Annotated in this window: 414 protein-coding genes, 4 tRNA genes, 3 pseudogenes and 2 riboswitches (2 of these 423 only partly in view); of the genes and pseudogenes, 207 read left to right on the plus strand and 214 right to left on the minus strand. The window is 66.1% G+C overall.

Annotation, left to right across the window (positions count from 1 at the left end; translation table 11 throughout):
- The 3 genes in view from leuC to leuB are tightly spaced (at most 4 nt apart) and all read left to right on the plus strand, a layout consistent with a single transcriptional unit that may run on beyond the window.
- A protein-coding gene (leuC, locus tag AKI39_RS02040; RefSeq protein ID WP_066631960.1) for a 3-isopropylmalate dehydratase large subunit crosses the window boundary here: on the plus strand, positions 1–704 show its final stretch. Its footprint begins 727 nt before the window's first position; 704 of the gene's 1,431 nt are visible here — the last part of the coding sequence; the start codon falls outside the window, past its left edge; it ends in the stop codon at positions 702–704.
- Complete coding sequence (gene leuD / locus AKI39_RS02045; RefSeq protein ID WP_066631961.1) at positions 691–1,293, plus strand: 3-isopropylmalate dehydratase small subunit; 603 nt, start codon at positions 691–693, stop codon at positions 1,291–1,293. The genes leuC and leuD overlap by 14 nt, the downstream gene beginning before the upstream one ends.
- A 4-nt stretch (positions 1,294–1,297) precedes the next feature.
- Entirely contained in the window at positions 1,298–2,374 is a 1,077-nt protein-coding gene (leuB, locus tag AKI39_RS02050) for a 3-isopropylmalate dehydrogenase (RefSeq protein WP_066631962.1), read from the plus strand.
- A 4-nt stretch (positions 2,375–2,378) separates the two neighbouring features.
- On the opposite strand, the gene AKI39_RS02055 is transcribed toward leuB, so the two are convergent.
- Positions 2,379–3,308, minus strand: a complete 930-nt coding sequence (locus AKI39_RS02055; protein WP_066631964.1) for a LysR substrate-binding domain-containing protein — start codon at positions 3,306–3,308, stop codon at positions 2,379–2,381.
- 261 nt (positions 3,309–3,569) lie between these two features.
- Here AKI39_RS02055 and AKI39_RS02060 point away from each other — a divergent pair, with 261 nt between their 5' ends.
- The gene (locus tag AKI39_RS02060) at positions 3,570–4,823 is read left to right on the plus strand and encodes an MFS transporter (protein WP_066631966.1); all 1,254 of its coding nucleotides are present in this window, start codon (positions 3,570–3,572) and stop codon (positions 4,821–4,823) included.
- 63 nt (positions 4,824–4,886) lie between these two features.
- On the opposite strand, the gene AKI39_RS02065 is transcribed toward AKI39_RS02060, so the two are convergent.
- Entirely contained in the window at positions 4,887–5,660 is a 774-nt protein-coding gene (locus AKI39_RS02065) for an IclR family transcriptional regulator (RefSeq protein ID WP_066631968.1), read from the minus strand.
- 197 nt (positions 5,661–5,857) lie between these two features.
- On the opposite strand from AKI39_RS02065, the pseudogene AKI39_RS02070 reads away from it, so the two are divergent.
- Positions 5,858–6,328, plus strand: a pseudogene (locus tag AKI39_RS02070) (methylated-DNA--[protein]-cysteine S-methyltransferase); the annotation flags it as partial.
- A 160-nt stretch (positions 6,329–6,488) separates the two neighbouring features.
- Here AKI39_RS02070 and AKI39_RS02075 read toward each other — a convergent pair.
- The 6 genes from AKI39_RS02075 to AKI39_RS02100 all read right to left on the minus strand — a co-directional run bounded on the left by AKI39_RS02075 (position 6,489) and on the right by AKI39_RS02100 (position 13,432).
- A complete protein-coding gene (locus AKI39_RS02075; protein ID WP_066631972.1) occupies positions 6,489–7,841 on the minus strand; it encodes a class-II fumarase/aspartase family protein in 1,353 nt (450 codons plus the stop codon).
- Positions 7,842–7,856: 15 nt separating this feature from the next.
- Entirely contained in the window at positions 7,857–8,966 is a 1,110-nt protein-coding gene (locus AKI39_RS02080; RefSeq protein ID WP_066631974.1) for a mandelate racemase/muconate lactonizing enzyme family protein, read from the minus strand.
- Between the two features lie 53 nt (positions 8,967–9,019).
- Positions 9,020–9,910, minus strand: a complete 891-nt coding sequence (locus AKI39_RS02085; RefSeq protein WP_158515141.1) for a carbohydrate ABC transporter permease — start codon at positions 9,908–9,910, stop codon at positions 9,020–9,022.
- 82 nt (positions 9,911–9,992) lie between these two features.
- Positions 9,993–10,910 (minus strand): carbohydrate ABC transporter permease, encoded by a 918-nt coding sequence (locus AKI39_RS02090; protein WP_158515142.1) that lies wholly within the window; start codon positions 10,908–10,910, stop codon positions 9,993–9,995.
- A 77-nt stretch (positions 10,911–10,987) separates the two neighbouring features.
- Positions 10,988–12,052, minus strand: a complete 1,065-nt coding sequence (locus tag AKI39_RS02095; protein WP_066631976.1) for an ABC transporter ATP-binding protein — start codon at positions 12,050–12,052, stop codon at positions 10,988–10,990.
- 36 nt (positions 12,053–12,088) lie between these two features.
- The gene (locus AKI39_RS02100) at positions 12,089–13,432 is read right to left on the minus strand and encodes an ABC transporter substrate-binding protein (RefSeq protein ID WP_066631978.1); all 1,344 of its coding nucleotides are present in this window, start codon (positions 13,430–13,432) and stop codon (positions 12,089–12,091) included.
- A gap of 120 nt (positions 13,433–13,552) precedes the next feature.
- Here AKI39_RS02100 and AKI39_RS02105 point away from each other — a divergent pair, with 120 nt between their 5' ends.
- Positions 13,553–14,479 carry a LysR family transcriptional regulator gene (locus AKI39_RS02105; RefSeq protein WP_066631980.1) on the plus strand — a complete coding sequence of 309 codons (927 nt, stop codon included), beginning with the start codon at positions 13,553–13,555 and terminating at the stop codon, positions 14,477–14,479.
- Positions 14,480–14,640: 161 nt separating this feature from the next.
- On the opposite strand, the gene AKI39_RS02110 is transcribed toward AKI39_RS02105, so the two are convergent.
- Positions 14,641–15,543, minus strand: coding sequence for a LysR family transcriptional regulator (locus AKI39_RS02110; RefSeq protein WP_066631982.1), 903 nt, complete (start codon positions 15,541–15,543; stop codon positions 14,641–14,643).
- Positions 15,544–15,697: 154 nt separating this feature from the next.
- Between AKI39_RS02110 and AKI39_RS02115 the strand changes: the two genes are divergently transcribed.
- Both AKI39_RS02115 and AKI39_RS02120 read left to right on the plus strand, forming a co-directional pair.
- Positions 15,698–16,642, plus strand: a complete 945-nt coding sequence (locus tag AKI39_RS02115) for a hydroxymethylglutaryl-CoA lyase (RefSeq protein ID WP_066631984.1) — start codon at positions 15,698–15,700, stop codon at positions 16,640–16,642.
- A gap of 124 nt (positions 16,643–16,766) precedes the next feature.
- A complete protein-coding gene (locus tag AKI39_RS02120) occupies positions 16,767–17,387 on the plus strand; it encodes a glutathione S-transferase family protein (protein ID WP_066631988.1) in 621 nt (206 codons plus the stop codon).
- 66 nt (positions 17,388–17,453) lie between these two features.
- On the opposite strand, the gene AKI39_RS02125 is transcribed toward AKI39_RS02120, so the two are convergent.
- A complete protein-coding gene (locus AKI39_RS02125; RefSeq protein ID WP_076879648.1) occupies positions 17,454–18,248 on the minus strand; it encodes a hypothetical protein in 795 nt (264 codons plus the stop codon).
- Positions 18,249–18,439: 191 nt separating this feature from the next.
- Here AKI39_RS02125 and AKI39_RS02130 point away from each other — a divergent pair, with 191 nt between their 5' ends.
- The gene (locus AKI39_RS02130) at positions 18,440–18,883 is read left to right on the plus strand and encodes a GNAT family N-acetyltransferase (RefSeq protein ID WP_066631991.1); all 444 of its coding nucleotides are present in this window, start codon (positions 18,440–18,442) and stop codon (positions 18,881–18,883) included.
- 96 nt (positions 18,884–18,979) lie between these two features.
- Here the strand turns inward: AKI39_RS02130 and AKI39_RS02135 are convergent, their stop codons facing one another.
- The 6 genes from AKI39_RS02135 to AKI39_RS02160 all read right to left on the minus strand — a co-directional run bounded on the left by AKI39_RS02135 (position 18,980) and on the right by AKI39_RS02160 (position 24,508).
- Entirely contained in the window at positions 18,980–19,543 is a 564-nt protein-coding gene (locus tag AKI39_RS02135) for an SAM-dependent methyltransferase (protein WP_066631993.1), read from the minus strand.
- 149 nt (positions 19,544–19,692) lie between these two features.
- Entirely contained in the window at positions 19,693–21,072 is a 1,380-nt protein-coding gene (locus AKI39_RS02140; RefSeq protein ID WP_066631996.1) for an APC family permease, read from the minus strand.
- A gap of 288 nt (positions 21,073–21,360) precedes the next feature.
- The gene (locus AKI39_RS02145; RefSeq protein ID WP_066631998.1) at positions 21,361–21,657 is read right to left on the minus strand and encodes an antibiotic biosynthesis monooxygenase family protein; all 297 of its coding nucleotides are present in this window, start codon (positions 21,655–21,657) and stop codon (positions 21,361–21,363) included.
- A 28-nt stretch (positions 21,658–21,685) separates the two neighbouring features.
- The gene (locus AKI39_RS02150) at positions 21,686–22,120 is read right to left on the minus strand and encodes a cupin domain-containing protein (RefSeq protein ID WP_066631999.1); all 435 of its coding nucleotides are present in this window, start codon (positions 22,118–22,120) and stop codon (positions 21,686–21,688) included.
- A gap of 39 nt (positions 22,121–22,159) precedes the next feature.
- Positions 22,160–23,530, minus strand: coding sequence for an NAD-dependent succinate-semialdehyde dehydrogenase (locus AKI39_RS02155; protein WP_066632000.1), 1,371 nt, complete (start codon positions 23,528–23,530; stop codon positions 22,160–22,162).
- 27 nt (positions 23,531–23,557) lie between these two features.
- Positions 23,558–24,508: a Bug family tripartite tricarboxylate transporter substrate binding protein gene (locus AKI39_RS02160; protein ID WP_145925172.1), complete on the minus strand. Its 951-nt coding sequence runs from the start codon at positions 24,506–24,508 to the stop codon at positions 23,558–23,560.
- Positions 24,509–24,690: 182 nt separating this feature from the next.
- Between AKI39_RS02160 and AKI39_RS02165 the strand changes: the two genes are divergently transcribed.
- The 5 genes from AKI39_RS02165 (at position 24,691) to AKI39_RS02185 (ending at position 28,395) form a co-directional block, all read left to right on the plus strand.
- Positions 24,691–25,647 carry a LysR substrate-binding domain-containing protein gene (locus AKI39_RS02165; protein WP_083228579.1) on the plus strand — a complete coding sequence of 319 codons (957 nt, stop codon included), beginning with the start codon at positions 24,691–24,693 and terminating at the stop codon, positions 25,645–25,647.
- A gap of 82 nt (positions 25,648–25,729) precedes the next feature.
- Positions 25,730–26,254: an META domain-containing protein gene (locus AKI39_RS02170; RefSeq protein ID WP_066632008.1), complete on the plus strand. Its 525-nt coding sequence runs from the start codon at positions 25,730–25,732 to the stop codon at positions 26,252–26,254.
- Between the two features lie 15 nt (positions 26,255–26,269).
- Positions 26,270–26,788 carry an META domain-containing protein gene (locus AKI39_RS02175; RefSeq protein ID WP_066632010.1) on the plus strand — a complete coding sequence of 173 codons (519 nt, stop codon included), beginning with the start codon at positions 26,270–26,272 and terminating at the stop codon, positions 26,786–26,788.
- Between the two features lie 8 nt (positions 26,789–26,796).
- Positions 26,797–27,612: a sulfurtransferase gene (locus AKI39_RS02180; RefSeq protein WP_076879649.1), complete on the plus strand. Its 816-nt coding sequence runs from the start codon at positions 26,797–26,799 to the stop codon at positions 27,610–27,612.
- A 9-nt stretch (positions 27,613–27,621) separates the two neighbouring features.
- Positions 27,622–28,395 carry a 5'-methylthioadenosine/adenosylhomocysteine nucleosidase gene (locus AKI39_RS02185; protein ID WP_066632012.1) on the plus strand — a complete coding sequence of 258 codons (774 nt, stop codon included), beginning with the start codon at positions 27,622–27,624 and terminating at the stop codon, positions 28,393–28,395.
- Positions 28,396–28,532: 137 nt separating this feature from the next.
- Here the strand turns inward: AKI39_RS02185 and metG are convergent, their stop codons facing one another.
- Entirely contained in the window at positions 28,533–30,719 is a 2,187-nt protein-coding gene (gene metG, locus AKI39_RS02190; protein ID WP_066632014.1) for a methionine--tRNA ligase, read from the minus strand.
- 165 nt (positions 30,720–30,884) lie between these two features.
- Complete coding sequence (locus AKI39_RS02195; RefSeq protein ID WP_066632016.1) at positions 30,885–31,133, minus strand: hypothetical protein; 249 nt, start codon at positions 31,131–31,133, stop codon at positions 30,885–30,887.
- A gap of 158 nt (positions 31,134–31,291) precedes the next feature.
- On the opposite strand from AKI39_RS02195, the gene apbC reads away from it, so the two are divergent.
- The 4 genes from apbC (at position 31,292) to dcd (ending at position 38,403) form a co-directional block, all read left to right on the plus strand.
- Entirely contained in the window at positions 31,292–32,377 is a 1,086-nt protein-coding gene (apbC, locus tag AKI39_RS02200) for an iron-sulfur cluster carrier protein ApbC (protein ID WP_066632018.1), read from the plus strand.
- 3 nt (positions 32,378–32,380) lie between these two features.
- The gene (locus AKI39_RS02205; RefSeq protein ID WP_066632022.1) at positions 32,381–34,228 is read left to right on the plus strand and encodes an autotransporter assembly complex protein TamA; all 1,848 of its coding nucleotides are present in this window, start codon (positions 32,381–32,383) and stop codon (positions 34,226–34,228) included.
- Positions 34,225–37,776 carry a translocation/assembly module TamB domain-containing protein gene (locus tag AKI39_RS02210; protein WP_066632025.1) on the plus strand — a complete coding sequence of 1,184 codons (3,552 nt, stop codon included), beginning with the start codon at positions 34,225–34,227 and terminating at the stop codon, positions 37,774–37,776. The genes AKI39_RS02205 and AKI39_RS02210 overlap by 4 nt, the downstream gene beginning before the upstream one ends.
- Before the next feature lie 63 nt (positions 37,777–37,839).
- Positions 37,840–38,403: a dCTP deaminase gene (gene dcd, locus AKI39_RS02215; protein WP_066632028.1), complete on the plus strand. Its 564-nt coding sequence runs from the start codon at positions 37,840–37,842 to the stop codon at positions 38,401–38,403.
- Between the two features lie 72 nt (positions 38,404–38,475).
- Here the strand turns inward: dcd and AKI39_RS02220 are convergent, their stop codons facing one another.
- The 3 genes from AKI39_RS02220 to AKI39_RS02230 all read right to left on the minus strand — a co-directional run bounded on the left by AKI39_RS02220 (position 38,476) and on the right by AKI39_RS02230 (position 41,349).
- Positions 38,476–39,417, minus strand: coding sequence for a TRAP transporter substrate-binding protein (locus AKI39_RS02220; RefSeq protein WP_443103570.1), 942 nt, complete (start codon positions 39,415–39,417; stop codon positions 38,476–38,478).
- A 169-nt stretch (positions 39,418–39,586) separates the two neighbouring features.
- A complete protein-coding gene (locus AKI39_RS02225; protein ID WP_066632029.1) occupies positions 39,587–40,804 on the minus strand; it encodes an MFS transporter in 1,218 nt (405 codons plus the stop codon).
- Positions 40,801–41,349 (minus strand): NAD(P)H-dependent oxidoreductase, encoded by a 549-nt coding sequence (locus AKI39_RS02230; protein ID WP_066632031.1) that lies wholly within the window; start codon positions 41,347–41,349, stop codon positions 40,801–40,803. The genes AKI39_RS02225 and AKI39_RS02230 overlap by 4 nt, the downstream gene beginning before the upstream one ends.
- A gap of 116 nt (positions 41,350–41,465) precedes the next feature.
- Between AKI39_RS02230 and AKI39_RS02235 the strand changes: the two genes are divergently transcribed.
- Positions 41,466–42,335, plus strand: coding sequence for a LysR family transcriptional regulator (locus AKI39_RS02235; RefSeq protein WP_066632033.1), 870 nt, complete (start codon positions 41,466–41,468; stop codon positions 42,333–42,335).
- A gap of 6 nt (positions 42,336–42,341) precedes the next feature.
- On the opposite strand, the gene AKI39_RS25945 is transcribed toward AKI39_RS02235, so the two are convergent.
- Complete coding sequence (locus AKI39_RS25945; RefSeq protein WP_083228580.1) at positions 42,342–43,346, minus strand: GNAT family N-acetyltransferase; 1,005 nt, start codon at positions 43,344–43,346, stop codon at positions 42,342–42,344.
- Positions 43,347–43,486: 140 nt separating this feature from the next.
- Between AKI39_RS25945 and AKI39_RS02245 the strand changes: the two genes are divergently transcribed.
- The 6 genes from AKI39_RS02245 (at position 43,487) to gcvP (ending at position 52,721) form a co-directional block, all read left to right on the plus strand.
- Positions 43,487–45,757, plus strand: a complete 2,271-nt coding sequence (locus AKI39_RS02245; RefSeq protein ID WP_066632034.1) for an arginine/lysine/ornithine decarboxylase — start codon at positions 43,487–43,489, stop codon at positions 45,755–45,757.
- A gap of 13 nt (positions 45,758–45,770) precedes the next feature.
- Entirely contained in the window at positions 45,771–46,967 is a 1,197-nt protein-coding gene (locus AKI39_RS02250) for an NAD(P)/FAD-dependent oxidoreductase (RefSeq protein ID WP_066632035.1), read from the plus strand.
- A gap of 48 nt (positions 46,968–47,015) precedes the next feature.
- Complete coding sequence (locus AKI39_RS02255) at positions 47,016–47,906, plus strand: ZIP family metal transporter (protein ID WP_066632037.1); 891 nt, start codon at positions 47,016–47,018, stop codon at positions 47,904–47,906.
- Positions 47,907–47,929: 23 nt separating this feature from the next.
- Positions 47,930–48,026: riboswitch (glycine riboswitch) on the plus strand.
- Positions 48,027–48,060: 34 nt separating this feature from the next.
- Positions 48,061–48,175: riboswitch (glycine riboswitch) on the plus strand.
- 76 nt (positions 48,176–48,251) lie between these two features.
- On the plus strand, positions 48,252–49,355 hold the full coding sequence (gene gcvT / locus AKI39_RS02260) for a glycine cleavage system aminomethyltransferase GcvT (RefSeq protein ID WP_066632039.1): 1,104 nt from the start codon (positions 48,252–48,254) through the stop codon (positions 49,353–49,355).
- A 102-nt stretch (positions 49,356–49,457) separates the two neighbouring features.
- Entirely contained in the window at positions 49,458–49,826 is a 369-nt protein-coding gene (gene gcvH / locus AKI39_RS02265) for a glycine cleavage system protein GcvH (RefSeq protein ID WP_066632041.1), read from the plus strand.
- A 21-nt stretch (positions 49,827–49,847) separates the two neighbouring features.
- Entirely contained in the window at positions 49,848–52,721 is a 2,874-nt protein-coding gene (gcvP, locus tag AKI39_RS02270; protein ID WP_066632051.1) for an aminomethyl-transferring glycine dehydrogenase, read from the plus strand.
- Between the two features lie 604 nt (positions 52,722–53,325).
- Here the strand turns inward: gcvP and AKI39_RS02275 are convergent.
- From AKI39_RS02275 to AKI39_RS02285, 3 genes are all read right to left on the minus strand, one after another.
- A complete protein-coding gene (locus AKI39_RS02275; protein WP_066631610.1) occupies positions 53,326–54,576 on the minus strand; it encodes an IS256 family transposase in 1,251 nt (416 codons plus the stop codon).
- A gap of 477 nt (positions 54,577–55,053) precedes the next feature.
- Complete coding sequence (locus tag AKI39_RS02280) at positions 55,054–56,547, minus strand: CoA-acylating methylmalonate-semialdehyde dehydrogenase (protein ID WP_066632056.1); 1,494 nt, start codon at positions 56,545–56,547, stop codon at positions 55,054–55,056.
- Between the two features lie 2 nt (positions 56,548–56,549).
- Entirely contained in the window at positions 56,550–57,875 is a 1,326-nt protein-coding gene (locus AKI39_RS02285) for an aspartate aminotransferase family protein (RefSeq protein WP_066632058.1), read from the minus strand.
- Positions 57,876–58,075: 200 nt separating this feature from the next.
- On the opposite strand from AKI39_RS02285, the gene AKI39_RS02290 reads away from it, so the two are divergent.
- Positions 58,076–59,536 (plus strand): aminotransferase-like domain-containing protein, encoded by a 1,461-nt coding sequence (locus tag AKI39_RS02290; protein WP_066632060.1) that lies wholly within the window; start codon positions 58,076–58,078, stop codon positions 59,534–59,536.
- Positions 59,537–59,614: 78 nt separating this feature from the next.
- On the opposite strand, the gene AKI39_RS02295 is transcribed toward AKI39_RS02290, so the two are convergent.
- From AKI39_RS02295 to AKI39_RS02305, 3 genes are read right to left on the minus strand one after another with little or no spacing between them, the layout of a single operon-like run.
- Positions 59,615–60,124 (minus strand): dihydrofolate reductase, encoded by a 510-nt coding sequence (locus AKI39_RS02295; protein ID WP_066632062.1) that lies wholly within the window; start codon positions 60,122–60,124, stop codon positions 59,615–59,617.
- Positions 60,121–60,915, minus strand: coding sequence for a thymidylate synthase (locus AKI39_RS02300; protein WP_066632064.1), 795 nt, complete (start codon positions 60,913–60,915; stop codon positions 60,121–60,123). The genes AKI39_RS02295 and AKI39_RS02300 overlap by 4 nt, the downstream gene beginning before the upstream one ends.
- A 15-nt stretch (positions 60,916–60,930) precedes the next feature.
- Positions 60,931–61,380, minus strand: a complete 450-nt coding sequence (locus AKI39_RS02305; RefSeq protein WP_066641964.1) for an OsmC family protein — start codon at positions 61,378–61,380, stop codon at positions 60,931–60,933.
- 182 nt (positions 61,381–61,562) lie between these two features.
- Here AKI39_RS02305 and coq7 point away from each other — a divergent pair, with 182 nt between their 5' ends.
- From coq7 to AKI39_RS02320, 3 genes are all read left to right on the plus strand, one after another.
- Positions 61,563–62,273: a 2-polyprenyl-3-methyl-6-methoxy-1,4-benzoquinone monooxygenase gene (gene coq7, locus AKI39_RS02310; RefSeq protein ID WP_083228581.1), complete on the plus strand. Its 711-nt coding sequence runs from the start codon at positions 61,563–61,565 to the stop codon at positions 62,271–62,273.
- A gap of 689 nt (positions 62,274–62,962) precedes the next feature.
- Positions 62,963–64,240 (plus strand): Vi polysaccharide biosynthesis UDP-N-acetylglucosamine C-6 dehydrogenase TviB, encoded by a 1,278-nt coding sequence (gene tviB / locus AKI39_RS02315; RefSeq protein ID WP_145925173.1) that lies wholly within the window; start codon positions 62,963–62,965, stop codon positions 64,238–64,240.
- Positions 64,241–64,266: 26 nt separating this feature from the next.
- Complete coding sequence (locus AKI39_RS02320; protein WP_066632066.1) at positions 64,267–65,292, plus strand: SDR family oxidoreductase; 1,026 nt, start codon at positions 64,267–64,269, stop codon at positions 65,290–65,292.
- Positions 65,293–65,357: 65 nt separating this feature from the next.
- Here AKI39_RS02320 and AKI39_RS02325 read toward each other — a convergent pair whose 3' ends face one another.
- A complete protein-coding gene (locus AKI39_RS02325) occupies positions 65,358–66,755 on the minus strand; it encodes a phosphomannomutase/phosphoglucomutase (RefSeq protein WP_066632072.1) in 1,398 nt (465 codons plus the stop codon).
- Positions 66,756–67,166: 411 nt separating this feature from the next.
- Here AKI39_RS02325 and AKI39_RS02330 point away from each other — a divergent pair, with 411 nt between their 5' ends.
- From AKI39_RS02330 to AKI39_RS02345, 4 genes are read left to right on the plus strand one after another with little or no spacing between them, the layout of a single operon-like run.
- Positions 67,167–68,582, plus strand: coding sequence for an FAD-binding oxidoreductase (locus AKI39_RS02330; RefSeq protein ID WP_066632074.1), 1,416 nt, complete (start codon positions 67,167–67,169; stop codon positions 68,580–68,582).
- Between the two features lie 22 nt (positions 68,583–68,604).
- Positions 68,605–69,321, plus strand: coding sequence for a response regulator transcription factor (locus AKI39_RS02335; RefSeq protein ID WP_066632076.1), 717 nt, complete (start codon positions 68,605–68,607; stop codon positions 69,319–69,321).
- Complete coding sequence (locus tag AKI39_RS02340; RefSeq protein WP_066632077.1) at positions 69,318–70,688, plus strand: sensor histidine kinase; 1,371 nt, start codon at positions 69,318–69,320, stop codon at positions 70,686–70,688. Before AKI39_RS02335 ends, AKI39_RS02340 begins: the two co-directional genes overlap by 4 nt.
- A gap of 56 nt (positions 70,689–70,744) precedes the next feature.
- A complete protein-coding gene (locus AKI39_RS02345; protein ID WP_066632078.1) occupies positions 70,745–71,482 on the plus strand; it encodes a phosphatase PAP2 family protein in 738 nt (245 codons plus the stop codon).
- Here AKI39_RS02345 and AKI39_RS02350 read toward each other — a convergent pair.
- The 4 genes from AKI39_RS02350 to AKI39_RS02365 form a co-directional block, all read right to left on the minus strand.
- Entirely contained in the window at positions 71,465–72,754 is a 1,290-nt protein-coding gene (locus AKI39_RS02350; RefSeq protein WP_066632079.1) for a TRAP transporter large permease, read from the minus strand. The two genes, AKI39_RS02345 and AKI39_RS02350, sit on opposite strands and share 18 nt — an antisense overlap.
- Positions 72,745–73,302, minus strand: coding sequence for a TRAP transporter small permease (locus AKI39_RS02355; protein WP_083228582.1), 558 nt, complete (start codon positions 73,300–73,302; stop codon positions 72,745–72,747). Before AKI39_RS02355 ends, AKI39_RS02350 begins: the two co-directional genes overlap by 10 nt.
- Positions 73,303–73,309: 7 nt before the next feature.
- Positions 73,310–74,296 (minus strand): TRAP transporter substrate-binding protein, encoded by a 987-nt coding sequence (locus AKI39_RS02360; protein ID WP_066641969.1) that lies wholly within the window; start codon positions 74,294–74,296, stop codon positions 73,310–73,312.
- Positions 74,297–74,514: 218 nt separating this feature from the next.
- Positions 74,515–75,348 (minus strand): NAD-dependent epimerase/dehydratase family protein, encoded by an 834-nt coding sequence (locus AKI39_RS02365; RefSeq protein WP_066632082.1) that lies wholly within the window; start codon positions 75,346–75,348, stop codon positions 74,515–74,517.
- 152 nt (positions 75,349–75,500) lie between these two features.
- Here AKI39_RS02365 and AKI39_RS02370 point away from each other — a divergent pair, with 152 nt between their 5' ends.
- On the plus strand, positions 75,501–76,235 hold the full coding sequence (locus AKI39_RS02370; protein ID WP_066632084.1) for a FadR/GntR family transcriptional regulator: 735 nt from the start codon (positions 75,501–75,503) through the stop codon (positions 76,233–76,235).
- A gap of 160 nt (positions 76,236–76,395) precedes the next feature.
- Here the strand turns inward: AKI39_RS02370 and fahA are convergent, their stop codons facing one another.
- The gene (gene fahA, locus AKI39_RS02375; protein WP_145925174.1) at positions 76,396–77,709 is read right to left on the minus strand and encodes a fumarylacetoacetase; all 1,314 of its coding nucleotides are present in this window, start codon (positions 77,707–77,709) and stop codon (positions 76,396–76,398) included.
- A 136-nt stretch (positions 77,710–77,845) separates the two neighbouring features.
- Positions 77,846–79,174 (minus strand): homogentisate 1,2-dioxygenase, encoded by a 1,329-nt coding sequence (hmgA, locus tag AKI39_RS02380; protein WP_066632087.1) that lies wholly within the window; start codon positions 79,172–79,174, stop codon positions 77,846–77,848.
- A gap of 211 nt (positions 79,175–79,385) precedes the next feature.
- Here hmgA and AKI39_RS02385 point away from each other — a divergent pair, with 211 nt between their 5' ends.
- Positions 79,386–80,291, plus strand: coding sequence for a LysR family transcriptional regulator (locus AKI39_RS02385; RefSeq protein WP_066632088.1), 906 nt, complete (start codon positions 79,386–79,388; stop codon positions 80,289–80,291).
- Here AKI39_RS02385 and AKI39_RS25690 read toward each other — a convergent pair.
- Together AKI39_RS25690 and mutM are read right to left on the minus strand one after the other, a co-directional pair.
- Positions 80,276–80,437 (minus strand): hypothetical protein, encoded by a 162-nt coding sequence (locus tag AKI39_RS25690; RefSeq protein ID WP_158515143.1) that lies wholly within the window; start codon positions 80,435–80,437, stop codon positions 80,276–80,278. The two genes, AKI39_RS02385 and AKI39_RS25690, sit on opposite strands and share 16 nt — an antisense overlap.
- Positions 80,438–80,465: 28 nt before the next feature.
- A complete protein-coding gene (mutM, locus tag AKI39_RS02390; protein ID WP_066641970.1) occupies positions 80,466–81,293 on the minus strand; it encodes a bifunctional DNA-formamidopyrimidine glycosylase/DNA-(apurinic or apyrimidinic site) lyase in 828 nt (275 codons plus the stop codon).
- Between mutM and AKI39_RS02395 the strand changes: the two are divergent.
- From AKI39_RS02395 to AKI39_RS02430, 8 genes and pseudogenes are all read left to right on the plus strand, one after another.
- Positions 81,292–83,173: pseudogene (locus AKI39_RS02395) on the plus strand (tetratricopeptide repeat protein). The gene mutM and the pseudogene AKI39_RS02395 overlap by 2 nt on opposite strands.
- A gap of 2 nt (positions 83,174–83,175) precedes the next feature.
- The gene (gene lolB / locus AKI39_RS02400) at positions 83,176–83,745 is read left to right on the plus strand and encodes a lipoprotein insertase outer membrane protein LolB (protein ID WP_145925390.1); all 570 of its coding nucleotides are present in this window, start codon (positions 83,176–83,178) and stop codon (positions 83,743–83,745) included.
- Between the two features lie 3 nt (positions 83,746–83,748).
- Positions 83,749–84,705: a 4-(cytidine 5'-diphospho)-2-C-methyl-D-erythritol kinase gene (gene ispE / locus AKI39_RS02405; protein WP_066632089.1), complete on the plus strand. Its 957-nt coding sequence runs from the start codon at positions 83,749–83,751 to the stop codon at positions 84,703–84,705.
- Positions 84,706–84,779, plus strand: a tRNA-Gln gene (locus AKI39_RS02410). It abuts the gene before it with no gap.
- Between the two features lie 104 nt (positions 84,780–84,883).
- Positions 84,884–85,834, plus strand: coding sequence for a ribose-phosphate pyrophosphokinase (locus AKI39_RS02415; RefSeq protein ID WP_066632090.1), 951 nt, complete (start codon positions 84,884–84,886; stop codon positions 85,832–85,834).
- 117 nt (positions 85,835–85,951) lie between these two features.
- A complete protein-coding gene (locus AKI39_RS02420; RefSeq protein ID WP_066632092.1) occupies positions 85,952–86,575 on the plus strand; it encodes a 50S ribosomal protein L25/general stress protein Ctc in 624 nt (207 codons plus the stop codon).
- Between the two features lie 105 nt (positions 86,576–86,680).
- Entirely contained in the window at positions 86,681–87,277 is a 597-nt protein-coding gene (gene pth / locus AKI39_RS02425) for an aminoacyl-tRNA hydrolase (RefSeq protein ID WP_066632098.1), read from the plus strand.
- Positions 87,278–87,279: 2 nt separating this feature from the next.
- The gene (locus AKI39_RS02430; protein ID WP_066632100.1) at positions 87,280–88,047 is read left to right on the plus strand and encodes a CPBP family glutamic-type intramembrane protease; all 768 of its coding nucleotides are present in this window, start codon (positions 87,280–87,282) and stop codon (positions 88,045–88,047) included.
- Between the two features lie 19 nt (positions 88,048–88,066).
- Here the strand turns inward: AKI39_RS02430 and AKI39_RS02435 are convergent, their stop codons facing one another.
- Positions 88,067–89,326, minus strand: coding sequence for a TIGR03862 family flavoprotein (locus tag AKI39_RS02435; RefSeq protein WP_066632102.1), 1,260 nt, complete (start codon positions 89,324–89,326; stop codon positions 88,067–88,069).
- Positions 89,327–89,602: 276 nt separating this feature from the next.
- On the opposite strand from AKI39_RS02435, the gene AKI39_RS02440 reads away from it, so the two are divergent.
- The 12 genes from AKI39_RS02440 to AKI39_RS02485 all read left to right on the plus strand — a co-directional run bounded on the left by AKI39_RS02440 (position 89,603) and on the right by AKI39_RS02485 (position 104,974).
- Positions 89,603–90,802 carry an ammonium transporter gene (locus AKI39_RS02440; RefSeq protein ID WP_066632104.1) on the plus strand — a complete coding sequence of 400 codons (1,200 nt, stop codon included), beginning with the start codon at positions 89,603–89,605 and terminating at the stop codon, positions 90,800–90,802.
- A gap of 344 nt (positions 90,803–91,146) precedes the next feature.
- Positions 91,147–92,241 carry a peptidyl-alpha-hydroxyglycine alpha-amidating lyase family protein gene (locus AKI39_RS02445; protein ID WP_066632106.1) on the plus strand — a complete coding sequence of 365 codons (1,095 nt, stop codon included), beginning with the start codon at positions 91,147–91,149 and terminating at the stop codon, positions 92,239–92,241.
- 268 nt (positions 92,242–92,509) lie between these two features.
- Positions 92,510–93,601, plus strand: coding sequence for a redox-regulated ATPase YchF (ychF, locus tag AKI39_RS02450; protein WP_066632107.1), 1,092 nt, complete (start codon positions 92,510–92,512; stop codon positions 93,599–93,601).
- A 196-nt stretch (positions 93,602–93,797) separates the two neighbouring features.
- On the plus strand, positions 93,798–94,625 hold the full coding sequence (locus AKI39_RS25950) for a tyrosine-type recombinase/integrase (protein ID WP_235610726.1): 828 nt from the start codon (positions 93,798–93,800) through the stop codon (positions 94,623–94,625).
- Positions 94,514–95,008, plus strand: coding sequence for a tyrosine-type recombinase/integrase (locus AKI39_RS25955; RefSeq protein WP_235610727.1), 495 nt, complete (start codon positions 94,514–94,516; stop codon positions 95,006–95,008). Before AKI39_RS25950 ends, AKI39_RS25955 begins: the two co-directional genes overlap by 112 nt.
- Positions 95,009–95,359: 351 nt before the next feature.
- On the plus strand, positions 95,360–95,605 hold the full coding sequence (locus tag AKI39_RS25855) for an HVO_A0114 family putative DNA-binding protein (RefSeq protein WP_235610728.1): 246 nt from the start codon (positions 95,360–95,362) through the stop codon (positions 95,603–95,605).
- Between the two features lie 26 nt (positions 95,606–95,631).
- A complete protein-coding gene (locus AKI39_RS02465) occupies positions 95,632–96,624 on the plus strand; it encodes a restriction endonuclease (RefSeq protein ID WP_066632112.1) in 993 nt (330 codons plus the stop codon).
- Positions 96,625–96,703: 79 nt separating this feature from the next.
- A complete protein-coding gene (locus AKI39_RS02470) occupies positions 96,704–98,890 on the plus strand; it encodes a type I restriction-modification system subunit M (protein ID WP_066632113.1) in 2,187 nt (728 codons plus the stop codon).
- Entirely contained in the window at positions 98,887–99,966 is a 1,080-nt protein-coding gene (locus tag AKI39_RS02475) for a virulence RhuM family protein (protein WP_066632114.1), read from the plus strand. Before AKI39_RS02470 ends, AKI39_RS02475 begins: the two co-directional genes overlap by 4 nt.
- Positions 99,963–101,282, plus strand: coding sequence for a restriction endonuclease subunit S (locus AKI39_RS02480; protein ID WP_145925176.1), 1,320 nt, complete (start codon positions 99,963–99,965; stop codon positions 101,280–101,282). Before AKI39_RS02475 ends, AKI39_RS02480 begins: the two co-directional genes overlap by 4 nt.
- Positions 101,279–101,890, plus strand: coding sequence for a hypothetical protein (locus tag AKI39_RS24795; RefSeq protein ID WP_076879651.1), 612 nt, complete (start codon positions 101,279–101,281; stop codon positions 101,888–101,890). Before AKI39_RS02480 ends, AKI39_RS24795 begins: the two co-directional genes overlap by 4 nt.
- 3 nt (positions 101,891–101,893) lie before the next feature.
- A complete protein-coding gene (locus AKI39_RS02485; RefSeq protein ID WP_066632116.1) occupies positions 101,894–104,974 on the plus strand; it encodes a type I restriction endonuclease subunit R in 3,081 nt (1,026 codons plus the stop codon).
- An 83-nt stretch (positions 104,975–105,057) separates the two neighbouring features.
- On the opposite strand, the gene AKI39_RS02490 is transcribed toward AKI39_RS02485, so the two are convergent.
- On the minus strand, positions 105,058–105,921 hold the full coding sequence (locus tag AKI39_RS02490; protein ID WP_066632118.1) for a phage integrase N-terminal domain-containing protein: 864 nt from the start codon (positions 105,919–105,921) through the stop codon (positions 105,058–105,060).
- Positions 105,922–106,523: 602 nt separating this feature from the next.
- Positions 106,524–106,901, minus strand: a complete 378-nt coding sequence (locus tag AKI39_RS02495) for a hypothetical protein (protein ID WP_235610730.1) — start codon at positions 106,899–106,901, stop codon at positions 106,524–106,526.
- A gap of 269 nt (positions 106,902–107,170) precedes the next feature.
- On the opposite strand from AKI39_RS02495, the gene AKI39_RS02500 reads away from it, so the two are divergent.
- On the plus strand, positions 107,171–108,292 hold the full coding sequence (locus tag AKI39_RS02500; protein WP_066632119.1) for a Fic family protein: 1,122 nt from the start codon (positions 107,171–107,173) through the stop codon (positions 108,290–108,292).
- Between the two features lie 204 nt (positions 108,293–108,496).
- On the opposite strand, the gene AKI39_RS02505 is transcribed toward AKI39_RS02500, so the two are convergent.
- The 6 genes and pseudogenes from AKI39_RS02505 to AKI39_RS02525 form a co-directional block, all read right to left on the minus strand.
- Positions 108,497–109,699 carry an MFS transporter gene (locus AKI39_RS02505; protein WP_066632120.1) on the minus strand — a complete coding sequence of 401 codons (1,203 nt, stop codon included), beginning with the start codon at positions 109,697–109,699 and terminating at the stop codon, positions 108,497–108,499.
- A gap of 104 nt (positions 109,700–109,803) precedes the next feature.
- Positions 109,804–111,420, minus strand: a complete 1,617-nt coding sequence (locus AKI39_RS02510; RefSeq protein WP_235610731.1) for an efflux transporter outer membrane subunit — start codon at positions 111,418–111,420, stop codon at positions 109,804–109,806.
- A 10-nt stretch (positions 111,421–111,430) separates the two neighbouring features.
- Positions 111,431–112,549, minus strand: coding sequence for an ABC transporter permease (locus AKI39_RS02515; protein ID WP_066632122.1), 1,119 nt, complete (start codon positions 112,547–112,549; stop codon positions 111,431–111,433).
- A gap of 14 nt (positions 112,550–112,563) precedes the next feature.
- Entirely contained in the window at positions 112,564–113,724 is a 1,161-nt protein-coding gene (locus tag AKI39_RS25860) for an ABC transporter permease (RefSeq protein ID WP_235610802.1), read from the minus strand.
- A 276-nt stretch (positions 113,725–114,000) separates the two neighbouring features.
- A pseudogene (locus tag AKI39_RS25865) lies at positions 114,001–115,803 on the minus strand (ATP-binding cassette domain-containing protein); the annotation flags it as partial.
- Positions 115,800–116,816, minus strand: a complete 1,017-nt coding sequence (locus AKI39_RS02525; RefSeq protein WP_066632133.1) for an HlyD family efflux transporter periplasmic adaptor subunit — start codon at positions 116,814–116,816, stop codon at positions 115,800–115,802. The gene AKI39_RS02525 and the pseudogene AKI39_RS25865, both read right to left, overlap by 4 nt.
- Positions 116,817–116,994: 178 nt before the next feature.
- On the opposite strand from AKI39_RS02525, the gene AKI39_RS02530 reads away from it, so the two are divergent.
- From AKI39_RS02530 to AKI39_RS02540, 3 genes are all read left to right on the plus strand, one after another.
- Positions 116,995–117,660 (plus strand): TetR/AcrR family transcriptional regulator, encoded by a 666-nt coding sequence (locus AKI39_RS02530; RefSeq protein ID WP_066632135.1) that lies wholly within the window; start codon positions 116,995–116,997, stop codon positions 117,658–117,660.
- A 174-nt stretch (positions 117,661–117,834) separates the two neighbouring features.
- Positions 117,835–120,495 (plus strand): AsmA family protein, encoded by a 2,661-nt coding sequence (locus AKI39_RS02535; protein WP_066632137.1) that lies wholly within the window; start codon positions 117,835–117,837, stop codon positions 120,493–120,495.
- The gene (locus AKI39_RS02540) at positions 120,492–120,875 is read left to right on the plus strand and encodes an MOSC N-terminal beta barrel domain-containing protein (RefSeq protein WP_066632139.1); all 384 of its coding nucleotides are present in this window, start codon (positions 120,492–120,494) and stop codon (positions 120,873–120,875) included. The genes AKI39_RS02535 and AKI39_RS02540 overlap by 4 nt, the downstream gene beginning before the upstream one ends.
- A gap of 10 nt (positions 120,876–120,885) precedes the next feature.
- Here the strand turns inward: AKI39_RS02540 and AKI39_RS02545 are convergent, their stop codons facing one another.
- The 4 genes from AKI39_RS02545 to AKI39_RS26250 all read right to left on the minus strand — a co-directional run bounded on the left by AKI39_RS02545 (position 120,886) and on the right by AKI39_RS26250 (position 123,857).
- Entirely contained in the window at positions 120,886–122,124 is a 1,239-nt protein-coding gene (locus AKI39_RS02545; protein WP_076879653.1) for a benzoate/H(+) symporter BenE family transporter, read from the minus strand.
- A 20-nt stretch (positions 122,125–122,144) separates the two neighbouring features.
- Complete coding sequence (locus AKI39_RS02550) at positions 122,145–122,396, minus strand: YfhL family 4Fe-4S dicluster ferredoxin (RefSeq protein ID WP_066632141.1); 252 nt, start codon at positions 122,394–122,396, stop codon at positions 122,145–122,147.
- A gap of 147 nt (positions 122,397–122,543) precedes the next feature.
- Positions 122,544–123,047 carry a pantetheine-phosphate adenylyltransferase gene (coaD, locus tag AKI39_RS02555; RefSeq protein WP_066344086.1) on the minus strand — a complete coding sequence of 168 codons (504 nt, stop codon included), beginning with the start codon at positions 123,045–123,047 and terminating at the stop codon, positions 122,544–122,546.
- A 54-nt stretch (positions 123,048–123,101) separates the two neighbouring features.
- Entirely contained in the window at positions 123,102–123,857 is a 756-nt protein-coding gene (locus AKI39_RS26250; protein WP_083228584.1) for an RsmD family RNA methyltransferase, read from the minus strand.
- On the opposite strand from AKI39_RS26250, the gene ftsY reads away from it, so the two are divergent.
- Complete coding sequence (gene ftsY, locus AKI39_RS02565; RefSeq protein ID WP_066641984.1) at positions 123,856–125,112, plus strand: signal recognition particle-docking protein FtsY; 1,257 nt, start codon at positions 123,856–123,858, stop codon at positions 125,110–125,112. The two genes, AKI39_RS26250 and ftsY, sit on opposite strands and share 2 nt — an antisense overlap.
- 52 nt (positions 125,113–125,164) lie before the next feature.
- Here the strand turns inward: ftsY and AKI39_RS02570 are convergent, their stop codons facing one another.
- The gene (locus tag AKI39_RS02570; RefSeq protein ID WP_066632142.1) at positions 125,165–127,090 is read right to left on the minus strand and encodes a CYTH and CHAD domain-containing protein; all 1,926 of its coding nucleotides are present in this window, start codon (positions 127,088–127,090) and stop codon (positions 125,165–125,167) included.
- A gap of 238 nt (positions 127,091–127,328) precedes the next feature.
- Here AKI39_RS02570 and ribBA point away from each other — a divergent pair, with 238 nt between their 5' ends.
- From ribBA to AKI39_RS02600, 6 genes are all read left to right on the plus strand, one after another.
- On the plus strand, positions 127,329–128,507 hold the full coding sequence (gene ribBA, locus AKI39_RS02575; RefSeq protein WP_066641986.1) for a bifunctional 3,4-dihydroxy-2-butanone-4-phosphate synthase/GTP cyclohydrolase II: 1,179 nt from the start codon (positions 127,329–127,331) through the stop codon (positions 128,505–128,507).
- Between the two features lie 90 nt (positions 128,508–128,597).
- Positions 128,598–129,134 (plus strand): 6,7-dimethyl-8-ribityllumazine synthase, encoded by a 537-nt coding sequence (ribH, locus tag AKI39_RS02580; RefSeq protein WP_066632143.1) that lies wholly within the window; start codon positions 128,598–128,600, stop codon positions 129,132–129,134.
- The gene (nusB, locus tag AKI39_RS02585) at positions 129,118–129,606 is read left to right on the plus strand and encodes a transcription antitermination factor NusB (protein WP_066632144.1); all 489 of its coding nucleotides are present in this window, start codon (positions 129,118–129,120) and stop codon (positions 129,604–129,606) included. Before ribH ends, nusB begins: the two co-directional genes overlap by 17 nt.
- 42 nt (positions 129,607–129,648) lie before the next feature.
- Complete coding sequence (thiL, locus tag AKI39_RS02590; RefSeq protein ID WP_066632145.1) at positions 129,649–130,614, plus strand: thiamine-phosphate kinase; 966 nt, start codon at positions 129,649–129,651, stop codon at positions 130,612–130,614.
- Between the two features lie 32 nt (positions 130,615–130,646).
- A complete protein-coding gene (locus tag AKI39_RS02595) occupies positions 130,647–131,153 on the plus strand; it encodes a phosphatidylglycerophosphatase A family protein (protein ID WP_066641987.1) in 507 nt (168 codons plus the stop codon).
- Entirely contained in the window at positions 131,150–131,689 is a 540-nt protein-coding gene (locus tag AKI39_RS02600; RefSeq protein WP_066632147.1) for a CinA family protein, read from the plus strand. The genes AKI39_RS02595 and AKI39_RS02600 overlap by 4 nt, the downstream gene beginning before the upstream one ends.
- A 55-nt stretch (positions 131,690–131,744) precedes the next feature.
- Here AKI39_RS02600 and pyrF read toward each other — a convergent pair whose 3' ends face one another.
- The 3 genes from pyrF to AKI39_RS02615 all read right to left on the minus strand — a co-directional run bounded on the left by pyrF (position 131,745) and on the right by AKI39_RS02615 (position 134,383).
- Positions 131,745–132,563, minus strand: a complete 819-nt coding sequence (gene pyrF / locus AKI39_RS02605) for an orotidine-5'-phosphate decarboxylase (protein WP_066632148.1) — start codon at positions 132,561–132,563, stop codon at positions 131,745–131,747.
- Positions 132,564–132,565: 2 nt separating this feature from the next.
- Positions 132,566–133,885, minus strand: coding sequence for an NAD(P)/FAD-dependent oxidoreductase (locus tag AKI39_RS02610; RefSeq protein ID WP_066632149.1), 1,320 nt, complete (start codon positions 133,883–133,885; stop codon positions 132,566–132,568).
- A 102-nt stretch (positions 133,886–133,987) separates the two neighbouring features.
- Positions 133,988–134,383 (minus strand): diacylglycerol kinase, encoded by a 396-nt coding sequence (locus tag AKI39_RS02615; protein WP_066632150.1) that lies wholly within the window; start codon positions 134,381–134,383, stop codon positions 133,988–133,990.
- A gap of 210 nt (positions 134,384–134,593) precedes the next feature.
- Between AKI39_RS02615 and AKI39_RS02620 the strand changes: the two genes are divergently transcribed.
- The 10 genes from AKI39_RS02620 to AKI39_RS02665 all read left to right on the plus strand — a co-directional run bounded on the left by AKI39_RS02620 (position 134,594) and on the right by AKI39_RS02665 (position 145,604).
- The gene (locus tag AKI39_RS02620; protein WP_066632152.1) at positions 134,594–135,346 is read left to right on the plus strand and encodes a FadR/GntR family transcriptional regulator; all 753 of its coding nucleotides are present in this window, start codon (positions 134,594–134,596) and stop codon (positions 135,344–135,346) included.
- A 141-nt stretch (positions 135,347–135,487) separates the two neighbouring features.
- Positions 135,488–136,516 (plus strand): L-idonate 5-dehydrogenase, encoded by a 1,029-nt coding sequence (locus AKI39_RS02625; protein WP_066632154.1) that lies wholly within the window; start codon positions 135,488–135,490, stop codon positions 136,514–136,516.
- A 70-nt stretch (positions 136,517–136,586) separates the two neighbouring features.
- Complete coding sequence (locus AKI39_RS02630; RefSeq protein ID WP_066632156.1) at positions 136,587–137,561, plus strand: sialic acid TRAP transporter substrate-binding protein SiaP; 975 nt, start codon at positions 136,587–136,589, stop codon at positions 137,559–137,561.
- A 13-nt stretch (positions 137,562–137,574) separates the two neighbouring features.
- Positions 137,575–138,186: a TRAP transporter small permease gene (locus tag AKI39_RS02635; protein WP_066632158.1), complete on the plus strand. Its 612-nt coding sequence runs from the start codon at positions 137,575–137,577 to the stop codon at positions 138,184–138,186.
- A 27-nt stretch (positions 138,187–138,213) separates the two neighbouring features.
- Complete coding sequence (locus tag AKI39_RS02640) at positions 138,214–139,620, plus strand: TRAP transporter large permease (RefSeq protein ID WP_066632160.1); 1,407 nt, start codon at positions 138,214–138,216, stop codon at positions 139,618–139,620.
- A gap of 23 nt (positions 139,621–139,643) precedes the next feature.
- Positions 139,644–140,399, plus strand: a complete 756-nt coding sequence (locus AKI39_RS02645) for an SDR family oxidoreductase (RefSeq protein WP_066641989.1) — start codon at positions 139,644–139,646, stop codon at positions 140,397–140,399.
- A 289-nt stretch (positions 140,400–140,688) separates the two neighbouring features.
- Positions 140,689–141,552, plus strand: coding sequence for a fumarylacetoacetate hydrolase family protein (locus tag AKI39_RS02650; protein WP_066632161.1), 864 nt, complete (start codon positions 140,689–140,691; stop codon positions 141,550–141,552).
- 147 nt (positions 141,553–141,699) lie between these two features.
- On the plus strand, positions 141,700–143,235 hold the full coding sequence (locus AKI39_RS02655; protein ID WP_066632162.1) for a UxaA family hydrolase: 1,536 nt from the start codon (positions 141,700–141,702) through the stop codon (positions 143,233–143,235).
- 81 nt (positions 143,236–143,316) lie between these two features.
- Positions 143,317–144,528, plus strand: coding sequence for a D-mannonate dehydratase ManD (gene manD / locus AKI39_RS02660; RefSeq protein ID WP_066632164.1), 1,212 nt, complete (start codon positions 143,317–143,319; stop codon positions 144,526–144,528).
- An 8-nt stretch (positions 144,529–144,536) separates the two neighbouring features.
- Positions 144,537–145,604 carry an Ldh family oxidoreductase gene (locus AKI39_RS02665; protein ID WP_066641992.1) on the plus strand — a complete coding sequence of 356 codons (1,068 nt, stop codon included), beginning with the start codon at positions 144,537–144,539 and terminating at the stop codon, positions 145,602–145,604.
- 33 nt (positions 145,605–145,637) lie between these two features.
- Here AKI39_RS02665 and AKI39_RS02670 read toward each other — a convergent pair whose 3' ends face one another.
- Both AKI39_RS02670 and AKI39_RS02675 read right to left on the minus strand, forming a co-directional pair.
- Positions 145,638–146,843 (minus strand): FUSC family protein, encoded by a 1,206-nt coding sequence (locus tag AKI39_RS02670; RefSeq protein WP_083228585.1) that lies wholly within the window; start codon positions 146,841–146,843, stop codon positions 145,638–145,640.
- Between the two features lie 36 nt (positions 146,844–146,879).
- The gene (locus AKI39_RS02675; protein ID WP_066632167.1) at positions 146,880–147,776 is read right to left on the minus strand and encodes a YihY/virulence factor BrkB family protein; all 897 of its coding nucleotides are present in this window, start codon (positions 147,774–147,776) and stop codon (positions 146,880–146,882) included.
- Between the two features lie 296 nt (positions 147,777–148,072).
- Here AKI39_RS02675 and AKI39_RS02680 point away from each other — a divergent pair, with 296 nt between their 5' ends.
- The 13 genes from AKI39_RS02680 to AKI39_RS02740 all read left to right on the plus strand — a co-directional run bounded on the left by AKI39_RS02680 (position 148,073) and on the right by AKI39_RS02740 (position 165,285).
- On the plus strand, positions 148,073–148,933 hold the full coding sequence (locus AKI39_RS02680; protein ID WP_066632169.1) for a hydrolase: 861 nt from the start codon (positions 148,073–148,075) through the stop codon (positions 148,931–148,933).
- A gap of 92 nt (positions 148,934–149,025) precedes the next feature.
- The gene (locus AKI39_RS02685) at positions 149,026–149,970 is read left to right on the plus strand and encodes an ABC transporter permease (protein ID WP_066632171.1); all 945 of its coding nucleotides are present in this window, start codon (positions 149,026–149,028) and stop codon (positions 149,968–149,970) included.
- The gene (locus tag AKI39_RS02690; protein WP_066632175.1) at positions 149,967–150,788 is read left to right on the plus strand and encodes an ABC transporter permease; all 822 of its coding nucleotides are present in this window, start codon (positions 149,967–149,969) and stop codon (positions 150,786–150,788) included. The genes AKI39_RS02685 and AKI39_RS02690 overlap by 4 nt, the downstream gene beginning before the upstream one ends.
- Positions 150,785–152,461 carry an ABC transporter ATP-binding protein gene (locus AKI39_RS02695; protein ID WP_066632179.1) on the plus strand — a complete coding sequence of 559 codons (1,677 nt, stop codon included), beginning with the start codon at positions 150,785–150,787 and terminating at the stop codon, positions 152,459–152,461. The genes AKI39_RS02690 and AKI39_RS02695 overlap by 4 nt, the downstream gene beginning before the upstream one ends.
- Positions 152,462–152,668: 207 nt before the next feature.
- Positions 152,669–153,295 carry a GntR family transcriptional regulator gene (locus AKI39_RS02700; protein ID WP_066632181.1) on the plus strand — a complete coding sequence of 209 codons (627 nt, stop codon included), beginning with the start codon at positions 152,669–152,671 and terminating at the stop codon, positions 153,293–153,295.
- Positions 153,296–153,394: 99 nt separating this feature from the next.
- Positions 153,395–154,951: an ABC transporter substrate-binding protein gene (locus tag AKI39_RS02705; protein ID WP_235610732.1), complete on the plus strand. Its 1,557-nt coding sequence runs from the start codon at positions 153,395–153,397 to the stop codon at positions 154,949–154,951.
- Between the two features lie 452 nt (positions 154,952–155,403).
- Complete coding sequence (locus tag AKI39_RS02710) at positions 155,404–156,654, plus strand: IS256 family transposase (protein ID WP_066632183.1); 1,251 nt, start codon at positions 155,404–155,406, stop codon at positions 156,652–156,654.
- Between the two features lie 1,011 nt (positions 156,655–157,665).
- A complete protein-coding gene (locus tag AKI39_RS02715; RefSeq protein ID WP_066632185.1) occupies positions 157,666–160,122 on the plus strand; it encodes a bifunctional salicylyl-CoA 5-hydroxylase/oxidoreductase in 2,457 nt (818 codons plus the stop codon).
- Positions 160,119–160,910: an SDR family NAD(P)-dependent oxidoreductase gene (locus AKI39_RS02720; protein WP_066632187.1), complete on the plus strand. Its 792-nt coding sequence runs from the start codon at positions 160,119–160,121 to the stop codon at positions 160,908–160,910. The genes AKI39_RS02715 and AKI39_RS02720 overlap by 4 nt, the downstream gene beginning before the upstream one ends.
- A gap of 207 nt (positions 160,911–161,117) precedes the next feature.
- Positions 161,118–161,948 carry an enoyl-CoA hydratase family protein gene (locus AKI39_RS02725; RefSeq protein ID WP_066642004.1) on the plus strand — a complete coding sequence of 277 codons (831 nt, stop codon included), beginning with the start codon at positions 161,118–161,120 and terminating at the stop codon, positions 161,946–161,948.
- The gene (locus AKI39_RS02730; protein ID WP_066632190.1) at positions 161,948–163,120 is read left to right on the plus strand and encodes an acyl-CoA dehydrogenase family protein; all 1,173 of its coding nucleotides are present in this window, start codon (positions 161,948–161,950) and stop codon (positions 163,118–163,120) included. The genes AKI39_RS02725 and AKI39_RS02730 overlap by 1 nt, the downstream gene beginning before the upstream one ends.
- A 34-nt stretch (positions 163,121–163,154) precedes the next feature.
- Positions 163,155–164,870 (plus strand): AMP-binding protein, encoded by a 1,716-nt coding sequence (locus AKI39_RS02735; protein WP_066632192.1) that lies wholly within the window; start codon positions 163,155–163,157, stop codon positions 164,868–164,870.
- A gap of 10 nt (positions 164,871–164,880) precedes the next feature.
- Entirely contained in the window at positions 164,881–165,285 is a 405-nt protein-coding gene (locus AKI39_RS02740; protein WP_066642006.1) for a RidA family protein, read from the plus strand.
- 113 nt (positions 165,286–165,398) lie between these two features.
- Here AKI39_RS02740 and hemL read toward each other — a convergent pair whose 3' ends face one another.
- The 3 genes from hemL to thiD form a co-directional block, all read right to left on the minus strand.
- The gene (hemL, locus tag AKI39_RS02745; RefSeq protein WP_066632196.1) at positions 165,399–166,682 is read right to left on the minus strand and encodes a glutamate-1-semialdehyde 2,1-aminomutase; all 1,284 of its coding nucleotides are present in this window, start codon (positions 166,680–166,682) and stop codon (positions 165,399–165,401) included.
- A gap of 84 nt (positions 166,683–166,766) precedes the next feature.
- Positions 166,767–167,432, minus strand: a complete 666-nt coding sequence (thiE, locus tag AKI39_RS02750; RefSeq protein WP_066632198.1) for a thiamine phosphate synthase — start codon at positions 167,430–167,432, stop codon at positions 166,767–166,769.
- Positions 167,429–168,238 carry a bifunctional hydroxymethylpyrimidine kinase/phosphomethylpyrimidine kinase gene (gene thiD / locus AKI39_RS02755; RefSeq protein WP_235610733.1) on the minus strand — a complete coding sequence of 270 codons (810 nt, stop codon included), beginning with the start codon at positions 168,236–168,238 and terminating at the stop codon, positions 167,429–167,431. The genes thiE and thiD overlap by 4 nt, the downstream gene beginning before the upstream one ends.
- A gap of 147 nt (positions 168,239–168,385) precedes the next feature.
- Between thiD and AKI39_RS02760 the strand changes: the two genes are divergently transcribed.
- From AKI39_RS02760 to AKI39_RS02775, 4 genes are all read left to right on the plus strand, one after another.
- Positions 168,386–168,550, plus strand: coding sequence for a rubredoxin (locus AKI39_RS02760; RefSeq protein ID WP_066632200.1), 165 nt, complete (start codon positions 168,386–168,388; stop codon positions 168,548–168,550).
- A 76-nt stretch (positions 168,551–168,626) separates the two neighbouring features.
- Positions 168,627–169,220, plus strand: coding sequence for a YqgE/AlgH family protein (locus AKI39_RS02765; RefSeq protein WP_066642010.1), 594 nt, complete (start codon positions 168,627–168,629; stop codon positions 169,218–169,220).
- On the plus strand, positions 169,213–169,611 hold the full coding sequence (gene ruvX / locus AKI39_RS02770; RefSeq protein ID WP_066632202.1) for a Holliday junction resolvase RuvX: 399 nt from the start codon (positions 169,213–169,215) through the stop codon (positions 169,609–169,611). Before AKI39_RS02765 ends, ruvX begins: the two co-directional genes overlap by 8 nt.
- A 270-nt stretch (positions 169,612–169,881) precedes the next feature.
- Complete coding sequence (locus AKI39_RS02775) at positions 169,882–170,637, plus strand: lysophospholipid acyltransferase family protein (RefSeq protein ID WP_066632204.1); 756 nt, start codon at positions 169,882–169,884, stop codon at positions 170,635–170,637.
- A gap of 50 nt (positions 170,638–170,687) precedes the next feature.
- On the opposite strand, the gene AKI39_RS02780 is transcribed toward AKI39_RS02775, so the two are convergent.
- The 13 genes from AKI39_RS02780 to mpl form a co-directional block, all read right to left on the minus strand.
- Entirely contained in the window at positions 170,688–171,521 is an 834-nt protein-coding gene (locus AKI39_RS02780; protein ID WP_066632206.1) for a symmetrical bis(5'-nucleosyl)-tetraphosphatase, read from the minus strand.
- Entirely contained in the window at positions 171,518–172,696 is a 1,179-nt protein-coding gene (lptG, locus tag AKI39_RS02785) for an LPS export ABC transporter permease LptG (protein ID WP_066632208.1), read from the minus strand. Before lptG ends, AKI39_RS02780 begins: the two co-directional genes overlap by 4 nt.
- Positions 172,697–172,820: 124 nt before the next feature.
- Complete coding sequence (gene mtgA / locus AKI39_RS02790; protein ID WP_066632209.1) at positions 172,821–173,555, minus strand: monofunctional biosynthetic peptidoglycan transglycosylase; 735 nt, start codon at positions 173,553–173,555, stop codon at positions 172,821–172,823.
- 8 nt (positions 173,556–173,563) lie between these two features.
- Complete coding sequence (gene aroE / locus AKI39_RS02795; RefSeq protein WP_235610734.1) at positions 173,564–174,466, minus strand: shikimate dehydrogenase; 903 nt, start codon at positions 174,464–174,466, stop codon at positions 173,564–173,566.
- Positions 174,463–175,311: an energy transducer TonB gene (locus tag AKI39_RS02800; protein ID WP_066632217.1), complete on the minus strand. Its 849-nt coding sequence runs from the start codon at positions 175,309–175,311 to the stop codon at positions 174,463–174,465. The genes aroE and AKI39_RS02800 overlap by 4 nt, the downstream gene beginning before the upstream one ends.
- 149 nt (positions 175,312–175,460) lie before the next feature.
- Positions 175,461–176,546: an ABC transporter ATP-binding protein gene (locus AKI39_RS02805; RefSeq protein ID WP_066632218.1), complete on the minus strand. Its 1,086-nt coding sequence runs from the start codon at positions 176,544–176,546 to the stop codon at positions 175,461–175,463.
- Positions 176,539–178,311, minus strand: coding sequence for an ABC transporter permease (locus AKI39_RS02810; RefSeq protein ID WP_066632219.1), 1,773 nt, complete (start codon positions 178,309–178,311; stop codon positions 176,539–176,541). Before AKI39_RS02810 ends, AKI39_RS02805 begins: the two co-directional genes overlap by 8 nt.
- 234 nt (positions 178,312–178,545) lie before the next feature.
- Positions 178,546–179,640, minus strand: coding sequence for an ABC transporter substrate-binding protein (locus tag AKI39_RS02815; protein WP_066632220.1), 1,095 nt, complete (start codon positions 179,638–179,640; stop codon positions 178,546–178,548).
- A gap of 107 nt (positions 179,641–179,747) precedes the next feature.
- On the minus strand, positions 179,748–182,258 hold the full coding sequence (locus AKI39_RS02820; protein WP_066632221.1) for a sensor histidine kinase: 2,511 nt from the start codon (positions 182,256–182,258) through the stop codon (positions 179,748–179,750).
- A gap of 51 nt (positions 182,259–182,309) precedes the next feature.
- Positions 182,310–182,981, minus strand: a complete 672-nt coding sequence (locus tag AKI39_RS02825; RefSeq protein ID WP_066632225.1) for a response regulator transcription factor — start codon at positions 182,979–182,981, stop codon at positions 182,310–182,312.
- Positions 182,982–183,029: 48 nt separating this feature from the next.
- Positions 183,030–184,946, minus strand: coding sequence for a ribonuclease catalytic domain-containing protein (locus tag AKI39_RS02830; protein ID WP_066642019.1), 1,917 nt, complete (start codon positions 184,944–184,946; stop codon positions 183,030–183,032).
- A 67-nt stretch (positions 184,947–185,013) separates the two neighbouring features.
- Entirely contained in the window at positions 185,014–185,634 is a 621-nt protein-coding gene (locus tag AKI39_RS02835) for a YqiA/YcfP family alpha/beta fold hydrolase (protein ID WP_066632227.1), read from the minus strand.
- Positions 185,631–187,019, minus strand: coding sequence for a UDP-N-acetylmuramate:L-alanyl-gamma-D-glutamyl-meso-diaminopimelate ligase (gene mpl / locus AKI39_RS02840; protein WP_066632228.1), 1,389 nt, complete (start codon positions 187,017–187,019; stop codon positions 185,631–185,633). The genes AKI39_RS02835 and mpl overlap by 4 nt, the downstream gene beginning before the upstream one ends.
- Before the next feature lie 77 nt (positions 187,020–187,096).
- On the opposite strand from mpl, the gene AKI39_RS02845 reads away from it, so the two are divergent.
- The 8 genes from AKI39_RS02845 to AKI39_RS02880 all read left to right on the plus strand — a co-directional run bounded on the left by AKI39_RS02845 (position 187,097) and on the right by AKI39_RS02880 (position 194,625).
- Positions 187,097–187,606: a TlpA family protein disulfide reductase gene (locus AKI39_RS02845; RefSeq protein WP_066632229.1), complete on the plus strand. Its 510-nt coding sequence runs from the start codon at positions 187,097–187,099 to the stop codon at positions 187,604–187,606.
- Positions 187,607–187,800: 194 nt separating this feature from the next.
- Positions 187,801–188,235, plus strand: coding sequence for a type II 3-dehydroquinate dehydratase (gene aroQ / locus AKI39_RS02850; RefSeq protein WP_066632230.1), 435 nt, complete (start codon positions 187,801–187,803; stop codon positions 188,233–188,235).
- A 96-nt stretch (positions 188,236–188,331) separates the two neighbouring features.
- Entirely contained in the window at positions 188,332–188,787 is a 456-nt protein-coding gene (gene accB, locus AKI39_RS02855; protein ID WP_066632231.1) for an acetyl-CoA carboxylase biotin carboxyl carrier protein, read from the plus strand.
- Between the two features lie 8 nt (positions 188,788–188,795).
- Positions 188,796–190,142, plus strand: coding sequence for an acetyl-CoA carboxylase biotin carboxylase subunit (gene accC / locus AKI39_RS02860; RefSeq protein WP_066632233.1), 1,347 nt, complete (start codon positions 188,796–188,798; stop codon positions 190,140–190,142).
- Positions 190,143–190,431: 289 nt separating this feature from the next.
- Positions 190,432–191,361, plus strand: coding sequence for a 50S ribosomal protein L11 methyltransferase (gene prmA / locus AKI39_RS02865; protein WP_066632235.1), 930 nt, complete (start codon positions 190,432–190,434; stop codon positions 191,359–191,361).
- 31 nt (positions 191,362–191,392) lie between these two features.
- Positions 191,393–192,904, plus strand: coding sequence for a DUF3426 domain-containing protein (locus AKI39_RS02870; RefSeq protein ID WP_235610736.1), 1,512 nt, complete (start codon positions 191,393–191,395; stop codon positions 192,902–192,904).
- 27 nt (positions 192,905–192,931) lie between these two features.
- A complete protein-coding gene (locus tag AKI39_RS02875) occupies positions 192,932–193,879 on the plus strand; it encodes a carbohydrate kinase family protein (protein WP_066632239.1) in 948 nt (315 codons plus the stop codon).
- Positions 193,880–194,103: 224 nt separating this feature from the next.
- On the plus strand, positions 194,104–194,625 hold the full coding sequence (locus AKI39_RS02880; RefSeq protein WP_066632241.1) for a glycine zipper 2TM domain-containing protein: 522 nt from the start codon (positions 194,104–194,106) through the stop codon (positions 194,623–194,625).
- A gap of 61 nt (positions 194,626–194,686) precedes the next feature.
- On the opposite strand, the gene AKI39_RS02885 is transcribed toward AKI39_RS02880, so the two are convergent.
- From AKI39_RS02885 to AKI39_RS02910, 6 genes are all read right to left on the minus strand, one after another.
- Positions 194,687–195,247: a YggT family protein gene (locus tag AKI39_RS02885; RefSeq protein ID WP_066632243.1), complete on the minus strand. Its 561-nt coding sequence runs from the start codon at positions 195,245–195,247 to the stop codon at positions 194,687–194,689.
- A gap of 178 nt (positions 195,248–195,425) precedes the next feature.
- On the minus strand, positions 195,426–195,944 hold the full coding sequence (locus AKI39_RS02890) for a histone H1-like DNA-binding protein (protein ID WP_066632245.1): 519 nt from the start codon (positions 195,942–195,944) through the stop codon (positions 195,426–195,428).
- 265 nt (positions 195,945–196,209) lie between these two features.
- Positions 196,210–197,388, minus strand: a complete 1,179-nt coding sequence (locus tag AKI39_RS02895) for a ribonucleotide-diphosphate reductase subunit beta (protein ID WP_066632247.1) — start codon at positions 197,386–197,388, stop codon at positions 196,210–196,212.
- A 24-nt stretch (positions 197,389–197,412) separates the two neighbouring features.
- Positions 197,413–200,343, minus strand: a complete 2,931-nt coding sequence (locus tag AKI39_RS02900) for a ribonucleoside-diphosphate reductase subunit alpha (protein ID WP_066632249.1) — start codon at positions 200,341–200,343, stop codon at positions 197,413–197,415.
- Between the two features lie 321 nt (positions 200,344–200,664).
- Positions 200,665–201,630, minus strand: coding sequence for a Bug family tripartite tricarboxylate transporter substrate binding protein (locus AKI39_RS02905; protein ID WP_066632251.1), 966 nt, complete (start codon positions 201,628–201,630; stop codon positions 200,665–200,667).
- A 226-nt stretch (positions 201,631–201,856) separates the two neighbouring features.
- Positions 201,857–202,687, minus strand: coding sequence for an alpha/beta hydrolase (locus AKI39_RS02910; RefSeq protein WP_066632257.1), 831 nt, complete (start codon positions 202,685–202,687; stop codon positions 201,857–201,859).
- A 181-nt stretch (positions 202,688–202,868) separates the two neighbouring features.
- On the opposite strand from AKI39_RS02910, the gene AKI39_RS02915 reads away from it, so the two are divergent.
- The gene (locus tag AKI39_RS02915) at positions 202,869–203,372 is read left to right on the plus strand and encodes a hypothetical protein (RefSeq protein WP_066642021.1); all 504 of its coding nucleotides are present in this window, start codon (positions 202,869–202,871) and stop codon (positions 203,370–203,372) included.
- A gap of 10 nt (positions 203,373–203,382) precedes the next feature.
- On the opposite strand, the gene gltX is transcribed toward AKI39_RS02915, so the two are convergent.
- The gene (gltX, locus tag AKI39_RS02920) at positions 203,383–204,795 is read right to left on the minus strand and encodes a glutamate--tRNA ligase (protein WP_066632258.1); all 1,413 of its coding nucleotides are present in this window, start codon (positions 204,793–204,795) and stop codon (positions 203,383–203,385) included.
- A gap of 58 nt (positions 204,796–204,853) precedes the next feature.
- Here gltX and AKI39_RS02925 point away from each other — a divergent pair, with 58 nt between their 5' ends.
- Positions 204,854–207,310 (plus strand): bifunctional acetate--CoA ligase family protein/GNAT family N-acetyltransferase, encoded by a 2,457-nt coding sequence (locus tag AKI39_RS02925; RefSeq protein WP_066632259.1) that lies wholly within the window; start codon positions 204,854–204,856, stop codon positions 207,308–207,310.
- On the opposite strand, the gene AKI39_RS02930 is transcribed toward AKI39_RS02925, so the two are convergent.
- On the minus strand, positions 207,303–207,986 hold the full coding sequence (locus AKI39_RS02930) for an alpha/beta hydrolase (RefSeq protein WP_066632260.1): 684 nt from the start codon (positions 207,984–207,986) through the stop codon (positions 207,303–207,305). The two genes, AKI39_RS02925 and AKI39_RS02930, sit on opposite strands and share 8 nt — an antisense overlap.
- A gap of 11 nt (positions 207,987–207,997) precedes the next feature.
- Positions 207,998–208,537 (minus strand): ribosome biogenesis factor YjgA, encoded by a 540-nt coding sequence (gene yjgA / locus AKI39_RS02935; RefSeq protein ID WP_066632261.1) that lies wholly within the window; start codon positions 208,535–208,537, stop codon positions 207,998–208,000.
- Positions 208,538–208,597: 60 nt separating this feature from the next.
- Between yjgA and pmbA the strand changes: the two genes are divergently transcribed.
- The 11 genes from pmbA to erpA all read left to right on the plus strand — a co-directional run bounded on the left by pmbA (position 208,598) and on the right by erpA (position 218,628).
- The gene (pmbA, locus tag AKI39_RS02940; RefSeq protein ID WP_066632263.1) at positions 208,598–209,962 is read left to right on the plus strand and encodes a metalloprotease PmbA; all 1,365 of its coding nucleotides are present in this window, start codon (positions 208,598–208,600) and stop codon (positions 209,960–209,962) included.
- Between the two features lie 219 nt (positions 209,963–210,181).
- Positions 210,182–211,333, plus strand: a complete 1,152-nt coding sequence (locus AKI39_RS02945) for an ABC transporter substrate-binding protein (protein WP_066632265.1) — start codon at positions 210,182–210,184, stop codon at positions 211,331–211,333.
- A gap of 95 nt (positions 211,334–211,428) precedes the next feature.
- On the plus strand, positions 211,429–212,310 hold the full coding sequence (locus AKI39_RS02950; protein ID WP_066632267.1) for a branched-chain amino acid ABC transporter permease: 882 nt from the start codon (positions 211,429–211,431) through the stop codon (positions 212,308–212,310).
- A 6-nt stretch (positions 212,311–212,316) separates the two neighbouring features.
- Complete coding sequence (locus tag AKI39_RS02955) at positions 212,317–213,183, plus strand: branched-chain amino acid ABC transporter permease (RefSeq protein ID WP_066642022.1); 867 nt, start codon at positions 212,317–212,319, stop codon at positions 213,181–213,183.
- Positions 213,176–213,964 (plus strand): ABC transporter ATP-binding protein, encoded by a 789-nt coding sequence (locus tag AKI39_RS02960; protein WP_066632269.1) that lies wholly within the window; start codon positions 213,176–213,178, stop codon positions 213,962–213,964. Before AKI39_RS02955 ends, AKI39_RS02960 begins: the two co-directional genes overlap by 8 nt.
- Positions 213,961–214,671 (plus strand): ABC transporter ATP-binding protein, encoded by a 711-nt coding sequence (locus tag AKI39_RS02965; RefSeq protein WP_066632271.1) that lies wholly within the window; start codon positions 213,961–213,963, stop codon positions 214,669–214,671. The genes AKI39_RS02960 and AKI39_RS02965 overlap by 4 nt, the downstream gene beginning before the upstream one ends.
- Before the next feature lie 190 nt (positions 214,672–214,861).
- The gene (gene rplM / locus AKI39_RS02970; RefSeq protein WP_066632273.1) at positions 214,862–215,290 is read left to right on the plus strand and encodes a 50S ribosomal protein L13; all 429 of its coding nucleotides are present in this window, start codon (positions 214,862–214,864) and stop codon (positions 215,288–215,290) included.
- A 9-nt stretch (positions 215,291–215,299) separates the two neighbouring features.
- Entirely contained in the window at positions 215,300–215,692 is a 393-nt protein-coding gene (gene rpsI / locus AKI39_RS02975; protein WP_066355857.1) for a 30S ribosomal protein S9, read from the plus strand.
- 309 nt (positions 215,693–216,001) lie between these two features.
- A complete protein-coding gene (gene argC, locus AKI39_RS02985) occupies positions 216,002–217,066 on the plus strand; it encodes an N-acetyl-gamma-glutamyl-phosphate reductase (protein ID WP_066632277.1) in 1,065 nt (354 codons plus the stop codon).
- 49 nt (positions 217,067–217,115) lie between these two features.
- On the plus strand, positions 217,116–218,147 hold the full coding sequence (locus AKI39_RS02990) for a DUF6776 family protein (RefSeq protein ID WP_066632279.1): 1,032 nt from the start codon (positions 217,116–217,118) through the stop codon (positions 218,145–218,147).
- A 109-nt stretch (positions 218,148–218,256) separates the two neighbouring features.
- Positions 218,257–218,628, plus strand: coding sequence for an iron-sulfur cluster insertion protein ErpA (gene erpA / locus AKI39_RS02995; RefSeq protein WP_066632281.1), 372 nt, complete (start codon positions 218,257–218,259; stop codon positions 218,626–218,628).
- 120 nt (positions 218,629–218,748) lie between these two features.
- Here the strand turns inward: erpA and AKI39_RS03000 are convergent, their stop codons facing one another.
- Positions 218,749–219,867 carry an anhydro-N-acetylmuramic acid kinase gene (locus AKI39_RS03000; RefSeq protein WP_066632283.1) on the minus strand — a complete coding sequence of 373 codons (1,119 nt, stop codon included), beginning with the start codon at positions 219,865–219,867 and terminating at the stop codon, positions 218,749–218,751.
- 25 nt (positions 219,868–219,892) lie between these two features.
- Positions 219,893–221,311 (minus strand): peptidoglycan DD-metalloendopeptidase family protein, encoded by a 1,419-nt coding sequence (locus AKI39_RS03005; RefSeq protein WP_443102911.1) that lies wholly within the window; start codon positions 221,309–221,311, stop codon positions 219,893–219,895.
- A gap of 149 nt (positions 221,312–221,460) precedes the next feature.
- On the opposite strand from AKI39_RS03005, the gene tyrS reads away from it, so the two are divergent.
- The 14 genes from tyrS to AKI39_RS03075 all read left to right on the plus strand — a co-directional run bounded on the left by tyrS (position 221,461) and on the right by AKI39_RS03075 (position 239,554).
- Positions 221,461–222,690, plus strand: a complete 1,230-nt coding sequence (gene tyrS, locus AKI39_RS03010; RefSeq protein ID WP_066632286.1) for a tyrosine--tRNA ligase — start codon at positions 221,461–221,463, stop codon at positions 222,688–222,690.
- A 60-nt stretch (positions 222,691–222,750) separates the two neighbouring features.
- A complete protein-coding gene (locus AKI39_RS03015) occupies positions 222,751–223,404 on the plus strand; it encodes a YbhB/YbcL family Raf kinase inhibitor-like protein (protein ID WP_066632288.1) in 654 nt (217 codons plus the stop codon).
- Between the two features lie 262 nt (positions 223,405–223,666).
- Positions 223,667–224,911, plus strand: a complete 1,245-nt coding sequence (gene glyA, locus AKI39_RS03020) for a serine hydroxymethyltransferase (protein ID WP_066632290.1) — start codon at positions 223,667–223,669, stop codon at positions 224,909–224,911.
- 15 nt (positions 224,912–224,926) lie between these two features.
- Positions 224,927–225,409 carry a transcriptional regulator NrdR gene (gene nrdR, locus AKI39_RS03025; protein ID WP_066632292.1) on the plus strand — a complete coding sequence of 161 codons (483 nt, stop codon included), beginning with the start codon at positions 224,927–224,929 and terminating at the stop codon, positions 225,407–225,409.
- 34 nt (positions 225,410–225,443) lie between these two features.
- Positions 225,444–226,550: a bifunctional diaminohydroxyphosphoribosylaminopyrimidine deaminase/5-amino-6-(5-phosphoribosylamino)uracil reductase RibD gene (gene ribD, locus AKI39_RS03030; protein WP_066632295.1), complete on the plus strand. Its 1,107-nt coding sequence runs from the start codon at positions 225,444–225,446 to the stop codon at positions 226,548–226,550.
- Between the two features lie 153 nt (positions 226,551–226,703).
- Positions 226,704–227,354, plus strand: coding sequence for a riboflavin synthase (locus tag AKI39_RS03035; protein WP_066632296.1), 651 nt, complete (start codon positions 226,704–226,706; stop codon positions 227,352–227,354).
- 274 nt (positions 227,355–227,628) lie between these two features.
- A complete protein-coding gene (locus AKI39_RS03040) occupies positions 227,629–229,554 on the plus strand; it encodes a PrkA family serine protein kinase (RefSeq protein ID WP_145925177.1) in 1,926 nt (641 codons plus the stop codon).
- Between the two features lie 10 nt (positions 229,555–229,564).
- A complete protein-coding gene (locus AKI39_RS03045; RefSeq protein WP_066632297.1) occupies positions 229,565–230,830 on the plus strand; it encodes a YeaH/YhbH family protein in 1,266 nt (421 codons plus the stop codon).
- An 8-nt stretch (positions 230,831–230,838) separates the two neighbouring features.
- Positions 230,839–232,362 carry a SpoVR family protein gene (locus AKI39_RS03050; protein ID WP_145925178.1) on the plus strand — a complete coding sequence of 508 codons (1,524 nt, stop codon included), beginning with the start codon at positions 230,839–230,841 and terminating at the stop codon, positions 232,360–232,362.
- A 161-nt stretch (positions 232,363–232,523) separates the two neighbouring features.
- The gene (locus AKI39_RS03055) at positions 232,524–234,374 is read left to right on the plus strand and encodes an ABC transporter ATP-binding protein (protein WP_338012416.1); all 1,851 of its coding nucleotides are present in this window, start codon (positions 232,524–232,526) and stop codon (positions 234,372–234,374) included.
- 59 nt (positions 234,375–234,433) lie between these two features.
- A complete protein-coding gene (locus AKI39_RS03060; protein WP_066632299.1) occupies positions 234,434–235,963 on the plus strand; it encodes an ABC transporter substrate-binding protein in 1,530 nt (509 codons plus the stop codon).
- A gap of 49 nt (positions 235,964–236,012) precedes the next feature.
- On the plus strand, positions 236,013–236,936 hold the full coding sequence (locus tag AKI39_RS03065; protein ID WP_066632300.1) for an ABC transporter permease: 924 nt from the start codon (positions 236,013–236,015) through the stop codon (positions 236,934–236,936).
- A 5-nt stretch (positions 236,937–236,941) separates the two neighbouring features.
- Positions 236,942–237,805 carry an ABC transporter permease gene (locus AKI39_RS03070; protein ID WP_066642030.1) on the plus strand — a complete coding sequence of 288 codons (864 nt, stop codon included), beginning with the start codon at positions 236,942–236,944 and terminating at the stop codon, positions 237,803–237,805.
- A 3-nt stretch (positions 237,806–237,808) separates the two neighbouring features.
- Positions 237,809–239,554: a peptidase M14 gene (locus tag AKI39_RS03075; protein ID WP_066632305.1), complete on the plus strand. Its 1,746-nt coding sequence runs from the start codon at positions 237,809–237,811 to the stop codon at positions 239,552–239,554.
- An 80-nt stretch (positions 239,555–239,634) separates the two neighbouring features.
- Here AKI39_RS03075 and AKI39_RS03080 read toward each other — a convergent pair whose 3' ends face one another.
- The gene (locus AKI39_RS03080) at positions 239,635–240,099 is read right to left on the minus strand and encodes an outer membrane protein assembly factor BamE (RefSeq protein ID WP_066632307.1); all 465 of its coding nucleotides are present in this window, start codon (positions 240,097–240,099) and stop codon (positions 239,635–239,637) included.
- A gap of 224 nt (positions 240,100–240,323) precedes the next feature.
- A complete protein-coding gene (locus AKI39_RS03085; RefSeq protein ID WP_066632309.1) occupies positions 240,324–242,456 on the minus strand; it encodes a YadA family autotransporter adhesin in 2,133 nt (710 codons plus the stop codon).
- Positions 242,457–242,708: 252 nt separating this feature from the next.
- Here AKI39_RS03085 and AKI39_RS03090 point away from each other — a divergent pair, with 252 nt between their 5' ends.
- The 3 genes from AKI39_RS03090 (at position 242,709) to AKI39_RS03100 (ending at position 245,180) form a co-directional block, all read left to right on the plus strand.
- Positions 242,709–243,302: a cysteine hydrolase family protein gene (locus AKI39_RS03090; RefSeq protein ID WP_066632310.1), complete on the plus strand. Its 594-nt coding sequence runs from the start codon at positions 242,709–242,711 to the stop codon at positions 243,300–243,302.
- A 282-nt stretch (positions 243,303–243,584) separates the two neighbouring features.
- Positions 243,585–243,675, plus strand: a tRNA-Ser gene (locus tag AKI39_RS03095).
- A 182-nt stretch (positions 243,676–243,857) separates the two neighbouring features.
- Positions 243,858–245,180 (plus strand): tyrosine-type recombinase/integrase, encoded by a 1,323-nt coding sequence (locus AKI39_RS03100; RefSeq protein ID WP_066632311.1) that lies wholly within the window; start codon positions 243,858–243,860, stop codon positions 245,178–245,180.
- Between the two features lie 517 nt (positions 245,181–245,697).
- On the opposite strand, the gene AKI39_RS03105 is transcribed toward AKI39_RS03100, so the two are convergent.
- The 7 genes from AKI39_RS03105 to AKI39_RS03120 form a co-directional block, all read right to left on the minus strand.
- A complete protein-coding gene (locus AKI39_RS03105; RefSeq protein ID WP_066632312.1) occupies positions 245,698–248,490 on the minus strand; it encodes a toprim domain-containing protein in 2,793 nt (930 codons plus the stop codon).
- A gap of 28 nt (positions 248,491–248,518) precedes the next feature.
- Positions 248,519–248,752 (minus strand): helix-turn-helix transcriptional regulator, encoded by a 234-nt coding sequence (locus AKI39_RS24800; RefSeq protein ID WP_076879654.1) that lies wholly within the window; start codon positions 248,750–248,752, stop codon positions 248,519–248,521.
- Positions 248,753–248,849: 97 nt separating this feature from the next.
- Complete coding sequence (locus tag AKI39_RS25695; protein ID WP_158515144.1) at positions 248,850–249,023, minus strand: hypothetical protein; 174 nt, start codon at positions 249,021–249,023, stop codon at positions 248,850–248,852.
- Positions 249,024–249,274: 251 nt separating this feature from the next.
- Positions 249,275–249,565: a hypothetical protein gene (locus AKI39_RS03110; protein ID WP_066632314.1), complete on the minus strand. Its 291-nt coding sequence runs from the start codon at positions 249,563–249,565 to the stop codon at positions 249,275–249,277.
- A gap of 84 nt (positions 249,566–249,649) precedes the next feature.
- Positions 249,650–250,069 (minus strand): hypothetical protein, encoded by a 420-nt coding sequence (locus AKI39_RS03115; protein WP_066632315.1) that lies wholly within the window; start codon positions 250,067–250,069, stop codon positions 249,650–249,652.
- Positions 250,066–250,371 (minus strand): ogr/Delta-like zinc finger family protein, encoded by a 306-nt coding sequence (locus tag AKI39_RS24805; RefSeq protein ID WP_443102920.1) that lies wholly within the window; start codon positions 250,369–250,371, stop codon positions 250,066–250,068. Before AKI39_RS24805 ends, AKI39_RS03115 begins: the two co-directional genes overlap by 4 nt.
- The gene (locus AKI39_RS03120) at positions 250,368–250,571 is read right to left on the minus strand and encodes a helix-turn-helix domain-containing protein (RefSeq protein ID WP_066632316.1); all 204 of its coding nucleotides are present in this window, start codon (positions 250,569–250,571) and stop codon (positions 250,368–250,370) included. The genes AKI39_RS24805 and AKI39_RS03120 overlap by 4 nt, the downstream gene beginning before the upstream one ends.
- A gap of 82 nt (positions 250,572–250,653) precedes the next feature.
- Between AKI39_RS03120 and AKI39_RS03125 the strand changes: the two genes are divergently transcribed.
- Positions 250,654–251,109, plus strand: a complete 456-nt coding sequence (locus AKI39_RS03125; protein WP_066632317.1) for a helix-turn-helix domain-containing protein — start codon at positions 250,654–250,656, stop codon at positions 251,107–251,109.
- Between the two features lie 117 nt (positions 251,110–251,226).
- On the opposite strand, the gene AKI39_RS03130 is transcribed toward AKI39_RS03125, so the two are convergent.
- From AKI39_RS03130 to AKI39_RS03160, 8 genes are all read right to left on the minus strand, one after another.
- Positions 251,227–252,201, minus strand: coding sequence for a contractile injection system protein, VgrG/Pvc8 family (locus AKI39_RS03130; protein WP_201258544.1), 975 nt, complete (start codon positions 252,199–252,201; stop codon positions 251,227–251,229).
- 50 nt (positions 252,202–252,251) lie between these two features.
- A complete protein-coding gene (locus AKI39_RS03135; RefSeq protein ID WP_066632322.1) occupies positions 252,252–252,716 on the minus strand; it encodes a phage tail protein in 465 nt (154 codons plus the stop codon).
- A gap of 9 nt (positions 252,717–252,725) precedes the next feature.
- On the minus strand, positions 252,726–255,491 hold the full coding sequence (locus AKI39_RS03140) for a phage tail tape measure protein (protein WP_066632324.1): 2,766 nt from the start codon (positions 255,489–255,491) through the stop codon (positions 252,726–252,728).
- A gap of 2 nt (positions 255,492–255,493) precedes the next feature.
- Entirely contained in the window at positions 255,494–255,610 is a 117-nt protein-coding gene (locus AKI39_RS24810; protein WP_076879655.1) for a GpE family phage tail protein, read from the minus strand.
- Between the two features lie 8 nt (positions 255,611–255,618).
- Positions 255,619–255,975, minus strand: a complete 357-nt coding sequence (locus tag AKI39_RS03145) for a phage tail assembly protein (RefSeq protein WP_066632326.1) — start codon at positions 255,973–255,975, stop codon at positions 255,619–255,621.
- Positions 255,976–255,989: 14 nt separating this feature from the next.
- Positions 255,990–256,511, minus strand: coding sequence for a phage major tail tube protein (locus tag AKI39_RS03150; protein WP_066632329.1), 522 nt, complete (start codon positions 256,509–256,511; stop codon positions 255,990–255,992).
- A 58-nt stretch (positions 256,512–256,569) separates the two neighbouring features.
- Entirely contained in the window at positions 256,570–257,748 is a 1,179-nt protein-coding gene (locus AKI39_RS03155; RefSeq protein ID WP_066642032.1) for a phage tail sheath protein, read from the minus strand.
- A 126-nt stretch (positions 257,749–257,874) separates the two neighbouring features.
- Entirely contained in the window at positions 257,875–258,666 is a 792-nt protein-coding gene (locus AKI39_RS03160; protein WP_066632331.1) for a DNA adenine methylase, read from the minus strand.
- A 408-nt stretch (positions 258,667–259,074) separates the two neighbouring features.
- On the opposite strand from AKI39_RS03160, the gene AKI39_RS03165 reads away from it, so the two are divergent.
- A complete protein-coding gene (locus AKI39_RS03165; RefSeq protein WP_235610737.1) occupies positions 259,075–260,085 on the plus strand; it encodes a tyrosine-type recombinase/integrase in 1,011 nt (336 codons plus the stop codon).
- On the opposite strand, the gene AKI39_RS03170 is transcribed toward AKI39_RS03165, so the two are convergent.
- The 18 genes from AKI39_RS03170 to AKI39_RS03255 all read right to left on the minus strand — a co-directional run bounded on the left by AKI39_RS03170 (position 260,082) and on the right by AKI39_RS03255 (position 271,699).
- Positions 260,082–260,426 carry a phage tail protein gene (locus AKI39_RS03170; RefSeq protein ID WP_083228589.1) on the minus strand — a complete coding sequence of 115 codons (345 nt, stop codon included), beginning with the start codon at positions 260,424–260,426 and terminating at the stop codon, positions 260,082–260,084. The two genes, AKI39_RS03165 and AKI39_RS03170, sit on opposite strands and share 4 nt — an antisense overlap.
- Positions 260,423–260,986, minus strand: coding sequence for a hypothetical protein (locus AKI39_RS25390; RefSeq protein ID WP_145925179.1), 564 nt, complete (start codon positions 260,984–260,986; stop codon positions 260,423–260,425). Before AKI39_RS25390 ends, AKI39_RS03170 begins: the two co-directional genes overlap by 4 nt.
- 505 nt (positions 260,987–261,491) lie before the next feature.
- Positions 261,492–262,814 carry a phage tail protein gene (locus AKI39_RS03180; RefSeq protein ID WP_066632336.1) on the minus strand — a complete coding sequence of 441 codons (1,323 nt, stop codon included), beginning with the start codon at positions 262,812–262,814 and terminating at the stop codon, positions 261,492–261,494.
- Positions 262,811–263,428, minus strand: coding sequence for a phage tail protein I (locus AKI39_RS03185; RefSeq protein WP_066632338.1), 618 nt, complete (start codon positions 263,426–263,428; stop codon positions 262,811–262,813). The genes AKI39_RS03180 and AKI39_RS03185 overlap by 4 nt, the downstream gene beginning before the upstream one ends.
- A complete protein-coding gene (locus AKI39_RS03190) occupies positions 263,421–264,350 on the minus strand; it encodes a baseplate assembly protein (RefSeq protein ID WP_066632339.1) in 930 nt (309 codons plus the stop codon). Before AKI39_RS03190 ends, AKI39_RS03185 begins: the two co-directional genes overlap by 8 nt.
- A 1-nt stretch (position 264,351) precedes the next feature.
- On the minus strand, positions 264,352–264,708 hold the full coding sequence (locus AKI39_RS03195) for a GPW/gp25 family protein (protein ID WP_066632344.1): 357 nt from the start codon (positions 264,706–264,708) through the stop codon (positions 264,352–264,354).
- Entirely contained in the window at positions 264,705–265,325 is a 621-nt protein-coding gene (locus tag AKI39_RS03200; RefSeq protein WP_066632345.1) for a phage baseplate assembly protein V, read from the minus strand. Before AKI39_RS03200 ends, AKI39_RS03195 begins: the two co-directional genes overlap by 4 nt.
- Positions 265,326–265,388: 63 nt before the next feature.
- Complete coding sequence (locus AKI39_RS03205) at positions 265,389–265,847, minus strand: phage virion morphogenesis protein (RefSeq protein WP_235610738.1); 459 nt, start codon at positions 265,845–265,847, stop codon at positions 265,389–265,391.
- Positions 265,844–266,341, minus strand: a complete 498-nt coding sequence (locus AKI39_RS03210) for a phage tail protein (RefSeq protein WP_066632347.1) — start codon at positions 266,339–266,341, stop codon at positions 265,844–265,846. Before AKI39_RS03210 ends, AKI39_RS03205 begins: the two co-directional genes overlap by 4 nt.
- On the minus strand, positions 266,325–266,597 hold the full coding sequence (gene lysC / locus AKI39_RS26255) for an Rz1-like lysis system protein LysC (RefSeq protein ID WP_076879656.1): 273 nt from the start codon (positions 266,595–266,597) through the stop codon (positions 266,325–266,327). Before lysC ends, AKI39_RS03210 begins: the two co-directional genes overlap by 17 nt.
- A 273-nt stretch (positions 266,598–266,870) precedes the next feature.
- Positions 266,871–267,680 carry an N-acetylmuramidase domain-containing protein gene (locus AKI39_RS03220; RefSeq protein ID WP_066632349.1) on the minus strand — a complete coding sequence of 270 codons (810 nt, stop codon included), beginning with the start codon at positions 267,678–267,680 and terminating at the stop codon, positions 266,871–266,873.
- On the minus strand, positions 267,673–267,972 hold the full coding sequence (locus AKI39_RS03225) for a phage holin family protein (RefSeq protein WP_083228590.1): 300 nt from the start codon (positions 267,970–267,972) through the stop codon (positions 267,673–267,675). Before AKI39_RS03225 ends, AKI39_RS03220 begins: the two co-directional genes overlap by 8 nt.
- Positions 267,969–268,328 carry a putative holin gene (locus AKI39_RS03230; RefSeq protein WP_066632351.1) on the minus strand — a complete coding sequence of 120 codons (360 nt, stop codon included), beginning with the start codon at positions 268,326–268,328 and terminating at the stop codon, positions 267,969–267,971. The genes AKI39_RS03225 and AKI39_RS03230 overlap by 4 nt, the downstream gene beginning before the upstream one ends.
- An 8-nt stretch (positions 268,329–268,336) precedes the next feature.
- On the minus strand, positions 268,337–268,540 hold the full coding sequence (locus AKI39_RS03235) for a tail protein X (RefSeq protein WP_066632353.1): 204 nt from the start codon (positions 268,538–268,540) through the stop codon (positions 268,337–268,339).
- Positions 268,540–269,016: a head completion/stabilization protein gene (locus AKI39_RS03240; protein WP_066632355.1), complete on the minus strand. Its 477-nt coding sequence runs from the start codon at positions 269,014–269,016 to the stop codon at positions 268,540–268,542. Before AKI39_RS03240 ends, AKI39_RS03235 begins: the two co-directional genes overlap by 1 nt.
- Before the next feature lie 86 nt (positions 269,017–269,102).
- On the minus strand, positions 269,103–269,810 hold the full coding sequence (gene gpM / locus AKI39_RS03245; protein ID WP_066632357.1) for a phage terminase small subunit: 708 nt from the start codon (positions 269,808–269,810) through the stop codon (positions 269,103–269,105).
- Position 269,811: 1 nt separating this feature from the next.
- Positions 269,812–270,828 carry a phage major capsid protein, P2 family gene (locus tag AKI39_RS03250; RefSeq protein ID WP_066632361.1) on the minus strand — a complete coding sequence of 339 codons (1,017 nt, stop codon included), beginning with the start codon at positions 270,826–270,828 and terminating at the stop codon, positions 269,812–269,814.
- 49 nt (positions 270,829–270,877) lie between these two features.
- Positions 270,878–271,699, minus strand: coding sequence for a GPO family capsid scaffolding protein (locus tag AKI39_RS03255; RefSeq protein WP_066632362.1), 822 nt, complete (start codon positions 271,697–271,699; stop codon positions 270,878–270,880).
- Positions 271,700–271,851: 152 nt separating this feature from the next.
- On the opposite strand from AKI39_RS03255, the gene AKI39_RS03260 reads away from it, so the two are divergent.
- Both AKI39_RS03260 and AKI39_RS03265 read left to right on the plus strand, forming a co-directional pair.
- Positions 271,852–273,606 carry a terminase ATPase subunit family protein gene (locus AKI39_RS03260; protein ID WP_066632363.1) on the plus strand — a complete coding sequence of 585 codons (1,755 nt, stop codon included), beginning with the start codon at positions 271,852–271,854 and terminating at the stop codon, positions 273,604–273,606.
- Entirely contained in the window at positions 273,606–274,664 is a 1,059-nt protein-coding gene (locus AKI39_RS03265; protein ID WP_076879657.1) for a phage portal protein, read from the plus strand. The genes AKI39_RS03260 and AKI39_RS03265 overlap by 1 nt, the downstream gene beginning before the upstream one ends.
- Here AKI39_RS03265 and ligD read toward each other — a convergent pair.
- The 4 genes from ligD to AKI39_RS03285 form a co-directional block, all read right to left on the minus strand.
- A complete protein-coding gene (gene ligD, locus AKI39_RS03270; RefSeq protein ID WP_066632365.1) occupies positions 274,661–275,650 on the minus strand; it encodes a non-homologous end-joining DNA ligase in 990 nt (329 codons plus the stop codon). The two genes, AKI39_RS03265 and ligD, sit on opposite strands and share 4 nt — an antisense overlap.
- A gap of 2 nt (positions 275,651–275,652) precedes the next feature.
- Positions 275,653–275,832, minus strand: coding sequence for a DUF3606 domain-containing protein (locus AKI39_RS03275; protein ID WP_066642047.1), 180 nt, complete (start codon positions 275,830–275,832; stop codon positions 275,653–275,655).
- A 78-nt stretch (positions 275,833–275,910) separates the two neighbouring features.
- The gene (locus AKI39_RS03280; protein ID WP_145925180.1) at positions 275,911–276,186 is read right to left on the minus strand and encodes a hypothetical protein; all 276 of its coding nucleotides are present in this window, start codon (positions 276,184–276,186) and stop codon (positions 275,911–275,913) included.
- 152 nt (positions 276,187–276,338) lie between these two features.
- Complete coding sequence (locus AKI39_RS03285; RefSeq protein ID WP_066632369.1) at positions 276,339–277,061, minus strand: SOS response-associated peptidase family protein; 723 nt, start codon at positions 277,059–277,061, stop codon at positions 276,339–276,341.
- Positions 277,062–277,416: 355 nt separating this feature from the next.
- Between AKI39_RS03285 and AKI39_RS03290 the strand changes: the two genes are divergently transcribed.
- The gene (locus AKI39_RS03290; RefSeq protein WP_066632371.1) at positions 277,417–277,962 is read left to right on the plus strand and encodes a super-infection exclusion protein B; all 546 of its coding nucleotides are present in this window, start codon (positions 277,417–277,419) and stop codon (positions 277,960–277,962) included.
- Positions 277,963–278,039: 77 nt separating this feature from the next.
- Here AKI39_RS03290 and AKI39_RS03295 read toward each other — a convergent pair whose 3' ends face one another.
- Positions 278,040–278,678, minus strand: a complete 639-nt coding sequence (locus AKI39_RS03295) for a hypothetical protein (RefSeq protein ID WP_066632373.1) — start codon at positions 278,676–278,678, stop codon at positions 278,040–278,042.
- Positions 278,675–279,448 (minus strand): ComEC/Rec2 family competence protein, encoded by a 774-nt coding sequence (locus tag AKI39_RS03300; protein WP_235610739.1) that lies wholly within the window; start codon positions 279,446–279,448, stop codon positions 278,675–278,677. The genes AKI39_RS03295 and AKI39_RS03300 overlap by 4 nt, the downstream gene beginning before the upstream one ends.
- Positions 279,449–279,948: 500 nt before the next feature.
- Between AKI39_RS03300 and AKI39_RS25395 the strand changes: the two genes are divergently transcribed.
- Positions 279,949–280,095: an integrase arm-type DNA-binding domain-containing protein gene (locus AKI39_RS25395; RefSeq protein ID WP_145925181.1), complete on the plus strand. Its 147-nt coding sequence runs from the start codon at positions 279,949–279,951 to the stop codon at positions 280,093–280,095.
- 282 nt (positions 280,096–280,377) lie between these two features.
- Here the strand turns inward: AKI39_RS25395 and AKI39_RS03305 are convergent, their stop codons facing one another.
- The 4 genes from AKI39_RS03305 to AKI39_RS03320 form a co-directional block, all read right to left on the minus strand.
- Positions 280,378–280,707 carry a putative quinol monooxygenase gene (locus tag AKI39_RS03305; RefSeq protein ID WP_066632377.1) on the minus strand — a complete coding sequence of 110 codons (330 nt, stop codon included), beginning with the start codon at positions 280,705–280,707 and terminating at the stop codon, positions 280,378–280,380.
- A gap of 416 nt (positions 280,708–281,123) precedes the next feature.
- Positions 281,124–282,125: a Bug family tripartite tricarboxylate transporter substrate binding protein gene (locus AKI39_RS03310; protein ID WP_066632379.1), complete on the minus strand. Its 1,002-nt coding sequence runs from the start codon at positions 282,123–282,125 to the stop codon at positions 281,124–281,126.
- A 351-nt stretch (positions 282,126–282,476) separates the two neighbouring features.
- A complete protein-coding gene (locus AKI39_RS03315; RefSeq protein ID WP_066632381.1) occupies positions 282,477–282,959 on the minus strand; it encodes a hypothetical protein in 483 nt (160 codons plus the stop codon).
- A gap of 205 nt (positions 282,960–283,164) precedes the next feature.
- A complete protein-coding gene (locus AKI39_RS03320) occupies positions 283,165–284,166 on the minus strand; it encodes a Bug family tripartite tricarboxylate transporter substrate binding protein (RefSeq protein ID WP_066632385.1) in 1,002 nt (333 codons plus the stop codon).
- Between the two features lie 422 nt (positions 284,167–284,588).
- Here AKI39_RS03320 and AKI39_RS03325 point away from each other — a divergent pair, with 422 nt between their 5' ends.
- Positions 284,589–285,593 carry a GlxA family transcriptional regulator gene (locus AKI39_RS03325; protein ID WP_066632390.1) on the plus strand — a complete coding sequence of 335 codons (1,005 nt, stop codon included), beginning with the start codon at positions 284,589–284,591 and terminating at the stop codon, positions 285,591–285,593.
- On the opposite strand, the gene AKI39_RS03330 is transcribed toward AKI39_RS03325, so the two are convergent.
- Positions 285,557–287,020 (minus strand): catalase, encoded by a 1,464-nt coding sequence (locus AKI39_RS03330; RefSeq protein WP_145925182.1) that lies wholly within the window; start codon positions 287,018–287,020, stop codon positions 285,557–285,559. The genes AKI39_RS03325 and AKI39_RS03330 overlap by 37 nt on opposite strands.
- Positions 287,021–287,360: 340 nt before the next feature.
- Here AKI39_RS03330 and AKI39_RS03335 point away from each other — a divergent pair, with 340 nt between their 5' ends.
- The 4 genes from AKI39_RS03335 (at position 287,361) to AKI39_RS03350 (ending at position 292,402) form a co-directional block, all read left to right on the plus strand.
- Positions 287,361–289,736: an AI-2E family transporter gene (locus AKI39_RS03335; protein WP_201258545.1), complete on the plus strand. Its 2,376-nt coding sequence runs from the start codon at positions 287,361–287,363 to the stop codon at positions 289,734–289,736.
- A 112-nt stretch (positions 289,737–289,848) separates the two neighbouring features.
- The gene (locus tag AKI39_RS03340) at positions 289,849–290,502 is read left to right on the plus strand and encodes a hypothetical protein (protein ID WP_066632392.1); all 654 of its coding nucleotides are present in this window, start codon (positions 289,849–289,851) and stop codon (positions 290,500–290,502) included.
- A gap of 241 nt (positions 290,503–290,743) precedes the next feature.
- The gene (locus AKI39_RS03345) at positions 290,744–291,499 is read left to right on the plus strand and encodes a class I SAM-dependent methyltransferase (protein WP_066632394.1); all 756 of its coding nucleotides are present in this window, start codon (positions 290,744–290,746) and stop codon (positions 291,497–291,499) included.
- Positions 291,500–291,637: 138 nt separating this feature from the next.
- A complete protein-coding gene (locus AKI39_RS03350) occupies positions 291,638–292,402 on the plus strand; it encodes an SDR family NAD(P)-dependent oxidoreductase (RefSeq protein WP_066632395.1) in 765 nt (254 codons plus the stop codon).
- A gap of 106 nt (positions 292,403–292,508) precedes the next feature.
- Here AKI39_RS03350 and AKI39_RS03355 read toward each other — a convergent pair whose 3' ends face one another.
- The 3 genes from AKI39_RS03355 to AKI39_RS03365 form a co-directional block, all read right to left on the minus strand.
- Positions 292,509–293,039, minus strand: a complete 531-nt coding sequence (locus AKI39_RS03355; protein ID WP_066642054.1) for a hemerythrin domain-containing protein — start codon at positions 293,037–293,039, stop codon at positions 292,509–292,511.
- A gap of 420 nt (positions 293,040–293,459) precedes the next feature.
- Positions 293,460–294,812, minus strand: a complete 1,353-nt coding sequence (locus AKI39_RS03360; RefSeq protein WP_066632396.1) for a class-II fumarase/aspartase family protein — start codon at positions 294,810–294,812, stop codon at positions 293,460–293,462.
- A gap of 323 nt (positions 294,813–295,135) precedes the next feature.
- Entirely contained in the window at positions 295,136–295,573 is a 438-nt protein-coding gene (locus AKI39_RS03365) for a cupin domain-containing protein (protein WP_066632398.1), read from the minus strand.
- A 208-nt stretch (positions 295,574–295,781) separates the two neighbouring features.
- On the opposite strand from AKI39_RS03365, the gene AKI39_RS03370 reads away from it, so the two are divergent.
- Positions 295,782–296,342 carry a helix-turn-helix domain-containing protein gene (locus tag AKI39_RS03370; RefSeq protein WP_066632399.1) on the plus strand — a complete coding sequence of 187 codons (561 nt, stop codon included), beginning with the start codon at positions 295,782–295,784 and terminating at the stop codon, positions 296,340–296,342.
- A 21-nt stretch (positions 296,343–296,363) separates the two neighbouring features.
- Here the strand turns inward: AKI39_RS03370 and AKI39_RS03375 are convergent, their stop codons facing one another.
- From AKI39_RS03375 to AKI39_RS03385, 3 genes are all read right to left on the minus strand, one after another.
- Positions 296,364–296,600, minus strand: a complete 237-nt coding sequence (locus AKI39_RS03375; protein ID WP_066632400.1) for a hypothetical protein — start codon at positions 296,598–296,600, stop codon at positions 296,364–296,366.
- 43 nt (positions 296,601–296,643) lie between these two features.
- The gene (locus tag AKI39_RS03380; RefSeq protein ID WP_066632401.1) at positions 296,644–297,288 is read right to left on the minus strand and encodes a YbhB/YbcL family Raf kinase inhibitor-like protein; all 645 of its coding nucleotides are present in this window, start codon (positions 297,286–297,288) and stop codon (positions 296,644–296,646) included.
- 93 nt (positions 297,289–297,381) lie between these two features.
- Positions 297,382–297,648 carry a hypothetical protein gene (locus AKI39_RS03385; protein ID WP_066632403.1) on the minus strand — a complete coding sequence of 89 codons (267 nt, stop codon included), beginning with the start codon at positions 297,646–297,648 and terminating at the stop codon, positions 297,382–297,384.
- A 330-nt stretch (positions 297,649–297,978) separates the two neighbouring features.
- Between AKI39_RS03385 and AKI39_RS03390 the strand changes: the two genes are divergently transcribed.
- Together AKI39_RS03390 and AKI39_RS03395 are read left to right on the plus strand one after the other, a co-directional pair.
- Positions 297,979–298,245: a hypothetical protein gene (locus AKI39_RS03390; protein ID WP_066632405.1), complete on the plus strand. Its 267-nt coding sequence runs from the start codon at positions 297,979–297,981 to the stop codon at positions 298,243–298,245.
- A gap of 4 nt (positions 298,246–298,249) precedes the next feature.
- Positions 298,250–298,729 carry a YaiI/YqxD family protein gene (locus AKI39_RS03395; RefSeq protein ID WP_066632406.1) on the plus strand — a complete coding sequence of 160 codons (480 nt, stop codon included), beginning with the start codon at positions 298,250–298,252 and terminating at the stop codon, positions 298,727–298,729.
- A 28-nt stretch (positions 298,730–298,757) separates the two neighbouring features.
- Here the strand turns inward: AKI39_RS03395 and AKI39_RS03400 are convergent, their stop codons facing one another.
- From AKI39_RS03400 to AKI39_RS03445, 10 genes are all read right to left on the minus strand, one after another.
- Positions 298,758–299,333, minus strand: a complete 576-nt coding sequence (locus AKI39_RS03400; protein ID WP_066632408.1) for a TMEM175 family protein — start codon at positions 299,331–299,333, stop codon at positions 298,758–298,760.
- 78 nt (positions 299,334–299,411) lie between these two features.
- On the minus strand, positions 299,412–300,575 hold the full coding sequence (locus tag AKI39_RS03405) for a winged helix-turn-helix domain-containing protein (RefSeq protein ID WP_066632409.1): 1,164 nt from the start codon (positions 300,573–300,575) through the stop codon (positions 299,412–299,414).
- A 232-nt stretch (positions 300,576–300,807) separates the two neighbouring features.
- Positions 300,808–301,251 (minus strand): cupin domain-containing protein, encoded by a 444-nt coding sequence (locus AKI39_RS03410; RefSeq protein ID WP_066632410.1) that lies wholly within the window; start codon positions 301,249–301,251, stop codon positions 300,808–300,810.
- Between the two features lie 254 nt (positions 301,252–301,505).
- Entirely contained in the window at positions 301,506–303,212 is a 1,707-nt protein-coding gene (locus AKI39_RS03415; protein ID WP_083228594.1) for an argininosuccinate lyase, read from the minus strand.
- A 28-nt stretch (positions 303,213–303,240) separates the two neighbouring features.
- Positions 303,241–303,990 (minus strand): NAD-dependent epimerase/dehydratase family protein, encoded by a 750-nt coding sequence (locus tag AKI39_RS03420; protein WP_066632412.1) that lies wholly within the window; start codon positions 303,988–303,990, stop codon positions 303,241–303,243.
- A gap of 270 nt (positions 303,991–304,260) precedes the next feature.
- Positions 304,261–305,442: an NAD(P)/FAD-dependent oxidoreductase gene (locus tag AKI39_RS03425; protein ID WP_235610740.1), complete on the minus strand. Its 1,182-nt coding sequence runs from the start codon at positions 305,440–305,442 to the stop codon at positions 304,261–304,263.
- Between the two features lie 88 nt (positions 305,443–305,530).
- Positions 305,531–306,460 carry an isocitrate lyase/PEP mutase family protein gene (locus AKI39_RS03430; protein ID WP_066642075.1) on the minus strand — a complete coding sequence of 310 codons (930 nt, stop codon included), beginning with the start codon at positions 306,458–306,460 and terminating at the stop codon, positions 305,531–305,533.
- Positions 306,461–306,554: 94 nt separating this feature from the next.
- Positions 306,555–307,529, minus strand: a complete 975-nt coding sequence (locus tag AKI39_RS03435; RefSeq protein WP_145925183.1) for an amidohydrolase family protein — start codon at positions 307,527–307,529, stop codon at positions 306,555–306,557.
- A gap of 40 nt (positions 307,530–307,569) precedes the next feature.
- On the minus strand, positions 307,570–308,901 hold the full coding sequence (locus AKI39_RS03440) for an MFS transporter (protein WP_066632413.1): 1,332 nt from the start codon (positions 308,899–308,901) through the stop codon (positions 307,570–307,572).
- Positions 308,902–308,955: 54 nt separating this feature from the next.
- Complete coding sequence (locus tag AKI39_RS03445; RefSeq protein ID WP_158515145.1) at positions 308,956–309,816, minus strand: amidohydrolase family protein; 861 nt, start codon at positions 309,814–309,816, stop codon at positions 308,956–308,958.
- A gap of 72 nt (positions 309,817–309,888) precedes the next feature.
- Between AKI39_RS03445 and AKI39_RS03450 the strand changes: the two genes are divergently transcribed.
- Positions 309,889–310,797 carry a LysR family transcriptional regulator gene (locus AKI39_RS03450; protein ID WP_066632414.1) on the plus strand — a complete coding sequence of 303 codons (909 nt, stop codon included), beginning with the start codon at positions 309,889–309,891 and terminating at the stop codon, positions 310,795–310,797.
- An 82-nt stretch (positions 310,798–310,879) separates the two neighbouring features.
- Here the strand turns inward: AKI39_RS03450 and AKI39_RS03455 are convergent, their stop codons facing one another.
- From AKI39_RS03455 to AKI39_RS03470, 4 genes are read right to left on the minus strand one after another with little or no spacing between them, the layout of a single operon-like run.
- Positions 310,880–312,346: an amidase family protein gene (locus tag AKI39_RS03455; protein ID WP_083228598.1), complete on the minus strand. Its 1,467-nt coding sequence runs from the start codon at positions 312,344–312,346 to the stop codon at positions 310,880–310,882.
- A gap of 12 nt (positions 312,347–312,358) precedes the next feature.
- Positions 312,359–313,558: an MFS transporter gene (locus AKI39_RS03460; protein ID WP_083228599.1), complete on the minus strand. Its 1,200-nt coding sequence runs from the start codon at positions 313,556–313,558 to the stop codon at positions 312,359–312,361.
- Complete coding sequence (locus tag AKI39_RS03465; protein WP_158515146.1) at positions 313,545–316,145, minus strand: amino acid adenylation domain-containing protein; 2,601 nt, start codon at positions 316,143–316,145, stop codon at positions 313,545–313,547. Before AKI39_RS03465 ends, AKI39_RS03460 begins: the two co-directional genes overlap by 14 nt.
- Positions 316,146–316,165: 20 nt before the next feature.
- On the minus strand, positions 316,166–317,167 hold the full coding sequence (locus AKI39_RS03470; RefSeq protein WP_076879658.1) for a hypothetical protein: 1,002 nt from the start codon (positions 317,165–317,167) through the stop codon (positions 316,166–316,168).
- 405 nt (positions 317,168–317,572) lie between these two features.
- On the opposite strand from AKI39_RS03470, the gene AKI39_RS03475 reads away from it, so the two are divergent.
- A complete protein-coding gene (locus AKI39_RS03475) occupies positions 317,573–319,078 on the plus strand; it encodes a tripartite tricarboxylate transporter permease (RefSeq protein WP_066642086.1) in 1,506 nt (501 codons plus the stop codon).
- Positions 319,079–319,121: 43 nt separating this feature from the next.
- Here the strand turns inward: AKI39_RS03475 and AKI39_RS03480 are convergent, their stop codons facing one another.
- Positions 319,122–321,518: a 7TM-DISM domain-containing protein gene (locus AKI39_RS03480; protein ID WP_066632417.1), complete on the minus strand. Its 2,397-nt coding sequence runs from the start codon at positions 321,516–321,518 to the stop codon at positions 319,122–319,124.
- Positions 321,519–321,901: 383 nt separating this feature from the next.
- Here AKI39_RS03480 and AKI39_RS03485 point away from each other — a divergent pair, with 383 nt between their 5' ends.
- Genes AKI39_RS03485 through AKI39_RS03495 form a run of 3 tightly spaced genes read left to right on the plus strand, consistent with a single transcriptional unit; the run spans position 321,902 to position 325,850 of the window.
- Positions 321,902–322,588, plus strand: a complete 687-nt coding sequence (locus AKI39_RS03485) for a (2Fe-2S)-binding protein (protein ID WP_235610741.1) — start codon at positions 321,902–321,904, stop codon at positions 322,586–322,588.
- Positions 322,589–322,597: 9 nt separating this feature from the next.
- Entirely contained in the window at positions 322,598–323,602 is a 1,005-nt protein-coding gene (locus AKI39_RS03490) for an FAD binding domain-containing protein (protein ID WP_066632420.1), read from the plus strand.
- 16 nt (positions 323,603–323,618) lie between these two features.
- A complete protein-coding gene (locus AKI39_RS03495) occupies positions 323,619–325,850 on the plus strand; it encodes a xanthine dehydrogenase family protein molybdopterin-binding subunit (protein ID WP_066632421.1) in 2,232 nt (743 codons plus the stop codon).
- Between the two features lie 99 nt (positions 325,851–325,949).
- Here AKI39_RS03495 and AKI39_RS03500 read toward each other — a convergent pair whose 3' ends face one another.
- Entirely contained in the window at positions 325,950–326,975 is a 1,026-nt protein-coding gene (locus AKI39_RS03500) for an aldo/keto reductase (protein WP_066632422.1), read from the minus strand.
- Positions 326,976–327,222: 247 nt separating this feature from the next.
- Here AKI39_RS03500 and AKI39_RS03505 point away from each other — a divergent pair, with 247 nt between their 5' ends.
- The 3 genes from AKI39_RS03505 to AKI39_RS03515 all read left to right on the plus strand — a co-directional run bounded on the left by AKI39_RS03505 (position 327,223) and on the right by AKI39_RS03515 (position 330,331).
- Positions 327,223–328,155: an NUDIX hydrolase gene (locus tag AKI39_RS03505; RefSeq protein ID WP_066632423.1), complete on the plus strand. Its 933-nt coding sequence runs from the start codon at positions 327,223–327,225 to the stop codon at positions 328,153–328,155.
- Between the two features lie 164 nt (positions 328,156–328,319).
- Complete coding sequence (gene nadC / locus AKI39_RS03510; RefSeq protein WP_083228601.1) at positions 328,320–329,249, plus strand: carboxylating nicotinate-nucleotide diphosphorylase; 930 nt, start codon at positions 328,320–328,322, stop codon at positions 329,247–329,249.
- Positions 329,250–329,359: 110 nt separating this feature from the next.
- Positions 329,360–330,331 carry a tripartite tricarboxylate transporter substrate binding protein gene (locus AKI39_RS03515; protein WP_066642089.1) on the plus strand — a complete coding sequence of 324 codons (972 nt, stop codon included), beginning with the start codon at positions 329,360–329,362 and terminating at the stop codon, positions 330,329–330,331.
- 36 nt (positions 330,332–330,367) lie between these two features.
- Here the strand turns inward: AKI39_RS03515 and fabI are convergent, their stop codons facing one another.
- From fabI to gloB, 3 genes are all read right to left on the minus strand, one after another.
- Positions 330,368–331,150 carry an enoyl-ACP reductase FabI gene (gene fabI / locus AKI39_RS03520; RefSeq protein ID WP_066632424.1) on the minus strand — a complete coding sequence of 261 codons (783 nt, stop codon included), beginning with the start codon at positions 331,148–331,150 and terminating at the stop codon, positions 330,368–330,370.
- 191 nt (positions 331,151–331,341) lie between these two features.
- The gene (locus AKI39_RS03525) at positions 331,342–332,766 is read right to left on the minus strand and encodes a transglycosylase SLT domain-containing protein (protein WP_066632426.1); all 1,425 of its coding nucleotides are present in this window, start codon (positions 332,764–332,766) and stop codon (positions 331,342–331,344) included.
- A gap of 7 nt (positions 332,767–332,773) precedes the next feature.
- Entirely contained in the window at positions 332,774–333,607 is an 834-nt protein-coding gene (gene gloB / locus AKI39_RS03530) for a hydroxyacylglutathione hydrolase (RefSeq protein ID WP_066642090.1), read from the minus strand.
- 19 nt (positions 333,608–333,626) lie between these two features.
- Between gloB and AKI39_RS03535 the strand changes: the two genes are divergently transcribed.
- From AKI39_RS03535 to AKI39_RS03555, 5 genes are all read left to right on the plus strand, one after another.
- A complete protein-coding gene (locus AKI39_RS03535) occupies positions 333,627–334,400 on the plus strand; it encodes a class I SAM-dependent methyltransferase (protein ID WP_066632428.1) in 774 nt (257 codons plus the stop codon).
- Between the two features lie 179 nt (positions 334,401–334,579).
- Complete coding sequence (gene rnhA / locus AKI39_RS03540; RefSeq protein WP_235610743.1) at positions 334,580–335,065, plus strand: ribonuclease HI; 486 nt, start codon at positions 334,580–334,582, stop codon at positions 335,063–335,065.
- Between the two features lie 106 nt (positions 335,066–335,171).
- Positions 335,172–335,912, plus strand: a complete 741-nt coding sequence (dnaQ, locus tag AKI39_RS03545; RefSeq protein WP_066632433.1) for a DNA polymerase III subunit epsilon — start codon at positions 335,172–335,174, stop codon at positions 335,910–335,912.
- Between the two features lie 84 nt (positions 335,913–335,996).
- A tRNA-Val gene (locus tag AKI39_RS03550) sits at positions 335,997–336,071 on the plus strand.
- A gap of 416 nt (positions 336,072–336,487) precedes the next feature.
- Complete coding sequence (locus AKI39_RS03555) at positions 336,488–337,228, plus strand: hypothetical protein (RefSeq protein WP_145925184.1); 741 nt, start codon at positions 336,488–336,490, stop codon at positions 337,226–337,228.
- 227 nt (positions 337,229–337,455) lie between these two features.
- Here AKI39_RS03555 and AKI39_RS03560 read toward each other — a convergent pair whose 3' ends face one another.
- Positions 337,456–337,758 (minus strand): hypothetical protein, encoded by a 303-nt coding sequence (locus tag AKI39_RS03560; RefSeq protein ID WP_066632436.1) that lies wholly within the window; start codon positions 337,756–337,758, stop codon positions 337,456–337,458.
- Positions 337,759–337,957: 199 nt separating this feature from the next.
- On the opposite strand from AKI39_RS03560, the gene AKI39_RS03565 reads away from it, so the two are divergent.
- From AKI39_RS03565 to AKI39_RS03585, 5 genes are all read left to right on the plus strand, one after another.
- On the plus strand, positions 337,958–338,554 hold the full coding sequence (locus tag AKI39_RS03565; RefSeq protein ID WP_066632441.1) for a recombinase family protein: 597 nt from the start codon (positions 337,958–337,960) through the stop codon (positions 338,552–338,554).
- Positions 338,555–339,057: 503 nt separating this feature from the next.
- Positions 339,058–339,417: a hypothetical protein gene (locus AKI39_RS25405; RefSeq protein WP_145925185.1), complete on the plus strand. Its 360-nt coding sequence runs from the start codon at positions 339,058–339,060 to the stop codon at positions 339,415–339,417.
- Between the two features lie 762 nt (positions 339,418–340,179).
- The gene (locus AKI39_RS03570) at positions 340,180–341,052 is read left to right on the plus strand and encodes a hypothetical protein (protein ID WP_066632443.1); all 873 of its coding nucleotides are present in this window, start codon (positions 340,180–340,182) and stop codon (positions 341,050–341,052) included.
- A 1,724-nt stretch (positions 341,053–342,776) separates the two neighbouring features.
- Positions 342,777–343,154, plus strand: a complete 378-nt coding sequence (locus AKI39_RS03580; RefSeq protein ID WP_066632447.1) for a hypothetical protein — start codon at positions 342,777–342,779, stop codon at positions 343,152–343,154.
- Positions 343,147–343,602, plus strand: coding sequence for a hypothetical protein (locus tag AKI39_RS03585; RefSeq protein ID WP_083228602.1), 456 nt, complete (start codon positions 343,147–343,149; stop codon positions 343,600–343,602). Before AKI39_RS03580 ends, AKI39_RS03585 begins: the two co-directional genes overlap by 8 nt.
- 295 nt (positions 343,603–343,897) lie before the next feature.
- Here AKI39_RS03585 and AKI39_RS03590 read toward each other — a convergent pair whose 3' ends face one another.
- Both AKI39_RS03590 and AKI39_RS03595 read right to left on the minus strand, forming a co-directional pair.
- Positions 343,898–344,707 (minus strand): site-specific integrase, encoded by an 810-nt coding sequence (locus tag AKI39_RS03590; RefSeq protein ID WP_158515147.1) that lies wholly within the window; start codon positions 344,705–344,707, stop codon positions 343,898–343,900.
- Positions 344,708–345,197: 490 nt separating this feature from the next.
- Positions 345,198–346,193: an integrase gene (locus tag AKI39_RS03595; RefSeq protein ID WP_066632450.1), complete on the minus strand. Its 996-nt coding sequence runs from the start codon at positions 346,191–346,193 to the stop codon at positions 345,198–345,200.
- Positions 346,194–346,245: 52 nt separating this feature from the next.
- On the opposite strand from AKI39_RS03595, the gene AKI39_RS25675 reads away from it, so the two are divergent.
- A tRNA-Lys gene (locus tag AKI39_RS25675) sits at positions 346,246–346,363 on the plus strand.
- Between the two features lie 241 nt (positions 346,364–346,604).
- Positions 346,605–347,051: an SRPBCC family protein gene (locus AKI39_RS03600; protein WP_066632451.1), complete on the plus strand. Its 447-nt coding sequence runs from the start codon at positions 346,605–346,607 to the stop codon at positions 347,049–347,051.
- A gap of 97 nt (positions 347,052–347,148) precedes the next feature.
- On the opposite strand, the gene AKI39_RS03605 is transcribed toward AKI39_RS03600, so the two are convergent.
- Both AKI39_RS03605 and AKI39_RS03610 read right to left on the minus strand, forming a co-directional pair.
- On the minus strand, positions 347,149–348,069 hold the full coding sequence (locus AKI39_RS03605) for a YihY/virulence factor BrkB family protein (RefSeq protein WP_066632452.1): 921 nt from the start codon (positions 348,067–348,069) through the stop codon (positions 347,149–347,151).
- A 70-nt stretch (positions 348,070–348,139) separates the two neighbouring features.
- Positions 348,140–348,691: a winged helix-turn-helix transcriptional regulator gene (locus tag AKI39_RS03610; protein ID WP_338012418.1), complete on the minus strand. Its 552-nt coding sequence runs from the start codon at positions 348,689–348,691 to the stop codon at positions 348,140–348,142.
- Between the two features lie 112 nt (positions 348,692–348,803).
- Between AKI39_RS03610 and AKI39_RS03615 the strand changes: the two genes are divergently transcribed.
- Complete coding sequence (locus AKI39_RS03615; protein WP_066632456.1) at positions 348,804–349,988, plus strand: MFS transporter; 1,185 nt, start codon at positions 348,804–348,806, stop codon at positions 349,986–349,988.
- A 58-nt stretch (positions 349,989–350,046) separates the two neighbouring features.
- On the opposite strand, the gene AKI39_RS03620 is transcribed toward AKI39_RS03615, so the two are convergent.
- The gene (locus AKI39_RS03620; protein ID WP_066632458.1) at positions 350,047–350,781 is read right to left on the minus strand and encodes an IclR family transcriptional regulator; all 735 of its coding nucleotides are present in this window, start codon (positions 350,779–350,781) and stop codon (positions 350,047–350,049) included.
- Between the two features lie 199 nt (positions 350,782–350,980).
- On the opposite strand from AKI39_RS03620, the gene AKI39_RS03625 reads away from it, so the two are divergent.
- From AKI39_RS03625 to AKI39_RS03655, 7 genes are all read left to right on the plus strand, one after another.
- A complete protein-coding gene (locus AKI39_RS03625) occupies positions 350,981–351,748 on the plus strand; it encodes an enoyl-CoA hydratase/isomerase family protein (RefSeq protein ID WP_066632460.1) in 768 nt (255 codons plus the stop codon).
- Between the two features lie 132 nt (positions 351,749–351,880).
- Positions 351,881–352,864: a Bug family tripartite tricarboxylate transporter substrate binding protein gene (locus AKI39_RS03630; protein WP_201258546.1), complete on the plus strand. Its 984-nt coding sequence runs from the start codon at positions 351,881–351,883 to the stop codon at positions 352,862–352,864.
- Between the two features lie 110 nt (positions 352,865–352,974).
- Positions 352,975–353,949, plus strand: a complete 975-nt coding sequence (locus AKI39_RS03635; RefSeq protein ID WP_066632463.1) for a Bug family tripartite tricarboxylate transporter substrate binding protein — start codon at positions 352,975–352,977, stop codon at positions 353,947–353,949.
- A gap of 84 nt (positions 353,950–354,033) precedes the next feature.
- Positions 354,034–355,233, plus strand: coding sequence for a CaiB/BaiF CoA transferase family protein (locus AKI39_RS03640; RefSeq protein WP_066632465.1), 1,200 nt, complete (start codon positions 354,034–354,036; stop codon positions 355,231–355,233).
- 32 nt (positions 355,234–355,265) lie between these two features.
- The gene (locus AKI39_RS03645) at positions 355,266–356,123 is read left to right on the plus strand and encodes a citryl-CoA lyase (protein WP_066632467.1); all 858 of its coding nucleotides are present in this window, start codon (positions 355,266–355,268) and stop codon (positions 356,121–356,123) included.
- 89 nt (positions 356,124–356,212) lie between these two features.
- Positions 356,213–357,319: a mandelate racemase/muconate lactonizing enzyme family protein gene (locus tag AKI39_RS03650; RefSeq protein ID WP_066632468.1), complete on the plus strand. Its 1,107-nt coding sequence runs from the start codon at positions 356,213–356,215 to the stop codon at positions 357,317–357,319.
- A gap of 92 nt (positions 357,320–357,411) precedes the next feature.
- Positions 357,412–358,341, plus strand: coding sequence for an SMP-30/gluconolactonase/LRE family protein (locus AKI39_RS03655; RefSeq protein WP_145925394.1), 930 nt, complete (start codon positions 357,412–357,414; stop codon positions 358,339–358,341).
- Between the two features lie 65 nt (positions 358,342–358,406).
- Here AKI39_RS03655 and hydA read toward each other — a convergent pair whose 3' ends face one another.
- Positions 358,407–359,891 (minus strand): dihydropyrimidinase, encoded by a 1,485-nt coding sequence (gene hydA / locus AKI39_RS03660; RefSeq protein WP_066632469.1) that lies wholly within the window; start codon positions 359,889–359,891, stop codon positions 358,407–358,409.
- 237 nt (positions 359,892–360,128) lie between these two features.
- Entirely contained in the window at positions 360,129–361,076 is a 948-nt protein-coding gene (locus AKI39_RS03665; protein WP_066632470.1) for a LysR substrate-binding domain-containing protein, read from the minus strand.
- Positions 361,077–361,279: 203 nt separating this feature from the next.
- Between AKI39_RS03665 and AKI39_RS03670 the strand changes: the two genes are divergently transcribed.
- Positions 361,280–361,960 carry an aspartate/glutamate racemase family protein gene (locus AKI39_RS03670; RefSeq protein WP_066632471.1) on the plus strand — a complete coding sequence of 227 codons (681 nt, stop codon included), beginning with the start codon at positions 361,280–361,282 and terminating at the stop codon, positions 361,958–361,960.
- A 31-nt stretch (positions 361,961–361,991) separates the two neighbouring features.
- On the opposite strand, the gene AKI39_RS03675 is transcribed toward AKI39_RS03670, so the two are convergent.
- The gene (locus tag AKI39_RS03675) at positions 361,992–363,452 is read right to left on the minus strand and encodes an N-acyl-D-amino-acid deacylase family protein (protein WP_066632472.1); all 1,461 of its coding nucleotides are present in this window, start codon (positions 363,450–363,452) and stop codon (positions 361,992–361,994) included.
- Between the two features lie 333 nt (positions 363,453–363,785).
- On the opposite strand from AKI39_RS03675, the gene AKI39_RS03680 reads away from it, so the two are divergent.
- The 7 genes from AKI39_RS03680 to AKI39_RS03710 all read left to right on the plus strand — a co-directional run bounded on the left by AKI39_RS03680 (position 363,786) and on the right by AKI39_RS03710 (position 372,471).
- Positions 363,786–365,225 (plus strand): M81 family metallopeptidase, encoded by a 1,440-nt coding sequence (locus AKI39_RS03680; protein ID WP_066632474.1) that lies wholly within the window; start codon positions 363,786–363,788, stop codon positions 365,223–365,225.
- A gap of 60 nt (positions 365,226–365,285) precedes the next feature.
- On the plus strand, positions 365,286–366,863 hold the full coding sequence (locus tag AKI39_RS03685; RefSeq protein ID WP_066632475.1) for an ABC transporter substrate-binding protein: 1,578 nt from the start codon (positions 365,286–365,288) through the stop codon (positions 366,861–366,863).
- Positions 366,864–366,939: 76 nt separating this feature from the next.
- Positions 366,940–367,875, plus strand: coding sequence for an ABC transporter permease (locus AKI39_RS03690; protein WP_066632476.1), 936 nt, complete (start codon positions 366,940–366,942; stop codon positions 367,873–367,875).
- Between the two features lie 22 nt (positions 367,876–367,897).
- Complete coding sequence (locus tag AKI39_RS03695) at positions 367,898–368,833, plus strand: ABC transporter permease (protein ID WP_083228605.1); 936 nt, start codon at positions 367,898–367,900, stop codon at positions 368,831–368,833.
- Between the two features lie 14 nt (positions 368,834–368,847).
- Positions 368,848–369,867: an ABC transporter ATP-binding protein gene (locus tag AKI39_RS03700; RefSeq protein WP_066632477.1), complete on the plus strand. Its 1,020-nt coding sequence runs from the start codon at positions 368,848–368,850 to the stop codon at positions 369,865–369,867.
- A gap of 11 nt (positions 369,868–369,878) precedes the next feature.
- Positions 369,879–370,916: an ABC transporter ATP-binding protein gene (locus tag AKI39_RS03705; protein ID WP_066642104.1), complete on the plus strand. Its 1,038-nt coding sequence runs from the start codon at positions 369,879–369,881 to the stop codon at positions 370,914–370,916.
- A 16-nt stretch (positions 370,917–370,932) separates the two neighbouring features.
- Positions 370,933–372,471, plus strand: coding sequence for an amidase (locus AKI39_RS03710; protein ID WP_235610744.1), 1,539 nt, complete (start codon positions 370,933–370,935; stop codon positions 372,469–372,471).
- A gap of 94 nt (positions 372,472–372,565) precedes the next feature.
- Here AKI39_RS03710 and AKI39_RS03715 read toward each other — a convergent pair whose 3' ends face one another.
- The 5 genes from AKI39_RS03715 to AKI39_RS03735 are packed head-to-tail and all read right to left on the minus strand — an operon-like array spanning position 372,566 to position 378,509.
- Entirely contained in the window at positions 372,566–373,396 is an 831-nt protein-coding gene (locus tag AKI39_RS03715; protein WP_066632486.1) for an amidohydrolase family protein, read from the minus strand.
- Between the two features lie 24 nt (positions 373,397–373,420).
- Positions 373,421–374,413 (minus strand): NAD(P)-dependent oxidoreductase, encoded by a 993-nt coding sequence (locus AKI39_RS03720; RefSeq protein WP_066632488.1) that lies wholly within the window; start codon positions 374,411–374,413, stop codon positions 373,421–373,423.
- A complete protein-coding gene (locus tag AKI39_RS03725; protein WP_066632490.1) occupies positions 374,410–375,501 on the minus strand; it encodes a LacI family DNA-binding transcriptional regulator in 1,092 nt (363 codons plus the stop codon). Before AKI39_RS03725 ends, AKI39_RS03720 begins: the two co-directional genes overlap by 4 nt.
- Before the next feature lie 9 nt (positions 375,502–375,510).
- Positions 375,511–377,412, minus strand: a complete 1,902-nt coding sequence (locus AKI39_RS03730) for a TRAP transporter large permease (RefSeq protein ID WP_066632491.1) — start codon at positions 377,410–377,412, stop codon at positions 375,511–375,513.
- 47 nt (positions 377,413–377,459) lie between these two features.
- Positions 377,460–378,509 carry a TRAP transporter substrate-binding protein gene (locus tag AKI39_RS03735; RefSeq protein WP_066632493.1) on the minus strand — a complete coding sequence of 350 codons (1,050 nt, stop codon included), beginning with the start codon at positions 378,507–378,509 and terminating at the stop codon, positions 377,460–377,462.
- Positions 378,510–378,798: 289 nt separating this feature from the next.
- On the opposite strand from AKI39_RS03735, the gene AKI39_RS03740 reads away from it, so the two are divergent.
- Both AKI39_RS03740 and AKI39_RS03745 read left to right on the plus strand, forming a co-directional pair.
- Positions 378,799–379,827: a glycosyltransferase family 2 protein gene (locus AKI39_RS03740; protein ID WP_066632495.1), complete on the plus strand. Its 1,029-nt coding sequence runs from the start codon at positions 378,799–378,801 to the stop codon at positions 379,825–379,827.
- A gap of 2 nt (positions 379,828–379,829) precedes the next feature.
- Entirely contained in the window at positions 379,830–381,428 is a 1,599-nt protein-coding gene (locus AKI39_RS03745; RefSeq protein WP_066632496.1) for an ArnT family glycosyltransferase, read from the plus strand.
- On the opposite strand, the gene AKI39_RS03750 is transcribed toward AKI39_RS03745, so the two are convergent.
- A complete protein-coding gene (locus AKI39_RS03750; protein ID WP_066632497.1) occupies positions 381,388–381,783 on the minus strand; it encodes a GtrA family protein in 396 nt (131 codons plus the stop codon). The two genes, AKI39_RS03745 and AKI39_RS03750, sit on opposite strands and share 41 nt — an antisense overlap.
- A 90-nt stretch (positions 381,784–381,873) precedes the next feature.
- Here AKI39_RS03750 and AKI39_RS03755 point away from each other — a divergent pair, with 90 nt between their 5' ends.
- Complete coding sequence (locus tag AKI39_RS03755) at positions 381,874–382,641, plus strand: ChbG/HpnK family deacetylase (RefSeq protein ID WP_235610745.1); 768 nt, start codon at positions 381,874–381,876, stop codon at positions 382,639–382,641.
- A gap of 101 nt (positions 382,642–382,742) precedes the next feature.
- Here the strand turns inward: AKI39_RS03755 and AKI39_RS03760 are convergent, their stop codons facing one another.
- The gene (locus AKI39_RS03760; RefSeq protein WP_066632498.1) at positions 382,743–383,393 is read right to left on the minus strand and encodes a GntR family transcriptional regulator; all 651 of its coding nucleotides are present in this window, start codon (positions 383,391–383,393) and stop codon (positions 382,743–382,745) included.
- Between the two features lie 120 nt (positions 383,394–383,513).
- Positions 383,514–384,446 (minus strand): dihydrodipicolinate synthase family protein, encoded by a 933-nt coding sequence (locus AKI39_RS03765; RefSeq protein WP_066632502.1) that lies wholly within the window; start codon positions 384,444–384,446, stop codon positions 383,514–383,516.
- A 202-nt stretch (positions 384,447–384,648) separates the two neighbouring features.
- On the opposite strand from AKI39_RS03765, the gene AKI39_RS03770 reads away from it, so the two are divergent.
- Positions 384,649–385,110, plus strand: a complete 462-nt coding sequence (locus AKI39_RS03770) for a GNAT family N-acetyltransferase (protein ID WP_066632503.1) — start codon at positions 384,649–384,651, stop codon at positions 385,108–385,110.
- Here AKI39_RS03770 and AKI39_RS03775 read toward each other — a convergent pair.
- Positions 385,105–386,067, minus strand: a complete 963-nt coding sequence (locus AKI39_RS03775) for an alpha/beta hydrolase (protein WP_083228607.1) — start codon at positions 386,065–386,067, stop codon at positions 385,105–385,107. The two genes, AKI39_RS03770 and AKI39_RS03775, sit on opposite strands and share 6 nt — an antisense overlap.
- Before the next feature lie 245 nt (positions 386,068–386,312).
- Between AKI39_RS03775 and AKI39_RS03780 the strand changes: the two genes are divergently transcribed.
- Positions 386,313–387,281: an MBL fold metallo-hydrolase gene (locus tag AKI39_RS03780; protein ID WP_066632504.1), complete on the plus strand. Its 969-nt coding sequence runs from the start codon at positions 386,313–386,315 to the stop codon at positions 387,279–387,281.
- A gap of 110 nt (positions 387,282–387,391) precedes the next feature.
- Here AKI39_RS03780 and AKI39_RS03785 read toward each other — a convergent pair whose 3' ends face one another.
- Both AKI39_RS03785 and AKI39_RS03790 read right to left on the minus strand, forming a co-directional pair.
- On the minus strand, positions 387,392–388,027 hold the full coding sequence (locus AKI39_RS03785) for a LysE family translocator (RefSeq protein ID WP_066632506.1): 636 nt from the start codon (positions 388,025–388,027) through the stop codon (positions 387,392–387,394).
- The gene (locus AKI39_RS03790) at positions 388,024–388,977 is read right to left on the minus strand and encodes a DMT family transporter (protein WP_066642121.1); all 954 of its coding nucleotides are present in this window, start codon (positions 388,975–388,977) and stop codon (positions 388,024–388,026) included. Before AKI39_RS03790 ends, AKI39_RS03785 begins: the two co-directional genes overlap by 4 nt.
- Positions 388,978–389,202: 225 nt before the next feature.
- On the opposite strand from AKI39_RS03790, the gene AKI39_RS03795 reads away from it, so the two are divergent.
- From AKI39_RS03795 to AKI39_RS03805, 3 genes are all read left to right on the plus strand, one after another.
- On the plus strand, positions 389,203–390,609 hold the full coding sequence (locus tag AKI39_RS03795) for an aminotransferase-like domain-containing protein (protein ID WP_201258578.1): 1,407 nt from the start codon (positions 389,203–389,205) through the stop codon (positions 390,607–390,609).
- Between the two features lie 71 nt (positions 390,610–390,680).
- Complete coding sequence (locus tag AKI39_RS03800; protein ID WP_066632510.1) at positions 390,681–391,034, plus strand: TIGR01244 family sulfur transferase; 354 nt, start codon at positions 390,681–390,683, stop codon at positions 391,032–391,034.
- 176 nt (positions 391,035–391,210) lie between these two features.
- Positions 391,211–391,675 (plus strand): universal stress protein, encoded by a 465-nt coding sequence (locus AKI39_RS03805; RefSeq protein ID WP_066632512.1) that lies wholly within the window; start codon positions 391,211–391,213, stop codon positions 391,673–391,675.
- Between the two features lie 174 nt (positions 391,676–391,849).
- On the opposite strand, the gene AKI39_RS03810 is transcribed toward AKI39_RS03805, so the two are convergent.
- The 7 genes from AKI39_RS03810 to AKI39_RS03840 all read right to left on the minus strand — a co-directional run bounded on the left by AKI39_RS03810 (position 391,850) and on the right by AKI39_RS03840 (position 400,422).
- Positions 391,850–393,517 (minus strand): OFA family MFS transporter, encoded by a 1,668-nt coding sequence (locus AKI39_RS03810; protein WP_066632515.1) that lies wholly within the window; start codon positions 393,515–393,517, stop codon positions 391,850–391,852.
- A gap of 103 nt (positions 393,518–393,620) precedes the next feature.
- The gene (locus AKI39_RS03815; RefSeq protein ID WP_066632516.1) at positions 393,621–393,878 is read right to left on the minus strand and encodes a formate dehydrogenase subunit delta; all 258 of its coding nucleotides are present in this window, start codon (positions 393,876–393,878) and stop codon (positions 393,621–393,623) included.
- A gap of 17 nt (positions 393,879–393,895) precedes the next feature.
- Positions 393,896–394,711: a formate dehydrogenase accessory sulfurtransferase FdhD gene (gene fdhD, locus AKI39_RS03820; protein ID WP_066632518.1), complete on the minus strand. Its 816-nt coding sequence runs from the start codon at positions 394,709–394,711 to the stop codon at positions 393,896–393,898.
- 33 nt (positions 394,712–394,744) lie between these two features.
- Positions 394,745–397,609, minus strand: coding sequence for a formate dehydrogenase subunit alpha (fdhF, locus tag AKI39_RS03825; protein ID WP_066632525.1), 2,865 nt, complete (start codon positions 397,607–397,609; stop codon positions 394,745–394,747).
- Between the two features lie 73 nt (positions 397,610–397,682).
- Positions 397,683–399,365, minus strand: a complete 1,683-nt coding sequence (locus tag AKI39_RS03830; RefSeq protein WP_083228608.1) for a formate dehydrogenase beta subunit — start codon at positions 399,363–399,365, stop codon at positions 397,683–397,685.
- Complete coding sequence (locus AKI39_RS03835) at positions 399,362–399,916, minus strand: formate dehydrogenase subunit gamma (protein ID WP_066632528.1); 555 nt, start codon at positions 399,914–399,916, stop codon at positions 399,362–399,364. The genes AKI39_RS03830 and AKI39_RS03835 overlap by 4 nt, the downstream gene beginning before the upstream one ends.
- A 302-nt stretch (positions 399,917–400,218) precedes the next feature.
- Positions 400,219–400,422 carry a hypothetical protein gene (locus AKI39_RS03840; protein WP_066632530.1) on the minus strand — a complete coding sequence of 68 codons (204 nt, stop codon included), beginning with the start codon at positions 400,420–400,422 and terminating at the stop codon, positions 400,219–400,221.
- 15 nt (positions 400,423–400,437) lie between these two features.
- Between AKI39_RS03840 and AKI39_RS03845 the strand changes: the two genes are divergently transcribed.
- Genes AKI39_RS03845 through mobA form a run of 3 tightly spaced genes read left to right on the plus strand, consistent with a single transcriptional unit; the run spans position 400,438 to position 403,479 of the window.
- Positions 400,438–401,571 carry a substrate-binding domain-containing protein gene (locus AKI39_RS03845; RefSeq protein ID WP_066632532.1) on the plus strand — a complete coding sequence of 378 codons (1,134 nt, stop codon included), beginning with the start codon at positions 400,438–400,440 and terminating at the stop codon, positions 401,569–401,571.
- 42 nt (positions 401,572–401,613) lie between these two features.
- On the plus strand, positions 401,614–402,759 hold the full coding sequence (gene moaA / locus AKI39_RS03850; protein WP_066642130.1) for a GTP 3',8-cyclase MoaA: 1,146 nt from the start codon (positions 401,614–401,616) through the stop codon (positions 402,757–402,759).
- A 51-nt stretch (positions 402,760–402,810) separates the two neighbouring features.
- Entirely contained in the window at positions 402,811–403,479 is a 669-nt protein-coding gene (gene mobA, locus AKI39_RS03855; protein ID WP_083228609.1) for a molybdenum cofactor guanylyltransferase MobA, read from the plus strand.
- A 5-nt stretch (positions 403,480–403,484) separates the two neighbouring features.
- Here the strand turns inward: mobA and AKI39_RS03860 are convergent, their stop codons facing one another.
- The 5 genes from AKI39_RS03860 to moaC all read right to left on the minus strand — a co-directional run bounded on the left by AKI39_RS03860 (position 403,485) and on the right by moaC (position 406,638).
- Complete coding sequence (locus tag AKI39_RS03860) at positions 403,485–404,690, minus strand: molybdopterin molybdotransferase MoeA (RefSeq protein ID WP_066632534.1); 1,206 nt, start codon at positions 404,688–404,690, stop codon at positions 403,485–403,487.
- Position 404,691: 1 nt separating this feature from the next.
- A complete protein-coding gene (moaB, locus tag AKI39_RS03865; RefSeq protein ID WP_066632537.1) occupies positions 404,692–405,240 on the minus strand; it encodes a molybdenum cofactor biosynthesis protein B in 549 nt (182 codons plus the stop codon).
- A complete protein-coding gene (locus tag AKI39_RS03870; RefSeq protein WP_066632540.1) occupies positions 405,237–405,719 on the minus strand; it encodes a molybdenum cofactor biosynthesis protein MoaE in 483 nt (160 codons plus the stop codon). The genes moaB and AKI39_RS03870 overlap by 4 nt, the downstream gene beginning before the upstream one ends.
- A gap of 5 nt (positions 405,720–405,724) precedes the next feature.
- On the minus strand, positions 405,725–405,976 hold the full coding sequence (locus AKI39_RS03875) for a MoaD/ThiS family protein (protein ID WP_066632542.1): 252 nt from the start codon (positions 405,974–405,976) through the stop codon (positions 405,725–405,727).
- 170 nt (positions 405,977–406,146) lie between these two features.
- A complete protein-coding gene (moaC, locus tag AKI39_RS03880) occupies positions 406,147–406,638 on the minus strand; it encodes a cyclic pyranopterin monophosphate synthase MoaC (protein ID WP_066632543.1) in 492 nt (163 codons plus the stop codon).
- A 174-nt stretch (positions 406,639–406,812) separates the two neighbouring features.
- Here moaC and AKI39_RS03885 point away from each other — a divergent pair, with 174 nt between their 5' ends.
- The 5 genes from AKI39_RS03885 to AKI39_RS03905 all read left to right on the plus strand — a co-directional run bounded on the left by AKI39_RS03885 (position 406,813) and on the right by AKI39_RS03905 (position 414,200).
- Complete coding sequence (locus AKI39_RS03885) at positions 406,813–410,544, plus strand: DUF748 domain-containing protein (RefSeq protein WP_066632546.1); 3,732 nt, start codon at positions 406,813–406,815, stop codon at positions 410,542–410,544.
- 160 nt (positions 410,545–410,704) lie between these two features.
- Positions 410,705–411,598: a dienelactone hydrolase family protein gene (locus tag AKI39_RS03890; RefSeq protein ID WP_066632549.1), complete on the plus strand. Its 894-nt coding sequence runs from the start codon at positions 410,705–410,707 to the stop codon at positions 411,596–411,598.
- 108 nt (positions 411,599–411,706) lie between these two features.
- Complete coding sequence (locus AKI39_RS03895) at positions 411,707–412,210, plus strand: peroxiredoxin (RefSeq protein ID WP_066632552.1); 504 nt, start codon at positions 411,707–411,709, stop codon at positions 412,208–412,210.
- 71 nt (positions 412,211–412,281) lie between these two features.
- A complete protein-coding gene (locus AKI39_RS03900) occupies positions 412,282–413,646 on the plus strand; it encodes an MFS transporter (protein WP_066632555.1) in 1,365 nt (454 codons plus the stop codon).
- 221 nt (positions 413,647–413,867) lie between these two features.
- Complete coding sequence (locus tag AKI39_RS03905) at positions 413,868–414,200, plus strand: DUF4148 domain-containing protein (protein WP_066632558.1); 333 nt, start codon at positions 413,868–413,870, stop codon at positions 414,198–414,200.
- A gap of 165 nt (positions 414,201–414,365) precedes the next feature.
- Here AKI39_RS03905 and AKI39_RS25870 read toward each other — a convergent pair whose 3' ends face one another.
- The 19 genes from AKI39_RS25870 to tssA form a co-directional block, all read right to left on the minus strand.
- Complete coding sequence (locus AKI39_RS25870) at positions 414,366–416,426, minus strand: hypothetical protein (RefSeq protein WP_066632561.1); 2,061 nt, start codon at positions 416,424–416,426, stop codon at positions 414,366–414,368.
- Between the two features lie 23 nt (positions 416,427–416,449).
- A complete protein-coding gene (gene tagF, locus AKI39_RS03915) occupies positions 416,450–417,181 on the minus strand; it encodes a type VI secretion system-associated protein TagF (protein WP_066632563.1) in 732 nt (243 codons plus the stop codon).
- A gap of 53 nt (positions 417,182–417,234) precedes the next feature.
- Complete coding sequence (gene tssM, locus AKI39_RS03920; RefSeq protein ID WP_145925396.1) at positions 417,235–420,849, minus strand: type VI secretion system membrane subunit TssM; 3,615 nt, start codon at positions 420,847–420,849, stop codon at positions 417,235–417,237.
- A gap of 8 nt (positions 420,850–420,857) precedes the next feature.
- Complete coding sequence (locus AKI39_RS03925; RefSeq protein WP_066632575.1) at positions 420,858–422,144, minus strand: DotU family type VI secretion system protein; 1,287 nt, start codon at positions 422,142–422,144, stop codon at positions 420,858–420,860.
- A gap of 21 nt (positions 422,145–422,165) precedes the next feature.
- Complete coding sequence (tssK, locus tag AKI39_RS03930) at positions 422,166–423,500, minus strand: type VI secretion system baseplate subunit TssK (protein WP_066632577.1); 1,335 nt, start codon at positions 423,498–423,500, stop codon at positions 422,166–422,168.
- 22 nt (positions 423,501–423,522) lie between these two features.
- Complete coding sequence (gene tssJ / locus AKI39_RS03935) at positions 423,523–424,062, minus strand: type VI secretion system lipoprotein TssJ (protein WP_066632579.1); 540 nt, start codon at positions 424,060–424,062, stop codon at positions 423,523–423,525.
- Complete coding sequence (locus AKI39_RS03940) at positions 424,059–424,436, minus strand: TssQ family T6SS-associated lipoprotein (protein ID WP_066632585.1); 378 nt, start codon at positions 424,434–424,436, stop codon at positions 424,059–424,061. Before AKI39_RS03940 ends, tssJ begins: the two co-directional genes overlap by 4 nt.
- Entirely contained in the window at positions 424,433–427,072 is a 2,640-nt protein-coding gene (gene tssH, locus AKI39_RS03945) for a type VI secretion system ATPase TssH (RefSeq protein WP_066632589.1), read from the minus strand. Before tssH ends, AKI39_RS03940 begins: the two co-directional genes overlap by 4 nt.
- Positions 427,073–427,162: 90 nt before the next feature.
- Positions 427,163–427,558 carry a DUF2195 family protein gene (locus tag AKI39_RS03950; RefSeq protein ID WP_066632590.1) on the minus strand — a complete coding sequence of 132 codons (396 nt, stop codon included), beginning with the start codon at positions 427,556–427,558 and terminating at the stop codon, positions 427,163–427,165.
- Entirely contained in the window at positions 427,551–428,069 is a 519-nt protein-coding gene (locus AKI39_RS03955) for a tlde1 domain-containing protein (protein WP_083228610.1), read from the minus strand. The genes AKI39_RS03950 and AKI39_RS03955 overlap by 8 nt, the downstream gene beginning before the upstream one ends.
- Positions 428,066–429,199, minus strand: a complete 1,134-nt coding sequence (gene tssG, locus AKI39_RS03960; protein WP_145925187.1) for a type VI secretion system baseplate subunit TssG — start codon at positions 429,197–429,199, stop codon at positions 428,066–428,068. The genes AKI39_RS03955 and tssG overlap by 4 nt, the downstream gene beginning before the upstream one ends.
- A complete protein-coding gene (locus AKI39_RS03965; RefSeq protein ID WP_066632594.1) occupies positions 429,174–429,830 on the minus strand; it encodes a DUF3540 domain-containing protein in 657 nt (218 codons plus the stop codon). Before AKI39_RS03965 ends, tssG begins: the two co-directional genes overlap by 26 nt.
- A 31-nt stretch (positions 429,831–429,861) precedes the next feature.
- Positions 429,862–431,763: a type VI secretion system baseplate subunit TssF gene (gene tssF, locus AKI39_RS03970; RefSeq protein WP_066632596.1), complete on the minus strand. Its 1,902-nt coding sequence runs from the start codon at positions 431,761–431,763 to the stop codon at positions 429,862–429,864.
- Positions 431,763–432,287: a type VI secretion system baseplate subunit TssE gene (gene tssE / locus AKI39_RS03975; RefSeq protein ID WP_066632598.1), complete on the minus strand. Its 525-nt coding sequence runs from the start codon at positions 432,285–432,287 to the stop codon at positions 431,763–431,765. Before tssE ends, tssF begins: the two co-directional genes overlap by 1 nt.
- Positions 432,277–433,101, minus strand: coding sequence for a type VI secretion system accessory protein TagJ (locus AKI39_RS03980; RefSeq protein WP_066632613.1), 825 nt, complete (start codon positions 433,099–433,101; stop codon positions 432,277–432,279). The genes tssE and AKI39_RS03980 overlap by 11 nt, the downstream gene beginning before the upstream one ends.
- 5 nt (positions 433,102–433,106) lie before the next feature.
- Entirely contained in the window at positions 433,107–433,595 is a 489-nt protein-coding gene (locus AKI39_RS03985) for an Hcp family type VI secretion system effector (protein WP_066632616.1), read from the minus strand.
- Between the two features lie 237 nt (positions 433,596–433,832).
- On the minus strand, positions 433,833–435,335 hold the full coding sequence (tssC, locus tag AKI39_RS03990) for a type VI secretion system contractile sheath large subunit (RefSeq protein WP_066642134.1): 1,503 nt from the start codon (positions 435,333–435,335) through the stop codon (positions 433,833–433,835).
- A gap of 14 nt (positions 435,336–435,349) precedes the next feature.
- Positions 435,350–435,934 (minus strand): type VI secretion system contractile sheath small subunit, encoded by a 585-nt coding sequence (tssB, locus tag AKI39_RS03995; protein WP_066632630.1) that lies wholly within the window; start codon positions 435,932–435,934, stop codon positions 435,350–435,352.
- 32 nt (positions 435,935–435,966) lie between these two features.
- Complete coding sequence (tssA, locus tag AKI39_RS04000) at positions 435,967–437,016, minus strand: type VI secretion system protein TssA (protein ID WP_066642137.1); 1,050 nt, start codon at positions 437,014–437,016, stop codon at positions 435,967–435,969.
- Positions 437,017–437,537: 521 nt separating this feature from the next.
- On the opposite strand from tssA, the gene AKI39_RS04005 reads away from it, so the two are divergent.
- Genes AKI39_RS04005 through AKI39_RS04025 form a run of 5 tightly spaced genes read left to right on the plus strand, consistent with a single transcriptional unit; the run spans position 437,538 to position 444,375 of the window.
- A complete protein-coding gene (locus AKI39_RS04005; RefSeq protein ID WP_066632634.1) occupies positions 437,538–439,925 on the plus strand; it encodes a type VI secretion system Vgr family protein in 2,388 nt (795 codons plus the stop codon).
- A complete protein-coding gene (locus AKI39_RS25085) occupies positions 439,925–440,323 on the plus strand; it encodes a hypothetical protein (RefSeq protein WP_083228611.1) in 399 nt (132 codons plus the stop codon). Before AKI39_RS04005 ends, AKI39_RS25085 begins: the two co-directional genes overlap by 1 nt.
- A gap of 18 nt (positions 440,324–440,341) precedes the next feature.
- A complete protein-coding gene (locus tag AKI39_RS04015; protein ID WP_066632639.1) occupies positions 440,342–442,927 on the plus strand; it encodes a DUF2169 family type VI secretion system accessory protein in 2,586 nt (861 codons plus the stop codon).
- Positions 442,924–443,976: a pentapeptide repeat-containing protein gene (locus AKI39_RS04020; RefSeq protein ID WP_066632646.1), complete on the plus strand. Its 1,053-nt coding sequence runs from the start codon at positions 442,924–442,926 to the stop codon at positions 443,974–443,976. Before AKI39_RS04015 ends, AKI39_RS04020 begins: the two co-directional genes overlap by 4 nt.
- A 15-nt stretch (positions 443,977–443,991) precedes the next feature.
- Entirely contained in the window at positions 443,992–444,375 is a 384-nt protein-coding gene (locus tag AKI39_RS04025) for a DUF4150 domain-containing protein (protein ID WP_066632648.1), read from the plus strand.
- A gap of 86 nt (positions 444,376–444,461) precedes the next feature.
- Here the strand turns inward: AKI39_RS04025 and AKI39_RS04030 are convergent, their stop codons facing one another.
- The 5 genes from AKI39_RS04030 to AKI39_RS04045 form a co-directional block, all read right to left on the minus strand.
- A complete protein-coding gene (locus tag AKI39_RS04030; protein WP_201258547.1) occupies positions 444,462–444,986 on the minus strand; it encodes an alpha-ketoglutarate-dependent dioxygenase AlkB in 525 nt (174 codons plus the stop codon).
- 186 nt (positions 444,987–445,172) lie between these two features.
- Positions 445,173–446,501, minus strand: a complete 1,329-nt coding sequence (locus AKI39_RS04035) for a sensor histidine kinase (protein ID WP_066632650.1) — start codon at positions 446,499–446,501, stop codon at positions 445,173–445,175.
- A 12-nt stretch (positions 446,502–446,513) separates the two neighbouring features.
- On the minus strand, positions 446,514–447,254 hold the full coding sequence (locus AKI39_RS04040; RefSeq protein WP_066632653.1) for a response regulator: 741 nt from the start codon (positions 447,252–447,254) through the stop codon (positions 446,514–446,516).
- A gap of 61 nt (positions 447,255–447,315) precedes the next feature.
- A complete protein-coding gene (locus AKI39_RS25705) occupies positions 447,316–447,486 on the minus strand; it encodes a hypothetical protein (protein WP_158515148.1) in 171 nt (56 codons plus the stop codon).
- A complete protein-coding gene (locus AKI39_RS04045; RefSeq protein WP_066632655.1) occupies positions 447,483–447,851 on the minus strand; it encodes a GFA family protein in 369 nt (122 codons plus the stop codon). The genes AKI39_RS25705 and AKI39_RS04045 overlap by 4 nt, the downstream gene beginning before the upstream one ends.
- A 252-nt stretch (positions 447,852–448,103) precedes the next feature.
- Between AKI39_RS04045 and AKI39_RS04050 the strand changes: the two genes are divergently transcribed.
- Entirely contained in the window at positions 448,104–448,871 is a 768-nt protein-coding gene (locus AKI39_RS04050) for a cytochrome c biogenesis CcdA family protein (protein ID WP_066632664.1), read from the plus strand.
- A gap of 92 nt (positions 448,872–448,963) precedes the next feature.
- A complete protein-coding gene (locus AKI39_RS04055) occupies positions 448,964–449,494 on the plus strand; it encodes a thioredoxin family protein (protein WP_066632666.1) in 531 nt (176 codons plus the stop codon).
- An 81-nt stretch (positions 449,495–449,575) separates the two neighbouring features.
- Here AKI39_RS04055 and bioD read toward each other — a convergent pair whose 3' ends face one another.
- Genes bioD through bioB form a run of 4 tightly spaced genes read right to left on the minus strand, consistent with a single transcriptional unit; the run spans position 449,576 to position 453,987 of the window.
- Positions 449,576–450,295, minus strand: a complete 720-nt coding sequence (gene bioD, locus AKI39_RS04060) for a dethiobiotin synthase (protein ID WP_066632667.1) — start codon at positions 450,293–450,295, stop codon at positions 449,576–449,578.
- Positions 450,292–451,527, minus strand: coding sequence for an 8-amino-7-oxononanoate synthase (bioF, locus tag AKI39_RS04065; protein ID WP_066632668.1), 1,236 nt, complete (start codon positions 451,525–451,527; stop codon positions 450,292–450,294). Before bioF ends, bioD begins: the two co-directional genes overlap by 4 nt.
- A gap of 4 nt (positions 451,528–451,531) precedes the next feature.
- On the minus strand, positions 451,532–452,932 hold the full coding sequence (gene bioA, locus AKI39_RS04070) for an adenosylmethionine--8-amino-7-oxononanoate transaminase (RefSeq protein WP_066632672.1): 1,401 nt from the start codon (positions 452,930–452,932) through the stop codon (positions 451,532–451,534).
- Positions 452,933–452,970: 38 nt separating this feature from the next.
- Positions 452,971–453,987, minus strand: a complete 1,017-nt coding sequence (gene bioB, locus AKI39_RS04075; RefSeq protein ID WP_066632675.1) for a biotin synthase BioB — start codon at positions 453,985–453,987, stop codon at positions 452,971–452,973.
- Positions 453,988–454,376: 389 nt separating this feature from the next.
- Between bioB and AKI39_RS04080 the strand changes: the two genes are divergently transcribed.
- From AKI39_RS04080 to AKI39_RS04090, 3 genes are all read left to right on the plus strand, one after another.
- Positions 454,377–454,679, plus strand: a complete 303-nt coding sequence (locus AKI39_RS04080) for a YciI family protein (RefSeq protein ID WP_066632678.1) — start codon at positions 454,377–454,379, stop codon at positions 454,677–454,679.
- Positions 454,680–454,864: 185 nt separating this feature from the next.
- A complete protein-coding gene (locus tag AKI39_RS04085; protein WP_066632686.1) occupies positions 454,865–455,788 on the plus strand; it encodes a LysR family transcriptional regulator in 924 nt (307 codons plus the stop codon).
- A gap of 125 nt (positions 455,789–455,913) precedes the next feature.
- A protein-coding gene (locus tag AKI39_RS04090) for a tripartite tricarboxylate transporter substrate binding protein (RefSeq protein ID WP_158515149.1) crosses the window boundary here: on the plus strand, positions 455,914–456,154 show its 5' end (the start). The gene runs 782 nt beyond the window's last position; only the first 241 of its 1,023 coding nucleotides appear in the window; it begins with the start codon at positions 455,914–455,916; its stop codon lies off the right edge, out of view.

Here is a 456,154-nt window from a genome sequence, read left to right on the forward strand (position 1 = left end):
ATGACACGACGCTCGCCTATTTGCAAGGGCGTCCCTACGCGCCGGCGGGCCGTGAATGGGACGCCATGGTGGCGCGCAGCGGGCAGCTGCACAGCGACGCCGACGCCTGCTTCGACCGCGAAATCACCGTCGATGTATCGGACTTGGCGCCCATGGTGTCCTGGGGGACGTCGCCCGCGCAGGCGGTGACGGTGCACGAGCGCATCCCGCTGGCCGACGACGTGGAGCCCGGCGACGCGCGAGCGCGATTCGTGGAAGCCCTGCGTTATATGGACTTGCAGCCGGGCAGCGACGTCCTGGGCGTGGCCGTGGACCGCGTGTTCATCGGTTCGTGCACGAACGGCCGTATCGAGGACCTGCGCCTGGCCGCCAGCATCGTGCAGGGACGGCGCGCCCGGGTGCCGACGCTGGTGGTGCCGGGATCGGGCCAGGTCCGGCAGCAGGCCGAAATGGAAGGCCTGGACGGCATCTTCCTCCGGGCGGGCATGCAGTGGGGGCAGCCGGGCTGTTCGATGTGCCTGGCCATCAACGGCGATGCCGGCCGTCCGGGCGAACGCTGCGTTTCCACCACCAATCGCAACTTCGTCGGCCGCCAAGGCCGCGGCGTGCGCACCCATCTGGTCAATCCGGGCATGGCGGCCGCGGCCGCGCTGCACGGGCATATCGTGGATTATCGGGACGACCTGGAAAATGCAGCCCTTTAACGTCCTGCGCGCACGGGCCGTCCCCATGGCCGGGCGCGACATCAATACCGATCAGATCGTCCCCGCCAGGTTCATGCATCTTCCGCGCGAGGATTACGGAAGATACTGCTTTCACGATCTGCGCTTCGATGCGGACGGGCGGCAGGTTCCGCATTTCGTGTTGAACCGGGACGTCCATCGGGGCGCCTCCATCCTGCTGGCGGACCGTAACTTCGGCTGCGGCTCGTCGCGCGAGCATGCGGTCTATACCCTGTTCGATTTCGGCTTCCGTGCCATCCTGGCGCCCAGCTTCGGCGACATCTTCCGCATCAATTGCCACAAGAACGGGCTGCTCGCGGTGGAGATCCCCGACGATGCCGCACGTGTATGGCGCGAGGCCGCCGAGCGCGTGCCCGCATCGCTCTTCACCGTGGATCTCCCCGGGCAGGTCGTGACCGGGCCCGATGGCACGCAGGTCCCGTTCGATATCGATCCCTTCAGCAAGAACTGCCTGGTCCAGGGCATCGACGAGATCGACTTTACCCTGGGGCTGGCCCCGCATATCGACCGCTTCGAAGATCGCCGGCGCAAATCCTCACCTACTTCCTGAACCCATGAAAATCGCAATCCTCCCCGGAGACGGCATCGGCCCCGAAGTCACGCGCCAGGCCGTCAAGATCCTGGACGTGCTGGCCGCGGAAGGCCTGCGCTTCGAACGCGAAGAAGCGCTGATCGGCGGCTGCGCGTACGAGGCGACGGGCCACCCGCTGCCGGATGCCACGCTGGCGTTGGCCCGACGCGCCGACGCCATCCTGTTCGGCGCCGAGGGCGGCTTCCAGTACGAAACGCTGCCACGCGGCCTGCGTCCCGGCGATGCGCTGCTGGCCGTGCGCAAGCAGCTGGATCTGTACGCCAACTACCGGCCTATCGTCACGTTCGATGCCTTGCTGGATGCGTCGCCGTTCAAGCGCGAGTGGGTACAGGGCCTGGATATCCTTTTGATCCGGGAGCTGACCTCGGATCTTTATTTCGGCGAACCGCGCGGCATCGAAATGCGCGATGGCCTGCGGGTCGGCACGAATACGATGTACTACGATGAACGGGAGATCGCCCGCGTCGCGCATACCGCGTTCCAGACGGCGCGTCGCCGCCACCACAAGCTTTGCTCGGTGGATAAGGCCAACGTCCTGGAAGCCATGGAGCTGTGGCGCACGGTCGTCGACGAAGTGGCCGTCGGCTATCCGGATGTGCAGCTGACCCACCTTTATGTCGATGCGGCCGCGATGGCGCTGGTGCGGGATCCTCGTCAATTCGATGTCATTGTCACGGGCAATCTGTTCGGCGACATCCTTTCCGACGAAGCGTCCATGTTGACCGGATCACTGGGCATGCTGCCTTCCGCCTCGATCAATGCGCAAGGCAAGGGCTTGTTCGAGCCGGTACATGGCTGCGCGCCGGACATCGCCAACCAGGATATCGCCAATCCCCTGGCATCGATACTCTCCGCCGCGATGATGCTGCGCCAGGGCTTGAACCAGCCCGGCGCGGCCGACCGTGTCGAGGCAGCGGTGCGGAAGGTGCTGGCGGACGGATTGCGCACGCGCGATATCGCCCAGCCCGGGACGGAAATCGTCGGTACGGAGGCCATGGGCGACGCGGTTGCCGCGGCGCTGCGGGCCAACGCGCAATAGCGAATCAGCCTTGCGCCGGCGACGCCACATGGCTCGCCGCGCACGACAGGAAGTGCTCCATCAGCAGCCGCGTGGCCATCGGCAGATGTTCCGCCTGCCGGGTGCATATCTTGTATTGCCGCGTTGCCCAGGGCTCGTCCAGGGGCACCAGGGCCAGACGCATGGCAGACTGCATGCGTTGGGAGAAGCTGTCCGGAATGATCGCCAGACCGAAGCCCGCCAGCGTCATGCTGCATGCGGCGTCGTAGCCGCCCACGCGGATGCGGCTGCGCAGCACCATTTCCAGTTCGTTGGCTTCGCGCAGCAGCAGGGCCTGCATCGAGCTGTTGGCCTCCTGCTCGATGATCTCGAATTCCAGCACTTCGTGATAGCGCACCGAGGCGCGCGGGGCCAGTTCGTGGTCGCAGGGCATGGCGACCATCAGCCGGTCCGAATAGCAGGGCACCGCATGCAGGTCATGCGTGGGCAGGTTGCCCCAGAAGATGCCGATGTCGGTGGCGTTTTCCTGCACCAGCGGGATCACCGCGGTGCTGACTTCCGCTTTCAGGTCGATGCGTATCTGCGGATACTGCTGCGTGAAGGAACTGAGCGCCTCCGGGACGAAGCGGTAGAGCGCGGATTCGCTGGTGGCGATGCGGACATGGCCACGGGCACCCGCGGAGAAATCCCCGATGTGGGCTTCCAGCTGCGCCATGTCGCGCAGGATCGCGCGGGCATGTTGAAGAAAGGCCTCTCCCGCCGGGGTGGGGCTGATCCCCTTGCGGTGCCGGGACAGCAATTGCGCCTGGGTGGCATGCTCCAGATCGGCGATGCGCTTGCTGGCGGCTGACGGCGCGATGAATTCGCGCTGCGCCGCCTTGGCGATGCTTTGCTCCTCCACCGTCGCGACGAACAGCTTCAGGGTGACGAAATCCAGGCGGGAAGACAGGTTCATGGGCCACCGCGGCGGGGCCTTGCTCCTGTTCGCTGTGCCTTCCGTCGACATGATGTACTCCTGTATCCGGCCAGCGGTTTCCCGTGCTGGCATCCCGCAAGGATACAGAGCCGGGCAGGGCCGCTCAACGCGGGGCTTCCCGTACCCGGCTGGCATACAATTCGGCCCGCTACTCAAGTGTGGATGCGCGGTATGCGCCCCACACACGCCTTTCCGTTCGCAAATTGCGCGCGGGGGGTGGCTTACTGACAGGAGCCTGGATTGTCGACGAAGCCTGACGCCGCCGCTGCCGGCAATGCGGATGAAGCGCCCGCGGGTACCGTGCCCTGGCGCGAAAACTATGTCCCCTATGCGATCTCGCGCGTGTTGTCCGCGGTGGCCTTCCAGGGTATCGGGATCGCGTTGGGCTGGCTGGTGTACGACCAGACCCACAGTGCGTTCTACCTGGGCCTGATCGGGCTGTGCCAGTTCCTGCCGATGGTGGTGCTGACCTTGGTGGTGGGGCAGGTGGCGGACCGCTTCGATCGCCGGCGCATCGCCCTGATCGCGCAGAGCGTAAAGGCCGTGGTGGCCATCGCCTTGAGCTGGGCCATCTGGTCCGGCAGCCTGAGCGTACCGCTGATCTTCGTTTCCGTGGTCGTCCTGGGGGCGGCGCAGTCCTTCGAGCAGCCGACCATGCAGTCGCTGGTGCCCAGCATCGTGCCGCCGTCGGCGCTGCAGCAGGCGCTGTCGGTCACGACGGCGTTGTTCCAGACCGCGACCATCATCGGCCCCGCGCTGGGCGGCGTCGCCTACGGCATCAATCCCCTGGCGCCCTTCCTGTTGTCGTCGGTCATGTTCGTGGTGGCCAGCGTCTGCGTGATGTCGATCAAGACGGTGCGCGGCGGCTATAACCGCGGGCCCGTCACGCTGCGCTCGGCCTTCGCCGGCGTGTCCTTCATTTTCAACCGTCCGGTCATGCTGGGCGTCATCTCGCTGGACCTGTTCGCGGTCCTGCTGGGCGGCACGACGGCCCTGCTGCCGATATTCGCCCGCGACATCCTGCAGGCCGGGCCGTGGGCGCTGGGCCTGCTGCGCTCATCCTCGGCGGTGGGCGCGGTGCTGATGTCCCTCTTCATCGCGCGCGTGCCGCTGAAGACGGGGATAGGCATGAAGATGCTGGCCTCGGTGGCGGTGTTCGGGCTGGCCACCATCGTCTTCGCGCTATCCAGCAATATCACGCTGTCCATCGTGGCGCTCGCGGTATTGGGCGCGGCCGATACGATCAGCATGGTGGTGCGCATCACCCTTGTGCAGCTGTTGACGCCGGACGAGATGCGGGGGCGCGTCAACGCCGTCAATTCGCTGTTCGTCGGCACGTCCAACCAGCTTGGCGAATTCTATTCCGGCACCCTGGCGGGCTTCGTCGGCCCGGTGGCGGCGGGGGTCATCGGGGGAGTCAGCACGATCGTGGTGGTGGCCTTGTGGCTGCGCCTTTTTCCCGACCTGCGGAAAGTCAAGACGCTGGCGGGCTGAGCCGCCTCGCCGCGTATCCCATGCCGTATCCGGCGTGAACCGCGTGGCGGCGTCGTGCGCCGGCTATTTCCAGCCGAGCCGCCGCATCAATTCGTTCGAGGCTTCGCGCAGCAGTCCCAGGTGGCGCTCCTGGTCCTTCTCGTCGTAGCGGAAGTGGGGCACGGTCAGCATCAGATTGCCCCGCACCTGCCCGTCCTGGTCGAAGAACGGCACCGCGATGCCGTGCATGTCCGGCGCGCGTTCCGCATAGCTGGTGGCATAGCCCTGCAGCCGTATTTTTTCCAGCGTCTTGCGCAGTTCCGGGACATCCAGCGGACGGCTGTTCAGTGGCGACGGCGCGGCCTGGCCTATCGCCTCCTCGATTTCCTCCGGCCGCATGAAGGCCAGGATGGATCGCCCCGCCGCGCCCCAGGTGAGCGGCTGCAGTTGATTGAGCGGCGCGGTGTACCGCAGCGGATGCGAAGGCCACGCGATCTCCGACATGAAGATGCGCAGGTCCTGGCGGGATAGCAGCACCAGCATCGCGGTTTCATCCGTCGCGTCGCGCAAGCCTTGCAGCAGCGGACCCGCGAGTCGGTTGATGGGCATGTCGGCGCTGAGCTTGCCCGCCACCCGGTAAAGTTCGATACCCGGCGTGTACAGGCCCTCGGCATCCTGGTCGACGAAGCCCAGCGGGCGGCACAGCTTCAACAGGCGATGCACGCTGCCGCGCGGCAGGTCCAGCTCCCGGGCCAGCTCGTTCAGCGGCCAGCGGTCCCGCGCCGCGAAGGCGGACAGGATGCGCAGCACGCGGTTGACCGTTCCCGTGTCGGCCGGAGAGGCTACCTTGGAGACCATGTAGTGGTTTTTTCGCTGTAATGGCGCGTGCAAGGATAACATTGCGGGCTTGGACTCCAAGGATCGTTGCCGGCCCGCGGACAGCCGCCTGGTTCCTGCCGATGAAGCCGCAAGAAGCGGAGTTCGCACCGTCCCCGCGATTCCTAGACTCTTGTCCATGGGCCGCGCCACGGCCCGTCCTTGGATGGAGAACTGAAATGGCTTATGTGTTCAAGACCGTCGCGACGCCGGTGGGCAGGCTGAAGGTCGTCGCCAGGGGAAGCTGCCTGTCGGCCGTCCTGTGGGAGAACGACCGGCCGGGCCGTGTGCGGCTGGGCGACATGCGCGAAGACGACAACGATCCCACGCTGCGGGAAGTCGAACGGCAGCTGGGCGAGTATTTCGCCGGCCGGCGCGATCGCTTCGATATCCCCTTGGAATTCGCGGGCACGGATTTCCAGAAGAAGGTCTGGGGCGCGCTGCTGGAGATCCCCTACGGCGAAACGCGCAGCTATCGCAGCATCGCCGAGCGCATCGGCCATGCGAAAGCCGTGCGGGCGGTGGGCGCCGCCAACGGCAGGAATCCGATCTCGATCATCGCGCCCTGCCATCGCGTCATCGGCGCGTCGGGCAGCCTGACCGGATTCGCCGGCGGCCTGGAGGTCAAGGCGCGGCTGCTGGCGCTGGAGCGCCAGCCCGCCGTCCCGGCTTGAACGCCGCGGGCCCTGGCCGGGCGAGCAAATGCGCCCGCGGCACGAAAGCCAACGCCTTCCTGCCGCGAGCGATGCCTTCTTTATTCGAGGCGATGCGTTCCTTGAGATGCTGGGCGCGCTTGGCGGATTCTGAAAATTACCGCAAGGACGACAGCGCGCGCACGCGCGCCGCGGCCTCCCGCGCCATGTCGGCGCACAGGCCGGTGTAGGCGGTAGGGTCCAGCAGGCGGTCCACGGCCTCCGGCCCCAGATGCGCGCGCACGCGCTCGTCCTGGGCCAGCAATTGACGGAAGGGTTTGCCTTCGACGAAGGCGGCCTGCGCGGCGTCGTACACCACGTCGTGCGCGTGCTGGCGGCCCAATTGCAGACCCAGTTCCAGCATGATGGCCTCGGCCATGATCAGGCCGCCGCCCAGGTCCAGGTTGGCGCGCATGCGCCGCGGATCCAGGCGCAGCCCCCGCATCACCGCGACCAGGCGCGAGAGCATGTCGCCCGTGGCGATGCAGGCGTTGGCTTCGGCGGCATTGCGCATCAGCGTGGTGGTGCGGTCGGCCTCGTGTTCGGTCTGCATCGCCTCCAGCGCCAGCGGCACCGCCGCGCGCACTTCCGCGGCGGCGGCGACGATGTCCTGGCACAGCTTGGGATTGCGCTTCTGCGGCATCGTCGAACTGCCCACGGTGCCGGGCGGCACGGGTTCTTCCACCTCGCCGAATTCGGTTTTCATGAGCGTATAGATTTCCCGGCCGATCTTGCCGCCGGTCGCCGCCAGCATGCCCAGCAGGCAGACGTTTTCGGCGGTGTGGTCGCCGATGCTGCGCGCCGGCACGGCCATCGGGGTCATGCCCAGATGCTTGCCCACGCCCGCCTGCACCGCGGGGCCCTGGGCACCCAGCGATGCATAGGTTCCGGCCGCGCCGCCCAGCATCGCCACGAACATGCGCGGCCGGGCCTGGTCCAGGCGTTCCAGGTGGCGCAGCAGTTCGTCGATCCAGACCGCGACCTTGTAGCCGAAGGTGGCCGGCACCGCATGCTGCCCATGGGTACGCGCGGCGATCGGCATGTCGGCGCCGCGCTCGGCCAGGTCCGCCATGGCGTCGAGCAGCGCCAGCAACTGGCGGCGGAAAACATCGTGCGCCTGCCGCAGCACCAGCAGGTCGCCGGTTTGCGTGATGTTCTGCGTCGTGGCGCCCCAATGCACCCAGCCGCCGTGCGGTTCGCCCACCACGCGGCTCAGTTCCCACACCAGCGGCACGAGCGTGTGCGCCGTGCGCGAGAAGGCTTCGTCGATGCGCGCGCGGTCCAGCAGTTCCAGCTTGCAGGCGCGCGTGATCGCGTCGGCGGCCTCGGCCGGGATGATGCCCAGCTCGGCCTGCGCGCGGGCCAGCGCGCCTTCCACGTCCAGCCACGCCTGCCAGCGGTTTTCCAGCTTGTACAGGGCGCGGATGCCCGGCTCCTCGACCCTGCTCGCGGTGGAGATATCGTCGCTCATTGCTCTGCTTCCTCGTTACCCGATGCGGTGCTTGTTCACCAGTTTTTCGTCCAGCACCAGGCCGAATCCGGGGCCTTGGGGCACGTGGATGATACCGTTGCTGACGGTCGCCCGGTTCTGGATCATATGGGCCCAGATGGGGTCCCGACGCGGGTCCGCGAAGCACTCGACATAGCTGCCGTGCGCCACGCCGGACAGCATATGCACCGCCAGGTGCGGCTCTTCGTGGTGGGCCATGCGCACGTTGAAGACGGAACACATGGCCGCGGCGCGCCGCCATTCCGTGATGCCGCCGCTTTCGGAGGCATCGAAGTTGACATAGTCCACGGCGTCGGCTTGCAGCAGGCGGCGCACGCCGTAGCTGGTGTATTCGGATTGGCCGGCGTTCACGGGGATGGACGTGGCCTGGCGCACGCGCGCCATCATGGCGGCGTCGTCATACCAGTGGCAGGGCTCTTCGAACCACTGGATGTCCAGGTGCTCGATCAGGCGCGAGAACAGGATGGCGTCCGGCACGCTCCAGCCGCGATTGGCGTCGACCACCAGGATGAAGTCCTTGCCGGCGCCATCGCGCGCGGCCGCCACGCGCTCGGCATCCTCGCGCGGCGACAGCCCGCCCACCTTCACCTTGCAGCCTGCCATGCCGGCATTGCGCAGCCATTCCATTTCGCGCGACAGGTCGGCCAGCGTCTTGCCGGCTTCGTAGTAGCCGGCGATGGAGATGATGGGCATGCTGGTGCGGCTGCCGCCCAGCAGGGTGGATACGTTGACCCCGCAGGCCTTGCCGAACAGGTCCCACAGGGCGGTATCGGCGCAGGCGATGGCCTCCATGGCGAGTTTGCGGTCGCGATTCCAGCCGGTGATGCCGGCCATCTTGCGCCACAGGTACTCGATGCGGGATGCGTCCTCGCCGATCAGCAGCGGCGCCAGCTCGTCCTGCACGATGCGCGCGATGGCGACGGATTCGTCGCGGTTGTCGCCGTTGTAGACCTCGCTGACCAGGCCGTCCTCGGTCCGGATGCGGGTGATGACGGTGCAGCGCTTCAGCACGTGGTAGGTGCTGCCGCCGAAGTCCTTGTCCAGGGGGATCTCGATGGGAATGGCCTGTACGCTGTGGATGCGCATGGTATGGCTTGCTCCATGATGTGGGAATACGGAATGGCCCTTGCGGGCCGTGCTTACTCGCCCTTGTTCGCGCCCTCGGCCAGGCCCAGCGTCAGCTTGCGCTGCACAAGCACGTAGAAGGCCAGCACCGGCAGGGTCACCAGCACGGCCGCGGCCAGCAGCATGCCCCACGAGTAGATGTTGTCCTGGCCTATCCAGGTGGCCAGCCCCAGCGTCAGCACCTTGTTGCGCTCCGAAGATGTGAACACCAGCGCGAACAGGAATTCGTTCCACGCATGGTTGAAGCTGAAGACGCCGGTGGACACCATGCCGGGCAGGGCCAGCGGCAGCACCACGCGGCGCAGCGCCTGCAGCCGCGTGCAGCCGTCGACCATGGCGCTTTCCTCCAGGCTCACGGGAATGGCGTTGAAGTAGGCGCGCATGTACCACAGGGTCAGCGGCAGCGTGAACGCCAGGTTGGCGATGATCAGCGACGCCAGCGTATCGGCCATGCCCAGGTCCACCACGTACACGTATAGCGGCAGCACCACCAGTACTTCGGGCAGCATGTAGCTGAGCATCGTGACGCGCGAAAACACCCGTACGGCGCGATAGGAGAATCGGCTCAGGCTGTATGCGCCCAATGCGCCCAGTACCAGCGAGATGACGGTGGTCGTGCAGGCCACGATCAGGCTGTTCAGGAAATACATGCCGAAGCTGGTCTGGGCGAACAGGTCCCGATAGTTCTGCAGCGTCCAGGTGCGCGGCAGGAAGGTCGGGGGCACCTGATAGAACTCGCCCGAGGCCTTCAGCGACGAGATGATCATCCAGAAGAGCGGAAAGCCCGCAACCACCAGGGCGGTCAGCAGCAGCAGCCAGAAGACCAGGCGCCGGGAGGCCAGGTTCAGCGCGTTCAGGGCATCGGGATGCAGGCGCGGGCCCGGCGCCGCGGAAGTGGCCGTCATGCTCATGTCGTGCGCTCCTGTGGCCGCGTTGCGCGTGGCCCGGCGTTGCCGGCGCGGTGCGAGGACTGCCTTGCCGCCGCGTTCATCGTTTCGCCTCCGCGCGCCGGATCAGCATGAAGTAGGCGGCCAGCAGCACGCCCAGGATGACGGCCGTGACGATAGCCATGGCGGCGGCGCGGCCCATTTCGCCGTCGACGAAAGCCTTCTCGTAGACCAGCACGGGCAGCGTGGTGGTGGCATCCATGGGGCCGCCGCCCGTCATCAGGTAAATGATGTCGAACTTGTGGAAGGTCCAGATGGTGCGCAGCAGCGCGGTCAGCAGGAAGACCGGCATCACATAGGGCAGAGTGATGCGCCAGAACTGCTGCAGGTCGCCGGCGCCGTCGATGCGCGCCGCTTCGTATTGCTCCTGCGGGATGGATTGCAGCACGGCCAGGAGCGCCAGCACGGAGAACGGCAGGAATTTCCAGACACCCACCACGATGACGGAGAACATGGCCATCGAGGGGCTGTCCAGCCAGTTCAGCGGCTGGTCGATGGCCCCCACGGCGACCAGCAGGTAGTTCAGGATGCCGACCACGTCGTGGAACATGTAGCGCCATATCAGCACGGCGACGACCGTGGGAATCAGGTAGGGCGCGAAAGCGATGGCGCGCGCCAGGCCGCGGCCGAAGAAGGCGCGGTTCAACAGCAGCGCCACTCCCAGCCCCAGCACCATCTCCGCGCCGACGCTGCCGAAGACCCATATGGCTGTGTTCACCAGCGCGTGATAGAAGGCACTTGAACGGAAAACCCAGGCATAGTTGCGCAGGCCCGCGTAGGCCCCGCCGCCGTCGCCCAGCCCGGAATCGCTGAAACTCAATCCGATCACGGTCACGGCCGGCACGGCAACCAGCAGGACGAGGATGGCCACGCTGGGCAGCAGCGTGACGCAAGCCACCATGCGGTTCTCGTGTTCCGTGGAAGTCCCGCCTCCGGGCGGCCGCGCGGGCGCGCTCATGGGTGTGCCCTCCTGTCGCTGCGCGACATCCTCCCCGTGGGAGGGAGCGCTGCCTCCGGGCGGCCGCGCGGCGGCGCTCATGCCAGCCTCTGCCGCAGCGGTACCACCCGGGCGGCGCCGCCGCGCGGGCGTGCCAGGCGGGTTTGCGGGTCGAACAGCGACAGGTCGGCGGCGCGGACGGCGAAGGGCGCGAGTTCGCCGACTTCCTGTGTGTACGGCACCGTTGCGGGAATGCGCGCGATCACGCGGGCGGCGGGATAGCCGCCTTCGGTTTCGCCATGGAACAGGCGTTCCCCGCCCAGGTACTCGATGCGCCGCAAGCGCAGGGGAATGTCGACCAGCTCGCCTTCGTCACGGAAGAAGGCGCGCGGCATGTAGTGTTCCGGACGGAAGCCGATCACGTCGCCGCCGGTCTCGATCAGGTTCATCGGCGGCATGCCGACGAAGGTGGCCACGAAGGTGTCCGCGGGATGCAGATAGATGTCTTGCGGCGTGCCGATCTGGCGCACGCGGCCTTCGTTCAGCACGGCGACGCGGTCGCCCATGCCCATGGCTTCGGTCTGGTCGTGCGTAACGTAGAGCCAGGTGCCCTTCACGCGATGCTGGAATTCGCGCAAGTCCTCGCGCGCCGTATGCCGCATCTTGGCATCCAGGTTGGACAGGGGCTCGTCCAGCAGGAAAACGTCCGGATCGCGCACCAGCGACCGCGCCAGCGCGGTGCGCTGGCGCTCGCCGCCCGAGGTGTGGCGCGGCTTGCGCTGCAGCAGGTGCTCGATGCCGACCATCCTGGCGGCCCAGCGCACCTTGCCGTCGATGTCCATGTTGCGCGTGCCGCGCACCCGCAGCGGGAATGCGATGTTTTCGTAGAGCGTCAGGTGCGGATACAAGGCGTAGTTCTGGAACACCATCGCGACGTTGCGGTCCTTGGGCCGCAGGCGCGTAACGGCATGCCCGTCGATCAGCACCTCGCCTTCGGTGGGCGTTTCCAGTCCCGAGATGATGCGCATCAAGGTCGATTTGCCGCAGCCGGACGGGCCCAGCAGGATCAACAGTTCGCCGTCATCGACCTTCAGGCTGACGTCGTCGACGGAATGCTGCTGCTGGAAGTACTTGTGTATGCCGCGCAGTTCCAGACTGGCCATGCGTGTCCCCTTCCATGTATGCCGGGTGGGCCGGCCCTAGCGGTCCTTCAGGTCGCGCACCAGCGCATTCATCTGCGCGGCGCCCCAGGCGGCCGCCTTGGCGGGGTCTTCGCCGCCGGCCACCACGTGCTGGACCACCTGCGCCGGAATCCCGCGCGCGATGATGGGACCGATATAGGGGTTGTGTACGCCGGACATGACCACCTTACCGCCGCTGAAGGTGGCGCCCGCCTCCTGGTCGAAATCCAGCGAATTCGAGACGTCGAAGGCGGTGCGCGCGACGTCGACCCTGCCGTCCAGCGCGCTCTTCCCGGCGGCAAGCACGGCTTCCTGCGCGCTTTTGATCGGGGGAATCATGTGCGGGTAGGCGGTGAGCGCGAAATCGCGCGCGCGGTCCCCGCTGACGATGAACTTCAGGAACTTCATCGCGGCTTCGGTGTGTTTCGCGCCGGTCTTGGGGCTGGCGATGGCGTAGCTGTTGGTGCTCAGGAACTTGACCCCGACGCCGGCCGGGCCCACGGGCATCAGGGCCGCGCCCGTCTCTTGCGCCAGCTTGGGCACGGACTGCTGGGCGTTGGCGATCAGGCGCGGGGCATAGATGTCCAGGCCGATCTTGCCCGTCAGGTAGACATTGATCATGTCGCTGTACGAGTACGAGACCAGCCCCTTGGGCGCGTACTGCGCCATGTCCTTCATGAACGCCAGCGCCTTGATCGTGCCCGGGTTGTCGAAGCTGACGTTCAGGTCCTTGTCGAAGAAGGTGCCCCCGGCCGACCACATCAGCATGGCCAGGTACAGGCTGGTCATGCGGTTCTGCCCCGCGGGCAGGATAAAGCCGTTGACGCCATCCTTGTTCAGCGCCTTCGCGGCCGCCTTCAGCTCGTCCCAGTTCTTCGGGACCTGCAGCCCGGCCGCCTTCAGCAGATCGTCGCGGTACCAAAGCACGCTGAAGTTGTTCAGCGCATACGGTACGTCGTAGTAGTGTCCGTCGATCCGGGACAGCGATCCTGCGACGAAGTCCTTCTCGCCGATGTCCGATACCAGGCTGTCCAGCGGAGCGAGATAGCCTTTGCGCGCGAACTCGACGCGTTCCTCCGAAAGCAGCTTGAAGACCTCGGGCATGGTGTGCGCGCGCAGCGCGGCGGTCACCTTCTGCAGCCGGGCATCGGTGCTGACCGATTCCATTTCGATCTTGATGCCCGGGTTCTGTTTTTCGAACTCGGCGATCGCCTTGTTGTAGAACGCGATGCTGGGTGGATCGGTTTCGTTCTGCAGGAAGCGCACCACCTCGGTGGGCTGCGCGAACGCGGATGGGGCAATCGGAATGAGGGCGCTCGCCATGGCGGCAAGCGATACTGCCCGCAGGGATGTCCAGGCCATTTCGTTTTCTCCGGCCGTTATCGTTGTCTCCTGCTGGGTATCCTAAGTAGGCATGCCGCGCTTGGGAACGCACCAAAACGTCGCGGCTTTCGATACCGTGGGTATGGAGTCCGCAAGGCGATGAACAAGATCAAGGAAATCGAGGCACTGGTTGCCGCCATCGAAAAGGGCAGCCTGGCCAAGGCGGCGCTGGACCAGGGCGTAACGCCAGCCATGCTGGGGCGCCGCATTGACGCCCTGGAAACGCGACTGGGCGTGAGGCTGGTGCACCGCACCACGCGGCACCTGACGTTGACGGAGCAGGGCGCCTTGTTCCTGGACAGCTGCCACAAGATCCTGGACGAAATGGAGTACGCCGAAAGAATGGTCTCCGAGGGCCGCAACAAGGCGACCGGGCAATTGAGCGTCTACGCGCCGGCCGCCTTCGGGCGCCGCCACGTCGCGCCGCATGCGCGCGCCTTCGTGGCGCAGCATCCGGGCGTGCACATCACGTTCAACCTGACCACCAGTCCGATCGACCTGGTTCGGGAACGCTACGACGTGGGCATACGCATCGGGCAGGACGGCGTCGACCCGAACTTCGTCGCGGTGAAGCTGGCGAAGAACCGTCGCGTGATCTGCGGGTCGCCGGGCTATTTCGAGCGCCACGGGGTGCCGCGGCGTCCGGAGGACCTGATGCGGCACAACTGCCTGGTGTTCAGTTCGCCCTCGCATCACGGCAACGACTGGGGCTTCGAGGTGGGCGGACGGACGGTGACCGTGCGGGTGGCCGGCAATGTCGGTTGCAACGATGGCGAGCTGCTGACGCATTGGGCACTGGATGGATTGGGGCTGGCACGGCGCTCCACCTGGGAGGTGCAGCCGTACCTGGAATCGGGCCAACTGATGTCGGTGCTGGACGAATATGCGCGGCCCGGGCAGGACATCCTGGCGGTCTATGCGCCGCAACGGTATGTGCCGGCCAAGGTGCGGTTCTTCATTTCGGCGCTGCGGGCGATCTACGCGCAGCCGGGCTACTGGTCCCGGCCGGTGTCGGCCCAGGACTGAGGACGGGCCGCTTTGCCGTTGCTAACCAAAAGTTTCGGCGTCGCCCCCCTACCTGCCATGCGGTCCCCTCTATCCGCTCCGGACGGCCCATACACTGGCGTCACTCCTTACGACAGGCATACATCCCATGAAGATTCTTCTCGTCGGCGCCACCGGCGCTCTCATTCCTCGGCGGCCTGGCCTTTCCCGGTCAAATGGTTGACGAATAGCTTGGCGGCCGTGGGCAGGGCCTGGAAGGACCGCACGCATATCTGCAGTTCGCGGTGCGCCCAGGGTGCGTCGATGCGCAGGATGCCGATATCGAAAATGCGCGCATAGAGCGTGGCGATATCCACGGGCAGCACCCCCAGGCCCAGGCCGGCGTTCACCATGAAGCACAGGGTGTCGAAGCCCGTGACCTGCACCTTGACCCGCAAGGACTGTTCGAGCCGGTCCGCCGCATTGGCGACGATGTGGTTGATGGCGCTGCCGGTATGCAGGCCGACGAAATCGTAGGCCAGCGCGTCGGCAAAGCTGAAATCCTGCTTCGCCAGCAGCGGGTGATGCGCCGGCGCGATCAGCGCCAGCGTGTCGCGGCGGTAGGGCAGGACCTCGACCTCCCGGCCCGGTGGCATGCCGGAGAAAATGCCCACGTCGGCGGCGTTCTCGTGCACGGCTTTCAGGATGACCGGAGAGATTTTCTCTTCCAGCTGGAGCTGGATGTTGGGATAGGCCGCCGCGAAGGCGCGGATGTCACCCGGCAGGAACTGCGTCAGCGCGGAAATATTCGCGAAAACGCGGATAAAGCCGCGCGCGCCGCTGGCGTATTCGCGCATGGACACGGCGATGTCGTCCAGCTCCCGCAGCGCCCGCCGCGCCATGGCCGCCAGGGCCATGCCGGCGTTGGTGGGCTGTATCCCCTTGTTCGTACGGACGAGCAACTGGGTGCGCAGCTGGTCTTCCAGCTCGCTCATGCGCTTGCTGACCGCCGCGGCCGCGATGTGCTCGCGCTCGGCGGCGGCGGCGATCGTTTTTTCCTCGATCACGCTGATGAACAGCCGCAGGGAGGTGGGATCCAGGTGCATGCGGCGCAGTATACGTCCGGCCATCCCGTCGTCGCCACTGGCGACGGCCAGGTGCCGGTGGCCATCGTCAGGCGCGATGGCGCCATCATGAATCGTTCATTCCGCGGCGGTGTGCCCGATTGCTAGACTGCCGTTTCCGGAAAAGGACACGATCATGACCAGTACACCGAACGGCAATCCGACGAACGGCCGGCTCCATATCCAGGAAGTCGCGCCCCGCGACGGTTTCCAGAACGAAAGCCAGTTCGTCGAAACCGAGGACAAGATCCGTTTCATCGACGCCTTGTCGGCCTGCGGCTATGCCAAGATCGAGGCCACTTCGTTCACCTCGCCCAAGGCGATACCCGGGCTGCGCGACGCCGAGATCGTCATGCACGAAATCACGCGGCATCCCGGCGTGGTCTACACGGCCCTGGTGCCCAATGTACGCGGGGCGGAACGGGCGCTGTCCTGCAAGGTCGACGAGGTCAACCTGGTGATGTCGGTCAGCGAAACCCACAACCGGTCGAACCTGCGCATGTCGCGCGACGAGTCCTTCGCGCAGCTGTCCGATGTCATCGATGCCGTGCGGGGCAGCCACGTCGCCATCAATGTATCGCTGTCGACGGTGTTCGGCTGCCCGATGGAAGGCGATATCGACCCGTATGAAGTCTTCGAGCTGATGGACCGCTTCGCGCAGCGCGGCGTCAACGGCATCACCCTGTGCGACACCACCGGAATGGCCTATCCCAGCCAGGTCGAAGCGATATCGCGCCGCGCGAAGTCCCTGTTCCCGCAGCTGGAGCTCACGCTGCATTTCCACAATACGCGCGGCATGGCGCTGGCCAATACCATGGCGGCCCTGCGGGCGGGCGTGGACCGCTTCGATGCCTCGCTGGGCGGCATCGGCGGCTGCCCGTACGCGCCGGGCGCCAGCGGCAACGCCTGCACGGAAGAACTGGTGCACATGCTGCAGCTGGACGGCTACGACACGGGCGTGGACCTGGCCGGAATACTGGCCGCCGCCCAGACCCTGCCGGCGCTGATCGGCCACGACGTGCCCAGCCAGATATTGAAGGCCGGCACGCGCGACCGGCGGCATCCGGCGCCTTGCCAGTAATTGGGATTAACATGCAACGGCCCCCGCGACGGCGCATGGTTCGGACAGGGCAATCCGCGATCTTTCGATGATCCCCGCGCGGTACGGCGGGCATGCCGCCGGCCTTACCGTGAGCAGTCGTCCCATGAAATTCCATTATTCGCCTGGTTCCTGCGCGCTGGCCGTCCATATCGCGCTGGAAGAAGCGGGTGCCGAATACGAGGCGCACCGCGTGCATTTCGACCGGCAGGAGCAGCGTTCGCCGGAGTACCTGAAGATCAACCCCTTGGGCCGCGTGCCGGTACTGGAGACGCCGCGCGGGGTGCTGACGGAGGTGATCGCCATCCTCGGCTATATCGCCGCCGCGTATCCGCAAGCGGCCCTGGCGCCGGCCGATGCCTTCGACATGGCGCGCATGATGTCCTTCAATGCCTTCCTGTCGTCCAGCGTGCATGTCGCCTATGCCCACCACACGCGCGGCGCCCGCTGGTCGGACGATGCCGGATGCCAGGCCAGCATGGCGGCCAAGGCGCCCGCGAACTATTCCGATCTGTTCCAGATGATCGAAACCCGCAAGCTCGGCACCGCGTGGGCGATGGGCGAACAGTACACGGTGGCGGATCCGTATCTTTACGTGATGACCCGCTGGCTGGCACGGATGGACATCGATGTCGCGCGCTTTCCTGGCGTCGCCGCCCATCATCGGCGCATGAACGAACGGCCGGCGGTGCAGCGGGCCTTGCAGGCCCAGGGCTTGTCCGCATAGCAGGACAAGGCGGCGCGCGCGCTGTCTGCCGGCATGCCCGCAGGGGCGGCGAAGCGCGCCGCCCGGTCAATGCAGGTTGAATACCCAGCACCGCAGGCTCTTGCGCGCGATGCGGCTGTTGACCACCCGCACACCCAGGAAATACGGATGCCGGCTCTTCTTGAGTTCACTGCGCAGTTCCGGCGTGAGCTCGATGGGTGCCGGGGCGCCGGCCAGTTCGCGCGCCAGGTGGCGGAAGTTCAGCGCCAGGAAGCGATCCGAACGCCGCGCGTGATTCAGCTCCGCGCCGTTCATCATGCGCCCGAAGACGGTATCCCAGAAACGCTCCAGCACCGGCGAGGCCGTGGTGCGCGGGACGATGGGAAACTGGCACAGCTCACTGAGCTGCGCGCGCAGGATTTCCTGTTCGATGGGCGTCGCGCAGGTCTTCAGCGCTTCCGACAAGGAAGACATTTGCGTCTGCAACCGCCGGAACTGGCGCTTGATCGCCGCCCCGTCGATGGCCTGCGTGGTGGCTTCCGACCGCATCGTCCAGTGGTCGAGCAGGCTGGGGAATCCCTCCAGCTGCAGGATGGCCAGGCGGTGGCGCAGCTGGGTGTCCGCGTGCGTCTCGGCCAGGCGGTCCAGCCACAACGTCAATGCGCCGATGGGCAATGTATGGGTTTCCGCCGCGCGCCGCCGGTCCGGCACGGTCTTGACCTGGTCGCGCAGGTCGGGGTCGGTGTCTAGCCGGCGCAGTTCCGCCCAGGTGTCCAGCTTCATGGATTCGCATAGCGGTGCGATGGCTGCGAGGACTGTCCTGCCATCATGCGAGCAGGGAATGCGTAGATCGGCGAACGGTGTATCGACGAAATCGGACATGGAGAGCGCTCCCATATTCTGACAGCCGCATCCCGTGGATGTGGCGGTTGGGCCCGCGCGTTGCATCTCGCCAGTGCCGGCGGTGGTCGCGGTCGGGCATGCACTCATCCTAAGGATCCCGCCTCGCCCATTGCTTTAGGTTTCGGTTGAAGCGTTTTGATAAACGGTTCGAAATGCCGCAGAATCGTCGAATGGAAGCTGCCCCTGAATTGTCGTTTCGCCCCGCCACCGAGGCGGACATTCCCACCCTGCTCGCCTTGCGGCAGCAGACCATGACCCCCCATCTGGAACGCGCGGGCGCACCGCGCGATCGCGACGCCAATCTGGCGCGGGTGAACTATCGGCTACAGGATGCGCTGCTGGTGTACGAGGGCGCGGCGCTGGTCGGCCTTTTCAAGGTCGCGCGCGACGGTCCCGAATGGACGCTTGTGCAAGTGCAGATCGTGCCCGGCCGCCAGGGGCAGGGCTTGGGCGGACATCTGGTGCGCGCGCTGCAGGCGCAGGCGGCACAGGCCGGTTGCGCCATCACCCTGGAGGTATTGAAGGGCAACCCGGCGCGGCGCCTGTATGAGCGTTGCGGCTTCGCCGTGGTGGGCGAAAACGCGCTGGAGTACTGCATGCGGTGGTCGCCGTAGCGTCAGGCAGGGGCGCCTGCGGCGGCAAACGGAGAGGGCACCCGGACGCGGCCGTGCGGGCACCCCGCGGCGATGGGGCCGGCAAGGCCATGCGCCTCAATGCCCGGGAACGGTCCAGAAGTAGACCATGCGGCCGTCGACGTTCAGCGTTTGGTCGGGCGTCCAATCCCCCATGTCGAAGGCATGGGACACGATGCGCGTCCCTGGCTTGAGCTTGAGCAGGGTGGGCCGCAGCTTGAGGTTCAGCGACGGCAGCAGGTACAGGCTGATGACCGTGGCTTGCGACAGATCCTGTTGGAACAGATCGCCCTGGACGAATTGCACCTTGTCGACAACTCCTTCTTTTTTGGCGTTCGCCCGCGCTTCCTGGATGCGTACCGGGTCGATATCGACGCCTACGCCGCGGGTGCCGAATCGCTTGGCGGCGGTGATGGGGATGCGGCCGTCGCCGGAGCCCAGGTCATAGAGCACGTCGTTGGGCCCCACCTTGGCGACTTGCAGCATGGCGTCGACCACCGGTTCGGGCGTGGGCACGAAAATCACGTCGGGCGTGCGAGGCTTGGCGGCGGTGTCGGCGGATTGCGCCCGCACCCCCGTCGCGGCGATCGAGAGCAAGGCGCCCGCAAGGGCCAATATCCATGAATGCCGAAATATGCGCATGGTGCAGCTCCTGATGTATGTGACGAAACAAGGCCGGGATCCCGGCGGCGTTGTGAATGTTCGCCGTGGCACGACCACGGCTGCGCCTCGCGCCTAGCCATCCACCTGATTGCGTACTCCCGCGAGGCTCTTTCGCGTGTTAACAGGCCCTAATCGGCGGCGGCCGTCGCCGGGCGACCGCGGCACAGCAGCACCAACGCGCCCAACGTCAGCACGCCCAGGCCGGCGAGTGCGCCCACGCCCGTGTGCACGACGCTGGCATAGAGCAGGTAGGCACTGGTGCCGCAGAAAAGCAGCGGCGTGAACGGATAGAGCGGGACGCGGAAGGGGCGGGCGCGCGCCGGTTCGCGGTGGCGCAGGACGAATAGCGCGATGCCGGTCAGCACGAAGAACAGCCAGAACACCGGCGCGGTGTACTCCACCATGGTGGCGAAGCCGCTGCGCGTGGCGGCGCCCAGGCCCACCAGCGCCAGCGCGATCAGGCCCTGCACGATCAAGGCGTTGGTGGGCGTATGGTGGCGCGTGTCCCAGCGGCCCAACATGCGGAACATGGTTTCGTCGCGGCCGAAGGCATAGGTGGTACGGGCACCTGTCAGTACGGTGGCATTGGCGGACGTCAGCGCCGATATGGCGACTAGCGCGCTGATGATAAGCGCGCCGTTTTCCCCGAGCACGGCGCGCAGGGCGTCGGCCGCGACGGCGTTGGAGGCGGCCATGCCCGCCAGGCCCAGCACCTTGGCATAGGCCAGGTTGACCAGCAGATACACCGCCGTGACCAGCGCCAGGCTCCAGAACAGTGCGCGCGGCAGATTGCGGCCCGGCCCCACGACTTCCGCGGACACGTAGGCGGCTTCATTCCAGCCGCCGTAGGTCAGCATCACGAAGATGAGCACGAGTCCCCAGTTGGTAGCCGTGGGCAGGGTGGACGGCGTGACGGCGCCGCCCGTCGATTCCCCGCCCAGCATCAGTCCGGCGCCGATGATGAACAGCACGCCCGCCACTTCCAGCACCGTCAGGCAGTTCTGCGTCCATTTGCCGGCGCGCAGGCCGACGATATTGACTAACGTGAGCGCCACCACGGTCAGCGCCGCATAGATGGCCGCGGAGTGCGCGCCCAGCCGCAGGATCTGGCTGGCGTAGTCGCCGAAGACATAGCCCAGCAGCGCGATGGAGCCGGCGGGGATGATCGTCAGCCGCGCCCAGGCGAACAGGAAGCCCGTTTTCTCGCCGAAGGCCCGGCGTAGATAGTGGTAGTCGCCCCCGGCGTCCGGGTACGAGGTGGCGAGTTCGGCGTAGCACATGGCGCCGGCCAGGGAAATCAGGCCCCCCGCCGCCCAGGCGATCAGGATGTGGTCCAGGCTGGCGGCATTGGCCGCGATCAGGGCCGGGGCGCTGAAGATGCCCGCACCGATGACGATGCCCACCACCAACGCCATCACGTCCAGGGTCGATAACAGCGGGGAAGGGCGCGCCGACGCGGGGCGTGCGCACGGCGAAGCGGGAGGCTGCGTGGAAGAGGCGTCGCGCACTGGGAGCATTCCATGACCGTGGACGAAGCGGGCAAGCGCGGATAAGCCGACGCCTTACCACATCGCCAGGGATGGTAGCACCCGATGATGAATATTTAAGCTTATCGTCAGAAACAAAACGTTAGGCCGCTCGTCGCCAAACGTAATCGCCCGCTTGGCGGCGGATGAGGCGCAATCAGCCGCTGCCGCGGGCGGTCGCGCACCAAGGAAAAACGCCATGGCGCGTAGCCATGGCGTTCCGGTGGGGGCGGCGTCCGCGCGCCAAGCGCCGTCGCCCGCCCCGCCGCATCAGCCCAGGTCGACCAGCCGGGTATGTTCCACAGCCGGCGGGGCAGCGAAATACGGGCTGACCAGCTCGCGCCACTTGGCGAAGTCTTCCGAGCCGCGGAAGTCCACCGTGTGGTTTTCCAGCGTGGCCCATTCGACGAACAGCCGATAGCGGTTGGGCGATTCCACCGAACGCTGCAACGATACGCCATGGCAGCCCTTGGCCCGCAGGAACAGCGGCTTGGCCTTGGCCACGCCGGCTTCGAAGGCCGCGTGGGTGCCGTCCTGGATATCGATCTGCGCAATTTCGAGAAACATCGTCGCTCCTTGCTGATACGCCGGGCGTTCAGCGTTTGATGTGTTCCAGCGCCACCGGATTGGTCACGCCGGTTTCCGTCAGCGTGCGCGTCGCGTTGACGGACGCGTAGATCCACAGGATCTTCATCGGCTGCGTGTCCGACATGTTACGAAAGCGGTGCGACACATTGGGCGGTATCCACGTCGTGTCCATGGGCTGGAGGCGGTGCTCCTCGCCGTTGATGTCGAGCATCGCGTCGCCTTCCAGCAGCATCACGCTTTCCTCGCAGTTGTGGCTGTGGAAGGGGATCTTCGTGCCGGGCGCGAATTCCGTGATGCCATTGATGAAGGCGGTGGCGCCGTCGCCGGCGGTCACCAGCGGGATGGTGCGGGCGCCGCCGCCGCGCTCGTAGGCCGTCAATTCCGACGGGCGGTAAATGCCCGGCTTCGGGCCGCCTTTCTGGGTGGTATTGGATGTGGTCATGCTGTGGACTCCCGTGAACAACCTGGTCTGCCGCTGCGTTCAGCGCGCGGGACCGGTCCAGACCGATTTGATATTGGTGAATTCCTTCAGGCCGTAGCTGCTCAATTCGCGCCCGTAGCCGGACTGCTTGATGCCGCCGAAGGGCAGGCGCGGATCCGATGCCACGGTACCGTTGATGAATACCGCCCCGGCCTCGAGTTCACGCGCCAGGGTATCCGCACGGTCCAGGTCGCCCGTCCACAGCGCGGCGCCCAGGCCGAACACGGTGCCGTTGGCGATGCGGACCGCATCGGCGGCGTCCTTGCAGCGAAGGATGGCCGCGGCCGGGCCGAAGGTTTCGTCGCGGCCGGCGGCCATGTCGGGGGTGACGCGGTCCAGCACGGTGGGTTCGAAGAAATAGCCCTTGCCCTCGCGCGGCGCGCCGCCCAGCAGCAGGCGGGCGCCCGCGTCCACCGACGCGCGCACCTGCTGGTGCAGGTCGGTCCGCAGGTTATCGCGCGCCATGGGGCCGACGTCGACGGCGGCATCGCGCGGGTCGCCCACCATGAGCTCGCGTGCATGCGCGATGAAGGCGTCGACGAAGGCGTCGGCCACCTGGGCCTCGACGATGAAGCGCTTGGCGGAAATGCAGCTCTGTCCGGCGTTGTGGAAGCGCGCCTTGACCGCGGTCTGCGCGGCCAGGTCGATGTCCGCATCGGCCAGAACCACGAAGGGGTCCGATCCGCCCAGTTCCAGCACCTGTTTTTTCAGTGCCGCGCCGGCTTGCGCCGCGATCGTGCGGCCGACCGGCGTCGAGCCGGTGAAAGTAACGGCGGCGATGCGGTCGTCGCCGATCAGGCGCTGCACCCGCGAGGAATTGACCAGCAGCGTGGAGAACAAGCCCGCGGGGGCATCGGCGCGCTCGAACACCTTGGCCAGCGCGACGGCGCACTGCGGCACGTTGTTGGCGTGCTTGAGCACGGCCGTATTGCCGGCCAGCAAGGCGGGCGCGGCGAAACGCATGACCTGCCAGAAGGGATAGTTCCACGGCATGACGGCCAGCACGGTGCCCAGCGGGTCGAACACCACTTTGCTGTGGGTGGCGTTGCTGGCGACGACTTCGGGGGCCAGCAGGCGTTCCGCTTCGTTGGCGTAGAAGTCGCAATTGATGGCGCACTTCTCGACTTCGGCCATGGCCTCGGTAATGGGCTTGCCCATTTCCGCCGTGATCAGCGCCGCGTATTCGGCCTTGCCGGCCCGCAGGGCGGCGGCCAGCCGGCGCAGCACGTCCTGGCGCTGGGCCAGGCTGGTGCGGCGCCAGTCGCGCTGCGCGGCCTGGGCGCGCGCCAGCGTGGCCTCGATGGCGGCCTCGTCATGCTCCTCGAAGGTGGCGAGCGTGGATTCGTCGAATGGGTTGATGGAGTGAATCATGAATACCTTCTTGACACAGGCGTGCCGTTACTCCGCCTGGATGTTGTTGTCCCGGATCAGTTTTCCGTACACGGCATAGCCTTCCGCGGTACGCTTGCCGAGCTCTTCGGGCGACGACCCTATCGGGTTGGCGCCCTGCGCCGCCAGCTTGGCCAGCACTTCGGGCTTGGCCAGCACCTGCTTGATCGTGGCGTTCAGTTTCTCGACCACCGCCGGCGGCGTCTTGGCCGGGGCGACGATCACGAACCAGGAAGAAAACACGAAGCCTGGCGAGCCGGATTCGGAAATCGTCGGCACGTTGGGCAGTTCGGCCATGCGCTTTTCCGACGAGATGCCCAGCAGGTCCACGCGCTTGCTGTCGATCAGGCTCTTGGACGTCGCCAGGGCCTGGAAGGCCACTTTCGCCTCGCCGCTGGCCACGCCCATCGCGGCCGGGGTCGCGCCGCGATAGGGCACGTGCACCATGTCCAGCTTGTTCTTGGAGGCGAACAGTGCCATGGCGATGTGCTGCGGGCTGCCGATGCCGCCGGATGCGTATTCGATGCGGCCGGGCGCGGCCTTGGCGGCAGCGATCAGGTCAGCCGCGTTCTTGTACAGTCCCGGCGTGGCGATCAGGCTCCATTCGAAGGTGGTGACCAGCGAGACCGGCGCGAAGTCCTTCAGGGGATTCCACGGCGTCTTGGACAGGTTGGGCACCATGGTGAGGATGCTGTCGTTGAACGCGCCGATGGTGTAGCCGTCGGGGTTGGCGGTCGCCACCCGGTTGGCGCCGATGGCGCCGGCCGCGCCGGGCAGGTTTTCCACGATGACGGACTGGTTCAGGATCTTGCCCATCTCCTGGGCCACCAGGCGCGCCACATTGTCCACGGCGCTGGCCGCCGCCAGCGGGATGATCATGGTGATGGGGCGTTCGGGATACGCGGCCCGCGCCTGTTGCGCGACCCCTGCCGCCAGGCAGAGCGTTGCGGCAACTTTCACTGCCGCCCGACATTTGTTCCATGCCTTCACAGCCTTCTCCTCGATGTTGGTATACGTTGTCGACCTCGCGGGCGTCACTCTAGGGACGCCCTCGCCCCCTGTCCAATGGCGATTTTCTATTTATCGCATCGAAAGCCGCCATAATTCGTTACGCTTACGCCCTGTCCGCCGGACAGGGCGCCATGGGGGCCGTTCCAGTCATGACCAATAAATCCGGGATCAAGCTGCGCCAGCTGGAGTATTTCCTTGCGATCGCCGACACGCTGCATTTTTCAAAAGCGGCGGAAAAGCTGTTCGTGACGCAGTCCACGCTGTCCCATCAACTGGCGGAACTGGAAACCCACCTGGGCAAGGCGCTGTTCGACCGCTCCGGCAAGCACGTCCGGCTCACCCAGGTGGGGCAGGTCTTCCATGCCTATGCCAAGCGCACGCTGGACGAACTGGCGGCCGGTTGCGCGGCGCTGGAGGAGCTCGACGCCTTGCGCCGCGGCCATCTGAATATCGGCGCCAGCCAATCCTTCACCCGCAAGCTGCTGCCCCCGGTCGTTGCCGAGTTCATGCGGGCCTATCCGGACGTCCGCCTGACGGTCAAGGAGATGATGGCGCCCATGATCGAGGAGCAGCTGGCCACCGGGGACCTGCACCTGGGCATCGCCTTCGTGCCGGCACGCCTGGAGGAAACGGCGGTGGAGTCGCTGTTCACCGAACGGCTGATGCTGGTCGTGGGAAGCGGCCACCGGCTCGCGGCCCGCAAGCGCGTGCGGTTGGCGGACCTGGCCCGCGAACCGCTGGTGCTGATGACGCGCGATTACTACACGCGCGGGCTGGTGGACCAGTACTTCGACCAGCGCGGGCTGGTGCCCAACATCGTCTGCGAAACGAACGCGCTGAGCCTGATGATGGACCTGGCGGCGTCCTCCCAGGTGGTGACCCTGTTGCCCGAGAGCACTATCGACCCGTCCGGCCGCGTGGCCGTGATCCCCGTTTATGAACCGGTGCCCATCCGCGTGACGGCGCTGCTGTGGTCCAAGCGGCATCACCGGACCGTCGCGGCCACCACCTTCGCGCGGCTGCTGCGCGAGCGGCTGCGCTCGGCCGAAACCGGGTTGCGGCGCTCGGCGGCGGCCGTTACGCAATGAAGCACCCTCGGTCTGTCCCCGTGGCGTGCCTGCCTACAATAGAGGCTTTGCCTCGTTCGGCCTGACCCCAGGAGATCTCCCGATGCCGCTTCTTTCCCTGTCCCGTTGCGCAGTGCTGGCGGCCGCCGCGGCCATACTCGGGGGATGCTCGACCACGACGGGCCAGGCCCAGGCACAGGGGCCGGGCGCGGCGCAGGCCGCGACCACATCGGATTCGCTGGCGCAGACGCATTGGCGGCTGGCCCGCTGGCAGTCGCCGGGCGGCGCGGATTATCCCCTGCAGCTGGGCCAGATCTATCCGCCGCTGAGCATTGCCTTCATGGCGCGGAATCGGGACTACCGGGTATCCGGCTTTTCCGGCTGCAATGAATTCGCGGGCACCTACCGCTTGCAAGGCGGCAAACTGATCATTACCCTGCCGTCCAGCCGCACGATGCAGTGCGCCACGCCGAAGCTGCGCGACGCCGAGCGGGATTACCTTTCGGCCCTGGCCCATATCGTCACGTTCACGCTGGACAGCGGCGGGGCGCCGCATCAGATGACGTTCAATGTGAGCAACGGCGATGTCCTGACGTTCCTGCGCGACCAGGATATCCCGGTGCGTTGATCCTGGAGTTCTTTCATGTTTTTTTCCCGCACGCGCCGCCTTGCCTGCGTGTTCGCCGCGGTTGCGGCGCTGTCGGCTTGCGCCCGCCCCTTGCAGCCCGACCTGGCCCAGGCCCGGTACCAGCCGGCCTATGCGTCGGATTTCCTGGCCCAGACCAATTGGGTCCTGGCACGCTGGTCCCGCCCGGGCGGGACCTTGCGCCCCATTCCGCGTAACGACGGCCGCGAGCGCCCCATCACGATCAGCTTCGTGCACGAAGGCATGCAGCTGCGCGTGGCGGGATATGCGGGCTGCAACACCTACAGCAGCACCTATACCGTGGCGAACGGCGACTTGATCGTGACGGCCGCGCCGGTGGCGACGCGCATGGCCTGCCAACGCCCGGAGCTGAATCAGCTGGAACAGGATTTCCTCGCCTCGCTCACGCGCATCCGCGGCACGTCGGTCGACAACGCCGGCAATCCACGCCGCCTGTCGCTGTCGCTGGACAATGGCGACGTCCTGGATTTCGCGCGCGCCGACATGGGGCATTGAGCGTTTCCATGAGCACGATCGTCAATATCGCCGCCTATAAGTTCGTCACACTGGACGACGCGCAGGCCCTGCGGCCGCGCGTCATGGAATGCGCGGCCGGCCAGGACCTGAAGGGTACGGTGCTGCTGGCGCCGGAAGGCATCAACCTGTTCCTGTCGGGCGAAGGCCCGGGCATCGCCGCTTTCCTGGAATGGCTGCGCGCGGATGCCCGCTTCGCCGACCTGGACGTGAAATACAGCTATTCCGGCGGCGTGCCGTTTCGCAAACTGCTGGTCAAGATCAAGCGCGAAATCATCCGCATGGATCATCCCGCCATCCGCCCGCAAGCCGGCCGTGCACCCAGCGTGGACGCGCGGACGCTGGCCCGTTGGCTGGCGCGCGGCAGCGACGATGGCGGCCGGCCCATCGTCATGCTGGATACCCGCAACGCGTTCGAAGTCGACGCCGGGACGTTCGAGGGCGCGCTGGACTGGCGCCTGGACCGTTTCACCCAATTCCCGGCGGCGCTGCGGGCGCACCGCGCCGATCTGGAAGGCAAGACGGTGGTCAGCTTCTGCACCGGCGGCATACGCTGCGAAAAAGCGGCGTTGTACATGGCACAGGAAGGCGTGCGCGATGTGTATCAGCTGGAGGGCGGCATCTTGAAGTATTTCGAGGAAACGGGCGGCGCCGGCTTCAAGGGCAGCTGCTTCGTGTTCGACGAGCGCGAACGGCTGGGGGCGGACCTGGCCCCGGCGGGGGACGTACCGGCCGGGGGCGGCGCCGCGACCGTCATGGCGGCGCCGCCGCACGAAGCAGCGGGATATCCGCTGGCCACGAACTAGGATCCCGTCATGTCGCGCGCACCCCTGGGCATCATGGCGGCCCTGCATGACGAAATTGCCGGCTTGCTGGCGCACATGGGGCCGGGCGCCGCATGCCGGCGCATCGGCATGCGGGATTATTACGTCGGCGATCTGTACGGGCAGCCTTGCGTGGTCGTGCTCGCCCGCATCGGCAAGGTCGCGGCGGCCGCGACCGCCGTCACACTGATCCGTGAATTCGGCGTGCACGCCCTATTGTTCACGGGCCTGGCCGGCGGCATTGCCCCCGGCGTCCGTGTCGGCGATGTCGTGATCGCGGAAACCTTGGTGCATCACGACCTGGATGCGCGCCCGCTGTTTCCCCAGTACGAAGTCCCGCTGCTGGGCGTCAGCCGCCTTGCCACGGAACCGCGCATGAACAGCGTGCTGGCGCAGTGCGCGGTGGATTACCTGGCCCTGGCGCTGGCGCGCGACGTGGACGCGGCCACGCGCGATCTTTTCGCCATCGGCGCGCCCATGCTGCACCGCGGGCTGGTCGCCAGTGGCGATCGCTTCGTCGGCGATGCGAATACGGCCGGCGCGGTATTCGCGGCCTTGCCGGAAACGCTATGCGTGGAAATGGAAGGCGCGGCGGTGGCGCAGGTGTGCCACGAATACGAAATCCCGTGCGCCGTGCTGCGCACCGTTTCCGACCGCGCCGACGCCGCCGCGCCGGTGGATTTCGCCGCTTTCCTGACGCACATCGCCAGCCACTATTCCAGCGGCATCGTCAGCCGCTTCGTCCAGGCCTATATGGGGGAGTAGGCCCACCCCCGAAGCGCTGCGCGCTTCCCCCTCAAGGGGGCGACGCCAGCGGACCGGCGGAGCCGGATCCGCGGCGTCCCCGATCGGGGGGCACCTGTTTTTTGCGTGGAGGAGCCTACGTACGAAGCGTTGCGGGTTCAGTTGACTCGCATGCCGGGTTGGGCACCGGTGCCGGGCTCCAGGACGTAGATGCCCGGGTGGGCGGATTCGTCGGCGTGGCTGGCGGCCAGGACCATGCCTTCGGAGACGCCGAACTTCATCTTGCGGGGCGCCAGGTTGGCGACCATGACGGTTAGTTTGCCGATCAGGTCCTGCGGCTTGTAGGCGGACTTGATGCCCGAGAACACGTTGCGGTGGCGGCCTTCGCCTACGTCCAGCGTCAGGCGCAGCAGCTTGCTGGAGCCTTCGACTTCCTCGCAATTGACGATGCGCGCGACCCGCAGGTCGATCTTGGCGAAGTCGTCGATGGTGATGGCATCGGCGATCGCTTCGCCGCCCGGCATCACGCCGGCAGCACCATCCGGCGATGCCGGCGCGGCGCCGGCGGCTTTCGCCGAGGCCTGGCCGCTGCTGGCCGGCTTTGCCGCCTTCTGCGCCCCGCCGGCGGCTTTCGCGGCTGTCTGTTCGCCGCCCGCGGCCGGCGCGTCGACCAGCGCGTCCAGCATGGCCGGGTCCACGCGCTGCATCAGATGCTTGAACGGCGCGATGCCCAACGGCAGCATGGCGGCGTCCTGCCAGACGAAGGCGGCTGGCTGGCCGAACAGTTCGCGCGCCACGCGGTCGGCCAGGGCGGGCAGCACCGGCGCCAGCATCACAGACAGGGCCTTGAACCCGGCCAGCGTGCGCGAGCAGATGTCCTGCAGCGCCGCCTTCTGTTCCTCGCCCCCGTTGGCGATGCCCTTGGCCATGACCCAGGGCTGGGCAGCGTCGAAAGCCTGGTTGATGCGGTCGGCGTACGCCATGATGTCGCGGATGGCGCGGCCGTACTCACGCGCCTCCAGCGCGGCGCGCACCGATTCGGCCTGCTCGGCTAGTTCGGCGGAAAGCGCTTTCGTGTCGCCCTGGTAGGCCAGGACGCCATTGAAGTGGCGGGTGATGAAGTTGGCCGCGCGGCTGGCGATGTTGACGTACTTGCCGATCAGGTCGCTGTTGACCCGCGCGATGAAGTCCTCGGCCGTGAAGTCGACGTCCTCGACCTTGGCATTGAGCTTGGCGGCGATGTAATAGCGCAGCCACTCCGGATCCATGCCCACGTCCAGGTAGCGCAGCGGCGAGATCCCGGTGCCGCGGCTCTTGGACATTTTTTCCCCGCTGACCGTGATGAAGCCATGCACGTTCAGTGCGTCGGGCGTTTTACGCCCGGCAAACTTGAGCATGGCGGGCCAGAACAGCGCGTGGAAATAGATGATGTCCTTGCCGATGAAATGCACCTGCTCCGTCGGTCCGGCCGGATCCAGCAGGGCATCGAAGTCCAGGCCCAGCTTGTCGCAATAGGCCTTGAGCGACGCCAGATAGCCGACGGGCGCGTCCAGCCAGACATAGAAGTACTTGCCCGGCGCATCGGGGATTTCGATGCCGAAGTAGGGCGCCTCCCGCGATATATCCCAGTCGCCCAGCTTGGCTTGCGCGTCGTCGGCGCCCAGCCATTCCCGCGTCTTGGCCAGCACTTCGGGCTGCAGGTGGCGCGCGCCGGATGCGTTCGTGCCGGCCGTCCATTCGCGCAGGAAGGCCACGCAGCGCGGGTCCGAGAGCTTGAAGAAGAAATGCTCGGAGCTCTTCAGGACAGGCGTGGCCTTGGTCAGCGTGGAATAAGGGTTGATCAGCTCGGTGGGGGCGTAGACCGCGCCGCACACTTCGCAGGAGTCGCCATACTGGTCCTTGGAATGGCAGACCGGGCATTCGCCCTTGATATAGCGGTCGGCGAGGAACATGCCCTTGACCGGATCGTAGAACTGCTCGATGGTGCGTGTCTCGATCAGGCCCTGGGCCTTCAGCGCCCGATAGATTTCCTGCGACAGCGCCACATTTTCTGGCGTATCCGTGGAGTGCCAGTGATCGAAGCGGATGTGGAAGCCGTCCAGGTAGCGCGGCCGTTCGGCGGCATAGCGCGCCACCAGTTCGCGCGGCGTGATGCCTTCGCTTTCCGCCTTGAGCATGATGGGCGCGCCGTGCGCGTCGTCCGCGCCCACGAAGTGCACGGTGTGGCCCGCCATGCGCATGCTCCTCACCCAGATATCGGCCTGGATGTATTCCATGATGTGGCCGATGTGGAAAGATCCGTTGGCGTAGGGCAGGGCAGTGGTGACGAACAGGGTGCGTGACATGGCCGAAGGGCAGAGTGGGAAACCGGACCCGGCATTTTAGAGCCAGTTGGGCTGGGCATCGCGCGAGCGCGGCCGGGCCGCCGCCATGGGGCAGTCGGAAAAGCAGGCGATGGGAGTGAACAACCGCCGGGAACCGGCAGCAGGGGACGCCGGCGCGGGATGCGCCTAGCGGACTTCGCGCACTTCGACGTCGATGACGTCGGGGCGTACGCCCGGGAATGGGCCGGGGGTGGCGCTGCGCTGGTGCCAGTAGGCCTTGACCCCGAAGGGGCGGCCGCGCACCTTGGCGATGACGTACAGGATGCCCACCGCGATCGCCGTGGATACCATGAAAATCAAGGCCATGACGCCGCCGACCAGGGCTAGCACCGTGAAAGCAAGGGCGCGTACGAAGCGTGTAAGGGCATTGTCCATGCTAGAAATGACGCGAAAAGCGGCGAAAAGTTCCTGCGGATTCCGCTATCCTTGCAACTTGATGATGGGAGCGATGAAGGCCGCACGGTGCTGAAAAGCCAGGCTGTAAACCGGGGTAGCCGCGCCAAGACCCGGGGTGCCTGTAGGAATATAGTGACATGAGTTTGACGATCCAACAAATAAAGGCGGTCCTGGAAGGTGTAACGGACCCGCAAACCGGCGCCAGCATCGGCCAGTATGTGAAAGACCGGGACATCCACCTGGACGCGAATCCGGTTTCGGTCGCTGTCGAGCTGGGCTATCCGGCGCGTACTCAGCAACAGGCCCTGCGCCAAGCCGTGACCGACGCGCTTGCCGCGGCGGGCCTGCCCGGCGTCCAGGTGTCGGTCACATGGAAAATCGCCGCGCATGCCGTGCAGCGTGGCCTGAAGCCGCTGCCTAACGTCGCCAATATCATCGCGGTGGCGTCCGGCAAGGGCGGCGTGGGCAAGAGCACCACCGCCGTCAACCTGGCCCTGGCGCTGGCCGCCGAAGGGGCGCAGGTAGGCGTGCTCGACGCGGATATCTATGGCCCCAGCGTGCCGACCATGCTGGGCATTTCCGGGCGTCCGGCCAGCCATGACAACAAAACCATGGAGCCGCTGCAGGGCCATGGTCTACAGGCGAACTCCATCGGCTTCCTGATCGATGCGGATTCCCCCGCGATATGGCGCGGGCCCATGGTGACGCAGGCGCTGGAACAGCTGCTGCGCCAGACGAACTGGCGCGCGCTGGACTACCTGATCGTCGACATGCCGCCGGGCACGGGCGATATCGCGCTGACCCTGGCGCAGAAAGTGCCGGTGGTGGGCGCCGTCATCGTCACCACGCCGCAGGACATCGCGCTGCTGGACGCGCGCAAGGGGCTGCGCATGTTCGAGAAAGTGGATGTGCCCATCCTGGGGGTGGTGGAAAACATGTCCATGCACATCTGCAGCCACTGCGGACATGCGGAACCGATTTTCGGCGAAGGCGGCGGCAAGCGCATGGCCGAGCAATACGGGGTGGCCTGGCTGGGCGGCCTGCCGCTGACCATGAACATCCGCGAGCAGACGGATGCGGGCAACCCCACGGTGGTGGCGGATCCCGGCAGCGAAGCGGCGGGGCTGTACCGCGACATCGCGCGCCGCGTCGCAGTGGCCGTCGCCGCGCTGCCTCGGGATATGGCCGGGAAATTCCCCAACGTCGTTGTCCAGCAACCCTGACGCATGCAGTGGCTGGCGGGCCTTTTGCTCTGCGTCCTGCTGGCGCTGGTCCAGACGGCGTACGCCAAGCCTGAAATCATCATCGATCCCGGCACGGTGGACCCGGCGTCGGTAAAGGCGGTCAACGATGCCGTGCAAGTGATCGCGCGCCTGGCCTCCGACCAGGACGGCGGCGAAGCGGACCGGCTGCGGCGTCGCGCGCGCGATGCCGCCCTGGCCGCCCTGGCGACCCAGGGCTATTTCGCGGCACGCGTCACGCTGAATACCGGCAGCGACGTGGGCGGCGGCACTTGGGACATCGCCATCGACGCCGGCGTGCGCGCCAGGATCGTCGCCGTCGACCTCTCGTTCACGGGCCGCATCACGCAGCCCGGGTATGCCAGCCGTGTCGCGGCGCTGCGCAAGGACTGGTCGCTGCCCGTCGGCCGTCCCTTCGTCAACGACGACTGGAACAAGGCCAAATCGGCGCTGCTGAACGACGTGGGCGACAAGGACTTCCTGTTGGCGCGCATCGCGGCATCGTCCGCCGATGTGCAGGCCGACCAGGGCGAGGTACGCTTGAAGGTCGTGATTGACAGCGGTCCGGCGGTGCGCATGGGCGCGCTCGAAATCGAGGGCCTGGATCGCGTGCCGCCGTCGCTGGTGCGCCGCTATGTGCGATACAAGCCGGGCGAGGCCTACGACCAGGACAAGCTGAACAGCTGGCAGCAGGTCTTGCAGAGCACGTCCTTCTTCCGGGGGGCTTTCGTCTCCATGGTTCGGCCCGATGGGTCGCACGACACGCCGCCCGCGCAGACGCCCGCCACCTCGACGCCGCAGGGCGACCCCGGCGTGGCGGCCGGCGGACAGCCGGCGCGCGGCGTGGACAGCAACAGCGAGATCACGCTGCCGGTGCAGGTGCGGGTGGTCGAGGCGCCGCCCAAGCGTTTTTCCGCATCGCTGGGCGTGGACAGCGACGTGGGCGTGGGCGTGGAGGCCTTGTATCGCCAGCACGTGGTCTTCGGGCAGCCGCTCACCATGGAGTCCGGTATTGGCGTGAACCGCCTGCGCCAGCGGGTGTACACCGATTTCTACCTGCCGCCGGACGGGCGCGGGAACAAGGACAGCGTGGGCGTGTTGGCCGAACATTCCGACATCCAGGGCCAGGAGGTCACGCGTTTCGCGCTGGGCGCCACACGCCTGCAGGAACGCCATGGCGAGGGCCGGGTGGACTATGAAACCCGCTGGGGCCTGCTGGCGGCGCACGACAGCGTCAGGATCCAGGGCGCCAGCAGCTACGACCTGCCCAGCCTGACCGGCACCGTCGAATGGCTGCGGCGCGACGTCGACAACAAATACGATCCGCGCGAAGGCAGTCTGGTCGCGCTGGGCGGCGGCCTGGGCGTCACGCTGGACACCGGCAGGCCCTACAGCCGTGCCCGTGCCCGCGCCCAGCGATGGTGGCCCGTGGGCCAGCGCGACGTTTTCACGATGCGCGGCGAAATCGGCAAGGTGTGGTCCGACAACACGCGGGTCCCGCCGGATTTTGGATTCCGTACGGGCGGCGCGCGCAGCATACGCGGCTATCCCTACCTGAGTATCGGGGTGGACCGCGGCGATGCGGTGGTGGACGCCCCCACCTTGCTGGTCGGCAGCGTTGAATACGACCACTATTTCGATGAGCGCTGGGGCATCGGCTTTTTCGTGGACGCCGGCGATGCCGCCCAGTCCTTCGGCGATATGCAAATTGCGGTCGGCTATGGCGTGGGCGCGCGGGTCCGCACGCCGGCGGGACCGCTGTTCCTGGATGTCGCCTACGGGCAGCGCGACCATTCATTGCGCCTGGCGTTCTCGCTGGGGATCGCGTTTTGAATATCCTGGCCCGGCTGCTGCGCAATGTCGTGGTGTGGTGGGTGCCGACCCTGCTGCTGTTCCTGTGCGCTCTGGCCGCGGCGGTGGGCTGGGTGGCTGCCACGCAACCCGGCGCGCAATGGCTGGCGCGCACTGCCATGCCCCAGTTGGGCGGGCGGGCCGAAGACCTTACGGGCTCGGTCTGGGGCGGCCTGCATGTCGGCCACCTGGTCGTCGACGCCGCCGGCGTGTCGCTGGACGCGCGCAACCTGACGCTGCGGGTGGCCTGGATGGAATTGCTGCAGCGGCGGCTGCGCGTGCGCGAACTGTCCGCCGACAGCCTGGATCTGGACCTACACGATATCGCACAGGGAACGGCGCCGTCGGACCAAGCGGGGCAAACCCCATCCCTGCCGCTGGATATCGCGGTGGACCGGCTGGTGGTGGGAGAACTTGCGCTGCGGCGCAACGGCGAGCCGATGCCCGTCGCACTCAGCGGCCTGCAGGCGGCATTGCGTGCGGGCGCGGATGGGGCGCGGGCGCGCATCGACACCTTGCACGTCGCGCATGCATGGGGCGATGCCGATCTTCAAGGGCAAGCCGAGTTGAAGCAGTTGGCCGCACCCTGGCCGCTGGCCGCGCGGCTGCACGTCGCGGCCCGCGGCCAGGGCGCGGATTCGCCGCTGTGCGTGGGAAGGTTCGTGAAGGCGGCGGCCCCTTCCGCTGCCGCCGCCCCCGATCCCTGCCTGCTCCAGGCCGACCTGCAGGTGGGCGGGTCGCTCGACGCCCTGTCGGCGACCGTCGCGGCGCAGGGGGCCGGCGCGGTGCTGTCGGCCAAAGCGGACCTGGCGCCGCAGGATGCGCTGCCGCTGCGCGTTGCCGACGCCTCGCTGCAATTGCCCGATGGCACGTCCGCCGCCGTCTCGCTGGCCGTCTCCCGCGACGATGCCCGGCGCGCCATCCGGCTGCAGGGTAGCCTCGCGGCGAAGGGCCTGGATCTGGCCCGCCTGTCGGGCAACGCCATTCCGCCGGCGGTGCTGACCGCCCACGGCAGTTTCGACACCTTGCTGACGGACGGCTACGTCCTGCGCGACGGCCGGATCGAGCTGGTCGTCGACCCGGGCAGCCGCTGGAACAGGCAGGCCCTGCAAGGCAGCGCGCGAGGCCGTGTCATGACGTCAGCCAACGATGATCCGTCCGCGGACTGGACCGCCGCCCTGGGCGACGTGCGCGTGCAGGGCCTGGCGGTGGACCTGGGGCTAGGCGGCAACCGTGTGCGCGCGCACGGCAACGTCGATGCGGGCGCGGGCGCCATCACGGTGGATGCGGCCGCGCCTCGCCTCGCGGACTTCTGGCCCGGCCTGGAAGGGGCCGCCACGCTGCAGGGCAAGCTGACCGGCACGCCGGCCCGGCATCGGCTGGAGCTGCGCGGCGGCTATACCCCGGCGCGTTCGCGTCCCGGCATCTTGGGCAGCGCGCCGATGCAGGCATCCGTCGATATCAGCGGTGGCTATGGCGTAGGGACCGGCACGGACGCCGCCTCGCGCCAGGCAGGATGGCGCGGCACCGTTTCCCGGCTGACCTTCTCCAATGCGGGATTCGAGCTGGCGTCGTCGCGGCCCGGTGCCGTGGCCTACCTGCCGCGTGCCGACGCGCCCCTGTGGCAATGGCAGGTCGGGCCGGCCCGTGTCGAACTGGCCCTGCCCGGCGGCGACCGCGTCGTGCTGGACCATTCAGGTTCGCGCGGCGGCTCGGGACGCTGGGAAACGGCCGGGCGCATGGACAACCTGGTACTGACGCCCGCCATGGTGCGCCGCATCCGCCGCGCGCTGGATCTGGAGGCCGCCGCGCGGCAGGGGCAGACGGCGCCGTCCCGCGTCAATGCGAGGGTGCCCGCGAGCCAGCGCCGCATTGCGCTGGACGTATCGTGGGACCTGCGCTACGCCGGCGCGCTGACGGGCAAGGCCAGGTTGGTGCGCCGTTCCGGCGATCTGCTGGTGCCCGGCGATCCACCCATGCCGCTGGGCTTGCGGGATCTTGTCCTGGACCTGAACGCGACCTCGGCCGGTGGGCGCAACAGCCGCGTGGACGCCGCCTTGCGCGTGGATACGGCCAGCATGGGATCGCTGCGCGGCAGCGGCACGGCGATGCTGGCCGCCACGGCCGACGGCGGGATTGGCCTGGCGCCGCACCAGCCGCTGCGCGTGTCGCTGGATGCCGATGTCGCGGACCTGAAGTGGGTGGAACTGTTCACCGGCGACAATACGGACATTGGCGGCGCGCTGAAGGCCAGTGTGCAGGCCCAGGGCACGCCGGGCGGCGCTTGGACGGCGAGCGGCACGGTCCGTGGCCAGCACCTGCGCTATGTGCGCATCGACGACGGCGTGCGCCTGATGGACGGGACGCTGTCGGCGCGCCTGCAGGGAGACCGCCTGATCGTCGACTCGCTGCGTTTTCCGGCGGTGCTGCGCGTGCTGCCCACCGAGACGCGCACGCGCGATTGGGTGACGCGCGATCCGGACGCCAAGAACGGCTATATCGATGCCAGTGGAAGCTGGGGGCTGATGGACGCCGCCGGGCAGGTGCGCATCGTCCTGCACCGGTTCCCTGTGGTCCAGCGAGCGGACCGCTTCGCCATGATGTCGGGCCGCATCGACATCGACGCGGCCCTGCCGCGCATGTCGATACGGGGCGACGTGAAGGCCGACGCGGGCTGGGCCAGCCTGGAAGTCCTGAGCGAAGTGCCCTCGCTGGACGGCGACGTGGTGGTCCACCGGCCCGGCGTGGACGACGCCGGGCACGCCACGCCCCTGCAGACCGACCTGGACCTGAACGTGGACCTGGGGCCGCGCTTCTACCTCACCGGCATGGGCCTGGATGCCGCGCTGGGCGGCGCGCTACGCATCCGCTACGTCGACAACCGGCTGATGGGCACGGGCGTGCTGCGCACGCGCGCCGGCCGTATCGACGCCTACGGCCAGCGCCTGCAATTGCGGCGCGGCACCGTCACTTTCCAGGGCACCCTGGACAACCCGCTGCTCGATATCGAGGCCCTGCGTACCGGCGAACAGGTCGAGGCGGGCGTGCGCGTCAGCGGCACGGCGCAGCGGCCGCGTATCGACCTGATTTCCTATCCCGACGTCAGCGACGAGGAAAAACTGTCGTGGCTGGTGCTGGGCCGCGCGCCGGACGCCGGCGGCAACGATACGGCGCTGCTGGTGTCGCTGGGCACGGCCTTGCTGGGCAACGGCGAACCGTTCTACAAGCGTTTCGGTGTGGACGATGTCACCGTGCGCAACGGCACGCTGGGCAATACCAACAGCCTGCTACCCAACCAGACCGTGGCGGGCAATGTCAACCAGGACGTGAGCCAGACGCTGGCGACCCAGTTCGTGGTGGCCAGCAAGAATTTCGCGGATGGTGTCACGCTCAGCGTGGAACAGGCGTTGGCGGGCTCCGAAACCGTGGGCCGCCTGAGCTACCGGTTGTCCCGCCGATGGTCCGTGGACGTCAAGGGCGGTTCGGTCAACGGCCTGGAGCTGGTTTATCGGACCTTCCTTGGGGACTGATCCCCGGACGGGGACGCCGTGGACGGTAAAATACCGCGCACTTCAACCTGAGGTTTCCTTCCCATGAGTATCAAGAGCGACCTGTGGATCCGGCGCGCCGCGGCTAACGGCATGATCGAGCCCTTCGAGCCCGGCCAGGTGCGCGAGTCCAACGGCGGCCGGATCGTCAGTTATGGCACCAGCAGCTATGGCTACGACGTGCGCTGCGCGAACGAGTTCAAGATATTCACCAACATCAATTCGACCATCGTCGATCCCAAGAATTTCGACGAGAAATCCTTCGTCGATTTCACGGGCGATGTCTGCATCATTCCGCCGAATTCCTTCGCGCTGGCGCGCACGGTGGAATATTTCCGCATCCCGCGCAGCGTCCTGACCATCTGCCTGGGCAAGAGCACCTACGCCCGCTGCGGCATCATCGTCAACGTCACGCCGCTGGAACCGGAATGGGAAGGCCACGTCACGCTGGAATTTTCCAACTCTACGCCCCTGCCGGCCAAGATCTATGCCGGCGAAGGGTGCGCCCAGATGCTGTTCCTGGAAAGCGACGAGGTCTGCGAAACCTCGTACCGTGACCGTGGCGGCAAATACCAGGGCCAGCTGGGCGTCACGCTGCCGAAGACCTGAGCGGCGGCCGCGCGGCCGCCGCAACCACGGGCACCGGCGGCACCCCAAGCACCGCGGGCACCATTCGTCCGCTTATCGGGCTTTGTACCGGTCCAGGATGGCCTTGCCGTCCGCTCCCGTGCGATCTTGCCAATCGGCCAGCGCACCGGATGCCGCGGCGTGCAGCGCTTGCTGCACCGCGGCCGGAACCGTCGACTCTATCGTCACGCCGTTCTTGCGCATGTTGGCGCGGTTTTCCTCCAGTCGGCCTTCCATGCGCTTCCACTGTTCGGCTTCGGTCGCCGCGGCGGCCTGGTCCACGGCCTGGCGGCCGGCGGCATCCAGGGCCTCATAGGCGTCCAGGTTGATCGTCGCGATGGACAGTGGCATCGCGTAGTTGACCTCGGTGAAGTAGGGCAGGTATTGCCAAAGCTTGCGCCCGGCGCCGCCATCGCCCGAGGACAGCACCGCGTTTACTTCGCCGGATGCCAGGCGCGGCATGGCGTCCGCGAAGGAAATATTCGCCGCCTTGGCGCCGGCGCGCGTCATGGTGGCCTGCGAAACGTCGTCGTAGGTGCGGATCGAAAGCGCCTTCAGGTCCGCCACCGTCTTGATCGGCGCCTTGGACCAGATGCCGGAAGGCGGCCACGGCGTGGTGTACAGCAGTTTCTGGCCATGCGCGGCCAGGAACCGGGCGTAAGCCGGCCGCGCGGCGTCGCGCAAGGCGCGCGCATTGTCCAGCGAGTCGGCCAGGAAGGGCAGCGACGACACGCCGAAGATCGGATATTTGTTTGCCAAGCCCCCGGCGAAGGCATCGGCGGCATCCACCTTGCGCGCCTGGACCGCATCCACCATATCGGCCGACTTGTAGCCCTTGGACGCATCGAAACTGGTTTCGACGACGATATTCCCGTGGGATTTTTCCTTCACCTGCTCGGCAAAGGTCGATATTCCCAGTCCCGGCATGGAGGTGGCCGGATATTCGGTGGTCATCTGCAGGGTCGTGGCGGCTTGCGCCGAGACCGCCATCAGCATGGCCGTGGCCAGCAGGCCGGGAAGGCGGGCGAAACGAAGGGCGGAGCGCCGTGAAAACGCGGGCATGGTGGTTTCCTGGGTAGGTTCGATAAAAGCGGCGCGCGCCGCGAAGGCGGCGGCGCAGCCGTAGCCTGCCACGGCGCGCCCCGAAAGGGACTTCGGCCTTACCCTAGGACGGCCGTGGCGAGGCCGGTTCGCGCCATACGAGCAGCCCGCCGGCCAGCGCCGCCGTGGCCACCGCGGACGCGAATACGGTAACCGCGACGGGCATCCCGGCAATGTCCACCAGATAACCGGTCGCGACCGGCAGTAAGCCGGCCGGGATATATCCAGCGATATTCAATACGGCATTCGCTTCGGCGCGGCGGCTTCCACGGATATTCAGGCCGATCAGCGTCAGGCCGCCCAATTGGCCCAAGCCCTGGCCCGCGCCGGCCAACAGCGCGGCGATAAGCAGCGCGAGAGCAATCGCTCCGTTCACCGCCAGCGCGAGGCTGAACATCGCCAGTACCGTGGCGGCCGCGCCGCTCAGCAGAATCCCACGTACCGACAGTCGCCGTGCAGCGAATTGCGAGCCGGTCGCGGCCAGGAACATGGCGCAGGCCATGCCCCCGGCAATCAAGGGACTGTGGACATGCAATAAACGCGAGAGCAGCGACGGGCCCAGCGACAGGACGAACGATGTCGCGGTGATGCCGGGCCCGAATACGCTGATACCCAGGACAAGATGGCGCCGCGCGTCGCGGGGAACGGACGGCAGGCGCAGTGTCCAGGCAGCGCGATCGCGCCGGGCAGGGCGACGCATCGGCAGGAAAAGAACCACAATGATCGCGCTGATCAACACCAATGCCTGCACGCCAAAGACAATCGCCACGGGCCTTTGCATGTCCTGCGCCACCGCTCCGGACAGCAAGGGCCCGAGACCTGCGCCGAAAACCATCGCCACCGACGCCAGCAAGGCGGCCTGCCGGGTGCGTGCCTCACCGCCGAGATCAGCCACCGCGGCCATGCCGGCCGTCACGACGACGCCCACCGCAATGCCGGCAAGCAGGCGCGCCGCCCCGAGGGCAGCCACCGATTCCGCGCCAGAGAAAAGCAGGCAGGCCAGCAGCGCGGCCAACAGCCCGGGCAGCAGTACCGGCTTGCGCCCATAACGATCCGACAGCTGGCCCGCGACCAGCAGCGTCCCGAGCAGGCTCGCGATGTACACGGCGAATATCACGGTCAGCGTGCCCGACGAGAAGTTCAACTGCGTGCGCCAGTGTTCATAAAGAGGCGTGGGCGAGTTCGATAGCATGAATACCGCTGCCACCGTTCCGGCTGCGCCCCACATGGGACCACGCGATTTCGTGGTGGTCGTCGCGCTCAGTATGTTTGCGTGGCTCATGCGGCTATCCGGTCGCGGTAATAGGTGGTCAGATAATGCAGATACGACACGCCGCTGGCGGCCAGTTCCGCATCGGTCACGTGCGCCACGCCCGTCAGGACGAACGGCGGCAGGAAAATCCCGCCTACGCGATGCACGGTTGCTTCAAAAGGCCAGGTCAATTCCTCGATGGTGTGTCCAACGGAGCCATCGTGCTGGTAAGCCGTGCTGGGGGTGAAGGCCGAAATCGCGATGCCGAACTCCTTGCCTTCCAGCGCGTGGCCGGCGGGGCCGTATGCCCATCCGTAGGCCAGTACTTCGTCGAACCATTTCTTCAGCAGCGGGGGCGAGCTGTACCAGTAGAGGGGGAACTGAAAAACGATGCGATCGTGGTCGCGCAGCAGTGCCTGTTCGCGCGGCACATCGATGTTCCCGTCAGGATACCGCGCGTACAGTGTGTGGATGGTGATGTCCGGGTCCCGGGCCGCGCGCAGCACGGTCAACCAGGCGCTGTGTATGCGGGACTCTCCGAGATCCGGGTGTACCGCGATGACTAGGGTCTTCATGGTGCCCTCCCTGGGCTGGATGGCCGGGCTTGCGCCGGGTCGATGCAGGCATCATCGTCCTGCTCCATGGCATGGTAAATTCCCCATCGGCTCACCTCAAATGTGAAAAATTTCCCATGATCGACTGGGAAGACCTGCATGTATTCGCGGTTTTCATGCGGCAAAGGTCTCTGTCGGCGGCCGCGCGCGAGTTGCAAGTCGAGCACGCAACCATCGCGCGCCGCATCGCCTCGCTGGAGCGCGACCTGAAATTGAAGCTGGTGGATCGCCGGACGCGGTCGTACCTCCCTACTTCCGATGGCGAAACCATTGCCCGCCTGGGCGCCGGGATGGAAGAAGCGGCGCACGCGATCACGCGGGTGGCCGAGGCCGGACAGCAGGGCGTCCTGGGCGATGTCTCGCTAAGCGCGCCGCCGATGCTGACATTGAACCTGATCGCGCCCAGGCTCGGTGAGCTAAGGAAAAAGCACCCAGGGCTACGGCTGCACATCATCACGGAGACCCGCACCGCGTCGCTGACCCAGGGCGAAGCCGATCTGGCCATACGCCTGAGCCGGCCGACGGGTTCCGCGCTGGTCGTGCGGAAGTTGGGGAGCATTCCGTTCTGGCTGTACGCGTCACCGGCCTACCTGGAGGAATGCACGTCGGCGGATTGGACGTTCCTTGCCTACGATGAAAGCATGGAGCAATCGCCGCAACAGGTATGGTTGAAGGCTCACGCCAATGGCAGGCCCATCGTGCTGTCCAGCAACCATCTGGAAATCCAGCAGGCGGCCGCGGCGGCCGGCGCGGGGATCGTGGGCTTGCCTTTTTTTGCCGGCGATCGTGACCGACGCCTGGTTCGCGTCGATAGCGCCGGGCCGGCCCTGAGGCGCGACGTTTGGCTGATCGTGCACGAGGACTTGCGCAGGGTGCCGCGCGTTGTGGCCGCGATGGAGTTCGTCAGCAATGTGATTGGCGATGTGTTGAAGGACAACGCGAGCTAGCCGCGCCTATGCCGATGCGCCGGCGTCCAGGCCCGAGCCGCCGGGCGCCCCCGGCGCGCGTTCGTAATAGATATCCCAGGCATCTTCGCCCGTCTGCACGAAGCCGTGCCGCTGGTAGAAGCGGTTCGAGGCGCTGTCGCGCAGCGCACCCAGCCGCACCGGCACCCCCAGCGCATCGGCGCGCTCGAAGATGCGCCGCAGGACCGCCGCGCCCAAGCCCATGCCCTGGTGGCCGGGTGCGATGTACAGGTGATCCAGCTTCAGCGCGCCGTCATCCCGCCGCAGCGTGTAGAACCCGATACGCGTCCCGTCCAGCAGGATGGCCAGCGTGTCTCGCGGCGCGTACGTCGCCCGCAGTCGCTGCCGGGCGCGCTCCGGGTCGAAGCGTCCCACGCGTTCCAGGCTCTCGCGCATCGCGGCGATCCGCAGGTCCGCCAGCACGTCGAAATCCTCTTCTCCCACGGCGGCGTAGGCCAGCCCCCGTGGTGCCATCGTCATCAGGTATTCGTCGTGGTACGCGCCGGCGACGTACAGGGCTTCCTTCTCGCGCCCATAGATTTCGAAGCCCAGGCGCCGATAGAGCGCCAGTGCCGCCGTGTTGCCGACGGTCACCGACAGGTTTATCCGCCGCACCCCTGGCATGTCGCGCGCCAGTTCGATCGCGGCGTTGATCAGGTGCGCCGAGATCCCGGCGCCGCGATGGGCCGGCGCCACGTACACCGAGACCAGCGACGCCTTGTGGCCTTCCGTTTCGCCCGCCGCGCGCCGGACGCATGCCATTCCGACCAGCGTCGCCCCGTGGAAGGCGCCGACGCCGCCGCCGCGTGCGGGATCGAGCGGCGCGATCCATCCCGCGACGACTTCGGGCGTGTACCGCCGTTCGTCTTCCAGGTTCGCGCCGAAGGCGGTGGGGGATTCCTGCAAGGCATGCAGGCGAAGCGCGTGGAAGGCAGCCGCGTCTTCGGCGGTAAGGCGGCGGACAAGTGGGGATTCGGTGTCAGTGGGCGGCATGCTCAACTGTAACGTATCGGCAGGTACGCCGGATGCGTCCCGACCCCGATCCGCCAGCCATGCGGCGGCGCAACGCCCGCGTCGCGCGTACGCAGTACACTCGCGTCGGCTTTAGGCCCTACCCCGCAGGAGTCCCCCGCATGAAATTCCGGTTTCCCATTGTCATCATCGATGAAGATTATCGTTCCGAGAACGCCTCGGGGCTGGGCATACGCGCGCTCGCGTCGGCGATCGAGGCCGAAGGCGTGGAAGTGCTGGGCGTCACGAGCTATGGCGACCTGAGCTCCTTCGCGCAGCAGCAAAGCCGGGCCAGCGCCTTCATCCTGTCGATCGACGATGAGGAGTTCGACGTCGATTCGCCGGAAGACGTGGCCAGTGCCATCAAGAACCTGCGGACCTTCATCGGCGAGCTGCGCTTTCGCAACGCCGACATCCCCATTTATCTGTACGGCGAGACGCGCACGTCGCAGCACATCCCCAACGACATCCTGCGCGAACTGCACGGCTTCATCCACATGTTCGAGGACACGCCGGAATTCGTCGCGCGCCACATCATCCGCGAGGCGCGCGCCTACGTGGACGGCCTGCCGCCGCCCTTCTTCCGCGAACTGGTCAAGTACGCGCAGGACGGTTCGTATTCCTGGCACTGCCCGGGGCACTCGGGCGGCGTGGCTTTCCTGAAGAGCCCGGTGGGCCAGATGTTCCACCAGTTCTTCGGCGAGAACATGCTGCGCGCCGACGTCTGCAATGCCGTTGACGAACTGGGCCAGCTGCTGGACCACACCGGCCCCGTGGCGGAATCGGAGCTGAACGCCGCGCGCATCTTCCACGCCGATCATTGCTACTTCGTCACCAACGGCACGTCGACCTCCAACAAGGTCGTGTGGCACGCCAACGTCGCCGCCGGCGACGTGGTGGTGGTGGACCGCAACTGCCACAAGTCCATCCTGCACGCCATCACGATGACGGGCGCGATTCCCGTCTTCCTGCGCCCCACGCGCAACCACCTGGGCATCATCGGGCCCATTCCCATCGAGGAATTCGAGCCCGAGAGCATCCTGAAGAAGATCGAGGCGAACCCCTTCGCGCGCGAGGCGAAGGACAAGAAGCCGCGCATCCTGACGCTGACGCAAAGCACCTATGACGGGGTGATCTACAACGTCGAAATGATCAAGGCGAAGCTGGGCGACTACGTCGACACGCTGCATTTCGACGAAGCGTGGCTGCCGCACGCGGCCTTCCACGAGTTCTACCAGGACATGCACGCCATCGGGCAGGGACGCCCGCGCAGCGATTCCGCCATGGTGTTCGCCACGCACTCCACGCACAAGCTGCTGGCCGGCATTTCGCAGGCGTCGCAGATCATCGTGCAGGAATCCAAGACCCGCAAGCTGGACCGCAACATCTTCAACGAAGCCTATCTGATGCACACGTCGACGTCGCCGCAATACGCGATCATCGCGTCCTGCGACGTCGCGGCCGCCATGATGGAGCCGCCCGGCGGCACGGCCCTGGTCGAGGAAAGCATCCGCGAGGCCATGGATTTCCGCCGCGCCATGCGCAAGGTGGAGTCTGAGTTCGGCCGCAACGACTGGTGGTTCAAGGTCTGGGGCCCCAACCGCCTGGTGTCCGACGGCATCGGCAACCGCGACGAATGGCTGCTGGAGTCGGGCGATCACTGGCACGGCTTCGGCGATATCGCCGACGGCTTCAACATGCTGGACCCCATCAAGGCCACCATCATCACGCCGGGCCTGGATATTTCCGGCAGTTTCGGTGAAACGGGCATTCCCGCCGCCCTGGTCTCCAAGTACCTGACCGAACACGGTGTGGTGGTCGAAAAGACCGGGCTGTATTCCTTCTTCATCCTGTTCACCATCGGCATCACCAAGGGACGCTGGAACACCTTGCTGACGGCCTTGCAGCAGTTCAAGGATGACTACGACCGCAACCAGCCGATGTGGCGCATCCTGCCGGAATTCTGCCGCGACCACCGCCAGTACGAGCGCATCGGCCTGCGCGACCTGTGCCAGCAGATACACGAAGCCTATCGCGAGAGCGACGTGGCGCGGCTCACCACCGAGATGTACCTGAGCGACATGGTGCCGGCGCTCAAGCCGTCCGATGCGTTCGCGCGCATGGCGCACCGCCAGGTGGAACGCGTGGCCATCGAAAACCTGGAAGGGCGTGTCACCGGCGTGCTGCTGACCCCGTACCCGCCGGGCATCCCGTTGCTGATCCCGGGCGAACGCTTCAACCGCACCATCGTGCAGTATCTGCAATTCGCGCGCGCCTTCAACGAACGTTTCCCGGGCTTCGAAACCGACATCCACGGCCTGGCGGAGGACGTGGACGACGATGGCCAGGTGCGCTATTACGTCGATTGCCTGAAGGAAGAGCAGACCCGCTAGGCTCGCATTCCGGATGTTCGACGTCGCCATCATCGGCGCCGGCGCCGCGGGCATGATGTGCGCCGCGGTGGCCGGCCAGCGCGGCCTGCGGGTCGTGCTGATCGACCACGCCGACCGGCTCGCGGAAAAAATCCGCATTTCCGGCGGCGGCCGCTGCAACTTCACCAATACCGGCACCGGCCCGGCGAACTTCCTGTCGGAAAACCCGCACTTCTGCCGGTCCGCGCTGGCCGGCTACGGGCCGCGCGATTTCCTGGACTTGCTGCGCCGCTACCGTGTCTCCTGGCATGAAAAGCATCGCGGCCAGCTGTTCTGCGACGAATCCAGCGAAGCGGTCATCGACGTGCTGCGCGCCGAATGCGATGCCGGCAACGTGCAGTGGCGCATGCCCTGCACCGTGGCCGACATCGGGCGGTCGGCCGACGAGAGCTTCGAGCTGCGTACCGACGGCCAAGGCGTGCTGCGCGCGGCCAAGCTGGTCCTGGCCACCGGCGGCATGGCGATTCCGCAGCTGGGGGCGACCGACTATGCGTTGAAAGTGGCGCGGCAGTTCGGCTTGAAGGTCGTCGAGCCGCGGCCGGCGCTGGTGCCGCTGACCTTCGACGCCGCGCAGTGGGCCCCTTTCGCGGCCTTGTCCGGCGTTGCCCTGGAAGCCGCGGTGCGCAGCGGCGCCGGCGAATTCCTGGAAGACGTGCTGTTCACCCATCGGGGCCTGTCGGGACCGGGCATCCTGCAGATCTCCAGCTATTGGAATCCCGGCCAAGCCGTGACGCTGGACCTGGCCAGCGGCCGCGACCTGGCGGACGAGCTGATCCATGCCAAGTCCGGCGGCCGCCAGCAGCTCGGTACGGCCCTGGCGGCGCTGTGGCCGCGCAGGCTGGCGGAGCAATGGCTGTGCGATGCCGTCGATGCCCGCGGCCAGCCGCTGGCCGCCGCGCGCCTAGCCGATATCCCGGACAAGACGCTGCGCGCGCTGGCCCAGGGCATACATGCCTGGACGCTTGTGCCGACCGGCACGGCGGGCTACAAAAAGGCCGAGGTCATGCGGGGCGGCGTCGATACCCGCGGCCTGGACCAGAAAAGCATGCAGGCACGCGGCATTCCAGGCCTGCACTTCATCGGCGAGGCGGTGGACGTCACCGGGTGGCTGGGCGGCTACAACTTCCAGTGGGCCTGGGCGTCCGGCGTCGCCTGCGGCAAGGCGCTGTAAGCGGCGCGCTTTTTGCTGTCTGCGTCGCCACACGACGAAGGACGCGCTATGAACACACACATCCGTTCGCTGGCCGAGGCCGGCGCCGGCAAGGCCCTGATGATCATCGTGCCCGTTCTGGGCGCCCTGGGCGCATGGGCCCTGTGGGTGGCATTGCGCGACGACTATCCGCAGGTCGCCAACGCCTGGCTGGGCGGGCTGATCGCGGCGGGCGCCACGGCCGCGGGCACCTTGCCGGTGGTCTTTTCCCAACGATTGTCCGACCGGGTGCAGGACTCCATGTTCGGCTTCGGCGCCGGTGTCATGCTGGCCGCCAGCGCCTTTTCGCTGGTCACGCCGGGCATCCAGGCAGCGAAGGACCTGGGCGCGGGCCCCTGGGCGGCGGGGCTCACCGTGGGCGCGGCCATCCTGCTGGGGGCGGCAGCGTTGCTGTGGCTCGAGCATACCGTGCCGCACGAGCATTTCATCAAGGGGCGGGAGGGCCACGACGGCCGCCTGCTCAAGCGCACCTGGCTGTTCGTCTTCGCGGTCATGCTGCACAACCTGCCGGAAGGCCTGGCCATCGGCGTGGGCTTCGGCGGCACCGACCCCATGCGCGCCGGTGCCCTGGCCACCGGCATCGCGATCCAGGACGTGCCGGAAGGCCTGGTCATCGCCGTCGCGCTGCTGGCGGCGGGGTATGGCCGCGTCTTCTCCGTTATCCTGGGCATGACCTCGGGCCTGATCGAGCCGGTCGGCGCGTTGGCCGGCGCCGCCGTAATGACCTGGTCCACGGTGCTGCTGCCCTGGGGCCTGGGCTTCGCGGCCGGCGCCATGCTGTTCGTCATCAGCCACGAAATCATCCCCGAATCGCATCGCAAGGGCCATGAAGTCTATGCCACGGGCGGCCTGATGCTGGGCTTCGTGCTCATGATGCTGCTGGACACCGCCCTGGCCTGAGTTGTATCCTTCGCCACGCTGTCACGCATCGTGCGGGAGAGAGCGGCCGCCGCAGGCGCGCCGCCGCCGAAGGCGCAATTCGCCCGGAATCGCTCAGGCAACCCATACCGCAGCATGCCTTGCCCAGGCCGCGCCGCACCCGGCGCCCGGGCGAACACAGCGCTCTGGAGAGAGCCGGCCATCCGCGCGATGCGCGATGCGACCGGACGCCGAAGGTGCAAACCCGTCAACGCGGGGCAACTCTCAGGCAAAAGGACAGAGGGGCGGAAACACAGCCGGTCACGGGGCGTTCCGCATCCAGGCCGGTATTCCGCTACCCCTTGCCGTCGCTGTCCGGAGCCTCCCATGTCGAATTCCCTGAAAAACACCCCCCTGGCGCAGACGCACATCGACGCCGGCGCACGCATGGTCGACTTCGGCGGGTGGAACATGCCGCTGGCCTACGGCTCGCAGCTGGAAGAGCATCATGCCGTGCGGCGGGACGCCGGCATGTTCGACGTCTCGCACATGCTTAACGTCGACGTAACGGGGGCCGACGCCATGGCCTTCCTGCGCCGCCTGATCGCCAACGATGTCGCGAAGCTGACGGGCACGCCGGGCAAGGCCCTGTACAGCTGCATGCTCAATCCGGAAGGCGGCGTGATCGACGACCTGATCGTCTACTTCTTCGCGCCCGACCGCTGGCGGGTGGTCGTCAATGCGGCCACCGCCGACAAGGACATCGCCTGGATGCAGCGCATCGCCATCGCCTGCCGCCTGGCCGTGGCCATCGCCCCGCGCCGCGACTTGTCCATGGTCGCCGTGCAGGGGCCGAACGCGCGCGCCAAGGTCTGGGCGGCGCGTCCCGCATGGAAGACGGATACGGAAGCCCTGACACCGTTCACCGCGGCGCGCTTCGAGCCCGAAACCCTGGTCGCGCGTACCGGCTACACCGGCGAGGACGGCTTCGAGATCGTGCTGCCCGCCACGGAAGTGGTGGCCCTCTGGAACGACCTGGCGGCGCAGGGCGTGCGTCCCTGCGGCCTGGGCGCGCGCGATACGCTGCGCCTGGAAGCCGGCATGAACCTCTACGGCCAGGACATGGACGAGGTTACCCAGCCCGCGCAGGCCGGCCTGAGCTGGACCGTTTCGCTGAAGGATCCGGCGCGCGGCTTCATCGGCCGCTCCGCCATCGAGCAGTTTCCCACCCCCGCCGCTTTCCTCGGATTGAAACTGAACGAACGCGGCGTCATGCGCGCCCACATGGCGGTACGCACGGCCCACGGGGATGGGGAAATCACCAGCGGCACGATGTCGCCCACGCTGGGCGTATCGATCGCCTTCGCGCGCATGCCCGTGGGAGTCAACCCCGGCGATACGGTGCAAGTGGATATCCGCGGCAAATGGGTGCCCGCGACGGTATGCAAATTACCCTTCGTCCGTCACGGAAAAGCGGTCGAACAACCGTAAACTGGCGATGCCCGTGCCGGCGCACGCCGCGCAGGGGCAGGGCGCGCATGTCTTCTCTACCCATCCTTCCATACGGTTTTTGAATTCTTAGGAGCTGCTTCCATGAGCCTGCCTACCGACCGCAAGTACACCGAATCGCATGAATGGGTGAAAGCCGAGGGCGACGTATTCGTCGTCGGCATCACCGACCAGGCCCAGGAACAACTGGGTGATCTCGTTTTCGTCGGCGACGTCAAGGTCGGCGCCAAGCTGGCCGCGGGCGATACCGCCGGCGTGGTGGAATCCGTCAAGGCGGCATCCGACATCTATGCACCGGTCGCCGGCGAGATCGTTGCCTTCAACGATGCGCTGGAAGCCGATCCCGCGCAGATCAACAGCGGTGCCTACACCGCCTGGATTTTCAAGATCAAACCGGACAACGCCGCCGATCTGGACAAGCTGCTGGACGCCGCCGGCTACGAAGCCCTGTAAGGCCACTTTTCAAGAGACACCATGTCGCGCCCCCTCGACACGCATACCGATTTCATTCCCCGCCATATTGGTCCTTCGGACGCCGACCAGGCCGCCATGCTGCAGCTGCTGGGCGTCGCCAGCCTGGACGAGCTGATCGGCCAGGTGGTGCCGCCGCGCATCCGCACCCTCGCACCGCTGGCGCTGCCGCCGGCGCGCAGCGAACCGGACGTGCTGGCCGAATTGCGCGATATCGCCGGCGCCAACCAGGTCTACCGCAGCTACATCGGCCAGGGCTATTACGGCACGCACACGCCCAACGTCATCCTGCGCAATATCCTGGAGAACCCAGCCTGGTACACGGCCTACACGCCCTACCAGCCGGAGATCTCGCAGGGCCGGCTGGAAGCGCTGCTGAACTACCAGACCATGGTGGCCGACCTGACGGGGCTGGATATCGCCAATGCATCCTTGCTGGATGAAGGCACCGCGGCGGCTGAAGCGATGACGCTGGCTCGCCGTGGCGCGACCTCGCGCAGCAATGTCTTTTTCGTTTCCCGCCACTGCCATCCGCAGACCATCGAGGTGGTGCGCACGCGCGCCGAAGGCCTGGATATCGAGATCGTGGTCGGCGACGAGGCCGCCGGGCTGCCGGACTGCTTCGGCGTGTTGCTGCAATATCCCCACAGCCTGGGCGCCGTGGCCGACTATCGCGCGCTGGCTGAAGCGGCGCATGCGGCCGGCGCGGTGGTGGCCTGCGCGACGGACCTCCTGGCGCTGGCGCTGCTGGCGCCGCCGGGCGCGTGGGGCGCCGACATCGCGGTGGGTTCGGCCCAGCGCTTCGGCGTTCCCTTCGGCTTCGGCGGCCCGCACGCCGGGTTCATGGCGTGCAAGGACGCGTACAAGCGCAACATGCCGGGCCGCCTGGTGGGCGTGTCCAAGGACGCGCAGGGCGGCCATGCGCTGCGCCTGGCGCTGCAGACGCGAGAGCAGCACATCCGCCGCGAAAAGGCGACGTCCAACATCTGCACCGCGCAGGTCTTGCTGGCGGTGATGGCCGGCATGTATGCGGTCTGGCATGGTCCCGCGGGCATCCACCGCATCGCCCGGCGCGTTCAGCGCGCTACCGCCATCCTGCGTACGGCCCTGAACGACCTGGGCGCCAAGGTGGTCAACGACAGTTTCTTCGACACGCTGCTGGTACGTACGGGCGGCGCCACGGCGGCGGTGCGCGCCGCCGCCGACGCGGCGCGCATCAACCTGCGCGCGGTGGACGGCGAACACGTGGCGGTCTCGCTGGACGAAACCGTGACCGATGCGGACCTGGCCCAACTGGCCGATGTGTTCGCGCGCGGCCTGGGCAAGGGCGCGGCCGCGCTGGATATCGATGCGCTGGACAAGCGCGCCGCCGGTGGCATTGCGGCGTCCGTCGCGCGCCAGGGCGACATCCTGTCGCACCCCATCTTCTCCAGCGTGCAGTCGGAAACCGACATGCTGCGCTATCTGCGCAAGCTGGCGGACAAGGACCTGGCGCTGGACCGCAGCATGATCCCGCTGGGCTCGTGCACCATGAAACTGAACGCCACGGCCGAGATGATCCCGATCACCTGGCCGGAGTTCGCGCATATCCATCCCTTCGCCCCCGCGGCGCAGACCGCCGGCTATCGCACGCTGATCGACAAGCTGTCGGCCGCCTTGTGCGAGATCACGGGCTACGACGCGATCAGCCTGCAGCCGAACTCCGGCGCGCAAGGCGAATATGCGGGCCTGCTCGCGATCCGCGCTTATCACGAGGCCAATGGCCAGCACCAGCGCAATGTCTGCCTGATTCCGTCGTCCGCGCATGGCACCAACCCGGCGTCGGCGCAACTGGCCGGTATGCAGGTCGTGGTGGTGGCGTCGGACAGCAACGGCAACGTGGACGTGGCCGATCTGCGCGCGAAGGTGGCGCAGGTGGGGGACCGCCTGTCCGCGCTGATGATCACCTATCCGTCCACGCATGGCGTGTTCGAGGAAGCGGTGACGGAGATCTGCGACATTGTGCACAAGGCGGGCGGCCAGGTGTACATGGATGGCGCGAACATGAACGCGATGGTGGGGCTGGCGAAGCCGGGCAAGTTCGGCTCCGATGTGTCGCACTTGAACCTGCACAAGACCTTCTGCATTCCGCACGGCGGCGGCGGCCCGGGCGTGGGGCCCGTGGCGGTGCGCGGCCACCTGGCGCCGTATCTGCCGGGCGTGGTGGATGCCGGCGGCAAGCTGCCCGAAGGCGCCAAGGTGGGGCCGGTGTCGGCGGCGCCGTTCGGGTCGGCGGGGATCTTGCCGATTCCCTACATCTATATCGCCCTGATGGGCGCCGAAGGTTTGCTGCGCGCCACGGAAGTGGCGATCCTGAACGCCAACTACATCGCGCACCGTTTGCGCGACCATTATCCGGTGCTGTACTGCGGACGCAATGGGCGGGTGGCGCACGAATGCATCCTGGATGTGCGTGAGTTGAAGGATAGCAGCGGCGTGTCGGCCGAGGATATCGCCAAGCGCTTGATCGACTATGGCTTCCATGCGCCGACCATGAGCTTTCCGGTGGCGGGGACGCTGATGGTGGAACCCACGGAATCCGAAAGCCTGACCGAACTGGATCGCTTCGTGGACGCGATGATCGCGATACGCGAGGAGATCGCGCAGATCGAGCGCGGCGAGCGGGATCGTGATGACAACGTGCTGCGCAATGCCCCGCATACCGCGGCGACGCTGATGGCCGATGAGTGGCATCACGACTATACGCGGCGAGAGGCGGCTTATCCGCTCGAATCGCTGAAGGATGGCAAGTATTGGCCGCCTGTCGCGCGGGTCGATAATGCTTATGGCGATCGGAATCTGGTTTGTTCCTGCCTGCCTATCGAGGCTTATGCTTGACGCCTGACTGGGCGTCTTCTTTGCGGTAGGGTGGTTGGCGGGTTTGTCTGGCTGCGGGTTTGGGCTTGCGTGTTGGATGGCCGTGGTTTGTTTTGCTATTGCCGTCCGGCGCGGGAGTCGCCTGTCGGGGCCAGCCTGATCGGGCGGTCCGGCCCCCGGGGGCCGGACACCACTTCGCTGACCTCGTCCGCCGGGCGTTTCCGGGTGGTGTTTTTCTTGGTGATGTCCGCGCCTCGGCTCCCTACGGTACCCGCTCGTTCGCCCTCAACAGGCTGGCCCCGACAGGCGACTCCCCCGCCGGACTCCGGTGTCTCTCAATCACGTCCGCTGGGGCGGTCTGGGTGCTTGGCGCTTCGTCGGCTTTGGAATTTGCCGATGAAAGACGTAGTAATGCCCGTCGTTCGCCGCCGCCCTGCGCGGCCGCGAAGCGACTTACGCGGTTTCGTCATACGGCGGGGACTGGCGTGCGGGGATCGCCGCAAACAAGTGGGAATTCGTGCGTGCGAAGGATGCCGGGTTGTGCTTAAGTCCGGGACTGTCAGGATTTTTGTGTTTGAGGCATTTGAACGTCGTCGTGTTTCTGACTCTCCAGGTTCATGCTACTTCAGTGATATGGGTCGGTGAAGCGTTCTGCATAGATGATGGCAAACTGGTTCATGGCCAACCTCCAGTCGTGCGTGGCGCAGCCCCAGGTGCCCGTGATATTGCGCAGGACTAACCACAATAACTTGGTTGCGGCGTCGTCACTGGGGAAGTGTCCACGGGTCTTTACCGATCGGCGCAATTGCGCATTCAAGCTCTCGATGGCATTGGTGGTGTAGATGATCTTTCGGATCGCCGGGGGAAACGTAAAGAACGGGATCACGCGGTCCCAGGCGCGATGCCAGGTCTGGGCGATGGTCGGATATCTTTGGCCCCAACTGCCTTGCTCGAACACTGCCAGCGCCGCTTGCGCAGCCTCCACGGTCGGTGCGGTGTAGATCGGCCTGAGAGCCGCAGCCACTATCCGGCGCTCCTTCCAGCTCGCATATTCGACGCTACTGCGCATCAGATGCACGATGCACGTTTGCAGTGTGGTGCTTGGAAATACCGCGTTCAGCGCCTGCTCCATTCCCTTTAAGCCGTCGGTGACCGCGATCAGGATATCCAGCGTGCCCCGAGTCTTGAGTTCGTTGAACACCTTCATCCAGAACTTCGATCCCTCGGTCTGCTCGATCCACAGGCCCAGGATGTCACGAGTGCCGTCCGGCAGGATCGCCAGCGCCAGGTACACCGCCTTGTTGCGTACCACGCCATCTTCGCGGATCTTCACCCGCAACGCGTCGAAGAACACCACCGGATACATGGTCTCCAAAGGGCGGTTCTGCCAGGCGATCACCTCTTCCATAACCGCGTCGGTCACCGAACTGATGAACTCGGGCGAGACTTCCGTGCCGTACTGCTCAAGCAGAAAACCTTGGATCTCGCGCACCGTCATCCCCCGGGCGTACATGGCGATGATCTTGTCATCAAATCCCGTAAATCGACGCTTGTGCTTGGGAATCAGGATCGGCGCAAAACTGCCTTGCCGGTCCCGGGGAATGTCCACGCGTAGCGGCCCATCGTCGGTTATCACCGTCTTGCCACTGGTGCCGTTGCGATGGTTAGTGCTGCCTTCGGGCGGGTCCGTGCCGGCGCCATAGCCCAGGTGCTGGCCCATTTCCGCGCCCAGCGCCCGTTCGATCAGGGCCTTCTTGAACGCCATCGAAAGGTCCTGCACCGACTCCGGCGTCATCGGACCTTTGACGAACTCATCCATCAGATTTGCAGGAATCGATGGCAATTCCCTCGGAGGTGCCTTTTGCTTGGTAGCCATAATGTGCTCCTCTGGAGCAGCTATGTTAGGCCTCAAACACAAAATTTATGACACTCCCTTAAGTCCGCATGCCAGCGCCCCCGGCATGCCACCACGGCGTAAGTCGCTTCGTGCTCGCGCTGGGCGACCGCGAAGCGACGGGCAAGCCAAGATCTTCCATCGGCGAAAGTCAAAATCCACGAAGGGCCAAGCACCCAGACCGCCCCAGCGCCCGTGATCAAGGCACAACGGAGTCCGTCGGGGGTGAGGCCTGTCGGGCCCGGCCCGTAGGAGCCGCGCGAGGGAATCCGAAGGGAGGACGGCCGGGCAAAAAAGCCGCAAGAACGCAAACGACGTTCGGCCGCCGGACGAGGATGACGACGCGGAAGTCCGCCGCGAAGGCGGCGGACCGGCTCCTCCGGGCCGGGCCCGGCAGGCCTCACCCCCGACGGACGGCAATAGCAAACCGACCCGCGCCAGCACCCTCCGAAAAAATCCCTACTTCGCCACAGGCATGGTGAACTCCGCACCCTTGGCAATACTATCCGGCCACCGCTGCATCACACTCTTGTAGCGCGTATAAAACCGCACCCCTTCCTCGCCATAAGCGTGATGATCGCCGAAGAGCGAACGCTTCCACCCGCCGAACGAATGCCAGGCCATGGGCACCGGGATAGGCACGTTGATGCCCACCATCCCCACCTGGATCTGCCGCGCAAACGCCCGCGCCACGCCGCCATCCGAGGTAAAGCACGACACGCCATTGGCGAACTCGTGTTCGTTGATCAGCTTCACGGCCGACGCGAAGTCGGGCACGCGCACGATGCACAAGACCGGACCGAAGATTTCCTCCCGGTAGATGTTCATCGTCGGCTTCACATGGTCGAACAAGGTGCCGCCCAGGAAGAAGCCCTTCTCGTTGCCCGGCACCGGAATGTCGCGCCCGTCGACGACGATCGTAGCGCCCGCCGCCACGCCGTCCTCGATGTACCCGCGCACCTTGTTGCGATGTTGCGCGGTAACCAGCGGCCCCATCTCGGCTTGCGGATCCATGCCGTCCAGCATCTTCAGGGCGCGCACGCGCGGGGTCAGGCGCTCGACCAGCTTGTCCGCCACGCTGCCCACCGCGACCGCGACGGAAATCGCCATGCAGCGTTCGCCCGCCGAACCATAGGCGGCGCCCATCAGCGCGTCGGTCACCTGGTCCAGGTCCGCGTCCGGCATGACCACCAGATGGTTCTTCGCCCCGCCCAGCGCCTGCACGCGCTTGCCGCGCGCCGTGCCCTGGGCGTAGATGTATTGCGCGATCGGCGTGGAGCCGACGAAGGAGAGCGCCTGGATGTCGGGATGCGCGATCAGCGCATCGACCGCCTGCTTGTCCCCGTGTACGACGTTGAAGACGCCGGGCGGCAGGCCCGCTTCGGTAAGCAGTTCGGCCAGCCGGACCGATGCGGACGGATCGCGTTCCGATGGCTTGAGCACGAAGGTATTGCCGCAGGCGATCGCCACCGGGAACATCCAGGCAGGGACCATCATGGGAAAGTTGAACGGCGTGATGCCCGCCACGACGCCCAGGGGCTGGCGCATGCTCCAGTTATCGATGCCGCCGCCGATCTGCTCGGTGTACTGGCCCTTGAGCAAGTGCGGGATGCCGCAGGCGAATTCGACCACTTCGATGCCACGGGTGACTTCGCCCTTGGCGTCCGAGAAGACTTTCCCATGTTCGCGCGTGATCAGCGCCGCCAGTTCGTCCTGGTGCTTGTCCAGCAGCGCCTTGAAGTTGAACAGGATCCGGGCGCGCTTGAGCGGCGCGGTTTCCGACCATGCGGGAAACGCTTCGCGCGCCGCGGCGACCGCCAGGTCGACGTCCTCGACGCCGGCCAGCGGCACCGTCGCGGCGATCTCGCCGCGCGCGGGGTTGAAGACGTCGCCGTAGCGGCCGCTGCGTCCGTCGTAGGCTTGTCCGTTGATGTAGTGTGCAATGGTAGTCATGGTCAGGCGATTTCCTTCAGCACCGAGCCGATGGTATGGAAGATTTCATCGATCTGCTTTTCCTCGATGATCAGCGGCGGCGAGACCGCCAGGATGTCCCCGGTATAGCGTACGAGCAGGCCGGTATCGAAGCAGCGCTGGAAGGCTTCCGCGGCGCGCGCGCCGGCCGCGCCCGGGCGCGATGCCAGCTCGATGCCCGCGACCAGGCCGATGTTGCGTACGTCGATGACGTGCGTTGCACCCTTCAGGCCGTGGGCGGCGCGTTCGAAGGCCGGCGCCAGCTCGCGCGCACGGGCGAACAGGTTGTCGCGGCGGTAGACGTCCAGCGTGGCCAGTACGGCGGCGCACGCCAGCGGATGCGCGGAATAGGTATAGCCGTGGAAAAACTCGATGCCACCCGGCCCGCTCTCCACGATGGCGTCGTGTACCTCGCGCTTGACCGCCACCGCGCCGCAGGGCACCACGGCATTGCTCACGCCCTTGGCCATGGCGATCAGGTCGGGCGTAACGCCGAAGAACTCGGCCGCGGTGGCCGCGCCCAGCCGGCCATAACCCGTGATGACCTCGTCGAAGATCAGCAGGATGCCGTGCTTGCTGGTGATCTCGCGCAGGCGCTCCAGATAGCCCTGGGGAGGTATCAGCACGCCGGTCGATCCCGCCATCGGCTCGACTATGACCGCGGCCACGGTGGACGGGTCGTGCAGGGTTAGGATGCGTTCGAGTTCATCGGCCAGGTGCGCGCCCCAGGCGGGTTGGCCCTTGGAAAACGCGTTGTGCTCCAGGTTGTGCGTATGGGGCAGATGGTCCACCGCGGGCAACAGCGCGCCGGAGAACGTCTTGCGGTTGGGCGAAATGCCGCCCACCGAAATACCTCCGAAACCCACGCCGTGGTAGCCGCGCTCGCGGCCGATCAGGCGCGTGCGCTGTCCTTCGCCACGGGCGCGATGGTAGGCCAGGGCGATCTTCAGCGCCGTGTCCACCGACTCGGAACCGGAGTTGGTGAAGAAGATGCGGTCCAGGCCCTGCGGCATCAAGCCCGCCACCGCGCTGGCCGCCTGGAAGGCCAGGGGATGGCCCAGCTGGAACCCGGGGGCGTAATCCAGGGTGCCGGCCTGGGCGGCCACCGCCTGGGTGATTTCGTCGCGGCAGTGGCCCGCGTTCACGCACCATAGCCCCGAGGTGCCGTCCAGGATCTGGCGGCCGTCGAACGACGTGTAATACATGCCCTTGGCGGCGACCAGCATGCGCGGATTGGCCTTGAATTGCCGGTTCGCGGTGAAGGGCATCCAAAGGTGCGACAGGTCGGGGGGCGTGTTCGGCGCGTTCATGGTGAGGGCTCCGGAAGGGGAAGGTCGACGCCGGGCCGACTGTGCTGGTCCGTTGCATGGTCGCGGGCGGACGCCCGGAACCCCGGCGTGGCGGGAATCAGCAGGCATTCTCGGCCGGGGTGCCGCCGCTGGAAATAGACAATCCATGCAAAAATGGCGGACCGTACAGGTAGATTCTGGACAACTGTACAGAGACCCCCATGGCCGATTTCCCCACCCTGGATTTCCATCCCCTGCGCGACCGCGCGAACGCCCCGACCCTGGTGCAGCAGGCGGTCGACGCCGTCGTGCGCGCCATCGAGGCCCGCGTGCTGGGGCCGGGCATGCCGCTGCCCTCGGTGCGGGAATTCGCGCGCGCGCATGACATCAGCACCTTTACGGTGGCCAGCGCCTACGCGCGCCTGGTCTCCCAGGGATGGCTGCTGGCGCGGCCCGGTTCGGGCTACCGGGTGGCGCCGCGGGCGCCGGCGGCGGCCGTCGCGCCCACACCGCGCCCGTGGCAGCCGCCCACGCCCGGCGCCGAATGGCTGTTGTCCGATGTATTCGCGGACCATTCCATCCCCGTCAAGTCCGGCTGCGGCTGGCTGCCGGGCGAATGGCTGAACGAGACCGGCCTGCACCTGGGACTGCGCCATGTGGCGCGGCTGCCGGGCGCACGCATCGCGGGATACGGGCATCCCTACGGCTATGCGCCGTTGCGCGACGCCATCGCCGCGCAGGCCGCCACGCTGGGCATGCCGGTGGAACCGGCCCAGGTCCTCATGACCCAGGGGGTTACGCATGGCCTGGACGTCGCGATACGGACGCTGCTGCGGCCGGGCGACGCGGTGATCGTGGAGCAGCCCTGCTATGCCAATCTGCTGGCGCTGCTAAGGTTGGCCGGGCTGCATGCCGTCGCGGTCCGGCGCACGGTGGAAGGGCTGGACATCGCTGAACTGGCGCAGGCGGTGCAGGCGCATCGGCCGCGCGCGATGATCATCAATACGGTGCTGCAGAATCCCACCGGCACCAGTCTGACCATGGCGAACGCCTACCAGGTCCTGCGCATCGCCGAACAGCACGATTGCTGGATCATCGAAGACGATATTTCCCGCGAGCTCGCGCCGGGCGTCGCGCCTGTCCTGGGCGCCCTGGATGGCTTGCGCCGGGTGGTCTACCTGAGCGGTTATTCGAAGGTGATCAGCCCATCCGTGCGCGTCGGCTATGCGCTCGCGCATCCGGACGTGGTGCGTGACATGGCGCGCACCAAGATGGCCGTCGGCCTGACCTCGCCGGAGATCATGGAACGGGTAGTGCATGAAGCGCTGCGCGAAGGCCGCTACCGCGCGCACGTCGCCGGTTTGCAGGAACGGCTTGCACTGGCGCACGTGAAGATCGCGCGGCGCCTGGCCGACCTGGGCATGGCCGTGCATGCGGAGCCGCGCGCGGGCCTGTTCCTGTGGGCGCGGCTGCCGGTGGACGGCGAGGGCGCCGGTGCCAATGCCTTGGCCCAGCGCGCGCTGCGCGACGGCATCTGGTTGGCGCCCGGCTCTTATTTCGACGCCGCGCAACGCGACCTGCCCTGGATCAGGCTGAATGTCGCCTATTCGGACGATGAAAGGCTGTGGCGTTTCCTGGGCGACCGTGCCAATCGCGCATTCCACGCCGGCGCGGCCGCCTAGGAATGCGGTGGCACGCTCGCATCGTGCCGGCGCGCGGCGCGATATCCCGCGAACGAAGCTCGTCGCGACGGTGCGCGGTCAGTTTGCCGCGGGCGCCCGCTCGTAGATGACGAAGTCGTATTCGTAGCCGTTTTCCGCGGGTTGCGGCTGGCGCGAAGCTTCGCGCCAGCGAAACGAAGGCAACAGGGGGAACCAGGCGTCGCCCTCGACGTCGGCCTTGATCTCGGTCGCGACGATGCGATCCGCGTGGTCCAGCACGGCGCTGAAGATCTGCGCCCCGCCGATGATGAAGATTTCATCCGTCGCGCCGCTCGCGCGCAGCGCGCCCTCGATATCCGGCACCACGATCGCGCCTTCGGCCGCATAGCCGGCATTGCGCGTAATGACGATGTTGGTGCGGCCGGGTAACGGCCGCCCCAGCGATTCCCAGGTCTTGCGTCCCATCACGATGGGGTGGCCCAGCGTGGTGCGCTTGAAATGCGCCAGGTCGCCGGGCAATTTCCACGGCAGGCCGTTGTCCCGTCCGATGACCCGGTTACGCGCATAGGCCACCACGAGCGTCAGCCGTGGGCGCGAGGCGGTACTCATACCGCGACCGCGCCCTTGATATGCGGATGGCTTTGGTAGTCGACCACTTCCAGATCTTCGTATTCGTAGTCGAAGAGCGAGGCCGGCTTGCGCTTGATGCGCAGCTTCGGATACGGATAGGGCTGGCGCGACAGCTGCAGTTCGACTTGCTCGAAATGATTGCTGTAGATATGGCAGTCGCCGCCCGTCCAGATGAAGTCGCCGACGTCCAGATCGCATTGCTGCGCGACCAGGTGCGTCAGCAAGGCATAGCTCGCGATGTTGAACGGCACGCCCAGGAAGATATCCGCGCTGCGCTGGTACAACTGGCAGGAGAGCTTGCCGTCGGCGACATAGAACTGGATCAGGGCGTGGCAGGGGGGAAGCGCCATGCGCGGAATATCCGCCACGTTCCAGGCCGATACGATCAGGCGGCGTGAATCCGGATTGCGGCGGATCTGGTCCAGCAGCTGGGAGATCTGGTCGATATGACGGCCGTCCGGCGCAGGCCAGGAGCGCCACTGCACCCCATAGACCGGCCCCAGGTTGCCGTCGGCGTCGGCCCATTCGTCCCAGATGGTGACGCCGCGCTCCTGCAGCCAGCGGACATTGCTGTCGCCGCGCAGGAACCACAGCAGTTCGATGAAGATGCTCTTGGTGTGCAGCTTCTTCGTTGTCACCAGGGGAAAGCCTTGCGACAGGTCGAAGCGCATCTGGTAGCCGAATACCGAACGCGTGCCGGTGCCGGTGCGATCCGTCTTGGTGACGCCATGTTCATAGACATGGCGCATGAAGTCTTCGTATTGACGCATGGAATCGGGCCGGGCTCAGTTCGTGTCGGCGGCGGCATCCGCCCCGGTTTCGACGATGTCCACGGAAAACGTCATTTCCGCCGTCTTCGCCAGCATGGCCGAGGCCGAGCAGTATTTCTCGTGCGACAGCTGCACGGCGCGCTCGACGGCCGCGCGCGGCAAATTGTGCCCCGTCACGGTGAAAGCGAAATGGATGCGGGTGAACACCTTGGGATCGGTCTGGGCGCGGTCGGCGTCCAGCTTGACGCTGCAGCCCGTTACGGTGTGCCGCCCGCGCTTGAGGATGAGCACCACGTCGTACGCCGTGCAGCCGCCGGTGCCCGCCAACACCATTTCCATGGGGCGGAAGGCCAGGTCATGGCCGCCTCCGTCCACGGCGCCATCCATGACGGCGACATGACCGCTACCCGAAGTGGCCACGAACAGCATGCCCGAAGGGCCGCCCCAATCGATCGTGCATTCCATGTCGATACCCTGAATCGTCTTTTGCAAACAAGGATCATAGCCGGTTCCGTTGCGCCCCAAGGGGCCCCTCGGCCGCCCGCGGCGGGCCGATCTCGCCAGGCCGCCGGACGCCTTCCTTACAATATGGGAATCGAGCCAGGCGATGCTTTCCCGCTTCGTCCGGCGCTATAGAGGAGTATCCGATGCCGTCTCCCCAGCAGCCGTCGACCGTGCAGTCGGCTCCGTCGGCGCAGCCGTCGCCGTTTTTTCCGTCCCTGTCCCGCCGCAAGACTCCCCTGGACGCCATCGTGGGCGAAGCGGACCGGGCCCTGCGCGTGCTGGCGGGCGCCTCCAGCGCGGGCCGGCCGTATCCGGCTGGCCCGGAGGCCGCCGAGACCTTGGCCCCGGCCGATCGCCGCCACGCCGCCGGGCTCATGCGCGTGAACCATGTGGGCGAGATCTGCGCCCAGGCCCTGTATCGCGGCCAGGCGCTGGGGTGCGCGGACGCCGCCGCCCGCAGGATGTTCCAGGAGGCCGCCGCGGAGGAAGTCGACCATCTGGCCTGGTGCGAGCGGCGCCTTGGGGAGTTGCGCAGCCGTCCCAGCCTATTGAATCCCCTGTGGTATGCCGGGTCGTTCGGGCTGGGCCTGCTGGCCAGCCGCACCGGCGTGCGGCGGAATCTGGGATTCATGGCGGAAACCGAGCGCCAGGTGGAAGCCCACCTGGACAGCCACCTGAAGCGCCTGCCGGCACAGGACGACCGTTCCCGCCGGGTGGTGGACCAGATGAAGCAGGACGAGATCAACCACCGTGTCAGCGCCGAGCGCGCCGGCGCCGCGCCGCTGTCCTGGCCTGTCCGGGGGGCGATGCGGGCGCTGTCGCGAATAATGACGGGGACGGCTTACTGGATCTAGCGCCACCCGGGCATGGCCCTGGGGCCGCGGTGGTAGACGCCGCCAGAGGCGGGCGGATCGCCGACGGCGGCTCTCGCCTCCGGCCGGAATCCCAGGGCACAGGGTTAACCCCGTCCGATATTTTGAAGCCGCTGGGGCGGTGTGGCACAATCATTGCTCCCGGAGATCGCCAGGTGAAGCCATCGGGCGGCTCAGCGCCGCGGGGCCCGCCGCTCCGATAATGCGATGCACAAATGCAACAGTTGGTGGACCGTTGAATGGCGTGAAAATTTCTTCTTGCATCGCACAAAAAGTTTGGCTATGATTTGCCCATCGGATGTCGAAACGCAGTCGGCGCGGTGCAAAACCCCGGCGGCGATCAGAGTACCTGGGAGGGTACTCCAGGGTTAACCCTCTGCGACATGCCACGGTTGTCTCCTCCACCCTCCTCCTTTGGTGGATTTAGCCCGAGATCGTCAGATCTCGGGCTTTTTTTTATCCATTTTCGGCCCATGGCGCTTCGTGCGCGTGCACCGCGCGCACCGCGCCGCGGGTCCGGCATGTCGGCAGGCCGGGAGGCCGCGGCGGGGTTTCTGCGCCATAGGCCGGCGGGGTTCGCGGTATCGGCCGCAAGGTTTCCCGTCGCAAGCCGGGAGCGCCACGTCCCCATCCACTAAAATCGCCGGATCGATAGCGGTAGGAAATCCGTCATGTTGCGTATTCAGGATGTGAAGTTGGCCATCGTGGGGCTGGGTTATGTCGGCCTGCCGCTTGCCGTCGAATTCGGCAAGAAGCGCGCGGTTGTGGGCTTCGACATCGACTCGCGCCGCATCGACGAACTCAAGCGCGGCCAGGATCACACCCTGGAGGTCGACCAAGCCGAACTCGGGGCCGCCAGCCACCTGGAATTCACCGCCGACCCGGCGCGCCTGGCCCAGGCCAACGTCTACATCGTGACGGTGCCCACGCCCATCGACGCCTATAAACAGCCGGACCTGACGCCGCTGCGCAAGGCCAGCGAAACGATAGGCCGGGTGCTCAAGCGCGGCGACATCGTCATCTACGAATCCACGGTCTATCCCGGCGCCACGGAGGAAGACTGCGTGCCCGTGCTGGAACGTGTCTCCGGCCTGGTGTTCAACCGGGACTTCTACGCGGGATACAGCCCGGAACGCATCAATCCCGGCGACAAGAGCCACCGCGTCAACACCATCAAGAAAGTGACTGCCGGCTCGACGCCGGAAGTCGCCGACCTGGTGGATGCCCTGTACGGCGAAATCGTGACCGCGGGCACCCACAAGGCCGCCTCCATACGCGTGGCCGAGGCGGCGAAGGTGATCGAGAATACCCAGCGCGACGTCAACATCGCCCTGATCAACGAGCTGGCGCTGATATTCAACAAAATGGGCATCGATACCGAGGCGGTGTTGCAGGCCGCCGGCACGAAGTGGAACTTCCTGCCGTTCCGGCCCGGCCTGGTTGGTGGCCATTGCATCGGCGTCGACCCCTACTACCTGACGCACAAGGCCCAAAGCCTGGGTTATCACCCCGAAATCATCCTGGCGGGCCGCCGGCTGAACGATGCCATGGGCGGCTACGTCGTGTCGCAGCTGGTCAAGGCCATGACCAAGCGCCGTATCCACGTACAGGGGGCGCGTGTCCTCGTCATGGGGCTGGCCTTCAAGGAAAACTGCCCCGATCTGCGCAATACCCGAGTGGTCGATATCGTGCGGGAACTGCGGGAATACGGGGTGGACGTCGATGTCCACGATCCTTGGGTCGATCCGGCGGAAGCGCGGGCCGAATATGGCATCGAGCCCGTCTCCACGCCAGCGCCCGGCCACTATGACGGCATCGTTCTTGCGGTAGCGCATCGGCAGTTCGCCGAACTGGGCGCGGCACGGATACGCGCCTACGGCAAGCCCGAGCACGTGCTGTACGACTTGAAGTATGTCCTCCAGCCCGGTGAATCCGACCTGCGTTTGTAAATCCACGTTTGAAAAAAGGGCAAAGCATGACGCACCGCTATCAGCAAATCACCGAAGACCTGCGCAAGGCGCCTCGCACTTGGCTGGTCACCGGCTGCGCCGGGTTCATCGGCTCGAACCTGGTGGAAACGCTGCTCAAACTGGACCAGGTGGTGGTCGGCCTGGACAATTTCTCCACCGGCTACCAGCACAACCTGGACGAAGTCATGGAACTGGTGTCGGCCGAGCAATGGGGCCGGTTCACTTTCATCCAGGGCGATATCCGCGACCTGGAAACCTGCCGCAAGGCCGCCACGGGCGTGGACTTCGTGCTGCACCAGGCCGCGCTGGGTTCGGTGCCGCGCTCCCTGCAGGAGCCCATCACCACGAATTCCGTGAACGTCGACGGCTTCCTGAATATGCTGGTCGCGGCGCGCGACGCGCGGGTACATGGCTTCGTCTATGCGGCGTCCAGTTCCACTTATGGCGACCACCCGGCGCTGCCCAAGGTGGAATCCGAAATCGGCAATCCCCTGTCGCCCTACGCCGTGAGCAAGTATGTGAACGAGCTGTATGCCGACGTGTTCGCCCGCAGCTACAGCTTCGGCAGCGTGGGACTGCGGTATTTCAATGTGTTCGGCAAGCGGCAGGATCCCAACGGCGCCTACGCCGCCGTCATCCCCAAGTGGATCGGCGCCATGATCCGGGGCGAGGATGTCGTCATCAACGGCGACGGGGAAACCAGCCGGGACTTCTGCTTCGTGGAAAACGCCGTGCAGGCCAATCTGCTGGCGGCGCTGGCGCAGGGGCAGGGCACGCATCAGGTCTACAACGTGGCGTTCAACGCCCGCACCAGCCTGAACGACCTGTTCAAGCATCTGACCCGGCTGCTGGCCAAGCATGGCGTGCAGTATGACAAGCCGCCCGTCTACGGCGATTTTCGTCCGGGCGACGTGCGGCATTCGCAGGCCGACATTGCCAAGGCCAACGATCAGCTGGGCTACAAGCCCATGCACGACATCATCGAAGGCCTGGAAGTCGCCATGCCCTGGTATACGCAGTTCCTGCGATAAGGCGGGACGCGGTCGCGGCCCGCGCTATCGCAGGCCGCCCCGCGCGATGGTCGACCCGCCGCTCGTCAGAAGGGCAGCTTGGCGTCCGGCTTGAGCGCCAGCAACTGCTTGCGGAAGTCGTCCTGGATGCGCGCCAGCGCGGCTTCGTTGTCCGCCTCGAACCGCAGTACCACCACCGGGGTGGTGTTGGATGGCCGTGCCAGGCCGAAGCCGTCCGGATACTCGGCGCGAACGCCGTCGATGGTCACCACCTGGACGGCGCCGTCGAACTTGCCTTTCTCCTGCAGGGCTTTCACCAGCGCGAACGGTTCGCCTTCCTGCATTTCCAGTTTGAGTTCCGGCGTGGACAGCGCCTTGGGCAGGGCCTCCAGCACGGCCGACGGATTGGCGTCGCGCGAGATGATTTCCAGCAGGCGCGCGCCGGTGTACAGGCCGTCGTCGAAGCCGTACCAGCGTTCCTTGAAGAAGATGTGGCCGCTCATTTCGCCCGCCAGGGGCGCGCCCGTTTCGGCCAGCTTGGCCTTGACCAGGGAATGGCCGGTCTGCCACATCAGCGGCTGGCCGCCGGCCTGCTTGACGGCCAGGCCGACGTGGCGGCTGCACTTGACGTCGTAGATGATCATGGCGCCCGGGTTGCGGGACAGCACGTCGCGCGCGTACAGGATCAGCTGGCGGTCGGGCCAGATGATCTCGCCCGATTTCGTCACCACGCCCAGGCGGTCGCCGTCGCCGTCGAAGGCCAGGCCGATTTCGCAATCCGTGGTTTTCAGGCAGTGGATCAGGTCTTCCAGGTTGTGCGGATCGGCCGGATCGGGATGGTGGTTGGGGAAGTTGCCATCCACGTCGCAGAAGAGCTCGGTGACCTCGCAGCCCATTTCGCGGAACAGCCGGGGCGCGATGGCGCCGGCGACGCCGTTGCCGCAATCGATCGCGATCTTCATCGGGCGCGCCAGCTTGACGTCGCCGATGATGCGTTCGATATAGCGGCCGACGATGTCCATGGTGCGGCGGCGCCCGGGGGCGATGCCGGCGGGCGCCTGGCCGGCGGCCGCTTCCATCGCGCCGTGCAGGCTCTGGATATCCGCGCCGTACAGGGCCGCGCCGCCCATCATCATCTTGAAGCCGTTGTACTTGGGCGGGTTATGGCTACCCGTGACGGCGACGCCGGAGCCGGTTTTTTCGGTATAGGCACCGAAGTACACCAGGGGTGTGGGCACCTGGCCGATGTCCAGGGTGCTGACGCCGCCGGCATTCAGCCCTTCCTGCAGGGCCAGGGCCAGTTCTTCGCTGCTGAGGCGGCCGTCGCGGCCGATCACGAGTTCAGGAATGTTCTTTTCGCGTGCGCGGGCCGCCAGGGCCAGCCCCAGTTCGCGCGCGAAGCGCGCGTTGAGCAGGTCGGGCACGGTGCCGCGTATGTCGTACGCCTTGAAGATAGAAGCCGGGAAAGACGACGCATTACCCACGGTAGTTCCTTTGTGGTCGAATGATTCGGTAAAGACGGAAGGGCGATTATCCCCGATAAGCGAGGCCGGTCCGCGTGGGGTGCATGGCCTAATGCCAAGGACCTAACGCGTATGGATGGCGCGGTCATCGTGGATCGGGCTTCCGCCCGGATGGGGTGGCGGCATCGCGCGGGCCTGGCTCGCTTGCGGTCGGCTCCCGCGGGTGCCCCGAAGGCGCGTACCGGAGGATTCCGCCAGGCCGGCCGGGACGCCGGGATGGCGTGCTGCCACCTGGGATTGTGGCACGGAGGCGCGCCGCGGGGCTGTGTCGGAAACCGACAATCCTGACCGGGTGTTGCGGGACACCGCATCGCCCTACAATAGCCGCTCGGCCCGGCCAAGCACCGGGCACATGATTCATAACGGTGGCCGATGACCTTCCTTGCCGAACTTCAAGCTCTGCTGGGCGCCGACCAAGTACTGACCGGCGGCGATACCGACTCCTACACCCTGGACTGGCGCGGCCGGTATCGCGGCCGCGCGCTGGCCGTCGTGCGCCCGGATTCGGCGGAGTCGGTCGCGGCGGTCGTGCGCCTGTGCGCGCGCCATGGCGTTCCGGTGGTGCCGCAAGGCGGCAATACCGGCCTGTGCGGCGGCGCGACGCCGGCCGACGACGGCAAGGCAGTGGTACTGTCGCTGGCGCGCCTGAACCGCGTGCGTGCCATCGATACCGACAACGACACCATTACGGTCGAAGCCGGCTGCATCCTGCAGGCGGTACAGCAGGCCGCCGAACAGGCCGGACGCCTGTTCCCCCTGAGCCTGGCGGCCGAAGGCAGCTGCACCATAGGCGGCAACCTGGCGACCAATGCCGGCGGTACGCAGGTGCTGCGCTACGGCAATACGCGCGATCTCACCCTGGGGCTGGAGGTCGTGACGCCTGACGGCGAGGTCTGGCATGGCCTGCGCGGGCTGCGCAAGGACAACACGGGCTACGACCTGCGTGACGTGTATATCGGCAGCGAGGGCACCCTGGGCATCATCACGGCGGCCACCCTGAAGCTGTTTCCCCTGCCGGTCGCCCGCTGCACGGCGCTGCTGGCGGTACCGGACGTCGAGGCGGGCGTGCGGCTGCTGGGGCGTGCGCGGCAGGGCTTCGGCGCCGCGCTGACCGGTTTCGAATTGATGGCGGGCAACTGCCTGCAGGCGGTGGTGCGGCTTTTCCCGCAGCAGCGCCTGCCGTTCAGCGGGGAATCGGCTCAATCGCCGTGGTTCGCGCTCCTGGAATTGTCGGACAGCGAAAGCGAGGCCCATGCGCGCGAGCGTTTCGAAACCGTCCTGGGCGAGGCGATCGAGGCCGGACTGGCCACGGATGCCGCCATCGCGGAAAACATCACGCAAAGCCGGGCGCTATGGCATCTGCGCGAGAGCATCCCCCTCGCGGAGGCGGAACTGGGCAAGTCCATCAAGCATGACGTATCGCTGCCCATTTCCCGCATCGCCGATTTCGTGCGCACGACCAACGCGCTGCTGCAGCAAAACTTTCCCGGCGTCGGCCATGTGATCTTCGGCCATCTGGGCGACGGCAACCTGCACTACAACGTCACCCGCGCCGCCGGCCAGGAAGAAGCCGCGCTGCTGGCGCGACAGCCGCATATCTATGGCGTGGTGCATGACAGCGTGCACGCGCATGGCGGTTCCATCAGCGCCGAGCATGGCGTCGGCCAATTGAAGATAGACGAATTGCCCCGCTACAAGGACCCGGTCGAACTGGCCCTGATGCGCCGGATCAAGAAGGCGCTCGATCCCGCCGGCATCATGAATCCCGGCAAGGTCGTGCGGCCCTGACCGGCGCGCGACGGACTCCGCCATGACGGCCGCGCCTCTCTCTGCCGCGCATTACCGTGTGCTGATCGTCGAAGACGACGCCACGATCGCCGGCAATCTGTACAGCTTCCTGGAAGCGCGCGGCTTCGTGCCGGACGCCGCGTATGACGGCCGCGCCGCCTTGGCGCTGCTGACCTCGCAGCACTTCGACGCGGTTATCCTGGACGTGGGATTGCCGGGCATGGACGGCTATGGCGTGCTGCGCGCGCTGCGCAAGGAGCACATGCTGCCGGTGCCCGTGCTGATGCTGACGGCCCGCGACGAACTGCAGGACAAGCTGGCCGGGTTTTCGCATGGCGCGGACGACTACCTGACCAAGCCCTTCGCGCTGGCCGAGGTCGAGGCCCGCCTGCACGCGCTGATCCAGCGCGCCAATGGCGCGGTCGCTACGCCGGTCCGGCGCTGCGGGCCATTGAGCTATGACAGCCGCCGGCGCGCCGTGGCGGTCGACGGGCAGGCCGTGCACCTGACGCGCAAATCCTGCATGATCCTGGACGCGCTGCTGCGCGATCCCGGGCGGGTGGTTCCGCGTCCGGAACTGGAAAGCCTGCTGTGGGGCAGCGAGCCGCCGTCTTCCGATGCCCTGCGCAGCCAGGTGCATCTGTTGCGCAAGGCGCTGGCCGATGCCGGTTTCGATGGCATCGAAACCGTGCATGGCACGGGCTGGCGCCTGGTCTGCCCGCAGGGCGGCGCCGCATGAAGAATGGCGGTACGCTGACCCAGCGCGTGGTATGGGCCTTGACCGGCACGGTGTCCATATTCGTGTCGGTGCTGGTCGTGCTGGCCTACCTGACTTTCGACCAGATGGAAGACGATCTGGTCAACGACATCCTGATCACCGAAACCGACCGCCTGATCCAGCGCGTCGAAAGCGGCGAGGAAACCTTGCCGATACACGGCGCGCACGAGCTCGGCGGCACGATGCGCGCCTGGGTGCAGACGCCGGATGGCGCGGATACGGCGATACCCAAGGAACTGCTGGGCCTGAACGATGGCCTGCACCTGCTGGAGCCGGGCACGGAAACCTGGCATGTGGTGGTCGCGGACATGTCCAAGGGGCGGCGGATGTATGTCGTGTATGACGCTACCGACAACGAGGATCGCGTCTTCGATTTCGGCCTGATCGTCCTGGGCCTGGGCGTCATCTGCATCGTCGCGGCCTATGGTGTCGCCCGCAAGGTGGCGTATCTGGCCGTGGGGCCCATGCTGGCCTTGACGGACCGGCTGGCGACCTGGGCGCCCGGCGCGCCGGACCTGGCGGTGGAACGCAATGACGAGGCCGGCCGGCTGGTCGAGGCCTTCAACCGCGTGCAGAACCAGGTCGACCGCTCCCTGGCGCGTGAGCGGGAATTCGCCGCCAACCTCAGCCACGAGGTGCGCACGCCGCTGGCCGCCATCCGCAGCGATGGCGAACTGATGTTGCTGGCGCCGGACGCCACGCCGGGCCAGCGGACGCGCCTGGCGCGTATCGTCCAGAACGTGGATAGCGTGGCGGCCGCGCTGGAAAGCGCACGTGCCATGGCGCGCGACGAACCGCGCACGCCCGAGCCGGTGGACCTGGCCGAATGCCTGGCCGTGGCCTGGCAGGGGCTGGAAGCGAACGCCCAGCAGGCCGGCCTGGCGCTGGAGGACCACATCGCCGGCGGCACGGTGCGTCTTCTGGATCGCTACGCGCTGCTGACGGTGCTGCGCAATCTGGTCCGCAATGCCATCGAGCACGCCGCACCCGCGGTATTGTCAGTGCGCGCCGTCGATGGCGGGCTGGAAATCCGCGACAACGGCAAGGGTATCCGGCCGGAAGACCTGCCTTTTGTTTTTGACCGTTATTACAGTGTGCGCCGACGCGACACGCAGGGCCATGCGGCGGACGAAGGCGAGGCCGCGGAGGCGCCGGATCGCGGCCTGGGCTTGGCCATCGCCAAGCGCGTCTGCGATATGCAGGGATGGACGCTGAGTGTTGAATCCTGGGTCGACGTCCCGCAACACGGCACCTGTTTCACGTTGCGTTTCAACGGCGCGGAGGCGGTATCCGGACGGTCGGCCCCGGCGGCCGCCCGGGCAATTTGACAATTATTCGATATCGTCCTGGGTAGTGTGCCGGGATCGTTTTTTTCGGCCTCCCCATGCATTCCCATGTTTCCCCGTCCGGCCAGGGCGCGATCCGTGCCGAAACCTATCTTTTTACCCACGTATTCGGCGTGACGCTGCTGTTGGCCGTGCTGGCCACGGCGATCAATTATTCCGGGCTGGACATGGCGTTGTCGCGGTTCTTCTACGACGCGGCGAGCGGTGGTTTCCCATGGCGCGCCTCGCGGGTGCTGGAAACGCTGGGCCATCGGGTGGTGCTGGTGCTGCCGGTTGGCGTGGCCATCGCGGCCCTGGCCGCGGCACTCGCCAGCCATTGGTTTCCCGCGCTGCGCCCGTGGCGCGGCACCCTGTGGGCGATCGCGCTGACCTGCGGCCTTGGGCAGCTCATTATTTCGCAGCTGAAGTACCACACCGCGCTGCCGCGGCCCTACAACCTGAGCATGTTCGGCGGCTACGCGAACTATCCCAATCATTTCTGGGCCATGAGCCGGCGCCAGGCCGGCGGTGCCCTCCCGAGCAACCATGCCGGCGCCGGCTATGCCTTGCTGTCGCTGTACTTCGCCGGCTGGTCGATGCGCCGCCCCGCGTGGCGCTGGGGCGGGCTGGCGATCGGCGTCGGGGCCGGGGTGGTGTTTTCCGTCGTGCGCATCATGCAGGGCGCCCATTTCCTGAGCCAGACCGTATGGTCGGCCTGCGTGATGTGGGCGGTGGCCAGCCTGCTGTTCTATCCGCTGCTCACGCGTCCGCGGCCCGCCTTACCCGCTGCCAAGTAGGATCCCGGGCAGCCACAGCGAGAACGCCGGCACATAGGTGACCAGCGCCAGCGCCGCCAGCAGCGCGCCGTAGAAGGGCCAGATGGTGCGCATCACCGTGCCCACCGAAACTTCGCCGATGGCGCAGCCGACGAACTGCGTGGTACCCACTGGCGGCGTGTTCAGGCCCAGCGCGCAATTCAGCAGCATGACCATGCCGAACTGCACCGGGCCCATGCCGTACTGCACGCAGATGGGCAGGAAGATGGGCGTGCAGATCAGGATCGTGGCCGCCATGTCCAGGAAGGTGCCCAGCACGAACAGGACGATGTTCACCATCAAGAAGATGGCCCACGGGCTGGTGGAGATGGATCCCAGCAGTTCGCCGGTTTTTTCCGCCACGCCGTAGAAGCTGATCAGATAGCCGAAGGTGGCCGAGATCCCGATCAACAGCAGCACCACGCCGGTCGTCTTGACCGCCTTGGCGGCGGCGCGTACGAACTGATCCCACGTTAGCGTGCGATAGACCAATACCGTCAACGCCAGCGCGTAGATCACCGCCACCGCCGCGGATTCCGTCGCGGTGAAGACGCCGCTCAGAATGCCGGCGATGATGACCACCACCACGAACAATCCCGGCGTGGCGGCCAGCAGCGAACGCAGCACGATGTTCCAGCCGGGAAAGGTGCCGGCCGCATAGCCGCGATGGCGCGCCACGAAGTAAGCCGCGGCCAGGTTGCATAGCGTCAGGATCAACGCGGGCAGCAGGCCCGCCGCGATCAGCGCGGCGATGGATACCTTGCCGCCCGCCGCCAGGGTATAGATGATGATGTTGTGGCTGGTGGGCATCAGCGCGCCGACCAGCGCGGCATGCGTGGTGACGTTGACCGCGTAGTCGGCGTGATAGCCCTCGCGCTTCATCATGGGGATCATGACCGAGCCCATCGCCGATACGTCGGCCACCGGCGAGCCCGATACCCCGCCGAACAGCGTGCAGGCCACCACGTTGGACATGCCCAGTCCGCCGCGCACGTGGCCGACCAGCGAGCGCGCGAAATTGACGATGCGGTCGGCGATGCCGCCGTACAGCATCAGTTCGCCGGTGAAGATGAAGAAGGGGATGGCCAGGAAGGAAAACGCGTTCATCCCCGACGTCATCTGCTGGAAGGCCACCGCGACGGGTAGATCTTCGTACAGGATGGCGGCGATGGAGGCCAGGCCGATGGCGAAGGCCACCGGCACGCCGATCACCAGGAAACCCAGGAACGAGACGGAAAGCAGTGTCAGCGCCATGCGGGGATGACCTCCTGGTTGCGCAGCAGTGCCACGATGTGCTCGATCGAGAACAGCGCGATCAGTCCACCGGAGAGGGTCGCGGGCATGTATTTCCAGCCTTCGGAGATGCCCAGGTTGGGCATCATGTAGCCGGCCACGGATTCAGCCAGGATGGCGCAGTTCCACGCCATCATCACGCCGAACAGGAAGACCAGCCCATGGATGAATATCTCCATGCGCCGCTTGCCGGCCGGGGGCAGGGCTTCCAGCAGCGATTCGAAGCCGATGTGGCCGGCGTCGCGCACCCCCACCGCCGCGCCCAGCATGGTCACGTACAGCACCAGCAGCATGGCGATGCTTTCCGCCCAGGTGGGTGTACGGTTCAATACGTGGCGCCCGAAAATCTGAAACCCCACGGCGGCGATCAGGCAGGTCAGCCCGGTCACGCTGACCCACATGCAAACGCGCGCCAGCAGCCTGCAGCAGCGCGTGTAGGCATCGAGCAGCCGCGCGCCGCCGGTCCGGCCCGCCGCCGGCATGGTGTGTTCCTGCGAACTTGCCAGCATGGCGTCCTCACTGCACCGCTTGGATGCGCTGTACCAGGCCCTTCATTTCGGGGGTGGTGACGAAGCGCTCGTAAACGGGCTTCATCGCGGCCTGGAAACTGGCCTTGTCCACCTCGATGATCTGCGCGCCGGCCTTCTCGACGATCGACCGGGACTTGGCTTCGCGTTCCGCCCACAGCTTGCGCATATAGGGCACCGATTCCGCGGCGGCCTCGCGCAGGATCTTCTGGTCTTCGGGCGACAGCTTGTCCCACTGGCGCTTGGAGAAGATCAGGATCTCCGGCGTCATGCTGTGTTCGGTCAGGGAGTAGTACTTCGCGACCTCATAGTGGTGCGCGCTTTCGTAGCTGGGGAAATTGTTTTCCGCGGCATCCACCAGTCCGGTCTTCAAGGAGGTGTAGACCTCGCCCATGGCCATGGGCGTGGCGTTCGCGCCCATGGCTTCCACCATGGCCACCGACAGATCCGATTGCTGCACGCGGATCTTCAGGCCCTTGGCGTCCGCCAGCGTCTTGATGGGCTTGTTGCGCGTGTACATGGACCGCGAGCCGCTGTCATACCATGCCAGTCCGACGAAGCCCGCGCCTTCGCAGGCCGTGAGCAGCTGTTTGCCGATGTCGCCGTCCAGCACCGTGTGCAGGTGATCGACGGAGCTGAACAGGAAGGGCAGGGAAGGCACGCGCGTGTTGGGGCAGATGTTGTGCATGGCCGCGCTGCTGACGCGTGCCATGGTCAGGGCGCCCAGCTTGACCTGTTCGATGGAATCGTCTTCCGAACCCAGCTTGGCGCCGGAGAAGACACGGATGGTCATTTTGCCGCCGGAGCGCTCCTTGACCAGGTCGGCCATGTGGCGCACGGCCAGCACGGTCGGGTAGTCGTCGGGATGGATATCCGCGGAGCGGAATTCCGCGGCCCGTGCCGCCGGCGCGACGGCCAGCAGCGCGGCCAGGGCGAGCGCGCCCCGGGCGAAGGCCGCGCGGGCGGCCTGGGACATCGTGCCTGCCGCGCGGGTATGGTGCGTGGTCATGTGCAGCGTCATTGTCTACCTCCTGGTATTTGCCGTCCGCCGCGCTTTTGGCGCGGGCCGCGGCGAGCCTTTATTCGGGCTTCTATCGGCGAGCCCGTGTTCAGGCTTCTCTCGTTGGGAAAAAGGTGGGGGCGAAATCCTTGCGTCGTTGGGACCGTGGTTGTGGGCGTCGATAGGGGAAGGCTTCAGAAGGGGCCGGTCTTGACGAAGGCGCCGCCCTGGTAGCGCGCGACGGGATCGTCCGGCGCCAGCGGCGGCTGCGTTTCCACCTTGGCGCGAAACTGCTCCGACGAGTCCTTGGGCTGGAAGCCCAGGTGTGCGGCGCGCGAGTTGTCCCACCAGCTGTCGCGGTTGGCCGAGGCGCCGTACACGATGGTGTGGCCGACGTGCGGCGTGAAGAGGGACTGCGCGATCAGGTGGGTCAGGTCGTCGTAGCTGAGCCAGGTGACCAGCATGCGCCTGTCCTTGGCTTCCGGAAACGAAGAGCCGATCCGCAGGCACACGGTTTCGATGCCGTAGCGGTCGAAATAGAAGCGCGACAGGTTTTCGCCGAAAGCCTTGCTGATGCCGTAGTAGCCGTCCGGCCGCACGGGGACATCGGCGTCGATGACCTGCCCCTGCCGGTAGAAGCCGATGACGTGGTTGGAACTGGCGAAGACCACGCGCTTGATGCCGTGCCGGCGGGCGGCCTCGTACAGGTTGTACACGCCTTGGATGTTGGCCGGCAGGATCTCGTCGAAGGGGCGTTCGATCGACACGCCGCCCATATGCACGATGGCGTCCGTGCCGCGCACCATGCGGTCCACCGCGTCCGCATCGGCGAGATCGCCGAGGACGATCTCCTCGCCGTCCTGGGCGGCGCCCAGGTCCGCGATATCCGATAGCCGAAGGGTGCCCGCGTAGGGTTTCAGGCGCTCGCGCAGCACTTTGCCGAGGCCGCCGGCGGCGCCGGTCAGGAGCAGGGTGGAGATGCGTTGCGTCTGTGACGGGGTGGGGGTAGGCGTAGCCTGGGGGCTCACGACGTTGTCTCCTGGGGTGCGACGCCGGTGTTTACACCACGTCGGTTTGGGTGTTCAATCGGGTAGCTTATAAGTCATCGTACAACGCGCGGCCAGTATAATGAGGCCCGCAAACGCCCGTCAAGCGGGGCGGGCGACCAGGAAATTTCACTATGACGACGTCCATGTCCGCCGAACTTCCCGCGCGCCGGCGCCCACGCAGCCTGGCGCAGGAACTCGTCGAAAGTCTGTCCACGCGGATACGGGCCGGCGAAATCCTGCCGGGCGAAAAACTCCCCACCGAATCCGAGATCATGCGCGCCTTCGGTGTCAGCCGTACGGTGGTCCGCGAAGCACTCTCGCGCCTGCAGGCGTCGGGCCTGGTGGAAACGCATCACGGCGTGGGCACCTATGCGCTCAAGCCCAACACGGGCGGGGATTTTCGCGTGGATCCCGCCGATATCGGCACGGTGCGCGACATCCTGGTGATCCTGGAACTGCGCATTTGCCTGGAAACGGAGGCAGCCGGCCTGGCCGCCATGCGCCGCACCGAGGAACAGCTGGCGCTGATGCGCGAGGCCCTGGACCAGTTCCGCGCCGCGCTACAGCCCGGCGGCGACACCGTGACGCCGGACTTCCGCTTCCATCTGCTGATCTCGCAAGCCACGGACAATAAATACTTCGCCGATCTGCTGTCGCACCTGGGGGCGGCCATTATTCCGCGCACGCGGATCAATTCCGCCAAGCTGGGCGACGAAGACCGCGAGCCCTACCTGGCCCGCGTCAATCGCGAGCATGAAGACATCTACGAGGCCATCCGGCGGCAGGACCCGGAGTCCGCTCGCGCCGCCATGCGTACCCACCTGAGCAACAGCCGCGAACGGCTGCGGCGCGCGCAGGAGCGCTGAAGACGGGGTCCGCCCCGCGCCCGGGCCGGCAAGCCGAGCCATGGGCCGACGTCGGCGCCGTGCACGCCGCTCTTGGCAAGGGCGGGCACCTCGGGCATGACGGCGATCCGGCGGACTGGGAGGCGGCCAAGCCCGCCTCTTGTCATATGACGTATGACGACTAGAGGGCCGGCAGCACCCGTCCAACGGCCGCGCCGAAAGACAGCCGGGGATAGCCCGGCTTGACGCATTCCGCGCCCAGGCTGACTTCGTCGCCGTCTTGCAGGAAGGTGCGGGTTTCGCCCCAGGGTAGGGTGAGGGGCGTTTTGCCACCCTGGGTGAGTTCCAGCAGCGAGCCGGCCTGGTCCGGTTCCGGGCCTGACAACGTGCCGGTGCCCAGCAGGTCGCCGGGCTGCAGGTTGCAACCGTTGACCGTGTGATGGGTCACGAGTTGGCCGACACTCCAATACGCATCGCGGAAATTGCTGCGCGACAAGGTGGCGGCGGCCTCGCCCTGGCCGCGTGATTGCGCCGTGCTGAGCGTGGCTTGCAGGCGTACGTCGAAGGCGCCCGCGGCGCTGTTTTGGGCGCCGCTCAGATACGGCAGGGGCATCGGTTCGCCGGCGGCGCGCTGGAAGGGGGCGCGGAACGGCGCCAGCGCTTCCAGGGTGACGATCCAGGGCGAGATGGTGCTGGCGAAATTCTTGGACAGGAATGGGCCCAGCGGCTGGTATTCCCAGGCTTGCAGATCGCGCGCCGACCAGTCGTTCAGTACCGTCAGGCCGAAGACGTGCGCTTCGGCATCCTCCAGCCCGATGCGGCGGCCGAGCGGGTTGCCGGTGCCGATGAACACGCCCAGCTCGACTTCATAGTCCAGCCGCGCGCACGGCCCGAAGCCGGGCGTGCCGCCTTCCTGTGCCGGCCGGGTCTGGCCGACGGGACGGTGGAACTGCTGGGCCACGCCGATGCTGGAGGCGCGGCCGTGGTAGCCGATCGGTACCCACTTGTAATTGGGCAGCAGCGGATTGTCGGGCCGGAACTGGCGGCCCACCGCCGTCGCGTGATGCAGGGAAATGTAGAAATCCGTGTAGTCGCCGATGCGTGCCGGCACCGAAAACTCGGCCTCTGCCTGCGCGACCAGCAAGGGTTCGATGGCCTGCTGCATCGGCGAGCCCTCGCGCAGCGCGCGCGACAAGGCCAGGCGCAAGGCCGACCAGCAGGCGGGACCCAAGGCCATCAGCGTATTCAGGCCGCTGTCCTGGCAGGCGGCCAGGGCGCGCGCGGCCTCGCCGCTGAACGGCTGCGTCCGCGCCAGCGCGGCCAGATCCAGGATGCGATCGCCGATGCCGGCACCCGGCCGCCAGGCCTCCTGCGAGCTGGCCGGACGGAAGACGCAGTAAGGCAGGTTTTGCACCGGGAATCCCCGCGCATCGTCGTTGGCGCTTGCCAGCCAGCTGCGCAGCGCGGGATCGTGGGTCTCATTCAGAACGCTCATGGTGTCTGTCATCCGAGGTGGCGCCCGGATGGGGCGCCCGTTTCAGTCGAAAGCCGCGGACCCGTGGTCCGCGGCGGGCTCTTTGTCTTGCCGGGGCGCGCGGCGTTCCATGCCGCGCGCGAGCGCCTTGGCTGCGCTAGGGCCGCGTGGGGTCGAAGTGCTTGCGCAGTCCTTGCCAGCAGGCGTCGTAGTCCGACTGCAGCTCGGGCCATTTCAGCGCGGCGGCGGCAGGGCGTATCACGCGTCGCGTCTCGAACATGAAGGCCATGGTGTCGCGGATGTAGTGCGGCGTCGAGGTGTCGGCCTGGGAGGCCTTCTCGAAGGTCTCCGCATCGGGACCATGTCCGCTCATGCGATTGTGCAGGCTGGCGCCGCCCGGCATGAAGCCCTCGGCCTTGGCATCGTAGACGCCCTGTATCAGCCCCATGAATTCGCTGGCGATATTGCGATGGAACCAGGGCGGACGGAAGGTATCCTCCATGGCCAGGATGCGCGGCGGGAAGATGGCGAAATCCATGTTGGCCGTGCCCGGGGTATCCGAGGGCGAGGTCAGCACCGTGAAGATGGACGGGTCCGGATGATCGAAACTAATGGAGCCGATCGTGTTGAAACGGCGCAGATCGTACTTGTAAGGCGCGTAGTTGCCATGCCAGGCCACCACGTCCAGCGGCGAATGGTCGAGCCGCGCACGCCAGAATCCCCCCTCGAACTTGGCGACCAGGGCGAAGTCGCCTTCGATGTCCTCGTACCACGCGACCGATGTTTCGAAGTCGCGGACGTTGGCCAGGCAGTTCGAACCGATGGGCCCGCGTTCCGGCGGCCGCATGGGTGCGCCGAAGTTTTCAAGCAGATAGCCGCGCGCGGTGCCATCGGGCAGCGTGACGCGAAAGCGCATGCCGCGCGGAATCACGGCGATTTCCAGCGGCGCGAGGTCGATGCGCCCCAATTCGGTATCCACCCGCAGCCGTCCCTGCTGCGGCACGATCAACAGTTCGCCGTCGGCGTCATGGAAATAGCGGCCTTGCATGGGCGCGTTCGCCGTATAGATATGGATGCCGACGCCGCTGTCTTCGCCGGGACCGCCGTTGCCGCCGACCGTCGCGATGCCGTCGATGAAATCCGTGGGGGTCTGCGGCATGGGGCGCGCGCCCCAACGCAAGCGGTTGGGCGAGACAGGCTGAGCGCCGAAATGGCTGACCCAGCCGCCCGCCTGCGCGCAGGCCTCGAAGGGCCCGACCTGCGCGGCAGGGCGAATGCGGTAGAGCCAGCTATGGCGGTTTTCGGCGCGGGGCGCCGTGAAGGCCGTGCCGGAAAATTGTTCGGCGTACAGGCCGTACGGACAGCGGGTGGGCGAATTGCGGCCCACCGGCAGCGCGCCGGGCAGCGCCTCGGTGGCGAAGGCGTTGCCGAAACCGGTCATGTAGCAGGGGGCCTGGTCGTTCGCGGCAGGGGGCTGCGAGCTCATGGGATGTCTCCGTCTTGTGTGCGGGAGCGGGCGCGGCGGCCGCGGCCCGTCGTAGGGCGATTTTCCCCGAGGCGGCAGTGCGACGCTAGATGAATGGAAAAATACCGCCCATAAATTTGATGAATAATGGGAGGGCGCGCGTCTCATCACTGCCGGCGGCGCCCTGGCCGACGCATCACGGCATCCTCATCCTCTATACGGCGATATCCCCATGCCCGACCTGCGCGCGCTCGACTTGAATCTCCTGGTCCTCTTCCAGTACCTGGTGGAAGAGCGCAATCTTTCCGCCGTTGCGCGGCGCCTGGGCATCACGCAGCCGGCGGCCAGCAACGCCTTGCGGCGGCTGCGCGCGACCTTCGACGATGTGCTGTTCGTGCGGACGCCGCAAGGCATGCTGCCCACGCCCTACGCACAGCACCTGGCCGGCGCGGTGGCCGAAGCGCTGGGCATGCTGGCGCATGCGCTGGAAGCACCGCCCCGATTCGACCCGGCGACCAGTACGCGCCGGTTCCGCGTGGCGATGACCGACGTGGGCGAGATCCACTTCATGCCGGGGCTGATGGAACGCTGCGCGCGCGAGGCGCCCGGCGTACGGGTCGAATCGGTGCGGCTGCAGGGACCGGAACTGCAGCGCGAGCTGGACGCGGGGCAGGTCGACATGGCTTTGGGCGCCTTTCAGGGGCTGGGTGGGGGCCTGTTGCAGCGCATGCTGTTCCGCCAGGGCTATGCCACCCTCTTTCGCCACGGCCATCCCACCGCGCACGAAGGAATGGGTCTGAAGGCCTTTCGCGCCGAGCGCCATCTGGTGGTATCCCATGCCGCGCCCTACGGTCAGGTGAACCAGGCGCTGGAAAGAGCCGGGCTGGTGCTGGCATCCCACTTCAGCGTGCCGCATTTCGCGGCCGTGCCTTACATCGTCAGCGTGACGGACCTGCTGGCCACGGTGCCGAGCAAGCTTGCCGACAGCGCGGCCGAGCGCTTCGGGCTGCGCGTGCTGACGCCGCCGGTACGCGTGCCGGCCCTGCAAAGCAATCTTTACTGGCACGCGCGCTTCCAACGCGATGGCGGCAACCAGTGGCTGCGTGCGTTGATCGTCGATTCCTACGCGCAGCGTTGATATTTCAGCGGTGATGTGGCGTTGGCGCAGGCGTCGGCGTAGGCCAGGGCAGGAGCCAGGGCGAGGGTCAAGGCGCCGGCCGGCTTGATGGCGAGCGCGCAGGCGATGGCGATGGCGATGGCGATGGCCAGGCCCTGCACATCCATTGCACAGGCCTGCCATTGAGCGCGCGCCCTAGGCGCGCTGGCACTTGACGCAGTAGTACGTGGCGCGCTGGCCCTGCACGATGCGGCGGATCGCGGTCCCGCAGACGCGGCAGGGCTGCCCCGCACGCTCGTAGACGGCCGCGTGGATGGTGAAATAGCTGCCCGGCTCGCCGCCCGCGCCCACGTAGTCGCGCAGCGTGCTGCCGCCGGAAGCCAGCGCGTCCGCCAGCGTCTGCCGGATGGCCTGGGCCAGGCGGTCGCAGCGGGCCGGCGACAGCCGGCGCCCAGGCGTGCGCGGATGGATGCCGGCGCGAAACAGGCTTTCCGATGCGTAGATATTGCCCACTCCCACCACCGCTTCCCCGGCCAGCAGCAGTTGCTTGACGGGCGCCGCGCGCCCGCGCAACTGCTGGTGCAGCCATGCTCCATCAAAGCGCTCGTCAAAAGGTTCGATGCCCAGCCGCGCCAGCAGCGGATGGAATTCCACGGGACCGGCATCGGCCGGATGCCAGAGTACCGCGCCGAAACGGCGCGGATCGTGCAGGCGCAGAGTCGCGTGTTCGAATATCCATTCAACGTGGTCGTGGCGCCGCGGCGCTTCGCCCTCCGGCACGCGGCGCAGTGAGCCGGACATGCCCAGGTGCACGATTTGCGTGCCATGGTCGAAGCGCAGCAGCAGGTACTTGCCGCGGCGTCCGCATTCCAGGACCGTACGGCCGGAAAGGGTCTCGGGAAGGTCGGCCGGAACAGGCCAGCGCAGGCGCGGTTCTCTTACCACCAGCTTGACCAGCGGCCGGCCTGTCATGACGGTTGCGATTCCCCGCCGCGTGGTCTCGACTTCAGGCAGTTCAGGCATCAGCCAGTGTAAGATGATCAGTTGCGTGTACAGATTGTGCCATTTATCGGACGGGACGCGTGAAGTCGTCGCATATGCATATCAAATATGGGTTCGCCTCGCTGATGCTGGCGCTGGCCGGATTGCAGGCCGCGCCTGCGCAGGCCGCGGAAAGGCACACCGCCGACACCATCGCGCCGCGCGTGCAGCGGGCGCCGCGTCAGGAAACCGATGTCATCCGCTTGCGCGAAGGCCAGTTGCCTTACGTCCGCCTGACCTCCAGCATCATGTACCGGATCCTGGCCTCGGAAATCGCCGCGCAGCGCGGGATGTACGGCACCGCCGCGACCACCATGCTCGGCCTGGCCAAGGACGTGGCCGACCCGCGCGTGGCACGCCGTGCGCTGGAATTCTATCTGGCGGGCGGCAACCTGAAAGGTGCCCTGGACGCCGCGCGGGTGTGGGCGCGCCTGGCGCCGGGCGATCCGGAAGCCGGCACCACCGAATTGGCGCTGGCCGCGGCCAATGGGCAGACCGACGGCCTGGCCGAAGCGCTGCGCAAGCGCATCGACGCCGCGCCGGACAAGACCGCCGCCATCTCGCAATCGCTGGCCGTGCTGGGCCGCATCAACGATCGCAAGACCGCGCTGTCCATCCTGGACCAGGCGCTCAGCCCTGCCGTGCGCAAGCTGCCGGCGGCGCACATGGCCCTGGCCGACGTGGCGCAGGCCGCGGGCGACAATGCCCGCGCCTTGCAGGAAGCGCAAGCCGCGCTGCGCGCCGATCCGAAATCCGAGGCCGCCGCGCAGCGCGTCCTGGAATACGGCATGAGGGTGGATCCCCGGCAGGCGACCGCCGATGCGCGCGCCTTCATTGCCAAGCATCCCGATGCTCGCCGCCTGCGCCTGATGCTGGCCGGCCAGCTTTCCGAAAGCGGTGACTATGAGGGCGCCTTGGCCGAGCTGCGCGCCATGTCGCGCCGTTCGCCGGAAGATTTCGACCTGATGTTCATGCAGGCGCAGCTGGCGTACAAGGCAGGCCGCCTGGACGACGCGCGCCACTTCCTGGAACAGTACCTGGACGTGCAGAACCAGCGCCAGCGTGCACTGGTGCCGGGCACGTCGGACGCGCCTGGTGCCGCCGCCGACGCGCGCGTCCTGCTGTCGCGCATCGCGGAAGACCAGGGACGCTACGACGACGCGATCGCGGAACTCGGCAGGATCGACGATCCGGCCGTGCGCTACCAGGCGCGCATGCGCCAGGCCACGCTGCGCGCCAAGCAGGGCAATGTCGATGCCGCGCTGAAGATGATCGACCAGTCCCAGCCCCAGGACGAGGAAGAGCGCGTGCTGGGCGTGCTGACCAAGGCGCAGATCCTGCGCGACGCCAACCGGACGGACCAGGCGGTGGCGCTGCTGTCCGGCGCGGACAAGGCCATTCCGGACACGGTCGAGATCAAATACGAACTGGCCATGCTGTACGAACGCCAGGACAGGATCGTCGATCTGGAACGCCTGCTGCGGCAGGTGATCGCGCTCGATCCCGATCACGCGCATGCCTACAACGCGCTGGGCTATACCCTGGCGGACCACAACATCCGCCTGAAGGAAGCCCTGGACCTGATCACGCAGGCGATGGACCTGGCGCCCGACGATCCCTACATCATGGATAGCATGGGCTGGGTCAAGTACCGCATGGGTGACAACAACGCGGCCTTGACGTTCCTGCAGCGCGCCTATTCGCGCCGCCCCGAGCCCGAAATCGGTACGCACCTGGGCGAAGTCCTGTGGATGCAGGGGCGCAAGGACGAAGCGCGCGCCATCTTCGCGGCGGCCGCGCGCAAGGACCCCGCCAACAAGACGCTGCGCGACACCATCAAGCGCCTGGGGGTCAGCCTGTGAGGCTGGCGCGCTGGCGCGCCGCCCTGGCGGCGGCTGCGTGCCTGGTGTTGACGGCCTGCGTTACCCCGGGACGTATCGCCGGCAGTGGCGGCGCGGGGGAATTTTCCCGGGTGGGCCGTTTCGCGCTGACCGTCACCCAGGACGACGGCAAGCAGGACGCGCTGCAGGGCGGTTTTTCCTGGCTGGACGACGGCCGCCGCTATATCCTGGACCTGACCAACCCGCTGGGCGCCACGCAGGCCCGCGTGGAGGGGCAGCCGGGCATGGCGGTGCTAAATAAATCCGACGGGACGCGGCAAGAGGCACGCGATCCCGACGAACTCGTGGCCGATGCGATAGGCAGCCGTATCCCCGTATCGGGGCTGCGCGATTGGTTGCGCGGGCGCCTGCCCGCGCGCCCGCCGGCGGACCACGTGGAGCGCGACCCATCGCAGCGTCCCGTGGCGTTCGACCAGGGCGGCTGGCAGGCCCGATTGTCCCGCTACGACGAGCTGGGCCCGCAGGTGCTGGTACTGGAACGGCGCGAGCCGGATCGGCGCATCCTCCTGCGCCTGGTCGTCAATCCATCCTGAATCGTGAACCTGTACGACGTTCCGGCGCCCGCCAAGCTGAATCTCTTCCTGCATATCGTCGGGCGCCGGGCCGACGGCTATCACCTGCTGCAGACGGTTTTCCGTTTCATAGGCCTGGCCGACAGCCTGAATTTCGAGTCGCGCGCCGATGGCCGCATCGTTCGCGTGGACGCATTGCCCGGCGTTCCGGTGGACACCGACCTGACCGTGCGCGCGGCGCTCGCGCTGCAGACGGCCACCGGTACCCGCCAGGGCGCGTCGATCGGGCTGGAAAAGCGTATTCCCATGGGCGGGGGGCTGGGGGGCGGTTCCAGCGACGCGGCCAGCACGCTGATCGCATTGAACCGCCTATGGAATACCGGGCTGTCGCGCGCCGAGCTGATGCGGCTGGCCCTTCCCCTAGGGGCCGACGTGCCGGTATTCATTTTCGGCCAGTCCGCTTTCGCCGAGGGGGTGGGCGAGATCCTCACCGCCGTCCCGCTGCCGGAACGGGCGTACCTGGTGGCACAGCCGGACGCCAGCGTGCCGACGCCGGCGGTCTACGGCGATCCTGATTTGACAAGGGATACGCCGTGTATCAAAATAGCGGACTTTCTCGCTTCGACTGATTTCGGCAAGACAGCGCGAATGCAAGGTGGGCAAGCCCCGCCCCTGTATGGCCGGAATGACATGGAGCCTGTCGTCTATAAGCGTTTTCCGGAAGTTTTCCGGGCCGCTGAATGGCTGGCAAGTCCTGGAATCGTTGCGCGTATGTCGGGTTCCGGCGCTTGTCTCTTCGCCGAATTCCACGACATGCAAGCCGCGATTTTGGCGGAGCAGAAAATAGCCGCTACAATGCGCGTCGCCGGTAAAATGGCGGATACGTCGCAGGCAGTGCAAGAACCGCCCGTGCGGTTCCGGTTGGTGCAGGCGAGTCCTGGGTTGATCGAGCATCCGTTGCGGCACTGGATTGCAAGCTAGTGGGGAGTCGCCAAGTTGGTTAAGGCACCGGATTTTGATTCCGGCATGCGAAGGTTCGAATCCTTCCTCCCCAGCCCAACATATCTATAGAAAAAGCTGTTGAACACGCCCGCCTCGCCGGCACAGGTTCAGCAGCTTTTTTTGTTTCGCCTTCGAAACGACACACAGTGTCTGCATCATGACAAAAGACAGTTTCATGATTTTCACCGGCACCGCGAATACGCGGCTGGCCGTCGATGTGGCCAACCACTTGGACATGTCGCTGGGCAAGATGACGGTCGGTCGGTTTTCCGACGGCGAAGTCATGGTGGAAATCAACGAAAACGTCCGCGGCAAGGATGTCTTCGTGCTGCAGCCGACCTGTGCGCCCACGAATGACAACCTGATGGAAATCATGGTCATGGTGGATGCGCTGCGCCGTGCGTCCGCTGGCCGCATCACCGCCGCGATTCCGTATTTCGGCTACGCGCGGCAGGATCGCCGCCCGCGGTCCGCCCGCGTGGCCATTTCGGCCAAGGTCGTGGCGAACATGCTGCAGGTGGCGGGCGTGGACCGCGTGCTGACCATGGACCTGCATGCGGACCAGATCCAGGGTTTCTTCGATATCCCGGTGGACAACATCTACGCCGGCCCCATCCTGCTGGGCGACATCTGGCGCCGCAATTTCGCCAACCTGGTCGTCGTGTCCCCCGACATCGGCGGCGTGGTGCGTGCCCGCGCCCTGGCCAAGCAGCTGGAAGCGGACCTGGCCATCATCGACAAGCGGCGCCCGCGCGCCAATGTGTCGGAAGTCATGAATATCATCGGCGAAGTCGACGGCCGTACCTGCGTCATCATGGATGACATGGTCGACACCGCCGGCACGCTGTGCAAGGCGGCCCAGGCCCTGAAGGAACGCGGCGCCGGCGCGGTCTACGCCTACTGTACCCACCCCGTGCTGTCCGGCGGCGCGGTCGACCGCATCCAGGGCTCGGAACTGGACGAACTGGTCGTGACGGACACCATCCCGCTGTCGGAACAGGCGCGCTCGGTCGGCAAGATCCGCCAGCTGTCGTGCGCCGGCCTGCTCGGCGAAACCATATTGCGCATTTCGAACGCGGAATCGGTCAGCTCGCTGTTCGCGGACTGAACGCGTTTTCCCCCTCTCGCTTGCCCGCTGGTCGCGGCGCGCAAGCGAAGCCACGGTTCGCATGGTGCGGCCGTGTTTTACCGGGACGCCTCCGCGTCCCACTGTTTGGAGTCATCCATGAAATTCAACGCCACTGCGCGTAGCGTCCAGGGATCGAGTGCGAGCCGCCGCCTGCGCCGCGCGGGCCGGGTTCCCGCCATCGTTTACGGTGCGGGCAGCCAGCCCCTGAACATCGAGCTCGACCACAACGAGATCTACCACGCCCTGCGCAAGGAAGAGTTCCACTCCTCCATCCTGGACATGCAGATCGAAGGCGGCAAGGGCGAACAGGTGCTGCTGCGCGCCGTTCAATGGCACGCCTACAAGCAGCAAGTCCTGCACGTCGATTTCCAGCGTGTGGATTCCAGCAAGGTGCTGCACACCAAGGTGCCGCTGCACTTCATCAATGCCGAAGTTTCGCCGGCCGTGAAGCTGAGCAGCGCGATCATCACTCACGTGCTGAACGAAATCGAAGTGGCCTGCCTGCCGGGCGACCTGCCGCAGTTCATCGAAGTGGACCTGTCCAAGCTGATCGGCGGTGCTTCGCTGCACCTGTCCGACATCCAGCTGCCCAAGGGCGTGACTTACCTGGCGCACCGCGGTGACGCCAACCCGGTGGTCGCCTCGGCGCTGGTCAAGGGCGGTGCCGCGGAAGACAGCGGCGACGCGGCGGAAGGCGGCGAAGCCACGCCGGCGGCCTGACGAAGGCCACCTGACACGGTGCGGCTTGTCCGGCGCACCGTGCCGCTGTACTGCGAACCCTGCGTGTGGAATACCATACGCAGGGTTTTTTCATCGTAGATAGTCATGTCCATCCCCATCCGCTTGATCGTCGGCCTGGGCAATCCCGGTCCGGAATACGAAACCACCCGCCACAACGCGGGCTTCTGGCTGGCCGATCACATCGCCGACGACCTGCGCGCCAGCTTCGCGATGGAAAAGGGTTTCAACGGCTTTGTCGCCAAGGCCAGGCATGGCGGCGAAAACGCCGTCCTGCTCAAGCCCATGACGTATATGAACCGGTCGGGCCAGTCCGTGGGCGCGCTGGCGCGCTTCTACAAGTTCGCGCCGGAACAGATCCTCGTGCTGCATGACGAACTTGACCTGCTGCCGGGTCAGGTCAAGCTCAAGCAGGGCGGCGGCCATGCCGGCCACAACGGCTTGCGCGACATCCAGTCCGCATTGGGCAGCCCGGCTTTCTGGCGGCTGCGGATCGGCATCGGCCATCCGCGCGCCCTGGGGCTGGCGCAGCAGGTGGCTGATTTCGTGCTGCATCAGCCGCGCCGCGAGGAATTGACCGGCATCGAAGCGGTGATCGACCGCTGCCGCGCCGTTATCCCCTCGCTGCTGGACGGCGAATTCGTCCGCGCGACCCAGCAGCTGCATCGCGGCAACGAGGGCTGATCATGCGGGCATCCCCAGGCGGCACCGTGCCGCGGCTACGCGGCGATATCGCGGATTTCTGGCGCTTCCTGCGCCGGCCCACGCTGCGCCACCTTTCGCCGCGCCGCCGGGGCACGGGCCAGCGCGCGGACTGGCTGCCGCCCGTGCCCCTGCGCCGCCTGATGGCCTGGGTGGCCATGCTGTGGGGGATCAACTTGTTCGCGCTGGGGCCGCTGGCCGTGGCCGTGGCGACGCTGGGCGGCGCGCATCACAAGCTGGAGATGGGCGCGATCCCCTGGTTCACCGCCATCGTCTGGGCGCCGCTGGTGGAAGAAATGCTATTCCGCTACGGGCTGCGGCGGCCCGTGCACGCGCTGTGGGTCGTTCCCTTGATGATCTGGCCGCTGCTGCGCGGGCCGAATGCGTACACGGCGACGCTGATCGTGGCGGTGCTGGCTGTTATCGCCTGGACGCAGCGCCAGGGCGGCGACGCGCGGCGCACCTGGAAGTGGGATTGGCGGCGCCGCTACGTGCGGTATTTCCCTTGGATACTGCATTCCGCGGCACTCGTCTTTGCCGGCATGCATCTGGGCAATTTCTACCTGAACCATACGCCGCTGGGACTGATGCCGCTGCTGGTGCTGCCGCAGTGGCTGACCGGGCTGGTATTGAGCTGGATGCGGACGCGCCGGGGGATAGGGGCGTCGATATTGATGCATGCCTTGTTCAACGCCGGACCGGTGCTGCTGGTGCTGGCGTTCATGAAGTGGGCGCCTGAAGTCGTTTCGTGAGCCGGGAGATCGGGCCCGACTAATCCTGCGGGGCTCGCCAACGCAACACGCCCTGCGCCGTGGCACGCCCGCTGGCGATGCACGCCGTCAGCAGATAGCCGCCCGTGGGCGCTTCCCAATCCAGCATCTCGCCGGCGCAGAAAACGCCGGGCACCTGCTTCAGCATGGAATTGTCGTCCAGCGCGTCGAAGCGCACGCCGCCGGCCGTGCTGATCGCTTCATCGATGGGGCGCGTCGCGGTCAGGACGAGTGGCAAGGCCTTGATCGTGCGGGCCAGGGTGCCGGGGTCCAGCATGGCCTCCTTGGACAACGCTTCGCGCAACAGCGCCGCCTTCACGCCGATGACGCCGACGCGGCTTTGCAAGTGCGACGATAGCGAACGCGCGCCGCGCGGGTGGCTGACGTCCGCCAGTACACGGTCGGCTGTCCGGTCCGGCAGCAGGTCGATGGTCAGCACGGCCCGGCCGTCGCGTTCGAGCTGGCCGCGCAAGGCGGTCGAGAGCGCATAGATCAGGCTGCCTTCGACGCCCGGTTCGCTGATCACGAATTCTCCGCGGCGCCGCAGGGGCGTGCCGTCCACGTTCACGCAGCTCGCCACCACGTTCACGCAGCTCGCCACCACGTTCTTGACCGGCTCGCCGGCGAACTTGGCCCGAAAGAAGTCCGACCAGGCGATCTCGAAACCGCAGTTTGCCGGCTTCAGGGGCGCGACCTGCACGCCGCGTCCCGCCAACAGCGGTATCCATGCCCCATCCGAACCCAGCCTGGCCCAACTGCCCCCGCCCAATGCCAGGATCACGGCGTCCGCGTCGTGCGTACTTTCGCCGCCGGGCGTGGCGAAGCGCAGGCGGCCGGCGTCGTCCCAGCCGGTCCATCGATGGCGGGCGTGCGTGACGACGCCGTTCTCGCGCAGGCGATGCACCCAGGCGCGCAACAAGGGCGCGGCTTTCATCTCGCGCGGAAACACGCGCCCCGAACTGCCGACGAAGGTTTCGATGCCCAGGCCCACCGCCCACTCGCGCACCGCATCCGGCGGAAATGCCCGCACGAGCGGCGCGATCTCGGCTTGCCGGTCGCCATAGCGCGACAGGAAAGCCGCCAGCGGTTCGCCATGGGTCAGATTGAGCCCGCCGCGGCCGGCCATCAGGAACTTGCGGCCCACGGACGGCATGGCGTCGAAGAGGTCGACGCCCACGCCGGCGGCGGCAAGGACTTCGGCGGCGGCCAGCCCGGCGGGGCCGCCGCCGATGACGGCGATACGAGAGGAGAGATGCGGCATGGCGGGCAGTGTAGTCCTTCCGCCGGGCTGTCATCGCGGCAAGGCAGGCTTGCCCAAGCCGGGACGGGCCTGCATAGCCCGGCACGCCATGTTCCGTGGCGGTGGCGTCGCTGCAACATAGGCGCTGGCTTGCCGCTGGCCTTTTGTCCCGGTCCCGCGGCGCTTGGCTGCGTGTAAGACGTTTTCGTGTATCGTGCGTGGCGCGTTTTTTAATACGGAGACAGCCAGAGCGGGATGTGGGGGCAGGCGCCCTCGGCGTCACGCCGGAATACCGCCATGGATACGTTCAAATCAGCCGCCGATACCCTGTTCATCCTCATTGGGGCGATCATGGTGCTCGCGATGCACGCGGGCTTCGCCTTCCTTGAACTGGGAACCGTGCGCAAGAAGAACCAGGTCAATGCCCTGGTCAAGATCCTGGTGGATTTCGCGGTGTCGACCATCGCGTATTTCTTCGTCGGCTATCAGATCGCCTATGGCGTGCAGTTTTTTACCGGTGCCGAGGCGCTTGCGGTGAAGAACGGCCACGAGTTGGTGCGCTTCTTCTTCCTGCTGACCTTCGCGGCCGCGATTCCGGCGATCATCTCCGGCGGCATCGCCGAGCGCTCGCGCTTCAATCCGCAACTGGCGGCCACGGCGCTGCTGGTCGGACTGGTGTATCCCTTCCTGGAAGGCATCGTCTGGAACGGCCATCTGGGACTGCAGCAGTGGCTGACGGACGCCACCGGCGCGCCTTTCCATGACTTCGCTGGTTCGGTAGTCGTGCACGCTTTCGGCGGCTGGGTGGCCCTGGTCGCCGTGGTGCTGCTGGGCGCGCGGCGTGGGCGGTACAAGGATGGCCGCATCGCGGCGCATCCGCCGTCCAATATTCCCTTCCTGGCGCTGGGCGCCTGGGTGCTGACGGTGGGCTGGTTCGGCTTCAATGTCATGAGCGCGCAGACGCTGGACAAGATCAGCGGCCTGGTCGCCATGAATTCGCTGATGGCGATGGCGGGCGGCACGCTGTCCGCGTGGCTGGTGGGGCGCAACGACCCCGGGTTCACGTATAACGGCCCGCTCGCGGGGCTGGTGGCGGTGTGTGCGGGATCGGATCTGATGCATCCGATCGGCGCCCTGGCAACCGGCGCCGTCGCCGGCGTGTTGTTTGTCTATATGTTCACGCGGGTGCAGAACAAATGGCGCATCGACGACGTGCTGGGCGTGTGGCCGCTGCACGGCCTGTGCGGCGCGTGGGGCGGCATCGCGGCGGGGATCTTCGGCCTGCATTCCCTGGGCGGGCTCGGCGGGGTGTCTTTCCTGGCCCAGGTCGCCGGCACGCTGTTCGGCGTCGTGGTCGCGCTGGCAGGCGGGTTCATCGTCTACGGCATCATCCGCGCGACCGTGGGCCTGCGGGTCAGCCCGGAGGCGGAGTTCAATGGCGCCGACCTGTCGATCCACCGGATCTCATCCACGCCGGAGCGAGAAACAAACTGGTAGGTGGGCGCGGCGCGCCGCGACGCACCGACAGTTGAAGCCAGGTTTTCTCGTACCGGGCGTACACGCGACCGGAAGTTTTGCCCGTGTGTATGCACCGGGCAATAGAAATGCCTGCCCATCAGGCGGCGTTGCGCCGGTGAGGCAGTGATTCCCAGCCCAGCATGGCAAGGCCGATCGATTTGAGCGCGGGTTTGGCGAGCACCCTGGGGTCAGGCAGGAAAATGAAGCCGCCGCATGGATGATGGCCTTTTCATACAGGTCCTTGTCAGAATGTCACTGCTATACGAACCGGATACCTGAAAGAACAAGCGCTTCATCACAGCGAAGGTCCAGGAGGAGACGGCATGAAACAGAAGACATTGTTGATCACTGCTGCATTGACCTTGGGGCCGGCTCTGGCGCTTGCCGCGACAGACGCGCAGGAAATCCCCTTCAAGGCGACCAACCCCATCAAGATGCCGGCCGGGCAGCACCTGGGCGAGGTATCGGGCGTCGCGCTGGACAAGGCCGGCCATATCTACGTCTTCCAGCGTGGCAATACGATCGGCCCGGCTTATGGCGCGGCGGCGGCCCAATTGCTGGAGTTCGATCAAAACGGCAAGTACGTGCGCGAGATCGGCGCGCATCTCTACGCCTGGTCCTTCGCCCACGACGTGCGCGTGGATCCGCAAGGCAATATCTGGGCCGCCGACAAGGGCTCGGACGTGGTCATCAAGTTCAATAAACAAGGCGAGGTGGTGTGGGTCATCGGCCGCAAGCCTGAGGCCAGCGACGAGAACGCCCATCCGCTGGAACATCCCAAGCCGCCCCTGCCGGCTGTTGACGGCGCTTTCCGCCAGGTCACCGACATGGCTTGGGACTCCAAGGGCAATACCTATATCTCGGACGGCTACATCAATTCGCGGGTGGCCAAGATCGGACCCGACGGCCGTTGGCTGAAGTCGTGGGGCACGTTTGGTTCGGAGCAGGGCCAGTTCAACACCCTGCATGCCATCGCCACCGACGCCGAGGACCATGTCTACGTGGCGGATCGCGGCAACCGGCGCATCCAGGTGTTCGACACCGAAGGGAAGTATCTGCGTTCGATCACCATCGACGTGCCGGCCCCGCCGGATGCCCAACAGCTCTACGGCAACAAGCCCAACCCCGAGGCGGGCGGCGTGGCCACCATGTTTCCCGGTGCGCCTTGGACTTTGTGTATCACCCCCAAGGTGCCGGGCAAGGAGCAGGTGCTGTACACCTCCGATGCCTACCCCGGACGCATCTACAAGCTGAGCCTGGACGGCAAGCTGTTGGGCTACCTTGGCAGCTCGGGCCGCAACGCCGGCCAGTTCGGCTGGGTCCACGAAATCGCCTGCCCCAACGAAAACACGCTGTATGTCGGCGAATTGCTTAACTGGCGCGTGCAGAAGCTGACTTTGAGCCCGACCAAGAAGTAATGCGGGGGCCGGCGCATGGCTGGAGCCCTGCGCCGGCTGGGTCCGATGCTTGGGCTGCGATATCCGGCGCCAGGGCCGTGCAGGGGAAACAAGTGCCGGGGTGTGCCCGGCCCCTCGGTTAAAATCACGTCTTTCGTGGACAAAACCCCCGGGGTTGGCCGGTTTTGTCGCTAATTCACGACCTGCCCGCACCATTTCCGGCGCGGGTCGGGGCACTTCCGGCACGCCCACATCGGGCTCGATAGTGCCTGGACAATCAAGGACTTACATGGCTTTGCAATGCGGCATCGTCGGCCTGCCCAACGTCGGCAAATCGACTCTCTTCAACGCCTTGACGAAGGCCGGCATCCCGGCGGAAAACTATCCCTTCTGCACCATCGAGCCCAACGTGGGCGTGGTGGAAGTGCCGGATTCCCGTTTGCAGAAGCTGGCGGAGATCGTCTCGCCGGAACGCGTCCTGCCGGCCACGGTGGAATTCGTGGACATCGCCGGCCTGGTCGCCGGCGCCAGCCAGGGCGAAGGCCTGGGCAACCAGTTCCTGTCGCACATTCGCGAAACGCATGCCATCGTCAACGTCGTGCGCTGCTTCGAAAACCCCAACGTGATCCACGTGGCGGGCAAGGTCGACCCGATCGCCGACATCGAAGTCATCGAAACCGAATTGGCGCTGGCCGATCTGCAGACCGCCGAAAAAGCCCTGCATCGCCATAACAAGACGGCGCGCTCCGGCGACAAGGACGCGCAGCGCCTGGTGACCATCCTGGAAAAGTGCATCGCCCAGTTGAACGAAGCCAAGCCGGTGCGGGCGCTGGACCTGACGCAGGAAGAGCGCGCGCTGATCGCGCCGATGTGCTTCATCACGTCCAAGCCGGCGATGTACGTGGGCAATGTGAATGACGACGGCTTCACCAATAATCCGCTGCTGGATCGACTGACCGAATTCGCCAACGCACGCAATGCGCCGGTCGTGGCGATCTGCGCGGCGATCGAGTCGGAAATCGTCGATCTTCCGGAAGAAGATCGATCGGCGTTCCTGGCCGATATGGGGATGGAAGAGCCGGGTCTGAACCGGCTGATCCGCGCGGCGTTCAAGCTGTTGGGCTTGCAAACGTACTTCACCGCGGGCGTGAAGGAAGTGCGGGCGTGGACGATTCCGATCGGGGCAACCGCGCCGCAGGCGGCGGGCGTTATCCATACCGACTTCGAGCGCGGCTTCATTCGGGCACAGACGATTTCCTATGAGGACTTCATCGCCTGCAAGGGCGAGCAGGGTGCGAAGGAAGCCGGCAAGATGCGCGCGGAAGGGAAGGAGTACGTCGTGCAGGATGGGGATGTGATGAACTTCCTGTTCAACGTCTGACGATTTTTGCTGGATCTCGGTGGCGCTCAGTAGCGCTTGGTGGATTGGTTTATCCGTTCTAAATTAATGGGTTGCAGAAACAATACGGTCTGCTGAGCGTTCCTATTGTTCATCGAGGTCCAGAAAATTCGGGGGTAGCGTTGGGGGTACTCGTGTTCAACCGTGTGGGTACTTTTCCCCGCAGTGGAGTCCAACGATGCCCGAGAATCTACTCACCGATGCCAAGGTCAAGGCGGCCAAACCGACTGATCGAGACTGGAAGCTTTCGGACGGCGGGGGCCTGTTCCTGCTGGTCAAGTCCACCGGCGGCAAGCTCTGGCGGTGGAAGTACCGCCTGCAAGGCAAGGAGAACCTCTTTGCCATTGGCGGCTTTCCTCAAGTAAGCCTTGCGGAGGCGCGTGCGGCCCGAGAGAAAGCGCGTGCCTTGGTTAAGCATGGTATCCATCCCGCCCATGATCGGCAGCAGGTCAAGCAGCGCAACCTGGAAGCACTGGAGGAGCGTAAGCGCGCTCGTGAAAGCTCGTTTGCCAAGGTGGCGCAGGCGTACCTGGCCGAGATCAAGTCTGTCTTTGCGCTCAGTTCCTACCGTACGAAAGAGTCCCGTATCAGGAAATATCTGTCGCCCAAATTCGACGGGATGCCGATGAGCGACATTGGCGTTAAACAGATTCGTCCGCTGCTGGAAGAGTGCAAGGCCCACGGTGCTTGGGCAGCCATTCACGTCAAAGGCGATCTGGCGGCGATCTTTGAGTTCGCAGTGGTGCGTGGCCTGGTAGAGGCCAATCCAATTCCCAGTCTTCGCGGGCTGTTGCGCGTGCCGTTCAGCGAGAGCAAGGCGGCGATGACGCGCGAGCAGATCCAGAAGTTCTGTCAGGCCCTGCGCGGCTACCGGGGCTATCCAGAAACGGCGTTGTGCCTGCGGTTGATTGCGCTGACCGCCTGCCGTCCAGGGAAGCGGCGGATGCCGAGTGGGATGAGTTCGACTTTGAGGATGCTCTGTGGCGTCGGCCTGCGGCGAAGATGAAAGCGCGGCGCGACCATGTCAGCCCGTTGTCTGCACAGGCCATTGCCGCGTTGAAGGATTTGCAGTGCATCACGGGCGGTGGCAGTTATCTGTTCCCACACCGGAGCGGCAAGGGCTTCACCACGCCCAACCGGCTCACCTACGCGATGCGTGACATGAACCTGGGGCGGGGTACGACGCCGCACTGCTGGCGGACGACCTTTTCGACCTGGGCCAATGAGAGCGGATACCGGCCTGATGCAATTGAACGGCAGCTTGCCCACGTGGAAAGCAACAAGGTGCGGGCGACGTACAACAAGGCGCTGCTGTTGGATCAGAGAAGGACGCTGTTGCAGGACTGGGCGGACTATCTGAGTACGGCGGAGGACAGTGGCACGGCATAGGGACGATTTGGCCGAGTGTTGCAGAGCGAGTGAGCAGGGGGCGGCCTTTTCCTTTTCAGGATAGGGCCGTTCTCCCTTGAGTGCCGTTCCCTTGCCGTTTGCCTTTGCCGAGTACGGACCGCTGAAAATGGGGTAATCACTTTAGGATATTAGGGTAACTTTTATTGAAATTACCCCATTTTTTCGTGGGATCGCGTCAGGGTTTTTCCGTGCGTCCAGCAGTGTTTATCAGAGATTGATATCATTGTAAGTCAACGTGTCTTTGGGCTTAGATGCATGAAACGCTGCATTGTGGGTGTTCGACAGCCGGATAGTTCGCCTCCTTCGCGAGGGGGCGAAGTTCCTAGCATCTTGTTCCCATCCCTGGCGTCGCTGGCAGCCGTGCTGTCGGACGACAACCGCCGCCTGCTGCGGTTGATCCATGACAAACAACCCAAGTCTCTGACCGAATTGGCCGAACTCAGCGGCCGCAAGGTGCCGAACCTGTCACGCACTCTGAAAATGATGGCGGATTACGGCCTGGTTTCGCTGCAGCGCAATGTTCGAGATGTTCAGCCGACCGCACTGGCGACTGAATTTCTGGTTGTGCTGGATTGATGGCTATGAATACGAGAGGGAATGCGATGGCACGGATGTGGATGGTGCGCGGCGAAGGCGGCAGCCTGTATGACGCCTTTCGAGAACGCGGCGTGGCTGCCGTGGGCTGGAATCAATTGGCGGCCCATGCCAAACCCGGTGTCGGGCGCAAGCAGTTGATCGCCCTATACCGATCCGCCGAGCCCCAGGCAAAACAAGGCACGGTGGTATCGGGCGCATCCCAGGTCTGGCGCTTCGTCAACGACATCCAGGATGGTGATTGGATCGTCACCTACTCGCCAGCCAATCGCGTGTACTCAATTGGCAAGGTCACTGGCCCGGCCGAGCATCACCAAGAGTGGGCTGAACAAGGCATGCCATTGGCGCGCAAGGTGCAGTGGCAAGTGCAGGAATTGCCACGCGACAGCTTGGGCACCAGCACAAAGAACAGTCTGGGTTCGACCCTGACCCTCTTCGAGGTTCCGTCCAGCGCGGCAGGCGAAGTGTTGGCGGCGCTGAAGGGTAAACCGGTTCCAGTCGTGGAAGACGAAGCCGAGGAAGTCATCGCCGACCCGCTGGCCGATATCGAATCCCAGGCGCTGGAGCGCATCAAGGATCGGGTCAACGAACTCGACTGGGACGACATGCAGCAACTGGTCGCCGGAATCCTGCGCGCTATGGGCTACAAGACACAGGTTTCGCCGCCTGGCTCGGATCGGGGCAAAGATATCGTTGCCTCGCCGGACGGATTTGGCTTCGAACACCCGCGCATCGTCGTAGAGGTCAAGCACCGCAAGGGGCAGATGGGCAGCCAGGAAATCCGCAGCTTCCTCGGCGGCCGCCACAAGGATGATCGCGGGCTATATGTCAGCACCGGCGGCTTCTCCAAGGATGCCCAGTACGAAGCAGATCGGGCATCCATTCCTCTGGCAATGTGGACGCTGGATCATGTAGTCCGCGCGCTGATCGAGCACTACGACGCCACCGACGCCGAAACCAAACGAATCGTGCCGCTGAAGCGGTTGTACTGGCCGGCTTGAGCTTGCAAAGAAAACACTTCGCTAATACCGCCACGACCAGTACTGGCGAACTTACGCATTTGGAACAAGAAGATTTTTGATGAACGTCCACACACACGAAGCACTGAAAAGCACCATCTGGGAGATCGCTAACCGACTTCGCGGCCCTTACCGCCCACCCCAATATCGTCTGGTCATGTTGCCGATGGTGGTGTTGCGCCGCCTGGATTGCGTGCTAGAGCCAACCAAAGACAAAGTACTCAAACAATACAAAAAGCTGACGGCGCAGAACATGCCGGAAAGTGCGATGGAGCGCTTGCTTGGCCGTGCAGCGGACCCCCAGCGCGATCATCCGCTCTACAACACCAGTCCATTCACCTTCGAGCTGCTGCTGGGCGACTCGGAGAATATTGCGCCGAACCTCGTCTCCTACATCAACGGCTTTTCCCCTACGGCGAGAACCATCTTCGAGCGGTTCAAGTTCACCGACCAGATCGAAAAGCTCGACGCAAGCAATCGACTGTTCACCATCGTCAAGGCGATGGCCGACGTGGACCTGCACCCTGACCACATCGACAACTTGCAAATGGGCTACTTGTTCGAGCATCTGGTGATGCGCTTCAACGAACAAGCCAACGAAGAAGCGGGCGATCACTTCACGCCGCGTGAAGTCATTCGCCTGATGGCGAATCTCGTTTATACGGGCGAGAAAGACGTTTACACACCGGGCATTTTCCGCACCATCTACGATCCCGCTTGCGGTACCGGCGGCATGCTGTCGGAATCGGAAAAGTTCATCCTCGACCAGAACAGCCAGGCCAACCTGGCCCTGTTCGGGCAAGAGTACAACGACGAATCCTGGGCCATCTGCTGTTCGGACATGCTGATCAAGGACGAGGACACCAGCAGCATTGTGTTGGGCGACACCCTGGGCGACGGCAAAACCCGTGATGGCTTCGAGGGTGAAAAATTCCACTACATGCTGGCCAATCCACCGTTCGGGGTGGAATGGAAGGACCAGAAGACCGTCGTTGAACGCGAACACAAGGAAATGGGCTTCTCCGGTCGTTTCGGTGCCGGGCTGCCGGCGATCAACGACGGTTCGCTGCTGTTCCTGCAGCACATGATCGCTAAGATGCATCTCTACACGGCCGGGGATGAAAACGCCGTCGGCTCCAAGATTGCCATCGTCTTCAACGGCTCGCCACTGTTCTCTGGCGATGCAGGATCGGGGCCATCCAACATTCGCCGCTGGATCATCGAAAACGATTGGCTCGATGCCATCGTCGCATTGCCCGACCAGCTTTTCTATAACACCGGCATCTACACCTACATCTGGCTGGTCACCAATCGCAAGGCGCCTGAGCGACGCGGCAAGGTACAGTTGATTGACGGCATGCGCTTTTGCCAGCGCATGAAGAAAAGTCTCAACAACAAGCGCCACGAAATCACCGAAGATCAGATACGCGAACTGACTCGCCTCTACGGCAATTTCCGAGATGGCGAGACGGCAGAGGTCGTGATCGACCAGAAGACCGGCGAGAAAGAAACCCGTGTTGTCTCCCGGATCTTCGAGAACCGTGAGTTCGGCTTTCTCAAGGTGACGGTGGAGCGCCCCTTGCGCATGAACGTCGAGGCTAGCGCCGAGCGCATCGCCAGGCTGGACGAGCAATCCGCCTTCGCCAACCTGGCGACCTCCAAGAAGCGCAAGGACGACAAAGCTGCAGCACGCGAGATTGAGGAAGGCCGTGAACAGCAAGACGCCATCCGCAACCTGCTGGCTGGGCTGGAGGCCAAAGGCCTCTACAGGGATCGCAAGGCGTTCGAAGCCGATCTGGACAGGGCCGCCAATGCCGTTGGGGTGAAACTGGCGGGCCCCATCAAGAAGGCCATCTTCGCCGCGCTGGGCGAGCGCGACCCGGAGGCTGAGATCTGCCGTGATCCCAAGGGCAGGCCGGAGCCGGACAGCGAACTGCGCGACACCGAGAACATTCCGCTACCCGCAGGTACCGTACTCCCGTTACCAATGGACTTTGGCCCGGACAAGCCCAATGACCGGCTAATCAAGGCTTTTCGCGACGTGATTGACGCCTACATGGCGAAGGAAGTGCTGCCCCACGTGGCCGATGCCTGGGTCGATTACGACAAGACCAAGGTCGGTTACGAAATTCCGATCAACCGGCATTTCTACGTCTACAAGCCGCCGCGCCCCTTGCCAGAAATCGAGGCCGATATCCGGCAACTGGAAGGCGAGATCGCCGATTTGCTCAAAGGACTGCTGGCATGAGCAAGAAGGACATCGTTCATGCCGCGCAAGGTGAATTGCTGATCTACCCGGCTGGGGGGGATGCGGGAGGAATCCGCGTGCTGCTGGCCGGTGAATCCGTCTGGCTGACCCAGGCCCAGATTGCCGAGCTTTACCAGACTACGCCCCAGAACATCACTCAACACCTCAAGGCCATCTACGCCGAAGGCGAACTAGAAGAGGCAGCAACGTGTAAGCCGTACTTACAAGTTCGCCAGGAGGGCGGACGAACCGTCTCCCGCAGCACCAAGCACTACCGGCTGGAAGCCATTCTTGCCGTCGGTTACCGCGTCCGCTCCGCACGCGGTACCGAGTTCCGTCAGTGGGCTACCGCGCGCCTGAGCGAGTACCTGACCAAGGGCTTTGTGCTGGATGACGAACGACTCAAGGGCAATACCAGCCCGGTGGATCACTTCGATGAGCTGCTGGCCCGCATTCGCGAAATCCGCGCCAGCGAGGCTCGGGTCTATCAACGCATCCGCGAAATCTTCAAGATGGCGGTGGACTACCGTGAAGGTGACCAAGCCACCCAACTCTTCTTCGCGACCATGCAGAACAAGATGCACTACGCCGCGACTGGCCTGACGGCGGCGGAAATCATCCGCAAGCGTGCCGATGCCTCCAAGCCCAACATGGGCGTCAACACCTGGAAGGGCAGCCATGTGCTCAAACAGGACGTAGGCACAGCCAAGAATTACTTGGATGCACAGGAAATCGACACCCTAAACCGCATCACCGTGATGTTCCTGGACCAGGCCGAATTTCGCGCCATGCGCCGACAGGACATCCGCCTCGCCGACTGGGATGGCTTTCTCGACAAGTTCCTGCGCGATACCGAACTGCCAGTGCTGGTTGGTGCTGGCAAAGTTGGTCGCCAGCAGGCGCTGGGCTGGGCTGAAGGGCAATACGACGCCTTCGCCGAGAGGCGGAGGCTTGAAGCCGAGCGGGTGGCAGAGGCGCGGTACTTGGAGGATTTGCGTAACTGTGCGGACAGCTTGAAATCGGTTAAACCGGCAGCAAGTAAGCGCTCATCAAACAAATCTGGAGACAAAGCATGACGACCGTTCCAGAGAAGGTAAAGCAGGCTTATGGGCGCATGCCGAAAGGATGGCGACTAAAAAAGCTGAAGTTTTTCACCGATGTCAAAAATAGCAATGTAGATAAAGTAATTGCCGATGGTGAAGAACCGGTTTTTCTTTGCAACTACACCGATGTTTACTACAACGACCGCATCACGCCTGAAATGGATTTCATGCAGGGCTCGGCTAGTCCCGCAGAGATAGCGAAGTTCAGTTTGAAGGGTGGGCAAGTCCTTCTTACCAAGGATAGTGAGGGATGGAATGATATTGGCATCCCCGCCTTGGTATCCGAAGACATGCCTAATGTACTTTGTGGGTATCACCTTTCCGTGCTTGAGCCGGGGCCAGAGCTGGATGGCGGATTCCTAGCGTGGCTTTGCCGGTCCGAACCTTTGAACGACCAATTTAAGTTGGGCGCGAATGGTGTCACTCGGTATGGCCTCGGTCAATATCCGATGAAGAACGCTGTCATTACAATTCCACCAATTGACACTCAGCGTAGTATCGCCAAGTTCCTGGATGAAAAGACCGCCCAAATCGACGGACTGATCGAAAAGAAGCGCGCGCTTCTGGACCGATTGGCCGAAAAGCGCCAAGCCCTCATCAACCGCGCCGTCACCAAGGGCTTGAATCCCGATGCCCCTATGAAGCCCTCTGGTATCGACTGGCTTGGCGATATTCCGGCGCATTGGGAGGTGCTACCCGTCAAAAGGGTTGCCAAGCTAGAGAGCGGACATACACCCGACAAGAAAATCGACGCCTATTGGGAAGGCTGCGAGATACCATGGGTGTCTCTTAATGACACGGCCATATTGCGAGAAGCAGATTACATTTCTGACACCACATTCAAGATAAATGAACTAGGCCTCGCAAATTCGTCCGCCCGGCTGCTTCCTGCTAGAGCAGTAGTTTTTACCCGTGATGCCACCATTGGCGAAAGCGCCATTACGACGCGGCCGATGGCTGTATCTCAGCACATCATCGCATGGTTGTGCCACAAAGATCGCGTTATACCAGAATACTTACTATTTACGATCTACGGAATGACTGGAGAATTATTGCGATTAACCAATGGATCAACAATTGGCACCATAGGACTCGGGGACGTGAAATCTATTCGCATGGCTCTGCCACCAATTGAGGAGCAGAAAGCGATTATTGCCACGATTGCTGCGGAAAAGAGCAAGCTGGATGAGGTCGTGCTTCAGATACATAAATCATCTGAACAACTATCAGGATATCGCGCCTCCATCGTTACTGCAGCTGTCACCGGGAAAATCACGGATCTGCAATGACACTGGCGGCGAGCACATACTTTGAGCATCTTAAAGCATACGTAAATAGAGATTACGTTATGCACCATGGAGACGGTGGCAAGGTTATTTTGACGGAGAAGTACTTTCGCCCTGAAGACATCAAGCCACAGGAGCGAAAGGTTGAACTGTTGCTTCCTGGAGTAGGAATGGCATTCAAACTGGATCACGATGATTTCGAAACGGCCAAGAAAAAAATTAAACCTGCTCTTTTTCATTTTCTCGACGACACCTCGAAACCATGGTCTAAGCGCTGCGACTTTGTCATTTTCTATGTTAACAGTCGCGCATTTCATGCGGACTGTATAGAGTTTAAATCCAAGAGTCTCACCGCCGATAAAATCGTTCCGCAACTCAGGGCGGGGGTGTGCTGGGTAACCAGCCTCAAACGTACTATCGAGCATTACACCGGTGATAAACGCAAGATCCGTTTGCGTAAGTTTGTATTTGCTGATAACGACAACCCTGGTGCATATTTGGATGTCAACTCGCAGCTCAAAGCCGATCCATCAATTCGGTATTACAATTTTGATGAAGTAAACGGGTTGTCACTGGCGGCACTGCAAAATACTTCTGTGCAGGAGATTTGAGCTATGTCTAGCCATACCGAAAGGGACTTTGAAAACGCCATCGAAGCCGGACTGATCGGTGTCGGCGGCTACGTCAAACGCTCGCCCACCGCTTACGACGAATCACTGGCGCTGTTTCCCGACGACGTGATCGGCTTTCTGAAAGATAGCCAACCCACGAAATGGACGCAGCTTGAAACCTTGCTCGGTGCCAAGACTAAAGCCACGACGCTGGACAGTCTCGCCAAGGAACTGGAGATCAAGGGCACGCTGCATGTGCTGCGCCACGGCTTCAAGTGCTATGGCAAGACCTTCCGGCTGGCGTATTTCCGTCCCAATTCGGGTATGAACCCCGAAGCCGCAGCCCTGTATGCCGCCAATCGGCTTGCTATCACCCGGCAGGTGGCCTTCACCTCGGTGATGAAGAACGCCGAGGGCAAGAACCGCCGCTGCATCATCGACGTGACGTTAAGCCTCAACGGCCTGCCGATTACTACGGCGGAGTTAAAGAACCCGCTGACCGGCCAACGTGCGGCAGATGCAGTGCTCCAGTACTGCGAGGCGCGCGATGAACGCGACCTGCTGTTCGCCTTCAAGAAACGTGCCCTAGTGCATTTCGCAGTAGATCCGGATGAGGTGTGGATGACCACACGCCTGAAGGGCAAGGCGACCGTATTTCTGCCTTTCAACCGGGGCAATAACCACGGTGCGGGCAATCCACCCCTCGAGGGCAACTGGAAAACCCATTATCTGTGGGATGAGGTATTGCAAGCTGATAGCTTGCTGGACATCCTGCAGCGCTTCATGCACCTGGAAGTGAAGGAGCGGCAGGTAAAGACAGACAAGGGCGCACGCACCATTCGCAAGGAAACGATGGTCTTCCCGCGTTACCACCAACTCGATGCGGTACGCAAACTGTTGGGGCATGCGCGCGCGAACGGCGCGGGGTGCAACTATCTCGTGCAGCATTCGGCAGGCTCGGGCAAATCCAACTCCATCGCCTGGCTGGCGCACCGGTTGGCCAGCCTGCACGATGCCAATGACCAAAAGGTATTCCATTCGGTGGTGGTGGTCACCGACCGGCGCGTGCTCGACCAGCAGTTGCAGAACACCATCTATCAGTTCGAGCATAAAACCGGGGTGGTTGAGAAGATCGACGAAGACACCCAGCAACTGGTGCATGCCCTGGCGCAAGGCACACCGATCATCATCACCACGCTCCAGAAGTTCCCATTCATCTCGCAGGCGCTCTCCACGCTTGAGGGCAAGGGTGCGGGCGTGAAGATCGACACTGCGGGCAAGCGCTTCGCCGTGATTGTGGACGAGGCGCACTCCTCGCAAAGCGGCGAGACAGCGACTGCCTTGCGAGGAATGCTGAACAGGGACGGTATCGAGGCCGCGATTGCCGCGCAGATGTCAGATGAGGAGGATGACGATCTGTCCGCCGAGGCCAGAGCAGCGCTGTTGCGCGATGCGCTCAAGCGCGCGCGTCAGCCGAACCTGTCGTTCTTCGCCTTTACCGCCACGCCGAAGTTTAAGACCAAGGTGCTGTTTGACGAGCCGGGACCATCAGGCACATCCCCCTTCCACGAGTACACCATGCGGCAGGCGATCGAAGAAGGCTTCATCATGGACGTGCTGCAAAATTACACGACCTACAAGCGCTTCTTTGGCCTCATCAAGCAGGTGGAGAATGACCCGAAAGTGCCGCGCAAGAAGGCCGCCAAGGCGCTGACCCGTTATCTGGAGTTGCACCCTGTCAACATCGAGCAGGTGGTGTCCGTGATCGTGGAGCACTTTCGGCTCTACGTGATGCACGAGTTGGGCGGGCGCGCCAAGGCCATGGTGGTTACCGGTTCGCGGCTGGCCGCCGTCAAGTACAAGCTGGCATTCGACCATTACATCAAGGCCAATGGTTACACAGGCATCCGTTCGCTGGTGGCCTTTTCAGGCACCGTTGAAGACCCGGAAAACCCTGACGCATCCTGGACCGAAGTGTCCATGAATGACGGGCTGGCTGAAAGCGAGCTGCCCGAGACCTTCGAGCGTGACGACTACCGCGTGCTGCTAGTCGCCGAGAAATACCAGACCGGCTTCGATCAACCACTGTTGCAGACCATGTATGTAGTGAAGAAGCTGGCCGGTGTGCAGGCGGTGCAGACCCTCTCCCGCCTCAACCGCATGGCGCCGGGCAAGGCACGCACCTTTGTGCTGGATTTCGCCAACGAGGAAGACGATATTTACAAGGCGTTCAAGCCCTACTACGAAGCAACACCCATCGGGAACAATGCAGACCCGCACCGTCTCTCCGAGTTGCAGCACAAACTGCTGGAATGGGCCATCTTCGCGCCTGCCGATGTGGATGCCTTTGCTGAGGTTTGGTATCGGCCCAAGCGTGAGCACTCGGCCAGCGACCATCGTGTGATGAATGCCTTGCTGGATGTGGTGGTGCATCGTTTCGGCGAGCGCGGGGAACACGAGCAGGAGGAGTTTCGCGGGCAGCTCACCGCTTACCGGAATCTGTATGCCTTTCTCTCGCAGATCATTCCCTATCAGGACAGCGAGCTTGAAAAGCTGTACGCTTTCGTGCGCAACCTGATCGCCAAGCTGCCCCCTCCGGGTGACGGGCAGGGATTCGCGCTGGATGATGAGGTGGCTTTGCGCTACTTCCGGCTGCAGCAGATGACCGAAGGCTCCATCGAACTGAGCATAGGTTATGCGGACATGTTGAAAGGACCAACTGACGTGGGCACCTTGCGTGTCGCCGAGGAGCCGGTGACGCTGTCGAGCCTGGTGGACAAACTCAACGAACGCTTCGGCACCGACTTCAATGAAGCCGACCAGTTGTTCTTCGACCAGATCCGCGCCACGGCGGAGGGCAACGAACAGATCGTCGAGGCAGCTCGCGCTAACAATCTGGGAGATTTTTCCTCCTATCTCGAACGCGCTCTAGACGAATTGTTCATCGACCGCATGGAAGGCAACGAGGAAATCTTCTCGCGCATCATGACCGACAAGGCTTTTCGTTCGGCTGCACACGAGCACCTGGCATTCGAAATCTTCCGGCGTGTGCGGGAGGGACAATCGAGTTCTGGAGAGCAGTAATGGCGGTCATACTCAATACAAGGTCGCACCGAGATTTGCTGTCAGATGAAAAACTGGCGCGAATGTCGCTGGCTCGTAAAGCTTTAGGTACCGAGGTAGATCGTCGTTACATTTATACGCTCATGCCCAAGCTCGCGGCTGATCTGCTGCCGGGCATGTAGGTCGCTCGTTCGCTGACTGGTACTGAGCTGAGCTTTAGGAAGACCACCTGCCGCAGGAGCCTTCCATCCCGTCAGCACCTCATACCGCATTTGCGGATACCGATGCCGCAGCCCATGCATATTGCTCAGTCCCGCAGCCTTGCACTGCCTGTCGTAGACATGTCGCTGTTCGATATAGGTCTTGTGCGGCGGAATCAATGATCCCGAGCCTGCCAAGCGATGGGCTTCATCCAGCACCGTCCGCTGTTCCGGTGTCGTGATTGGCTCCGTGCGATCACGCCCACCCTTGGCCCATGAGCCCTTTATGGCGATATGGTTGTCGCGGTCGGCGTAGCAGGGCTGAAACTTGATAGACTCTTCCCGCCGCAAACCAAAGGCGGCCTGCAAACGCAGGCTCATGCGGATATGAGGGTCGGTGATTCTGTCCAGCTTATCACCCAATTCCTTGGCCTTGCTTTCATTGGCCACATAGCGCCGCTCAGGAATGCCCAACTTGGTGTTATCCGCGGGCAGGATTCCCGCCTTGCCGATCTTCTCTGCCCACCAGCGCAGGTGGGAGAGCCGATTTTTGATGGTGCCAGACGACAAACCTTCGCCTTGCCAGCAGTCCAGCAGCGCCTGGACGTGCTTGCCCTTGAGCGACGATGCCTTCATCTGCCGGAAACCGGCCTCGCGCAATTGCCGCGCGGCCAGCGACAGCGAACGCATCCGGTCGGCCTGCGTGGTGTAGCTGCCATCACGGTTGCGGTGGCAAAGCTGCCGCAGGGTATAGGTCAAGTCGTCCATCTTCCGGGCCTCCGAGCAAAGTGCCGTACTGCGTTGTCCTGAAACTAAATGGTTAGTGTTGGTGCCAACTCGCCATGGCGAGATCCCTTGAGGGCAGGGGCATGGTGTTCAGGAGACACCAGAGCCTCGAATGAGGCGTCCGTCTTGCTTCCTGTGGGAAGCCCTGACGGAGGTATTGCAAGACGAAGGCGATATGAACCTGGACGAGTCCTCCTATGAAGTAAGTGGGATGAGAAATGCAGCGGGAGACCTGTGCGTTGCACAGAGGCAATTGCCGCAAAGGACAGTGCGCTAGGCGGCGCGGTAGGGATGAGTTCAAACAGACGAAGAAGGCTCCGCCCTGGATAGGGCCGGTATGCGGTCGGAGCCTGGGCATACCTGGGGCGGCTCCACCCTGTCGGGCCAGCGCTTGCAGGAATCTGCGCTGTTGGGGTTGCCGATGTATGAGGCGCATCGGTCTTGGCAACTGCCCGGTCAGTGTAGGGCGGCCATCATCATGTCTGCCGCACGCAATAGGATTCGGCATTCGCCCGCATTGTTGCTGGCGTGGGCGGGGTCGTCCCTGCGGCGTGCAGTGACGACCCGTTTCGCGGCAGCATTTGCTACGCAGGATGCGGCTGCCATCCCCTGGCCTGCATCGCCTGTGCTGCGATGTCCCCAGCGTTCGTCGAGGCGTTCAGCATCTTGCGGATGTTGGCGATGTGCGCCAGGGCGGTTTCACGCGATGCCGGTTGCGCAGTCGGTTCTGGGTGGTGTTCGGTGGGTGGCACACCAGCAGGCCGATTTTCGGCAGGCCGTGGGGCGGCAGATGTCTCCTTACGACCTGCCCACAAGCGGAACTCGCCCGAAAAAACGCGCTTCACCAAAGCGAAGAAGTAGGCCACGACATTGCGCACAGTGCCGCTCTGGCTGCGTGCCTGCAACTCGTCGAGCACTTCCTGGCGACGCTGCGGCGGCAGCCGCCGCAAGGCGGCCTGCACGTCCTTTTGCTGATCTGCCCGGGCATTTCTCAGGCAAGTCGGTAAGCTCACCGACTGCGCTGCCGGATCGCCGTCGCCTTCGCGCGCGCGGTACGTACGCGAAACCTAGTGTTCACAAGCCTTTGCCGACCGATCAACGTTTAAAAGCTCGCAATGGGTGGGTAGCGCTTGGTATCGGGCGCGCGCGCACTCTGCCACGCCAGCCCCACCGCTAAGGTCGGCACCGTTCCACACTTCTTGACGCGGTGAATCCGCTCCATAATCTCCGCATGAATAGCGGGGATTATTGCTACATCTGGCGGGCTCCCGACTGGCCGAGCTGGCGCTACGACCTGGTGGCTCTAGCTGAATCGCTGGCACGAGCCGGCCGCGCCCAGGGTGTCCTCCTGGGTCGCCTGGCCGATGCCGGCCCAGGGCTGCGTGACCAGGCCAGCCTGGTCGCATTGACGGACGACGTCATCAACACCAGCGAAATAGAAGGCGAGCACCTGAATGCCGCTTCGGTGCGTTCTTCCATTGCCCGCCGCCTTGGCGTTGATATCGGCTCCCTGGCGCCGGTGGATCGCCATGTGGAAGGGGTGGTGGAGATGGTATTGGATGCCAGCACGCATTGCGTCATGCCGCTTACGGCGGAGCGCCTGTTTGCATGGCATGCCTCGCTGTTTCCAACGGGCTATTCGGGCCTGAGCAAGATCGCCACCGGCGCCTGGCGGGACGATGTCCATGTGTCCGGTCCGGTAGGCCGCCAGAAGGTCCATTACGAGGCGCTTCCGGCCCATCGTCTACCCGGCGAGATGATGCGCTTTCTGGAATGGGTGAACAACCCGGCCGTGGCCGAACCCGCACTGATCCGAGCCGGGTTGGGACATTTGTGGTTCGTCACCCTGCATCCGTTTGATGACGGCAACGGCCGCATTGCTCGCGCCATCGGCGATCTCTCGCTGGCGCGAGCCGATGGAAGCCCCCAGCGCTTCTACAGCTTGTCAGCGCAGATCCAGCGTGAGCGCAAAGCCTATTACGACATCCTGGAGCGCACGCAAAAAGGTACGCTGGATGTGACCGAGTGGCTGCTGTGGTTCTTGCGGATGCTCGACGAGGCCGTGGGACACGCGCATCATGCGCTGGATGCGGTACTGGAGAAGGCGCGATTCTGGCAACGGCTGGCCGGAGCCTCGCTCAACGAACGGCAAGTGAAGGTGCTCAATCGCCTTCTGGACGGTTTCGAGGGCAAGCTGACCAGCAGCAAGTGGGCGGCGCTGGCCAAATGTTCGCCGGACACCGCCTTGCGGGACATCAACGAGCTGGTGCAGGCGGGCGTCTTGCAGCGCTCGACGGCAGGCGGACGCAGCACCAGCTACGAGTTGCTTGGGCTGAGGCGCTCGAGCGCTTGAGCGTTCCGGGCGGCATCGCTGCGATAGCCCATGGTCCGTCCGGCGGCCGCCCGCGATGGCTCCTGCCCCGTCAAGCGACATTCCCTCGCTGATCTACCATCAAGCCCCCGGATCGCCGGCGCTCATGCTGTCCAGCCCTAGTTCCTGGGTAGGAAGGCTTCGGTCAGCACGCCGCCAGGCCTGCACCGCCGCCGCGGTGCTTGGCTAGGCCTTCGCCATTTCCCTCAGCGTGAGGCGCCGCCGCGTAGCCAGCGCCACGGCGGCGATGGCCAGCGGGGGGAAGGCGATCCAGCACACCATTTCCCAGCCGTAGTTGGCCAGTACGCCGCCGGACGAGAACGAGCCCAGCACCATGGTGCCGAAGACGAGGAAGTCGTTGAAGGCCTGGACCTTGTTCCTTTCCTCTGGCCGATGGCACTCCAGCACCAGCGCCGAAGCGCCAACGAAACCGAAGTTCCAGCCCAGGCCCAGCAGGATCAGCGACGTCCAGAAATGGCCGACGGTAAGTCCATGCAAACCCGTGGCGGCCGCGGCGGCGGTCAACAGCAGGCCGGCCAGCACCACGCGGCCCGCGCCGAAGCGGGTGATCAGGCGGCCGGTGAAAAAGCTGGGGCCGTACATGGCGATGACGTGCCACTGCAGGCCCAGGTTGGAGGCCTCTTGCGGCAGGCCGCAGAGCCGCATGGCCAGCGGCGCGGACGTCATCAGGAAGTTCATCAGCGTATAGCTGATGACGCCGCAGATCACCGCGACGATAAAGGCGGGCTGGCGCACGATCTGCCCCAGCGGCCGCCCGGCGGCGCTTTCAGCGGCGGTCGGGATGGGCAGGTTCACCCCCATCAAAATGCCCGCGCTGGCGAGCGCGACGGCGGCCTGCGCCAGGTAGGTGACCGCGAACATATGCGGCGCCCACAGGTCCATGGTGTGCGTGACCAGTTGCGGGCCGAGCACGCCAGCCACCACGCCCGCGGCCATGACGGTCGACAGGGCGCGGGCGCGCTGCGGGGCCGGCACGCATTCGGCGGCGGCAAAGCGGAAGGACAGCACGACGGCGGCGTAGGCGCCACCGAAAAGCATGGCGAAGCACAGCATCCAGAAACTGCTGGTCAGGATGGCCCAGGCGGAAAGCAGGCCGACCAGCACGCCGCATCCGGTGCCCAGGAGGAAGGCGGCACGCCGTCCGTAGCGTTGCGCGATGGCGCCAGCTGGCAGCGTGGAGAGCGCCATGCCTACGACGAACACCGAAATCGGCATGGTGGCCAGCGATTTATCGGGTGCCAGGGTGTTGCCGATGATGGCGGCGGTGGCGTAGACGACGGTGGTATTGGCGCCCGCGAGCGCCTGCGCGATGGCCAGGCGCGCGACATTGCCTTGAACGAGTGTGCTGCGCAAAACGTGGGTCCCCATCGTGTGCCTGCCGCGGCTGGGAAGCGGCCGCCCATCGTTGGCGCCATCCTGGCCGGGTATTGGTTTCTGGCCTGGACGATAACTTATTTCTTATTGCTATATCGTTATGACCCGTATCGATTTAGGGTTACCGGGGCTGGCGCCGGCGTGCTCGCCGGGGGCGGCGCGGCGCGCTCGATCACTTCACCGTCGCCGCCGCCGACGGCCTTATAGACCGCGATCAGGCGCAGGAACAGTTGGTGATTGCTGTCGGACAGGTCGCGCCGCGCCTGTATCCACGTTCGTTGCGCGTCCAGTTCCACCAGGAAGTCCGTCAGGCCGCGCGTGTAGCGGGCGCGGGCCAGTTCGTAGGCTTCGTGGCTGGCTTCCTCCTTGGTGCGCAGGCGGGTGTTGCGGCCGCGCTCGGCGTCATAGCCGGTCAGGGCATCGTCGATTTCCTGCCACGCTTTCAATACGGTCTGCTGGTAGGCGACCGCCGCCTCCTGTTGCGCCAATTCGCGCAGGACGATGGTGGCGCGGCGGCGGCCCTGGTCGAAGAGGGGCACCGATAGCGAGGGGCCCACGCTCCACGTCCGCGTCCCCCATTCGCCGAAGCGCGCGCCCTCGAAGGATTCGAAACCGAAGGTCGCGCCCAGCGTGATGCGCGGATAGAGGTCGGCGACGGCCACGCCGATGTCCGCCGTGGCGGCATGCAGGCGCGCTTCGGCCGCCCGGATATCCGGGCGCCGCAGGGCGACCTGCGAGGGCAGGCCCAGGGAAAGGTCGGGCAGGTGAGCCGGCAAGGTGGCCAGCGGCGCGGGGGCGGGTGGGGCCAGCGTCCGGGTCAGTTCGCCGGGCCGGGCGTCCACCAGCAGGCCGATCTGGTTGATCAGGGCGGTTTCCTGCGCGTGCAGGCCCGGGATGCGGGCTTGCAGGTCCGCCAGCAGGCTGCGCTGCCGGCTGACGTCCAGTTCGTCGATCAGGCCGCCGCGCGCGCGGGCCTGCAGCAGGCCCAGGCTGTCGCCCGCCGCGGCCACGTCCTGTTCCACCAGGTCGCGCTGCTGCTGGGTCAGGCGCAATTCGAAGTAATCGCGCGCCAGCTCGCTGGCGACGGCCAGGCGCACCTCGTCCAGCAAGGCGGCGGCGTTGCCGACGTCGGCATCGGCGGACTCGATCGAGCGCCGTACGCGGCCCCACAGGTCCAGTTCCCATGAAGCGTCGAAACCGCCCTGGTACAGCGTGAAGGGCGAGCTGAGCACCGAAATCAGTTCCTGTCGGTTGGCCGGGGCCACGGCGCCGGCCAGGCGCGTGCCGGCGGAATATTCGCTCTGCCGCTGGCGCGTGGCCGCGGCCGTACCGTCCAGCGTCGGACCGCGCTGTGCCGCGACGGTGATGCGCCGCATGCGGCTTTGCGCGAAGCGCAGGGCGGCGGTGCGCAGGTCCGGGCTTGCTTGCGCCGCCCGTGTCTGCAGTTGGTTCAGGGTGGCATCGTCGAACAGCGTCCACCACTGTTCGGGTGGCGCCTTCGTTTCCGGCGTGGCGCCCGGCTCGCCGGTGTATTGCCCGCTGCGCCAGTCCTGCCAGGACGCGGGCGATTGCGCGGTGGGGGCCTGATAGTCCGGGCCGACCGCGCAGCCCGCCAGCAGCGCGGCCGTCAACATCGCCAGCATCGCGGGCAGCGGGTGCGCGAACCGCCGGCGATCGCGCCGCGGGGAAGAACGCACGGAGGTAGGGATCAACATGGTCGAACTCTCAGGCAAGGCGGTGGCGAAACAGCCACGCAGCCAGCGGCAGGGTGACGGCGGCGATGCCGGCGAAGGGAAGCAGGTCATGCCAGACCGCCGTCATCCCAGCGCCTTCCAGGTACACGCTGCGCACCAGGTCCACGGCGAACCGCAGCGGGTTGGCGTAAGTGGCGATCTGGAAGCCGGGCGGCATGTTGCGCACCGGCGTGGTCAGCCCGGACAGCAGCACCAGCGGCATGAGCAGCACGAAGGTGTAAAGCATGGCCTGCTGCATGCTGGCCGACAGGGCGGATATCGACAGGCCGAGCCCCACGATGGCGATGGTGAACAGCAGCAGCCCGGCGTACAGGACCAGCGGACTGCCCGCCATCGGAATGTGGAACCAGAACAGCGCGATGGCAAGCACCAGCGAGGATTGCACCAACCCGATGGCAATCGAAGGCAGGGCCTTGCCGAACATGATGGTGATCGGCCGATACGGCGTGACCAGCAACTGGTCGAACGTCCCTTGCTCGCGTTCGCGCGCCACCGATAGCGCGGCCAGCGTCATGGTCTGCAGCATGCTCAGCGTGGCGATGAGTCCCGGCATGATGCTCCAGCGCGTTTCCAGGTTGGGGATGTACCAGGCGCGCATTTCGACGGTGACGGGCGCACGCGCGGCGCCCGGCCGGTCGGCGTTGTAGGCCGCGACGATATCGCGTATCTGCCCCGCCGCCGTTCCGGCCGTGGTGGAATTGCGGCCGTCCAGAATCAGTTGCAGCGGCGCCGTGCCGCCGGACGCCAGTACGCGTTCGAAATCCTCGGCGAAGTGCAGCACCAGCAGCGCCTGGCCGGAATCGATGACGCCGGCGATTTCGCCGGACGAGCGCAGGGTGGCGACACGTTCGAACACGCCGGTGCCGTCCAGGCGCGCCAGCAGTTCGGTGGACGCCGCACCGCGACTCTGGTCCAGCACGGCATAGGGAACATGGGTCAGGTCGAACGTGGCGGCGTAGCCGAACAGCAGGCTTTGCAGGATGACGGGCACGATCAGCACCACGCGGCTGGTGGGATCCTTCAGGATCGCCAGGAACTCCTTGTGGCAGAGGTTGCCCAGGTGGCGCAGAAAGCCGATGGCGGTGTTCATGTGTGCCTCTTGCGTCAGCGGTCCAGCGTTTTACGGGTCAGCCGGCCCACCAGCAGCAACAGGGTGGCGGCGTAGGCGGCGAGAATGGCGCAGTCCTTCAGGATCAGCGGCCAGTAGTCGCCGGCGAGGAATACCGTCTTCACGAGTTCCATGAAGTACGTCGCCGGCAAGGCGTGCCCCACGATATTCACGACGTCGGGCACGTTGCGCAGGTCGAAGACGAAGCCCGAGAGCATCGTCGCCGGCATGAAGCTGGCCAGGATGGCGAGCTGGCTGGCCACGAACTGATTGCGCGTGAGCGCGGATATCAGCAGCCCGATGCCCAAGGAAACCAGCATGTACAGCGTCGAGCCGGTCACCAGCGCCGCCATGGATCCCTGCAAGGGCACCTGGAACAGGAAGAGGGCGGCCAGCAGGCACAGGCCCAGTCCCATCATCCCGACGCAGAAGTACGGGATGATCTTGGCAAGGAGCACCTCCACCGGCTGCACGGGGGTAACGAACAGGGCCTCCAGCGTGCCGCGCTCCCATTCGCGCGCCATGACCAGCGCGGTCAAGAAGGTGCCGATGAGGGTCATGATCAGGACGATCAGGCCAGGCACCAGGTACCAGGTACTGTCGTTGGCGGCGTTGAACCACATGCGGTCCACCACGGTCACGGTGCCGCCGTTTCCGGCCACGGCCAGGGTGGCGCCGCGGTCGGACTGCTTCTGCAGCCACAGGGCGACGGCACCCTGCAGATAAGCCGCCACGGTCAGGGCGCGCGTCGGGTCGCTGCCTAGCACCAGGGTCTGCACGGCCGCGTTGCCGGCCGCCAGCCTTCGCGAAAAGTCGCTGGGTATGCGCAATACCGCGTCGGCGTCGTGCGCGATCATGGCGCGCTCCGCGTCGCGGTAGGAGGCCGCCGGCACGCAGTCCAGGTAGCGCGACAGCGCGATGCTGGCGGCCAGGTCGCGGGCCTGGGGCGCATGGTCTTCCATGACCAGCAGCACGCGCGCGTGCCTGACGTCCAGCGAAAGTCCATAGCCGAAGATCAGGATCAGGACGATGGGCAGCACCAGCCCGATCAGCATATTGGCGCGGTTGCGGAAAAGCTGTCGCACCTCCTTGCGCGTCAGGGACACCACGCGGCGCCGGAAGCCGCGATCGGTGTGGCCGGGCGTGGCGCGGGGTATTGATGCACCCACCTGTCGCTGCGCGACATCCTCCCCATGGGAGGGAGCGCGCCCTTCGGGCGGCCGGGCGGGCGCGCTCGTGGATGTGCCCTCCTGTCGCTGCGCGACATCCTCCCCGAGGGAGGGAGCGCCGCCTTCGGGCGGCCGGGCGGCGGCGCTCATGGGTGTGCCCTCCTGTCGCCGGGCGACATCCTCCCCATGGGAGGAGACATCACCGGCGCTGCCGCCGTGCCCGTCCTGCCGCGCGTCCTCGTGCCTGCCATTGGCCGCACCGTTGCGGCCGCTTTCCACGATGCCGATGAATGCCTCTTCCATGGTCATCTTGCGCTGGGGCGTCGCGCCGGCCTGGGTGCGCACCGCCTCCGGCGTGCCCAGGGCCAGCAGCTTGCCGGCGTCCTGGATCACGATACGGTCGCAGTATTCCGCTTCTTCCATGAAGTGCGTGGTGATGACCACCGTCGTGCCCGTCTGGGCCAGCGCGGTGATGCGGCGCCAGAAAGCGCGCCGCGCCAGCGGGTCGGCGCCGCTGGTGGGTTCGTCCAGGAACAGGATTTCCGGCTCGTGCAGCAGGCCCACGGCCATGGCCAGGCGCTGCTTGATGCCGCCGGCGAGCTGGCCCGCGGGTTGCTCCAGGTGCCGGCGCAGCGAGAACTGCTGCGTGACCGCATCGATGCGGTCGCGCAAGCGCGCGCCATGCAGGCCATATGCGCCGCCGAAGAAGCGCAGGTTCTCCGCCGCGGACAGGTTGCCATACAGCGCGAAGGACTGCGAGACATAGCCGATGCGCGAGCGCGCTTGCGCGCGCGCCGTGCGCAGGTCCATGCCGGCCACGCGTGCCGTGCCGCCGCTGGCGGGCAGCAGGCCGCACAACATGCGGAAGGTCGTGGTCTTGCCGGCGCCGTTGGGCCCCAGCAAGCCAAAGATCTCGCCGCGCGCGACGCTGAAGCTGGTGCGGTCGACCGCGGTGAAATCGCCGAACTTGCGGACCAGGTCGCGTACTTCGATCGCCGGCTCGCCGTTGTGCGCGGGGCTGGGCGCGGGGCCAGCGGAGGCGGATGGAGAAGGCGGGCAAGGCGGCGAGGCAGACGCCGCCGGCGCGGACGAAGACGATCCCGCGCCGCCGCCGTCGCCGGTCTCGTCGGCGCGTGCGTGCAGCAGGACCATGAAGCCGTCCTCCAGCCGCGCCGGCACGGCGCTGGCAGCCGCTCCATCGTCCGCCAGCGCGCCGACGTCGTTGCCGGGCCGCAGGATGAACCGCACTTCGCCGCCGCGGGGTACGGCATCGATGATGACGTCGCGGCGATCCAGCAAACGCGCCTGGCGCGCCCGCGGCGCTTCATTGCGGCCCGCCGGGACGACGAAGCACAATCCATCCGCGCGCGCCGCGATGTCGGCCGGCGCGCCGCTGGCGAGGACGGCGCCGTCATGCAGCACGTGCACGCAGGCGCAGCGTTCCGCTTCATCCATGTAGGCAGTGGCCACCAGCACCGTCAAGGTCTCGTCGCGCACCATCTGATCGATGATTTCCCAGAGCTCGCGCCGCGACAGCGGATCGACGCCGACGGTCGGCTCGTCCAGCAGGAGGAGGTCCGGCGAACGCACCAGCGTGCAGGCCAGGCCCAGCTTCTGCTTCATGCCGCCGGACAGCTTGCCGGCCAGGCGGCCGGTGAAGCGCTTCAGATCCGTCATGTCCAGCAGGCGCGCGTAGCGTTCGCGGCGCGCATCGGCTCGCACGCCGTGCAGGTCCGCATACAGGTCCAGGTTTTCCTGCACGCTCAGGTCCTCGTACAGGCCGAAGCGCTGGGGCATGTAGCTGATGCGGTCCTGGACAGCCTGCGGCGTACGCGCGACATCGTGGCCCAGCACATGCAGCCGCCCGGCATCGGGACGCATCAGCCCGGCCGCCAGCCGCAGGAAGGTGGTCTTGCCGGCGCCGTCCGGCCCCACCAGCGCCGTGACCGCGCCGCGGCGCACGTCCAGGCTGACGCCGGCCAGCGCTTGCACGTAGCGCTGCGCCGTCTTGACGGCAAAGCGCTTGCCGATATCCCGCGCCTCGATGGTCACGCCGCCGGCATTCATGGCCGCTTGGCTTGCGCCGCGGCCTGCCCGGCGATGGTTACGGTGGCCGGCATGCCCAGGCGCAGCCTATCGTCGGGGTCATCGACCAGGACGCGGACTTCATAGACCAGGCTGGTACGCAGCGTCTCGGTCTGTACGTTCTTGGGCGTGAATTCCGCGACGGAGGAGATATAGCCGACCTTGCCCGCGATGGGCTGGCCGGGATAGCTGTCGGTGGCCACCTGCGCGGGCATGCCCAGCTTGATCCGGCCGAGATCCGTTTCGTTGACATAGGCGCGTATCCACTTGGGATCGTAGATCGCCAGCGTATAGGCGGGTCGCTGCGGCGAGGCCATGTCGCCCGGCTCGAGCAATCGCGCGCGTACCACGGCATCGCGCGGCGCCTTCAGTTCGGAGAGCGCCAGGCGGTGCTCCAGCAGGGCGGCCTGGGCGCGCGCGGCCTGCAGCGAGGCGTCGGCCTGCGCGATGTCTTCCTGCCGCGGCCCCAGTCTGGCCAGGCGCAGGTTCTGTTTCTGGCTGTCCAGCTGCGCCTGTGCCACGCGCAGACGCGCGGCCGCGCTGTCCATGTCTTCCCGGCTGACGCCCCGGCCGGACGTGTCGCCCGCCACGCCTTGCAGCCGTTTCCATTGGCGGGCGGCCAGATCGGCATCGGCCTGCGCCGCCGCCACCTGGGCCTGCGCCTGCTGCACTTCCTCGGGCCGCGTGCCGTTGCGCAGCCGCAGCAGGGCTTGCTCGCGCACGCCGATCTCCGCGCGCGCCTGCGCCAGCTCCAGGGTCAGCGTGCGCGTATCCAGCCGCGCCAGGACCTGCCCCGCGCGTACGCGATCGCCTTCTTCCACGCGCATTTCCGCGATGCGGTCGCTGCCGTCGAACGCCAGCGAGATCTGCCGGATATCGACGTTGCCGTAGAGCGTCAGGCGATCCGGATCCGCGGGGGTGCGATTCAACATCCAGGACACGGCGGCGATCGCCGCCACGGCCACGACGGCCAGAATGACGAGTTTTTTCTTCATGGTTGGCGTGGATGCATGGGGACGGCAGGGGCGGCGGGCGAATCGCGCCTTCCATGTAGGAAGGGAGTCACCGTTCTGTAATTCAAATTTGAATTTGAGGTAAACTATACCTCCGTTTTGGCGTGGCCGCACGCCGCATGTATCCTGCGGCCGCAGCCGCCCCCTTCCGCGCCATCTCATGCCGTCCCATAGCTCCCATACCGCGTCCGCTTCCGTCGCCCGTGCGCGCGCCGACGGCGAGGCCACGCGCGCCAACATCATCGAAGCCGCGGGCCGCCTGTTCGCGGAGCGCGGCTATGCGGAGACGACCAGCAAGGCCATCTGCGAGCGTGCCCAGACCAACATCGCGGCGGTGAACTACCACTTCGGCAGCCGGGACGAGCTTTACCTGACGCTGCTGCGGGAAGTGCACAAGCGGGTCATGAGCATGCGCTTCCTGCGCGAGATCGCCGGCAGTCCGATGTCGGCCGAAGACAAGCTGGGCGTGTTCCTGGAAGGCCTGATCAGCGCCATCGTCGATTCCACCAGCTGGCACACCCGCCTCTGGGCGCGCGAGATCCTGACCCCTTCGCCACTGCTGTCGCAGGTCCTGCGCGAAGAGGCAATGCCCAAGTTCCAGGTGCTCAGCGGCATCGTCAGCGAGATCACCGGCTTGCGTCCCGGCACGCCCGCGCTGACCTGTTGCGTGCTCAGCGTCCTGGCGCCCTGCCTGGTGCTGCTGGTGCTGGACCCTTGCGTTGAATCGCCCCTGCGCGAGCTGTTCGACCGTCCCGCCGCGGAACTGGCCGCGCAAATGCGCGTCCTGGCCCTGCAGGGCCTGCAGGCCGTGCGCAACAGGGCGTAGACGGCTCCGCGAGACGGCGTATGGGCGGCGTAACCGGAGACCGACGTGGCGTACGGTCCCGCATGACCGCGCGGGCCGATTCGCCGTGAACACGCCTTTGTTACCATTGGCGTTCGTAGAACCAGCCATCACAGGACGCAGCGGGAAGCCAGGCTTCCCGGTCGCAAATCACCCATGAAGACGTGGATCAAGCGCATATCGATAGGCGTGGCGGTCGTGCTCGCGCTTGCCGTCGCGGGGCTCGCCGTCTTTTTGTTGACCTTCGACCCCAATGCCTACAAGGATCGCCTGCAGGCATGGGTACAGGAACGCTATCACCGCACGCTTACCATCGAAGGGGACATCGAGGCCACGCTGTTGCCGCGCCTGGGCCTGACCTTGCAGGGCGTGTCGCTGTCCGAGCCGGGCAGCGCGGACGTGTTTGCTTCCATGGATAGCGCGCGCATGTCGGTGGCGATCTGGCCGCTGCTGTCGCGCAATATCGTGGTCGATCACGCGAGTTTCAGCGGCGTGAGGGCGCATGTCGTGCGAGACCGGCAGGGCCGACTGAACTTCCAGGACCTGCTGGGCGGCGAGCCCGCGCGGCGGGACCAACCCGCCCCCCGGGACGGCCAGGGCGATACGCGCGCCGGCCCCGCGCCGCGCATCGACATCGCCGGCCTGGATATCAAGGACGGCGAAATCCAATTGCAGGACGATGCCACGGGCCGCGCTCTCACCATCTCGCAACTGAACGCGAAGACGGGGCGCGTGCGGCTCGACGAGCCCTTCGACGCCAGCCTGTCGGCGCACGTCGCGGGCGCGACGCCGCGGTTCGATGCCGACATCGCGGGCAAGGCCACCGTGCGCATGAATCCGCAGGCGCAGCGCTACGAGGTGCGCGGGCTGGACCTGAAGGCGTCCGGCCAGTTGCCGCGCGCGAACGCCAGGAACCTGACCGCGCGCGGCGACCTGGCTTATGACGGCCAGGCCGGCGCCGTCGATGCGGGCGGGCTCGAACTCGTATTCCAGGGCGATATCGCGGACATCGATGGCGGCACCGCCGCCGTCGATGCCAGCCTGGCGGCCGAGCGCTTGCGTGTGGATCCGCGCAGCGGCGCGGTCCAGGCCGCCAAGGTGGCCGTGCGCGCGAAAGGAACGCTGCCACGCGGCCCCTTCGAATTCGCCGCGGACGCGCCGGGGCTGGATATATCGCCAACCGCGGCGTCCGGCGATGCCGTCACGGCGCGCCTGCGGCTCGCCGGCGACGATGGCGTCGATGCGCGGCTTGCCATCGGCGAACTGAGCGGCAACAGCGGCAATCTGTCCATCGGCCAGGCCAAGCTCTCCGCCGACGTCAAGCAGGGGGACCGCGCCTGGAATGTCGGCGCCGCGTCGCCCATGATGCTGGATCTGCGCAAACGCGCGGGCACTCTCCCGGCGGTGACGGGCGAGATCACGCTCACGGGGCCCGGCCTGCCGGGGGGCGCCATGCACGTTCCCTACACCGGCGCGGCGCGCGTCGACCTGTCGGCCAAATCCGCGGAGCTTGCGGTGGATGGGCAGCTGGACGGCGGCAAGCTGGCATTGAAGGCGGATGCCACCGGATTGGGCGCCAAGCCCGCGGTGCGATTTGCATTGGACGCCGACACGCTGGACATCGATGCGCTGATGCCGGCCACGGCACAGCCAGTAGGCGCGAAGCCTGGCGCGTCGGCGCCCGATAAGGCCCCAGCCGCGCCGCCCGCGGCCGGGGCCGCCGACAGGACAGGGGGCGCGGGAGGTAGCGCGGGTGGTGCATCCGGCAAAGAACAGAGCGCAAAGCCCGCGGCGGGCGGCGCCACGCGGGCGGAAGGCTCGTCCGCCGCGGCCGCGCCTGGCGGCGTCACGGGGGCCGCCGGTACGGCCTCCGCGCAGGCGGTTACGCCTGCCGCCGGCGCCTCCGCGCGCGCGTCCGGCGATATGGATCTTTCCGCCCTGGTCGGCCCCACGGCACAAGGCACCATCAAGGCGGGACGTCTCGTCGTACGGGGTATCACCCTGCAGAACCTGTCCGCCACCCTGAAGCTGGCGCAGGGCAAACTGGACGTCTCGCCCTTGGCCGCCACGCTTTACGACGGCAAGCTGGCGGGCAACCTGACGCTGGACGCCGCGCACGACAACGCGATCGCGACCCGCTTCACGCTGGACGGCGTGGCCATCGGCCCGCTGCTGGCGGACCTGACCAAGCGCTCTCCCTTGACGGGGGTGGGGAGCGTGACGGCCAACCTGACCACGCGCGGCGGGCAGTCCGTGGCCATGCGCGACAACCTGGCCGGCACCGTGCAGTTGCGCTTGCGTAACGGTGCCATCAAAGGCTTCGACGTGGCCCGCGCCCTGCGTGACCTGAAGCAGGCGATACTGGGCGGCAAGGGTAGCGGTCCGACCGACGTGCCGGCCGATACCGCGCGCGAGACCACGTTCAGCCGCATGGACGCCGATCTCGCGCTGGCCGCGGGCGTGGCCACGATCAAGCGCCTGGATGTCCAATCGCCGGTGATCCGCGTCAGCGAGGGTTCGCCGGCCACCATCGACCTGCCCAAGGGCACGATGGATGTGGTGGCCAATGTCAAGCTCGCCGAGCCGCCGCCCGCGGACTTGCGCGAATTGCGCGGCGTGGCCGTGCCCGTGCAGGTGGCCGGTCCGTATGACGACCTGCGCTATCGCGTCGATTGGCGCGCGGTTGCCGGCGATGCCGTGACGCGCGCCCTGGAGCGCGCGCTGGGAGGCAAGGGGACGGACAAGCAGAATGACGAATCGCGCCAGGACCGCATCCGCGACCTGGGCAGGTTGCTGAAGGGGATAACCGGAAAATGAGTACCCAATACCATCCCGTCGCGCATTGCGGCGGCCTGGAAGACCCGCGCGCGGCCGATTACGACCGGCGCTGGCTGCTGGTGAATTCAGGGGGCCAGTGGATCACCCGCGAAGCCTGCCCCGCGCTGGCCGACATCGCGGTCGAGATGCGCTTCGGCTATCTGGTGCTGCGCGCGCCGGGCATGCTGCGTATCGACATTCCCCTGGACGTCATCGAGGACGACGACAGCGTACGCACCGCCGTGCTGGTTGGCCAGCAAACCGTGGACGTCGTGGACGAAGGCGAACTCGCCGCCGCCTGGGTGTCCAACTACACCGGCATTCCCAGCCGCTTGATGAAGGTGCATCCGGACATGGGACCGGTGCAGTGGCCGGCCTAGCCGGTCGCGTTCAGCCTTTGCGCGTGCCGCTCATGACGGCATGCGCCGCCAGTCCGGCCGCCAGCCCCCAGAATGCCGACCCGACGCCCCAGAACGTCATGCCCGACGCCGTGGCGAGCAGCGTGATCAACGCGGCTTCGCGGCCGTGTTCGTCGCGCATGGCGGCCGCCATGCCGCCCATGATGGGGGTCAGCAAGGCCAAGCCGGCCAACGCCGCGATCAGCGCCGGCGGCAGGGCCTGGAAGAACACCGCCACCGCGCCGGCCGCGATACTCAACGCCACGTACGCGGCGCCATAGGTCACCGCCGCCACATAGCGCCGCGCCGGATCGGGATGCGCTTCCCGGCCGGCGCAGATGGCCGCGATGATGGCCGCCAGCGTCACGCTGTGCGCGCCGAAGGGCGCGGCGATCAGGCCCACGCCGCCGCTGACCGCGATGACGCGGGAGGCCGGCACGTCGCGGTAGCCGGCCGCCTGAAGTACCGCCAGGCCGGGCAGGTTCTGCGATGCCATGCCCACGACGAACAAGGGGATGGCCACGCTGACGATCGCGCGCCAGGTGAAGATCGGCGTGGTCCAGACAAATTCAGTCAGGTGCCAATCGGCATTGCCGAAGGCCAGCAGCCCCTGCATCGCCGCCGCCGCCAGGCCCGTGGCCAGGACCGCCAGGATGGCGTAGCGCGGCGCATAGCGCTTCAATACCAGGTAGACCAGCGCCATCGGCACTACCAGGACGGCCTGTCTACCCATGGCGCCGAACACGCCGATGCCGAAGTTCAGCAGGACGCCGGCCAGCATGGCGGAGGCGATCTGCGGCGGGATGCGGCGCGCGATGGGATCGACCCAGCCCAGCAGCCCGCAGGCCAGCGCCAGGGCCGCGGCCACGACGAAGGCGCCGACCGCTTCGCCGAAGGGAACACCGGACAGCGCGGTAATCAGCAACGCGGCGCCCGGCGTGGACCACGCCAGCACGATGGGCAGCCGGGTGCGCAGGCTTAGCCACACGCCGCCCAGGCCCAGCGCCAGGCAGATGGCGCCCAGCCAGGAACCGATGCGCGCCGCGTCCAGGCCGGCGGTGTGCCCGGCCTGCACCATCAGCACCGCCGTGCCGCCGAAGCTGACCACGACGGCGACCAGCCCCGCCACGATGGCGGACAGGGAAGCATCGCCGCGCAGCGTGGCATCACGAAGAAGAGCGGCGCCGCTGGGACTCGAAGGGAGAGGGCTCTGCGTGGGCGGTTCGTGCATCGGCGGGCCGGCGTGGACGGTCAGGCGTGTCCGGTCAGCCGGCGGTATTTGGCCATCAGGGCTTCCTGGCCTTCACGCCATTGCGGATGGATTTCGATGCATTCGACGGGGCAGACCACCTGGCACTGCGGCTCGTCGAAATGGCCGACGCACTCCGTGCACTTGTCCGGGTCGATGACGTAATAGTCCTCGCCCATCGAAATGGCTTCATTGGGACACTGCGGCTCGCAAACGTCGCAGTTGATGCATTCTTCGGTGATCGTCAGAGCCATGGCGGACGGCGTCGGGCGCCGGTCGGGCTGCGCGCACAGCGCGCGAACGTGTTCATTGTAATGCCCCGTGCGACATGGCCGTGTTGGGCCGTATGGCGGCCGGATGATGACAACCCCGGTCGGGCGCGGCATCGCCCGCGGCGACGGTCAGCCCGGCCAGCTTTGTTCGCGGTGTTCCTTGGCCTTTTCCTGCAACCAGCGCTCGACGGAAGGGAAGACGAACTTGCTGACGTCGCCCCCCAGCTGCGCGATCTCGCGCACGATGGTGCCCGAAATGAACTGGTATTGATCGGACGGCGTCATGAACAGCGTTTCCACGTCCGGCAGCAAGTGGCGGTTCATGCCGGCCATCTGGAATTCGTATTCGAAATCGGACACCGCGCGCAAGCCGCGCACGATGACACGCCCGTTCTGTTCGCGCACGAAATCCTTCAGCAGCCCGCCGAAGCTCTCGACGCGCACGTTGGGGTAATGGCCGAGTACTTCGCGCGCAATCGCCACGCGTTCGTCGATATTGAAGAAGGGCTTTTTGTTGCGGCTGTGCGCAACGCCAACCACCACCTGGTCGAACAGCGCCGCGGCGCGCCGCACCAAGTCCTCGTGACCGCGCGTCAGCGGGTCGAATGTGCCGGGGTATACAGCGATGATCATGCGCCCTCCCTTGATTTATAGGTGTGTCGCCTCTCCGAACCGGGGATTATTGATCTATTTCCGCATTGCAGCAAACCGCAGTAGCGCATAGTGGACAGCGCCGGCACGATCTTTACGCAATATTTCGAATTGTTGGCCCGGTTCACCTGGCTCACCGGGTTCACCCGGTCCGCCCGGTTCGGTCCCCGGCGGCCGTTCCGCCGAGGCCGCCGCTCCGGCGAACGGAGAGGGTTCCGCTACCCGCCGTGCCGCCGCAGCCTCGTGGTCGTCGGCGGCGGGAGGCTTTGCGGGCAATGAGGGATGCCCTGACGGCTTTGCCAGCGCGTCGGGCTGTATGTCGGCTTCGCTTTCCACATAGACCAGGGCGCCGTCGTTCAGTATGCCGGGCAACAGCGGCCAGACGCGTTCCAGCCATCCCTGGCCGAAGGGGGGGTCCAGCAGGACCAGGTCGTAGCGCGATGCATCCATGCGGCGCAGCGTTTCCATGGCGTCCCCCGCATGTATGCGGATCTGGCTGGCACCCAGCTTGTCACGCAGGGTGCGCAGGGCGGCCAGCGCGGCCTTGTCCCGTTCGACCATTTGCACGTGGGCGACGCCGCGCGAAGCCGCCTCGAAGCCCAGCGCGCCGCTGCCGGCGAACAGGTCCAGCACGCGTTTGCCCGCGAATTCGCCGTCCCAAAAATACTGCAGCCAGTTGTACAGCGTTTCCCTGACGCGGTCCGGAGTGGGGCGCAGGCCGGGCGCGTCGATGACCGTAATGGGCGTACGCCGATATTGGCCACCGACGATGCGAATATACTTGTTCGTCATGCTGAATTTCTTCAAGAAAAAAACTCCCGCGCCCGTCCCCGAGCCCGCCCAGGCTCCCACGCCTGCAGAGCCGGCAGGCCGCGACGCGCCGATTCCCGCTCCCGCCGCGCCTGCGCCGGAGGCCCCGCCGCGTCCGGATCAGCAGTCGCCCTGGCCGTCCGCCCGCGTGGAGCCGCCCGTCGACCTGGGCGGGGCTTCGGGCCGTCCGCCCGGCCAAGCCGCCGCGCAAGCGCCGGCCGCCGCGCCCCTTATGCCGGCAACCGCTACCGCTACCGCCGCCGACGCACCGGCGCTTTCCTCGCCGCCGGAAACGTCGGCCGCCGTCGAGCCCGCCGCGAAAAAATCCTGGCTGCAGCGACTGAAGCAGGGCTTGTCCCGCACCGGCCAGAGCATCGGCGGCCTGTTCGTGGGCGTCAAGGTCGACGAAAACCTGTTCGAGGAACTGGAAACCGCGCTCATTATGGCCGATGCCGGCGTGGAGGCCACCGAGGCGCTGCTGACCGCGCTGCGCGCGCGCGTCAAGAAGGAACGCATCGAGGACGCGGCCCAGGTGCGCGATGTCCTGCGCCAGATCCTGGCCGATCAGTTGCGCCCGCTGGAACGCGGCTTCGACCTGCACCGCGCCCAACCCCTGGTCGTCATGATCGCCGGCGTGAACGGGGCGGGCAAGACGACGTCCATCGGCAAGCTGGCCAATACGTTCCAGCGCCAGGGCGCCAGCGTGCTGCTCGCCGCCGGCGACACCTTCCGCGCGGCCGCGCGCCAGCAGTTGATGGAATGGGGCGCCCGCAACAGCGTCACGGTGATCGCTCAAGAAGGTGGCGACCCGGCCGCCGTCGCGTTCGATGCGGTCAACGCCGGCCGCGCCCGCGGCGCGGGCGTCGTGATGGTCGATACCGCGGGCCGCCTGCCCACGCAGCTGCACCTGATGGAAGAGCTCAGGAAAATCCGCCGCGTCATCGGCAAGGCGGATGCCGCCGCGCCGCATGAGGTCCTGCTGGTGGTGGACGGCAATACGGGGCAGAACGCGCTGGCGCAGATACGTGCTTTCGATGCGGCCATCAACCTCACCGGCCTGGTCGTCACCAAGCTGGACGGCACCGCCAAGGGCGGCACGCTGGCCGCGGTCGCGGCCGGCAGCCAGGGCGTGCGGCCGATTCCGGTCTACTGGATCGGCGTGGGAGAAGGCCTGGAAGACCTGCAACCCTTCGTTGCCGACGAATTTGCCGCGGCCCTGCTGGGCATGTCGGCCTGACGCCGGCGTCAGGCGCCGACGCCTCACGCTTGGTGCCGACGCCTGACGCCGGCTATTTCCAGAACCGCTTGGCTTGGCCGAGCTTGCCGAAGGCGCGCTGCGCCTCGCCCGTCAGCTTTTCCTGCCGGGCGCTGATCCACCCCAGGGCGAACCACGCCTGGGGATGGCGGCTGCTCCATTGGCGGTACAGGTCGTGGGCGACGGAAAGGTCGTTCATTTCGCCGAGCACGTCCTGCACGGCCGCCAGCCTGCGGCGATAGTCGCGCATCTTGTGGGCGGGTAGCAGCGATTCGGCAAAGCTCAAGCCGTAGCGCAGCCGCTTGGCGCGCTTGCGCAGTTCGTGCCGGGAAGGGATGTCCAGCTCGGCAAAGCGTTCGCCTTCGTCCAGCACTTGCTTGTGCCACTTGCGCAGGCGCCGCGCCAGCAGGGTGCGCAACTCGCGCGGCTCGGGCGGGGTGAGGGGAATGATGGTCGGATGGATGCTCTGCATCGCGGGCGGCGTGGCGCCGTCCGCCGTTGCACCTGGCGCGGCCGCATCGTCGATGGCGTCCTGTCCCTTGCCCCCCGCTGCCACGCTGGCCACCGAACGTGCCGGCGCGGCGCGCAGGGTGGCACCCCGGGCGCCGGCATTGCCGCCACGGCCTTGCGCGACAGCGGTGCGGCTGGCGCCGTTCGCATCGCTCGCATCAGTCCCCTCGTCGGCCTGGGCACCGTCAGCCGCATCGACGCCGTTGTCATCCCCGTCGACGCCGGCGCGGGCGTGGCCGTCACCGGTGGGCGGTCGGACGCCATCGCCGCGGACACGGCCATGGCTGTTTGCCTGCCCCGCTTCGCCGGCCTGGCCCGCGGCGTGCAGTGCCTGCGGCGTGGGCCGCACGTCCAGCGTCCATTCCAGCATGTCGAGCAGCCAGGACTGGAATGCCTTGCTGCCCGCCGTATCCAGCGCGGATGCCGGCGGCGCATCATCCTGGGGGATGGGAAAGGTGGGCATTCCGGCCTTCACCAGCGCCGGGATAATGGATTCCTGCAGCACGTCCTGGTCGCGGTTGGCACCGAAGGCCGCAAAGTGAACCCGCAGCGCGGATTGCGCCTCATCGGACGGCAGCTCCGCCCAGCCGCGGAACAAGCGCCAGGCCGAACGCAGGCGCCGCATACCGACCCGCAACTGGTGCACGTGTTCCGGCTGGCCGGCGCCGTATACGTCCAGCGTATCGACTTCGGCCAGCATTGCGCCGTTGCGCATGACCTGGTCCAGGCACTCCGCCGCCACGGCCGCCAGGCCCTGCGGCGGCGTCATCCCGGGCGACAGCGATATCGATCTGGCCACGCGCGGTCCCCAGAACTGCGCGATGGCCGCCCTGCGGGCATCGTCCGTCATGCCGGCCTGGGCCAGTGTGTGGGCCAGCCGCGCCAGTCCGTCGCCGCGTTCGGATTTGCTGCGCGGATCGAGCACCAGGCCGTAGCGGGACAGCCAGCCGCGCGCCATGGCGAAGATAGCCCCAGGCCGGCCGGACATCAGCTCGAACTCCACTTCGGAAATCGGCAATTCCAGTTCGCCGGCCCGCAGCACGCCGGAGTCATAGGCGATTTCCACCGTGCCCTGACGCGTGCGGGTCTTGCGCACCAGTCGGATGACGTCGGTCTCGTAGCGCAGTTCCAGTTCGCCCTTCAAGCCCGCCAGGGCGCCATGGACCTCCGTGCCGGCATAGACCGACAGGTCCAGGATGGGACCGGGACGCGGATGGTTCATTTCCACGCGCGTAATGGCATTGGCGCCCGGGGTCTTCAGCGTTTGTACCCACTTGCGCCCTTCGCGCCGCAGGCGGATCGCGATGCGCGCCTTCGCCAGCTCGCGTTCGGGCGTATCGAAGTACATCGCATGCAAAGGCAGGCGTTCCGCGCCGGCCTGCTTCAGTTCGCGCTCGACCGCCGCGCGGGACGCCGTAGGCACGTGCAGCTTCAATTCCTGTTCCGACATGACGTTCCGCAAAACAACAGTGACGGGCGATGTTACCCATGCATATGGTAGGGCTTGATGACTTGTCATAAATGCGTCATTTGTCCACAGCCGCCCAGGAAATGTCCTCCACCGGGCCATGGTGGGCCTTTTTTATGACTGCCACGCGCTTTTCGCCGGGACAGGCTGGGAAGGGCCGCCCGTCTGCCGTTTCGCCGCGGCGCTAAAATGCCTGTTTAACGCCCGCCGTCCCCGCCCCATGTCCGCCCAGCCGACCCCCGTCGCTCCCGTTTCCGACGCCGAATCCTTCGGTATCGCCCCGGTCACCGAAATCATCGCCGAACTCCGCGCCGGGCGCATCGTCATCCTGGTCGACGAAGAAGACCGGGAAAACGAAGGCGACCTGGTCATGGCCGCCGAATTCGTGACGCCCGAGGCCATCAACTTCATGGTCACCCATGGCCGGGGCCTGGTTTGCCTGACCCTGACGGAAGAACGCTGCCGCCAGCTGGACTTGCCGCTGATGGCCTCCCGCAACGGCACCCGCTTCGGCACCAATTTCACGGTGTCCATCGAAGCCGCGGAGGGCGTGGACACCGGCATTTCCGCGGCTGACCGCGCCCGCACCATCCGGGTAGCCGTGGCGCGGGACGCCAGGCCGGCGGACCTGGTGCAGCCCGGCCATATCTTCCCCGTGCGCGCGGTGCCCGGCGGCGTGCTGGTGCGCGCCGGCCATACGGAAGCCGGCTGCGACCTGACCGCCATGGCGGGCCTGACGCCGGCGGCCGTCATCTGCGAAATCCTCAAGCCGGACGGCACCATGGCGCGCCTGCCGGATTTGGTGGCCTTCGCCAAGGCCCACGGCCTGAAGATCGGCACCATCGCCGATCTGATCCAGTACCGCAGCGAGCACGAATCCATCGTCCAGCGCCTGGGTGAACGGACCATGCAGACCGCCTCGGGGGCGTTCCGCTCGGTGGCCTATCGCGACACGGCTACCCAGTCCATACACCTTGCCCTGGTGCACGGCGATATCGATCCGCTGCGCGAAACCCTGGTCCGCGTGCACGAACCGGCGTCCGTGCTGGACGTCCTGGATATCGGCGCCAGCCAGCATAGCTGGGGCGTGGCCCAGGCCCTGCAGGCGGTGGCCGCCGCCCCGGCCGGCGTCGTGGTGCTGATGAATTGCCAGGCCGGCGGCGATCACCTGGCCGAGCAGATATCGGCCTGGAATGACGGCGCCGACGCGACCAAGCCCGAGCTCCGCGGCGACCGCCTGGGCCTGCGCACCTATGGCATCGGCGCCCAGATTCTGCGGGATCTCAACGTCGGCCAGATGAAACTGCTGGCCCGGCCGCGCAAAATGCCCAGCATGGCGGGTTTTGCGCTTTCGATTACAGGTTACGATTGCGACCCTCCGGCGTCCCCGGTACGCTAGGAACCCCGGCCTTGTCCGCCGGCGGTCCAGTGTCTGCCGGCCCGCGCCCCGTTTGCAACCCACCGCCCGCAACCTATAAGGCAGTTATCGATGAATCCCTACACCTTATCCCCTGACTTGAACGGCGAGGGGCTGCACATCGGCATCGTCCGCGCCCGTTTCAACGAGGAGATCGGCCAGGCCGAGCAGGACGCCTGCCTGGAAGAGCTGGCGAAGCTGGGCGTCGACGAACGCGACGTCATGCTGATCACCGTGCCCGGCGCGCTCGAATTGGGCGTGACGCTGGCGCGCATGGCCGAAACCTATGAATTCGACGCGCTGATCGCCCTGGGTGCGGTGATCCGCGGCGAAACCTACCACTTCGAAGTGGTCAGCAACGAGATGGCATCCGCCATCACCCGCATTTCCGTGGAAACCGGCATCCCCATCGCCAATGGCGTGCTGACGGTCGACACCGACGAACAAGCCGAGGCGCGTGCGCCCGGCAAGGGCCGCGATTGCGCGCAAGTCGCGGTCGAAATGGCGAACCTGATCGCCGCCCTCGAACCCGAATCCGACGACGAAGACGAGGATGAGGAAGAGGACGACGAAGACTACGAAGACGAAGAAGATGACGACCGCCGCTGATCAAGCCGCCCAGGTGCGCGCGAACGCGCGCAGCGCACGCCGCCGGGCTCGCGAGTTCGCCTTGCAGGGTGTCTACGCCTGGCTGCTGCGCGGCGGCGAAGGCACCCAGGACGCTGGCGAAATCGACGCCCATCTGCGCGACGCGGAAGACTTTTCCGAAGCCGACGCGCAATGGTTCAAGACGCTGCTGCATGGCGTCCTGCGCGAAGCCCCGGACCTGCGCGAGCGCTTCACGCCGTTCATCGACCGGCCGCTGAACGAGCTGTCGCCGGTGGAGCACGGCATCCTGCTTATCGGCAGCTACGAACTGGTGCATCACGTCGAGGTTCCGTACAAGGTCGCCATCAACGAGGCGGTCGAGCTGGCCAAATCCTTCGGCGGCACGGACGGCTTCAAGTTCGTCAACGGCGTGCTGGACAAGCTGGCGGCGGTGGTCCGGTCCAAGGAAGTCGCCGCGGCGCCGCGCCGCTGACCGACCGCGCCGGCGCCGCGGGCAAATACCCCAGGAACGCGCGTGGCCTCCGAATTCGACTTGATCGATCGTTATTTCAAGCGCGCCGCCCCGCGCGACATGCTGGGCGTGGGCGACGACTGCGCGCTGTTCAGCGTCCCGCCCGGCATGCAGGTCGCGACCAGTACGGACCTGCTGATCGAAGGCCGGCATTTTTTTCCCGATGTGGATCCGCGCGCGCTGGGCCATAAGTCCCTGGCCGTGAATGTGTCGGACCTGGCCGCCATGGGCGCCCGGCCTATCGGCTGCCTGCTGGGCCTGGCGCTGCCGCAAGCCCACGAACCGTGGCTGGCGGCCTTCGCTGAAGGATTCCACGCCATGGCCCGCGCCGCCGGCTGCCCGCTCATCGGCGGCGATACCACCGGCAATCCGGGCGTGCTGGCGATCAGCGTGACCGTGTTCGGCGCCGTGCGTCCGGATGCGGCCCTGCGCCGCGATGGCGCGCGCGCCGGCGACGATATCTGGATATCCGGGGCGCTGGGCGATGCCGACATTGCCTATCGCCTCCTGAGCGGCCAGATGCCCGCGGACGACGCGTTGCTGGCACGCACGCGCGCCGCGCTGGAATGGCCTCAACCGCGTTTTGCCCTCGGACAGCGGCTGGCCGGCGTTGCCCGCGCCGCGATCGATATTTCCGATGGCCTGCTGCAGGACCTCGGGCACATCCTGAAGGCCAGCGGCGTCGGCGCCCGCCTGTACCTGGACGACATGCCCGTATCGGCCGCGCTGGCGGGCGTGCCCGCCGACCGCGTTCGCCGCGCCGTCCTGGCCGGCGGCGATGCCTACGAACTTTGCTTTACGGCGCCCGCCGACCGGGCCGACACCATCCGCGCCATCGGCGCGGATGCCGGCGTTGCCGTCACCCGTGTCGGCGCCATCGAAGCCGGCACCGGCGTGACGGTGCTCGACGCACAGGGCGTCCCCCTGCAGGATCTTCCTCGCGGTTTCGACCACTTCCGCTCCTCATGACCCAGACCACGCCGGATCCCGAATCCGTTTCCATGCGTGCCCGTGCCCGCGTCCCTTTCCCCCCCCTTTCCTGGATCGTCAGGACGCCCAGCCGTTTCATCGCGTTCGGCCTGGGCTCCGGCCTGATCCGGCCTGCGTCCGGTACCTGGGGCACCGTACTCGCCTGGCTGATCTGGCTTCCCGCCGTGCGCTGGATCAGCGACCCGCTGCTGGGCCTGCTAATTGCTCTGGCGCTCGCCTACGGATGCTGGGCCTGTGATCGCGCGGGCAAGGACCTGGGCGAGCCGGATCATGTCGGCATGGTGTGGGATGAAATGGCCGCCTTCTGGCTGGTGCTGTGGCTGGTGCCGGCGGGTTGGCTGGCCCAGGCCTGTGCCTTCGTCCTGTTCCGGACATTCGACATCGTCAAGCCACCGCCTATTCGCTATTTTGATGCGCGCATGAAGAACGGTATCGGTGTGATGTGGGACGATCTGCTGGCGGCGGCCTACACGCTGCTGGTCATGGCAATCGCAGTGCGCATGGGAGCCTTTCAATGACGACGTTTGACAGCCACATAATCAGCCTGGCGTCCGCGCTGGGCAAGGAATTGCAGCGCCGCAACTGGATGATGGGCACCGCCGAATCCTGCACCGGCGGGCTGGTAGCCGGCGCCGTCACGGCCGTCGCCGGTTCCAGCGCATGGTTCGATCGCGGTTTCGTGACCTACAGCAACGAAGCCAAGGTGGTGGACCTGCAGGTCTCGCCCGATACCTTGAACCTCTACGGCGCCGTCAGCGAACCGGTCGCCCAGGAAATGGCCAACGGGGTATTGCTGGAATCGCGCGTGTCGCACGTGGCCGTGTCCACCACGGGCATCGCCGGGCCGGACGGCGGCACCCCCGGCAAGCCCGTCGGCATGGTGTGCTTCGGTTTCGCCGTGCGCGCAGGCCAGGGCATCACCACCCGCGCCGCCACCCACGTGTTCACCGGCGACCGCGCCCAGGTACGCCAACAGGCGGTGGCGTTCGCCTTGCTGCACTTGCTGGAAACGATAGGCGCCAAGGTCGAGCAATCCGACCCGACGATGGTGTGACGCCGGCACGCGGCACGGCCTCATCCCGGGATGCCGTGCCCGCGGAAGGCTTGCCCTAACGCACCGCGTTGATCGCGTCGCGCAGGTCCTTCGCCGCCGCGCCCGCGGCATCGCGCCATTCCTTGCCGCTCGATGCGTACAGGATGGCGCGCGAAGAACTGATCAGCATGCCCGTGCCGCCCGCATTGCGGGCGTTGGTCACCGTGGCCGTCACGTCGCCGCCCTGTGCGCCGATGCCCGGAATCAGCAGCGGTACGCTGTCGCCTACGCGCTTGCGCACGGCCGCCAGTTCGGCCGGATAGGTGGCGCCCACCACCAGGCCGCATTGGCCGTGGCTGTTCCAGTTGTCCGCCACCAGTCCCGCGACGTGCAGATAAAGGGGCTCACCGCCTTCTGTCCGCACGAACTGCAGATCCGATCCGCCGGGGTTGGAAGTGCGGCACAGGATGAACACGCCGCGGTCGGTCCAGCGCAGGTAGGGTTCGATCGAATCCAGTCCCATATAGGGGCTGACCGTCACGCAATCCGCCTGGTAGCGTTCGAAGGCTTCGCGCGCGTATTGCTCGGCGGTCGAGCCGATGTCGCCGCGCTTGGCGTCCAGGATGATCGTACGGTTCGGATGCCGCGTACGGATGTGCTCGCACAGGGCTTCCAGCTGGTCTTCGGCGCGGGCGGCGGCGAAATAGGCGATCTGCGGCTTGAAGCTGCATGCGTAGGGCGCCGTGGCATCGACGATGTCGCGGCAGAAACGGAAGATCGCGTCCGGCTGGCCGTCCAGTTCGTGGGGTAGCCGCTTTACATCCGGATCCAGGCCCACGGTCAGCAGCGAGCCTGAGACGTCCCAGGCCGCGTCGAGTTTTTCTTTGAAATTCATCGTCAGTGGAGTTTTACGCGGGGCCGCGTCCGCCGCAGCAGTACGCGTCCCAGTGCCAGGCAGACCGTGCGCCAGACGCCCAGCAAGGCGCGGTGGTGCATCAGGTGCAGGCTCATGTACATGAACCGCGCCAGTGTACCGCTTACGAACAGGCCGCGGCCCGCGAGCTTGCCCATGAGGCTGCCCACGCCCGCGCCTTGGCCCAGCGAAACCAGGGATCCGTAGTCCTTGTAGACATAGCCGGCGGCCGGTTCGGGCTGTTGCTGGATGCGCGCGCCTATCTTGCGCGTCAGGTAGGCGGCCTGCTGGTGCGCCGCCTGGGCGCGGGCCGGGACGATGCCATGGCCGGCCCACGGCGCCGCCGCGCAATCGCCCAGGGCCAGGATGCGCGGATCGGGTGTTTCCAGCCGCTCGCTGACTTCCAGCTGGCCGATGCGATTCACCGGCAGGCCCAGTTCCGCCAGGAAGGCCGGGCCCTGGATGCCCGCGGCCCACAGGCACAGATGCGCGTCGTACACGGTGCCGTCGTCCGTCCTGACGCCCTGCGCCATGACCTCGGCGACGCGCCGGCCGGTGTGCACCTTGATGCCCAGTTCCGCCAGCCGCGTGTGCGCCGCGCGCGACAGGCGCTCCGGCAGCGGCGACAGGATGCGCGGCGCGCCCTCGATCAGCGTGACACTCAGGTCGCGGTCCGGGCGGAAACTGGGCAGGCCATAGGCGCTGACGACGTGGCCTGCCTCCAGCAATTCCACGGCGAGCTCCACCCCCGTGGCGCCGCCGCCCACGATGACGATGTTCAGCCGGGCCGTCGCGTCATGCACCTTGGCCTGGTCCACCTGGATCATGGCCTTCAGCAGTGTCAGCCTGAATTGCTCGGCGTTGTCCGTGGATTCCAGCGTGATGGCGTGTTGCGCGGCGCCGGGCGTGCCGTAGAAGTTCGCGACGCTGCCGACGGCCAGCACCAGGCTGTCGTAGGGCAGTGCGCGTTCCGGCAGCACGGGTTCGCCGGCAGGATCCACCACGCATTGCACGCTGGCCGTGCTGTTGGCGCGGTCTACCCCCTGCACGCGGCCCAGCACGAAGGAAAAGCCGTTCAGGTGCGCCAGCATCAGGTAGGAAAGCCCTTCCTGGTGGATATCGAGCGTCCCGGCGGCGGCTTCATGCAGGGAAGGCTTCCAGATATGGAACGGGCGCTCGTCGACCAGCGTGACGTGCGCGGGCCCGTGGGCCCGGCCCAGCCGGGCCGCCAGTTCCAGTCCCCCGGCGCCGCCTCCCACGATAACGACGCGATGGGGATGGGCGGGGGAGGAGGGCGTCGGCATGCCGCGCAGTATAGCGGCGTATGTGCGGTTTTATGCGTGATTCGCGGTGTCGGGCCGGGAAGGCCAGGGGAAGCGCTCCGGCGCGCGGCGCGCCTTCCCTCCCTACAGCAGAAAGCGGCCGACCGCCACGGCGACCCAGATGGCGATGGTGAAGATCAGGCACAGCAGCACGGCCGCGCTGCCCAAATCCTTGGCGCGGCCCAGTAATGGATGCATTTCGACCGACAGCGCGTCGGCCAGTGCCTCGATGGCGGAGTTCAGCAGTTCCGTCACCAGCACCATCGTGACCGACATGATCAGGATGAAAACCTCCAGCACGGAACGTCCCAGCCAGAAGGCGGCCGGAATCAGCAGGACGGCCAGTGCCAGCTCCTGGCGGAACGCGGCTTCGTAGCGGATGGCGGCACGGAAGCCCTGCATCGAATAGCGCAGCGCGTTGAAGAGGCGGCGAACGCCGCCAGTGCTTTTGTAGGGCGAGTGCTGCGGTGTAGGCGTCATGGCGGATAGTGATGGACCTGCGGAAAAGGCGAGGATCGGGCGGCGCGGCACCGCGTGGGGTGCCACGGGGCGACCCGGACGGTAGCGCATGCGGGCCACGGCGCGGCCCGCCGCAATGATAAGCAGAAACCCTAATTGTTTCATGGTGGCGCGGCGCGCAGTATGCGGTCAATTGGTAAGGCCACTTGACCGATCCCCATCCGTTCCGCCATGCCGTTTCAAGCCATCGAACCGCGCCGTCTGTACCGTCAGATCGCCGACCAGCTCCGCGCGCTGATCGAGCGGGGGGAATTCCCCGTGGGCACGCGCCTGCCGCCGGAACGCGACCTGGCGTTGAAGATGGGCGTGTCGCGGCCCTCGGTGCGGGAGGCTTTGATCGCGCTGGAGGTCGAAGGCCTGGTGGAAGTGCGCATGGGGTCGGGCATCTACGTGCGGCCGCGCGGCGACGAGGCCGGCGGTGGCAGCGTGGTGGCGGAAAGCCCGCTGGACACCATCCTGGCGCGCCAGCTGATCGAGGGCGAACTCGCGGCGCAGGCCGCTTTGGTGATGAAGGGCGAGGATATCGACGGCCTGCGCGAAGCGCTGGACGTGATGCGTGAAGAAGCCGCGTCGGGCAACATCCCGGCGCGCGGCGACCGCCTGTTTCACGTGCGCATCGCCGCGGCCACGGAAAACTCGGTGCTGCTGCGGCTGGTGGGGGAGTTGTACGACGAACGCCACAACCCCCTGGCGGTGCAGCTGGGCAGCCATTTCGAGAACGCGGAGAGCTGGGAGGCGGCCATCGCCGAGCACGAGCGCGTGGTGGACGCCATCCAGGCGGGCGATGCCGAGGCCGCGCGTGCCGCCATGCGCGACCACATGACGAAGTCGCATGACCGGTTTACCGCGCATTGGTCGCCGGCCGATGCGGCGGCGGCAGGCCGGCGCAGGCCGGCTTCCAGAACGATGCACCGGACGACATAGCGAACCGGCGCAGGAGGAGACAACGATGAATCACGAAACGACCATGCCGCGCGCGCAAGCGAAGGGAATGCCGCTGCGGGCAGGCTCGATGCACGCCTGGCCGAATGGCGGTACGAAGGCCATCCCCTGCCGGAAGGCGCCATGAGCCTGGCCTGCCGCATACATGGCGCGCGCGATCTGCGCCTGGAGCCCGACGAGCCCGCGCCGCTGGCGCCGCACGAGGTCGAACTGCGCCTGGGCGCCGCCGGCATCTGCGGATCGGACCTTCACTATTTCCTGCACGGCCGCGTCGGCGCCTTCGTCATCCGCGAACCGCTCATCCCCGGCCATGAGGCCTCGGGTGTCGTCACCCGCGTGGGCGATGCCGTCACGCGTGTCGCGCCCGGGATGAAAGTCGCCATCAATCCCTCGCATCCCTGCGGCCGCTGCGACTACTGCCGCGCCGGCCGCGACAACCTGTGCAGCAACATGCGCTTCCTGGGCAGCGCCAGCGTCTATCCGCATGTGCAGGGCATGTTCCGCGAGCGCTTCGTCATGGGCGAACGGCAACTCACGCCGGTGCTGGAGGACATCTCCCTGGGCGAGCTGGCCTGCGCCGAGCCGCTGTCCATCGGCCTGCACGGCGTGCGCCGCGCCGGCGAAATGATGGGCCGCACCGTCCTGATCACCGGCGGGGGCACCATCGGCTGCATGACCGTGATCGCGGCACGCCTGGCCGGCGCCGCGCGCATCATCGTCTGCGATATCGCCGACCGTCCCCTGGAAATGGCCCGCATGGTGGGCGCGGACGCCACGGTGCGCAGCGATACCGCGGACGCCCGCGAGATCGCCGACGTGGCGGACATCGCCATCGAGGCCGCCGGCAGCCCGGCCGCGCTGGCCACCTGCCTGGCGGCCACGCGGCGCGGCGGCCGCATCGTCCAGGTGGGCACGCTGCCCGGCGAGGGCCTGCACTTTCCCGCCAACAGCATCATGGCCCGCGAGCTCGACTACGTCGGCGCGTTCCGCGCCGGCCCGGAATTCGACTGGGCGGTCGCCTACCTGCGCACGCGCAAGGTGGACGTCCGCCCCCTGATGAGCGCCCAGTTGCCGCTGGACCAGGCCGTCGCGGCCTTCGAGCTGGCAGCCGACCGGACCCGCAGTACCAAGGTGCAACTCGTATGTGATTGACGTTTCATTGACCCGACAGGCGGCGCCGGAGAGCGCATCGATGTCCTGAACAAGAGAGAGGAGACACGACATGAAGCAAGGCCAGGCAGTCAGACTACTGTTCGCCGCCCTGGCGTTCGCCGTATCGGCGGGCGCGATGGCGCAGACCAAGCTCAAGTGGGCACACGTCTACGAGACGTCCGAACCTTTCCATACCGAATCGGTCTGGGCGGCCCAGGAAATAGAAAAACGTACCAACGGGCGCTATCACATCGATGTCTATCCGGCCTCGCAGCTGGGCAAGGAAAACGACATCAACCAGGGCCTGACGCTGGGTACCGTGGACATCATCATCTCGGGTTCGAGCTTCGCGGCCAAGGCCTTCCCGCGCATCGGCGTCACCTACTATCCCTACACCTTCCGCAACCCGCAGCACCTGCTGGCCTATACCAAGAGCGATATCTACAAGGAGCTGGTCGAGGGCTACGAAAAGAAGAGCGGCAACCATATCGTCGCCACCACCTACTACGGTACGCGACAGACCACGTCGAACCGCCGCATCCAGAAGTGCTCCGACATGCAGGGCCTGAAGATGCGCGTGCCGGACGTGCCGGCCTACCTGGCAATGCCGCGCGCCTGCGGCGCCAACACCTCGCCCATCGCCTTCGCCGAGGTCTACCTGGCCCTGCAGAACGGCACGGTGGAAGCGCAGGAAAACCCGCTCACCACCATCGAGGCCAAGAAGTTCTACGAGGTGCAGAAGTACATCGCCCTGACGGCGCACATCGTCGACCACCTGAACACCATCATTTCGGGGACCTTGTGGAAGAAGCTGTCGCCCGAGGACCGCAAGATCTTCGCCGAGGTCGCGCAGCAGGCCGCCGAGCGGGCCTCGCAGAAGATCATCGTCCGCGAGGCGGAACTGGTCGAGGAGTTCAACAAGAAAGGCATCGCGGTGGATAAAGTGGACGTCGACGACTTCCGCAAGACGGTGCTGGAGAAGGTGCCGTTCAAGCAGTACGGCTATGAAAAATCCGACTGGGAAAAAATCCAGGCGGTGAAGTAAGGGAGGAACCGCCATGGCCACCGATGCACACGTTTCCCCGGTCGGCGTATCGTCGGCACAGACGGAGCAGCACACGTCGTCCGTCGAATCCATCGTTTCCAGCTTCGAGGAAGCCGATCACCAGCAGGCCGATCTGTCCGGCCATACGTTCGAGGACTGGCTCTGCCTGGGCCTGTTCTGGATCATGGCCCTGCTGGTGTTCCTGCAGTTCTTCACGCGTTATGTGATGAACGATTCCTTCGCATGGACCGAAGAACTTGCCACCTACGCCCTGATCGGGGTCGTGTTCATCGGCGCCGCGATGTGCGTGCGCACCGGCCGGCATATCCAGGTGGACTTTCTGTACCGCTACCTGCCGCATGCGGCGGGGCGGGTGATGTCCACGCTGATCGATGTGGCGCGCACCGTGTTCTTCGCCTATGTCGCCTGGCTGGTGTGGCGCTATATCGATCTGGTCGGCGACGAGCCGATGACGACCGTCGAATGGAATAAATCCTATGTGTACTGGCTTGCGCTGTTTGGCTTCGTGCTGATGGCCGCGCGGTCGGCACAGGTCACCGTGGTGAACTGGCGCCAGGGCTATTCCAATTTGGAACGGCCGGAAGCGTACGACACGCTGGACTGAAACACGCAAAACGACAAGGGGCTGGGCATGTGGATATTGATCTGTACCTTCCTGCTGATGATGATCGTCGGCGTGCCGGTGGCGGTGTCCATGGCGGGCGCCTCGCTGCTCTACCTGCTGGTGTCCGGCGATGTTCCCGACGTCGTGGTGGCGCAGCGGATGATCGCGGGCGTGGAGTCCTTTCCCCTGCTTGCCGTGCCCTTTTTCATCCTGGCCGGTAACCTGATGAACATCGCGGGCATCACGGGGCGCATCTATAACTTCGCGGTCGCCCTGGTGGGCTGGATGCGGGGCGGCCTGGGCCATGTGAACATCATCGGTTCGGTGGTGTTCGCCGGCATGTCCGGCACCGCCATCGCGGACGCGGCCGGGCTGGGCACCATCGAGATCAAGGCCATGAAGGACCATGGCTACAAGACGGAATTCGCGGTCGGCGTGACGGCGGCCTCCGCCACGCTGGGGCCCATCATCCCGCCGTCGCTGCCCTTCGTGATCTACGGCATGATGGCCAACGTATCCATCGGCTCGCTGTTCCTGGCCGGCATCGTGCCGGGCGCCGTGCTGACGATACTGATGATGTTCACGGTGGCCTATTTCGCCCGCAAGAACGGCTGGGGCAGCGACGTGAAATTCGACCTGCGTCGGCTGGGAACGGCCACGCTGGAAGTGCTGATCGTACTGGCGTTCCCGTTCTCGATCTGGGCGATGACGCGGATGGGCGTATCGACCAACTGGGCGGCGATCATCGCCTTCGCCGTGCTGCTGATCCTGGACTGGCGCTTCAATTTTTCCGCCGTCATGGCGTTGATGGCGCCCGTCATCCTGATCGGCGGCATGACGCTGGGCTGGTTCACCCCCACCGAAGCCGCCGTGGCTGCCGTGGTATGGGCCTTGTTCCTGGGCCTGGTGCGCTATCGCAGCATGACCTTGCGCCTGTTGGCCAAGGCCACGTTCGAGACCATCGAAACCACCGCGTCGGTGCTGTTCATCGTGACGGCCGCATCGGTGTTCGCCTGGCTGCTGACCACCACGCAGGCCGCGCAGGCGCTGACCGACGCCATCCTGAGCCTGACGCACAGCAAGTGGGTGTTCCTGATGCTGGCGAATGTGCTGATCCTGGTGGTGGGCTGCTTCATCGACACCATCGCGGCCATCACCATCCTGGTACCCATCCTGCTGCCCATCGTCCTGAAGCTGGGCATCGACCCCATCCATTTCGGCCTGGTCATGACCTTGAACCTGATGATCGGCCTGCTGCACCCGCCGCTGGGCATGGTGCTGTTCGTCCTGGCGCGCGTGGCGCGGCTGTCGGTGGAGCGAACCACCATGGCGATCCTGCCGTGGCTGGTGCCGCTGTTCCTGGCGCTGATCGCCATCACCTACGTGCCGGAGATTACGTTGTGGTTGCCGCGTGCATTGGGCATGGGTAATTGATTTTCATCGGAGGCGGTATCAACATGGGTCAGCGATTGGCGGGTAAGTTGGCGTTCGTCACGGCGGCGGGGCAGGGCATAGGCAGGGCGACGGCGGAAGCCTTCCTGCGCGAGGGCGCGCGGGTCATCGCCGCGGACATCAACCCCACGGGACTGAGCGCCCTGGCCGAGCTGCCCGACTGCACCGTCCTGGAACTGGACGTGACCGACGCGCAGGCGGTCAGGCAGGCCGTGGCCGACGCGGGCAGCGTCGACATCCTGTTCAACGGCGCGGGCTATGTCCACGCCGGCGGCATCCTGGAAGCCACGGACGACGACCTGACCTTCGCCGTGGAGCTGAACGTGCGCGCCATGATGCGGCTGATCCAGGGCTTCCTGCCGGGCATGCTGGCCAAGGGCGGCGGCTCCATCATCAACATGGCATCCGTCGCGGGCAGCATCAAGGCCGTGCCGAATCGTTTCATCTACAGCACCACCAAGGCCGCCGTGGTCGGATTGACCAAATCCGTCGCGCTGGATTTCGTCGGCAAGGGCATACGCTGCAACGCCATCTGCCCCGGTACGGTAGAGTCGCCGTCACTGCGCGACCGCATCGCGGCGCAGGCCCGCCAGAGCGGGCAGGAGCCGCGGGACGTCGAGGCCTCCTTCGTGGCGCGGCAACCCATGGGCCGCCTGGGCCGCGCCGAGGAAATCGCGGCGCTGGCCGTCTACCTGGCCAGCGACGAATCCGCTTTCACCACCGGCACGACGCAGGTGATCGACGGTGGTTGGTCGAATTGAGACCACCCCCGAAGCGCTTCGCGCTTCCCCCTCAAGGGGGCGACGCTGGCGGACCGGCGGAGCCGGATCCGCGGCGTCCCGGATCTGGGGAGACCTGTTTCATGCGGCGAGTGGTGTGATGGGGCCATCCGTCGAAGCGCTATGCGCTTCCCCATCAAGGCGCGACGCTGGCGGACCCGGCGGCGTCCCGGGTCTGGGGGCATCCGTTTCATGCGGTGCGCAGGGTGCGTAGCACCATGGATTACGAGGACTTAGTGGAACTTACTGAACTCATGCATAAGGAAACACGATGAAGCTGATGCGCTACGGTGCCAAGGGCGCCGAGAAACCCGCCATGTTGGACCGCGATGGCAAGGTGCGAGACCTGTCCGGCGTGGTGCCGGATATCACGGCGGATTTGCTGACGCCGCAGGGGCTGGCGCCGCTCGCCAAGGTGGATGCGGCCAGCCTGCCGGTGGTGACGGAGCCTGGCCGGATCGCGCCGCCCTGGCGCGGCATGGGCAAGTTCATCTGCATCGGCCTGAACTATGCGGACCACGCCGCCGAATCGGGGCTGCCGCTTCCGGCCGAGCCGGTCGTGTTCATGAAGCCGACCAGCTGCGTCGTCGGCAGCCACGATCCGGTCGTCATGCCCCAGGGGTCGGTGAAGACCGACTGGGAGGTCGAACTGGGCGTGGTCATCGGCGCGCGTGCCCGTTACGTGGCCGAAGCGGACGCGCTGAAGCATGTGGCCGGCTACTGCATCGTCAACGACGTATCGGAACGCGAATACCAGATCGAGCGCGGCGGAACCTGGGACAAGGGCAAGGGTTGCGACACCTTCGGGCCGGTCGGTCCCTGGCTGGTGACGGCCGACGAGGTCGCCGACCCGCAGAACCTGGGCATGTGGCTGGAGGTCAACGGCAAACGCATGCAGACCGGCAATACTCGCACGATGATCTTCAATGTCGCGCAGCTGGTCAGCTATGTCAGCCGCTTCATGACGCTGTACCCCGGCGACCTCATCACCACCGGCACGCCGCCGGGCGTCGGCCTGGGCATGAAGCCGCCCGTGTACCTGAAGGACGGCGACACGATGCGGCTGGGCATCGACGGGCTGGGCGAACAGCAGCAATCCGTGCATGCATGGAATCCGGAATTGATTGACGGCTGAACGCCACGTGCCCGCCGCACGCCATGGCGCCACGCCGTGGCGTGCAGCGGCGGGCCTGCGGTAAGCCTGACTGAACCTGAACCTGAACGCGTCCGCATGGCGCCCTTCTCCCGCGGGGAAGAGGGCGCACCGACAGGAGGCTAGAGAGTGAACGCCATCGACAACCCGGTCATCCGTATCCACCCGGCCGACAATGTCGTGATCGCGCGGCGCCAGCTGCTGGGCGGCACGCGCCTGCCGGCGGAAGACGTCACCGTGGTGGGCCTGATACCACCCGGCCACAAGATCGCCGTGCGCGCCATTCCGGCTGGTTCGCCCGTGCGCCGCTACAACCAGATCATCGGCATCGCGCGCAGCGACATCGCCGCCGGCCAGCACGTCCACACCCATAACCTGGAGTTCAGCGAATTCCAGCGCGACTATGCGGTGGGGCGAGATGCCCATCCCACCGCCTATGTCGAGACGCCCGCCACCTTCGAGGGCATCGTGCGGCCCGACGGCCGCGTCGCGACGCGCAACTACATCGGCGTCCTGACGTCCGTCAATTGCTCGGCCACCGTCGCGCGCGCCATCGCCGACCACTTCCGCCGCGACATCAATCCGGGCGCGCTGGCCGACTACCCCAACGTCGACGGGGTGGTCGCGCTGACCCATGGCGCCGGCTGCGCCACCAGCAGCGAAGGCGAACCCTTGAAGGTATTGCGCCGGACCCTGGGCGGCTATGCGCGCCATCCCAACTTCGCCGGCCTGATGCTGGTGGGCCTGGGCTGCGAAACCAATCAGATCGGCGGGCTGATGGAGCAGGAAGGCCTGACGCAAAGCCGGCAGCTGCAGACCTTCAACATCCAGGATACCGGGGGCACCCGCAAGACCGTGGCGCGCGGCATCGAGCTGGTCGAATGGATGCTCGAAGAGGCCAACCGCGTGCGGCGCACGCCCGTGCCGGCCAGCCACATCACGGTCGGCCTGCAATGCGGCGGCTCCGACGGCTATTCCGGCATCAGCGCCAATCCGGCGCTGGGCGCCGCGGTCGACCTGCTGGTGCGCCACGGCGGCACGGCCATCCTGTCCGAGACCCCTGAAATCTACGGTGGCGAGCACCTGCTCACGCGCCGCGCCGTATCGCCCGCCGTGGCGGAAAAGCTGATCGCGCGGCTGCGCTGGTGGGAGGATTATTGCCGCCGCAACGACGCCGAAATGGACAACAACCCGTCCGCCGGCAACAAGGCCGGCGGCCTGACCACCATCCTGGAGAAGTCCCTGGGCGCCATCGCGAAAAGCGGCACGACGAACCTGGTCGACGTCTACGAATATGCCGAACCCGTGACGGCGCGCGGCCTGGTCTTCATGGACACGCCGGGCTACGACCCCGTGTCGGCGACCGGTCAGGTGGCCGGCGGCGCCAACCTGATCTGCTTTACCACCGGCCGGGGCTCGGCCTACGGCTGTGCGCCGGCGCCATCGCTGAAGCTCTCCACCAACACGGCCTTGTGGGACCGCCAGGAAGATGACATCGACATCGACTGCGGCGCCATCGTCGAAGGGGGCGCGACCGTGGCGGAAATGGGCGAACGCATCTTCCAGCTGATGCTGGCCACGGCCTCGGGCCGCACGACCAAGAGCGAAGCCCACGGCTACGGGCAGAACGAGTTCGTGCCGTGGCAGCTGGGCGCCGTGATGTAACGCGGGCGCGGCGCCGTCCGCGCGCGCCCGCGCCGATGGAAAAAACAGCCACATGCAGCCCATACCCAGGAATCCCTGCCCATGAAGATCACCTCCGCACGCGTCATCGTCTGCAGCCCGGGCCGCAATTTCGTGACGCTGAAGATCGAAACCGACGAAGGCCTGACCGGCATCGGCGACGCCACCCTGAACGGGCGCGAGCTGTCCGTGGCCAGCTATCTGTCCGACCATGTCATTCCCTGCCTGATCGGGCGGGACGCCCACCAGATCGAGGATATCTGGCAGTTCCTGTATCGCGGGGCCTACTGGCGCAAGGGCCCCGTCACCATGACCGCCATCGCGGCCGTCGACACGGCGCTGTGGGACATCAAGGCCAAGGCCGCCAACCTGCCGCTGTACCAGCTGCTGGGCGGCAAGAGCCGCACCGGCGTCATGGTCTACGGCCATGCCAATGGCCGCGACATCGAGGAAACCGCCGACGAAGTGCTGCGCTATCGCGATATGGGCTACCGCGCCATTCGCGCCCAGAGCGGGGTGCCGGGGCTGCAATCGGTCTATGGCGTGGGCCGCGGCCGCATGTTCTACGAACCCGCGGATGCATCGCTGCCGTCCGAGCACGACTGGTCCACGGAAAAATACCTGGACCACACGCCCAAGCTGTTCGAGAAGATCCGCGATGCCGTGGGCTGGGACGTGCACCTGCTGCACGACGTCCATCATCGCTTGACGCCCATCGAGGCCGGCCGGCTGGGTAAATCCCTGGAGCCCTATCGTTTGTTCTGGATCGAGGACCCGACCCCCGCCGAGAACCAGGACGCCTTCCGCCTGATCCGCCAGCATACCGTCACGCCGCTGGCCGTCGGCGAGATCTTCAGCACGGTATGGGACTGCAAGGACCTGATCCAGAACCAGCTGATCGACTATATCCGCGCCACCGTCGTGCATGCCGGCGGTATCACGCACCTGCGGCGCATCGCCGATCTTGCCGCCTTGTACCAGGTGCGCACGGGCTGCCACGGCGCCACCGACCTGTCGCCGGTCTGCATGGGGGCCGCGCTGCACTTCGACATCGCCATACCGAATTTCGGCGTGCAGGAATACATGCGCCACACCGAGGAAACCGATGCCGTCTTTCCCCATGCGTATCGCTTCGAGGATGGCATGATGGTGCCCGGCGATGTGCCCGGGCATGGCGTGGAGATCGACGAAGCGCTGGCGGACAAGTATCCCTACCAGCGTGCCTATCTGCCGGTGAACCGGCTCGCTCACGACGGAACCTTATGGAATTGGTAGGACAGTTCATGCGTCACTGCAATGCCGATGCGCTTATCGATTGGGGCGCGGCCTGCCTGCGCGCGCACGACGTCCCGGACGACGATGCGCGTCGCGTCGCGCACAGCCTGGTCCAGACCAGCCTGTGGGGCATCGATTCCCATGGCATCGCGCGCCTGCCGCATTATCTGAACCGGCTGGCGCACGGATCCATCCTGGCGCGGCCGGCCATCATCGTTACCCGTAGCGGCGCCGCGACCGCCCACGTCCAGGGCGGGCAGGGGCTGGGGATCGTCGTCGCGCATCGCGCGAACCGCGTGGCCATGGACATCGCCGCCGAATGCGGGGTGGCCGCGGTAGGCGTGTCCGACTCGTCGCACTGCGGCGCCATCGGCCTGTACACGCGCGATGCCGCGCGGGCCGGCATGATAGGCATAGGCTTCACGCATTCCGATTCCATCGCCGCGCCATTCGGCGGGCACGTGCCCTTCCTGGGCACCAATCCCATTTCCATTGCCTTTCCACGCGCGGACGGCGAGCCGGTCTGCCTGGACATGGCCACGACATCCATCCCGTGGAATCGCGTCATGAACGTCCGGCGCGAGGGGGGAACGCTGCCCGAAGGCGTCGCGCTGGATGCGCAGGGCGCCGACGCTCAGGATGCCCAGGATGCGCGCGCCTTGCGTCCGCTGGGCGGGCCGTCGTACGGACACAAGGGATACGCGCTGGCGTTGATGATCGAGTTGCTGTGCGGGCCCTTGAACGGCAATCCCTACGGCCCGCATATCTCGCCGATGTATGAACAACTGCAGCTGCCGCGCCGTCTGGGCGCCTTTTTCATCGTCATCGACCCGATGCGGTTTGCCGGCGGGCCGACGCTGGCGGCCACGATCGAGCAAATGGCACGTGAGTTGGCGGAACAGCCTGGCGGGCCCCGCATGCCGGGCGACCCCGAACGCGACGCAGCCGCGCGACGGGAGGCGGAGGGTATCCCCATCGAGCCGGGCTTGTGGAGCGAGATGAGCACGTGGAGCGAGTGCCTGCGTGTGCCGCTGCCCTCGGCGCGGGACGGGCGCCAGCGCGGGCCCGAGCTGTAGCCTCTTGCCGGTTCCGGCCAGTGATCCACCACTCTAGTTGCGCTGCCGGGGCAATCCAAGCACGCCGAGTCTCAATTGATCGATCTGCGTGGCCGTCTCGCGCATGACCCAATCCGGGCCTTGCATAGCCGCCGGCAGGACCATGGCGTTCCCGTCTTCCTCCGCCGCATCGAATGCCGTTCCGCCATACGGCGGGACCTGATCGGCGAGCCCGCCGGCCGGCGCATCGCTTACGGTGGTGGACAGGCCGGCGAGCGCCGCACTCGCGTGCAGCCCCGACGTATCGCCCGCGCGCAGCGCCCGCGCGATCGATAACAGCCCTAGCCTCATCGCCTTTCCCTGCTCGCCGCGGAATGCACGCGACAAAGCCAGCTGGACTTCCCGCGGCGCGTTCAGCCGGGCACTGGATATCATCTCCAGCGATGCCACGATGGCCCGATGGTGATGCTGGATGCTCTCCATCAGCGCGGACGTTATGTTCATTTCCTTGGCAGCGGAAGCCATCAGCCCGCGGACCTGTATCGACCGCCTGCTGAGATCGGCGAAGACAGCGCTGCGTACCTCGGCGGTCAGCGGCTGGTCCGCCTGCAGGCGGCGGATAAGGCGTTCCACGCGGCGCAGGTTCAGCGCCAGGTTGTAGCGCCAGGCATAGCTGGCATTCAGCGGCAGTGCGAAGGAAAAGGCCAGCGCGACGGCGATGCCGATACACACCTGCAGCGTGCGCCACAGCCCCGTTGTCATGGAGTCCTCGCCCTGGCCGGCGACGATCATCATCGTGATGGCGGTCAGCAGGGCGACATAGCCCCCGCGGCCGATGGCGTGATAGGCGCATAGTCCGGCGATCAGCGACATGGCGGTGAAGGTCACCGCGTGCGAGCCGCCGTATTGGTCCAACACGATCAGCAGCAGGCCCACCACGGCGCCCAGCAGGGTGCCCAGCCCGCGCTCCATCGCCTTCTTGCGTATGTTGCCGTGATGCTGGATGCCGCCGATCACGGTCAGCATGGAAACCGTCGCCCATACGCCATGTGGCAGGTCCAGCCCCTGGGACAGCAGCAGCGTCGCCAGCAGCGCCAGCGCGACGCGTATCCCATGCAAGGCGCGCGCGTGGCGATAGCGCTGGTAGGGCGAACCCAGGTGACGCAGCGCGATGGCCATGCGCCGCAGCGGGTCCTGCAGATGGAACAGGGCGAAGGAAAACGGGGAACGGCGGGGCCCGGCGGGCGATTCCGTGTCCATCGGCGGGCGGCTCCAGCGAGGGCGGGGGGGCACGGATCAGCGCACAGGCGCGCCGGAAGCTTCCGCGCGGCTCATGTACAGGGCGTATTGGCGGGTGAAGACCGCGCCGAAGAAGAAGATCTGCGCCGAATAGTAGATCCACAGCAGCAGCGCGACCACCGATCCCGCGGCCCCGTAGGCCGAGGCCACAGCGCCCCGGCCCAGGTACAGGCCGATGCCCCATTTGCCCAGCAGGAAGAGGGCGGCCGTGACCACCGCGCCCGGCAGTACGTGCCTCCAGGGAATCACCACATTGGGCAGCAGCTTGTAGATCACCGCGAACAGCGCGGCCACCACCGCGAAGGAGAACACGCTGGACAATCCTTCGGCGATCACCGCGAAGGCCGAATTCGTCCACAGGACGCCGTAGTAGTCATGCGCCGCGCTCAGGGCGGCGTTCACCGTCAGCGAGATCAGCAGGAACAAGGCGAGCACCAGCACCAGGCCGAAGGACAACAGGCGGCTGCGCACCATCCCATGCACGCCGCTGCGCCGCTGGCCACGCACTTCCCACAACTCGTCCAGGCTTTCCTTCAGTTCCGCGAAGGCGGTGGTGGCGCTGAACACCAGCACGCAGAGGGATATCACCGTCGCGACCAGGCCGCTGCCCGATTCGTGCGCGCTCGCCAGCACGATCTGGATCACTTCCGCGCCGCGGTCGCCCATCAGGTCGCGCAGCTGGCCGACCAGTTCGGACCGCACCGCCTGCTCGCCGAAAAACGCGCCGGCCACCGCGATCACCAGGATCAGCATGGGCGCCAGCGAGAAGATGGTGTACAGGGCCAGGGCCGCGCCCTTGCTGGAGGCGCGGTGCTCGGACCATTGCTTGCCCGAGGCGATCAGCAGGCGCACGAGTACCGGCGGATGGGTCCGTAGACGTGATAGATAGGACATATGCGAACTCGCCATCTTCAACGTTAAAAAGCCCTGGTCCTCGCCGGCGCATGCCCTCGCGCGGCGAAAACCAGCAATCGATGTTCCCATTGCCTGACCGCATGGGCAAGGTGGGGCATCCAGACCTTACCAGTTGCCCGGATGCACCGCCAATCGTCGCGCGCGCGGGTTGCGATTGGGGATTACCCGTCTTGCCGGCCACCCGGCGTGTCCATAATATTGGCGCCAATTTAGGCCGCTTGTTGCGCGAGCTCCCTCGCCCGGCTGCCGACGCTTTCTCCTCCTTCGAGCGCCTCATGCCCCAAGATTCCCCCATCACCGACAGCGCCAGCCTGGCGCGTGCCCTCTACGACCTGGGCCCCGGGATCATCTACGCGTCGCGCCGCGACCCGCGGCTCTCCTATTGCACCTACGTGCCGCCGCATATCGCCCAGGCGCGGCGCCCGATGCAGCTGGTGGTCATCGTCCACGGCACGGGCCGCGCCTTCATCGAGTACCGCGATGCCTTCGCCGAATTCGCCCGCTGGAACGATTGCGTGGTGCTGTGCCCACTGTTTCCGGCGGGTGTGCTGGGCGACGGCAACCGCGACGGCTTCAAGCATCTGCGCGAGGGCGATATCCGCTACGACGAGGTGCTGCTGGACATGGTGGACGAAGTGGCCGGCAAGTTCGGCTGCGATTTCAGCCGTTTCCTGCTGTTCGGCTATTCGGGCGGTGGGCAGTTCGTCAATCGTTTCGCCGTGCTGCATCCGCAGCGGCTGCGCGCGGTTTCCATTGGTGCGCCCGGCTCGGTCACGCTGCTGGACGCGGACAAGGACTGGTGGGTGGGCACGCGCGACATGGCCGCGCGCTTCGGCAAGCGGCTGGACCTGGACGCGCTGCGCCGGGTGGCGGTGCACATGGTGGTCGGCAAGGCGGACCTGGAAACCTGGGAAATCACCCACCAGCCCGGCGGTAAGTACTACATGCCGGGCTGCAACGATGCCGGACGCACGCGCCCCGAGCGGCTGGCCAGCCTGCGCCGGTCCTTCGAGGCCGCCGGCGTGGCCGTGGAGATGGACGTGGTCGACAATGTGCCGCACGACGGGTTGAAGGTCGTGGATATCGTCCAGGACTTCTTCGCCAAGGTGCTGCGGCAGGACCGCGGCGAATCATGATCGGATCGCGCCGGCACGATGCGCGCGCGGTGCGGGGCACGGGGGCCGCGAGCGCCGGCCCCAGCCGGCCCTAGAGGCCAAGGACGGATGCCATGCTGCGTTTCGCGCTGACCCGTATCGCCATGACGCTGCCCACGCTGCTGATCGTCGCGGTGGCGGTATTCGTGATGATCCGGCTGATCCCGGGCGACCCCGCGCAACTGATGCTGGGTGATCTGGCCGATCCCGCCAGCCTGGCGGACCTGCGCGCGCGGCTGGGGCTGGACCAGACCTGGGCCGTCCAGTTCGGGATCTGGTTCCGCAACATGCTGCATGGCGACCTGGGCGTGTCCATCACCACCGGCCAGCACGTGCTGGGGCTGGTGTGGGACCGCTTCGTGGTCAGCGCGCAGGTGGTGCTGGCGGCCGTGCTTTGCGCGAGCGTGGTCGCCGTGCCCGCCGGCATGATCGCGGCATGGAAGCAGAATGCACTGCCGGACGTGATGCTGGTGGGCGGGGCCACGCTGCTGGTCTCGATTCCCACCTTCTGGGGCGGCCTGCTGCTGCTGCTTTTCTTCGGCGTCAAGCTGCAATGGCTGCCGGTGGTGGGCTATGTGTCGGTGTCCAGCGACTGGCAGGCCGGATTGCTGTACCTCGTCATGCCGGTGCTCACCCTGTTCCTGCACGAGATCGGCGTCATCATGCGCATGGCGCGCGCCAGCACGCTCGAAGTCCTGCGGCTGGACTACATCACCCACGCACGCGCCAAGGGCCTGTCCGAACGCACGGTCCTGATGCGCCATGCCTTCAAGAACGCCTTCGGCCCGACCTGGACGCTGATCGGCCTGGTGCTGGGCAATCTGCTGGGCGGCATCGCGGTGGTGGAAACGGTGTTCACCATCCCGGGGCTGGGCCGGCTGCTGGTCGATTCCATCTTCGGGCGCGATTATCCCGTGATACAGGGGTGCCTGCTGTTCGTGGCGGTCATCTACGTGGTCGTCAACCTCGTCGTCGACCTGTGCTATCCCATCTTCGACCCCAGGGTGGCCGTGGAATGAAAAAACGCATGGCAGCCAATGCGCTGGTGGGCGGCGTCCTTGTCGGCATCGTCCTGGTCACCGCCATCGTCGGCGTCGCGTGGACGCCCTACGATCCGCTGAAGATCAACTTCGTGGCGCGCCTGCACGCGCCCGGCGGGGCGTTCCCGCTGGGGACAGACGAGTTTGGCCGCGACGAGTTGTCGCGGCTGATGGCCGGGGCTTCGGCCAGCGTGTGGATCAGTCTGCTGACGGTGGGCTTCGCACTGCTGGCCGGCACCTGCGTCGGTGTGCTGACCGGCTTCGTGCGGGGCTGGACCGACCGCATCATCATGGCCTTCAACAACGCGCTGCTGGCCTTTCCCGGACTGCTGCTGGCGCTGGGCCTGCTGGCCGTGGTGGGCGCCAACAAGTACGGCATCATCCTGGCGCTGGGGCTGGCCTACACGCCGTCGGTGGCCCGTATCGTGCGCGGCACCGTGCTGTCGCTGCGCGAGAAGGAATTCATCGAGGCCTCGCGCGTGCTTGGCAACTCCGAGCTCTATACCATGGGCCGCCACGTGCTGCCCAATTGCGTGGCGCCCCTGACCGTGCTGGCCACCTCCATGTTCGGCTGGGTGGTGCTGGCCGAAAGCGCCTTGTCCTTCCTGGGCCTTGGCGTCCCGCCTCCCGCGCCCACCTGGGGCAACATGCTGTCGGCCGCGCGGCCCTTCCTGTCCCAGGCGCCCTACCTTTCCATCCTGCCCGGCCTGTGCATCGCCCTGACGCTGCTGGGCATCAACCTGCTGGGCGACGCCGTGCGCGATCGCCTGGATCCGCGCATGCGGGGCATGCAATGAGCGGCCCCGCGCAAGCGCTGGTCAGCGTGCAAGGGCTGACGCTGGCGGTGGGGCAGGGCGGCCGCGAGATCGTCCGCGATGTCTCCTTCGACATCGCGCCGGGCGAGATGGTCGGCATCGTCGGCGAATCCGGCAGCGGCAAGACGCAAGCCGCGCGGGCCATCCTGGGCCTGACCCCGCCGCCGCTGGTGCGCGTCGGCGGCCGCATCCTGGTCGAGGGCACGGACATCACACGCGCCACGCCGGCCGTGCTGCGGCGGCTGCGGGGCGCGCGCATCGGCATGGTGTTCCAGGAACCCATGACCTCGCTCAATCCGTCCATGACGATAGGACGCCAGTTGGAAGAGGGGCTGGCCCTGCATCGCCGCGACCTGGGCACGAGCGAACGCCGCCGGCGCATCCTGGACATGCTGGCGCGCGTGGGCCTGCGCGATCCGGAAGGCGCCCTGGCGGCGTGGCCCCATGAGTTTTCCGGGGGCATGCGCCAGCGCATGATGCTGGCCTCCGTGATGCTGCTGGCGCCGGCGCTGCTGGTGGCCGACGAACCGACCACCGCGCTGGACGCGGTCGTGCAGCGCGACGTCCTGGAGTTGATGGTGGGCCTGACGCGGGAACACGGCACCGCGGTCCTCATGATCAGCCACGACCTGCCCATGGTCGCGCGCTACACCGAACGCGTCGTCGTCATGTCGCAGGGCGAGGTCGTCGAAAGCGGCACTACCACCGACCTGCTGGCGCGGCCGCGGCATCCCTATACCCGCAAGCTGCTGCAGGCCATGCCGCGTCGCATGCCGGCGCGGCTGCCCGCGCGCGAGCCGCCGGTGGTCGAGGTGCGCCAACTGGTGGTGGACTATGCGGGGCGCCAGCGCATGTTCTCGCGCACGGCCGCCAAGCGCGCCCTGCAGGGTATTTCGCTGGCCGTGCACCCGCGGGAGGTCGTCGCCGTGGTGGGTGGCTCGGGCTCGGGCAAGACCACGTTGGGCCGCGCCATCGCCGGATTGGTCATGCCGTCGGAAGGCCAGATCCTGTTCCGTGGCCAGGCCATCGATCGCGGCCACGCTGCCTGGAACGACTACCGCCTGAATTGCCAGATGGTCTTCCAGGACCCCTATTCATCGCTGGACCCGCGCATGACCATCGCGCAGCTGGTTGGCGAAGCGCTGCGGCTGGTCCCGGGGCTGAGCGCCGCCGACAAGATTCGCCGCGTACGCGAAGCGCTGGACGAAGTGGGCCTGTCACCCGAACATGGCGCGCGCTATCCCCACGAGCTATCCGGCGGGCAACGCCAGCGGGTCGCCATCGCGCGCGCCGTCGTGCGCCGGCCGTCCTTCGTGATCGCTGACGAGCCCGTATCCGCGCTGGACGTCACGGTGCGCGCGCAGATCCTGGACCTGTTTGCCGAGCTGCAGCGCAAGCACGGCTTCAGCTGCCTGTTCATCAGCCACGACCTTGGCGTGGTCGAGCAGGTGGCCGACCGCGTGATCGTCATGCAGGACGGGGCCATCGTGGAGCAGGGCACGCGCGACCAGATCTTCGATGCGCCCCAGCAGGACTACACGCGGCGTTTGCTGGCGGCGATTCCCGTGCTGGTGTCGACGGACAGCGGCGGCGTGCGCTTGAAATGGCGTTTCGCCGAGCCGTCGGCGGCGGCCGCGACATCCGCGGTCGCGTGAGGCGCCGGCATGGCCGTGCTGGGCCGGCGTCCCGCTGCTTCGCGCGCACGCCTGTTGCGGCTGCCCGCACAGGTATGCCACGTCGCGCCGGGCCGGCGGCGGTATCGAGGGTGTCCGTCCGGCACGGTAGCCCGGAGGATGCACGCTCGCTGCAAACACCCGGGCAAATTTCATAAAATCCGCCTGACCCAATCACGGAACCCCACCATGCCGAAGACGGCAGCTTCCACCGCCCCGGCTTCACTGGCCGATCAGCTTGCCCGGGACATCCAGTCCGGCGTGTTCGGCGCGGGGGCCTGGCTCAAGCAGATCGATCTGCAGGAGCGCTATGGCGCCAAGCGGCTGGACGTACGCCGCGCCCTGGACCACCTGACCCAGAAGCGCGTTATAGAGCATGTCCCCAATCGGGGCTACCACGTCCACGCGGTCGACGAGGAACGCCAGAACCACATCCGCGATATCCGTGTCATGCTGGAAGTCGGCGCGGCCGCCGACTTGATGCCCCACGTCACCGATGCCAAGGTAGCGCAGCTGCGCGCCATGGCCGAACGCTTCGAGCAACTGGTGCTGACCGGCACGCTGCTGCAGCAATACGAGGTGAACCTGCAGTTTCACGAAGCGCTGTACGACATGTGCGGCAACCGTGAACTGGTGACGCTGATCCAGGACATGCGCAGCCGCGCTGTCGCGGCGCCCGCCACGCAATGGATGACGCGCGCCCGCATCGAAAAGTCGGTGCGCGAACACCACGACATCGTCGCGGCCCTGCAGGCCCGCGACGTCAAGCGCTTGCAGAAGATCATTCGCGAGCACGTCATGCAGACGATGCCCTGACTGGGGAAAGTCCCAGGTTACGCATCGCGGCGGGCCTCCCCATAATGCCCGAATTTGGCGCCAATATTGTCTAAATCCGTCGCGCCCAGAGGAGCCTCCGTGAAGCCCATTCCGCCACTGCGCGCCGCCCTGGCCGCCGCCGTTCTAGCCACTGCGGGCGCGGCACATGCCTCGTCCTATGTGATCTCGGAACCGGCGGACATCCGGTCCACCAACCCCGGCGTCAACCGCGACGATACGACCGATGGCGTGGTCCTGAACATGGTGGAGGGCCTGGTTGGCTATCGCGCCAACGGGTCGGTGGGCCCGCTGCTGGCGAAGTCCATCGATGTATCGCCGGATGGGCTGACCTATACCTTCACCTTGCGCGAGGACGTCAAGTTCCACAACGGCGAGCCGATGACGTCGGCCGACGCGATGTGGAGCTGGAAGCGCTATATGGATCCCGCCACGGACTGGCGCTGCCGCACGGAGTTCGACGGCCGCAACGGCCTGAAGGTGGAAGAGGTATCGGCCCCCGATCCCAGGACTTTCGTGATGAAGCTGAATCACAAGTCCGCCGTTTTCCTGGATACGCTGGCGCGCACGGATTGCGGCATGACGGCCATCCTGAACAAGGCGTCCGTCAAGCCGGACGGCAGTTGGGACAAGCCGGTCGCCACGGGGCCGTTCATGTTCGGCGATTGGAAGCGCGGCGAATACGTGGTGCTGAAGGCGTTCAAGGACTACGTGTCCCCGCCGGGCGATAAGCCGGACGGTTATCTGGGCAAGAAGAAGGCGCTGGCTGACGAGGTGAAGTTCCTGGTGGTGCCGGATGCCTCCACCGTCAAGGCCGGCCTGCTGTCCGGCGCGATCGACGCGGGGCAGATACCCTACACCGACGTGCCCGAACTGAAATCGCAAAAGCAGATACGGATCCAGGTCGCCTCGGACGCAGCCAAGCACACCCTGCTGTTCCAGACGCGCGATCCCTTGCTGAAGAATGTGAAGCTGCGCCAGGCGATCGCGGCGTCACTGGATATCCCGCAGATCGTGCAGGCGGCCACCGAGGGCCTGGGCACACCCAACGCATCGGCGGTTTCCCGCGATTCGTCGTTCTACGACAAGGTGCAGGAGGAAAGCTACCACTATGATCCGGCGCTGGCGCAGAAGCTGCTGAAGGAGGCCGGGTACAAGGGCGAGAAGATCGTCATCTACGCGAACAAGCGTGCGCACGTGCCCAGCTACCAGGTGGCGGTGATGGCGCAGGCAATGATGCAGGCCGTCGGCATCAATGCGCAGATAGAGGTGCTGGAGTGGGCCACGCAGCTGGACCGCTACAACAAAGGCAACTTCCAGATGAGTTCGTTCAGCTATTCGTCCCGGCTGGATCCGGCGCTCAGCTATGAACAGTTCTCGGGGAACAAGGATAAACAGCCTCGCAAGGTATGGGACGATCCGCAGGCGCAGGCGCTGATCGACGAAAGTTTTTCCGAGCTGGATCCCGCCAAGCGGCAGGCGATCTTCGACAAGCTGCATCCCTTGATGCTGGCTCAGGCGCCCTTGATCCTGCTGTCCAACGGGAACCAGCCTTGGGGTGTTAGCCAGCGCTTGACGGGGTTTATGGTGTGGGAGGGGAAGCCGTTTGCCTGGGGGGCTTCGGTGGTGGGGCAGTAGGGGTGCGGTTGCTGTCGGTAGTTGTATTGCTGGTGCCGTCGGTCTGAGGTGATGGCTGTCGGTGGTTGTATTGCTATTGCCGTCCGTCGGGGGTGAGGCCTGTCGGGGCCGGCCCGATCGGGCGGTCCGGCCCGCGGGGGCCGGACACCGCTGCGCTCACCTCGTTCGGCGGCCGCTCCTTGTTCGGGTTCTTCTTGATGGCGTCCGCGGCACGCCTGCCTTCGGTATCCGCTTGCTCGTCCTCAACGGGCCGGCCCCGACAGGCCTCACCCCCGACGGACTCCGGTGTCTATCAATCACATCCGCTGGGACGGGCTGTGTTCTTGCGCTTCGTGGATCCTGGGTTTCGCCGATGGAAGGCTTCGCGGCGCCCGTCGTTCGCGGCCGCCCAGCGGGGAGTGTCATAAATTTTGTGTTTGAGGCCTAACATAGCTGCTCCAGAGGAGCACATTATGGCTCCCAAGCAAAAGGCACCTCCGAGGGAATTGCCATCGATTCCTGCAAATCTGATGGATGAGTTCGTCAAAGGTCCGATGACGCCGGAGTCGGTGCAGGACCTTTCGATGGCGTTCAAGAAGGCCCTGATCGAACGGGCGCTGGGCGCGGAAATGGGCCAGCACCTGGGCTATGGCGCCGGCACGGACCCGCCCGAAGGCAGCACTAACCATCGCAACGGCACCAGTGGCAAGACGGTGATAACCGACGATGGGCCGCTCCGCGTGGACATTCCCCGGGACCGGCAAGGCAGTTTTGCGCCGATCCTGATTCCCAAGCACAAGCGTCGATTTACGGGATTTGATGACAAGATCATCGCCATGTACGCCCGGGGGATGACGGTGCGCGAGATCCAAGGTTTTCTGCTTGAGCAGTACGGCACGGAAGTCTCGCCCGAGTTCATCAGTTCGGTGACCGACGCGGTTATGGAAGAGGTGATCGCCTGGCAGAACCGCCCTTTGGAGACCATGTATCCGGTGGTGTTCTTCGACGCGTTGCGGGTGAAGATCCGCGAAGATGGCGTGGTACGCAACAAGGCGGTGTACCTGGCGCTGGCGATCCTGCCGGACGGCACTCGTGACATCCTGGGCCTGTGGATCGAGCAGACCGAGGGATCGAAGTTCTGGATGAAGGTGTTCAACGAACTCAAGACTCGGGGCACGCTGGATATCCTGATCGCGGTCACCGACGGCTTAAAGGGAATGGAGCAGGCGCTGAACGCGGTATTTCCAAGCACCACACTGCAAACGTGCATCGTGCATCTGATGCGCAGTAGCGTCGAATATGCGAGCTGGAAGGAGCGCCGGATAGTGGCTGCGGCTCTCAGGCCGATCTACACCGCACCGACCGTGGAGGCTGCGCAAGCGGCGCTGGCAGTGTTCGAGCAAGGCAGTTGGGGCCAAAGATATCCGACCATCGCCCAGACCTGGCATCGCGCCTGGGACCGCGTGATCCCGTTCTTTACGTTTCCCCCGGCGATCCGAAAGATCATCTACACCACCAATGCCATCGAGAGCTTGAATGCGCAATTGCGCCGATCGGTAAAGACCCGTGGACACTTCCCCAGTGACGACGCCGCAACCAAGTTATTGTGGTTAGTCCTGCGCAATATCACGGGCACCTGGGGCTGCGCCACGCACGACTGGAGGTTGGCCATGAACCAGTTTGCCATCATCTATGCAGAACGCTTCACCGACCCATATCACTGAAGTAGCATGAACCTGGAGAGTCAGAAACACGACGACGTTCAAATGCCTCAAACACAAAAATCCTGACAGTCCCGCCCAGCGCGGCCACGAAGCGACCTACGTGGTGGTGTCATGCTGCGGTGGCTGGCATGCGGGCATCGCCGCGAATAAGTAGATGTCCGTGCGCATGCGTCGGCCGCGAAATTCGAGGGGAAATTCCAAGCCGCCAACAATCGGGCGGTGTACTAATTGGCGGCGCTACAGCCAGTGGAAATTCCTGGAGTTCGCATGCACCCAATGCATGCAGAAACCGTCAGCGTATTCGCGACCCGTCGCGGTATAGCAACCGCTGCATGCTTAAACCGCGTAGACGCTTCGTGGCCGCGCTGGGCGGCCGCGAAGCGACGAGCATGGCCAGATCTTCCATCGGCAGAACGCAAGCCCCCACGAAGCCCAAGAACACAGATCGTGCCAGCGAACGTGATTGATAGACACCGTAGTCCGTCGGGGGTGAGGCCTGTCGGGGTCGGCCCGTTGAGGGCGAGCAAGCGGATACCGAAGGCAGGCGTGCCGCGGACGCCATCAAGAAGAACCCGAGCAGGGAGCGGCCGCCGAACGAGGTGAGCGCAGCGGTGTCCGGCCCCCGCGGGCCGGACCGCCCGATCGGGCCGACCCCGACAGGCCTCACCCTCGACGGACGGCCCTAGCAACACGACCACGGACAGGCCTCACCCTCGACGGACGGCCCTAGCAACACGACCACGGACAGGCCTCACCCTCGACGGACGGCCCTAGCAACACGACCACGGACAGCCATCACCCCGACGGACGGCCCTAGCAATACAACCACCGACAGCCATCACCGCGACCCCAGCCCCAACCCAAACGCCCCACCCACCCGGCAGCCGCGCCCCCCCGAAAAACCCCACCTTGCACCCCCACCCACGACGATATATATTTCAAGCCTAAACTATCTAGGCTTGAACCTCCCACACCCCCCAACGGCTGAACCCCGGAGCTGCGAGTGACGCGATGAACATAGTCTGCCTGGGCGGCGGCCCCGCGGGCCTGTACTTCGGCCTGCTGATGAAGCTGCGCAACCCCGCCAATCGGATTACGGTCGTCGAACGCAATCGTCCGTACGACACCTTCGGCTGGGGCGTCGTATTCTCCGACGCCACCATGGAGAATCTGCGCCGCGCCGACCCCGTCTCGGCCCGTGAAATCAGCGACGCCTTCAACCACTGGGACGACATCGACATCCACTTCAAGGGCCGCACCCTGCGCAGCGGCGGCCATGGCTTCATCGGCATCGGCCGCAAGAAGCTCTTGAACATCCTCCAGGCCCGCTGCGAACAAGTCGGCGTCGAACTGGTATTCGAAACCCTGGTCGACGACGACCAGGCCTTGGCGCGCCGCTACGACGCAGACCTCCTCATCGCCGCCGACGGCATCAACAGCCGTGTCCGCACCACCTACGCCGAAACCTTCGAGCCGGACATCGACTTGCGCCGCAACCGCTTTGTCTGGCTGGGCACCGAGAAAGCCTTCGATGCCTTCACCTTCGCGTTCGTTCAGACCCCGCACGGCTGGTTCCAGGCGCACGCCTATCGCTTCGAAGCCGGCCTGTCCACCTTCATCGTCGAAACCCCGGAGGCTACCTGGCAAGCGGCCGGCCTGGACAAGATGAGCCAGGAGGAGGGCATCCGCTACTGCGAAAGCCTGTTCGCGCCCTGGCTGGACGGCAAGCCGCTCATGAGTAACGCCGGCCACTTGCGCGGCTCCGCCATCTGGATCCGCTTTCCGCGCGTCATCTGCAAGCACTGGGTGCGGTGGAACACTTTGGATACGCCCAGTGGCCGCCGTGACGTTCCCATCGTCCTCATGGGCGATGCCGCGCACAGCGCCCATTTTTCCATCGGTTCCGGCACCAAGCTCGCGCTCGAGGATGCCATCGAACTGGCGGACCAGCTGACCGGAAATCCGCATGCCGGCCCGCTCGCCGCGGATCAACACCCCGGCGGCCCTGCCACGGACTCGCCCACCGAAGACCCGCGCGGCGCATCGCACAGCCATGCCCTGCGCGCGGCCCTCCAGCGCTACGAGGACGTGCGCAGCATCGAGGTCCTCAAGATCCAGAATGCCGCGCGCAACTCCACCGAATGGTTCGAGCACGTCGACCGCTACGCCTGCCTGCAGCCGGAGCAATTCGCCTATTCCCTGCTTACCCGTTCGCAGCGCATCTCGCACGAAAACCTGCGCCTGCGCGATCCCGCCTGGCTGCAGGGCTACGAACGCTGGCTGGCCGCTCGCGCGGGCGTGGATCTCGCGGCGCGCGAACGGCCGCCCCTGCCCATGCTCACCCCTTATGAGGTGCGCGGCGTGCGCCTGAAAAACCGCGTCGTCGTCTCGCCCATGGCCATGTACGCCTGCACCGATGGCGTGCCGGGCGACTTCCATCTCGTGCACCTGGGCGCCAAGGCCCTGGGCGGCGCCGGCCTGGTCATGGTGGAAATGACCTGCACCTCGCCGGATGCGCGCATCACCCCCGGCTGTCCCGGGCTGTGGAACGACGAGCAGGGCGCGGCCTTTGCCCGCATCGTCGGCTTCGTCCATGGCCACAGCGACACCCGCATCGGCATCCAGCTGGGGCATGCCGGCCGCAAAGGCTCGACACAGCTGGGCTGGCAGCAGGCGGACCACCCCTTGCCCACCGGCAACTGGCCCCTGCTGTCCGCTTCGGCCCTGCCTTACATGCCGGGCATCTCGCAGACCCCCCGCGCCATGACGCGCGAGGACATGGACCGGGTGTGCGACGATTTCGTGGCGGCGGCGCGGCGCGCGGCCATCGCCGGCTTCGACTGGCTCGAATTGCATTGTGCCCACGGCTACCTGCTGTCCAGCTTCATTTCGCCGCTGACCAATCGCCGCGACGACGCATACGGGGGCGACCTGGACGGCCGCCTGCGCTACCCGCTGGAAGTCTTCGCCGCCCTGCGCCAGGCCTGGCCGCGCCGTCTTCCGATGTCCGTGCGTATTTCGGCCCACGACTGGGTGGAGGGTGGCATCACCGCCGACGATGCCGTGGAGATCGCGCGGCGCTTCAAGGCCGCGGGCGCCGACATGATCGACTGCTCGTCGGGCCAGGTCAGTCCCGACCAGCAACCGGTCTACGGACGCATGTACCAGACACCCTTCGCCGACCGGATCCGCAACGAAGCCGATATCCCCACCATCGCGGTGGGTGCCATCTTCGAGGCGGACCATGTGAACGGCATCATCGCGTCGGGCCGCGCCGACCTTTGCGCCCTGGCGCGGCCCCATCTGGCCGATTCCGCCTGGACGCTGCGCGAAGCCGCCCGGGTCGGCTATACCGGCGTCGACTGGCCGGTGAACTACCTGGCCGGCAAACGCCAGCTGGAAACCAACTTTGCCCGCGCGGCCGCCGCTGCCGCGCCCGCGCAAGGCGATACGCGGAGCGAAGCATGAACGCCCCGCTGGAAGGCCGCCATGCGCTGGTGACCGGCGGCAGCCGCGGCATCGGCCTTGCCGTTGCCGAACGCCTGCTGAGCGACGGCGCCGCGGTCACCCTGCTGGGTCGCGATGACGCCGCGTTGGCCCAGGCCGCCGCCGCGCTGGCGCCGCGGGCATCGTCCGCCCGTGTGCAGTGGCAAGCCGCCGATGTGACGGACCCGGGTGCCATCGGCCGTGCCTTTGACGCCGCGACGCGGACATTCGGCCCGGTCGGCATCCTGGTGAACAACGCCGGCCAGGCACGCAGCGAGCGTTTCGACCGCACCGATGCCGCGCTGTGGGATGCCATGCTCGCCGTCAACCTGAGCGGGCCGTTCCATTGCATCCAGACCGCGCTGCCCGGCATGCTCGCGGCGGGTTGGGGCCGTATCGTCAACATCGCCAGCACGGCCGGCCTGGCAGGCTATGCCTACGTCAGCGCGTATTGCGCCGCCAAGCACGGCGTGGTCGGCTTGACGCGGGCGCTGGCGCTGGAAACGGCGGGCAAGGGCGTGACGGTGAACGCGGTGTGCCCGGGCTATACGGATACCGACATTGTGCGCGATGCCGTGCGCAATATCTCGGCCAAGACGGGCATGGACGAGACACGCGCGCGCGAGCAGCTGGCGCAGCGCAATCCGCAAGGCCGGCTGGTGCAGCCGGAAGAAGTCGCCCACGCGGTGGCATGGCTGTGCCAGCCGGGCGCGAGTGCGATCAACGGCCAGTCCATTCCGGTGGATGGCGGGGAAATCATGGTGGGATAGCGGCGCGCAGGCGCGCCGCCGTGCCACCCCAAACGCGTGCGGCCCCCTAGGGACGCGCGCAGCGACAGGAGATCCGCAGTGACCGACACCCCGGACAAGGGCGGCGCACAGGAACATCGCGATGCGCCGCGGCAAGACCGCCTGGCGCGGCAGGACGATGCCACCCTTCAGGGCGACACCGGGCAGCAGGCCGCCCAGGAGCATGGCATGGCGCATCACCGCCGCCCCATGGCGGGCGCCGAGCCCCGTACCTTTCGTTGGGAAACGGGCGAGGGCGGCAAGATCGGCGTCGTCACCCTGAACCGCCCGGAACGCAAGAATCCGCTGACCTTCGACTCCTACGCCGAGCTGCGCGACCTGTTCCGCGCGCTCGTCTACGCCACCGATGTCAAGGTCGTGGTGATTACCGGCGCCGGCGGCAATTTCTGCTCGGGCGGCGACGTGCACGAGATCATCGGTCCGCTCACGCGCATGACCATGCCAGAGCTGCTGGACTTCACCCGCATGACCGGCGATTTGGTCAAGGCCATGCGCGCCTGCCCGCAGCCCATCGTGGCCGCGGTCGACGGCGTGTGCGCGGGCGCCGGGGCCATGATCGCGCTGGCCGCGGATATGCGGCTGGGTACGCCGCGCGCGCGCACGGCCTTCCTATTCACGCGCGTGGGGCTGGCGGGGGCCGACATGGGCGCCTGCACGCTGCTGCCACGCATGATCGGGCAGGGCCGGGCGTCCGAGCTGCTGTACACGGGTCGCGCGATGACGGCGCAGGAAGGCGCGGCATGGGGCTTCTTCAATGCCTTGCACGAGCCGGAAGCGCTCATGCCGGCGGCCCATGCGCTGGCCGGACAGCTGGCGGCGGGCCCGACCTTCGCGCATGGCATGACGAAGAAGCTGCTGCACCAGGAATGGAATATGGGCGTGGACGAAGCCATCGAGGCGGAGGCGCAGGCGCAGGCCATCTGCATGCAGACGCGCGATTTCCGCCGTGCCTACGAGGCCTTCGTGGATAAGCGGCAACCTCGCTTCGAGGGGGACTGATGGCAAGTACAGACTGGCTGGAGTGGCCGTTCTTCGACGATCACCACCGCGCGCTGGCCGCGCGGGCCGATGCCTGGTGCGGGTCGGCGCTGGCCGGCATCGACCACGCCGATACCGATGCCGCGTGCCGCGAACTGGTCGGCCGGCTGGGGCAGGCGGGATGGCTGCGCTATTGCGTTCCCGCCGGTCCGGAGGGCGGCTGGGGCGGGGTCTTGCCGGCTGTCGATTCGCGCGCCGTCTGCATCCTGCGCGAAACGCTGGCGCGCCACGATGGCCTGGCGGATTTCGCCTTCGCCATGCAGGGCCTGGGTAGCGGCGCCATTGCCCTGGCCGGGTCGGATGTGTTGCGGGCGCGCTACCTGCCGCGCGTGGCGCGCGGCAAGGCGATCGCGGCCTTCGCGCTCTCCGAAATCGATGCGGGCTCGGACGTGGCGGCCATGGCCTGCGAAGCCAGGCGCGAAGGCGACCACTATGTGCTGAACGGCGCCAAGACCTGGATATCCAACGGCGGCATCGCCGACTTCTATTGCGTTTTCGCCCGCACCGGCGAAGCCCCGGGGGCCCGCGGCATCAGCGCCTTCGTCGTGGACGCCGGCACGCCCGGCTTGGACATCGCCGAGCGCATCGAGGTCATCGCCCCGCATCCCTTGGCGACCCTGCGCTTCGTCGATTGCCGTCTTCCGGCGTCCCAGCGCCTGGGCGAGGCAGGGCAGGGCTTCAAGCTGGCCATGATGACGCTGGATATCTTTCGCGCGTCGGTGGCCGCGGCCGCGCTGGGCTTCGCGCGCCGCGCGCTGGACGAAGCGCTTGGACGGGCCCAATCGCGGCGCATGTTCGGCCAGACGCTGGGTGACCTGCAGCTGACGCAGGCAGCGCTGGGGGACATGGCCACCGCCATCGACGCATCCGCGCTGCTGACCTATCGCGCGGCCTGGCAGCGCGACGTTACGGGACGGTCCACCACGCGCGAAGCCGCCATGGCCAAGATGATGGCCACCGAATCCGCGCAGTCCGTCATCGACCGCGCCTTGCAGATGTTCGGCGGCGCCGGGGTGGTCTCGGGCACGCCGGTGGAAAAGCTGTATCGCGAGATCCGCGCCCTGCGCATCTACGAGGGCGCGACCGAAGTACAAAAACTGATCATCGCCCGCGCGTTGTTGAAGGGCGGCTGAGCCGGGGCCCGACGCCGGCATCGAGGGGAAGGTCATGCAAGGAACCAGGGATGGGGCAGCACGCGGCACGGCCCACGTCGACACCTTTGCCCGCGACAACCTGCCGCCCCCGGAGGAATGGCCCGAGCTGCTGCTGGACGGACCGGACGCCGTCTATCCCGCGCGCCTGAACTGCGCCGTCGAACTGGTCGATGCCGTCGTGGCGCGCGGACAGGGCAGCCGCATCGCGCTGCGCTGGCCCGCGGCCGACGGCGGCCAGGCCGCGATGACGTATGCCGAACTGGCAGCACTGACCAACCGCATCGCCGGCGTGCTGATGCAGGACATGGGCCTGGTTCCCGGCAGTCGTGTCCTGCTGCGCGGACCGAACAACCCGATGATGGCCGCGTGCTGGCTGGGCGCCATCAAGGCCGGCATGGTCACCGTGCCGACCATGCCGCTGCTGCGGGCCAAGGAGCTGAAGCAGATCATCGACAAGGCGCGTGTCAGCGCCATGCTGTGCGACGTGCGCCTGAAGGACGAGGCCCTGCCGTGCATGCAGGCCGGCCATGAATACCATTGCCCGGACCTGGCGCGCATCGTCTACTTCAACGACACGGCGCCCGATAGCCTGGACAGCCTGGCGCGCGCCAAGCCGGACAGCTTCACCGCCTGCGACACCGCCGCCGACGATGTCTGCCTGATCGCCTTCACCAGCGGCACGACAGGGAAGCCCAAGGGCTGCATGCATTTCCACCGCGATGTGATGGCGATGTGCGATCTGTTTCCGCGCCATGTCATCCGCCCGTCGCCCGATGACGTCTTCTGCGGTACGCCGCCGCTGGCCTTCACCTTCGGCCTGGGCGGCCTGCTGTGTTTTCCGCTGCGCATAGGCGCCTGCGCGGTGCTTGCCGAAAGGCTCACGCCGGACGGCCTGCTCAAGCTGATCCAGGATTTCCGCGCCACCATCGTGTTCACCGCGCCGACCTTCTATCGCCAGATGGCAGGGGTGGCCGACCGCTACGATCTGTCGTCGCTGCGCAAGAGCGTATCGGCGGGCGAAGCGCTGCCCGATGCGACGCGCCAGCTGTGGAAGCAGGCCACCGGCATCGAGATGATCGACGGCATCGGCGGCACCGAGATGATCCACGTCTTCGTCTCCAGTCCCGAGGAGGACGTGCGGCGCGGCGCCATCGGCAAGGTGGTGCCGGGCTACATCGCGCAAGTGGTGGATGAGAATATGCGCCCCGTGCCGGTGGGGCAGCCCGGCAAGCTGGCGGTCAAGGGGCCCACCGGCTGCCGCTACCTGGCGGATCCCCGCCAGCGCGATTTCGTGCGCGGGGGCTGGAACCTGCCGGGCGATACCTTCGTGCAGGATGCCGACGGCTATTTTTTCTACCAGGCTCGCAACGACGACATGATCGTTTCGGCCGGCTACAACATCGCCGGCCCGGAAGTGGAAGACGCGTTGCTGCGCCACCCGGCCGTGGCCGAATGCGGCGTGGTGGGTGCGCCCGATGACGAACGCGGACAGGTCGTGAAGGCGTACGTCGTGCTCAAGCCGGGCGTCCAGGGCGATGCGGCGCTGGCCGCGGCCCTGCAGGAGTTCGTCAAGGCCGCCATCGCACCCTACAAATATCCCCGTTCCATCGCCTTCGTCGATGCGCTGCCCCGCACCGAAACCGGCAAGCTGCAGCGCTTCGTCCTGCGCCAGCGCGCGCAGCACGAAGCGCCGCCCGCGCGGCCCGAGGACGCCCCCACACCACAATAGGATGGCCTTCATGCAGATACTGCAACCGCCCGACTGGCTGCCGCCACGCGGGTATTCCAACGGCGTGCTGACCGAGCTGCGGCCCGGCAGCCGCCTGCTCTTCATCGGCGGGCAGATCGGCTGGAACGCCGAACAGCGGTTCGAGAGCGACGATTTCGCCGAGCAGACGCGCCAGGCGCTGGCCAATATCGTGGCCGTGCTGGCGCAGGGAGGGGCGCGGCCGGAGCACATCACCCGGCTGACGTGGTACGTGACGGATCGCGACGAATATGTGGCGTCGTATCCGCGGATCGGCGCGCATTACCGGGAAATCATCGGCCGCCATTTTCCCGCCATGACGGCGGTCCAGGTCGCGGCCCTGGTCGAACCGCGTGCCAAGGTGGAAATCGAAGCGACGGCGGTCATACCGGGCTGAACGTCGTCCGGGACGAGCGCCGCATGATGGCCGTCCGGCGCGCCGGACCGCCATCGCGTAACCCCGTAACCCCGTAGCCGCCGCTCAGCGTGGCCGCCGCGCCGCGGGCGCGATCAGCCCTTCATCGACGCGAATACCTGCTCCGCCGCATCCAGGGTGTGGCGCAGCGCTGCGTCGTCATGCGCGGCCGACACGAAACCGGCCTCGAAGGCCGACGGCGCGAAATGCACGCCGCGCTCCAGCATGGCGTGGAAGAAGCGCTTGAAGGCTTCGATGTCGCAGGCCGAGACTTCCGCCAGCGTCGTGGGGATTTTTTCGCTGAAGTAGATGCCGAACATGCCGCCGATCGCATCGGCGCTGAAGGGCACGCCCGCTGCCTGCGCGCGCTCGCACAGGCCATCGGCCAGCTTGCGCGTCGTGGCGGCCAGCGCGTCGTAGAAGCCAGGCTGGCCGATCAGGCGCAGCGTTTCCAGCCCCGCCGCCACGGCCACCGGGTTGCCGGACAGCGTGCCGGCCTGGTACACCGCACCCAGCGGCGCGATATGCCGCATGATCTCGCGGCTGCCGCCGAAGGCGCCCACCGGCATGCCGCCGCCTATCACCTTGGCCAGCGTGGTCAGGTCCGGCTTGATGCCCGTCAGGCCCTGTACGCCCTGCGGCCCGACCCGGAATCCCGTCATGACTTCGTCGAAGATCAGCAGCGCGCCATGCTGCGTGCAAAGTTCACGCAGACCTTCCAGGAAGCCGGGCCGCGGCCGGACCAGGTTCATATTGCCGGCGACCGGTTCGACGATCACGCACGCGATGTCGTGGCCGTATTGCATGAAGGCGGCGCGCACCGCCTCCAGGTCGTTATAGTCCAGTACCAGCGTATGCTCGACGAATTCGGCCGGCACGCCGGCCGACGTGGGATTGCCGAAGGTCAGCAGCCCCGACCCGGCCTTGACCAGCAGGCTGTCGGCATGGCCGTGGTAGCAGCCTTCGAACTTGACGATCTTGTTGCGCGCGGTCGCGCCGCGCGCCAGACGGATGGCCGTCATGGTCGCCTCCGTGCCGGAGCTGACCAGCCGCACTTGCTCCATCGACGGCACGCGCGCGATCAAGGTTTCGGCCAGCGTGATTTCGGCTTGCGTGGGCGCGCCGAAGGACAGGCCGTTGGTGGCCGCTTCCTGCACCGCGCGCACGACGTCCGGGTGCGCATGGCCGAGGATGGCAGGCCCCCAGGAACCGATGTAATCGACATAGCGCGTGCCTTCCGCATCCCACACATAGGGGCCTTGGCCGCGCGCGATGAAGCGCGGCGTTCCGCCCACCGACCGGAAGGCCCGCACGGGAGAATTGACGCCGCCGGGGATGCTGCGGCTCGCTCGTTCGAAAAGTTCGGCGTTGCTGGACATGGGCACTTGCGTGGTAAGGGGTTGAATGCCGGCCGCCGTTCGCGCGATCGCGCTGTACGCATGGCCGCCGGGCAGGGGTAGAAGTCAGTCGGCCGGGTCCCGCCGCGGAGGCAGGAAGGGGCGCGCGCATTCGGCGGCCGCCAGGCCGACACTGGGTGCCTCGAACAGCCCCGTGATCACCGCGATCGCGTCGGCGCCGGCCTGCGCCACCAGGGGCGCATTGGCCGGCGTGATGCCGCCGATGGCAACCACTGCGGGCCGCGGGGCCGGCCGCGACTGCGCCAGTTCCAGGGCTTGCGTGAACAGCGGCAGCGGCGCGCGCACCGCCGCGGGCTTGGTCGGCGACGGAAACACCGCACCGAAGGCAATGTAGTCGGCCCCTGCTTCCAGCATGGCGCGGGCGCGGCCGATATCGTCGTAGCAGGAAGCGCCGATGATCAGGTCCGGAGCGCTCGCCCGTACCTGCGCCACGTCGCCGTCGTCGCGGCCCAGGTGCACGCCGTCCGCGCCGATTTCCAGGGCCAGTTCCCAATGGTCGTTGACCAGGAACACCACACCCAATTCGCGGCAGGCGGCGGCCAATGCGACCGCCTGTTTGCGCCGGGTTTCCGCCGGCACGTCCTTGCGCCGCAGCTGCAGCGAGCGCATGCCGCCGGCGGCGGCTTGCTTCACCGCGCGCAGCAGCCTGTCCGTGTCGTCCCATTCGGGTGTCACGCCGTACAGGCCACGCGGAAAACGCAGCGATGTCATGGCGCCGGCATCCGGTTGGCCACCCGCCGCCCCATGCCGGGCAGGAAACTTGCTGCGATGCCCGCGTCCGCATGCGCCAGCGCGCGTTCCACGGCCTCCGGCACGGCCAGACCGTGCGCCAGGTAGGCGGTCAGGGCCGTCGCCAGCATGCCGCCGCTGTCGCTGCTGCGTTCCGGTGGGGCCTGCCAAGGCGAATTGCTGGTAGCGCCGTTGGGGCCCACCAGCATGTTCGCATAGTGGCCTGGCCGCAGCGGGCTGCCCAGCACCAGCACCCATTTCGCGCCGGCGCCCTGCATCGCATGGGCGGGCGACGACGCTTCGCCGATATCCATGGTGCCGTCTGCCAGCCATTGCGCCAGCCGGGCATGCTCTACCACGACGACATCCGCCTGGGGCAGCACCAGTTCGAGCGTGGCCGCCAGCAGGTCGTCGGCATCTTCCTGTTCGGCCGCGTCCTCGGGCAGTTGTCCGCGCTGTCCCAGATGCAGGACCAGCGGCACGTGGCTGTAGTCCGCCGCGACCTGCGCTACGGCGCTGGCGGCCTCGGCGGTATACAGGCCGCCTACCTTGATGGCCTGCACCGGCATGTCCTCGAGCAGGCAGCGGGCCTGGTCGTCCAGCAATTCCGGGGCGATAGCCTGGACGTCCTCCACGGCGGCGGTATCCTGCACCGTCAGGGCGGTGACGGCGGCCAGCCCGTGACAGCCCAGTCTGGCGCAGGTAACGGCGTCGGCAGGCAGCCCGTCGGACCCGGTGGGATCGAAGGGACCGAAGATCAGTACGATGGGGGGAGTGGGAAAATTCACTTCGACAGCATGGCCGGCCCCGATTTTTGTGCAAACCGGGCCAGTAACCTATTGGGTTTGGGTAAGATCGACCCCATTCTAATGGATCGCGTCCGCTTGGGCGGTTTTATCCCTCGCTAGGGCCGTAACTTTGATTTCAGGGAAACTATGCGAACTTGGATGTGTCTGATCTGTGGCTGGGTCTATGACGAAGAAGCTGGTCTGCCGGAAGAAGGCATCGCACCCGGCACCCGCTGGGAAGATGTGCCACCCAACTGGGTTTGCCCGGAATGCGGCGCCCGCAAGGAAGATTTCGAGCTGATGGAGATCTGACACAAGCATCCTGTTTGCCGGTTTCCTTGGATTCCGGTTCCGCGTGATAGGGCGCGAATTGTCCTGGGGGGACATCATGAGCGACAACGACAACAAGCCTGACGGTGACGACACGCCGGGGGTCGATTTTTCCAATCAGTTCCTGGTCGCTATGCCCAACATGGTCGAAGGCAGTCTGGCAGGGGCGGTGATTTATATCTGCGAGCACACCGCCAAGGGTGCGCTGGGCCTGGTCATCAACCGGCCCACGGACCTGACGCTGGGCACCCTGTTCGAACGCATCGATTTGAACCTGGAAATCGCACCGGTCAAGGAAACCCCGGTGTTCTTCGGCGGCCCGGTACAGACGGACCGCGGCTTCGTCCTGCATGCGCCACCCGGCGACTACACGTCCAGCATCAAGCTCGGCGGCCTGGCGCTGACCACGTCGCGCGATGTGCTGCAAGCGGTGGCCGACGGCAACGGCCCTGCACGCATGCTGGTCACCCTGGGCTACGCCGGATGGGGCGCGGGGCAGCTGGAGAGCGAAATGGCGCGCAACGCGTGGCTCAGCGTGTCGGCGGACCCGGACATCATCTTCGACGTACCGCCGGAAGACCGTTATCCCGCCGCCCTGAAGCTGCTGGGTATCGACCCGGTCATGCTGGCCGGGGATGCGGGCCATGCCTGAGGAAACGCTGCTGGCCTTCGACTTCGGCACCAAGAAGATCGGCATCGCCATCGGCAACACCCTGACGCGGCAGGCCACGCCGATGGAAATCATCCACAGCGAGATCCGCGATGTGCGCTTCGGCCGCATCGCGGCCTTGTTGCAGGAATGGCAGCCGCAGCGCCTGGTCGTGGGCCTGGCGCTGAACGCGGACGGCGGCGAACAGGAAGCCACCGGGCGCTGCCGCCGCTTCGCCAACCAGCTGCATGGGCGCTTCGGACTGCCTGTGGTGCTGGTGGACGAGCGAGGATCCAGCATGCAGGCCCAGGCGCTGCTGGGCACCAACGCGCCGGATGACGCGGTGGCCGCGGCCGTGATCCTGCAGCGCTACCTGGACGCCTTGCCGGCGTAGGGCTCCCGGCGCGATCGCGCCGTCAATTTGGCTGCGGATCTGAAATATGGCGGCATGGTATGGTGGCGTCCGCATATCGGCCCGCCACCGCCCATTCCCGACTTCCCTATGACAGACAGCGGATCCTCAGCCACCCACCCTGAAGCCACTTCCACGGATTCCTCCGCCGATTTCCGCGCGGATACAGGCCGGGATGCCGACACCGCCCGGTCCCGGACAGGCGACGCGTCCGCGCCGGCAAGCGCGCGGCAGGATGTTCCGATACTGCCGGTGCGCATCCTGCGCTTTCTGCCGCGCGCGATCATCGTGGCGCTGACGGTCCTGGCGGGGCTGGTGCTGGTGGGTACCGTGTATCCGATCGTGGGCGCGCGTGGGCGCGACCTGCTCAACCGTACGTGGTCCCGCTGCCTGCTGCGCGTGTGCGGCGTGCGGCTGGCCGTGCGCGGGCAGCCGCTGATGCAGGGCGCCGTGCTGGTCGTCGCCAACCATGTTTCGTGGCTGGACATTTTCGTGATCAACGCCGTGCGGCCCACCGCCTTCGTGGCCAAAAGCGAAATCCGCCGCTGGCCCATCGTGGGGTGGCTGGTGGCTGGCGCGGGCACGCTGTTCCTGCAGCGTGACCATCGCCATGCCGTGCACACGGTGGGCGAGGCCATGAAGGCCCGCTTCACCACCCAGGAGTCAGTGGGGCTGTTTCCTGAAGGGACGACCACCGAAGGCTTTTCGCTGCTGCCGTTTCATGGCAGCCTGTTCGAGCCGGCGCGCCAGGCGGGCGTGCCCATCCAACCGGTGGCCCTGCGCTTCCTGCGGCACGGCAGGCGCGATGCCTACGCCGCCTTCGTGGGCGAGGAAACCCTGGTGGGCAACCTGTGGCGCGTACTCGGTGCGCGCGGGTTGGCGGTGGAAGCCATTTACCTGCCACCCTTGCCGGTGCAGGCGGCACAGACCCGCCTGCAGATGGCCGCCCACGCGCGGTCCGTCATCGAGCGCGGGCTGGCGGGCGAACCGCCCTCGCCGGGCCGCTGAGCCGGCAGGACGCGCAAGGCCGGCTTTGACGCGCCGGCCCCCGGCGGGGTTTATTCCGAGCGCGGGTCCAGGCCCTTGCCGCAGTTCACCTGGACCAGTTTGCGGTCGTGCAGCCGCAGGGCCGTCAGCATGCCCCCCCATACGCAGCCGGTATCCAGGCAGATCACATCCTTGCGCAGCAGCAGTCCCAGCGTGGACCAGTGGCCGAAGACGACCGTCACGTCGCGCGTTTTCCGGTTTGGCACGTCGTACCAGGGAATCAGGCCCGCGGGCCAGGCGCCGGGGGCGACCTTGGTGTCGAACTCCATGTGCCCATTGGGGGTGCACAGGCGCATGCGCGTCAGCGCATTGATGATGACCCGCAGGCGCTTGCCGCCATGCATGTCGTCGGTCCATGCGACGGGCTGGTTGCCGTACATCTTTTGCAGCGCCCGCTGCCAGTTCGGGCCGCGCAACACATCCTGGATTTCTCCGGCCAGGGATAGCGTTTTCGCCACGTCCCATTTCGCCAGCGCGCCGGCATGCACCAGCAGATGTCCCTGCTCGAAATGCGCCAACGGGCGGCGGCGCAGCCAGTCGATCAGCTGGGCGGCATCCGGCGCATCCAGGACTTCCTGGATGGTGTCGGATTTGGTCGGGCGCCGGACCCCGGCGGCCGCGGCCAGCAGGTGCAGGTCGTGATTGCCCAGGACGGCCACGGCGCGGTCTTCCAGCGCCATGACGCGCCGCAGCGTGGCCAGCGAGTGCGGCCCGCGGTTGACCAGGTCGCCCGCGAACCAGAAGCGCGAATCGGGTTCACCCACGAGTTCGGGATGCGCGAGCAGCCGTTCCAGCGGCTCGCAGCAGCCTTGCAGGTCTCCGATCATCCAAATGCTTGCAGTCATACCGGTGAGCGGCGCCAAGGCCAGCGTTGATCCATTACGCGCGTGACGGTGTGGCGGTATTCCATCAACGTCAGCGCCCCCAGGGCGATCAGCAGCGCGCCCACATTCGGCACGATGGCCGTCACCCAGGGCGGCCAGTGGCTCAACATGCCGACGTTCAAGGCCAGCTGGTTCACCATGAAGAAGCCCACGCCGACCAGGATGCCGATGAAGACCTTGGCGCCGACACCGCCGCGGCGGGTCTGCATGAACGCCACGGGCGCGGCGATGGTCATCATGATCAGCAGCGTGAAGGGATAGACCACCTTGCGCCAGACCGCGACGATCTGGCGATCGGCCTGCAGCTGGTTGTGCCGCAGGTAGTCGATGTAGTCCAGCAGCGTGACCAGGGACATGCGTTCCGGCGTCAGCACCCGCGCCAGCAAGCGCCCGGGCGTCAGCGTGGTGACCAGCTCGCGCTGCGGGATCTTGATGACCTGGATGACCGGCTCCGTCGGCGGCTTGGCGTTGTCCAGCGCCTGCACCGCGTCATGGGCAATGCGGTTTTCGACGACGTTGTACATGATCAGCTTGCCGTCGGCGAAACGCCCCATCTCGGCCTTGGACAAGGCGATCAACTCCAGGTCCTTGCGGAACTCGTACAGGGTAATGCCCTCGACTTCGCCGTCGGCCTTCAGGTTGGCGATATTGATCGTGCGCGAGCCGCCGTCGCGCGTGGGTTCCTTGAACCAATAGCCGCTTTCCAGCCGGCTGCCGCCCGCGCTGCCGCGGTACAGCAAATTGGCTTCGCTGCTTTTGATTTCCGCCATGGGCGTGACCCATTCCGACAGCACCGTGGCCCCTATCATGACCGGTATGGTGACCACCCAGAGCATGCCCAGCAGCTTCAGGCCGCTGACGCCCGACACGCGCAGGATGACGAGCTCATTGCGCTGCGCGAGTCCCGCCAGCGCCAGGATGGCTCCGATCAGCAGGCCGATGGGCAGCAGGTCGTAGAGGCGCGTCGGCATGGCCAGCGCCTGCAGGTAGAACAGCGCGAAGATCGTGAACTTGCTGCCGACGCTGTCCAGATCGTCCACCAGGGCGAAGAACGTGAACAAGCCGAGCAGGGCCAGCAGCACCACGGTGCAGGAGCGGTAGATTTCTCGGGCCAGGTATCGGCGGGCAGTGCGCATGGATTACGGCAATGGCGGGATGGGGCGGTGGCGGGGCAAGATGGTACGGGGCCGAGCCGGCGAAACGAAGTAGCTTAACAAAAATATGCCGGCGATCCGGCTTGATCGCGCGCAATCGCCGGCCCTAGGGGATATCGGCCTGTTGCATGCGCCGCAGCAGGACGGCGGTGCGGCGGCCCAGGTACGTCGTGACCCCGCGCTTGTCGTAGTAGCGGGGATTGGGCAGCATCGCCGCCAGGCGCGCGGCCTGGGCGGCGTTCAAGCGCGCGGCGCTGGTGCCGTAGTAATGTTCGGCGGCGGCCTGGGCGCCAAACACACCCACCCCCCACTCGGCGATATTCAGATAGATCTCAAGGATGCGCCGCTTGGGCATGACCCATTCGATCATGTAGGCCAGGATCAGTTCCTGCCCCTTGCGCAAATAGGTGCGCGATCCGGAAAGGAAAAGGTTCTTCGCCACCTGCTGCGTGATGGTCGAGCCGCCGCGTATGCGGGCACGGCCCAGTTCGGCCTGTTCCTGGTTGTATTCCCATGCCTTGCGCATGGCGTCCCATTCAACGCCGTCGTGGTCGATGAAGTTCGCATCCTCGGAAGCGATCACCGCGCGTTTCAACGTATTGCTGATCCGGTCGTAGTCCACCCATTCGTAGCGCAGCCGCGCCTTGGGGTCGGTTTCATGCAGCTGCGCCATTTCCTGACGCATGACGGAACTGCTGCCGGGATTGCGGTGGGCATACCAGACCACCATGCAGAACAGCCACAACTGGTACAGGATCGCCGCGCACAGCAGCAGCATCACCCCGGCTGAAATCAGCCGGAACCATGAAATCCTGCCGGTCGAACCGCGGCGCGTCGCCATCCGCGACGTTACCGTGGCGCGGCCGCCGCCAGCTCGCGCCGCAGCGCGGCCAGGACCGGCTCGGCATCGGGCCGCACGCCATGCCAGATGAAGAAGCTTTCCGCCGCCTGGCCGACCAGCATGCCCAGGCCATCGGCGGTGGCGGCGGCGCCGTCGGCCTCGGCCTGTCGCATGAACGGCGTGGGTTGCGCGCCGTACATCATGTCGTAGGCCAGCGCACCGTCGGCGTACAGGCCGGCGGGCAGGTCCGGCGCGGCGTCGCCCAGGCTGCTGGCCGTGGCGTTGATGACCACGTCCCAGGGGCCGCCCTTGTGCGCCTCGCTCAGGCCGCCCGCGCTGACGGCAGGCGAGGCCGCGCCGGTGGCGCGCAGCCATTCGGCGGCCAGCGCATGGGCGCGTTCGGGCGTGCGGTTGACGATGTGGATGCGGGCGCAGCCCGCCTCGGCCAGCGGTTGCAGCACGCCGCGCGCGGCGCCGCCCGCGCCCGCCATCAGCACGCGGGCACCCGCCAGTTCCGCCCCCAGGCGGCGCAGGTCGGCCACCAGGCCGACGCCGTCGGTATTGCAGCCGTGCAGGACGCCGTCGCGCATCCACAATGTATTGACCGCCCCGGCCAGGCGGGCGCGATCGCTCAGGTGCGGCGCGGCCAGCGACCACGCTTGCTCTTTGAACGGCACGGTCACGTTCAGGCCGCGCCCCTGGCTGTCGAAGAAACCGCGCACGGCGGCCGCGAAACCATCCGGCGGCGCGGGAAGCAGCCCGTATTCCAGGACGATGCCGGTCTGTTCGCCGAACAAGGCGTGGATACGCGGCGAGCGGCTGTGGGCCACGGGGTTGCCGATGACGGCATAGCGCCCCGGCACCGGCGTGTCCGCGCCGGGCGTCGCGTGGGAGGAGGACATGGCGGTCATGGCGCCCGGGTCTCCAGCGTGTCGTTGACGAAATTCCAGGTGCGCGTGATCGCCAGTATGTCGGTATCGCGCGCGATATCCGGCGGGAATGGCGCGAACGGCGCGGCCAGCTGCACGATGCGGCGCGCGGCCTGGTTCAACACCGGATACTTCGACGGCGTGTCGATTTCCACGTCGGCGACGCTGCCGTCGGCGCGCACGTAGACGGTCATGCGCAGGGTGCCATAGAGCTTGCCGCGCGCCTCGTCCGGGTAGTTCTGCGTGCCCACGGCTTCCACGCGGGAACGCCAGGCGTCCAGGTATTGCGCGTAGCGCGAGGCCTGTGCCGACGGCGCGACGAAGGTGCGCCGTGGGCGTTTGTTGTAAGCCTGTACCCGCGCGGCCAGCGCCGCGACCTGGGCATTCTGCAGCACGCTGTCCTGGTCCTGGTCCTCGCGGCCCGGCGTGTTGGCATCCGGCACCGATTCGCCGGACTGGTGCGGCGGGCTAACCTGGGTGCTGGCCTGCAGCTGCGACAGCAGGCGCTGCTGGGCTTCCTCCAGCGATGCCTGCCGCTTGCGCATGGCTTCCAGGACCACCGCGCTGGGCGCGTCGCCGGATTGGGGCAGGGGGGATTGCGCCATGCCTTTTTCCGCGTCCCCGCCGCCTTCCACGTTGGCCTGAGCCTGGGCTTCCGGCTTGGCGGGGGCGTTGTCGGTCTTGGCGTTGACCAGGATGACTTCCAGGGATTGCGCCGGCGGCCGCGGCGCACGGGACGGCGCGAATCGCACCGCCAGGACGGCCCCGTGGACGATCAGCGAGATCGCCAGGGCCAGCCACAGGTGGTGTTGCGCGGGCGCGCCCATCCAGCGGGCGGCCCGGGTGAGGGAGGAGTGTGGATCGTCTTGCACGCAGGCATTTTAGTCGTCTTGCGTGACGGCCGCCCCACCCTGTCCGCCACGCCTGGCGTCAATGGGGTTCGCCCGCCCGCGTGTACGCCGGGCCGGCGGCGCGCCTACGCCTGCCGCGGAAAAATCCACATCTGTGACGCCGGCAACGCCAGCCGGTGGGCACCCGGGGCGCGGTTTTCCTGGCCATAGGCGCGCAGCGCGATCCCGGTGACGGATTCTTCGCCGGGCGGACGGAAGACGTATTCCCAACGGTCGCCCAGGTACATGCTCGTCATCAGGCGCATGTCGACGTGGTTGCCCTGCGGCTCGTCGCCCAGGCGCACCTGTTCCACGCGGATGACGCCGATCGCGTCCTGCCCGGCCTGCACGCCGGCGCCGGCCTTGCCCCACAACGCCCACCCCTGGCCTTCCAGCCGGGCGGCGCCGTCGCGGATCTCGGTGACCCGGCCGTTCAGGCGGTTGTTGCTGCCCATGAATTCGGCGCAGAACAGGGTGGCGGGCGAGCCATACATTTCCTGCGGCGTTCCCTGCTGTTCGATGCGGCCGTTGTTCAGCAGCAGGATGCGATCGGAGATGGCCATCGCCTCGCTCTGGTCGTGCGTCACCATCAGCGCCGACAGCCCCAGGCGCACGATCAGCTCGCGCAGGAAGGCGCGCGCTTCCTCGCGCAGCTTGGCATCCAGGTTGGAGAGCGGTTCGTCCAGCAGGATCACCGGCGGGTTGTAGACCAGCGCCCGGCCGATGGCCACGCGTTGTTGCTGGCCGCCGGACAACTGGTGCGGATGGCGCTGCGCCAGGTGCCCCAGGCCCAGCTGGTCCAGCACCTCGTGCACGCGCTGGCGGGTTTCCGCGCCGGAGGTGCGACGCAGCTGCAGCGGATAGGCCACGTTATCGAATACGGTCTTGTGCGGCCACAGCGCGTAGGACTGGAAAACCAGGCCCAGGTTGCGTTCCTCCGCCGGCACTTCGCGCCGCGCGGCGCCGTCGTAGACCATGCGCTCGCCGATCGCGATCTTGCCGCGCTTGGGCGCTTCCAACCCGGCGACGGCGCGCAGCAGCGTGGTCTTGCCGCTGCCGGAAGGGCCCAGCAGCGACACGACTTCGCCCTGCTTCAGGGCCATCGATACACCCTTCAGGACGGGATTGTCGCCATAGTCCAGGTGCAGGTCGTCAACGGATAGTTCAATCATGAAGTTTCACTCCGAATCGCAGGGCGATGCCCAGGCCGATGACGACCAAAGCGATATTGATGAAGGAAAGCGCCGCCACGATGTCGATGGCGCCGGCCGCCCACAGCGACACCAGCATGGACCCGATGGTCTCCGTGCCCGGCGACAGCAGATACACCCCGGTGGAGTATTCGCGCTCGAAGATCAGGAACATCAGCAGCCACGAACCGATCAGCCCGTAGCGCGCCAGCGGCACGGTGACGTGGCGCGTCACCTGTCCGCGCCGGGCGCCGGCGCTGCGCGCGGCTTCCTCCAGTTCCGGGCCGACCTGCAGCAGCGTGGAGGAAATCAGGCGCAGCCCGTAGGCCATCCACACCACCGTATAGGCCAGCCACACGCTGAAGATGGTGCTGCGTATGGAGCGCAGCCATTCCACCACGTGATCGCGCATCCAATCCGCGTAGGGCAGGAAGGACAGCAGCCCGCCTTCGTCCAGCGAATTGTCCAGCCATAGCGGCACGAACAGGAACACCCACAGGAAGGCCAGGCCGGCCAGCAGCCCGGGCACCGCGCGCGGCACCAGCACGCTGTAGTCCAGGAAACGCGTGACGTGGTCGGGCTTGCGGTGCATCGCCAGGCCGATGAAGGTGTAGCCAGCCACGGCCAGCGCACCGCCGAACACGCCGATGGCGACCGAATTGACGATGGCGCGCAGCAGATTGGGCTGGCCCCACACCGAACGGAAGGCGTCCAGCGACAGGACGTCCAGCAGCGACACGCCCATCCCCCAGTTGGAGACGAAGGCGCGCAGCACCACGCCGGCCAAGGGCACGAAGATCGCCACGATCAGCCACGCCCACACCACCACGCTGGCCACGCCGCGCCACTTGCCCAAGGGCAGCGGGCGGGGGCGCGAGGCCTTGCCCTTGACGGTGACGAAGCGATTGGCCGTGCGCATCAGCCGCCGCTGCAGCGCGACCAGCGGGATGGTGAGGCAGATCAGCACCACGGCGACCGCGGCCATCAAGTGGTACGACGGCGTGCCCAGCTTGTTGGTCAGCTTGTACAGATAGGTGGCCAGCACCAGGTTGCCTTCCGGGTCGCCCAGCACCAGCACCAGGCCGAATACTTCCAGGCCCAGGAAAAACAGCAGCACCGACGCGTAAAGCAGCGCCGGCCGCACCATGGGCAGGCTGACCGACATCATCACGCGCAGCGGCGACGCGCCCGTGACGCGCGCGGCTTCCTCGACATCCGAGCCCATGCTGCGCAGGGCCGACGAGATGTACAGATAGGCGTGCGGCACGTGGGTCAGGCCGGCGATGATGACGATGCTGGTCATGGAATACACATTCCATGGCACGAAGCCCAGGAGTTGCTTGGCCCAGGTCGAAAAGAAGCCGACCGGCCCGGCCGCCACGACATAGCCGAAGCCCAGCACCATCGGCGAGACGAAAACGGGCACCAGGATCAGTGGCTGTATCCAGTGCCGGCCCGGCAGGTCGGTGCGCACCATCAGGAAAGCCAGCATGCCGCCCAGCGGCACGGCGATGATGAACAGGCCGAATGCCAGGATCAGGCCGCTGACCAGCGCCTTGTAGAAATCCGGGTCGTCGAAGATGAAGCGGAAGGCGTCCAGTCCGACTTCCTTCGACGGCGAGAAGAAAGGCGCGGAAAGAAAGCTCTGGTACACGATTAGCGACAGCGGCACGTATATGGCCAGCGCGGTGATCAATACCACGACCCCGCGCGGCAGTGACTGCCATCTGGAGCGCAATGTCTGCATGGGAATATCCTGTGTTCGAGCGCGTGGCGCCGGGTGGCGGGCGCCGCGCACCGTGGCACGGCAGGGCGGGGCGGCATGGCTTTTGGCGCGGCCGCCCCGCCCGGCGCACGGTCCTAATCGATCCGGGCGCCGACCGTTCCTTGCACCCCGCCGCGCGGACGGGGCGCCCGCGCGGCACGGGCTGCCCATCCGGCCCGCGCGGGGCGGGGGTCTTTTCCTACGTCGCAGGCAGGCTTACTTGCCGGCCGCCTTGCGCCAATCGTTGATGAATTCCAGGCGCTTCTTCTGCTGCAGGTAGTCCAGCAGCGAGTCGTTCACCGGGATGGGCTTGAGCGCGTTGCCCAGCTTCTTGGTCAGGCCGTCGACGTCGTTATCGCCCGGGATGTCATCGCGGATCGAAGCCATGTCGGCCTTGTTGGCGACCAGGTCCTGGCCTTTTTGCGACAGCAGGTAGTCCAGCCACAGCTTGGCGGCGTTGCGATGCTTGGACTTCTTGCTGATGAAGGCTACGCGCGACAGCACCAGCGTGTAGTCGGTCGGATAGACGATACCGATGGATTCATCCTTGCGGGCACGCGCTTCGGCGTAGGAGCCAAGGATGTTGTAGCCGAGCAGGTTTTCGCCGGACGACACGCGTTCCATCATCGTGCCGGTGGAGGACTGCACCACCAGCCCGCCCTTGCCGGTATCGCGCAGGGTGTCGAAGTAGTGCGGGTCGTTCATCTTGTCCTGCACGGCGAGCATGAAGCCCACGGCGGATTTCTCGATGTCGTAGGTGGTGACCTTGTTCTTGAACTTGTCCGTCTGCGTGGCCACCAGCTTGGCCAGTTCGCCGTGGGTCTTGGGCACCTCGGCCTGCGGAATCAGGCGCTTGTTGTAGATGAAGACCGCCGGTTCGTAGGTCGTGCCGTAGGCGGCATCCTTCCACACCGCCCACTTGGGCAGCTTGCCTGCTTCGGGCGACTTGTATTCCAGGGCGTAGTCCTTGGCCAGCTGCAGGGCGGAGTCCATGGATGAGCTCCACACCACATCGCCGCTGGTGCCGCCGGAGGCCTGCTCGCTGATATAGCGGTTGTAGATCTCCGTGCTGTTCATGTCGTTGTATTCGACCTTCACGCCCGGATAGGCAGCTTCAAAGCCCTTGATGATGGGATCCGCGGTCTTGGTATCCGTCGTGGAGTAGATCACCACCGTGCCCTCTTTCTTGGCTCCGTCGATGATCTTCTGGTAATCCGACGGATAACCCGCGGGCGTCTGGGCCAGCGCGTTCACGGCGATCAGGGAAAAAGCGGCGGCGCAGGCCACCGCCAGGCGTGACGGGACGAGCATGGTTGTCTTCTCCAGTTTGGAATAGTGAAGCTGAACAGGTTCAGCGTGGCCGCATCTTAGTGGCCGCATGCTGTCGCCGTCCTGTCATGGCGGCGGCCATGCTCCCGTCACGGGCTGGACGCCTTGCCCACCGCCGGCGTGTCGGTGACCAGCCGGGTCCAGTTCTGCACGAAGCGGGCGTGGCGCTGGCGGTCCAGGCCGACGAGCAGCGCCGGGCCCAGCACGACAGGCTGCACGATGCCTTGCGAACCGATCAAGGCCGTGCCGGCGTTCCAGCCGGCGCCGCTGTCGTCAGCCATGGGGCCCAGCCCGCTGACGTTGGAGATTTCCGTCTGGCCGGCCGGCGAAAGCAGCCAGTCGATGAACGCGCGTCCCAGCCCGGGATGGGGCGCGTGGCGGGCGATCAGCGCCGATCGTGGCAGCACCAGCACGTAGTCCTGCGGGAAGATCACGCCTATCGGGCGTCCGGCGGCGCGGCGCGCCAGCGCGTAGGAGCCCAGCACGTTGTAGCCGATATCCAGTTCGTCGTTCTCGATGGCATTCAGGATGTCGGCCGTGGTCGCGCTCAACCGCACGCCCACCTGGCCCAGCGCATTGGTCAGGCCCCAGAAGTTGGACGACACCTGCTCGTCTTCCTCGGCCAGCACCTGCCCCACGCTGCTGCGGCTGATGTCATAGGTGCCGACACGCCCATGCAGCTTCGCGCGTTCGGTTTCCAGCAGGCGCAGCAGTTCCTGCCGCGAACGCGGCACCGTCGCTTCGGTAAAGCGGCGTGGGTTGTAGGCGATGACCGCGGGTTCGAACGCGAAGCCGAAGACCTCGTCGCGCCACACCGCCCAGGACGGCAGGCGCTCCGCGCCCGGCGCGTCGTAGCGCATCGCATAGCCGTCGTTGGCCAGGCGGATCTGCAGGTCGGCCGCCGAGCTGACGAGGACGTCGGCATCCTTGAGCTGGCCGGCAACCGTCGCTTCGTACAGCTCGCGGCTTCCCATTTCGCGATATTCCACGGTCACGTCCGGCTGGCTTGCCTGGAAAGCGACGATCACCGGCGCGGCGGCCGGCGTATCGGTCGTCCCGGCGATGACCAGCAGGCGGTCCGTGGGCTGGGGCGCGAGGAAGCGCGTCACGGTGAACGGCGCGGACGCCCCCTGGACGTTGGCCGCCGCCCGGGCGGGCGCGGGCGGCAAGGCCAGCAGCCCGGCCAGCATGGCCGCCGCCGCCAGCAGGGCGCGCGGATACACCGGGCGGGCGCGCGGCAGGATGACACGCGCCGACAGGCCGCCGCCCTGGCGGTCCTGCAGCCACAATGCGCCGCCGTGCGCCTCGGCCACCGTCTTGGCGATCGACAGGCCCAGGCCCGAGCCTGGTGTCCCTTCCCCGGTGCGGCCGCGGGTAAACCGCTGCTGCACGGCTTGCTTCTCGTCGTCGGCGATGCCCGGCCCGCAGTCGTTCACCGTCAGCGCGACCCGGTACCCCGCTACCGGCGTGGCCTGGATTTCCACGTCTCCCTCGGGCGCGTAACGCAGGGCGTTGTCCACCAGGTTGCGCAGCATCTCGCGCAGCGCCACGCGGTCGCCCACCACGCGCGCGCGCCGCACTTCCGGCGCAATAGAGATACGCAGGCGCCGCGCTTCCAGCGGCCCGATACGGCGGCGCGTTTCGTTGATGGTTTCGGCGATGCCGACCGATGCGTGGCCCCGCATGCCCAGGCGGTGCGCGATGGTGGCGTCCATCAGCAATTGGTTGATCAGCTGGCTGGCGTGGGTGGCGTTCTGGTGGATGCGGGCGACGCGGGCGCGCAGCCGATCGGGATCCGTTTCATCCATCGCCACCTCGGCTTGCGCGCGCAGCGACGCCAACGGCGTGCGTACCTGGTGGGCCGCGTCGGCCACCAGGTTGTTCAGCGAGGACATGATGCCCCCCAGGCGGCGCATGAAGCCGTTCAGTGCTGCCGCCAGTCCCTTGACTTCGCGCGGCACCGGCGCTTCCAGGGGCGTCAGGTCATCCGGTGCGCGGGCGCGCAGCGAACGTTCGATCAGCACCAGCGGCGCGAACGCGCGCTGGATGCCGAACCACAGCAGCGCCAGCGCCACCGGCACGACCACCAGCAGGGGCAGCGCGCTGCGGTTCAGGATTTCGGCCGCCAAGGCATCGCGCGCGTCGCGTGTTTCGGCGACGCGGATGGTCACCCAGCCCGCGTGCCGCCCCGCCGAAATCAGGCGTCCCACGGTGGCGATGCGTATGGGTTCATCGTGGTAGCTGGCATCCGAAAATACCGGCGCGGCCGACTGCGCCAGCGGCAGGCCGGGGGCGAGGTCGTCGTAGCCGGTAATCGGCTTGCCGCTGGCGTTGCGCACGCTGTAGAAGACCCGGTCATTGCCCGACAGCATGGCCAGCGAGGAAAATGGCGGCTCGGCCGTGACGTCGTTTTCGTCGATCTGTACCGAGCCGGCGATGGTCAGGGCCGATGCCGCGAGCAGCCGGTCGAAGGCCTGGTCGGCCGCGCGGTGCGCATAATCGCGCAGGAACAGGCTGACGGCGACGGATACGCAGAGCAGCAGCAGGCAGCCCATCGCGAATACCCGCCCGCGTATGGAAAAGGCCGCGGCCATGGTCATTGCACCCCCGCGCGGACGATGGAAGACGCCGTGCCGATGCGCATCGCTCGGCTAGGACGGCTCATGCAGGCGCGCCTGGTATCCGACGCCGCGCACGGTCACGATGTCGACGGTCGCGCCGGCGATCTTGCGGCGCAGCCGGGACACCAGCAGCTCCAGCGCATTCGGCAGCACGTCTTCCAGGTCGAAAAGCTGGCTCATCAGTCTTTCCTTCGCCACGGTGCTGCCCATGCGATCCAGCAGGATTTCCAGCAGCCGGAACTCGCGCCGTCCCAACGTCACCGGCACGCCGCCGATATGTGCCGTGCGCCCGGCCACGTCCAGCGTCAGATTGCCGTGTACCGCGACGCTGGTGGTGCGGCCCGCCGGCCGGCGCAGCAGGGCGCGCAAGCGCGCTTCCAATTCGCGCAGATCGAAGGGCTTGACCAGGTAATCGTCCGCGCCCAGGTCCAGCATATCGATCTTGTCCTCGATTTCCGCCCGCGCGGTCACCACCAGTACCGGTGCCTCCGTGCCGGATGCGCGCAGTTCGCGGATGACATCGAAACCGCTCTTGCCCGGCAGCATGATGTCCAGCACCAGCGCGTCCCATTCCTCGTGGCGGCTCCATCGCAGTGCGCTTTCTCCGTCGCGCACCCATTCCACGCTGTGGCCCGACGCGCGCAGTTTGCTTTCGATCGCGTCGCCCAGGTCGGCATTGTCTTCGATCAGCAGTATCCGCATCGTGTTCCTCCGGCATCCGGCCCTTGCGGCGACATGGGCGGCGCCCGCTTATTCGGTCTCGGCCTCGCTTTCCTCGGCCGCCGCCGGCAGTTCGCCGACGAAGCGGCATTCCACCTCCAGCGTCAGTTCGTCGCGGTCCAGCAGGTCGATCTCCACCTGCGTGCCGCGTGCCAGCGCGGGCAGGCCGCCGACGCGGGTGACCAGCGGCGCATTGTTCAGCCGCACCAGGTCGTCGCGCAGCACGCTCGCCGTGGTGCGCGTGATGCCCTGCTGCGCCAGCCAGCGCAGGCACCAGTATCGTTCCATGGTGTTCTGGAAGTCACTCCAGGCGGCGTATTGCGCGTCGAACGCACCGATGATGGCGAACAGGTCCGCGTCGCGCGGCTTGAAGGGAGCAACCAGGCGCGCCGACACGCCGTTGTCCACCGCCGCGATCAGCTGCCACTGGTTGACCAGGTCGACATAGCGGCGCAGCGGGGAGGTGCTCCACGCATATTGCGGCACGCCGATGGCTTCATGCGGCAGCGCCTGGGTGCTCATCCGCACCCGGCCGGCCTGCTGCGATCGGTAGATGCCCGGCACGCCGTGCTGCGCCAGCAGGCCGCCCCACAGATTGTTGGCCAGGATCATGTATTCGGCGACCATGCGGTCCAGCGGGGCGTTGCGCTTGCGCGGCACCAGGCGCACCGGCGTATCTGGATTGTCCGGATCGCCGTCCACGTAATAGCTGTATTCCACGCGGCTGTTGTTTTCGGGCTTGCCGCGCACTTCGTCGCGCTTCGCCGACAGCGCCCGCGCCAGCCGCCACAGCGGGCGCAGCCATTCGCCGTAGGGCAGGGACGCGTGCGGATCGTCCAGCGTGGCTTCCGTGACCACGTCGTCCAGCAGGTTGTGGCGCAGGTTCTCGCGCACCACGATGCGTTCGACCCGGCTTTCGGATTCCAGGATTTCGCCCGTATCCGGGTCCGCGGTGACATATAAGGACAAGGCCGGGACTTCGCGGCCGGCGTCCAGCGAAAAAGCCTGGATCACCGAGTCAGGCTGCATGGGGATCTTGTCCCCCGGCATGTAGACCGTGGACAGCCGTGCGCGCGCCAGCTTGTCCAGCTCACCGCCACGCGTGACGGCCAGGCCGGGCGCGGCCACGTGGATGCCCACGCGAACCTTGCCGTCGGGTAGCGGGGACACCGACAGCGCATCGTCGATCTCCGTCGTCGTCACGTCGTCCACCGAATAGATCTCGGCGTCCGCCAGCGGCAGCTCGCGCTCCAGCGCGGGGATTTGTACTTCGGGGAAGCCCGTGCCGCGGGGAAAGTACTGCGCCAGGAAGCGGCGCTTGTGCAAGGCCAGCGCATGCGGGAAGGCACCCAGGTCCAGCAGCAGGCGGTCCGGGCTTTTGTGCAGCCGCGAACACGCGCTTTCCACGGCCTTCCATTGCATGGTGTTCTTGTCGGGACGCACCACCAGCGCTTCGGCCATGGCAGCGATGTCCTCCGGCAGGCGGCCCGCCACCATGTCTTCCACCCATTGCTGTTGGCGGGCGGCCTGCTGCTGCTTTTTCTCGATGGCGGCCAGCGCGGCGGCCAGGATATCCGGCGGGGCCGGGCGATAGCGCCCCTTGCCGCGCCGATGGAAATACGCCGGCGCGCCGTGCAGCCGCATGAGCAGCGCCGCCTGTTCGGTCGGGGAGGGCGCATGGCCGTAGTAGTCGGCCGCCAGCGCCGGCGAATCGAATTCCTCCTGCGGAGCGCATTCCCACAGGAATTGCAGATCGATGTCTTCGGCCGCCGCTTCGGCCTGGCGCAGCAGCTCCACCGGCTCGGGCGTTGAAAAGGTGAAGATCGCGTTGGCCCGCTTGATCTTGCTGCGTTTGCCCGATTCGGATTCCACCTGCAGGCTGGCGTCCGTTTCGGAAATGATATGTCCGGCCTTGAACTGGCCGTCGTCTTCGTAAAACACGTGCATGGCGAGGTCCATCTGGGGCGCGGCGCGGCGGCGCCGCCCGCGCGCGATCCTGCTGAATAGTTATTGGTTAGGGCCTGTCGATCCGTGTCGGGACGTCCAGCGCGAATTCGAGCACTTCCGGCATCCAGACCGCGAAGTCCGACAAGCCGTGGTCGCTCCCATCGACGATGCGCTGCCGGCAGCCCGCGTACCAGTCCCGCATTTCGCGCCAGTCCAGCACTTCGTCGCCGGTGGCGGCAATCAGGAAATAGCGTTCCGGGGAAGTCGGCCGTTCAACTTCCAGGGCGGTCAGCTCGTTAAGGTATTCGGCGCGGAATTCGAACGGCGCGCCCGAATGATACATACTCTGCCGGCCCACCTGCGTGGCAAGATCACGGGGCGCATGCACCGCCGGATTCAGTAGTACCGCCTTGCAGTCCAGCTGTTCCGCCAGCCAGGTGGCGTAGTAGCCGCCCAGCGAGGACCCGATCACGGTCAGCGCCCGGGGCGAAGGCTGGCCGCGGCGGGCCAGCGCATCCAGTTGCCCGCGCGCCAGCGACATGGCCAGCGCCGCGGCGTCGGCCGGGCTGGGCGGCAGCTGGGGGCAGCGCCAGTCGGCGGACAAGCCCCGCCGCGCCATTTCGTCGGCCAGCAGGCGGGCCTTGAACGAGGCCGGCGATGAACGGAATCCGTGCAGATAAAGAATCATGGCCGCTCCGTCGTCGGCGGCGCCGCGGCCAGCGCGTCGAGCAGTTTTCCGTGGATGCCGCCGAAGCCGCCATTGCTCATGACCAATACATGGTCGCCCGGACGGGCGGCCCGCGCGATGGCGGCGACCATGGCGTCCAGGTCGTCGTAGGCCGCGGCGCGTTCGCCCAGGGGGGCAAGCACCTGGGCGGGATCCCAGCCCAGCGCGTGCTTGCCCATATGGGCGCCGAAGCAGAACACCCGGTCCGCGGCCTGCAGGGCGCCCGGCAGGCGTTCGGCCATCGTACCCAGTTTCATGGTGTTGGACCGGGGTTCCAGCACCGCCAGGATGCGCGCATCGCCCACCCGGCGCCGCAGGCCGGCCAGGGTGGTTTCCACCGCGGTGGGGTGGTGGGCGAAGTCGTCGTATACCGCCACGCCGCGTACCGTGCCGCGCAGTTCCATGCGCCGCTTCACGCCGGCAAACGTGGACAGCGCCTGGACCGCCTCGGCCGGCGCCACGCCGGCATGTTCGGCGGCCGCGATGGCCGCCAGCGCGTTCAGGCGGTTGTGTTCGCCCAGCAGGTTCCAGCGCACGGTCCCGACCTCGACGCGTTGCCGGCGCACCGCGAACGCGCCGTCCGTCCCCGGTAGAGCGGCCTGCCACTGGCCATCGTCGCCGAACCGGGCGGTATCCGACCAGCAGCCACGGGCCATGACGCGGTCCAGCGCGTCGGAATGCGTGGGCAGCACGATGCGCCCGCTACGCGGTATTGTGCGAACCAAATGATGGAATTGGGTTTCGATGGCGGCCAGATCGGGGAAGATGTCCGCGTGGTCGTATTCCAGGTTGTTCAGGATGGCCGTGCGAGGGCGGTAGTGGACGAACTTGGAACGCTTGTCGAAAAACGCCGTATCGTATTCATCCGCCTCGATCACGAAAAACCGCCGCGCCGGGTCGAAGCGCGCCGAGACCTGGAAATCCTGCGCCACGCCGCCCACCAGGAAATTCGGCCGCAGCCCTGCCTGCTCCAGTATCCAGGCCAGCATGGCGCTGGTCGTGGTCTTGCCGTGCGTGCCCGCCACCGCCAGCACGTGCTGGCCGGTCAGCACATGGTCGCCCAGCCATTGCGGGCCGGAGACATAGGGCGCCCCCGCGTCCAGGATGGCTTCCATCAAGGGGTTGCCGCGCGTCACCACATTGCCGATCACGTACAGGTCCGGGCGCAGGGCCAATTGTTCTGCCCCATATCCCTCGATCAGTTCGATACCCTGTTCGGCCAGCTGCGTGCTCATCGGCGGATAGACGCCGGCGTCGCAGCCGGTGACGCGGTGGCCTCCAGCGCGGGCAATCAACGCCAAGCCCCCCATGAACGTGCCGCAGATGCCTAGAATGTGCAGATGCATACGGTGTTTTCTCCTGCCGGCATTGTAGATGCAGGCGTGAGCGCCAACTCTCGGCTTTCCAACGGTAAGATGACACGATGAAACGACGTACGGCCCTTCAATCCCTGATGGCGCTCGGTGGCGCAGCCGGCGCGGTGCCCGCCTGGGTGCGCGCCGCCGCCCAGGCGGACCCGGCGGCCGTCCTGCTCGAGCAGTCTTACCCTGATCTGGAGGGGAAGCCCCAGGCCCTGGCCCAATGGAAGGGCAGGCCCATGCTGGTGAATTTCTGGGCGACGTGGTGCCCGCCATGCGTGAAGGAAATGCCTGAACTCGATGGTCTGCACAAGCAACATGCGGGCGTGCAATTTTTGGGGCTGGCCATCGATTCCGCCGTGAACGTCGTTAAATTTGCATCGAAATTACCGGTGTCCTACCCCTTGCTGGTGGCCGGCGCCGGCAGCATCGACGTCATGCGCTCACTGGGCAACGGTCCCGGCGCGCTTCCTTTTACCGTGTTGTTAGGCGCAGATGGTCGCATTTCGCGCAAAATACTCGGGCCCGTGGATGTCGCCGATGTCGAAAAATGGTTGCGGGAAGTCGCGGCGTAACCTCAATAGACAAATAGACGGAATTGTCGTAAAAAGCGGGGTTATTCGCGGTTTTCGCGTCAAAAGCCTTCCGGCGTAACCGGTCGGTCACGATCGCGGGCCACATCGGGCGGTTCCGGCCGTCCTGTTTCCGATCCACCCCGGCAGGCAGCGCTTCTGGCGCGGCCCGGCGCCGGTCTTCCACTCTGGCAGCAATGGCGCAACGCATACTGGTCTTGCATGGCCCCAACCTGAATCTGCTGGGTACCCGCGAGCCGGGTATCTACGGCAGCCGCACGTTGGCGCAGATCAATGACGGTCTGGCCGCGCTGGCGGCGGACCTCGGCGTGTCGCTGACGGCGTGGCAAGGCAATCACGAAGGCGCGTTGGTCGAACGCATCCAGGCCGCCCGCGAGGACGGCACGGATTTCATCGTGATCAATGCGGCGGCTTACACGCATACCAGTGTCGCCGTGCGCGACGCCCTGGCCGCGGTATCCATCCCTTTTATTGAAGTACATTTGTCCAACTTATATAAGCGCGAGCCATTCAGGCATCACTCCTACCTGTCCGACCTGGCGGTGGGTTTGATTTCCGGCCTCGGGCCCGAGGGCTACGAAGCCGCGGTTCGCTACGCTGCGCGCCACTGACTTCGTTCCACCGGTTTTTTCTGTCCCCAACAAAACAGATATCCAAGACGGCGCGGCAGCATGGCCGCCCGTCGTCAACATTCCGGGAAGCACTTTATGGATCTCCGAAAACTCAAGACCCTGATCGACCTGGTGGCGGAGTCCGGCATCGCCGAACTCGAAATCACCGAGGGCGAGGGCAAGGTCCGCATCGTCAAGTTCTCGCAGACGGTGCAGCCCGTTGCCTACCACCAGCCGGAGGCCGTGCCGGCCGCGCCCGCCGCGTCGGCGGCGTCCGTGCCCGCCGCGCCGGTTCCCGCCGCGGCGCCCGCGTTCCAGGGGCATGCGGTCAAGGCGCCCATGGTCGGAACTTTCTATCGCTCGCCCAACCCCGGCGCGGCGCCCTTCGTCGAGGTCGGCCAGACGGTCAAGGAAGGTGATCCGCTGTGCATCATCGAAGCCATGAAGCTTCTGAATGAGATCGAGGCCGACAAGTCCGGCGTCATCAAGGAAATCCTGGTCGAAAACGGCGAGCCCGTCGAGTACGGCCAACCTCTGTTCGTCATCGGCTGATCGTTCCCATGTTCGAAAAAATACTGATCGCCAATCGCGGCGAGATCGCCCTGCGCATACAGCGCGCCTGTCGCGAGCTGGGCATCAAGACCGTGGTTGTCCATTCCGAAGCGGACCGCGACGCCAAATATGTCCGGCTGGCCGACGAGTCGGTGTGTATCGGGCCCCCGCCGTCGCGCGAAAGCTATTTGAATATGCCGGCCATTATTTCCGCGGCCGAAGTGACCGATGCGGAAGCCATCCACCCGGGGTACGGCTTCCTGTCGGAAAACGCGGATTTCGCGGAACGCGTCGAAAAAAGCGGTTTTGTCTTTATCGGGCCGCGCCCGGACTCCATCCGGCTGATGGGCGACAAGGTCAGCGCCAAGCGGGCCATGATCGAAGCCGGCGTGCCGGTGGTCCCGGGGTCGGAAGGCGCCTTGCCGGATAATCCCCAGGAAATCCTGCGCACCGCGCGCGAGGTCGGCTATCCGGTCATCATCAAGGCCGCGGGCGGCGGCGGGGGCCGCGGCATGCGCGTGGTCTATACCGAAGCCGCGCTGATCAACGCCGTGACCATGACGCGCTCCGAGGCCGGCGCCGCGTTCAACAACCCGGAAGTCTATATGGAGAAGTTCCTCGAGAACCCTCGCCATATCGAAATCCAGGTGCTGGCCGACGGCGGCCGCAACGCCATCTGGCTGGGCGAACGCGACTGCTCCATGCAGCGCCGCCACCAGAAGGTGATCGAGGAAGCGCCCGCGCCCGGCATCGCGCGCCGCCTCATCGAGCGCATCGGCGACCGCTGCGCCGACGCCTGCCGCAAGATCGGCTATCGCGGCGCGGGCACCTTCGAATTCCTGTATGAAAACGGCGAGTTCTATTTCATCGAAATGAACACGCGGATCCAGGTGGAGCACCCGGTGACCGAGCTGATCACGGGCATCGACCTGGTGCAGCAGCAGATCCGCATCGCCGCCGGTGAAAAATTCACGCTGCGCCAGCGCGACGTGGTGCTGAAAGGCCACGCCATCGAATGCCGCATCAATGCCGAGGATCCGTTCCGCTTCGTCCCCAGCCCGGGGCGGATCACGAACTGGCATACGCCGGGCGGTCCCGGCGTGCGCATCGATTCGCACGCCTTCAACGGCTATTTCGTCCCGCCCAACTATGACTCCATGATCGCCAAGGTGATCACCTACGGCGATACGCGGGAACAATCGCTGGCGCGCATGCGGATCGCGCTGTCGGAAATGGTGGTGGAAGGCATTTCCACCAATATCCCGCTGCATCGGGAGTTGTTGCAGGACGCGCGTTTCATCGAGGGCGGCACCAGCATCCATTACCTGGAACAACGGCTGGCGCAACGTCCCTGAGCAGGGCTCGGACTCGCGGCGCCCGCCGGCGCATGGGGTCCGGGACCCCGGCCCCGTGCCCGGAAGTCCTGGGCGCGGTTCGCCGGCCGGAGCGTCGCAAAGGCTTTCCTGTCCGCCGTCCGGGGCGAACGTACAATACGCCAAGGCTGGACGTCCGCGCGCCGCGACAGGCCAGGCGGGATCGGCGTATCGCCTTCCGCCTGACGGCCGTGGGGCGCGGTCCAGCCGCGCCGCCCGGGCCACTGGCGTGATCGGGCAATCCCTGGATACTCAGACGGAAGATCGTTTCATGCGTGAGCTGGTGCTCCATTCCTCCGAGGCGCAGGCCGAGGCCCTGTCCGATGCGCTGCTGGATGCTGGCGTCCTGTCGGTTTCCGTGGAAGACGCCGACCGCGACACCGAAGCGGAGCAGCCGCTTTTCGGCGAGCCGGGCACGGAACCCGCGGTTCAGGCCTGGGAGCACAACCGCGTGGTGGCGCTCCTGCCCGACGGCGCCGATCCCGCGCAAATCATCGAAAGCGTCCGGGCCGAACTGGGCGGCGATTACGCCGCCGCGCTGACCGCCTGGTCGCTGCGCGACGTTCCGGATGCCGACTGGGTGCGGCTCACGCAGCAGCAATTCGGCCCCATCCATATCGCCGACCGCATCTGGATCGTCCCCAGCTGGCATCGGGACGACCCCGCCGTTCCCGGCCTGGGCACGGCGGATGGGCAGGGCGGCGGCATACACATCGAACTGGACCCCGGGCTGGCATTCGGCACCGGCAGTCATCCCACTACCCATCTGTGTCTGGCTTGGCTGGAAGCGCATATGACGCGTGGCGCGACGGTGCTGGACTACGGCTGCGGGTCGGGCATCCTGGCCATCGCGGCGCGCAAGCTGGGCGCCGGCCGCACGTGGGCCGTCGATATCGACGAACAGGCCGTGATCGCCACACGCGACAACGCCCGCGTGAACGGCGTCGAACTCCAGGCGATGCTGCCCGATGAACTCGGGGAAGGGACCAGCGACCTGGTCGTGGCGAACATCCTGTCGAATCCGCTCAAGGTGCTCGCGCCGATGCTCTGCGGTCGCGTCGCGCCCGGCGGCTCGCTGGTCCTGTCGGGCGTCCTGGCACGCCAGGCCGAGGAAGTCTGCGCGGTTTACGCGCGCTGGCTGCCCATGTCCGTTTGGCGGGAACGCGATGGCTGGGTCTGCCTGCATGGAAGCAGGGCCTGAGAACCCATACGGAACGGTGGCGCACATGGCCATGACCACACGCTGCCCGCATTGCGGCACCGCCTTCAAGGTGGTGGCCGACCAATTGCGCGTACGCAACGGGCTGGTGCGCTGCGGCGTGTGCTCACGGGTGTTCGACGGCCATGCTTGCGTGGTGGATGGCCCGGCGGGCAGGTCCGCTACGCCGCCGCCCGCCGCGCATCCGGATGCTTCCGCCGGGCTGCCCTCCGATGCTTCGCCCGTGCTGTCGGTGAGGGCGCCTGTGGGGCCAACGCCTCCCACGCGCGCGCCGGTGCATCCCGAGTATCCGCCGCAGGAGCCTTCCGCGCCGCTACATGCGCCGCCTCGGCAGTACACCCCGCCCCGGCATCAGCCCACGCAGTCATACGGGCCACCGCAGCATCCGACACAGCACTACGGTCCGCCCGAGCCGCCTGCGCGGCCCGAGCATCCAACGCAGTCGTACGGGCCGCCTAATCGCGCAACGCAGTCGTTCGGCCCGCACGAGCCGCCCGCGCACCCGGCATACGGTCCGTCCGAGCAGCCGCACGGTATCACCCGCCATCCGGAGCCGGTGTACACGCCGCCGCGCTCGCCGGTGCAGTCGCATACGCTGCCGCCGGGGCCGTACGCCGCGCGGACGCCGCCCACTCTCGATACCGGGCCCACGTCGTCCACCGCCGTGACGGAGCCCGCGGTGCTGCGCGGGCGCGAGCCCAACCGCCGCTCGGCCGCCGACCCTCACGAGGCCGGGCTGCCGTCGCGCACGCCGCTGCCGGCACGGGATGACGGCGACGAAGAAGACCCTTACGCCTATCGCGAGCCCTATGCGCCCTACCGGCAGGACAACGTCGAAGACGCCGAACAACAGGCGGAGGACATGGCCCTGCAGCGGGACGACCGTTTCGGCATCTATGCGGAGCGCGACGCCGTCGAGGACGAAGAGCCTGTTTTTGTGTCCATACCGGGCGAAGCGCGTACCCGCTACGACGACCTGACCGACGCCGGGATGGCACCGCCCATCTTCATGGACGAAGACGTGCAGCGCCGGCGCACGCTGATTGCCCGTCTCTGGGTCGCCGGCTGCCTGCTCGGCCTGATTGCCCTGGGCCTGCAGTGCCTCTATATCTACCGCACCGCCATCGCGACCGCCGTGCCGGCATTGCGGCCCGCGCTGGAGGCCGCCTGCGCCCCGCTGGGATGCCAGGTCGGCTATGCGCGACGCCTGGAACGCATATCGATCACGGCCTCTTCCCTGCAACCGCAGAGCAACGCGGCACCGGACGACGGGAGCATGCGGCTTACCCTGCGGGTCACCCTGCGCAACCGCTACGATAAGCCGCAGCCCTGGCCGGCGCTCATGCTGCAGCTCAGCGACCTGTCCGACACGGTGGTGGCGCGCAAAGTCCTGCTGCCCGAAAACTATCTGCCGCCCGGCACGCGCGGCCCATTTCCCGCCGGCGGCGAACAGACCCTGTCCGTGCCGCTGCAGGTCGATGGCCTCCATGTGAACGGCTATCAGCTCGACAAGTTCTTTCCCTGACCTCTCTGGATAAAAGGATTTCCCACCATGGCAGCTCCCGTTCTGGTGTGCGGTTCCATGGCGTTCGACACCATCGCGGTGTTCGAAGGCCGTTTCAAGGAACACATACTGCCCGATCGCATCCACTCGCTCAGCGTGTCCTTCCTGACGCCTTCGATGCGCAAGGAGTTCGGCGGATGCTCGGGCAACATCGCCTACAACCTGAAGCTGCTGGGGGGCAACCCCGTGCCGGTGGCGACCGTGGGCGAGGACGCCGGGGGTTACCTGGAACGCTTGTCCGGGATGGGCATCGACGTTCGCTACGTCAAGGTCATTCCGCAGACCCTCACCGCGCAGTGCTTCATCACCACCGATCTGGACGACAACCAGATCGCCGCCTTCCACCCGGGGGCAATGTCGTATTCGGCCGAGAACGACGTGACGGGCGCTTCCGCGCAATGGGCCATCGTCGCGCCGGACGCCAAGGAGGGCATGTTCGCGCATGCCCAGCGCCTGAACGCCGCCGGCATCCCGTTCATCTTCGACCTGGGCCAGGCCATGCCCCTGTTCGATGGCGCGGACCTGCGGCGCATGCTGTCGCTGGCGCAGGCGCTGACCGTCAACGACTATGAAGCCAGCGTTGTCGAGCAGCGTACGGGCAAGACGATCGCCGAACTGGCCCGTGGCCTGCGCGCGGTCGTCGTCACGCGTGGCGCCGACGGTGCGACCCTGTGGGCCGAAGGCGCGGAACACACCATCGCACCGGTACGCGCGCAGGCCGTGGTGGACCCAACGGGCTGTGGCGATGCCCATCGCGCGGGCCTGCTGCATGGACTGACCAGCGGATGGAGCTGGCAGGACAGCTGCAAGCTGGCCAACGTCATGGGCGCCATCAAGATTGCCTCGCGCGGCCCGCAGAATCACCAACCCACCCGCGGCGAGATTGGTAATTTGCTGCAACAGGCCTACGGCCTGCAGCTGCCCGCCGCGGCTTGAGCAGGTATCGGGCCGGCCTTTTGCTTTATGCCCGGCGCCCGCCGTGAGCGGCGGTATGGGCAAAGGAAATAATAGGGTCGGCCTGAAACTTGCGTAGTCGCAAAGAGACTAAGCTAGAACAGTCGTTGCAACGTATTTCCCATGCGTAATTTCGGCGATAACGCCTGAATCGCGGGAGTATCATCCGTAACGCTGGTATATACCGAACAGGAGCCCGCATCATCATGAACAATACCGTCCCCTCCGTTTCCTTCAGCCCCGCGCGGGATCGCGGTTCGCGCACGGTTCGTTGGGTCGCCATCACCGCTGTGGTCGCGTCCGTGGGCCTGGTATCCGGTTGCGCGAATCGCAGCGCGTCCAGCGCCGTCTACAGCTACGACCAGGCCCAGCGTGAACAGATCGTGCGTACCGGTGTAGTCACGGCCGTGCGCCCTGTCACCATCCAGAATGACCGCAGCAGCGGTGCCGGCCTGCTCGCCGGTGCTGCCTTGGGCGGCGTCGGCGGTAATGCGGTCGGCGGTGGCAGCGGACGCGCCATTGCCACGGTCGGTGGCGCCATCCTGGGCGCGTTGGCCGGCAACATGGTGGAAAACCGCGTGGGCACGACCTCCGGCCTGGAGATCACCGTGCGCCTGGATAACGGCGAAACGCGCGTCGTCACGCAGGAGGCCGACGTGCCCGTCAGCGTCGGCCAACGCATACAGGTCATCAGCGGCAACGGCCCGACCCGCATTTCGCCGATGTGATCGGCCGGCGGCATGACGCTTCCGCGTCATTGCCGCCTGCGTCATGGCACGCGGCCGCGGCCTAGAGTCCGAATGCCGCGTACGTCACGCGCGTGATCACCATCAAGGCGACCTGCGCCAGCACCAGCAGCACCAGCGGTGAGAAATCGATAGGCGTGCGCGGCAAAAAACGGCGGATGGGGTCGAGTAGCGGATCGGTCAATGCCAGCAGCACCGGCATCAACGGTGCGCTAGGGTTCACCCATGACAGCACGGCTTGCGCCAGCGTCACCCACACGATCAGGTTGAAAACCCACTTCACCACCGTCAGGAATGAAATGCCCAGCGCCATGGGCAAGGCGGACAGCGGGATGATCATGCCCAGCGACGCGACCCACATCAGCAGCAGGTAGACCAGTGCGGTCAGCCACGCCGCGATCAGCGTGGCCCAGTCCACCGCACCGCGGGCGGGAAGGATGCGCCGCAAGGGGTTGACCAGCCAATTGGTGGCTTGATAGATGAAGCGCGCGACGGGGTTGAAGGGATGCATGCGCACGGCGTGCATCCATGCGCGCGCGATGAGCGCGGCGCCGAATAGCGTGAAAAGCGTATCAAGCAAGAAACGGGAGATATCGCCGAACATGGCCGCCTGCTTTGTTGGATAGAAGTATGAAAGGGGTCTTACGGCAGGCCAATTGTCGCACGATGTCATGGCCCGCGTCGTCGGCGCCACCGTAGTCAGGCGCAAGCACTCGCGCCATGCAAAAAAGCCACCTGGCTTGGCCAGGTGGCTTTCGTACTACAGTGCTGCGGTATCGAGCTTACGACGGACGGCTGCCGGTCGGGAACGGCCACGACGCGGCTGGGTTCAGCGCGGTCTTCGCACCCGGGGCGGCAGCGGTCGAAGGCGGCGTGGCCGGCTTCTTGGCGGCAGCCTTCTTTGCAGCAGGCTTTTTGGCAGCAGGCTTTTTCGCAGCAGCCTTTTTCGCAGACGCCTTTTTGGCGGCCGCTTTCTTGGCGGGCGCTTTCTTGGCAGCCTTCTTGGCGACCTTCTTGGTCGCTACCTTCTTGGTCGCGGCTTTCTTGGCCGCGGCTTTCTTGGCCGGGGCCTTTTTGGCGGCGACTTTCTTGACCGCCTTCTTCGCTACTTTCTTGGCCGGCGCCTTCTTGACGGCCTTCTTCGCTACCTTCTTGGCCGCGACTTTCTTGACGACCTTCTTGGCGGCGACCTTCTTGACGGCGGTCTTCTTCACCGCCTTCTTGGCGGGGGTCTTCTTCACAGCTTTTTTGGCTGCGGCTTTCTTAACCGCCTTCTTGGCGGCCTTCTTGGCAGTTGCCATGGCATTGCTCCTTAGGTTCAGGGGTCCCAGAACTTAAACCCGTGCACCGCCCCGCCTTCCGGCGGGACGATGCCCGGGCTATTCATCGGCGCATACCACTGTCCCGTACAGGCGACAGCTACATCGATGTGCGCTAATGAATGCGGCACTGCCATTTGATATGGCCCCCGCTCCTCATGGCGCGAGCCATTTCAAATGGCGCCGACAGGCGACGCGGCCCACCGCGTCACCTATCGCTACGTTGCTTCCGACACCCTGGACCGGATTACTCCCAGCTCAGCGTGCCTCCGGTTTGGTATTCGATGACTCGAGTTTCGAAAAAGTTTCGTTCTTTCTTCAGGTCGATCATTTCCGCCATCCACGGGAAAGGATTTTCTTCCTGTGGGAACAGCGCTTCGATACCGATCTGCTGGCAACGGCGGTTGGCGATGAAGCGCAGATACGACTTGAACATCGGCGCATTCAGGCCCAGCACGCCGCGCGGCATGGTGTCCTCGGCGTAGGCGTACTCCAGTTCGACGGCCTTCAGGAAAAGAGCACGGATTTCTTCGCGGAACTCGGGCGTCCAGAGGTGCGGATTCTCGAGCTTGATGGTGTTGATCAGGTCGATGCCGAAATTGCAGTGCATGGATTCATCGCGCAGGATGTACATGTACTGTTCGGCAGCGCCGGTCATCTTGTTCTGGCGACCCAGCGCCAGGATCTGCGTGAACCCGACATAGAAGAACAGGCCTTCCATCAGGCAGGCGAAGACGATCAGGGACTTCAGCAGTGTCTGGTCGGCTTCCGGCGTGCCGGTGTGGAAGTTCGGGTCCGCGATCGCCTCGATGAACGGGATCAGGAATTCGTCCTTGGCGCGGATGGACGGAACCTCGTTATAAGCATTGAAGATTTCCGATTCGTCCAGGTCCAGGCTTTCGACGATGTATTGATAAGCATGGGTGTGGATGGCTTCCTCGAATGCCTGGCGCAGCAGGAACTGGCGGCATTCGGGGGCCGTAATGTGCCGGTAGGTGCCCAGCACGATGTTGTTGGCGGCCAGGGAGTCGGCCGTCACGAAGAAGCCCAGGTTGCGCTTGACGATGCGGCGCTCGTCCTCGGTCAGGCCCGTGGGATTCTTCCACAGCGCGATATCGCGCGACATATTGATTTCCTGCGGCATCCAGTGGTTGGCGCAGGTGGCCAGGTATTTTTCCCAGGCCCATTTGTATTTGAACGGGACCAGCTGATTGACGTCGGTCTGGCCGTTGATGATGCGTTTATCGGCAACCTTGACGCGTTGCGCGGTAGCCCCGGGCTGTGCGGCGGCTTGCGCCGGCACGGCCGCGGGCAGGGCGGCGTCGTCGAAGGCACCCGTCGACGCGCGCGCGGGCATGCCGGCCGCCGGCTTGGCGGCGGCTTGGCCCGGTTGCAGTGCGACGTTATCGTCTTCCCAATTGATCATGTGAAATTCTCCGGAAGCGGTCGATTACTGGCAGGCTTCGCACTCTTCGAAGCCGGGATCGCCCGGCCGCATGGTGCAAACCGCTCCGACGATTTCGGGTTCAGGCAGGGCAGGGGCCGCGCTGGCCGTTGCCGTGCTGCTCTGGCCACTCGACGTCACGGCGTTCAACTCGCCGCCGCGTCCGGTGGATTTTTCCGCGCTGGTGGCGCCCAGCGTGCGCAGGTAATAGGTCGTCTTCAAGCCGCGCAGCCACGCCAGCTTGTACGTTTCGTCGAGCTTCTTGCCCGAGGCGCCCGCCATATAGATATTGAGCGACTGCGATTGATCGATCCACTTCTGGCGACGCGACGCGCATTCCACCAGCCAGCGCGGTTCGACTTCGAACGCGGTGGCGTAGATTTCGCGGAGTTCAGCGGGCACACGATCGATGCGGGATAGGCTGCCGTCGAAGTACTTCAGGTCGGCGACCATGACTTCGTCCCAGAGACCGAGTTTCTTCAAGTCGCGCACGAGGTATTCGTTGACGACCGTGAACTCACCGGAGAGATTCGATTTGACGTACAAGTTCTGGTAAGTGGGTTCGATGCACGCAGATACGCCAATGATATTGGAAATCGTCGCGGTTGGGGCGATTGCCACGCAATTGGAGTTACGCATGCCATGCGCTTTGATGCGCGCACGCAACGCATCCCAATCCAATGTGGACGACATATCGACGTCGACGCTGCCGCCGCGTTCTTCGCGCAGCAGATTCAACGTGTCTTGCGGAAGGATGCCACGATCCCACAGCGAGCCCTTGTATGTGGGATAGGTGCCGCGCTCTTCGGCCAGCTCGCTGGACGCCAGGTACGCGTAGTAGCACACCGCTTCCATCGAACGATCGGCGAATTCAACCGCCGCTTGCGAGGCATACGGCACGCGCATCATGTGCAGGCAATCCTGGAAGCCCATGATGCCCAGGCCCACGGGACGATGGCGCTGGTTGGAATCCTTCGCCTTCTTGACCGCGTAGTAGTTGATGTCGATGACGTTGTCGAGCATGCGCATCGCCACGCTGATGGTGCGCTTGAGCTTGTCCAGGTCCAGTTCGTGGCCGCCATTGGCCGTGGGCTTCATGTGGGCGACCAGGTTCACGGAACCCAGGTTGCACACCGCGATTTCGGACTCGTTGGTGTTCAGCGTGATTTCCGTGCACAGGTTGGAGCTGTGCACCACGCCGACGTGCTGCTGCGGCGAGCGGATGTTGCACGGATCCTTGAAGGTGATCCACGGATGGCCGGTTTCGAACAGCATGGACAGCATCTTGCGCCACAAGGTCAGCGCTGGCATCTTTTTGTAGAGCTTCAGGTCGCCGCTGGCCACGCGGGCTTCATAGCCCAGGTAGGCCTGTTCGAACTCGCGGCCGTACTTGTCGTGCAGGTCGGGGCAGTCCGACGGCGAAAACAGCGTCCACTCGCCATTTTCCATGACGCGCTTCATGAACAGATCGGGAATCCAGTTGGCGGTGTTCATGTCATGTGTGCGGCGGCGTTCGTCGCCGGTGTTCTTGCGCAGCTCCAGGAATTCTTCGATGTCCAGGTGCCAGGTTTCCAGGTAGGTGCAGACGGCGCCCTTGCGCTTGCCGCCCTGGTTCACCGCGACCGCGGTGTCGTTGACAACCTTCAGGAACGGAACCACGCCCTGGCTTTCGCCGTTAGTGCCTTTGATGTGGCTACGCAAGGCGCGTACCGGCGTCCAATCGTTGCCCAGGCCGCCGGCGTATTTCGCCAGCAAGGCGTTTTCCTTGATGGCATCGTAGATGCCTTCCAGGTCGTCGGAGACCGTGGTCAGGTAGCACGACGAGAGCTGCGAATGCAGCGTGCCGGCATTGAAGAGGGTGGGCGTCGAGCTCATGAAGTCGAACGAGGACAGGATCTCGTAGAACTGGATGGCACGCGCTTCCCGGTCCACGCCGGCTTGCGCTTCGCCCAGCGCCAGGCCCATGGCCACGCGCATGTAGAACACCTGCGGCAGTTCGATGCGGCGGCCACGGATGTGCAGGAAGTAGCGGTCGTACAGCGTCTGCAGGCCCAGGTAGCTGAATTGCAGATCGCGCTTGGCATCCAGCGAGGCGGCCAAGCGCGGCAGGTCGAACTGCGCCAGCTTGGTGTCGATCAGGCCGCCTTCGATGCCGCGCGAGATGAAGGTGGGGAAGTAATCGGCATAGCGCTGTGCCATTTGCGCCTGCGAGACTTCCTCGCCCAGCACTTCCTTGCGGATCGTGTGCAGCAGCAGGCGAGCGGTGACCTGGCTGTAGGCGGGGTCCTTTTCGACCAGCGCGCGCGCGGACAGGATTGCCGACTTGTAGACTTCATCGACCGGGATGCCGTCGTACAGGTTCTTGACCGTTTCCTTCAGGATGGCCTCGGCATCGATGTACTCCGACAGGCCTTCGCCGGCGGCTTCGATCGTGGCGCGCAGCTCGGCCAGGTCCAGCGGGCGCTTGACGCCTTGGTCCGTCACGTTCAGCACGTGCTCGGATTGCGCGGCGGTGGCCGGCTTGACGTGCTCGGCGGCGCGTTCCTGCGAGCGCTTTTCGCGATACAGCACGTAGGCGCGCGCGACATCGTGTTCGCCCGAGCGCATCAGCGCCAGTTCGACCTGGTCCTGGATCTCTTCGATATGGAAGGTGCCGCCGTTCGGGCGGTTGCGCAGCAGTGCGTTGACCGCCTGGCGCGTCAGGGTATCGACCAGTTCACGCACGCGGGCCGACGCGGCGCCCTGGCCGCCGTTCACGGCCAGGAAGGCCTTGGTCATCGCGATGGCGATTTTGCTGGGTTCGAAACCGACGACGGCGCCATTGCGCCGGATGACCTGGTAACCGGCCCATTGGCCGGAAGCAGGTGTCGATTGATCATTGTCAGAAGGCGGCACGGCACTCGGCCGAGTCACAGAGGCGATCGAAGTGTGCTGCATGGAAGCTCCTGTGCGTAGTAAGAGCGCGAGCGACGTCGCGCCTGGATGTTCGATTATTGCGGGGAAGGGCGGGCGGTTACCAAAGGACGCAGTTAGGCCGGAAACGCATCCAGCCCTGTCCTGACCACAAGATGTTGTGTCTCACCCCGATCCCAGGCCAAATTCTAGTGGTGTTGGGGGATGGCTACAAGCACGATCGGTAACGCGATACTTCTATAAGTTGTTACGAATTATATCGGTGCGGCGTTATCTAGTCCGACGGCGAAGTGCCCGCTTCGGCACCCCGCATTGTCGCATGGGCGGCGTGCGAGGACTTCCCGCCTACTGAGGTGCAATGCCCGCGGTGGCGATCCACTGCTTCCAGCGGCCCGCGTCATCGCGCACGAAAGTCTCGAAGTGCGCCACGTCCATGCGCCTGGGCTGCAGTCCCAGGCGGCTGAGCTTGCCGTTGACGTCGGGGTCCTCGACCGCCTGCCCCAGGTAGCGGTTCATCGCCTGGACGATGGGCTCCGGCGTGCCGGCCGGTGCGGACAATCCCAGCCAGCCCAGCACGACGAAGCCCGGGTAGTAGGACGACATGGTCGGTACGTCCGGCCAGGCCGGGTTGGCCGCTTCGCCGGTGACGGCGATGGGCCGCAGGCCTTTGCCGTCGATCTGGCCCATCGCCGTGAGGTAGTCGACGAAGGCAAAATCGATCTGCCCGCCACGCAGGTCGGTAATGATCTGGGTGACGTTCTTGTACGCGGCGCCATCGATCTGCAGCGCGGCGCGCGCCTTCAGCAGCGCGGACGGGACTTGGGACGAGGAGCTGTAGTAGCCGTAGAACACCTTGCCGGGATGCTGTTTCGCGTAGGCCACCAGCTGCGGCATGCTCTGGAAGGGACTGGCCGGCGAGACCACCGCGACCGATCCGAAGGTGCCCAGCATGCCGACCTGCCGGAAGTCCTTCAGCGGGTCGTACGGCAAGGACTTATACAGATAGGGATTGGCGGCCTGCGTGGAGTTGGTGGACAGCAGGAAAGTGTAGCCATCCGCCGGCGCCGACTTGACCGAATTGGTCCCCACGATGCCACCGGCGCCGGGCCGGTCTTCCACCACCACGCTCTGCCCGGTCTTGCCGCCCAGGTATTGCGCGAAGGTGCGGGCGGTCAGGTCTGCGGCACCGCCGGCGGCGGACGGCACGATGATGGTCACGGTACGTTCCGGCCACTCCGCCGCGTTCGACGGCGCCGCCAGCCACGCGCCGCAGATCGCCAGCCATGCCAACAGCTTTTCATGCTTCTTCACGGTAGTCCCCTTGTCGATGGCGGGAGGGCGTGTGTGGAAGTGTGCCGCCCATTCCCGGTTGTCTCCCTACGGACCGCGTGGCGGACCGCTCCGCGCTTGCCTGGCGTGCTTGCCTTTATGCCATGCGAGTGCGCTTCACTCTATATATATAGTGGGCCACGTGGATGGCCGCCAGTACTGGGCCCGGGGGGCGGCCGCGCGGGCGCGACGGCGCAGCCCCTGCGCATCAGGCGGGGAACAGGCGTTCGTACCAGCTGCGTATCGTCTCCGCGCTTTCCTGCCAGCCGTGCGCATACATCATGCAGTGGGGCATGTCCGGCAGCAGGCGGTATTCGAAGCCGTAGAGATCGGCGACGGCCTGGTCCTGTCCCGGGGGATGCCGCGCGGCGTCGTCCTCGCCCGCTTCCAGGCACAGGCCTGGCGCGTCGATGGCGTGCGCCGGGATATCCAGTCGCAACAGGTAGCGGTCGTTCATGGCCTGTGCGCTCTCCGGGCACAGGCGCGCGGCGACCCTGGCGATGTCTCGCTCGCTCATCGCGCCGGTAAAGCGCCGGCGTACGTCATCCATGCCGGGAGGGGGGCGGCTCGTCCTGATGGGGACCGGCGCAAGGGCCTGGGCGCCCGGTACATTGGCCGGCGGAGAGGGCGCCATCAGTATGATGCCCGCGGCTTCACGCTGGGTGGCGGCGAACAGCGCGGGCAAGGCGCCCATGCTGTGCCCCGCCACGACCACCGGTCCATCGATCGCGTCCATGGCTTGCACCACGCACCGGCCGAAGTCGTGGACGCCATGGGCGTGGAAATCCGGTGCCTGCGCCAGCCCGCCGTGACCAGGCAGATCCAGGGCGGCGCAGCCCAGGCCCAGCGCGGCGAAGTATTCCAGGTAGCCGGCATAGCACCATGCGCCATGGAAGGCACCGTGCACGAAGAGCAGCGTGGGCCTGCCCGCGCGGGCGCGCGCGCCGATGACCAGGCGGCCTTCGCCTGCCGGCACGCACGGCAGGCGCTCGATGAGGGTGAAGTCCGGAAGGGAAGAGGGCAGCGCGGCGGCGTCCATGCATCGAATGATAGGGCTTTCGCTACAGCAGTGTTGCGCGTTACGCACAAACCATGCGCCGTGCGTGCCGATGTCCCGCTTGGGCGTTGCGTGTTGCCGCCGCGATATTCAGAATCGATATGTCGCACCGATGCGCTTTTTTCCGCGCCATGCGGACATCTCGGTGGTCTGTGAGGATTTCATGAGCAGTGCATTTTCGCGTTTCGCCGGCGTTGCCTGCGCCGCGTTCATTCTGGCCGGTTGCGCGACCCGAAAAGAAGCGCCCCACCCGGTCTCCCAGCCAGCCCCACCCCCCAAACCCGTCGCCTGCGCGGCCAGTCCCGGCGCCGATGCGCTGGCGGGAACCTGGTATTCGGTGTCGACGCCGCGCGGCATGGGGGGCATGCAGCAGACCCTGCTGGTGCTCGCGCCGGACGGAAAAATGCGGTATCAGACCCAGCTCAAGATACGCAACAAGTCGCGGCCGGGGCTGGACGAAACGGGCTGCTGGACCTTCGCCAACGGCGTGTACACCATGCAGACCACCGAATCCAACGGCGATCCCGTCGACCCGTCGGACCCGATCTACACCAACCGCTACCGCGTCGAGACCGTGGACCGCAGCACGCTGGTGCTGCGCGACCAGAAGCCCGGCGGCGAAGTGCTGAAGGCGCGCAGGATGCCCCAGGGGTATGTCCTGCGCTGATGCCGCGGGCCTAGGCCAAGGCGCGTTCCAGCCGCTGCAGTACTTTCTCCTTGCCCAGCAGGGCCAGTACGGCGTCGATGGCCGGCGTCTGCGTCTGGCCGGTGACGGCCACGCGCAGGGGGATGGCCAGCTGCGGCATCTTTATGCCACGCGCGGCCAGCACGCGCTTGATCGCGGCGGATAAGGCTTCCTTGGACCATTCCGCGCCGCCGGCTTCGTCGGCGAAGGCACGCAGGGCTTCGCGCGCCGGCTCGGTAAGGTGCTGGGCCGCCAGTTCCGCCGGCGCGCCGTTGAACGGGCCACAGAACAGCATGGCGCCCTCGGCCAACTGCTCCAGCGTTTCGGCGCGGTCTTTCAGCAGGGCCATGACGGCAGGCAGGTCCGCCGCGGCAGGATCGCCGCCGCGCCGGGAAATGCGCGGCGCGACGCGTGTAGCCAGTTCGGCATCGGGCATCTGCCGAAGATAGTGGGCGTTGACCCAGTTCAGTTTCTTCGGGTCCCACTGGGATGCCGATTTCGACAAATGCCGGGTATCGAACCATTCGACCAGCTGCTCGCGGTTGAAGAGCTCGTCGTCGCCGTGGCTCCACCCCAGTCGGGCCAGGTAGTTGATCATGGCTTCCGGCAGATAACCGTCCTTGTCGTACTCCATGACGCTGACCGCGCCATGGCGCTTGGACAGTTTTTCGCCATCCGGGCCGAGGATCATGGGAACGTGGCCGTATTCGGGCAATTGCGCGCCGAGCGCGCGCAGGATGTTGATCTGTCGGGGGGTATTGTTGACGTGGTCGTCGCCCCGCAGCACGTGCGTGATGCGCATGTCCCAGTCATCCACCACCACGCAGAAGTTGTACGTGGGCGTGCCGTCCGGGCGCGCGATGATCAGGTCGTCCAGTTCGCCGTTGTCGAAGCTGATCGGCCCCTTCACCATATCGTTCCAGCTGGTGGCGCCCGTCTGCGGGTTCTTGAAGCGCACCACGGGCTGGCAGCCCGGGGGAACGGGCGGCAGGGTCTTGCCGGGCTCCGGCCGCCATGTGCCGTCGTAGCGCGGCTTCAGGCCCTGGGCGCGCGCGCGTTCGCGCATCGCTTCCACTTCCTCGGGCGTGCAGTAGCAGTGGTAGGCCGTTCCCGCGGCCAGCATCTGCGCAACGACCTCGCGGTAGCGGTCCATGCGGCGCATCTGGTAGAAGGGGCCTTCATCGGGCTGCATGCCCAGCCATTCCATGCTGTCCAGGATGGCCTGCACCGCTTCGGGCGTCGACCGTTCCACATCGGTGTCCTCGATGCGCAGGATGAACACGCCGCCGTGGTGGCGGGCGTATGCCCAGGAAAAAAGCGCCGTGCGCGCGCCGCCCAGATGCAGGTAGCCGGTGGGCGAGGGAGCGAAACGGGTGCGGACGCGGGAATTGGAAGTTTGAGTCATTGGGGAGCCGGGCGGTTATATTGCGCGATGGCGGCATTTTAGAATAGGGAGGGAGTCCATGCTTCGACACGCACTGGCTTCTCTGTTCGACCCGCGTTCTTTGCTCATCATCGCGGACCGGCTTTTGCCCGGCGCCGCGATGCTGCCCGCCGCCCTGCGCGCGCGCACCACCTGCATCGAGTGTGATCCCGGCGCGGCGCCCGATATCCCCGACACCTTCACCGGCCTGGACGCCGGCGAACGCCTGGACCTGGCACTGGTGTGCGTCGCGCCGTCGGTCTTCGCCGAAACCTTGCGCCGCCTGGCGCCGCGCGCGCCTCGCGCGCTGATCGTCCTGCCGCACGAGCAGCCGGACCCTTATCCGCGCGGCACTGTGGCGTTGTGCCAAGCCTGGGCCCAGGAAAACCGCTGCAAGCTGCTGGGGCCGCGGGCTTTCGGCGTCCAGCGCCCGCATGCCAGCCTGAATTTCAGCCAGCATCCGACGCTGGCGCGTCCCGGGCGTGTCGCGTTGGTGGCCCAGTCGCGTTCCATCATCGCCGCCGTCATGGATTGGGCGGAGGATGTGCACTTCGGTTTTTCCACCGCAATCGCGCTGGGCGATGAGGCCATCGTGGGCCTTGGCCCGGTGCTCGACTACCTGGCCACCGACCCCCGCACCGACAGCATCGCGCTCTATCTCGAGGACGTCGGGCCGGCGCGCCCCTTCATCAGCGCACTGCGCGCCGCCGCCAGCGCCAAGCCGGTGGTGGTGCTGAAGGCGGGGCGGGGCGACGAAGACGACGACGTTTTCGATGCGGTGCTGCGCCGGGCCGGCGCGGTGCGGGTGCGCTATTTCGTTCAGCTGTTTTCGGCGCTGAAAGTGCTGGGCTATGCCCGGCGGCCACGCGGCCGCCGGGTGGCCTTGTTTTCCAACGGCAGCGGACCGCCGCAGCTGGCCCTGGACCTGATCGGGCCGGATGCCGCGGTGGCCCGCGCCGAGCTGTCGCAGGCCACGGTGCGCGCGCTTGAGGCGCTGCTGGAGCCCGGATCGGCCGCCGGCAATCCCGTCATCACCCATGCGCCGCTGACGCCCGATACGGCACAGGCCGTCCTGGACGTCCTGATCGACGATACGGGCGTGGACGGCGTGCTCGTCCTGCTGGCGCCGGATGCCTTGGCCGACCTGCGTGCGGTGGCCGAACGGCTGGCGCAGATCGCGCCGCGGGCGCGCAAGCCCATCGTGTCGTGCTTCATGGGCGATGCCGGCATGCGGCCGCTGCGCCGCATGCTGGACGACGCGGGCACCTCCGCCTTCCGCACGCCGGAATCGGCCGCCGACGCGTTCGGCGTCCTGTCCACCCACTACTACAACCAGCAGCTGCTGTTGCAGTCGCAGCCGCCGCTGCCCCAGGGACCGATGCCGACACCGGGGGTTGCGCAGGCCATCGTCGACGCGGCCCGGCGCGACGGACGGCACGCGCTGACGCCCGCGGAGGCGCGCGATCTGCTGTCGGCCTGCCTGGTGCCTATCCATGACGCCATGCCCAGCGGCGCGTTCGAGCCCTTGTCGCGCCCCATGGCCATACGCGTGCACCGCGATGCGCGTTTCGGTCCGGTGATCCGCTTTGCCGCCGGCGGTCCCGATGCGGTGCTGGGCAGCGCGGATCGCGGCATGGACTTGCCGCCCCTCAACCGTTTCCTCGCGCAGCAGCTGATCGAACGCAGCCGGCTGTGGCGCAAGGTGCTGGCGCATCGCCTGAGCATCGCCGCGTTCGAAACGCTGCAGCAGGCGCTGGTGCGCGTGTCCGAATTGATCACCGACGTGCCGGACATCGAGGCGCTGGACATCGACCCTTTGTACGCCGGCGAGGCACGGCTGTACGCGCGCTCCATGCGAGTGACGCTGACGGCGCAGGCCGCCGCCCAGTGCCCGCGCCTGGGCGGGTATCCCCACATGGCCATCCATCCCTATCCGGGGCGGCTGGTGCAGGTGCGCCACTTCGAGGACGGCACGCCCTGGGTGGTGCGGCCCATCCGCCCGGAGGACGCGGAATCGCTGCAGGCCTTCATCCGCCAGCTGTCCGAACGATCGCGCTATATGCGTTTCGTGTCCATGATGCGCGAACTGACGCCACGTATGCTCGCGCGGTATACGCAGGTGGACTACGATCGCGAACTGGCTCTGGTCGCCACCACCGAGCTGCCCAATCCCGCCCATCGGGGCCATCGCCACGATGCGGTGATCGGCCTGGCGCACTACCTGCGCAATCCCGACGGCCGCGGCGCGGAATACGCGCTGGTCGTGGCCGACGCGTGGCAGGGCTGCGGCTTGGGACGCCAGTTGATGACGCTGCTGATCGATGCCGCTCGTGAACAGGGCCTGGAATACATCGAAGGCCTGGTGCTGGCGGAGAACCGGCCCATGCTGCGGCTGATGACCAGCCTGGGCCTGAAGAACGATCCCGATCGGGACGATCCTTCCATGCGCCGGGTGTGGCTGGACCTGGGACGGCCCGACGCCGGCCGCCCTACTTGATCACTTGCATCAGGAAGTCGCGGATATCCGCGACTTCTTCCGCGCACACGGAGTGCTGCATCGGATAGGTGTGCCAACGGACGTCGTGACCCAGGGCGCGCAGCATGTCGCGTGTCGCCGTGGCGCGGGCGATGTCGACCACGGGGTCGTATTCGCCATGGGCCAGGAAAATCGGGGTATCGGCATTGGCGCCGTGACGTTCCGCGGCCGCCATGTCCAGCAGCGGCAGGTAGCCGGACAGCCCCATCATGCCGGCGAGTTTCTCGGACAGCCGCAAGCCGGTGTGCAGGGTCATCGCGCAGCCCTGGGAAAATCCCGCCAGGACGATGCGAGAGGTGGGGATGCCGCGCGCATTTTCGCGGGCGAGCAGGGCCCGCACGGCGGCTTCGGAGCGGCGGATGCCGGCGGCGTCCTCGCGGCGCACCAGGTCCATCTCCAGGATGTCGTACCAGGAGCGCATCTGCATGCCGCCGTTGATCGTGACGGGCTGCACGGGCGCATGCGGAAAGACGAAGCGCACCGCCGGCGCGGCCGGCAGGCGCAGTTCGGGCACGATGGGCGCGAAATCATTGCCGTCCGCGCCCAGCCCGTGCAGCCAGATCACCGCGTACGTGGGTTGGGGGCCGGTTTCGCGTTCGATGCAGTCCAGCAGGTCGGGGGAGGTGTCGGCGGTCATGGCAGGGGGTATCAGGGTTGCAAGGTCTTCAAGGCCTGGAACAGCGCCCTGTAGTGCTTGCGCTTGGGTTCCTGTCCCTGGGCCAGGCTGGCGTTGGCCCGCGCTTCCTTGCGGGCCTCGCGGATCAGTGTGCGCAATTGCTGGGCATCACTGCCCGGATTGCGCGCCAGCAGGTCCGTCAGGGCGGCGTCGTCTTCCAGCAGGCGATCGCGCAGGCCTTCCAGGCGGTGCATGGCGGCCGTTTCCTCGCGCGAGCCGTTTTCCCAGACGTCCAGCTGGCGCCGGATCTCGTCGGCGGGCGCATCGCGCATGAGCTTGCCGACGAAGTGCGTCTGGCGGCGCAGCCCTTCGCGGCTGGTGGTGCGCTGGGCTTCACGGATGGCGTCGTAGAGGCGTTCGGCCAGGGGCAGCTGGCGCAATCGTTCGGGTGACAGCCCGATCAATTGCTTGCCCAGATCCGTCAAGGCAAGCATTTCGCGCTTGACCTGGGATTTGCTCGGGCGGTCGTAGCCGTCGTCCTCGTCGCCGGCGGACTCGGTTATTTCTGACATTGTAGGAACAGCAGGTTTGCGGACTTGGCTATGATACCCGTCTCTCTCAAGCGAGTTTCAATGGTCACCTATTCTTCTTCCCTGCCCGTCGCCGAAAACCAGGCGCGTTTCAGCGAACTGGTCCAGAGCGTCCTGGCCCATGCACGCAAGGTCGGCGCCAGCGACGCCGTCGCTGAAGTCTCCGAAAGCCTGGGGTTGTCGGTGTCGGTACGCAAGAACGACATCGAAACCGTGGAGCAGACCCGCGACCGCTCGCTGGACGTAACGGTCTATGCCGGACAGCGGCGCGGTTCGGCCTCCACCTCCGATTTCTCCGAGGCCGCCCTGCGCGAAACGGTGGAAGCTGCCTGGCACATCGCCAGCCATACCGCCGAAGATCCGGCGGCCGGCCTGCCGGACGCCGACATGCTGGCGCGCGACTATCCGGACCTGGCCCTGCACTATCCCTGGGCCATCGGCACCGAGGAAGCCGCTGAACTCGCGCTGCGCGCCGAACGCGCGGCTCGCGCGGTGGACGCCCGCATCACCAACACCGAAGGCGCTTCGGTGGGGACGTTCGAAGGGCAGTTCGTGATGGGCAACACCCGCGGCTTCCTGGGCGGGTATCCCTACTCGCGCCATAGCCTGTCGGTGGCGCCCATCGCGGGGCGCGGCAACGGCATGCAGCGCGATTACTGGTACACCAGCGAACGCAACGCCGTCAATCTGGCCGAACCGGAAGCCGTGGGACGCTATGCGGCCGAGCGCGCCCTGTCGCGCCTGTCGGCCCGCCGCATCCGTACCGGTAAATTTCCCGTCCTGTTCGAGGCCCCGCTGGCCCTGGGCCTGCTGGGCGCGCTGACGCAGGCGGTCAACGGCGGCGCCTTGTACCGCAAGGCCAGTTTCCTGATCGATAGCATGGGCAAGCCCATCTTCGCCGACCACATCGACATCGCCGAGGATCCGCATATCGTCGGCGCCATGGGCAGTTCCCCCTTCGACGACGAAGGCGTCGTCACCCGCGCCCGCGATGTCGTCACGGCAGGGGTGCTGCAGGGCTATTTCCTCTCCACCTATACCGCCCGCAAGCTGGGGATGCCGACCACCGGAAACGCCGGCGGATCGCACAACCTGACGCTGCGCTCGCGCTTGACCGCACCGTCGGACGACTTGCGTGCCATGCTGCGCAAGATGGGAACCGGCTTTATGGTGACGGAGCTGATCGGCCAGGGCGTGAACTACGTCACCGGCGATTATTCGCGCGGGGCCTTCGGCTATTGGGTGGAAAACGGCGAAATCCAGCATGCGGTGCAGGAAGTCACCATCGCCGGCAACCTGAAGGACATGTTCCGGCAAATCGTCGCGGTGGGGGCGGACACCATCGCGCGCGGGACCAAGTCCACCGGGTCGATCCTGATCGAGCAAATGGCCATCGCGGGGGAATAATACGCACGCGCGAAGCGCTCGCGTAGCGGGGCGATGCGGCGAAAAGGTCGCGAATTGACGTGTTTTCGGGCTTTCCCGGAGTTGCAACCCGCAACAAATCAAGCAATTCGAGTAATAATGGCGGACTTGCCCGCGCCGGCACGGCCGGCGCGGGGCTGCTCATCCAGCGAGGCGCAGATCCTCGCGTAGATACATAACGCCCGTGAGAGAGGCTTTCCCATGAAGAAGACATACACCCTGCTGGCCGCCGTGGTCGCCAGCGCCATCCTGCCCGCCGCCCATGCGGCCGACATCAAGCTGGGCGTGGCCGAGGCCCTGTCCGGCGGCGCCGCGCAGTACGGGATCTCCATCCGCAACGGCTTCCAGCTGGCCGCGGACGAAATCAATGCCGCGGGCGGGATCAATGGCAACAAGATTTCCCTGGTCATCGAAGACGAACAGGGCAAGAAAGAAGAAGCCATCAATGTCTTCAAGAAACTGATCTTCCAGGACAAGGTCCTGATGACCTTTGGCCCGACGCTGTCGAATTCGGCCCAGGCCGCGGACCCGATCGCGCAGGCGGCCAAGACGGTGGCCTTCGGCACGTCCAATACCGCGGACGGCATCACGTCCATCGGCAACTACATCTTCCGCAATTCCGTGACGGAAGCCGACGTGCTGCCGGCCACCCTGACCATGGTCAAGAACAAGGTGGGCCTGAAGAACGTCGCGGTGCTGTACGGCAATGACGACGTCTTCACCAAGAGCGGCTACGACAACTTCAAGAAGGCCCTGGAAGACCTGAAGATTCCGGTCACCACCACGGAAACCTTCGCCAAGGGCGATGTCGACTTCAAGGCGCAACTGACCAAGATCAAGGGCACGAACCCGGACGCCATCGTCCTGTCCGCGCTGCTGGCCGAGGGCGGTCCCATCATGGTGCAGGCGCGCCAGCTGGGCCTGAACGTGCCGGTGATCGGCGGCAACGGCATGAACTCCGTGAAGATCTTCGAACTGGCACCTGGCGCCGCCTCCAACAACCTGTGGATCGGCAGCCCGTGGTCCATCGAGAACAAGACGTCGGAAAACACCAAGTTCATCGACGCCTACAAGGCCAAGTACAACATCGCGCCGGACCAGTTCTCCGCGCAAGCCTATGACGCCATGTACATCGTCGCCCAGGCGCTGAAGAAGGTGCAGCTCAAGGGCGACCTGACCGCCGACCGCGCCGCCGTGCGCGATGCGCTGCCCGCCGTCCAATGGACCGGCGCGACGGGTGCCTTCAAGTTCCGCCAGGCCAAGGATCGTGCCGGCAAGGCCGCGGGTTATGACGCGGAACAGGCGCCGATCATCAGCAAGACGGAAAACGGCAAGTACGTCATAGAAAAGTAAACCCTGTGCGCGAGCGCGGCTGATCGCCGCCTCCGACGCCTTGCGGGCTGCGCCGGCCGCGGTCCGCAAGGCGTTTTCGATTCGGAAGTCCCGGTATGTTGGAACAACAATTCGTCAATGCCCTGTCGCTGGGCTGCGTGTATGCCCTGTTCGCCCTGGGGTTCACGCTGGTCTTCGGCGTGCTGGGCATTATCAATCTGTCGCACGGCGCAGTCTTCATGGTCGGCGCCTATGCGGCCCTCTCCATCATTACCAAGCTGGGTATTCCGCTGTGGATTTCCCTGTTCCTGACCTTCATCGTCGCGGGCGCGCTGGGCGCCCTGATCGACTGGCTGGTCCTGAAACCGCTGCGCCGGCGCAACGCGCCGCACCTGATCCCGATGATCGCCACCATCGGCGTGGGCATCGTCCTGAACAACGGCATCCAGGGCATCTACGGCGCCAATAACCTGCGTTTTCCGCCGGGCGTGGTGCCCGAAAGCACCATGGTGATCGCCGGCATCCACGTGACCGCGATCGAGCTGGCCATCATCTTCCTGTCGTTCGCCCTGATGGCCGTGCTGATGCTGGTCATGCGGCGCACGCAGTTCGGCCGGGCACTGCGCGCCATCGCCGAATCGCCCAAGGCAGCCTGGCTGCTGGGCATCAACGTCGAGCAGCTGTTCCTGTTCACCTCTTTCCTGGCCGGCGGCCTGGGCGGCGTGGCGGGCTTGCTGATCGGCCTGTATTCCAACGCGCTGTACCCGCTGATGGGCCAGCCGATGCTGCACAAGGGCATCGCCGTCATCATCCTGGGCGGCATGGGCGATATCCGCGGCGCCATGCTGGGCGGCCTGTTCCTGGGCTTTGCCGAAGTGCTGTCCGTGGCCTACATCGGTTCGACCATGCGCGACGCCGTGGCCTTCGGCCTGCTTTTCCTGATCCTGCTGGTGCGCCCCCAGGGCCTGTTCGGCAAAGTGGTGCAACGCAAGGCCTGATTGATCATGACTGCATTCGATAGTTTCTGGGCCATCTACGGCAATGTGGTGCTGACGCTGGGCACCAATGCGCTGCTGGCGCTGTCCATCTGGCTGACGCTGGCCTGCGGCATGCTGGCCATGGCCAACGCCGCCTTCATGGGTATCGGCGCCTACACCGCGGCCATCCTGACGATGAACTACGACGCGCCGTTCTCGCTCGCCCTGGCGGGCGGCATGGCGGCGCCGGCCGTGGTGGCGGCTCTCATCGGGCTGCCGACGATACGGTTGTCCGGCGTCTATCTGGCCATGGCCACCCTGGGGTTCGGCGAAGTCGTACGCGTGGCGGTGCTGAATACGGAATCACTGACCGGCGGCGCGCTCGGCCTGAACGGCATTCCGCAGTCCACCCAATGGTGGCACGTGCTGCTGGCGGTGGCCATCGTGCTGCTGCTGCTCTGGCGGGTGCGCGTCTCCAAGCTGGGCCGCGCCTTCGACGCCATACGCGGCGACGAAACGGCGGCCGGGCTCATGGGCATCAATGTGCGCGCCAATAAAATGCTGGCCTTCATCATGGGCGGCGCGATCGCCGGCCTGGCCGGCGCGCTGAATGCCCATCTGACGTTTTTCATCGGGCCGGGCGAATACGGTTTCGATCGCGGTGTGGAGATCCTGACGATGGCCATCCTGGGCGGCATCGGCGGGCTTGCCGGCCCCGTGCTGGGCAGCACCATCATTACGCTTCTGCCTGAAGTCCTGCGTGGCTTCAGCGACTTCCGCCTGGTCGCCAATGGATTGATTCTTGTGCTGATCGTGTTGTTCCTGCCGCAAGGCATCTGGGATCCCGTGCGCTTCGCGCGCTGGACGCGCAAGGGGGGCAGGCGCCATGCTTGAACTCGCTTCCATCTCCATGCGTTTCGGCGGCCTGCATGTGCTGCAGGACGTCAATCTGCAGGTTCCCGAAGGCTCGATCTTCGGCCTGATCGGCCCCAACGGCGCCGGCAAGACGACGGTGTTCAATATCATCACCGGCCTGCTGCGCCCCAGCGGCGGCCAGGTGCGCTTCGCCGGCCAAAGCCTGATCGGCATGGCGCCGCACCAGATCACGCGCGCCGGCATCGCCCGCACTTTCCAGAACATCCGCCTGTTCAAGGAAATGACGCTGCTGGAAAACGTGGTGGTCGGCGCCTATCGCCATATGCACTACGGCGTGGCCGGCATGCTGTTCAGCCTGCCCGGCTTCCGCCGGCACGAGGCCCGGGCGCGCGAACGCGCCCTGGAATTGCTGTCGTGGATGCGCCTGGAGCATAAGGCGCATGACCTCGCCGACAACCTTTCCTATGGCGAGCAGCGCCGGCTTGAACTGGCGCGCGCGCTGGCCACCGAGCCGCGCCTGCTGCTGCTGGACGAACCCGTTGCCGGCATGAATACCGGCGAACGCGCGGAACTGATGCGCGAGATCGAAGCGATCCGCCGCCGCGGCTACACCATTCTGATGATCGAACACGATATGCGCTTCGTCATGGGGCTGTGCGAAACCATCGCCGTGCTGAACTTCGGCAAGATCATCACCAGCGGTCCGCCGGAAGCCATACGCACCAACGAGCAGGTCATCGAGGCCTACCTGGGCCGCGACGACGATGAGGAAGACGCCGCGCGGGAGGTGCACGCATGACCGTCATGCTTGAAATCCGCAGCCTGGAAGTGAACTACGGGCACATCGAAGCCGTCCGCCGCGTCGATATGTCGCTGCGCACGGGCGAAATCACTGCCCTGGTGGGCGCCAACGGCGCGGGCAAATCCACGACCCTGCTGGCGCTGTCCGGCCTGCTGCCCAAGGCCGGCGGCTCGGTGCATTTCGAAGGCGAGGACATCACCCGCTTGGCGCCGCACCAGATCGTGGCGCGGGGGATCGTCCAGGTGCCCGAAGGGCGGGCCATCCTGACCACCATGACCGTGCGGGAAAACCTGGAGCTTGGCGCCTACCGGCGCGGCCGCACCGATACCGGCGCCGACCTGGACTACGTGTTCAACCTGTTCCCGCGGCTGAAGGAGCGCCTGGACGGCATCGCCGGCAATCTGTCCGGCGGCGAACAGCAGATGCTGGCCATCGGGCGCGCGCTCATGGCCAAGCCCCGCCTGCTGCTGCTGGACGAGCCCTCCATGGGCCTGGCCCCCATCGTCGTGCAGGAGATCTTCCGGGCCTTGCGCGCCATCAATGCCGACGGGCTTACCCTCTTTCTGGTCGAGCAGAACGTGCGCCAGGCGCTGAAGGTCGCCGGCCATGGCTATGTCCTGGAAAACGGCGCGCTGGCGCTGTCCGGCACCGGGCGGGAGCTATTGGGCCATCCGCGGGTGCTGGAGGCATACCTGGGCGGCTAGCGGCCGCGGCCCGGATGCCACGGCTTTCGGGCCTGTCGCTCAAACTTTGAGCGTTTTCATGCTAGAATCGTCGACTTTCCCTTATTTCGACCGGCACGGGCGGCTGATAACGCTTAGGCAGGAAGGGTAAACGGAAGAACATCTCGGCCGATTTCCGGCTGAATGAACATATATTTATTCAGGAACCATCATGAAGACCTTTGTGGCAAAGCCGCATGAAGTCAAGCGTGAGTGGTTTGTGATCGACGCGAAGGGCAAGGTCCTCGGTCGTGTGGCCAGCGAAGTCGCACACCGTCTGCGTGGTAAGCACAAACCCGAATTCACGCCTCACGTTGATACGGGCGATTACATCGTCATCATCAACGCGGCGGACATCGTCGTTACCGGGAACAAGTCGCAGGACAAGAAGTACTTCCGCCACACCACGTACCCGGGCGGCATCCGCGAGACCAACTTCGAGAAAATGCAGCAGCGTTTTCCCGGCCGCGCCATTCAGAAGGCGGTCAAGGGCATGCTGCCGAAGGGTCCCCTCGGCTACGCCATGATCAAGAAACTGAAGGTGTACGCCGGTGCCGAGCACCCGCACACCGCCCAGCAGCCCAAGCCGCTGGAACTCTAAGGAATCGTCATGATCGGTAACTGGAATTACGGAACCGGCCGCCGCAAGACGTCGGTGGCCCGCGTGTTCCTCAAAAAAGGCACGGGCAAGATCGTTGTCAACGGCAAGCCCGTCGACGAGTTCTTCGCGCGTGAAACGGGCCGCATGGTCGTGCGTCAACCGCTGGAACTCACCGGCCATCTGGAATCGTTCGACGTCAAGGTCAACGTCCATGGCGGCGGCGAATCCGGCCAGGCTGGCGCCGTGCGCCACGGCATCACCCGCGCCCTCATCGACTACGACGCCACGCTCAAGCCCGCCCTGTCGCAGGCTGGCCTGGTGACGCGCGATGCGCGCGAAGTCGAACGCAAGAAGGTTGGTCTTCGCAAGGCACGTCGGCGTAAGCAGTTCAGCAAGCGCTAATGTCCAGCAAAAAGGCCGCGAAAGCGGCCTTTTTGTTTTCGGGCCGGCGGATATCGTGCCGGCGCTCTTCCCTATCGGCCGGCTCGTGCACGCTCGCAGGGTCGCAGGCGATATCGGTCTGGCCCGCGCGCGATATCGCCCCGTTCCGATGCGTGGCCCAACCGGCCACCAGCGGCGCGGCACAGGCGTACGGCGCGCCGGCGTGAAAATTTGGGCCTACCGGCGTAGCGGTTTCGTCCAGGGTGCCGCATGGCGCGGCGATACAATCGACATTCGTCTTCCAGAGCAGCCAGTCATCGGAACAGCAACATGGCACAAGCATCCAACGCACGCGTCAAGGTCGGCATCGTAGGGGGCACGGGGTATACCGGCGTCGAACTGCTGCGGCTCTTGTCCCGGCATCCCAACGCCGAGCTCACCGCCATCACCTCCCGCAAGGAAGACGGCATGCCGGTCGCCGATATGTTCCCGAACTTGCGCGGCCGCGTGAAGCTGGCCTTCTCCGCGCCCGAAAAGGCCGCGCTGACCGACTGCGACGTTGTGTTTTTCGCTACGCCGCACGGCGTGGCGATGGCGCAGGCGCAGGCGCTGCTGGATGCCGGCACGCGCATCATCGACCTGGCGGCAGACTTTCGCCTGCAGGACACCGCGGTGTTCGAGAAGTGGTACAAGATGCCGCACGCCTGCCCTGGCATCCTGGAAGAAGCCGTTTATGGCATCCCGGAAATCAATCGCCAGAAAGTGGCCAAGGCGCGGGTCGTCGGCAACCCCGGCTGCTATCCCACGACGGTCACCCTGGGCCTGGCGCCGGTGCTGGAAAACGGCGCCCGCCTGATCGATACGCAGACCTTGATCGCCGATTGCAAGTCCGGCGTATCCGGTGCCGGCCGCAAGGCCGAAGTCGGCCTGCTGTTTTCGGAGGCCAGCGACAACTTCAAGGCCTATGGCGTCGCCGGCCACCGGCACCATCCGGAAATCTCCGAACAGCTGGAGCGCCTGGCGGGGGGCAAGGTCGGCTTGACCTTCGTGCCACACCTGGTGCCCATGATCCGCGGCATGTATTCGACCATCTATGCCCGCATCCTGCCGGAGGCGCGCGGCACGGATTTCCAGGCGCTGTACGAAAAGCGCTACGAGAACGAAACCTTCGTGGACGTCATGCCCGCTGGCAGCCTGCCGGAAACACGGTCCGTGCGTGCTTCCAATGACCTGCGCATCGCGCTGCATCGCCCGGAGGGCGCCGACCTGCTCATCGTGCTGGTCGTCCAGGACAACCTGGTCAAGGGTGCGGCAGGGCAGGCCGTGCAGAATATGAACATCATGTTCGGGCTGCCGGAAGACGCCGGCTTGGGACAGGTCGCCGTGCTGCCTTGATGGTGGCGGCGCGGCGTGTCCCCGCCAGGCCTGCCCATGGGGACTTGCCATGACCGACCAGCCGCCCGCCGGGCATCCCGCGCCGACGACGACCGAGCCACCGCCCGCCGACCCGTCGTCCGCACACCATCCCACGCCCAGGCGCGATACACAGCCGGCCGCCGGTTTTCGTATTGGCGTGCTGGTGGGCGTGCTGGCCACCCTGGTCATGGCGGCCATTCTGGCGGGGGTGATCGTCCTCTTCCAGCCTGCCGGGGCGGATGGCCCGGCAATGCAGGCGCGGCTCGCGGCGCTGCAGGCACGCGCGGAGCAGGGCCAGGCGGATATCCAGGCCCTGCGGGGGCAACTGGCCGCGTCGGACGCGGACCTCGCCGTCGAACGGGCCGCCCGCCGCGGCCTGGAAGACAACGTGGCGGCGCTGCAAGTGCAGGCGGGGCAGTTGCGTGACAGGCTGGCCTTCTACGATCAACTGCTCCCCGCCGGTCCGGCGGGCACGCTCTCCATCAGGGCGGTGGAATTTACGCACGTACCCGCGGGCCTGCGATATCGGGTGCTGCTGATGCGTAGTGCCCGGCCTGGCCTGGCGCCGTTCGTGGGCAGCCTGCGGTTCGTCGCGACAGGCATGCGGGAGGGCGTCCAGGTGCGCCTGACGCTGGCGCCGCTCCAGACCGCGCCCGCACCGGGCGCTGGCGTTATTCCCGACACGGCGCCGGCGACGCCGCAGGCGCCGTCCTCGGAAACCGGCAAAACGGTGACGGAAGCACCAACGGGATATCCCGCCAACATGGCCACGGAAGCGCCGTCCCGGGATGCCGACGCAATCGGGGCGGGCACCCTACCCGGGCGGGGCGGCGAAATGGGGGCAGCGACACCGCCCACCGACGCCGCCAGCCTGTCGGCACCGGAGGCGGCGAGCGGGGCCGCAGGGGCCTCAGCGCTGGTGCCGCTGCAAGTGGACCAGTACCGGAACAGTGAGGGCATACTTGCCCTGCCACCCGATTTCACCCCAACGGAAGTGGCTGTCGAGGTCGTCCAGGATGGCGCCGTGCGAACGTCCCAGCAGGCGGCCGTGGCATTTTGAATCGGCCGGGCGCTGCGCTATAGTAGGACAAAGCCAGGGCGGATCCGACGCCCTTCATGTATGGATAGGCCCCGCCCGGGGCGCGCCCCTAGCGGGCAGGAGTCAGGAAATGAACGCAGTAACCGAAACCGTCGATCTGCAGTCGGCCCCCCCGACGCCACTGATCTTCACCGATGCCGCGGCCGCGAAGGTCAAGGACCTGCTGGCCGACGAAGGCAATCCCGAACTGAAACTGCGCGTCTTCGTGCAGGGTGGCGGATGCTCCGGTTTCCAGTATGGCTTCACGTTCGATGAAGTCGTGAACGAAGACGACACCGTCCTGGACAAGGCAGGGGTGCAGCTGCTGGTCGACCCCATGAGCTTCCAGTACCTGGTCGGCGCAGAAATCGACTACAAGGAAGACCTGGAAGGCGCGCAGTTCGTCATCCGGAATCCCAACGCCTCCACGACCTGCGGTTGCGGATCGTCGTTTTCGGTATAACGATCGCGTCGGGATCTGGCCGAAGGCGATCCCGACACGGAAGAGGCAGGCCGAAAAGCCGGCTTGCATGATGAAAAACGGGCGCCCGCAGGCGCCCGTCTCTTTTTCGGCCTGAAGGCTTCAGCCGGGATACAGGGCGCCCAGCACGCGCGGGCCGCACGCGCCCGTCACGTCCGGCAATCCTGCCGGCAGACGGTTCACATGGGCATAGGCAAGCCAGGCAAACGCCAGTGCTTCCATGGATAGGGCAGGAACGCCATGGGCGTCCGTGGTGGAGATGGGCCGGTTAAGGCACTCAGCCAGATCCCGCATCAACCCGCTGTTGCGCGCGCCACCCCCGCACACCAGGACTTCCTGCGTGTCCGGGGCTTCCCGGTCGATGGCCTGGGCCACCGTGCGCGCGGTAAAGCGCTGCAGGGTCGCCTGGATGTCCTGGGGCGTGAGCCGGCGGCAATAGCCCTCCCAGGCGTTCAGCCGGGTATCCAGCCATGTGGCGTTGAACAGATCCCGTCCCGTGGACTTGGGCGGGCGCTTGGCCAGCCAGGGTTCGCTCGCCAGCAGGTATTCCAGGATGTTGGCATCCACCTTGCCGGCCGCCGCGTAGGCGCCGTCATGGTCGTAGTTCTGACCGGTGTGGCGCCGGCACCATTCGTCCAGCAGCATATTCGCCGGCCCGGTGTCGAAACCCGTGACCGGCCGTCCGGGCGCGAGCAGGGTAACGTTGGCGATGCCGCCCAGGTTCAGTACGGCGCGCGGCGCATCGGCCGCAAAAATGGCCGCATGGAATGCCGGCACCAGCGGGGCGCCTTGCCCGCCCGCCGCGACATCGCGCGCGCGGAAATCCGCCACGACGGAGATGCCCGTGCGTTCGGCCAGCAGGGCCGGCGCGTTCAACTGGATGGTGTAGCCCAGGTCCGGACGATGCCGCACGGTTTGTCCATGCGCGCCGATGGCTGTGACGTCGGCGGCCGCCACGCTGGCTCCGGCCAACAGCTGGCGTGTGGTGTCCGCGTAGCACTCGGCCAGCGCGAGAGAAGCCAGGGCCGCGCGCCCGAGTTCATCGTGACCAGGGGCATTCAACGCAAGCAAGGTTTGCCGCAGGTCGTCCGGGAAAGGCAAGCTGGCCTGCGCCAGCACCGTGGGGCGGCTATCCGGCGCAATACGCGCCAGTACGCCGTCCACGCCGTCGGTGCTGGTGCCCGACATCAGTCCGATGAACAGACCGGCCCCTGTCGTCATTGTGCTGTCCCGATGGCGGCCAGCTTCAGTTGCCGGCCGCGCTGGCCAGGGTCGCCCCTGGCATGGATTGCTGGAATTGCGCCAGCATATTCAACTGCTGCTTGTAGACCGAGGTTTCCTTGGCGAAAGCCACGGCTTCCTGGCCGTCCAGCTTTTGTGCGACCGGCAAGTCCACCGACAGCGGATCCACCGGCGTGTCGTTGATCCGGAATTCATAGTGTAGATGCGGGCCGGTAGCCCAGCCAGTCTGGCCCACGTAGCCGATGACCTCACCCTGCGTCACATGCACACCCTTGCGGATGTCCGGCGCGATGCGGCTTTGATGCGCGTACAGCGTCGAGAATTTCTTGTCATGCTTGACGATCACGACGTTGCCGTAGCCGTTCTGCACGCCCGCGAATTCGACTTCGCCGTCGGATGTGCTGTGGATCGGCGTGCCGGTCGGCGCGGCGTAGTCCACGCCTTTGTGCCCTGTCCAGGTCTTGTGAATGGGATGCATGCGCATCCCGAAGGTGGAACTGATGCGGCTGAACTTCAGCGCGGTGCGCAGGAACGTGCCGCGCAGGCTGGTACCGTCGAAATCGTAATAGGAACCGGTGGTGGTGCCCGGCGGGGTGAACCAGACTGCCGTGTAAAGCTTGCCCTGGTTCTGGAATTCCAACGCCAGCACGCGGCCCGCGCCGGCGTAGCGCCCGTCGTGCGAGCGCGTTTCGTACACCACGCGGAACTGGTCACCCTGGCGCAAGTTGCGCAGGAAGTCGATCTTCGCGCTCAGGATATCGGCCATCTGCAGCGTGACCGAATCCGGAATGCCGGCCTCGTCGGTGGCCGCGAACAGCGACGATTCGATGGTGCCCATGGCCACGCGCACCTGGCGGTCGGTGTCTTCCGTCATTTCCTGGGCCGCATAGCTGTCGCCATCGGGTTTGACTTCCAGGAACCGGGTCACCACCTGGCCATCGGAGTCGTTGCCCGGCGTATGGATATAGCGCAGCCACACCAGTTTGCCTTCGCTATCCGTGGCGGCCTGTACCGACCGGCCCGGGTACAGCTTGTAGATGCTGCGTGCGCTGGGATCGTGGGTCAGGAAAGCCTGCAGGGCGTCGCTGTCCAGATGCAGCCGCTGAAGCACGGCTGCCAGGGTATCGCCGCGGCGGATGCGGGTTTCGTTGACAAACGGTGCGGAAGACGCGTCGCTGACCTGATAATCCGCCGGCGACAGCGCCATGACTTTTTCGATGGTGCGGGTGGGCGGCAGGTCGGCGGCGTCCGGATGCTGGACCATGCCGACCGCGGCAGCGGCGGCAAACAAGCCCATCGCGGTGGCGAGTGCGGCCGCGCGGAGGATACGGGAACGGCGGGGAGGGCGTGCGGAATTGGGCAGGGTGGGGAGCGCGGCGGATAGCGGGCCGCCGGCCCCGGGCTCGTTGGACCCTGTAGTCATCTTCAAAAAAACCCTGGGGCTAGGGCGCCCCTATTGACAGTTGCGTATGATTAGGGCGGTATCCTAGCCGATTCGGCTAGAATTTTCGACAACTTTTGTGATTTTTACCTCCCCTTTGTCTACCCGGACGGGTTAGATCGTTCCCCAATATGTCCCAATCCGAAGCTACCATCACCCCGGAAGTCGAGGCCGACCTCCGCGTCGCCAAGCGCGGCTGCGACGAATTGCTCGTCGAGTCGGAATTCGTCCGCAAACTGGCCCGCAGCCGCGCCACGGGCGTCCCGCTGCGCATCAAGCTGGGCCTGGACCCTACGGCGCCGGACATCCACCTGGGCCATACGGTGGTCCTGAACAAGATGCGGCAGCTCCAGGACCTGGGGCATACCGTCATCTTCCTGATCGGCGATTTCACGTCGATGATCGGCGACCCCAGCGGCCGCAATAGCACCCGTCCCCCATTAACACGGGAGCAGATCGAGTCGAACGCCAAAACGTACTACGCGCAGGCCAGCATGGTGTTGGACCCGGCCCGCACGGAAATCCGCTACAACTCCGAATGGTCCGACCCGCTCGGCGCCCGCGGCATGATCCAACTTGCGTCCCGGTATACCGTGGCGCGCATGATGGAGCGGGAAGACTTCACCAAGCGATTCAAGGGCGGCATCCCCATCTCGGTGCATGAGTTCCTGTACCCGCTCATGCAGGGTTATGACTCCGTGGCCCTCAAATCCGACCTGGAACTGGGCGGCACGGACCAGAAATTCAACCTGCTGGTCGGGCGCGAGCTGCAGAAGGAATATGGCCAGGAGCCGCAGTGCATCCTGACCATGCCGCTGCTCGAGGGTACGGACGGCGTCGAGAAGATGTCGAAGTCCAAGGGAAACTACATCGGCATTTCAGAGGCGCCGCCGTCCATGTTCGGCAAGCTGATGTCGATTTCCGACACGCTGATGTGGCGCTATTACGAGCTGCTGTCCTTCCGGTCCCTGGAGGACATGGCCGCCCTGAAGGCCGCGACCGAGGCCGGGCGCAATCCGCGCGACGCCAAGGTCGAGCTGGCCCAGGAAATCGTCGCGCGTTTCCACGGCGCCCAGGCGGCGCGGGACGCCCTGGCGGAGTTCGAGGCGCGGTTCCGCGACGGGGCGATCCCGGAAGACATGCCGGAAGTCACCCTCGGCGGCGCGCCGCTCGGCATATTGAAGGTGCTGCGCGAAGCCGGCTTGGCGGCGTCCGGCGCCGAAGCGCAGCGCAACGTTGAACAGGGCGGCGTCCGGGTCAACGGCGAAAAGGTGGAAGACAAATCGTTGCAATTGTCCGGGGGTGTGTACGTGATCCAAGTAGGAAAACGGAAGTTCGCGCGTGTTACCTTGGCATCATAGGGAATCATCTGGCCACGCACTCGACCTATCCTTTTGGTTTCTTTTTAAAGGAGGCATGCCATGAAGCTAGCGAGCTTGTCTTTTTCCGATAATGAGTCGATCCCGGAGCGCTACGCTTTCGCGCGGATAGACGCGCAGTCGCATGTCGCGTTGGCCGATAATTTCAATCCCCAGTTCTCCTGGGATGACGTGCCAGAGGGTACCCAATCCTTCGTCATGATCTGCTGCGATCCGGACGTGCCCAGCAAGCCGGACGACGTCAACCAGGAAGGCCGTGTGGTGCCTGCCGATCTGCCTCGGGTGGAGTTTTTCCATTGGGTATTGGTGGACCTGCCCGCCGATATGCGGGAAATCGAAGAGGGCACCTTTTCCAACGGCATCACGCCGCGCGGCAAGGGCGGCCCCCTGGCCCCCCACGACGCCCGCCAGGGCATCAACGATTACACCAGCTGGTTCGCGGCGGATCGGGACATGAGCGGCGACTATTTCGGCTACGACGGCCCCTGCCCGCCCTGGAACGACGCCCTGGTGCATCACTACATCTTTACGCTCTATGCGCTGAGCGTGCCGCGCCTGGACGTGGAAGGCACGTTCAACGGCAAGCAGGTGCTCAGCGCCATCCAGGGGAAGATCCTGGCGCAGGCTTCCGTCACGGGGACGTACACCTTGAACCCGACGTTGGCGCCCAAGCAGATCGGCACGACATCGGCTTGAGGGCGGGGGGCCGCGGCCGCCCGGTATGGCGGGGCGGGCCCCCGCGCCATACCGGCGCGCTGGCGCGGGCATACGCAGCGTTTTGGGCAGCATGAAGGCCTTTCACGCTGGCATGAGCGGTTTTTTTCAAAATCCGTTTTCGTGCCGGAAAAATCCCGCCGCGACGATTTTCAGCGCCTTATCGCGGGAAAAGCGCCGTAACCGCACGGTAAACTATATGGGATACCTCTTCCCTGCTTTTTGACTCCGTTCAGGAACCCCCATGTTTGACCGTACCCGCACCATTTCCCAGGTCGACGAAGACGTCTGGGCTGCCATCCAGAAGGAAAACCACCGCCAGGAACAGCACATCGAGCTGATCGCGTCGGAAAACTATGCCAGCCCGGCGGTCATGCAGGCGCAGGGCACCCAGCTGACGAACAAGTACGCGGAAGGGTATCCGGGCAAGCGCTATTACGGCGGCTGCGAGTTCGTGGACATCGTGGAGCAACTGGCGATCGACCGCCTCAAGGAGCTGTTCGGGGCCGAGGCCGCCAATGTGCAGCCCAATTCGGGCTCGCAGGCCAACCAGGGGGTCTACATGGCGGTGCTCAAGCCGGGCGACAAGGTCCTGGGGATGAGCCTGGCCGAAGGGGGCCACCTGACGCACGGCGCGTCGGTCAATGCATCGGGCAAGCTCTACAACTTCCTGCCCTATGGCCTGGACGCCAATGAAGTGCTCGACTATGCCAAGGTCGAATCCCTTGCCCAGGAGCATAAGCCGAAGTTGATCGTGGCGGGCGCGTCGGCCTACTCCCTGCACATCGATTTCGAGCGCATGGCCCGCATCGCCCGTGACAACGGCGCGCTGTTCATGGTCGACATCGCGCACTACGCCGGCCTGGTGGCGGGTGGCGTGTATCCGAACCCCGTGCCGCATGCCGACTTCGTCACCTCCACCACGCACAAATCGCTGCGCGGCCCGCGCGGCGGCGTCATCATGATGAAGTCCGAATTCGAGAAAGCGATCAACTCGGCGATCTTCCCGGGCATCCAGGGCGGCCCGCTGATGCACGTCATCGCGGCCAAGGCAATCGCCTTCAAGGAGGCGCTGCAGCCCGAATTCCGCGATTACGCCCATCAGGTCGCCAAGAATGCCAAGGTGCTGGCTGAAACGCTGGTCAAGCGCGGACTGCGTATCGTTTCCGGGCGTACGGAAAGCCACGTCATGCTGGTCGACCTGCGCGCGAAGGGCATCACCGGCAAGGAAGCCGAAGCCGTCCTGGGCCAGGCGCACATCACGGTGAACAAGAACGCCATTCCGAACGACCCTGAAAAGCCCTTCGTGACCAGCGGCATCCGCCTGGGCACGCCGGCCATCACCACCCGGGGCTTCAAGGAAGCGGAAACCGAACTCACCGCCAACCTGATCGCGGACGTGCTCGACGATCCCCGCAACGAGGCCAACATCGCATCGGTGCGCGAACGCGTGGACGCGCTCACCACCCGTTTGCCCGTCTACGGCTGACGGCGGGGACGCACGGTGCGCTGTCCGTTCTGCGGTCATGCCGATACCCAGGTGATCGACAGCCGGGTGCTGGAAGAGGGCGTAACCATCCGCCGGCGCCGCCGCTGCCAGCACTGCGACAAACGCTTCACCACCTACGAGCGGGTAGAGCTGGTCATGCCGTCCATCGTCAAGCGCAACGGCAGCCGCAGCGAATACGACCAGGGCAAGCTGCGCGCCAGCCTGTCCCTGGCCTTGCGCAAACGGCCGGTCAGCACCGAAGACGTCGATGCGGCGGTAGCCCGCATCGAAGAAAGCCTGCTGACCAGCGGCAAGCGGGAAGTCCCTTCCGCCTACGTGGGCGAACTCGTGATGACGGAACTGCGCAAGCTCGACAAGGTGGCCTACGTCCGTTTCGCTTCCGTCTATCGCAGCTTCGAGGATATCGGCGAATTCATCGAGGCCATCCGCGAAATGCAGGGGCCGCTACTGTCCGGCAAGCTTCGCAAAGAGCCCTGACGTGCCCATGACCGAGGCCCAGGATCTACATTGGATGCGCCACGCCCTGGGGCTGGCGCACGGCGTTCTCTACACCACCGCGCCCAATCCCAGGGTCGGCTGCGTGATCGTGCGCGACGGCCAGGTCCTGGGCGAAGGCGCGACCCAGCCGCCGGGCGGGCCCCACGCGGAAATCTGCGCCTTGCGCGATGCCGCCGCGCGCGGTGTATCGGTCGCCGGGGCAACCTTCTATGTCACCCTGGAACCGTGCAGCCACTTCGGCCGGACGCCGCCGTGCGCGGACGCGGTCGTGGCGGCGGCGCCGGGCCGGGTCGTGGTGGCCATGGGCGATCCGAATCCGCAGGTCAATGGTGCCGGCCTGGCCCGGCTGCGCGCCCAGGGCATTCCCATTACGACGGGCGTCTGCCTGGAGGAAGCCCTGGCCCTGAACGCCGGTTTCGCGGCCAGGATGAGCAGGGGCAGCCCATGGACGTGGGTAAAGATGGCGGCGTCGCTGGACGGACGCAGTGCCCTGCATAACGGAATGTCGCAATGGATTACGGGCCCGCAGGCGCGGGCCGATGGCCACGCCTGGCGCGCCCGTGCCGACGTCGTGCTGACCGGCATGGGCACGGTGCAGAAGGACGATCCGCGGCTTACCGTGCGGGATGTCGATGTTCCCAGGCAGCCGCGCAAGGCGGTGGTGGATGGGCGACTGCAGATATCGGAAGCTGCGCGCCTGTTCGATGGCGAGGAAGTCTGGGTCTTCACGGCCCATGACGATCCGGTCAAGGCGGAACGCCTGGCCCGCCGCAATGCGCGCGTAATCGTGCTGCCCAGCGACGAACCCGGGCGCGTGGATCTGCAGGCCATGATGCGCTGGATGGCGCGGCAACACGTCAACGAAGTCCACGTCGAAGCGGGCGCGGGCCTCTCCGGCGCCTTGTTGTCGGCCGATTGCGTGGATGAGATCCTGGCGTACATCGCGCCGGTGCTGCTGGGCGACGCGCCTGGCATGGTCAAGCTGCCCATGCTGTCGCATCTGGATGGCGCCCGCCGCTTCGATTTCGTCGATATCCATCCCCTGGGCGGCGACGTCCGCCTGCGTGGCCGCTTCGCGGACCGCTGGCAGGCGCTGCGGACTGCTGCCACGCCTCGCTAAACCTTTAGCCGCGCAAGTCCTCCCTCGGCGTTCCTGCTCTTCCCAGGCCGCGTATCCTATCGTTATCGAGCCAGCCGGTTCAGGCGCGCCGCATGCGCATGTGCCGGCGGGAGGCCAATGTTCATGTGGTCAGACCTCTCCAGGAGTTGTTCTATGTTTACCGGCATCGTCACGGCCGTCGGCCGTATCGAGCAGACCCAGCCCTACGAATCCCATGACGGCAGCGCTGGAATACGCGTGCGCATCGACGCGGGCGATCTTGGGCTTTCCGATGTACAGCTGGGTGATTCGATCGCGGTCCAGGGTGCGTGCATGACTGTCGTAGCGCTGGAAGACAACAGCTTCGACATCGATATTTCGCGCGAGAGCCTGCGCCTTACCGTTGGCCTGGATCGCGAAGGTGCGGAAGTGAACCTGGAGAAATCGCTGCGCGTCGGTGATGCCCTGGGCGGCCATCTGGTGTCCGGCCATGTGGACGGCCTGGGGGTCGTCGTCGGCTATGCGCCAGTAGGGGAATCGCGGGAGCTTGTCCTCCGCGCGCCGAAGGAAATGGCCAAATATCTGGCCTACAAAGGCTCTGTTACGGTTAATGGCATCAGCCTTACAGTGAACCGCGTAAAAGATGGGGTGGAGGGTAGTGAGATCACCATTAACGTAATTCCTCATACCCAAAGCACGACCACGTTGCGTAACGTAAACGTAGGCGACAAAGTGAATTTGGAGATCGATACGATCGCACGCTACGTCGAACGCATGATGCAGGTATCCGGAGCAAGTCCGCTGGCTGCGAAATCGTGCGCGTGATTTCGACTGCGTCGTCATGGTTATTTGATGCGCCAGGAGGCTGCCAAAAACCCTTTACAGAAACCATTTCAGTCGCTTTCGCGAGCGGAACTTGTGCCGCTCGCGGCCGGACTAAATCGTATGGCCGTAATACCGTTGCGATAGCTGTGTGTGGGGAAAGCAACATAGCGTCACCATGAATCTGTACCGCTGGCGACAGGGAGCCAAATAGGGCACACAATGGGGATGACGGACGGACGGCTAGACCTTTTCTGATGTTGTTGGAGGTATCCCGATGCTGAACATCGTCGAAGGCTTCAAATCGCAGTACGCCCGGGATCAGGAAACCGAGCTCTCCCTCGAGGAATACCTGGACCTGTGCAAGCGTGATCCGATGGCATATGCCAGTCCAGCGGAACGGATGCTTGCTGCGATCGGTGAACCCGAACTCGTCGACACGCGCAACGACCTGCGTCTGTCCCGGCTGTTTTCCAACAGGGTGATCCGGCGTTATCCGGCCTTCAAGGAATTCTTCGGCATGGAGGACGTGATCTCGCAGATCGTGTCGTTTTTCAAGCATGCCGCGCAAGGCCTGGAAGAACGCAAGCAGATTCTTTATCTGCTCGGGCCGGTGGGCGGCGGGAAATCCTCCATCGCGGAGCGTCTGAAGACGCTCATGGAAATCTACCCCATCTACGCCCTGAAGGGCTCGCCGGTCAACGAGACACCGCTCGGCTTGTTCCACCCTACCCGCTTCGGCGACCAGCTCGAGCGGGATTACGGGATACCGCGCCGCTACCTGACCGGCATCATGTCGCCCTGGGCGGTGAAGCGGCTCAAGGAATACGACGGCGATATTTCGCAGTTCCGCGTCGTGCGGCTGAACCCGTCCGTGCTGCGCCAGGTGGCCATCGCCAAAACCGAACCGGGCGACGAAAACAACCAGGATATTTCCTCGCTGGTCGGCAAGGTCGACATCCGCAAACTGGACCGCTACTCGCAGGACGACCCGGACGCCTACAGCTATTCCGGCGGCCTGTGCCTGGCCAACCAGGGCTTGCTGGAATTCGTGGAGATGTTCAAGGCGCCCATCAAGATGCTGCATCCCCTGCTGACCGCCACGCAGGAAGGCAACTTCAAGGGGACCGAGGGTTTTTCCGCCATCCCGTTCAATGGGGCCATCCTGGCCCACTCCAATGAATCCGAATGGCAGACCTTCCGCAACAACAAGCATAACGAAGCGTTCCTGGACCGTATCTACATCGTCAAGGTGCCGTACTGCCTGCAGGTGACGGAAGAGATCCAGATCTACAGCAAGCTGCTGCACAACAGCTCGCTGGCGAATGCGCCGTGCGCCCCGGGCACCTTGGACATGATGGCCCAGTTCTCGGTGCTGACGCGGCTGAAGGAGCCGGAAAACTCGAGCATCTATTCCAAGATGCGGGTCTACGATGGCGAAAGCCTGAAGGACGTCGATCCCAAGGCCAAGGCCCTGCAGGAGTACAAGGATTACGCGGGGACGGATGAGGGCATGACCGGCGTGTCCACGCGGTTCGCGTACAAGATCCTGTCCAGCGTCTTCAACTACGACCAGACGGAAGTCGCCGCCAACCCGGTGCACCTGATGTACGTGCTGGAGCAGCGCATCGCCCGCGAAGACTTTCCGGAGGACACCCGGCGACGCTACCTGGAGTTCATCAAGGGTTTCCTGGCGCCGCGATATGCCGAATTCATCGGCAAGGAAATCCAGACTGCCTACCTGGAATCCTATTCCGAGTATGGGCAGAACATATTCGACCGCTACGTCACTTTTGCCGATTGCTGGATCCAGGACGAAGAATTCCGGGATCCCGAAACGGGTGAAAGCTTTGACCGATCGGCCCTGAACGACGAGCTGGAGAAGATCGAAAAACCGGCGGGTATCGCCAATCCGAAGGACTTCCGCAACGAGATCGTCAACTTCGTGCTGCGGGCACGCGCCAACAACAGTGGACGCAACCCCACCTGGACCAGCTACGAGAAGCTGCGCGAAGTCATCGAGAAGAAGATGTTCTCGAACACGGAGGACCTGCTGCCGGTCATCTCCTTCAACGCCAAGGCGTCGGCGGAGGACAAGAGCAAGCACCAGAGCTTCGTGGAGCGCATGGTCGAAAAAGGCTATACCGAAAAGCAGGTCCGGCTGCTTTGCGAGTGGTACTTGCGGGTGAGAAAGTCCTCCTGAGCGAGGTAGTATGAATTCACTTATCGATCGTCGTCTCAATGGGCGCAACAAAAGCGCCGTGAACCGCGAGCGGTTCCTGCGGCGCTACAAGAACCAAGTCCGTAAGGCGGTGCGGGACCTGATACGCGAGCGCTCGATCGAAGAGATGGACCAGGGCGGGGAGATCAACCTCCCCACCCGGGATATCTCCGAGCCGCGTTTGCGCCACGACGTGGGTGGCGACCGCGAAATCGTGCACCCCGGCAACCGGGAATTCGCCAAGGGCGATACCATCGATCGCCCCGACGGGGGAGGCGACGGCAGCGGCCGTGGCGATCCCGGCGAGGGCGATTCGGTGGACCAGTTCACTTTCACCTTGTCGCGCGCCGAGTTCCTGAACTTTTTCTTCGAAGACCTGGAATTGCCTCATCTGGCGCGTACCCAGTTGGGCGACGTGCACCAGAAAAAATGGCACCGGGCCGGCTACACGACCAGTGGCTCGCCCAGTTCCCTGGCGGTGGGTCGCACCCTGAAGGCGTCCTTGTCGCGGCGCATCGCGCTCAGCATCGGGGCTCGTCGAGAGCTCACCGAGGCCGAGGACAAGCTGGAGGACCTCGAGCGCCGCGGCGCGTCTCCTGCCTTGCTGGAAGCGGCGCGCGCGGAAGTCGAATCCGCCCGTGAACGGGTGGCACGCGTCCCCTTTTTGGACGAGATCGACCTGCGTTACCGCCACCGGGTATCCGTCGCTGTCCCCATGGCGCGCGCGGTGATGTTCTGCCTGATGGACGTTTCCGGGTCCATGGATGAGAACAAAAAGGACTTGGCCAAACGCTTTTTCACGCTGCTGTACCTGTTCCTGATGCGCAAGTACGAGCATGTGGACCTGGTGTTCATCCGCCACACGGACAACGCCGAGGAAGTGGACGAAGATACCTTTTTCCACGACCCCAAGAGCGGCGGTACGGTGGTGTTGTCGGCGCTGGAGCTGATGCAGGAAATCATCGAAAAGCGCTATTCGCCGTCCACCTGGAATATCTATGCCGCGCAGGCCAGCGATGGCGATTCCTTCGGCGCCGACGCCGCCCGCAGCGCCCGCTATTTGTCCGAGCACCTGCTGCCTTCGGCGCGCTATTTCGCGTACATCGAAATCCACGATACGCACGACGTGCGCAAGAGCAGCTTGTGGGCAGAGTACGAACGGGAGCCGGCCGAACACTTCGTCATGCGGCGCATCGCGGAGCGCGGCGAGATTTTCTCCGTCTTCCATGAGCTGTTCAGGAAGGAGGCCGTTGTATGAATAGCGCCATGAGCAGGCTGGAAGGGCCGCGGGCGACGCATCTGGCGTCCCCCATTTCCACCGGATCGGAATGGACCTTCGAGCTGATCCGCCGCTACGACGAGGCCATTGCCGAGGTCGCCGCGGAATTCAAGCTCGATACCTATCCCAATCAGATCGAGATCATCACCTCGGAACAGATGCTGGACGCCTACGCGTCCGCCGGCCTGCCGGTGGGATATCCGCACTGGTCGTACGGCAAGGAATTCATCCGCAACGAACAGGCTTATCGGCGCGGTGTCCAGGGGCTGGCCTACGAGATCGTCATCAATTCGAACCCCTGCATTTCCTACCTGATGGAAGAAAACTCCATGGCGATGCAGGCGCTGGTGATCGCGCATGCCTGCTATGGACACAATTCCTTCTTCAAGGGCAATTATCTGTTCCGCCAATGGACCGACGCCGATGGGGTGCTGGACTACCTGGTGTTCGCGCGCAATTACGTGATGGCCTGCGAAGACCGCTACGGCATCGAGGCCGTGGAGGAAATCCTGGATTCCTGCCACGCGCTGTCTTCCCACGGCGTGGACCGTTATAAGCGGCCCAACCCCGTGTCCTACAAGGAAGAGCTGCAGCGCGTCGCCGACCGCGAGGAATACCAGCGGATCCAGTTCAACGACCTATGGCGCACGGTTCCCAAGGCAGAGCAGTCGGACACCGCCAAGAAACAGGTGTTCCCGCGCGAGCCGGAAGAGAACATCCTCTACTTCATCGAAAAGTACTCGCCGAAGCTACAGACGTGGCAGCGCGAACTGGTGCGCATCGTGCGCAAGATCGCCCAGTATTACTACCCGCAAATGCAGACCAAGGTCATGAACGAGGGGTGGGCGACGTTCTGGCACTACACGATCCTGAACCGCCTGCATGAGAAAGGGCTGGTCGACGACGGCTTCATGATCGAGTTCCTGCAAAGCCATACCAATGTGGTCAGCCAGCGCGGGTTCGACCAGCGCGGCTACGGCGGCATCAATCCCTACGCCCTGGGTTTCGCGATGATGACGGATATCCGCCGCATCTGCGAACACCCCACGGAAGAGGATCGCCACTGGTTCCCGGACATTGCCGGAAGCGATTGGCTGAAGACGCTGGACTTCGCCATGCGCAACTTCAAGGACGAATCGTTTATTTCGCAGTACCTCTCTCCCAAGCTGATCCGCGAGTTCCGCTTCTTTGCCATCGCGGATCACGAGGAAAACCCCCAGCTGGAAGTCGTCGCCATCCATGATGACGAAGGCTATCGCCATGTGCGCAAGCTGCTGGCCGAACAGCACAATCGCGACAATCTGGTGCCGGACGTACAGGTCGTCCAGTTCAACCGCGATTCGGACCGCTCGCTGGTGTTGCGGCACCAGCAGACGCGCGGCAGGCCTTTGGTGGCCGAGGATGCCGACCAGGTCATGAAGCACCTGTCCCGGTTGTGGGGCTTCAAGGTACGCATGGAGGAAACCGACGCCGACGGGCAGACGCTGGCGTTCCGGGAGCTGGCGCGCTAAAAGGGGGCGGAGGGCGACACGCAAGGAAAAATGGGGCAGGAGCCCCATTTTTTTGCCTTTCGCAAGCAGGGTTTCCCCGGGGGCGCCGGCGGCGGCACATTGTTCAAGATTTACCGATAAATCGTTAACATCCCTGTTTTCCCTTCGCCGTGCCTCCTTCCTTGCCTACGCCCGCAGATACGGTTTCCCCGCTGCTTTCCCTGCGCGGGGTGTCGGTGGATTTCCCGACCGAAGACGGCGTATTTCGTGCCGTTGACCAGCTTGATTTCGATGTCTATCCGGGCCGTACCCTGGCAATCGTCGGCGAATCCGGCTCCGGCAAGTCGGTGACTTCCATGGCGATCATGCGGCTGACCGACTACACGGGCGGCCGCATCGCCGCGGGGAGCATCCTGCTGCGGGACAAGGCGGGCCGCGAAATCGACCTGACGCGTGTGCCGGAAGACGACATGCGCGCCATTCGCGGCAACGACGTGGCGATGATCTTCCAGGAGCCGATGACTTCGCTGAACCCGGTCTTCACCGTGGGCGACCAGGTCACCGAAGCCATCATCCTGCACCAGCGCCTGTCGCGCGCCGCCGCGCGGGAAGCGGCGCGGGCGCTGCTGGAGAAAGTGCGCCTGCCGGACGCGGCGCAAATGCTGGACCGCTATCCGCACCAGCTTTCCGGGGGCATGCGCCAGCGCGTGATGATCGCGATGGCCTTGTCCTGCCGGCCGCGGCTGCTCATTGCCGACGAACCCACGACGGCGCTGGATGTGACCATCCAGGCGCAGATCCTGAATACCATCCGCGAACTGCAGCGGGACCTGGGCACCGCGGTCATCTTCATCACGCACGACATGGGCGTGGTCGCCGAAATGGCCGACGATGTGGTGGTAATGCTGCGTGGCCGCAAGGTGGAGCAGGGGCCGGTGGAGCGCCTTTTCCGCACGCCGGAACATCCCTACACGCGTGCGCTGCTGGCGGCCGTGCCGCGCCTGGGCAGCATGACGGGGCGCGACTTGCCGGTCCGCACGCCTCATGTGGTGCTGGAAGAGGGTGGGCTGCGCGAAGTCGGTTCCACCCATCTGCAGGACACCGCCGACTATGGGCGGCCCTTGCTGAGCGCGCGCGGGCTCACCACGCGCTTCGATGTGGGGCGGGGCTTCCTGGGGCGCGTCACCCATCGTGTCCATGCGGTCGAGAGCGTCAATTTCGATATTTATCCCGGCGAGACGCTGGCGCTGGTGGGCGAGTCCGGCAGCGGCAAGTCGACCATCGGCAAGACGCTGCAACAGCTGATCGCACCGACGTCCGGACAAGTCCTTTACCAGGGCCAGGATGTATTCACCATGGACGCCGCGGGCCGCCGACGCCTGCGGCAGCAGATCCAATATATCTTCCAGGATCCTTATGCATCGCTGGACCCGCGCAAGACGGTGGGATTCAGCATCGCCGAGCCCATCGTCACGCATGGGCTGGCGCATGGCGAACAAGCCATCGCGGCGCGCGTGGCGCAATTGCTGGAACAGGTGGGCCTGCGCCCGGAGCATGCGCGCCGCTACCCGCACGAGTTCTCCGGCGGCCAGCGCCAGCGCGTTTGCATCGCGCGCGCGCTGGCCAGCGATCCCAGCCTGATCATCGCCGACGAATCGGTTTCAGCGTTGGATGTGTCGATCCAGGCCCAGATCCTGAACCTGCTGATGGACCTGCAGAAGGACCGCCGCCTTTCCTATCTGTTCATCACGCACGATATGGCGGTGGTGGAGAAGGTCAGCCACCGCGTTGCGGTCATGTACCTGGGCCAGATCGTCGAAATGGGGCGCCGGCGCGATGTCTTCGAAACGCCGCGCCATCCCTACACGCGCAAGCTGCTCGCCGCCGTGCCGGTGGCCGAACCGGGCCGGCATATCGATACCACGCTGTTGACCGGCGAAATTCCCAGTGCGGTGCGGCGCGTCGGCGACGGCCCCCGCATTGTCCCGCTTGTGGAAGTCGCGCCGGGCCATCTGGTGGCCGAGGCGGCGTGATGGCAATGGATCCCGTTTTTTCTTCTTCATCGTTGACGCAAACGTCCCTGGAGGCGCTCATGTTTACCTTCACCAAGACCGCCCGCGCGCTGGGCGCGGCGTTGGCCGTCAGCGGCGCGCTGGCCGCCGCGGCGCCGGCGCACGCGGCCGGCACATTGAACGTGGCCATCACCCAGGATGCCGGCAGCTGGGATCCCATCGACACCTTCGTGACGTGGTGGGGGTCGGTCGGCAGCAATCTGTTCGACGGCCTGACCATGCGCGGCGCGGACATGAAATTGCAGCCTGGCCTGGCGACCAGCTGGGAATTCCTGGACAACGACACGCGCATTCGCTTCAAGCTGCGCGAGAACGTCAAGTTCCATGACGGCGAGCCCTTCAACGCCGAAGCCGTGAAGTTCACCTTCGAACGGCTGCTCGGGCCGGAAGGCGCCAAGGGGCCGCAGCAGTCCAACTACAACTCCATCGACAAGGTCGTCGTGGTGGATGAGCATACCGTCGACTTCGTGATGAAGCGGCCGGATCCCGTCATCCTGACCAAGCTGGCCGGCTACGGCGGCATGATCGTGCCGCCGAAGTACATCCAGGAAAAGGGCGATGCCTATTTCAACGAGCATCCGGTGGGCACGGGGCCCTTCAAGTTCGTCGAGTACAAGCCGAAGATCAGCCTGACGCTGGCGCGCAACGATGAGTACTGGGGCGGCAAGCCCAAGCTGGACCAGGTGCTGTACCGCTTCATCGCCGAGCCCGCCACCCAGGTGGCGGAACTGCAGGCGGGCCGTGTGGACATCGCCACCGCCGTCCCGCTCGGCCTGGTGGATACGATCAAGAAGTCCAGCAATGCGACCGTCGTCAGCACCAGCGGCCCCGGCACGGTGGTGGCGCGCTATGACACCTCGCGCGGCATCACCAAGGACCGCGACGTGCGCCGCGCCCTGATCATGGCCGTGGACCGCGATGCCATCATCAAGCAGCTCTTGATGGGCTACGCCAAGCCCATCGCCAGCTTCCAGGGCGATCTGTCCTTCGGCTACGACCCGGCGCTCAAGCCGCTGCCTTTCAATCCGGCCGAGGCCAAGAAGCTGCTGGCCAAGGCCGGCGTGAAGCCGGGCGAGGCGATCCAGCTGGATATCCGCGGCAGCGATTCGCAGTTCCGCGAAGTGGCGCAAGCCATCGCCGGCTATCTGCAGGGCGTGGGCATCAAGACCACCATCAAGCCCTATGAAACGCCGGTGCTGATCAACGACATCATTCCGCAGGGCAAGACCGGCGAGCTGTGGCAGATGTATTGGGGCGGCTGGACCTACGACTATGACAACACCGCCTACCTGATGTACCACACCGGGCAGAAGTGGAATCCCTACGACAAGGACGCCAAGCTGGACGCCATGCTGGACGCGCAGCGCAATACCTACAAGGTGGAGGAACGGCAGAAGACCCTGCGCGAGATCGCGGCCTACGTGGCGGACCACGCGCTGGAGATGCCGCTCTATGCGCTGGATACCGTGGTGGGCGTGAACAAGCGGGTCAAGAACCTGAGCGTACCGGGCGATATCCGGTTCCGTTTCGTCGACGCCAGCGTCGAGTGATCTCGCCAACCTGCCTCGCGCCCCGGGCCCGTCCCGGGGCGCCTTCGAGATGATCGGTTTTCTTATCAAACGCGTCCTGCAGGCGATCTTCGTGATCCTGGCCGTGACGCTGCTCGTTTCCTATGCCGTGCGCCTGACCGGCGACCCGGCCATCATGCTCAGCCAGGGCGCCGGCAGCGTCACCGAACAGGATTTGCAGAACATCCGCCAGGCGCTGGGGCTGAACCGGCCGTTCTCCGTGCAATACCTGTCGTACATGCACGGCATCGTGATGGGCGATTTCGGCCGCAGCTTCATGGGCGGCACGTCGGTGGCCCAGTTGATCGGCGACGCGCTGCCCGCCACGCTGCTGCTGGCCTTCGTGTCACTGGCGCTGTCCCTGCTGGTTTCCATTCCGCTGGGGGTGCATGCGGCCGTGCACAAGGGCAAGGCCGCGGACCAGGCGATACGGATTTTTTCGCTGATCGGCCTTTCCTTTCCGAATTTCTGGCTGGCACTGATGCTGGTGCTGCTCTTGTCGATTACCTTCCCGCTGCTGCCGCCCTCCGGGTGGGATGGTCCGGTAAGCCTGATCATGCCGGCCTTGACGATGGCGGTGATCCTGAGCGCCACCAATGTACGGCTGGTGCGCACCACCATGCTGGAAACGCTGTCGGCCCAATACATCATGGTGGCGCGCAGCAAGGGCCTGCGCGAACGCGTGGTGCTGTACAAGCATGCGCTGCGCAATTGCTCGATTCCCCTGATCACGTACATGGGCCTGCAGTTCGGTGGCCTGATCGGCGGCATCGTGGTGATCGAGAAGGTCTTCAACTGGCCCGGCATGGGCACCCTGGCCTTCGACGCCATCGCGGCACGCGACTACCCCGTGCTGCAAGGTGCGGTCACGGTCCTGGCGCTGCTCATCATTCTCGTCAACCTGCTGGTCGATATCGCCTACGGCATCGTCGATCCGCGCATCCGCATCCGATGAATCCCATGCAAACGACGCTGACCGAGACGGCGGGCAAGCGACGCTCGCGCAACCGCTTCCGCTCCCTGGAGTTCGTGATGGGCGTGGTGCTGACGGGCGCCGTGGTCCTGGCCGTGCTGCTGTCAGGCTGGCTGTTTCCCGACGGCGGCGAGGGCATGGACCTGGTGGCGCGCCTGACGCCGCCGTTCCGAAGCCTGGCCCATGTCCTGGGCACCGACCCGCTGGGCCGCGACGTGCTGGCGCGCGTGGTGGTGGGCGGGCAGATATCCCTGACCGCCGGCTTCGTGTCGGTGTTTTTCGGTGCGTTGCTGGGCACCGTCATGGGCTTGATCGCCGGCTATTACCGCGGTTTCTGGGACGTGATCGTGATGCGCTTCGCGGACGTGCAGCTGGCGCTGCCCTTCATCCTCGTTGCCATCACCTTCATCTCCATCCTGGGCGGCGGTCTGTTCAACGTGATTTTCTTCATGGTCATTTCGCAGTGGGTGCAGTACGCGCGCCTGGTGCGGGGGCAGGTGCTCGCCCTGCGCGAACGCGAATTCGTGCAGGCAGCGCGTGCGTTCGGCGTGCGCGACGTGGCCATGATGCGCCATCACATCGTGCCCAACCTGCTGGGCCCCTTGATCATCCTGATGGCGCTGAACGTGGCCAACAACATCCTGCTGGAGAGCAGCCTGACCTTCCTGGGGCTGGGCGTGGATCCGACGATACCCAGCTGGGGCGGGATGCTGGCTGACGGCCGTACGTATTTGCAGACCGCGTGGTGGATCAGCGTGTTTCCCGGGCTGGCGATCATGCTGACCGTATTGGGATTGAACCTGCTGGGCGACTGGCTGCGCGATCGTCTCGACCCGACTGGAAAGGTATAAGCCATGACTGTGTTGCTGGACAGGAGTATCGACCGCACCCTGGATGCGTGGGTGCGCGAGTTCGAACAGGATGAATGCCGCGGCGCCCACGTCCAGGCGTGGCTGTTCGAGGACGAGGCCGCGCGCCGCGCCGCGGAACGGCGGCTGGCGGCGGCCGGAGTGACGGCGGTATTCCGCAGCGCCTACAAGCCGCTGGTGCATTTCTTCCTGGAAGAGGTCGATGCCGCCGGACTGGAATCCGTTTCGGTGCGCTATCCGGTGCGCCAGGAAGCCGTGCAGCGTCGCTTCACGCTGGAAGCGTATCCGCTGGCGGGGCTGCTGGACGGCATACACCTGGAATTCATTGCCGGCGATGCGGACCTGCACTACGAGGTGACGCTGAAGTACACCGGCGGCCGCACGGAGACGGCGCGCGTATTCGCCCCCAACCGCGTGGCGGAAGATCACGCCGGCGTCGTCAATCTCTCGCCCACGGGCTGGGTGCGCGTCGAGGGGCGGGCCGACGGCGTGGAGATCGACGAGGCCCGGCCCACCGAGTTTTCCCAGGCGTTCGATGCGATCATCGGCGCGGTCCGCGGCCATGCCTGGGGTGACAAGGAACCGTATTTCGAGCGCCTGGACATCCGCGTCGATATCCCCGGCATCGAGCGTGAGCTGCACTACCAGGACGAAGTCCTGAGCACGGTCGAGGCCCTGCACGAGGACCTGTATTTCGGCCTGCTGGAGGTTTTCCAGCGGCACTCCGGGCGGCCGCTGGGTAACCGCGGGCTGCAGCCCGGCCAGATCGTGCCGGACGTGCGGCGCGTGGATGGACCCGCGCAGGTGCGGGTCGAATTGAAGGCCTTTCCCGCGGTCGTCGCGAGCCGGGCCGACGGCGCTGGCCTGCCGCTGGACCAGGTCGATGGCGCGCTGTCGTTCGGCCGCATCGCGCACGAGATGGCGGGCATCGGCGGCGAGCCTTACACCGTCCAGACTCGGCAAGGACGGCCGGTACTCTGTACCTACATCAAGGGCGAGGACGAGCCCGTGGTCATCTCGGGCGGCCAGCATGCCAACGAGACGTCCGGCGTGGTCGGCGCGCTGCGCGCCGCGCAGGTGCTCAGGCGCCAGCCTGGGGCGCACTTCGTCTTGTTCGCGTCGGAAAATCCCGACGGCTATGCCCTGCACCGTGAGCTATGCGAGCACAACCCGCGCCATATGGCCCATGCCGCGCGCTATTCCGCACTGGGCGACGATCTGGCGTATCGCGAGCGGGCGCCCTGGTACGAACGTGAAGCGCGGCGCAAGGCGTACGAATTGAGCGGCGCGCAGTTGCATGTGAACCTGCATGGCTATCCCGCGCATGAATGGACGCGGCCGCTGTCGGGCTATCTACCGCGCGGCTTCGAGCTGTGGACGGTACCCAAGGGCTTTTTCCTGGTGCTGCGGCATCATCCGGGCTGGAAGGACAAGGCCACGGCACTGCTGGAACACGTGTCGGCGCGCGTGGCCGCCACGGTGCCCGGCCTGGTGGAATTCAATGCGCGGCAGATGCGCATGTTCGAAACCCATGCCTTGCAGCGCGGATTCGAAATCATGAATGGCATCCCCGTGCAGCGGACCGAGGGCGTGGGCGAGGAAGTGCCGCTGGCACTGATCACGGAATTTCCCGACGAGACCGTCTACGGCGACCGGTTCCGTTTCGCGCATACGGTCCAGATGGAGACCGTACTGGCGGCCGTCGACGCGTATCGCGACCTGGCGCGCTGAGCGGGGCCGGGCCGCGTGGCCAGACGCCGCGCCAGCGGACTGGCAGGCGTCGCCCCCACGGCAATTCATGCGGGGCGCATTCAGGCGTGCCGCGCTGCCCCGGCCGCGGCCGGCATGCCATCTTCAATCGCGGCCCTGGGCGCGTCCTTTGCCGCCGCGGCGCACGATGGCGTGCGCCAGTGCACGCCCGCGACGACGCGGTTGCGATCGAACAGCACCTTGTATTGGCACAGCTGGTCCCCGGTGGGCGTACGCAGGTGAAACAGGTAGTCCCATTCACGCACCATGAGCATGCCTTCATGGAAATGCGGGGGGCCGAGCAGATCGTAGAGCTGGTACTTGCTCATGCCGGCCTTCACCATTGCGAGATGGGCGGGATCGGGATAGCTCCCTCCGGCGCGCGTCGCCTGCTTGATATCCGGCCAGGCCAGCGTGCCGGACTCGCCGCGTTCATCGACTTTGCTCATGTTTCCGCAACCCGCCAGGGCGAGGGTGAACATCAGCGCGGCGCAAGCCAGGACGGGGGATCTGCGGTTTTTCTGCATGCTTGGGACTCCTGCATCGATCGGAACTGTCGCTTCCGCCGGTTAGCGGTTGTATAGGGCGGGGGCATGTGCCAGGCGTGGCCGCACGCCCGTGGCGCTCGGGGCGACCCCATGGCGTTGAGGGCGTCGCGTATGGCGTCAGGGATATCGCCCATGGCGTTGAGCGCGAGCCGCTCATGAGGGCATTGCGGCGACGTGCCCGCGTTCGGCCAACAAGGGTGGGCTTACCATTGATAGCCGACGCCGACCGCGCCACCGTAGTCGCCGCGCGACGACGCCCCGCCCGACAGCTTCACGACCCACGATCCATTGTCGGAGACGGTCGACAAGCCCACGGCATAACCGCTTCCACCATTCCAGGTGGCGCCGCCCAGGCTGAGCATGCTGCGGCTGGGCAGATAGGCCTGGGGCAGGGTGGCCATCGCCATCGCGGCGGCGATCCCGCCGTTGGAGCGGCTCTGCACGGTATCTATGCGGTTGTTCAGGCGGGCGACCTGGCCGTTCACGCCCTGCGAGAGATTATTGAGTTGGTTGATGGTGGCGGCATCGTTCGGGCCGACGCCGTCCGCGACGCCGGTGATGCGCCGGTCGCCCGCCGTGCCGGCCATATTGACCGTGCTGCCGCCGGTGTTGCCGCCGACCGTGATCGGCGCGCCCGCGCTTTCCTGCTGGACCAGGCCGGCCTTGCCCTGTACGAGCTGGTTGACCGTGGTGTTGGTCTGGTACAGCTGCGATCCGTTGACGGCGTCCGTCGACGTTTCGTTCAGCTCGCCGGGCGCCAGGTTGGTGATCCGCGTGCCCGTGGCCCCATCCAGCGTGACTTGCGTATGGTCGGCGTTGTCGTACTGGACCGAGGCAAGCGCCAGTTCCTGCACGTCGGCGATCGCGTCCGTCATGGTGACGTAGCGGTTGCCGTTGATGGTGACACCGCCGCCGATCGAGCCGGTGACGGCGTTGTACGTGGCGCTGCCGCCCAGGTACGACGCCAGGCTGCCGCCCTGCGTCGACACGATGGTGTCCTGCGCCCCCAGCGCGTCGCCGACGCTGTTGTATGCCTGTCCGCCCACGGAGTAGACGGGCCCGGTGTATGTGCCGCTGGTCGCGTCATACGCGGCGCCGCCCCCCAAGGAACCGGCGGTATTTTGCGCGATCTGGTTCAGCTGGCTGACGTTCACTGCATCGGTGGGCGCTGCGCCGGGCGCCACGTTGGTGATCTGCCGTTCCGCGCCCGCGCTGCCCACGGATATTTCGCCCGCGGACGTGCGCGGCGCGGCAAGCGCATAGGCCACGTAGTTGGTGCGCGCGCCCACCGTGGTTGCCGCGCTTGGACCGAGCGCGACGCTGTCGGCGTGCGTGGCCACCGCGCCGTAGCCCACGGCCAGCGACGAAGCGCCGCTGGCCTGCGCAGTCACGCCCACCGCCGTGGACCGCGCCCCGGTAGCGGCGGCCGCGCCGCCGATCGCCGTCGACCACAAGCCCGTCGCGGAACTGGTCCAGCCTAGTGCCGTGCCAGTTTGTCCGGTCGCGGTGGCGGCGTTGCCGATGGCGATGGCCTCGAAAGTCGAGCCGTTCGGGTCCAGCGGATTGGGCGAACCATACACGCCGGTGGCATTGGCGTTCGAGCCGATGGCGATGGGCGAGCCGTTGAAGGCGCCGGTCGAGCGCGCTATCGCGCCGCTACCCAGGGCCACGGAAAAGCCGCCTTCCGCCGTTGCCTGGCTGCCCAGGGAGACACCCCTGCCGGACAGGACTTTCGCGCCGTAGCCCAGGGCGGTCGATTCGATGCCGGCCGCCAGTGACAGCGTGCCGAACGCGGTGGCATTGGGTTGGACGGCTGCCGCCCACGGGCCGACGGCCGTCGTGCTGGTGTCGCTTGCCCGTGTGCTAGTGCCGATGGCTATCCCGTTGCTGCCCGTCGTACGGGTATCGACGCCGATGGTGATGGTGTTGTTCACGTTGGTGCCGGCGACGCCGCCGGTCGCCCCGACGCCGAACACGATGGCGCTGTCACCGTGGGCCTGGTTGCTGCTTCCGATCGCGATGTCGTTCGCACCGGTTGTCGTCGTACCGGCGCCGACGGCGATACCGCCATTGAACCCCAGGCCGGGCTGGAAGTCGGTCGGGTCCGTGACGTCGCTGCTGGCGCCACAACCCGCGGCGATTCCAGCGTAGGCGTTCCCGCCGACGGTGGTGGTGCAGGTCGGTTCACTGGCGCCGATGCCGATGGCCGCCGGCGAAGCGACCGTCGCCTGGCCCAGCGGGGTGGAGGCTTCCCCCGACCCTCCCCATAGCGTCAAGGAGGCCACGCCGATGATGCGGTGAGCGCGTCGCAACGCAGGAAGGACGCGTCGATGCATGCAACCCGTTTGTCTCGTGGCGGTCTGTCGGTTCGAGGGGGAACTTGGTCTTCTTGTCATCTCACTCTCCGTCTGATTTCCCGCGTGTGTTGATTTAGCGTGGAAAAGATTCCGAAGATGGCGTCAAAAAATTCCTCGAGCGCGTGCGGTTTTTGGTTTTGACATGGGCGTCTTCATCGGCGGTGAGATACTGGATGTGCGGCTCGGCATCCAGTTCTTCGACTGGCCCTCCAACGAATTTAGGAAAGCGATATGCGACAACCCAGTTCCATCTACCTCGTCCTGGACATGCAGAACGATCTGGTCCATGCGGATGGTCCCAACGGCAAGACGCCCATGGGCGAGCAAGTGCGCGAGCGGCAACTCGTGGCCAAGACCGCCAAGGCCATCGCCAAGGCGCGTGCGGCCGGTATCGCGGTGGGCTTTGTGCGCGTGGGGTTCTCGGAGGGCTATCCGGAATGTCCGCAGGGATCCCCGGTGTTTTCGGCGGCTCAGCAGAACGGTCTGTTCAAGCTGGGCGGCTGGGGCACGGAGATCCATCCCGAGCTGGAACAGAAGCCGGGCGACCTGCAAGTCGTCAAGCATCGCGTCAGCCCTTTCTATTCGACGACGCTGGAGGTGCAGCTGCGCGCGCGGAACGTGCAGCGCATCTATTGCTCTGGTGTGTCGACGCAGGCCGTGGTGCAGGCCACGGTGCGCGACGGCCACGATCGGGACTACGAGATGATCGTCCTGGAAGACCTGTGCGCCGCGCACAGCGCGCAGGAGCATGCCAATTCCATGCAAAGCATCGGCCGCTTCTGCAAGGTGGAAGTGAGCGATGCGGTGGTGTTCGCGCATCCTTGATGCGGGTGGGGGGCGTTGTGGCGGAAATTGGGAGGCTGGTGTTGCGGGGGCGCGGTGCGGGGCGGCGTGCCGGTGAGCCAGTGGGCGAGGGCGGGGTAAATAAAAGTCTGCTAGAATCGCGGATTGCCGTTTGACGGGTCTATTCCCCGCTAAACCGGCTGGGGCTTCTTCGGCAAGCAAGTAATGGCCGGGGAAACCGCCGGGCTGGGATGGGGTTGACGGGACCGGGAAACGGCATGCAAGGCAAAAAGGGCTGCATCAGCCCGTAGCAGTATCGGATCAGGACAGGTGGCCGAGCGGTTGAAGGCGCACGCCTGGAAAGCGTGTATACGTCAAAAGCGTATCGGGGGTTCGAATCCCCCTCTGTCCGCCAAGAACATTCCTCAGATTGCCCCGCGTTGCCCCAAAACCCGCATGAACATTGGTTCTGCGGGTTTTTGTTTGCCCCGCGTTGCCTCGCGTTGCCCCTGTGTGACCCATTCACTTGTTGTTATTTTTGTTGTTATCTTAGGGTTTCGTGCCGTGGCGGCCGAAAAATAACAACAGGAGAGCGACATGGGTGCCTTGGCGAAGCTGAGCGACCTGCAGATCCGCAATGCGAAGGCGCGAGACCGCGCGTACAAGTTAAGCGATGGGGGCGGCCTGTCGCTGTTGGTCAAGCCTGACGGGTCTAAGCACTGGTGGTACCAGTACCGCTATCACGGCAAGCAGCAGACGATGGCGCTGGGTGTTTACCCCGCGGTCTCGGCCCGCGCGGCGCGTGAGAAGCACGCGGCGGCTCGTGAACAGCTGGCCGGCGGCCTTAATCCCACAGCGGAAAAGCGACTGGCGAAACTCAAGGCGACGGAGGACGTGCGTAACGACTTCGAGCATATCGCGCGCACGATGTGGACATCCAAGTCGCGCGCTGGCGCCAGCAAGGGCTACGTCGAGTCGGTGATCGAAAAGCTGGAAAAGGACGTTTTCCCTTGGATCGGCACGCGTCCCGTATCCAAGGTCGAGTCGCCGGAGATCCTGGCGATTCTCAACCGCGTCGAGGTGCGCGCCCCCGAGACCGCGCGGCGCCTGCGCGGCTTCATCGGCCAGGTCTTCCGCTATGCGATCGCGCGGGGCAGGGCAAAAAATGATCCGACCGCGGCGCTGAAGGGCGCGGTGCTCACGCGCAAGGCCAAACACTTCGCAGCAATTACGTCACCCGCGCGTTTCGGCGAACTGATGCTTGGGCTTTACAGCTACGAACGCGGGGAAATGACGACGCGGTGCCTGCTGCAGCTGTCGCCGCTGGTGTTTCAACGTCCGGTCGAGTTGCGCGAGGCGCGCTGGGACGAGTTCGATCTGGACGGCAGCGAGTGGGGTGTGCCGATGTGGGAGATCTCCGCACGGCGCGCGGATGCTGAAGGCGATACGAAGATCACGCGCACGGGTTGGGAATCGCACCTGGTGCCCCTATCACGCCAAGCCCTGTCCATCCTTCAAGCGCTGCGGCGGTTAACCGGGCATACGCCCTGGGTTTTCAAGTCCAGCCGCGTCAGCGGACGCCCGCTGTCAGAAGGTGCGGTGCGCCTGGCGCTACGTCGCCTGGGCTTTCATGGCGAGATGACGGCACATGGGTTCAGGGCTTCGGCACGAACGCTGGCTGAGGAACGGCTGCGCGTGCCGGCGAATATCCTGGAGCTGCAGATCAGCCACAAGGTCGCGGATCCCCTGGGCCGCGCGTACAACCGCACCGCGTTTCTGGATGAGCGAATTGCCTTCATGCAGCAGTGGGCCGACTACCTGGACCAGCTGCGCGCCGAGGCGCGAGCGCGTGGTCAGGGGGGTACTAGCAGAAAAGGCGTGGGACCGTGGGAAACCGTGGGGCCTAATCCGAACGCCTGATATTTCAAGGGCTTAGGCTTCCTGAGTGCGTCCCCATATCACACGGTTTCGCCATTTTCGCCGGCCGAAACCGTGGATACAAGTTATCCACAATATTACAGGCCGTGGGACCGTCCATCCCTTCTATTTCCCCGCTCTCTTTCTTCTTTCTTCTTGATTTTTAAAGAGAAAAGAGAATAAAGAGGGCGCTATGACGGAGAAACGGTCCCACGGTGGCGACAGCGAAACCGTGGGACTTTCAGACGAAACCGTGGGACTTTAGAAGGGTAGTGAATTGGACATTACTCTCAGACATCAACAATTTAGGGTGGCTGTATCAAGTGTATCCACGGTATTTTTCGCACCTATCCCCGGGTCCAGGCGGAAAACGGGGCGAAACGACCGCGAAAAGTCCTTGACGGCTCCGCGCCGCCATGATCCGGGAAACAGCGTGCCGGGGATTGTTGATACTGGAGCATGGTTATTCAGTGGAAGAAAAGCCCGCGTCGGCGGGCTGGTGAGGAAGTTGGCCAGCAGCCTATTGGTCGTTCGGAATCTCGCCGGCGAAAAAGGGGGTGGCGTACAGGCCCAGGGCTTCCAGCTTGGACAGGCTAATGGCGGTGAGGCGCGCGGTGCGCTGGCCGCGAATGATTTTGTCGGCGTTGTCGATCGGCTTGCCGCCCTGGGTGGCTACGACGCCCGATTGCATCAGCTGCTGCTTGAAGATCCGCCCGGTCTTGATCGGCAGCGAGTCGAATTTGCCGCGCAGATGCGAAGCGGTGGACAGGTGGTCCATGACGTGGTTGGGGCGCAGGTATAGCAGCGTGTCCTCGCCGTCGTCGGTCTGCACCTTGCCCCACGCGTACGGGTACTCGAAGCGCTTGGCTTCCAGCTCGGACAGCAGGATCTCCATGATCCACACCCACGGCAGGCGCGTGCCATTGGTGTCAGCGATATGGGTGTTCATCTCGCTGATCAGGTCCTCGGCGAAGTCCCCCTGCCGCGCATCAAAGCCGGCGAATTCGGCGACGAGCAGCCACGCCGTCAGCACGGCCGCGTAGTTCTCCATCATGCGCTTGGCTGTGGCGTCTCTTTCATCCGACCGGGCGCGGGCCACGCACCTGGCCAGACACTTGAAATGCAGCTCGCGGATCCGCTCCGGTTTCTGCTCGGCGAGAAACTGCAGCCAGTTCCAGATCGGGAACTGCGGCAGGTCGTGCGGGATGACGTCGCCCTGTTTGGCAACCGACAGCGACGTGCGGCAGATCTTGGACTGCAGGCTTTCGACGTCGACCTCTTCACCGGCCAGCAGCACGGGGGCGCACATCAAATAAGGGGTAAGTGTGGCGCCTACGCGGGTGAACTCAAACCGGTACGTCGATTGCAGCAGGCCGTCGATATCAGATAGCACCGTCTTGGGCAGCTTGGAGAACTCGTCCCAGCCGACCGGCTGCGTGGTATAGGACACCGAAGCGCGGCGCCGGTGGTCCGTTTTCAGCATCTGGCCCGATAGCACCTGGAAGGAAAGCGTGGCCTGCAGGCTCTCCAGCAGCTTGGACTTGCCTGAGCCCTTCTGAGCCTGCATTTGCAGATGGGGATAGAAACCCAGGATCGACTTGATATGGGCGCCCAGGCCCCAGACCAAAGCGATCGAGGCGGCGTTGTGATGGAACGTTGCCTGATAAGCGCGCACCACGGTCGCGGCGGCATCGCGCGAGCCGCGCGGGAACCGCATGTTGTAGTAGAGGCACTGCTTTTGCGGCTCCAGGAAGTAGCAGTCGCTGCCTTCCAGCGCGGCCGGCTCGCCGGCACGCCACGCGAGCCCGACGAAATTCACGACGTCGCGCGCGCCCAGATGGGCGGTGCGTTCGAGCACGGTCAGCATGCGGGTGAACTGAGTCGGCATCCACACCTGGCCGAACTTCGCGCGCCACCATTCCAAGTTGTAGAGCCGATCATCGTTGACCACCTCGCGCTGCAGCGCGTTGCCGTGGCGCGGCACCTGGGCACTCACGCCGAATACCGTCTCGGGTTGAGTGTCGGGCTGGCCGCTCAGGGTAGCGAGGTGGCTTTGAATGCGCAGCCGAGAAAAGCCCGCCACGCGGAACGAGCAGAGGTCTTCCAGTTCTTCCGACCTCGACGATTCGCCGTCGTCTTTGGAGCTGTCCTTGAACTTGGCGACGTACTGCGTGAAGTCCTCTTTCACCCTGTACCGCCAATACACGCCGAAGTCGTGGCCCGGCAGGAATACCCGGCGCGTGCCTTCCATGCGATCGCCGCCGCCGGGCATGCCCGGGATCAGCCACGCTTCGAGCATCTTCAGGCGGCGCGTCAGCTCGTCGGCACCGCTCGTTTTCAGCACGTCGTTTATATCCTCGCCGTCCTCCCAATCCTGCATGTCGACCAGCATCGAGCTGATGTCCAGCGCGGTCAGGATCTCGGACAAGCGCCATGCCGCCGCGAGCCCTGGGCGCCGGCCGGTGCGCTCATTCACCGCGTCGGTGTGGTCAAGTGCGATGCGCACGCTCTTGCCACGCAGGAACGTCCAATCGATCGCTTCCACGTTGCCGGTGCCGCGGATCGCGAAAGCTGCCGTGCCGGAGGGCAGGCCAGCGCACTCGACGGACAGCGCGTTGATCGGGCTCTCGACCACGTACACCGTGTGGGCGCGATCCAGGCGCCGGCGGTCGCTCGTCCATCCATAACCCAATTTCTCGCCTTGACACTGCGTCTTCACGCCGCCGTTGATCGCAGGATCGACATAGCGTAGGTCGACGGCCGCCACGCGCGAGGTATCCGGGAAGCGTACGATGAACGCCGCCGCCGGCCCGCCGTGCCCGGCCTCCCCGGCTGGCACCTTGTCGCTAACCCAGGTGTTCCAGCCGACTGAGCGTTGCGCGATCGCGCGCTCGATCACGGCTTCGGCTATCCCTCTCCCGGACAGATAGGCCACGGCCGGCTTGGCATCGGCCTGGCAACGGTCGGCGATGTAGTCGACGGTGCTCTTACGCTCAGCAGGCGCAGCGTCACCTGGCTTGGGCATTTCTGGCATCGGGATTCCGTACCATTGCCCGAGCATCTTCGCGGCCTCCAGCGGGTCGCCGGCCTTGCCGCAGTAGATCATCAGATCGATGGTGCTGCCTCCGGTATCGGCAGACCAATCCATCCATCCGCGCTTGCCCTCCTTCTCGTAAATGGAAAGCGAAGCGTTCGTGTCCGTGTGCCCCGGGCTGTGGTAGTTGCCACGGCTCCCCTGACGCTTCAAGCCCAGCCGCTCGGCCAGATCATGCAGGTCGATGTCGCTCTTGATTCGACCGAACCATTTAGCCATCGCGGGGTTCTGTGATGTTGCTTGCATATTATTTCTGGCCTACTGTGCCGGCGCGATAAGTTGCGGGTGATTCGATCCAGGCCAGCACGTCGCGGCCACGGTAACGTGTGCAGCGGCTGCTAAGCCTTACGGGCTGCGGCGCGGTTCCTGCAAGGACGTGGCGTCGCCAGGTCTCTCGGCCGATGCGCACAAACGGCGCGATGTCTGCCCACGAATACAGGGCCTCACCTGCCAGTTCTTTCAATACGCTGCCCGTGCTCATGCTGTCTCCTCGCTATTGCCGCGTACCGCCAGGGCCGTGGCGATGGGACGGACCCAGATCGGCGTGGACGATAGTTGGAACGATTCACCGGTAGTGTTCATGAGCGCGGCGTGTTGGAACGGAAAAGGGTCTGCACGTGACGAAGGATTTCGATGCGGGCATTGCCCAGCGCAAGCACCTGGTCTTCGTTCATCGCGGGAAAGGGCAAGGCACGGTAGGCGTTGATCAGGCTCAACAGTTTGTTGAGCCATATGAGGTGGTCGTGGTTCATGTCAGTCGTCTATGTCAGCGGCGCACGCACGCTTGAAGTCGCGCGGGGCTGCGGGTTGGGAAGGAGCAACGGTCGAGGCGCCTGCTTGGTGAGGCGCCGGCTCACGACGTCCTGCGGCCTTGCTTAGCGCTTCTGCCGTGATCGCCAGGCATCGGGCCAGCACGGGACTGCGCAGAGCCTCGTCGAGGGATCCCCGAAGGTGCGCGGCGCGGTGCGCCTTGTTCAGTTCGTCGCGTGTGGGTGCCATGAGGTCAATGGGGCTGGCGACCGCGGCCGTAGTAGTGGCTGGCAGGCAAGGGCAGCATGCCGCCGCTCTGACGGTCATAGCGATCGATGGTCCGGCGTGCGGACGTCTGAACGTTGATGAGCGCGCACAGCATTGCGGCATACAACTCCTTGTCGCCATCTGCCGCTCGGAGGATGAGCGCGGCGTCGAACTTTCCTTCGGGGCAGATCAGCCGGGTTAGGAGTCGGTCAAGAGCGCTCAGCTGCCACACCGTCGTTGGCAGTAGTACGGGCTGGTCAGGCGAGGGATGCTGCATTTCTGTTCCTTTAGGCAACAAGAATCCGGCGGCGGCCGGGAGACCGTCGATCGGGCAACGCTGGGATAGGGTGGGAACGCTGGCTTAGTGGGGCGTGGCCGTGCCGGCGAGAAGCGCTTGGGCGGTGAGCAGCTGAGAGATCTCGAATGCGGAGACGATGCGCTTGCTATTCGTAGCGCGGTCGATCACCACAATGCCATAGGCAGTGCTGCGGTCGATATCGATCGCCACACGGGCCTGAGTGCTCAGGTATTCGCAGATCGCGTGGGCGGCGAGCGTCGAGGCGGTATCGGCTGAGACCTCCGCGCGTTGCATCAGGAAGGCGGTGACGCGCTCCAGCAGCAGGTTCTTGTCCATGGCGGCATAGGGGCGTCCATCGGCCCGGAAATGCAGCCGCACAAACTCGTACGCCTCCGCGCGCAGCTCATCTTGAGAAGGGATACAGCTGTGCGACAGCGGACCGGGTACTATCGCGGCGCGCTGCCGCAGGGGTTGGACGTTCATACGGAAAGGCTCCCTTGGCGTGGGTCGTTCCGAAGCTCAGCCGCGGCGCGGCGCAGCTCGGTAACAGGGGACAGTGGAAGGTGAACTTCTTGATGCGGCATGGAAGAAGGGGAGAGGGTGCGTACGGCCTCCAACGTGGCGACCCAGGTGTGCCCGCAAATATGGTTGTGACACTGAAATTCCAGCTCGCGAAGGGTTCGCGAAAGCGCGCGGCTCGATCGGACCAGCGATGGGGTGTCGCAGTGCGGGCATTGCATCCGAATGCCGTTCGCGCGTTGTGGTGTCAGCGTCGAAGTGGTCATTGGTTGAGATAAATGTCGTTGAAGGTGAAGCGTTTCCCGCGGGTCTGGGCGAACTGGATGAGGCGCCGCGCGGTGTCGGGTGGCATTTCTTGGCGCCCACGTTCGTACTGCGACACAAGCGATTGGCTTATGCCAAGGGCGGTAGCTAACTCGGCCTGGGTCAATCCAAGGGTTTGGCGGATGCGTCGGGTGGGGTTCATGCATAAATAGTACGGTCATTACTATTCTATTGCAATATGAATCTCATTTTTAAAATAGTACGTGTCCTAATAAAGTTGCACGATGGCGACAAACATACTCAGCCGTGAGCAGATAGAAGATGCGGCGCGACTCAAGGCGATTTTCAACGCCAAGAAGCAACCACTACGTCTCACGCAGGAAAGCCTTGCCGCGCGACTGGGGTTCTCGAACCAGAGCGGGGTGAGCCATTATCTGAACGCGAAGGCGGCGCTCAACATCAATGCAGCGGTGCTGTTTGCCGAAGCGTTGCAGGTCTCGGTAGGCGACTTCAGCCCTAGATTACAAAGCGAAATAGACCGCATTGCCCAGTTCGCGACCGGGATGCCTGCGCCCCGGGCGGCTCGCGTCCAATCGGAATGGCCGTTTAGCGTCACACGCGAGCAATACGACCGGCTCAGCCGAGGTGACAAGGCCCGTATAAACGTGATGTTCGAGACCTTCGTCCGCAATTTCGCCGACCTGGAGAGACCGCGAAAAAAGTCGTCGCGAGCCGCCTGAACGGGGCAAGTGCATCCGCTGTCAGGGGAACGTCATCCACGTTTCGTTTCGGGGGTCCGGGAAGCCGGCTCGTAACTGATTATGAAATTTTGCAGGACCCGTGAAGACTGGACGCACCTATGAATCGGTATCGTCCGGGTCTCCGGGCTCGACATCGACGGCATTTGTCTCTGCTTCGATACTTGTGGTCAGTCCCTGGGCTTCATTGAGCGTGTGTCGCAGCTGCTTGATAAGCCATACCGTCTCGCCGACCGGCTGCTTCATGTCGGGGAACTGGACTTTGTGTTGGGCCGACAGCGACGGGTCGCCGAAGGCGAGATCGTAGGTCATGGTGGCGGTACCGCGCTTGATCCGTTCCCACTCAGCACGCGCCGCATCCAGGGCGTCGGATTCGCTCGCGAACGTTTCGTGTAGCCGCTTGGCGTTCCCGATCACACCCGCGACAACACTGCGCCGCGTCTTGTGGCGCTTGTCCTGCCAGAAGGCCCGAACGCCGGTATAGGCGTCCCGATCGGCCACGTGGTATCGGAATTTGTCGCCATCCGTGCGATAGATGGTATGTACCGGCAGATCGGTCCCGTCAACCTTTTGGCCGCCCTTGATCGGGATGAACAGAAGCCGTCCTTCCTTCACCGTTGCAACGGCGTCGTAGCGCTTGCCGATGCGATTCAGGAAGGCAATGTCAGATTCGTTGGTCTGGTCGATATGGGGTACCACCACGTCGCCGAAAGTCGCGACCTCGGACTTCAGGCCGTGGGCCTTCGCGATCACGGCGACGATGTCGCGTATTTTCTGTTTGTGGAAGCTGCGTTCGGTGCGGGTACGCAACTCGCTTGTGAGGTTGGCGCTCCGCGCCCTTACGGTGATGGTGTCGGGGGCACCGGAGTATTCCACTTCGTCGACCGTGTACGTGCCCTTGTCGACCATGCCGGTCGACTGGAAGCCTAGGTAGACACGTAGCACTGCCTCTCTCGCCGGGATCGCCAAGGCGCCGTCCGTGTCGTCCAGTTCGATGTCGAGCTGGTCGGCCTGTTCCGCACGGCACTCGGTGACGCCGAGCGATATGAGCCGCGGCTTCAAAACGCCGGTCAAGTCCGTATCTCCCAACGTCACGCGCCAGAGTGGGACGTCGAAGGCGCGCCTCACTGAAAGATGCTCCAGTCCGCCGGCGAGCCGTTCATCAGGTCGACCGGAATCTGTAGGCCGTCACCGAGTAGCGAGCGCGCCTGGCTGTTATCGACGCATTCGAGCACGATGCTGAACTCAATGCGCCGGGCCTGGCCGGTGATATAGAACAGTGTCTGGGTCTCGTCGACGGAGTTGATCTTGTACGCGCCCATTACCACCCCGGCGCCGGTTAGCAGCAGGTAGGGTTTGCCTGTTCCCGCCATCCTGCGCACCAGATCGATTGACGCTGCGCTGCCGGTTAACTCGGGGGCTACCCAGCCCGACAGCGTTATCACGTCGTCGCCGGGGCCAATGTACTGAGACGCTTGCCGTGCGCCGATCCGGGAGTTCTTCGCGTACCGCCAGTCAGTGTGGCGCTGCAGCGTCTGGTAGGCGATTGTGGGCAGGCCGAAAACGAACATGCCGATGCACATCATCATGGCGGGGTCCTATGCGACGTCAGATAGCTGGGAACGGATCCGTGCGGCCTTCATGCGATCGCGCTGGTCGAGAATTCGCCCGATCTGCTGGGCCAGATCTTCGGTGTCCGCCCCGCCGGCCGGCGACAGCTGAATCGTGATCGTGTCGCCCTGGATGACGATCTGACGGCCGCCGGCCGCCGCCGCGATTGGCGCACGGGTATCGAAGCTGAGCGGTTGGCCGTCGCTGCCGGTCGGCTCGAACGCCAAGGCCGCTGGCGCCGCCAGAGCCCCGCTTACCGCGATCGCGCCGGCCAGCGCGCGCGCCGCATCGACGGCCAAGGGTTGCTGACGCGCGATGCCGATGGCTGCGCCCTGCGACACGAATTCGCCCAGGCCGATAAATACGCGGCTGGGCGACCGGATGCCCAGCTTGTCCTTGAACCACCCGACCACGTCGTCACCCATGCCGACTATCGAGTCCTTCACCGCGCCGGCCATGCCGGTGATGCCGCTGATCAGGCCGGTCATCAGCATCGCGCCGAACTCGGTGAACTTCGCCGGTAGCTGGATGCCAAGGGTAGCCAGGGCGCCTGAGATAACGTCATAGAGCAGCTGCAGGGGGTTCCAGTTCATGAGCGCATAGCCCAGGCCAGTAACCCCGCCGTTAAAAATCCCGGTGATGGATGCCCACATGGAGCCAAAGACGGACACCGCACCATCCCAGATGCGCTGCGCGGCCCCGGAAACGGCCTGTACGGCGTTCTCGAACGTCGAGGCAACCTTCGCCCATAGATCGCTGAAAAACGCCTTGAGGGGCGTCCAGTACTCGTATATCAGGGCGGCCGCTAGGGCGATCGCCGTGATCGTCAGCCCGATAGGGTTCAGGAGCATGGTGCGGCCAACGAACATGATCGCTGATCCGGCGAGTCGAAAGCCGTCGGCCAGCAGACTTAGTGCACGCGCGCCGAGGCCGCCTTGGACACCCAGCGTCGTCAGACCGAATCGGACGATGGCCAGCGGGCCGATTACGGCGGCCAGGCCGATCGTAAGCGTGCCACCGGCCACCATGAGGCCGGCGAGCACCGTCAACGCGGAGACAAGGACCGTCGCCGTGGTGGCGTGCTTTTGCATGAAGTCGGTCACCTTCTCCGTGGCCGCCGCCGTGATGCGCAGCACACCGTTATAAAGCGGGGAGATCTTTTCCCCGAGTTCAAGCTGGAGGTCGCGCCACCGGGCCAGCACCTCGACTTCGCGGCCTTGGGTCAGGGTCTTTCCCAGAGAGACCGATTGGTCGATGTCGGCCGCGCCCTTGTTCAGCCGTTCGTTCTTGTGGATTTGCTGCGCCTGCATGACCAGCGTCGTGAACAGGTTGGCCCCCGTGCGGTTGGTGATCATCGACGAGATTGCGTCGTTGATGGCGCCGGGGTCGGTTACCCCCTTTGCAGCCAACTTCGGCAGCAAGACCTGCTCGACCCACTCCAGGGGGGATGCCTTGAAAAGCTCACCACCGGTAAGTGCGCCAGGCGCCACGCGCTTCACGGTGCCGATCTTCGTGTACTCGACCATCTTGGGATTGACCAGGCCGTATTTCATCAGCTCGCTGACCGCGCGCACGGTGGTCTTCCCCTGGTACAAATTGCTGTATGCACTCATGAGGCCGGTGCCCACCGCATGGCCGCCCATTTCCTGGATCAGCGGTTCCATCTGGTAGTAGAAGGCGTCGTTCCGTAACTGCTTGGCAGCCACGCCGCCCCGCTGGATGAAGTCACGCCATTGGTCCCCGCCGACTCGCCCGCCGGTCGCCGACAGCACCTTCTGCACCATGTTTGCCTCGCGATCGAACGACGCCTGGTCCTTCGCGCCACCTCGCAGCTCGATCACCTTGAGCATGTTCATGAAGGCTTCCTCGTTTGCCTTCGCTTCTCCGCTCCCGTACATCGCTTCGTTCGCAAACTTCATCTTCGCCAACGTCGGCATGGCCATCTGGGCGTGGTGTTCGTCGGCGAAGATGGTCAGGGCATCCCGCATCAGCACAATGTTGTCGGTGGTCGACGTGCCGTATTGCTTCATCGCGCGGGCATACTTGGCGGCGTCCTCGGTGGCGTGATCCCCAAGGCCCAGCGCCTTAATGCGCACGGCTTCGCGCTCGAAGTCCTTGGATTGCTCCAGGGAGCCCTCCAGACCATGCAGGCCATGCATGCCTGCGCTGCGGGCGGCGTAGCCGGCGATCGCCATATTGGCCGCCGTCCCTTGTGCGGCATGCAGCTTGTCACGCGCGGCGCTCATGGCCTTCTGGCGCGCCGTTACGGCGTCCATCTGCTCGACCTGCTTTGACATGGCGGCCGTGGTCGCCGTAATGCGGCTTCGCAGGTCCTGCTCGTGCTGGGCGAGGCTGCTGGTCGACACCCCTGCCGCGCCGAGCCGATCGCGCATGACTTGAAGCTGCTGGGCTTGCTGGCTGGCCTGTTCCTTCAGCTTGCCGGCGCTCACGACCGCGCGATCGAAATCCCTCTGCATAGCCCGCGTCGGCGTGCCGGCTCCTTTCATCTCGGCAGCCAGGCCCCGGATACGGTCCTGGGTCGCCTGCAGGTCGCCGCGGGTAGTGGAGAGACCTTTAGACAGGTCGCGAAACTTGCCAACCTGGCGTTGGGTATCTTCCAGCCCCTTGAGCCTGCTGCGCAGATCTTGGAGGGCTTGCGCGGTGCCCGTGCTCGCGCCGATGATCTTCTTCAGAGGGCCGCTCAACTTGTCTTGGATCGCGGTAATGACGCGCAGCTGAAGGGTCTTATCCATCGTTACTCTTCCGGTGTGGCTCTGACGCGTGCACGCTCGCGCCAGTCCATCAGCTCAGTCAGTGATAGCGCGTCCATCGCGGCGGGCGGCCAGTGGAAGACCACCGCGATGTCCGCCATCGGATCTTCTACAGTCCGGGGAAGGCCGCGCGGTCCTGCTTCGTCAGCAAAAAACCGGCGACCTTCGTCCCGATCGCGGCCAGGTCGGCCGGATCCATGAGTGCGACTTCCGCGCTCGAAATCGACGGATTCGTGACGCGGGGGATGACCGTCTGCAATGCGGTGACGTCCATATTCGCGAGCGCGACGAGGGTGGTGCCACGCAGCGCGCCGGCATTGGGCCGCATGAGGACGACGGACTTGATCTCGGTCGACCCACGTTTGATGGGCTCGTCCAACTCGACGGCATTGGGATCGGTAGGGGTCGCCGGGGCCGCAGCGGTTTCGCTGGCGGTGGCAGCTGTGGCGGGGGTTGGGTTCGTCATGGTTTCATGCTTCCTTAGATGCCGATCGCCTTACGCAGCGCTTCCATACGGTCGACGCCTGCGTACATTTCGATCATGTTGAGAATGTCGATTTCGACGAGAACTTCGCCGTTCATCGTTTCCTTGTAGTAGACGCACTCGGTGGTGATGTCCCACTCGGTGTCTTCGCTGACCTTGGCTTCGCCGCGATCGACTACGCTATGGCGGCCGCGCACGACAACTTCGACGGCGTCCACTCCGCCGCCGTCGATATCGTCTCGCTCGAAGCCCTGCGTGAAGCGCAGCAGCACCCCGGAGACCGACGTCGCGCCGTACTGCTGCAAGATCTGCTTCGTATAGCCGCCGACCTTCCATTTCAGCTGCAGGGAGTTTTCGTCCAGGCCGTGATCGACCTTGGCCGAGCCGTTCATCCCGCCCGCCCGGTACGCTTCCATCTTGCGTTCCAGGTTAGGCAGGGTGACCGAGGTGCACTGGCCCAGATAGGACGTGCCCTCGTTGAATACATTCATCTGTTTGAGCTTACGGGGCATACCCATGTCTCAACTCCAATTGGATGGTGGTGATAGGACGCGCCCACCGGACGCGTCGTAGGGGTTAAGCGTTCACGCGTGCTGCGAAGTCCAGCAGGTAGCGATCGGTGATTCGTTGCTGGAACACCAGGTTTTCGAGCGGCGGCACCGGCGTGTAGTCGTAGTCGATGTACGCCTTGCCCGACTTCAAGACATCGACGGTATTCGGCTCCTCGTCGTACCAGGCGCTGCCGTCGATGATGTAGCCCTGGGCCTTCAATTCCGCGAACTTGCGGTTGATGCCTTCGATGACGTCTTTGATGAGGGTCGGGTGCATCGGAGCATCGACCGCCCACATATGGGCATCGGCGACCGTGTCGGCCAGGATCTGCGCCGTACGGGTGTAGTTCTCGAAGGGATAAAGGCTGTCGGGACCGGCGCAGGTTCGGCTACCCCAGAATCGGAAGCCTTCCTTGTTGATCAGCACCGTCACGTCCTTCGCGTTCAGGTAATCCGCGTCGGTGGCCGTGCTTTGCAGGTCCCAATAGACGTCCTTCGTGACACCGGTCGCGCCGTTCACCACGACGTTGGAGAGGGTCTTGTGCCATCCGACCTCCTCGTCGATCTTCGCCCGCAGGCCCAAGGCCACGGCGACAGACGACAGCGGGTCGGTCGCTTTCGTGACGGTGTTGAAATTGGTGAACTCCGGCCAGATCAGCATGAGTTCGCGCTGGCCGAAGGTCTCGCGATACGCCGCCACATCTTCCTTGGTTGCGCAGTCCCATGCATAGGCGTACACGAAGCCGCGCAGCGCCTGGGCGACGCTGACCAGCGCGGCGGTCACATCCGCGTTATCCAAGCCTGGGGCGCCCAGGATGCGCGGCGTGACAAGCGGGCCGCTCGTCTTCGCCGCCAGTAGTGCCTGCACGCCCTGGTACTGACCGGTGGGCGAGACGCCGCCGATCACGTTGGCCGTGGTCTCGGCCTCGGTCGCCCCCTCTTCCACGCGCACTACCACGCAGACTGGATTCGTCTGTAGGCCGATGCCTTCAAGGGCACGGCGCAAGGTGCCGGTCGAGCCGGCCTTGCCCATGGCCGTTTTCACATTGGTCACCAGCACCGGACGGTTGATAGGGAAGGTGGCTTCGTCGGCATCAGCCGCGGTTACCACCAGGCCAACGATGGCCGTTGCAATAGTTCGGATGGGACGGGTTCCGCCATCGAGCTCGATGACACGTACGCCGTGGTGATAGTCGGTCGCCATTTCCTGGGCCTCTGCACGTTGAGAAAGGGCGCTTTCGGGCGCCGTGGTGTTCATGCAGAAGTGTGCTCGCGTGCGCGCGGAATCACACGCGAGCGCATACGTAAAGGGTTGTGCGACAAACAGCGGTTAGAAGAGTGAAGCGGGCTGTGCCTTCGTGTCCCAGCTGAAGATTACGACCTCGGACCTGTCAACGCCGGCGCCGCCGCCGACCGTGTACTTGATGTCGGTCGATTCAATAGTGAAGTCCCGGAACAGCGCGCGGATGTCAGGGTGGTCGTTGAGCGTAACCATGGCCTTGCCTTTCATCGTGCGCAGCGTTTCCGCCAGTTCTTCGTACTGCGCCCATTCGAAGCCGACGCCGTAGCCCTCGGTCTGCCAGTAAGGCGGATCCATGAAGAAGAACGTGTGCGCCCGGTCATAGCGACGGACGCATTCCTGCCACGGCAGGTTTTCAATGTAGGTGTTTGCCAGGCGCATCCAGGCGGCGGATAGCATTTCCTCGATCCGCAACACGGAGAACCCCGGCGCCGCGGTCGTGGCCACGCCGTAGGTCTGTCCCTGGACCTTTCCGCCAAACGCCGATTGTTGCAGGTAGAAAAACCGTGCGGCACGCTGGATGTCTGTCAGGGTGTCGGTCGGCGTGATCTGGTGCCACCGGAATATCTCGCGGCTGGAAAATGCCCATTTGAATTGACGCACCAGCTCTTCGAGGTGGTGCTTGACGACGCGATATAGGTTGACCAGTTCTTGATTGACATCGTTTATGACCTCGACGTCGGCCGGCACCGGACGCATGAAGTACATGGCGGCGCCGCCGGCGAAGGGCTCGACATAGCACTCGTGCGGCGGGAAGTACGGGAGAAGGCGATCGGCGAGACGACGCTTGCCGCCGATCCAGGGGATGATGGGGGTAGCCATTTGGTGATTTGAAGGGGGAAGTGGTAGCCTGACCCCGCCTGTCGACAGGTGGCGCGGCCCTGGCCGTTCTGGCAGCTTTCCTCTGCTGGTACGGGGCATGGAAAGGTGTTCCCGCACCTACCATGTCGCCGCGTCTGTTAGTGTTCACCGCCCAGCCCTTGCGCTGGGCGGTTCTCTTTGGCGCTCGCACGCCAGGTGCTGTGCGGATCTTGAGATCCGACGAACAGTTCAAGTTTGCCTTGCCGTTGCCCTGCACGCGATGGCATACGTCCGTATCGCGGATAGCCACAAACGCAGCGCACGAGCCGACCGGCCGCGCGCGCCGGTCGTTCGAAAAGCGACGCCATGCCGGACTTTTTCACCGCTTTGGAGGGCCGCGATTTGTCGGATACTTGGGCCATTTGAGCCATGAACATTGCGGGAATCAAAGCGCGCCGTCTTCGTGAAAGCATGCCTACGCTGGCACAGGCATTGGATCGGTATCTCAACGAGGTGTCATCCACGAAAAAGGGATACGTTCAGGAGCGCTCGATCGCCCGCGCTTGGCTCGGGACGCGTCTCGCGCAGCGGCCGGTCGATCGGATACGGAACACCGATCTGATCGCGATCCGAGATGCCTGGCAGGCAGAGTGCGCCGCGTCCACGGTGGTGCGGCGCCTGGCGCTTCTATCGCATGTTTACACGGTTATCCGGAAGGACTGGGGGTTCGATGCGCTGGCAAATCCGGTGCAGCTCGTGCGCCGGCCTGCTGTCGACGACGCGCGCGATCGCCGTTTCCTTGATCGCATCCGGTTGCGAGGTCTTTCCGAGGCGGATTGCCCGCGGCAAGAGGTGGTATGGCTTATGCGCGCCACCCAATCTCAGGAGCTACCGACTATCTTGACCGTGGCCGTGGAAACCGGCATGCGAAGGTCGGAGATAGTCGGCGTCAGGCGTGAGAACTTGGACCTGCAGCACGGCGTTATCCATATCCCGCACTCGAAGAATGGCCGGTCAAGGGACGTCCCCCTGACGCCCGTGGCACGGGAGGCGTTGAGGCAGTGGGTGGTCGGTAAGCCCATGCGCGGCCGCATTTTTTCTATGCAGCCAGGCTCGGTGACACGGGCGTTTATCCGCGCGCGCCAACGGGCCAGGCGCCAGTATGAAGCGCTGTGCAAGACCAACGGTCGGCGGCCGAACCCGGCTTACTTCAACGACCTCCGGTTCCATGACGCGCGCCATGAAGGCACATCGCGTTTAGCGACGGTGTTCGAGATCCACGAATTGGCGAAGGTCAACGGCAATGTGGATACGCGGATGCTTCTACGCTATTACCACCCGCTTGGCAGGGAACTCGCACAGAAGCTTGCGCGGAGCGCGCTAGGCAGGCGGCAGATCGCCGAGATTCGCGAGAGCCGCCTGCTGCTTGAGGCCGCTTAGTCGCCAACTTGCGCGACCGGCGCGGTGGCCGTAAGCCAATCCGGTATCGGCCCCCAACCGGCGTAGGCCACCTGGTCGCCGCCTATCTCGATCACGCTGCCGTGCGTGTACTGCTCGCTGGTGTCGACCACGTACAGCGCGGCGGCGCGGTGGTCCTCCACACTTTCCCAGGCGGCGCCGGTCCAGCGTGCCACCTGTCCTTCCGCTACTTGCGGCGGGGGACTCTCCACCGCCCCATAGGGCACATTGAAGCTGCCAGCCTGCAGGGCAAGCTCGTTGGCGATGGTTTCGTAGAGGAAGAGTCCATCGAGATTTGTCTGAAAAACGGTCTTGGTTTTCACAATTCACCTTCATAGGTTGGATTTGCACTGCAAATGCGAGGACGCTGGGAACTCGGCAGGCCGACGCTGGCCAGCGGTTCTCTGGCAACGTGAACTCTGTGCTGCGCGTGTCGCAGACTGAGGTCGCCGATGGAGTCTTCGTTAACCATCCTGTGCCCCAGCCTTTGCCGGTAAACACAGGCAGCACGTCGAGCGTCGTCGGCATAGTCGGGTTCAGCATCGACAATGCGAGACAGATCCGCGCGTCCACCGAAACCCGCGCTCTCAATACCGCCTTTTGTCCGCGCATCCATGTTTGACGTACCTTTCACTGCAAATGCGAGAGCGCTGGGATCGCGCCAGTCCGCAGCCATCGGCGGCCACCGGCACGCCCTTCGGTCCGCCTCCTCGGGCTCGTTTCCAAATACCCTTGGCACCGCCGGATCCTCGGATGCACTTGCATTGAAAGACATGGCCGGCCCCATCTCGATCAATGCGTCTTTGGACATCAACGTAATGACGTCCGGCGAGAATGTTGGGAAAGAAACGCGCCCGGCGAACACCGCCTTCCATCCTCGCATCCATGCCTGACGTCCTTTTCACTGCAAATGCAAGGGCATTCGGCGGCCGACAACTGGACGCCTTCCAAAACATCTACGGCTCCATCCCGGCTACCGGTACGCAGATAGAGTTGGCTACGGGAGTTTTCCAGCTTATGCCTCAGCCGCAAGCGTTTTGGACCGGAACGTCGGCGGCCGGCTTCGATGGGTTCAACTTCGATGCCAGCCGGGTGGCGCGGACGTCGTCGGAAACGCGGCCTGTCAACGTCGTTTTTCATCCGCGTATTCATGCCTAATCTATGCGTGGATTCTCGGCGAAAACGCGGTATTCGTTGGGCGGGTTTCTGAACCGCCAGTTGGTGCGATGGAAGTCAGCACGAACGTTCCGCCGGTATTCGGCAGATTCGCGGTCGGACCGGTGCCGCCGCCGACCACATTGGCGCCGCTCTGGAGATTGTGGATGTGCGACCGGAACGCGTCAATCTGTCGACTTCCCAGTGCCCTTGCATTTGCAGTGAAAGGCACGTCACGCATGGATTCGCGGGTGATAAGCGGCGTTGACGGGGCGCGTCTCGGTTCCGCCGGTGACCAGGGTGGTGTACGTCAGCGCGCCGCCGCCGTCGAGGACCGATTGGTTGGCGCCAGACGCAGCCGCCGTGTTGCTGTATCGGAGATTGTGGGCGTGGGACTGAAGCTGGGCCGTCTGGCGGCTGCCCAGTGCCCTCGCATTTGCAGTGTCAGCGTCAGTCCCGGTGTAGCGGCGGAACATGTTGCGCAGATCCGGTACCCGGAAATTGTTGGCGTCCACGTCGACGAAGTAGTGCGCGCCGACGTTGGCCGTCCAAACGGCCTGTGAGACCAGCAGGCCGTTTTGCTGGGCATACCCCCAAAGCGCGCCGTAGGCAGTCTTGCTCAGCAAGCCGCCGACCGCGTCGACCTCGGAGGGTAGAGGGCTCACCGTGTGGCCGTCCACGGGCCTGCCGCAAAGCGGAGATTTGTACCCGGTGAAATATGCCGTGCTTACCCAGGTCCAGATCTCGGCGGCTTCGATGACCAGGATCGGGCCCTGGTCCTGAGCTGGCAACGCCAGGATCGAATACGCCTTCGGGTACGACGCGAGGGCTTGCGTTATCGCGGCGGCGATCTGCAAATCCTGGAAGACCTCCGCCGGTGTCCGAGGGACCAAGGCGTTCACGCCGTCGCCCTTTAGGTAGGACCCAGCGGCGACGGAGGCAAGCCCGGTACCGCCCCGTGGCACCGGCAGGGTGCCTGCGGTGGCTTTACTCACGTCCAATGCCTTGACCACAATCTGGATGTCGCCGGCGCCGTCGAGCGCCACGGCATCGGCCGTCGCGCCGCCCGTAACCGAAATGTTCTTGTGCAGCTTGTCGTCGACGTACTTGCGCGTGGCCAGGACAACGGCAGGGTCGATCTTCAGGACAAATGCGGCGGTGCTGGCGACCATCAGCACCAGGCGCACGATTTGCTCCCGCGCGGATCCTTCCGCGAGCACCGGCTTGTACGTCTCCGGGCAGTTCGCCACGGCCACAAGATCCCCATCGGCGTCGTAGAGGCCAATTTCTCGGATGTACCAGCCGCCCGCGTCTTCCGGGATCACCTGCTCGGCGATTAGGTAGTTCGGATTGTTCTCGTCCTGCTTCAGCGTGTTCAGCGGCGCCCGCCGCTTCTCGTCGATGAGCGCCGTCTGCGCTCGATCGGGGATTGGCGTGGCGCCGCCGCCGTCGCCCACGGCCATATGCGTAATTTGCACCAGCCGATTAATGGCCTGGGCGGCTGCCTGTTTGTTCTCTCCGATACGGGTCAGGAGGCCGAAGAATTGTTGAGTCATGGGTATACCGTCACGGTGTCGATGATATGTTGACCGATAGCCGGGGCGGCGGTAGCGGTGGCCACCAGCTCTTCGGGGATGTAGGGGTAGACCGTCATGGTGTCGCCGTCGTAGGCAGCGACCGCATAGTTCACCTGTGCCTCCGTCTGCATGGTGATGGACAGGCCGATCAGGTGTCGGCTGAGCGGCTTTGCGTCGTCGATCAGCCGCTCCAGCTCGTAATACAGATCCTCGGTGATCCCGGTATCGAGCACGCCCACGGACAGGCGGAATGTGCCCGGCACGCCCCTCGGCGCCATGCGATACCACTCGATGAATTCCACCACGAAGCCAAGCGGCTCGACGGCTTTGCGAATGGCCGCTCGCGTTCCCTTGCGCTGGTGCAGGTTGAAGGACTCGGCGATGACCCTGCGCTTCACGTCCACCGGCCAGGACTCTACCCAGCGGTCGACCGACCACGCAGAGGCCAGATGTACCAGGAATGGTTCAGGGCAGTTGTACGGATCCCACAAGGCGCGCAGCGGGATCTCGACGCGCTCAATACCGGCCGCCGCGAGCGCGGTGCTGCGCTCCAGCGGCGTGGCGTTTGCGGGCAGCATGTCACGTTTAGCCATTGTCGGTATCCACAGCAGCGGTGACGATCACGTCGGTGCAGGTCGCCGCCTGCGCGGCGGTGAGCACGATGTCAGCGGCAGGCTCTTCCAGGTCAAGGTGGGACACGCCTTCGACGTGGAGAAGCGCGGAGATCTGGGTGCGCCAGACGGACGCCCCTTGGCGCTGCGCACGCGACACGAATGCCTGCACGCGCGAGATGGCGGCGTTCACCGCCTCGGTCTGGCCAGGGCCGGAATTGCGCAGGTACAGCGTGGCCTTGACCTGGAACGGCACGATCTCGGAGGACTGGACGATCACCTCGTCGGCAAGCGGGCGGATCGTTTCCAGGTCCAGGGCGGCGTCCACCTTGGCGAGCAGGTCGGCGCTGGCTGTGCCGTCGCCCTCGCGTGACAGCACGGAAACGACTACTTGGCAGGGCGTTGGAGATACCGCGCTCACGTCGGCGATCGCGCCGTCAGCAGATCGGGCATGGTAGAGGTATGCGCCGCGCGGGCCAGCCACCGACATTCCCTCAAACGCTTCCGGAACGCGCTGGCGCAGAGAATCGTCGGTCTCGTAAATCGCAGGCACAGGAGGATAGGCAGTGTCGTCGCCTGGGGAGACAAGGAGCCGGGTGACGTTGTGCCGGGCGGCCAGGTTGTCGAGGTCGGCCTTGACCGCCGTCGCGACCAAGACCGCGCGGCACGCCTCGTTCACGCGCTGGCGCCACGTCAGTTCGCGTAGCGCGTTTTCCTGCAGGAGAATGGTCAGCGGCTCGGATTCTAGGGCCAGCACCGCGGCGATCGCCGGCTGCATGTCGACCGGGCACAGCGCGAGCAGGTCTGCCTTGCGTGTCGCCAGGATGGTTTCATAGTCCAGCGTCTCGACCACGTCGGGAACGGGGAGCAGGGACAGGTCGATAGGCGTCGATGCAGCGGCCATGCTATTGCCTTAAGGATGAGGTGGCGGTGAAGGGTTGCGTCTGGCCGTCGATGTCCGCGTCGCCCTCGACCGTGAGCGCGTAGGCGCCCGGGCTGCCGGCGTCCGCCGTCGCCGACACGCGCTTGACCGTGACGCGCGGATCCCACGTCATGATCGCGGTAGCCGCCACGGCGTAAAGGCGAAGCAGCGTGGCTTGATTGCCGGGCTGGTCAATGAGGTCGGGCGCCTTGCTGCCGAATCGGCGCCGCATCGTGCGCGAGCCGATCATGGTGGTCAGAATCTTCCCGATCGACTGGACCAGATGGTCCAGTCCGGAGATCCAGCGGCCGGTCGCCGCGTTCATGCCGGTGTAGCTCATTTATTCGGCCCGTCCGTATTGGAGCCGCCGCGCTGCACGCCGCCGTGATCGTGCGTGTCCAGCACGACGCCATTACTCGACAGCTCGCCATTGCTTTGAATGAAGTCGCCTTCGATCGAGGTCCTGTTGCCTTTGCCGTTGGTGCCCGACATGCCGGCCTGGTACGTGAGCAGATCCTCGATAACCACCTTGCCCTTGAAGGTGGTCAGCGGACAGTCGAACTCGGCCGATACCGTGGCCTGCACGCGGGCGGTCTTGATGCCGGTTGCGGATAGCGCGCCCGCCGCGAAGTCGTATTCGATTCGCGCGCCGTCCGGATACACGCGGAGATGCTTGTCCGGGCTGTTGGAGGGAGCATCCTGGCCGTCGCTGTACAGGGACATCAGGACGATGGCGCCGGCAAGTTCTCCCTCCGGGCATGCAAGCAGTACTTGCTCGCCGACGGTGGGCGGGTCCCATGTGACCGAGGTGCCAGCACGCTGGACCTTCCAATCGATCCAATCGGTTAGGTTTTCGCCCGTTTGAACGCGCACCTTCTTCGCGTCGTAGTCGGTCTGCGCGACATAACCGATGCGAAGCAAATTCGAGATGAGGCGGATGATTTCGGCGGCGTTCATATACCGCCCATGTTGCCGGGCAACCCTCGCGCGCGCACGGAGTGCGGGCCGTTGCTCTCGTTTCTACGTGCCGTGCCCGGCGAGATGGCGAAGGATGGAATCCTGGATCGTCGAAAGGTCCGCGTCGGTGAAGGCGAGCAGCACGCGCTGCGGGTATCGAACGGACTTGCCTCCGCGCTCGACCAGGTCAACGAGACCATCCTGGTGAACGCGGGCGATCCGCGCGGCGCGGCCGAAGAAGCCGACCGTAAGATCGGTGTCGGTTGCGGATACTCGAAGGTATCGCGCCGTGCGCAGCTTGGCGAACATCGCCCGCCGGCGTATGGAACCCTTCTTCGTGGCGCGGCGTGCCTTGCGTGGTTCGTAGGCGCTCCCATCCGGATTGCGCTGCTGCGCGATGCGCTTCCCTTGGCTGCGGCGCAGGTCGGTACCGACCTTTCGATTCAGCCTGCGCCGCTCGGCAGGGTCTAGGCGCGCGAGCAACCCTTGCGCCCAGGTCGCGACGTGCTCGAAGTCGCTCACAGCTCGGGATCCCATTTCTGCATGGGCAGCTCGGCAAGCTTCTGATCGCCTGCCCACACCTCCGTGATGCTGTCCTCGGTCGGCATATCCGGGTTCAGCGGCTCGGGCACATATTCGACCGTCAGCCGAGCATCGACGCCCTTGGTGACGCGGACGCGTTCCGTCATATCGACTTCGATCTCCACGTCCACGGTGTCGTGGTTCAGGATGTCGGCTTCGAAGCGGATCGCATCCTTACGCTGGGTCGTGTTGTCGAATATCTCCGGCTGATTTCGACGCAGCCAAACCAGCAGCGGCACCATGAGCGCCTCGGGCTCGCCGTTAAAGTCCGTCGCGAACAGGGTCAGCGTGTAGCGATACTCGTACGAGAGTGACGCGGTGCCGGTGCTGACAAGGTGACCCTTTCCGACGAAGACCTGCAGCTTTTCCGGGCTCGTGCGAAACGTCTCGATCGCGGCAGTCATGAACGCGCGCAGTTCAACGGGCTTTTGCATCGGCCGGCTCGGATTGACATTTCACGATGCTGTCGACCACCGCGGCGCATATCGCCCAGTCATTTTCCGCCCGTTCCAGCTGCAGGTTCAGGTCCCCCGACGTTCGGGGGTTGCTGGCCGTCAGGCTGCAAGGGCTGACGATGGGACAAGTACTCGGAATAGGCGGCAGATCCGGTGATGGCTGGACGCTGGCGCAGCCGGATAACAGCGTCAGGCAAAGGCTGATCAGCCCAGGCTTGCAGTTCTTCGGTGGCATGTTGAAGGCTCCGTATTTCGATCTCGCGTTGTGAAAGCGCGCCGCGCAGCTGGTCCTGCCCACGCTGCAAATCGCGGGTGTTCTGATCCGCCACCACCTGTGCGTCGTGGATCTGGCCGAATCGCTTCGATACGGTGGCGGCGTGCTCTTTCAAACCGGCTATCTCGGTATCCTGCGAAGCGATGGTGCCGTGCTGCGACCACAGCGCCCAGCCCAGCAGCCCGCAGCAAAGATACGGGCCGAGCCGGGCCAGGAATGACATCAGGGCAGCGCTCATGCGGGCTCCTCGGCGGGATGCATGGCTGTGAACCGGTCGAAAGCACGGGCCAATTTCGCGTCGTAGAGGTTGGCCGCATAGTCGGCGCCGTTGTAGCCCTTGGCGAACGCCGGCCATTTCTGGGCGCGCAGGGCGTTCAGTAACGTGGGATTCGCGTTCAGGAACCGCACGAGGGCCTGAAGCTGTTCGCCTTCGCCCGCCTTCTGCCGCTCCACGTAGTCGGCAACGCTGCTGTAGCCCATGGCCTGCCAGTGATAGCCCATGATCTGAAACAGGCCCCAACTGGCCGACTCCAGGGCCGCTGCTTCGTGTATCCGCATGGCGATCGCCAGGCGGCCATACTCGGCCGCGCCGCCGGCGTAGCCGCCGCGCTCTTGGCATAGGACGGTGGCGGGCGCCGTCACCGTCGCGGGATCGATGCCCGCCTTCTTCAGGCGGTCCCAGAACACATGCCGCTCGAACAGGATGACCGGCCGTCCGTCAGGCAGGAAGCCCTCCCCGCGCGATTCAACGTTGTTCACGGCTTTGATGGCCGCGATCGGCACGTCAAGCGCCCGCGCCGCGTCGGCAATATCCTGCTCGGTCAAGAGCCGGCCGGAGGCTAGGCCGGCAAGGTAGGCGCGGGTCTTCGGGCCGCAGATGCCGTCCTCTACCAGGCCGGCGCGCTGCTGAATGGCACGGACGGCCTGCGCCGTCGCTTCGTCGTACAGGCCCGTGGCCGGTGCGCGGACGCCTGCCCGGTTGAGTGTTTGCTGCAGGTCCGCCACGGCGCGGCCGGTGGCGCCGAGCGTCAAAAGGTTATCCATCAATCGGGCTCCGTATAAGGTGTGCCAGGTTGCCGCGTGAGGCCATGGCCGCGCGCCACAGCGCGATTGCGATGATGAGTTCGGGGAGAGAGACCGGATCCGCGCGAAGCAGGATGCTCGCTGCGCGGCAGGCCAGAGCCGCCACCACGATCGTCACCGCGGCGGACAGGCCGTGCCGGTGGCGCGACCCGTTCGGGCGGAAGCACAGCAGGCGCAGCGCCGTCGCCATGTAGACGAGCACCGCAGCCGTGGGGACGGCATGCGACGCGAAGGAAAGCAGGGGATGGATCACAGCTTGCCTCCCAGGGAGCGGAAAAACGCCCCGATGTCGAATTGATCGATACGGGCCAGGATGGTGAGCGATATCGGCATGACCATCAGCGCGCCCACGAAGGCCGCCGTGAAGGACTGGTCGATGATGGTCTTGCTGACGATTTCGGGCGCCATGAAGTACCCGCAGATCGCCGAGATCAGGAACGTCATCGCGCGCGTCCAGCCCCGGACGTCTTTCTTGGTGCTTGCGACCACCGCGGCGCCCATGAACGCGCCGAACACTGCGGTGGCATCGACATAGGGCAGGATCAGGGCCAGCGACAGGCCGGCGGACGTATTCAGGACGGTCGCCGTCAGCGTTGAGGGTTCGGCCATTGGTCAGGTCACCAGAGTTTGACGGAGGGAGCCGTCGCGGGTTGGGATTGGATCTGGGGCAACTCGACCTCGGTGCCTTCGGGCAGCACCGTACCGAGGTCGGCCAGGCCGGGATTCAGTTCGAGGGTCAGTTCCACCATGCCGGCAGTAATGCCGAAGGTGCGATAGCAGATGGCATCGACGGTGTCGTTCTGGCGCGCGTAGGCGATCATCAGATCAACTCCACCGTGCTGCGGGAAGCGCCCACCAGCTGCCGCGCGGCCCAGCGGCCATTGCGGCGGTGCTCGTCGGGGGAGCATTGCTGCAGCTCGCTACGCTTGATACCGGACGCCGTGGTGTCATAGTCCACGTAGCGTTCGATCAGGTCGGCGGTGGCGAACGAATAGATGGCCCGCCGATACAGGTAGACCAGGCGGCTGACGCCGTCGACCTGGGGCGCGCTCACGTCTTCGAGTTTCGTCTTGCCTTCCGCCGCGCGCGCCGTCGCCCAGGCTTGCACGGGGCCGTCCATGTTCACTTCCAGGATGGCGCCGGCCAGGGCGTGGTGCAGCCGTTCGTCGGTGACCGTGCCATCCAGCCGCATGGTCTGGCGCGCGGTGGCGAGATCGAAGTCCGGCCACCAACCATCATTCGTGATGGTCGCCGCGCTGGGTTCGTTCGTCGGAGGGGCGGATGCGAGGAATGGCATGGTCGAATAAGACGGCGGTGGGGGGGGCGTCCGGGATCAATCAAGAACCTTCAGCCCCCCGCCGCCGAGCGTGCGGGGGCACTCGGTTAGCCGGGGTTTCCGGCGTGATTCTTCAGGCGACGTTGCAGACCTTCGATTTCCTTCTTGACGCCGATCTTCGGGAACAGTTGCATGGCACGCTCGAAGGCTTCGAGGGCGCGCTGCGCATACAGCAGGGTCGTTTCCGTCTCGGTGACGCCAGGGCAGCTCAGGGACAGCAGGGCGGCGCCCATGACCTTGAACAGCTTTGCGCGGGCCTGGTCGGGAGCATCGAATTTCTGGGTGAGGCGATCCGTCGCGTCGGCGATCTCGAAAACGGTCTTCGGATCCTCAACCTTGCCGATCAGCAGGGCGTCGGCCACCTCGTCGATAAGCGCGGTATGTAGGTCGCGCTTGTATCGTTGTGGCAGCTTGATGCCATGCGCCAAGAGGTAAGCGCCAATCTCCAGGGCACGAGCGAACCGGCCAGCGTCGATGTTCCAGATGCACAGGGTAGAGAGAACTTCGTCCTGTGCGCCTGAGCCGCCCAGCAGCACGCCGTCGATGTAATCGTCGTACTCGGGCACCAGCGTGGCCTTGGCCTCGATCTTGCGCTCGGTGGACTGAATGTCCTTGAGCCGGCGCATGTCGGTGATCAGCTTGGCCAGGAACAGATCGTAGATCGCGCCCGAGGCGACCACCTGGCCGGCCTCGGTTGCGGCGCCGCGCGCCCGGGCCAGCTCGCGCTCGCGATGACGTTGAGCAGGGCTGACCATGTTAGGCGCCCGTCACGATTTCGATGTTCTCGGCCAGCGCGACAAAGCCGTAGTCTTCGACCACATAGTCGTCGTTGGACGATTCGTAGAACTCGACGCGATCGCGTTTCGCCGCGTCTTGGATATGAGTGCGGCGCGCGCCCTCCTGCCAGTACAGCGACAGGTTTTCGAACGCGGTGAGCAGCACCTTCCCCGGCGGGAAGTACGGCACGCTGAATGCCGGCCGGCCGCCCAGGCGCTTGGTGCTCATGATGACGTCGGCCGCGACCTTCTCCGTCGCCTTGTCGCTGGTGTTGACGATCGGGAAGTACTTGTCGTGCAGCAGCCCGCTGCCGACGATGGCAACGAGGCGCGGATCTTCCTGATACCAGGGGTCCAGCAGCTGGACCATGTCGAACACCAGCGCGTCCAGGTTGCCGTAGTCGCCGCCCGGGCCGACCTCGATCTTGCCGGAGGCCGCGACCACTTCCTTCATGACGTGCGCCGGCGCCCGCTCCCGACACTTTTGCAGCCAGCCCTTGTTGACGTCCTGCAGGAGCGGGTTCGCGTCGAGGTCGGTCGTGGCGGCGATGCTGGTGCCGTTGAAGCCGATCATGATGCGGTCCAGCTGCTGGCGCCGGATACGCGCGTTCGTGATGCGCACCTGGAAGTCCGGGAATTTCGCCCAGGAGTCCAGCAGCGCGTAGGGGATGTGCGTGTCGAAGTTGGTCTTTTGGCAGTCGTAGCCGTCCGTGTTCAGCGTCGTCAGATCGCGGGTGCTGCGCTCGGCGCCGCCGGACGTATTCGTGCGGCCGGAGGCGGGGCCGGAAACGCCCAAGCCGATTTTTTCGCCGGCCTTGTCCTGGACGCCGATGACGTTGATGCGCGTGAGGAAATCGCTGCTTTCCTGGATTCGGGTTTCGAGGGTCTGCTGCACAGACGGAGCGGCGCTGAATTTGACCGACGCGTCGGCGATGCCGTTCAGTTCGGCTTGGCGGGCCAGGTAGCCCGAAAAGAGGGTGCGGGTAGCGTTACGCATGGAAGCGGTAGTCCTGTGTGGTGGCTATGGGCGTGAACTGTCGTTTCGGTCAGCAGTCGGCGCGCTGGGACGCGTCGGTGCCAGTGGCCGGTTTCAGCGGCGTAAACGAGCGCGGGGTGTTGTCCAGCTGTTCCTTCAGCTGGTTAAAGGCTTCGGCCGACACGTACTTGGAGGCGAACGACTCGAAGCGGTCGGCCATTTCCTTGAGCAGCTTGTCCCCCGCGGTGAACTTCGCCGTGACGTGCTCGGCCAGTTGGGTGACCGCTTCTTCGACCTGCTTGAAATGGTCGGCATCGTTGGCCTTTTCCCGGCTCAGCAGTTCACGCAGGCGCTGGAACAGCTTCGGCGTTTTATCGTCGGCGGGCGGCTCTTCGTCCGCGAAGTCGAAGACCGTTTCGAGGGCCGACGAGAAGAGGCAATCCGCGTTGCGTTTGCGGCTCGCGTAGGGGTGCTTGTCGGGGTTCTGCGCGGCGAATGCCAGAATGTCCGTGCCCAGGCTTGCCGGCGTGTCGGTAACGGCCAGGCCGGTCAGGTAGGCTTTGCCGCTCTTGGCGAAGTTGGGATCCACCTCGATCGAGGTGTAGATCTTCTGCCGCGACTTCGACAGCGCCACCAGTTCGGGCGTGGGGTCGATCTGGACCTGCAGCTGCAGCTTGCCGTCGGTCTCGATGGTCTGGGCGGCGGTCACGTCGCCATACGCGCGGAAAATGCTGTCGGGAATGAGGCTGATGAGGTGTTCGACCGAGACGCGCGCGCCGTAGGTCTTCTGGCTGTAGGTTTGGGCGATCTGTTCCAGCCAGGCGCGTTCGATGACGCGCCCGTCAGTGGTTTGGCCTTCGGTGGCAACGGTGAACCATTTCGGGGTCGGCATTGTGGTCTCGCGGGTGGTTGTTCGGGATGTCTGCAAGGAGTGATGACATGGTGGCCCCGCTGCCGCGACTGATCAACGCGCCCAAAGCGTAGCGTTATCAGTCACATACGGCAGTCTCGCGCGCGCGTGAAAAATTCCTTCAGGATGGCGGCATGTTAGAAATTGCCAACGATCTTGAGCCGCGGCGCGTGGCGCGCACCCTGTATTTCCAGGGCTGGCGCGTGTCATCTATCGCGCGGCATCTGGGTGAGCGGCGTACCACGGTGCAGAGCTGGAAGGCACGCGACAAGTGGGATGCTGCGTCCGTTGTTGAAAAGGTCGAGACCGCGCTCGAAGGGCGCCTCGTGCAGCTGATCGCCAAGGACAAGAAGGAAGGCGGCGACTACAAAGAGATCGACCTGCTCACGCGGCAGATCACCCAGATGGCTCGTGTTCGGCGCTATGACGCCGGCGGTAACGAAGCGGACCTGAACCCCAACCTCGAACGGCGCAATGCTGGCCCGAAGACCAAGCCGACCAAGAACGCCTATAGCGATGCGCAGAAGGACAAGCTTTTCCAGGCGTTCAAGGCTTCCTTGTTCGATTACCAGAAAGTCTGGTACCGGAATGGCGATCAACGCACTCGCATGATACTGAAGTCGCGCCAGATCGGTGCGACTTGCTACTTTGCCCGAGAGGCGTTTATCGACGCCCTGACCACCGGGCGCAACCAAATTTTCATGTCTGCGTCGAAGGCGCAAGCCCATGTTTTCAAGCAGTACATCATCCAGTTCGCGCGTGAAGAAGCGGACCTTGACCTGAAGGGCGATCCGATCGTCCTGCCGAATGGCGCGACCCTGTATTTCCTAGGCACCAATTACCGCACGGCGCAGAGCTATCACGGCAACCTCTATCTGGACGAGGTGTTTTGGATCCCGCGCTTCACCGAGCTGTACAAGGTCGCCAGCGGCATGGCGATGCACAAGCAATGGCGCAAGACCTATTTTTCGACGCCGTCGAGCATGGCGCACGAAGCCTACCCGCTTTGGTCGGGTGCCGCGTTCAACAAGCGGCGGGCGAAGAACGATCAGAAGATCATCGACGTTTCACACACTGCGCTGGCCGAGGGGCGGCTGTGCAACGACAAGATCTGGCGTCAGATCGTCACCATCCTGGACGCGGAGAAGGGCGGCTGCAACCTGTTCGATATCGACGAGCTGCGCGACTTCGAATACAGCCCGGATCAGTTCGATAACTTGCTGATGTGCAACTTCATCGACGACACGGCTTCCGTGTTCCCGCTGTCGATGTTGCAGGGCTGCATGGTGGACAGCTGGATCGCATGGCGTGATGTGCTGCCGTTGATGACGCGGCCGTTCGGGTTCAACCCGGTATGGATCGGCTATGACCCTTCGCACACTGGCGACTCCGCGGGGTGCGTGGTGATGGCGCCACCGGCCACGCCAGGCGGAAAATTTCGCATTCTGGAGCGCCATCAATGGCGCGGGCTGACTTTCGCGCAGCAGGCCGAGAAGATCGAACAGTTGACGAAACGGTACACGGTCGCCCACATCGGCATTGACGTTACGGGTATCGGCCAAGGCGTTTACCAACTGGTCAAGCAGTTTTTTCCTGCCGCGCGGGCAATCACGTATTCCGTCGAGGTGAAGACGCGCCTCGTTATGAAGGCTGTCGAGGTGATGCGGACCAAGCGCCTGGAATTCGACGCGGGATGGACCGATATCGCGCAGTCCTTCATGGCGATTCGCAAGACGATGACGGCCAGCGGGCGGAGCGTGACGTACGCGGCCGGCAGGTCGGAAGAGGTGAGTCATGCGGACCTGGCCTGGGCCTGCATGCACGCAATTGATAACGAGCCCTTGGAAGGCGAAACCCAGATGAACCGGAACGTAGTGGAGATTTTTTGATGAAAGCTACCCAGCGCGCAGCGAATAAAATGGACGTGCCGCAGGCGCCAGCACATTCGACAAGCGTTCAGGCATTTTCGTTCGGCGAGCCCGAGCCAGTGCTGAATCGGCGCGAGATCCTGGACTATATCGAATGCTGGAATAACGGCCGATGGTACGAGCCGCCGGTCAGCTTCGCCGGCCTCGCGAAGTCGTTCCGGGCCAGCACGCACCACAGTTCCGCGATCTACTTTAAGGCCAATATCCTGGCTTCGACGCTCCGGCCGAATCCCTACTTGAGCCGTCTCACGATGAAGAAGCTGGCCGTCGATTTCCAGATCTTCGGCAATGCTTACCCGGTGCGCTCTCTGAGCATGACCGGCAAGCTTCTTTCCGTTGAATCGCGGCTCGCCAAGTACGTGCGCCGTGGCTTGGACATGGACACCTATTATTGGGTGCCGGCCTACAGCCAAGAGCAGCAGTTCGCGCCCGACGAGATCTTCCAGCTGATCGACCCGGACGTGAATCAGGAGGTCTATGGGCTCCCGGAGTATCTCAGCACGCTCCAGTCGGCCTGGCTGAACGAATCGGCGACGCTGTTCCGCCGGAAGTACTACAACAACGGCAGCCACGCCGGGTTCATTCTGTACATGAACGATGCGGCCCAGAATCAGGAGGACATCGACAACGTGCGCGAGGCGATGAAAAACGCGAAGGGGCCGGGCAACTTCCGGAACCTGTTTATCTACTCGCCCAACGGCAAGAAGGACGGCATCCAATTGATCCCGGTCAGCGAGGTCGCGGCGAAGGATGATTTTTTCAACATCAAGAACGTCACGCGCGACGACATCCTTGCGGCGCATCGCGTTCCGCCACAGCTTATGGGCATTGTGCCGAGCAACACCGGCGGGTTTGGCGCAATCATTCCCGCGGCTCAGGTGTTCGCCACGAATGAGATCGAACCATTGCAGGCCAGATTCATGGAGATCAATGATTGGCTAGGGGTAAAGGCGATCGCCTTCGATCCTTATCGCGTGGACGTTACAGTATCGAGTGGCGAGAAGCCATCGGTCACCTAAACCCGCGCGGCGCGTTCACCGGTGACTTTCCGCGCCGGCTTATCTTCCCGCACGCCCTGGAACGATGCCTGCCGCAGAATGCCGCCATCCGTGATGGTGGTGTAGGCCACTTCCACGACGAGTTCCGGCCGCACCCAGTGCATGGTGGGCTTGGAATTGCCGCCCCACCGATCGGACAGGACCGGCCGCTCCGTGAACGGCATCTCGTCCGTCGCCAACGGCGCCAAGCGCTTCATGAGCATGTCGATGGTGCCGCCGCTGAAACCCGTGCCGACTCGGCCGGAATAGCGCAGCTTGTCGCCCTCACGCAGCCCGACGAGCAGGGCGCCGAAGCCCGTGCGCGATCCGCCCGGGTTTGTCCAGCCACCGACGACGAATTCCTGACGCGGCCGGCATTTCAACTTGATCCAGGTATCCGTGCGGCCGGCGCGGTACGGCGCGTCCTTGCGCTTGCCTATCAGCCCTTCCAGCTGCCGCCGGCAGGCTTCAGCCAGCAGCTCGGCCGCGTGATCGCCCGTATCGACGTCGGCCACCACGCTGCGGACGATGGCTGCGTTCTCCGGCACGCCGGCCAGCACCGCCTGCAGGGCCTTGGCACGCTCCGAAAAAGGGTAGTCGCGTAGGTCCTTCCCGTTCCAGTACGGGACGTCGAACGCGACGAACTGCACCTGCTTCGCTACGCTCTTGTCCATCGCGTTTTGCAGGCGCTGGAAGCTGCTGATCCCGTATTCATCCATGACGACGATCTCGCCGTCCAGCCAGCCGGTGCCGGTGCCCAGCTCCAGCGCTCGGATGCGCGCGACCAGGTCGGCGAGCTTCGGCGTCCAGTCCTTTGCCTCGCGGCTGTAGAAGCGCGCGCCCGCGTCGTCGATCCGGCACAGCATCCGATAGCCGTCGAACTTGACCTCGTAGGCGTAGCCGCCGGAGGGCGGCTCCTTCACCAGCGTGGCCAGTGGCGGCTTGACGAAGTCGGGCAGGGCGGACATGGCTATTTCTTGAGCGCCGCGCGGACCTTCTCCGCCGAATTACTGCCGGCGTCCTTCACTGCCTGGCGCAGCTGCTCCGGGCTGCAGCCCAGCTCCTTGGTCCAGTACCGGACCTCATGGTCCTGCTCCAAGCTGATACGGGCACGGTCGCGGGGCCCACGGTCGTTTAGATTGTCCGACATGATTTGCTCCTGGGTGAATGCGGCAATGCCGCAGAGCAAAGTGCGTGCCGTCGCGGCCGCGGCGGTTCCCGGCGCGCCTCACCGCCGCCGCGGCTTACGCTTTGCCGCCCCGATCTCAGCCGCGCGGGCCTGCCATCGTTCAGGCGGCCCGACGAATCGGTCGACCATGCTGCTGCCCAGGACCTGGGGAATCTCCAGGTGTGGACGCCCACCGGGCTCGGCCTCCAGATCCCGCCGAAACTCTTCCCAGATCGAATCGAGGCAGCTGCCCGGCCGAGGGAAGCGGTCGCGCAGCTCTCTCGCACGCTGGACGATCTCGCGCAGGCGATCGACCTCGCCAAGCAGGACGGCCATGTCCCGCTCCACCGCCGCGCCGTCGAACATGCATGGCGCGCGGGCCGGCGTCACCTCGTAGCGTAGGCGGATGCGGTGCAGGTCGTCATGCGTGAGCGGCGGCCGGGCGGGCATGGTCGGGTAGAGAGGCTGTATGGATATCCAGTGTATCGCTACTCCAGGGCGAACGGCTGCTGGCCCTGCTCAACCGGTTCTATGGCGTCGGGCCGCTCGTAGCGATAATTGCCGACTTCCTGGCGCACGCGGTGCCAGGTGAAGGCGGATTCCGGCAGCGCATGCGCGAGTATTTCCCGGGCGCGCGTCAGCGTGGTCGCGGGGTCGACCCATTCGACGGCCAACTCCGGCGGCAGGGCCACCGGGCGCCGGTCATGCATGTCCACCATGCCGCCCTGGGTATCGTTCGTCACGATGGCCATGCCGTGTTCCTTGCCGTGCTCGCGGCCAGGGCGCCAGGCGCACACCGCGGCTAAGAACAGCGGTTCGTCGTTGGCGTGGTGGATGAAGTAGGGCACCTTCGGCCCCTTGGGATCGTCGGTCAACCACTTCCATTCGTACCAGCCATCGGCCGGCACGATCGCGCGGCCGCCTTCCTTCAGCAGCCAATTCCACGGCCATTTGCCCGCGGCGATGGTTTCGGTCTTGGCGTTGCTGATCGGCGCGCGGCGCCAGTCGCTGGGCTTGTAACCCCAGTAGATGCGCTCCACCTCCAGCTGCCCGCCGCTGAACCGATGGAAGGCCATGGGCCGTGCGCCCGGCGGGATGTTGTAGCGCGGGCCGACAGGGTCGGGCGGGAACAGCTCGCCCGCTCTGGGCGCCCTGATGATCTTTTCCAGGTAATCGTCCGGGTTGTTCTTCTGCACGATACGGCCACACATGAGGCGCTCCGATTCGAAGGGGTACCTGGACATGGTATCGCAGCCGACAGCCCAACAGCGGGCCCGTATTACGGCCCCAGGGGCATCGGCGCTCGGGTGCGGCGCCGGCCCGCGGGCCGCGGCCCATCCCAGCCCGGCGCGCGCCGTCATCCCCCCACCTCGCCCGCTCGCCAAACGGAGCGCTTTTGACTCAGACCTGCGTCGTCCCGCCAGCCCGGCGCCATGCGGCGCTTTCGGGCATTGAGGCTCGCCTATTGGTGACGCAAAAAGACGCAGTCTGAGCCCGGCTCCGACCATGGATCGCCGGGGCATCGGCGGTGTACTCTCAGCGTTTTACAAATTGACCGGGTGACCCATGAAGGACGAGGTGCAAGGGTTTTTCAAGATGCTGGCCACGTCGCCTAAGACGGTCTCCCTTGCAGCCGGGGTCGCCTGCATGACGCCCTATCTGTTGCGCGAGAAGAGTGGCTTGCCGGCGACGTATACCGGCTTTTTCTCCGTCGCCGCGATTTTCTTCCTGACCTTGTTCGCTGTGCTTGTTGTCCGTGCTTGTACTGACGGTCTGCGGGAATCTGGACGGGCGAAGAAAGCGCGCAAGGCCCGCTTCGAGGGGCTGGCGCTTGAAGAGCTTGAGGTGCTGGCTGCGTTTGTGATTCAGCAGGTGGACTCCCTGTTTTATCCCAGCGATCTGGTTGTCATCTCACGACTCTGGCGACGCGAAATGTTGGTGTGCCTGCACACGCCTGACCTGATACAGCGATTCGAGATCGCCGACTGGGCACGGAAGGAACTCGAACTCGACCCGTCATTGCTTAAGGGGACGGACGGCGCTCACGCTGTGTCGGTCTCTACCGACTATTTCGATCGAAAGAAGAACGGCGAGTACGCCGCCCGTCGGTGAGCAAATCCTCGACAATCAGCTTTCTCTCAAACGTCGCGGCCAGGCCGGTGAGGCACCCTTCCCGAGAGACAAGGCAATTAAGCCCTGGGGGCGGCCGTTATCCGTTTGGCCGCGTGAAGTGCAAGTACGTTGCACACAAAACGGTTGCCACTGTTGCGAGAGGCCAGCGCCGTCAAGATGTACTGCACTGCAAATAGCACAAGGCTCGCCTTTACTATCAAGGACGTCGCGTCGAAACACCATAGAACGAAGGGAACGACAATGGACAGCAGCAGCGATAAACTTGCGGCGTCCCGCCACAGCAAGTATGACTTGTGTGCCCCAACTACCCTGGTATCCGACTCGACACGTTTGTACAGCCTGTACCACGTGGCATTTTGCTCTTTGGGATCGACGGGAAGTTTTCCCACGTGCCGTTGTAAAGCACTCATGTCGATGCGTGGGTCTGACGGCCCATGCGTTGTGAATGCGGCGTGCCCGGGTAACGCATTCTCGACCTTCCAGAAGACCAGGACGGCCTTGAGGTTGGGCGAGGCAACCTCGACCAACAAAAGTATTGCTACCGGAAGCAAAGTGACAACACTGCCTTGTACAACCCGCGAAATGGTCATCGCCTCCGCGATGTGTGGATACGCAAAGGAAAGCGCTATCGCCATGTCTAAAGCGGCCAACGATACGAGCAGCTTTAAGTTTGAATTCTTTAGGCTGTCTTTCATCCGTTGTACTCGGTCGAGATCGTAAACGCACCGGCGGAATCTACATCAAACTGGATCCATCCATCGCGCCGTGTAGTTAGGACGTGGCGGCGTTTTCCAGTGGTGGCAACATAAACTCCGGCCGGGTGCCTATCTATCACGCGCTGTCGGTACGTCTGGGTCATGCGTTGCGTATCGTGATGAATGGCCTTGTCCGACATAACGATCGCCCTTGGCGAGCAATAGTCAAAGAGTTCCGCGCAATAGCCGTTTTCGCGGCCATGGTGTGAAGCCACCAGTACGTCAACGTCACCGAGGTCTGCTCGAAAGGCCGGCCGTTCCAAGAGCGCCCTCCAGCCAGCCACTTCAAGATCTCCGGGGAAAAGGATTGAAAAACCGCAGTACTTGAGGAACACCACCAAGCTGAGATCGTTTGTAGTCTTAAACTCCGGGTAACGGTTGAAGTAGTAGGTCGCCGTGATGCCGCCCATTCCTTCATTAAAGGGCAGTGCCACGGGCGCGGTGTACCTTCCATGCATGGACAAGAATTCGTCGATGTCATCGGTCGGCGTGCCGCCAGCTTGCTTGATCGAGCGAAGGGCGTCAGCGGGCGGGTGCGGATTCCGAATCAGTGTCTCGACCGATATGCCCGCACGGCGTAAACCGGCTAGATCACTCATATGGTCTTGGTCCGCGTTCGTGATGAACAGGTAATCGACATTCGTCCGTTTGAGTGTGCCGCGGATATAGTCGCTGGGCCGCCAGTCGGGTGTGCATCCAGAGTCGATCATGGCTAGACGGCCCCCGTAGGTGCCAATTTGGTGCTGAACCATAGCGCAGGCGCCGTGCTCTACATCCCAGACTCTCAATCGCATCTGACCGACCACGAACTCTCTCCCATCGCAAATTTGTACTAGATGCGTCGAGAATTTACACAAAGCGGCGTTTTTTCGCTGGACCGAGCTACAGCCGCGATCCTATAAACGTGCAGACTTGTTGTGATATTTGTTGTTATTTATGGTTTACGAACAACGGAGAGCGAGCAAAATTGACGTTCTTCGGCCTGTATTCGAAGGCCCCTCTGTCCGCCAAGAACATTCCTCAGGTTGCCCCGCGTTGCCCCACAACCCGCATGAACATTGGTTCTGCGGGTTTTTGTTTGCCCCGTGTTGCCTCACGTTGCCCCTATGTGACCCATTTGGGCGATGGGGGCGGCCTGTCGCTGTTGGCAAAGACTGAGGGGGCTAAGCACTGGTGGTACCAGTAGCGCTATCACGGCAAGCAGCAGACGATGGCGCTGGGCGTTTATCCCGCGGTCTCGGCCCGCTCGGCGCGTGAGAAGCACGCGGTTGCTCCTGAACAGCTGGCCAGCGGCCTTAATCCCACAGCGGAAAAGCGACTGGCGAAACTCAAGGCGACCGAGGACGTGCGCAAGTAGCCCAGGTCCTGTGCAACCCGGGTCACGGGCTACCCTCCACTCAAACGTTCGATGGCTGTGAGTAGACAGACCTGCTGGCGCCACGCGGCAGGCTCGCGCCGGTCTGCCCACGGAAAAGCCGGGTGAATGTCCGCCGGCTCATTCCCACTTCGGCAGCCATCACGTCGAGCCCGATGGCAATCGAAGGCTCATCCCGTCCTTGTTCTACACGGCTCGTTCGGTGACGCCCACTCGTTCGAATCGAGCGAACCTTGGTTGTCCCCGATGAGTTTAGCTACGTGTTCATGGACGTGGGGTACGGCTTTCGTAACCACGAACTGGTTCGAGCCATTCGAACCGCCGCTCGGACTTCAGCAGCTTCTTGAGCTTAGCCTCGTAGTCGACACGATAGTCCTTCTTCAGATGATGCTCTTGAAAGTATTGCGCACTGCATGCCCAAGTTTCGTAGAGGACCAGCGTGTCGGGATCTTCCGCCGACCGGTGCAGGTAGGTGTTGATGAAGTCCGGTTCGTGTGACATTGCGTCGAGTACCTTGATGAGGCTTGTATAAAGTTCATCGCGTACCTCCGGTTTGCCGGGCAGGTGGACGATAAACGAGATGCTCTCGCTCATGATGGGCTCCTAATGGATGACGCTTATGCGTTGACCCGCGTCACGTTCGGCGACGCTTGCTGATTAATGTACTGCTTGGCTCCTGATTCGCATCGAGAAAATTCGTAAGCGCTTATTTGACAGCGTCTTGCAGGCTAGGACGGCTTGTTGTTACTCGCCTGGGCTTGCCCTGTCTGTCTGAACCGCCCCGGGGCGGTTCAAGGTGCCTGGCTTCATACCTTTGGCAGCTACCGCGCCCGTTTCGCGCAGAGTGGCCGCCCAATCGCGGCGAGTGGTAATGGTCAGTTTACGTTCCATGGTTATTTTCTCCGGCCGTCTTCCGCGATGAAGTAATCGATCAACTCGCCCACACGGGACGAATGGTGCGAGTTAGAGCATTGGAGAGGCTTGACGGGGAAGAGGCCGGTGCCGGCCTCTCAATGTAGCGGCTTAATGTTGCGCATCCGCAGAATTCCGTTCCAACGGTCAGTCTCTTCGACGATGAGTTCCTTGAACGCGGCCGGCGTGTTGGGTTGCAGCGGCGTAGCAAAGGCCTGTTGCGCCATGGCGTCGTGCAGTGCCGGGTCCATCAGCGCTGCATTGATGGATCGGTTGAGTTTTGCGATCACATGGGGCGGTGTGCCAGCCGGCGCGACCAAGCCGCTCCAGTCCCCAAGCTCGAGCCCCGACAGTTCCGACACGCCGGCTTCATCCAGCGTCGGCACATGAGCCATGGCCGGTATCCGTCGAGGCGACATCGCGACGATCGGCCTGAGTTTTCCCGCCCGGATGTGGGGCAGCGTCCCGGCAACAGGCGCGATATAGATGTCTATCCGACCGCCCATTACGTCCGTTAGCGCCTGCGCGCCACCGCTGTATGGCACATGCCGGATGTCGAGATCCATTTCCTGTTGCAGCAGTTCACACAACAGATGCGCGGTTGTCCCTGTCCCGGGGGACGCGCAACTCAGCGCCCCTGGATACGTACGGGCGATCCTTACCACATCCTGTACGGTAGCGATCGGGCTGTGCGTGGCGCTCACCATGACGAACGGTAGTCTGGCGACCAGCCCAACCGGGACCAGATCGCGTGCGAAGTCATACTTCATGGTTCCATACATCGATTTGTGTATGGTGTTCGGCCGTCCTCCAAGGAAGACCGTATAGCCGTCCGGCGTCGCGCGGGCGACATATTCCGCGCCGATGTTGCCGCCGGCGCCAGGTTTGTACTGGACGATCACTTTTTTTCCGAGGGCTTCGCCCATGGAATGCGCGAGGAGCCGGGCCAGGGCATCGGCACTGCCGCCGGGTGGGAAACCAATCACCAGCGCAACCGGACGCTGCGGGTATACCGCTTCCTGGTCGGCCGCCATAGCTCCCCATGGCGCAGCCGCGGTCATCAAGGCAATGGCTGCGAGGTCCTGCTTGAGATGCTGCATCTTGTCTCCGCTCTACTCTTATTTGCAACATGCCGGCATGAACCCGCGAAGGTTGCCGGCATGATTTCGGGAAGATGATCCACCCTGAATCGGGCGACCGTGGGTAACGGCGTGCAGTCACGCGTTCCTGGCGCGGAAAGCGGGGGGCGATACCTTGCCGTTTCGTGCGGGCATCGGCATGTGAGCGCGCACACGGTGGCGCAGGCTTACCAGCAGGACTGCGCAATCAAAAAATAACGGCGCGTAGATGACTACGCGCCGTACAGCCCCAGATGCCGGGAGCATATCCTCGCAAGAGGGATGTATCACCGAGAGCTGTGTTGACGGACGCGGAGTGCAGCGTCCCGTCTACTAGGCCAGGTTCGTATAGACCCTGACTTCCACGTTATGTTTGTTGCGGAAATCGTCCCTGGGGCGGCCGCACCGCTTTGCGCCGGTTTCAATATCCTTTGTGACCCCCGCGCCTTGCAAATAGGTGTCCAGGAAATGTTCCGCCGCGGCCGCGCTTCTCTTGGCGCCTTCATTGACGTACTTATAGCAACCGTCCATCTCGATCTTCGTATATTTGCCTGGATCCTTTTTGATCTCGCTGCCCAGTTCGGTCAGGGTGTTCCGGACGGCATCTCTCAGCTTTCCCGTTTCAGCGACGTTCTTCAGTTCTATCGTTTGCGTCGCGGTGTCGCGCTTTGCGCGTTCCTGATGCGACTCGGATGACTTTGGGGGTTGGTAAGCCGCGAAGGCTTCCTGCGCCGAGGTATGTGGGGTGGGGGAAGTCTGCGAACTCGGGGCGGAGTATGCGTCGAAACGAGCCGGATTGACGTTGGTTACTTGCATAGTCATAACCTCCTACGATGGGCCACTGAATGCGGAAGGGACATCCCTGCGCGCAAGGCGCAGGTTCTTCCAACCATGCGGTGTCCGCAGCATGCGTAGAGAAGTTCCGGACTCAATTACCGTTCGTCCCTTGGCCCGTCCGAGTTCGTTCGGCGCGGCAGCATCGCCGAAGCACGTCACCAGCGTAGCGTCCGGTGATGGCTCTTCAATGTAGCGGCTTGATATTGCGCATCCGCAGGATTCCGTTCCAGCGGTCGGTCTCTTCGGCGATGAGTTCCTTGAATGCAGCCGGCGTGTTGGGTTGCAGCGGCGTAGCGAAAGCTTGCTGCGCCATGGCGTCGTGCAGTGCGGGCTCCATCAGCGCTGCGTTGATGGATCGGTTGAGTTTTGCGATCACATGCGGCGGCGTGCCGGCGGGCACCAGTAGACCGCTCCAGGCTCCAAGCTCAAGTCCTGACAGTTCCGACACGCCGGCTTCTTCCAGCGTGGGCACATCGGGTATTGCGGGTGTCCGTAGAGAAGACATGGTGACGAGCGGCCTGAGCCTGCCTGCGCGGATGTGGGGCAGCCCCTCGGCAACGGTTGCGATATATAGGTCTATCCGACCGCCCATCACGTCTGTCAACGCTTGCGCGCCACCGCTGTAAGGAACATGCTGCATGTCGATGCCCACTTCCTGTTGGAGCAATTCGCAAAGCAGATGGGACGTTGTTCCCATGCCGGAAGAGGCACAACTGAGCCCCCCGGGATACGTTCGGGCCAGCCTCACGACATCGTGTACGGAGGCGATGGGGGCATGGGTGCTGGTCACCATGACGAAGGGTATCGTTGCGACCAAACCCACCGGGACCAGATCGCGCGCAAAGTCATACTTCATGGTCCCGTACATCGTTTTGTGTATGGTGTTCGGTCTTCCACCAAGAAAGACTGTATAGCCATCCGGTGTGGCGCGCGCGACATATTCCGCACCGATATTGCCGCCGGCGCCAGGCTTGTACTGGATGATCATTTTTTGGCCAAGCGCCTCGCCAACGTGGGCCGCGAGGAGCCGGGCCAGCGTATCCGCACTACCGCCGGCCGGGTAGCCAATTACCAGGGTAACCGGGCGCTGCGGGTATACGGCTTCCTGGTCGGATGCCATCGCCCACCACGGGGCGATGGCGCTTGCCAGCACGACGGCGGCGAGGTTTCTCTTGAGAAGGTGCATCTGGTCTCCGTTCTACTTTTATTCCGAGCATGCCGGCATGAGGCCCAAGAACCGTTCCCGGCATGATTTCGGAAAGATGATCCACGCTGGGATCAGCGCGCGCGTGAGTGACGGCGGGCACTCGCACGTTCCGGGCGGCATGTCGCACCCGGTGTGGCTTCCATGTTCCGGCATGTGCGGCATGTGAGCCCGCCGGCAACGGTAGGCTGACAACCCCAGGGGCCGTGGTTCCGTCCGTTCATTATCGGGTGCTAACATTCCGCGCGCATCGGAAAAGCACGCATCCGCAACCCATCCAACGTCCTCGTGGGCGTAAGAAAAAATATGCCAGACAAGCGATCAACGGACGCCTCGATCCCGTTGCGGCGCCAAGGACAGTTCTCCCAACGGCGGGCCCACGGGCCCCGCGGCGGAAGGCGTCCATGACGGTCAGGAAGGTGGCGATCGTCATTCATGAAGGCGTTCAGGCCCTGGATGTGGCAGGACCGGCCGATGCCCTGCACGGCGCCAATGCCTACCTGCCCGCGGCCGAGCGATACGAAACCGTACTTGTCGCGGGACATCGCTGCCCCTTGCGGGCCTCCAACGGAATGCAGCTGGTTGCGGACCTGAGCTTCGATGACGCGGTCGGTGATTTCGACATGCTGCTCGTTGCCGGCGGTCCGGCCATGCCGGATGCGCCGCCGGATCCTGCACTGACGGCTTGGCTGCGCAAGGCGCCGCAGATTGCCCGTCTGTATGGGTCGGTGTGTACCGGCGCTTTCGCGCTGGGTTATGCCGGCCTGCTCGACCAGCGCCGTGCCGCGACGCATTGGCAGCATGCCGGGAAGCTGTCCAGGCGATTCCCGGAAGCCAGGGTCGAGCCGGACGCGATCCATATCCGCGACGAGCGGCTGATGACGTCCGCCGGCGTCACGGCTGGCATAGACCTGGCCCTGGCGGTGATAGGAGAGAACCACGGGCATGGCCTCGCATTGGCTGTTGCCAAGCGATTGGTGATGGTTGCCCAGCGCCAGGGCGGCCAGTCGCAGTTCAGCCCTTACCTGACGGCGCCTTCGGACCCGGACTCACCCGTGGCGCGCGTCCAGGCCTTGGTGATGGGCAATATCGGCCAGCGGCATACCCTGCAATCGCTGGCGGCCGCCGCCTGTATGAGTACCCGCAACCTGACGCGGTATTTCATGCAGGAAGCCGGCATCACGCCTTATGCGTTCGTGCAGCAGGCGCGTGTGGACGCGGCCCGCAAGATGCTGGAGGCCGGCGATCAGCCCCTCAAATCCGTGGCCTTCAGCTGCGGCTTCGGGACCGTCGACAGGATGCGCATCGTTTTCAACGAACGTTTGGGCGTGACGCCGGCCCAGTATCGCGCCAGTTTCCACCGGCGCATTGGTCACAGGCCGAGCGCCTTCGCGACGCCGCCGCCGTAGGCAGGGTCTGCCTTCGCGCAGTTTTCAATGTGGCGCCGCTTCACTTCCTCGCGTGCATCGCCCATCGCACGTGCCGTGTTTTCGAATAGCAGCTGTTGCTGCGCGGGCGTCATCAGGCGGAAGAGATTTCCCGGCTGCTCGTAGTGATCCTCGTCCACCCGGTGGTCCCAGTGCGCGGCCGCGCCGTCGAGCTCCAGTGGCGGCTCCTGCAGCGACGGATCGTCGCCTATCCACGCCCCCTTGCTGTTGGGCCAGTAGGTAGGCGTACCGCCCAGGTTGCCGTCGGTGCGCATGGCGCCGTCGCGGTGATAGCTGTGGAACGGGCATTGTGGCGCGTTGACCGGGATGTGGTTGAAGTTCACGCCCAGGCGATAGCGCTGTGCGTCGCCGTAGGAGAACAGCCGCGCCTGGAGCATTTTGTCGGGGGAGAACCCGATACCGGGCACGACGTTCGCGGGCGAAAAAGCGGCCTGTTCGACTTCGGCGAAGTAATTTTCAGGATAGCGGTTCAGTTCCATCACGCCGACTTCGATCAGCGGATAGTCGGCCTTGGGCCACACCTTGGTCAGGTCGAACGGATTGTGCTTGTGGCGCTGGGCCTGGCCCTGTGTCATGACCTGGATGTATAGCTTCCAGCGGGGGAAATCACCGCGCTCGATGGCCTGCAGCAGGTCGCGGCCATGGCTTTCGCGGTCGCCTGCCACCACGCTGGTGGCGCCCTGGTCCGTCAGGTTCTCGATGCCTTGCTGGCAACGGAAGTGGAACTTGACCCACACGCGCTCGTTGTCGGCATTGATCATCGAGAACGTGTGGCTGCCGAACCCATGCATGTGCCGGAAGGTCTTCGGAATGCCGCGATCCGACATTACGATGGTCACCTGGTGCAGCGCCTCGGGCAGCAGCGACCAGAAGTCCCAGTTGTTGTCGGCCGAGCGCAGCCCCGTGCGCGGGTCGCGCTTGATCGCGTGGTTCAGGTCCGGAAAGCGGAACGGATCGCGGAAGAAGAACACCGGGGTGTTGTTGCCCACGATGTCCCAGTTGCCTTCCTCGGTGTAGAACTTCACGGCGAAGCCGCGGATGTCGCGTTCGGCGTCCGCCGCGCCGCGTTCGCCGGCCACGGTGGAAAAGCGGGTAAACATAGGGGTCTGCTTGCCCACTTCGGAGAAAAGCTTGGCCTTGGTGTAGCGCGTGATGTCGTGCGTGACCGTGAACGTGCCGTACGCGCCCCAGCCCTTGGCGTGCATGCGGCGCTCGGGGATCACTTCACGATCGAAATGGGCCAGCTTCTCGATCAGCCAGATGTCCTGCAGCAGTACCGGCCCGCGCGGCCCGGCGGTCATCGTATTCAGGTTATCGGCCACCGGCGCACCGGTCGCGTGCGTGAGGGATTGCGTTCCAGTGATGTCGGGGGATCGCTTGTCGGTCATTCGGATAGCTCCAATAGGCGGTCGGGTTGCCGTGGCGGAAGTGGATATGCGGCGTCTGGCCCATCGCTGCCGGGCCCGGCGCCGCGGCCATTTCAGCATGGGCATTCCGGGCGATCAACGATCATGTGACGCCGGATCTGGACAACCCGACGCCGTTTTGCGCCAGAGCTGGGTCGCGGCATGGTGGGACGGCCGCCATGGCGGCCGTGTTTTTCGGTCGCCCGGGGGACATTGGGGTTAATCTGGCGTGTGCGCCGATATCGTTATCCGTCCGGCGCGGGGATAGCGCCTGGGCACGGCGATGCCACGCATCGGCGCGGGAGCGTCACGGAGGGCTTCCATGCAGCCGAACTCCATGAATGAAGCCGACAGCGACCTCCCCGGAGGCGGGCCTCCCTTCGACAGCGTTCGCTTCGCGGCCAACCTGCTCAGCGCGACCCTGATCGTCGCCGGCCTTTACTACGGCCGCGAAGTCCTCATACCCCTGGCGTTCGCCTTCCTGATCAGCTTCGCCCTCAGCCCCCTGGTGACCTGGCTGGGGCGCTTGCGCCTGCCGCGCGGCGCGAGCGTCATTGGCGTCATGGCGGTGGTCATCGTCGTGCTGGGCGGGCTGGGGCTGTTGCTGGGCACGCAGCTGCGCGCCCTGGGCGAGCAGCTGCCTACTTATCAGTCGACCATGGAGGCCAAGGTGGTCGACCTTCGGACACGCCTGAAGGCGCCCGGCGTATTGGACCGCGCGCTGGAAACGATTACGTCGCTCCGCAAGGAAGTGGAAAGCACGACGCTTCCGTCGGCCGACGAGGCGCAGCGCGTGGCGGTGGTTCCCGGCCCGGAGTCTCCGCTGAAAACCGCCGGCGCCTGGATCGCTCCGGCGCTGCAGCCGCTGGCGACGATGGGCATCATCCTGGTCTTCGTCTTCATCGCCCTGTATGACCAGGGCGATCTGCGCGATCGTGCGCTGACGATCCTCGGTGGCGACCTCCATCGTTCCACCGATGCGCTGCAGGAGGCCGCCACGCGCATCGCCAAGTATCTGCGGATGCAGCTGCTGGTCAATGTGGGTTATGGCGTGCCCATGGCGCTGGGCCTGTGGCTGATCGGCGTGCCGGGGGCGCTGCTGTGGGGCACGCTGGCGGCCGTGATGCGCTTTGTGCCGTATGTGGGCCCCATGATTTCGGCGATATTTCCCATCGGCCTGGCCTTTGCCGTCGACCCCGGGTGGCACATGCTGCTGTGGACCATTGCCTTGGTGGTCGTCCTGGAGCTCATCAGCAACAATGTGGTGGAGCCTTTGCTCTATGGCACCAGCACCGGCTTGTCGGCGATGTCGCTGATCGCCGCGGCGACCTTCTGGACCGTGCTGTGGGGGCCAGTGGGGCTCATCCTGTCCACGCCCTTGACCGTATGCATCCTGGTGATCGGGCGCCACCTGCCGCAGCTGCAATTCTTCGAGACCCTGCTGGGCGCGGCGCCCGCCCTGGACGCGCCGACACGGCTCTATCAACGCTTGATCGCGGATGATGCCGACGAAGCGATCGAGCTCGCGAATGCCGAAGTCAGGCGGTCATCGGTTCAAGCGTTCTACCATGACATCGGCATCGAGGTGCTGCGTATCGCCAGCCGGGAGCACCTGCGCAGTGCCACCGCCGCCCATCGCTGGCGCGTGGCAAACGGCATGGAAAGACTGCTCGATGACCTGCGCGAGGAGTACCCGCCGCAAGGCGAAGGCGACAATGCCATGGCCGTCGTTTGCCTGGGGGGAAAGTGGGAGCTGGACAACCTTGCGTCCGAAATGCTCGCGCACGCGCTCCAGATGGAATCCATCCGCGCGGACTCCCGGCGTGTCTTCGCCATCACGTCGAAGGCCATCGAAACGCTGGCCCTGGATGAGGCGGATCTTGTCTGTGTGAGCTACTTCGCCGCGAACCCACAGGCGCCGGCGCGTCACTTCTGCCGGCGCTTGCGGCGCCGCTGGCCACGGCTGCGGATCATGCTTGTGTTGTGGAACGCGCCCGCCGACTTGCTGGAGAACGACTCTCACAAGACGCTAGGCGCGGACGAAGTCGTCACCACGGTGAACGAGGCAGTCCTGCGCATCCAGGCCATGGCGGCGCCGCCCGCCGCGAAGCAGGAGCGGAAAACCGACGCCGTGCCGATCGACCCTGCACGGGAGGCCGCGCTCGATGTCTCGGGCATCGTTGCGGGCCAGGTGCGCGAAGTGTTGGACGGGCTCGCGCAGCGCGCCGCGGATGTGTTTGACGTCGGCTACGCCGTGATCGTGTTGACCAGCGGGGATCGCGAGCTTGTCGTCGGCCAGAATCGGCCATTACAGGGCACCTTGCCCCGCGACGAGGGAAATATGATCGCGATGCCGCGGGACGAAGCGATCGGCAAGCCCGTCGTCGGCCAGGACGAAGCGCTGGTTGTCCCGGACACGGAGCGCGATCCGCGCTTCGCCGGCCATCCCGTGGTGCGGCTATGGGGCATGCGCTTCTTCGCGGGTGTGCCGCTGCGCACCCGGGATGAACGTGTGTTCGGGGCCCTGTGCCTGTTCGACAAGGAGCCGCGCACGCTGGACGAGCGGGCCATCGAATTGCTGGACAGCATGGCCCTGGAGCTGGCGGCGGTGATTATATCGACCCTGGCCGTACCGGAGGCGCCGTCGCCGCAAGCGGAGGCGACCTCGGCGACGGTGGCGCAGCCGCTGCCCGAATAGCGCCGGCGATGCGTCCGGCATCGGACACCGCCATGATTCAAGCTCCGAACTTTCGCATTATTGGGACGGCCTTGCGCCCGTATGGTGGTTCCTTTTACGCGGAAACCGACGCATGCCATTCCATCCTCCGTTCAAGCAGGAGTTCGAACCCGGCGATCTTGTCTACGGCCTGGCGCTTCCGCGCGGTAGATATCCATACGAATATCCTCACTTTCACCAAGCCCACGATTGCGATCCCGTTTCCGGGGTGCGGCAGATCAGCCGCATCGACCAATATGCGGCGATACGCAGCGAACAATGGGAGCAGAAGTGCTTCAACAGGCATGTCCCGCCGAACCAGGCGGAGTTCCTGGCCAGCATAAAGCGGCATCCCAAGTACAAGAGCGTGCTCGCGGCGCAGCAGGCGACCGTCAAGGCCGTTTCGCGCAAATGCAAGGCGGGCCTGGCGTGGGCGACGAACTCGGAGATGTCGGTCCATTTCATCCTGGACCGGATCGACATGGAGCAGGTCGTCGCGAAGTCCCATCCCCGGGACAAGGATGGGGCCTCGTATACCGGCTGCGAATTAAGGTGGATATACCGGAACAGGCACCATGGCCAGGTGCAACAGTGCGTCCAGTTCTGGATGAACGGCAGTGCCACCCTGCCTCCTTGGGAGGGCAGGGACGCATCGATATGGTCGCGGTACAAGCCGTCCCACGAGTCTTCCAGTTCGCCGTCGATGTTGTCGACGCTTTTCGGCTGCTGGCGTGCGGGCGTTCGTTGAATACCAGGCGGCGTGCGGATGCGGCGATAGGTAGGCGGCCGGGCGCCGTCGCGGGGCCTATCGCGCGTGCAGGGCGTTGACGGCGGTCGCTTGCCGGGCGCGGGCCAGCCAGCCCCGGCATGTGGCCGGTTGCGGCAATTGGAAGGAGGCATTAACTTCTGCAAGCGCATTCTCCGCGGGCGCCTGTCCTTGCGCGCTTGTCGCGGCCCACATCGTCGGATTGCTGACTGGAGCTTGAAACGTGAAACTTGCCCTTGTGCTATTTGCCGCCTCCAGCTTCGCGCTGGCGTCCTGCGCCCAGGCGCCGCATGGCCGGCCCGATGCCGCCATTGCCGCGGCCGTCGCGTCGCCCGACCGTCCCGCCGCGGACGTGCAGCGCGATGCCGCGCGCAAGCCCGCCGAATTGATGGCTTTCGCGGGCATCAAGCCGGGCGATCGCGTCGCCGACCTGATCCCGGGCGGCGGGTACTTCACCCGTCTCTTCAGCAAGACTGTCGGTGCCACCGGGCATGTCTACGCCGTGGTACCGGAAGAGATCATGAAGATCGCGCCCAAGTCGCTGGCGACGGCGCAGGCCATTCCCACGGGTGCCTACGCCAATGTCAGCGTCATCAGCCAACCGCTGTCCGCGCTTTCCCTCCCCGAGCCGCTGGATGTCGCCTGGACTTCGGACAACTATCATGACGTGTACGGGTTTGCAGGCGCGGCGGCGGCCGCGCAACTCGATGCCGCGGTGTACCGGGCACTGAAACCCGGTGGCGTGTTCATCGTCGTGGACCATGTGGCCAATGCGGGCACGAGCGACGCCAGCTCACATACCCTGCACCGTATCGACCCGGAAACCATCAAGCAGCAGGCCCAGGCCGCGGGCTTCAGGCTGGAAGCGGAAAGCAGCGTCCTGCGCAACGCGCAGGATCCCCATGACGTGCCGGTGTTCGCGCCGACGATCCGCGGCCATACCGATCAGTTCGTACTCAAGTTTCGCAAGCCGGGCTGAGCCTGGGCGAACCGCCGCGGAGCAGGCAACGCAGGCGTCGCGGCATCGCGCCATGTAGATCCCATGCAGATCGTCCCGGGCGCCGGTGGTATGGCGCTTGCGGCGGTGCGTCGTCGATTGCACGCATGGGAGTAGATGATGAATCGCTTTGAGGGAAAAGTCGTGGTGGTGACGGGCGCCGGCTCCGGCATCGGCGCGGCCACCGCGCAACGCTTTGCGCGGGAAGGCGCCAACGTCGTCCTGGCTGGCCGCACCGAGTCCAAGCTGCGCCAGGCCGCGCAAGGGCTCGATGGAGGCAGGGTGTTGATCCATACCGCGGACGTGTCACGGCTGGACGAGGTGGAAGCGCTCGTGCAGGCCGCGGTGCAGCGCTTCGGCCGGCTCGATGTCATGGTCAACAACGCCGGTACGGCGGTCGAAGGCACCGTGACCGAGGCGTCCCCGAACGACTGGCGCACGGTCATCGCCACGGACCTGGACGGCGTGTTCCACGGCTGCCGGGCGGCGATGCCGGAATTGATCAAGACACGCGGCTGCATCGTCAATGTCTCGTCCGTGTCCGGATTGGGCGGGGATTGGCGCATGAGCTTCTACAACGCCGCCAAGGGCGCCGTCACCAACTTCACGCGGGCGCTGGCCATGGACCATGGCAGGGACGGCGTCCGCGTGAATGCCGTCTGCCCGAGCCTGACGCGCACGGAGATGACCAAGGACATGTACGCCGACAAGGCGCTGATGGACAAGTTCGCCGAACGCATTCCGCTGGGGCGGGGTGCCGAACCCGAGGAGATCGCGGCGGTGATCGCCTTCCTGGCCAGCGATGACGCCGTCTTCGTGACCGGCGTCAATCTTCCCGTGGACGGCGGGCTGAGCGCCTCCAACGGCCAGCCTCCGCAAGCCTGACGCCGCGCACGCAGCCGGGCGCAGGCCCGGCGGTGCCCGGAAGAGTCAGCAACGCCGCATGCATGCATCGGCTCGCCCGGACATGCCGCCTTGTGCGTGGCTCGCGTCAACGCCGCACTGCACGCACCGCATAGCCGACGGCCAGCATGGCCAGCGCGCCTACCGTGAAAGTGGCCACGGGCATGCCGCGCGCCATGTCGCGCGCGATCTGCGTCGTGCGTGGGCCGGTCAGTTGCAGCCGGCGCCGCGTCATTTCCGCTCCCAGCTCCTGCAGGCGCGTTTCGGAGAACAGCCGTTCCGCTTGCGGCAGCAGCACCGTTTCTTCATCCGCCACGTGGTGGATGACGTCGCGCATCAGCGCCAACAGCGTTTCGTCGTAGCGCGTATCGCTGGGGGTCATGGCGCGCAGTTCATCGATCAGGCGGCGCATTTCCATGTGTTCGGGAACGCTCTTGCGCAGCACCTCGTCATCCGTGACGGCGCGCAGGGCGGGGTAGAAGATTTCTTCTTCGAGCGTGGCATGGATTTCCAGCGCGGTACAGATGACGCCGACCAGCCCGGCCTTGCGCGAGAGCGGGATGTCGCGGCGGTAGCGGTGGAAAGTGGTCAGGACATGGGTGTGATCCAGGCGGATCATGCTCGTGGCGCGCGGGATCAGGCGCTGGTACAGCGGCTGGCCGCTGCCGTCGGCGGAGTAGGCGGCGTCGGAGGGGAAGTCGGTAGCGTTCATGGGAGGCTCGCGGGATGGGGCGGCCGGAAGTCGGCCGCAGCCGGCGCGACGCGCAAGCCTCATTCCCATTGATTGCCTCGCAAAAAAAAGCCGCGTCGCCTTATCGCGACGCGGCTCTCCCTTGCGGCGGGGCCGTCAGGACCGACTGCTCATCGATAGTCCATCTCGGATGCCGGGGCGGCGGCCTTTTCTTCCTTGGGTAGGTCGGCCTCTTGATTTCTCGCATCGGGCCTACGACGCGCACCGACGGCACGCCGGTGACGGCGTCGCGGTCCTGCTGGGCCTTGTGGCATCCAGGACGGATTACGTCCCTGCGAAGTAACCTCGCTAGTTTGCGCCGTGGCCGGCAGCGCGCATCCGATCCACCATGCGGGGCGCGGCCCCCAAGTAGTTGGCGGGGTCGCACAGCCGTTCGATCGCGGGCTGGTCCAGGTGCGCCGTGACGCGCGGTTCCCGCGCCAGCACGTCGGCCAACGGACGTTGCTCCGCCAGCGCCAGCCGGCAGGCGTCGTATACAACGTCGTGTGCCGTCTGGCGGCCCAGGCAGGGCGCCAGGCCCATCATCACCGCCTCGGAGACGATCAGGCCCCCGGTCAAGTCCAGGTTGCGGCGCATGCGCTGGGTGTCGACTTCCAGGCCGCCCAGCATGAACTTGGCCTGGCGCAGCGCGCCGGCGGTCAGCACGAAGGACTCGGGAATGGCCGACCACTCGATATGCCAGGGCCCGGTGGCGCGTTCGAAGTCCTGCACCATGGCGTCCAGCGCCAGGCCGGCGTGCTGGCGCACCACTTTCGAGGCGCTCAGCATCAGCTCGCAGGAGATGGGGTTGCGCTTCTGCGGCATGGTGCTGGATGCGCCCCGGTTCTTGACGAAAGGCTCGAAGGCCTCGGCCACTTCGTTGGTCATCATGAGCATGACGTCCAGCGCGATCTTGCCCAGCGACCCGGTAAGCAGCCCCAGGAACTGGACGGTCTCCGCCAGGCCGTCGCGGGCCACGTGCCAGGTCACCGGCGCGGCATGCAGGCCCAGGTCGCGCATCAGCGCCTCCTGGACAGCGATGCCTTGCTCGCCTAGCGATGCCAGCGTTCCCGCCGCGCCGCCGAATTGCCCGACCAGCACGCGGGGGCGCAATTGCGCCAGGCGCTCGCGGTGGCGCCGCACCATCAGCAGCCACACGGCGGCCTTGTAGCCGAAGGTGATGGGCAGCGCGTGCTGCAGATGGGTGCGGCCGGCCATGGGCGCGTCGCGATAGCGCTGCGCCAGCGCATCCAGGATGCCGTCCAGCTCGGCCAGGTCGGCCTCGACCAGATCCAGCGCCTCGCGTATCTGCAACACCGTCGCGGTGTCCATGATGTCCTGCGTGGTCGCGCCCCAGTGCAGGTATTCGCCTTCGTCCCCGCACATTCGCGCCAGCTGGTGCACCAGCGGCAGGATGGGGTAGCCCACGATTTCGGTTTCGTGCTTGAGTAGCGCCATGTCCAGGCGCGACGCGTCGGCGCGCGCCGCGATGGCATCGGCGGCCGCCTGCGGGATGATGCCCAGCCCGGCCTGCACGCGCGCCAGCGCGACCTCCGTTTCGACGTAGCGCCGCAGCGTGGCCGCGTCGTCGAACACCGCGCGCATCGCGGCGGTGCCGAACATGTCTTTGAACACGGCGGATTCGATTACGGATATGGGCATGTTGGCTCTGTCGCTAGATTGGAAAAAGGGGCTGGCGCATGCCGGCGGTCGCTCCCGGCCATGGAAGCCGGCGCGCATGGCCGGGATGAGGATCTCGGCGGCGGATGGGACACGGGGCAGGACCACAAGGAGAAAGCGGCGGCGGGCGGCCGCACGCCGAGTGGGCGGGGCCGCCCGTGCGCCGCTCTATTATGTATAGACATAATATTAAGTACAGGACATATATGATGTCAACCGCGGCGCGGCGCAGGTAAGCCGCGCCCCGGGACATCAGGCGGCACACGCCACCGCTCGCCTGGTCGGCGAGCGGATCGTTGCTGTCTTCAGGTCCAGGCCCGCGGGCGCGGCACCTCGCAGGGGCCCTGCACCGGTATGCTGGTGAAGTCCGCCGGGCCGACGATTTCCAGGTATTCCATGTCGCGCGAATAGTCGAACAGGAAGTGGCGGATGCCCGGCCGCTGGTGCACGCAGTCGCCCGCGCTGACGAGGGTCTCGCGGTCTTCATACATGAAGCGGGCCCAGCCCTTGAGCATGTAGACGATGTGGAACTGCGCCTCGTGGATGTGCCAGCCCGTCCCGGCCTCCGGCGCTTCGTTGGCCCTTACCAGTTGGGCGATGACCTTGCCGCGCGTCGCCGCGGCGATGCCCAGGTCCCGGTAGAGAAAGAAATCCCGTAATCCTCCCGATCGGAATTCCGTATCGCCCGGCCGGACGTGTGAGAATAGGCCGCCAGTATCCAGGTCTGCCGTGTCGTTTGCCATTGCTCTTTCTCCAAATGGGAAGTAGGGCGTCGAGCCAGCGGGGTCAGGTGGAGCGCGGTCGCCCTGAGGGCGCGCTCCCTCCCTTGGGGAGGCAGTCGCGCAGCGACAGGAGGCCAGTCTAGTCAGCGCGCCTGGTTGGCGGCAATACCGTAAAACTACGTTGTGGCGCCCAGGGGTGGCGGTGGCCCCGCGTTCCGGAGATCGAACGATGAGCCCGTCCGATATCGACTACAAGGAAGTCCTGATGCGCGCGCCCGTCGGCATGTGCGTGTCCCGCAACCGCGTGATCCAGTTCGCCAACCCGGCGCTCGAGGCCATGTTCCGCTATGGTGCCGGCGCGCTGGACGGCATTTCGTTCGAGCCGCTGTATCCCACCGCCGCGGAATTCGCCCGCACCGGTCGCCGCCTGCTGCGCCTGCTGGGCCAGGCCGATGCGTATTCCGACGAACGCATCATGAAGCGCCGGGAAGGGGAGCTGTTCTGGTGCCATACGAGCGGCCGTTCCCTGGTCTCGCGCAACCCTCACGCCGCCGTCATCTGGGTGTTCGAGGACTTGAGCGCGAAACGGCCGGTGGCCTCCGGACTGAGCGCGCGGGAACGCGAAATCGCCGCGCTCATCGCCGAAGGCAAGACCAGCAAGGTCATCGCGAAGCAGCTGGACCTCAGCCCCCGCACCGTCGAAATGTACCGGGCCCGGCTGATGGCGAAATTCGCCGCCAGGACGTCCGCCGGCCTGGTCCACAAGCTGATGAGCTTTTCGGCGGCGTAGCGGATACGGCCGCCGACAAGGTCATCCACCCACGGAGCGGTTCTGCGCCGTGCCGAGCACGTCGTCGACGCGCTCCTCATAGGCCGCCCGTGCCTCGTCCGGCCATTGCGCGGCGTGCCGGTCCATCCACTCCAGCACATCGACCTTCATCTGAGCGATGAAGGTTTCAGGGTCCTGCTGCTGCCTTGCGATGAGGCGCACGAACTCCGAGAGGATGCGTGCGTCGGCGGCCAGGAGAGCGAAATTCGGATCCATCATCACATCACCATTTGGCGTGTTCTGTCGTGCCGCATCGTCCGGATCAGCTCACGGACGGCGACCCGACCTGCAAGGCGGCCAGCGAGGCGTTCAAGGTATAGATCGCCGTCAGCGATGCCTCGTCCAGCACATGCCCCTGCATGGCGTCCAGCACGTCCGTGGCCTTGAACGGGTCCGGCAGCGCGAGGGTGGGGACGGACAGCGCATATACCGTGAAGCGGTAGCGATGCGCGCGGGCGTCGTTCCACGGCGGTGCCGGCCCGCCGTAGCTCTGGCCTATGGCCGCGCTCATCTCCGGCATGTCGGCGTAGTCGTTGTAGCCCAGGCGGCATGGCGGTGCGGCCATCACCGCTGGCGCGCCGTCTTGCGGTAGGGAGACGAAAGCGCCTTCCTCGATCTCCCGGACCGACACGGGCAGATCGACGACGACCCAGTGATAGAACTCGCAGCGGGGAATATCGTCCGGCGGCACCGTTCCGGCTTCGTTGACGCGCGAGCGGTCGCGGGGAGCGTCCAGGTCGGCGCACAGCAAGGCGAACGAGGCGGTGCCTTCGGGCACGTCATCCCAGGCAAGGTGCGGATTCAGGTTCTCCGCGGGGACCAGCGTGGTGGGACTGCTGTTGCGGGAGAGGGCGTACCGGTCCGGAATGGCCTCTCCCTCTAGAAACGAAAGACTGTTGAGTTTCACTATTGCGCCGCCTTCTCATGCCGTGGGGACCGCCCACCTCGTGCCGCGGGCGCGACATCGCGCCACGGCGTGGCGTGCATGCAAGCCTCGTTCCTATCGCCGTGCATGGCCCGCGGCGCGCAGGTCATCGGCCGTGATGGTGACGTCGCCGGCGTGCGCGGCTCCCAGCTGCTGGGCCAGGGCGTGGATGGCGCGGAAGTTGGCACGGTAGGCCTCCAGCATACGGCTGCCGCCGCTGTCGGCCCCGAAATACTCGGCCAATGCGTCGCCGCGAATGCGGACGGTGCGCATGCCGTCGGGAAAATGCATCGTGAAGCGGACATCGCCGCCATCGATGCGCGCATCGGGATCGAAACTCATGGCTGCTCCAGGAATGGGCGCCCGGAAATTCCGGCGCGTCGCCGCCCATGGCATGGGCAAGCGCCATGCGCGGGCCCGGCACGGCTGGCGTGGCCGGGGCATGCGACGAAAGGGAGCTCATCCGTGGCACACGGTGCCTGGGCCCCTGTCCGGATGGCCCGGCCGGCCAGGCCATCCGGACAGGGTACGCATTGCCCCCTCGGATTTCTCGCGCGGCGCGCGATCGCGCTGACGAGCGATTTGCAGCCGAATCCGACGCCACGGGGAACGTGGTACAAGCATAGGCGCCCGCGCGCCATGCGCGGGCCTGCCGCCATTTCCGGATTCCCGATGAAAAAGACCGACCTCGAAAAAAACAAAGCCCTGAAGCTGATGGGCAAGCTCAACGCCGCCGTCCCACCCGGACGCTACGCCGGCACCACCCCCGTGCCGGACCGGCGTGAACAACGCAAGCTGGACCAGGCCGCCGGACTGGTGCCCTTCCCGGTCAAGCTGCAACAGCGGCTGGTGGATGCCTTGCGTGCCAGGGCGGATGCCGAAGGGGTCAGCCCCAACGACCTGATCAACACGCTGCTGTCCGAGGCGTTGAAAGACTGACGCCATGCATATCTGGGTCGACGCCGATGCCTGTCCCGCGGTAGTCAAGGACATCCTTTACCGCGCGGCGCAGCGGTCGCAACGGCACCTGACGCTGGTGGCCAACCAGATGCTGCGCACGCCGCCGTCGCCGTGGTTGCACGCCGTGCAGGTGCCGCGCGGTTTCGACGTGGCGGACGACTACATCGTGCAGCACGCCAAGGCCGGAGATCTGGTCATCACGGGGGATATCCCCCTGGCGGCGCAGGTACTGGAAAAGGGCGCGCTGGTGCTCAACCCGCGCGGCGAGCGCTATAGCGCCGATACGATACGCGAGCGCCTGTCGATGCGGGACATGATGGAAGAGTTGCGCAGCGCCGGCGTCGATACGGGTGGTCCCTCGGCGTTCAGCCAGGCTGACCGCCGCGCCTTCGGCAATGCACTGGATAGCCTTATCGCGGCGCGCGACCGCGCCGACCGCGCCGCCGCATCCGTGCCGAAGTAGCCGCCTTGCCTGGTATGCAGGGCTGGCGCTACAGCCTCGTGTCCGGCCGCAGATAGGTCAGCAGGCAGCAAACCACCAGGCCGAACCCCAAGTAGGGATGCCACAGCGCCAGTATGCCGCTGAGCGTGAAGATCGCCAGGGTCAGCGAGGACCGCCGGTGCATGGCGGTCCTGCTGGTCGCCGATACGTCGGGATGCGCCGTCCTGTCCATGGTTTCACGCATCAAGGCGATATAGCTCAGATTGACCAGCGCGAACGCGCCCGCGTAGGCGAACACCGGGACGCTGGAAAGGCTGGTTTCCGCCATCCACGACGTGGTGAAAGGCAACAGCGATACCGTGAAGAGATGGCCGAAATTGCACCAGATCAGCCGCGGCGTGGCCAGGTCGGCGAAGCGCATCAGGTGATGGTGATTGATCCACACGATGGCGACGAACAGGTAGCTCGCGGCGTAGCTGATCGCCACCGGCCAGAGCTCGAACAGGGCGGACCAATGGCCATCGGTCGGCGCGCGCAGATCCAGCACCAGCACGGTGATGATGACGGCGAAGACCCCGTCGGAAAATGCGTTCAGTCGTTCGGCGGACGCCGGTTTTATGGTCATGGCGGGGGCCTGTCCGCAGCGGATGCGCTCGTGACCTTGCGGGTCGGTCCCGCAAGTTAGCAATCCCCACTGGCCGGGTCAAGCGTCGTCCGCCGGCGCGCCGCCCAGTTGGAAACGCTCGAAGGGCCCCAGCGCGGCCTCGATCGCCGCTTTCGTGTCGGCGCGCTTCTTCGCCAGCCAGGTCCACTGCTTCATGACCAGCTTGCCTGCCTGGCGATCCGCCTTCAAGTCGATCGCGGCGACGATCTCGTCGCCCGCCAGTACCGGCAGGGCGAAGTAGCCCAGCACGCGCTTGGCGGGCGGCACATAGGCTTCGAAGCGGTGCTCGTAGCCGAAGAACAGGTGCAGGCGCTTGCGCTGGATCACCAGCGGGTCGAAAGGCGACAGGATATGCACCAGCGGAGGGCCCTCGCGGGCGGGGAGCGTCTCGAGCGTGGCCGGCTCGGCCCAGTGCTGGATCGCGGCGTGGCCGTCGATATGGACGGGTATCAGCTGTTTGCGGCGGACCCGGCCGGCGATCAGTTCGGCCACGCGGGCCTTCATCGGCAGATTGCCGTAGCAGATGGAGTCCAGGCTGGCCATGCCCTGCGCGAGCATTGCCCTGTCCAGCAGGTACTGCGCGAATTGCCCCTCCGTGGCCGGCCGCGGACGCGGCGGCCAGCCGAAATGGCGCTGCGACAATTCATAGGTCTTGACCATGCCGGCGCGCCGGCTGATGGTCAGGTCCCCCATCAGGAAGCCCAGGCGCAAGGCACGCCTGGAAGGCTTGCGGCTGTCCCATGGGTGGGTTTTCTCCACGAGTTCTTCCTCGATGTCGCGGATGGAAAGCGCGCCTTCCTTGCGGATGCGCTTGAGCAAGGCCGCATAGTCGGCCTCGGCGACCGTGGTGAACGCGGTGCGCGGTCCCTCGCGATGCCGCGCCATCGCCGGCATGAAGTAGCGGTAGTGCGCGGTCGGCACATACGACAGCGCATGCGTCCAGTATTCGAAGACGGACTTGTCGAGCGACTGCGCGCGTTCCAGGTCGGCGCGCGCGTATCGCGGAATGCGGGTGTGCAGGATGTGATGGTGGCTGCGCTCGATCACATGGATGGTGTCGATCTGCACGTAGCCCAGATGCTCGACGGCCTTGCGGGTGGCCTCCGGGCCCGCGCCGAACGGCGCGCCCCGGTCCAGGCACTGCGCGCGCAGCCAGATCGCCCGTGCCTGCACGGGCGCGATGGCATAGGACGGTTTGCTCAAGGAAACTCCGGTCTAGCGGTAGGCGGCCAGGGATATGCCGGTGATGCGCGCGACGCCAATGGCCCTTCCCGAACCTTGCCGGCGCCGTCGCCCCCTGCTGCTTTGTAGCGCAAACCGGGGGCGCGTGGGCCGGCATCGCCTACCGAGAGGCATACGGTGCGACGCATTGAGCGGGATGTGTACGAGCAGCGAGAGGATGGTTCCGCGCGGTTCGACGCCGGCGGCAACGGGGCTATTTGGCGCTGGCGATGAACAGCAGCATGGAACACGGCCGCTCGGTGGGGTTTCTCCAGCCATGTTGGGTGGCGCGTTGGATGAAGATATCGCCCGCGTGCAAGGCCGTTTCGCCATTTTCCAGTACCGCGACGATTTCGCCGGACAGGACGACCGCGAAATCGATGGTGGGCGTGGTGTGGAGCGCGTAGTCGCCGCGGGGCGGGAAGACGATATGGCGGACATTGAAACCGGCCGAACCGGCATCCACGTTCGGGCCTACGGTATGCGTGTTCGCCGCATGCGGGATCTCCAGCGGGGTCGGCAGGCTGCCCGACTTCCAGAGGTCGCTGATTCGTATTCCCTGGTATTCCGGGTAGTCCTTATAGGCGGAGATAGGGCCGTCCAACACGACGGCCGAGCGTTTATCCTGGCCGACGCCCGTGATGACGAGCCTGGGCATAACAATTTCATCATCCATCGCAGAATGTCCTTCATCACATGGATGCGCCGCTGACCGGCGCATTGCTATGTAAAGACAGAGTCTGCGTGCCGGTGTTCCGCGCCACAAGGCGTCGGACCGTAATTTCTGGTGAGCCGGCGACGCCGCGATTCAACGGTTCATGAAAAAAATCGCCACGCGTTCCCGCGTGGCGATCATTGCGTCGGTGGACGCCGGCGGCGTCCTGGTCCGATGCGTCCCGGTGTTGCGGCCGCTTATTTCGCGGGCGCCGCGCTGGCCACCAGGCGGTTGAAGTCCTTGTCCAGGCGGCCCAGCGCGTCATCGATATACGCCCGCCGTTCCTTGACCCACGCAGCCTGCGCGGACAGCCTTTCGCGCGCTTCCTTGAGCATGCGCTGCATTTCGGCCGGCTGCGGGCCGCCGGAGGTCGCCCGGCTTTTTACGATGGCGACCGGGTCCAGCGATGCGCGGAATTCCGCTTCGCTCATGGGCAGTTCCTGCGGATACTTGCTGTCCTTGACCACCTCGGCATAGATGCGCCTGGCGTCCGCGTATTTGAAATCCAGCGGCTTGATATTGTTCTGCCGGGCGTACTCCACCACCTCTGATGCGAAGTGGTGGCCTTCGCGGAAGGGTAGCTTGTACTTGCGCATCAGCAGGTCCGCGAGTTCCTGGGATGCGGTCCAGTCGCTGTTCAGTTCTTCCAGCGCGCGGTCCGGGCTGATGACCAGCGCCTTCATCACGCGGTCCCATTTCTTCAGGGCCTTGATGGCGCTGTCGACCATGGCCGAGTTCTGTTCCACGTCCTTCGGATCCGGCATGCCGGGCGTGATGTTGTGCGTCTGGATGATGGGGCCCATGGCCAGGGTGATGGCGGTCGAGGCGTCGCTGCGCGTCGAATTCAGCAGGCCGGGATTGCGTTTCTGCGGCATGGCGCTGGATACATAGGTGTTGCCGCCGCCTTCCTGCAGCAGGATCCATGGACGCGATTCCGCGTACTGCGTCATGATGTCCTCGATGAAGCTGCCGGTGTGCAGCGCGACGCTGGTCACGATGGACGCCACTTCCACCGGCTCGTCCATGGAGGATATCTGCGAAGCGTCATAGGCGTTGTCGACCAGCTTGCCGAACCCCAGGTAGTCGGCCATGCGCTTGCGGTCCAGCGGCCAGCTGGTGCCGTTCAGCACGGTGGTGCCCATGGGAGAGCGGTCCACGCGCGCGTAGGTTTCGCGGATGCGCTGCGCGTCGCGATCCAGCGCCGCCGCATGGCCAAGCAGATAGTGGCCGTAGCTGTTGGGCTGGGCGGCCACGCCGTTGGTGTAGTTGGGAACGATGGTGTCGACGTGCTTGGCCGCCAGGTTCACCAGCGTGGTGGACGTGGCGTTCAGCTGGTCGGCGAGTTCCAGCAGCTTGTCGCGCAGGATGGCGGCGCGATAGGTGGCGTGCATGTCCTGGCTGGAACGTCCGGCATGCAGCAGCGTGACGTCCAGGCCGCCGGCCTTGATCAGCAGCGGTTCGAAGGTGATGACGGTGGACGGACGCTTGCCGCCGGGCTGGTTGCCGTCCTGGATGACCTTCGCCACCGCCGCGGCCAGGCGCGGCGCCATGGACTTGTCCAGCAGTCCTTCGTCGGTGTTGATGACGGCGGTCGCTTTGTTGATCTCGCCCAGCCAGAAAAATTCGTCGTGGCCGGGCGCGTTGGCCGGCTTGGCGCCGGCCGCAGGGGGTGCCGCGGTGCCGGCCTGGGCGGCGCTCGCGGCGCCGGCTGGGGCAGCACCGGAAGCGCCGCCCTGGGCCGCGCCGCCAGCGCCGGCCGGGGTGGAGGAGAGGCCGTCGCCTTGTGCCGGCGCGGCGGCGCCGCTTTGCCCGGTCACGGGGGCTGGCGCGGGCTGTGCCGCGGCGATCGCGGCGTAACAGGAAAGCGCGATGGCGAGGCAGGTGGGCGCGAAGTGTTGTCTCATTGGAGGCCTCCTCTTTCGTATGGGGGCTTCATTCTATCGGAGCGTCTCGCGACCGCCGCGGCGCATCGATCCATCGCAGCTCGCGCCGCGCCTTATCGGTGGACACCTGGCCGTTGGCTTCCGCGATGTTGTAGACGCCCGCGCGCCCGTCCTCCATGGCCAGCAGCGTGGCCCGCGCGGCGCCGTCGACGTGCAGGGGCATGCTCAGGCCCTGGGCGGTGTCGCTGCCGGTGCCCGGCCCGTACAGTTGTCCGAAGCGCAGCACGATCCCTGTGATGCCGGGGGTATGGAGGACGGTGTCTTCCAATGCCCGGACGCCGCGGACGGTGACGCCCCGCCTGCCTTCGGCGTGGATGTCCAGCGGCGCGCTTTCCGCGTGGGGCAAGGGCCCATCGGCATAGGCCCAGGCGATGCTTTGCGCCACCATCAGGCCGGCGCCGCTATCGACCGCGGCCCTCATCAGGTTTGCCGTTCCTTCCGCCCGGATGCGCGCATTGCGGCCCGCTGCCGCCTCCATCAGGGCAGGATCCAGTCCGGGCGGCAGGTCGGTCAGCTGATGGATGACGATGTCGGGGCGCGCGGCCAGCAGGGCGTCGGATAGCCGGGGCGCATCGAACACGTCGCCGACGACGGGAATGGCGCCCAGGCCACGCAAGGCATCGATGCGCGATTCCCGCCGGGTCAGGCCATATACCTTGTATCCGCGGGCGACGAGCAGCGGAAGCAGGCGGCTGCCGATGGCGCCGGTGGCGCCGGCGACGAAGAGGGTCTTGGTCATGGTCGCTATCCTTTCCTCGCCGTATGCGGGCGGCGGGTGGCCGCGGCGATCGGGAAGCGCCGCCGCGCAAGGCCACAGCTTAAGCACCCCGTGTCCTGCTGCCCAGGGCCATATTTCGTCAACACGACCAGGACATGCCGCCGCGCATCGTGGCCCCGGCAGGGCCTGCGCGACATCGGGGGGCCGGCGCATTTCGCTGGCGGTGTCGCCGGCCCGGTTTCGACACTTCGCCATCGGCCCGCCGTCCTTGGCCGGCGGCTCGCTCGCGCCCTACAGGATCCCTTCCTCGGCATACGGCCGGTTCGCTTCGACGCGCTCGTATCCCAGCCGCGACAGGTCGATGGTCTCGAAGCGCCCGTGGACGATCAGTTCGGCGATGCCGCGGCCGGCGGCGGGCGCGTGCATCATGCCGTGCCCGGAGAAGCCGGCGACGGTAAGCAGATTGGGCAGCCGGCTGTTCCAGCGCCCGATGACGGGGTTGCCGTCCAGTTCGCTCTGCTCGTAAAGACCCGACCACGTGCGATGGCATCTGGCTGCCTCGAAGGGCGGGAAGCGGTGGGCGACCGCGGGCCAGACGACTTCTTCGAAGTAATGGTGATCCACGTCGAAGTTGTAGCCGCGCGCCGCGTCGCCGGCGACGAGTCCGCCGGAAAAGCCCTTGCCTTCGGACCGGAACGCCAGCCGCGCGACGTCCTTCACGTAGGGTAGCGGTTCGACGGGGCTGCCGGCGGTGAAGTAATGCTCGAAGCGCCGCAACGGCGAAATGGGCAGTTCCATGCCGAAGAAGCGCGCGACCTCGCCGCTCCAGGCGCCAGCGGCATTGACGAAGGCATCGGCGCGCAGCACCGCGCCGCTTTCCAGCCGCACGGCTTTGGCCTTGGCGGCGTCCGCTTCCGCACCGATGACGCGATCCTGGACGTATTCGACGCCCAGCGCCACCGCCTTGCGCCGGAAACCCCACAGCAGGCCGTAGGGATCGCACCAGCCGTCCAGCGGTGTCAGCGCGCCTACCCCCAGGTCGTCGACGTTCATGGAGGGAAAGCGCTGCTTCAGTTCGGCCGGCGTCAACAGCTCCACCGTGCAGCCATGCGCCTGCTGGCGGCGGACGTTGCGCTCCAGGTTGGCGGCGTATTCGGGCGGGACGATGAACAGATAGCCGCCTTGTACCCAATCGACGTTGGCCGGATGCGTGGCGGTCGCCATGGTCTGCGCGAAAGACTTGATGAAGTCGATGCTGAACAGCGACATGGCGATGTTTTCGGGGCAGGTGAACTGCACGCGGCAGCCGCCGGAGGCCCTGAGCGCGGAGGCGAACTCGTAGGTGGGATCCGGTTCGATGACGCACACGGACATGCCGGGCGCGGCGCGCTTCAGGAAATAGGCGGTGCTGGAGCCTACGATGCCGCCGCCGATGATGGCGACATCGTAGCGGGAGTGTTCGGCGGGCATCATGCTGGCATCCTCGGGCGGGGAAGCGCTCCATGATGCCATTCTTGCGCGGCCCCGGCCAGCGCGAGGCTGCTTCCAGCGTTAACAGGCCCTAGTGCTTTTCCTTGATCACGAACGACTCCTTGGCGCCGTGATACTTGCGTTCCAGTTCCGCCTCCGTCAGCAGGCTGGCTTCCAGTTCGTCGATAAAGGCATACCCCATCAGCGAGGTAATGTCCTCGATCCCCACCAGCAGATCCGGACGGTCATGCCGGGTGCCGGATACCGCGCTGTCCATCAACAGGTCCAGCGCCTTGCCCATCGCCATCAGCGCGGCCGCGGGCAGCATCCGGGCATAGCTGACGCGCGCCACGCCCATGGCCTGCAGTTCCACGGGCGTGAGCAGCGGCGTGGTGGGACGCGAACGCACGCCGAAGCCCATATTGATGCTGACGGGCGCCTTCACCGCGTCCACGAAGCGCTTGATATCGTCGGCCGAGGCGATGGCGTCGGGATACACCATGTCGGCCCCCGCGGCCAGGTACATCCTGGCGCGTTCGATCGCCTTGTCCAGGCCTTCCACCGCGATGGCGTCGGTACGGGCGTTGATGATGAAGCCGGCGTTGCGCTTTGCCCGCGCGGCGGCCTCGATTTTCTGGGCGGCTTCGCGCGCGTCCAGGACCTCCTTGCCGCGCATATGACCGCAGCGCTTGGGGTTTACCTGGTCTTCGATATTGATCCCGACCAGTCCCGCTTCCTCGAAGTACTGGACGGTGTGATAGACCGTCACCGCGTTGCCGTAGCCCGTATCCGCGTCCGCCATCACCGGGATGGAGACCGAACGCGCGATGTGCTGACAGGCGTTGGCGTTTTCCAGCAGCGACATGATGCCGATGTCCGGCTGGGAGAAGCGGGAATTGGACGTGGCCGATCCGCTGATGGCCGCTGCCTGGAAGCCTTTGCGTTCCGCCATGCGCGCGCTGTAGCCGTCATAGATGCCCGGCGCGACGATGATCTTGCCGGACTTCAGCATGTCGCGCATGCGCTGGATCTTGTCGGCCTGGCTGACCGGATGGGCGATGTTGTTGGGAAAACCTGGGGTATTCGGGGTGTCGTTGCTCATGGTGTTTCTCTTTTTAATCAAGTAGACCGGGGGAAAACCCGTAAAGTCGCGCCGGATTGTCGACCAGAATGCGGTGCCGCGCCTGCGCATCGGGCGCCCACAGCGCCAGGGCGTCCAGCAGCGCGGCATCGCTGGGCATGACCCCGTGGAAGGAGGAATGTGGCCAGTCGCTTCCCCACAGCATGCGGTGCGGGGCGGCATCGACCAGTTCGCGGGCGAAGGGCGCCAGGCTGGGATACGGCGCGGCGGGGTCGTCAAAGCGGTTCGGTGCGGACAGCTTGAGCCAGCAGGCGCCGCCCCGCAATAGCGCCAATAGGGTACGCCCGCCGGCGTCGGCGGCGCCCGCCGACAGCCGCACGCGCGCGAAATGGTCCAGCACCACCGGTACGGGCAGCGCGCGGATCCATTCGGCCAGCCGCAGGAGTTCCGCGCCCGCCACGTGCAATTGCAGGTGCCAGCCCAAAGGCGCGATGCGGCCGGCCAGCCGATCCAGCGCGCGCAGGCGGTCCGCCAGGGGCAGCGCGTCGCCAGGGCGGCCTTCAGGCGTGCCGCGCAGATGGGCGCGGACGCCGCGGACGCCCGCATCGTGCAGCAGCGCCAGCGTCGCGTCGGAGATGCCCGCGTCCGCCAGCGCCACGCCGCGCGCCTGGATGCCGGCCTGCTCCAGGGCCCGCATGCCGTCCAGCGTCAAGCGGTTGTCGTGGTACAGCGTGGGCTGGACCAGCACGGCGCGCGTCAGTCCCAGGCTCCCCAGCATGCGGATGTAGGCCTGCACGCCGGTGCCGGCGGCCGGGGTATAGCGGCGCGGTTCCCGATAAGGATAGGCCGGTGGGCCGCCGAAGACATGGGCGTGGCAGTCGCAGGCCCCGGCCGGCACGGCAAAGCCGGGCTGCTGGCCGGCCGGCAGGGGCGCCGGGCAGGGCGGTGGGCCGCCGTCGGCATGGGCGGGGGCCGCGTGGGCGTCGGCGCTTGCGGATTCAGCGGACATGGGCGGGCTCGGGAGCGGGAAGCGGATCCACGATGGCGATTCATTTTCCTTGCAGGGTGGCGGTCTGCATCGTCCTGCGCGGCGTGGCATGGGCCAGCGGCAACGCCAGCAGGACCAGCAGTGAGATCAGCGACATGGCGGCCACGGACAGCAGGCCGCCCTGGAAGCTGCCGGTTTCCTGGCGGATCGCGCCGATCAGCCAGGGCGCGAACAGCCCCGACAGCGCGCCCAGGCAGTTGATGTAGGCGATGCCGCCGGCGGCGGTGCGCGCATCCAGGAAGGCGCTGGGCAGCGACCAGAACACCGGCAAGGCACCGAACACGCCCAGCGACGCGACGGCGAAGGAGGCAAGCCGGGCGACAGGCTCATCGAAGACGGCCGACGCCACGAAGCCCGCGGTGGCCAGCAGCAGCGCGGCGGCGGCGTGCCACTTGCGCTCGGCATGGCGGTCGGAATGCCGGCCGAACAGCACCATGCCGATGGCGCCCGTCAGGTAGGGAATGGCGGTGACGAAGCCGGTCTGCGTGTTGGACAGGCCGAAACCCTTGACGATCTGCGGCAGCCAGAACGACATCGTCTGGTGCAAGGCCGTGGTTCCGAAGTAGATGACCACCAGCGCCAGCACCCGCGGGTCGATGAAGGCGCGCAGCATATTGCCGCGCGGCGCCACGCCGGCCTGGTCGCGGCGTAGCGCCTCCTCGCGCATCTGGCTGGCGATCCAGGCGCGTTCCGCGTCCGTCAGCCAGCGGGCCTCATCGGGACGGTCGGTGAGCCACACCAGCAGGACGATGCCCAGCACCACGGCGGGCAAGGCTTCCAGGATGAATAGCCACTGCCAGCCTTGCAGCCCCAGCGCATCCAGCCGCAGCAGCAGCCCGGACAAGGGGGCGCCGATCAGGCTGGACAGCGGGATCGCCACCATGAAGTAGCCGATCATGCGGGCGCGGTATTGCGGTGGAAACCAGAGCGTCAGGAAATAGATGATGCCGGGGAAGAAGCCGGCTTCCGCGGCGCCCAGGATGCTGCGCATGACGTAGAAGCCGGTGGCACCCGTGATGAAGGCCGTGCCCGCCGACACGATGCCCCAGGTAATCATGATGCGCGCCAGCCAGCGCCGCGCGCCGAAGCGCGAGAGCGCCAGGTTCGAGGGGACTTCGAAAATGCAGTAGGTGGCGAAGAAAATGCCGGCGCCGAAGCCGAACTGCGCCGGCGTGATGCCCAGGGCGCTGTTCATCGACAGCGCGGCGAAGCCCACGTTGACCTTGTCCAGGTAGGACACGAAGTAGCAGACGATCAGTAGCGGAACGAAGCGCCGTGTGATTTTATCGATCGCGCCTTGTTCGGGGGTGGGGGTGGATAACGAGGCTTGCATGGGTCTCCTCCGCTGCCTTGCGGCGATGGCGGCGCTTTGCTGCGCCGTCCGTTGTCATGGGTGGGCGGCAAGGGGCCGGCGAGCCCGCGCGAAGCCGAATACGCGGGCCGGTGTATCGCGCAGCACCACGTCGCGCAAGCGGCGTTGCGGTAGCCATGCGGACAGCCAGTCCAGGCAGTCGGCGTAGCGTATGCCGCCGCCATGCGCTTCATGGCCGACCCACGGAAAATCGCTGCCCCACATCAGCCGCTGCGGCCCGCCCGCGTCCAGCAGCGCGTCGACGTAGCGGCGCGGCTCCGCGCCCCCCAGGCGATAGGGCGCCGAGAGCTTCACCCACGCCTGGCCGGCCCGCACGGCCTTGAGCACCTGCACGAATCCCGGCCCGGATACGCCCTGTTCGGGATCCGGGCAGCCGAAATGATCCAGCACCACGTCCACCCCATGGTCGACCAGGCGCGGCAGCACGCGGGCGGTGGGCGCGTCCTCCAGGAACAACTCCACATGCAGTCCCAGCGCGCGGACGTGGCGCAGCAGCCCGGCATAGGCCGGCGTATCGATGTCGGGCAGGGTAGCGCGGCGCACCCAATTCAGCCGGATCCCGGCCACGCCCATGTCGCGCATGCCGGCCAGCGTTTCGACGTCGATGGCCGGATCGACGATGGCCGTGCCGGCAAGCCGTCCCGGATAGCGGCTCAGCGCATCCAGCAGCAAGGTGTTGTCGGTGCCCAGGAAGCTGGGAGCCGTCAGGACGCCGTGCGACAAGCCGTGCGCGTTCAGCAGACCGATGAATTCGTCGACGTCGACATCGCGATGCGGCGCCGAGTGGCGCTCCGGAACCAGCCGCGCCGCCTGCCGCATCACATGTGCGTGGGCATCGACGCCGGTCACCGCCATCACGTCTGCTGTCGCTTCCATGTTTTGGATTATGTGATAGGGTTTCCGATTCATCCAATTGGATATCTGGCCCTTCTTTGATAAGGAATTCCAATGAGGAAGTTTTCGCTCGCGCAGTTGGAGGCCTTCCTCTGGATCTGCCGGCTGGGCACCTTCCACGCGGCGGCGGAAAGGCTGAATTTGACGCAGCCGACGGTGTCGCTGCGGATACGCGAACTGGAATCGGCGCTGGGCGCGCGGCTGTTCGAGCGGCGCGGCAATGGCATGCGCCTGTCGGCCGAAGGCACCATCCTGCTGCGCTACGCGGAGCGCGGGCTGGACCTGTTCGACGAAATGGAGGACCGCCTGCGCACCGGCGACGTGCTGCAGGGCTCGCTGCGCCTGGGCGTCTCGGATACCTTCGCGATGACCTGCCTGCCTGAGCTGGTCGGCACGCTGGAAACCGGATATCCCCGCCTACGTATCGAGCTGACGGTGACCAACAGCACCGTGCTGTCGGACCTGTTGATGCGCAAGAAGCTGGACCTGGCTTTCCTGACCGAGCCGCGCCAGCATCGCAGCATCGTGGTCGAGCCGCTGGGCAGCACCGACGTGGCGTGGGTGTCCAGCGCCAGTAAACCCATCGGTCCGGACGTGCTGCGGCCGCGCGACGTGCTTGGCGTTCCCATCCTGAGCGTGACGCCGCCCTCGCCGCTGAACGATCTGCTTATCGATTGGTGTACGTCGGATGGTTCGCCGCCACCTTCCTTCAGCACCTGCAACAACATCGCGGTCATTGCCAGGCTGGTGGTGGCGGGCGTGGCTGCCAGCGTGCTGCCCGTGTGCGTGGTGCAGCGCGAACTGGACTCGGGGCAGCTGAGGCGCTACCGGCAGGATCCGCCCTTGGCGCCGCGGGTCATGTGCGCGGCCTATCCCATGACGTCGCGCGGTTCGGGCATGGATGCGGTGCTGGGCATCGCGCGCGCGGCGTTTACCCACACGGGCCTGTTCGATCCCGTGTGAGGGCGCGCAGTCTGTCCGCGGGGCCGGCGTTCGCCATCCGGCTGCCCCACGGCGCCTGCTGGAGGATGATGTGGGCGGCCGTTCAGGAGCGGTCGCATTCGCGGGACATGCCCCGCGCGGGAACGGAGAGGATGGCCTCCACGGTCAGCCCCACGGCCAGCAGCTGGCGGTCGCCATGCGGCGGGCCGTCGATTTCGATGCCCACGGCATGGCCCTGCGCGGTATATCCCGCCGGCATGGCCAGGCCGGGCAGCCCGGCATTGCTGGCGGGCAGCGTATTGCGCAAGTAGGCATAGTTGGCCGAGACGGGCTGGTCGTTCAGCGCGACAATGCCATGGGTGGCCGCGAGCGGCCCCGCGACGGTGATGGTGGTCGGCAGGACGATGCCGTCCAGCTTGTGCCGGCAGAACTGCTCCAGGAACATGCGCCGCAGTGCCGGGCGGTGTACGCGGATCGCGGTTTCGTAGCGTTCGGGGCAGACGCGGTGCGGCGATCGTGGCGCGATGAAGTTCTCGATGAGTGCGCGGACATCGCCGCTTGCGGCATCGCGCGCCAGTTCCGCCATCGACACGCCGGTTCCATGGCTGCGCAGATAGCGTTCCATGGCGGGCCAGAACTCCGCGAAGCCGATGGCCGCGCCCGTGGTTTCACTGAGTTCCGCCAGCCCGGGCATGTGCAGGTCGATCACGCACACGCCGCTGTCGCGCAGGCGTTGCAGCGCCGCCTGCGTCAGCCGCTGCACTTGGGCGTCCAGTCCTTCCAGGAAGAAATCGGGCACCACGCCCAGCCGTATGCGTTCCGGCCTGGCCGCCACCACCGGCCGCTGCGAACCCGTAATGACCTGGTCCAGCAAGGCGACGTCCGCCACGGTGCGCGCCATGGGGCCCGGTGTGTCCCGCGTGGGACTGACCGGCGCCACGCCGTCGCCGGGATATCGGCCCACGGTGGGACGCAGCCCGACGATGCCGTTCAATGCGGCAGGAATGCGGATCGATCCCGCGGTATCCGTGCCGATCGCGGCGTAGGCCATCCCGAGCGCCACGGCCACCGCGCTGCCGCCGCTGGAACCACCGGCCAGCCGCGATGGATCGCGGGCGTTGCGCACATCGCCGAAGCAGGCGTTGTGCGAGGTCACGCCCAAGGACAATTCATGCATGTTGGTCTTGCCGACAAACAGCGCGCCGGCCTCGCGCAAGCGGTGGACCAGCGTGGCGTCCCGCGCCGGCCGGAACCCCTGCAATCCTGGCGTCCCGGCGGTATTGGCGAAGCCCGCCACATGCACGTTATCTTTCACTGCGATGGGCAGCCCCTGCAGGGATACGGGCGCCAGCGCGTCGCCCTGCATCGCGCCATGGGACCGTTCCAGTTCGGCGTCGTATGCCGTTGCAATGAAGGCGCCGAAGTCCCGGTATTGCGCATGGCGGCGTTGCGTCGCATCGACCAGGTCGCGCGGCTGTATGGCGCGCCGGCGCAGGGCCGCGATCGCCTGGGTGAGCGTGAAATCGGCAACATTCGCGGGCAGCGCCGCGGCGCGAAACGGCAGTAGCACGGGGTCTTTCCTTCAAGCAAGGCGCTTGCGAAGCGCGAGATAAAGCGCGAAGTTGGCCACGCCGAACCCCAGCATGGCGCAGCCGAACGCGGCTGGCCGATGCCCCGTCAGCGGGCCGATCATTTGCGCGGCCAGTGCCGCGCACGAAAGCTGCAGGAAGCCGGCCAGACCCGACGCGCTGGCGGCGTGGCCCGGCACGGCGCCGATCGCGGCCGCGGTGCCCAGCGGCAACAGGAAACCGTTGGCGAAGGTCAGCGTGGATACACCGGCCAGCAGAAGCAGCGTGGACGCCGGCAACAGCGCCAGGCCGGCGCCCAGGGCCACGCCGGCGCCCAGGAACAGGCTGCAGCCCTGGCGGTACAGCGCCGCGCTGCCGATGCGCGGCGCCAGCGCGCGGGCGACGATATTGCCCGCCACATACGCGAGCGACAGGCTGATATAGGCATAGCCCAGCCCGCTTGCCGGCACGCCCTGCGCCAGCAACAGAAAGGCCGATTCCGACAGGTAGGCGAAATAGGCCGCTTGCGATACCGCGATGATGGCAGCGTTGAGGCGGAAGTCCGGCGTCCGCAGCACCGTGCGGTAGGCAGCCAGCGCGCCGCGCGCCCATGCTGGCGAGGGCGCCGGCCTGGGCAGGCTTTCGGGCAAGGTCGCATAGACCAGCAGCCCCAGCGCGGCCCCGAACGCGGCGGTGAAGAGAAAGCATGCCTGCCAGCCCAGCGCGGCGTAGAGCAGCTGTCCCAGCACCGGGGCAAGCGCGGGCGACATGCCGACCACGATCGATACGCCCAGGAAGAAGTTGCGCAAGCTGTCGCCCTGATGGAAATCGGCCGCGATGGCGCGGCCGACCACGATGGCGCCGCAGGCGCCGGCGGCCTGCAGCGCGCGCCAGAACAGCACCGCGTCGTAGTGCTCGGTATAGGGAATGGCCAGGGACCCAAGGGCGTACGCGGCCAGCGACGCCAGCAGGGGAATACGCCGCCCGATCGCGTCCGACAGCGGTCCATGGATCAATTGGCCCACGGCCATGGCATACAGGAACACGCTGAACAAGGCCTGGATGTCGGTGGCCCCGCGGGCGTAGACCGCCGACAGGGCAGGCACGGCGGGCAGGAAGATGTCCGTGGCGACGAAGCCGCACACGGACGTCAGGGCGACCAGCAGAGACAGATGGCGCGGCGCGGCCGCCGATGCGCCGCTAGGCCATGGCATGGGCCGTCCTCTGCGTCGAACGCTGGATCGCGGCTTCGATCAGGACGGCGACGGACGCGGCAACCGGTTGCCGATATACCGTGTAGTGGTCGGCGGGCACGTCCTGCACGTGCAGCCACTTCAACAGGGCCGGCCATCCTTGCAGGCTGTCGCGGGTGTTGCCGGTGCAACGTATGAACAGCGACTGGCCTTCGAAGGCGTCGCGCGGCGTGTGCGTTTCTGCCGCCTGGTTGTTGGCGATCCACATGGCCAGGCCCTGTTCGACGTCGCGCAGCGTGGCGTCCGCGGGCAGGTGCCCGCCACGGATGCCCATATCCCGCAGCAGCACATTGCGCTGGCCGACCGGCATGGCGGCCAGCGCGTTGCGGGTCGGCGCCTGCGCGCCGCCGTTGACCAGCTTGCGCGCATAACTGGCGATGAAGTCCAGGGTATCCGCGCCGGTGGGCCGGCTGATGTAGGTATCCAGCAGCACCAGCAAGGCCGGCACCTTGCCTTGCGACTGCAGGTGGACGGCCATCTCGTAGGCGACATTGCCGCCGAAGCTGTAGCCGCACAGCACCAGCGGGCCGTCCGGCTGCCGTGCCAGCACGTGTTCGGCATAGCGTCGCGCCATGCGCCGCAGGTCGGTTTCATAGGCGCCGCCGTCGTCCAGCGGCTCGCACGCGATGCCGTAGGATTCCATGGCCTGCGCGGATTCCGCGATGTCCCGGTAGCACCAGATGCCGCCGCCGGCCGGATGCACGAACCACACCGGTTGCGCGCCTGCCGGTCCACCCAGCCTGGCGGCCGCCATCGGCAGCGGGCGCGTGCCGGCGTCGTGGACGGCGGCTTCCACCATCCGGATCAAGGCGCCCAGCGTGGGCTGTGCGAACAAGGCGCTGGCCGACAGCTGCAGATCGAAGTCCCGGTTCACCGTGGCGATCAACTGCATGGCAAGCAGGGAGTGGCCACCGGCACGGAAGAAATGGCTGTCGTCGCCGCTGCCATGCGGCAGCAATCCGGACCAGGCGGCCCGCACACGCGCCGCCACGTCGTGCGCGGCCGCGTCTCGCGTACCGGATACGGCATCGGCCGTGGCTGCCCCAGGCGCTTGCGTGGCGTCCGGCGGGGCCGCGGGCACCGCGCGCGCGGTGCTGAGCGCCCGTACGGCGGCGCGGTCCCGCTTGCCGTTGGGCAATACCGGAAACCGTGCCAGCCGGGTATAGACCAGCGGTTGCATGAAGCCGGGCAGCGCCGACGCCATGGCCTGCCGCGCGGCGGCCTCGTCCCAGTCGGCCGCATCGATATCCAGGAACACTTCGATCTGCTGCGCATCGTTGACGATGGCGACGGCGCCGCGCAGCGCCGGTGTCGATCGCGCGAGCGCATGTTCGATCTCTTCCAGTTCGATCCGCAGTCCGCGCAGCTTGACCTGGTTGTCGGTGCGTCCCAGGAAGACATAATCGCCCTGGGCGTCGCGCCGGACGCGGTCGCCCGAGCGGTAGGTGCGGCCGCCGGTATCCGATGCGCCGAAGCGCGCCGCGGTCAATCCCGGCTGGCCGTGGTAGCCGCTGGCCACGCCGGGCCCGTCGATGATCAATTCGCCCGCACCATCCGTCCCGTCGGCCGCATCGATGTGAAAGGTCGTGCCCGGCAGCGGACGGCCCAGCGGGACCGGGTCGCGCGTATCGGTGTCGCCGGGCGTGCAGATATGGAAGGCGCATTGCACGGTGGCTTCGGTCGGCCCGTAGAGATTGACGACCGGGATGGGCAGATGGGCCTGGATGCGGCGCACCAGCGGCCGCGGCAAGGGTTCGCCGCCGCTGAACAGCAGGCGCAGGCTGGCCAGGTCGCGCAGCGCCGCGGGTTCGGCCAGCGCGTGCAGCATGGCGGGCACGGCTTGCAGCAGGGTGGCGCCGTGCTGGCGTGCCGCATGCGCGATGGCCTGCGGCGTGTTGTCGGCGATGACCATGGTGGCGCCGACCATCAGCGGCGCCAAATACTCCCAGACCGACGCGTCGAAGGCCGTGGGGGTTTTGTGGAGGAACACGTCTTCGGCGCTGCACGCGAATTCGCGGATGAACCAGTTCATGTGGTAGGCCAGGGCGTCGCGGGAAACCACGACGCCCTTGGGCCGGCCGGTGGAGCCGGACGTATAGAGCAGGTAGGCGGGGTGCCCGCCATCGGCCGCTGTGCCGGCCAGGATGCTTGGTTCGTCCCCGGCCGCGGACGGCGCCGCAAGGACCTCGATGGCCAGCGTCTCCGGCGCGCCGAAGCCGCGATGCTCGCTGTCGCCGATGACGTAGCGGGCTTGGCTGTCCGCGATGTACAAGGCCAGCCGGTCTTCCGGGTAGGAAGGATCCAGCGGCAAGTACGCCGCGCCGCATTTCAGGATACCCAGCATCGCCACCACCCATTCGATGGAGCGGTCCAGCGCGATGCCCACCATGGTGCCCGGGCCGGCGCCCAGTGCGTGCAGGCGGGCCGCCACCCGGTCGGAGGCGATTCGTAGTTCCGCGTAGGAGCAGGCCTGGTGGCCTTGCCGGATGGCGGGATGGGCCGGCAAGGCGCGCGAGGCAAGATCGAAGTGATCGAGAGGGAAGGACATGCGCATGGCGACCGCCCCCTTTAGCCGTTGACCACGCGGGGCCGATCGTCCGCGAAGTGCTTCGCATGCTGAGCCAGCGAGCGTACGTTGACCGTTTTCATCAACCAGCGATTGCGCAAGGCATCCGGGTCGGGCACCTGTCCCACGTCCTTGTTGTGCAGGCAATCGTTGTTGGCCGCGCCGACCAGGTCCCCGGGCAGGATCTGGACGCGTCTCTTGAGCTTGTGCAAGGCGGTGATCAGCGCTTCGACCGCGCGCGTGGCGCGGGGAGTGAGCCCGCGCGTCCGGTTCTCGAAAAAGCGGATATCCGTCGGCGTCGCGCCGCCCAGCACGGGGTGCACCTCGGCTTCGCCCAGCTGCACCTTGCTGTTGTGCAAGGTCAGGTCGTCATAGGGCGTATGAAACTCTTGCCGGCGCAGGTCGGCGCAGACGTCCTCGCCCAGTTCGGCCAGCAGTTCCTTGTTGCGGACGTAGGAGGTATAGACCTGGTTTTGCGGCGAAGCGCGCAGGCCCAGGATGTTGACCCAGTCCGGCCGCACGAAATGATTGGCCAGGTCCTTGTGGAAATAGATGGGCTTCATCGCCTTCTGCGATTGGGTATCCGCCAGGCTTTTCTTGGGATGTATGTCCTGGAAGATGTCGCCGTCGTTCACGTTGGCGTAGCCGATGGGCTCCTGGCCCATCAGCCTGGCGTACAGCAGCAGGAAGGCTTCGGCGACGTAGGTGCGCTTGCGGGCGCGCTTGTCGCCGACCGGGTCGTCGAAATCCAGGTAGGGCAGTGCCTCGTCGATGGGGCAGTTGCGCAGGACGACATAGGGGTCTTCATAGCTGTCGGCGTCGCGGCGTGCAGCGCAGCAGTCCAGGAAAGCGTCGGGCACGTGGCCATCGCGGATCACGGCGTCGACATGCGCTTCGAACTGGCCATAGCGGGCATAGGGATTCACATCGATCGCCGTCAGCGCGCGCTGCAGGCGGGCGGAATCCTGAGGGGTGAAACAAAAGTCCACGGTTAATTCCATCATGGGGAGACCTCGTGCGGCAGGAAGGCCGGATGGGTGCATCCGGTTTGGCCGCGGCAGAGTAGGAGAGCCGCCGCGCCTGAGTCGGTCCCGGAATGGAATATCGGACAGCATTACTTCAGGCACTGTCGATCTCGGACTGATCGCGTGTCCCCTGACATCACCGTTATCAGAGGTATCCCTAGTTCTCGCGTCAGGCTACCGTCAGCTACGATTTATTCAGTTAGAAGTCAGTTTACTGTGGGTTGTTTGAAAGATATGCGGCCAGGGCAGCGGCCCGCCGTCGCGCCAGCGCGCTTTGCCGCGGCGCAATAAGAGCAGCTCCGGGCGGACCGCCGTCACGGTGCACCGCTCCCCCGGGACGCTTCAATGTCCCGGGACAAACAAATCAACGACAAGGGAGGCAGCGTGGAGCTTCTACAGAATCTTGCACTTGGCTTTTCCGTGGCCGTCTCGCCGGAAAACCTTCTCTATGCGCTGCTCGGCTGCATCCTCGGCACTCTGGTGGGCGTGTTGCCCGGCCTGGGGCCCGTGCCGACGATCGCGATGCTGCTGCCCATCACCTATGTGCTGCCGCCCATCGCCGGCCTGATCATGCTGGCGGGGATTTACTACGGGACGCAGTATGGCGGCTCCACCACGGCCATCCTGGTGAATCTCCCGGGCGAAACCTCGGCGGTGGTCACCACGCTGGACGGCCACCAGATGGCCCGCAACGGGCGCGGTGGGGCCGCGCTGGCCCTGGCCGCCATCGGCTCTTTCTTCGCCGGCACGGTGGCCACCACCATCATCGCGGCGTTTGCCCCGCCGTTGGCCGAAGTGGCGTTCAAGTTCGGCCCGGCCGAGTATTTCTCGCTGATGGCGTTGGGGCTGATCGGTGCCGTGGTGCTGGCGTCCGGATCCATCGTCAAGGCCATCGCCATGATCATCCTGGGCCTGCTGCTGGGCATGGTCGGCACGGACGTCAATTCTGGTGTCGCGCGCTACGACTTCGGCATTCCCGAACTGCAGGACGGCATCGATTTCGCCATCGTGGCCATGGGCGTGTTCGGCTTCGCCGAAATCATGACCAACCTCGAATTGAAGGACAAGCGCGTCGAGATCTCCGACAAGGTGGGCTCGCTCTATCCCAGCCGGCGCGAATTCCGCGAGGCGGCGCCGGCCATCCTGCGAGGCACGGCGCTCGGGTCCTGCCTGGGCATCCTGCCCGGCGGCGGGGCGACACTGTCGGCATTCGCGTCCTACACGCTGGAGAAGAAGGTATCGCGCCAGCCGGAGCGCTTCGGCAAGGGGCATCCGGCCGGACTGGCCGGGCCGGAATCCGCCAACAACGCGGGCGCGCAGACGTCGTTCATTCCGCTGCTGACGCTGGGCATTCCGGGCAACGCGGTGATGGCGCTGATGGTGGGCGCCATGACGATCCACAACATCCAGCCCGGGCCGCAGGTCATGTCCAGCCACCCGGACCTGTTCTGGGGCCTGATCGTGTCGATGTGGATCGGCAACCTGATGCTGGTGATATTGAACCTGCCGCTGGTGGGCCTGTGGATCAAGCTGCTCAAGGTGCCGTACCGGATCCTCTTTCCCGCCATTCTGGTGTTCTGCACCATAGGCGTCTATTCCTTGAACTACAACGCCTTCGATATCTTCGTCACGGCGGTATTCGGCGCCGTCGGATATCTCTGGGCCAAGCTCAAGTGCGAAGGTGCGCCGCTGCTGTTGGGCCTGGTCCTGGGCCCGATGATGGAAGAAAACTTCCGCCGCGCGCTGCTGCTGTCGCGCGGCGACTTCCTTACCTTCGTCCAGCGCCCGCTGTCGGCCAGCCTGCTTGGCGCCGCGCTGGCGCTGGTGGTCATCGTCGCGCTGCCCGCGATACGCAAAAAGCGCGAGGAAACCTTCGTCGAGGAAACCTAGGGCACGTTGACGCTGGAAAGAGTTCGGCCGGCGCCAACAGGCCCTAGGCCTCCGCCGCCGGGCCCGTCGTGCCTTGCAGCGCCAGCCGCTGCAGGCACTCCATATCGAAGGTCTCCACGCACTTGGCGACTTCGTCGTAGAAACCCGTGTAGCGCGGGTACAGCACGCGCGTCTCGACGACCCAGTTCTCGATTTCGGACAGCTCGCCGTCGCGCGCGAGCCGGGACAGGACCAGCCGCGCCGCAAGGGGCGGCGCCTCCAGCTGGGGCGCGGCTGCCGCGTACGCCGGCGTGCGGCCCATCGGGCGGGTGGCGACGACGGACGGCCCGATCAGTGTGATGGGGATGACCAACGAGAACCGGTTGCCGCGCTCCGGTGAGCTTTCCAGCTGGACGGTGCCGCCCATCCCGTTGGCGATGCGTTCGACGATGAACAGGCCCAGCCCCAGGCCCGATTCGCGGCGGTGTAGCTGCCTGAACGCGGCGAAAATCCCGGCCTGGTCTTCGGCCGCGATGTGAGCTCCGTTATTGAATACGCCAAGTTCAAGCTCGGCCTGCCGGTCGGCGTGGCGCCGTAATCGCGCTTCCAGACGTACCGTGCCTTCGGTGGTGAATTTCGCGGCGTTGCCCAGCAGGTTCAGCACCGCTTGCCGCAACCGCTTCCCGTCCAGCCAGACCCGGGCGGGCAGCGTCGGCGCGGGCAGGTATTCGAAGGTGTTCCGTTGATGTGCGCACAGTGCGATGCCGAAGTGCGCCAGCTCCTCCAGCAACGCCGGAAGATCGACTTCCTCAGGATGCAGTGTGAAGGGCTGCAGCTCTGATTTGCTGTAGGCGAGTACCTCGTCGATCAGGCCGAACTGATGGCCGATGCTGCGTTCGATCACGTCCAGGTAGGCATGCTGTGCCGGCGCGGCCGCTTGCCGCAACAGCCGGATATAGCCGCTGATGATGGCCAGCGGCGCGCGCAGGTCATGGCCGACATAGCTCAGGATCGTGGCTTGGCGGTCGGCATCCCGCGCGGGCAGGATGCGCGGCGCTACGGCCGGCGCAGCCGCCGTCGATCCATGCGTCGTCGCGGCGCGGGCAGCCTGGGGCGCCGTGTGGGCCGCGGCGCATGCGGGCCGGACGTCCGCCCCCGCGGGCCGTGCGCGATCCGCATCCGGCGCGCCGGCGGCGGGCGGCAGGGCGCGTGGGCGGCCGGTCGCCAGGGTGCGCCGTCGTCGCGATTGTCCCGGTTGACGCGCCGCCCACAGCGTCAGCACGCTCAGGTTGCCCATCGTCGCCAATACCGCCAGGACCGGCGAGCCGGAACGCAGGATGAATGAAACGGGGATCAGCGGCGTTTCCAGGCGTGGACCCGTCGTCCTGATGAGGCCATCGGCGGCGATGAAGCAGGCGGACAAGCCCAGCAGCAGGGCGGTGGAGCTCGCTCCCCGTGGCAGCGGCGGGGACAGCGCGGTGCGCGCACGCCGCGCCAGCAGCATGGCCGATACCAGCATGTATGCCGCGAACGCGCAGCACAGCGCCTGGAACAGCCCGACGGCAACAGGCAGTGGCAACCGTGCGGGACCGCGAGGCAGCAGCATGGCCAGCAGCAGGCATCCGGCCAGCATCGCGGCCACGGCGGGATACACCCGCGCACCGGGTATCGGGGCAGTGTCGCGGCGCGCCGCGCTGCGCACGAACATCGCGCATAGCACCAGGTAGACGACGTCCAGCGTCAGTTCAAGCCGATAGCCCCAGGTGCCGTCCAGCGGCCATAACAGGCGTTGCAGGTATTCGCGGGCCGTGGCCTCACGCCACAGCGCCGCTGCGGCAATCACGGCTATCCATACGAATTGACCTCGCCGCGTGATGACGCCGGCCAGCAGCATGCACCAGACCAGTGCGCCGGCCACGCCGACCAGGACGCCGTCCGCACTGGTGGTCATCGTGACGGCCGCGCTGTACAGGCGCGAGGTGTACAGCACCGGGTTCAGTGCAGAGGGGCTATGGCTTTTGATTTTTACCCACACCGATACCGTTTCGCCGGGCGCCATCACGAAAGGGAGGATGGGAAAGCGGCCTAGATCCGCCTGCTGCAGGATAGGCACCAGCGTGCCGGCCCTGGCGTGCCGGATTTCATTCCCTTGCCGTAGGTAGAAATCGACATTCTCGAGATGTGGCGCGCCTGCCACCAGCACCAGGCGCCGCGCCGCGCCGGTGGTATTGGTCATCGCGATGCTCAGCCACCAGGCGGAATGCGGGTGCGTGTTCGTTCGCATTCTGCTTTCCGCCGGGTGAAAAAAATCCGGGTTCTCGTCTGCGAGTTTTCGTACTTGGTCGAAGTCGAGTGTGCCGGTACGGTCTTCGTAGACCATGGCGGAGGAACGGAGGGGAAGGGCGAATTCCTGGGCGCTGGGCAGGGGCAGCATGTCGGCGGCGCCCGCGTGGGTCGCCATCCCTATGCCGAGCAAGGAGGCGAGGGTCAGGATGCCGTTGACAAAGCGTGTTCTGAGTGCCCGCATCTTGTGGTGTAGGGATGCGCGTCGACGTGACGCTGTACGCAATGCACGTTGTTCGGACCCCAGGGGCTCGCCCAAAAGTAGGCCACCGTAAGGACACCTTAGTGCTTAATACTGCAACAGATCCTCGCGATGCGCCAGGGTTTCCTCTGCAGCCGCCGCGTGCCGGCTGTGACTCCTTTCGTATAGAACCGCAAGAAACCGTGATGCCGCCGCTTGCTGCACCGCGTTCAGCCCGGCGAAGGGGCCGGGTATGTCACTTGCCAACACCGGAAGTTTGCGAACCGGCACGTGGTAAGCCGGCTTTCCCGGAGATGTCCATGCCTTCTTCCCCCAGCAACCCCTTAATGCAACGGCCGCCGTCCGGCGGTGCCGATGACGGCTTGAACCGTCCGGCGCGACGCACTTTCCTGGCCGGCATCGGCGCGGCGGGTCTTTCCGCCGGCGCGGCGGCGCATCTGGTCGCCGAGGCGGCCCCGCAAGGCGCGTCCACCACGACCGATGTCCCCCTGAACCATCACCCGGCCGCGAGTGCGCCGGAAGGAACTGTCCCCATGCGCTTGTCGGTGAACGGCCAAGATCATGAACTGAATCTGGATCCCCGCACGACCCTGCTCGACGCGCTGCGCGAGCATCTTCAGTTGACCGGCACGAAGAAAGGCTGCGACCACGGGCAGTGCGGGGCCTGCACGGTGCATGTGAACGGCCGCCGGGTGAATTCCTGTTTGAGCTTCGCCGCCGCGCATGAAGGCGACACGATCACCACCGTCGAGGGCCTGGGCCAGCCCGGACGGCTCCATCCGATGCAGGCCGCGTTCGTGGCGCACGACAGCTATCAGTGTGGCTATTGCACGTCCGGCCAGATCATGTCCGCCGTGGCCATGATGCGCGAGCCGTGGGGGCCGGCGGATGCCGACGTGCGTGAAGCCATGAGCGGCAATATCTGCCGTTGCGGCGCCTACCCCAACATCGTCGCGGCCATCCAGGACGTACGGCGCAAGGCCTAGGAGAACACCATGCAAATGTTCCAACTGACGCGCGCCGACGATATCCAGGACGCCGTGCGCGCCGGCGCCGCCGCGCGTACCGCGCAGCAGGGCGCGGACATCCGCTACCTGGCGGGCGGCACGACATTGATCGATCTGATGAAGCTGGACGTGGAGCGCCCGGTCCGTGTGGTCGACATCAGCCGCCTGGCCCTGGACCGCGTCGAAGCGCAGGCGGCCGGCGGCGTTCGCATCGGCGCCATGGTGCGCAATGCCGACCTGGCCAATGACGAAACGATCAAGCGCGACTATGCGGTGCTGTCGCAGGCGCTGCTCGCCGGCGCGTCGGCGCAGCTGCGCAACATGGCCACCACGGGCGGCAATCTGCTACAGCGCACGCGCTGCGTGTACTTTCGCGATACGGCGGCCGCGTGCAACAAGCGCGAGCCGGGCTCAGGCTGTTCGGCCATCGGCGGCTACAACCGCAATCTGGCCGTGCTCGGCACGAGCGACCACTGCATCGCCAGCAATCCGTCGGATATGAATGTGGCCATGATGGCGCTGGAGGCCACGGTGCACATCCAAGGCGTGCAAGGCACGCGGACGGTTCCGATCGGCGAGTTCTATACCTTGCCGGGCGACACGCCGGATCGTGAGCACGTCCTGCAGCCGGGGGATCTCATCACGCACGTGACCCTGCCGCCCCCGGTCCCCGGCAGCCGCTCGGTTTATCTCAAGCTGCGCGATCGCGCGTCGTATGAATTCGCGCTGGCATCGGCCGCGGTCGTCGTCGCGGTCGGCCAGGGCGTGATTTCGCATGTGCGCGTGGCGCTGGGGGGTGTCGGGACGCGGCCGTGGCGATCGACCGAGGCGGAAGCTGCCCTGCAGGGGAAGGCGCCCGGCGAGCAGGCATTTCGGGCGGCCGCCGATGCGGCCTTGAAGGACGCGCGGCCGCAAAGCCAGAACGCGTTCAAGCTAGAGCTGGCACGGCGCTGCCTGGTCCATGCCCTGAAACAGGCCACGCAGGCCGCGTAACACAGGAGTCCGACTCATGAATACCGTTGCAGAGGGTTCCCGCGCGAAGCAGGCCGACGTCATCGGCCGCGAAACGCCGCGCATCGACGGTCCGTTGAAGGTCAGCGGCAAGGCCTTGTATACCTCCGACTTTCATTTCCCCGGCATGCTCTACGCCGTTCCCGTATGCAGCACCATCGCCAACGGGCGCATCGAGGCGCTGGATACGTCCGCGGCGCAAGCCATGCCCGGCGTGCGCCTGGTCCTGCACCAGGGAAACATCGGCAAGCTTTACCGCGTGCAAGGGGCCAAGGTGGACGAAGGACGTCCGCCTTTTCACGACGACGTCATTCGCTATTACGGCCAGTACGTCGCGGCGGTCGTCGCGGATACGTTCGAGCACGCCACGGCGGCCGCCGCGGCGGTCAAGGTTCGCTACAAGGAGGACAAGCCCTCCGTGGATACGCGGTTGTCGGCGGATACCCCGCCCAAGGTGGGCAGCGAACGCGGGCAGGCGCAGTCCGCCTTCGATGCCGCCGCGGTGAAGGTGGACCAGACCTACGTCACGCCGGTGGAAACCCACAATCCCATCGAGCTGCATGCCACCGTCGCGGTGTGGGACGGCGAAAGCTATACCCTGTACGAGACCTCGCAGGCCGTGGACAACCACAAGTCGGTCATGGTGCAGTCGCTGGGGACGACCCCCGACAAGGTCCGCGTGATCACGCACTATCTGGGGTCCGGCTTCGGCGGCAAGTTGTGGCCGTGGCCGCATTGCATGGTGGCGGCCGTCGCGGCGCGCCAGCTGGGCCAGCCGGTCAAGCTCGTGGTGACGCGGCAGATGATGTTCCAGAACGTCGGCCATCGACCCATCACGCAGCAGCGCATGCGGCTGGGCGCCACCGCGGACGGCAAGCTGGTGTCGCTGCAGCAGGACTATGTGACCCAGACCTCGATCCTTGACGATTACGAGGAAGACTGCGCGGAGGCCACGCCTCACATGTACAGCACGCCCAACCTGCGCGTGACGGCGGCGCTCTGCAGACGCCACATGGGCACGCCCACGGCCATGCGCGGACCGGGCGCCGTGCCGGGCCTGTTCGCGCTCGAATCGGCCATGGACGAACTGGCGCTGGCCCTGCATATGGATCCGGTGCAGCTGCGCCTGAAGAACGAGCCCGATCATGACGAAGGCAACGGCCTGCCGTTCTCGTCGCGCCATCTCACCGAATCGATACAGCGGGGCGCCGAAAAATTCGGCTGGTCGCGCCGCACGCCCGGGATCGGCTCCATGCGGCGCGACGGCAAGATCCTGGGCTGGGGCATGGCCTGCTGCTCGTGGCTGGGGGCGCGGCAGCCCACCCATGCCCGGGTGGAGCTGCGCGCTGACGGCTCCGCGCACGTGGCCTGCGGCACGCAGGACATCGGCACGGGCACCTACACCATCATGGCGCAGCTGGTCGGCGCTGAAACCGGCATCCCGCTCGATCGCATCGAAGTGGCGCTGGGCGACACCAACCTGCCGCCAGGACCGGTTTCGGGCGGGTCCACGGTGACGTCATCGGTGATTCCCGCGGTATTGCAGGCCACGCGGGCAGCGGTGAAGTCCATGCTGCAAACAGCCTGCGAGGGCGACGCCACGGCGTTCGCCGGACGCAAGCCGGAGGATCTGGCCTTCTCGCACGGCCAGGTACACCTGAAGGACCAGCCCGCGGAAAGCGGGAGGTCCTACACGCAAATCCTTGCCGGCGCCGACCTGCGCGCCGTCGCGGGAGAAGGCAGCGAGACGGCCGGCAACTTCGGTGACGATCCGCTCAAGCGCAAATACTCCATCAATTCCTATGGCGTGCATTTCGCCGAGGTGGAATGGCAGCCGGAAATCGCGCGGCTGCGCGTCAGCCGCGTGGTGACCGTGATCGACGCGGGCCGCATCCTGAACCCGCGCGCCGCCCGCAACCAGATCGAGGGTGCCGTGGTGATGGGCGTGGGCATGGCCCTGTTCGAACACACGGCTTATGACCCGCGAACGGGCAAGCCGGTCAACAGCAACCTGGCCGACTATATCGTGGCTTCGAATGCCGACACGCCGGATATCGACGTGACCTTCCTGGACTATCCGGACCCGGTGCTGAACGAGCTGGGCGCTCGCGGGGTAGGGGAGATCGGACTGGCCGGGACCGCGGCGGCAATCACCAACGCGATCTATCACGCCACGGGCATCCGGGTGCGCGAGCTGCCCGCCATGATCGAGGACCTGATGCAGGCTTGAAGGGAATCCGCCGTGTGGCGATACACGGCGGCCCCCGGTAGTGTGCCGTCGCACGCCACCGGGGGCCGCGGTCCCGGATGCGCCGTTATCGCCGCGCGCTCAGACCGGGAAGGGATTGCGTTCCGCGAAACCTGCCTGGTGCCAGTACGGATAGGCGCGATCCACGGTGCTGGCCTCGTCCAGCCTGGCAATCTGTTCGGCCGTCAGGTTCCAGCCCACCGCGCCCAGGTTCTGGCGCAGCTGGGTTTCGTCGCGCGCGCCGATCAGCACGGTGCTGACGGTGGGCCGCTGCAGCAGCCAGTTCAGCGCGATCTGCGGGATGGTCTTGCCGGTTTCCGCCGCCACCTTGTCCAGCGCGTCGACCACGCGGTACAGATACTCGTCGGGTACGGGCGGGCCGTAGTCCGCGGTCTTGTGCAGGCGGCTGGTGGCGGGCAGCGGGTGGCCACGGCGGATCTTGCCGGTCAGGCGGCCCCATCCCAGCGGGCTCCACACCACGGCGCCCACGCCCTGGTCCACGCCCAGCGGCATCAGCTCCCATTCGTAATCGCGGCCGATCAGCGAATAGTAGGTCTGGTTGGCCACGTAGCGCGGATACCCATATCGATCGGCCGCGGCCAGGGACTTCATCAGGTGCCAGCCGGAGAAATTCGATACCCCGGTGTAGCGGATCTTGCCCGCGCGCACCAGCGTGTCCAGGGTCGACAGCACTTCCTCTACCGGGGTGCGCGCATCGAAGCCGTGCAGCTGGAACAGGTCGATATAGTCCGTGCCCAGGCGCTTGAGCGCATTGTCCACCGCGCGGATCAGGTGAAAGCGCGAGGAGCCGACATTGTTGGGTTCATCGTCGAAGCGGAAGGTTGCCTTGGTCGACAGGATGACCTTGTCGCGCCGGCCCTTGATGGCTTCGCCCAGGATGGATTCGGAGGCGCCGCGCGAATAGATATCGGCGGTGTCGAACATCGTCACGCCTTCGTCCAGGCAGATGTCGATGAGCCGCCGCGCCTCGGCGACGTCGGTCTTGCCCCAGGCTTCGAACAGCTCGCCCTTGCCGCCGAACGTGCCGGTACCGAAACTCAATACGGGAACCTTGAATCCCGATGCACCCAGATGTCGATATTCCATGTATAGCCCCTATGGAAAAGTCCACGTAACGTGCGCCTTGCCGGATGGCCCGGGCGCGCCGCGAAAGACGTTGATTCTCCGCCAACCACGCTTGCGGAAAAACCCTGCTCGGCAGAAAACACTTGTACCCCCGGGTAAAGAATCTTCCTCCGTATAATGCGTAGCCGCGCGGCCCGGCGCCTGCCGCCGGCCCCGCCGTCTCCCGTTCGCCGTCCGGTGCGGCAATGTTGCCATTCCCAGCTGACCCTTGACCGAATCCATCGAAAGCCGCGTCTACGCCGAACTCGTCGCCGTCCTCGTGGCCGTCACTGACGGCCAGCCACGGGTGCTGACGACGGAGGACGCGCGTGCGCTGCCCGCCGGGCCTTTCCAGTCGGCCCATCGTTCCCTGCAGGCCGGACTGCGGGCCTGGGTGGAAGCGCGCACGCATCATCCGCTGGGCTACGTCGAACAGTTGTACACCTTCGCGGACAGCGACCGCGCGGACCAGGCCGATACCCGCATCATTTCGATCAGCTATCTGGGCTTGACCCGCGAGCAGGCCCATACCGGCGCGGCGGGCGTGGGCTGGCAAAGCTGGTACCGCTATTTCCCCTGGGAAGACCGGCGCGAGGGCGCCGCGTCCTTCGTGGCGTCGGTGATCGAGCCGCGCCTGCGGGCTTGGGCCGCGAGCGGGCCGGCGGCCCAGCGCGGTCGCCGCTATGACCGCGTCGCGATTACCTTCGCGCTGGACGGCGCCGCCTGGAACGAGGACATGGTGCTGCAGCGCTACGAGCTGCTGTACGAAGCCGGATTGGTGCCGGAAGCCGGCCGCCGCCCGATCCGGCCGGCCCTGCCTGGCACGCCCATGATCCATGACCATCGGCGCATTCTCGCCACCGGTATCGCGCGCCTGCGCGCCAAGATCAAGTACCGCCCCGTGGTGTTCGAATTGATGCCCGAGGCGTTCACGCTTCTGCAATTGCAGCAGACCGTCGAGGCACTGGCCGGCCGCGGCCTGCACAAGCAGAACTTCCGACGCCTGATCGAACAGCAGGAATTGGTGGAAGAAACCGGCGGCATGACCAGCGGCGCGGCCGGGCGGCCGGCCAAGCTGTTCCGCTTCCGGCGCGGCGTGATGCTGGAGCGCGCCATTTCAGGCAGCAAGCTGCCCTTGGCGCGCGAACCGCATCTGGTGTAAGGGGAGCGGAGCGTGCGCCGCTCCGCACGCGCAAGACACCACGCCCGCGGGGTACGCCGACGACCCAGGTTTTTCCGCATCGCCGCAAAAAAACCCGTTGACAGCGCATTATGCTCAGAAATAGTATAAGTCCATTCCTTTACTCCGCCGACTTAATACTCAAAATGAGCATAAGCATATTACCGCGCGAGCCCGCCGCGCATGCGGGTGGCCTGCAACGCAACGTCGCGACCGCGCAGCCAGCCGCGCACGCGCCTTCCCCTTTGCCGGCCGTGATGCTGGAACCCTTGGTGCGCGCCGCGCTGCTGGAGGACCTGGGCCGCGCCGGCGACATCACCACGGATGCGATCGTCGACCCGGACACGCAGTCGCGCCTGCGCTTGGTGGCCCGCAAGGCGGGCGTGCTGGCGGGCCTGGACCTGGCGCGGATGGCATTCACACTGACCGACCCGCGTATCGAGGTCCTGCCCGGCATGCGCGACGGCACGCGCCTGCGACCGGGCGACGAGATCGCCGTCGTGGCCGGCCCGGCACGCGGCATTCTGACGGCGGAGCGAACGGCGTTGAACCTGCTGTGCCACCTGAGCGGCGTGGCCTCGGCCACGGCGGCCATCGCCGACGCGATTCGTCCTTATGGCACGCGCGTCACCTGCACGCGCAAGACCTTGCCCGGCATGCGGGCCTTGCAGAAGTACGCGGTTCGCGTCGGCGGCGGCAGCAATCATCGCTTCGGCCTGGATGACGCCATGCTGATCAAGGACAACCACGTGGCCCTGGCCGGCGGGATCCGCCCGGCCGTGGAGCGGGCCCGCGCCGCCGCGGGCCATCTCGTCAAGATCGAACTGGAAGTCGATACGCTGGCCCAGCTGGAGGAGGCACTGCGACTGAACGTGGATGTCGTGCTGCTGGACAACATGTCGCTGGACGAATTGCGCCAGGCCGTGGCCATGGCCAAGGGCCGCGCGGTGACCGAGGCCTCGGGCGGCGTGACGCCGGACACCGCCCCCGCCATCGCCGCCACGGGCGTGGACCTGATCGCGATCGGCTGGATCACGCATAGTGTCCAGGTCCTGGATATCGGCCTGGATGCGTGACGGAGCCCAACATGGAAATCTTGCAGCGGCGCGAGCGGCGCCGCGCTGCCGCCGGCCGCCTGCGCGGCGCGATGCTGGTCGCTGCCGCCTTGCTGGCGGCCGTGGGCGCGATGCGCGCGGCGGACAGCCAGACCGGCGGACGGCACGCCGACAGCCCTGCCGCCTTGTCGCCTGAGGCCGGCGCGGGCGGCTATCCCTCACATCCCATCACCATCATCGTTACCTTCCCGCCGGGCGGCGGCACCGACCTGCTGGCCCGCCGCATAGGCGCGGCCCTGCAGCACGATTTGGGCCAGACGGTCATCGTGGAAAACCGGCCGGGCGCCAGCGGCAACATCGGCGCGCGCGACGTGGCGCAGGCCGCGCCGGACGGCTACACGCTGCTGATGGTGAACAGCTCTTACGCCATCAACCCCGGGGTGTACCGGGACTTGCCGTTTTCGCCCAAGCAGGATCTGAAGGGCGTGATCAACGTGGCGTTTGTTCCGTCCGTGCTGGCCGTGCCGGCGTCTTCGCCGTTTCATACCCTGGCGGAAGCGCTCGCGGCGGGGCAGGGCGGCAAGGCGCCTAGCTATGCGTCCTGCGGCAACGGTACGCCGCAACACCTGGCCGGCGAGATGCTGCGCATCGCCAGCGGCCGCCCGCTGCAGCACGTGCCCTACAAGGGTTGCGGCCCCGCGCTGACGGACGTGCTCTCGGGCCAGGTAGGCATGGGGATAGTCACCGCCTCCAGCGCGGCGCCTTTCCTTGCCTCGGGCAAGCTGCGCGCGCTGGCCGTGACGTCGCCACGACGCACGGAACTGATGCCCTCCGTACCCACCGTCGCCGAACAGGGATTTCCGGGTTTTTCGCTGGACCAGTGGCATGGCCTGCTGGTGCCGGCGGCCACCCCGCCCGCCATCGTCGCGAAGCTGAACGCCGCGGTGGCTGCCGTCATGCATCGCGCGGACACCCGCCAGGCATTGCTGCAACTGGGCTACAGCCCGACGGCCAGCACGCCGGCGGAATTCCAGTCCCTGATCGACGCGGACATCGACCGCTTCGGCCAATTGACGGCGCGCATCGGCCTGCACGCCGACTGAGCGCGGCCGCTTATCGCGATCGCGCGGGCCCGGTCATCACTCCATGCCGGGAACGATGGTGGAAAAGCCCGCGTCGACGTGGGTGATTTCCCCCGTCACGCCGGCGGCCAGGTCCGACAGCATGAACGCGGCGACGTTGCCGACATCGTCGATGGACACATTGCGGCGCAGCGGCGCATTGCTTTCCACGAACTTCAGGATGGACGAGAAGTCCTTGATGCCGCTGGCGGCCAGGGTCTTGATGGGACCGGCCGAAATGCCGTTGGCGCGGATGCCGAGGGGGCCCAGCGCCGTGGCCAGGTAGCGTACGCTGGCTTCCAGCGAGGCCTTGGCCAGGCCCATGGTGTTGTAGTTGGGAACGACGCGTTCCGCGCCCAGGTAGGTCAGCGTCAGGACCGAGCCGTTGCGGCCCTTCATGAGCGGCAGCGCCGCCTTGGCCATCGCCGGGAAGCTATAGGCCGATATGTCGTGCGCGACGCGGAAGCCTTCGCGGGACAGCCCTTCAAGGAAATCGCCGGCGATCGCTTCGCGTGGGGCGAAGCCGATGGAATGGACCAGTCCGTCCATGCCGTCCCAGCGTTGGCCCAGCTGCGCGAAGGCGGCATCGATCTGCGCGTCGTCGGCGACGTCGCAGGGCAGCACGATATCGCTGCCGAATTCCCCGGCGTATTCGGTGACCCTATCCTTGAAGCGGTCGCCGACGTAGGTAAAGGCCAGTTCCGCGCCTTCGCGGTGGCAGGCCCGCGCGATGCCATAGGCGATGGAGCGGTTGGACAGCACGCCCGTGACCAGTATGCGTTTGCCGGCAAGAAAACCCATTTGTCGAATCCTCGAGACTGAAACCGCTATTTTAGGTGAACGCCGCCCGCGGCGCCTTGGGGCGCATGGCCCTTGCTCAACGCCGCCGACGGTCGCGAGCCGGCGTCTTGCGTCACTCCAAAAAAAAGCGCCGGCGCGAGGGCCGGCGTTTCATTCGAGCCAGCGCGGCCGAGCCGCGCCGGCCAGCGTGCTCAGCCGCGCACGTTGGTGCCCGGCACGCGCAGGGTGCTGCCCACCTTCAAGGCATTGCCCTTCAGGTTGTTCAGCGCCCGCAAGGCATCGACCGTGGTGCTGTACTGCCGCGCCAGGGAAAACAGGGTATCGCCCTGCTTGACCTTGTGCTGGCGCACGTTCGGACGCGGCGCGTTCATCTTGGCCGAGGCGACGTGCGCGGTGGCCGAACGCACCGAACCGCGCTGGGCCGGCGCGGGGTCCGGGGCCGGGCCGGCCGCATCCAGCGAAGCGACCTGCACGCCGCCGCGCGCGGGCACCAGCAGATGCCGCGCCGTGGCGATGCGTTTTTCCCGCGCGGGAATATCGTTCAGGCCTTTCAGGGCCGCTTCCGTGATGCCGAAGCGGCGCGCGATCGACGCATACGTATCGCCACGCTGCGGCTGGTACACCTTCCAGCTGGAGAGTTCGCCCTTGTAGTTCTCCATGTTCGCGTTGAAGATGTCCACCCGGTCCGCGGGCAGGATCATGGAGGCATGCTCGCCGCGGATCACCGGGCGGTTGAACGAGGGGTTCAGCGCCTTGAATTCGTCCACCGGCATTTCCGCCAGCCGCGCGGCGACCTCGATGTCGATGTCGCGGTTCTTCTGTACGGTGGCGAAGTACGGCGTATTGTCCACGGGCGGCAGCACCACCGCGTACTTCGAGGGGTTCGCGATGATGTTCTTGATGGCCTGCAGCTTGGGCACGTAATTGCGCGTTTCGTCCGGCAGCTGCAGCGACAGGTAATCGGTGGGCAGGCCCGCCGCCTCGTTCTTCGCCATGGCGCGCTGTACCGCGCCTTCACCCCAGTTGTACGAAGCCAGGGCCAGGTACCAGTCGCCCTGCATTTCGAACAGGTTTTCCAGGTAGTCCAGCGCGGCGTTCGTCGAGGCGATCGGATCGCGGCGTTCGTCGCGCCACCAGTCCTGCTTCAGGTTGTAGTGCTGGCCGGTAGCCGGCACGAACTGCCACAAGCCGGATGCCTGGGCTCGCGACAGTGCCTTCGGGTTGTAGGCGCTTTCCACGAAGGGCAGCAGGGCCAGTTCGGTGGGCATGCCGCGCTGGTTGATTTCGTCGGTGATGAAGTAAAGATACTTGCCCGCGCGTTCAGCCATGCGCTGCATCGCCTCGGGATGCGAGGCGTAGTAGTCGGTCCATTGATCGACCAGCGGGTTGTGCAGATTGGGGATGGCGAAACCGCGGCGGATGCGGTCCCAGACGTCGCGCGAGGGATGGGTCAGGTCGATGGTGCGTGACGTGACCGTGGCGACGTAGCGGGTCGGATATCCGGGTTGCTGGGTGTCGAGATCGGTGGCTTGGAGGGGAGTCTCTTTGTGCGTCGTTCCCGCGCATCCGGCCAAGACGGCCAGTAGCACGGGAAGGATGAGCCGGAACAATTTCATCGATGGGTCACTTGAAGTTGTTTTTCCATTCGCGAAGTACGGCGAATACTTCGACGGGCGAGTTTAGCGAACGCCCCGCTTGGGCCGCGGCAGCTCGGGTAATTTCAACTTGCCGGGTGCGCAAGAATGGATTGGTGTCCCGCTCCAGCCCGATGGACGAGGGAAGCGTGGGACGGCCTTGCTCGCGCAGTTGCTGGGCCCGCTGGTACCACTGTTGCAGGGTGCGGTTGGCCGGATCGACGGCCTGTGCCCATCGCAAGTTGGCAAGAGTGTACTCGTGTGCGCAGCAAACTTGTGTTTCAGCCGGTAATGTTACGAATTTACCCAGGGAATCCGCCATTTGGGCGGGCGTCCCCTCGAAAAGCCGTCCGCAACCCCCTGCAAACAGGGTATCCCCGCAGAAAAGCACCGGTTCCACCCCCGAGATACGGCCGAAATAGGCAATATGGCCCGCCGTATGGCCAGGGACGTCCAGGACATCCATCGACAGGTCCAGTTCCGGGATCCGGACATGGTCGCCTTCATTCAACGCAATATCGCAGCGGGGCAGGGACTCATGCGCCGGGCCGTATACGACCGCCCCCGTCGAGAGCGACAATTCCAGCACGCCGCCGACATGGTCCTGGTGGTGGTGCGTGAGTAGAATGGCGCGCAATTGCAGGCCATGCTCGCGCAGGGCGCGCAGCACGGGCTCGGCCTGGCCGGGGTCGACCACGGCCGCCAGCCCTTGCTGGCGCGCCAGCCAGATGTAGTTATCGGAGAATGCCGGCAACGGCACCAGTGAAGCAAACGAGGAAGGTCCGGGCACATCGACGTCTGCGGGGGCGGAGCTGGCTTGCATCATCAAAGGAACCCATAGCGTGGCAGAAGAGAGTGCGCCGATTGTAGAACTGGCCGAGTGGTTTCAAACACCACCCGGGCAGTATGTGCTGCGTTGGGAGCAAGCCCAGTTCGATGCCGTGGTGGCCGACGTGTTCGGCTATAACGCCTTGCAGGTGGGCTTGGCCGAACTGGACCTGCTGCGCAACAACCGCATGCCCTTCAAGGCCTATGTGGGCACGGTCATGCCCGAGCCCGACGTGGCGGCGCGCTGGCAGGCCTGCGCGCTGGCCGATCCCCACGCGCTGCCTTTCGCCTCGCAGAGTATCGATCTGCTCGTGCTGCCGCACGCCTTCGAATGCACGGAGGCGCCGCACGATGTCCTGCGCGAGGTGGAGCGGGTCTTGATGCCGGAGGGCCGCGTGGTGATTTCAGGGTTCAATCCCTGGAGCCTCTGGGGCGCGCGCAACCGGATGCCCGGGATGGAGCCGTGGCTGCCGCACGCGCCCGCGGCGCAGGTGTCGCTGGCGCGTGTCAAGGACTGGCTCAAACTGCTGTCCTTCGAGGTCGACCGTGGCCGCTTCGGCTGCTACGCCCCGGCCTGCCAGACCGATATCTGGCTGCAGCGTTGGCGCTTCATGGAAAAGGCCGGCGACCGCTGGTGGGCCGTGTGCGGGGCGATATACATGGTGTCGGCCGTCAAGCGCGTGGCGGGCATGCGGCTGATCGGCCCCGCCTGGAAACAGAAGCGCAAGACGGCACCGGCGGCGTCCGTGGTGGCGAATCACCGTTCCGGGCCGGTCGAGCCTGTTTGACGGCGGCCGGCCTGGGGCCGCCTGGTCGATTCCGTCCGGATAACCCTGTCGCTCCAAGCCGGGACATACACTGGGATATCCTCATCGCCTAAGCCGCGTGCACGATACTCCGGGGACATGTCGTCTCCGCATCGGCGACCATGGCGACGGCGTGACAGAAACACTTGCAGGAACAGCAGATGAACGAAAGCGGTACGGAAGGGCCGGATACGATGCAGGAAGTCGTGGAGCTGTGGACCGACGGCGCGTGCAAGGGCAACCCCGGCCCGGGCGGCTGGGGCGTGCTCATGCGCTCAGGGGCCCATGAAAAAACCCTGCATGGCGGGGAAATGGCAACCACCAACAACCGCATGGAGCTCATGGCGGTGATCCAGGGCCTGACCGCCCTGAAGCGGTCCTGCACGGTGACCATCCACACCGATTCGCAGTACGTCATGAAGGGCATGACCGAATGGCTGGCCAATTGGAAGCGGCGCGGTTGGGTCACGGCCGACAAGAAGCCCGTCAAGAACGCCGAGCTCTGGCGCATGCTGGACGAACAGGTGTCGCGCCACCGCGTGTCCTGGCGCTGGGTGCGCGGTCACGCGGGCGATCCGGGCAACGAACGCGCGGACCAACTGGCAAACCAGGGCGTAGAGGAAGCGCGACGCGGGCGGGCGGCCTAGCCGGCCGCCGCCTGCGGGTACACTAACGGCCATCTTTTGCTGCCACGCAGCCCTGCGTGGCGAGTCCTCGAATCCGCAAGCGCCTTCCCGTATTCCACGTCCTCACATGCGCCAGATCATCCTCGATACCGAAACCACGGGCCTTGAACCCGCCCAAGGCCATCGCATCGTCGAAATCGGCTGCCTGGAAATCGTCAACCGCATGGTCACGGGCAATACCATGCACGTGTACCTGAACCCAGACCGCGAAAGCGACCCGGAAGCCTTGGCGGTACACGGCCTGACCACGGAATTCCTGTCCGACAAGCCGCGATTCGCGGACGTCGCGGACGAGCTGGTGCGTTTCCTGGACGGCGCGGAGATCATCATCCATAACGCCGCGTTCGATACGAAGTTCATCAACGCGGAATTGGCGCGCATCGGCCGCTCGCCGATGCATGAGTTCTGCGCCACGATCACCGATTCGCTGCTGCACGCCCGGGAACTGCATCCGGGCAAGCGCAATTCCCTGGACGCGCTGTGCGAGCGGTATGGCATTTCCAATGCGCACCGGACGCTGCACGGCGCCTTGCTGGACGCGCGCCTGCTGGGCGAGGTCTGGCTGGCCATGACGCGCGGCCAGGACGCGCTGCTGATCGACCTCGACGAATCCGAACGCAAGGGCGAGGCGGATGGCTTGGTACTGACCCGCTTCGATGCGTCGGAACTGCCTGTCATCCGCGCCACCGCGGAGGAATTGGGCGAACACGAGGCCTACCTGGCCGCACTGGACAAATCCGTCGGCGGGGCGTGCCTGTGGCGGCAATGGGATCCGGCGCCGGTCCCCGCGGAAAGTCAGGCGGCGTAAGGCAGGGGCTGGGAAAGGCTATCGCTTTGCCTGCCCCGATTTGCGCCTTCAGAAAATCGCGTGCTAGAATCACGGTCTCTCTTGGGGCGGTTAGCTCAGTGGTAGAGCACTGCCTTCACACGGCAGGGGTCACTGGTTCGAAACCAGTACCGCCCACCAAGAAACTCAAGGACTTAGCGGACCCCGCGAATCGGCCGGGATGTTGCGCGAGCCAAATGCGAGACAGTGGTGCCATAGGGGCGACATGCCCCGGACAGGCACTATAGCAAACGGCAACAGTCACTTCGCCGCTTGCGCCCCAGCTCCTCCAGCACCGAGATGTACTGGATCGTCTTATCCCGGGTTGCCGCCCAGACCTCGCCTATCAACATGCCCTGTGTGCTCACGGACTCGATGCATGCGCCAACGCCCTCCCTACATAGGGGCTACTACGGCCCAATGCTGAGGAGGACTGTGGCGGAGGCATGAACGCCTTTTTCGCAGACTGATAACCGCAAAATGGCGCGTCAAACTGTGCTAGGCGGCCTGTTTCGATAAAATCGGAAATCAAGGTGGTTATGAGGGCTGCGCAATTCATGGACATTCACGAGCTTCTGCCTAAAACAGGATGGGCCTGGGCGCTAGCAATTTTTTCTCTTTTTGTGGCCCCCACACTTGGCAATCTGTTCTATGACTACGCCGCCAAGCCGATAATCGTCCGGCTTGCGCGAGTCAGCATTGTGATTTTCACGTTCGGTCTAAAACGAACTAGGCGGCGGTTCTTTCGAGACATCGCCACAAGGGCTGTTCCGAACCCTAGCGTCCTGATGTATTTGGCCGGAGCGATGTTCCTGTTTCAGTTGATGGGAGGCACATGGGCTATTTATTCACCGGCTGAGTATAGGTTCAAGGGTCTAACATTCGCAGACATCGACACGATGACGGCTGAGGACCACTTGTCCAAGTTGTCACCCGAAGACGCCGAGAAAGAGCGCAAGGCCGCTCGTCAGTACAGAGACGATTCACGTAAAGACATAGACCTGACTCGCCAACGGCATGCGGCATACGAGTTGTTGATCTTCGGCTTCCTGGCGCTTGGTCTGGTTTATCAGACCTTCCGGCATTGGGTGATCGTCCTCATTATTCGTGACTTCGACCATAGATTGACGCTGTTGCTCCCGTTAATAGATGTTGCGCGGGAACGAGAATTGAAAGCTAGATTCGCCGGAATCACTGACGAGGTGTCATTGACATCACTGTTTGACGAGATGGGAGCGATAAAGGCGAAATTTCCCGCTCAACCGGAACAGCAGGCCGACGCAATAAAGACTGAATAGCCCTTCCCGAGCATCGGCGCGCCGGCGCGGGCTGAAATTTGCTGCGATTTTCTGCGGGGGTAGCGCCCCTCGCGCCCACCCCAGTTTCCCCCGTGCCGGGGTCGCGCCTTATCCCAAGCCACTACAGCCCCGCCAAGGGCATCGGGCACGTCGCCGCTCCCCCTTTTTGTCATCCCCCCACTTGGAACGAGCATCCGGAAGCGCTGTAAGGCCTGCCTTTCGCATTATCAACTGCTCGGGATGGCAAGGGCCACTGCTTGGAGAGCCGCGGCTACGCCGGTAGCCAGGGCTGCCAGCTTGTTCCAGCGCCCCTGCGCTATCAGGGTGCCAATGACGTCGTAGCTCTGCCCGTTGGGGCCGCCGACCATGATGCCGCCCCACATTTGTGCGTGCTCGCCTTGCTTCTGTTGGCTCGCAGGTACCGATACCACGCACGCCTTCCACCACAGATAGGCGGCGATTAGGGCTATCAGTGCGCTCAAGCCAACGATTGTCGATTTGTACGAAGATAGAAAAGCGAGAACGGCCATACGAACCTCCGATTTGTTGGGCGCGAGTATCGCGCGAGCCCACACGGATTACTAGCGTGCGGCCCTATACAAAAAACCTCTCATAAAAATGCCCCTTCAGTACCAAGGCCGTTTCCTGCCAAATCATCTATACAATAAACACTTGATTTCCGTATAGCAAGCCGATAAGCTTCGCCCCATCCCTGAACCGGAGGCGAACATGAAAGCCAAGCGCGTTGCCATCTATGCCCGTGTGTCTACGGACATGCAGACCAGCGAGAACCAGTTGGTAGAGCTACGCGCCGCAGCGGCACGCCATGGCTGGGAGGTAGTGGGCGAATTCGTGGACCACGCGGTGAGCGGAGCAAAGGGACGCGACCAGCGCCCGCAGTTCGACCGGCTGTTGAAAGGGGCGGCGCGCCGGGAGTTCGACATTATCGCGGCGTGGTCGGTAGACCGCCTGGGCCGATCCCTCCAGCATCTGGTGGGCTTCCTTGGCGAGATTCAAGCCAAGGGCGTCGATCTGTACTTGCAGCAGCAGGGCATAGACACCACCACGCCGGGAGGCAAAGCCCTATTCCAGATGTGCGGCGTATTCGCTGAATTTGAGCGCAGCATGATTCAGGAGCGCGTTAAATCCGGGTTGGCCCGCGCGGTAGCTCAGGGCAAGCGCCTGGGCAGGCCCGAGGTGGCCCCGAGCGTTGTCCAGCAAGTGCGCGAGTTGCGCGCGCAGGGCCAGGGCATCATAAAGATCGCCAAGGCTGTCGGCTGCGGCGTGGGGACTGTGCAACGCATCGTGTCGGAAGCCACGGCCTAGCTATCCGCGGCAGGGCGGCATCGGGGTCGGTTCGGGAAACCGGGCTGGCCCTTTTTGCGCTTCCGCGCCGGAAGTGAATCGGCGCCCATAACGACACAAGCCTGGTACACCGCTATAGAGCCGCGCACGGAGGAAAGAGGCTCAGCTCAGTACACCAATCGGCACCCATTACGACAAGGGCAGCGCGGCCTTTTCCGCGCACTAACCGAGGAAAGGCATGACTCCCCAACACCCACTCGAAAACAACTCTGAGCAGAAGTCCTACTTTGCCCGCATCGCAAGACCGGGTACCGGCCTGGGTGCAGCAGCTTACCGGCAAGCCGTGATCGCGACGACTGGGACGCTTCCCTCGTGGTGCCAGCGCAGAAAGGCGGCCCGCAAGGCCAAGGCAGGCAGCGTTGAATGAAACCCTAAAGGCGCGCCTAGGCGCAGCGGAGCAACAACACGCTGAAGCACTGCGACAAGCGGCCGCGCATGCTGCCCGCCTTGCGGTGATTTACGCAATGAGCGACGACGAAGTAGCCGGCCTGCGGCAGCGCCTCATTGATGACGCGGAGCACGCCTGGGACTCCTGGCCGTATGCGGAGCAAGCGTTTGCCGTACAAGAACTAATGCGCATCGACGCCTCTCAATTGCGCAGGGCCATCAACGGGGAAATTGCGGCCGGTCGTGACGCTTACGGGCCAGCCGGCGCGCTAGATCCGAACTTCGAACTCCACGGCCCCGAACTGCCCCGCCGGCTATCAACCCTGGGGGCAGCGGCCAAACACTATCGGCAGTATCAAGGCCCTTCCCCGCTGAAAACCTGCGCAGTGGTTTCTGACCTTCAGCGGCAGATGGCAGAGGGAACCGAAGCGCGATGAACAGCCGCGACATGCCTACAACCAAGGAGCGCCTTGCCGCACGCCTGGATTGGCGGATGGGCGCAATGATCCGCAGGGCTGAGCGGTCATGGCCCGCGCTTACCCTACAGCAACGCCGCGCGCACGTAGAGGCGTACATCCTGCTGCGGGACTGTCTGGCCGCCCTATCCGGGGAGCGTTGTCCGCAGATCACCTCCCCGTGGACCCAAGCCGAGATTGAGCGATCCACAATAGAACCCCTGCCCGGGGAGTGGTCCGGCCACGGAGTCCTAGGTGTAGAAGCGTCCCCGCTGGTAATCGCCGTTGCATTATCCGAGTGCGAGATGCGCAGCACCGGACTTCCGCCGCAAGCACTGCCAGCGCGGCACAAGCCCGTGGAAGGATTGCCGCGGGTGGCCCACGCGCTCACTGTAGATGAGGTATTGCACTGCCGGCGCGGCAAGGGTCGGCGGGCGCATCCCGCACCAGCAATCACCCCGGCTGCGAGGGAGCGGGAATGGCGGGCCAAGGCAGAGGCAAAGATACGACCGCGCTAGATTGCCCCTGCGTACGCGCAGGCGTACGTACCCGTGTCGGAGCAGGGCGGGTGCGTATTGGGCGATAGCTGCGGTGTTGCCACAAGAAGTCACCATTCCGCGCTCACCCGTCCACTTATGTAGTGTGACAAGCGGGCCCGGCCCCTACATTTTCCCCCTGAGCCTGGTACCGGGCGGGCCCTGTACGGGAATGCACGCCGGGCCCTCTATTCACAAAGGAGAACATTTGCTGGCACACATAGACCGCCCAGCTATTCCACGTTTCATCCGCAAGGGAGCTGCCTTGGCGGCAGAGCGTGCCCGCATTCAGCAGGTAAAGGATACGTGGGAGACGTATAGGGCGCGTGCAGAGCGGCGAATCAGAACCGCCACAGATGACATACTCAGGGAAGAAGCCAGGGCGGCGGAGCTGGAGCTACAGGGGCACGGCCACCTGATTGATGCGGGGGACATTAGCTACGCTGCCACGCCCACTCGCGTATACGAGCGCAAAGAGACGGGGTATTACCAAGCGGCAAAGGCTTGCGCCGATTACATGGCGACTCACCCGCATACGCTTCTGCTTCCTACCGCGAAGCTATTGAGCACGATGCTGCCGCACATAGAGGCAGACTTGGCGTTATGCACACCGTTACCCCTCAAACAGTTCTTCTACGGCAGTATGGCCCTGCCGGTGCGGAAACACGTACGCCGCTTGCTTGAGGCGCAGCACTATGTACTTCCACGCAGGCACCATAGAACACTCAAAGAGCTGCGTGACTTTTTGCGCGATAACCGGCCCCCGGGACGGGAGACTGGCAACGCCGCTTATCAGTTCTTCAACGGCACGCACGTTAGGATGCAGCAAGGCGGCAGGCTGCTAACCATCCGGGATAAACGGGGAATTCCATGCGTCCGTGTTAAGGGGACCGACAAAAACCTGTACACACTGCTGGCGGGCGACGGCATCAGCAAAGAGACAATGGACGCCTGGATGAATAACTCGCGCCAATCCGCACCACCAAAGGTAAACCGCGAGCAGTCCGCTTGGCAACTAACCGACGCGGAGATAGGCAGCATTGGTGCGCCTTTCCCAAAGATGCAGGAGGAGGCCGCCTGATCCCACGGAAGCCAGATCCGCGCTTCGCCCTTCACTCGAGCCAGCCGCGCGCCAAGCACCTTACCGCCAAGCTGAGGAAGGTATGCCTGCGTGACCATGCGTTCAGAGAAGCGCTGCGTGTTCGCGTTTCATCTGCGGATCGCTGGCGGGCATTCATGGACGGGAGCCCGCACTATCCCGGCAACAAGTGCAAGCGCTGCCACAGCACAGCGCGACGCCCTGTAGACGCGGCGTGCTACAGATGCATGCTGGCGCGGAACGCTTCGGACTTCGGGCTGATACGTATCCGGCATCATCCGCCAGCACAGCGGTCAATCGATAGTCTGCGGGACTTGCAATCGCGCAAGCAGAGGGAGAAGCGCGGAGAGCACATAGAACACCGCTCAGGCCAGTACGTAGCCCTGCAATACCCCAGTGGCCGCGTGCAGCTCACCGCAGCTCTACGGGGCTGGCAGTACGACGACCTAGCGAAGGCAATGCCGCCCGAAATGCTTTACCGCTACGCCGAGGCGGACCCGTCTCTACAAAAACTTCTCGTACGCCTCGGCTGGGTGTCCAGCTTCGACGCGGCGGAGCAATGCGAGGCAGAACCCGGGGAGCAACCGTCAGCGCGCCCCGCACTGCCCGAATGGCTAGGAAGCATGCAGGTGCGGCCACACTACAGCGTACTGGCTGGCAGTCCTCTCGGCGGCCCCGTAGAAATAGTCATACGGCGGCGAGATGGCTACGGCTACGTGACGCGACTCCAGTACTTGGAATCGCACGAACGGGATGCCCTGCTCGCGCACTTTTGGAACGCCATCCCCGCATGCATTCGGGCATTGGGCGGCACACCGGAGGAGGCGTACGCGACGTATGTCGCCGGTAAGCGGAGGGGCTACCTTCGTGGATGATGTGCGCAACAACGATTGACGCGGCGAAACGGCAGGCGCAGAATTAGCGCGCCGTGGACCAACTGCGGCCCAGTTTGGCGACTGGGAAATGCACAAGGCGGATGACCGCCGGCAGGCGGTTTTTTACGTCCGTACGCTGCTGCGCGCCTTCTATGGGCGGGCGATAGTGAGGAGGGGTTCGCCCCTGCCGGGTTCCTTGTGCCTCCGGTTTCGCCAAACTCGCTATCATGCCCGCCCACCCCGTTTGGCGACGGGATGCGGGCTTACCTGCACAAGGAAGCCGCTATGAAAATCGCACGTCTCGCAAAACACCGTATGAATGCCGTGGACCGGGGCGACCCCGGCCGCCCGCGCCACGACAAGCGCAGTTCGAGCATGACGCACGCTGCGTGCTGGATGACGTACGGTAAAGGGCTGTCTCGCATGACCCCAGCTCAGCCACGCCGTGTACCAAGCGACTACAAGCAATGGGACCCTGCCGTCTTTGCGCTTGGGCGCGTAGGCGCAACTTTCGGCCCCATGCTGCACCCGCTCGAACACATAACAAGCCGGCGACCACGTATACCCGAGCAGTTGCGTGCCGGGACTATCAAGCGGCGCGATGCACGGATGCGCGCGCCCGCACCGTGAATTAGCGGCATAGGAAATCGGTACAAGGTAAGCACGACGGCGGGCATTGCGCTCGCCGTTTCTATTGTTCACGCCCAATGTAGTCGGGCGACTTCACAACAGGAGACCTCGTGACTTCAGATTTTCAATCCAGCCGGGGCGGCATTGCTACGGCCTGACCAGTGGGATCCAACCCAATGGGGCGCAGTGCGAGCAGCCTTCTTGCAGCACTTCCAGCGGGCCACGCAGGCGGGCCACCCCATGGCGCAGTACGTCGACTGGGACGCCGCTTACAGCGCCCTGCTGACCGGTAAGGTCTATTCCGTTATCTGCGATGGCTACCTCGTCGTATACGACGTGGGCGCGCCTTGGTATTCGAGTACACCGCTGCTGCTTGAAGAGATGGTGTGCAGACTCGGCAGCAAGCCGGGCAACTTCCGCACGGTCATTGCAACGCTGGAGCGCTTAGCGGTGCTCCACAGCTGCAAGGCCATCATTTGCGGCAACGCCATAGGCCGTCGCAGTCTGACTACGGCGTACTCGCGCGGCGGATTTAAAACAATCGCAGTTCAAATCTACAAGGAAATAAACCATGGGTAGTATCAGGAAAATCGTGGACAAGGTGGACCCGTTCTCGGCCGCACTAAACAAGCAAGTGGATCCCGTTCTCGGTCAGGCAGGACTGCCGAACATTTCGGGCAATGACGGCGGCAAAGCTGCGGCGGCGCAGAGGGCCGCAGAGGAGCAGGCTCAGGCCACGCGGGACGCCGCGAATACCCAGGCAGCGGCCGTGCGCGATGCGTCCACCCAGCAGGCCGCGTCCCTGCGGGACCAAGCGTCTGCGGCGGTCGCCGCGCAAACGGCGGCCATCAACCAATCCGCCCAGGCTGCGCAGCTGGCCTCCCAACAAGCGGCCCAGCCGCAAGAGGGTGCGCCGGACATCCAGCTTAACGGCTACGGCGACTCCAGCGACCCGCGGCGACGCTATCAGGGCGGCAGCGCCCCGGCCATTGGTGGAACCAGTGGCGGTGTGGGTATCCGCATCTAAGCAGGCTAGCCAGAGGACCATGGGTTGGCGGTGCACGCGCCACCCACCCGCTTCGCAACGCTGTACATCACAACGACTCAAGGAGATTTACCCATGTGTGGAATTTATCGCCCACTAAAAAAGGTAGCACCCCCGCCCGAGGTTTCCATTGCCCAGGCGCAGAAAATTCTAGAAGCGGCGGAGGCCGCCCGTATAGCCGCTGCCGCGCCAGACGTAGAAGCGCGTACGTCTGCTGCAATCGAACACAGCGCGGACGCGGTGGGCAAGTAACCGCCATTGAATGCTACGGGGGCCGCTAGTCCCCGGATGTCCTCCGCTTTTTCCAGCGGCCTAACGTGCCGCGCTTGCGCCGGGCCTGGGCACGTTGTCGTCGTCGCTTGGCGCTGTCAGCCTTTTCCCACTGCTGCGCCTCAGGTTCAGCCGCGTCTAGCTTCTGCAGTAGATGGGACACCGATAAGTGCGTGTAGCGGCTTAGCATTGACAGCGTCAGATGCCCGGTGATTCGCGATACCTCTATCTGATTCAAGCCCTTTTCGAATAACCGTGAAGTGGCCTCGTGCCGAAGATCGTGGAATCGAATGTCCAGCACGCCCGCCCGCCTAGCGGCGTAGCAGAACATTTGACTTACGGAATCGGGCCGCAGGGTAAAGACTGGGCCGGTGTCCTTGGAGGCCGCACTCCGGAGGAGTTCCACCGCCCATTTAGAGAGCGGCACAGTACGGCTGTGACCATTCTTCGTCACGGGTAAAAACACGGAGCGCTTGCGTAGGTCTACGTCCTCCCATCGCATAGCCGTAAGCTCGCCGCGGCGCATGGCTGTCGCCAAGGCAAACCTAGCGATAATGCGCAGCTCTGCGGATTCAGTGGCCGCAAGTACACGGTCTAGCTCCTCATCAGATACCCGGCGTGTTCGCCCTTTCGGTTGGGGCGGTTTGCGCGTGCGCGGAATGGGGCCGGGGAAATCAATCCCCCATTCCTCCCGCGCCAGCACATAGGCCCGATGCAAAATGGCGAGTTCCTGCGATACCGTGCCTGGCGCAACGACGCGTAGGCGCTGCGTCTTGTACTGGCTCAACGCACCAGCGGTTAGCGCGGTAATGGGCATTTGTCCGAAGTCCGCGACCAAGTGGCGAACCCTCGACCTGTCGCCCTTGCCGGACTTCTTTTGTGGCGTGACCTCTGCCAAGTAGCGCCGAATCAGGTCCCCTACGGTATACGCGTGCGGAGGAGGCGCAGCGGGTACGGCGCTCTGCGCTATGCTGCGAGAGCTCCCAGTCAGAATTTCTTCTGGTGGGCGGCCAGCTATAAGCGCGCGCTCTGCCCACTTACCCCACGCTGCAGCGTCCGCTCGCCGCTCGAACGTCTTGGATAGCTGCGGGTACCCCTTGCGCCGAATCTGACAGCGCCATTTATTTCGGAACTGCATAATGCTCGCCATCCGAACTTCTCCAAATGTGGAAAAGGCCCGGCGAGCCTAACTGCCCCGCGTATGTCGAATCGTCGCCCTCTACAGGACGCGCCAAGGGACCACGAGTGCGAATGCACTCATGGGTGCAGTGTTGCACGCTTCGCTGTGCCGTTCAACACGGTATGGGTCAGTCGAGCTTATCCGCCAGCTTCCAGGCTTGCAGGTGGACATACACCTGCAGCATGCTGGCGCTCGAATGTCCCGTGATGCTGGCGGCCTCCGCTATCGACAGCCCCTTTTCAATGAAGCGGCTTGTGGCCTCGTGTCTCAAATCGTGGAATCGTAGGTCCCTGATCGCCGCCCAAGCGCATGCACGCGGGAAGGACTGCTTCACGGCCTCATACGTCACGCTGTCGAATACCCGCCCGGACTGCTGGGGGACGCGCAGGAGTACCGTGACCGCCTTGCGCGATAGCGGAACGCCGCGTCCCTTACCCGTCTTGGACATGCGAATGTGTGCCGTCCTACGCTCTATGCTGACATCGCGCCATTGCAACGCTAGGAGTTCCCCACGGCGCATTGCCGTTTCTAACGCTAGCTCAATCATGTTCCGAAGGTATCCGCCGCGTGTGCGGTCTGCGGCGGTCAATAGCGCTTCCTCCTCGCCGGGCTGCAATCGTCGGTCGCGGTGTGGTGGATTCTTGGGTCGGCGTATCTGCTGTACGGCGTTCAGAACGATGGGGTATCCCCATTCCTTCCGGGCGGTTTCTATGACATGGCCGATGAGGTTTAGCTCTCGGTTTACGGTCGATCCCAGCACATCCCGGAGGCGGTCATCCCGCCATTGGCGCATCACGTCGCCGGTCAGGTTGGCGAGGCTGTAGGACGCCAGGGGCGATTTCAGCAGTCGCGCTATTCGCAGCTTCTCCAGGTCGCCCCCGCGCTTCAGCGGGGACACCTCAGACGCGTAGCGCTCGAATAGAGCGCGCATAAGGGTCCGGTGTAGGTTGCGGTCGTCTATGAACGTTCCGGCCTCCTGTGCGGCCTCCTGGGCCGCCACCCAGCGATCCGCTGCGGACTCGGTGCCGAAATTGCGGGAAAGGGCGGCATGGCCCTTTCGGCGGACCCTGGCCTGATAGGTTGGGCGTCCGGCGTTATCGGTGCGCTTTACTACGGTGCCCATGCGGTGCTCCTTGGTAAGAGCACCACTGTTCCGCGAGTCATTTGCGAGCCAAGGGCGGTTAGCTCAGTGGTGAGCAGAAGCGCATAAGTCCTTGCTTTTTAAGGACTTGTGCGCGCCCGGACGCCTTCACACGGCAGGGGTCACTGGTTCGAAACCAGTACCGCCCACCAAGAATCCTTAGAGAGAAAAATTGCCGGCAAATGCCGGCTTTTTTCATTTCTGCGGGCTCTTTCGTGGCCCCGTCGGGTTATTTGTCCTTTCTGGAAGCGGGCAATTGCCACCTCGCAGCTTCGGCCGGTGACGAACGCATTCGTCGCAAGGGTTTCCACCTATCATGGCTCATGTCGATATCGGCGCCGATGAGCCGTCGTCAGGATGTACCCCTTCACCGCTACCCAAAGGCAAACCACCATGGCTACTGGAACCGTCAAACTTCACCGTGTCCTGCGCGCGCCGCCCGAACGCGTGTATCGGGCTTTCCTTGAGCCCGATGCGATCGCGAAATGGATTCCCCCTTACGGTTTCACGTGCCAGGTCCATCATATGGAGGCGAGGGTCGGTGGAACCTACAAGATGTCCTTTCGCAATTTCGGCACGGGGAACAGTCATTCTTTCGGGGGCGAGTATCTGGAGTTGGTGCCCAACGAAAAGATCCGCTATTCCGACCACTTCGATGACCCAAACCTGCCCGGCAAGATGCAGGCGACGATTTCCTTGCGCCAGGTGGCTTGCGGTACGGAGCTCAATATCCTGCAGGAGGGACTGCCGGAGGTCATCCCGGTGGAGATGTGCTATCTGGGCTGGCAAGAGTCGCTGGCGCAGCTGGCCCAGCTGGTGGAGCCGGACATCAAGGAATGATGCGCGGCTGTTCAGGGGCCGAGGCGGCCGCTTGCTTCAGGAGCGTGCATTGCCAGAGCGTGCATCCGCCCGACCGTGCATTTGCCGGACCGTGCTGCTACGACGTCGACGCGTTTGCTGAGCCGTCCCGCCGCGGGGCCGCCGCGCTCCGGGGCGGCTGGCCGGCCAGGTGGCTGCGTGAGCCGTGCTCGTTCGCATACACCCAGGTAAATTCCGCGCCCAGCAGGAAGACCTGCGCGGCGTAGTACACCCAGATGAGCACGACGACCAGCGATCCCGCGGCGGCATAGGAAGAGGCGACCGACGCCTTGCCGACATACAGGCCGATCAGGAACTTGCCGATCTCGAACAAAATGGCCGTGACCACGGCGCCCGTCCATACGTCGCGCCAAGCCACGTGTGCCTTCGGCATGAAGCGATAGATCATCGCGAAAAGCACCGTCATGATGGCCAGCGCCACCACGGTGTTGATGATCTGCAGCAGGATTTCCCAGCCGGGCAGCAGCCCGGTCGCCCAGCCGCCCAGGGCGCTGATCATCGCGCTGACGATCAACGACACGATCAGCAGGAAGGCCAGCGCCAGCACTAGGCCCAGCGATAGCAGCCGCGCGCGGATCATGTTCCAGACGCCGGATTGCTTCTTGGCGTCGGGCACGTCCCAGATGCGGTCCAGCGCGCTCTGCAATTCCGAGAACACCGTGGTGGCGCCCACGATCAGCACGATCACGCTGATGATGGTGGCGGCGATGCCCTGCTTGGGTTCTTGCGCGCCCTGGACCACGCTTTCGACGGCCTTCGCGCCGTCGGGACCGACCAGCGCGTTGATTTGCTCGAACAGTTGTCCCTGCACGGCTTCCCGGCCCCAGAAGAAGCCGGCGATGGCGATGACGATGATGACCAGCGGCGCCAGGGAGAAGACGGTATAGAAGGCAATGGCGGCGCCCATGCTGGGGGCGTAGTGGTCCAGCCACGCGTTGACCGCTTTTTTTGCCAGCTCGTAGAAGCGTTTGATATGCATGGCGAACTCCCCCATTTGATCTGGGGCGCCCCGCGCAAGCGCTGTGCCGTCGCCCCAGCGTCGCGCAACGCTATGCGCTGCGCTCGTCCGCCTGGCCCAATATGCGCTGGTTGCGGTTTTCGATCACCCGCTCGGTCGTCGAGGTCGCACCGGGACCCGGTTCGAAACGCAAGTCGCGAAAGGATAGGGGGCTGCCGTCCTTGCCATGGACGGTGATCCTTTCTATTGGCTCGCCGGTTTTTCGATCCACCAGCTCGAGCGGGGGCTTGCCGTTGGGCGCGAGCCAGTCGTCCCCCCACTGCTTCAGGGCGACCAGCACGGGGTACAGCGCTTCACCTTTCCCGGTAAGCCGGTAGCCGTCGGTGTTGGCCCGGTCTTGCAAGGGGAAGCGTTCGAGGATGCCGGCTTCGATGAGCCGCTCCAGCCGGGCGGTCAGGACGTTGCGCGCGATGCCGAGCTCGCGTTGGAACTCGTCGAAGCGGGTCGTGCCCTGGGTGCATTCGCGCACGATGAGCAGGCTCCACCACTCGCCCACCTCGTCCAGGGCGCGCGCGATGGTGCAGTTCATGCCGGTAAAGCGTTTTCGGTACATGGGGTTTTTTACCACTATAAGTTTCGTCATGCAACTTTTCTGCCGAGGATAGTTGCTTCACGAAACTTCGCGGTTTATAGTCCGAGAATAGTTTCGTCACGCAACTTATTGCGTGGGACGCACCCCATCGAGGAATAGACCCATGGATCGCCGCCTTCTCGTATTGGCCTTGGGCATGTTCGCCCTGGGGACCGACAGTTTTGTCGTCGCGGGCATCCTGCCCCAGCTTTCGCGGACCTTCGGCGTGGGCATCGGCGCCGCGGGGCAGATGACCACGGTTTACGCCCTCACCTACGCGTTGCTGGCGCCGACGATCGCCGCCCTGGCGGCAGCCGTGCCGCGCAAGCGCCTGCTGCTCTCCGGCTTGGGGTTGTTCGTCGTATCGAACTTGGCCACGGCGATCGCGCCCACCTTCGGGCTTGCCTTGCTGACGCGCGCGCTGGCCGGCCTGGGGGCGGCGATGTTCTCGCCTACCGCGACCGGCGCCGGCTCGATGCTGGTGCCGGCCGAACGGCGTGGCTATGCGCTTTCCATCATCGTTGCCGGCTTGACGGCCGCCACGGCCTTGGGGTCGCCCATCGGCGCGGTGATCGGCGGCCTGGGAGACTGGCGCTGGACCATGGCCTTCGTCTCCGCCTTGGGCGCGGGGTCCTTCCTGGGTGTCTGGCTGCTGTTGCCGGAGATGCCCCTGCCGCCGGTGGTAACCCTGCGCAAGCGCCTGGCGCCGCTGGCGGACAAGCGGGTCGGCCTGACGCTGGCCACGACCCTGCTGGCGATGAGCGGGCTGTTCACCGTCTACACCTATTTTTCGGTGGTCTTCGCAAACGCCGTGGGCGGAAGCGCCGCCGTGCTGGGCGCGCTGCTGGTGGTCTGGGGCGCGGCGGGTACGTTATCCAACCTGGTGGCGGGACGGCTCATCGATACGATCGGATCGCGCAAGGTGCTGGTATCGATGCTGACCGTGCTGGTGGTGGACATCGCGCTGCTGCCTTGGACGGGATCCAATGTCTGGACGGCGGCGCTGGCCATCGCGCTGTGGGGCGGTTGTGGCTGGGGCCTGCTGGTGCCGCAGCAGCACAGGCTGGTGACGCTGGCGCCTGCCGTTGCGCCGGTGTTGCTGGGCTTGAATACGGCGGCGACCTATATCGGCGTATCGCTGGCGGGCCTGATCGGCGCGGGCTCCATTCAATTGCTGGGCGCGGGCAGTCTGGGCTACGTGGCGGCGATATTGCTGGTGTTCGCCTTGATCGCTTCCGAGTTTGCGACACGGCGCATCGCGGTGGCGGCGACGGCCGGCGCGGCGCGGCCCTCCGGCGTTCCGGCTTGACCAGGCCGCCCGGATGGCAATGCGGCCCCGCGCCCGCGACCGCTAGGCGCGCGGCCGTTCAGTCCTTGCCGGGCGGTGGATAGACGCCGCCCAGCATGTGGGTCAGCTTGCGCGCGGCTTGCATGACGGGCTTGTCGTAGTCGGCCTTGAAGCGGTCGGTGGGCATCGTCAGCGTCATCGCGCCCAGAAGCTCGCCGTCGGGATTGAATACCGGCGCCGCGATGCCGGCGATTTCCGGGATGCGGTCGCCGACGAGCACGGCGACTTGTTCGCGGCGTATGCGCGCATACAGGGCGCCCGCCGCGCCGGCATAGGCGGTGATGATGCGGCCGCCCGCGCCGCGATCCAGCGGGAGCAGGTCCCCGGGGCGGATGTGGTCCCGAACGGGGCGAGGTGAGTCCACCCGATGCAGGCAAAGGCGGCGATCCCCCTGCCGTACATGAAAGGCCGCGCTTTCCTGGGTGAGCGCGACGAGTTCGCGCAGCGCCGGCATGATGACCGATTCCAGCGAAAACGAGGCGGCGTAGACCTGGTGCAGGCGCACGATGCCGGCGTCCAATGCATAGCGGCCGTCCGGCTGGCGCCGTACCAAGTGCGCGTGCTCCAGCGAGGCGAGCAGCCGCAGCACGGTGCTTTTGTGCATTTCGGTCAGCACGGCGATCTCCGCCAGGCTGAGCAGCGGCGTGGCGGCGGAAAAGACCCCTAGTACGGATAAGGCGCGATCCACCGCCGCGACGCCGCCTTCCGCGGCATTCCGGTCTGCAAGGGAAGGAGTAGCGGACTTGCGCGGCATGGCTCTGGGAAAAGAGGGCGGGATACCCGGGCGGGGGATGCGGCGGTATGCGTGCGCCATTACCGATCGCGGCACTTGCGTGGCCCCGATGCTGGCGATCACAGGCGAAGTTCGCCCCTGGGGCGCATAGGCCGCCACATTGACATCGCGCTATCCCGCGTTCATCATAGATAGAACACCATTCTATCTAATGAAACCCATGGAGACAAGTCCGGACAACGCAGCGGCGGCCCCGGTGGAGGGCTCTCCCCATGTCGTCGTCGAGCGTCGCGAGGGCTGGGCCATCGTCCGCCTCGCGCGCGAGGCCAAGCGCAATGCCTTGGACCGCCGCACGCGCATTGCTTTGTTGCGTGCCTTCGATTCCCTGCAGGGGCAGGCCCGCTGCATCGTGCTGACCGGAACGGGCGCGAGCTTTTGCGCCGGGCTGGACCTGAAGGAGCGCGCGAACGAGCGCGCGGCCGGGCAACGCGATACCTCCGGCGATGAATGGATAGCCGTGAACCTGGCGATACGCCGGCACCCGGCGGTGTTCATCGCCGCCGTCAACGGCATGGCGCTGGGGGGCGGCATGACGCTGGTCAACTCCTGCGACCTGGCGCTGGCGGCCGAGGACGCCTGGCTGGGCTGTCCGGAGCTGGCGTCCTCGGCTTATGCCGGCGCGGCCGGGCCGACCGGCATGCTGTCGTGGCCGCGCAAGCGGGTGGCGTGGATGCTGCTGACGGCGGAACGCATCGATGCCCGCACGGCGGAGCGCTGGGGCGTCATCAACGAAGTCGTGCCGGCCGGCGCGCTGCTCGCGCGGGCCGCCGAATTGGCCAGCCGCATCGCGGGCTTCGACGTCGCGGCGCTGGAAGAAACCAAGAAGTCGCTGGACCACGTGCCCGCCCAAGTCCGCGACTGGGAAGGCGCGATGCGCTACGGACAGAGCGTGAACGAGGCGATCCGCGCGCGCCAGGGGCGGGAATAGGCGCCTTCGGGCCTGGCCATCCGAACCATCATTCCGCTGACGGGCCACGTGTACATGCCGCCCACCCAGGCCCCACCGGACATACCGATACACCGTCGCACCCATAACCATACTGACCACGAAGGAGACATCATGAACCCACAACGCCGCACCCTGCTTGCCGGCATGGCGGCCGCGCCGCTGCTGTCGCTACCTGGAATGGCGCGCGCGCAAGCCAAATATCCGTCGGGCCCGATCACCTTGATCGTGCCGTTTCCGCCAGGCGGCGGCACGGATGCATCGTCGCGCACCATAGCCCAGGCCATCACGCAGTTGACCGGCTGGAACATCGTGGTGGAAAACCGCCCCGGGGCCGGCGGCAACATCGGCCTGGGCCTGCTGTCCCACGCCAATCCCGACGGCATGACCATCGGCATGGGCCAGACTTCCAACCTGGCCATCAACCCGTCGTTGTACAAGACCATGCCCTACGACGCGCGCAAGGACTTCGCGCCCATCGCGCTGGTGTCGGGCCAGCCGATGATCCTGGTGGTGCGCCAGGGGTCGGCCTACAGCACGCTGAAAAGCCTGGTGGAAGCGGCCAAGGCCAATCCCGGCAAACTGAACATGGCCTCCGCGGGCATCGGTACCGTCGGCCATCTGGCGGGTGAAATGTTCGCCAAGCAGGCGGGCATCAAGATTTTCCATGTGCCTTATCCGGGCGCCGCGCGCGCGCTGGCGGACCTGGCAGGCGGGCAGGTGGACCTGTATTTCGGCACGCCGGCCAGCGTGCTGCCCCTGATGCAGTCGGGCAAGCTGCAGGCGGTGGCCGTGACTTCGCTGCAAAGGCTGCCGGTGGCCAAGGACGTGCCCACCATCGCCGAACTGGGCTACGCGGGATTCGAAGCGGAAGACTGGAAAGCGCTGGTCGCGCCACGCGGCACGCCGGCCGCCATTGTGGAAAGCCTTAATCGCGCAACGAACGAGGCGCTGAAGCAGTCGCTGACGCAAACCCGTTTTGCCGCCGAAGGCAGCGTGACCCTGGGCGGCAGCGTGGCGGACGCGTCCAAATTCATGGCGAGCGAGTACGAACGTTGGGGCCGCGCGGTGCACGACTCCGGAACGAAGATGGAATGAACGGGCGATAAAGCCCATACGCGCCGAATCGCGGCGGCCGAAGGCGCCGGATATCGGCGCACGGATTGCGCATAGCGCGGTGCGCGCGCAAAAACGAGGGAGGAGACCTCATGAAGCAGCCTTGGATCACCCGCCTGTTCGGCGCCTTGCTGGCGTTCTGCCTGGCCGGCGCCGCGTCGGCGGCCGACGACTACCCCAGTCATCCGATCAACATCATCGTGCCGTTCAGCGTGGGCGGCGCCACGGATCTCGTGGCGCGCCTGGAAGCGAAGGCGCTGGGGCAGGCGCTGAACACCTCCGTCGTGGTGGAAAACCGCACGGGTGGCGGCGGCGTCATCGGCTGGGGCGGGGCAGCGCGTTCCGCGCCGGACGGCTATACCCTGCTGACGCTGGAGATGTCCTACGCCATTGCGGCCAGCCTGATCAAGAGCCTGCCCTACGATCCCGACAAGGCATTCACCAACATCACCACGCTGGTGCAGGTGCCGCACGTGCTGGTGGTGCATCCCTCGGTGCCCGCCAAGACGGTGCAGGAATTCATCGCCCTGGTGAAGGCGCATCCGGACAAGTACTTCTTCGGGTCGGGCGGCGTGGGCACCAATACCCATCTGGGCGGTGAATTGTTCAACAGCCTGGCTGGCGTGAAGATGTCGCACATTCCCTTCCGCGGCGCGGGGGCGGCCCTGCAGGACCTGCTGGCAGGCCGCGTGCAGGCCATGATTACCTCCGTGCCGACCGCGTTGCCGCAGATCCGCGCGGGCAAGCTGCGCGCGTTGATGGTGGCCAGCGATCATCGCATCGAGGCACTGCCCGACGTGCCGGATGCCAAGGAAGTGGGCCTGCCCGGCATGAACATGCAGTTCTGGGTGGGCTTCGCCGCGCCGGCCGGCACGCCGCGGCCAGTCGTGGACAAGTTGAACGCGGCGATGGTGAAGTCGCTGCAAAGCCCGGACATGCGCGCGCAGCTGAAGGACCTGGCGCTGGAGCCGGTCGGCAGCACGCCGGCGCAGGCCGCCAAGCTGGTCCAGGACGAAATCGCCCGTTGGCACGCGGTAATGGAGAAGGCCGGCATCAAGCCGGAATAGCATGATTCTGAAGTACGGCGCGGCGCCCCACCGCCCCCGGCATGCGGGCCGCCGCGCCGCCGCATCGTAAAGAGGAAACACGACATGTCCAAGCCCCTGGCAGGCATACGCGTCCTGGACCTGACCAATGTGCTGGCCGGCCCGTTCTGCTGTCATCAACTGGCCCATATGGGCGCCGACGTCATCAAGGTGGAAACGCCGGGCAGCGGCGACCTGGCGCGGCAACTGGGCGCCGATCCCGAATTGAACAAGGCCCATATGGGCGTTTCCTTCCTGGCGCAGAACGCGGGCAAGCGTTCGATATCGGTGAACCTGAAGCATGCGGCCGGCAAGGAAGTCTTCCTGCGCCTGGTGCGCGGCGCCGACGTGCTGGTGGAGAACTTCCGGCCCGGTGTGATGAAGCGGCTGGGCCTGGGATTCGACGTGCTGCGCGAACACCGGCCCGACCTGGTGTACTGCGCGATCTCCGGCTTCGGCCAGGATGGGCCCCTGAAGGACTATCCCGCCTACGACCAGATCATCCAGGGCATGTCTGGCGTGATGAGCATCACCGGGGACCCAGAGACGGCGCCGTATCGCGTGGGTTATCCCATCGCCGACACCATCGGCGGCATGACGGCGGCGTTCGCGGTGGCCGCCGCGCTGGCGGAAAAACCCCGCCCGCAGGGCCGCTTCATCGATGTCTCCATGCTCGAGGCCACGATGGCGACGATGGGCTGGGCGGTGTCGAACTACCTCGTGGCCGGGCGCACACCCGGGCCCATGGGCAACGAGAACATTACCGCCAGCCCGTCGGGCACCTTCCGCACCGGAGACGGCCTGTTGAACATCGCCGCCAACAAGCAGGAACAGTACGAGGCACTGTGCCGCGTCGTGGGGCGCGAGGACCTGATCGCGCATCCCGACTACGCGGAACGCCACGCGCGGCTGCGCAACCGCTTCGCGCTGAAGGCCGAGCTGGAATCGGCGCTGGGTGCGCGCGGCGCGCAGGAATGGTGGCCCTTGCTGACCCAGGCCGGGGTGCCCTCGGGCCCGGTCTATACGGTGGAGCAGGCGCTGGCGCATCCCCAGGTGAGCGATCGCGGCATGGTGGCCACGTTCGAAGACGTGCCCGGCGTGGGACGCGATGTGCGGGTGGTGCGCACCGGCTTCAAGCTGGACGGCGCGGCGCCGTCCGTGGACCACCCGCCGCCCATGCTGGGGCAGCACAACGACGAGTTGCTGGCCCAACTGGGCTATGGCGCCGACGAAATACGGCAGTTGAAAGCGCAGGGCGCCGTATGAGCGGCCGGTGAAATGACGGAACAAGGTGCGATATGAACGAAAACGAAATCGGCGGCGAAGGGCTGGAAAGCCGCAAGTGGTGGCATACGGAAATCACGGACATGCGGCCTGGCGTGATCCGCTATCACGGCTATGCCATCGAGGACCTGATCGGCAATGTGGGCTTCGCGCAGATGGCTTGGCTGATGCTGCGCGGGGAATTGCCCACGCCCGGGCAGGGCAGATTGCTGGACGCTGCCTTGATGGCGGGCGTGGACCACGGCCCGCAAGCGCCCAGTATCGCCATCGCCCGCATGGCCGCGACCTGCGGCGTGGGGCTGAACAACGCCATGGCGTCGGCGGTCAACGTGCTGGGCGACGTGCATGGCGGGGCAGGGGAGCAGGCGGTCGGCCTGTATGAGGACGCGGCCGCGCGCATGCGCGCAGGCGCCTCGCGCGTAGCCGCGGTGCAGGGCGCGCTGGACACTTATATCGAGAACCACGGCAAGTTCGTGTCCGGGTTCGGCCATCGCTTCCATCCCATCGATCCACGCGCGCCGCGCCTGCTGGCGCTGGTGGACGAGGCCGCGCGGGCGGGCGAGGTCAGCGGCGAGTACGCGGCCATCGCGCGCGCCATCGAAGCGGAACTGGCCGCGCGCAAGGACAGGACCATCCCGATGAATATCGACGGCGCGACCGCCGTGATCTACGCGGAGCTGGGCTTCCCCGCGCCCTTGGCGCGCGGCCTGTTCTGCCTGTCGCGTTCGGTGGGCATCCTGGCGCATGCGTGGGAACAGACGCGCCAGGGCGGCCGCAACAAGGGGCCGATTCCGCGGCAGTACATTCCCGTGTACGAAGGTCATCCGCCGCGTCCGCTGCCGCCGGAAGCGGTGCGGGAAGGCCAGGGCTGACGCCGCCATGAGCAGGCGTGCGCTGTGGGCGCGACCGTATGGGAAGGCCCGCGGCACCGTTTGCATCGCAAGTGACTCCAGGAGCAGTAATGCGCATCGAACGCATAGAAGCCATACCCCTGCGGATGCCGCTGCCGCGGCCCTTGAAGGCGGCCACTGCCTTCATCACCCACCGCTGCACGGTGCTCACGCGCGTCTACACGGACCAGGGCGTGGTGGGCGAATGTTTCGGCAATAACGAGGACACCGGGCAGGCGGAAATCCTGCGCCTGATCCGCGACGAACTGGCGCCCGTGCTGGTCGGCCGCGACGCCTTCCTGGTGGAATCCTGCTGGCAGGCGATGCAGCCGGCCACGCGGGACATCCTGCGCGATCGGCGGATGGCGATACGCGCTATCGCATGCATCGACGCCGCCTTGTGGGACGCCGTGGGCAAGGCCCTGAACGTGCCGCTGCACAAGATGTGGGGCGGCTACAGCGACGACGTGGCCGCCTACGCGATGGGCGGCTATTACCGCGCGGAAGACGACCTGGGCGCGGTGGCGCGGGAAATGTCGGCCTTGCGCGACCAGGGCTTTGCCGGCTGCAAGCTGAAGGTGGGTGCCTTGTCACCGCAGGCCGATGCCGAGCGCGTGCGCGCGGCGCGCGACGGCGCCGGTCCGGGCTTCAAGCTGATGCCGGATCCCAACCAGGGTTGGAACTACGAACAGGCCCTGGCCTTCGCACGGCTGGTGGAGCCCCTGGACATCTTCTGGTTGGAAGAACCCTGCTACTGGGCCAACGACCGCCAGGACCTGGCGCGCCTGCGCCGTACGGTGCCCATTCCCATCTGCGCAGGGCAAAGCGAAATCAGCGTGGCCGGCTGCCGCGAACTGATGGCCGCCGGGGCGATCGATATCTGCAACTACGATCCCAGCTGGGGCGGCGGGCCGACGGCCTGGCGCAAGGTGGCGGCCGTGGCCCATGCCTATGGCGTGGGCGTGCTGTCCCACCTGGAGCCGCAGGTCGGCGCGATGCTGGCGGCCTCGGTGCCCAACGGCGTGGGCGTGGAAGTGATGCAGCCGGATCGCGACCCGCTGTATCACGCGCTGGTGGCCAACCGGCCCACGATCGCGAATGGGCGCTTGACCCTGCCCGACGGCCCGGGATGGGGACTGCAACTGGACCGCGACGTGGAGAAGCGGCTGATGGCCTGATCTCGCAATGCAGGGATCGTCCTTTGCCGGGACCTGCGTCCGGCCAGGGACGCGGGCTGGATAAGGAAGTGCTGGAATTGCCGGGAACCGATATGTGGAATATGAGCTTTACCCCGCCGGTCGTCATCGAAGCCCGCGCGCTGACGCGCCTGCCCGATCGCTACCGCGAACCGCGCGAGAACCCCTGGGCATCGGCGAACAAGCCGGGCCATCGCGTCGACTGCTTCCTGGAAGGTCCGGCCTTCGACCGCGACGGCAACCTGTACGTCACGGACATCCCCTATGGGCGCATCTTTCGCATCGGCCCGTCGCTGGATTGGGAACTGATTGTCGAATACGACGGCTGGCCCAACGGCATTGCGATCCACGCGGACGGATCCTTGTGGATCGCCGACTACCGCCGCGGCATCGTGCGCCTGGACCCGAAGACCGGCGCGATCGATACGCCCCTGGGGCACCGGAATTCCGAAGGCTTCAAGGGGCCCAACGACCTTACCTTCGATGCCGCGGGCAATCTGTACTTCACCGACCAGGGGCAGACGGGACTGCATGATCCCACGGGCCGCGTCTATCGCCTGGCGCCGTCCGGCAAGCTGGACCGCCTGCTGGACAACGTGCCCAGCCCCAACGGCATCGCCCTGGACCGCGAAGAGTCCTTCCTGTACACCGCCGTCACGCGCGCCAATTCTGTATGGCGCGGTCCGCTGCTGGCGGATGGATCCCTATCGAAGGTGGGCGCCTTCCGTACCTTCTTCGGCGCCAGCGGTCCGGATGGCCTGGCGGTGGATGCGGACAACCGGCTGGTGGTGGCACATGCCAGCCTGGGCGGCGCCTTCCTGGTCGAGCCCAACGGCGACGTCACGCACTTCATCCGCAGCCCCATGGGCGGAACGGTCACCAACATCGCCTATCGGCCCGGCACGTCGCGCCTGGTGATGACGGAGTCGCGCAGCGGCACCGTGCTGGAGGCGGAATTGCCCGCGGAAGGGCTGCCGTTGTTCTCGCATTCGCCCGTGCGCTAGCCTGCCATCGGCACGGGGCGGCATCAGCAAGGCGGCGCGGGATTGCCGACGCGCCGCCTCGCCCCTCACGCTTTTTCTTCCGTGGCCTTGCCCAGGAACTGCCGCAGGATGGAGTTCGATTCGCCCTTCAGGCGCTGGCGCAGCACCGGTTCGGGCGTGCCGCGCTTCAGGAACTGGCCGCTGCCGCGCTGCACGTGCAGCTTGCCGTCGCGCACGGCGATGCGTCCGCGGCTGACCACGGTTTCGGGCCAGCCGCGCACCGTGCGGCCTTCGTACGGCGTATAGCCCACCTGGTCGTGCAGCATGGCGCTGCTGACGTGAACTTCGCGATCGGGGTTCCAGATGGCGAAGTCGGCGTCCGCGCCGACCGCGATGGTGCCCTTGCGCGGATACAGGCCGTAGGTACGCGCGTGATTGGCGGACGTCACCGCGACGAAGCGCTCGATGCTCATGCGGCCCTTGAGCACGCCTTCGGAAAACAGCAGCGGCATGCGCAACTCGAGGCCCGGCACGCCGTTGGCCATGTCCTTGAAAGTGGTGTCCTGGCCCTTGGGCAGCTTGCCGCTTTCGTCGAAGCGATACGGCGCGTGGTCGGATGAATACATCTGCAGCGTGCCGTCGACCAGGCCGGCCCAGACGGCTTCCTGCGAGGCCGCATCGCGCGGCGGCGGGCTGCAGCAATACTTGGCGCCCTCCAGGCCGGGCAGGTCCAGGTCTTCCGCGCGCAGGAAGAGATACTGCGGGCAGCTCTCGGCCAGGATGGGCAGGCCCAGCGCCTGCGAGGCATGCACCACGCGCACGGCTTCCAGGCCGGCCACGTGCACGATCAGGATGGGAACGTCCATCAGCCGTGCCAGGGCCACGGCGCGATTCGTCGCCTCGCTTTCGGCCAGCGGCGTGTGCGCGACTGCATGGTACTTGGGCGCCGTCATGCCGCGATCGACCAGCTTGCGCGCGATCCAGCGGATCATGTCGTTGTTTTCGGCGTGGACCATGACCAGCGCGCCTTCGCGGTCGGCCACTTCCAGCACGTCCAGCAACTGGTAGTCGTCGATCTTCAGGCGCTCGTAGGTCATGTAGACCTTGAAGGACGTGATGCCCTCGCGGATCAGCGCCGGCAAGTCATGTTGCAGGGCATGCTCCGTGGGGTCGGACAGGATCAGGTGGAAACCGTAGTCGATGACCGCCTTTTCCGCAGCGCGGCGGTGGTAGTCGGCGACGACCTCCGGCAGGGCGTTGCCGCGATGCTGGGCCGCGAACGGGATGATGGTGGTCGTGCCGCCGAAGGCGGCCGAGACGGTCGCGCTGTAGAAGTCGTCGGCGCACATGACGCCCATGCCGGACAGCTGTTCCACATGGCAATGGCTGTCGATGCCGCCGGGCAGCACCCAATGGCCGGCGGCATCGATATCCTGGCGGCCGGGCGGCAGGCCGCGGCCCACCGCGGCGATGACGCCACCGCGCACGCCGATGTCCGCGTGGAAGGTATCGCTGGCCGTGCTGATGCGGCCATTGCGTACGGTCAGGTCGAAATCGCCGGACGAGCTCATCGGGAAGGAATCCTTGGTTGCGTCTGTTTCTCGGGAGCGCCGCAACGAATGACGGCCGCGCTGGCGACCATGCTAATGCTTTCCCCGGACGCGCCGCTTGCTTTTTTGTCGCGCGCCTATAACGCGCCGTTAAGCCGCGATCCGGTCAGGCTTCGGACGGTTCCAGGTGCCCGCCCAGGGAAGCCAAATCAAAGCGAGATAAGTCGCCAGGGCCGCCTTCAGGCTGTGCCCCGAGTGTCAAGCCAGGTTTCTGCCGGCGGGGCCGGGGGAAGGTTCCGCCGGCGCCGGGGTGAATCCCTGTGCCTTCATCGTTACGCGCAGCGTATCGACGAAATCCTGGGCCAGCCGGGACAAGGGCTCGAAGCGCGATTGCAGCAGGCTGGCGGTCAGCACCTTGGCCTGCGCGATGGGGCGGACCACGAATTCGCCGTCGGTGCGGCTGCGCACCGAGAATTCGTCGACGATGGCGATGCCGGCGCCCGCCTGCACCAGGGAACAGGCATTCTGCGGCGAGCTGACTTCCACGGCCAGGCGCCGCGGTTCGCCGGCTTCCTGGTACATCTGCTCCACCAGCGCGCCCAGCGGCGTATCGGCGCCGTAGGACACCAGCGGGTAGGGCAGCAGGTCGCGGACGGTCAGGCGCGGCAGCTGGGCCAGGGGATGGTTGTAGGGGCAGATGCAGACCAGGCGGGCCTCGCCGATGGCTTGCGCGACCAGGTTGGGATGCTGGGCCGGCTGGATGACGACGCCGATCTCGGCGCGGTTGTCCAGCAGCATCTGGGTCAGCGGCCGGAAAGCCAGCGACTGGAAGGTAACCTTCACGTCCTCGTGGGCTTTCTGGAAGGCCGCGATGGCCAGCGGAATCAGCATATGCCCGATGCTCGGGCTGGACACGATATGCAGGATGCCGGTGCGCCGTTCGGCCAGTTCGCCGGCCAGCTCGCCCACGCGGCGCACGCCGGCGTAGACATGCTCCACTTCACGGAACAGCTGCCTGGCCTCCGGCGTGGGATACAGGCGGCCCTTGATGCGTTCGAACAGGGCGAAACCCAGGCGCTGCTCGGTATGCGCCAGCAGGCGGCTGACGGCGGGTTGCGACACGAACAGCAGCTTGGCCGCGCCGCTGATCGAGCCGGTGGTCATGACGGCACGGAAAACTTCGATCTGCCTGAGATTGAGCAACATAGGACGTTCTGGGTTGAAGCGCTCGGGGCGGTGCCGCCGAGGCGGGTGTCGGGCAGCGGCGCCGGCCGCCCCGTCATAACGCGATGTTAAGCCCGAACGATAAAACGTCATGCCGGCAGGGCGCGGCGCGCTGCTAGACTCGCGGCTATCGGCCGGCCCTCCCGGGCCGATGCCCCGGCGCGCGCCGCACCGCGAGGAATGCCATGGAACGGACTCTCTACGTCATCAATCCAAATTCCACCCAGGCCGTCACCGACGCCTTCGACGCCGGACTGGCGCCGCTGCGGGTGGCGGGCGGCCCGCGCATCGAATGCCTGACCCTGCGCGAAGGCCCGCCGGGCATCCAGACGCAGATGGACGTGGAAAACGTGACATTGCCGATGGTCCGCCTGGTGCAGGACCTGGACCGCCGGCACGGCGACGCGGCGGCGGGCTACGTGATCGCCTGCTTCAGCGATCCGGGCTTGCACGCGGTACGGGAAGCGACTTCAAAACCGGTGCTGGGCATCAGCGAATGCGGCATCCTGACCGCCATGACGCTGGGCCTGCGCGTCGGCGTCATCGCCATCCTGCGCCAGTCCATTCCCCGCCATGGCCGCATGTTCGGCGCCATGGGCGTGCAGGGGCGCATCGCCGCGGAACTGCCGCTGGGCCTGGGCGTGGTCGAACTGAGCGACGCCGCGCGCACCCGCGACCGGCTGGCCGAAGTAGGGCGCGCCTTGCGCGACAGCCACCAGGCCGACGTCCTGGTGCTGGGCTGTGCCGGCATGGCTTCCTATCGCGCCTGGCTGCAGGAAGAAGTCGGCCTGCCCGTGGTCGAGCCCACCCAGGCCGCCGTCGGCATGGCGCTGGGCCGCATTTTGCTGGATTCCGCGGCGCGTTGAGCGGCGTGGGAGCGCTTCCTGGGATATCGCGCTAAGGAGTGGGCAATCCAGGCCGATCCGCGATGAAGCGGCCCGGCCGCGCGCCGGTGGCCGCGCCGTCCTGCCATGTGGCGATACCCCCCACGAAGACGTGGCGCATGCCGGTGCAGGCTTCGGTCGGGGTATCGAAGGTGGCGTTGTCGATGATGGTGTCCGGGTCGAACACCGCCAGGTCGGCATGGCAGCCGGGGGCGATGCGGCCGCGTTCGCGCAGGCCCAGGCGCATGGCGGTCAGGCCGGTCATGCGGTAGACGGCGTTCTCCAGCGGGAACAGGCCCAGCTTGCGGCCGTAATGGCCCAGCACGCGCGGGAAGGTGCCCCACAGGCGCGGATGCGGGCGGCCTTCGCTGGCCAGCCCGTCCGAACCGATCATCGTGTCCGGATACTGCAGGATGCGACGCACGTCGCCGTCATCCATGATGAAGTACACGGCGCCGGCCGGCAGCAAGGATTCGGCGGCTTCCCGGGGGCTGCAATTCCATTCGCGCGCCAGGTCCTCCAGATAGCGGCCCGCGGCTTCGGGGTGCGGCTCGGACCAGGTGATCAGGGTACGGTCGCAGATCTCCACCCGTTCCGGCCGCAGGATGGTCGAAGAGGCATCGTAGGGATAGCAGTCCAGGCAGACGGACTGCGTGCGGCCGGCATCGCCGATGCGGGCCAGCGTCTGCGCCGAGCGTCCGTGATTGTGCTTGCCCACCAGCTTGTGGTGCGAAATCACGACGGGCACGTTCAAGGCGGCGCCGATGCGCAGGCTTTCATCGATGGCCTCCATGACGCGATCGCCTTCGTCGCGCATATGGGTCGCGTATATCCCGCCCAGCCGCGTCAAGGGTTCGCAGACCGCGATGATTTCCGCCTCCGGCGCGGCGGCGGCGGGGGGATAGAAGGTGCCGGTGGATACGCCCAGCGCGCCGTCGTTCAGGGCCTGCTCCACGTCGCCGCGCATGGCGTCGATCTCGGCGGCGGTGGCCGGCCGGGTCACGTCCGCCATGCGCATGACGCGCAGGGTGGAATGGCCCACCATCGCCGCGACGTTGACCGCTGGCCGGGTGGCGTCGATGGCCTGGCGGTAGGCGGCGAAACTGCCGTAGCTGTCGCCGCGGCCCAGCAGGTTCAGCGGCGGCACCAGCGGTTCGCCGCCGCGCAGCGGCGCCAGGCTGATGCCGCAATTGCCGTTGACGACCGTCGTGACGCCCTGCGACACCTTGGGCAGCATGTCAGGCATATCCAGCACGGCGCGATCGTCATGCGCGTGGCTGTCGATGAAGCCCGGCGCGACCGCCAGCCCGGAGACATCCAGCCGCCGCGCGGCGGGTGCGGCGGCAAGGTCGCCGATGGCCGCAATGCGACCATCCCGCACGCCCACGTCGGCGCGTCGGCGCGGCGCGCCGGTGCCGTCGATGACGTCGCCGCCGTGCAATACCAGGTCGTAGGGCTGTTGCGTCTCGTCCATGCTTGCGATCCTTTCTTGGCTCGATTTTCCGATTCGGCTTTCCTGCGCGACCTTGCCCGCGCAGCGTCATGCGGCATTGTGCGCCCGGGCACCGTCGCGGGCCAATGCCTATACAGGGGCGCGACATAACCTTTTGGCATGGAAGTAAAACGCGCGGCCGCATGGGACGTCGGCAATATAGGCGTTTACCCTAATGAGCAGGTCTCTGCATAACCATCGGTTATGGGCCATGCCAGAATTGCTATTTGTACGAGGGCACGGGCAAACGGCATGATGCGCGCAAGATCCCGGGGGAGCGTCCCCGGCGCCTTCAAGCCCCAAAGGACCCACAGCATGCGTATCTTCAGCGCCGGCCTCGGCACCGAGACGAACACCTTCGCGCCCTTGCCGACCAGCCTGGCTTCGTTTCGCGGGCGCGAATATTTTCCGGCCGGCACGCATCCCGACACGCCCACCTCGCAGGGCGCGCCGCTGTGGGTGGCGCGCAAGCGCTGCGGCCCGCTGGGTTGGACGCTGAAGGAAGGCCTGGTGGCGTCCGCCCAGCCCAGCGGCATCACCACCCGCGAGGCCTATGAAACCCTGCGCGAGGAGATCCTGGCCGATCTGCGCGCCGCATTGCCGGTGGACATCGTGCTGCTGGGCCTGCATGGCGCCATGGTGGCCGACGGCTACGACGATTGCGAAGGCGACCTGCTGGCCCGCGCACGCGAGATCGTCGGGCCGGACGTGGTCATCGGCACCGAGCTGGACCCGCACGCCCACCTGAGCCCGCTGATCGTCCAGAGCGCCGACGTGGTGGTGCTGTACAAGGAATATCCGCACACCGACATCGTGCATTGCGCGGAGCAGCTTTTCGACCTCTGCGCGGCCAAGGCACAAGGGAAAACCCGCCCCGTGGCCGCGCTGGTCGACTGCCAGATGGTGGTGCCCATGCACACCTCGCGCGATCCGGCCCTGGCCTTCGTCAACAAGCTGCGGGCAATGGAAGGCAAGGACGGCGTGTTGTCGCTGTCGTTCTCCATGGGCTTCGCCACGGGCGACGTGCCGGAGATGGGCACCAAGGTCCTGGTGTACACGGACGGCGACCAAGCGCAGGCGGACCGGCTGGCGCGCCAACTGGCCGACGAGCTGATCGGCCAGCGTGAGGCCCTGATGGTGAACTACCGCACGGTGGACCAGGCCATCGACGAGGCCCTGGCCTTCGATGGCGGCCCCGTGGTGCTGGCCGACCGCGCCGACAATCCCGGCAGCGGCGCGCCGGGCGATTCCACCTACGTCCTGCGGCGCCTGCTGGAGCGCGGTATCGCCGACGCCGCGCTCGGCCCCCTGTGGGACCCGATGGCCGTGCGCATCGCCTTCGATGCGGGCGAGGGCGCCACGCTGCCCATGCGCCTGGGCGGCAAGATCGGTCCCCTGTCGGGGGATCCCGTCGATGCGTCGTGCACGGTGCGCGCCCTGCGGCGCGACATGACGATGACGGGCCTGACCGGCAGCCCGATGGCCATGGGCGATTGCGCGCTGGTGCAGGCCGGCGGCGTGGAGATCGTCCTGGTGTCCAACCGCAACCAGGCCATGAATATCGACCTGTTCACCCAGCTTGGTTGCGATCCGGCGGCACGCAAGATCGTGGCGGTGAAGTCGGCCCAGCATTTTTATGCCTCGTTTTCCAGGATCGCGAAGCATGTGATCTATGTCGGCGCGCCGGGCGTGGCCACGCCGGACTGGAAAACCCTGACCTACAAGAAAATCCGCATGCCCAAGTGGCCGTTGTAAGCCGGGCCGCAGTACGCTCGCAGCATTTTCCATTTTCGATTCCGCTCACGGAGCTGTTCCATGAAACGCCGCATACAATCCGCGCTCGCCGCCTTGTCCATGGCCGCCGCCTGCCTGGCCGGCGCTCCCGCCCAGGCCGAGGGCAAGACCTTGCGGCTGGTGCCCTACGCCGACCTGAAGGTGCTCGATCCCTTCTTCACCACGGCCTACATCACCCGTAATTTCGGCTTCATGGTGTACGACACGCTGTTCGCGCCGGACGCCAAGGGCAACCCGCAGCCGCAGATGGTGGCCAACTACAAGACGTCGCCGGATGGCAAGTCCTGGACCTTTACGCTGCGCGACGGCCTGAAGTTCAGCGACGGCAATCCGGTCAGGTCGGCCGACGTGGTGGCCTCGCTGCAGCGCTGGGAAAAGCGCGACAACATCGGCCGGGCCATGGTGGCAGCCGGCGGCAAGTGGGCCGCCGTCGACGATAAGACCTTCACGCTGACGCTGGACCAGCCCTTCGGGCCGGTGCTGGACGGCCTGGCCAAGGTGGCCAGCTATCCCGCTTTCATCATTCCCGAACGCCTGGCGAAAATGCCCGACACCTCGCCGCTGAACGAAGTGGTCGGCTCCGGCCCTTACCTGTTCAAGCGTGACGAATGGGTGCCCGGCAGCAAGCTGGTGTTCGTGCGCAACCCGGCCTACGTGGGACGCGGCGACGCGCCGTCCGGCCTGGCCGGCAACAAGACCTCGCACGTGGATCGCGTCGAATGGGCCATCCTGCCGGATTCCAACAGCGCCATCGCCGCGCTGAAGAACAATGAAGTCGACATGATCGAGGAAGTCCCGCCCGACTACATCGATGCCTTGCGCGGCGACAGCGATATCCACGTCGGCGTCACCGGCAAGTCGCAAGCCTACATCATCATGAATTTCCTGAACCCGCCGTTCGACAAGGTGCAGGCGCGCCAGGCGCTGCGCCACGCCATCGACCAGGAGAAATTCGTGACGGCCATGGGCTATCCCGCCGATATGCGCATGGCCTACTGCGCCACGTATTTCATCTGCGGCAGCCCCAACGACACCAGCGCGGGCGCCGAGCCCTATCGCAAGGTGGACATGGCGCTAGCCAAGAAGCTGCTGGCCGAATCCGGCTACAAGGGCGAGAAGATCGCCGTGCTGCTGCCCACCGACGTGGCCTACCTGAATTCCGCCACGCTGGTCGCCATCCAGGCCATGCAGGACCTGGGCATGAACCTGGACATCCAGTCCATGGACTGGGCCACCGAAACCGCGCGCCGCGCGAACAAGAACCCGGTGGACAAGGGCGGCTGGAGCATCTACCTGTCGTCGGCCGCCGACTACAGCGTGAATTCGCCGATCAACAATACCTACCTGGGCGCCGCCTGCGGCAACAGCCTGCCCGGCTGGCCCTGCGACAAGCAGCTGGATGAATTGCGCAACCAGTGGATCGCCGCGACCGACCCGGCCCAGCGCAAGACGCTGCTGGACAAGTTCCAGGAGCGCGCCTACGAGGCCATCCCCTACATCGCCGTCGGCCAGTACAACCGCGTGCATGCGGTGCGTAAATCGGTGCAGCACAGCGACCTGCTGTGGGGCTTGCCCAATGTGTGGGTATTGGACAAATAAGGCCGGCCGGCGGCCTCCGCCGGAGGCCGCGTGCGCGGCCATGGCGCCAACGTAGCAATAGAAGCCCGGAGTCTCCATGGCTTATGTCTTGCGGCGCATCCTGGCCACCCTGCCTGTCATGGCGGTGGTGGCGGTGATCGTCTTCCTGCTTATTCACCTGTCGCCGGGCGATCCGGCGGCGCTCATCGCCGGCGACCTGGCCACGGCCGAGGATATCCAGCGCCTGCATGTCGCGCTGGGACTGGACCAGCCGCTGTGGCAGCAGTTCTTCCTGTGGGCCGGCAAACTGCTGCGCGGCGACCTGGGAACCTCGCTGTTCACCCAGGTTTCCGTCACCAGCCTGCTGGCGCAGCGCCTGGAGCCCACGCTGTCGATCGCGGTGCTGACCATGGGGCTGTCCATCGCGGTGGCCATACCGCTGGGCGTGCTGGCGGCCTACAAGGCCGGCACCTGGATCGACCGCCTGGTCATGGTGTTCGCCGTGCTGGCGTTTTCCGTGCCGGTGTTCCTGGTCGGCTACCTGCTGATCTACGGCTTCGCGGTGCAGCTGCACTGGCTGCCGGTGCAGGGCTATACGCGGCTGTCCAGCGGGCTGTGGCCTTGGCTGCGCAGCCTGATCCTGCCGTGCGTGAACCTGGCGCTGGTGTATATCGCGCTGATCACGCGCATGACGCGCGCCACGGTGCTGGAAGTGCTGCACGAGGACTACATCCGGACGGCCCGCGCCAAGGGACTGGGCGTGATGCCGGTGCTGGGCCATGCGCTGCGCAATGCGGCGATCCCCATCGCCACCACGGTGGGCGTCGGGATCGCGCTGCTGATCGGCGGCGTGGTGGTGACCGAAACCGTGTTCGCCATCCCCGGCATCGGCAGGCTGGTGATCGATTCGGTCCAGCACCACGACTATCCGGTCATCCAGAGCGTGCTGCTGCTGTCGGCCGGCGCCTATGTGTTGATCAATCTGCTGATCGACCTGAGCTACCGCCTGTTCGATCCGCGCATCCGCTATTGACGCGGTACCTGGGAACCACGAGATGTCCGACACTTCCTCCGCAACGCATGCCGCCGGCACGCCGGCGCCCGCCGCGCTGGCCGGCGTCGACACGGCCAGCGCCGCCGCGGCCATCGAGGCGCCGCCTTCGCTGCGCTGGCGCTGGCTGCGCAAGCATCCGACCCTGATCCTGGGCATCGTGCTGCTGCTGGCCATCGCGGCGCTGTCCCTGGCCGCGCCCTGGATCGCCACGCACAATCCCACCGCCATCAATCCGCTGCAGCGCCTGAAGCCGCCGTCGGCCCAGCATTGGTTCGGCACCGATGCACTGGGCCGCGACGTGTTCAGCCGCGCGGTGTGGGGGGGCCGCGTCTCACTCATCGTGGCGATATCCGTGGCCGCGTTGGCGACGGTGCTGGGCGTGGCGCTGGGCCTGATGGCCGGCTTCGTGCGCTGGGCCGACTCCATCATCATGCGCATCATGGACGGCATGATGGCCATCCCGGACATCCTGTTGGCCATCGCGCTGATGGCGGTGATCCGCGCCAGCCTGTCGACCGTCATCCTGGCCATCACCATTCCGCAAGTGCCGCGCGTGGTGCGCCTGGTGCGCTCGCTGGCGCTGACGCTGCGCGAGCAGCTGTTCGTCGAGGCCGCGCATGCCATCGGCACGCGCCTGCCGGTGATCCTGGTGCGCCATGTCCTGCCCAATATCGTGACGCCGCTGATCGTGCAGGCCACCTTCATCGCCGCCACCGCCGTGCTGACCGAAGCCGTGCTGTCCTTCCTGGGCGTGGGCGTGCCGGCGCAGGTGCCCAGCTGGGGCAATATGATGGCCGAAGGCCGCAACTTCGTGGCGGTGGCGTTCACCGTCATCCTGTATCCGGGCACGCTGCTGGCGCTGACCGTGCTATCCATCAACCTGATGGGCGACGGCCTGCGCGATGCGCTGGACCCGCGCCTGGCGAACCAACTGTAAGGGGTGGGTGCGACATGACCGAACACCCGTCGTCCGCGCCGGTCCTGCTGGACGTGGACAATCTGTCGACCTGGTTCGATACCGTGGCCGGCACCGTGAAATCCGTCAACGGCGTCTCCTACCAGGTGCGCGCCGGCCAGACGCTGGGCGTGGTGGGCGAATCCGGCTGCGGCAAGAGCGTGACCGCGCTGTCCATCATGCGCCTGCTGTCCATGCCGCCGGCGCGCTTCGCCGGCGGCGAGGTGCGCTACCGCGGCACCAACCTGCTGGCGCTCAGCGAAAAGCAGATGCGTGCCATCCGGGGCAACCGTATCTCCATGATTTTCCAGGAGCCGATGACCTCGCTCAATCCCGTGCTGACGGTGGGCCGGCAGATCGCCGAAACCGTCATGCTGCACCAGAAGGTGGGCCGCCGGGAGGCCATGGCGCGCGCCACGGAAATGCTGCGCCTGGTGCAGATCGCCGAACCGGAACGGCGCGTCAACGAATATCCCCACCAGCTGTCGGGCGGCATGCGTCAACGCGTGATGATCGCGTTGGCCTTGTCCTGCAATCCGGAGGTGCTGATCGCCGACGAGCCGACCACCGCGCTGGACGTCACCATCCAGGCGCAGATACTGGAGCTGCTGCGCGGCCTGCAGCAGAAGCTGGGGATGGGCATCGTGATGATTACCCATGACCTGGGCGTGGTGGCGGAATGCTGCCAGCGCGTGGTGGTGATGTATGCCGGCCGCAAGGTGGAAGAGGCTTCCGTGGTGGATCTTTTCGATCGGCCTTTGCATCCGTATACGCGGGCGTTGATGGCATCCATGCCGTCGATGAACACCGCCGAGCGCCTGACCGAGATCCCCGGCATGGTGCCGCCGCCCACGCAACTGGGCATAGGCTGCAGCTTCGCGCCGCGCTGCCCCTACGCCACCGAGCGCTGCCGGCGCGAAACGCCCGCGCTGCGCGCCCTGGGCGACGATCATGTGGTGGCCTGTTTCGAGGCCGAGCGGGTAGCTGCCACGGCGGCGGAAGGAGCAGCGGTATGAACGGAGCATCCATGCAGGCCGATGCGCCGCGCGCCGGCGGAAACGGCGGCGAGGCCAACGCGCCGCTGCTGCGCGTGCGCGACCTGGTCAAGCATTATCCCGGCTCGTCGAGCTGGCTGGGCCGCGCGCGGCCCACGGTGCAGGCCGTCGACGGCGTGTCCTTCGACGTGGCGCGTGGGGAAACCCTGTCGCTGGTCGGCGAGTCCGGCTGCGGCAAGACCACGACCGGCAAGTCCATCCTGCGCCTGATCGAGCCGACCTCCGGTTCGGTCATGCTGGAGGGGGAAGACATCGCCCGGCTGGACCCCGCGCGCATGCGCGAGCGGCGGCGCGACATGCAGATCATTTTCCAGGATCCCTATGCATCGCTGAACCCGCGCATGACCGCCGGCGCCATCGTCGCCGAGCCCATGCGCAATTTCCGCGATGCGCGCGGCCATGGGGCGCGCGAGCGCGCGGAACGCGTGGCATGGCTGTTCTCCAAGGTGGGCCTGCGGCCCGAGGCCATGAAGAAGTTCCCGCACGAGTTCTCCGGCGGCCAGCGGCAGCGCCTGGGCATCGCGCGCGCCCTGGCCCTGCAGCCCAAGCTGATCGTGTGCGACGAACCCGTGTCGGCGCTGGACGTCTCGGTGCAGGCGCAGGTGATCAACCTGCTGATGGACTTGCAGCAGGAGTTCGGTATCGCCTATCTGTTCGTGGCGCACGACCTGGCGGTGGTGCGGCACATCAGCCATCGCGTGGCCGTCATGTATCTGGGGCAGCTGGTGGAACTGGCCGACCGCGACACGCTGTTCGCGCGGCCTCGCCATCCCTACACGGAGATCCTGTTGTCCGCGGTGCCGGTGCCCAATCCGCACGTGCGCAGCCAGCGCATGCTGCTGCGCGGGGATCCGCCCAGCCCGGCCAACCCGCCCAGCGGCTGCCGCTTCCATACGCGTTGCCCGCTGGCCCAGGATATCTGCAAGCGGGAGCGGCCGGCCCTGACGCCGCGGCCGGTGCAGGACGGCGGCCCGGGCGCGGCGCAGTGGGTGGCCTGCCATTTCCGTTGAGAGCACGGGAGACGAGGTGGACGACCCGATAGGCCAGGACCTTACCCACATCGGCGCCGCGCTGGCCGCGCAGGCGACGAGTTCAACGAAGCTCGTGGACGCCTTCCTGGCGCGCATCGCCGCGCACGACAAGCAGGGCGCACGGATCAACGCCATGATCGCGCTATGCCCCGACGTCCACGCACAGGCGCAACAGCTGGATCGCGAACGCGCCGTGGGGCTGGTGCGCGGCCCGCTGCATGGCATCCCCATCGTCGTGAAGGACAACATCGATATCGCCGGCCTGCCCACCACCGCGGGTTGCGCGGCGCTGCGCGAACATCGCCCGGCGCGGGACGCGCAAGTGGTACGGCGCCTGCGCGAGGCCGGGGCCATTGTCCTGGGCAAGACCAATATGTCGGAGTTCGCCTGCTCCAACGGCCGCTATGGCTACAGCTCGCTGGGCGGGCTGACCTTGAATCCCTATAACCGCGCGCGCAATGCGGCGGGATCGAGCAGCGGCAGCGCGGCGGCGGTGGCGGCCGGGTTCGCCGCGGCGGCGCTCGGCACCGATAGCTTCGGCTCCGTGCGCGCGCCGGCCTGCGTGACGGGCCTGGCCGGCCTGCGGCCCACGCAGGGGCTGGTGCCGATCGACGGCGTGCTGCCGCTGGCGCTGTCCTTCGATACGGTGGGCCCGATGGCGCACTGTGTGCGCGACGTGGCCTTGCTGCTGCGGACCATGGTCTGCGCGATGCCGGGCGCGGAGCGTGGCGAATACCTTGACGGCCTGCGCGTGGAGGCCCTGCACGGCGCGCGCATCGGCGTGGTCGAGGATTTTCCGGGGGACGATGAAGAAGTGCGCGCCATGATGCAGGATGCCTTGGCGCGCCTGCGCGAACGCGGCGCCACGCTGGTGCCGGTGCGGTTGCCCGCGCTATCGTCCGAGCCGATCGCCGCGCCGCATGCGGGTCAGCCGGCGCCTCCGTCTTCGCCCATCACGACGCTGCATACCAGCTTGCTGGCGCCGCTGGCCGATGCGGAGTGGCCGGGCCAGCTGGATGCCTATCTGGCCGCGGGTATCGGAGGCGGACCGCGCGACATGGCGCAACTGCTGGCGGCCGCGGCCGCCTGGTCGGCCGCATGTCCGTCGCGCGCGATCAATCCACGCACGCTGGACGGCATGCGGCGCGCGCTGGACAAGGCGCGGACGCAAACGGCTCTGGAGCGTGCGCGGGCGCAGGCCGCCTTGGCCGGCTATCGCGCCGCCGTCGTGCACGGCCTGCGGCAGGACGACCTGGCCGCGCTGGTTTTTCCGACGCTGTCCTGCCCCGCATCGCCACGCTACGACCGGCCGGATCCCGGCTACGTCGACTACCCCGTCAACCCCTATGCCGGCCTGTACGTCGCCAGCGTGGCCGGTCTGCCCGAAATCAGCGTGCCGGCCGGCATGGCGCGGGCCGGCGTGCCCATGGGCCTGTCGTTCATGGCCGCGCCGTATGACGAAGCGCGCTTGCTGGGCCTGGCGTATGCCTTCGAGCAGGCGCGCGGTCCCATCCCTTTGCCGACACTCGATTAAGCGCGGCTGGTGGGGTCAGGATCTTCTGCCCACCAACATGGAACTATTGCGCGACTTCCAAGCGCGGAGCGCGCAGCGGTGCGCTGTCCTTCAATCAGAACCCGTACAGATACGCTGGATTATCCACCAGGATCTTTCGACGGACCGCTTCATCCGGCGCCCAATGCAGCAGCATGTCCAGCATATCCGCGTTGTCGGGCGTATCCTGGCGTCCCGGGTGCGGATGGTTGCTCGCCCACAGGCAACGATCCGGATTCGCCGCCACCAGCGCGCGGGCCAGCACGCTGACGTCGTCATAGCCAGGCGGCCCGGACACCGACGTTTCATAAGGCGCGGATAACTTCACCCATACCTTGCCCGTATCCAGCAAGCCCAACAGGGCTTGGAAACCCGGATGGGATACCGGCACCGGCGTCTGGAACTTGCCGTTGTGATCGATGCTGATGTGGCAGGGCAGGTCGCGTAGCAGCGTGGCGTAGTCCGCCAGTTCGCGGCCGTCGAGTTGCAAATTGATGACCCAGCCCAGGTCGGCGAGGCGCCGGGCCATCGGGGCCAGCATGTCCCAGCGCATCAGCCCGCCGCTGTTCGGGATCATCATGAAGCGGACGCCTCGCACACCGGCCTCGTGCAGGCGCCGGAGTTCGCTCTCGGGCGTATCCACGGGCAGTGTCGCGATCATGCGGGCGGAGCCCCGCGATCTTGACAGTGCGTCCAGGGCACAGCGATTGTCGTAGCCATATCCGGTGGCCTGGACGATCAGCGCGCGCGCCAGGCCCAGCGAATCACGTAGCCGCACGTAATCGTCCCAGGACGCCTCCGGCGGCGGGAACGTGGCGGTCGATGCGAGCGGGTAGCGCGAGAGCTCGTACACGTGCATATGGCAATCGCAGGCGCCTGCCGGCGCCTTCAGACGCGGTGTCTTCATTGCGGCTTTCCTTTCCAAAAGGGTTCAGCGGCGCAGCCGTGCCAGCCGCGTGGCATGCGGCAGGTTCACGGCGTGGGGCGGCGTCTCGCCGCGCAGGATGGCGCGCACCTGGGCGACGGTATCCATGGCCTGGTGTTCCGCCGCCTGCGGCGTCAGGCCGCCGATGTGCGGCGTGGCGATGACGCGCGGGTGCGCGGCCAGCCCCAGCGAGGGCATCTGGTCCTGCGCGCGCCCCACGTCCAGGGCGCAGCCCGCGATGGTGCCGCTGTCCAGCGCATCGCGCAGCGCTTCCTCGTCCACCAGTTCGCCACGCGAGGCGTTGATGAAGACCGCCTCGCGCTTCATGCGTGCGTAGGCGTCGCGGCCCATCAGGTTTGCGGTCTCCGGCAGGGCAGGCGCCAGGCAGACCACGTAGTCGGAATCCGCCAGGAGGGCATCCCGTTCCACCTGCCGCATGCCGTCGGGCAGGGTTTGCGGTTGCGGGTCCTGCACCAGCACGCGCATCCCCAGCGCCTGGCACGCCCGCGCCAGATAGCGGCCGATATGGCCGTGGCCGATGATGCCCACCGTCGCGCCGCGCAGCTCGCGGCCCATGACGACCGGCGCCGCCTGCCCACCCCAGTAGGCCGCCGCGGCGCGGCTGATGTTGCGGCTGGCGTCGATCATCACGCCCAGTACCCATTCGGACACGGAGGCATCGAAGCCCGGCGTCGCCTGCGTGACCAGTACGCCATGGCGGCTGGCCGCGTCCACGTCGATATTGCGGATGTCGACGGCCACGCGGCAATAGGCGACCAGGTCGGGCAGGGCCTCGAACACCGCCGCCGGCGCCGCCGCCAGCCGGCTGGAGATGACGATCTGGCAGCCCTGTGCCAGGCGGATCACGTCCTGTGGCGTGGTCGGATCCGCGCCCGGGTTCAGGCGTACCTCGCCGAGTTCGCGCAACGCGTGCAAAGCGCGCTCGCCGTAGTAATTGGCCAGGGCCTGCGGGGAATGCGTCAACAGTATCGTGGTCATGCGGGGGATTTCCTTGGGGACCGCGCGCGTGGGCGCGGGGATGCGGCGAGGGCCGGCGGCGCGGCCACGGACCGGCGTTCGACCAGCCGCGGCTGGAACAGCACCTCGCGCGCCGGCAATCCGGGTTGGGCAAGGCGCTCGACGACCATGGCGACCATGGCGCGCGCCATGTCGGCGCTGGGCATTTCCACCGTGGTCAGCGGTGGATTGGCGTAGGCGGTCATCACCAGGTTGTCCATGCCGATCACCGACACGTCGCCCGGCACGGACAGCCCGGCGCCATGCAGGCCGGCCATCAGGCCCAGGGCCATCATGTCGTTGATGGCGATGATGCCGGTGGGCCGGGTTTTCATCGCCGCAATGCGGCCGGCCATGGCATAGCCTTCGTCGGCCAGGTGCGAATCGCCATAGCCGGACCCGGTCGCGCCTTCCAGCACCTGGGCGTGTGCGCCCGCGCCGGCCTGCCGCGCCGCTTCCAGAAAGCCCCGGCGCTTGAGCTCGCGGCTTACGGTCTTGACGTCCGGGGTGACCAGGGCCAGCCACTGGTGACCGTGGGCCACCAGATGTTCGACCGCCAGCCGGGACGCCAGCGTGTTGTCGGGAGAAACATGGTCGATGCGCGAATGCGCGTCGCCGTCGCCGCCGCGGTCGTAGCTGACGATCGCCAGGCCTCGCGCGATGGCGGCTTCCAGGTGACCTTCGTCGGTACGCGACGACGCCAGGATGACGCCGCGCACGCCCAGCGCGATCAGGTCGTCGAAGGTGCGCGATTCCTGCTCCTGGTCACGGTGCGTGTTGCCCAGCAACACGCGGAATCCGTGCGCGTCGCGCGCGGCCGCCTCCACATGCACCGCCAGTTCACCGAACATGGGGTTGGCCGTGGAGGGCACCAGCAGCCCGATCAGCGGCGCGTAGCCGGTCTTCAGCTGGCGCGCCGCCTGGTTGGGGCGGTAGTTCAACTCCCGGATGGCGTCCTGCACCCGCTGGAAGGTATCGCGACCGAGACGGTCCGTGCGGCCGTTCAGCACATTCGATACCGAGCTTACCGACACGCCCGCCAGCGCGGCCACATCCTGGATCGTCGTCATTCTGTTTTCTCAAGCCATGTTCATCATGCGGGGTACCCACAGGCTGATCGCGGGCACGAAAATCAGCACTATAAGCATGATCACGAGCAGGGCGAGGTATTTCACCATCGGCCGCGATACCTGCTCGACGCGCGTGCCGGTCATCGCGCAGGTGGCGAACAGGCCCAGGCCGAAGGGCGGGCTGAACAGCCCCAGGCCCATGGCGATCACCACCACGGTGCCGAAGTGCAGGGGATTCACGCCGACCTGCTGCGCGATGGGCGTGAGCAGCGGCCCAAAGATGATCAGCGCCGGGGCGCCTTCCAGGATGGCGCCGAAGACGACCATCAGCAGCGCCGACACCAGGATGAAGGCGGTGCTGCCGTAGTTGTGCGCCAAGTGCGTCATGGTGTCGGACAGGAAGCTAGGCAACTGCTGCACCGTCAGCGCGAACGCCACGCTGGACGCCGCCGCGATGATGAACAGGATGCCGCCCGCCATGGACGCCGCTCGCACGAACAGGGCCACGATGGCGCGCGGGGTCAGCTCGCGGAAGGCCAGCGCGCCGGCAAGCAGCGCATACACCACCGCGAAGGCCGAGACCTCCGTCGACGTCGCCACCCCCGAGGTCACGCCCTTGCCTATCATGCCCACCATCACCAGCGCGATGAACGCGCCGCCCAGCAGCTGCGGCCACGGCATGCGCACCGGAAAGGCGCGCATGGGGTCCACTTTCTTGCCGAACCAGATCGCCATGGCCGACAGGCCGGTGGCCAGGACCGCCGCCGGTACCAGCCCAGCCAGGAACAGCCCGCCGATCGAGATATTGGCAACGAAGCCCATGATGATCAGGTTCACGCACGGCGGAATGGTCTCGGCCATGACGGCGGAGCAGGCCAATACCGCAGCGGTCTCGTTGACGTCCTGCTCGGTGCGGCGAACCGCCGGCACCACGATGCCGCCCACGGCGGCGATATCGGCCAGCTTGGAGCCCGATACGCCGGAGAAGAAGGCCGTGGCCAGGATGGAGATCAGGTTCATCGAGCCGCGCACGCGGCCGAACATCCGCACCAGCAGTTCGATCAGGCGGGTCGACATGCCGTTGGATTCCATGATCAGGCCGGCCAGCACGAAGAAGGGGATCGCCAGCAGTACGAAGTGGTCCATGCCCGCCATGACCTGCTGCGAATAGATGATGAGCGGCAGCGTCGGTTCAGCCATGAAATACACCAGCGAAGACAGCGCCAGCACGAAGGCGATGGGCACGCCGGCGATCAGGCTGCCGAAGAAGGCCGCGGTCAGCAGCAGCCACGGCCTGATCGCCCAGGCCTCGGGCATCCAGGCATTCCAGGCCCAGACTGCCGCGCACAGCGCGACGGCCCCGGCCAGCGTGCCATAGACCGCGCGCCGCGGGCCTGACAGCGCATTGGCGATGCCCACGACCGTCATGAACAGCGCGCCGACGAATACCGGCAGCACGCTCATCCATTGCGGCGTGCCGATGGGCGTGGTCACGTTCACGGAATCGAGCAGCAGTTCCCAGGACGAAGCGCACAGCGCCGCCGAGGTGCCGGCCACCGCCCAGCCTGCCAGCTGCATGGCCGGAACGCGCCACGGCCGCGGCAGCAGGCCGCGGAAGACTTCGATGCCGACATGCTGGCGCCGTGCCAGCACGGTCGCGCCGCCCAGGAAGACCAGCGTCACCATCAGGCCGCGCGCGGCTTCCTCCGCCCAGTCCACCGGGCTGTGCAGGAAGTAGCGCAGGATCACGGACACGAAGACCACGCCCACGTCCACGGCCAGGACCAGGGCGCAGAAGTGTTCGATGACGGTGCAGATCCGTCCCAGCCAGCGCGCGGGCGCCGCCGCGCCATCCGCGGCGGCGTGCCCATGCGCCGGGCCGGCGCCTCCTGGCAGTACATGTGCGTTCATGCGGTGCTCCCAGCCGCGGGGCGGCATCGTCGGTGCTGTCGGGACGCTCAGGCGCGCGATTTATTGATGATGTCCAGCATGGGCTTGGTGACCGGGTACTGCGCGGTCACGCTGGGCCACAGCTTGTCTTCCATCGCCTGGCGCAGCCGCTGGCGTTCGCCGGGCTCCATGGGGTGGAACTTGATGCCCTGTTTTTCCAGCTCGGCCAGGGCCTGCTTGCCCTTGGTACCCGCCACCTCGCGCTGGTACAGCGACGCTTCCTGGGCCGCTTTCAGGAAGACCGGCTGCAGGTCTGCCGGCACCTTGCCCAGGCCGCGCTTGCCGATGGCGGTAATGGATGGGCTGAACAGGTGATTCGTCAGCCAGCAGTTGCTGACGACTTCGTTGAACTTGCTGGACAGAACCGTCGCGGCATCATGCTCGAAGCCGTCGACCACGCCCGTCTGCACGGCGGTGTAGAGCTCGTTGATGGGAATGGGCGTGGGAATGGCGCCCATCAGCTTGAAGGTCTCGACGAAGATGGGCGTGGGCAGGACGCGCAGCTTGACGTTTTTCAGGTCGCTGTCGTGCTCCACCACTTTCTTCGTGTAGACGCTGCGGGCATTGAAGTGGTTGCCCCAGCCGATGAAGGTGCACCCCGTGCGCGATTGCAGCAGCTTGTTGAACTGATCGCCCACACCCGCGTCCACGGACTTGTTGACATGCTCCCAGCTATCGAACACGAATCCCATGTCCAGCAGCGCCAGTTCCGGCAGGGCGGTTGCCCAGATCGAACTGCCTGTGATCATCATGTCGATGGAGCCCAGGCGCACCTGCTGAACCACGTCGGACTCCTTTCCCAGCTGTCCGTTGGGAAAGATGTCTACCCGGATACGGTCGCCGGCGGACTGCTTCAGGTCGGCGGCGAAGCGCTCGTACCAGATGTATTGGGCGGATTGCTGGTCCGCCGGCTGCGAAATCGAGCAGCGCAGGGATACCGTGGCCGGGGCCGCCATGACCCCGGGAGCGGCGATCGCGGCGGCGGCGCCGGCCGCGGTCTTCAGGAAGCCGCGACGGGATACGGCGGCGGGCAGGCGTGAAAAATCGTGCGATCTCATGCTTTTGTCTCCGGCTTATAGGTTTAGGTATAACGATTTACTAAATCGTTCTACGCATCCTAGGTGTTTTGCCGTTTCTTTACAATAGGGGCCTGCCATGGGCTTTCCAGCCCGCCACGGGCCCGCGCCAAGGGCCGCAAGAGGATCGAGCATGCCCAGTGCAAGATTCACCCTGCGACGCAACCAAATCGCCTCGGGTGTTCCTCAACCCGCTGCTCGCCCATTTCATGAAAATTCGACGTCGCCAGGGCGATACTGCGCCGCAGCAGTTTCCCCCCCTGCGATCGACATGCATATCGAATCCCGTTCCGAAGCGTTCGCTGCCCGCACGCTCCCCGCCGAAGCCTCGCGAACAGAGGAAGAGCGGGATATCCGCATTTCCTGTGTCGTTCCTTGCCTGAACGAATGCGACAACCTGCGCGTGCTGCTGCCCGCGCTGATGTCCATGCTGGGCAAGCTATGCACGGCGTGGGAGGTCATCGTGACCGACGACGGCAGCACCGACGGTACGCCGGAGCTCATGCAGAAGTGGACGGCCATCGACGGCTTTCGCTACCTGCGCCTGTCGCGCAATTTCGGCAAGGAAGCCGCGCTCAGCGCCGGCCTGGAAGCCGCCACCGGCGATGTCGTCATTTCCCTGGACGCGGACATGCAGCACCCGCCGGCGCTCATCCCGGAGATGCTGGCGCGCTGGCGCGCGGGGGCCGACATGGTCTACGCCGTGCGCGAAAACCGCGACAGCGAGTCGTGGTTCAAGCGCGCCGGCTCGCGTATGTTCTACCGCATGCTCAGCGAAGGCCGCGGTGTGGACGTTCCCCCCAATGCGGGCGATTTCCGCTTGATGGACCGCCGCGTCGTACAGGCATTGAATGCCCTGCCGGAACGCACGCGCTTCATGAAGGGCCTGTATGCCTGGGTGGGCTTCCAGGCGGAAGCCCTGCCATACACGCCGGACGAGCGCGCCTACGGCAATACGAACTACAGCAAGCGCAAGCTCTTCAAGCTGGCGTTTGCCGGGCTGACGGCCTTCACCACCTGGCCGCTGCGCATGGTCAGCATGATAGGCCTGGCTTTTGCGCTGCTGTCCTTCGCCTACGGCTGCTATCTGGTGGTGGACTTCCTGCTGTACGGCAACGCAGTGTCTGGCTGGACCACCATCGTTGCCGCCCTGATGTTTTTCGCGGGCATCAATCTGCTGTCGCTGGGTGTCGTCGGCGAATACGTCGGCCGCATTTTCGACGAAGTGAAGGGGCGGCCCCTGTATGTCGTGCGCGAACAGCGCGGCAAAGTTTTCACCGAAAAAAATAATTCCCGATAAATATGTCGCGTTTGCTTGATGCATGGATGCGCCGCCTGGAGTCGCTGTCCAGGGGTTGGCTTTTCCTGATCACCGGTGTCTGGTTGTGCTGGCTGTCGTGGCTGCGTCCCATGATGCTGCCCGACGAAGGCCGCTATGCCGGGGTCGCATGGGCCATGCTGAGCACCGGCCAGCATGGCGTGCCGATGCTCAACGGCATGCCTTTCTTCCATAAGCCGCCCCTTTACTATTGGCTGGCGTCCACCGCGTTCGATGTGTTCGGCGTGCATGCCTGGGCGGCGCGGCTGCCGTCGTGGCTGGCTGCCTGGCTGGCGACGATGGCCGTGTACGCCTTCCTGCGGCATTACCGCGGTGTCCGGACGGCAACGGTGGCCTTGCTGGTATTGGCCACCCAGCCCTTCTTCTTCGGCGCCGCGCAGTTCGCCAACCTGGACATGCTGGTGGCGGGCATGATCACGCTGACCACCGTCGCGGGCGCCAGTACGGTGCTGAACGCCATGCGCGGCAAAGACTGGCGCTGGCTGGCCGTGGCGACGGGGGTGCTGGCCGCGCTGGGCGTGCTGTCCAAAGGCCTGATCGGCGTGGTCCTGCCCGGCGGCATCCTGCTGATATGGATCGTCATGCTGCGCCAATGGCGCGGCCTGCGCGCGCTGCTGTGGCCGCCGGCCATCGTCGCTTTCCTGGTGGTCTGCCTGCCCTGGTTCTGGGTCATGCAGGAGGACTACTCGGGCTTCTTCAATTACTTCTTCGTCTACCAGCAGTTCGACCGCTTCGCCGAAACCGGCTTCAACAACCGCCAGCCGATCTGGTTCTACCTGCCGGTGCTGGCGGGCCTCATCCTGCCCTGGACTTTCTGGTTGGGGGCCGTCTTCCGCAAGACGTTCTGGATGGAACGCGAAGGCGATGCGTATGCGGTGCGCCTGCTGATGGGCATCTGGGTCGTGGTGGTGCTGGCCTTCTTCTCGCTGCCGGCCTCCAAGCTGGTGGGTTACGTGCTGCCGACGCTGGCCCCGCTGGGCGTATTGGTGGCCGAGGTCATCGTGGCGGGGCTGTCCAGGGCCGATGACGGGGAGAGCACGCGCCGAAGCTATCGTGTCTGCCTGGCGACCGCGGTCGGGCTGTGCGTGCTGATGACCGTATTCGTGGCCATCTACTCGCGGCCCAACTCCGCGCCGCTGGGCGCGGCCGCGCGCCCGCAGGCCAAGCCGGGGGACCAGATCGTCATGCTGCACGCCTACGCGTACGACCTGCCCATGGCGATGCGCAATGCGCGTCCCGCCTGGGTGGTGGATGACTGGAACAACCCGGACATCCCCCGGCGTGACAGCTGGCGCAAGGAGCTTTATGACGCCGGCCAGTTCAGCCCCGACGTCATGAAGGACGCGCTCATTTCCGTGCATGAACTGCAGGCGCGCTTGTGTGCCGCGCCCGCGGGCCAGACATTCTGGTTCTGGGGCCAGCCGGCGGAAGACCAGGATGCCTATCCCGCCCTGCGCGGCCTGGCGCCGTTCGCCGTCAGCGGCAAGCGGGCGCTGTGGCGCTTCGTGCCCGACGCGGCATTCAGGTCGCAGTACTGCGGCGGAACGCCCAAAAGCGGCTGAACAGGAAGGTCAGGACCGCGATGCCGATCAATATCAGCGCGAGCAGAACGTCGTATCGCAGCACCGTGCGGCGCAGCAGCCAGGCATACGCGGCTTCATTCACCAGGAATCCGGCGGCCGATATACAGAAGAACCGCCGCGCCGCCACATGCCAAGCACTGGCCTGGTGACGGAAAGTGAGTCGATAGTGACCGCTGAACGAAACACAGAACGCCACCAACCAGCCCACGACGTTGGCCCCCAGGGGCGGCATGCGCAGGATTTCCACGCAGGCGACGACGGTCGCCCAGTGTGTGGCGGCCGCCGCGCAGCCAACGGCGATGAACCAGCTCAATTGTCGGATCAGAACCCGCATTCCAAAACTTCCATGGCGATGACGTCAGGGGGGCCCGCGAGTACATACGCGGACATCAGGCGCATTGTCGTATGCGCGGACGATTTTGGCATGAATGCGGCAATCAACGAGGGCGTGCTTGGCCTGGCGCGGGCCCAGCGGCTCAGCGCGGTAGGTTGCATGTCGCAGGCGCCGGCCTTCCGGCGCGACGCGGCGCAGCTGCGCGACCTGGACGTGGACGCCGGACTGCATCTGAATTTCACGGAAGCGCTGGGCGAGTCCGGGCTCTACCTGCCGCTGCCGCGCCTGATCGCCTTTTCGTATGCGCGCATGCTGGACGCCGGACGCGTCAAGCGCCAGATCGAGCGCCAGCTGGATGCATTCGAAGCGGCGATGGGCCGCGCTCCGGATTTCATCGACGGGCACCAGCACGTGCACCAGCTGCCGCAGATCCGCCACGCGCTGTTCGCCGTGCTGGCGCGCCGCTACCCTGGCCAGGGGCCGTGGCTGCGCTATACCGCGCCGGGCTGCCTGGATGGCGTGCCTACGCCCCTGCGGCGCAAGGCCCGCATCATCGCCGCGTTGGGCTCGGCCGCCTTTGCCCGCGCCGCCGCGCAAGCGGGGCTGCGCACCAACCGGCGCTTCCTGGGCGTGTACGACTTCCAGGGCGGGGCGCAGGCCTACGACGATCTGCTTACCCTGTGGCTGCGCAATTCCTGTGATGGCGATCTCTTGATGTGCCATCCGGCGCTGCCCGCCGGCGGCAGGTCTGGCATGGATGCGCAGCGCGGCGCGGAATACCAGGTGCTGTCCAAGCCCGGCCTGGACGAATGGATGTCCGCCATCGGGCTGCGCATCGTGCGCTACGCCGACGCCTGATGCGCCCGGCCATGCGGTGCCGGGCTTCGTGGCGCCGCATTTCATGGCATCGTTGTCCCGGGTGGGCATGCGCCGGTACAGCGCCACGGCGCGGCGCGCGGCTAGGCGTCGATGACCTTGCGCGCGAACCCTTCCAGGTAGTCCATCAGCGCATCGGCGCCGCGCGCCGCGGCCCGCTCGTCGCCGCTGGCGATGCCTTCGGCCATGGCCATGTGGTGGCGCGCGCCTTCCTTGACGTCGCCTTCATGCTGATACGCGTACCAGAAGCGGCGGCATTGGATCAGCAGCGGCGTGATGGCCGTGACGGCCGACACGTTGCGGCAGGCGTCGTGGCAGGCGTGGTCCAGCATCTGGTCGGCGCGCATATAGTCGTCCAGGTCGCCGCCGTCGGCAGCGCGCATCATATTGGCCGCGCAATCGAGGATGCTGCTGCGCTGCGGCGGCGTGGCACGCCTGGCCGCGGACGTGGCGATCAGTTGCTCCAGCGCGCGGCGCGTCTGGATCAGGTCCAGGTGATCGGACAATTGCACATTGGAGACGCGCAGGCCGCGCCTGGGCTCCTGGGTGATCAGGCCGGCCGACACCATGCGCAGCAGGGCCTCGCGCAAGGGCGTGCGTCCCAGGCCGGTGCGGTGGACCAGTTCGGCTTCGACCACCGGGCTGCCGGGCTGCAGTTGCAAAGTGGCGATCATGCTTTCGACGGCGTCGTAGGCAACATCGGCGGCGCGGCGTTTGGTCGGGACTGCGGTCATGGTCCAGGTGGGCGTAGTCTTATCGTTATCGGACAGCGGCCGTATGGTACCCGAGCCGGACGGCCGCCGCGACGCCGGTGACGGCGCGGCGGCGGCACCCACGCCGGCCGCGTCGCGATATCAATGGCGGCCGGCGCCTGGCGGCCGGGACCGGAATTCCTCGGGCCGCTTTTCCAGCGCCGTCTTGATGATGGCCTCGACGCGCGCGCGTTCCTCTCCGGCCAGGGGCAGGCGGGGACGGCGCACGTTTTCATTGCCGACACCGGCCAGGGTCTCGGCCAGCTTGATGTTCTGCACCAGCTTGGTGGAGACGTCCAGGTGCAGCAGTGGCGTGAACCACTGATAGAGCTTGAGCGCCTGCGCCCATTCACCCGCCTTCATCAGATCGTAGAGGGCGACCGTTTCGCGCGGGAATGCGGTCACCAGGCCGGCCAGCAGCCCGTCGGCGCCCAGCGCCAGCGCTTCGAAGGATAGATCGTCGACGCCGATGAACAGCTGGTAGCGCGTGCCCAGCGCATTGCGCAGGTCGGTGATGCGACGGATATCGTCGGTGCTTTCCTTGATGGCGGCCAGCCATTCGCAGTCGGCCAGCTGTGCCATGTGTTCCGGCTTCAGGTCGACCCGGTAGGCGACCGGGTTGTTGTAGATCATGCAGGGCTTTCTGGCGGCTTCCGCGATGGTGCGCACGTTCTGCATGGCTTCGCGCGCGTCGGCCACGTAGAGTACGGATGGCATCACCATGAAGCCGTCCACGCCCTGGTCGACGGCCGCCTTGACATAGCGGAGGGCGTCGCGGGTGCTGGTTTCGGAGACATTGGCCAGGACGGGGACGCGGCCGCCGCTGACGTCCACGGCGGTCTTGGCGACCGCCAGCTTTTCTTCCATCGACAGCGTGCTGGCTTCGCCCAAGGAGCCGCAGGTCACCAGCCCGTGGACGCCGTTGTCGATCAGGAAACTGAAATGCCGCCGCATTTCCTCGTGGTCCAGCGATTCATCGTCGCGGAATTTGCTTGTGACGGCGGGAAATACTCCTTGCCAGCGCGTACGGTTCAAGTCGTTCTCCAAACGGAATGGGCGCTCGGTGCGCCTCGATGGGGCAGTCTAATGGCGCCTTAATATATTTACAAGACCGGGTCTGCCCGAGGTCGGGCCCCTGCCTCAGGCCGTGGATGCCGGGCGGCGCGGTGGATCGCGATGAGCAGATCGTCGAGCGGCACGGTCTAGCCGGGCGGGGTCTCCAGGCCTTCATGCCGCCTTGCGAGGCCACCTCTTCCGCCATGATGCGGAATGCCCCGCCGGCCTGCCGCCGGAAATCCGGCGTTACGCCGGCCTGGAAGTCCTGCGGGTGAGGGACGAGGCGATGTTCCGGCGCTGCCTGTGGTTCGACCTGATGCGCGCGCTGCTGGGCGGTGCGCAGCCTTTCCTGCAACACGCAGCCGCCCTGGTGATGCGAGATCCCTTGACCGGCGTCATTGCCAGTGAATCCTACGTGGTCTCGTCCTGGCGCTACGCCGAAATCGGCACGATCACGCATCCGGACTATCGCGGCAAGGGCTTGTCCACCGTGCTCTGCGGCCAGGCCATACGGTGGGCGGCCAGCCAGGGGCGGGTATCGATCTGGTCGTGCGACGAAGCGAATACCGCTTCCTGGCGCGTGGCGGAAAGGCTGGGAATGCGGGCCGGCACACCCTACTGCTTCTACAAGCGCTCCCTATAGCGGTTCCGCGCCGTGGGTGGACGACCCGGCGGTGCGCGCGTCCAGCGGCGGGCGCTGCGGCATGGGTGCGCCGTGGTAGGCCGCCACGGCGTCATGCACGAAGGATTCGACGGCATCGTCGTAGACGGGGCCGCTACGCACGGCGCCCGAATGCGATGCGCCGTCTATCTTCACCAGCCGCTTCAGGTTGGGCGCCACGCGTTGCGCGGCGGCGAACAACTGGTCGCTCATGGTGTGCGGCACCACCTGGTCCTCGGTGCCGTGCAGGAAGAGCACGGGCGTGGTCAGCTCGGCCAGCTTGTCCAGCGAATCGAAAGGCTGCGTGACCAGCAGGCTCGCGCCGGGCACCCAGCCCCACTTCAGCGTCTGCAGCATGGCGGCGATGCTGGTGAAACTGGATTCGACGATCAGCCCCGCGAACGCCGGCATGTCCTTGCGCGAGGCCAGGTCGATGGCGATGGCGCCGCCCAGGCTGTGGCCGTACACGAAGCGCCTGGACGGATCCGGCTGCCGCCTGGCCAGTTCGCGCAGCGCTGCGGCGGCGTCCTGGCCGGCGCTTTCCTCGGAGGGCAGCATCCGTGTGGAATCGCCGAAGCCGCGATAGTCGATGGCCAGCACCGAATAGCCCAGCCGCGTCCAGCTCGCCATGCGGAAGGCGCTGCCGTTCAGGTTCCAGCGCGCGCCGTGCAGATAAAGAACGGCCGGTGCGTGGGGGTCGGGGCTCTGCCAATACCAGGCGCGCACGTGCTGGTCCGGGGCGACGGCCAGGTCGAAGACCCGGGTGCCGGCCGGCGGTTCGCTGAACCAGCGCTGGTCGCCCTGGGCCGGCGAGAAAATGGCCTCGCGCTGCCAGGTGTCCAGGTGCGTGCAGCCCACGACGGCGGTGCCGGCCAGCAGCGCGCATGCAATGGCGCGGCGCAGGTGGATGCGGATGGGCAGGCGGGGGAACGGGACCATGGACGATAGACCGGCGGCCACGGCCGCGGTTCCCGTGCCGGCTATCGCCGGCGACCGGCGAGGGCGCCGATGGCGACGGCGAAGACGGGGAGTAGTACCGATCGACGATTCATGCTGATGTGTGCACCGGCTCTAATACGTACTTACATTTAAGCCTTCAGGCAAAGCCGTCCCCCGAAACCGAGTCATTCCCGCGTGATCACTGCTGCTGTGTCGTCCCTCCCCTCGCCCTTCTGGAGTTGTTCATGAGAATACGCACGATGCTCTTCACTGCCTTGGCGCTTGCCTCGACGGCCGCCGCCGCCGCGCCCACCCAGCACGTTCGCGTCACGCCGCTGGGCGGGATCGACGGCGAATTCTGCCCGCAGGACCGCGCCATGATTTTCGAGGACCCGAACGGCACGCGCATACTCTACGATCCCGGCCGCACCGTGGCGGGCGCCGCGGATCCTCGCCTGGGCAAGATCGACGTCATCCTGGTCAGCCACATGCATGGAGACCATGTGGGTAACGCGCACAACAAGGCGCCCAATTCGGGTAGCTGCGAGAACCCGGACGTGTCGGTTTCGGACGTACCCAACACCAACGCGGTCAACATTGCGCTCGCCAAGAAATCGAAGATCGTCACGGGCAGCGACATGCCTCCCTTCTTCGCCGCCAAGCTGAAGGCCAACGGCGGCGACCCCGCCAATTCCATCCTGGCGCGCTTTGGTGGCAGTGTGGTGGTGGGCGGCGTACGGATCGCCACGGTGACCGCGATGCACAGCAATGGACTAGACCCCGACTTCATCGGGGGAGAGCTTGGCAAGGAGATGAAGGCGGCTGGCATCTACGGCGACGTCGGCTTGGCCACCGGCTACGTGCTGCAGTTCAGCAATGGACTGGTGGCCTACTTGTCCGGCGACACAGGCGTGACCGCGGACCAGGCCTCCGCCGTGCGGGACCTGTATCACGCCCAACTGGCAGTGATGAACATGGGCGACGGATTCAGCACGGGCCCGCGCGAAGCCGCCTACGTCATCAATGACCTGGTCAAACCGGCTTCGGTCATCCCTTCGCACGCGAACGAGGTGGGCACCGTCAACGGCAAGGTCCGGCCAGGCAGCAAGACCGAGGCCTTCCTGAAGGCCGTGCACGTGCCGGCCTATGTGCCCTTGTCCGGTCGGACGATGGAGTTCGACGCGCAAGGGCACAGTGCCGCCGCGTATCAGTAGCGCGACCGCCGCATACCGCATACGCCGCCACGAAAGTCGATACGCGCTTGGCCGGACCCGGCAGCGTATGTGGGAAGGCCGTCCGCCCCCGGAAAAGGGGCGGGCGCCGTCTACCGCAGGAGGCCCGCCACGTCCTGGGCGATGGGATACAGCGATAGCACCAGCAGCGCGGCCATGGTCAGGTTGAAGGCCCGCACCGCGCCCGGCCGGTGCAGCACGCGCCGCAGCGCCGTGCCGAAGGTGACCCAGACGCCGATGCTGGGCAGGTTCACGATGCCGCACACGACGGTGGCCACGAGCAGGTTCATGAAGAAGCCCGATTCGGGAATATAGGTGGCCGCCACGCCGACCACCATGACCCAGGCCTTGGGATTGATCCACTGGAACGCGGCGGCCTGCAAAAAGGTGAAGGGCCGTGCGCGCCGGCCGTCTTCGCGGATCTGGCCGGCGGTGGCGATTTTCCACGCCAGATACAGCAGGTAGGCCGCGCCGCCGTATTTCAGCAGCGTATACAGCAGCGGGACGCTGTGGAAGACGGCGCCCAGCCCCGCGCCCACCAGCAGGATCATCAAGGAAAACCCGATGTTCACGCCCAGCATGTGCGGCAGCGTGCGCCGGAAGCCGAAGTTCAGGCCGGAAGAGGCCAGCATGATGTTGTTGGGGCCTGGCGTGATCGAGCTGACGAGCGAAAACAAGGCCAGCGGTCCCAGCAGGCTGGCGGAAAGCAGCGGAATGGTATCGGTCATGTCTTCATATCCATGCGGGTCTTGCCGTAATGCCGCCGGGAACTCGCCGCGGCCCGTCCGCCCGCGATCACTCCAATGATGGCCAGCGCGAACGCCAGCGTGGCCGGCGCGACGTGTTCGCCGAACAGCAGGGCGGCGGCCGTGACCGTGATGAAGGGCTGCAGCAGCTGTACCTGCCCGACACGCGCGATGCCGCCGCGCGCCAGCCCGCGGTACCACGCGAAAAATCCCAGGAACATGGAGCCGAAGGACAGGTAGGCCAATGCCATCCACGCGAGGGGCGACGGCGCCGCCGGCGTGTGCGCCGCCATCCAGGTCACCGGCGCCGCGATGAAAGGCGCGCTGATGATCAGCGCCCAGCAGATCGTACGCCAGCCGCCCAGCGTGCGCGACACGCGCGCGCCTTCGGCGTAGCCCATGCCGCCGAGGGCGACGGACAGGATCAGCCACAGGTCCCCCGCCTGCGGCACGCCCCCGCCTTCGCGCAGTGCGAAGGCGGCGACCAGGCCGGCGCCCGCCAGCGCCCACATCCAGAATTGCCGCGACGGGCGTTCACCACTGCCCAAGGCCGCGAAGGCCGCTGTCGACAGGGGTAGCAGGCCATTGACCACCGCGCCGTGCGCGGCCGGCACCGACTGCATGGCCAAGGTGGAGGCCACCGGCCAGCCCACCACCACGCCCAGCGCGGCCAGGATGATGCCCGTCCTTTCCTCGCGCCGCGGCAGGCGGCTGCGCGTCACCCACAGCAGCAGGCCCGCGGGTACCGCGGCAACCAGGGCGCGGCCCAGTCCGACCAGCAGCGGATCCAGTTCCGCCACCGCGATGCGCGACATCGGCAGCGTCAGGCTGAATATCAGGATGCCGAGCAGGGCGGCGCCGTAGCCTTCCCAGCCTTGGGGCGTATTGGGGGCGGAGGACAGCGATGCAACGTTGGCGGGCGGGCGTGTCATGGTTTGGACCTGGGTTCGGGGCATGCGGCCATCCCGGACGAGTCGGCGACGTCGGCCAAGGCCAGCCTGCCCGTCGGGCGGCCGTCCCCTTGCATGGCGATGCGGGAAGTGACACTCTACGCATGTGTCCCGGTACAGTACCGGTACACTTTCCCAGTTCACCGTGATAACTGGCCTGGTGCCTTCACCATGACACTTTCCTCGACTTCGGCGGCCTGGCGCCCCGTGCGTGGCAACGACGTCACGCTGGCCTCGCAGCTGGCCGACGACCTGACGCGCCGCATCCAGGACGAAGGCTTGCGCCCGGGGTCGCGGCTGCCATCCATACGCGCCATGGCGCAGCAGGCCGGCGTGAGCCGCTTCACCGTGGTGGAGGCCTACGACCGCCTGGCCGCCAGCGGGCTGGTGCAATCGCGGCGCGGGGCGGGCTTTTTCGTGGCGGCGCGCGATACCGCGCGCGCCGCCGCCGCGGTGCCCGCACCCGAAGCCACGCTGGATGCGCCCACGCGCATCGATATTTCGTGGCTGCTGCGCAGCATGTTTCGCGAAGCCGCCACCCCGGGCATGCCGGGCGGCGCGGGCCTGCTGCCGGCCGACTGGCTGGACGCGGACATGATCGCCGGCGCGGTGCGCGCCGTCGGTCGCACCGTGCGCGGCAACTTCCTGTCGTACGGCCAGCCCCAGGGCTTTCCCGCGCTGCGCCAGCAGATCGCGGCCTTGCTGCAAGGAAACGGCGTTCCCGCGCATCCTGAGCACAATCTCCTGACCACCAACGGCGTCACCCACGGCCTGGACTTGATCGCGCGCCTGCTGGTGGGGCCGGGCGATACGGTGCTGGTCGAGGACCCGGCCTGGTTCGTGATATTCGGCCGCCTGGCGGCGGTGGGCGCGCGGGTGATCGGCGTGCCGCGCACCCCGGCCGGGCCGGACGTGGAGGTGCTGGAAAAGCTGGCGGCCCAACATCGGCCGAAGCTGTTCATCGTGAACAGCGTGGTGCACAACCCCACCGGCCATACCTTGTCGGCCGGTGCCGCCTACGACATCCTGCGCATCGCCGAACGCCATGATTTCACGGTGGTGGAGGACGATACCTATGCGGAATTGCACCCCGGCAACGCCATGCGGCTCTCCGTGCTGGATCGCCTGGACCGCGTGATCCTGGTGGGCGGCTTCTCCAAAATGCTGGCGCCCAGCCTGCGCGTGGGCTACGTCGCGGCCGCCCCGGCCGTGCTGCAGAAGCTGGCGGACTTGAAAATGCTGGCCGGCCTGACGTCGCCGGAACTGGGCGAACGCGTGGTCCATCGCATCCTGGCCGACGGCCTGTTCCGCCGCCACGTGGAACGGGTGCGCGCACGCGTGGACGATGCGCGCGAACGCTGCGCCAGGCGACTGCTCGAACTGGGAATGCGCATTGCCGATATGCCCCACGCCGGCATGTTCATCTGGGCCGACTGCGGCCGCGACGCCGAAAGCCTGGCGCGCGCGGCGGCCGCCCGCAACATGCTGTTGGCGCCTGGGTCGCTGTTCTCGCCGTCGCAGGCGCCGTCGACCTATCTGCGTTTTTCCGCCAGCATGGTGGACAATGCGCCGGCCTGGCAGCTGCTGCGGCAATTGATGCGCGAGGCGCCGTAGCGGCCGCGCGCGCCGCATGCCGTCTCCCGCATATACTCGGCGGATACGCCGCACCTTCAAGGAAGATCATCATGTCCGTTCCCATCAATCGCCTGACCGAATCGTTTGCCGTCGCCCCGCAGTTGTCGCCCGACGATATGGCCGCCGTGGCCGCCGCCGGCTTCAAGAGCGTCATCATCAACCGGCCGGACTATGAAGGCGGACCGGACCAGCCGACCGCTGCGGCGGTGTCCGAGGCGGCCCTGAACGCCGGCCTGCAGGTCGAATACCAGCCCGTGATCAGCGGCGGGATGACGGCCGATGACGTGGCCCGCTTCGGCCAGCTGCTGGAAAAGCTGCCGCAGCCCGTCCTGGCCTATTGCCGCACCGGGACCCGCTGCACCAATCTGTTCGTTGCATCGCAGCAATCGACGTCCCGCGGCTAATTGCCCGGCAAGGGGTAACGCCCGCGGGAAGCGGTCGCCCGGACCCCGGGCGCCAAACACAGGACGGCCTGCCCGGTCGATGCCGGCGCCGCGGGCCACCTGGGGATGCTGCTCTGCCGCCGTGTGCGCTTTTCCGGTAGGATGGGATACACACACAACCGTGTAAGGAGCAGGATATGTTCAAGAAAATCCTTATTCCCACCGACGGGTCCCCGCTGTCCGCCCAGGCGGCGAACGCAGGGGTTTGCTTCGCCCGCTCCACCGGCGCCGAGATCGTCGCCCTGCACGTGACGCAGCCCTTCGCCGCGACCATCGGGTTCGACGGCATGGCCGCTGCCTATGCCATCACCGACGAGGACTATGAAAAAGCCTCGGCCGAACAATCGAAGCGCTATCTGAAGCATGTGCTGGATCGCGCCGAGACCGCGAACGTGAAGGCCACGTCGCGCGCGGTGTCCAACTTCAACGTCGCGGACGGCATCGTGCACGCCGCGCAGGACAACGGCTGCGACCTGATCTTCATCGGCAGCCATGGCCGCAGCGGCCTGTCGCGGCTGCTGCTGGGCAGCGTCACCGCGAAGGTGCTGTCGCTGGCCCACGTCGCGGTGCTGGTGTACCGCGTCAAGGAAGAAAAATCCTGAGCCCGGCGCCGCATCGCGCGGCGCTGGGATCCAGCCGCCGGCGTTCTTCGGGACGCCGGTTTTTTTTTGGTGCGACCGGCATGAATCGACCTCCAGACGTTGGATCAAATGTCCAACTTCTGGAGGTCGGTTCGGCAGGGCGTACTCGCGGGTGCCGCGGCGCGGCCGGGTTGCTTATTTGAACAACACCACGGCCTGCTGCAGCGTTACCCAGATGCCCCAGGCCAGCGGGATGCCCACGCAGGCCCAGCCGAATGCGATGACCGACCTGGGCGTCTTGAAGGTGGACCGCGATTCCCCGTGGACCTCGGTGGCGATGGCGCGCTCGTGCGCCAGCGCTTTTTCCCGCGCCAGTTCCTCGTCGTTCATGAAGTGCTTGGGATTGACCGGCCGGATGGCCAGGTTGCACAGCAGGCCGATCACAAGAAGCCCGGCCAGGATGTACATCGTGATGTCGTACACCTGGGCGCGCGGCACGCCGATCGACAGCTGGTATTCGCGCAGATAGCTGATCAGAACCGGCCCGAAGATGCCGGCCGCGGACCACGCCGTCAGCACCCGGCCGTGGATGGCGCCCACCATCTGGGTGCCGAATAGGTCGGCCAGGTAGGCCGGCACCGTGGAGAAGCCGCCGCCGTACATCGACAGGATGATGCAGAATGCACCGACGAACAGCGCCAGGTGGCCGGCGTGCGCGGACCATGGCACGGAGGCGTACAGGACCAGGCCCAGCACGAAGAAGGTGCAGTAGGTCAGCTTGCGGCCTAGCTTGTCCGAGAGGCTGGCCCAGACGAAACGCCCGCCGATGTTGAACAGGCTGAGCAGGCCCGTGAAGCCGGCGGCGATGGTGGCGATGGCGGCGAGCTGTTCCTTGTTCAATTGGGAAAAGGTCAGCGCGTCCTGTCCGATCAGTTTGCCGGCGAACACTTCCTGCAGCAGCGGCGATGCCATGCCCAGGATGCCGATGCCCGCCGTCACGTTCAGGCACAGGGCCCACCACACCAGCCAGAACTGCGGGACGCCCCAGATCTTTTTCACGTGCACGTGGCCGTGCGTGATCATGGCGTTGCCGCTGCGCGTCTCGGGCGGCGTCCAGCCTTCCGGTTTCCAGTTGGTTGCGGGCACGCGATAGGAAAGCGCACCGGCGATCATGAACATCGCATAGATCACCGCCAGCGTCAGGAAGGTTTCCCATACGCCGGGCGAGCTGGCCGACGCGTAATGGCGCATCAGCAGATTGGCCAGCGGTGCGCCCACCATGGCGCCGCCGCCGAAGCCCATGATGGCCATGCCGGTTGCCATGCCGCGGCGGTCCGGAAACCACTTGATCAAGGTACTGACAGGCGAGATATAGCCCAGGCCCAGTCCCACGCCGCCGATCACGCCGGAACCGACCCACAGCATCCATAGCTGGTGCACGTAGATGCCCAGCGCGGAAACCACCAGGCCGCCGCACCAGCACACCGCCGACACGATGCCGGCCTTGCGCGGGCCGGCGCGTTCTAGCCAGCCGCCCCACAGGGCCGCCGAGCAGCCCAGCAGGACGAAGAACAGGATGTATGTCACCGTCATGCTGGAGATACGCCAATCGCAACGCTTGGTGAAGAGTTCCGCGGCCAGGCTCATATCGGCCGGGCAGGCCAGCGGCGCGGCGCCGCCCAGCGATTTGGACAGCGGCAGCCAGAATACGGAAAAGCCATAGGCCATGCCGATGCACAGATGGATCGCCAGGGCGGCGGGAGGCACCAGCCAGCGGCTGAATCCCGGCCCTGCAATGGTTCTTTCCTTGTCCAGAAAGCCGGGTTTGCCACCCGGGAGGTCCAGCGTGGTCGCTGAGCTCATGTCCTCTCCTAGTCTTTGGTTTGAGCGGAATGCAGCGGGACGGCCTGCCGGCGCGCCGCCACGGATTCCGGTTCTTCTACGTGCGCTTCAGGTCCTGCTTGCTTCAATGCGCCGCCACCCTGGGCGTCAGGCGTTCGCGGTTTCCGTTGACGGCTTCCAGCACGATGGGACTGAGCCGGACGTCGCCGTCGATGCCGTCCGGATGGCGATCCAGGAAGGCCAGCAGCTGTACGCGCATGCGGGGCTCCCAGAACTTCTGGATGTGGTTGGCGACACCTTCGACCGCTTCCGGGCGGTCCGGCATGGCGTCGAAGAAGTCGCCGATGCGGTTGGCCATGCGTATGAGATTGGCGATCTCCATGCTTGCTCCTGTTTTCCTTATGCGGAGATGCGTTCGGCGTGCGCGTACAGCGTGGTGTCGTTGTCGCGCATGAAGCCCAATAGTGCGATGTTCAGCCGGTCCGCCAGCCGCTGCGCCAGGGCGGTCGGCGCCGAGACCGCGGCCAGGATGCCGACGCCGGCCGCCGCGGTTTTCTGCACCATTTCAAAACTGGCGCGGCTGGAGACGACGATCAGTCCCGTGCCCGGCGCGGGAGCGTCGTCCGCGCGCCGTGCCAGCGCGCCGATCAGCTTGTCCAGTGCGTTGTGCCGTCCGACGTCCTCGCGCGCCAGCGCGATCGCGCCGTCGGCGTCCGCCCAGCCGGCGGCATGCGTGGCGCCCGTCAGCGTGTGCAGGGACTGGCGCACGCGCAGCGCGCGCATGGCGTCCAGCACCGCGCGGGCGCGGACCGGCGCGGCCGGCGGCACGGGCGGGATGTCGCGCAGCACCTCCGGCAGCGTTTCCACGCCGCACAAGCCGCAGCCGGTGCGGCCCGACAAGGCGCGGCGCCTTTCCTTCAGGCGCGCGGCGCACGCGCTGGAGATGGTCAAGGACAGCACGATGCCGTCCGGACTCGTGCGCGATTCGATATCCCGCACGTCGCGCGCGCCGTCGATGATGCCTTCCGTCAGGGAGAAGCCGACGGCGAAGTCTTCCAGGTCGGCCGGCGTCGCCAGCATGGTGGCGTGGCTGATGCCGTTGTATTCCAGCGCGATGGGGGTTTCCTCGGCCAGGACGTCGTCGTCCGGCGCCGGCGCCAGCACGCCGTCCCGGATGCGCAGCACGCGTGCTCGCGTGGAGGTTTCTTTTTCCATATCGCCGCGATGTCCGCCTTGCGTGCGCGCCGTCTATTTCCCGGCCGGCGCGGTTTCGCGTTCGGCCAGCAGCTTGTGCTGGATGTCGCTGAAGCGGCTCCATTGCCGCTGCCACTCCGACGGCTGCGACACGCGCATCACTTGTACGGCCGTCACCTTGTATTCGGGGCAATTGGTGGCCCAGTCCGAGTTGTCCGTCGTCACTACGTTGGCGCCCGACTCAGGGAAATGGAAGGTGGTGTATACCACGCCGGGCTGCACGCGGTCGGTCAGGACGGCGCGCAGCACGGTTTCGCCCGCGCGGCTTTGCACGCCCACCCAGTCGCCCTCGGAAATCCCGCGGTCTTCCGCGTCCTGCGGATGGATCTCCAGCACGTCCTCGCCATGCCACTGGACGTTGGGCGTGCGGCGCGTCTGCGCGCCCACGTTGTATTGCGACAGGATGCGGCCCGTGGTGAGCAGCAGCGGGTACTTGCGGGTGCTGCGCTCTTCGCTGGGCACGTACTGCGTGATGATGAACTTGCCCTTGCCGCGCACGAACTCGTCGATGTGCATGATGGGCGTGCCCTCCGGCGCCTCGTCGTTGCAAGGCCATTGGACGCTGCCCAGCCGGTCCAGCTTTTCGTAGGTGACGCCGGCGAAGGTGGGCGTCAGCCGCGCGATCTCTTCCATGATTTCGCTGGGATGGCGGTAATTCATGGGGTAGCCCATGGCGTTGGACAGCGCGACGGTGACTTCCCAGTCCGACTTGCCGTTGCGCGGCTCCATCACCTTGCGCACGCGCGAGATCCGACGTTCCGCGTTGGTGAAGGTGCCGTCCTTTTCCAGGAAGGAAGAGCCCGGCAGGAAGACGTGTGCGTACTTCGCCGTTTCGTTCAGGAACAGGTCCTGAACCACGACGCATTCCATCGCCGCCAGGGCCGCCGCCACGTGCTGCGTGTTGGGGTCGGACTGCACGATGTCCTCGCCCTGGCAATACAGGCCCTTGAAGGTGCCTCCCAGCGCGGCCTCGAACATATTGGGAATGCGCAGGCCGGGCTCCGGCTGCAGCGTCACGCCCCAATCGCGCTCGAATTCGCCGCGCACGACGTCATCCGAAATATGGCGGTAGCCCGGCAGCTCGTGCGGGAAGGACCCCATGTCGCAGGAGCCCTGCACATTGTTCTGGCCGCGCAGTGGATTGACGCCCACGCCTTCGCGGCCGATGTTGCCCGTGGACATGGCCAGGTTGGCGATGCCCATGACGGTGGTCGAACCCTGGCTGTGCTCGGTGACGCCCAGCCCGTAGTAGATGGCCGCGTTGCCGCCGGTGGCGTACAGCCGCGCGGCGCCGCGCACCGCGGCGGCCGGCACGCCGGTGATGGCCTCCATGGCCTCCGGCGAGTTTTCCGGGCGCGATACGAATTCACGCCATTGCTGGAAGGGCCGCGTCTCGCAGCGTTCGGCGACGAAGGCTTCGTTGATCAGGCCTTCGGTGGCGATGACGTGCGCCAGCGAGGACAGCAGGGCGACGTTGGTGCCCGGCCTTACCTGCAGGTGGTAATCGGCCTTGACGTGCGGCGAGCTGACCAGTTCGATGCGGCGCGGGTCGATGACGATCAGGCGCGCGCCTTCGCGCAGGCGGCGCTTCAGGCGCGAGGCGAACACCGGGTGGGCAGCGCTGGGGTTCGCGCCCATGACGACGACCACGTCGGAGAACATGACGGAATCGAAGGTCTGCGTGCCGGCGGATTCGCCCAGCGTCTGCTTCAGCCCGTATCCCGTGGGCGAATGGCACACCCGCGCGCAGGTATCGACGTTGTTGGTGCCGAAGCCGGCGCGTACCAGCTTCTGCACCAGCCAGGTTTCTTCGTTCGTGCAGCGCGACGATGTGATGCCGCCGATGGAATCGCGGCCATATTGGCCCTGCAGGCGCTTGAATTCCGAGGCGGCGTACGAGATCGCCTCGTCCCACGAGACCTCGCGCCAGGGATCGGTGATGTGCTTGCGGATCATGGGCTTGGTGACGCGCTCCTGGTGCGTCGTGTAGCCCCAGGCGAAACGGCCTTTCACGCAGGAGTGGCCGCGATTGGCCTGGCCGTCCTTCCACGGCACCATGCGCACGACTTCCTGGCCTTTCATTTCGGCCTTGAAGCCGCAGCCCACGCCGCAATAGGCGCAGGTGGTCACCACGGAGTGCTCGGCCTGGCCCATCATGATGACCGTCTTTTCCTGCAGCGTCGCGGTGGGGCAGGCCTGCACGCAGGCGCCGCACGAAACGCATTCGCTCTCCAGGAAGGGCTGGTCCTGGCCGGCCGATACGCGCGAATCGAAGCCCTTGCCCGAAATCGTCAAGGCGAAGGTTCCCTGCGTTTCCTCGCAGGCCCGCACGCAGCGGTTGCACACGATGCACTTGGACGGATCGTAGGCGAAGTAGGGATTGGAGTTGTCCGTCGCGTCCTTCAGGTGATTGGCGCCCTGGTAGCCGTAGCGCACATTGCGCAGGCCGACCACGCCGGCCATGTCCTGCAGTTCGCAATCGCCGTTGGCCGGACAGGTCAGGCAGTCCAGCGGATGGTCCGAGATATAGAGCTCCATGACGCCGCGCCGCAGGTCGTGCAGCTTGGGCGTTTCCGTACGCACGACCATGCCTTCCTCCACCGGCGTGGTGCAGGAAGCGGGATAGCCGCGGCGGCCGTCGATTTCCACCAGGCACAGGCGGCAGGAGCCGAAGGCTTCCAGGCTGTCGGTGGCGCAGAGCTTGGGAATGTTGATCCCGGCTTCCGCCGCCGCGCGCATGACCGAAGTGCCGGCCGGCACGCGGATTTCCTGGCCGTCGATGGTCAGGCTGACCTGCGTTTCGGACACCCGCGCCGGGGTGCCGTAGTCCCGGTCTCGCTTGATGACGGTTTCCAACATGGTGGTGTCTCCAATCTTTCTCTGCCGGCCCGGACCCTGCGCAGGTCCCGGGCCGGGGGCTAAGTCCTGGGCCCTAGGCCGGCTGCGCCGCGTCCGCGGTCGACACGCCGAAATCCTGGGGGAAATGATTCAGGGCGGACAGCACAGGATACGGCGCCATGCCGCCCAGCGCGCAAAGCGATCCGCCCAGCATGGTGTCGCACAGGTCACGCAGCAGGTGCACCTGCTGTGCGTGGTCTGGTCCGCGCGCGGCGATGCGGTCTATCGTTTCCATGCCGCGGGTCGAGCCGATGCGGCAGGGTGTGCACTTGCCGCAGGACTCGATGGCGCAGAACTCCATGGCGTAGCGCGCCATCCATTGCATGTCCACCGTGTCGTCGAAGGCCACCAGGCCGCCGTGGCCGATCATCGCGCCGATCTTCACGTAGGCTTCGTAATCCAGCGGGACGTCCCACTGCGATTCGGGCAGATAGGCGCCCAGCGGGCCGCCGACCTGCACCGCGCGCAGCGGCCGGCCCGACGCGCTGCCGCCGCCGAAGTCGTAGAGCAGTTCGCGCAGCGTCAGGCCGAAGGCCTTTTCCACCAGGCCGCCCTGCTTGAGGTTGCCGGCAAGCTGGAAGGGCAGGGTGCCTTGCGAGCGGCCCACGCCGAAGTCGCGGTAATAGGCCGCGCCGCGCGCCAGGATGATGGGCACCGAGGCCAGCGAAATCACATTGTTGATGACCGTGGGCTTGCCGAACAGGCCGGCGATGGCCGGCAGCGGCGGCTTGGCGCGCACCACGCCGCGCTTGCCTTCCAGGCTTTCCAGCAACGAGGTTTCCTCGCCGCAGATATAGGCGCCGGCGCCCTTGCGCACTTCCAGGTCGAAGCGCTTGCCGCTGCCGAGCATGTCCGCGCCCAGCCAGCCCGCGGCGCGTGCGCGGGCGATGGCGTCTTCCAGCGCGGCGATGGCGTGCGGGTATTCGGAGCGTACGTAGATATAGCCTTGCGTCGCACCGACGGCGACGCCGGCGATGGCCATGCCCTCGATCAGCACATAGGGGTCGCCTTCCATCAGCATGCGGTCGGCGAAGGTGCCGGAATCGCCTTCGTCGGCATTGCAGACGATGTACTTCTGGTCGGCCGGCGTGGTCAGCACGGTCTTCCACTTGATGCCGGTGGGGAAGGCTGCGCCGCCGCGGCCGCGCAGGCCGGAATTCTGCACTTCCTCCACGACCTGGGCCGGCGTCATGGCCAGCGCGCGCCGCAGGCCCTGCAGGCCGCCATGCGCTTCGTAGTCTTCCAGGCTGAGCGGATCGGTGATGCCGACACGGGCGAAGGTCAGGCGTTCCTGGCGCTTCAGGTAGGGGATGTCCTCCGTCAGGCCATGGCCCAACGCGTGCGCGCCGCCGTGCAGCCAATCGGCGTCGAACAGCGCGGGCACGTCGTCCGCTTGCACGGGGCCGTACGCGACGCGGCCCGCGGGCGTGGCGACTTCCACCAGCGGTTCCAGCCACAGCAGGCCACGCGACCCGTTGCGCACGATGCGCACGGACAGGCCGCGGCGCGCCGCTTCCGCTTCGATGGCGCGGGCGACATCATCGGCGCCCACCGCCAGCGCGGCGGCGTCGCGCGGCACATAGACGGTGATGCCGGGGAGCGTGTCGCCCCCTTCGGGCGGCCGGGCGGTCGCGCCGGATGAGCCCTCCTGTCGCTGCGCGACTGCCTCCCCATGGGAGGGAGCGCGCCCTTCGGGCGGCCGGGCGGTCGCGCTCATGACCCCTCCTTCACATATCCGAGGATGGTATCGAAGCGCTTGGGGGTGAGGCGGGCGTAGGGTACGCCGTCGACCAGCATGGCGGGCGACTGCGCGCACAGGCCCAGGCAGTACACGGGTTCGAGCGTGTACGCGCCGTCGGGGCTGGTGGCGTGGAAATCGCAACCCAGTTTCTTGCGCGCATGGGCGGCGATGTGCTCGCCGCCCATGGCCTGACAGGACTCGGCCCGGCAGATTTCCACCACGTGGCGCCCAGGCGGCGTCTGGCGGAAGTGCGGATAGAAGGTGATGACCCCATGCACTTCGGCACGCGACAGGTTGAGCGCTTCGGCGATGGGCTGCACCGCTTCGGGCGGAATACAGCCCAGCTCGTGCTGCACGGCGTGCAGGATGGGCATCAAGGCCCCCGGCACGCCCTTGTGCGCTTCGATGGCCCGTGCTGCCGCCGCGATCGCGGGATGCGGGGATAGGGCGGCCGCCTGGCGGGCGAGTTCACCGCCGCGGGCACCCGCGTTGGATGCCAGGTCGGCCCTGGCTTGACCTTCTCGCATGGGAGTCGGACTCCTGTCACATTATTGGGGTGGCCCACCCCCGAAGCGCTGCGCGCTTGCCCCCTCAAGGGGGGCGACGCGCGCGGACCGGCAAAGCCGGCTCCGCGGCGTCCCGGGCGGGCAATACCGTTGCCTGCGTGGGTCGTCGCGCGACGCGCCGGAGGGCACTAATATGTGATTTGGAACATAATAGTGGGCGCTGTTGTCTCTGGAACAGGACTTTATCCCTGGAAGCCGTGGGGTTTCAATATGCACGTTATTTCCTATAAAGCGTGGTGGCAAAGGCGTCGGCGCGCCGGCGTTCACGCGGCGTATGGCGCGCGTATCGCGGCGCCAATGTCCATGCCTATGCCGATGCCCATGCTGGTGACGATGCCGGTGACGGGGACGATATCGGCGGCTACCCGGGTGACGCGGGCGGCGCCTATGCGGGTGACGCTGCCGGCGCGCATGCCGGTGATGGTGACGGCGCCGATGCCGATGCCGATGCGGGATGCGCGTGCCATGTCGCGGAGGCCGTCTTGACTGACGGCGCCTTCCGCATCGCCTTGCGGCCGGGGTGGTGGCTGACGCAAGGCAGCGCCGACGACGGCGTGCCGCTGCAGGAAGTGCTGGCGCTGCTGTCGGCCATCGACGCCGTGGGGCACATCGCGGGCGCGTGCCGCGCCTGCGGGTTGTCGTATCGCCACGGCTGGGGCGTGCTGCGCCGTTTCGAGGCGGTGTTCGGCACGCCGCTGCTGATCACGCGCCGCCGCCAGGGCACCGAGCTATCGCCTTTTGCCCAGCGCCTGCTGTGGGCCAACCGGCGCATCGAGGCGCGGCTCATGCCCATGCTGGACAGCCTGGCCTCCGAACTGCAGGAAGACCTGGAACGCCTGTTGCCCGAAAGCGGCCCGCATCTGCGCCTGCACGCCAGCCATGGCTTCGCGGTAGAGGCGCTGATGCAGCACATCGGCGCGGGTGGCGGCGTCGCCGCGCGGCCCGAAGGCGGTGCGGCGCCCGGGTCCGCCTTGTCTCCGGGCCTGGAACTGCGCTATCGCACCGCCACGGAAGCGCTGGCGTCGCTGGACAGCGGCGAGTGCGACCTGGCGGGCTTCCAGGTGCCGCAGGGCGATTTCGAGGCCGCCATGATGCAGCATTACGCCCAGTGGCTGCATCCCGCGGAGCACCTGCTGATCCATCTGGCCGTGCGCAACACCGGCCTGTTCGTCACGGCCGGCAATCCCAAGCACATACGCGGCATCGCCGACCTGGCGCGTCCCGATGTGCGCTTCGTCAACCGCCAGATCGGCTCCAGTACGCGGCACCTGATCGAATTGATGCTGCGCCAGCTCGATATCCCGGTCGCGCAGGTGCACGGCTATGAGAACAGCGAGTTCACGCACATGGCGGTCGCGGCCCATATCGCCAGCGGCATGGCCGATGCGGGCTTCGGCGTGGAAACGGCCGCGCACCGCTTCGGCCTGGACTTCATTCCCCTGGCGCGGGAGCGGTATTTCTTCGCCATCCGCAAGTCCGCCCTGGAGCAGCCGGCCATGCAAGCCCTGCTGGCCATCATGCGGGGGACGGACTACAAGGGCTACGTCGGCCAGCTCACTGGCTACGACGCCAGCGAAACGGGGCGCATACAAACCCTGCAGGAGGCATTTGGCTGAGCCGGCCTGCAAAGGCCCGCACCTGCGGCTATCATGACCATCATGTCGAAAGTCATCTATCTGACCGATCAGCGGGCCGCGGCGGCCGCGGGCGATGCCGCGCCGGCGGGCACCGCCGTCCTGCCGCCGGCGGGCACCGCCGTCCTGCCGCCGGCGGGCCAGCCCGCCCTGGATACGCGCGCGCGGCCGCTGCGCGACCTGCGTATTTCGGTCACCGACCGCTGCAATTTCCGGTGCACGTACTGCATGCCGCGCGATGCGTTCGACAGCAATCACGTCTTCCTGCCGCATGCCCAGTTGCTCTCCTTCGAGGAAATGGCGCGCGCGGCCGCCGTGTTCGTCCGCCTGGGCGTGCGCAAGATTCGCCTGACGGGGGGCGAACCGCTGCTGCGCAAGAATATCGAGACCCTGGTCGGGCTGCTGGCGGCCCTGCGTACGCCGGAAGGCGATCCGCTGGAACTGACGCTGACCACCAACGGCAGCCTGCTGGCGCGCAAGGCTCGCGCGCTGAAAGAGGCCGGCCTGACGCGCGTGACGGTCAGCATGGATGCCCTGGATCCCGCCATGTTCGCGCGCATGAGCGACACCGATTTTCCCGTAGCCGATGTTCTGCGCGGCATCGACGCGGCGGCCCAGGCCGGACTGGCGCCCGTCAAGGTGAACATGGTCGTGCGGCGCGGCGTCAACGACGACCAGATACTGCCCATGGCCGCGCATTTCCGCGGGTCGGGCCACATCCTGCGCTTCATCGAATACATGGACGTGGGCAGCACCAACGGCTGGAACATGGCCGAGGTCCTGCCCAGTGCCGACGTCATTGCCCGCATCGGCGAGCGATTTCCGCTCACGCCCTTGCACACCGACCCGATGGGCCGCGTCGCGCAACGCTGGGCCTATGCCGACGGCGCCGGTGAAATCGGCGTGATTTCCAGCGTCACCCAGGCGTTCTGCGAAGGCTGTACGCGCGCGCGCCTGTCGCCGGAAGGGCGCCTGTTCCTGTGCCTGTTCGCCAGCCGCGGCCACGACCTGCGCGCCTTGATACGCGGCGGCGCGGATGACGATCAACTGGCCGCGGCCGTCGCCGGCATCTGGGCGGGCCGTGGAGATAACTATTCCGAACGCCGCCTGGCGGATACGCCCGGCGCGCCCCGGGATCCGAAGGTGGAAATGAGCTATATCGGCGGCTAGGGCCCGGCCACGGGCAGGGCCACGCCCGCCGCATTCTGGAAGGAGCCGTGCATGAACGCGCAGACAGGCCAGCCGGCACTGGCACCGGCACCGGCGCCGACGCCGCAGGGACAGGACGCCTTGCACACGCCGGGTATCGCCGGCCTGATCCTGGCTGGGGGCCGTGGTTCCCGCATGGGCGAGGTGGACAAAGGCTGCATGCTGCTGCGGGGCCGCCCGATGGTGGAACATGTGGCGGCGCGCCTGGCGCCCCAAGTGGGCGCCTTGTTGATCAGCGCCAACCGCAACCACGAACGCTATGCGGAATACGGCAAGGTGGTCGCCGATGATCTCTCGCACGGCGAATGGCAAGGGCCGTTGGCCGGGGTGGCGGCGGGGCTGGTGGCGTCGCGCTGCCCATGGATCGCGACCACGCCCTGCGACGTACCCTTCCTGCCGCACGATATGGTTGCCCGCCTGCGCGAGGCGCTCCGTGCGCGCGGACCGGACGCGCGCCTGGCGGTGGCCGCCTGCGGCGGCAAGCGCCAGCCGGTATGCATGCTGCTGTCGCGTGACCTGTTGCCGGACCTGCTGCAATACCTGGCCGAGGGCGGGCGCCGGGTGGACGCCTGGCAGTCCCGCGTCAACTGCGTCGAGGTTTCTTTCGACGACCAGCCCGACGCCTTCATGAACGTGAATACGGCACGCGAGCTGGCCGACGCGGACCGCGCCGCGCCGTGAATGGTTCAACCCAACCAGTGCTTGAAGTCGTAGTAGGCGACTTTTTCACCGTCATAGACGGTGTGGCCGGCGGGGATGCGCGCCAGGCCCGTGGCCCAGGGCAGCGAGCTGAGCACCCCTGAACCCTGCCGGTCGTAGGCGTGCAGCTCGCCCACGCCGCCGTTGTCCAGCTCGCGCCGCACGCGCAGGAATTCCTCGCGGCTGTCCTGGCGCGGGACGTCGGTGCGCAGCGTCAGCATGCTGACCTGCGGGAACAGCTCGCGCCGGCCCTGCATGCGCCGCACCAGCGGCGACACCAGCACCGCGAACACCGCGAAGGCGGATACCGGGTTGCCCGGCAGGCAGACGACCGGTTTGCCGTCCACATGCGCCATGGCCACCGGCTTGCCGGGCTTCATGCGCACGCGCCACAGGTCCAGCGGCGCGCCCAGGCTTTCCAGCACCGGCTTGACCAGGTCCTTGTCGCCCACGGACACGCCGCCGATGCTCAGGATCAGGTCGCAATCGCGTGCCAGCGTCTGGAAGGCCGATTTCAGCGCCGCTTCGTTGTCCTGCGCGTGCAGGACGTGCGTGGCACGCGCGCCCATGCCCTCCACCAGCGCCGCCATCATCGGCCCGTTGGAGTTGTAGATCTGATGCGTGTCGCGCGGTTCGCCCGGGGCCACGAGCTCGTCGCCCGTGGTCAGGATGCCGACGCGGACCGCGGGATGCACCGTCACCCGCGCGATGCCTTGCGAGGCCAGCAGGGCGACCTGCGCGGGGCCGATGCGCGTACCGGCGGCCAGCAGGGGGCTGCCGGCGCGGGTGTCCTCGCCGCGCCGGCGCACATGCTGGCCTTCCCGCGGGGCGCGCGTGATGTCGAGCTTTCCGTCGGCTTCGCGGGTGTCTTCCTGCATGACCACGGTGTCGGCGCCCGCCGGCATCAGGCTGCCGGTGAACAGGCGCGCGGCGTGGCCCGCCCGCAGCGGCTGCGGCGCATGGCCCGCGTAGACGATCTGGTCGATAGGGAGAGCGGCGCCTTCGCGATAGTCCGCGTGGCGCAGCGCGTAGCCGTCCATGGCGCTGTTGTCCGCCGGGGGCAGGTCCAGCGTCGCGGTCAGGTCGTGCGCCAGCACCAGGCCCACGGCGTCGCGCAGCGCGGCTTCCATCGTGGCCTCGGGCCGAGGTGCGCCATTGGCCAGGCGTGTCTGGGCGTCGTCGAATTCCAGCATGTCAGCGGCCGTTCCTTTCCTTGCCTTCCAGTGCCTTTTTCTGCAGGTGACTGGCGAAGTTGCAGGGCTTGTGGCGGCTGTCCAGCTGTTCGCGCAGGATGTGGTTCCACGCGGTTTCGCAGGCGGCGGTGGACCCGGGCAGGCAGAAGATCACCGTATCGTTGGCATAGCCGGCCAAGGCGCGCGACTGGACGGTCGAGCTGCCGATCTCCTGGTACGACACGTGGCGGAACAGTTCGCCGAAACCGGTGATCTCCTTGTCCAGCAGGACCGCCACGGCTTCCGGCGTGGAGTCGCGATGCGAAAAACCCGTGCCGCCGGTGATCAGGACGACCTGCACCGCGGGATCGGCGATCCATTCGCTGACGACGCGGCGGATTTCATAGACGTTGTCCTTCACCAGGTCGCGCCGCACGCAGTCATGGCCATCGCGCGCCAGGGTCTCGGCCAGCCAGTTGCCGGAGGTGTCGTTGCCCGCGGTGCGCGTGTCGCTGACGGTCAGGACGGCGCAAGCCAGGCATGCTTTTTTGTCGTCTTTTTGCTCGCTCATGTGCTTTCCTTCGATGAACCGCTGCCGGCGTCCCACGCGTGGGTCCGATCATGATCCGATTGGCGTTGTTCGACCCAGAAGCTGCGCCCGCTTGCCAGCGTTTCACGCTTCCAGAAGGGCGCACGCGTCTTCAGCGCGTCGATGATGTATTCGCAGGCGCGGAAGGCGTCGCCGCGGTGCGCGCTGGCGGTGCCCACGAACACGATCTGGGCATTGCGCGATAGCGCGCCCACGCGGTGGGCGATGACGAAATCGATGACGCGCCAGCGCTGCATGGCCTGGGCGCCGACGTCTTCCAGCTCGCGTTCGCACATGCCTGGATAGTGCTCCAGGAACAGGGTTTCGGTGGCCTCGTCCGCCGAGAAGTCGCGGACGTAGCCCGTGAAGGTGACGATGGCGCCGGCCGCGGCACCGGCGCGCTCGCGCAGGGCGGCCTGCAGGGCCGCCGCATCGAAATCGGCTTCCTGTACGACGACCATGGCGATCAGCCTCCGGTGACGGGCTCGAAGACGGCGACCTCGTCGCCGGCCCGTATGGTGACGGTGGACTTGGCGTGCGTCTGGTTCACGGCAAGCTTGAGCCGCGCGGCCGGCGCCAGCTGGGGATAGCGCTGTTCCAGGCTGTCGAGCAGCGCAAGGCCGGTGATGCCCTCGTCGGGCAGGGGCCAGGCTTCCGCCCGGCGGCCCGTCAATTCGGCGACGCGCGCGAAATACAGGAGTTGGATGGCCGGATTCATGCCGGGATTCACAGTCGAACCGCTCACCGCGCACCTCTGGGCCCTCGGCCCGAAATCGTCCGCTTACTCTGCCCTGCCGCGCCGGCACGCCGGCGGAAACGGATGCGGTGCCGGCCGGGGACGTACCGGTTCTCAGGACTCACGCATTCTACTCCGTCGGCCGGGGCCGTTCAGGTGTCGGCCCGCCATTCGCCGCTTTTGCCGCCGGACTTGTATTCCAGGCGGACCTGCTCGATGACGATGCCCTTGTCCGCGGCCTTGCACATGTCATAGACCGTCAGCGCGGCGACGCTGCAGGCGGTCATGGCTTCCATCTCGACGCCGGTGCGGAAATCCGTGTGGCAGGTGGCGCGGATATCGATGCTGTGCGCGGCGTCGTCCAGCGCGAAGTCCACGCCCACGAAGGACAGCGGCAGGCTGTGGCACAGGGGGATCAGCTCCGCGCAGCGCTTGGCGGCCAGCATGCCGGCCACGCGGGCGGTGTTCAGGACCTCGCCCTTGCCTTGGCCGGGCTGCGTCAGCAGGCCGTAGGCGGTGGCGTTCATGCGGACGCGCGCAGCCGCGATGGCCACGCGCGCGGTGACGGCCTTGCCGCCGACGTCGACCATGCGAACCTGGCCGGATTCATCGAGATGGCTCAGGGCCGGAGGAGTTGTGGACATGCTGATGCATCCGCCGTCGGCGGTCCGTTCAATTTGAAACGAATTTACGCGCGGAGCGTAATTGTTTGATCTTGCACTCGAACGCCCTGAAACCGGCGGGCGCATGCTGCCTATGATAATGGACGCCCTCCGGCCCGGGGGCGATAATGCCGCAACTTGGACAGGAGATGATGGATGCCCTCGTATTTGCCCCGAATTCGGTTCACGCGGCGGTTTTTGCGGATCACAGGGGCGATAGTCGGGTTTATCCTCTTGCTGCTGGCGCTGGCCGCCTGGCAGGTACCGGAAATCACCCGCCGCGCGCTGACGCGCGACGTCGCCGCCATGCTGGGACGCGACGTCCAGGTCGGCAAGATCACCTTCAATCCCTTTTCGCTGACCTTGCGCGTCCATGATTTGGCGGTGGCGCAGCCGGGCGGGGCGCGGCCGCTGCTGACGGTCGCCGAAGCCGACGCCAGCGCTTCATGGAAGTCGCTCTTCTGGTTTGCCCCGGTCGTCGACGCGCTGGTGCTGCGCGAACCGCGCCTGGCCCTGGTGCGCGATGCGCAGGCGCATTTCAATTTCTCGGACGTCCAGCAAAAGCTCGCGCAGTTGGACGCCGGCAAACCCGAGCCGCCGCCGCAGGAAAAGGACAAACCCCTGCCGCGGTTCTCGCTGAACAACATGCGGCTGGAGAACGGCTCGATCACGCTGGACGACAAGGTGACGGGCCGGACGCAGGTGATCGATGAGATCGCCCTGGGCGTACCGTTCATTTCCGACTTCGGCTATGCGACGGATATCGATGTCGTGCCGAAATTCCATGCCCGGATCAATGGCAGTCCCTTCGATCTGAACGGCACGGCCCGGCCGTTCGACGTGACGCCCACGTCGACCCTGGACGTGGTGTTCAGCGGCCTGGAACTGGAAAAATGGGCGGACGCCTGGGGGGTGCCGCTGCCGGTGAAGCTGAATCGCGCCCTGTTGGATTCCGACTTGCATATCGCCTTCGAACAGCCCAGGGACGCGGCGCCCAAGCTGCGCATCACGGGCGGCCTGAGCCTGCGCGAACTGGATCTGCGGGAAGCCTCGGATGAAAGCCTGGCGGCCTGGCAGGCGCTGAACGTGCGCGGCGTGGACGCGCTGCCGCTGGAGCGGCAGCTGCGGATCGGCGAAGTGGAACTGGTCGAACCGAACATCCAGACTCGCCGCTACGCGGACCAGCGGATCAATTGGCTGGACGCGATCGACAAGCTGCAGCGTCTGGGCGCGGGCGCCAGGACGGAAGGACCGACGCCGGTGTCCACCGTGAAGACCGCATCCGCGCCGCCCGTGGCAGCGCCTGCGTCGGGGACGCCGGCGTTGCCTGGGTCGGCGTCGTCCGTACCGCCAGCATCGGCGTCGCCTGGGTCGCCAGCATCGCCGTCGTCCGCGCCGCCTGCGTCGGCGCCGCCCGCATCGCCTGCATCGCCGCCGTCTGCACCGCCTGCGTCGGCGCCGCCCGCACCGCCGGCATCGGTGCCGCCTGCGCCGCCCGAATCAGCGTCGTCCGCACCTGCGGCATCGGGAGCGCCCGCGTCGCCCGGGGCGGCGCCGGCCGCCGCGCCCGTATCGCCAACGTCCGCGACGGCGGCGGCCGCCGAGCCCGATCCTTGGCGCGTCAATGTCGGCAAGGTCTCCATCGTCAACGGCAAGCTGCGCCTGCGTGACGCCCCCAACCAGCTGGACTATGCGCTCGACAAGCTGTCGGTTTCCGTGACCAATGTGCAGCTGCCCCAGCCGAAGGACCAGCCCATCGCCATCGAGCTGGGCGCCCAGAACCCCGACGGCGCGGCGCTGCATGCCACCGGCGGCGTCATCCTGCAACCCCTGGCCGTGAACCTGGATGCCAGGGCGGAGCGCCTGCCGCTCGCGCCCTTCGCCAGCGCGGTGCGCCGCGCCGCGCCGATTACCTTGCTGGGCGGAACCGTGGGTGCCGCCGCCAAGGTCGACATCAAGGACCATAACGGTACCTACGCCATCCAGGCCTCGGACATCAAGCTGGACCTGGCCGGCGTGTCGGCGCGTGACGAAAGCCTGAATCCGCCCGTGACCGTGGGCGTGAAGACGCTGGCGCTGGGCGTCGACAGGTTCGTGCTGGGCTCCGGCTCGTCGAAATTCGACTTGCGCGCCGCCGGCATACTGGGCGAAGGCAAGCTGTCGTCGCAGGGCAGCCTGACATTGCAGCCCTTGGCCGTGAAGGCGAGCGTGGATCTCTCCGACCTGAACGTGGCGACGCTGGCACCGTATGCGGCGTCCCGCCTGAACGCCACCGTCCGGTCGATCCGGCTGGGCGCGAAAGGCGACGTCGACTTCACCGGCGCACAGGGCAGGGCGCCGATGAAGGTGACGTGGAAGGGCGGCGTGGATGTCAACGACCTGAACCTGCAGGACCGCGTGAATCGCGCGGACTTCCTGGCCTGGAAGCTCCTCAGCCTGCGCAACATGGCGATCTCGCTGGCCGGCGGCAAGCCCACCATCGACCTGGGCGACGTGACGCTGGACAATTTCTACGGCAACGTGCTGTTGAATTCCCAGGGCAGGCTCAATGTGCTGGATCTGGTGGCCGAGCCCGGCCGGGCGGGCGGGTCCATCACGCAGGACACCGAGACGCGGGAATCCGCGCCCGCGCGGCCGCCGGCATCGTCGTCCGGTGCGCCGTCGTCCAAGAGCGCCGCGCCGGCGCGCGATGGCGAAATGCCGGACATCGCGGTGCGCAGCGTCACGTTGAAGAACGGCCGGGCAACGTTCAACGACCGCTTCGTGCGGCCGAACTACACGGCGGAACTGTCGGCCATCGAGGGGTCGGTGTCCGCGGTATCGTCCACCGACCCCAAGCCCGCCAAGGTCAGCGTGAATGGACGGGTCTACCGGACCGCGCCGCTGGCGATCAGCGGTATCGTGCAGCCCTTCGCCAAATTCCTGACACTGGACATCAAGGCATCGGCGCGAGGCGTGGACCTGCCCCGGTTCACGACGTATTCGTCGAAATACGTGGGCTACCCCATCGAGCGCGGCAAGCTGTCGATGGATGTGGAATACCGCATCAAGGACCGCCAGCTGCAGGCCAGCAATCGCGTGCGGCTGGACCAATTGACCTTCGGCCCCAAGAGCAACAGTCCGCAGGCGACGACCCTGCCCGTCATGCTGGCCGTCGCATTGCTGAAAGATCGCTCCGGCAATATCGATATCAACCTGCCGATCTCCGGGTCGCTGGACGATCCCAACTTTTCGGTGGGGGGCATCATCCTGCGGGTCATCGGCAACCTGATCGTCAAGGCGGTCACCTCGCCGTTCAGCCTGCTGGCCTCGGCCTTCGGCGGTGGCGACGAGCTGTCGTACATCACCTTTGCGCCAGGCAGCACGGCCCTCACCGACGACGGCAAGGAAAAGCTGAAGAAGCTGGCCGCCGCGCTGGCCGACCGTCCATCGCTGAAGATGGACATCGCCGGCCGCGCGGATCCGGTTTCCGACGAGGCCGGACTGCGCCAGGCCTGGGTGGACACCCGCATTCGCATCGCGCGCTCGCGCGCGACGGGCAAGAGCGGCCGCCTGGATGGCGATGCGCCGCTGTCCGACGCGGAGCGAGCCAAATACCTGGAAGCGGCGTACGACAACACCCAGATCGACAACAAGCCGCGCAATTTCATCGGCATGGCAAAGTCCCTTCCGCCGGACCAGATGGAAGCGTTGCTGAAGCAGGCCGCGCCCGCGGGCGAGGAACAGCTGCGCAAGCTGGCCGACGCACGGGCCCAGGCCGCCTACGAGCAGCTGCAGCAGGATGGCGCGCCGATGGACCGGGTATTCATGGTGGCGCCGACGCTGTCGGCCGAGGGCATCAAGGATGATGGGCCGCCGAACCGCGTGGAGTTTTCATTGAAGCGCTAGGGCTTCGAGCCGTTGAGTCGTTGAGTTGTTGAGTCGTTGCGCATTGAACCATTGGTGCAGTGCATTGGTGCGTTGCTGCATTAAGGTATCGAAGCGCCAAGGCATGGATCACCGCCCGCCGGACGTTGCCGGCATACGCACAAGAACGGAGTTCACCAGCATGGATGACAAGCACTTGGATAGTCTACTGCCGCCGTTGCGCTTGAACCGCCGCGGCTTCATCACTGCCGCCGCCGCATCGGGCTTCTGCGCGGCGGCCGGGCCCGTGATGGCGCAGACGGCCATCAAGACGGACGCCAAGGGACTGACCGCGGGTTGGGTGGAAGTCCCCGCGGCCGGCGGCAATATGCGCGCCTATCGCGCGCAGCCGCAAAAGGAAACGCGGTTGCCGACGGTGCTGGTGGTTCCGGAAATCTTCGGCCTGCACGAATACATCCAGGATGTCTGCCGGCGCCTGGCCCACCGCGGTTATCTGGCCATCGCACCGGACCTGTTCGCGCGCCAGGGCGATCCCACGAAGTACACCGAGATCGCCAAGCTGCAGGCCGATATCATCAGCAAGATGCCCGACGCCCAGGTCATCGGCGACCTCGACGCCACCGCCAAATGGGCGGCCGGAAATAACGGCGACGCCGGCAAGCTGGGCATCATCGGTTTCTGCTGGGGCGGGCGCTTCGTGTGGCTGTATTCCGCGCACGATCCGAAACTGAAAGCCGGCGCGGCTTTCTATGGCCCCTTGCGCGGCAAGCGCGACGAGACGCTGCGGCCGAAATTCCCCGTCGACATCGCCGGCGACATGCACGCGCCCGTGCGCGGGGCGTATGGCGCCGAGGACACCGGCATCACGCAGGACGACGTTGCCGCCATGCGAGAGGCGCTATCGAAAGGATCGGCCGCCGCCAAGGCTTCCGTCATCGACGTCTACCCGGGCGCCGGCCATGCCTTCCACGCCGACTATCGCCCCAGCTATCGCAAGGCGCAGGCCGAGCAGGCCTGGGAACGGATGCTGGAATGGTTTTCGCAGCATAATCTGGCATCGTCCCCGCAGGGATAAACTGCGCGCGCCCCGGCCCACGGGCGGGCGATGGACGTGGCGCCGCGTCCCGCCGTTGCCGGTACGCGCGCATGAGCGGCCTTTTTCACTGTTTCACTGGAGATATCAATGACCATCAAAGTCGGCGACCGGGTACCGGACGCCACCCTGACCGAATTCATCGAAACCGAGACCCAAGGCTGCGCGCTGGGCCCCAACAATTTCCAGGTCGCCGACCTGGTGAAGGGCAAGAAGATCGTGGTGTTCGCCGTGCCGGGCGCTTTCACGCCGACCTGCTCGAACAAGCACCTGCCGGGTTTCGTCCAGAACGCCGATGCCTTCAAGGGCAAGGGCGTGGACGAGATCTGGTGCGTGTCCGTCAACGACGCCTTCGTGATGGGCGCCTGGGGCCGCGATCAGAAATCCGGCGGCAAGGTGCGGATGCTGGCCGACGGCTCGGCAACCTGGACCAAGGCCCTGGGCCTGGAGCTGGACCTGAACGCCCGTGGCATGGGCGTGCGCTCGCAGCGCTACGCCATGGTGCTGGACGACGGCGTGGTCAAGGCGCTCAATATCGAAGCCCCCGGCAAATTCGAGGTCAGCGACGCGGCCACGATGCTGGCGCAATGCTGACGCGCACCACCGCTTGCTGAGTACCGCCAACGCGAGAGCCGCCCCATGCGGCTCTCGCCGCTAAGGGCTTTATGTTCGCCACGATTTCCTCTTTTTCCTCCCTGTACGCGGCAGCGCTGCTGATGCTGTGCGGCACGGGGCTGTTCAATACCTTCATGGGGCTGCGGCTGACCGCGCAGTCCGTCAGCCCCTTCTGGGTGGGCACCCTGATCGCCGGCTACTATCTGGGGCTGGTGTGCGGCGCGCGCCTGGGCCACCGGCTGCTTATCCGGGTCGGGCATATCCGCGCCTTCGTGGCGTGCGCGGCGATCGCCGCCGTCATGGTGCTGGCGCAGGCTTCCATCGAAGTGCTGCCGCTGTGGCTGGTGTTTCGCCTGATCGCCGGCATCGCCATGGTGACCCAGTTCATGGTCCTGGAAAGCTGGCTGAACGAGCAGACGGAAAACCGCCTGCGCGGTCGGGTGTTTTCCGTCTACATGCTGATGTCCGGGCTGGGCACGGTGCTGGGCCAATTGTCGCTTACGCTGTTTCCCACGCTGGACCTGCGGCCCCTGACGCTGGTCGCGGTGTTCCAGATCCTGTGCCTGGTCCCCATCGCGCTGACCGCGCGGTCGCATCCGGCCACGCCGGTGCCCGCGCCGCTGGACCTGAAGTTTTTCGCCGCGCGGGTGCCGCTGTCGCTGACGGTGTTGTTCGTGGCCGGCCTGCTGTCCGGCGGCTTCTACGGCCTGGCGCCGGTGTATGCGGCGCGGCATGGGTTTTCCACCGCGCAGGTCGCGGTGTACGTCGCGGCCACGGTGACCGCCGGGCTGCTGTCGCAGTTTCCCATGGGCTGGGTGTCCGACCGTGTCAACCGCGCGGGCTTGATACGCTTCAACGCGACACTGCTGACGGTGCTGCCCGCCTTGATGTGGGGATGGCTGTCCCTGCCGTTTCCGCTGATGCTGGTGTTGTCCTGCATGTTCGGGGTGCTGCAGTTCACGCTGTACCCGCTGGGCGCGGCGTTCGCCAACGACCATGTCGAGCCGGAGCGGCGCGTGGGGCTCAGTGCCATTCTGCTGATGGCCTATGGCATCGGGGCCTGCGTCGGGCCCTTGATCGCGGGCGGCTTGATGTCGGTGGCCGGGCCGAATATGTACTACGTGTTCATCTCGGGCTGCGCCTTGGCCCTGGTGCTGACGGTGCGGCCGATCCGGGTCACCCACGAACATCAGGTGGACGCGGCGCCCATGCATTTCCAGGCCATGCCCGACGCGCTGCAAAGTTCGCCGGCAGCGGCGGCCACCCTCGATCCGCGCGTGGATCCGGACGTCGACCAGGAATTGGTCATGGTGGAGCCCCAGGCCGACGTCGTCGCGCCGCCCCGTGCCGCGGTGGCGGAGGCGGACGATGCGCTGGCCAAGGAAGCGGCGGCGGAGGACGAGACGCGCGTGTAGCGGGCCGGACATCCGGAAGGCACCGTGGGCGACATGGCGCCTTGCCATGTCCCGTGATTATTCAAGTTTCTGGAAAAATGATTTCCTGATCCTCGGGTTTATCCCTAGGTCTTGGCGGCGCAGAATGCGTTTCATCGGGAACAGCAACGGACATCGCGGAACCCTCCCCCCTCTCCGCGGTGTCCGTCCCGAACCACTAACCAGGACCAAGGAGTACTGCCATGAAAGCCAAGACCATCGTTTCCGCCCTGATTCTTTCCTTCGCCGCCATCGGCGCCGCGCAAGCCGCCAACAGCGAACCGGACAACGTGCCGTTCCAGGGCGTGTACGGCCAAGCCGCAAATAGCGTGAGCCGCGCGCAAGTCGTCGCGGAACTGCAGCAAGCGCGCGTCGCGGGCCTGAAGGGCAACAGCGAATTGAACAACGCGCCCTTTACCGCGCAAGCCGATAGCAGCGTGACGCGTGCTCAAGTGGTCGCCGACATCGATCGCGGCAATACCACGACCAGCATCGCGTTCGGCGACCTGGACAACCAGCCGTTCCAAGGTGCGTAAGCACCCGCGGGATTCGACGCCCGCCTTGCGCAATCGCGGCGATCGCCGCGTGGATAATCGGCCCCGCTTTTCGCGGGGCCGATTTTTTTGTGCTGGGCATCCTCGGTGTTCGACGCGGGCGGACGTGTTTGACGTCCGTGGCGTTTTGTATTGCGGCAGCCGCCGCTATTTGAACGTGTGCGAGATGGTGGCGCCTTTTCCCGCCGTGATGGTCAGGTTCTGATGGACGTCCGGGCCGGCGTTGTTGCGGATGGTGATGTCGTAGGTTCCGGGCGCCAGCGTCAGGCTGCTCAGGGGCGGGCTGACGCCGCGAGATTTGCCGTCGACCAGTACCTCGCCCCAGGGCCGGATGGCGATGGATACCGGGACGGGCGTTTTGCTGGCCACGGCGGTGCGCGGCTTGGCCGTGGCGTCGGCGGGCGCGGCGGCCGCGCTGGGTTTTGCGTCGGGTGATGTAGCCGGTTTTGCCGCCGCCGGGGCAGCGGGTTTTGCCTCGGATGTCATCGAAGCGGCGCTCGCGACCGACATACTGCCGTTGCCGTTGGCGTTAGCGTTGCCGTTGGCGTTGGCGTTGGCGTTGGCGTTGGCGTTGCCGTTGGCCGCGCCGACGCCGCCGAGGGCGCTATTGCCGCCATGGTCCGAACCGGGCGTGACGGGGCTCGATGTGCTCTCTGCGGTGCTGATGGCCGACGCGGCGGACGTGGTCCTTGCCGACATGGATGGCGCACCGTTGGCGGGCTGTGCGGTGGATGACGCCGGCGCCGACGCCAGCGCGCCGGGCGCCGGCTTATCCAAAGCGGGGCGATTCAAGGCCGGATCGTTCGGGATCGTGCTGTCCGGAGCGGCTTTGACCGGAGCCGAGGCCATCGACGTCGTGGTGTTCGACGGTGAAGCGCTCGACGCCGATGGATTGGACACCGATACGCCGGACGCATTCGCCGCCGCCGCCGGCGCCGCATTCGACGTGCGGGCGACGGACTTGATCCTCGGTGGTGGCGGCGGACGCAGCCACACATAAAGCGCCACGGCGACCAGGGCGCACACGGCCAGGACCAAGAGCCGCGGGGCGCGTTGCTTTGGGCGGCGCTTGTGTCGCATGGGCTCTCGCGGCGCGGCCGCCTGCCGCGGTCGGCCCGTGGGACGGCGCGGCTGGCGATCTTGCCGTGCATGGACGGAGGCGACCGCTGCTTCGTATTGGGCGGCCGCGGGGTCGCGTGCCGGTGCCTCCGGCGCTCCCGCCTGTGTTCCAGCCACCTGTCCTTCCCGGTACAGCGCGACGTGGGCCGGCGGGCGGGACGGTGTTCCTTCGGCATCAGGGAGGGGCTCCAGTCCGTCCGCGTCTTCCAGCGCGCTTGGGCGGTCCGCGGGACTCGTGGCCGCTGGCGGCGGCTGGATCGGTGCCTGGTCCGCCGGCGCCATCGCGGCCGCCGCACGGTTCATCCCCGCCCCTGTCGCCGGGTCCATGGTGTCCGCCGACGGCCGTTTCATCGTCGCCACGCCCCCCGGCGCCATGGCTGCCGCCGTCGCCGCCTTCATCGCCGTCGGATCCGCGTCCTTCATCGCCGTCAGATCCGCCGGCTGTATCGCGGCCGCCGTCCCGGACTCCGTCCTTCCCTCGGCCACGGCTTCCGTTTCCGTCGGCACCAGGTCCAGCCGCAGGGCGTGCGCGAACTCGTCCAGGGTGCGGGGACGCGCATAGGCGTCCATGGCCAGGCCGCGGTCCAGCACCGCGCAGAATGCCTGTTCATCGCGTCCGCGCCGCTGGGCCAGGGGCACATAATCGTCCCGCACGCAGCGCGCCAGCGCGGATGGCGGGGCAAGGCCGGTCAGCAGGGCGCAGGCGGTGGCGGACAACGCATAGATGTCCGTCCAGGGCCCGCACGGCATGTCCGGGTCGTCCGTGTACTGTTCGAACGCGGCATAACCGTCGCGGCGCGTTGCGTCCTGGGCGTTGGCGGCGGGCGCCAGGGGCGGCGTCAGCAGATAGGCCCGGCCGGATGGATCCAGTCCTATCGTCGGCGGGGCGATATCGCCGTGGACGCGTCCCGCCCGATGCAGCGCCTGCAGCGGGAACGCAAGATCGGCCAGGACGCGGCGGATGCGCTCCGGCGCCATGCCACCGGCGGCGGCGTAGCGCTCCAGGGTTTCGTGGCCGCCGCCCCGCGATGCGGAATCGCGATCCAGCGTTTCGTGACCGCCGCGCTGCGATGCGGAAAGTGGGGGCATGTTCGGCTCCTGAGCTTGCGTCGTCATGGCCGCCACGCGGGCAGCGAGGAAAACAACCGGGAAAACAATGTTGCGTTGAGCGCGCCGCCGTGTACATAGGTCTGAAGCGGGGCCCCGTCAGCCTGGTTGGTCCACCAATAGCTGGTATGAGAACTGGGGTTGAAGCAGAACGGCAGGTCCGGCCAGGCCGCCAGCGAACGTGCCGCCAGCGGCGTGGCGGGCTGGTTCGTGCCGGCGTTCAGGATATCCATGATGTCGTTGCCGCCCGATAACGGCGCCTCCGGTCCGATCCGGGGCAGGCTGACATACAGCAGCGACCGGTCGAACAGTTCGGGCGTGCAGCCATGCCGCACCGCCGCCAGCATGTTCATGCCGATCTCGCGGTAATAGTCCCCGGCGCCGTCCAGCAGGCTGCTGTGGTATTCGTCGGCCCGCATGGGCAGGGCCACGCACAGCGGGTAGCCTCGGCCCACGCGATCGCGGCTGGGCGCCAGGCAGCCCAGCTGCGCCACGCCGGCGCCCAGGCCGGCCGGAATGGCGAAGTTCCAGATCGGCGCGCCCGCGAAGCCGCGCGCCGTCTGGGCATCGCTGGCCTGCTTCAGGCCCGCCACGCCGTGCTGCAGCCAGCGGTCCCACCACGCGATCAGCTCGCGCGGCAGCCGCCGGTGCACGAAATCGCCCGATGCCGGAATTTTCCCGTACCAGCCCAGGCGTCCGTTCAATCCGTTGGGGTTTGCGCCTTCCATGGTTTCCATCTGCCTGCCGTCGATTCGCCTGGCCATGCCTTGTCCGTCCACATCCGCCCAGGTCAGGTCCGGCCGGGGCAGGCGTAGCCCTGCATCTCGGCCAGGTGGAACGGGCTCTTCACGCTGCTGGCGGTGATTTCCAGCACGACCTTGCGGCCATTGAAATCGAAGGTCGCCACGGTGGTCTCCGGCGACTTGCCGCGCGCGAGCGCGGCCTTGTCCAGCATGCGGTTCAGCGCCCACGGGCCGGACGTGGTCATGCCGGCGGTCCCGACCTGCGGCGTGAGTTCGATGCTGACCTGGTTGGAGCCGCGCGGGCCGGGCCATTGCACCGTCGTCGCCACCTGCGGCCCGTGGACGTAGCGGATGGTCTGGCCGTCCACGTCCATCAGGAACTGCGTGATGCCGGCGTCCATCTCCAGCGGCCGGATGGAGACCCGGTAGGAGGGCATGGGGTTGCCCGCCGTGAAATACACATCGCGGATGACGCCGGCCTTCTGGAAGGCGTCCAGATAGCCGGAGGAAATGCCGGCCTTGCCGTCGATGCCCGGCTTGAAGCGCCACCGCGCGCCCGATACGTCGATCTGGTTGACCAGGTTCTTCTGGAAGAAATCGTCCATCATGCCGTTGGGCGCGAACAGGCGCGCCATGTCGTTGGGTGCCACGTCGCGGTTGGATTGCGGGGCGAAGGGGTAGCGCCCGGCGATGGACTGGCGGCAGAACAGCCCGATGGTGGCCGACACGGTTTCCCCCATGCGTTCGCGGGCCACGCCGGACACCTGGCCCGATGCGCTGACCGACAGCGTGGTCAGCAGATCGCGAACGGGCTCCGGCATGCGGCCCGCCTCGGCCTGCAGCTTGGTGACCACGTCCGAGCCCGGTGCCGGGCTGGCGCTGCGCAGGGCAGCATCGGCGGCGGTCAGGTAGGTATACAACTCGTTGATCAGCCCGGTGGTGGCGGCGATGGGCGGCGGGCTGCCGGCTGCCGCGCTCTGCGTCAGGCGCCGATAGGGTTCGAAATGCTTGTCGACGATCAGTTCCAGCTTGTCGTCGCTGGCATCCGCACGGGTGGCAGCGCCTGGGCCGGTGGGGCCAAACATCTGTTCCAGCGCATCGCGGGTGCTGCTGACGCGATCACGCGCCTGGTCCATCAGCGAGCGCTGGTCCGCGTTGGAATCGCGCAGCAGCGTGGTTTCGCGGGCCACGCCGCGCACCAGCTGGGCCAGCGGCGAATCCGGCGCGGACAGGGTGCGCGCCATCTGGATGTTCTGCAGCAGCGACGTGCTGGGGACCAGTTGCAGGTCGTTCAGGTAGCCGTCCCAGCGCGCCACGTAGTCGTTCAGGTACAGCCGCTTGATGTCCACGATCAACTGCCGCCGCGAGGCATCGTCCAGCAGGCCCGGCGGCGGGATGTCCAGCACCCAGGCGTCGTCGCTGCGCAGCACCTCGGCGACGCGGTCCACCCGCTTGTTGAAGACGTCCCAGTAGCCGCGATAGCTGTACAGCGCGGGGATGCCGTCGGTCAGCGGCTTGCCGCTCTTGCGCACGAAGATGGACGTGGCCGACGGCCCGCCCAGCGTCACCGCGGTATTGTCCGGCGCGTCCTCGTCATTGGCCAGCATGCGCCGCAGGCGGCTGTAGGCGCGTTGCGCCAGGGTGTAGCGCGCCAGCCGTTCCCGCGCCGCGCGCACCAGCGTGTCGTCGCGCGGGAAGGGCGAGGACAGCACCCGGTCCCGCACCAGGTTGCGCAGGTGCAGCGATAACTGGTCGTACGCGCGGCGCGTATAGCCTTCCGGCAGTGTCTTCTGCATGTCCGACAGCAGCCAGGCGTGCATGAAGTCGGCGTCGTAATGGTTGGCCTCGTAAAGCATCAGGTAGGCGCGCAGCGCTTCGTAGGAGAACTCCAGGTCGTTGGCGGGCGCGTTGCGCAACGCCGTTTCGACGCGGCGCGCCACCTGCGGCAACAGCGTCTGTTCCAGCGTGCCGCGATAGACGCCCAGCGCCGCCGATTCCATCTTGCGGCCCTGGTACAGGCCGAAGGTGTAATCCAGCGGCGGGTCGTTCAGCTCGAAATTGGCGTCGCGCGGCAGATACCACAGGCTGTCCAGGTAAGGCATCAGTCCCAGCACGTCGCCGGCCTGCGTGATCTTCAGTTCGCGGCCCAGCTTGTCCACCGTGGGCACGCGGCGCGCCACCTCGTCCAGATAGGTGGCATTGTTCCGGTAGCTGACGATCCACCCCGCCGTCAGGGCCAGGAACAGCGCCGTGATCACCCCATAGCCGGCCCAGTGCAGCTGCCGGTAGCGCCGTTCCCAGCGCAGGTTGCGGCCGGCCAGGCCGGATTCGCGGAAGATCACGTCCTGCAGCAGGTTCTTCAGGAAATAGCTGCGGCCTTCGCCGTCCGCCGGCGCCTCGGCGGCCGTCGCGGCCCCCGTATCGATGCGCAGGTAGCGTTTCAGGTGGCCGGTGACCTGGTCGAAGGTCTCGCCCCCCTGCGTGCCGCTGGTGAAGTACACGCCGCGCGGCAGCAGCCGGGCCTCGTACTTGGACGTGGCGAACACGTCGCTCAGGAAGTGCCCCAGCACCGCCTGCAGGCCGGCGAACTGCTGCGGCAGCATATAGGCCAGCGCGCGGCGAGCGGGATCGGTCTCCGCCGCCAGGACCTCCGGCAGGGCGTCGTCCAGCCGGCGTTGCAACAGGCGGTATTCGGCGTGGAAGGATTCGTACAGGTCGAAGCCGGCTTCCTGCGTGCGCGCGTAGGGCAGGGTAAAGCCCCACACCTGCGCCAGGTCGTCGCGGCTGAAGGACGCGAAGTATTCCTCGAAGCCCGACAGCAGGTCTGTCTTGGTGACCAGCACGTAGACCGGAAACTGGATGCCAAGCTGTTCGCGCAGCTCCTGCAGCCGACGTCGCAGCACGGCGGCGTGCTGGACCCGTTCGGAATCGGAGGCGCCCAGCAGGTCTTCCACGCTGATGGTAAGCATGGCGCCGTTGATGGGCTGGCGGCCGCGGTACTTGGCGAGCAGGCCCAGGAAGCCTTTCCATTCGTCTTCGTCGCCGGTGGGATCGCTTTCGTGGGTGGTGTAGCGGCCCGCCGTATCGAGCAGCACCGCGTCGTCGGTGAACCACCAGTCGCAGTTGCGCGTGCCGCCCACGCCGCGCAGCGCCACCTTGCCGAAGCGGTCGGCCAGCGGGAAGTTCAGGCCCGAATTGACCAGGGCGGTGGTCTTGCCCGCGCCCGGCGCGCCGATGATGACGTACCAGGGCAGCTGGTACAGATACTGCTTGGAATACCGGTGCAGGCTGAACCGGCCGCTTTCCTGGAAGCGTGCCTTGCGCAGCAGTTCGACGGCCTCGTCGAAGCGTTCTTCCAGCTGCCGCATCTGGTCGTTGTCCGCCTCCTTCACCACCGGCTTTTCGCGCGCGGGCCTGCGGAGCTGGCCCAGCAGCTGGGCGTTCAGGCGGCCTTCGCGCCATTTGCGCCACAGCAGCCGCAGCAGCCAGATGCCGAACAGCGCCGCGATGACGACGATGCGCACCGTCTCGCTTTCCAGCGGACGGGTCGTGCCGATCGCCAGCAGCGGGCCGATGATCCAGACCAGGATGGATACGGCGACGACGCCCAGGAAATTCCACAGGCCGCGGCTGAACAGGAAGCCGAAGAATCGATAGAACAGCGAGGCGATCATGGTTGCGCACCCTCTAGGGTGGTTTCGCGCGGGACGGGCGGGATCATCAGCGTGATTTCGACGCGGCGGTTCAGGGCGCGGCCCGCAGGCGTGTCGTTGGGCGCCATGGCGTCGGCATCGCCGCGGCCCTCGGCGCGCACGCGGCCCGGCTGGCCCAGGCGCTGTTCCAGGATGGACTTGACCGTGTCGGCGCGGGCCTGCGACAGGTGCCAGTTGGACGGATAGCGCGCGCTGCGCATGGGTTGGTTGTCGGTGTAGCCGCGCACCAGGATGATGCCGTGCGTCTCGCGTAGGGCGTCGGCCACGCGCGACAGCACCGTCATGTACGCGCCGCGCACTTCCGCCGCGCCCGACTCGAAGGCGCCGTCGCCGCGCAGCACGACCACGCTGCGGTCGACCTGGTCCTGCACGGTGACCAGGCCGTCGCGGATTTCCGGCGCCAGGAATACGGCCAGCCGCGGCGACGGCGCGGGGCGTGGGGTGGGCGGCGCGGCGATCTGCACGGTGGGCGCCTTCAGCCCGTTCACGGCGGCGAACACCTGGTCGGACTGCCCGCCCAGCCGCCAGCCCAGCAGCAGGTACAGCAGCAGCGCCAGCACCGCCGCCAGCGCGCCATAGGCCCACAAGGGCACGGGCAGGCGGCGCAGCTGGGCCTGCGCCGGCGCGTCGCGCCAGTGCGGCGACAGTTCGCGCGCATACTCGCCGCGCGCCGAGCGCAGAATGCGCAGCAGGCGCTGGCGCAGGGTTTCCAGCTGCGAGCGGCCGTTGTCCACCACGCGGTAGCGGCCTTCGAAGCCCAGCAGCAGGCAGTAGTACAGGAGCTCCAGCAGGTCCAGGTGCTGGCTGGGATTCTGCGACAGCCGGCTCAGCAGCTGGAAGAACTTCTCCCCGCCCCAGGTTTCGTTATGGAAGGTGACCAGCAGGCTGTGGGCCGACCACACGCCGCTGCCGCCCCAGGGCGTCAGCGCGGCCGCTTCGTCCAGCGCGGTGCACAGGCAGTAGCGCGCGCCCAGGATGGTTTCGTTCGGGATGCCGGCCTGCTGCGCCCGCAGTTCGAACTGCCGCACTTCATCCAGCAGGTGTTCGCGCAGCATGGCCGGCGAAGGATGCGTGGCGGTCGCACGGATCTGCGGGATCAGGTCCAGCAGGGGATTGGCGGCGGCCACCAGCGGGTTGGACCCGCTGATCACGTATTCGTGCGGCCGCAGCCGGCTGGACGCCGTGGCGCCGTCGTCGTCGATGCCGCCCAGCGGGCCGGGCAGGGCACTGTCCGATGCATGCATTGCGTTTCTCTCCCAGTGGCCCTAGTCGCGCAAGGCCCAGAATTCCATCGCCAAGCCGGGGAAATCGCCGGCCAGGTGCAGTGCCAGCGCGCCCGTCCGCTCCAGCTGCTTCCAGAAGTCGCCGTTCTTGTCCAGCTCGAAGTACACGTGGCCGGCGCTGTACGGAATCTGGCGCGGCGCCACGGGCAGGGCGCGCACGGTCACGCCCGGCAGCTGCAGATGGACCAGGTCGCGGATCTTTTCCACGGGGCCGATCTTGACCTGTGACGGAAAGCGCGTGCGCACCGTATCCGACGGCATGTCGGCGCGCACGGCGAGCACGAAGCCGGCGCTGCGCAGCAGGTTCAGGTCGGGCACCTGGGCCACGCTGACGCCCTGCCCGCGATCGTGCAGCGGGATGCGCAGCGCGCGCTGCTCCAGCACGGCCGACAGCGAACGGCGCAGTTCCTCCATCAGCGGCAGGAAGGTGGCTTCCAGGTCATCGTGCGCGTACTCGGGCAAGACCTCGGGCCGGCGCGTGGGCGAGGTGTAGGTCGCCAGGTCGCAGGCCAGCATCAGCCAGTCATGGAACAGGCGTTCGGGATGCAGGCCTTCCACTTGCCGGGCATGCCACAGCGCGCCCAGGTAGCGGTTGACCGTCTCCAGCAGCATGAAGTCCGAGGCTTCCGCCACGCCGCCGCGCCCGGGCTCCGACACGCGCTGCGCCAGGGCTTCGCTGCGCGCGTCCAGCAGGCCGTAAAGTTCCTGCACATAGCCGCGCAGCACCGGATGGGCCCCGCAGGCCAGCCACGGGGCGATATAGCGCTCGTCCAGCACGACGCGGTTGTCGGCGCGGCGTTCGACCACGCGCGCCACGCCCAGCCCCAGCCATTCGTCCGTCATCTCGCTTTCCAGCATCAGCCGCAGCCGCAGCCGGCCCACCTGCAACAGCGCCGGCTCCAGCCCCAGGCCGCCGCTGTCCTCGACTTCGGTCTCCGCCACCAGGTAGCGGGCCAGGGTAGCCTGCGCGTCTTCGTAGGCGACGTCGCCGGCGCCGGCGCGCACGCGCGGCAGCGCCAGCATCACGCGCGCGTCGCTGGCGCCGGCCGGCACGTCCAGCGCCGGGGGCGCTTCGTCGGCCTGCCAGAATTCGAAGGGCGTGCCGTCCGGCAGCACGCCGCGCGCTTCGGTCAGCGCGATCTTGCCCAGCGCCAGCGCGTCGCGGTCCAGGGCAAGATGCGTATAGCCCCAGAAGAAGGCCTGCCCCGCGGACGCGCGATGCTGTATGGCATGTTCGAGATAGCGCTCGAATTGCTGGAAATGCTGGGGACGCAGGAACATCCCCTCGGACCAGATGACTTTGTTCCGCTGTGCCATGACGTAGGGTTCGGGTTATCGCTCAGAAAGGCCACCAGGATCGATCGCGTTCGGTCTCGGACAGGCCCTTGGTGCCGACCGCGATCTGGATCTTTTCTTCGTTGGGAGAGAACTGCCAGACCTTGTAGATATTGGTGTTCTGCGCCTCGGGCAGCGGGATCACCAGGCGCCACTGGCTATGCTCCAGGTCGCGGTAGCCGGCCACGATGCCCACCACGCGCGCCTCGGGGTTGCCGGGGCGCTCCACCGTCTGCGTTTCGCCCGGCTTGACGATGACCTGGTCGCTATTGAGCAAATCCTTGCCCAGCGCGGCCTGCGGGTCGGCCTGCAGCGAGAAGTAATCGCGCGACTGGAAGGTGCCCGGCGATTTCAATTCGTAGACGGTGACCTGTATGGGCGACGGGCGCTGGTTCGTGTCCGGATTGACCTGCGGGTCCGCGCTCAGGACGATGGCATAGGGGACGGGTACTTGCCGCGCGGTCGACGAACATCCGGCCAGCGCCACCGTGCCGGCCAGGCAGGCAGCGGCCATTGCGCGTGCGAACAGCCTGCCTGGCTTCATAACGCGCCCCCTTGCACGATTTCCCGTGCGTGCTTGAACACGGGGCCCCACATGGGATGCCCGGCTTCGTTGGAGGGCAGCTGGAAGGAAGGCTCGATGCGCAGGATGCGCACGAAACCGTCCTCGCACAGCTGCGTGTATTGCGTCAGGCAATAGCTGTAGGCCTGCAGCTTCAGCGCTTCGACGCGCGTATCGTCCGGCGCCTTGGTCAGCGTCTCGGACGTCGCCACGGTGCGGATCACGCCGCCATAGTCTGCGGCCATGTATTGCTGGCGAACTTCGTCCAGGGCCTGTCGCGCGGCGGGGTCGGGGGTCGCGCAGCCGCCCATTGCCGCCGTCACCATGAAGAACGGGATCAGGAGCTTCTTCATCATGCGTACTCGTAGCGGAATTCGCCGTCCACGGCATCCAGTGTGATGGCGGTGATGCCGCGGTCCTGCGTCGATGCGGCCAGCAGGGCCTGGCTGATGTGGGGCAGCACGCTGTGGGTCAGGATGGCGTCGACCATGCGCGCGCCGGATTCCACTTCGGTGCAGCGCTCAGCCACCAGGGCGGTGGCGCGCGGCGACGCCGTCAGCGTGATGCCGTGGTTGTCCATCAGGCGCTGGCGGATGCGGCCGAACTGCAGGTCCACGACGCCCGCCAGCATGGCGTCGCTCAGGGGCAGGTAGGGCACCACCACCAGGCGTCCCAGCAGCGCCGCGGGGAACACGCGCAGCAGCGGTTCGCGCAGGGCCGATGCCAGGCCTTCCGCGTCCGGGGCAAGCTGCGGATCCTGGCACAGCCGGGCGATCAGGTCCGCGCCCACATTGGACGTCAGCAGGATGATGGTGTTGCGGAAATCGATGTGGCGCCCTTCGCCGTCTTCCATCCAGCCCTTGTCGAAAACCTGGAAGAAGATTTCGTGCACGTCCGCATGGGCTTTTTCGATCTCGTCCAGCAGCACCACGCTGTACGGCCGCCGCCGCACGGCTTCGGTGAGGACACCGCCTTCGCCGTAGCCGACGTAGCCGGGCGGCGCGCCCTTCAGGGTGGACACGGTATGCGGTTCCTGGAACTCGCTCATGTTGATCGAGATCAGGTTCTGCTCGCCGCCGTACAGCGCCTCGGCCAGCGCCAGCGCCGTTTCGGTCTTGCCCACGCCGCTCGGCCCGCACAGCAGGAAGACGCCCACCGGCTTGTTAGGATCGGTCAGGCGGGCTCGCGAGGTCTGCACGCGCCGCGCCACGGTGTCCAGCGCATGGCGCTGGCCGATGACGCGGCGTTCCAGCGTGCTGGCCAGGTCCAGCACGGATTGCGCTTCATCGCGCACCATGCGGCCCACGGGGATGCCGGTCCAGTCGGCCACCACGGCGGCCACGGCCGCGGCAGTGACCGACGGATGCACCATGGGCGCGTCGCCCTGCACCCGCGCCAGGTTCTTCTGCGCGCGGCCCAGTTGCTCGCGCAGGTCGGACGCCCGGGCCGCGGGCAGGTCGGCATCGTCCAGACTGGCGCGTAGCTCGAGCACGCCGGCCCCCAGCGTGCGCTCCTCTTCCCAGCGCGCCGCCAACGCGGCTTCGGCCTCGCGCGCGTCGGCCAGCAGGCGGTCCAGTTCCTGCACGCGCGCATCGCCGCCGATGCCCAGCCTCGCTTCGCGGCCGGCGATATCGCGCTCGATTTCCAGTACCTGGATGCGGCGGCGCGCGTCCTCCAGCGCCGGCGGCACCGCATGCTGGCTGACCGCGACGCGCGCGCAGGCGGTGTCCAGCAGCGCCACGGCCTTGTCCGGCAGCTGCCGCGCGGGGATATAGCGATGCGACAGCTTGACCGCGGCGTCGATGGCTTCATCAAGCAACAGCACCTTGTGATGCCGCTGCAGCGTGTCGGCCAGGCCGCGCAGCATGTCCAGGGCGCGCGATTCGTCAGGTTCATGCACCTGCACGACCTGGAAGCGGCGCGTCAGCGCGGGATCCTTCTCGATGTACTTCTTGTATTCCGACCAGGTGGTGGCGCCGATGGTGCGCAGCTGGCCGCGCGCCAGCACGGGCTTGAGCAGGTTGGCCGCATCGCCCGTACCGGCCGCGCCGCCGGCGCCGACCAGCGTGTGGATTTCATCGATGAACAGCACGATGGGTTTCTCGCTGGCCTGCACGTCGTCGATGATGGCGCGCAAGCGCTGTTCGAATTCGCCCTTCACGCCGGCGCCGGCCTGCAGCAGCCCCAGGTCCAGCAGGTACAGCGACACGTGGCGCAGCGCGGGCGGCACATCGCCCGCCGCCAGGCGCAGGGCCAGGCCTTCGACCACGGCGGTTTTGCCCACGCCCGCTTCGCCGGCCAGCAGCGGGTTGTTCTGGCGCCGCCGCATCAGGATGTCGACGATCTGGCGGATTTCCTCGTCGCGGCCGGAGACTGGATCGATGTCGCCGGCGGCCGCGCGCGCGGTCAGGTCGACCGCGTAGCGCGCCAGCGCCTGGCCGCGTCCGCCTGGCGCTGCCGCGCCGGCCGCCGCGCCTGTGCCGCCGGTCGCGGGTGCGGCGTGGTCGGCCGTGTCCTCCGGCGACCCCGCGACGATCGCTTCAAGCTGCTCCAGCAGCACGTCCGGCACGATGCGCGAGAACTGCGCCGACATGCCGAGCAGCACGTTGCGCAGCGCATAGGTCTTGACCAGCGCGAGCACCAGGTGGCCGCTGCGTATGCGCGTGCGGCCGTAGCGCAGGGACGCCAGTATCCACGCGCGTTCGACGGCATGGTCGATATGTTCGGACAGGTCGGATACCGAACCCGCGCCGCGCGGCAGCTGTTCCAGCGCGCCGGCCAGGTCGGCCTGCAGGCGTTCGGCATCCAGTTCGAAACGCCGCGCGATGCGGTGCAGGTCGCTGTCCTGCCCTTGCAGGAGCTGGTGTATCCAGTGGACCAGCTCCACATAGGGATTGCCGCGCAGCTTGCAGAACACGGTCGCGCTTTCCAGGCCCTGGTAGAGCAGGGGGGCCAGTTTGCCGAAGAGATCGATACGGCCGATGTCGGACATGTATGCCTTTGGGTCAAGAGAACTGTCGCGTGCTTGTCGGGAGGCGACGCGGGCGCCGCACCTTTGAGGCTGTCATCACCATCGCCGCCGTTAATCCGGCGCCGCGCATTCGAAGGACAGCGCGATGGGGCGATCCCCCACCAGCGTCGCATCGCTGGCCAGCGGCAGCGAGCGCGGTCCCGATTGGCGGGCATTCAAGCGCCCCTGCAGCAGCAGGCTACGCGCGCCGCCTTCCAGCACGACGCGCGATGCATAGCCCATGACCGCGGACTTGCAGCCGCATTCGCCGATCGGTTTCCTGACGTCCAGCGTGATCTCCTGCAGCAGCAGGCCGCGTTCGGCGGTGCGCGTGCCCGCCTGGATGACGACGCAGGCCTGCAAGCGGTTGTCGACCGTCACGGTGCCGGCGGCGCTGGCAGGCACCGTGCCGGCGAGCAGCACGCAAGCCGCGGCGGCGAAGGCGGATAGGACGCGATGGCTAAACACGCGTGCCTCCGTACGTCGGCCGGCCGGGCACGTACTGCACCATCAGGATCATGGAATCGCGATGGCTGCTGCGCACATAGGTACGCAGCAGCGGAAAGATGCGGCCTTCCACTTCGATGCAGCCGTGGCTGTAGCCCTTGATGGAGTCGTGCAGGTAGAAGCCGCCGCGCGCGGCCGTGCAGCGATGGCGCGTGGCCTGGTCGGCGGGCTCCATGCGGGCGCGGTTCCAGCCCCAGTTGGCCCAGTAGCGTTCGCATTCGTCCACCGCGGTGCCGCGCGGGATCGATTGCATGCCCCAGGCGGGCTGGAGCGTGCAGGCTTGCCGTCCATCGTCCTGAGCCTGGCCGCGGTCGGCCAGCATGAGCTTGTAATAGCCCGGCGGGATGGGGCCGCTTTCCCCGGCGCAGAATTCGTCCGGCAGCTGATGTCCGGGCAGGCCGCTGCTGGCGCGGAATTTGCCGTGGCCGGGCCAGTCCAGGACCTGGCCGTCGTAGAACATATCGTGCCTCACTGCATGACCTCCTCGGTTTCAGGGTTGAGCGCAGCCATCGCCGCGGCGGCGGCGCGGGCCGCGCGAGCGCTGGCTTGCGCGGAACGCTCGCGGCTTTCGTAGTCCAGCAGCAGGTCGCCGGCATCGCCCTGGGCGGGCCGCCGCGTGCCCAGCCAGGAGGCCAGGCCCAGCGGCTGGGGCGAGCCCAGGCGCACGCCGCGCACGTCGGCCGCGCGCAGCAGCGGCCGCGCGTCCCAGGCGAACTCGATGCCGATGTAGTGGCGCACCCAGTGCATCAGTTGTCGTCCGCGCGCGCCGCCCGGCAGGAAGGCCTGGTAGCTGGCCAGGTCCAGCGGCCCGATGTCGATGCGGAAGCGGTGCTGCGCATCGCGCACCGCCGCGCCCAGCACGGTGTCGCGCCCCAGCCCCATGGCGCTGCCCAGCGTCAGGCGCTGTGCCGGTTCCAGCCGTATCCACTGCGGGACGAACTCGCCGATGCGCACGGGCACCTGGAAGAACTCCTGCAGGATGTGCTTCAGCCCTTCCGGGTTGCGCGTCTGGCGCAGCAGGTGGCCCGACATGTAGTACTTGGCGTGATCCATCACGGCGTCGCGCCGGCGCATGGACGGCTGCCCCATGTGCAGCAGGCTGGCCACGTAGCGGGTGAAGCGTTCCTCGCCGCGGTCCAGGCTGACCGTGCTCTGGGCGTCGGCCCACGCGCGGTAGAACAGCAGGATCAGCCGGTGATGGAAGATGTCGGCAAAGGCCGACAGCGTGCGGTCGCGGTGATGATGCATGCGCTCGCGCGCGTGCTCGGTCAGGTGCAGGGGCAGCGGGCCGTTGGGGCCGAAAAGGCCGAAGCTGTAGATGGACAATTCGGCCGGACGCCCCGGCTGCGCGTCCTGGGCGGCGGCCAGGGTCGACGGCGCGAAGGCCATGGACGGTTCCTGGCGCAGGCGCACGGGCTCGTTGCGCGGCAGGCTGTCGCGGCCCAGCGGCGCGCGCCCGCCCGCCCGCGCATCGATCCAGCGCAGGGTATTGAACAGGTCGTGCGAGTAGGGCTGGGCCTGCAGGCGGCGCCAGAAGTCGGCGGGCAGCGCGGCGGGCGCGGCGCCGCGACTCGCCTTATCCCATGTGGATCTGCTTGGCATCGACCTTCACCAGCTCGCCACCGGTGACCATGGTGTAGTTGCCGTGCAGGCGCGCCGCCTGCTCGGCCTGGTAGTCCAGCGTGCCGGCGCGCACCTGTTCCACTTCCTCGATGGTGCGGAAGCTCAGGCGGCTCATCAGCGTCATGCGGTCCATGACCGCTTCGTAGGCCTTGCCCACCAGACGAGTGGTGCCCACGGTGGCCTGCAGCTCCGTGGCGACGTAGCGGATGCGATCGGCCACGCAGCGGGCATCGCGCGCGTGCAGCGCCAGTTCGTCCGTTTCCACCCGCACGGCGGCGCCGCCGCGCAGATGGATCGTGCCGGCGCTCTCCAGCGACAGGTTGCCGTCGGCCGATTCCAGCGCCACGTCGCCAGGCAATTCCAGGCGCGCGCGGCCGGCGTCGGCCTGGGCGATCACCGCGATCAGGTACACGCGCGCGGGATCCGGCCCGCTGATCAGCACCTCGTCGTCCACGGCCGGGGCCAGCAGGCAGCTGGCGGCGCGGCGCGCCCGCCAGGGGCGGCCGTCGCACTCGACGCGATAGCTGCCGTCGTCTTCGCGCGCGATGACGCGGCCCAGCAGGTGGACGGGATCGTAAGCGGGATAGCGGCGCGCGGCGGCGGTTTTCATGGCGGGTTTCCTTTCAATGTTTCATGGGACGCTAGACCGCGGGCCGGGTCCCCATGCGGGGCTTCCATCGCGCGAGCTCGCCGCGCTGCAAGGTGGACAGCACCAGTTCCGACATCATGTTGATCGACACGTGGCGCGCGAAGAACTTCTCGAGCACGGCGCCGAACAGATACGGGCTGATGCCGGAAAAGGCTGCTTCGTCGACGTCCAGGCCGATGCGCACGCCGCGGCCGTAGACGATGGGCCCCGGCGCGGGCAAGCGGTGGTGCATGGGCGAGATGCGAACGTGGCGCACGCCGGCGATATGCTTGCGCACCACCGGGTCCGCCAGATTGCCGTACACCGTCAGCATTTCGCGCAGCGTTTGCGCGCCCGCTTCCTCGTCCAGGTCCATCAGGCTCAGGTAGTTCAGGCCCAGGTGGCTGATCAGGTGCCAGGTGGCGGCGTCTTCCGCCAATGCCGCATGCGGCCGCGTCGGGCCGTGCAGCACCTTGATGGCGCCCACCGGTGCCGAAATCCGCAGCGTCAAGTCGGTCTGCGTGCCCAGCGGCAGCAGCACCGCCAGGTCGCGGTTGGTGCACAGCGTGTCCAGGGTCAGGTGCCGCAGCTGCCCGGAAAACGGCGCTTCGTGGCGGTCGACCAGCGACAGATAGACTTCGCTTCCCGTATAGCCGGTGCGCGTGCCGTTGCGCCGCGCCGTGTCGGAGATCAGGCGCGGTTCCCGGCGCATCGAATAGTAGGCGCCGTAGTCGTCCGGATCGCTGAACACGGAGCCGTAGAAGGGACGGAACTCCTGTTCCGGGCGGTCCGCCGAGGCGTGCCCGGTGACGCGCGTCATGCCGTAGATCTCGTAGTCCAGCGGACGCGTGCGGTCCACCACCACGTGGTATTCGGAGGTGCGCGCCGTGACCGCCACGCGGTCGGCGCGCTTGGGGAACAGGTTGATGATCGGCGCGCAGTGCAGCGGCAGGTTGTCCGCGGTAATGGCGCCTTCCAGTTCCGGTGCCGCGGCCGAAAACAGCAGCGTCAGGTCGAAGGCGCGTGTTTCGCGTGGCGTGCCGCCGGGACCGGCTGCCCGCAGTCCCCGCTTCAGGCCATTGACGCTGAAGAACAGATAGCGGCGCGGGAAGGCGAAGTATTCCTGCAGCAGCCGGTAGCCCTGGAACACCCGGGCGTCCGCGGGCAGCAGCGCCTGGTCGTCATCGAAGCCTTCGTGGCGTACCGCGTCCGCGGACATGCGGTTGATCCAGCCGACCGGCCGCGCGCTGTCGTGGCCCAGTACCGCGACGGTATTGCCAATGACCATCTCCAGCAGGCGCTGCATCTGCAGATCCTGGCCGTTCAGGTAGAACACCAGCTGGTCCAGCTCCAGGTCCTCCAGACGCAGGCCGCCGCAGACCTCGATGCGGATGCGCAGAGCGCTCAGCACGCGCGTCCCGCGGCCGGCCAGGCCCAGGCGGCTTAGCGGCAGGTCCGGCGGCGGCGCGCCGAAGGACGCCTCCACCACGCGCAGGGGCCACAGCTTCAGGTGATGGCCGGTCATGAATTCGGCGGGCGTCTGCTCGCCACGCGGTACCTTGCCGCGCAGCAGCGTGCCGCGCGGCAGGTCGAATCCCCGGGCCAGGGTGCCTTCGTTCATGCTGGGCTCGAAGCGCACCACCGCCATGGCCGGCGTGGGCGCCAGGTAGTTGGGATAGACAACCTCCAGCAGCCGCTGCGAAAAGCGCGGGAATTCCGCGTCCATCTTCATGTGGATGCGCGCGGTCAGGAAACTGAAGCCTTCCAGCAGGCGCTCCACATAGGGGTCCGCGACTTCGGTGGCGTTCATCCCTAGCCGCCCGGCGACCTTCGGGTAGTGTTGCGCGAACTCCGCGCCCATCTCGCGCATGTAGACCAGTTCGCGGTTGTAGTAGTCCAGCAGCCGCGCGTCCATCAATACCCTCCCAGGTCGCGCAGGTCCATATGGCCGCTTTCCAGGTCGATGTCCGTGCGGAACAGGAATTCCAGGGGATGCGGCACGCACCACAGCATGCCCTTGATCTCCAGGCTGAGTACGTTGTGGTGTTCGAGCGTGCCGGTGTCGGTCACGCAGCGCACTTCGACCGACGAATCGAGGATGCGCGGTTCGAAGGACGCGATGGCGCGGCGGATGGAGTCCTCGACGTCGATCCAGTCGATGTCCGACATGCGCTTGCCCGCCATCGCGCGTACGCCGTAGTTCAGCACCGAGGCGGCCACGGGACGGTGGGCGTCCAGGTCGTCGGTGGTCTCCAGGTTCACCGTATTCAGCAGCCAGCGCAGGTCGCGCAGCACGACTTCGCGCAGCTGGGCGTGCGTCAGCATCGACGATTCGCGCGGCTCTTCGCGCCTGCCCGGTTCATCGTCCAGCAGGCGGTCGAGCAGCGAGGGCTGCAGGCGATCGCGCGCGGCAAGCGCTCGGGTATCGCTATGGCCCATCGGCGTGCTCCACGGCGCGGATGTCCAGCAAGGCGTATTCGCCCTGGTCTGTCAGCCACATCTTCTGCCCCAGGCCGGTGTAGGTGTCGCCGTGCAGGGGCTCCCATTGGGTCAGGCGGCCCAGGCGGATGCGCTCGTCCTGGTCCGCCATGCGGCGGCCAGCCGGCGCCGGATAGCGCGCGGGTATCAGCGCATGCAGCACGCGGGCGTCCGCCAACGTGATCTCGGCCTGCGCCCAGATCACGTCGCACAGTGCTTCGGGCCCGACCAGGCGTACCTTGCGCAGATAGGAAAAGGGTAGCCACGCGTAATGCTCACCCTGGATGAATTCGAAAATGGGTCCCAGGCGGCTGTCGCCGTCGCAGACCCACGGAAATCGCAGCGGCCCTGCCTCGCCCGTGTGTTCCAGCGTGCCCGACAGCGGTTCGGCGTCCTCCAGCGCCTGGGCGCGCAGCGCCGCCGCGCGGGTAACGTCTACCGTGTCGTGCCGCAGGGCCGCCAGCAGCTGGTCCAGCCACGACGGGCGCGGCCCGGGCACGGCCGGGTCTGCCTGGCCCGCCAGCACCGCCTCGCGCTGGCGCTCCGCCGCGATGGCGCGGTCGTACATCAGGGCGGTGGGCGCGGCCTGCGGGTTCAGTTCGGCGCACAGCTTGAGCTGTTCGGCCGCGCGTTCCCATTCCCCCTGCACCGCCAGCAGCTGGAACAATTGCGCGCGCAGATCCGCATCGCCGGGCTGGCGGCGGATCCGCGCGGCCACCGTATCCATGTGGGCCGCGATGCTGGCGGTATGAAGCGGAACGGCGGTCGTGGCCATGGGGATCAGCCGACTTCCTTGTTCTGCTTGATATCCCAGGCCACCAGGGTTTCGGCGCCCTTGCCGCCCTGGTCGGTCTGCTCCCAGTATTGCTGCTTGACCTTGGCGGCCTGGAAGGCGAAGTTGGCGATCACGCCGGCGTCCGAACCGCCGTCGCCGGACAACTGCACGGAGGACACCAGCACGTCTTCCAGGGTGATCTTGGAATACTCGATCTGCGTGCCGCCCGCCTTGCACATGGACAGCTGCACCATGTTCAGGTGCTTGCCGCTGGCGCAGTGCTTCATGACCGCGGGCGCGGCCTTGTCGATGCGTGCCACCACGTGCAGGTCGTTGAAGCTTGCCTTGCCCGCGCCCAGGCCGCCGCCGCTCGACAGATTGCCGGGCTGGGTGGCACCCCAGGAAAACGACAGTACGTCGGTCCAATCCTTGTGATTGGCATCTTTCGATTCGCCATTGGCGCCATCGATCTTCATGAAAATATCAACAGCCACTTGCTTCTCCTGATGTGAGGTCCAGTCTGGGTCCTGCTGGGAAAAAGCCACGCCGCGGGCTTTCTGCACGAGAACATCCCGGCGGAATCGGCAATGAAGAGCGCCTTCGGAGGGCACCGACCCTGTCGGATGCCCGCTCCTGGGACGTCAGGCCACCGGCGCCGCGCCCGCTGCCTCGGCAAGCCGCACGCGAGGTGCGGCCGCCCTGGCGCGGCCCCGGATGGCGTAGGGGTCCAGTCAGCCCTCGTTCTGCTTGAGCGAGGGCAGTTTGGACACGAGGCGCAGCGACACCGTCAGCCCTTCGAGCTGATAGTGAGGCCGCAGGAAAAACTTGGCGGCGTAATACCCGGGGTTGTCCTCGACTTCCTGCACCTGTACCTCGGCGGCGGCCAGCGGCTTGCGCGCCTTGGTTTCCTGCGAGGAATTCACCGGATCGCCGTCGACATAGTTCATGATCCAGTCGTTCAGCCAGCGCTCCATGTCGTTGCGCTCGCGGAAGGAGCCGATCTTGTCGCGCACGATGCACTTCAGGTAATGCGCGAAGCGGCAGCAGGCGAACAGGTAGGGCAGGCGCGCCGAAAGCTTGGCGTTCGCGGCGGCATCCGCGTCGTAGTAATCGTGCGGCTTCTGCAGCGACTGCGCGCCGATGAAGGCGGCGAAGTCCGTGTTCTTGCGATGCACCAGCGGCATGAAGCCATTCTTCGCCAGTTCGGCCTCGCGGCGGTCGCTGATGGCGATTTCGGTGGGGCATTTCATGTCCACGCCGCCGTCATCGGTGGGGAAGGTATGGCAGGGCAGGTTCTCCACCGCGCCGCCGGACTCCACGCCGCGTATCGAGGTGCACCAGCCGTACAGCTTGAACGACCGATTGATATTGGCCGCCATGGCGTAGGCCGAATTGGCCCAGGTGTAGCGGTCATGGTTGGAGCCGTCGGTGTCTTCCTCGAAATCGAAATCGTCGACGGGGTTGGTGCGCGCGCCGTAGGGCAGGCGCGCCAGGAAACGCGGCATGGCCAGGCCGATGTAGCGCGAGTCCTCGGATTCGCGCAGGCTGCGCCAGGCGGCGTACTCGGTGTTGGTGAAGATCTTGGTCAGGTCGCGCGGGTTGGCCAGCTCCTGCCAGGTGTCCATCTGCATGACGTTGGGCGATGCGCCCGCGATGAAAGGGCAGTGCGCCGCGGCGGCGATGCGCCCCATCTCGCCCAGCAGTTCCACATCCGGCGGGCTGTGGTCGAAGTAGTAATCGCCCACAAGGCAGCCGATGGGCTCGCCGCCGAACTGGCCGTACTCTTCTTCGTACACGCGCTTGAAGATGGGGCTTTGATCCCAGCCGACGCCCTTGTGGCGCTTGAGCGTGCGGCCCAGTTCCTGCTTGGAAATGCACATCACGCTGATCTTCAGCAACTCGTCCGTCTCGGTGTTGGAGACCAGGTAGTGCAGCCCGCGCCAGGCGCCTTCCAGCTGCTGGAAGTCCGCGTGGTGCATGACCAGGTTGATCTGCTCGGACATCTTGCGGTCGATCTCGGCGATGATCGCCTGGATCGTGCGATAGGCGTCCGAGGACAGGCCGACGCCGCTGTTCTCCAGCGCCTGGTGCGCCAGGGTGCGGACGGCATGCTCCACTGCTTCGCGCGCCTGCTCGGTCTTGGGCTTGAATTCCTTTTTCAGCAGGGCGGACAGGTCGTCCGCTTCCAGCGCTTCGTCGACGCGGTTCGCCGCGCGTTGGGCCGTTGCGGTCATGGTGTTCTCCATCGTTATTGATTGGCGTCGCGGCCGGCGCGGGTTTCGCCGTCCGCATCCGTCGCGGCGTCCGGCCCCGCCTTCGTCCCGGCCTCGGCGGGCTTGGGCGAGGCGGCCAGCGCGTTCAGGAGCGCGGGATCTTCGAGCACCTTGCCGATCAGCTCCTCGGCGCCCGTCTTGCCGTCCATATACGTCAGCAGGTTCGCCAGCTGGGTGCGCGCATTGAGCAGTTCATTGAGCGCGCCCACCTTGCGCGCGACCGTCGCGGGCGAAAAGTCGTCGATGCTCTCGAAGGTGATATCGACGTTCAGGTCGCCCTCGCCGGTCAGCGTATTGGGCACGTGGAAGGCGGCGCGCGGCCGGATGGACTTCATGCGCTCGTCGAAGTTGTCGATATCGATGTTCAGGAACTTGCGCTCGCCGATATCCGGCTGCGGCGTATCCGAACGACCGGCGAGGTCAGCCAGTACCCCCATCACGAAAGGCAGCTGCACCTTGCGTTCCGCGCCGTAGATTTCGACGTCGTATTCGATCTGTACGCGGGGCGCGCGGTTGCGCGCGATGAATTTCTGGCCGCTGCCTTTCAGAGTGGTTGCCATGCGGTTCTCCTGGTAGAGCTGGATACGGGGTGTCAGGGCGCGGGCCTGCCGTCGGCGTCACGGGGCAGCAGCAGTTCGAACTGCTCCAGCCCTTGGGGCGCCAGGTTGCGGATGATGTCGTGGAAACTGAGCGGAATCAGCTGCTGGGCCCGCCGGATCACATAGGGCGCGGGATGGCCGGGCTCGTGCACTTCGAAGTAGGCGCAGACCTTGGTCAGCATGGCCATCGCTTCGTCGCGCGTATGGATCTGCGCGTCCTGCCAGCGCACGCCATCGGCGCCGGATGCCGCGCGCGCCGGGGCGGCGTCCGGCACGGCGCCGGTGCCATGCGCCTGCCCGTCCGTCGCCGCGGCGGTCGCCGGGACGCCGTCGGGCAGTTCCTGCGCGACGATATCCAGCCCGCGCAGGATGGCCGCGTAGTCCGGTATCCATTCGCCGCCCAGCCGTCCGGCGACCATGTCCTGTATCCGCCGCAGCGTGCGGGCGGCGGTCAGCAAGCCGTCCAGGTGCGGGTCGCCGGCTTGCCTGGCCTGGCGCATTTGTTCGACCAGGTGGGCGCGGCCGCCCGGATAGGCGTCGGCCTGCGCGCGGCTGCCGTCCAGGATGGATTCCGCCTCGCGCAGACTCAGTTTGCCGTGGACGCCTTCCACCAGGGTGGCCGAACGCGCGCTGCGCGCACAGCCCTGGACGTCCCCCAGCGAGGCAAGGGCATTCATGCGCGGCAGCGGGTCGTTCTCGCCCACGCTGTCCAGGCGCGGATGCACCGCGTCCCAATAGCGTTCCAGCGCGTCGGCGCACAGCGTCAGGCCGTCGGCGTAGCCGGCCAGCCCGCGCGTCTCGGTCCACGCGCGGGTGAGGTGGCTGATGACGCGGATATCGCGCGTGCGTTCGAGCAGGGCCAGCGCCTGTTTTTCGACGTCCCGCCAATCGGGCGCCTGCGCCGGGATGATGGTGCTCCCGAACTGCTGTTCGCTGCGTTCGGCGGCCGATTGCTGCAGCCGCAGAAAGTCCGCGTCGTACTCGAGGTCCTCCCCGCACGGCAGCCGAGGGTCGAGCGTGCTCAGTATTTCGGCGAATTCCATGGTCATAGTTATCAGGCGTTGCCCTCGTGGGGGCGTTGCCGGTACACGCAACCCGGTGTCCGTCTGGATCTAGTCTGTCCGTGTGGCTCGTCACGGAATGCGAATTCTATGCAGTCGGATTAGTCTGACTATGGCAACTCACACACGCTGTTTTTTCTTACGATTGCTTAACACCCGCGAAAAATTTAGAACAATTTCTTCGCTCGAAAGTTGACGTCCTGTAATGAAACTTACGTAGTTCATAGGCTCGTCTCTAGGTGCAGACAAAGCCACGGCAACAAATCGGAATTTTGGATTTCTACGATCGCTAACATTTAAAGGTGACTAAGTATTTCGATATCGTAAAAAGGACAAACGCTTGTGAGCCGACTTCTCCTGGTCTTGCAAGCTGTTTAGAATCGCCCGTCTCGCGCATCGGCAGCGATGGTGCGGCGATTCACTGACGCACGGCGTACGCGCGTAACCCTCACAAGAAGAAGATAGGGGCGACCGCGGTGGACGCTGTCTCTCGAGGAGAAGAGATGGACCGCATGGTGGACAGCGATCGGATCATCAAGGCGCACACGCCGCTGCCGGAAGACCAGTTGCGCTTTCGCGCCATGCATGGCGCCGAAACGATCTCGCAACTGTTCGAGTTCGAGCTCGACCTGGTGGCCGAGTCCTATACCCTGGACATGAAGGCGCTGCTGGGCAAGCCCATGACGCTGGAAATCGAAACGCCAGGCGGCACGCCCCGTTTCCTGAGCGGCGAGGTCACGCGCTGCGTGCTGGTGGGGCGCGATACCGACGGCGGCGGCTACTACGTGTATCGCGCCACGCTGCGCCCGTGGCTGTGGTACCTGACCCAGACCTCGGACAGCAAGATCTTCCAGAACAAGAGCGTGCCGGACGTGATACGCGAGGTGCTCGCGGACTACAAGTATCCCGTCGAGTTCAAGCTGGCCGACAGCTATCGCACGTGGGAATACTGCGTGCAATACCAGGAGACGGACTTTGCCTTCGTCAGCCGCCTGATGGAACACGAGGGCATCTACTATTGGTTCCGCCACGACAACGGCAAGCACACGCTGGTACTGGCCGACGACGTGACGCAGCACGAAGCCGTTCCCGGCTACGAAAGCATTCCGTACTACGGACCGGACCGCAACGCCGTGCCGCGCGAGGACTACGTCTACGAATGGGAGCTGGCCGAGCAGATCACGCCCGGCGCCTTCGCCACCACCGACTACCATCCCCTGACGCCGGCCGCCAGCCTGGAGGCGCGACGCAACAACCCCGGCGCGCACGATAACGGCGACCTGGAAATGTACGAATGGCAGGGCGGCTATACCAACCCGGAGGACGCGGAGCACTACACGCGCGTGCGACTGGAGTCGCTGCAGTGCCAGCGCGAGGAAAGCCGCGGGTCCTGCAATGCGCGCGGACTGGCCCCGGGCCATCTGTTTACGCTGCGCAATCATCCGCGCCAGGCCGAGAACCGCGAATACCTGGTCGTCGGCGCGTACTACCGCATGCGCGAAGCCGCCTACACCACGGGTGCCGGCGAGCCCGCCACCCTGGACATCGACTTCGTTGTCCTGCCTTCCTCCGTCCAGTTCCGCGCGCCGCGCATCACGCCGGTTCCGCGCACCCACGGTCCGCAGACGGCGACGGTGGTGGGCAAGCAGGGCGAGGAGATCTGGACCGACAACCTGGGCCGGGTCAAGGTGCAGTTCCATTGGGACCGCTACGGCAAGAAGGACGAAAACAGTTCGTGCTGGGTGCGCGTGTCCAGCCCATGGGCGGGTGGCGGCTTCGGCGGCATCCAGCTGCCGCGCGTCAACGACGAAGTCGTGGTGGACTTCATCGGCGGGCAGCCGGACCGTCCCCTCATCATCGGCCGCGTGTACAACACCAACAACATGCCGCCCTGGAACCTGCCGGACAACGCCACGCAGAGCGGTTTCCTGAGCCGGTCCAAGAATGGCACGCCGGCCACGGCCAACGCCTTCATGTTCGAGGACCGCGCGGGCGCCGAGCGCATCTGGCTGCATGCCGAACGCAACCTGCACACCGAGGTCGAGTGCGACGAGTTCCACCACACGGACGGCGAGCGCAACACGGTCATCGGCGGCAACGACATCAAGCGGGTGCTGTGCAACCGCGATATCGACGTGACGGGCACGGACAAGCTCACCGTCGGCCAGTCGCGCACGGTGGAAGTGACCGGCCACGAGGACTACACCGTCAAGGCCTCGCGCACGGTACATGTGAAGAGCGGCCTGATGGAGGAGAAATTCGACAACGGCTTGAAGACCACGGTCGCGGCCAGCGGCGAAACGCGGGAGATCACGGGGCTGTTCGACGAAACGCTGAAAACCGGCGAAAAGATCACCGTCAGCGGCGGCGATTCCCTGCATGACGTGCAGGCCGGTACGCTGACGGCCCAGGCCACGGGCCAGGTGGTGGTGAAGTCCAGCAGCGCGGGCCTGGAAGCCACCGCCCCGCAGAAGATCCGCGTGGAGTCCACCGGCAATGCGATGGACGTCAAGTCCCAGGGGGCCATGCTGGTGCAGTCCGTCGGTTCCACCGTGGACGTGCACGGCAACGCCGACATCACGCTGAAGACGCCGACGGCCATCGTGCTGAACGCGCCCGAGGTCAAGAACATGGCGAACGGGAAATGGCTGACCACGACGCCGTACGGCCTGTCGCTGGCCGGCTTCAAGGCGGAAATCGGCGTCAGCCGCATCGCGCTGTACCGCACGACGGTCATGCTGAATTTGTCTTTCACCAATTACTCCGCGATCAGCAATATCGGGGCGCTGACGTCGTACCGCACCTCCGGATCCAGCTACGCCTTCGATTCCATCAAAGTCCAGCAGGTCGGCTTGAAGCAATCCATGGTTGGCCTGTGGAGCATCCTGTGATGGCGGCGTGGGGCTTGCCCGGATGGGCCTGGGCGGTCATCCTCGTGCTGGTGTTGTCGGTCGTCCAGGTCGGCTTCATGCTGCGCGGCGAATTGCGCCGCCGCGCACAGGACGCGGCGCTGGTGGCGCGCCAGGACCAGGTGCGCCAGACCGGCCGCCCCGGCACGGGGGTGGTCATACGCACCACGGATACGGGCACGCGCCTGGGCGCCATCAAGTTCTTCGTCATCGACATCACGCTGCGGGTGGAAGCCCAAGGTGCCGAACCGGCTTTCGACGCCACGCTGCGCGTTCCGGTATCGCCGGTGCGCCTGGCGGAGTTCGCGGAAGGCCGCATCGTCCGGGTCCGAGTGAATCCGGACACCCGCGAGGTGGCGCTGGACCAGCGCACGGAATAGCACCGTGAAGACAGCATCGTGAAAACCGTCAAGCCATTTCGCCTGAGCCTGCTCACACGGCCCTATCGCTGGCAGCGCGCCAACCATCTGGGCGTCGCCGTGCTGGCCCTGGTGGAACTCGGCGATACGCCTCGCCTGCTGCCGGAACAGGATTTGTGGATCCTGGCGGGAGAGGAGGCGGGCGGCGTGCTGGATACCGGCATGCCCAAGCCCGTACCGGAGGTCCTGGCGACAGGCTATGCCTACGCGCGGCATCAGCAGGAACCCGGGGCGTGCGCGGTGCGCCTGAAGGTGGACGGCATCGTGGACAAGCCGCTGCTGGTATTCGGCGACCGGTATTGGCTGGACGGCCGGCCCGACAAGCCACGTCCCTTCGAGGCCATGCGCGTGGATTGGACGAGAGCCTACGGTGGCCCGGACGTGCCCGACAATCCCCACGGTATCGGCGCGGCCGATGAAATCGTCAACGGCGTGCGGGTGCGCCGGGTGCCCAATATCGAGTCGCCGCAGGAGCGCCTGTCCGCGCCTTCCCAGCGGCCCGCGCCGGCCGGCTACGGCGCGCTGGGCATGGACTGGCCGCAGCGGGCGTGCCATATGGGCAGTCGCTACGACCAGGAGTGGCTGGAGAACGATTTCCCGGGCTTCGCGCCGGACATGGACCCGCGCTTCTTCCAGGCCGCGCCGCCTGACCAGCGCGCCGCGGTGCCAGGTACGCCGCTGGGCGGGGCGGCCTATGAAATCTGGAACATGCATCCCGAACGGCAGGTGCTGCGCGGGCGCCTGCCCGATTGGCGGGCGCGCTGCTTCGCCAGCCTGCAGGCCGACGGCACCGCGCTGCACGAAATCGCGCTGAACCTGTCCACCGCCTGGTTCTTTCCGCATCGCGACCGCGTGGTCCTGATCTGGCACGGCTGCATGCCGATCGGCGAGGACGATGGCGCCGACGTCCGCTTCATCATGCCCGCGATGGAGCTTGCGGATGCCCCCCGCGAGATGGCGCATTATGCCGGCGTCATGGCGCGCCGCCTCGATTCCCGGCATGGCGCGCTCCATGCCATGCTGGACGAGGACCTCGTCCCGCGTGAACTGTGCGCGCCATGGATGGACGGCACCGCGGCCGACGCCGGCAATCGGCCGTCGCAGCGCAACCAGCGCGCGGGCGCCGAACGTCGCCACGCGCAGGCGCGCGCCGAGCTGCTCGCGCAAGGCCTGGATCCCGAGCGGTATCTGCCCGCGTTGGAGCCTGCGCAAGCCGCGCCCGCGCTGGCCGACCTGCCGGAGCACATCCTGCGGATGGAGCAGGAGCTGGAGAAGGCCAGGCGGGGCGAAGGTGACATGGCGCGCGTGTACGCGGACCCCGAGCTCGATGGGCTGGCCGCGACCGCGGGCGTCGATGTGCAAGCACTGGGGCGGCTGGATATCGGCGCGCCGCCGGCTGCCTTTGATCCCGCCGTACTGCGGCGGCAGTTGCGGGAAGCCCGGGCCCAGCCGTGGATGCGCCAGAACCAGAATGGCGGGGCCAAAGCCATCGCCAGCGCCGGCTATCTGCAGGCGGCCCAGCACTTCGCGCCACCGCCGCCGATGCCGCCGCATCGCGCGCGCCGCACGCGCGAGCGCCTGAAGGCGCGTGCCCTGGCAGGCCGGGACGCCAGGGGCCTGCCGCTGGCGGGCGCGGATCTGTCGGGCATGGACCTCAAGGGCATGGATTTTCGCGGCGCCGACCTGGCCGGCGCCGATCTGACCGATGCGCGCCTGGATGGATGCGATTTCACCGAGGCCGTGCTGGCGGGCGCGCGATTCATCCGCACCTCCGCGCGGGATGCCTGCTTCAAGCGCGCCAATCTTGGCCGCCTCACCTGCCAGCAGGCGGACTTCGAGTGCGCCGAGCTGGGCGAAGCGCGGCTGGATGAAGCCGTGCTGGAAGACTGCGTGCTGCGCGGCGCATCGCTCGGCGGCCAGTCGACCAGGACATTGCTGCGTGGCTGCGACCTCGCCGGCGCCACGCTGTCGCAATGGATGGCCGCCAACGTGATCCTGGAGCGCTGCAGCCTGGACCACGCGAATATCCGTATGTGTGCCTTCATGGAGAGTGCCTTGCAGGACTGCGATTTCACCTCGGCTCGGCTGACACGGGTGGGCTTCACACGATGCCTGTTCTCCGGCAGGACGACGTTCGCGCATGCCGATGTGCAGGCGAGCGCCTTTGCCGGAGGCGCGGATCTTACGGGAGCCGGCTTTACGGGCGCCACCCTGCGCAACAGCAGCCTGCGCGGCGCGATCCTGGACGGCGCCGACTTCACGGATGCGATGCTGGAAGCGTGCGATCTCTCCGAATGCCTGTTGCGTGGCGCTGACCTGTCGCGCATCCGCGCGCCGCGCAGCCTTTTCGTACGCGCGGATCTGGATGCCGCGTCGCTGCGCAAGGCCAACCTGATCGAAGCCAGCCTATCCAAGGCGACGCTGCGCGATGCCGGCCTGGAGCAGGCCAACCTGTTCCGCGCCGATGTGTCGCAAGCCTTGATCGACGCATCCACGCGCATGCAGGGCGCCTATACGGCGGGCGCCAAGCGCTATCCCCTGCGCCGGACGGAGTCCGCCGCATGAAGACCGAGGTCTTGCTGGATAAGGTACGCCACGGCGAAGTCGTCGAAAACGTGGATCTGCGCGGCGCCGACCTGAGCGGCCTGGACCTGGCCGGTGGCTTCTTCGACGAGGTGGACTTCAGCGGTGCGCGCATGGCCGGCTGCCGGCTGGACGACAGCCAGTTCACGCATTGCCGCTTCGACGGCGCCGACCTGTCGGACGCGAAGCTGGAAGAAGCACGCATCGTGCTCGGTTCCATGCGGCAGGCCGACCTGAGCCGCGCGGCGGCGCGGCAGTTGATGGTCAGCGAATGCGACCTGGCGGGCGCCCGCCTTGCCGGCGCGATGCTGGACCGCGCCAGCTTCCATGCTGTCTGCCTGCGCGATGCGGATCTGCGCATTCCGCGGCTGGATCGCGCGATGTTCTCGAAGACCGATCTGCAAGGCGCGGATTTCAGCGGAACGGTGCTGTCCTTCGTGACCTTTTACCAGCTGGACCTGCGCCGGACGACGCTGGCCGGTGCCAGCGGGGAAAGCGGCATGTTTGTCGAATGCGACCTTAGCGGACATCGCTTCGCCGGGCAGCATTTCACCCTGTGCCAGTTCACCGACAGCAAGCTCGATGGCGCGGATTTCAGCGGCGCGCAGCTGCGGCAATCAAACTTCAAGGGCACGTCGCTGCGGCAGGCACGCTTCACCGGCGCCGTCGGGCCGCAATGCCTGTTTCCGCAGGCGGAGCTGGCGCACGCGATCTTGCGCGGCGCGCACTTCGACGGGGCCATCTGGGCCGACGCCAATCTGGACGATGCCGACCTGCAAGGCGCCAGCCTGAACCTGTGCGTCTTTCACCGGACCCGCTGTGCCCGCGCGGACCTGCGCCATGCCAGCCTGGTCGATGCCGATTTTTCCACCGCCGACCTGACGGACGCCGACTTGCGCGACGCACGGTTCACCCGCACCCGGTTCCATCGCGCCGTTCAGGACGGCGCCCGGCTGTCGAGCCGCACGGGCATCATCGAAAACGATCCCGCCTTGCTGGAAGCCGAGCTCTGGTCGGCGGGCAAGGCTTGAACCGAGGAGGCCGACATGCTCGCTGTATGCCAACTGCCGGGAGTGGCGCTGGGCTTTCCCGATGTGTGCAAGACACCGATACCGCCGATCCCGCACGTGGATGTGGCGACGTCCAGCATGGGCGTGCCGGTGGCGTGGAATGTGCTGCTGCTGGCGGCGCCCGTGCACAACATGGCGACGCCTGTGCCCATCACGCTGGGCGACACGGCCGGCGTGGGCGGGGGCGTGATATCGCAGACCTTCATGGGCAGTTCGCGGTATATGACGGGGGCGTTTACCGTGCTGGTGATGGGCACGCCCATCGTGCGCATGACCAGCCTGACGGTCCAGAACACGATCAATACGGTGGGCATGCAGGTGTTTTCCCCGCAGCCCAAGGTGGTGGTGCTGGCGCCCTGAGCAGCCCGTTGGATCGGGCGTTATGAGCGCGCGCGCCGTGTGACGCGTAATCGGCCCGATGCATCGCGGCGCGGCGGGATGGGTTCCTATCCACGCCCTTTGGCGATGCCGCGCGCGGACAGGCTGCGAAACGTGACCGACCAGCGCCGCTCGGCCATCGGCGCGATGCTGTGCTCCCATTCGTGCCGGATTTCGCCCGCCAGATGATAGGCAGACCGCGGCGCCAGCAGCGCGGCGCGGCGCTCGAAACCGCCGTCGGGGCGGCGGCGACGAAACCGCATCGTCGCGGCGGCCCCCAGCGATACGCCGATCACTTCTTCGAATTCGGGCCGGTCGCGGTGCCAGCCGATGCCGGCGCCTGGGTCGTACATCGTCACCAATGCCTGCACCAGCGATGCCGGGTCCAGCCCGGCGAACGCGGCCGCGCGTTCGCGCAAGGGAAGCAGAAATCCAGGCAGGCTCTCCGCCGGCTCGAAGGTACCCGCGCCGAAGTCGTATTTCCAGCCGAATGTCCGCGTGCGTCGCTTGCCTTCCCATTGCTGGAATTTGAAGCGCTGCAGCTCGATGGTCGCGAAAACCGCCAGCAGGTCGCGCTCCTCGGCTACCGTCACGATGTCGTTCAGGATCGGCGGCCCCGGCAGGCCCGAAGGCCCTGACGGTCCTAAGGGTCCTGATGGCCCTGACGGTCCGGGCGGTCCGGACGATCCCGGAGGACCTGACGGCGCCGACGGCTCCGCCGGTGGCGTACCGAAAAGGTCCCCTTGCGCGGGATCGTGGCGACGTGGCATGGCCGGTCCCTACTCCAGCCCCGCCAGCCGCAACTCCGCGCACAGCCCGCCCCCTTCGCGGTTGTGCAGGGCCAGCGTGCCGCCCGTGATGGCGGCCAGTTGGCTGGCGATGGCCAGGCCCAACCCGGTTCCGCCCGTATCGCGGTTGCGCGAGCCCTCCAACCGATAGAAGGGCTGCAGCACGTCCTGCAGCTTGTCGTCCGGGATGCCCGGGCCGCGATCCATCACCGATACCGTCAGGCCGCCGTCGCCGCGCGGTTCGACGTGGACCTCGGCCGCGCCGCCGCCGTATTTCAGGGCATTGTCGATCAGATTGCCCAGCAGCCGCCGCAGCGCGTGCGGACGCGTCGTCATGGGCGCCGCGCAGGTGCCCGTCAGGCTGACGTCCTTGCCGGTGTCCTGGTAGTCGCAGGCCAGGCTGTCCAGGAAGGCGCAGATATCCAGGCGCGCGGGCTTTTCCAGTGCGCCGTGGGCCGTGCGCGCGTAGGCCAGCCCTTCGCGCACCAGGCGCTCGACTTCGTCCAGGTCCTGCGCCAGCTTGGCCTTGTCCATCGATTCTTCCATCAGCTCGGCGCGCAGCTTCATGCGGGTGATCGGGGTCTGCAGATCGTGCGAGATGGCACCCAGTATGCGCATGCGCTCGGCCAGGTGCGCGGCGATGCGGTCCTGCATGGCATTGAAGGCGGTCGCGGCGTGGGCGACTTCCGTGGGCCCGTGCTCGGTCAGCCGCGGGCCGGTCTGGTTGGGGTCCAGTGTATCGGCGGCATGGGCCAGCTGGGTCAGGGGCCGCACGGCCAGCCGCACCGCGTACCATGCGCAACCGACCAGCAGCATCAGTTGCAGCGCGAGCACCAGCGGCAGCCACATCGCCATCGGCATCAGCGACAGATGGATGTCCAGGGTGACCGGGCTACCGTCACGCAGTCGCATGATCGCCTGGATGTGCTTGGGATCTCCCGCCATTTCGCGTACCGCGACGTCGCGGTCGCGCAGGGCCTTGCGGATGGCGTCGGCGGCCGACCGGGCGGCCGAGCTTGTCAGGGGCTGGTCCGCCTCGCCCGCGCGCAGCAGGTAGACGCGGTTGGTGCTGCCCAGCCGCGGTAGCCAGGCGGGACGCTCGGCGGCCGGCAGGCGGTCCAGGATGTCCATGGCGATGGAAACGTCGCTTTCCAGGTTGCCCAGCATCATGGACTTGCCGGCCTCGTAGCGTTCGTAGAACAGCAGCGCCATCGACAAGGCCTGGGCCACGACCAGGCCGATCAGGAAAATCACGAACAGCCGCACCACCAGGGTGCGCGGCCATAGGGCGAAACGTCGTGCGGCGCTGTGGGCGGACATCGCGGTTCCCGTTCAGGCGTCTTCTTCGGTGACTTCGACCGAAGACGCGAACACATAGCCTTCGCTGCGGACGGTCTTGATGTACATCGGTTCGCGCGCGTCCTCGCGCAGGCGCTGGCGCAGCCGGCTGACCAGCAGGTCGATGGAGCGCCCGAAGACGTCGGCATCGCGGCCCTGCGTCAGGTTCAGCAGCTGGTCGCGCGTCAGCACGCGCTGCGGATGGTCCAGGAAGACGCGCAGCATGCGGTATTCGGCGCCGCTCAGCGAGACCACCGTGCCGGTGGTGTCCAGCAGATGGCGCGCCGTGGTGTCCAGGCGCCAGTCCCCGAAGCGGATCTGCCGGCCCGCTTCCGTCACCTGGAAGTTCGGCGGCAGCATGCGCGTGCGGCGCAGGACGGCCTTGATGCGCGCCAGCAGTTCGCGCGCCACGAAGGGCTTGACCAGGTAGTCGTCCGCGCCCATTTCCAGGCCGATGACGCGGTCCATGTCGTCGCTGCGCGCGGTCAGCAGCACGATCGGGATGCGCTTGTGCTTGCCGCCGCGCAGTTCGCGGCACAGAACCAGGCCATCGTCGCCGGGCATCATGATGTCCAGCACGATCAGGTCCACGGTCGTGTTTTCCAGCAGCGAGCGCATCTGCCGCCCGTCGGCCGCGAAGGTGACGTTCAGGCCGTTCTTCTTCAGGAAATTGCCGGCCAATTCGCGGATCTCGCGATCGTCGTCGACGATCATGATGTGATCGACATGGTCCATCGGGTGTGCCTTTGTTCGTTAGCCAGGATGGATGGCGCGAGCCGCCGTCCAGGAAGTGTATTTAAAAACCGCGGCGCCGGCGTTCCCGCTCGTCCAGGCGATCCCGATCGTCCCGGCGTTCCCGCAGCCGTTGCGTCCCGGTATCGGACAAGAGCTGGCAGGGTCCAGGCCGCACCGACTCGGCCCCCACACCGCCCAGCATCAGCAGCAATACGGCCAGCCAGCGCTTCATGATTGCACCACGGACAATGCCGCGCCGTGGGCGACGTCGACGGGCAGGCTGTATATGTCGACGCCGTCCAGGCATCCCAGGTTGACGCGCCACAGGGCGGGATTCGTGCGCGTCTGGTGGAACGGGTAGATGCCGCAGTGCTTGCAGAAGTAATGCCGCGCCACGCGGGTATTGAACTGGTACAGGGTCAGGTCGTCCTCGCCGGACAGGATGTGCAGGTCGGCGCGCGCCAGCGGCGGGGACATCAGCGCGCCCTTGCGGCGGCACAGGCTGCAGTCGCAGCGGGTCGCCGGCAGCAGCGGCGTCGTGACTTCGAACTTGACGGCGCCGCAATGGCAGGCACCGGTATGGCGGAGGGCGGTCATCGTTGGCTCCTTGGCGATGGTGGCTCGTGCCGGCCGGTTGCGAGACCGGCGGCGGTTCGGCTGCATCCGGATACGCGGTCCGGGCGTTTCTGCAGCGTCGATGCACGCTTTATACCGTCGGCGCAGGCGCCTTTTGTGTCGTACTGTATACGCCCTGGCAGGGGATACAAAAACGCGAAAAAATCCCGCTCGCCGGCACAGACGGGATACGTGGGCGCGGTGCAATGCGGGCTCTGAAACCGGAGATCCGTCATGGACCTTATCGATCCTCCCGTCGCGCTGCTGGCCGGCGTGCTGACCATCGCATCGCCCTGCGTACTGCCGTTGCTGCCGGTAGTGCTGGGCACGTCGGTCGAACGTTCGGGCCGGCTGCGCCCCCTGTTCATCGTGTCGGGCTTTGTGCTGGCCTTCGCCTCGCTGGGCATCCTCCTGGGACTGCTGTCGCATTCCTCCGGCCACGTCCAGGAGGCCGTGCGCTCGGCGTCCACCGTGCTGCTGGCCTTGTTCGGCCTGAGCCGCATCTGGCCCCGGCCCTATGACTGGCTGATGGCGCGCCTGAGCGCGCCCGCCCGGCCGCCCGAAGGGCGCGCGTCCTCCCTCGGGGAGGATGTCGCGCAGCGACAGAAGGGCACACCAGTAAGCGGTCCGCTGCAGCGCGTGGCGACGCTGGGCGGTGAGGGCAGCGGCAATGCCGGCGGCTTCCTGCTGGGCGTGTCGCTGGGGGCCGTGTGGACGCCTTGCGCCGGGCCGGTGCTGGCGTCCATCCTGGTGCTGGCCGCCCGCGCTCAGGATATCGGCCATACCAGCTTCCTGCTGCTGCTGTACGCCGTGGGCGCGGGCATTCCCATGCTGGCGATTGCCTACGGCGGCAAGTTCGTCTTGGGACGCGTCGGCCGTATCGCGCGCCACACGGGCGCGCTACAGCGCGGCTTTGGCGTATTGCTCATCCTGACCGCCGTCGCCATCCATTTCCAGTACGACGTCCTGGCCTACGCCTGGATCTCGGGCCTATTCCAGTGATCCCTTGCGGTCCGTGCCTGCGCGCGACGTGTTCCATTGACTTGTCCAGCCCGCCCGGGCCGCCGAAATTTTCTCCCACGAAGGAGTCCATCATGTTTGCCCAGCTTAAGAAAATCGTCCTGGCCGCCGCCCTGGCCGCCTGCGTGCTTCCCTTGTCTTCCACCGCGCAGGCCGCCGGGCCGGCGGTACAGGCCCCGGAATTCACCGGCATCGAAAAATGGCTGAACAGCGAGCCGCTGGATCTGGCATCGCTGCGCGGCAAGGTGGTGCTGGTGGACTTCTGGACCTATACCTGCATCAACTGCATCCACACGCTGCCGTATGTGAAAACCTGGCACCAGAAATACAAGGACCAAGGCCTGGTGGTGGTCGGTGTGCATACGCCCGAGTTTCCCTTCGAACGATCCATGCAGAACGTGCAGGATGCGCTCAAGCGCTTCGGTATCACTTATCCGGTGGCGCAGGACAACAAGTACGCGACCTGGGACGCCTACCGCAACATCTACTGGCCTGCGTTCTACCTGATCGACAAGCAGGGCAAGATCATCTACACGCATTTCGGCGAAGGCCAGTACAAGGAGACGGAAGCCATGATCCAGCAGGCGCTGGCGCAGGCGGGCTGATGGAGCGGCGGCAGCTCGGGCCGCGACAGTGCCTTGCGCCGTCGTGACCCGCGGCTAAACGGATGAATGAATCGAGCGGCCCTAACGCCCGGGCGCCGATGTGCCAGACCGGGGCATCAGCACATCGACGTCCAGCCACGCCGCGGCGTTCGCCCCCGTTGGGTCCGGCAGCCGCGGGATCATGCCCAGCAGAGGCGCGGCATGGCGCCGCGCGAAGCGTTCGCGCAGCGTGCCCAGGTTTTCCGCCGCCAGTCGCATGGCGGGATCCACCGTGTTGGCAATCCATCCCGCCATGTTCAGCCCGCACGCCGCGATCGCTTCGGCCGTCAGCAGCGCATGGCTCAGGCAGCCCAGGCGCATGCCGACCACCAGGATGACGGGCAGGCCCAGGGCCCGGGCCAGGTCGCCGGTATCGCGCGTGTCGTCCAGCGGCACGCGAAAGCCGCCGACTCCTTCGACGATGGTGATGTCCGCGCGCGCGGCGATCTCGCGGTGGCAATGCACGATGTGTTCGATATCCAGCACGACACCCTCGTGCGCCGCGACCAGGTGGGGCGCGGCGGGCTCGCGCAGCAGGAACGGCGTGGACAGCGCGCGCGGCACCGCCACCGTGGCGCTGGACGCCAGGGCTTCCGCATCCTCGTTGCGCCATACGCCGTGCGCGTCCAGCACCGCGCCCGCGGCGACCGGCTTCATCGCCGCCGTGGACCAGCCTTGCGCGGAAAACGCATGCAGCAGCCCGCAGCTGGACAGCGTTTTGCCGATCTCCGTATCGGTGCCGGCAACGAAATACGAGCTCATGCGGTGGCGACTCCCACGCGCGGCGCGGTTGCGGTGGCGGCCCGACTCGCGCGCAGCGCCTGGCCCAAGCGTTGGATATCGTCCGTCTCGTGCGCGGCCGACAGCGACAGCCGCAGGCGCGCCGTGCCGGGCGGCACCGTGGGCGGCCTGACCGCCGGGACCCAGAAGCTGTGTTCCAGCAAGGCGTCGGCCAGGGCCAGCGCCGCTTCGTTCTCGCCCACCACGATGGGCTGGATGGCGGTCGTGGACGCCATCGCGGAAACCCCCGCGCCCATGGCCTCGATGCCGCCTATCATCGCGCGCACGGCGTCGATGTGGCCGTGCAACCGCGCCCGGCGCGCATGGCCTTCCTCGCCGCGCATCAGCGCGACGCTGACCCCGGCGGCATGGGCCAGTGCCGGCGCGGCGGCCGTGGTGTAGATATAGCTGCGCGCCTGCTGTATCAGCCATTCGATCGCCGTCGACTCCGCAACGACAAAAGCGCCCGCCACGCCCGCCGCCTTGCCCAGCGTGCCCATATAGACCAGCAGCGGCGACCGCAATCGCAGGTCCGCCACCGTGCCGGCGCCATCGTCGCCATGGATGCCGAAACCGTGCGCGTCGTCCACGACGAGCCACGCCTGATGCTTTTCCGCCAGCGCGGTCAAGGCTGCCAGCGGCGCGATATCGCCATCCATGCTGAACACGGCATCGGTGACGATGACCTTCATACCGTCGCCGCGATCCTCATCGAGCATCGCGGCCAGCGCCACCGCATCCGCGTGCGGATAGATGCGCACGTTCGCGCGCGACAGGCGGGCGCCGTCGATGAGCGATGCATGGTTCAAGGCGTCCGAATACACGGTCGCGCCGCGTCCGGCCAGCGCGGTCAGGATGGCCAGGTTGGCCATATAGCCGGTGGAGAAGGACAGCGCGCGGGGATCGCTCGCGAAGCCGCCGGCGTAGCCGGCCAGGACGTCCTCCAGCAGCGCGTGCGCGCGAGAGTGGCCGCCCAGCAGGTGCGATCCACCGCTACCGGCACCGTAGCGCCGCGCGCCTTCGGCGATCGCTTCGATCAGCCGCGGGTGGTTCGCCAGCCCCAGGTAATCGTTGCTGGCGAAGGCCACCAGATCCCTGCCGTCGATACGGATGCGCGGCGCGCACGGGGTGTCGGCGATACGGCGCCGCCGCGTCAAGGCTAGGGCCGCCCGGTCCGCCAGGCCCGCTTCCAGCACGTCGAAAGGGTGTGTCATGGGCTCACTCCATCGTATGCGCGCTTATCCGCGCGTCGCTCTCGTCCAATGTCCGCTCCAGCGCCTCCATGGCCGCGCCGGCCAGCAGGCCGATTTCCTCGTCGTCCAGCACGTAGGGCGGCATCAGGTAGACCGTGCGGCCGATGGGGCGCAGCAGTGCGCCCGCCGCCAGCGCGTGCCGCGCATAGCACCGCGCGAAGCCGCGCCGGGCACGGTCGTCGTCGAGGACCACGTCGAAGGCCAGGATGGCGCCGCAGCGCCGCATATGCTCAACGCGCGGATGCGTGGCCAGGCCGCTCAGGCGCGCCGCCAATGCATCGAAGCGCGCCTGGTTGGCCGCCAGCACGTCATGCGCCTCGAACAGGTCCAGCGTGGCGAGCGCGGCCCGGCAGGCCAGCGGATTTCCCGTGTAGGAGTGCGAATGCAGGAAGCCACGCGCCACGTCGTCGTCGTAGAAGGCGTCATGGATCGCGTCGCGCGAGAGCACCACCGACAGCGGCAGGTAGCCGCCGCTGATGCCCTTGGACAGGCACAGCAGGTCCGGCCGTATCCCCGCCTGTTCGTGCGCGAAGAAGCTGCCCGTGCGGCCGAAGCCCACCGCGATCTCGTCCGCGATCATATGCACGCCATGGCGGTCGCACAGCGCGCGCAGCCCGCGCAGATAGGCGGCATCGTGCATGGCCATGCCGGCCGCGCACTGCACCAGCGGCTCGACGATGATCGCCGCGATCGCGTCGCCACGCGCCTCGAACAGCGCCGCCACATCGCGCAGCGCCCGGGCCGCGGCATCCGCCGCGGTTTCACCGGGCAAGGCCCGCCGGGCGTCCGGCGATGCGACACGGTGCGCCTGCCGCAGCAACGGTCCATAGGCGTCGCGGAACAAGGCCACGTCCGTGACGCCCAGCGCACCGAGCGTTTCGCCGTGATAGCCCTGTTCCACGCACACGAATTCCTGCTTCGCCGGGCGGCCGCTATTGCGCCAGAAGTGGAAACTCATCTTCAGCGCGATTTCGACGGCCGACGCGCCGTCGGAGGCGAAGAAGGCATGTCCCAGCATGCCGCCCGTCAGCGCCGACAGCCGTTCCGCCAGCGCCACGGCGGGTTCGTGCGTGCAGCCGGCCAGCATGGCGTGCTCCAGCGTGCCCAACTGGTCGACCAGCGCCGCGTTGATGGCGGGATGCGCGTGACCGAACAGATTCACCCACCATGAGCTGATGCCGTCCAGGTAGCGGCGCCCGTCCGCGTCGTACAGCCATGCACCCTGGGCGCGGGCGATGGGCAATAGGGGAATGCGTTCATGGTGCTTCATCTGCGTGCAGGGGTGCCAGACGGCGCGCAGGCTGCGCGCCACCCAACTGTTGCCCTGGCTGCTCGCGTGTATCGCGCTTGCAGGGGCCGCTTCCATCTCGCCTGGACGGTCGGCAGTGCAATGTCCTGGGCGCATCAAGCCATGCATACGCCATCCCCCGTGTGCATGCCTAGCCGGGCGAGCAACCGCCGATCCGCGTCCACCCGCGGATTGGCCGTCGTCAGCAGCACCTCGCCGTAGAAGATGGAATTCGCGCCGGCCAGGAAACACAGTGCCTGCGTCGCATCGTCCATGTGTTCGCGGCCCGCGGACAGGCGGACCATCGCGCGCGGCATGGTGATGCGCGCCACCGCGATCGTGCGCACGAACTCGAAGGGGTCCAGCGCCTCGGCCCCGTACAGCGGCGTCCCCGCCACCTGCATCAGGTTGTTGATCGGCACGGATTCCGGATAGGGATCCAGGTTGGCCAGCTGCGCGATCAGGCCGGCACGCACGCGGCGGTCTTCGCCCATGCCGATGATGCCGCCGCAGCACACCTTGATGCCGGCTTCGCGCACGCGCTGCAGCGTATCCAGCCGATCCTGGTAGGTGCGGGTGGTGATGACCTTGCCGTAGAACTCCGGCGAGGTATCCAGGTTGTGGTTGTAGTAATCCAGCCCCGCGTCGGCCAGCTCGCGCGCGTGGGCATCGTCCAGCATGCCCAACGTGACGCAGGTCTCCAGCCCTAGGGCCTTCACTTCCGCCACCATCCGGGCCACCGCCGCCACCTGCCTGGGCTTGGGCGAGCGCCATGCCGCACCCATGCAGAAGCGGTGCGCGCCGGCGGCCTGTGCGGCGCGCGCCGCCGCCAGCACGTCCTCCAGCGGCATCAGGGGCTGCGCCGCCAGGCCGCTGTCGTGATGCGCCGACTGCGAGCAATAGCCGCAGTCCTCGGGACAGCCGCCGGTCTTGATCGACAGCAGGCTGGACAGCTGGATCGCGCTGGGATCGAAGTGCTCCCTGTGCGTGGTGTGGGCGCGGTGCACCAGCGTGGGGAAGGGCAGCTCGTACAGCGCCGCGATGGCGTCCACGGTCCAGCGCGGGGAAGTCGGTGGTTCGCGCCGCGCGGCGCCGCGTGGCGTGGGGAGGGGGACGTTCTGGGTGTGCGGCATGCGGCCTCCGGCGGTCGGGAATGAAATCGGCCGGATCGTAGGAACCTGCCTTCCGTGGCGCAAACCCCCGATATCGGCGGAATAGCCGCCACGTTGTCGTCAACTCCGAGAAATTGAACGAAGTTGGCGCCGGCTGGGGCGGATCCTGCCGTGTACGTCCGGATGGCTGATGGGCCGGGTTTCTGGTTTCAAAATGTGTCTTCGCCGGCCGCGTGCGTCGCTATGTGGCTGTCCAGCGACGGCCGTATCATCTATTCCGCGCAGCCCGCCCGCGGCTCGCTGCGGGTTCCTGCCGATGCGTACGCACGGAGGGCCAAGGACTGCGCGCATGCCCAGCGAGGCCCGCTCATCGCTCGCGAGGCCCCATTCCAACACCAGGAGACTTCATCGTGCTCTATGCCATCCACATGCTCGACAAGCCCGGCGTCGCCGACATCCGCGCCCGTGTGCGGCCCGAACACCGCGCATACCTTGCCACCAAGGCGGAACAGATGGCATTCGCGGGCCCCTTGGTGGGGGAGGACGGCGAGACCATGATCGGCTCCCTGCTGGTCATCGACTTCCCGTCGCGGGACGCGGCCGAGACGTGGCTGAAGGACGAACCGTTCACCCGGCATGGCGTGTACGAATCGACTTCCATCCATGGCTTTGTGAATCTCTGGCCGCAGAAAGTGGGTTTCCCGCCGGCTTGATATCGGAAAGCCGGCCCTTGGGCGGCGGATTCGATTGCCCGCCGCGGTGAGCCATGCGCCGCTGCGGGAAACACCCTATCCTCCCCATCCCCGTCCCGGTGCATCCTGATGCCCGATGCGTAAAGCGCAAAACTGGCGCGCATATTGCTTTATTTGGCGCATCGATGTGGCAATGGATGGCTGGAATGCTGAATCTGAATGAATTCACCACTTTCGTGGCGATCGCCGACGCGGGCAGCTTTTCGTCCGGCGCGGAACGATTGGGCATATCGCGCCCGCTTGCCACCAAGCACGTCGCCGACCTGGAGCAGACGCTGGGCGTCAAGCTCATGCACCGCAGCACGCGCAAGATCGGCCTGACCGCGGCCGGCAATCTGTTCTACGCGCGCTGCAAGCGCCTGATGTCCGATGCCCAGCATGCCGTGCACGAGCTGGAGCAATTCCGGTGCGCGCCGGGCGGCCACGTGAAGGTCAGCGCCGCCATCGCCTTCGGACGCCTGCATCTGGTTCCGGTCATCACACGCTTCCTGGCCCGGTACCCGGACATCACCGTCGAACTGAACCTCACCGATAAGTTCGCCGACCTGATCACCGGCGGCGAAGACGTCGTCATCCGCACCGCCCAGGAGCCGCGGCTCTTGTCGCTGGTCGCCCGCCCGCTGGCGCCCTGGCGCTTCGTGTTGTGTGCCGCGCCATCCTACCTGGCGCGCAACCCCGCGCCGCTCGCCCCGGGCGATCTGGGCCGCCACAACTGCATCCTGTACTGCTCCAATGCGCAGGGGGAGTGGACCTTCAAGCATCGCCAAGGCGAGGAAACCGTGCGGGTCAAGGGGAATTTCAAGGCCAACAACGCAGACGGTGTCCTGCAAGCCACCCTGGCCGGCCTGGGCGTGGCCGCCATCAGCACCATGGCCGCCGCCGATGAAATCCGCGCGGGCCGCCTGGTACGGCTGCTGCCCGGCTACCTGCTGCCCGAAGGCGTCATGTACGCGTCCTATCTGCCCAACCCCACCATGGCCAATTGCGTGCAGACCTTCGTGCGCTTCCTGGAGGCGGCCTTCGCGCAGGGACCTTACTGGGAGCGCGACCTGGTGTTTGCCAGGGCCTAGGCAGCCGGGGGTGCGGCGGCGGATTTGGAAAATCCGATGAATAGTGAGTTTCCCAGGCCGCATTGTTCTCGGACCGGTGCCGCCGCAACATGCGGACATTGCCGTTCTTCGCGCAGGAGTCTGTCGTGGATGCTTTGTTGCCCCGCCGCATGCCGGCCGCCGCCGTGTCGTTACCGACCCGGCTTGCTTCCTTCGCCATGGCGCTGATGGCCCTGGCCGCCATCCTCGCCGCCCCCGTGGCCCGTGCCGACGACTATCCCTCGCGGCCCATCCACATCGTCGTGCCGTATTCCGCGGGCGGTTCGTCGGATGCGCCCATGCGCGTCATCGCGCAGCAGATGGCGCAACAGATGGGCGAGGCCATCG

Source organism: Bordetella sp. H567 (assembly GCF_001704295.1).
GTDB lineage: Bacteria > Pseudomonadota > Gammaproteobacteria > Burkholderiales > Burkholderiaceae_B > Bordetella_C.

Excerpts from the sequence above, each read along its gene's own strand:
- leuD (WP_066631961.1), top strand. The coding sequence starts at position 691 with ATGCAGCCCTTTAACGTCCTGCGCGCACGGGCCGTCCCCATGGCCGGG.
- leuB (WP_066631962.1), top strand. The coding sequence starts at position 1,298 with ATGAAAATCGCAATCCTCCCCGGAGACGGCATCGGCCCCGAAGTCACG.
- AKI39_RS02055 (WP_066631964.1), bottom strand. The coding sequence starts at position 3,308 with ATGAACCTGTCTTCCCGCCTGGATTTCGTCACCCTGAAGCTGTTCGTC.
- AKI39_RS02065 (WP_066631968.1), bottom strand. The coding sequence starts at position 5,660 with ATGGTCTCCAAGGTAGCCTCTCCGGCCGACACGGGAACGGTCAACCGC.
- AKI39_RS02075 (WP_066631972.1), bottom strand. The coding sequence starts at position 7,841 with ATGAGCGACGATATCTCCACCGCGAGCAGGGTCGAGGAGCCGGGCATC.
- AKI39_RS02080 (WP_066631974.1), bottom strand. The coding sequence starts at position 8,966 with ATGCGCATCCACAGCGTACAGGCCATTCCCATCGAGATCCCCCTGGAC.
- AKI39_RS02085 (WP_158515141.1), bottom strand. The coding sequence starts at position 9,910 with ATGACGGCCACTTCCGCGGCGCCGGGCCCGCGCCTGCATCCCGATGCC.
- AKI39_RS02090 (WP_158515142.1), bottom strand. The coding sequence starts at position 10,910 with ATGAGCGCGCCCGCGCGGCCGCCCGGAGGCGGGACTTCCACGGAACAC.
- AKI39_RS02095 (WP_066631976.1), bottom strand. The coding sequence starts at position 12,052 with ATGGCCAGTCTGGAACTGCGCGGCATACACAAGTACTTCCAGCAGCAG.
- AKI39_RS02100 (WP_066631978.1), bottom strand. The coding sequence starts at position 13,432 with ATGGCCTGGACATCCCTGCGGGCAGTATCGCTTGCCGCCATGGCGAGC.
- AKI39_RS02105 (WP_066631980.1), top strand. The coding sequence starts at position 13,553 with ATGAACAAGATCAAGGAAATCGAGGCACTGGTTGCCGCCATCGAAAAG.
- AKI39_RS02110 (WP_066631982.1), bottom strand. The coding sequence starts at position 15,543 with ATGCACCTGGATCCCACCTCCCTGCGGCTGTTCATCAGCGTGATCGAG.
- AKI39_RS02115 (WP_066631984.1), top strand. The coding sequence starts at position 15,698 with ATGACCAGTACACCGAACGGCAATCCGACGAACGGCCGGCTCCATATC.
- AKI39_RS02120 (WP_066631988.1), top strand. The coding sequence starts at position 16,767 with ATGAAATTCCATTATTCGCCTGGTTCCTGCGCGCTGGCCGTCCATATC.
- AKI39_RS02125 (WP_076879648.1), bottom strand. The coding sequence starts at position 18,248 with ATGTCCGATTTCGTCGATACACCGTTCGCCGATCTACGCATTCCCTGC.
- AKI39_RS02130 (WP_066631991.1), top strand. The coding sequence starts at position 18,440 with ATGGAAGCTGCCCCTGAATTGTCGTTTCGCCCCGCCACCGAGGCGGAC.
- AKI39_RS02135 (WP_066631993.1), bottom strand. The coding sequence starts at position 19,543 with ATGCGCATATTTCGGCATTCATGGATATTGGCCCTTGCGGGCGCCTTG.
- AKI39_RS02145 (WP_066631998.1), bottom strand. The coding sequence starts at position 21,657 with ATGTTTCTCGAAATTGCGCAGATCGATATCCAGGACGGCACCCACGCG.
- AKI39_RS02150 (WP_066631999.1), bottom strand. The coding sequence starts at position 22,120 with ATGACCACATCCAATACCACCCAGAAAGGCGGCCCGAAGCCGGGCATT.
- AKI39_RS02155 (WP_066632000.1), bottom strand. The coding sequence starts at position 23,530 with ATGATTCACTCCATCAACCCATTCGACGAATCCACGCTCGCCACCTTC.
- AKI39_RS02165 (WP_083228579.1), top strand. The coding sequence starts at position 24,691 with ATGGGGGCCGTTCCAGTCATGACCAATAAATCCGGGATCAAGCTGCGC.
- AKI39_RS02170 (WP_066632008.1), top strand. The coding sequence starts at position 25,730 with ATGCCGCTTCTTTCCCTGTCCCGTTGCGCAGTGCTGGCGGCCGCCGCG.
- AKI39_RS02175 (WP_066632010.1), top strand. The coding sequence starts at position 26,270 with ATGTTTTTTTCCCGCACGCGCCGCCTTGCCTGCGTGTTCGCCGCGGTT.
- AKI39_RS02180 (WP_076879649.1), top strand. The coding sequence starts at position 26,797 with ATGAGCACGATCGTCAATATCGCCGCCTATAAGTTCGTCACACTGGAC.
- AKI39_RS02185 (WP_066632012.1), top strand. The coding sequence starts at position 27,622 with ATGTCGCGCGCACCCCTGGGCATCATGGCGGCCCTGCATGACGAAATT.
- metG (WP_066632014.1), bottom strand. The coding sequence starts at position 30,719 with ATGTCACGCACCCTGTTCGTCACCACTGCCCTGCCCTACGCCAACGGA.
- AKI39_RS02195 (WP_066632016.1), bottom strand. The coding sequence starts at position 31,133 with ATGGACAATGCCCTTACACGCTTCGTACGCGCCCTTGCTTTCACGGTG.
- apbC (WP_066632018.1), top strand. The coding sequence starts at position 31,292 with ATGAGTTTGACGATCCAACAAATAAAGGCGGTCCTGGAAGGTGTAACG.
- AKI39_RS02205 (WP_066632022.1), top strand. The coding sequence starts at position 32,381 with ATGCAGTGGCTGGCGGGCCTTTTGCTCTGCGTCCTGCTGGCGCTGGTC.
- dcd (WP_066632028.1), top strand. The coding sequence starts at position 37,840 with ATGAGTATCAAGAGCGACCTGTGGATCCGGCGCGCCGCGGCTAACGGC.
- AKI39_RS02220 (WP_443103570.1), bottom strand. The coding sequence starts at position 39,417 with ATGCTGATGGCGGTCTCGGCGCAAGCCGCCACGACCCTGCAGATGACC.
- AKI39_RS02225 (WP_066632029.1), bottom strand. The coding sequence starts at position 40,804 with ATGAGCCACGCAAACATACTGAGCGCGACGACCACCACGAAATCGCGT.
- AKI39_RS02230 (WP_066632031.1), bottom strand. The coding sequence starts at position 41,349 with ATGAAGACCCTAGTCATCGCGGTACACCCGGATCTCGGAGAGTCCCGC.
- AKI39_RS02235 (WP_066632033.1), top strand. The coding sequence starts at position 41,466 with ATGATCGACTGGGAAGACCTGCATGTATTCGCGGTTTTCATGCGGCAA.
- AKI39_RS25945 (WP_083228580.1), bottom strand. The coding sequence starts at position 43,346 with ATGCCGCCCACTGACACCGAATCCCCACTTGTCCGCCGCCTTACCGCC.
- AKI39_RS02245 (WP_066632034.1), top strand. The coding sequence starts at position 43,487 with ATGAAATTCCGGTTTCCCATTGTCATCATCGATGAAGATTATCGTTCC.
- AKI39_RS02250 (WP_066632035.1), top strand. The coding sequence starts at position 45,771 with ATGTTCGACGTCGCCATCATCGGCGCCGGCGCCGCGGGCATGATGTGC.
- AKI39_RS02255 (WP_066632037.1), top strand. The coding sequence starts at position 47,016 with ATGAACACACACATCCGTTCGCTGGCCGAGGCCGGCGCCGGCAAGGCC.
- gcvT (WP_066632039.1), top strand. The coding sequence starts at position 48,252 with ATGTCGAATTCCCTGAAAAACACCCCCCTGGCGCAGACGCACATCGAC.
- gcvH (WP_066632041.1), top strand. The coding sequence starts at position 49,458 with ATGAGCCTGCCTACCGACCGCAAGTACACCGAATCGCATGAATGGGTG.
- gcvP (WP_066632051.1), top strand. The coding sequence starts at position 49,848 with ATGTCGCGCCCCCTCGACACGCATACCGATTTCATTCCCCGCCATATT.
- AKI39_RS02275 (WP_066631610.1), bottom strand. The coding sequence starts at position 54,576 with ATGGCTACCAAGCAAAAGGCACCTCCGAGGGAATTGCCATCGATTCCT.
- AKI39_RS02280 (WP_066632056.1), bottom strand. The coding sequence starts at position 56,547 with ATGACTACCATTGCACACTACATCAACGGACAAGCCTACGACGGACGC.
- AKI39_RS02285 (WP_066632058.1), bottom strand. The coding sequence starts at position 57,875 with ATGAACGCGCCGAACACGCCCCCCGACCTGTCGCACCTTTGGATGCCC.
- AKI39_RS02290 (WP_066632060.1), top strand. The coding sequence starts at position 58,076 with ATGGCCGATTTCCCCACCCTGGATTTCCATCCCCTGCGCGACCGCGCG.
- AKI39_RS02295 (WP_066632062.1), bottom strand. The coding sequence starts at position 60,124 with ATGAGTACCGCCTCGCGCCCACGGCTGACGCTCGTGGTGGCCTATGCG.
- AKI39_RS02300 (WP_066632064.1), bottom strand. The coding sequence starts at position 60,915 with ATGCGTCAATACGAAGACTTCATGCGCCATGTCTATGAACATGGCGTC.
- AKI39_RS02305 (WP_066641964.1), bottom strand. The coding sequence starts at position 61,380 with ATGGAATGCACGATCGATTGGGGCGGCCCTTCGGGCATGCTGTTCGTG.
- coq7 (WP_083228581.1), top strand. The coding sequence starts at position 61,563 with ATGCCGTCTCCCCAGCAGCCGTCGACCGTGCAGTCGGCTCCGTCGGCG.
- tviB (WP_145925173.1), top strand. The coding sequence starts at position 62,963 with ATGTTGCGTATTCAGGATGTGAAGTTGGCCATCGTGGGGCTGGGTTAT.
- AKI39_RS02320 (WP_066632066.1), top strand. The coding sequence starts at position 64,267 with ATGACGCACCGCTATCAGCAAATCACCGAAGACCTGCGCAAGGCGCCT.
- AKI39_RS02330 (WP_066632074.1), top strand. The coding sequence starts at position 67,167 with ATGACCTTCCTTGCCGAACTTCAAGCTCTGCTGGGCGCCGACCAAGTA.
- AKI39_RS02335 (WP_066632076.1), top strand. The coding sequence starts at position 68,605 with ATGACGGCCGCGCCTCTCTCTGCCGCGCATTACCGTGTGCTGATCGTC.
- AKI39_RS02340 (WP_066632077.1), top strand. The coding sequence starts at position 69,318 with ATGAAGAATGGCGGTACGCTGACCCAGCGCGTGGTATGGGCCTTGACC.
- AKI39_RS02345 (WP_066632078.1), top strand. The coding sequence starts at position 70,745 with ATGCATTCCCATGTTTCCCCGTCCGGCCAGGGCGCGATCCGTGCCGAA.
- AKI39_RS02350 (WP_066632079.1), bottom strand. The coding sequence starts at position 72,754 with ATGGCGCTGACACTGCTTTCCGTCTCGTTCCTGGGTTTCCTGGTGATC.
- AKI39_RS02355 (WP_083228582.1), bottom strand. The coding sequence starts at position 73,302 with ATGCTGGCAAGTTCGCAGGAACACACCATGCCGGCGGCGGGCCGGACC.
- AKI39_RS02360 (WP_066641969.1), bottom strand. The coding sequence starts at position 74,296 with ATGTCCCAGGCCGCCCGCGCGGCCTTCGCCCGGGGCGCGCTCGCCCTG.
- AKI39_RS02370 (WP_066632084.1), top strand. The coding sequence starts at position 75,501 with ATGACGACGTCCATGTCCGCCGAACTTCCCGCGCGCCGGCGCCCACGC.
- fahA (WP_145925174.1), bottom strand. The coding sequence starts at position 77,709 with ATGAGCGTTCTGAATGAGACCCACGATCCCGCGCTGCGCAGCTGGCTG.
- hmgA (WP_066632087.1), bottom strand. The coding sequence starts at position 79,174 with ATGAGCTCGCAGCCCCCTGCCGCGAACGACCAGGCCCCCTGCTACATG.
- AKI39_RS02385 (WP_066632088.1), top strand. The coding sequence starts at position 79,386 with ATGCCCGACCTGCGCGCGCTCGACTTGAATCTCCTGGTCCTCTTCCAG.
- AKI39_RS25690 (WP_158515143.1), bottom strand. The coding sequence starts at position 80,437 with ATGGATGTGCAGGGCCTGGCCATCGCCATCGCCATCGCCATCGCCTGC.
- mutM (WP_066641970.1), bottom strand. The coding sequence starts at position 81,293 with ATGCCTGAACTGCCTGAAGTCGAGACCACGCGGCGGGGAATCGCAACC.
- AKI39_RS02415 (WP_066632090.1), top strand. The coding sequence starts at position 84,884 with ATGACAAAAGACAGTTTCATGATTTTCACCGGCACCGCGAATACGCGG.
- AKI39_RS02420 (WP_066632092.1), top strand. The coding sequence starts at position 85,952 with ATGAAATTCAACGCCACTGCGCGTAGCGTCCAGGGATCGAGTGCGAGC.
- pth (WP_066632098.1), top strand. The coding sequence starts at position 86,681 with ATGTCCATCCCCATCCGCTTGATCGTCGGCCTGGGCAATCCCGGTCCG.
- AKI39_RS02430 (WP_066632100.1), top strand. The coding sequence starts at position 87,280 with ATGCGGGCATCCCCAGGCGGCACCGTGCCGCGGCTACGCGGCGATATC.
- AKI39_RS02435 (WP_066632102.1), bottom strand. The coding sequence starts at position 89,326 with ATGCCGCATCTCTCCTCTCGTATCGCCGTCATCGGCGGCGGCCCCGCC.
- AKI39_RS02440 (WP_066632104.1), top strand. The coding sequence starts at position 89,603 with ATGGATACGTTCAAATCAGCCGCCGATACCCTGTTCATCCTCATTGGG.
- AKI39_RS02445 (WP_066632106.1), top strand. The coding sequence starts at position 91,147 with ATGAAACAGAAGACATTGTTGATCACTGCTGCATTGACCTTGGGGCCG.
- ychF (WP_066632107.1), top strand. The coding sequence starts at position 92,510 with ATGGCTTTGCAATGCGGCATCGTCGGCCTGCCCAACGTCGGCAAATCG.
- AKI39_RS25950 (WP_235610726.1), top strand. The coding sequence starts at position 93,798 with ATGCCCGAGAATCTACTCACCGATGCCAAGGTCAAGGCGGCCAAACCG.
- AKI39_RS02465 (WP_066632112.1), top strand. The coding sequence starts at position 95,632 with ATGGCACGGATGTGGATGGTGCGCGGCGAAGGCGGCAGCCTGTATGAC.
- AKI39_RS02470 (WP_066632113.1), top strand. The coding sequence starts at position 96,704 with ATGAACGTCCACACACACGAAGCACTGAAAAGCACCATCTGGGAGATC.
- AKI39_RS02475 (WP_066632114.1), top strand. The coding sequence starts at position 98,887 with ATGAGCAAGAAGGACATCGTTCATGCCGCGCAAGGTGAATTGCTGATC.
- AKI39_RS02480 (WP_145925176.1), top strand. The coding sequence starts at position 99,963 with ATGACGACCGTTCCAGAGAAGGTAAAGCAGGCTTATGGGCGCATGCCG.
- AKI39_RS24795 (WP_076879651.1), top strand. The coding sequence starts at position 101,279 with ATGACACTGGCGGCGAGCACATACTTTGAGCATCTTAAAGCATACGTA.
- AKI39_RS02485 (WP_066632116.1), top strand. The coding sequence starts at position 101,894 with ATGTCTAGCCATACCGAAAGGGACTTTGAAAACGCCATCGAAGCCGGA.
- AKI39_RS02490 (WP_066632118.1), bottom strand. The coding sequence starts at position 105,921 with ATGGACGACTTGACCTATACCCTGCGGCAGCTTTGCCACCGCAACCGT.
- AKI39_RS02500 (WP_066632119.1), top strand. The coding sequence starts at position 107,171 with ATGAATAGCGGGGATTATTGCTACATCTGGCGGGCTCCCGACTGGCCG.
- AKI39_RS02505 (WP_066632120.1), bottom strand. The coding sequence starts at position 109,699 with ATGGGGACCCACGTTTTGCGCAGCACACTCGTTCAAGGCAATGTCGCG.
- AKI39_RS02510 (WP_235610731.1), bottom strand. The coding sequence starts at position 111,420 with ATGTTGATCCCTACCTCCGTGCGTTCTTCCCCGCGGCGCGATCGCCGG.
- AKI39_RS02515 (WP_066632122.1), bottom strand. The coding sequence starts at position 112,549 with ATGAACACCGCCATCGGCTTTCTGCGCCACCTGGGCAACCTCTGCCAC.
- AKI39_RS02525 (WP_066632133.1), bottom strand. The coding sequence starts at position 116,816 with ATGAAGAAAAAACTCGTCATTCTGGCCGTCGTGGCCGTGGCGGCGATC.
- AKI39_RS02530 (WP_066632135.1), top strand. The coding sequence starts at position 116,995 with ATGCCGTCCCATAGCTCCCATACCGCGTCCGCTTCCGTCGCCCGTGCG.
- AKI39_RS02535 (WP_066632137.1), top strand. The coding sequence starts at position 117,835 with ATGAAGACGTGGATCAAGCGCATATCGATAGGCGTGGCGGTCGTGCTC.
- AKI39_RS02540 (WP_066632139.1), top strand. The coding sequence starts at position 120,492 with ATGAGTACCCAATACCATCCCGTCGCGCATTGCGGCGGCCTGGAAGAC.
- AKI39_RS02545 (WP_076879653.1), bottom strand. The coding sequence starts at position 122,124 with ATGCACGAACCGCCCACGCAGAGCCCTCTCCCTTCGAGTCCCAGCGGC.
- AKI39_RS02550 (WP_066632141.1), bottom strand. The coding sequence starts at position 122,396 with ATGGCTCTGACGATCACCGAAGAATGCATCAACTGCGACGTTTGCGAG.
- coaD (WP_066344086.1), bottom strand. The coding sequence starts at position 123,047 with ATGATCATCGCTGTATACCCCGGCACATTCGACCCGCTGACGCGCGGT.
- ftsY (WP_066641984.1), top strand. The coding sequence starts at position 123,856 with ATGCTGAATTTCTTCAAGAAAAAAACTCCCGCGCCCGTCCCCGAGCCC.
- AKI39_RS26250 (WP_083228584.1), bottom strand. The coding sequence starts at position 123,857 with ATGACGAACAAGTATATTCGCATCGTCGGTGGCCAATATCGGCGTACG.
- AKI39_RS02570 (WP_066632142.1), bottom strand. The coding sequence starts at position 127,090 with ATGTCGGAACAGGAATTGAAGCTGCACGTGCCTACGGCGTCCCGCGCG.
- ribBA (WP_066641986.1), top strand. The coding sequence starts at position 127,329 with ATGTCCGCCCAGCCGACCCCCGTCGCTCCCGTTTCCGACGCCGAATCC.
- ribH (WP_066632143.1), top strand. The coding sequence starts at position 128,598 with ATGAATCCCTACACCTTATCCCCTGACTTGAACGGCGAGGGGCTGCAC.
- nusB (WP_066632144.1), top strand. The coding sequence starts at position 129,118 with ATGACGACCGCCGCTGATCAAGCCGCCCAGGTGCGCGCGAACGCGCGC.
- AKI39_RS02595 (WP_066641987.1), top strand. The coding sequence starts at position 130,647 with ATGCGTGCCCGTGCCCGCGTCCCTTTCCCCCCCCTTTCCTGGATCGTC.
- AKI39_RS02600 (WP_066632147.1), top strand. The coding sequence starts at position 131,150 with ATGACGACGTTTGACAGCCACATAATCAGCCTGGCGTCCGCGCTGGGC.
- pyrF (WP_066632148.1), bottom strand. The coding sequence starts at position 132,563 with ATGAATTTCAAAGAAAAACTCGACGCGGCCTGGGACGTCTCAGGCTCG.
- AKI39_RS02610 (WP_066632149.1), bottom strand. The coding sequence starts at position 133,885 with ATGCCGACGCCCTCCTCCCCCGCCCATCCCCATCGCGTCGTTATCGTG.
- AKI39_RS02615 (WP_066632150.1), bottom strand. The coding sequence starts at position 134,383 with ATGACGCCTACACCGCAGCACTCGCCCTACAAAAGCACTGGCGGCGTT.
- AKI39_RS02620 (WP_066632152.1), top strand. The coding sequence starts at position 134,594 with ATGCCGTTTCAAGCCATCGAACCGCGCCGTCTGTACCGTCAGATCGCC.
- AKI39_RS02625 (WP_066632154.1), top strand. The coding sequence starts at position 135,488 with ATGAGCCTGGCCTGCCGCATACATGGCGCGCGCGATCTGCGCCTGGAG.
- AKI39_RS02630 (WP_066632156.1), top strand. The coding sequence starts at position 136,587 with ATGAAGCAAGGCCAGGCAGTCAGACTACTGTTCGCCGCCCTGGCGTTC.
- AKI39_RS02635 (WP_066632158.1), top strand. The coding sequence starts at position 137,575 with ATGGCCACCGATGCACACGTTTCCCCGGTCGGCGTATCGTCGGCACAG.
- AKI39_RS02640 (WP_066632160.1), top strand. The coding sequence starts at position 138,214 with ATGTGGATATTGATCTGTACCTTCCTGCTGATGATGATCGTCGGCGTG.
- AKI39_RS02645 (WP_066641989.1), top strand. The coding sequence starts at position 139,644 with ATGGGTCAGCGATTGGCGGGTAAGTTGGCGTTCGTCACGGCGGCGGGG.
- AKI39_RS02650 (WP_066632161.1), top strand. The coding sequence starts at position 140,689 with ATGAAGCTGATGCGCTACGGTGCCAAGGGCGCCGAGAAACCCGCCATG.
- manD (WP_066632164.1), top strand. The coding sequence starts at position 143,317 with ATGAAGATCACCTCCGCACGCGTCATCGTCTGCAGCCCGGGCCGCAAT.
- AKI39_RS02665 (WP_066641992.1), top strand. The coding sequence starts at position 144,537 with ATGCGTCACTGCAATGCCGATGCGCTTATCGATTGGGGCGCGGCCTGC.
- AKI39_RS02670 (WP_083228585.1), bottom strand. The coding sequence starts at position 146,843 with ATGGACACGGAATCGCCCGCCGGGCCCCGCCGTTCCCCGTTTTCCTTC.
- AKI39_RS02675 (WP_066632167.1), bottom strand. The coding sequence starts at position 147,776 with ATGTCCTATCTATCACGTCTACGGACCCATCCGCCGGTACTCGTGCGC.
- AKI39_RS02680 (WP_066632169.1), top strand. The coding sequence starts at position 148,073 with ATGCCCCAAGATTCCCCCATCACCGACAGCGCCAGCCTGGCGCGTGCC.
- AKI39_RS02685 (WP_066632171.1), top strand. The coding sequence starts at position 149,026 with ATGCTGCGTTTCGCGCTGACCCGTATCGCCATGACGCTGCCCACGCTG.
- AKI39_RS02690 (WP_066632175.1), top strand. The coding sequence starts at position 149,967 with ATGAAAAAACGCATGGCAGCCAATGCGCTGGTGGGCGGCGTCCTTGTC.
- AKI39_RS02695 (WP_066632179.1), top strand. The coding sequence starts at position 150,785 with ATGAGCGGCCCCGCGCAAGCGCTGGTCAGCGTGCAAGGGCTGACGCTG.
- AKI39_RS02700 (WP_066632181.1), top strand. The coding sequence starts at position 152,669 with ATGCCGAAGACGGCAGCTTCCACCGCCCCGGCTTCACTGGCCGATCAG.
- AKI39_RS02710 (WP_066632183.1), top strand. The coding sequence starts at position 155,404 with ATGGCTCCCAAGCAAAAGGCACCTCCGAGGGAATTGCCATCGATTCCT.
- AKI39_RS02715 (WP_066632185.1), top strand. The coding sequence starts at position 157,666 with ATGAACATAGTCTGCCTGGGCGGCGGCCCCGCGGGCCTGTACTTCGGC.
- AKI39_RS02720 (WP_066632187.1), top strand. The coding sequence starts at position 160,119 with ATGAACGCCCCGCTGGAAGGCCGCCATGCGCTGGTGACCGGCGGCAGC.
- AKI39_RS02725 (WP_066642004.1), top strand. The coding sequence starts at position 161,118 with ATGGCGCATCACCGCCGCCCCATGGCGGGCGCCGAGCCCCGTACCTTT.
- AKI39_RS02730 (WP_066632190.1), top strand. The coding sequence starts at position 161,948 with ATGGCAAGTACAGACTGGCTGGAGTGGCCGTTCTTCGACGATCACCAC.
- AKI39_RS02735 (WP_066632192.1), top strand. The coding sequence starts at position 163,155 with ATGCAAGGAACCAGGGATGGGGCAGCACGCGGCACGGCCCACGTCGAC.
- AKI39_RS02740 (WP_066642006.1), top strand. The coding sequence starts at position 164,881 with ATGCAGATACTGCAACCGCCCGACTGGCTGCCGCCACGCGGGTATTCC.
- hemL (WP_066632196.1), bottom strand. The coding sequence starts at position 166,682 with ATGTCCAGCAACGCCGAACTTTTCGAACGAGCGAGCCGCAGCATCCCC.
- thiE (WP_066632198.1), bottom strand. The coding sequence starts at position 167,432 with ATGACATCGCTGCGTTTTCCGCGTGGCCTGTACGGCGTGACACCCGAA.
- AKI39_RS02760 (WP_066632200.1), top strand. The coding sequence starts at position 168,386 with ATGCGAACTTGGATGTGTCTGATCTGTGGCTGGGTCTATGACGAAGAA.
- AKI39_RS02765 (WP_066642010.1), top strand. The coding sequence starts at position 168,627 with ATGAGCGACAACGACAACAAGCCTGACGGTGACGACACGCCGGGGGTC.
- ruvX (WP_066632202.1), top strand. The coding sequence starts at position 169,213 with ATGCCTGAGGAAACGCTGCTGGCCTTCGACTTCGGCACCAAGAAGATC.
- AKI39_RS02780 (WP_066632206.1), bottom strand. The coding sequence starts at position 171,521 with ATGACTGCAAGCATTTGGATGATCGGAGACCTGCAAGGCTGCTGCGAG.
- lptG (WP_066632208.1), bottom strand. The coding sequence starts at position 172,696 with ATGCGCACTGCCCGCCGATACCTGGCCCGAGAAATCTACCGCTCCTGC.
- mtgA (WP_066632209.1), bottom strand. The coding sequence starts at position 173,555 with ATGGCGACGCGCCGCGGTTCGACCGGCAGGATTTCATGGTTCCGGCTG.
- aroE (WP_235610734.1), bottom strand. The coding sequence starts at position 174,466 with ATGACCGCCATGTCCTCCTCCCACGCGACGCCCGGCGCGGACACGCCG.
- AKI39_RS02800 (WP_066632217.1), bottom strand. The coding sequence starts at position 175,311 with ATGGGCGCGCCCGCGCAACACCACCTGTGGCTGGCCCTGGCGATCTCG.
- AKI39_RS02805 (WP_066632218.1), bottom strand. The coding sequence starts at position 176,546 with ATGATTGAACTATCCGTTGACGACCTGCACCTGGACTATGGCGACAAT.
- AKI39_RS02810 (WP_066632219.1), bottom strand. The coding sequence starts at position 178,311 with ATGCAGACATTGCGCTCCAGATGGCAGTCACTGCCGCGCGGGGTCGTG.
- AKI39_RS02815 (WP_066632220.1), bottom strand. The coding sequence starts at position 179,640 with ATGCTCGTCCCGTCACGCCTGGCGGTGGCCTGCGCCGCCGCTTTTTCC.
- AKI39_RS02820 (WP_066632221.1), bottom strand. The coding sequence starts at position 182,258 with ATGACCATGGCCGCGGCCTTTTCCATACGCGGGCGGGTATTCGCGATG.
- AKI39_RS02825 (WP_066632225.1), bottom strand. The coding sequence starts at position 182,981 with ATGCGGATACTGCTGATCGAAGACAATGCCGACCTGGGCGACGCGATC.
- AKI39_RS02830 (WP_066642019.1), bottom strand. The coding sequence starts at position 184,946 with ATGCACGTGTTTTACGAAGACGACGGCCAGTTCAAGGCCGGACATATC.
- AKI39_RS02835 (WP_066632227.1), bottom strand. The coding sequence starts at position 185,634 with ATGATTCTTTATCTGCACGGATTCCGTTCATCGCCGGCCTCGTTCAAG.
- mpl (WP_066632228.1), bottom strand. The coding sequence starts at position 187,019 with ATGCATCTGCACATTCTAGGCATCTGCGGCACGTTCATGGGGGGCTTG.
- AKI39_RS02845 (WP_066632229.1), top strand. The coding sequence starts at position 187,097 with ATGAAACGACGTACGGCCCTTCAATCCCTGATGGCGCTCGGTGGCGCA.
- aroQ (WP_066632230.1), top strand. The coding sequence starts at position 187,801 with ATGGCGCAACGCATACTGGTCTTGCATGGCCCCAACCTGAATCTGCTG.
- accB (WP_066632231.1), top strand. The coding sequence starts at position 188,332 with ATGGATCTCCGAAAACTCAAGACCCTGATCGACCTGGTGGCGGAGTCC.
- accC (WP_066632233.1), top strand. The coding sequence starts at position 188,796 with ATGTTCGAAAAAATACTGATCGCCAATCGCGGCGAGATCGCCCTGCGC.
- prmA (WP_066632235.1), top strand. The coding sequence starts at position 190,432 with ATGCGTGAGCTGGTGCTCCATTCCTCCGAGGCGCAGGCCGAGGCCCTG.
- AKI39_RS02870 (WP_235610736.1), top strand. The coding sequence starts at position 191,393 with ATGACCACACGCTGCCCGCATTGCGGCACCGCCTTCAAGGTGGTGGCC.
- AKI39_RS02875 (WP_066632239.1), top strand. The coding sequence starts at position 192,932 with ATGGCAGCTCCCGTTCTGGTGTGCGGTTCCATGGCGTTCGACACCATC.
- AKI39_RS02880 (WP_066632241.1), top strand. The coding sequence starts at position 194,104 with ATGAACAATACCGTCCCCTCCGTTTCCTTCAGCCCCGCGCGGGATCGC.
- AKI39_RS02885 (WP_066632243.1), bottom strand. The coding sequence starts at position 195,247 with ATGTTCGGCGATATCTCCCGTTTCTTGCTTGATACGCTTTTCACGCTA.
- AKI39_RS02890 (WP_066632245.1), bottom strand. The coding sequence starts at position 195,944 with ATGGCAACTGCCAAGAAGGCCGCCAAGAAGGCGGTTAAGAAAGCCGCA.
- AKI39_RS02895 (WP_066632247.1), bottom strand. The coding sequence starts at position 197,388 with ATGATCAATTGGGAAGACGATAACGTCGCACTGCAACCGGGCCAAGCC.
- AKI39_RS02900 (WP_066632249.1), bottom strand. The coding sequence starts at position 200,343 with ATGCAGCACACTTCGATCGCCTCTGTGACTCGGCCGAGTGCCGTGCCG.
- AKI39_RS02910 (WP_066632257.1), bottom strand. The coding sequence starts at position 202,687 with ATGGACGCCGCCGCGCTGCCCTCTTCCCTTCCGGACTTCACCCTCATC.
- AKI39_RS02915 (WP_066642021.1), top strand. The coding sequence starts at position 202,869 with ATGAGCAGTGCATTTTCGCGTTTCGCCGGCGTTGCCTGCGCCGCGTTC.
- gltX (WP_066632258.1), bottom strand. The coding sequence starts at position 204,795 with ATGACTCAAACTTCCAATTCCCGCGTCCGCACCCGTTTCGCTCCCTCG.
- AKI39_RS02925 (WP_066632259.1), top strand. The coding sequence starts at position 204,854 with ATGCTTCGACACGCACTGGCTTCTCTGTTCGACCCGCGTTCTTTGCTC.
- AKI39_RS02930 (WP_066632260.1), bottom strand. The coding sequence starts at position 207,986 with ATGACCGCCGACACCTCCCCCGACCTGCTGGACTGCATCGAACGCGAA.
- yjgA (WP_066632261.1), bottom strand. The coding sequence starts at position 208,537 with ATGTCAGAAATAACCGAGTCCGCCGGCGACGAGGACGACGGCTACGAC.
- pmbA (WP_066632263.1), top strand. The coding sequence starts at position 208,598 with ATGGTCACCTATTCTTCTTCCCTGCCCGTCGCCGAAAACCAGGCGCGT.
- AKI39_RS02945 (WP_066632265.1), top strand. The coding sequence starts at position 210,182 with ATGAAGAAGACATACACCCTGCTGGCCGCCGTGGTCGCCAGCGCCATC.
- AKI39_RS02950 (WP_066632267.1), top strand. The coding sequence starts at position 211,429 with ATGTTGGAACAACAATTCGTCAATGCCCTGTCGCTGGGCTGCGTGTAT.
- AKI39_RS02955 (WP_066642022.1), top strand. The coding sequence starts at position 212,317 with ATGACTGCATTCGATAGTTTCTGGGCCATCTACGGCAATGTGGTGCTG.
- AKI39_RS02960 (WP_066632269.1), top strand. The coding sequence starts at position 213,176 with ATGCTTGAACTCGCTTCCATCTCCATGCGTTTCGGCGGCCTGCATGTG.
- AKI39_RS02965 (WP_066632271.1), top strand. The coding sequence starts at position 213,961 with ATGACCGTCATGCTTGAAATCCGCAGCCTGGAAGTGAACTACGGGCAC.
- rplM (WP_066632273.1), top strand. The coding sequence starts at position 214,862 with ATGAAGACCTTTGTGGCAAAGCCGCATGAAGTCAAGCGTGAGTGGTTT.
- rpsI (WP_066355857.1), top strand. The coding sequence starts at position 215,300 with ATGATCGGTAACTGGAATTACGGAACCGGCCGCCGCAAGACGTCGGTG.
- argC (WP_066632277.1), top strand. The coding sequence starts at position 216,002 with ATGGCACAAGCATCCAACGCACGCGTCAAGGTCGGCATCGTAGGGGGC.
- AKI39_RS02990 (WP_066632279.1), top strand. The coding sequence starts at position 217,116 with ATGACCGACCAGCCGCCCGCCGGGCATCCCGCGCCGACGACGACCGAG.
- erpA (WP_066632281.1), top strand. The coding sequence starts at position 218,257 with ATGAACGCAGTAACCGAAACCGTCGATCTGCAGTCGGCCCCCCCGACG.
- AKI39_RS03000 (WP_066632283.1), bottom strand. The coding sequence starts at position 219,867 with ATGACGACAGGGGCCGGTCTGTTCATCGGACTGATGTCGGGCACCAGC.
- AKI39_RS03005 (WP_443102911.1), bottom strand. The coding sequence starts at position 221,311 with ATGACTACAGGGTCCAACGAGCCCGGGGCCGGCGGCCCGCTATCCGCC.
- tyrS (WP_066632286.1), top strand. The coding sequence starts at position 221,461 with ATGTCCCAATCCGAAGCTACCATCACCCCGGAAGTCGAGGCCGACCTC.
- AKI39_RS03015 (WP_066632288.1), top strand. The coding sequence starts at position 222,751 with ATGAAGCTAGCGAGCTTGTCTTTTTCCGATAATGAGTCGATCCCGGAG.
- glyA (WP_066632290.1), top strand. The coding sequence starts at position 223,667 with ATGTTTGACCGTACCCGCACCATTTCCCAGGTCGACGAAGACGTCTGG.
- ribD (WP_066632295.1), top strand. The coding sequence starts at position 225,444 with ATGCGCCACGCCCTGGGGCTGGCGCACGGCGTTCTCTACACCACCGCG.
- AKI39_RS03035 (WP_066632296.1), top strand. The coding sequence starts at position 226,704 with ATGTTTACCGGCATCGTCACGGCCGTCGGCCGTATCGAGCAGACCCAG.
- AKI39_RS03040 (WP_145925177.1), top strand. The coding sequence starts at position 227,629 with ATGCTGAACATCGTCGAAGGCTTCAAATCGCAGTACGCCCGGGATCAG.
- AKI39_RS03045 (WP_066632297.1), top strand. The coding sequence starts at position 229,565 with ATGAATTCACTTATCGATCGTCGTCTCAATGGGCGCAACAAAAGCGCC.
- AKI39_RS03050 (WP_145925178.1), top strand. The coding sequence starts at position 230,839 with ATGAGCAGGCTGGAAGGGCCGCGGGCGACGCATCTGGCGTCCCCCATT.
- AKI39_RS03060 (WP_066632299.1), top strand. The coding sequence starts at position 234,434 with ATGTTTACCTTCACCAAGACCGCCCGCGCGCTGGGCGCGGCGTTGGCC.
- AKI39_RS03065 (WP_066632300.1), top strand. The coding sequence starts at position 236,013 with ATGATCGGTTTTCTTATCAAACGCGTCCTGCAGGCGATCTTCGTGATC.
- AKI39_RS03070 (WP_066642030.1), top strand. The coding sequence starts at position 236,942 with ATGCAAACGACGCTGACCGAGACGGCGGGCAAGCGACGCTCGCGCAAC.
- AKI39_RS03075 (WP_066632305.1), top strand. The coding sequence starts at position 237,809 with ATGACTGTGTTGCTGGACAGGAGTATCGACCGCACCCTGGATGCGTGG.
- AKI39_RS03080 (WP_066632307.1), bottom strand. The coding sequence starts at position 240,099 with ATGCAGAAAAACCGCAGATCCCCCGTCCTGGCTTGCGCCGCGCTGATG.
- AKI39_RS03085 (WP_066632309.1), bottom strand. The coding sequence starts at position 242,456 with ATGCATCGACGCGTCCTTCCTGCGTTGCGACGCGCTCACCGCATCATC.
- AKI39_RS03090 (WP_066632310.1), top strand. The coding sequence starts at position 242,709 with ATGCGACAACCCAGTTCCATCTACCTCGTCCTGGACATGCAGAACGAT.
- AKI39_RS03100 (WP_066632311.1), top strand. The coding sequence starts at position 243,858 with ATGGGTGCCTTGGCGAAGCTGAGCGACCTGCAGATCCGCAATGCGAAG.
- AKI39_RS03105 (WP_066632312.1), bottom strand. The coding sequence starts at position 248,490 with ATGGCTAAATGGTTCGGTCGAATCAAGAGCGACATCGACCTGCATGAT.
- AKI39_RS24800 (WP_076879654.1), bottom strand. The coding sequence starts at position 248,752 with ATGAGCACGGGCAGCGTATTGAAAGAACTGGCAGGTGAGGCCCTGTAT.
- AKI39_RS25695 (WP_158515144.1), bottom strand. The coding sequence starts at position 249,023 with ATGAACCACGACCACCTCATATGGCTCAACAAACTGTTGAGCCTGATC.
- AKI39_RS03110 (WP_066632314.1), bottom strand. The coding sequence starts at position 249,565 with ATGCAGCATCCCTCGCCTGACCAGCCCGTACTACTGCCAACGACGGTG.
- AKI39_RS03115 (WP_066632315.1), bottom strand. The coding sequence starts at position 250,069 with ATGAACGTCCAACCCCTGCGGCAGCGCGCCGCGATAGTACCCGGTCCG.
- AKI39_RS24805 (WP_443102920.1), bottom strand. The coding sequence starts at position 250,371 with ATGACCACTTCGACGCTGACACCACAACGCGCGAACGGCATTCGGATG.
- AKI39_RS03120 (WP_066632316.1), bottom strand. The coding sequence starts at position 250,571 with ATGAACCCCACCCGACGCATCCGCCAAACCCTTGGATTGACCCAGGCC.
- AKI39_RS03125 (WP_066632317.1), top strand. The coding sequence starts at position 250,654 with ATGGCGACAAACATACTCAGCCGTGAGCAGATAGAAGATGCGGCGCGA.
- AKI39_RS03135 (WP_066632322.1), bottom strand. The coding sequence starts at position 252,716 with ATGATGATGTGCATCGGCATGTTCGTTTTCGGCCTGCCCACAATCGCC.
- AKI39_RS03140 (WP_066632324.1), bottom strand. The coding sequence starts at position 255,491 with ATGGATAAGACCCTTCAGCTGCGCGTCATTACCGCGATCCAAGACAAG.
- AKI39_RS24810 (WP_076879655.1), bottom strand. The coding sequence starts at position 255,610 with ATGGCGGACATCGCGGTGGTCTTCCACTGGCCGCCCGCCGCGATGGAC.
- AKI39_RS03145 (WP_066632326.1), bottom strand. The coding sequence starts at position 255,975 with ATGACGAACCCAACCCCCGCCACAGCTGCCACCGCCAGCGAAACCGCT.
- AKI39_RS03150 (WP_066632329.1), bottom strand. The coding sequence starts at position 256,511 with ATGGGTATGCCCCGTAAGCTCAAACAGATGAATGTATTCAACGAGGGC.
- AKI39_RS03155 (WP_066642032.1), bottom strand. The coding sequence starts at position 257,748 with ATGGCGACCGACTATCACCACGGCGTACGTGTCATCGAGCTCGATGGC.
- AKI39_RS03160 (WP_066632331.1), bottom strand. The coding sequence starts at position 258,666 with ATGGCTACCCCCATCATCCCCTGGATCGGCGGCAAGCGTCGTCTCGCC.
- AKI39_RS03165 (WP_235610737.1), top strand. The coding sequence starts at position 259,075 with ATGAACATTGCGGGAATCAAAGCGCGCCGTCTTCGTGAAAGCATGCCT.
- AKI39_RS25390 (WP_145925179.1), bottom strand. The coding sequence starts at position 260,986 with ATGCGAGGATGGAAGGCGGTGTTCGCCGGGCGCGTTTCTTTCCCAACA.
- AKI39_RS03180 (WP_066632336.1), bottom strand. The coding sequence starts at position 262,814 with ATGACTCAACAATTCTTCGGCCTCCTGACCCGTATCGGAGAGAACAAA.
- AKI39_RS03185 (WP_066632338.1), bottom strand. The coding sequence starts at position 263,428 with ATGGCTAAACGTGACATGCTGCCCGCAAACGCCACGCCGCTGGAGCGC.
- AKI39_RS03190 (WP_066632339.1), bottom strand. The coding sequence starts at position 264,350 with ATGGCCGCTGCATCGACGCCTATCGACCTGTCCCTGCTCCCCGTTCCC.
- AKI39_RS03195 (WP_066632344.1), bottom strand. The coding sequence starts at position 264,708 with ATGAGCTACACCGGCATGAACGCGGCGACCGGCCGCTGGATCTCCGGA.
- AKI39_RS03200 (WP_066632345.1), bottom strand. The coding sequence starts at position 265,325 with ATGAACGCCGCCGAAATCATCCGCCTCATCTCGAATTTGCTTCGCATC.
- AKI39_RS03210 (WP_066632347.1), bottom strand. The coding sequence starts at position 266,341 with ATGCAAAAGCCCGTTGAACTGCGCGCGTTCATGACTGCCGCGATCGAG.
- lysC (WP_076879656.1), bottom strand. The coding sequence starts at position 266,597 with ATGCCACCGAAGAACTGCAAGCCTGGGCTGATCAGCCTTTGCCTGACG.
- AKI39_RS03220 (WP_066632349.1), bottom strand. The coding sequence starts at position 267,680 with ATGGATAACCTTTTGACGCTCGGCGCCACCGGCCGCGCCGTGGCGGAC.
- AKI39_RS03230 (WP_066632351.1), bottom strand. The coding sequence starts at position 268,328 with ATGGCCGAACCCTCAACGCTGACGGCGACCGTCCTGAATACGTCCGCC.
- AKI39_RS03235 (WP_066632353.1), bottom strand. The coding sequence starts at position 268,540 with ATGATCGCCTACGCGCGCCAGAACGACACCGTCGATGCCATCTGCTAT.
- AKI39_RS03240 (WP_066632355.1), bottom strand. The coding sequence starts at position 269,016 with ATGCCATTCCTCGCATCCGCCCCTCCGACGAACGAACCCAGCGCGGCG.
- gpM (WP_066632357.1), bottom strand. The coding sequence starts at position 269,810 with ATGGTCAGCCCTGCTCAACGTCATCGCGAGCGCGAGCTGGCCCGGGCG.
- AKI39_RS03250 (WP_066632361.1), bottom strand. The coding sequence starts at position 270,828 with ATGCGTAACGCTACCCGCACCCTCTTTTCGGGCTACCTGGCCCGCCAA.
- AKI39_RS03255 (WP_066632362.1), bottom strand. The coding sequence starts at position 271,699 with ATGCCGACCCCGAAATGGTTCACCGTTGCCACCGAAGGCCAAACCACT.
- AKI39_RS03260 (WP_066632363.1), top strand. The coding sequence starts at position 271,852 with ATGTTAGAAATTGCCAACGATCTTGAGCCGCGGCGCGTGGCGCGCACC.
- AKI39_RS03265 (WP_076879657.1), top strand. The coding sequence starts at position 273,606 with ATGAAAGCTACCCAGCGCGCAGCGAATAAAATGGACGTGCCGCAGGCG.
- ligD (WP_066632365.1), bottom strand. The coding sequence starts at position 275,650 with ATGTCCGCCCTGCCCGACTTCGTCAAGCCGCCACTGGCCACGCTGGTG.
- AKI39_RS03275 (WP_066642047.1), bottom strand. The coding sequence starts at position 275,832 with ATGTCGGACAATCTAAACGACCGTGGGCCCCGCGACCGTGCCCGTATC.
- AKI39_RS03280 (WP_145925180.1), bottom strand. The coding sequence starts at position 276,186 with ATGGCCGTCCTGCTTGGCGAGGTCGATCGCCTGCGCGAGATCGTCCAG.
- AKI39_RS03285 (WP_066632369.1), bottom strand. The coding sequence starts at position 277,061 with ATGTGTGGCCGTATCGTGCAGAAGAACAACCCGGACGATTACCTGGAA.
- AKI39_RS03290 (WP_066632371.1), top strand. The coding sequence starts at position 277,417 with ATGAAGGACGAGGTGCAAGGGTTTTTCAAGATGCTGGCCACGTCGCCT.
- AKI39_RS03295 (WP_066632373.1), bottom strand. The coding sequence starts at position 278,678 with ATGAAAGACAGCCTAAAGAATTCAAACTTAAAGCTGCTCGTATCGTTG.
- AKI39_RS03300 (WP_235610739.1), bottom strand. The coding sequence starts at position 279,448 with ATGATCGACTCTGGATGCACACCCGACTGGCGGCCCAGCGACTATATC.
- AKI39_RS25395 (WP_145925181.1), top strand. The coding sequence starts at position 279,949 with ATGGCGCTGGGCGTTTATCCCGCGGTCTCGGCCCGCTCGGCGCGTGAG.
- AKI39_RS03305 (WP_066632377.1), bottom strand. The coding sequence starts at position 280,707 with ATGAGCGAGAGCATCTCGTTTATCGTCCACCTGCCCGGCAAACCGGAG.
- AKI39_RS03310 (WP_066632379.1), bottom strand. The coding sequence starts at position 282,125 with ATGCAGCATCTCAAGCAGGACCTCGCAGCCATTGCCTTGATGACCGCG.
- AKI39_RS03315 (WP_066632381.1), bottom strand. The coding sequence starts at position 282,959 with ATGCAAGTAACCAACGTCAATCCGGCTCGTTTCGACGCATACTCCGCC.
- AKI39_RS03320 (WP_066632385.1), bottom strand. The coding sequence starts at position 284,166 with ATGCACCTTCTCAAGAGAAACCTCGCCGCCGTCGTGCTGGCAAGCGCC.
- AKI39_RS03325 (WP_066632390.1), top strand. The coding sequence starts at position 284,589 with ATGACGGTCAGGAAGGTGGCGATCGTCATTCATGAAGGCGTTCAGGCC.
- AKI39_RS03330 (WP_145925182.1), bottom strand. The coding sequence starts at position 287,020 with ATGACCGACAAGCGATCCCCCGACATCACTGGAACGCAATCCCTCACG.
- AKI39_RS03335 (WP_201258545.1), top strand. The coding sequence starts at position 287,361 with ATGCAGCCGAACTCCATGAATGAAGCCGACAGCGACCTCCCCGGAGGC.
- AKI39_RS03340 (WP_066632392.1), top strand. The coding sequence starts at position 289,849 with ATGCCATTCCATCCTCCGTTCAAGCAGGAGTTCGAACCCGGCGATCTT.
- AKI39_RS03350 (WP_066632395.1), top strand. The coding sequence starts at position 291,638 with ATGAATCGCTTTGAGGGAAAAGTCGTGGTGGTGACGGGCGCCGGCTCC.
- AKI39_RS03355 (WP_066642054.1), bottom strand. The coding sequence starts at position 293,039 with ATGATCCGCCTGGATCACACCCATGTCCTGACCACTTTCCACCGCTAC.
- AKI39_RS03360 (WP_066632396.1), bottom strand. The coding sequence starts at position 294,812 with ATGCCCATATCCGTAATCGAATCCGCCGTGTTCAAAGACATGTTCGGC.
- AKI39_RS03365 (WP_066632398.1), bottom strand. The coding sequence starts at position 295,573 with ATGGCAAACGACACGGCAGACCTGGATACTGGCGGCCTATTCTCACAC.
- AKI39_RS03370 (WP_066632399.1), top strand. The coding sequence starts at position 295,782 with ATGAGCCCGTCCGATATCGACTACAAGGAAGTCCTGATGCGCGCGCCC.
- AKI39_RS03375 (WP_066632400.1), bottom strand. The coding sequence starts at position 296,600 with ATGATGGATCCGAATTTCGCTCTCCTGGCCGCCGACGCACGCATCCTC.
- AKI39_RS03385 (WP_066632403.1), bottom strand. The coding sequence starts at position 297,648 with ATGAGTTTCGATCCCGATGCGCGCATCGATGGCGGCGATGTCCGCTTC.
- AKI39_RS03390 (WP_066632405.1), top strand. The coding sequence starts at position 297,979 with ATGAAAAAGACCGACCTCGAAAAAAACAAAGCCCTGAAGCTGATGGGC.
- AKI39_RS03395 (WP_066632406.1), top strand. The coding sequence starts at position 298,250 with ATGCATATCTGGGTCGACGCCGATGCCTGTCCCGCGGTAGTCAAGGAC.
- AKI39_RS03400 (WP_066632408.1), bottom strand. The coding sequence starts at position 299,333 with ATGACCATAAAACCGGCGTCCGCCGAACGACTGAACGCATTTTCCGAC.
- AKI39_RS03410 (WP_066632410.1), bottom strand. The coding sequence starts at position 301,251 with ATGCCCAGGCTCGTCATCACGGGCGTCGGCCAGGATAAACGCTCGGCC.
- AKI39_RS03415 (WP_083228594.1), bottom strand. The coding sequence starts at position 303,212 with ATGAGACAACACTTCGCGCCCACCTGCCTCGCCATCGCGCTTTCCTGT.
- AKI39_RS03420 (WP_066632412.1), bottom strand. The coding sequence starts at position 303,990 with ATGACCAAGACCCTCTTCGTCGCCGGCGCCACCGGCGCCATCGGCAGC.
- AKI39_RS03425 (WP_235610740.1), bottom strand. The coding sequence starts at position 305,442 with ATGATGCCCGCCGAACACTCCCGCTACGATGTCGCCATCATCGGCGGC.
- AKI39_RS03430 (WP_066642075.1), bottom strand. The coding sequence starts at position 306,460 with ATGCGCGACATGCTGAAGTCCGGCAAGATCATCGTCGCGCCGGGCATC.
- AKI39_RS03435 (WP_145925183.1), bottom strand. The coding sequence starts at position 307,529 with ATGTCCGCTGAATCCGCAAGCGCCGACGCCCACGCGGCCCCCGCCCAT.
- AKI39_RS03440 (WP_066632413.1), bottom strand. The coding sequence starts at position 308,901 with ATGCAAGCCTCGTTATCCACCCCCACCCCCGAACAAGGCGCGATCGAT.
- AKI39_RS03445 (WP_158515145.1), bottom strand. The coding sequence starts at position 309,816 with ATGGAAGCGACAGCAGACGTGATGGCGGTGACCGGCGTCGATGCCCAC.
- AKI39_RS03450 (WP_066632414.1), top strand. The coding sequence starts at position 309,889 with ATGAGGAAGTTTTCGCTCGCGCAGTTGGAGGCCTTCCTCTGGATCTGC.
- AKI39_RS03460 (WP_083228599.1), bottom strand. The coding sequence starts at position 313,558 with ATGCCATGGCCTAGCGGCGCATCGGCGGCCGCGCCGCGCCATCTGTCT.
- AKI39_RS03465 (WP_158515146.1), bottom strand. The coding sequence starts at position 316,145 with ATGTCCTTCCCTCTCGATCACTTCGATCTTGCCTCGCGCGCCTTGCCG.
- AKI39_RS03470 (WP_076879658.1), bottom strand. The coding sequence starts at position 317,167 with ATGATGGAATTAACCGTGGACTTTTGTTTCACCCCTCAGGATTCCGCC.
- AKI39_RS03480 (WP_066632417.1), bottom strand. The coding sequence starts at position 321,518 with ATGGCGACCCACGCGGGCGCCGCCGACATGCTGCCCCTGCCCAGCGCC.
- AKI39_RS03485 (WP_235610741.1), top strand. The coding sequence starts at position 321,902 with ATGCCTTCTTCCCCCAGCAACCCCTTAATGCAACGGCCGCCGTCCGGC.
- AKI39_RS03490 (WP_066632420.1), top strand. The coding sequence starts at position 322,598 with ATGCAAATGTTCCAACTGACGCGCGCCGACGATATCCAGGACGCCGTG.
- AKI39_RS03495 (WP_066632421.1), top strand. The coding sequence starts at position 323,619 with ATGAATACCGTTGCAGAGGGTTCCCGCGCGAAGCAGGCCGACGTCATC.
- AKI39_RS03500 (WP_066632422.1), bottom strand. The coding sequence starts at position 326,975 with ATGGAATATCGACATCTGGGTGCATCGGGATTCAAGGTTCCCGTATTG.
- nadC (WP_083228601.1), top strand. The coding sequence starts at position 328,320 with ATGAGCATAAGCATATTACCGCGCGAGCCCGCCGCGCATGCGGGTGGC.
- AKI39_RS03515 (WP_066642089.1), top strand. The coding sequence starts at position 329,360 with ATGCGCGCGGCGGACAGCCAGACCGGCGGACGGCACGCCGACAGCCCT.
- fabI (WP_066632424.1), bottom strand. The coding sequence starts at position 331,150 with ATGGGTTTTCTTGCCGGCAAACGCATACTGGTCACGGGCGTGCTGTCC.
- AKI39_RS03525 (WP_066632426.1), bottom strand. The coding sequence starts at position 332,766 with ATGAAATTGTTCCGGCTCATCCTTCCCGTGCTACTGGCCGTCTTGGCC.
- gloB (WP_066642090.1), bottom strand. The coding sequence starts at position 333,607 with ATGCAAGCCAGCTCCGCCCCCGCAGACGTCGATGTGCCCGGACCTTCC.
- rnhA (WP_235610743.1), top strand. The coding sequence starts at position 334,580 with ATGAACGAAAGCGGTACGGAAGGGCCGGATACGATGCAGGAAGTCGTG.
- dnaQ (WP_066632433.1), top strand. The coding sequence starts at position 335,172 with ATGCGCCAGATCATCCTCGATACCGAAACCACGGGCCTTGAACCCGCC.
- AKI39_RS03555 (WP_145925184.1), top strand. The coding sequence starts at position 336,488 with ATGGACATTCACGAGCTTCTGCCTAAAACAGGATGGGCCTGGGCGCTA.
- AKI39_RS03560 (WP_066632436.1), bottom strand. The coding sequence starts at position 337,758 with ATGGCCGTTCTCGCTTTTCTATCTTCGTACAAATCGACAATCGTTGGC.
- AKI39_RS03565 (WP_066632441.1), top strand. The coding sequence starts at position 337,958 with ATGAAAGCCAAGCGCGTTGCCATCTATGCCCGTGTGTCTACGGACATG.
- AKI39_RS25405 (WP_145925185.1), top strand. The coding sequence starts at position 339,058 with ATGAGCGACGACGAAGTAGCCGGCCTGCGGCAGCGCCTCATTGATGAC.
- AKI39_RS03585 (WP_083228602.1), top strand. The coding sequence starts at position 343,147 with ATGGGTAGTATCAGGAAAATCGTGGACAAGGTGGACCCGTTCTCGGCC.
- AKI39_RS03590 (WP_158515147.1), bottom strand. The coding sequence starts at position 344,707 with ATGCCCATTACCGCGCTAACCGCTGGTGCGTTGAGCCAGTACAAGACG.
- AKI39_RS03595 (WP_066632450.1), bottom strand. The coding sequence starts at position 346,193 with ATGGGCACCGTAGTAAAGCGCACCGATAACGCCGGACGCCCAACCTAT.
- AKI39_RS03600 (WP_066632451.1), top strand. The coding sequence starts at position 346,605 with ATGGCTACTGGAACCGTCAAACTTCACCGTGTCCTGCGCGCGCCGCCC.
- AKI39_RS03605 (WP_066632452.1), bottom strand. The coding sequence starts at position 348,069 with ATGCATATCAAACGCTTCTACGAGCTGGCAAAAAAAGCGGTCAACGCG.
- AKI39_RS03610 (WP_338012418.1), bottom strand. The coding sequence starts at position 348,691 with ATGACGAAACTTATAGTGGTAAAAAACCCCATGTACCGAAAACGCTTT.
- AKI39_RS03615 (WP_066632456.1), top strand. The coding sequence starts at position 348,804 with ATGGATCGCCGCCTTCTCGTATTGGCCTTGGGCATGTTCGCCCTGGGG.
- AKI39_RS03620 (WP_066632458.1), bottom strand. The coding sequence starts at position 350,781 with ATGCCGCGCAAGTCCGCTACTCCTTCCCTTGCAGACCGGAATGCCGCG.
- AKI39_RS03625 (WP_066632460.1), top strand. The coding sequence starts at position 350,981 with ATGGAGACAAGTCCGGACAACGCAGCGGCGGCCCCGGTGGAGGGCTCT.
- AKI39_RS03630 (WP_201258546.1), top strand. The coding sequence starts at position 351,881 with ATGAACCCACAACGCCGCACCCTGCTTGCCGGCATGGCGGCCGCGCCG.
- AKI39_RS03635 (WP_066632463.1), top strand. The coding sequence starts at position 352,975 with ATGAAGCAGCCTTGGATCACCCGCCTGTTCGGCGCCTTGCTGGCGTTC.
- AKI39_RS03640 (WP_066632465.1), top strand. The coding sequence starts at position 354,034 with ATGTCCAAGCCCCTGGCAGGCATACGCGTCCTGGACCTGACCAATGTG.
- AKI39_RS03645 (WP_066632467.1), top strand. The coding sequence starts at position 355,266 with ATGAACGAAAACGAAATCGGCGGCGAAGGGCTGGAAAGCCGCAAGTGG.
- AKI39_RS03650 (WP_066632468.1), top strand. The coding sequence starts at position 356,213 with ATGCGCATCGAACGCATAGAAGCCATACCCCTGCGGATGCCGCTGCCG.
- AKI39_RS03655 (WP_145925394.1), top strand. The coding sequence starts at position 357,412 with ATGTGGAATATGAGCTTTACCCCGCCGGTCGTCATCGAAGCCCGCGCG.
- hydA (WP_066632469.1), bottom strand. The coding sequence starts at position 359,891 with ATGAGCTCGTCCGGCGATTTCGACCTGACCGTACGCAATGGCCGCATC.
- AKI39_RS03665 (WP_066632470.1), bottom strand. The coding sequence starts at position 361,076 with ATGTTGCTCAATCTCAGGCAGATCGAAGTTTTCCGTGCCGTCATGACC.
- AKI39_RS03670 (WP_066632471.1), top strand. The coding sequence starts at position 361,280 with ATGGAACGGACTCTCTACGTCATCAATCCAAATTCCACCCAGGCCGTC.
- AKI39_RS03675 (WP_066632472.1), bottom strand. The coding sequence starts at position 363,452 with ATGGACGAGACGCAACAGCCCTACGACCTGGTATTGCACGGCGGCGAC.
- AKI39_RS03680 (WP_066632474.1), top strand. The coding sequence starts at position 363,786 with ATGCGTATCTTCAGCGCCGGCCTCGGCACCGAGACGAACACCTTCGCG.
- AKI39_RS03685 (WP_066632475.1), top strand. The coding sequence starts at position 365,286 with ATGAAACGCCGCATACAATCCGCGCTCGCCGCCTTGTCCATGGCCGCC.
- AKI39_RS03690 (WP_066632476.1), top strand. The coding sequence starts at position 366,940 with ATGGCTTATGTCTTGCGGCGCATCCTGGCCACCCTGCCTGTCATGGCG.
- AKI39_RS03695 (WP_083228605.1), top strand. The coding sequence starts at position 367,898 with ATGTCCGACACTTCCTCCGCAACGCATGCCGCCGGCACGCCGGCGCCC.
- AKI39_RS03700 (WP_066632477.1), top strand. The coding sequence starts at position 368,848 with ATGACCGAACACCCGTCGTCCGCGCCGGTCCTGCTGGACGTGGACAAT.
- AKI39_RS03705 (WP_066642104.1), top strand. The coding sequence starts at position 369,879 with ATGCAGGCCGATGCGCCGCGCGCCGGCGGAAACGGCGGCGAGGCCAAC.
- AKI39_RS03715 (WP_066632486.1), bottom strand. The coding sequence starts at position 373,396 with ATGAAGACACCGCGTCTGAAGGCGCCGGCAGGCGCCTGCGATTGCCAT.
- AKI39_RS03720 (WP_066632488.1), bottom strand. The coding sequence starts at position 374,413 with ATGACCACGATACTGTTGACGCATTCCCCGCAGGCCCTGGCCAATTAC.
- AKI39_RS03725 (WP_066632490.1), bottom strand. The coding sequence starts at position 375,501 with ATGACGACGATCCAGGATGTGGCCGCGCTGGCGGGCGTGTCGGTAAGC.
- AKI39_RS03730 (WP_066632491.1), bottom strand. The coding sequence starts at position 377,412 with ATGAACGCACATGTACTGCCAGGAGGCGCCGGCCCGGCGCATGGGCAC.
- AKI39_RS03735 (WP_066632493.1), bottom strand. The coding sequence starts at position 378,509 with ATGAGATCGCACGATTTTTCACGCCTGCCCGCCGCCGTATCCCGTCGC.
- AKI39_RS03740 (WP_066632495.1), top strand. The coding sequence starts at position 378,799 with ATGCATATCGAATCCCGTTCCGAAGCGTTCGCTGCCCGCACGCTCCCC.
- AKI39_RS03745 (WP_066632496.1), top strand. The coding sequence starts at position 379,830 with ATGTCGCGTTTGCTTGATGCATGGATGCGCCGCCTGGAGTCGCTGTCC.
- AKI39_RS03750 (WP_066632497.1), bottom strand. The coding sequence starts at position 381,783 with ATGCGGGTTCTGATCCGACAATTGAGCTGGTTCATCGCCGTTGGCTGC.
- AKI39_RS03755 (WP_235610745.1), top strand. The coding sequence starts at position 381,874 with ATGAATGCGGCAATCAACGAGGGCGTGCTTGGCCTGGCGCGGGCCCAG.
- AKI39_RS03760 (WP_066632498.1), bottom strand. The coding sequence starts at position 383,393 with ATGACCGCAGTCCCGACCAAACGCCGCGCCGCCGATGTTGCCTACGAC.
- AKI39_RS03775 (WP_083228607.1), bottom strand. The coding sequence starts at position 386,067 with ATGGTCCCGTTCCCCCGCCTGCCCATCCGCATCCACCTGCGCCGCGCC.
- AKI39_RS03780 (WP_066632504.1), top strand. The coding sequence starts at position 386,313 with ATGAGAATACGCACGATGCTCTTCACTGCCTTGGCGCTTGCCTCGACG.
- AKI39_RS03785 (WP_066632506.1), bottom strand. The coding sequence starts at position 388,027 with ATGACCGATACCATTCCGCTGCTTTCCGCCAGCCTGCTGGGACCGCTG.
- AKI39_RS03790 (WP_066642121.1), bottom strand. The coding sequence starts at position 388,977 with ATGACACGCCCGCCCGCCAACGTTGCATCGCTGTCCTCCGCCCCCAAT.
- AKI39_RS03800 (WP_066632510.1), top strand. The coding sequence starts at position 390,681 with ATGTCCGTTCCCATCAATCGCCTGACCGAATCGTTTGCCGTCGCCCCG.
- AKI39_RS03805 (WP_066632512.1), top strand. The coding sequence starts at position 391,211 with ATGTTCAAGAAAATCCTTATTCCCACCGACGGGTCCCCGCTGTCCGCC.
- AKI39_RS03810 (WP_066632515.1), bottom strand. The coding sequence starts at position 393,517 with ATGAGCTCAGCGACCACGCTGGACCTCCCGGGTGGCAAACCCGGCTTT.
- AKI39_RS03815 (WP_066632516.1), bottom strand. The coding sequence starts at position 393,878 with ATGGAGATCGCCAATCTCATACGCATGGCCAACCGCATCGGCGACTTC.
- fdhD (WP_066632518.1), bottom strand. The coding sequence starts at position 394,711 with ATGGAAAAAGAAACCTCCACGCGAGCACGCGTGCTGCGCATCCGGGAC.
- fdhF (WP_066632525.1), bottom strand. The coding sequence starts at position 397,609 with ATGTTGGAAACCGTCATCAAGCGAGACCGGGACTACGGCACCCCGGCG.
- AKI39_RS03830 (WP_083228608.1), bottom strand. The coding sequence starts at position 399,365 with ATGAGCGCGACCGCCCGGCCGCCCGAAGGGCGCGCTCCCTCCCATGGG.
- AKI39_RS03835 (WP_066632528.1), bottom strand. The coding sequence starts at position 399,916 with ATGCGAGAAGGTCAAGCCAGGGCCGACCTGGCATCCAACGCGGGTGCC.
- AKI39_RS03840 (WP_066632530.1), bottom strand. The coding sequence starts at position 400,422 with ATGGCACGCGCATCCCGCATCGGCATCGGCATCGGCGCCGTCACCATC.
- moaA (WP_066642130.1), top strand. The coding sequence starts at position 401,614 with ATGTCGAAAGTCATCTATCTGACCGATCAGCGGGCCGCGGCGGCCGCG.
- mobA (WP_083228609.1), top strand. The coding sequence starts at position 402,811 with ATGAACGCGCAGACAGGCCAGCCGGCACTGGCACCGGCACCGGCGCCG.
- AKI39_RS03860 (WP_066632534.1), bottom strand. The coding sequence starts at position 404,690 with ATGCTGGAATTCGACGACGCCCAGACACGCCTGGCCAATGGCGCACCT.
- moaB (WP_066632537.1), bottom strand. The coding sequence starts at position 405,240 with ATGAGCGAGCAAAAAGACGACAAAAAAGCATGCCTGGCTTGCGCCGTC.
- AKI39_RS03870 (WP_066632540.1), bottom strand. The coding sequence starts at position 405,719 with ATGGTCGTCGTACAGGAAGCCGATTTCGATGCGGCGGCCCTGCAGGCC.
- AKI39_RS03875 (WP_066632542.1), bottom strand. The coding sequence starts at position 405,976 with ATGAATCCGGCCATCCAACTCCTGTATTTCGCGCGCGTCGCCGAATTG.
- moaC (WP_066632543.1), bottom strand. The coding sequence starts at position 406,638 with ATGTCCACAACTCCTCCGGCCCTGAGCCATCTCGATGAATCCGGCCAG.
- AKI39_RS03885 (WP_066632546.1), top strand. The coding sequence starts at position 406,813 with ATGCCCTCGTATTTGCCCCGAATTCGGTTCACGCGGCGGTTTTTGCGG.
- AKI39_RS03890 (WP_066632549.1), top strand. The coding sequence starts at position 410,705 with ATGGATGACAAGCACTTGGATAGTCTACTGCCGCCGTTGCGCTTGAAC.
- AKI39_RS03895 (WP_066632552.1), top strand. The coding sequence starts at position 411,707 with ATGACCATCAAAGTCGGCGACCGGGTACCGGACGCCACCCTGACCGAA.
- AKI39_RS03900 (WP_066632555.1), top strand. The coding sequence starts at position 412,282 with ATGTTCGCCACGATTTCCTCTTTTTCCTCCCTGTACGCGGCAGCGCTG.
- AKI39_RS03905 (WP_066632558.1), top strand. The coding sequence starts at position 413,868 with ATGAAAGCCAAGACCATCGTTTCCGCCCTGATTCTTTCCTTCGCCGCC.
- AKI39_RS25870 (WP_066632561.1), bottom strand. The coding sequence starts at position 416,426 with ATGCCCCCACTTTCCGCATCGCAGCGCGGCGGTCACGAAACGCTGGAT.
- tagF (WP_066632563.1), bottom strand. The coding sequence starts at position 417,181 with ATGGAAACCATGGAAGGCGCAAACCCCAACGGATTGAACGGACGCCTG.
- AKI39_RS03925 (WP_066632575.1), bottom strand. The coding sequence starts at position 422,144 with ATGCATGCATCGGACAGTGCCCTGCCCGGCCCGCTGGGCGGCATCGAC.
- tssK (WP_066632577.1), bottom strand. The coding sequence starts at position 423,500 with ATGGCACAGCGGAACAAAGTCATCTGGTCCGAGGGGATGTTCCTGCGT.
- tssJ (WP_066632579.1), bottom strand. The coding sequence starts at position 424,062 with ATGAAGCCAGGCAGGCTGTTCGCACGCGCAATGGCCGCTGCCTGCCTG.
- AKI39_RS03940 (WP_066632585.1), bottom strand. The coding sequence starts at position 424,436 with ATGATGAAGAAGCTCCTGATCCCGTTCTTCATGGTGACGGCGGCAATG.
- tssH (WP_066632589.1), bottom strand. The coding sequence starts at position 427,072 with ATGTCCGACATCGGCCGTATCGATCTCTTCGGCAAACTGGCCCCCCTG.
- tssG (WP_145925187.1), bottom strand. The coding sequence starts at position 429,199 with ATGCCAAGCAGATCCACATGGGATAAGGCGAGTCGCGGCGCCGCGCCC.
- AKI39_RS03965 (WP_066632594.1), bottom strand. The coding sequence starts at position 429,830 with ATGAAAACCGCCGCCGCGCGCCGCTATCCCGCTTACGATCCCGTCCAC.
- tssF (WP_066632596.1), bottom strand. The coding sequence starts at position 431,763 with ATGGACGCGCGGCTGCTGGACTACTACAACCGCGAACTGGTCTACATG.
- tssE (WP_066632598.1), bottom strand. The coding sequence starts at position 432,287 with ATGGGCCATAGCGATACCCGAGCGCTTGCCGCGCGCGATCGCCTGCAG.
- AKI39_RS03980 (WP_066632613.1), bottom strand. The coding sequence starts at position 433,101 with ATGGCCACGACCGCCGTTCCGCTTCATACCGCCAGCATCGCGGCCCAC.
- tssC (WP_066642134.1), bottom strand. The coding sequence starts at position 435,335 with ATGACCGCAACGGCCCAACGCGCGGCGAACCGCGTCGACGAAGCGCTG.
- tssB (WP_066632630.1), bottom strand. The coding sequence starts at position 435,934 with ATGGCAACCACTCTGAAAGGCAGCGGCCAGAAATTCATCGCGCGCAAC.
- tssA (WP_066642137.1), bottom strand. The coding sequence starts at position 437,016 with ATGGAATTCGCCGAAATACTGAGCACGCTCGACCCTCGGCTGCCGTGC.
- AKI39_RS04005 (WP_066632634.1), top strand. The coding sequence starts at position 437,538 with ATGGACCGCATGGTGGACAGCGATCGGATCATCAAGGCGCACACGCCG.
- AKI39_RS25085 (WP_083228611.1), top strand. The coding sequence starts at position 439,925 with ATGGCGGCGTGGGGCTTGCCCGGATGGGCCTGGGCGGTCATCCTCGTG.
- AKI39_RS04020 (WP_066632646.1), top strand. The coding sequence starts at position 442,924 with ATGAAGACCGAGGTCTTGCTGGATAAGGTACGCCACGGCGAAGTCGTC.
- AKI39_RS04025 (WP_066632648.1), top strand. The coding sequence starts at position 443,992 with ATGCTCGCTGTATGCCAACTGCCGGGAGTGGCGCTGGGCTTTCCCGAT.
- AKI39_RS04035 (WP_066632650.1), bottom strand. The coding sequence starts at position 446,501 with ATGTCCGCCCACAGCGCCGCACGACGTTTCGCCCTATGGCCGCGCACC.
- AKI39_RS04040 (WP_066632653.1), bottom strand. The coding sequence starts at position 447,254 with ATGGACCATGTCGATCACATCATGATCGTCGACGACGATCGCGAGATC.
- AKI39_RS25705 (WP_158515148.1), bottom strand. The coding sequence starts at position 447,486 with ATGAAGCGCTGGCTGGCCGTATTGCTGCTGATGCTGGGCGGTGTGGGG.
- AKI39_RS04045 (WP_066632655.1), bottom strand. The coding sequence starts at position 447,851 with ATGACCGCCCTCCGCCATACCGGTGCCTGCCATTGCGGCGCCGTCAAG.
- AKI39_RS04050 (WP_066632664.1), top strand. The coding sequence starts at position 448,104 with ATGGACCTTATCGATCCTCCCGTCGCGCTGCTGGCCGGCGTGCTGACC.
- AKI39_RS04055 (WP_066632666.1), top strand. The coding sequence starts at position 448,964 with ATGTTTGCCCAGCTTAAGAAAATCGTCCTGGCCGCCGCCCTGGCCGCC.
- bioD (WP_066632667.1), bottom strand. The coding sequence starts at position 450,295 with ATGAGCTCGTATTTCGTTGCCGGCACCGATACGGAGATCGGCAAAACG.
- bioF (WP_066632668.1), bottom strand. The coding sequence starts at position 451,527 with ATGACACACCCTTTCGACGTGCTGGAAGCGGGCCTGGCGGACCGGGCG.
- bioA (WP_066632672.1), bottom strand. The coding sequence starts at position 452,932 with ATGGAAGCGGCCCCTGCAAGCGCGATACACGCGAGCAGCCAGGGCAAC.
- bioB (WP_066632675.1), bottom strand. The coding sequence starts at position 453,987 with ATGCCGCACACCCAGAACGTCCCCCTCCCCACGCCACGCGGCGCCGCG.
- AKI39_RS04085 (WP_066632686.1), top strand. The coding sequence starts at position 454,865 with ATGCTGAATCTGAATGAATTCACCACTTTCGTGGCGATCGCCGACGCG.